421 protein-coding genes, 12 tRNA genes, 1 other RNA gene and 3 pseudogenes (1 of these 437 cut by a window edge) are annotated in these 461,373 nt (G+C 60.7%); 198 read left to right on the top strand and 239 right to left on the bottom strand.

The annotated features are described in order from the left end of the window. Window positions 1-16 precede the first annotated feature (16 nt). From IFJ82_RS07590 to IFJ82_RS07550, 9 genes are all read left to right on the top strand, one after another. Window positions 17-802 carry an NRDE family protein gene (locus IFJ82_RS07590; RefSeq protein WP_003620168.1) on the top strand — a complete coding sequence of 262 codons (786 nt, stop codon included), beginning with the start codon at window positions 17-19 and terminating at the stop codon, window positions 800-802. A gap of 124 nt (window positions 803-926) precedes the next feature. Then, on the top strand, window positions 927-1,691 hold the full coding sequence (gene purC, locus IFJ82_RS07585) for a phosphoribosylaminoimidazolesuccinocarboxamide synthase (RefSeq protein ID WP_003620169.1): 765 nt from the start codon (window positions 927-929) through the stop codon (window positions 1,689-1,691). Next, complete coding sequence (purS, locus tag IFJ82_RS07580) at window positions 1,688-1,933, top strand: phosphoribosylformylglycinamidine synthase subunit PurS (protein WP_003620170.1); 246 nt, start codon at window positions 1,688-1,690, stop codon at window positions 1,931-1,933. The genes purC and purS overlap by 4 nt, the downstream gene beginning before the upstream one ends. Next, a complete protein-coding gene (locus IFJ82_RS07575; RefSeq protein ID WP_003620171.1) occupies window positions 1,930-2,319 on the top strand; it encodes a Rap1a/Tai family immunity protein in 390 nt (129 codons plus the stop codon). Before purS ends, IFJ82_RS07575 begins: the two co-directional genes overlap by 4 nt. Beyond that, complete coding sequence (gene purQ / locus IFJ82_RS07570; protein ID WP_003620173.1) at window positions 2,316-3,017, top strand: phosphoribosylformylglycinamidine synthase subunit PurQ; 702 nt, start codon at window positions 2,316-2,318, stop codon at window positions 3,015-3,017. Before IFJ82_RS07575 ends, purQ begins: the two co-directional genes overlap by 4 nt. Continuing rightward, window positions 3,014-5,224, top strand: coding sequence for a phosphoribosylformylglycinamidine synthase subunit PurL (gene purL, locus IFJ82_RS07565; RefSeq protein ID WP_192266165.1), 2,211 nt, complete (start codon window positions 3,014-3,016; stop codon window positions 5,222-5,224). The genes purQ and purL overlap by 4 nt, the downstream gene beginning before the upstream one ends. 28 nt (window positions 5,225-5,252) lie before the next feature. Next, window positions 5,253-5,486 (top strand): BolA family protein, encoded by a 234-nt coding sequence (locus tag IFJ82_RS07560; protein WP_003620177.1) that lies wholly within the window; start codon window positions 5,253-5,255, stop codon window positions 5,484-5,486. A gap of 52 nt (window positions 5,487-5,538) precedes the next feature. Then, the gene (gene grxD, locus IFJ82_RS07555) at window positions 5,539-5,874 is read left to right on the top strand and encodes a Grx4 family monothiol glutaredoxin (protein ID WP_003620180.1); all 336 of its coding nucleotides are present in this window, start codon (window positions 5,539-5,541) and stop codon (window positions 5,872-5,874) included. A 144-nt stretch (window positions 5,875-6,018) separates the two neighbouring features. Further along, window positions 6,019-6,351, top strand: a complete 333-nt coding sequence (locus IFJ82_RS07550; RefSeq protein ID WP_003620182.1) for a hypothetical protein — start codon at window positions 6,019-6,021, stop codon at window positions 6,349-6,351. A gap of 26 nt (window positions 6,352-6,377) precedes the next feature. Here the strand turns inward: IFJ82_RS07550 and IFJ82_RS07545 are convergent, their stop codons facing one another. Further along, window positions 6,378-6,779, bottom strand: a complete 402-nt coding sequence (locus IFJ82_RS07545) for a YraN family protein (protein ID WP_225578812.1) — start codon at window positions 6,777-6,779, stop codon at window positions 6,378-6,380. Between the two features lie 139 nt (window positions 6,780-6,918). Here IFJ82_RS07545 and cls point away from each other — a divergent pair, with 139 nt between their 5' ends. Beyond that, window positions 6,919-8,337, top strand: a complete 1,419-nt coding sequence (gene cls, locus IFJ82_RS07540) for a cardiolipin synthase (protein ID WP_192266163.1) — start codon at window positions 6,919-6,921, stop codon at window positions 8,335-8,337. Here cls and IFJ82_RS07535 read toward each other — a convergent pair. After that, a complete protein-coding gene (locus IFJ82_RS07535) occupies window positions 8,328-9,032 on the bottom strand; it encodes an endonuclease/exonuclease/phosphatase family protein (protein WP_192266161.1) in 705 nt (234 codons plus the stop codon). The two genes, cls and IFJ82_RS07535, sit on opposite strands and share 10 nt — an antisense overlap. Next, complete coding sequence (locus IFJ82_RS07530) at window positions 9,029-10,102, bottom strand: AI-2E family transporter (protein ID WP_003620188.1); 1,074 nt, start codon at window positions 10,100-10,102, stop codon at window positions 9,029-9,031. The genes IFJ82_RS07535 and IFJ82_RS07530 overlap by 4 nt, the downstream gene beginning before the upstream one ends. Window positions 10,103-10,218: 116 nt before the next feature. On the opposite strand from IFJ82_RS07530, the gene IFJ82_RS07525 reads away from it, so the two are divergent. The 4 genes from IFJ82_RS07525 (at window position 10,219) to IFJ82_RS07510 (ending at window position 14,085) form a co-directional block, all read left to right on the top strand. Further along, the gene (locus tag IFJ82_RS07525; RefSeq protein ID WP_192266159.1) at window positions 10,219-11,073 is read left to right on the top strand and encodes a sulfurtransferase; all 855 of its coding nucleotides are present in this window, start codon (window positions 10,219-10,221) and stop codon (window positions 11,071-11,073) included. 155 nt (window positions 11,074-11,228) lie between these two features. Next, the gene (gene metC, locus IFJ82_RS07520) at window positions 11,229-12,455 is read left to right on the top strand and encodes a cystathionine beta-lyase (RefSeq protein WP_192266157.1); all 1,227 of its coding nucleotides are present in this window, start codon (window positions 11,229-11,231) and stop codon (window positions 12,453-12,455) included. Between the two features lie 116 nt (window positions 12,456-12,571). Beyond that, entirely contained in the window at window positions 12,572-13,600 is a 1,029-nt protein-coding gene (adhP, locus tag IFJ82_RS07515) for an alcohol dehydrogenase AdhP (protein ID WP_003620191.1), read from the top strand. 143 nt (window positions 13,601-13,743) lie between these two features. Next, on the top strand, window positions 13,744-14,085 hold the full coding sequence (locus IFJ82_RS07510; RefSeq protein ID WP_139312480.1) for a hypothetical protein: 342 nt from the start codon (window positions 13,744-13,746) through the stop codon (window positions 14,083-14,085). A 100-nt stretch (window positions 14,086-14,185) separates the two neighbouring features. On the opposite strand, the gene IFJ82_RS07505 is transcribed toward IFJ82_RS07510, so the two are convergent. After that, the gene (locus tag IFJ82_RS07505) at window positions 14,186-14,371 is read right to left on the bottom strand and encodes a hypothetical protein (protein ID WP_003620193.1); all 186 of its coding nucleotides are present in this window, start codon (window positions 14,369-14,371) and stop codon (window positions 14,186-14,188) included. A gap of 164 nt (window positions 14,372-14,535) precedes the next feature. On the opposite strand from IFJ82_RS07505, the gene IFJ82_RS07500 reads away from it, so the two are divergent. Further along, window positions 14,536-14,841, top strand: a complete 306-nt coding sequence (locus tag IFJ82_RS07500; protein WP_141312766.1) for a hypothetical protein — start codon at window positions 14,536-14,538, stop codon at window positions 14,839-14,841. A gap of 818 nt (window positions 14,842-15,659) precedes the next feature. Here the strand turns inward: IFJ82_RS07500 and trpS are convergent. The 5 genes from trpS to rlmN all read right to left on the bottom strand — a co-directional run bounded on the left by trpS (window position 15,660) and on the right by rlmN (window position 20,442). Next, a complete protein-coding gene (trpS, locus tag IFJ82_RS07495) occupies window positions 15,660-16,655 on the bottom strand; it encodes a tryptophan--tRNA ligase (protein WP_075632260.1) in 996 nt (331 codons plus the stop codon). A gap of 47 nt (window positions 16,656-16,702) precedes the next feature. Next, a complete protein-coding gene (locus IFJ82_RS07490; RefSeq protein WP_003620197.1) occupies window positions 16,703-17,188 on the bottom strand; it encodes a c-type cytochrome in 486 nt (161 codons plus the stop codon). Window positions 17,189-17,292: 104 nt separating this feature from the next. After that, on the bottom strand, window positions 17,293-17,787 hold the full coding sequence (locus tag IFJ82_RS07485) for an FKBP-type peptidyl-prolyl cis-trans isomerase (protein ID WP_003620199.1): 495 nt from the start codon (window positions 17,785-17,787) through the stop codon (window positions 17,293-17,295). Window positions 17,788-17,828: 41 nt separating this feature from the next. After that, window positions 17,829-19,058 (bottom strand): argininosuccinate synthase, encoded by a 1,230-nt coding sequence (locus IFJ82_RS07480; protein WP_003620201.1) that lies wholly within the window; start codon window positions 19,056-19,058, stop codon window positions 17,829-17,831. Between the two features lie 151 nt (window positions 19,059-19,209). Continuing rightward, window positions 19,210-20,442: a 23S rRNA (adenine(2503)-C(2))-methyltransferase RlmN gene (gene rlmN, locus IFJ82_RS07475; RefSeq protein ID WP_003620204.1), complete on the bottom strand. Its 1,233-nt coding sequence runs from the start codon at window positions 20,440-20,442 to the stop codon at window positions 19,210-19,212. Between the two features lie 451 nt (window positions 20,443-20,893). Here rlmN and IFJ82_RS07470 point away from each other — a divergent pair, with 451 nt between their 5' ends. The 3 genes from IFJ82_RS07470 (at window position 20,894) to IFJ82_RS07460 (ending at window position 23,902) form a co-directional block, all read left to right on the top strand. Next, a complete protein-coding gene (locus IFJ82_RS07470; protein ID WP_192266155.1) occupies window positions 20,894-21,988 on the top strand; it encodes a glycosyltransferase family 4 protein in 1,095 nt (364 codons plus the stop codon). Between the two features lie 258 nt (window positions 21,989-22,246). After that, a complete protein-coding gene (locus IFJ82_RS07465) occupies window positions 22,247-23,761 on the top strand; it encodes a YifB family Mg chelatase-like AAA ATPase (RefSeq protein WP_192266153.1) in 1,515 nt (504 codons plus the stop codon). A gap of 66 nt (window positions 23,762-23,827) precedes the next feature. Further along, a tRNA-Val gene (locus IFJ82_RS07460) sits at window positions 23,828-23,902 on the top strand. 193 nt (window positions 23,903-24,095) lie between these two features. Here the strand turns inward: IFJ82_RS07460 and IFJ82_RS07455 are convergent. The 3 genes from IFJ82_RS07455 to IFJ82_RS07445 form a co-directional block, all read right to left on the bottom strand. Further along, complete coding sequence (locus IFJ82_RS07455; RefSeq protein ID WP_192266152.1) at window positions 24,096-24,338, bottom strand: hypothetical protein; 243 nt, start codon at window positions 24,336-24,338, stop codon at window positions 24,096-24,098. A gap of 180 nt (window positions 24,339-24,518) precedes the next feature. Beyond that, a complete protein-coding gene (locus IFJ82_RS07450) occupies window positions 24,519-26,405 on the bottom strand; it encodes a hypothetical protein (RefSeq protein ID WP_192266150.1) in 1,887 nt (628 codons plus the stop codon). A 49-nt stretch (window positions 26,406-26,454) separates the two neighbouring features. Further along, window positions 26,455-27,411 carry a mitochondrial fission ELM1 family protein gene (locus IFJ82_RS07445; RefSeq protein ID WP_192266389.1) on the bottom strand — a complete coding sequence of 319 codons (957 nt, stop codon included), beginning with the start codon at window positions 27,409-27,411 and terminating at the stop codon, window positions 26,455-26,457. Window positions 27,412-27,510: 99 nt separating this feature from the next. On the opposite strand from IFJ82_RS07445, the gene IFJ82_RS07440 reads away from it, so the two are divergent. Beyond that, a complete protein-coding gene (locus IFJ82_RS07440; RefSeq protein ID WP_062809883.1) occupies window positions 27,511-28,650 on the top strand; it encodes a DEAD/DEAH box helicase in 1,140 nt (379 codons plus the stop codon). Between the two features lie 203 nt (window positions 28,651-28,853). Continuing rightward, window positions 28,854-29,909, top strand: coding sequence for a M14 family metallopeptidase (locus IFJ82_RS07435; RefSeq protein ID WP_075624256.1), 1,056 nt, complete (start codon window positions 28,854-28,856; stop codon window positions 29,907-29,909). Window positions 29,910-30,079: 170 nt separating this feature from the next. Here IFJ82_RS07435 and glyA read toward each other — a convergent pair whose 3' ends face one another. Next, window positions 30,080-31,366, bottom strand: a complete 1,287-nt coding sequence (gene glyA, locus IFJ82_RS07430) for a serine hydroxymethyltransferase (protein ID WP_062808915.1) — start codon at window positions 31,364-31,366, stop codon at window positions 30,080-30,082. Window positions 31,367-31,543: 177 nt separating this feature from the next. On the opposite strand from glyA, the gene IFJ82_RS07425 reads away from it, so the two are divergent. From IFJ82_RS07425 to IFJ82_RS07415, 3 genes are all read left to right on the top strand, one after another. Continuing rightward, window positions 31,544-33,031 (top strand): amino acid permease, encoded by a 1,488-nt coding sequence (locus IFJ82_RS07425; RefSeq protein ID WP_192266146.1) that lies wholly within the window; start codon window positions 31,544-31,546, stop codon window positions 33,029-33,031. Window positions 33,032-33,134: 103 nt separating this feature from the next. Beyond that, window positions 33,135-34,130, top strand: a complete 996-nt coding sequence (hemB, locus tag IFJ82_RS07420) for a porphobilinogen synthase (RefSeq protein WP_062808916.1) — start codon at window positions 33,135-33,137, stop codon at window positions 34,128-34,130. A 181-nt stretch (window positions 34,131-34,311) separates the two neighbouring features. After that, entirely contained in the window at window positions 34,312-35,085 is a 774-nt protein-coding gene (locus IFJ82_RS07415; RefSeq protein ID WP_062808917.1) for an arginyltransferase, read from the top strand. A 730-nt stretch (window positions 35,086-35,815) separates the two neighbouring features. Here the strand turns inward: IFJ82_RS07415 and IFJ82_RS07410 are convergent. Next, window positions 35,816-35,889: transfer RNA gene (locus IFJ82_RS07410), tRNA-Gln, on the bottom strand. 181 nt (window positions 35,890-36,070) lie between these two features. On the opposite strand from IFJ82_RS07410, the gene IFJ82_RS07405 reads away from it, so the two are divergent. Further along, complete coding sequence (locus tag IFJ82_RS07405; RefSeq protein WP_225578811.1) at window positions 36,071-37,228, top strand: Ppx/GppA phosphatase family protein; 1,158 nt, start codon at window positions 36,071-36,073, stop codon at window positions 37,226-37,228. Beyond that, window positions 37,203-37,970, top strand: coding sequence for an RlmE family RNA methyltransferase (locus IFJ82_RS07400; RefSeq protein WP_062808918.1), 768 nt, complete (start codon window positions 37,203-37,205; stop codon window positions 37,968-37,970). The genes IFJ82_RS07405 and IFJ82_RS07400 overlap by 26 nt, the downstream gene beginning before the upstream one ends. Before the next feature lie 60 nt (window positions 37,971-38,030). Here IFJ82_RS07400 and IFJ82_RS07395 read toward each other — a convergent pair whose 3' ends face one another. Next, window positions 38,031-38,930 carry an ROK family protein gene (locus IFJ82_RS07395; RefSeq protein WP_003620232.1) on the bottom strand — a complete coding sequence of 300 codons (900 nt, stop codon included), beginning with the start codon at window positions 38,928-38,930 and terminating at the stop codon, window positions 38,031-38,033. 134 nt (window positions 38,931-39,064) lie between these two features. Here IFJ82_RS07395 and IFJ82_RS07390 point away from each other — a divergent pair, with 134 nt between their 5' ends. The 5 genes from IFJ82_RS07390 to IFJ82_RS07370 all read left to right on the top strand — a co-directional run bounded on the left by IFJ82_RS07390 (window position 39,065) and on the right by IFJ82_RS07370 (window position 43,428). Then, the gene (locus IFJ82_RS07390) at window positions 39,065-39,307 is read left to right on the top strand and encodes a sulfurtransferase TusA family protein (protein ID WP_003620233.1); all 243 of its coding nucleotides are present in this window, start codon (window positions 39,065-39,067) and stop codon (window positions 39,305-39,307) included. A 159-nt stretch (window positions 39,308-39,466) separates the two neighbouring features. Further along, complete coding sequence (locus tag IFJ82_RS07385; RefSeq protein ID WP_040511981.1) at window positions 39,467-39,697, top strand: exodeoxyribonuclease VII small subunit; 231 nt, start codon at window positions 39,467-39,469, stop codon at window positions 39,695-39,697. A 56-nt stretch (window positions 39,698-39,753) separates the two neighbouring features. Beyond that, window positions 39,754-40,641 (top strand): polyprenyl synthetase family protein, encoded by an 888-nt coding sequence (locus IFJ82_RS07380; protein ID WP_192266387.1) that lies wholly within the window; start codon window positions 39,754-39,756, stop codon window positions 40,639-40,641. A 4-nt stretch (window positions 40,642-40,645) separates the two neighbouring features. Further along, a complete protein-coding gene (gene dxs, locus IFJ82_RS07375; protein ID WP_192266142.1) occupies window positions 40,646-42,652 on the top strand; it encodes a 1-deoxy-D-xylulose-5-phosphate synthase in 2,007 nt (668 codons plus the stop codon). Between the two features lie 35 nt (window positions 42,653-42,687). Then, window positions 42,688-43,428, top strand: coding sequence for a TlyA family RNA methyltransferase (locus IFJ82_RS07370; protein ID WP_062808964.1), 741 nt, complete (start codon window positions 42,688-42,690; stop codon window positions 43,426-43,428). A 219-nt stretch (window positions 43,429-43,647) separates the two neighbouring features. On the opposite strand, the gene IFJ82_RS07365 is transcribed toward IFJ82_RS07370, so the two are convergent. From IFJ82_RS07365 to IFJ82_RS07320, 10 genes are all read right to left on the bottom strand, one after another. After that, window positions 43,648-44,551 (bottom strand): IS630 family transposase gene (locus tag IFJ82_RS07365; RefSeq protein ID WP_192266140.1). Its coding sequence is split into 2 segments (ribosomal slippage): window positions 43,648-44,208 and window positions 44,210-44,551, totalling 903 coding nucleotides; the frame shifts between segments, so codons are not numbered across the junction. Between the two features lie 101 nt (window positions 44,552-44,652). Further along, a complete protein-coding gene (gene parC, locus IFJ82_RS07360; RefSeq protein ID WP_192266138.1) occupies window positions 44,653-46,875 on the bottom strand; it encodes a DNA topoisomerase IV subunit A in 2,223 nt (740 codons plus the stop codon). A 72-nt stretch (window positions 46,876-46,947) separates the two neighbouring features. Further along, window positions 46,948-47,727, bottom strand: coding sequence for a DNA repair protein RecO (gene recO, locus IFJ82_RS07355; RefSeq protein WP_192266136.1), 780 nt, complete (start codon window positions 47,725-47,727; stop codon window positions 46,948-46,950). A gap of 48 nt (window positions 47,728-47,775) precedes the next feature. Continuing rightward, window positions 47,776-48,681, bottom strand: coding sequence for a translation elongation factor Ts (gene tsf / locus IFJ82_RS07350; protein ID WP_003620248.1), 906 nt, complete (start codon window positions 48,679-48,681; stop codon window positions 47,776-47,778). Between the two features lie 130 nt (window positions 48,682-48,811). Continuing rightward, on the bottom strand, window positions 48,812-49,615 hold the full coding sequence (rpsB, locus tag IFJ82_RS07345) for a 30S ribosomal protein S2 (protein ID WP_040510824.1): 804 nt from the start codon (window positions 49,613-49,615) through the stop codon (window positions 48,812-48,814). Between the two features lie 215 nt (window positions 49,616-49,830). Further along, window positions 49,831-51,177 carry a lipopolysaccharide biosynthesis protein gene (locus IFJ82_RS07340; RefSeq protein WP_003620253.1) on the bottom strand — a complete coding sequence of 449 codons (1,347 nt, stop codon included), beginning with the start codon at window positions 51,175-51,177 and terminating at the stop codon, window positions 49,831-49,833. A gap of 190 nt (window positions 51,178-51,367) precedes the next feature. Then, window positions 51,368-52,645 (bottom strand): O-antigen ligase family protein, encoded by a 1,278-nt coding sequence (locus tag IFJ82_RS07335; protein ID WP_225578810.1) that lies wholly within the window; start codon window positions 52,643-52,645, stop codon window positions 51,368-51,370. Between the two features lie 196 nt (window positions 52,646-52,841). After that, window positions 52,842-54,101 (bottom strand): MFS transporter, encoded by a 1,260-nt coding sequence (locus IFJ82_RS07330; RefSeq protein WP_225578809.1) that lies wholly within the window; start codon window positions 54,099-54,101, stop codon window positions 52,842-52,844. A gap of 995 nt (window positions 54,102-55,096) precedes the next feature. Beyond that, window positions 55,097-57,034, bottom strand: a complete 1,938-nt coding sequence (locus tag IFJ82_RS07325) for a hypothetical protein (protein WP_192266132.1) — start codon at window positions 57,032-57,034, stop codon at window positions 55,097-55,099. Further along, window positions 57,031-57,294 carry a hypothetical protein gene (locus IFJ82_RS07320; protein ID WP_192266130.1) on the bottom strand — a complete coding sequence of 88 codons (264 nt, stop codon included), beginning with the start codon at window positions 57,292-57,294 and terminating at the stop codon, window positions 57,031-57,033. The genes IFJ82_RS07325 and IFJ82_RS07320 overlap by 4 nt, the downstream gene beginning before the upstream one ends. Window positions 57,295-57,661: 367 nt before the next feature. Here IFJ82_RS07320 and IFJ82_RS07315 point away from each other — a divergent pair. Further along, a tRNA-Ser gene (locus tag IFJ82_RS07315) sits at window positions 57,662-57,751 on the top strand. 325 nt (window positions 57,752-58,076) lie between these two features. Here IFJ82_RS07315 and IFJ82_RS07310 read toward each other — a convergent pair. From IFJ82_RS07310 to metX, 4 genes are all read right to left on the bottom strand, one after another. Further along, window positions 58,077-59,363: a DEAD/DEAH box helicase gene (locus IFJ82_RS07310; RefSeq protein ID WP_075632668.1), complete on the bottom strand. Its 1,287-nt coding sequence runs from the start codon at window positions 59,361-59,363 to the stop codon at window positions 58,077-58,079. A gap of 322 nt (window positions 59,364-59,685) precedes the next feature. Beyond that, entirely contained in the window at window positions 59,686-60,294 is a 609-nt protein-coding gene (locus tag IFJ82_RS07305; RefSeq protein ID WP_003620272.1) for a nitroreductase family protein, read from the bottom strand. 38 nt (window positions 60,295-60,332) lie between these two features. Further along, entirely contained in the window at window positions 60,333-60,962 is a 630-nt protein-coding gene (gene metW, locus IFJ82_RS07300) for a methionine biosynthesis protein MetW (RefSeq protein ID WP_003620274.1), read from the bottom strand. Between the two features lie 2 nt (window positions 60,963-60,964). Next, window positions 60,965-62,131, bottom strand: a complete 1,167-nt coding sequence (gene metX / locus IFJ82_RS07295) for a homoserine O-acetyltransferase MetX (protein WP_062808972.1) — start codon at window positions 62,129-62,131, stop codon at window positions 60,965-60,967. A gap of 277 nt (window positions 62,132-62,408) precedes the next feature. Here metX and IFJ82_RS07290 point away from each other — a divergent pair, with 277 nt between their 5' ends. Then, a complete protein-coding gene (locus tag IFJ82_RS07290) occupies window positions 62,409-62,840 on the top strand; it encodes an OsmC family peroxiredoxin (protein WP_075624761.1) in 432 nt (143 codons plus the stop codon). A gap of 96 nt (window positions 62,841-62,936) precedes the next feature. On the opposite strand, the gene aroC is transcribed toward IFJ82_RS07290, so the two are convergent. After that, the gene (aroC, locus tag IFJ82_RS07285; protein WP_075595267.1) at window positions 62,937-64,010 is read right to left on the bottom strand and encodes a chorismate synthase; all 1,074 of its coding nucleotides are present in this window, start codon (window positions 64,008-64,010) and stop codon (window positions 62,937-62,939) included. 28 nt (window positions 64,011-64,038) lie between these two features. Next, a complete protein-coding gene (fabI, locus tag IFJ82_RS07280; RefSeq protein WP_075595268.1) occupies window positions 64,039-64,878 on the bottom strand; it encodes an enoyl-ACP reductase FabI in 840 nt (279 codons plus the stop codon). Between the two features lie 195 nt (window positions 64,879-65,073). Here fabI and pdxH point away from each other — a divergent pair, with 195 nt between their 5' ends. The 12 genes from pdxH to IFJ82_RS07220 all read left to right on the top strand — a co-directional run bounded on the left by pdxH (window position 65,074) and on the right by IFJ82_RS07220 (window position 76,825). Further along, the gene (pdxH, locus tag IFJ82_RS07275; RefSeq protein WP_192266128.1) at window positions 65,074-65,682 is read left to right on the top strand and encodes a pyridoxamine 5'-phosphate oxidase; all 609 of its coding nucleotides are present in this window, start codon (window positions 65,074-65,076) and stop codon (window positions 65,680-65,682) included. 82 nt (window positions 65,683-65,764) lie between these two features. Beyond that, a complete protein-coding gene (locus tag IFJ82_RS07270; RefSeq protein WP_003620280.1) occupies window positions 65,765-66,646 on the top strand; it encodes a universal stress protein in 882 nt (293 codons plus the stop codon). A 160-nt stretch (window positions 66,647-66,806) separates the two neighbouring features. Beyond that, window positions 66,807-67,502 (top strand): phosphoadenylyl-sulfate reductase, encoded by a 696-nt coding sequence (locus IFJ82_RS07265; protein WP_192266126.1) that lies wholly within the window; start codon window positions 66,807-66,809, stop codon window positions 67,500-67,502. Between the two features lie 96 nt (window positions 67,503-67,598). Next, window positions 67,599-68,393, top strand: coding sequence for a sulfate adenylyltransferase subunit CysD (gene cysD, locus IFJ82_RS07260; protein WP_003620283.1), 795 nt, complete (start codon window positions 67,599-67,601; stop codon window positions 68,391-68,393). A gap of 28 nt (window positions 68,394-68,421) precedes the next feature. Continuing rightward, window positions 68,422-70,305, top strand: a complete 1,884-nt coding sequence (gene cysC / locus IFJ82_RS07255) for an adenylyl-sulfate kinase (RefSeq protein ID WP_040510829.1) — start codon at window positions 68,422-68,424, stop codon at window positions 70,303-70,305. A gap of 207 nt (window positions 70,306-70,512) precedes the next feature. Beyond that, complete coding sequence (locus IFJ82_RS07250) at window positions 70,513-70,848, top strand: DUF2849 domain-containing protein (protein WP_003620288.1); 336 nt, start codon at window positions 70,513-70,515, stop codon at window positions 70,846-70,848. Further along, the gene (locus tag IFJ82_RS07245) at window positions 70,841-72,529 is read left to right on the top strand and encodes a nitrite/sulfite reductase (protein WP_003620289.1); all 1,689 of its coding nucleotides are present in this window, start codon (window positions 70,841-70,843) and stop codon (window positions 72,527-72,529) included. Before IFJ82_RS07250 ends, IFJ82_RS07245 begins: the two co-directional genes overlap by 8 nt. Beyond that, window positions 72,516-73,010, top strand: coding sequence for a DUF934 domain-containing protein (locus IFJ82_RS07240; protein ID WP_062808975.1), 495 nt, complete (start codon window positions 72,516-72,518; stop codon window positions 73,008-73,010). The genes IFJ82_RS07245 and IFJ82_RS07240 overlap by 14 nt, the downstream gene beginning before the upstream one ends. A gap of 70 nt (window positions 73,011-73,080) precedes the next feature. Next, window positions 73,081-74,409 carry a 3-deoxy-D-manno-octulosonic acid transferase gene (locus tag IFJ82_RS07235; RefSeq protein ID WP_192266124.1) on the top strand — a complete coding sequence of 443 codons (1,329 nt, stop codon included), beginning with the start codon at window positions 73,081-73,083 and terminating at the stop codon, window positions 74,407-74,409. Further along, window positions 74,409-75,395 (top strand): tetraacyldisaccharide 4'-kinase, encoded by a 987-nt coding sequence (gene lpxK, locus IFJ82_RS07230; RefSeq protein WP_192266122.1) that lies wholly within the window; start codon window positions 74,409-74,411, stop codon window positions 75,393-75,395. Before IFJ82_RS07235 ends, lpxK begins: the two co-directional genes overlap by 1 nt. 32 nt (window positions 75,396-75,427) lie before the next feature. Next, complete coding sequence (locus tag IFJ82_RS07225) at window positions 75,428-76,309, top strand: LpxL/LpxP family acyltransferase (protein ID WP_003620297.1); 882 nt, start codon at window positions 75,428-75,430, stop codon at window positions 76,307-76,309. Between the two features lie 177 nt (window positions 76,310-76,486). Then, the gene (locus tag IFJ82_RS07220) at window positions 76,487-76,825 is read left to right on the top strand and encodes a hypothetical protein (protein ID WP_003620298.1); all 339 of its coding nucleotides are present in this window, start codon (window positions 76,487-76,489) and stop codon (window positions 76,823-76,825) included. Window positions 76,826-76,889: 64 nt separating this feature from the next. On the opposite strand, the gene IFJ82_RS07215 is transcribed toward IFJ82_RS07220, so the two are convergent. Next, the gene (locus tag IFJ82_RS07215; RefSeq protein ID WP_338042251.1) at window positions 76,890-78,128 is read right to left on the bottom strand and encodes a penicillin-binding protein activator; all 1,239 of its coding nucleotides are present in this window, start codon (window positions 78,126-78,128) and stop codon (window positions 76,890-76,892) included. A gap of 167 nt (window positions 78,129-78,295) precedes the next feature. Here IFJ82_RS07215 and rsmI point away from each other — a divergent pair, with 167 nt between their 5' ends. Further along, entirely contained in the window at window positions 78,296-79,174 is an 879-nt protein-coding gene (rsmI, locus tag IFJ82_RS07210) for a 16S rRNA (cytidine(1402)-2'-O)-methyltransferase (protein WP_192266383.1), read from the top strand. 119 nt (window positions 79,175-79,293) lie between these two features. Here the strand turns inward: rsmI and IFJ82_RS07205 are convergent, their stop codons facing one another. Further along, complete coding sequence (locus tag IFJ82_RS07205) at window positions 79,294-79,914, bottom strand: LolA family protein (protein ID WP_408891875.1); 621 nt, start codon at window positions 79,912-79,914, stop codon at window positions 79,294-79,296. A gap of 301 nt (window positions 79,915-80,215) precedes the next feature. Next, the gene (gene mbfA / locus IFJ82_RS07200) at window positions 80,216-81,175 is read right to left on the bottom strand and encodes an iron exporter MbfA (RefSeq protein WP_003620304.1); all 960 of its coding nucleotides are present in this window, start codon (window positions 81,173-81,175) and stop codon (window positions 80,216-80,218) included. A 640-nt stretch (window positions 81,176-81,815) separates the two neighbouring features. Between mbfA and IFJ82_RS07195 the strand changes: the two genes are divergently transcribed. Beyond that, complete coding sequence (locus tag IFJ82_RS07195) at window positions 81,816-84,719, top strand: TonB-dependent receptor domain-containing protein (RefSeq protein ID WP_225578807.1); 2,904 nt, start codon at window positions 81,816-81,818, stop codon at window positions 84,717-84,719. A gap of 786 nt (window positions 84,720-85,505) precedes the next feature. Here IFJ82_RS07195 and IFJ82_RS07190 read toward each other — a convergent pair. Together IFJ82_RS07190 and IFJ82_RS07185 are read right to left on the bottom strand one after the other, a co-directional pair. Then, a complete protein-coding gene (locus tag IFJ82_RS07190) occupies window positions 85,506-86,915 on the bottom strand; it encodes a glutamate--cysteine ligase (protein WP_192266121.1) in 1,410 nt (469 codons plus the stop codon). A gap of 89 nt (window positions 86,916-87,004) precedes the next feature. Next, complete coding sequence (locus tag IFJ82_RS07185) at window positions 87,005-87,748, bottom strand: RsmE family RNA methyltransferase (RefSeq protein WP_003620317.1); 744 nt, start codon at window positions 87,746-87,748, stop codon at window positions 87,005-87,007. 191 nt (window positions 87,749-87,939) lie between these two features. Here IFJ82_RS07185 and ubiA point away from each other — a divergent pair, with 191 nt between their 5' ends. After that, window positions 87,940-88,866: a 4-hydroxybenzoate octaprenyltransferase gene (ubiA, locus tag IFJ82_RS07180; RefSeq protein WP_040510839.1), complete on the top strand. Its 927-nt coding sequence runs from the start codon at window positions 87,940-87,942 to the stop codon at window positions 88,864-88,866. Window positions 88,867-88,914: 48 nt separating this feature from the next. Here ubiA and IFJ82_RS07175 read toward each other — a convergent pair whose 3' ends face one another. After that, window positions 88,915-89,658: a dienelactone hydrolase family protein gene (locus tag IFJ82_RS07175; protein ID WP_040510841.1), complete on the bottom strand. Its 744-nt coding sequence runs from the start codon at window positions 89,656-89,658 to the stop codon at window positions 88,915-88,917. A gap of 42 nt (window positions 89,659-89,700) precedes the next feature. Beyond that, window positions 89,701-91,119, bottom strand: a complete 1,419-nt coding sequence (locus tag IFJ82_RS07170; RefSeq protein ID WP_003620324.1) for a sugar porter family MFS transporter — start codon at window positions 91,117-91,119, stop codon at window positions 89,701-89,703. Window positions 91,120-91,429: 310 nt separating this feature from the next. Here IFJ82_RS07170 and IFJ82_RS07165 point away from each other — a divergent pair, with 310 nt between their 5' ends. Then, window positions 91,430-92,770, top strand: a complete 1,341-nt coding sequence (locus IFJ82_RS07165; RefSeq protein WP_003620326.1) for a GntT/GntP/DsdX family permease — start codon at window positions 91,430-91,432, stop codon at window positions 92,768-92,770. A gap of 450 nt (window positions 92,771-93,220) precedes the next feature. After that, window positions 93,221-93,640 carry a secondary thiamine-phosphate synthase enzyme YjbQ gene (locus tag IFJ82_RS07160; protein WP_075595317.1) on the top strand — a complete coding sequence of 140 codons (420 nt, stop codon included), beginning with the start codon at window positions 93,221-93,223 and terminating at the stop codon, window positions 93,638-93,640. A 40-nt stretch (window positions 93,641-93,680) separates the two neighbouring features. Here IFJ82_RS07160 and fghA read toward each other — a convergent pair whose 3' ends face one another. Beyond that, window positions 93,681-94,568, bottom strand: a complete 888-nt coding sequence (fghA, locus tag IFJ82_RS07155; protein WP_192266119.1) for an S-formylglutathione hydrolase — start codon at window positions 94,566-94,568, stop codon at window positions 93,681-93,683. 2 nt (window positions 94,569-94,570) lie between these two features. Beyond that, window positions 94,571-95,686 (bottom strand): S-(hydroxymethyl)glutathione dehydrogenase/class III alcohol dehydrogenase, encoded by a 1,116-nt coding sequence (locus IFJ82_RS07150; RefSeq protein WP_003620331.1) that lies wholly within the window; start codon window positions 95,684-95,686, stop codon window positions 94,571-94,573. Window positions 95,687-95,931: 245 nt separating this feature from the next. On the opposite strand from IFJ82_RS07150, the gene IFJ82_RS07145 reads away from it, so the two are divergent. Together IFJ82_RS07145 and IFJ82_RS07140 are read left to right on the top strand one after the other, a co-directional pair. After that, on the top strand, window positions 95,932-96,807 hold the full coding sequence (locus IFJ82_RS07145; protein ID WP_062808985.1) for a bestrophin family protein: 876 nt from the start codon (window positions 95,932-95,934) through the stop codon (window positions 96,805-96,807). 73 nt (window positions 96,808-96,880) lie between these two features. Further along, complete coding sequence (locus IFJ82_RS07140; RefSeq protein ID WP_040510844.1) at window positions 96,881-97,477, top strand: CarD family transcriptional regulator; 597 nt, start codon at window positions 96,881-96,883, stop codon at window positions 97,475-97,477. A 182-nt stretch (window positions 97,478-97,659) separates the two neighbouring features. Here the strand turns inward: IFJ82_RS07140 and IFJ82_RS07135 are convergent, their stop codons facing one another. Both IFJ82_RS07135 and IFJ82_RS07130 read right to left on the bottom strand, forming a co-directional pair. Continuing rightward, the gene (locus IFJ82_RS07135) at window positions 97,660-101,847 is read right to left on the bottom strand and encodes a translocation/assembly module TamB domain-containing protein (protein WP_192266117.1); all 4,188 of its coding nucleotides are present in this window, start codon (window positions 101,845-101,847) and stop codon (window positions 97,660-97,662) included. Next, a complete protein-coding gene (locus IFJ82_RS07130) occupies window positions 101,847-103,730 on the bottom strand; it encodes an autotransporter assembly complex protein TamA (protein WP_040511998.1) in 1,884 nt (627 codons plus the stop codon). The genes IFJ82_RS07135 and IFJ82_RS07130 overlap by 1 nt, the downstream gene beginning before the upstream one ends. A 724-nt stretch (window positions 103,731-104,454) precedes the next feature. Here IFJ82_RS07130 and miaB point away from each other — a divergent pair. From miaB to IFJ82_RS07100, 6 genes are all read left to right on the top strand, one after another. Further along, window positions 104,455-105,849 (top strand): tRNA (N6-isopentenyl adenosine(37)-C2)-methylthiotransferase MiaB, encoded by a 1,395-nt coding sequence (gene miaB, locus IFJ82_RS07125; RefSeq protein WP_048858843.1) that lies wholly within the window; start codon window positions 104,455-104,457, stop codon window positions 105,847-105,849. A 17-nt stretch (window positions 105,850-105,866) separates the two neighbouring features. Further along, window positions 105,867-107,006, top strand: coding sequence for a PhoH family protein (locus tag IFJ82_RS07120; protein WP_408901706.1), 1,140 nt, complete (start codon window positions 105,867-105,869; stop codon window positions 107,004-107,006). Beyond that, window positions 106,990-107,604 (top strand): rRNA maturation RNase YbeY, encoded by a 615-nt coding sequence (gene ybeY / locus IFJ82_RS07115; protein ID WP_225578806.1) that lies wholly within the window; start codon window positions 106,990-106,992, stop codon window positions 107,602-107,604. Before IFJ82_RS07120 ends, ybeY begins: the two co-directional genes overlap by 17 nt. After that, window positions 107,601-108,536, top strand: coding sequence for a hemolysin family protein (locus IFJ82_RS07110; RefSeq protein WP_003620342.1), 936 nt, complete (start codon window positions 107,601-107,603; stop codon window positions 108,534-108,536). Before ybeY ends, IFJ82_RS07110 begins: the two co-directional genes overlap by 4 nt. Before the next feature lie 185 nt (window positions 108,537-108,721). Further along, window positions 108,722-109,342: a thioredoxin domain-containing protein gene (locus IFJ82_RS07105; RefSeq protein ID WP_003620344.1), complete on the top strand. Its 621-nt coding sequence runs from the start codon at window positions 108,722-108,724 to the stop codon at window positions 109,340-109,342. A gap of 24 nt (window positions 109,343-109,366) precedes the next feature. Then, window positions 109,367-113,923: an AAA family ATPase gene (locus IFJ82_RS07100; RefSeq protein ID WP_192266108.1), complete on the top strand. Its 4,557-nt coding sequence runs from the start codon at window positions 109,367-109,369 to the stop codon at window positions 113,921-113,923. Window positions 113,924-114,011: 88 nt separating this feature from the next. On the opposite strand, the gene IFJ82_RS07095 is transcribed toward IFJ82_RS07100, so the two are convergent. After that, entirely contained in the window at window positions 114,012-115,532 is a 1,521-nt protein-coding gene (locus IFJ82_RS07095) for an acetyl-CoA hydrolase/transferase family protein (RefSeq protein WP_003620348.1), read from the bottom strand. A 717-nt stretch (window positions 115,533-116,249) separates the two neighbouring features. Between IFJ82_RS07095 and IFJ82_RS07090 the strand changes: the two genes are divergently transcribed. The 4 genes from IFJ82_RS07090 (at window position 116,250) to IFJ82_RS07075 (ending at window position 119,505) form a co-directional block, all read left to right on the top strand. Then, window positions 116,250-117,017, top strand: a complete 768-nt coding sequence (locus tag IFJ82_RS07090; protein WP_081254488.1) for a metallophosphoesterase — start codon at window positions 116,250-116,252, stop codon at window positions 117,015-117,017. A gap of 79 nt (window positions 117,018-117,096) precedes the next feature. Continuing rightward, entirely contained in the window at window positions 117,097-117,432 is a 336-nt protein-coding gene (locus IFJ82_RS07085; RefSeq protein WP_040512008.1) for a chorismate mutase, read from the top strand. Window positions 117,433-117,443: 11 nt separating this feature from the next. Then, entirely contained in the window at window positions 117,444-117,995 is a 552-nt protein-coding gene (locus IFJ82_RS07080) for a SixA phosphatase family protein (RefSeq protein WP_192266106.1), read from the top strand. A gap of 211 nt (window positions 117,996-118,206) precedes the next feature. Further along, window positions 118,207-119,505 (top strand): citrate synthase, encoded by a 1,299-nt coding sequence (locus tag IFJ82_RS07075; protein WP_003620353.1) that lies wholly within the window; start codon window positions 118,207-118,209, stop codon window positions 119,503-119,505. A 154-nt stretch (window positions 119,506-119,659) separates the two neighbouring features. Here the strand turns inward: IFJ82_RS07075 and IFJ82_RS07070 are convergent, their stop codons facing one another. Continuing rightward, window positions 119,660-119,899 (bottom strand): hypothetical protein, encoded by a 240-nt coding sequence (locus IFJ82_RS07070; RefSeq protein ID WP_040510847.1) that lies wholly within the window; start codon window positions 119,897-119,899, stop codon window positions 119,660-119,662. A 234-nt stretch (window positions 119,900-120,133) separates the two neighbouring features. On the opposite strand from IFJ82_RS07070, the gene IFJ82_RS07065 reads away from it, so the two are divergent. Together IFJ82_RS07065 and IFJ82_RS07060 are read left to right on the top strand one after the other, a co-directional pair. Beyond that, window positions 120,134-120,895, top strand: a complete 762-nt coding sequence (locus tag IFJ82_RS07065; RefSeq protein ID WP_003620355.1) for an orotate phosphoribosyltransferase — start codon at window positions 120,134-120,136, stop codon at window positions 120,893-120,895. Window positions 120,896-120,914: 19 nt separating this feature from the next. Beyond that, window positions 120,915-121,751 (top strand): glutamate racemase, encoded by an 837-nt coding sequence (locus IFJ82_RS07060; RefSeq protein ID WP_192266104.1) that lies wholly within the window; start codon window positions 120,915-120,917, stop codon window positions 121,749-121,751. Between the two features lie 157 nt (window positions 121,752-121,908). Here the strand turns inward: IFJ82_RS07060 and IFJ82_RS07055 are convergent, their stop codons facing one another. Next, window positions 121,909-122,913 (bottom strand): polyprenyl synthetase family protein, encoded by a 1,005-nt coding sequence (locus tag IFJ82_RS07055; protein WP_003620357.1) that lies wholly within the window; start codon window positions 122,911-122,913, stop codon window positions 121,909-121,911. Between the two features lie 194 nt (window positions 122,914-123,107). Here IFJ82_RS07055 and IFJ82_RS07050 point away from each other — a divergent pair, with 194 nt between their 5' ends. After that, window positions 123,108-123,866 carry a tRNA1(Val) (adenine(37)-N6)-methyltransferase gene (locus IFJ82_RS07050; protein ID WP_075624765.1) on the top strand — a complete coding sequence of 253 codons (759 nt, stop codon included), beginning with the start codon at window positions 123,108-123,110 and terminating at the stop codon, window positions 123,864-123,866. A 143-nt stretch (window positions 123,867-124,009) separates the two neighbouring features. Here IFJ82_RS07050 and IFJ82_RS07045 read toward each other — a convergent pair whose 3' ends face one another. From IFJ82_RS07045 to uvrC, 7 genes are all read right to left on the bottom strand, one after another. Continuing rightward, window positions 124,010-125,014 carry a ribonucleotide-diphosphate reductase subunit beta gene (locus IFJ82_RS07045; protein ID WP_003620359.1) on the bottom strand — a complete coding sequence of 335 codons (1,005 nt, stop codon included), beginning with the start codon at window positions 125,012-125,014 and terminating at the stop codon, window positions 124,010-124,012. Between the two features lie 260 nt (window positions 125,015-125,274). Continuing rightward, complete coding sequence (locus IFJ82_RS07040; protein ID WP_003620361.1) at window positions 125,275-127,137, bottom strand: ribonucleoside-diphosphate reductase subunit alpha; 1,863 nt, start codon at window positions 127,135-127,137, stop codon at window positions 125,275-125,277. A gap of 298 nt (window positions 127,138-127,435) precedes the next feature. Beyond that, complete coding sequence (locus IFJ82_RS07035) at window positions 127,436-127,927, bottom strand: molybdenum cofactor biosynthesis protein MoaE (protein WP_192266102.1); 492 nt, start codon at window positions 127,925-127,927, stop codon at window positions 127,436-127,438. 7 nt (window positions 127,928-127,934) lie between these two features. Further along, a complete protein-coding gene (moaD, locus tag IFJ82_RS07030; protein WP_003620365.1) occupies window positions 127,935-128,189 on the bottom strand; it encodes a molybdopterin converting factor subunit 1 in 255 nt (84 codons plus the stop codon). A 47-nt stretch (window positions 128,190-128,236) separates the two neighbouring features. Beyond that, window positions 128,237-128,761, bottom strand: a complete 525-nt coding sequence (locus tag IFJ82_RS07025) for a hypothetical protein (RefSeq protein WP_003620367.1) — start codon at window positions 128,759-128,761, stop codon at window positions 128,237-128,239. Between the two features lie 106 nt (window positions 128,762-128,867). Continuing rightward, entirely contained in the window at window positions 128,868-129,467 is a 600-nt protein-coding gene (gene pgsA / locus IFJ82_RS07020) for a CDP-diacylglycerol--glycerol-3-phosphate 3-phosphatidyltransferase (protein ID WP_003620370.1), read from the bottom strand. 93 nt (window positions 129,468-129,560) lie between these two features. Beyond that, on the bottom strand, window positions 129,561-131,486 hold the full coding sequence (gene uvrC / locus IFJ82_RS07015) for an excinuclease ABC subunit UvrC (RefSeq protein ID WP_408901705.1): 1,926 nt from the start codon (window positions 131,484-131,486) through the stop codon (window positions 129,561-129,563). A 422-nt stretch (window positions 131,487-131,908) separates the two neighbouring features. Here uvrC and xth point away from each other — a divergent pair, with 422 nt between their 5' ends. Next, window positions 131,909-132,703 (top strand): exodeoxyribonuclease III, encoded by a 795-nt coding sequence (gene xth / locus IFJ82_RS07010; protein WP_192266100.1) that lies wholly within the window; start codon window positions 131,909-131,911, stop codon window positions 132,701-132,703. A 257-nt stretch (window positions 132,704-132,960) separates the two neighbouring features. Here xth and IFJ82_RS07005 read toward each other — a convergent pair whose 3' ends face one another. After that, window positions 132,961-133,677 carry a response regulator transcription factor gene (locus IFJ82_RS07005; RefSeq protein WP_003620373.1) on the bottom strand — a complete coding sequence of 239 codons (717 nt, stop codon included), beginning with the start codon at window positions 133,675-133,677 and terminating at the stop codon, window positions 132,961-132,963. Window positions 133,678-133,842: 165 nt separating this feature from the next. Between IFJ82_RS07005 and IFJ82_RS07000 the strand changes: the two genes are divergently transcribed. Then, a complete protein-coding gene (locus IFJ82_RS07000; protein ID WP_062808997.1) occupies window positions 133,843-134,364 on the top strand; it encodes a L,D-transpeptidase family protein in 522 nt (173 codons plus the stop codon). A 12-nt stretch (window positions 134,365-134,376) separates the two neighbouring features. On the opposite strand, the gene IFJ82_RS06995 is transcribed toward IFJ82_RS07000, so the two are convergent. The 13 genes from IFJ82_RS06995 to IFJ82_RS06935 form a co-directional block, all read right to left on the bottom strand. Continuing rightward, window positions 134,377-136,206 carry a cation:proton antiporter gene (locus tag IFJ82_RS06995; RefSeq protein WP_192266098.1) on the bottom strand — a complete coding sequence of 610 codons (1,830 nt, stop codon included), beginning with the start codon at window positions 136,204-136,206 and terminating at the stop codon, window positions 134,377-134,379. A gap of 145 nt (window positions 136,207-136,351) precedes the next feature. Further along, entirely contained in the window at window positions 136,352-137,647 is a 1,296-nt protein-coding gene (locus IFJ82_RS06990; RefSeq protein ID WP_192266096.1) for an RsmB/NOP family class I SAM-dependent RNA methyltransferase, read from the bottom strand. A 30-nt stretch (window positions 137,648-137,677) separates the two neighbouring features. Beyond that, the gene (gene guaB / locus IFJ82_RS06985; protein WP_003620379.1) at window positions 137,678-139,180 is read right to left on the bottom strand and encodes an IMP dehydrogenase; all 1,503 of its coding nucleotides are present in this window, start codon (window positions 139,178-139,180) and stop codon (window positions 137,678-137,680) included. A gap of 151 nt (window positions 139,181-139,331) precedes the next feature. Then, window positions 139,332-140,906: a SpoVR family protein gene (locus IFJ82_RS06980; protein ID WP_003620381.1), complete on the bottom strand. Its 1,575-nt coding sequence runs from the start codon at window positions 140,904-140,906 to the stop codon at window positions 139,332-139,334. Continuing rightward, window positions 140,903-142,213: a YeaH/YhbH family protein gene (locus IFJ82_RS06975; protein WP_192266094.1), complete on the bottom strand. Its 1,311-nt coding sequence runs from the start codon at window positions 142,211-142,213 to the stop codon at window positions 140,903-140,905. The genes IFJ82_RS06980 and IFJ82_RS06975 overlap by 4 nt, the downstream gene beginning before the upstream one ends. Window positions 142,214-142,239: 26 nt before the next feature. Beyond that, on the bottom strand, window positions 142,240-144,186 hold the full coding sequence (locus tag IFJ82_RS06970) for a PrkA family serine protein kinase (RefSeq protein WP_192266092.1): 1,947 nt from the start codon (window positions 144,184-144,186) through the stop codon (window positions 142,240-142,242). A 349-nt stretch (window positions 144,187-144,535) separates the two neighbouring features. Then, complete coding sequence (locus IFJ82_RS06965) at window positions 144,536-145,321, bottom strand: MBL fold metallo-hydrolase (protein ID WP_192266090.1); 786 nt, start codon at window positions 145,319-145,321, stop codon at window positions 144,536-144,538. Between the two features lie 4 nt (window positions 145,322-145,325). After that, the gene (locus IFJ82_RS06960) at window positions 145,326-146,123 is read right to left on the bottom strand and encodes a TatD family hydrolase (protein ID WP_003620385.1); all 798 of its coding nucleotides are present in this window, start codon (window positions 146,121-146,123) and stop codon (window positions 145,326-145,328) included. Next, a complete protein-coding gene (metG, locus tag IFJ82_RS06955; RefSeq protein WP_192266089.1) occupies window positions 146,123-147,661 on the bottom strand; it encodes a methionine--tRNA ligase in 1,539 nt (512 codons plus the stop codon). The genes IFJ82_RS06960 and metG overlap by 1 nt, the downstream gene beginning before the upstream one ends. Beyond that, a complete protein-coding gene (locus IFJ82_RS06950) occupies window positions 147,658-148,623 on the bottom strand; it encodes a DNA polymerase III subunit delta' (protein ID WP_075624722.1) in 966 nt (321 codons plus the stop codon). Before IFJ82_RS06950 ends, metG begins: the two co-directional genes overlap by 4 nt. A gap of 7 nt (window positions 148,624-148,630) precedes the next feature. Further along, the gene (tmk, locus tag IFJ82_RS06945) at window positions 148,631-149,281 is read right to left on the bottom strand and encodes a dTMP kinase (protein WP_075595322.1); all 651 of its coding nucleotides are present in this window, start codon (window positions 149,279-149,281) and stop codon (window positions 148,631-148,633) included. Window positions 149,282-149,309: 28 nt separating this feature from the next. Next, complete coding sequence (locus tag IFJ82_RS06940; protein ID WP_175576179.1) at window positions 149,310-150,617, bottom strand: D-alanyl-D-alanine carboxypeptidase family protein; 1,308 nt, start codon at window positions 150,615-150,617, stop codon at window positions 149,310-149,312. Next, window positions 150,614-151,603, bottom strand: a complete 990-nt coding sequence (locus IFJ82_RS06935) for a lytic murein transglycosylase (protein ID WP_003620391.1) — start codon at window positions 151,601-151,603, stop codon at window positions 150,614-150,616. The genes IFJ82_RS06940 and IFJ82_RS06935 overlap by 4 nt, the downstream gene beginning before the upstream one ends. Before the next feature lie 129 nt (window positions 151,604-151,732). Here IFJ82_RS06935 and IFJ82_RS06930 point away from each other — a divergent pair, with 129 nt between their 5' ends. The 3 genes from IFJ82_RS06930 to IFJ82_RS06920 all read left to right on the top strand — a co-directional run bounded on the left by IFJ82_RS06930 (window position 151,733) and on the right by IFJ82_RS06920 (window position 153,641). Next, complete coding sequence (locus IFJ82_RS06930; protein ID WP_192266087.1) at window positions 151,733-151,900, top strand: hypothetical protein; 168 nt, start codon at window positions 151,733-151,735, stop codon at window positions 151,898-151,900. Between the two features lie 74 nt (window positions 151,901-151,974). Beyond that, on the top strand, window positions 151,975-152,550 hold the full coding sequence (locus tag IFJ82_RS06925; RefSeq protein WP_075595299.1) for a DedA family protein: 576 nt from the start codon (window positions 151,975-151,977) through the stop codon (window positions 152,548-152,550). Further along, the gene (locus tag IFJ82_RS06920) at window positions 152,547-153,641 is read left to right on the top strand and encodes an ATP-grasp domain-containing protein (protein WP_075632633.1); all 1,095 of its coding nucleotides are present in this window, start codon (window positions 152,547-152,549) and stop codon (window positions 153,639-153,641) included. Before IFJ82_RS06925 ends, IFJ82_RS06920 begins: the two co-directional genes overlap by 4 nt. 36 nt (window positions 153,642-153,677) lie before the next feature. Here IFJ82_RS06920 and IFJ82_RS06915 read toward each other — a convergent pair whose 3' ends face one another. Next, complete coding sequence (locus IFJ82_RS06915; protein ID WP_003620397.1) at window positions 153,678-154,142, bottom strand: MlaD family protein; 465 nt, start codon at window positions 154,140-154,142, stop codon at window positions 153,678-153,680. 94 nt (window positions 154,143-154,236) lie between these two features. Here IFJ82_RS06915 and IFJ82_RS06910 point away from each other — a divergent pair, with 94 nt between their 5' ends. Both IFJ82_RS06910 and IFJ82_RS06905 read left to right on the top strand, forming a co-directional pair. Continuing rightward, window positions 154,237-155,079 (top strand): undecaprenyl-diphosphate phosphatase, encoded by an 843-nt coding sequence (locus IFJ82_RS06910; protein ID WP_075595302.1) that lies wholly within the window; start codon window positions 154,237-154,239, stop codon window positions 155,077-155,079. A 15-nt stretch (window positions 155,080-155,094) separates the two neighbouring features. Next, window positions 155,095-155,853 carry a GDSL-type esterase/lipase family protein gene (locus IFJ82_RS06905; RefSeq protein ID WP_192266086.1) on the top strand — a complete coding sequence of 253 codons (759 nt, stop codon included), beginning with the start codon at window positions 155,095-155,097 and terminating at the stop codon, window positions 155,851-155,853. Here the strand turns inward: IFJ82_RS06905 and IFJ82_RS06900 are convergent. Then, a complete protein-coding gene (locus tag IFJ82_RS06900) occupies window positions 155,835-157,064 on the bottom strand; it encodes a mechanosensitive ion channel family protein (protein WP_040510856.1) in 1,230 nt (409 codons plus the stop codon). The genes IFJ82_RS06905 and IFJ82_RS06900 overlap by 19 nt on opposite strands. Window positions 157,065-157,231: 167 nt before the next feature. Between IFJ82_RS06900 and IFJ82_RS06895 the strand changes: the two genes are divergently transcribed. Next, a tRNA-Met gene (locus tag IFJ82_RS06895) sits at window positions 157,232-157,306 on the top strand. A gap of 36 nt (window positions 157,307-157,342) precedes the next feature. Here IFJ82_RS06895 and IFJ82_RS06890 read toward each other — a convergent pair. The 5 genes from IFJ82_RS06890 to IFJ82_RS06870 all read right to left on the bottom strand — a co-directional run bounded on the left by IFJ82_RS06890 (window position 157,343) and on the right by IFJ82_RS06870 (window position 159,674). Continuing rightward, window positions 157,343-157,975, bottom strand: a complete 633-nt coding sequence (locus IFJ82_RS06890; RefSeq protein ID WP_192266084.1) for a tyrosine-type recombinase/integrase — start codon at window positions 157,973-157,975, stop codon at window positions 157,343-157,345. Beyond that, the gene (locus IFJ82_RS06885) at window positions 157,929-158,666 is read right to left on the bottom strand and encodes a hypothetical protein (RefSeq protein ID WP_192266082.1); all 738 of its coding nucleotides are present in this window, start codon (window positions 158,664-158,666) and stop codon (window positions 157,929-157,931) included. The genes IFJ82_RS06890 and IFJ82_RS06885 overlap by 47 nt, the downstream gene beginning before the upstream one ends. Next, window positions 158,663-158,800, bottom strand: coding sequence for a hypothetical protein (locus IFJ82_RS06880; RefSeq protein ID WP_167400299.1), 138 nt, complete (start codon window positions 158,798-158,800; stop codon window positions 158,663-158,665). Before IFJ82_RS06880 ends, IFJ82_RS06885 begins: the two co-directional genes overlap by 4 nt. Further along, window positions 158,797-159,201: a hypothetical protein gene (locus IFJ82_RS06875; protein WP_192266080.1), complete on the bottom strand. Its 405-nt coding sequence runs from the start codon at window positions 159,199-159,201 to the stop codon at window positions 158,797-158,799. The genes IFJ82_RS06880 and IFJ82_RS06875 overlap by 4 nt, the downstream gene beginning before the upstream one ends. Window positions 159,202-159,338: 137 nt before the next feature. After that, a complete protein-coding gene (locus IFJ82_RS06870) occupies window positions 159,339-159,674 on the bottom strand; it encodes a hypothetical protein (protein WP_192266079.1) in 336 nt (111 codons plus the stop codon). Window positions 159,675-159,719: 45 nt separating this feature from the next. On the opposite strand from IFJ82_RS06870, the gene IFJ82_RS06865 reads away from it, so the two are divergent. The 7 genes from IFJ82_RS06865 to IFJ82_RS06835 all read left to right on the top strand — a co-directional run bounded on the left by IFJ82_RS06865 (window position 159,720) and on the right by IFJ82_RS06835 (window position 168,553). Then, window positions 159,720-159,947 carry an AbrB/MazE/SpoVT family DNA-binding domain-containing protein gene (locus IFJ82_RS06865; protein ID WP_003620405.1) on the top strand — a complete coding sequence of 76 codons (228 nt, stop codon included), beginning with the start codon at window positions 159,720-159,722 and terminating at the stop codon, window positions 159,945-159,947. Further along, window positions 159,947-160,345: a type II toxin-antitoxin system death-on-curing family toxin gene (locus IFJ82_RS06860; RefSeq protein WP_192266077.1), complete on the top strand. Its 399-nt coding sequence runs from the start codon at window positions 159,947-159,949 to the stop codon at window positions 160,343-160,345. Before IFJ82_RS06865 ends, IFJ82_RS06860 begins: the two co-directional genes overlap by 1 nt. Window positions 160,346-160,379: 34 nt before the next feature. Continuing rightward, window positions 160,380-162,227: an HsdM family class I SAM-dependent methyltransferase gene (locus IFJ82_RS06855; RefSeq protein ID WP_225578805.1), complete on the top strand. Its 1,848-nt coding sequence runs from the start codon at window positions 160,380-160,382 to the stop codon at window positions 162,225-162,227. Next, window positions 162,224-163,528: a restriction endonuclease subunit S gene (locus IFJ82_RS06850; RefSeq protein WP_192266075.1), complete on the top strand. Its 1,305-nt coding sequence runs from the start codon at window positions 162,224-162,226 to the stop codon at window positions 163,526-163,528. The genes IFJ82_RS06855 and IFJ82_RS06850 overlap by 4 nt, the downstream gene beginning before the upstream one ends. Beyond that, the gene (locus IFJ82_RS06845) at window positions 163,525-164,487 is read left to right on the top strand and encodes a GIY-YIG nuclease family protein (RefSeq protein ID WP_192266073.1); all 963 of its coding nucleotides are present in this window, start codon (window positions 163,525-163,527) and stop codon (window positions 164,485-164,487) included. Before IFJ82_RS06850 ends, IFJ82_RS06845 begins: the two co-directional genes overlap by 4 nt. Then, window positions 164,484-167,555: a type I restriction endonuclease subunit R gene (locus IFJ82_RS06840; RefSeq protein ID WP_192266071.1), complete on the top strand. Its 3,072-nt coding sequence runs from the start codon at window positions 164,484-164,486 to the stop codon at window positions 167,553-167,555. Before IFJ82_RS06845 ends, IFJ82_RS06840 begins: the two co-directional genes overlap by 4 nt. Before the next feature lie 329 nt (window positions 167,556-167,884). Continuing rightward, window positions 167,885-168,553 carry a hypothetical protein gene (locus IFJ82_RS06835; protein WP_192266069.1) on the top strand — a complete coding sequence of 223 codons (669 nt, stop codon included), beginning with the start codon at window positions 167,885-167,887 and terminating at the stop codon, window positions 168,551-168,553. 61 nt (window positions 168,554-168,614) lie between these two features. On the opposite strand, the gene IFJ82_RS06830 is transcribed toward IFJ82_RS06835, so the two are convergent. Together IFJ82_RS06830 and IFJ82_RS15695 are read right to left on the bottom strand one after the other, a co-directional pair. Next, the gene (locus IFJ82_RS06830) at window positions 168,615-169,172 is read right to left on the bottom strand and encodes a hypothetical protein (protein WP_192266067.1); all 558 of its coding nucleotides are present in this window, start codon (window positions 169,170-169,172) and stop codon (window positions 168,615-168,617) included. A 221-nt stretch (window positions 169,173-169,393) separates the two neighbouring features. After that, window positions 169,394-169,918 carry a hypothetical protein gene (locus IFJ82_RS15695; protein ID WP_225578804.1) on the bottom strand — a complete coding sequence of 175 codons (525 nt, stop codon included), beginning with the start codon at window positions 169,916-169,918 and terminating at the stop codon, window positions 169,394-169,396. On the opposite strand from IFJ82_RS15695, the gene IFJ82_RS06820 reads away from it, so the two are divergent. Beyond that, on the top strand, window positions 169,917-170,477 hold the full coding sequence (locus IFJ82_RS06820; protein WP_192266065.1) for a hypothetical protein: 561 nt from the start codon (window positions 169,917-169,919) through the stop codon (window positions 170,475-170,477). The two genes, IFJ82_RS15695 and IFJ82_RS06820, sit on opposite strands and share 2 nt — an antisense overlap. A gap of 44 nt (window positions 170,478-170,521) precedes the next feature. Here the strand turns inward: IFJ82_RS06820 and IFJ82_RS06815 are convergent, their stop codons facing one another. After that, complete coding sequence (locus IFJ82_RS06815; protein ID WP_192266063.1) at window positions 170,522-171,436, bottom strand: glycosyltransferase family protein; 915 nt, start codon at window positions 171,434-171,436, stop codon at window positions 170,522-170,524. 72 nt (window positions 171,437-171,508) lie between these two features. On the opposite strand from IFJ82_RS06815, the gene IFJ82_RS06810 reads away from it, so the two are divergent. After that, the gene (locus IFJ82_RS06810) at window positions 171,509-171,652 is read left to right on the top strand and encodes a hypothetical protein (RefSeq protein WP_155734112.1); all 144 of its coding nucleotides are present in this window, start codon (window positions 171,509-171,511) and stop codon (window positions 171,650-171,652) included. 521 nt (window positions 171,653-172,173) lie between these two features. Further along, window positions 172,174-172,719 (top strand): hypothetical protein, encoded by a 546-nt coding sequence (locus IFJ82_RS06805; protein WP_139312468.1) that lies wholly within the window; start codon window positions 172,174-172,176, stop codon window positions 172,717-172,719. A gap of 90 nt (window positions 172,720-172,809) precedes the next feature. Here the strand turns inward: IFJ82_RS06805 and IFJ82_RS06800 are convergent, their stop codons facing one another. The 3 genes from IFJ82_RS06800 to IFJ82_RS06790 all read right to left on the bottom strand — a co-directional run bounded on the left by IFJ82_RS06800 (window position 172,810) and on the right by IFJ82_RS06790 (window position 175,082). Then, window positions 172,810-173,076 (bottom strand): hypothetical protein, encoded by a 267-nt coding sequence (locus tag IFJ82_RS06800; RefSeq protein WP_003620426.1) that lies wholly within the window; start codon window positions 173,074-173,076, stop codon window positions 172,810-172,812. 300 nt (window positions 173,077-173,376) lie between these two features. Then, window positions 173,377-173,550, bottom strand: coding sequence for a CsbD family protein (locus IFJ82_RS06795; protein ID WP_003620428.1), 174 nt, complete (start codon window positions 173,548-173,550; stop codon window positions 173,377-173,379). A 134-nt stretch (window positions 173,551-173,684) separates the two neighbouring features. After that, the gene (locus tag IFJ82_RS06790; protein ID WP_192266061.1) at window positions 173,685-175,082 is read right to left on the bottom strand and encodes a sugar porter family MFS transporter; all 1,398 of its coding nucleotides are present in this window, start codon (window positions 175,080-175,082) and stop codon (window positions 173,685-173,687) included. A 52-nt stretch (window positions 175,083-175,134) separates the two neighbouring features. On the opposite strand from IFJ82_RS06790, the gene IFJ82_RS06785 reads away from it, so the two are divergent. Beyond that, a complete protein-coding gene (locus IFJ82_RS06785; protein ID WP_192266059.1) occupies window positions 175,135-176,589 on the top strand; it encodes a DUF6056 family protein in 1,455 nt (484 codons plus the stop codon). 442 nt (window positions 176,590-177,031) lie between these two features. Here IFJ82_RS06785 and der read toward each other — a convergent pair whose 3' ends face one another. From der to IFJ82_RS06760, 5 genes are all read right to left on the bottom strand, one after another. Then, a complete protein-coding gene (der, locus tag IFJ82_RS06780; protein ID WP_003620437.1) occupies window positions 177,032-178,444 on the bottom strand; it encodes a ribosome biogenesis GTPase Der in 1,413 nt (470 codons plus the stop codon). A gap of 13 nt (window positions 178,445-178,457) precedes the next feature. After that, window positions 178,458-179,828 (bottom strand): PQQ-like beta-propeller repeat protein, encoded by a 1,371-nt coding sequence (locus IFJ82_RS06775; RefSeq protein ID WP_003620439.1) that lies wholly within the window; start codon window positions 179,826-179,828, stop codon window positions 178,458-178,460. Window positions 179,829-179,877: 49 nt separating this feature from the next. Beyond that, a complete protein-coding gene (locus IFJ82_RS06770; RefSeq protein WP_192266058.1) occupies window positions 179,878-180,576 on the bottom strand; it encodes a tetratricopeptide repeat protein in 699 nt (232 codons plus the stop codon). 233 nt (window positions 180,577-180,809) lie between these two features. Continuing rightward, window positions 180,810-181,205, bottom strand: coding sequence for a hypothetical protein (locus IFJ82_RS06765; RefSeq protein WP_192266056.1), 396 nt, complete (start codon window positions 181,203-181,205; stop codon window positions 180,810-180,812). 109 nt (window positions 181,206-181,314) lie between these two features. Continuing rightward, window positions 181,315-182,229, bottom strand: a complete 915-nt coding sequence (locus IFJ82_RS06760; RefSeq protein ID WP_062809902.1) for a glycosyltransferase family 9 protein — start codon at window positions 182,227-182,229, stop codon at window positions 181,315-181,317. A gap of 87 nt (window positions 182,230-182,316) precedes the next feature. On the opposite strand from IFJ82_RS06760, the gene ygfZ reads away from it, so the two are divergent. The 3 genes from ygfZ (at window position 182,317) to IFJ82_RS06745 (ending at window position 183,952) form a co-directional block, all read left to right on the top strand. Then, window positions 182,317-183,153, top strand: a complete 837-nt coding sequence (ygfZ, locus tag IFJ82_RS06755) for a CAF17-like 4Fe-4S cluster assembly/insertion protein YgfZ (protein WP_192266054.1) — start codon at window positions 182,317-182,319, stop codon at window positions 183,151-183,153. A 63-nt stretch (window positions 183,154-183,216) separates the two neighbouring features. Next, window positions 183,217-183,639 carry a phosphoribosyl-AMP cyclohydrolase gene (gene hisI, locus IFJ82_RS06750; protein WP_062809016.1) on the top strand — a complete coding sequence of 141 codons (423 nt, stop codon included), beginning with the start codon at window positions 183,217-183,219 and terminating at the stop codon, window positions 183,637-183,639. Between the two features lie 70 nt (window positions 183,640-183,709). Then, the gene (locus tag IFJ82_RS06745; RefSeq protein ID WP_003620453.1) at window positions 183,710-183,952 is read left to right on the top strand and encodes a hypothetical protein; all 243 of its coding nucleotides are present in this window, start codon (window positions 183,710-183,712) and stop codon (window positions 183,950-183,952) included. A 398-nt stretch (window positions 183,953-184,350) separates the two neighbouring features. Here IFJ82_RS06745 and lpxB read toward each other — a convergent pair whose 3' ends face one another. The 6 genes from lpxB to rpmI form a co-directional block, all read right to left on the bottom strand. Further along, on the bottom strand, window positions 184,351-185,547 hold the full coding sequence (gene lpxB / locus IFJ82_RS06740; RefSeq protein WP_192266052.1) for a lipid-A-disaccharide synthase: 1,197 nt from the start codon (window positions 185,545-185,547) through the stop codon (window positions 184,351-184,353). 357 nt (window positions 185,548-185,904) lie between these two features. Then, window positions 185,905-186,939, bottom strand: coding sequence for a phosphate ABC transporter substrate-binding protein PstS (gene pstS, locus IFJ82_RS06735; protein WP_192266374.1), 1,035 nt, complete (start codon window positions 186,937-186,939; stop codon window positions 185,905-185,907). 57 nt (window positions 186,940-186,996) lie between these two features. Continuing rightward, a complete protein-coding gene (gene pheT, locus IFJ82_RS06730; protein WP_192266050.1) occupies window positions 186,997-189,459 on the bottom strand; it encodes a phenylalanine--tRNA ligase subunit beta in 2,463 nt (820 codons plus the stop codon). A gap of 3 nt (window positions 189,460-189,462) precedes the next feature. Next, the gene (gene pheS, locus IFJ82_RS06725) at window positions 189,463-190,533 is read right to left on the bottom strand and encodes a phenylalanine--tRNA ligase subunit alpha (protein ID WP_003620464.1); all 1,071 of its coding nucleotides are present in this window, start codon (window positions 190,531-190,533) and stop codon (window positions 189,463-189,465) included. A gap of 220 nt (window positions 190,534-190,753) precedes the next feature. Beyond that, entirely contained in the window at window positions 190,754-191,110 is a 357-nt protein-coding gene (gene rplT / locus IFJ82_RS06720; protein WP_003620466.1) for a 50S ribosomal protein L20, read from the bottom strand. A 14-nt stretch (window positions 191,111-191,124) separates the two neighbouring features. Continuing rightward, on the bottom strand, window positions 191,125-191,328 hold the full coding sequence (rpmI, locus tag IFJ82_RS06715) for a 50S ribosomal protein L35 (protein ID WP_012554749.1): 204 nt from the start codon (window positions 191,326-191,328) through the stop codon (window positions 191,125-191,127). A gap of 256 nt (window positions 191,329-191,584) precedes the next feature. Between rpmI and IFJ82_RS06710 the strand changes: the two genes are divergently transcribed. The 6 genes from IFJ82_RS06710 to IFJ82_RS06685 all read left to right on the top strand — a co-directional run bounded on the left by IFJ82_RS06710 (window position 191,585) and on the right by IFJ82_RS06685 (window position 201,309). After that, entirely contained in the window at window positions 191,585-192,316 is a 732-nt protein-coding gene (locus tag IFJ82_RS06710; RefSeq protein WP_192266049.1) for an SDR family NAD(P)-dependent oxidoreductase, read from the top strand. A 399-nt stretch (window positions 192,317-192,715) separates the two neighbouring features. Continuing rightward, window positions 192,716-194,197 (top strand): mannitol dehydrogenase family protein, encoded by a 1,482-nt coding sequence (locus IFJ82_RS06705; protein ID WP_456306890.1) that lies wholly within the window; start codon window positions 192,716-192,718, stop codon window positions 194,195-194,197. Window positions 194,198-194,371: 174 nt separating this feature from the next. After that, on the top strand, window positions 194,372-196,735 hold the full coding sequence (locus IFJ82_RS06700) for a glucose/quinate/shikimate family membrane-bound PQQ-dependent dehydrogenase (RefSeq protein ID WP_192266047.1): 2,364 nt from the start codon (window positions 194,372-194,374) through the stop codon (window positions 196,733-196,735). A gap of 433 nt (window positions 196,736-197,168) precedes the next feature. After that, a complete protein-coding gene (locus IFJ82_RS06695) occupies window positions 197,169-198,497 on the top strand; it encodes a cytochrome c (protein WP_003620476.1) in 1,329 nt (442 codons plus the stop codon). Between the two features lie 21 nt (window positions 198,498-198,518). Further along, window positions 198,519-198,992, top strand: a complete 474-nt coding sequence (locus IFJ82_RS06690) for a (2Fe-2S)-binding protein (RefSeq protein ID WP_003620477.1) — start codon at window positions 198,519-198,521, stop codon at window positions 198,990-198,992. Next, window positions 198,985-201,309, top strand: coding sequence for a xanthine dehydrogenase family protein molybdopterin-binding subunit (locus tag IFJ82_RS06685; protein ID WP_040510878.1), 2,325 nt, complete (start codon window positions 198,985-198,987; stop codon window positions 201,307-201,309). The genes IFJ82_RS06690 and IFJ82_RS06685 overlap by 8 nt, the downstream gene beginning before the upstream one ends. A gap of 484 nt (window positions 201,310-201,793) precedes the next feature. Here the strand turns inward: IFJ82_RS06685 and IFJ82_RS06680 are convergent, their stop codons facing one another. The 4 genes from IFJ82_RS06680 to IFJ82_RS06665 all read right to left on the bottom strand — a co-directional run bounded on the left by IFJ82_RS06680 (window position 201,794) and on the right by IFJ82_RS06665 (window position 205,185). Then, a complete protein-coding gene (locus IFJ82_RS06680) occupies window positions 201,794-202,894 on the bottom strand; it encodes a glycerophosphodiester phosphodiesterase (protein ID WP_192266370.1) in 1,101 nt (366 codons plus the stop codon). A 234-nt stretch (window positions 202,895-203,128) separates the two neighbouring features. Then, complete coding sequence (locus IFJ82_RS06675) at window positions 203,129-203,875, bottom strand: acid phosphatase (protein WP_003620480.1); 747 nt, start codon at window positions 203,873-203,875, stop codon at window positions 203,129-203,131. A gap of 160 nt (window positions 203,876-204,035) precedes the next feature. Continuing rightward, window positions 204,036-204,941, bottom strand: a complete 906-nt coding sequence (gene ppk2, locus IFJ82_RS06670; protein ID WP_003620483.1) for a polyphosphate kinase 2 — start codon at window positions 204,939-204,941, stop codon at window positions 204,036-204,038. A gap of 58 nt (window positions 204,942-204,999) precedes the next feature. Next, entirely contained in the window at window positions 205,000-205,185 is a 186-nt protein-coding gene (locus IFJ82_RS06665; RefSeq protein ID WP_062809906.1) for a hypothetical protein, read from the bottom strand. Between the two features lie 374 nt (window positions 205,186-205,559). Here IFJ82_RS06665 and IFJ82_RS06660 point away from each other — a divergent pair, with 374 nt between their 5' ends. Then, complete coding sequence (locus tag IFJ82_RS06660) at window positions 205,560-206,537, top strand: hypothetical protein (RefSeq protein WP_075595211.1); 978 nt, start codon at window positions 205,560-205,562, stop codon at window positions 206,535-206,537. A 28-nt stretch (window positions 206,538-206,565) separates the two neighbouring features. Here IFJ82_RS06660 and IFJ82_RS06655 read toward each other — a convergent pair whose 3' ends face one another. Continuing rightward, window positions 206,566-206,979, bottom strand: a complete 414-nt coding sequence (locus IFJ82_RS06655; RefSeq protein WP_175576172.1) for a hypothetical protein — start codon at window positions 206,977-206,979, stop codon at window positions 206,566-206,568. A 1,039-nt stretch (window positions 206,980-208,018) separates the two neighbouring features. After that, entirely contained in the window at window positions 208,019-210,436 is a 2,418-nt protein-coding gene (locus tag IFJ82_RS06650; RefSeq protein ID WP_192266045.1) for a recombinase, read from the bottom strand. A gap of 872 nt (window positions 210,437-211,308) precedes the next feature. Here IFJ82_RS06650 and IFJ82_RS06645 point away from each other — a divergent pair. Further along, window positions 211,309-211,924: pseudogene (locus tag IFJ82_RS06645) on the top strand (IS5 family transposase); the annotation flags it as partial. Between the two features lie 103 nt (window positions 211,925-212,027). Here IFJ82_RS06645 and guaA read toward each other — a convergent pair. Then, window positions 212,028-213,638: a glutamine-hydrolyzing GMP synthase gene (guaA, locus tag IFJ82_RS06640; protein WP_040510884.1), complete on the bottom strand. Its 1,611-nt coding sequence runs from the start codon at window positions 213,636-213,638 to the stop codon at window positions 212,028-212,030. Between the two features lie 199 nt (window positions 213,639-213,837). Between guaA and IFJ82_RS06635 the strand changes: the two genes are divergently transcribed. From IFJ82_RS06635 to IFJ82_RS06625, 3 genes are all read left to right on the top strand, one after another. Beyond that, complete coding sequence (locus tag IFJ82_RS06635) at window positions 213,838-214,236, top strand: hypothetical protein (RefSeq protein ID WP_048859278.1); 399 nt, start codon at window positions 213,838-213,840, stop codon at window positions 214,234-214,236. 91 nt (window positions 214,237-214,327) lie between these two features. Next, window positions 214,328-214,834 (top strand): NUDIX hydrolase, encoded by a 507-nt coding sequence (locus IFJ82_RS06630; protein ID WP_003620503.1) that lies wholly within the window; start codon window positions 214,328-214,330, stop codon window positions 214,832-214,834. After that, window positions 214,831-215,202: a response regulator gene (locus IFJ82_RS06625; protein WP_040510886.1), complete on the top strand. Its 372-nt coding sequence runs from the start codon at window positions 214,831-214,833 to the stop codon at window positions 215,200-215,202. Before IFJ82_RS06630 ends, IFJ82_RS06625 begins: the two co-directional genes overlap by 4 nt. Here the strand turns inward: IFJ82_RS06625 and IFJ82_RS06620 are convergent. From IFJ82_RS06620 to IFJ82_RS06610, 3 genes are all read right to left on the bottom strand, one after another. Beyond that, complete coding sequence (locus IFJ82_RS06620; protein ID WP_225578803.1) at window positions 215,147-216,655, bottom strand: ArnT family glycosyltransferase; 1,509 nt, start codon at window positions 216,653-216,655, stop codon at window positions 215,147-215,149. The two genes, IFJ82_RS06625 and IFJ82_RS06620, sit on opposite strands and share 56 nt — an antisense overlap. Then, a complete protein-coding gene (locus tag IFJ82_RS06615) occupies window positions 216,655-217,782 on the bottom strand; it encodes a glycosyltransferase family 2 protein (protein WP_192266041.1) in 1,128 nt (375 codons plus the stop codon). Before IFJ82_RS06615 ends, IFJ82_RS06620 begins: the two co-directional genes overlap by 1 nt. Before the next feature lie 61 nt (window positions 217,783-217,843). After that, on the bottom strand, window positions 217,844-218,314 hold the full coding sequence (locus IFJ82_RS06610) for an Lrp/AsnC family transcriptional regulator (protein WP_040510887.1): 471 nt from the start codon (window positions 218,312-218,314) through the stop codon (window positions 217,844-217,846). Window positions 218,315-218,478: 164 nt separating this feature from the next. On the opposite strand from IFJ82_RS06610, the gene trxB reads away from it, so the two are divergent. Beyond that, the gene (gene trxB, locus IFJ82_RS06605; RefSeq protein WP_003620512.1) at window positions 218,479-219,438 is read left to right on the top strand and encodes a thioredoxin-disulfide reductase; all 960 of its coding nucleotides are present in this window, start codon (window positions 218,479-218,481) and stop codon (window positions 219,436-219,438) included. A gap of 95 nt (window positions 219,439-219,533) precedes the next feature. Then, window positions 219,534-220,418 carry a LysR family transcriptional regulator gene (locus IFJ82_RS06600; RefSeq protein ID WP_040510888.1) on the top strand — a complete coding sequence of 295 codons (885 nt, stop codon included), beginning with the start codon at window positions 219,534-219,536 and terminating at the stop codon, window positions 220,416-220,418. A 106-nt stretch (window positions 220,419-220,524) separates the two neighbouring features. Here IFJ82_RS06600 and ihfB read toward each other — a convergent pair whose 3' ends face one another. From ihfB to IFJ82_RS06580, 4 genes are all read right to left on the bottom strand, one after another. Next, on the bottom strand, window positions 220,525-220,821 hold the full coding sequence (gene ihfB, locus IFJ82_RS06595; protein ID WP_003620514.1) for an integration host factor subunit beta: 297 nt from the start codon (window positions 220,819-220,821) through the stop codon (window positions 220,525-220,527). Between the two features lie 29 nt (window positions 220,822-220,850). Further along, window positions 220,851-221,795, bottom strand: coding sequence for a signal peptide peptidase SppA (sppA, locus tag IFJ82_RS06590; RefSeq protein ID WP_192266039.1), 945 nt, complete (start codon window positions 221,793-221,795; stop codon window positions 220,851-220,853). Window positions 221,796-221,881: 86 nt separating this feature from the next. Further along, entirely contained in the window at window positions 221,882-222,346 is a 465-nt protein-coding gene (locus IFJ82_RS06585; protein ID WP_003620516.1) for a MucR family transcriptional regulator, read from the bottom strand. A 388-nt stretch (window positions 222,347-222,734) separates the two neighbouring features. Further along, on the bottom strand, window positions 222,735-223,166 hold the full coding sequence (locus tag IFJ82_RS06580) for an ArsR/SmtB family transcription factor (RefSeq protein WP_003620518.1): 432 nt from the start codon (window positions 223,164-223,166) through the stop codon (window positions 222,735-222,737). A gap of 273 nt (window positions 223,167-223,439) precedes the next feature. Here IFJ82_RS06580 and IFJ82_RS06575 point away from each other — a divergent pair, with 273 nt between their 5' ends. The 4 genes from IFJ82_RS06575 (at window position 223,440) to guaD (ending at window position 228,765) form a co-directional block, all read left to right on the top strand. Then, on the top strand, window positions 223,440-223,772 hold the full coding sequence (locus IFJ82_RS06575) for a TIGR01244 family sulfur transferase (RefSeq protein ID WP_062809034.1): 333 nt from the start codon (window positions 223,440-223,442) through the stop codon (window positions 223,770-223,772). 57 nt (window positions 223,773-223,829) lie between these two features. After that, on the top strand, window positions 223,830-225,056 hold the full coding sequence (locus IFJ82_RS06570) for a UdgX family uracil-DNA binding protein (protein ID WP_192266037.1): 1,227 nt from the start codon (window positions 223,830-223,832) through the stop codon (window positions 225,054-225,056). A gap of 177 nt (window positions 225,057-225,233) precedes the next feature. Further along, a complete protein-coding gene (locus IFJ82_RS06565) occupies window positions 225,234-227,432 on the top strand; it encodes an FUSC family protein (protein WP_192266036.1) in 2,199 nt (732 codons plus the stop codon). 7 nt (window positions 227,433-227,439) lie between these two features. Further along, a complete protein-coding gene (gene guaD, locus IFJ82_RS06560) occupies window positions 227,440-228,765 on the top strand; it encodes a guanine deaminase (RefSeq protein WP_192266034.1) in 1,326 nt (441 codons plus the stop codon). A 209-nt stretch (window positions 228,766-228,974) separates the two neighbouring features. Here guaD and IFJ82_RS06555 read toward each other — a convergent pair. Next, window positions 228,975-229,064 (bottom strand) — tRNA-Ser (locus tag IFJ82_RS06555). A gap of 337 nt (window positions 229,065-229,401) precedes the next feature. Between IFJ82_RS06555 and rplU the strand changes: the two genes are divergently transcribed. From rplU to proB, 4 genes are all read left to right on the top strand, one after another. Then, window positions 229,402-229,716: a 50S ribosomal protein L21 gene (gene rplU, locus IFJ82_RS06550; protein ID WP_003620526.1), complete on the top strand. Its 315-nt coding sequence runs from the start codon at window positions 229,402-229,404 to the stop codon at window positions 229,714-229,716. A gap of 76 nt (window positions 229,717-229,792) precedes the next feature. Next, window positions 229,793-230,062, top strand: coding sequence for a 50S ribosomal protein L27 (gene rpmA, locus IFJ82_RS06545; protein WP_003620528.1), 270 nt, complete (start codon window positions 229,793-229,795; stop codon window positions 230,060-230,062). Window positions 230,063-230,208: 146 nt separating this feature from the next. Then, on the top strand, window positions 230,209-231,228 hold the full coding sequence (gene obgE / locus IFJ82_RS06540; protein ID WP_003620531.1) for a GTPase ObgE: 1,020 nt from the start codon (window positions 230,209-230,211) through the stop codon (window positions 231,226-231,228). Window positions 231,229-231,248: 20 nt separating this feature from the next. After that, on the top strand, window positions 231,249-232,403 hold the full coding sequence (gene proB / locus IFJ82_RS06535) for a glutamate 5-kinase (RefSeq protein WP_192266032.1): 1,155 nt from the start codon (window positions 231,249-231,251) through the stop codon (window positions 232,401-232,403). A 352-nt stretch (window positions 232,404-232,755) separates the two neighbouring features. Here the strand turns inward: proB and IFJ82_RS06530 are convergent, their stop codons facing one another. Both IFJ82_RS06530 and IFJ82_RS06525 read right to left on the bottom strand, forming a co-directional pair. After that, window positions 232,756-233,544 carry a hypothetical protein gene (locus IFJ82_RS06530; RefSeq protein ID WP_192266031.1) on the bottom strand — a complete coding sequence of 263 codons (789 nt, stop codon included), beginning with the start codon at window positions 233,542-233,544 and terminating at the stop codon, window positions 232,756-232,758. An 83-nt stretch (window positions 233,545-233,627) separates the two neighbouring features. Beyond that, window positions 233,628-233,903 carry a DUF2312 domain-containing protein gene (locus tag IFJ82_RS06525; RefSeq protein WP_040510890.1) on the bottom strand — a complete coding sequence of 92 codons (276 nt, stop codon included), beginning with the start codon at window positions 233,901-233,903 and terminating at the stop codon, window positions 233,628-233,630. Between the two features lie 257 nt (window positions 233,904-234,160). Between IFJ82_RS06525 and zwf the strand changes: the two genes are divergently transcribed. Together zwf and IFJ82_RS06515 are read left to right on the top strand one after the other, a co-directional pair. After that, window positions 234,161-235,639: a glucose-6-phosphate dehydrogenase gene (gene zwf / locus IFJ82_RS06520; RefSeq protein WP_003620541.1), complete on the top strand. Its 1,479-nt coding sequence runs from the start codon at window positions 234,161-234,163 to the stop codon at window positions 235,637-235,639. Between the two features lie 3 nt (window positions 235,640-235,642). Beyond that, the gene (locus IFJ82_RS06515; protein WP_192266029.1) at window positions 235,643-236,086 is read left to right on the top strand and encodes a hypothetical protein; all 444 of its coding nucleotides are present in this window, start codon (window positions 235,643-235,645) and stop codon (window positions 236,084-236,086) included. Window positions 236,087-236,216: 130 nt separating this feature from the next. Here IFJ82_RS06515 and IFJ82_RS06510 read toward each other — a convergent pair whose 3' ends face one another. Further along, window positions 236,217-237,113: an alpha/beta hydrolase gene (locus IFJ82_RS06510; RefSeq protein ID WP_192266368.1), complete on the bottom strand. Its 897-nt coding sequence runs from the start codon at window positions 237,111-237,113 to the stop codon at window positions 236,217-236,219. A gap of 167 nt (window positions 237,114-237,280) precedes the next feature. Here IFJ82_RS06510 and rnpB point away from each other — a divergent pair. The 26 genes from rnpB to IFJ82_RS06380 all read left to right on the top strand — a co-directional run bounded on the left by rnpB (window position 237,281) and on the right by IFJ82_RS06380 (window position 269,057). Then, window positions 237,281-237,708, top strand: an RNA gene (gene rnpB / locus IFJ82_RS06505) — RNase P RNA component class A. A gap of 327 nt (window positions 237,709-238,035) precedes the next feature. Continuing rightward, entirely contained in the window at window positions 238,036-238,515 is a 480-nt protein-coding gene (mraZ, locus tag IFJ82_RS06500; RefSeq protein ID WP_003620548.1) for a division/cell wall cluster transcriptional repressor MraZ, read from the top strand. After that, a complete protein-coding gene (gene rsmH / locus IFJ82_RS06495; RefSeq protein ID WP_003620553.1) occupies window positions 238,512-239,534 on the top strand; it encodes a 16S rRNA (cytosine(1402)-N(4))-methyltransferase RsmH in 1,023 nt (340 codons plus the stop codon). The genes mraZ and rsmH overlap by 4 nt, the downstream gene beginning before the upstream one ends. After that, window positions 239,531-240,364 (top strand): cell division protein FtsL, encoded by an 834-nt coding sequence (ftsL, locus tag IFJ82_RS06490; protein ID WP_192266027.1) that lies wholly within the window; start codon window positions 239,531-239,533, stop codon window positions 240,362-240,364. The genes rsmH and ftsL overlap by 4 nt, the downstream gene beginning before the upstream one ends. A 36-nt stretch (window positions 240,365-240,400) precedes the next feature. After that, the gene (locus IFJ82_RS06485; protein ID WP_075632202.1) at window positions 240,401-242,416 is read left to right on the top strand and encodes a peptidoglycan D,D-transpeptidase FtsI family protein; all 2,016 of its coding nucleotides are present in this window, start codon (window positions 240,401-240,403) and stop codon (window positions 242,414-242,416) included. 2 nt (window positions 242,417-242,418) lie between these two features. After that, window positions 242,419-243,894 (top strand): UDP-N-acetylmuramoyl-L-alanyl-D-glutamate--2,6-diaminopimelate ligase, encoded by a 1,476-nt coding sequence (locus IFJ82_RS06480; protein ID WP_192266026.1) that lies wholly within the window; start codon window positions 242,419-242,421, stop codon window positions 243,892-243,894. Next, window positions 243,891-245,318, top strand: coding sequence for a UDP-N-acetylmuramoyl-tripeptide--D-alanyl-D-alanine ligase (locus tag IFJ82_RS06475; RefSeq protein WP_192266024.1), 1,428 nt, complete (start codon window positions 243,891-243,893; stop codon window positions 245,316-245,318). The genes IFJ82_RS06480 and IFJ82_RS06475 overlap by 4 nt, the downstream gene beginning before the upstream one ends. Continuing rightward, window positions 245,318-246,409, top strand: a complete 1,092-nt coding sequence (gene mraY / locus IFJ82_RS06470) for a phospho-N-acetylmuramoyl-pentapeptide-transferase (RefSeq protein ID WP_003620564.1) — start codon at window positions 245,318-245,320, stop codon at window positions 246,407-246,409. The genes IFJ82_RS06475 and mraY overlap by 1 nt, the downstream gene beginning before the upstream one ends. After that, window positions 246,406-247,806 carry a UDP-N-acetylmuramoyl-L-alanine--D-glutamate ligase gene (gene murD, locus IFJ82_RS06465; protein ID WP_192266022.1) on the top strand — a complete coding sequence of 467 codons (1,401 nt, stop codon included), beginning with the start codon at window positions 246,406-246,408 and terminating at the stop codon, window positions 247,804-247,806. The genes mraY and murD overlap by 4 nt, the downstream gene beginning before the upstream one ends. Continuing rightward, on the top strand, window positions 247,806-248,975 hold the full coding sequence (locus tag IFJ82_RS06460; protein ID WP_003620568.1) for an FtsW/RodA/SpoVE family cell cycle protein: 1,170 nt from the start codon (window positions 247,806-247,808) through the stop codon (window positions 248,973-248,975). Before murD ends, IFJ82_RS06460 begins: the two co-directional genes overlap by 1 nt. Then, complete coding sequence (gene murG, locus IFJ82_RS06455; RefSeq protein WP_003620571.1) at window positions 248,972-250,087, top strand: undecaprenyldiphospho-muramoylpentapeptide beta-N-acetylglucosaminyltransferase; 1,116 nt, start codon at window positions 248,972-248,974, stop codon at window positions 250,085-250,087. The genes IFJ82_RS06460 and murG overlap by 4 nt, the downstream gene beginning before the upstream one ends. 32 nt (window positions 250,088-250,119) lie before the next feature. Next, entirely contained in the window at window positions 250,120-251,571 is a 1,452-nt protein-coding gene (murC, locus tag IFJ82_RS06450) for a UDP-N-acetylmuramate--L-alanine ligase (RefSeq protein ID WP_003620573.1), read from the top strand. Continuing rightward, on the top strand, window positions 251,571-252,590 hold the full coding sequence (gene murB / locus IFJ82_RS06445) for a UDP-N-acetylmuramate dehydrogenase (RefSeq protein ID WP_225578802.1): 1,020 nt from the start codon (window positions 251,571-251,573) through the stop codon (window positions 252,588-252,590). The genes murC and murB overlap by 1 nt, the downstream gene beginning before the upstream one ends. Then, a complete protein-coding gene (locus IFJ82_RS06440; RefSeq protein WP_192266020.1) occupies window positions 252,587-253,531 on the top strand; it encodes a D-alanine--D-alanine ligase in 945 nt (314 codons plus the stop codon). Before murB ends, IFJ82_RS06440 begins: the two co-directional genes overlap by 4 nt. Continuing rightward, window positions 253,528-254,448 (top strand): cell division protein FtsQ/DivIB, encoded by a 921-nt coding sequence (locus IFJ82_RS06435; protein WP_062809048.1) that lies wholly within the window; start codon window positions 253,528-253,530, stop codon window positions 254,446-254,448. The genes IFJ82_RS06440 and IFJ82_RS06435 overlap by 4 nt, the downstream gene beginning before the upstream one ends. Continuing rightward, entirely contained in the window at window positions 254,445-255,857 is a 1,413-nt protein-coding gene (gene ftsA, locus IFJ82_RS06430) for a cell division protein FtsA (protein ID WP_052955185.1), read from the top strand. Before IFJ82_RS06435 ends, ftsA begins: the two co-directional genes overlap by 4 nt. Window positions 255,858-255,947: 90 nt before the next feature. Beyond that, window positions 255,948-257,507, top strand: coding sequence for a cell division protein FtsZ (gene ftsZ, locus IFJ82_RS06425; RefSeq protein WP_192266018.1), 1,560 nt, complete (start codon window positions 255,948-255,950; stop codon window positions 257,505-257,507). Window positions 257,508-257,695: 188 nt separating this feature from the next. After that, entirely contained in the window at window positions 257,696-258,685 is a 990-nt protein-coding gene (gene lpxC, locus IFJ82_RS06420) for a UDP-3-O-acyl-N-acetylglucosamine deacetylase (RefSeq protein ID WP_192266016.1), read from the top strand. A gap of 77 nt (window positions 258,686-258,762) precedes the next feature. Beyond that, on the top strand, window positions 258,763-259,641 hold the full coding sequence (locus IFJ82_RS06415) for an outer membrane protein assembly factor BamD (RefSeq protein ID WP_003620583.1): 879 nt from the start codon (window positions 258,763-258,765) through the stop codon (window positions 259,639-259,641). Between the two features lie 145 nt (window positions 259,642-259,786). After that, entirely contained in the window at window positions 259,787-261,508 is a 1,722-nt protein-coding gene (gene recN / locus IFJ82_RS06410) for a DNA repair protein RecN (RefSeq protein ID WP_192266014.1), read from the top strand. 70 nt (window positions 261,509-261,578) lie between these two features. Continuing rightward, window positions 261,579-263,639 (top strand): NAD-dependent DNA ligase LigA, encoded by a 2,061-nt coding sequence (ligA, locus tag IFJ82_RS06405; RefSeq protein ID WP_192266364.1) that lies wholly within the window; start codon window positions 261,579-261,581, stop codon window positions 263,637-263,639. Between the two features lie 24 nt (window positions 263,640-263,663). Then, window positions 263,664-264,281: a nicotinamidase gene (locus tag IFJ82_RS06400; RefSeq protein WP_192266012.1), complete on the top strand. Its 618-nt coding sequence runs from the start codon at window positions 263,664-263,666 to the stop codon at window positions 264,279-264,281. A gap of 67 nt (window positions 264,282-264,348) precedes the next feature. Next, the gene (locus tag IFJ82_RS06395; protein WP_192266011.1) at window positions 264,349-265,479 is read left to right on the top strand and encodes a BMP family ABC transporter substrate-binding protein; all 1,131 of its coding nucleotides are present in this window, start codon (window positions 264,349-264,351) and stop codon (window positions 265,477-265,479) included. Further along, the gene (locus tag IFJ82_RS06390) at window positions 265,472-267,061 is read left to right on the top strand and encodes an ABC transporter ATP-binding protein (protein ID WP_003620588.1); all 1,590 of its coding nucleotides are present in this window, start codon (window positions 265,472-265,474) and stop codon (window positions 267,059-267,061) included. Before IFJ82_RS06395 ends, IFJ82_RS06390 begins: the two co-directional genes overlap by 8 nt. Next, window positions 267,058-268,122 carry an ABC transporter permease gene (locus IFJ82_RS06385; RefSeq protein ID WP_192266009.1) on the top strand — a complete coding sequence of 355 codons (1,065 nt, stop codon included), beginning with the start codon at window positions 267,058-267,060 and terminating at the stop codon, window positions 268,120-268,122. Before IFJ82_RS06390 ends, IFJ82_RS06385 begins: the two co-directional genes overlap by 4 nt. Next, complete coding sequence (locus IFJ82_RS06380) at window positions 268,119-269,057, top strand: ABC transporter permease (RefSeq protein ID WP_192266007.1); 939 nt, start codon at window positions 268,119-268,121, stop codon at window positions 269,055-269,057. Before IFJ82_RS06385 ends, IFJ82_RS06380 begins: the two co-directional genes overlap by 4 nt. Window positions 269,058-269,130: 73 nt before the next feature. On the opposite strand, the gene IFJ82_RS06375 is transcribed toward IFJ82_RS06380, so the two are convergent. Continuing rightward, complete coding sequence (locus IFJ82_RS06375) at window positions 269,131-270,183, bottom strand: ABC transporter substrate-binding protein (protein WP_062809055.1); 1,053 nt, start codon at window positions 270,181-270,183, stop codon at window positions 269,131-269,133. Window positions 270,184-270,358: 175 nt separating this feature from the next. Here IFJ82_RS06375 and IFJ82_RS06370 point away from each other — a divergent pair. From IFJ82_RS06370 to IFJ82_RS06325, 11 genes and pseudogenes are all read left to right on the top strand, one after another. Beyond that, window positions 270,359-270,434 (top strand) — tRNA-Asn (locus tag IFJ82_RS06370). Between the two features lie 592 nt (window positions 270,435-271,026). Next, complete coding sequence (locus tag IFJ82_RS06365) at window positions 271,027-273,618, top strand: EAL domain-containing protein (protein ID WP_075624107.1); 2,592 nt, start codon at window positions 271,027-271,029, stop codon at window positions 273,616-273,618. Beyond that, window positions 273,615-273,815, top strand: coding sequence for a hypothetical protein (locus IFJ82_RS06360; RefSeq protein ID WP_003620601.1), 201 nt, complete (start codon window positions 273,615-273,617; stop codon window positions 273,813-273,815). Before IFJ82_RS06365 ends, IFJ82_RS06360 begins: the two co-directional genes overlap by 4 nt. A gap of 133 nt (window positions 273,816-273,948) precedes the next feature. After that, window positions 273,949-274,182 (top strand): hypothetical protein, encoded by a 234-nt coding sequence (locus IFJ82_RS06355; protein ID WP_192266005.1) that lies wholly within the window; start codon window positions 273,949-273,951, stop codon window positions 274,180-274,182. A 429-nt stretch (window positions 274,183-274,611) separates the two neighbouring features. Then, window positions 274,612-275,547 (top strand): annotated as a pseudogene (locus IFJ82_RS15980) (B12-binding domain-containing radical SAM protein); the annotation flags it as partial. 81 nt (window positions 275,548-275,628) lie between these two features. Beyond that, a complete protein-coding gene (locus IFJ82_RS15975) occupies window positions 275,629-276,216 on the top strand; it encodes a DUF4070 domain-containing protein (protein WP_408901711.1) in 588 nt (195 codons plus the stop codon). Between the two features lie 134 nt (window positions 276,217-276,350). Beyond that, entirely contained in the window at window positions 276,351-277,223 is an 873-nt protein-coding gene (locus IFJ82_RS06345) for a PhzF family phenazine biosynthesis protein (protein WP_192266002.1), read from the top strand. Between the two features lie 248 nt (window positions 277,224-277,471). Beyond that, the gene (locus IFJ82_RS06340; RefSeq protein WP_192266000.1) at window positions 277,472-278,599 is read left to right on the top strand and encodes an alkene reductase; all 1,128 of its coding nucleotides are present in this window, start codon (window positions 277,472-277,474) and stop codon (window positions 278,597-278,599) included. A 135-nt stretch (window positions 278,600-278,734) separates the two neighbouring features. Next, window positions 278,735-279,577 (top strand): hypothetical protein, encoded by an 843-nt coding sequence (locus IFJ82_RS06335; RefSeq protein WP_192265998.1) that lies wholly within the window; start codon window positions 278,735-278,737, stop codon window positions 279,575-279,577. Then, window positions 279,495-279,731: a DUF4160 domain-containing protein gene (locus IFJ82_RS06330; protein ID WP_003620665.1), complete on the top strand. Its 237-nt coding sequence runs from the start codon at window positions 279,495-279,497 to the stop codon at window positions 279,729-279,731. The genes IFJ82_RS06335 and IFJ82_RS06330 overlap by 83 nt, the downstream gene beginning before the upstream one ends. After that, complete coding sequence (locus IFJ82_RS06325; protein ID WP_003620666.1) at window positions 279,712-279,954, top strand: DUF2442 domain-containing protein; 243 nt, start codon at window positions 279,712-279,714, stop codon at window positions 279,952-279,954. Before IFJ82_RS06330 ends, IFJ82_RS06325 begins: the two co-directional genes overlap by 20 nt. Window positions 279,955-279,957: 3 nt before the next feature. On the opposite strand, the gene IFJ82_RS06320 is transcribed toward IFJ82_RS06325, so the two are convergent. Genes IFJ82_RS06320 through IFJ82_RS06310 form a run of 3 tightly spaced genes read right to left on the bottom strand, consistent with a single transcriptional unit; the run spans window position 279,958 to window position 282,181 of the window. Beyond that, entirely contained in the window at window positions 279,958-280,461 is a 504-nt protein-coding gene (locus tag IFJ82_RS06320; RefSeq protein WP_075632595.1) for a phage baseplate assembly protein domain-containing protein, read from the bottom strand. After that, a complete protein-coding gene (locus IFJ82_RS06315; protein WP_192265996.1) occupies window positions 280,458-281,678 on the bottom strand; it encodes a phage baseplate assembly protein in 1,221 nt (406 codons plus the stop codon). Before IFJ82_RS06315 ends, IFJ82_RS06320 begins: the two co-directional genes overlap by 4 nt. Further along, window positions 281,675-282,181: a hypothetical protein gene (locus IFJ82_RS06310; protein WP_225578801.1), complete on the bottom strand. Its 507-nt coding sequence runs from the start codon at window positions 282,179-282,181 to the stop codon at window positions 281,675-281,677. The genes IFJ82_RS06315 and IFJ82_RS06310 overlap by 4 nt, the downstream gene beginning before the upstream one ends. Window positions 282,182-282,305: 124 nt before the next feature. Between IFJ82_RS06310 and IFJ82_RS06305 the strand changes: the two genes are divergently transcribed. Continuing rightward, the gene (locus IFJ82_RS06305; RefSeq protein WP_275403448.1) at window positions 282,306-282,923 is read left to right on the top strand and encodes an NAD(P)H-binding protein; all 618 of its coding nucleotides are present in this window, start codon (window positions 282,306-282,308) and stop codon (window positions 282,921-282,923) included. A gap of 274 nt (window positions 282,924-283,197) precedes the next feature. Here the strand turns inward: IFJ82_RS06305 and IFJ82_RS06300 are convergent, their stop codons facing one another. The 5 genes from IFJ82_RS06300 to IFJ82_RS06280 all read right to left on the bottom strand — a co-directional run bounded on the left by IFJ82_RS06300 (window position 283,198) and on the right by IFJ82_RS06280 (window position 288,172). Beyond that, window positions 283,198-283,845 (bottom strand): helix-turn-helix domain-containing protein, encoded by a 648-nt coding sequence (locus IFJ82_RS06300; protein ID WP_192265994.1) that lies wholly within the window; start codon window positions 283,843-283,845, stop codon window positions 283,198-283,200. 170 nt (window positions 283,846-284,015) lie between these two features. Then, window positions 284,016-284,774, bottom strand: coding sequence for a hypothetical protein (locus IFJ82_RS06295; RefSeq protein ID WP_192265992.1), 759 nt, complete (start codon window positions 284,772-284,774; stop codon window positions 284,016-284,018). A 214-nt stretch (window positions 284,775-284,988) separates the two neighbouring features. After that, window positions 284,989-286,053: a BsuBI/PstI family type II restriction endonuclease gene (locus IFJ82_RS06290; protein WP_192265991.1), complete on the bottom strand. Its 1,065-nt coding sequence runs from the start codon at window positions 286,051-286,053 to the stop codon at window positions 284,989-284,991. Continuing rightward, complete coding sequence (locus tag IFJ82_RS06285; RefSeq protein WP_192265989.1) at window positions 286,050-287,846, bottom strand: HsdM family class I SAM-dependent methyltransferase; 1,797 nt, start codon at window positions 287,844-287,846, stop codon at window positions 286,050-286,052. Before IFJ82_RS06285 ends, IFJ82_RS06290 begins: the two co-directional genes overlap by 4 nt. Further along, a complete protein-coding gene (locus IFJ82_RS06280) occupies window positions 287,843-288,172 on the bottom strand; it encodes a HigA family addiction module antitoxin (RefSeq protein WP_192265987.1) in 330 nt (109 codons plus the stop codon). Before IFJ82_RS06280 ends, IFJ82_RS06285 begins: the two co-directional genes overlap by 4 nt. 563 nt (window positions 288,173-288,735) lie before the next feature. On the opposite strand from IFJ82_RS06280, the gene IFJ82_RS06275 reads away from it, so the two are divergent. Then, the gene (locus IFJ82_RS06275) at window positions 288,736-289,932 is read left to right on the top strand and encodes a phospholipase D family protein (RefSeq protein ID WP_192265984.1); all 1,197 of its coding nucleotides are present in this window, start codon (window positions 288,736-288,738) and stop codon (window positions 289,930-289,932) included. A gap of 132 nt (window positions 289,933-290,064) precedes the next feature. Here IFJ82_RS06275 and IFJ82_RS06270 read toward each other — a convergent pair whose 3' ends face one another. The 9 genes from IFJ82_RS06270 to IFJ82_RS06235 form a co-directional block, all read right to left on the bottom strand. Next, window positions 290,065-290,205: a hypothetical protein gene (locus tag IFJ82_RS06270; protein ID WP_178388429.1), complete on the bottom strand. Its 141-nt coding sequence runs from the start codon at window positions 290,203-290,205 to the stop codon at window positions 290,065-290,067. After that, window positions 290,202-290,402: a hypothetical protein gene (locus tag IFJ82_RS06265; protein WP_003620639.1), complete on the bottom strand. Its 201-nt coding sequence runs from the start codon at window positions 290,400-290,402 to the stop codon at window positions 290,202-290,204. The genes IFJ82_RS06270 and IFJ82_RS06265 overlap by 4 nt, the downstream gene beginning before the upstream one ends. Before the next feature lie 6 nt (window positions 290,403-290,408). Beyond that, the gene (locus tag IFJ82_RS06260; RefSeq protein WP_225578800.1) at window positions 290,409-290,690 is read right to left on the bottom strand and encodes a hypothetical protein; all 282 of its coding nucleotides are present in this window, start codon (window positions 290,688-290,690) and stop codon (window positions 290,409-290,411) included. Continuing rightward, complete coding sequence (locus IFJ82_RS15690) at window positions 290,678-290,830, bottom strand: hypothetical protein (protein ID WP_225578799.1); 153 nt, start codon at window positions 290,828-290,830, stop codon at window positions 290,678-290,680. The genes IFJ82_RS06260 and IFJ82_RS15690 overlap by 13 nt, the downstream gene beginning before the upstream one ends. 159 nt (window positions 290,831-290,989) lie before the next feature. Next, window positions 290,990-291,310, bottom strand: a complete 321-nt coding sequence (locus IFJ82_RS06255; protein ID WP_225578798.1) for a hypothetical protein — start codon at window positions 291,308-291,310, stop codon at window positions 290,990-290,992. Between the two features lie 72 nt (window positions 291,311-291,382). Next, window positions 291,383-291,721 (bottom strand): hypothetical protein, encoded by a 339-nt coding sequence (locus tag IFJ82_RS06250; RefSeq protein WP_075595108.1) that lies wholly within the window; start codon window positions 291,719-291,721, stop codon window positions 291,383-291,385. A gap of 2 nt (window positions 291,722-291,723) precedes the next feature. Next, complete coding sequence (locus IFJ82_RS06245; protein ID WP_003620649.1) at window positions 291,724-292,215, bottom strand: hypothetical protein; 492 nt, start codon at window positions 292,213-292,215, stop codon at window positions 291,724-291,726. Further along, complete coding sequence (locus IFJ82_RS06240) at window positions 292,212-292,655, bottom strand: hypothetical protein (protein ID WP_040512071.1); 444 nt, start codon at window positions 292,653-292,655, stop codon at window positions 292,212-292,214. Before IFJ82_RS06240 ends, IFJ82_RS06245 begins: the two co-directional genes overlap by 4 nt. Window positions 292,656-292,751: 96 nt before the next feature. Continuing rightward, a complete protein-coding gene (locus IFJ82_RS06235; protein WP_192265979.1) occupies window positions 292,752-293,057 on the bottom strand; it encodes a hypothetical protein in 306 nt (101 codons plus the stop codon). Window positions 293,058-293,059: 2 nt separating this feature from the next. Between IFJ82_RS06235 and IFJ82_RS06230 the strand changes: the two genes are divergently transcribed. Beyond that, the gene (locus tag IFJ82_RS06230) at window positions 293,060-293,254 is read left to right on the top strand and encodes a hypothetical protein (protein WP_192265977.1); all 195 of its coding nucleotides are present in this window, start codon (window positions 293,060-293,062) and stop codon (window positions 293,252-293,254) included. Between the two features lie 7 nt (window positions 293,255-293,261). Here the strand turns inward: IFJ82_RS06230 and IFJ82_RS06225 are convergent, their stop codons facing one another. Next, window positions 293,262-293,513, bottom strand: coding sequence for a hypothetical protein (locus IFJ82_RS06225; protein ID WP_192265974.1), 252 nt, complete (start codon window positions 293,511-293,513; stop codon window positions 293,262-293,264). Window positions 293,514-293,542: 29 nt separating this feature from the next. Here IFJ82_RS06225 and IFJ82_RS06220 point away from each other — a divergent pair, with 29 nt between their 5' ends. From IFJ82_RS06220 to IFJ82_RS06210, 3 genes are all read left to right on the top strand, one after another. Next, the gene (locus IFJ82_RS06220; protein WP_192265971.1) at window positions 293,543-293,680 is read left to right on the top strand and encodes a hypothetical protein; all 138 of its coding nucleotides are present in this window, start codon (window positions 293,543-293,545) and stop codon (window positions 293,678-293,680) included. Continuing rightward, window positions 293,677-295,146 carry a hypothetical protein gene (locus IFJ82_RS06215; protein ID WP_192265968.1) on the top strand — a complete coding sequence of 490 codons (1,470 nt, stop codon included), beginning with the start codon at window positions 293,677-293,679 and terminating at the stop codon, window positions 295,144-295,146. Before IFJ82_RS06220 ends, IFJ82_RS06215 begins: the two co-directional genes overlap by 4 nt. 257 nt (window positions 295,147-295,403) lie before the next feature. Next, on the top strand, window positions 295,404-296,324 hold the full coding sequence (locus IFJ82_RS06210; RefSeq protein WP_192265965.1) for a tyrosine-type recombinase/integrase: 921 nt from the start codon (window positions 295,404-295,406) through the stop codon (window positions 296,322-296,324). A 79-nt stretch (window positions 296,325-296,403) separates the two neighbouring features. On the opposite strand, the gene IFJ82_RS06205 is transcribed toward IFJ82_RS06210, so the two are convergent. The 5 genes from IFJ82_RS06205 to IFJ82_RS06185 all read right to left on the bottom strand — a co-directional run bounded on the left by IFJ82_RS06205 (window position 296,404) and on the right by IFJ82_RS06185 (window position 297,965). Further along, window positions 296,404-296,480, bottom strand: a tRNA-Arg gene (locus IFJ82_RS06205). A gap of 28 nt (window positions 296,481-296,508) precedes the next feature. Further along, window positions 296,509-296,814, bottom strand: coding sequence for an ETC complex I subunit (locus IFJ82_RS06200; protein WP_003620694.1), 306 nt, complete (start codon window positions 296,812-296,814; stop codon window positions 296,509-296,511). Between the two features lie 21 nt (window positions 296,815-296,835). Continuing rightward, window positions 296,836-296,912, bottom strand: a tRNA-Pro gene (locus tag IFJ82_RS06195). A 184-nt stretch (window positions 296,913-297,096) separates the two neighbouring features. Next, window positions 297,097-297,582, bottom strand: a complete 486-nt coding sequence (gene gpt, locus IFJ82_RS06190) for a xanthine phosphoribosyltransferase (protein ID WP_192265955.1) — start codon at window positions 297,580-297,582, stop codon at window positions 297,097-297,099. Beyond that, window positions 297,582-297,965 carry a tRNA-binding protein gene (locus IFJ82_RS06185; protein ID WP_003620698.1) on the bottom strand — a complete coding sequence of 128 codons (384 nt, stop codon included), beginning with the start codon at window positions 297,963-297,965 and terminating at the stop codon, window positions 297,582-297,584. The genes gpt and IFJ82_RS06185 overlap by 1 nt, the downstream gene beginning before the upstream one ends. Before the next feature lie 109 nt (window positions 297,966-298,074). Between IFJ82_RS06185 and IFJ82_RS06180 the strand changes: the two genes are divergently transcribed. Both IFJ82_RS06180 and IFJ82_RS06175 read left to right on the top strand, forming a co-directional pair. Beyond that, on the top strand, window positions 298,075-299,424 hold the full coding sequence (locus tag IFJ82_RS06180; RefSeq protein WP_192265952.1) for an MFS transporter: 1,350 nt from the start codon (window positions 298,075-298,077) through the stop codon (window positions 299,422-299,424). Between the two features lie 117 nt (window positions 299,425-299,541). Beyond that, a complete protein-coding gene (locus IFJ82_RS06175; RefSeq protein ID WP_048859340.1) occupies window positions 299,542-299,778 on the top strand; it encodes a CsbD family protein in 237 nt (78 codons plus the stop codon). Between the two features lie 519 nt (window positions 299,779-300,297). On the opposite strand, the gene IFJ82_RS06170 is transcribed toward IFJ82_RS06175, so the two are convergent. From IFJ82_RS06170 to IFJ82_RS06030, 29 genes are all read right to left on the bottom strand, one after another. Beyond that, a complete protein-coding gene (locus IFJ82_RS06170) occupies window positions 300,298-300,669 on the bottom strand; it encodes a hypothetical protein (RefSeq protein WP_075595098.1) in 372 nt (123 codons plus the stop codon). A gap of 456 nt (window positions 300,670-301,125) precedes the next feature. Beyond that, complete coding sequence (gene dnaE / locus IFJ82_RS06165; protein ID WP_062809064.1) at window positions 301,126-304,554, bottom strand: DNA polymerase III subunit alpha; 3,429 nt, start codon at window positions 304,552-304,554, stop codon at window positions 301,126-301,128. A 51-nt stretch (window positions 304,555-304,605) separates the two neighbouring features. After that, window positions 304,606-305,313, bottom strand: coding sequence for an ABC transporter ATP-binding protein (locus IFJ82_RS06160; protein ID WP_192265948.1), 708 nt, complete (start codon window positions 305,311-305,313; stop codon window positions 304,606-304,608). Then, the gene (locus IFJ82_RS06155) at window positions 305,306-306,553 is read right to left on the bottom strand and encodes a lipoprotein-releasing ABC transporter permease subunit (RefSeq protein ID WP_192265946.1); all 1,248 of its coding nucleotides are present in this window, start codon (window positions 306,551-306,553) and stop codon (window positions 305,306-305,308) included. Before IFJ82_RS06155 ends, IFJ82_RS06160 begins: the two co-directional genes overlap by 8 nt. A 5-nt stretch (window positions 306,554-306,558) precedes the next feature. Beyond that, window positions 306,559-307,878, bottom strand: coding sequence for a proline--tRNA ligase (gene proS / locus IFJ82_RS06150; protein WP_062809915.1), 1,320 nt, complete (start codon window positions 307,876-307,878; stop codon window positions 306,559-306,561). Between the two features lie 341 nt (window positions 307,879-308,219). Beyond that, window positions 308,220-309,863 (bottom strand): ribonuclease J, encoded by a 1,644-nt coding sequence (locus IFJ82_RS06145; protein ID WP_062809066.1) that lies wholly within the window; start codon window positions 309,861-309,863, stop codon window positions 308,220-308,222. Between the two features lie 349 nt (window positions 309,864-310,212). Continuing rightward, window positions 310,213-310,989, bottom strand: coding sequence for a biotin--[acetyl-CoA-carboxylase] ligase (locus IFJ82_RS06140; RefSeq protein ID WP_003620709.1), 777 nt, complete (start codon window positions 310,987-310,989; stop codon window positions 310,213-310,215). Continuing rightward, a complete protein-coding gene (nuoN, locus tag IFJ82_RS06135) occupies window positions 310,989-312,413 on the bottom strand; it encodes an NADH-quinone oxidoreductase subunit NuoN (RefSeq protein WP_192265944.1) in 1,425 nt (474 codons plus the stop codon). The genes IFJ82_RS06140 and nuoN overlap by 1 nt, the downstream gene beginning before the upstream one ends. Before the next feature lie 24 nt (window positions 312,414-312,437). Next, entirely contained in the window at window positions 312,438-314,378 is a 1,941-nt protein-coding gene (gene nuoL, locus IFJ82_RS06130; protein ID WP_192265943.1) for an NADH-quinone oxidoreductase subunit L, read from the bottom strand. A gap of 7 nt (window positions 314,379-314,385) precedes the next feature. Continuing rightward, entirely contained in the window at window positions 314,386-314,709 is a 324-nt protein-coding gene (nuoK, locus tag IFJ82_RS06125; RefSeq protein WP_003620714.1) for an NADH-quinone oxidoreductase subunit NuoK, read from the bottom strand. After that, on the bottom strand, window positions 314,702-315,475 hold the full coding sequence (locus IFJ82_RS06120) for an NADH-quinone oxidoreductase subunit J (protein ID WP_075595124.1): 774 nt from the start codon (window positions 315,473-315,475) through the stop codon (window positions 314,702-314,704). The genes nuoK and IFJ82_RS06120 overlap by 8 nt, the downstream gene beginning before the upstream one ends. A 93-nt stretch (window positions 315,476-315,568) precedes the next feature. Then, a complete protein-coding gene (nuoI, locus tag IFJ82_RS06115) occupies window positions 315,569-316,057 on the bottom strand; it encodes an NADH-quinone oxidoreductase subunit NuoI (RefSeq protein WP_003620721.1) in 489 nt (162 codons plus the stop codon). Continuing rightward, complete coding sequence (gene nuoH / locus IFJ82_RS06110; RefSeq protein ID WP_003620724.1) at window positions 316,057-317,079, bottom strand: NADH-quinone oxidoreductase subunit NuoH; 1,023 nt, start codon at window positions 317,077-317,079, stop codon at window positions 316,057-316,059. Before nuoH ends, nuoI begins: the two co-directional genes overlap by 1 nt. Before the next feature lie 6 nt (window positions 317,080-317,085). Then, window positions 317,086-319,152: an NADH-quinone oxidoreductase subunit NuoG gene (gene nuoG / locus IFJ82_RS06105; RefSeq protein ID WP_192265941.1), complete on the bottom strand. Its 2,067-nt coding sequence runs from the start codon at window positions 319,150-319,152 to the stop codon at window positions 317,086-317,088. Between the two features lie 5 nt (window positions 319,153-319,157). Continuing rightward, window positions 319,158-320,483, bottom strand: a complete 1,326-nt coding sequence (gene nuoF / locus IFJ82_RS06100; protein WP_003620729.1) for an NADH-quinone oxidoreductase subunit NuoF — start codon at window positions 320,481-320,483, stop codon at window positions 319,158-319,160. Between the two features lie 12 nt (window positions 320,484-320,495). Next, window positions 320,496-321,155 carry a complex I 24 kDa subunit family protein gene (locus IFJ82_RS06095; protein ID WP_003620731.1) on the bottom strand — a complete coding sequence of 220 codons (660 nt, stop codon included), beginning with the start codon at window positions 321,153-321,155 and terminating at the stop codon, window positions 320,496-320,498. Between the two features lie 5 nt (window positions 321,156-321,160). After that, window positions 321,161-322,411: an NADH-quinone oxidoreductase subunit D gene (locus IFJ82_RS06090; RefSeq protein WP_062809071.1), complete on the bottom strand. Its 1,251-nt coding sequence runs from the start codon at window positions 322,409-322,411 to the stop codon at window positions 321,161-321,163. Between the two features lie 13 nt (window positions 322,412-322,424). Then, the gene (locus tag IFJ82_RS06085) at window positions 322,425-323,090 is read right to left on the bottom strand and encodes an NADH-quinone oxidoreductase subunit C (RefSeq protein WP_003620735.1); all 666 of its coding nucleotides are present in this window, start codon (window positions 323,088-323,090) and stop codon (window positions 322,425-322,427) included. Then, window positions 323,083-323,661: a NuoB/complex I 20 kDa subunit family protein gene (locus IFJ82_RS06080; protein WP_003620737.1), complete on the bottom strand. Its 579-nt coding sequence runs from the start codon at window positions 323,659-323,661 to the stop codon at window positions 323,083-323,085. The genes IFJ82_RS06085 and IFJ82_RS06080 overlap by 8 nt, the downstream gene beginning before the upstream one ends. 25 nt (window positions 323,662-323,686) lie before the next feature. After that, window positions 323,687-324,052, bottom strand: a complete 366-nt coding sequence (gene ndhC / locus IFJ82_RS06075; protein WP_003620739.1) for an NADH-quinone oxidoreductase subunit A — start codon at window positions 324,050-324,052, stop codon at window positions 323,687-323,689. Window positions 324,053-324,372: 320 nt separating this feature from the next. Then, window positions 324,373-324,449, bottom strand: a tRNA-Asp gene (locus IFJ82_RS06070). 133 nt (window positions 324,450-324,582) lie between these two features. Beyond that, window positions 324,583-324,657, bottom strand: a tRNA-Val gene (locus IFJ82_RS06065). Window positions 324,658-324,731: 74 nt separating this feature from the next. Next, the gene (locus IFJ82_RS06060) at window positions 324,732-325,019 is read right to left on the bottom strand and encodes an HU family DNA-binding protein (RefSeq protein ID WP_003620741.1); all 288 of its coding nucleotides are present in this window, start codon (window positions 325,017-325,019) and stop codon (window positions 324,732-324,734) included. Window positions 325,020-325,201: 182 nt separating this feature from the next. Next, on the bottom strand, window positions 325,202-327,697 hold the full coding sequence (gene lon / locus IFJ82_RS06055) for an endopeptidase La (RefSeq protein WP_003620744.1): 2,496 nt from the start codon (window positions 327,695-327,697) through the stop codon (window positions 325,202-325,204). A 190-nt stretch (window positions 327,698-327,887) separates the two neighbouring features. Continuing rightward, window positions 327,888-329,147 carry an ATP-dependent Clp protease ATP-binding subunit ClpX gene (gene clpX / locus IFJ82_RS06050; protein WP_003620747.1) on the bottom strand — a complete coding sequence of 420 codons (1,260 nt, stop codon included), beginning with the start codon at window positions 329,145-329,147 and terminating at the stop codon, window positions 327,888-327,890. 242 nt (window positions 329,148-329,389) lie between these two features. Beyond that, a complete protein-coding gene (locus IFJ82_RS06045) occupies window positions 329,390-330,025 on the bottom strand; it encodes an ATP-dependent Clp protease proteolytic subunit (protein ID WP_062809073.1) in 636 nt (211 codons plus the stop codon). A 288-nt stretch (window positions 330,026-330,313) separates the two neighbouring features. Then, window positions 330,314-331,651 (bottom strand): trigger factor, encoded by a 1,338-nt coding sequence (tig, locus tag IFJ82_RS06040; protein ID WP_192265939.1) that lies wholly within the window; start codon window positions 331,649-331,651, stop codon window positions 330,314-330,316. Between the two features lie 97 nt (window positions 331,652-331,748). Beyond that, window positions 331,749-331,833 (bottom strand) — tRNA-Leu (locus tag IFJ82_RS06035). Between the two features lie 78 nt (window positions 331,834-331,911). Beyond that, window positions 331,912-333,354, bottom strand: coding sequence for an NAD(P)H-hydrate dehydratase (locus IFJ82_RS06030; protein WP_192265938.1), 1,443 nt, complete (start codon window positions 333,352-333,354; stop codon window positions 331,912-331,914). A 200-nt stretch (window positions 333,355-333,554) separates the two neighbouring features. Between IFJ82_RS06030 and IFJ82_RS06025 the strand changes: the two genes are divergently transcribed. The 3 genes from IFJ82_RS06025 (at window position 333,555) to IFJ82_RS06015 (ending at window position 337,165) form a co-directional block, all read left to right on the top strand. After that, window positions 333,555-334,007, top strand: a complete 453-nt coding sequence (locus IFJ82_RS06025; RefSeq protein WP_192265936.1) for a CopD family protein — start codon at window positions 333,555-333,557, stop codon at window positions 334,005-334,007. A gap of 243 nt (window positions 334,008-334,250) precedes the next feature. Next, window positions 334,251-335,870, top strand: a complete 1,620-nt coding sequence (locus tag IFJ82_RS06020; protein WP_192265934.1) for a DEAD/DEAH box helicase — start codon at window positions 334,251-334,253, stop codon at window positions 335,868-335,870. Between the two features lie 29 nt (window positions 335,871-335,899). Continuing rightward, window positions 335,900-337,165 (top strand): class I SAM-dependent RNA methyltransferase, encoded by a 1,266-nt coding sequence (locus tag IFJ82_RS06015; protein WP_192265931.1) that lies wholly within the window; start codon window positions 335,900-335,902, stop codon window positions 337,163-337,165. A gap of 277 nt (window positions 337,166-337,442) precedes the next feature. Here the strand turns inward: IFJ82_RS06015 and IFJ82_RS06010 are convergent, their stop codons facing one another. From IFJ82_RS06010 to IFJ82_RS05970, 9 genes and pseudogenes are all read right to left on the bottom strand, one after another. Beyond that, window positions 337,443-337,835, bottom strand: a complete 393-nt coding sequence (locus tag IFJ82_RS06010; RefSeq protein ID WP_003620759.1) for a HesB/IscA family protein — start codon at window positions 337,833-337,835, stop codon at window positions 337,443-337,445. 17 nt (window positions 337,836-337,852) lie between these two features. Then, window positions 337,853-338,320, bottom strand: a complete 468-nt coding sequence (locus IFJ82_RS06005; protein ID WP_192265929.1) for an SUF system Fe-S cluster assembly protein — start codon at window positions 338,318-338,320, stop codon at window positions 337,853-337,855. 6 nt (window positions 338,321-338,326) lie between these two features. Next, window positions 338,327-338,755 (bottom strand): Fe-S cluster assembly sulfur transfer protein SufU, encoded by a 429-nt coding sequence (gene sufU / locus IFJ82_RS06000; protein ID WP_075595086.1) that lies wholly within the window; start codon window positions 338,753-338,755, stop codon window positions 338,327-338,329. A 24-nt stretch (window positions 338,756-338,779) separates the two neighbouring features. After that, on the bottom strand, window positions 338,780-340,030 hold the full coding sequence (locus tag IFJ82_RS05995) for a cysteine desulfurase (RefSeq protein WP_192265920.1): 1,251 nt from the start codon (window positions 340,028-340,030) through the stop codon (window positions 338,780-338,782). Beyond that, window positions 340,030-341,298 (bottom strand): Fe-S cluster assembly protein SufD, encoded by a 1,269-nt coding sequence (sufD, locus tag IFJ82_RS05990; RefSeq protein WP_003620765.1) that lies wholly within the window; start codon window positions 341,296-341,298, stop codon window positions 340,030-340,032. The genes IFJ82_RS05995 and sufD overlap by 1 nt, the downstream gene beginning before the upstream one ends. Further along, window positions 341,295-342,068, bottom strand: coding sequence for a Fe-S cluster assembly ATPase SufC (gene sufC / locus IFJ82_RS05985; RefSeq protein WP_003620767.1), 774 nt, complete (start codon window positions 342,066-342,068; stop codon window positions 341,295-341,297). The genes sufD and sufC overlap by 4 nt, the downstream gene beginning before the upstream one ends. Before the next feature lie 17 nt (window positions 342,069-342,085). Further along, window positions 342,086-343,576, bottom strand: coding sequence for a Fe-S cluster assembly protein SufB (sufB, locus tag IFJ82_RS05980; RefSeq protein WP_192265918.1), 1,491 nt, complete (start codon window positions 343,574-343,576; stop codon window positions 342,086-342,088). Between the two features lie 18 nt (window positions 343,577-343,594). Further along, a pseudogene (locus IFJ82_RS05975) lies at window positions 343,595-344,054 on the bottom strand (SUF system Fe-S cluster assembly regulator). 122 nt (window positions 344,055-344,176) lie between these two features. Continuing rightward, on the bottom strand, window positions 344,177-345,472 hold the full coding sequence (locus IFJ82_RS05970) for a DUF445 domain-containing protein (RefSeq protein WP_003620773.1): 1,296 nt from the start codon (window positions 345,470-345,472) through the stop codon (window positions 344,177-344,179). Between the two features lie 151 nt (window positions 345,473-345,623). On the opposite strand from IFJ82_RS05970, the gene IFJ82_RS05965 reads away from it, so the two are divergent. Then, window positions 345,624-348,425 (top strand): phosphoenolpyruvate carboxylase, encoded by a 2,802-nt coding sequence (locus IFJ82_RS05965; protein ID WP_192265916.1) that lies wholly within the window; start codon window positions 345,624-345,626, stop codon window positions 348,423-348,425. A 3-nt stretch (window positions 348,426-348,428) separates the two neighbouring features. Beyond that, window positions 348,429-349,265 carry an MBL fold metallo-hydrolase gene (locus IFJ82_RS05960; protein WP_192265914.1) on the top strand — a complete coding sequence of 279 codons (837 nt, stop codon included), beginning with the start codon at window positions 348,429-348,431 and terminating at the stop codon, window positions 349,263-349,265. A 486-nt stretch (window positions 349,266-349,751) separates the two neighbouring features. Here IFJ82_RS05960 and fusA read toward each other — a convergent pair whose 3' ends face one another. The 4 genes from fusA to IFJ82_RS05940 form a co-directional block, all read right to left on the bottom strand. Next, complete coding sequence (gene fusA / locus IFJ82_RS05955) at window positions 349,752-351,839, bottom strand: elongation factor G (protein WP_003620779.1); 2,088 nt, start codon at window positions 351,837-351,839, stop codon at window positions 349,752-349,754. Window positions 351,840-352,045: 206 nt separating this feature from the next. Further along, a complete protein-coding gene (gene rpmB / locus IFJ82_RS05950) occupies window positions 352,046-352,348 on the bottom strand; it encodes a 50S ribosomal protein L28 (RefSeq protein ID WP_003620780.1) in 303 nt (100 codons plus the stop codon). Window positions 352,349-352,549: 201 nt separating this feature from the next. Next, a complete protein-coding gene (locus IFJ82_RS05945; RefSeq protein ID WP_075595082.1) occupies window positions 352,550-352,843 on the bottom strand; it encodes a hypothetical protein in 294 nt (97 codons plus the stop codon). A gap of 143 nt (window positions 352,844-352,986) precedes the next feature. Continuing rightward, window positions 352,987-354,825: an ABCB family ABC transporter ATP-binding protein/permease gene (locus tag IFJ82_RS05940; protein ID WP_062809081.1), complete on the bottom strand. Its 1,839-nt coding sequence runs from the start codon at window positions 354,823-354,825 to the stop codon at window positions 352,987-352,989. A gap of 168 nt (window positions 354,826-354,993) precedes the next feature. Here IFJ82_RS05940 and IFJ82_RS05935 point away from each other — a divergent pair, with 168 nt between their 5' ends. The 3 genes from IFJ82_RS05935 to IFJ82_RS05925 all read left to right on the top strand — a co-directional run bounded on the left by IFJ82_RS05935 (window position 354,994) and on the right by IFJ82_RS05925 (window position 359,310). After that, on the top strand, window positions 354,994-355,863 hold the full coding sequence (locus IFJ82_RS05935; protein WP_075625063.1) for an NUDIX hydrolase: 870 nt from the start codon (window positions 354,994-354,996) through the stop codon (window positions 355,861-355,863). A gap of 177 nt (window positions 355,864-356,040) precedes the next feature. Continuing rightward, window positions 356,041-358,110 carry a S9 family peptidase gene (locus tag IFJ82_RS05930; RefSeq protein WP_192265912.1) on the top strand — a complete coding sequence of 690 codons (2,070 nt, stop codon included), beginning with the start codon at window positions 356,041-356,043 and terminating at the stop codon, window positions 358,108-358,110. A 60-nt stretch (window positions 358,111-358,170) separates the two neighbouring features. Continuing rightward, the gene (locus IFJ82_RS05925; protein WP_003620793.1) at window positions 358,171-359,310 is read left to right on the top strand and encodes an AI-2E family transporter; all 1,140 of its coding nucleotides are present in this window, start codon (window positions 358,171-358,173) and stop codon (window positions 359,308-359,310) included. Between the two features lie 84 nt (window positions 359,311-359,394). On the opposite strand, the gene IFJ82_RS05920 is transcribed toward IFJ82_RS05925, so the two are convergent. The 7 genes from IFJ82_RS05920 to IFJ82_RS05890 form a co-directional block, all read right to left on the bottom strand. Then, window positions 359,395-359,468 (bottom strand) — tRNA-Pro (locus tag IFJ82_RS05920). A 370-nt stretch (window positions 359,469-359,838) separates the two neighbouring features. Continuing rightward, entirely contained in the window at window positions 359,839-360,789 is a 951-nt protein-coding gene (locus IFJ82_RS15890; protein WP_192265911.1) for a MerR family transcriptional regulator, read from the bottom strand. Beyond that, window positions 360,786-361,103, bottom strand: coding sequence for an integration host factor subunit alpha (locus IFJ82_RS05910; RefSeq protein ID WP_003620799.1), 318 nt, complete (start codon window positions 361,101-361,103; stop codon window positions 360,786-360,788). The genes IFJ82_RS15890 and IFJ82_RS05910 overlap by 4 nt, the downstream gene beginning before the upstream one ends. Window positions 361,104-361,202: 99 nt before the next feature. Then, on the bottom strand, window positions 361,203-362,171 hold the full coding sequence (locus IFJ82_RS05905) for a beta-ketoacyl-ACP synthase III (RefSeq protein WP_062809084.1): 969 nt from the start codon (window positions 362,169-362,171) through the stop codon (window positions 361,203-361,205). 82 nt (window positions 362,172-362,253) lie between these two features. Then, on the bottom strand, window positions 362,254-363,351 hold the full coding sequence (gene plsX, locus IFJ82_RS05900) for a phosphate acyltransferase PlsX (RefSeq protein WP_192265909.1): 1,098 nt from the start codon (window positions 363,349-363,351) through the stop codon (window positions 362,254-362,256). A gap of 169 nt (window positions 363,352-363,520) precedes the next feature. Further along, window positions 363,521-363,724 (bottom strand): 50S ribosomal protein L32, encoded by a 204-nt coding sequence (rpmF, locus tag IFJ82_RS05895; RefSeq protein WP_003620805.1) that lies wholly within the window; start codon window positions 363,722-363,724, stop codon window positions 363,521-363,523. 170 nt (window positions 363,725-363,894) lie between these two features. Next, entirely contained in the window at window positions 363,895-364,434 is a 540-nt protein-coding gene (locus tag IFJ82_RS05890) for a YceD family protein (RefSeq protein ID WP_003620807.1), read from the bottom strand. A gap of 227 nt (window positions 364,435-364,661) precedes the next feature. Here IFJ82_RS05890 and IFJ82_RS05885 point away from each other — a divergent pair, with 227 nt between their 5' ends. Continuing rightward, window positions 364,662-365,231, top strand: coding sequence for an outer membrane protein assembly factor BamE (locus tag IFJ82_RS05885; protein WP_003620809.1), 570 nt, complete (start codon window positions 364,662-364,664; stop codon window positions 365,229-365,231). Between the two features lie 474 nt (window positions 365,232-365,705). On the opposite strand, the gene IFJ82_RS05880 is transcribed toward IFJ82_RS05885, so the two are convergent. Beyond that, entirely contained in the window at window positions 365,706-367,094 is a 1,389-nt protein-coding gene (locus IFJ82_RS05880; RefSeq protein ID WP_003620814.1) for an ATP-binding protein, read from the bottom strand. Window positions 367,095-367,194: 100 nt separating this feature from the next. Then, a complete protein-coding gene (rpsU, locus tag IFJ82_RS05875) occupies window positions 367,195-367,398 on the bottom strand; it encodes a 30S ribosomal protein S21 (RefSeq protein ID WP_010506446.1) in 204 nt (67 codons plus the stop codon). Window positions 367,399-367,695: 297 nt separating this feature from the next. On the opposite strand from rpsU, the gene def reads away from it, so the two are divergent. Genes def through IFJ82_RS05855 form a run of 4 tightly spaced genes read left to right on the top strand, consistent with a single transcriptional unit; the run spans window position 367,696 to window position 370,172 of the window. After that, window positions 367,696-368,232: a peptide deformylase gene (gene def, locus IFJ82_RS05870; RefSeq protein ID WP_192265907.1), complete on the top strand. Its 537-nt coding sequence runs from the start codon at window positions 367,696-367,698 to the stop codon at window positions 368,230-368,232. Continuing rightward, window positions 368,229-368,846, top strand: a complete 618-nt coding sequence (locus IFJ82_RS05865; RefSeq protein ID WP_003620822.1) for a COQ9 family protein — start codon at window positions 368,229-368,231, stop codon at window positions 368,844-368,846. Before def ends, IFJ82_RS05865 begins: the two co-directional genes overlap by 4 nt. Window positions 368,847-368,874: 28 nt before the next feature. Continuing rightward, complete coding sequence (locus IFJ82_RS05860; RefSeq protein ID WP_307723140.1) at window positions 368,875-369,429, top strand: MarR family transcriptional regulator; 555 nt, start codon at window positions 368,875-368,877, stop codon at window positions 369,427-369,429. A 53-nt stretch (window positions 369,430-369,482) separates the two neighbouring features. After that, complete coding sequence (locus IFJ82_RS05855) at window positions 369,483-370,172, top strand: response regulator (RefSeq protein WP_040512102.1); 690 nt, start codon at window positions 369,483-369,485, stop codon at window positions 370,170-370,172. Window positions 370,173-370,720: 548 nt separating this feature from the next. Here IFJ82_RS05855 and leuB read toward each other — a convergent pair. The 18 genes from leuB to ispH form a co-directional block, all read right to left on the bottom strand. Then, window positions 370,721-371,836, bottom strand: a complete 1,116-nt coding sequence (gene leuB, locus IFJ82_RS05850) for a 3-isopropylmalate dehydrogenase (RefSeq protein ID WP_062809089.1) — start codon at window positions 371,834-371,836, stop codon at window positions 370,721-370,723. 34 nt (window positions 371,837-371,870) lie between these two features. Next, window positions 371,871-372,494 (bottom strand): 3-isopropylmalate dehydratase small subunit, encoded by a 624-nt coding sequence (leuD, locus tag IFJ82_RS05845; protein WP_003620830.1) that lies wholly within the window; start codon window positions 372,492-372,494, stop codon window positions 371,871-371,873. Window positions 372,495-372,496: 2 nt separating this feature from the next. Beyond that, complete coding sequence (gene leuC, locus IFJ82_RS05840; RefSeq protein WP_003620833.1) at window positions 372,497-373,900, bottom strand: 3-isopropylmalate dehydratase large subunit; 1,404 nt, start codon at window positions 373,898-373,900, stop codon at window positions 372,497-372,499. A gap of 161 nt (window positions 373,901-374,061) precedes the next feature. Then, a complete protein-coding gene (rplS, locus tag IFJ82_RS05835; RefSeq protein ID WP_003620835.1) occupies window positions 374,062-374,478 on the bottom strand; it encodes a 50S ribosomal protein L19 in 417 nt (138 codons plus the stop codon). Between the two features lie 29 nt (window positions 374,479-374,507). After that, window positions 374,508-375,257 carry a tRNA (guanosine(37)-N1)-methyltransferase TrmD gene (trmD, locus tag IFJ82_RS05830; RefSeq protein WP_062809090.1) on the bottom strand — a complete coding sequence of 250 codons (750 nt, stop codon included), beginning with the start codon at window positions 375,255-375,257 and terminating at the stop codon, window positions 374,508-374,510. After that, window positions 375,254-375,811 carry a ribosome maturation factor RimM gene (gene rimM, locus IFJ82_RS05825; protein ID WP_003620838.1) on the bottom strand — a complete coding sequence of 186 codons (558 nt, stop codon included), beginning with the start codon at window positions 375,809-375,811 and terminating at the stop codon, window positions 375,254-375,256. The genes trmD and rimM overlap by 4 nt, the downstream gene beginning before the upstream one ends. 40 nt (window positions 375,812-375,851) lie before the next feature. Continuing rightward, the gene (gene rpsP / locus IFJ82_RS05820) at window positions 375,852-376,199 is read right to left on the bottom strand and encodes a 30S ribosomal protein S16 (protein WP_003620841.1); all 348 of its coding nucleotides are present in this window, start codon (window positions 376,197-376,199) and stop codon (window positions 375,852-375,854) included. 57 nt (window positions 376,200-376,256) lie between these two features. Continuing rightward, a complete protein-coding gene (ffh, locus tag IFJ82_RS05815) occupies window positions 376,257-377,651 on the bottom strand; it encodes a signal recognition particle protein (RefSeq protein WP_040510923.1) in 1,395 nt (464 codons plus the stop codon). A gap of 177 nt (window positions 377,652-377,828) precedes the next feature. Continuing rightward, window positions 377,829-378,320, bottom strand: coding sequence for a Spy/CpxP family protein refolding chaperone (locus IFJ82_RS05810; RefSeq protein WP_040510925.1), 492 nt, complete (start codon window positions 378,318-378,320; stop codon window positions 377,829-377,831). Window positions 378,321-378,778: 458 nt separating this feature from the next. Next, window positions 378,779-379,570 carry a phosphate ABC transporter ATP-binding protein PstB gene (gene pstB / locus IFJ82_RS05800; RefSeq protein ID WP_192265905.1) on the bottom strand — a complete coding sequence of 264 codons (792 nt, stop codon included), beginning with the start codon at window positions 379,568-379,570 and terminating at the stop codon, window positions 378,779-378,781. Next, window positions 379,567-380,529: a phosphate ABC transporter permease PstA gene (gene pstA / locus IFJ82_RS05795; RefSeq protein WP_110550139.1), complete on the bottom strand. Its 963-nt coding sequence runs from the start codon at window positions 380,527-380,529 to the stop codon at window positions 379,567-379,569. Before pstA ends, pstB begins: the two co-directional genes overlap by 4 nt. Continuing rightward, a complete protein-coding gene (gene pstC / locus IFJ82_RS05790; RefSeq protein ID WP_192266359.1) occupies window positions 380,529-381,491 on the bottom strand; it encodes a phosphate ABC transporter permease subunit PstC in 963 nt (320 codons plus the stop codon). The genes pstA and pstC overlap by 1 nt, the downstream gene beginning before the upstream one ends. Window positions 381,492-381,687: 196 nt before the next feature. Next, entirely contained in the window at window positions 381,688-382,626 is a 939-nt protein-coding gene (locus tag IFJ82_RS05785; RefSeq protein WP_192265903.1) for a nucleoside hydrolase, read from the bottom strand. Between the two features lie 370 nt (window positions 382,627-382,996). After that, the gene (locus tag IFJ82_RS05780; RefSeq protein WP_225578797.1) at window positions 382,997-383,761 is read right to left on the bottom strand and encodes an ABC transporter permease; all 765 of its coding nucleotides are present in this window, start codon (window positions 383,759-383,761) and stop codon (window positions 382,997-382,999) included. Next, window positions 383,758-384,504, bottom strand: a complete 747-nt coding sequence (locus IFJ82_RS05775) for an ABC transporter ATP-binding protein (RefSeq protein WP_003620854.1) — start codon at window positions 384,502-384,504, stop codon at window positions 383,758-383,760. The genes IFJ82_RS05780 and IFJ82_RS05775 overlap by 4 nt, the downstream gene beginning before the upstream one ends. Beyond that, window positions 384,504-384,998, bottom strand: a complete 495-nt coding sequence (rnhA, locus tag IFJ82_RS05770; protein WP_192265901.1) for a ribonuclease HI — start codon at window positions 384,996-384,998, stop codon at window positions 384,504-384,506. Before rnhA ends, IFJ82_RS05775 begins: the two co-directional genes overlap by 1 nt. Beyond that, on the bottom strand, window positions 384,998-385,969 hold the full coding sequence (locus IFJ82_RS05765) for a homoserine kinase (protein ID WP_192265892.1): 972 nt from the start codon (window positions 385,967-385,969) through the stop codon (window positions 384,998-385,000). The genes rnhA and IFJ82_RS05765 overlap by 1 nt, the downstream gene beginning before the upstream one ends. A gap of 17 nt (window positions 385,970-385,986) precedes the next feature. Next, on the bottom strand, window positions 385,987-386,976 hold the full coding sequence (ispH, locus tag IFJ82_RS05760) for a 4-hydroxy-3-methylbut-2-enyl diphosphate reductase (RefSeq protein ID WP_225578831.1): 990 nt from the start codon (window positions 386,974-386,976) through the stop codon (window positions 385,987-385,989). 298 nt (window positions 386,977-387,274) lie between these two features. On the opposite strand from ispH, the gene IFJ82_RS05755 reads away from it, so the two are divergent. The 3 genes from IFJ82_RS05755 (at window position 387,275) to IFJ82_RS05745 (ending at window position 391,826) form a co-directional block, all read left to right on the top strand. Then, window positions 387,275-387,868, top strand: a complete 594-nt coding sequence (locus tag IFJ82_RS05755; RefSeq protein ID WP_003620861.1) for a hypothetical protein — start codon at window positions 387,275-387,277, stop codon at window positions 387,866-387,868. Window positions 387,869-388,035: 167 nt separating this feature from the next. Further along, the gene (locus IFJ82_RS05750; protein WP_192265890.1) at window positions 388,036-389,970 is read left to right on the top strand and encodes an OPT family oligopeptide transporter; all 1,935 of its coding nucleotides are present in this window, start codon (window positions 388,036-388,038) and stop codon (window positions 389,968-389,970) included. 155 nt (window positions 389,971-390,125) lie between these two features. Beyond that, a complete protein-coding gene (locus IFJ82_RS05745) occupies window positions 390,126-391,826 on the top strand; it encodes a M3 family oligoendopeptidase (RefSeq protein ID WP_075632513.1) in 1,701 nt (566 codons plus the stop codon). A gap of 381 nt (window positions 391,827-392,207) precedes the next feature. Here IFJ82_RS05745 and IFJ82_RS05740 read toward each other — a convergent pair whose 3' ends face one another. Next, the gene (locus IFJ82_RS05740; RefSeq protein ID WP_003620865.1) at window positions 392,208-392,744 is read right to left on the bottom strand and encodes a thioredoxin family protein; all 537 of its coding nucleotides are present in this window, start codon (window positions 392,742-392,744) and stop codon (window positions 392,208-392,210) included. Between the two features lie 85 nt (window positions 392,745-392,829). On the opposite strand from IFJ82_RS05740, the gene IFJ82_RS05735 reads away from it, so the two are divergent. Beyond that, complete coding sequence (locus IFJ82_RS05735) at window positions 392,830-393,147, top strand: hypothetical protein (RefSeq protein WP_003620867.1); 318 nt, start codon at window positions 392,830-392,832, stop codon at window positions 393,145-393,147. Window positions 393,148-393,162: 15 nt separating this feature from the next. On the opposite strand, the gene IFJ82_RS05730 is transcribed toward IFJ82_RS05735, so the two are convergent. Together IFJ82_RS05730 and IFJ82_RS05725 are read right to left on the bottom strand one after the other, a co-directional pair. Then, complete coding sequence (locus IFJ82_RS05730) at window positions 393,163-394,092, bottom strand: SAM-dependent methyltransferase (protein ID WP_075625075.1); 930 nt, start codon at window positions 394,090-394,092, stop codon at window positions 393,163-393,165. A 74-nt stretch (window positions 394,093-394,166) separates the two neighbouring features. Then, a complete protein-coding gene (locus IFJ82_RS05725) occupies window positions 394,167-394,544 on the bottom strand; it encodes a DUF423 domain-containing protein (RefSeq protein ID WP_075625074.1) in 378 nt (125 codons plus the stop codon). 446 nt (window positions 394,545-394,990) lie between these two features. Between IFJ82_RS05725 and IFJ82_RS05720 the strand changes: the two genes are divergently transcribed. Beyond that, on the top strand, window positions 394,991-395,542 hold the full coding sequence (locus tag IFJ82_RS05720) for a DUF4142 domain-containing protein (RefSeq protein ID WP_062809098.1): 552 nt from the start codon (window positions 394,991-394,993) through the stop codon (window positions 395,540-395,542). A gap of 416 nt (window positions 395,543-395,958) precedes the next feature. Further along, on the top strand, window positions 395,959-396,525 hold the full coding sequence (locus IFJ82_RS05715; RefSeq protein ID WP_192265888.1) for a cob(I)yrinic acid a,c-diamide adenosyltransferase: 567 nt from the start codon (window positions 395,959-395,961) through the stop codon (window positions 396,523-396,525). Here the strand turns inward: IFJ82_RS05715 and IFJ82_RS05710 are convergent, their stop codons facing one another. Continuing rightward, window positions 396,526-397,140 (bottom strand): gluconokinase, encoded by a 615-nt coding sequence (locus tag IFJ82_RS05710; protein ID WP_167613979.1) that lies wholly within the window; start codon window positions 397,138-397,140, stop codon window positions 396,526-396,528. It lies immediately after the preceding gene. Between the two features lie 515 nt (window positions 397,141-397,655). On the opposite strand from IFJ82_RS05710, the gene IFJ82_RS05705 reads away from it, so the two are divergent. Both IFJ82_RS05705 and IFJ82_RS05700 read left to right on the top strand, forming a co-directional pair. Next, window positions 397,656-398,333 carry a hypothetical protein gene (locus IFJ82_RS05705; protein WP_003620877.1) on the top strand — a complete coding sequence of 226 codons (678 nt, stop codon included), beginning with the start codon at window positions 397,656-397,658 and terminating at the stop codon, window positions 398,331-398,333. A 199-nt stretch (window positions 398,334-398,532) separates the two neighbouring features. Next, on the top strand, window positions 398,533-399,015 hold the full coding sequence (locus IFJ82_RS05700) for a hypothetical protein (RefSeq protein WP_003620881.1): 483 nt from the start codon (window positions 398,533-398,535) through the stop codon (window positions 399,013-399,015). Window positions 399,016-399,178: 163 nt separating this feature from the next. On the opposite strand, the gene IFJ82_RS05695 is transcribed toward IFJ82_RS05700, so the two are convergent. The 3 genes from IFJ82_RS05695 to gluQRS form a co-directional block, all read right to left on the bottom strand. Further along, a complete protein-coding gene (locus tag IFJ82_RS05695) occupies window positions 399,179-400,411 on the bottom strand; it encodes a pyridoxal phosphate-dependent aminotransferase (protein ID WP_408901704.1) in 1,233 nt (410 codons plus the stop codon). A 19-nt stretch (window positions 400,412-400,430) separates the two neighbouring features. Further along, the gene (locus IFJ82_RS05690; protein WP_192265886.1) at window positions 400,431-401,633 is read right to left on the bottom strand and encodes a pyridoxal phosphate-dependent aminotransferase; all 1,203 of its coding nucleotides are present in this window, start codon (window positions 401,631-401,633) and stop codon (window positions 400,431-400,433) included. Window positions 401,634-401,780: 147 nt separating this feature from the next. Further along, a complete protein-coding gene (gluQRS, locus tag IFJ82_RS05685; RefSeq protein ID WP_192265884.1) occupies window positions 401,781-402,647 on the bottom strand; it encodes a tRNA glutamyl-Q(34) synthetase GluQRS in 867 nt (288 codons plus the stop codon). Window positions 402,648-402,870: 223 nt separating this feature from the next. Between gluQRS and IFJ82_RS05680 the strand changes: the two genes are divergently transcribed. Beyond that, a complete protein-coding gene (locus IFJ82_RS05680) occupies window positions 402,871-403,431 on the top strand; it encodes an HNH endonuclease (RefSeq protein WP_040512445.1) in 561 nt (186 codons plus the stop codon). Window positions 403,432-403,471: 40 nt separating this feature from the next. Here IFJ82_RS05680 and IFJ82_RS05675 read toward each other — a convergent pair whose 3' ends face one another. Further along, entirely contained in the window at window positions 403,472-403,783 is a 312-nt protein-coding gene (locus IFJ82_RS05675) for a hypothetical protein (RefSeq protein WP_040510932.1), read from the bottom strand. A gap of 362 nt (window positions 403,784-404,145) precedes the next feature. Here IFJ82_RS05675 and hpnR point away from each other — a divergent pair, with 362 nt between their 5' ends. From hpnR to IFJ82_RS05660, 3 genes are all read left to right on the top strand, one after another. Continuing rightward, window positions 404,146-405,690, top strand: a complete 1,545-nt coding sequence (gene hpnR, locus IFJ82_RS05670; RefSeq protein WP_062809102.1) for a hopanoid C-3 methylase HpnR — start codon at window positions 404,146-404,148, stop codon at window positions 405,688-405,690. Window positions 405,691-405,905: 215 nt separating this feature from the next. Continuing rightward, window positions 405,906-408,329, top strand: coding sequence for a heavy metal translocating P-type ATPase (locus IFJ82_RS05665; RefSeq protein ID WP_192265882.1), 2,424 nt, complete (start codon window positions 405,906-405,908; stop codon window positions 408,327-408,329). Window positions 408,330-408,343: 14 nt separating this feature from the next. Beyond that, window positions 408,344-408,559, top strand: a complete 216-nt coding sequence (locus tag IFJ82_RS05660) for a heavy-metal-associated domain-containing protein (protein WP_003620898.1) — start codon at window positions 408,344-408,346, stop codon at window positions 408,557-408,559. Window positions 408,560-408,640: 81 nt separating this feature from the next. Here the strand turns inward: IFJ82_RS05660 and IFJ82_RS05655 are convergent, their stop codons facing one another. The 11 genes from IFJ82_RS05655 to IFJ82_RS05605 form a co-directional block, all read right to left on the bottom strand. Further along, complete coding sequence (locus tag IFJ82_RS05655) at window positions 408,641-409,087, bottom strand: SufE family protein (protein ID WP_003620901.1); 447 nt, start codon at window positions 409,085-409,087, stop codon at window positions 408,641-408,643. Window positions 409,088-409,231: 144 nt separating this feature from the next. Beyond that, window positions 409,232-410,548, bottom strand: coding sequence for an ATP-dependent protease ATPase subunit HslU (hslU, locus tag IFJ82_RS05650; RefSeq protein ID WP_003620903.1), 1,317 nt, complete (start codon window positions 410,546-410,548; stop codon window positions 409,232-409,234). Then, window positions 410,548-411,141: an ATP-dependent protease subunit HslV gene (gene hslV, locus IFJ82_RS05645; protein WP_003620905.1), complete on the bottom strand. Its 594-nt coding sequence runs from the start codon at window positions 411,139-411,141 to the stop codon at window positions 410,548-410,550. The genes hslU and hslV overlap by 1 nt, the downstream gene beginning before the upstream one ends. Window positions 411,142-411,189: 48 nt before the next feature. Continuing rightward, window positions 411,190-413,151, bottom strand: coding sequence for an ATP-binding response regulator (locus IFJ82_RS05640; RefSeq protein ID WP_075596107.1), 1,962 nt, complete (start codon window positions 413,149-413,151; stop codon window positions 411,190-411,192). A 16-nt stretch (window positions 413,152-413,167) separates the two neighbouring features. Then, window positions 413,168-415,024 carry a response regulator gene (locus tag IFJ82_RS05635; RefSeq protein ID WP_048858920.1) on the bottom strand — a complete coding sequence of 619 codons (1,857 nt, stop codon included), beginning with the start codon at window positions 415,022-415,024 and terminating at the stop codon, window positions 413,168-413,170. 26 nt (window positions 415,025-415,050) lie between these two features. Further along, a complete protein-coding gene (cheB, locus tag IFJ82_RS05630; RefSeq protein WP_192266354.1) occupies window positions 415,051-416,136 on the bottom strand; it encodes a chemotaxis-specific protein-glutamate methyltransferase CheB in 1,086 nt (361 codons plus the stop codon). A 14-nt stretch (window positions 416,137-416,150) separates the two neighbouring features. Further along, the gene (locus IFJ82_RS05625; protein WP_192265881.1) at window positions 416,151-418,313 is read right to left on the bottom strand and encodes an ATP-binding response regulator; all 2,163 of its coding nucleotides are present in this window, start codon (window positions 418,311-418,313) and stop codon (window positions 416,151-416,153) included. An 8-nt stretch (window positions 418,314-418,321) separates the two neighbouring features. Continuing rightward, window positions 418,322-420,004: a methyl-accepting chemotaxis protein gene (locus IFJ82_RS05620; RefSeq protein WP_003620917.1), complete on the bottom strand. Its 1,683-nt coding sequence runs from the start codon at window positions 420,002-420,004 to the stop codon at window positions 418,322-418,324. Between the two features lie 6 nt (window positions 420,005-420,010). Next, window positions 420,011-420,580, bottom strand: coding sequence for a chemotaxis protein CheW (locus IFJ82_RS05615; protein ID WP_003620919.1), 570 nt, complete (start codon window positions 420,578-420,580; stop codon window positions 420,011-420,013). Further along, on the bottom strand, window positions 420,580-422,178 hold the full coding sequence (locus IFJ82_RS05610) for a CheR family methyltransferase (RefSeq protein WP_225578795.1): 1,599 nt from the start codon (window positions 422,176-422,178) through the stop codon (window positions 420,580-420,582). The genes IFJ82_RS05615 and IFJ82_RS05610 overlap by 1 nt, the downstream gene beginning before the upstream one ends. Then, entirely contained in the window at window positions 422,171-422,755 is a 585-nt protein-coding gene (locus IFJ82_RS05605) for a chemotaxis protein CheW (protein ID WP_159107963.1), read from the bottom strand. The genes IFJ82_RS05610 and IFJ82_RS05605 overlap by 8 nt, the downstream gene beginning before the upstream one ends. Before the next feature lie 143 nt (window positions 422,756-422,898). On the opposite strand from IFJ82_RS05605, the gene IFJ82_RS05600 reads away from it, so the two are divergent. The 5 genes from IFJ82_RS05600 to IFJ82_RS05580 all read left to right on the top strand — a co-directional run bounded on the left by IFJ82_RS05600 (window position 422,899) and on the right by IFJ82_RS05580 (window position 426,705). Further along, a complete protein-coding gene (locus IFJ82_RS05600) occupies window positions 422,899-423,282 on the top strand; it encodes a hypothetical protein (protein WP_003620925.1) in 384 nt (127 codons plus the stop codon). A gap of 11 nt (window positions 423,283-423,293) precedes the next feature. After that, window positions 423,294-423,959: a cell division ATP-binding protein FtsE gene (locus IFJ82_RS05595; RefSeq protein WP_003620927.1), complete on the top strand. Its 666-nt coding sequence runs from the start codon at window positions 423,294-423,296 to the stop codon at window positions 423,957-423,959. Window positions 423,960-423,963: 4 nt separating this feature from the next. Continuing rightward, window positions 423,964-424,968, top strand: a complete 1,005-nt coding sequence (locus IFJ82_RS05590; protein WP_192265877.1) for a cell division protein FtsX — start codon at window positions 423,964-423,966, stop codon at window positions 424,966-424,968. Further along, complete coding sequence (locus tag IFJ82_RS05585) at window positions 424,947-425,630, top strand: YdcF family protein (RefSeq protein ID WP_192265875.1); 684 nt, start codon at window positions 424,947-424,949, stop codon at window positions 425,628-425,630. The genes IFJ82_RS05590 and IFJ82_RS05585 overlap by 22 nt, the downstream gene beginning before the upstream one ends. Window positions 425,631-425,934: 304 nt before the next feature. Beyond that, window positions 425,935-426,705 (top strand): lysophospholipid acyltransferase family protein, encoded by a 771-nt coding sequence (locus tag IFJ82_RS05580; protein WP_075625040.1) that lies wholly within the window; start codon window positions 425,935-425,937, stop codon window positions 426,703-426,705. 315 nt (window positions 426,706-427,020) lie between these two features. Here IFJ82_RS05580 and IFJ82_RS05575 read toward each other — a convergent pair whose 3' ends face one another. From IFJ82_RS05575 to gloB, 4 genes are all read right to left on the bottom strand, one after another. After that, complete coding sequence (locus IFJ82_RS05575; RefSeq protein WP_192265873.1) at window positions 427,021-428,658, bottom strand: right-handed parallel beta-helix repeat-containing protein; 1,638 nt, start codon at window positions 428,656-428,658, stop codon at window positions 427,021-427,023. Between the two features lie 211 nt (window positions 428,659-428,869). Continuing rightward, on the bottom strand, window positions 428,870-429,379 hold the full coding sequence (locus tag IFJ82_RS05570) for a polyhydroxyalkanoate synthesis regulator DNA-binding domain-containing protein (RefSeq protein ID WP_239026123.1): 510 nt from the start codon (window positions 429,377-429,379) through the stop codon (window positions 428,870-428,872). Window positions 429,380-429,516: 137 nt separating this feature from the next. After that, window positions 429,517-430,122 carry a glutathione S-transferase family protein gene (locus IFJ82_RS05565; RefSeq protein ID WP_192265869.1) on the bottom strand — a complete coding sequence of 202 codons (606 nt, stop codon included), beginning with the start codon at window positions 430,120-430,122 and terminating at the stop codon, window positions 429,517-429,519. After that, entirely contained in the window at window positions 430,119-430,847 is a 729-nt protein-coding gene (gene gloB, locus IFJ82_RS05560) for a hydroxyacylglutathione hydrolase (RefSeq protein ID WP_192265867.1), read from the bottom strand. Before gloB ends, IFJ82_RS05565 begins: the two co-directional genes overlap by 4 nt. A gap of 170 nt (window positions 430,848-431,017) precedes the next feature. On the opposite strand from gloB, the gene IFJ82_RS05555 reads away from it, so the two are divergent. From IFJ82_RS05555 to IFJ82_RS05545, 3 genes are read left to right on the top strand one after another with little or no spacing between them, the layout of a single operon-like run. Then, window positions 431,018-431,872, top strand: a complete 855-nt coding sequence (locus tag IFJ82_RS05555; protein WP_192265857.1) for a class I SAM-dependent methyltransferase — start codon at window positions 431,018-431,020, stop codon at window positions 431,870-431,872. Window positions 431,873-431,906: 34 nt separating this feature from the next. Continuing rightward, the gene (locus IFJ82_RS05550; RefSeq protein ID WP_075596077.1) at window positions 431,907-432,584 is read left to right on the top strand and encodes a phosphatidylserine decarboxylase; all 678 of its coding nucleotides are present in this window, start codon (window positions 431,907-431,909) and stop codon (window positions 432,582-432,584) included. Between the two features lie 6 nt (window positions 432,585-432,590). Next, window positions 432,591-433,454 carry a CDP-alcohol phosphatidyltransferase family protein gene (locus tag IFJ82_RS05545; RefSeq protein WP_192265855.1) on the top strand — a complete coding sequence of 288 codons (864 nt, stop codon included), beginning with the start codon at window positions 432,591-432,593 and terminating at the stop codon, window positions 433,452-433,454. A gap of 281 nt (window positions 433,455-433,735) precedes the next feature. On the opposite strand, the gene IFJ82_RS05540 is transcribed toward IFJ82_RS05545, so the two are convergent. The 9 genes from IFJ82_RS05540 to IFJ82_RS05500 all read right to left on the bottom strand — a co-directional run bounded on the left by IFJ82_RS05540 (window position 433,736) and on the right by IFJ82_RS05500 (window position 443,926). Next, window positions 433,736-434,182: an NADH-quinone oxidoreductase subunit B family protein gene (locus IFJ82_RS05540; protein WP_075596076.1), complete on the bottom strand. Its 447-nt coding sequence runs from the start codon at window positions 434,180-434,182 to the stop codon at window positions 433,736-433,738. Window positions 434,183-434,358: 176 nt separating this feature from the next. Further along, on the bottom strand, window positions 434,359-435,903 hold the full coding sequence (locus IFJ82_RS05535; RefSeq protein ID WP_192265853.1) for an NADH-quinone oxidoreductase subunit D-related protein: 1,545 nt from the start codon (window positions 435,901-435,903) through the stop codon (window positions 434,359-434,361). Next, window positions 435,903-437,162 (bottom strand): hypothetical protein, encoded by a 1,260-nt coding sequence (locus IFJ82_RS05530; protein WP_192265852.1) that lies wholly within the window; start codon window positions 437,160-437,162, stop codon window positions 435,903-435,905. The genes IFJ82_RS05535 and IFJ82_RS05530 overlap by 1 nt, the downstream gene beginning before the upstream one ends. Beyond that, window positions 437,162-437,722, bottom strand: coding sequence for a hypothetical protein (locus tag IFJ82_RS05525; protein ID WP_192265850.1), 561 nt, complete (start codon window positions 437,720-437,722; stop codon window positions 437,162-437,164). Before IFJ82_RS05525 ends, IFJ82_RS05530 begins: the two co-directional genes overlap by 1 nt. Next, complete coding sequence (locus IFJ82_RS05520; RefSeq protein WP_192265848.1) at window positions 437,722-438,684, bottom strand: hypothetical protein; 963 nt, start codon at window positions 438,682-438,684, stop codon at window positions 437,722-437,724. The genes IFJ82_RS05525 and IFJ82_RS05520 overlap by 1 nt, the downstream gene beginning before the upstream one ends. Window positions 438,685-438,712: 28 nt before the next feature. Beyond that, window positions 438,713-440,521 carry a proton-conducting transporter transmembrane domain-containing protein gene (locus IFJ82_RS05515; protein WP_192265846.1) on the bottom strand — a complete coding sequence of 603 codons (1,809 nt, stop codon included), beginning with the start codon at window positions 440,519-440,521 and terminating at the stop codon, window positions 438,713-438,715. A gap of 136 nt (window positions 440,522-440,657) precedes the next feature. Further along, entirely contained in the window at window positions 440,658-441,509 is an 852-nt protein-coding gene (locus IFJ82_RS05510) for an aldo/keto reductase (RefSeq protein WP_040512471.1), read from the bottom strand. Between the two features lie 102 nt (window positions 441,510-441,611). Next, entirely contained in the window at window positions 441,612-442,055 is a 444-nt protein-coding gene (locus tag IFJ82_RS05505; protein WP_075596072.1) for a DNA polymerase III subunit chi, read from the bottom strand. A gap of 401 nt (window positions 442,056-442,456) precedes the next feature. Next, entirely contained in the window at window positions 442,457-443,926 is a 1,470-nt protein-coding gene (locus IFJ82_RS05500; protein ID WP_192265844.1) for a leucyl aminopeptidase, read from the bottom strand. A gap of 41 nt (window positions 443,927-443,967) precedes the next feature. On the opposite strand from IFJ82_RS05500, the gene IFJ82_RS15885 reads away from it, so the two are divergent. The 10 genes from IFJ82_RS15885 to rsmA all read left to right on the top strand — a co-directional run bounded on the left by IFJ82_RS15885 (window position 443,968) and on the right by rsmA (window position 455,181). Then, entirely contained in the window at window positions 443,968-444,093 is a 126-nt protein-coding gene (locus IFJ82_RS15885; RefSeq protein ID WP_003620969.1) for a hypothetical protein, read from the top strand. A gap of 40 nt (window positions 444,094-444,133) precedes the next feature. Next, a complete protein-coding gene (gene cysQ / locus IFJ82_RS05495) occupies window positions 444,134-444,919 on the top strand; it encodes a 3'(2'),5'-bisphosphate nucleotidase CysQ (protein WP_192265843.1) in 786 nt (261 codons plus the stop codon). Next, on the top strand, window positions 444,916-445,887 hold the full coding sequence (locus tag IFJ82_RS05490; RefSeq protein ID WP_192266352.1) for an L-threonylcarbamoyladenylate synthase: 972 nt from the start codon (window positions 444,916-444,918) through the stop codon (window positions 445,885-445,887). The genes cysQ and IFJ82_RS05490 overlap by 4 nt, the downstream gene beginning before the upstream one ends. Window positions 445,888-445,929: 42 nt before the next feature. Beyond that, window positions 445,930-446,592: a hypothetical protein gene (locus IFJ82_RS05485; protein ID WP_064305438.1), complete on the top strand. Its 663-nt coding sequence runs from the start codon at window positions 445,930-445,932 to the stop codon at window positions 446,590-446,592. Continuing rightward, on the top strand, window positions 446,589-448,043 hold the full coding sequence (locus IFJ82_RS05480; RefSeq protein WP_192265841.1) for an FAD-binding oxidoreductase: 1,455 nt from the start codon (window positions 446,589-446,591) through the stop codon (window positions 448,041-448,043). The genes IFJ82_RS05485 and IFJ82_RS05480 overlap by 4 nt, the downstream gene beginning before the upstream one ends. Window positions 448,044-448,132: 89 nt before the next feature. Then, a complete protein-coding gene (gene lptF / locus IFJ82_RS05475; protein WP_062809123.1) occupies window positions 448,133-449,293 on the top strand; it encodes an LPS export ABC transporter permease LptF in 1,161 nt (386 codons plus the stop codon). Further along, complete coding sequence (gene lptG / locus IFJ82_RS05470; protein WP_003620979.1) at window positions 449,290-450,405, top strand: LPS export ABC transporter permease LptG; 1,116 nt, start codon at window positions 449,290-449,292, stop codon at window positions 450,403-450,405. The genes lptF and lptG overlap by 4 nt, the downstream gene beginning before the upstream one ends. After that, on the top strand, window positions 450,405-452,903 hold the full coding sequence (locus tag IFJ82_RS05465) for an LPS-assembly protein LptD (protein ID WP_408887806.1): 2,499 nt from the start codon (window positions 450,405-450,407) through the stop codon (window positions 452,901-452,903). Before lptG ends, IFJ82_RS05465 begins: the two co-directional genes overlap by 1 nt. A gap of 23 nt (window positions 452,904-452,926) precedes the next feature. Beyond that, a complete protein-coding gene (locus tag IFJ82_RS05460; RefSeq protein ID WP_003620983.1) occupies window positions 452,927-454,312 on the top strand; it encodes a peptidylprolyl isomerase in 1,386 nt (461 codons plus the stop codon). A gap of 11 nt (window positions 454,313-454,323) precedes the next feature. Next, a complete protein-coding gene (gene rsmA / locus IFJ82_RS05455) occupies window positions 454,324-455,181 on the top strand; it encodes a 16S rRNA (adenine(1518)-N(6)/adenine(1519)-N(6))-dimethyltransferase RsmA (protein WP_003620985.1) in 858 nt (285 codons plus the stop codon). Between the two features lie 425 nt (window positions 455,182-455,606). Here the strand turns inward: rsmA and rplI are convergent, their stop codons facing one another. The 3 genes from rplI to rpsF are packed head-to-tail and all read right to left on the bottom strand — an operon-like array spanning window position 455,607 to window position 457,005. After that, window positions 455,607-456,206: a 50S ribosomal protein L9 gene (gene rplI / locus IFJ82_RS05450; RefSeq protein WP_003620987.1), complete on the bottom strand. Its 600-nt coding sequence runs from the start codon at window positions 456,204-456,206 to the stop codon at window positions 455,607-455,609. A gap of 13 nt (window positions 456,207-456,219) precedes the next feature. Further along, window positions 456,220-456,495, bottom strand: a complete 276-nt coding sequence (gene rpsR / locus IFJ82_RS05445) for a 30S ribosomal protein S18 (RefSeq protein ID WP_003620989.1) — start codon at window positions 456,493-456,495, stop codon at window positions 456,220-456,222. A gap of 6 nt (window positions 456,496-456,501) precedes the next feature. Further along, on the bottom strand, window positions 456,502-457,005 hold the full coding sequence (gene rpsF / locus IFJ82_RS05440) for a 30S ribosomal protein S6 (RefSeq protein ID WP_003620990.1): 504 nt from the start codon (window positions 457,003-457,005) through the stop codon (window positions 456,502-456,504). A 346-nt stretch (window positions 457,006-457,351) separates the two neighbouring features. On the opposite strand from rpsF, the gene IFJ82_RS05435 reads away from it, so the two are divergent. Then, window positions 457,352-458,371 (top strand): glycosyltransferase, encoded by a 1,020-nt coding sequence (locus IFJ82_RS05435; protein WP_192265839.1) that lies wholly within the window; start codon window positions 457,352-457,354, stop codon window positions 458,369-458,371. 30 nt (window positions 458,372-458,401) lie between these two features. Here the strand turns inward: IFJ82_RS05435 and IFJ82_RS05430 are convergent, their stop codons facing one another. The 3 genes from IFJ82_RS05430 to rpoD all read right to left on the bottom strand — a co-directional run. Continuing rightward, a complete protein-coding gene (locus tag IFJ82_RS05430) occupies window positions 458,402-458,998 on the bottom strand; it encodes a hypothetical protein (protein ID WP_192265837.1) in 597 nt (198 codons plus the stop codon). Between the two features lie 263 nt (window positions 458,999-459,261). Continuing rightward, window positions 459,262-459,810 carry a GNAT family N-acetyltransferase gene (locus IFJ82_RS05425; RefSeq protein WP_192266350.1) on the bottom strand — a complete coding sequence of 183 codons (549 nt, stop codon included), beginning with the start codon at window positions 459,808-459,810 and terminating at the stop codon, window positions 459,262-459,264. Window positions 459,811-459,841: 31 nt separating this feature from the next. Beyond that, on the bottom strand, window positions 459,842-461,373 hold the 3' portion of the coding sequence (gene rpoD / locus IFJ82_RS05420; RefSeq protein ID WP_003620998.1) for an RNA polymerase sigma factor RpoD. The gene runs 448 nt beyond the window's last position; only the last 1,532 of its 1,980 coding nucleotides appear in the window; its start codon lies off the right edge, out of view; its stop codon occupies window positions 459,842-459,844.

Genomic DNA, 461,373 nt, shown 5'->3' with positions numbered 1-461,373 from the left:
ATACAGGATCAATGGCGTGTGTACTGTCGTTATCTCCCACCAGCCGGATGAGGCATGGCCGCTGCTGCTGGCGGCCAACCGCGACGAACGCCTCGACCGTCCGTGGGAAGCACCTTCGCGCCACTGGGGCGATCATCCCACCGTCGTGGGGGGGCGCGACTGCGTGGCTGGTGGGTCATGGCTGACCATGAACGACGCAGGCGTCATCGGGGCGATCATGAACCGTGTCGGCAGCCTTGGCCCCGCGCCGGGCAAACGTTCACGCGGGGAATTGCCGCTTATGGTGGGGGATCATGGTTGTGCGCGCGACGCCGTGGCGCGGATCGCGGCCCTTGATGCGGGGGAATGGCGGTCATTCAACATGATCGTGGGTGATGGCACCGATGCCTTTTTCATCCGTGGCCCCGGCTATGGCACACCACAGGTTATCGCGCTCGACGTGGGAACGCACATGATCGCGACCACGGACCCAGATGATATGTCCATGCCACGGATCGCACGCCACCTGCCGCGTTTTCGTGCCGCGCCACGCCCCGTGCCCCCCGCGTGGGAAAGCTGGACCGTGCTGCTGGCCGATCGCTCGCTTCCCGCTGGCAGCGAACTCAACATCCCCCCACGTTCGGGCTTTGGCACGTGCAGTTCCTCCGCACTCGGCATCTCGCGCGATCCTGCCGCCCCGAACGGACGGTCGTGGTTTTTCGCGGCTGGCGCACCAGACCGCGTGGGATATGCCCCGGTGGACCTGAACACCGCTCGCCCCGGCATCAATGCAGGCGCAGGTTCCGGCACGGCGGCGACATAGAAACGTTATGGTATCTTCGACGCGCAATCGCTGCTATTGCATGCGCACATTCTGGGTCCTGTTGCGGACCCGCAGGGGAGGATGCCTGCGGCATGCTTCCCACAGCCGTATGTGAAGGACGAGTATGGGCCGCCGCCGCCAGCTTTATGAAGGAAAAGCAAAGATCCTTTTCGAGGGTCCGGAACCGGGAACCCTGGTTCAGTATTTCAAGGACGATGCCAGTGCGGGCAATGGCGCCAAGAAGGGCGTCATTACCGGCAAGGGCGTCCTGAACAACCGGATCAGCGAGCACCTGATGCTGCGCCTGCATGAAATCGGGATTCCCACCCATTTCATCCGGCGGCTGAACATGCGCGAACAACTGATCCGCGAGGTGGAGATCATCCCGCTTGAGGTCGTGATCCGCAATGTCGCCGCAGGCAGCCTCAGCAAGCGCCTCGGCATCAAGGAAGGCACCCGCCTGCCGCATCCGATCGTCGAATTCTATTACAAGAATGACAGCCTCAATGACCCGATGGTCAGCGAGGAACACATCACCGCCTTTGGCTGGGCATGTGCGCATGACCTGGAGGATATCGTTTCGCTGAGCATGCGAATCAACGATTTCCTGTGCGGCCTGTTTGTGGGGATCGGCATCACGCTGGTGGACTTCAAGCTGGAGTTCGGTCGCCTGTGGGAAAACGACAACATGCGCATCGTGCTGGCGGACGAAATCTCGCCCGATAACTGCCGCCTGTGGGACAGCAAGACCAGCCAGAAGCTCGACAAGGACCGTTTCCGCCAGGACATGGGCAAGGTCGAGGAAGCATATCAGGAAGTGGCCATGCGCCTTGGCATTCTGCCGGAGGCGACGAATTCCGACATGAAGGGACCGGAGGTAATGCAATGAAAGTACGCGTGACGGTCATGCTCAAGGATGGCGTGCTCGATCCCCAGGGCAAGGCGGTGGAACATGCGCTGCATGTGCTGGATTTCAAGAATGTCGGCGACGTACGCATCGGCCGTGTGATCGACCTTGAACTTGCAGAAAGCGACCCGGCCCGCGCCATCGTGCAGGCCAACGAAATGGCCCGCGCGCTGCTTGCCAACCTCGTGATCGAGGATTTTGCAGCGGAGGTCGTTGAAGAATGAAGACGGCAACGGGCATTTTCCTCGCGGCCTGCGCGTTTGGCGCGGGCCTGCTGCCGCTGTCTGCTGCGCATGCGCAGCGGGTTTCGCGCATGCCTGCGTCGCAGCTTGGCACATTATGTACGCGTGCATCGGGCACGGGTCTGTGTGACTCCTACATTTCTGGCGTGGCGGACGCGGCAGCCCTTGCGCATCTGTTTGAACGCAACGCGGAAAAAGACCAGCATGACGTGGCCGCGTTCTGCATTGCACCTGCGACCAGCCTGTCGGACATGCGTGGCAAGGTCGTGGACTGGATGAAGGCGCATCACGACCAGTTATCCCGTCCGGCGGGGGAGGCGGTCTTTACGGCGCTTCATGAATCCTATCCCTGTGGCGACCACAAATGAAGGCGGGTATTGTTGTTTTTCCCGGCACCAACCGGGAACGTGACATGGCGATCGCGCTGCGCAGCGTGACCGGTGTCGCCCCCCGCATGATCTGGCATCGTGAAACGGACCTGCCGGACCTTGACCTTGTGGTATTGCCTGGCGGCTTCAGCTATGGCGATTACCTGCGCTGTGGGGCGATGGCGGCCCATGCCCCGATCATGCCCGCCATCCGCCGCTTTGCGCAGGCGGGGGGGCATATCCTTGGCGTCTGCAACGGTTTCCAGATCCTGACCGAAGCGCAACTGCTGCCGGGCGCGCTGCTGCGCAACGCCTCGCTGCGGTTCCTGTCACAGGACTGCTTCTTGCGTGTCGAACGCAACGATACGCCGTTTACACGCCACTGGGAACGCCACGACGTCTTCCGCACCCCGATGGCACATGGGGATGGCAATTATATTGCCGACCACGACACGATCCGCATGCTTGAAGACACCAACCGCGTCGCCTTTCGCTATGTCGCGGCGGACGGGCGGCTTGACGCCATGGACACCACGCTCAACCCCAACGGCAGCATGGGGGCCATTGCGGGCGTCTTTAGCGAGAACCTGCGCATCTGCGGCATGATGCCGCACCCGGAGGACCTGGTTGATCCCCTGATGGGCGGAGAAGACGGAAAGCCCCTGTTTACGGGCCTGGTGGAGGCGCTGGTCGGATGAGCACAGCAGGACAGAAGCCCGTCAACGCGGCGCTGGCTAAGGAATTTGGCCTGACGGCTGATGAATATGGCAATGTGCTGTCCATCATGGGACGCACGCCGAGCCTGACCGAACTTGGCATTTTTTCCGTCATGTGGTCGGAACACTGCTCTTACAAATCGTCGCGCGCGTTTCTCAAGACGCTGCCGACCAAGGCGCCATGGGTTATCCACGGGCCGGGTGAAAATGCGGGCGTCGTCGATATCGGACAGGGGCTGGCGGCCATCTTCAAGATGGAAAGCCACAATCACCCATCCTTCATCGAACCGTATCAGGGGGCGGCGACAGGTGTTGGTGGCATCCTGCGTGACGTGTTCACCATGGGCGCGCGACCGGTCGCGAACCTGAACGCCCTGCGCTTTGGCGATCCTGACAACCCGCAGACGCGACGCATCGTCGATGGTGTGGTGCGTGGCGTTGGCGGATATGGCAACTGCGTCGGTGTTCCCACGGTTGGGGGGGAAATCAACTTCCACCCCGCCTATGATGGCAATCCGCTGGTCAATGCGATGACGGTGGGCGTGGCACGGCAGGACCGCATCTTCCTCTCGGCGGCGGCGGGCATAGGCAATCCCGTCATCTATGTCGGGTCCAAGACCGGGCGTGATGGCATCCACGGGGCCACGATGTCCTCGTCCGAGTTTGACGAAGACGCACTGGCCAAACGTCCCACGGTACAGGTGGGTGACCCGTTTGTTGAAAAGCTCCTGATCGAAGCCTGCCTTGAACTGATGGCGACCGATGCGATTGTGGCCATCCAGGACATGGGGGCTGCCGGCCTGACATCGTCCGCCGTGGAAATGGCGGGCAAGGGCGGGGTGGGGATCGAACTCGACCTCGATCAGGTACCACAGCGTGAACGCGGCATGACAGCCTATGAAATGATGCTGTCGGAAAGTCAGGAGCGGATGCTGATTGTCATCCGTCCTGACCGCACGGAACAGGCACGCGCCATTTTCGATAAATGGGAACTTGATTTCGCGGTTATCGGTCATCTGACGGACACGGGACGCATCGTCCTGCGCCATCAGGGCCGGACAGAGGCGGACATCCCGCTTGCGCCGCTGGCGGATCAGGCCCCGATCTATCACCGTCCCACCGCACCGGCCCTGCCACCCGTGCCACTGGGGACGATCAGCGACCCTGTCGGCATCGAACAGGCGCTGCTGCGCCTGATCCGCTGTCCCGACCTGGCCTCGCGCGAATGGGTCTGGAACCAGTATGACAGCACGGTGGGCGGACAGACGGTCCGGCGTCCGGGTGCGGCCGATGCCGCCATCATACAGGTTGAGGATACGACCATCGGCCTTGCGATGACGACGGACTGCACACCGCGTTACTGCCGTGCCAACGCCCGTACCGGCGGCGCACAGGCGGTGGCCGAAGCATGGCGTAATCTGACCGCAACGGGTGCGCGCCCACTGGCGGTGACGGATAACCTCAATTTCGGCTCCCCCGAGAAGCCCGAGGTCATGGGGCAGTTCGTCGATGCCATCGCGGGGATGGGCGATGCCTGTCGCGCACTCGACTTTCCCGTCGTCAGTGGCAATGTCTCGCTTTACAACGAAACGCGCGGGCCGGATGGGGAGTCCGTTTCCATCCTTCCCACGCCCGCCATCGGTGGGCTTGGCGTATTGGATGATGTCACGAAAGCAATCGGGTTGGGCATGCCCGACGGATGTGACGTGATCGTGATCGGCGAAACGCGCGGTGAACTGGGCCAGTCCCTATGGTTGCGTGAAATCCATGGCAGCCAGGATGGCGAACCACCTGCGGTCGATCTTCAGGCCGAACGCCGCAATGGCGACTTCGTGCGGGGGGCGATCCTGGATGGCACCATCGTCGCGTGCCATGACGTAGCGGATGGCGGACTGCTGGTCAGTGTGGCGGAAATGGTCATGGCGGGCACGGCGGGATGCACCCTGCTGGCACCGCAGGCCGGCATCCGCCCGGAAGCCTACTGGTTCGGTGAAGACCAGGCGCGCTACATCATCGCTGTTCGCGATGCAAAGGCGTTCATGGACCGGGCCGCGCAGGCCTCCATCCCGTGTCGCGTACTGGGTCAAAGTGGCGGGGACGGTTTGACATTGCCCAATGGCGCCACAATATCAAAGGCACGTCTTGTCGCGGTGAATTCGGAATTTTTCCCGCGACTTATGGATCGCTGAGCAGCAAGGACAGGCAGGAGAACAGCCGATGGCCATGACGGCCCAGGAAATCGAAACCTACATCCGTGGCGCTCTGCCGGATGCGCAGATCCACATTGACGACCTTGCGGGGGACGGCGACCATTATGCCTGCAAGGTGGTCAGCAATGCGTTTCGTGGCCTGTCCCGCGTAAAACAGCACCAGTTGGTTTACAACGCGTTGCAAGGACATATGGGGGGCAAGCTGCATGCGCTCGCCCTTCAGACAAGCACACCGGACTGATCCCCCGCATCAGGGACGGATAACCGGTTATCAGAACGAGGAGTCCAGTATTATGGCCGAAACCATCACCCAGCAGATCCAGGCGCAGATCGACGCCAATCCGGTCATGCTGTACATGAAGGGCGATGCAACCTTCCCGCAGTGCGGTTTTTCCGCACGCGTCGTGCAGATCCTCAAGCATCTGGGCGTACCGTTCAAGACCGCCAATGTCCTCGAAGATCCGGCCCTGCGTCAGGGTATCAAGGATTTTTCGAACTGGCCCACGGTGCCGCAGCTTTACGTCAAGGGCGAGTTCATCGGTGGATGTGACATCGTGACCGAGATGTACCAGTCCGGTGAACTGGAAAAGCTCCTGACTGAAAAAGGTATCGTCCCGGCTTCTGCCTGAACGGACCGGAACAGCCACTGACAGAAAAAGCGGATGGGCAGCATAGGCGCCCGTCCGCTTTTTTTTGTTTCATGTGATACTGAGCCTTGCCTTGTTTACCCGATTTTGCGTAGCTTCGCTGCAATGACTGAATTGGAGTGTTAGATGCGCCACACGTGCTTGCGAATCACGACCCTGTCGGTGGTTTGCGCGGGTTTCATCCACAGCGTCACGCCGCAGGCGCAGGCACGTAGCCATGCCATGACTGATATGGAAGCAGACCGCCTGACACTCAGCGCGCTGACTGCACCGCCCCCGCCGGTCCGTCACGTGACCTATCGCCATGCGGTGGGCACACATCATGCCTTGGTCACGTCTGCCCACCATGTGACATCGTCGCACGTGCGCCATTCACTGGTTCATGAAGTGTCTTATCATCCACACGGTACGGCTGCCGTCCGGCATGCGACACATGCGAACATCCATCACCGGACCTGAATGCGTCCTGCCATCCAGCCTGTAGGTCACTCCATCCTGAATGCGTCCTCGATGCGGTGCATGTGACCATCGGGCAGGACAACAACCACGTCGAAGCGCATCCCGTCATATGCCCACCCCGCGTTGAGCATGCACAGGCCCTGCGCAGCGTTCATCAGGCGTTGCATGGTGCGGGGACTGATCGCATCGCCTGCCTGCATGATTGACGCGCGCGCCTTTACTTCCGTAAAGACCAGCAGCCCATCACGAATGGCGACAATATCAATTTCGCCCCAGGCCGTACGCGCACGATGCGCCAGAATGGTCCATCCCTCCGCCCGCAGATGGTCCATGACTTTCTGTTCTGCCTCAAGCCCCTTGTGATGGGAACGCCGTCCGACGGCACGCCTGCGCCATCCGGGCGACGAAGGGGGGACTGGCGATGTCACGACTCTCATCCTCATTTTCTGTAATCGGGGATAGCCCCAATATCGCATCCCAATATTACTGTACCCTGCGGGCACCGGATATGGCGACCCATGTCGAATTTTCATGCTTTCATGGCGCGTACGGAATAATGACGGCATCATGATCTATACCTACGTCACATTCCTTGTCCCGATTGTGCTGGCCTTACGCCTGTGCATCATGGCGATCGTCATCGTCCATGTGCTGCTGACGAAACGTGACGTAGGGGCCTCCATCGGATGGATCGGCGTTACGGTCCTGATGCCACTGACCGGTGGTATCCTGTATCTGATGTTCGGCATCAACCGCGTGCGCCGCCGTGCCAAGCGTCTGGTTGGGCTGCATCCATGGTACAGCCGCACCATGACCTCACGCTGGCGCAGGGGCGAGGAAGGACGCTTCGCCCCGCTGGCGGACATGGTAACAAAGCTGACGCAACGCCCGTTGCTGGCGGGGAACCTTGTCATCCCCCTGCATGATGGGGACAGTGCATATCCGCAGATGCTGGCCGCAATCGAGGGCGCACGCAGCACGGTGCTGCTATGCTCCTATATTTTTCGACCTGACGAGATCGGACAGAAATTCTGTGATGCCCTGATTGCTGCACACCGGCGTGGCGCACAGGTACGGGTTCTGGTGGATGGCGTGGGCAGCGGATACTTCCATTGCGCAATCGCAGACAGGCTGCACAGGGCAGGGGTGCCGGTGGGCCGGTTCATGCATTCGCTGCTGCCATGGCGTATGCCGTTCATCAATATGCGCGATCACAAGAAGATCCTGGTTGTCGATGGCCGCACCGGTTTCATGGGGGGGCTGAACATCGGGGAAGAAAATCTGACGGCACGGCATCCCGCCCATCCAGTATCCGACACGCATTTCCGTATTTTGGGACCAGTCATCCATCAATTGAGCGAAGCCTTCGCGCGCGACTGGACCTTTACAACAGGAGAAGCCCTGGTGGCTGACCTGTTTTTCCCCGAACAGCAGGCCCATGGTGACAGCCTGACCCGCATCGTGACGGCAGGACCTGATTCCGACCTGGAGAAGATTGAATATACCATGCTGCAGGCCATTTCGATGGCCCGGCATTCAGTACGCCTCATGACCCCGTATTTCCTTCCTGACGAAAGGTTCCTGACGGAACTTGCCCTTGCGGCATTGCGTGGGATCGAGGTGGATATCATTGTCCCACGTCACAGCAACCATGTCGTGATCGACTGGGCACGTGCGGCAAACCTGCCACGTTTCCTTGATTCTGGCTGCCGGGTATGGCAGGCGCGGCCACCGTTCAACCATTCCAAGCTTCTGGTGGTTGACCGACACTGGTCGTTCGTAGGCAGTTCCAACATTGATGTACGCAGCCTGCGGCTGAATTTCGAAATCAATCTGGAGGTTTATGATGATGCGCTGGCAACCACGATTGACGATTTCATCATCCGTCACCGCCATGAACGCCTGACCCATCATGACCTTGACCGGCGTTCGCTACCGACAAAGCTGCGTGATGCCTCAGCCCGATTGCTGCTGCCTTATTTGTGAGGCAGCAGTTCAAGCCTTACGGCAATCGGCCGATGATCCGATGCGTAATTGTCGATCACGCGCTGCTCCACACAGGCAAGGCCGCGTATCAGGCATCGGTCAAGCCGGATCGGCAGGACGTCCGCCATGCGATGGGTTGGGGCACGTGGTCCGACATCACGGAAATGCCGGATCAATGTAGGGCCGACAAGATTGAAATCCCCAAGGATGGCCGCACGATACGGCAAAAGCTGTGACATGCGCCGCAATTGCCGACGGTTCAGTAATTGCCCATGCGACAGATGCACATTGGCGATGGCGAAGGGGCCACATTCGACAATCTGCGCCACACGCCGGATCAGCGTGCCAGAGGGCAGGGTACAGGTCATGGGGGGACGACGATAGGGCCAGGGGCTCCAGCATGCGACACCATGAATGCGCCCCGGCAGTGGAGAGCGTGCATAATGGCCACCGATCAAGGTTGGCAGGGCATCGATATCAACTGTCGCCTCCTGCATCAGGAGCAGGTCGGGCTTTTCCTGATGGATCAGGTGGACGACATCGCGCACCGTTGCGCCGATCTGGCGCAACAGGTTCCAACTGACGACCCGGATACTGTTTTCGGAATGGAAAGGTGGCTGGTATCCCGGCAGGGGACCTTTCCCCGGTTCGGCCACGATGGCGGGCAACCGCAGATACGGACGCGCAAGATTCATGGTTCGACAAATGGCTCCCTGACCTCGGGCGCCAGACGCGCGCCCGGATCGCCTGCGGCGAATTCCGCCGTCAGGGTATATCCCACACCAATAAGCACCGGGCCGAGGAAAATGCCAAGGCCGCCAAATGTCCAGATGCCCCCCAGAACACCCAGAACCGTCAACAAGTAGGGAAGTTGTGCCCCCCGGGCAATGAACATCGGTCGCATGATGTGATCGGCCCCCGACACGATGATGGTCCCGTAAAGCAGCAGGAACACGCCCCATCCGGGATGATGGGCGACAAACAGGAAAAACGCCGCAGGTATCCAGATCAGGGGGGCACCGATGGGCAGGACGGAAATGAAGGCGGTAATCCCGCCCCACAGCACGGGGTTGGCAATACCCGCGATGGCGAACCCGATACCTGTCAGCACACCTTGCAACAACGCCGTCCCGATGATGCCATACACGGTGCCCCGGATCGTGCGCCCGATGATCCCCAGGATACGGTCCGCGTACCCCCCGGCGATACGCCGCACGACGGAGACGAACGTAGCGCCCAGTGCCTCCCCACCCAACCAGAAGAAAAACGCCATGAACAGCGCCATGCCCAGATGCGCCAGCCCGCTGGCCAGTTGCATGATCCCACCAAGGGCCCACTGCACCAGACGACCACTATAGGGACGTATCATCTGGTCGATATTGCCCACATCCACCCGCCACTTTTCCCACGTTTCGTTCATCTGGGGACCAAGGTGGGGAATATGCTGCAACCACACAGGCAGCGACGGCAGATGGATGACGGTCGTGATGCTGTCGATGGCATCGGGCAGGGTCTGGGGCAGTTCGACAATGCCGCTGGATACCACCAGCGTCAGGGGAACAACCATCACCACGGCGGACATGACCGTCATGCCCAGCGCGGCGATAAGGGGATTAGTATGCCGCCGCAGCCGCACATAGATCGGCCATGTGGAAAATGTCAGGATCGCCGCCCACAGCAGGGCCGACATGAAAGGGTAGAGAATGAGTATGCAGCCAAAGGCGATCCCCCCCAGCATGAGCCCCATCATTATGCGTTCGACCATAACCGTCGCGATCCGTCCCGTGGCAATCCGTGCGAAGGCGTGATCCCGCTTTCGTCATGGCATAATATGCTGCACCTTATCGCAAAGCGCACAAACACCAAAGATTGGCCACAGACATGCATCCACTGATTTCCGCCGAAGACCTTGCCCACATCCTGTCGCATGACGATGTTGTCATACTGGACGCGACGCAGGCCCTGCCGGGACAGCAATTCGATCCCCAGGCCTGTTTCCTGTCGGGACACATTCCCGGCGCGCGCCAGTTCGACATCGACATGTTTTCGGACCCGGATTCCCCATTGCCGCATACAGTGCCGGGGCAGGCCCGCTTTACGCGCCTTGCCCGCGCACTGGGCCTGCATGATGGGACGCGGATCATTTTTTATGACCAAAAGGGTGTGGCCTGCGCCGCACGCGGCTGGTGGCTGATGGGGCTGTTTGGCCACGACCGCACGCAGGTGCTTGACGGTGGGCTGCCGGCCTGGCAGGGCGCCGGACTAAAGCTGGAAACAGGGCCAAGCACGGCCCCCATGGACACTTCCCCCCCATTCATCGCCCGCCCGCGCATGCGACGGCTGAAGGGACTGGGGGATATGCTCGACCTTACCCATGCGGCCGGGTCCTCCGTGATCCTTGATGCCCGGGCGCACGGACGCTTTACCGGCGAACTGCCCGAACCGCGGCAGGGCATGCCCTCGGGTCATATGCCTGGTGCCGCCAGCGTGCCGTATACCACCTTACTGGCATCAGATGGACATATGCTTCCCCCCCATGAGCTGCGCCAGATCTTCGCCGCCGCAGGCATGCATCCAGACAAGGAGGCCGTATGCACATGCGGCAGTGGCATGACCGCATGTGTGCTGGCACTCGGGCTGATGGCATCGGGATTAGGGCAACATGCCGTGTACGACGGGTCATGGGCGGAATGGGCCTCCACCCCCGGCACCCCGATCGTCACAGGGGACGCATAAGGGGGCGTTTGCAAAACGCCATCCCGACGACCTGCCAAAATCATCGGATTTTCTGGATGCCTCCTTTGGGACAAAAGCGACATCCAGAAACTTTTATTTTTTTATCAACGGACTATTTTTAAAAATCCTGAAAACGTGGCTGGGGAAAGATTTAAATGGATCATGAAAACCTGCGTCACGCAGTCTCTCGCGGATGGCGGGACATGGCGTCACTTGCGGTGCGGGTGGCGCGTGACGCCCCGGTGGACGGGCAGGGCGTATTCGTCAACCCGGCGGTTGCACGCGGCTCAACCGTCCTTTTCTCCTCGCTTGAAGCGATGGAGAACGCCGGTCACAAACGCTATGGCGACGAACTGATCTATGGGGCGATGGGCACACCGCTGCAACACCGGCTGGAACATGCGATCGCCACGATCGAAGGGGCCACCCATACCCAGATCGCACCATCCGGGCTTGCGGCATGCACATTGCCCCTGCTGGCATTTCTTGACAGCGGTAGCCACTGCCTGATGTCAGATTCCGTCTATGGCCCGATGCGACGGTTTGCGGAAAAGGTGATGCGCCGCTTTGGCGTGGATATCACCTACTTCCCCCCCTGCGCCAGCGAAGAGGAACTGCAACGCCTGTGGCGGACGGAGACGAAGGCAATCTTTACCGAAAGCCCCGGTAGCCATTCGTTCGAGGTACAGGACATCCCCATGATGGCCCGCGTGGCCCATGGACATGGTGCACGCCTGATTGTGGATAATACGTGGGGGATCGGCATCTTCCAGCCCTTCCGCCATGGCGCGGACATTTCCATCCAGGCACTGACCAAATATCCCGCAGGCCATGCGGATACCATCATAGGGGCCGTATCCACCGCGAACGAAGCCGACTGGCACCTGCTGCGCGATACCGCCATCCAGACCGGACAGGTCGCGGGACCGGATGACTGTGCCCTGACGTTACGGGGAATACGCACGTTACCAGTCCGTCAGGAACGACAATCCCAATCGGCAATTGATGTCGCCCTATGGCTCCAGTCGCGGGCAGAGGTCAGCCGCGTCCTGCATCCCGCCCTGCCATCATGCCCGGGACATGAATTCTGGAAACGGGATTTTTCGGGGGCGTCATCGCTGTTTGGGGTCGTCCTGCGTCCTGATTTCACATTACCGCAGATGCAACACATGATTGATTCGCTGCAGATGTTTGGCATCGGCGCATCATGGGGCGGATATGAAAGCCTGATCCTGCCCACGACCCTGGGCATTACCCGTTCATGCGACAGCGTGACACAGGCTGGCCCGACATTTCGTATCCATATCGGGCTGGAGGATACACACGACCTGATTGCCGACCTGGCACGGGGCCTGGATGGGATGGCAAAGGGCAACACCTGATGCCTATGCCATACTGACACATATCAATGCCTTCCCACGGCTGCCTTGCCATTGTGATAACAGAAGTGGAGCACCCCCTCGGGACGAGGGCATGCGGATATTGAGGAGATGTTGAAATGGCCGGAAAGATGAAAGCAGCGGTTGTCCGCGAATTCGGAAAACCCCTGAGCATCGAGGAACTTGATATCCCCTCGATCCGTCCCAACCAGATTCTTGTGAAGGTCGATGCCTGCGGGGTATGCCACACGGATCTGCATGCCGCACGTGGCGACTGGCCCACCAAGCCCAAACCCCCCTTCATCCCCGGTCATGAGGGGATCGGGCATGTTGTCGAGGTCGGTGCCGCCGTAGACTGGATCAAGACCGGCGATGTCGTCGGGGTTCCATGGCTGTATTCGGCATGCGGGCATTGCGAACATTGCCTGGGGGGATGGGAAACCCTGTGTGAAAAACAGGAGGACACGGGATATTCAGTCAATGGCTGTTTTGCTGAATACGTCGTGGCCGACCCGAATTATGTTGCGCACCTGCCCAAGGATATTGACCCGATCCGCACGGCGCCTGTCCTGTGTGCGGGCCTGACAGTGTACAAGGGCCTGAAGATGACAGATACACGCGCGGGCGAATGGGTTGCCATTTCCGGTGCGGGCGGCCTGGGGCAGATGGCCATCCAGTATGCTGTCGCCATGGGGCTGAATGTCGCGGCGGTCGATATCGACGACGGCAAGCTTGCCGAAGCCCGCAAGCTGGGCGCAAGCGTAACCGTCAATGCGCGTACTACCGATCCTGTTTCCTATATCCGGCAGAAAACCGGCGGCACGCATGGCGTTCTGGTTACGGCTGTTTCAAACACTGCCTTCACACAAGCGATAGGTTACGCACGCCGGGGCGGTACCATCGTCCTGAATGGCCTGCCCCCCGGTGAATTCCCCATCTCGATTTTTGACATGGTCATGAACGGCACGACCGTACGCGGTTCCATCGTGGGCACGCGTCTGGACATGATCGAAGCCCTGTCCTTCTTTACCGAAGGGAAGGTTTCTACCGTCGTTGCAACCGACAAGCTTGAAAATATCAACGATATCTTCGACCGACTGCAACATGGGCAGGTTGCAGGGCGGATTGTTCTGGATTTTCGTAACTGACGGAATGCAACCACAAGGCGCAGCCGACGTTGAAAACAGACATCCTTCGTCATGGAAACTATGCCCATGACGGCATGGGACAGGTTATCTCGGCCCCTCTCTTCACGTGGGGCAGGATGTCCGCCTGCTGTACCTGAGTGTTTTTGGCGGATATCCATCGGACAAAATGGGTATTGGGAAATATGAGAAAAACATTACTGGTCGGATTTGGTATTATTGCCCTCATGAACGCATCGTCTTTACCGGCATGGGCTGATGACTGTGCCCAGGCGTCAGATTACGATGCCTGCGTGGCGGGAAAAAAGATAAAGCATGCGGGCCACACAGTGCATGACGAAGCAGCGGAAGATACGCAGCACGTCAAGAACTGGGGGAATAAAACCGGCAAGACGCTGGATCACTGGGGCCACGATACCGGAAACAAGATGGACCGCTGGGGTCATAAGACCGGTTCGGACATGGGCAAGTTTTTCACGGGGAAATAGCCTGCACCCCCGACCCGACGCTCCAACCGGGTAAGAAAGGGACGCCACGACATCCAAGGACCAATAATAAGAGGCCCGGACGCCGTGGTGCCCTCATACCTTATTTATGATGGTCGCCCGCTTCATGCTCCCGCCAGCCGGTTTCCAGCGTGTGCAGGAATGACTTAAAATGCGCCTTCACATCAGAAGGGGAAGCCTTTTCAATCACTTCCTTCTTGGCCGCAGTCAGGATTGCCGCTGCATGAATCAATGCGGCATGAATGGCTTCTGACGGTTCCTTACTCATCAATCGGGTCCTTTTCCTTCGTTGGGATGCTTCACGATGAAAGGGAACATCGCTGCTGACAACTGTTATCCCCGCATACCGGCAAAACAGATCCGTCACGCCCCAAGCGGCAGCCTCCGCCTCCGTCCATAATTAAATCCAATAACGATTGGAAAATATCGACGATGAAATATAGCCATCTTGTATTCCCGATGTTTGCCTGCGCATTCATCCTTTCCCCTACATTCGGCCATGCTGAACCTGGCGGATGCCTCAAGGGCGCCATGGCCGGTGGGGTCGCCGGGCATTTTGTCGGTAGTGGACACGCCAAGGGTGGGGCCGCCGCAGGTTGTGCTGCAGGCATGGTGCGCCGCCATAACGCACGCAAGGCCGCAGCAGCGCAGGAGGAGCATACAGCCCAACCATCATCCCCCGATGCGGATACGGGTTCGTCTTCTTCCCCTCACGAGACGACTTCGCCCCCACGATAAAAAAGAACCCGAAGATAGAAGACCGGTCATATCCGTATCGTCAAAAGGCTCCATTTTTCTGGAACCTTTTGAGAATTATACGTTTTTTCAGCACCTGAAACGGATATCACCGGACGAATATCAAACTGTCCTGCCCTGGCTGAAAAACAGGTCACAGATATTGGCAGTCAGGACAACCGTATTTTTTATGCTGGTGATCGTCCGTATGGGCGGGGCCTGCCGACATATCTTATGGGCACCAGAACGTAGTCTGTTCCCGTGCCAGTGATACAACGGCATACTGATTTTTCAGAGGACTATTGTTGAAAACTGCATCTACGTGCCATGCGATAGCTCGAACAAGCACAATAAATCACCAAATTTTATTATAAAAGTTTTTTATGAATATTTATTACGGATAATATTTAAATTACACTATGCACAAAAATTAAATACACCGCATATAAAATTAATTTCTTACAATCACATTGTTTTCGTACAGTCTCCTAGACCCGTTCAACCGCCTTGCACTGCGACATGACAGGAGGCAGCATAATATTTATAACTATAACCCATCCTGCCACCGCAAGCACCGGTTCAGAATAATACCTGACATATACTGGAAAAAGCAGACTCAATACCTGCCTTTATCAACAGGATATTTTCAGATGATCGCTTGGAGACTATTTGAAAATTCAGGGTCGATAAAATCCTGAAATTACAAAGGTTTTTGGTGAAGCTTTTTCCAAAAAGCTTCAGAAGACGCCACCTTTTTTCAAAAAGGCGGCACCCAAAAACTTTTCCTGTTTTTTATCAATGATTTGTTTTCAAATAATCCCTTATTTCAGAAAACCCACAAGGGACTCTGCCTCAGCCACGATGGGTTCAGCGATTACATTAGCCCGCCGCGCGCCATCACGAAGCGTATCACGCAGGAAACCCGGCTCTTTCAGCAGGCGGGTCGTCTCGTCTGCGATGGGGCCGATATGCTGGATCAGCACATCGGCCAATGCCTTTTTGAAGGGACCAAACCCTTCACCACCATGCTGGTCCAGCACGTCCTGAATTCCGCATTGCTGCAACGTGGCATAGATCGTCACGAGGTTGCGGGCTTCGGGACGGTTTTCCAGACCGGCTTCCTCGCTGGGCAGCGGTTCCGGGTCGGTCTTGGCACGACGGATCTTTTGCATGATCGTATCGGCATCATCTGTCATCTCGATCCGACTCTGGGCTGAAGGATCGGATTTCGACATTTTTTTCGTGCCGTCACGCAGGCTCATGATCCGCGCGCCCTGCGGTGGGATCAATGCTTCCACGATCGGAAAAAAATCCTGGCCATAATCATGGTTAAATTTCTGCGCGATATCGTTGGTCAGTTCCAGATGCTGGCGCTGGTCATCCCCAACAGGCACCGCCGTTGCCTTATAGGTCAGAATATCTGCGGCCATCAGGTCGGGATAGACATACAGCCCTGCTGAATGGTTTTCACGATCCTTGCCCGCCTTGTCCTTGAACTGCGTCATACGGTTCAACCACCCAAGACGCGCCACGCAGTTAAATATCCATGCAAGGCGCGCATGCGCCGTCACGGCGGATTGGTTGAACAGGATGTGACGCTGCACATCAATGCCCGAAGCCAGAAGCACCGCCGTCTGTGCCAGCGTCTGTTCGCGCAGGGCCTGCGGGTCCTGCCAGACGGTGATGGCGTGCATATCCACAAGGCAGAATATGCATTCGTTGTCACGTTGCAGCCCAACCCAGTTGCGTATCGCACCGAGATAGTTGCCAAGCTGCGGAATTCCAGTCGGCTGGATGCCGGAAAATATGCGTCGCATCCCGCTGTTTTCCGCTCTTTGCCGTATGGTCGTCAAGCGCGTTGATATCAGGGAAGGCGATGAATCTCATCAAGGCGGCGTCGTTCCTCGGCCACTGCGCTGGTGGGCAGGGGATGCGCCCGCACGGCCGCGATTTCATCGGCGCTAAACACCGGCGGTCGCTCCGAATCCCCACGTGCGGCAAGGTAGGTCAGGATAGACGCAATTTCATGATCGGACAGGCGGTTACGAAATGACGGCATGGAAAAATTATAATGCACACCCCGGATGTCGAGTGGACCATTCAGACCATTAAGCAGGACATCCGCCAGATAATGTCGCCCCTCCGCCGTGGCGCCTATTACATCCACCCGCCCGATCAGGGGGGGAATCTCGCCCTTCATGCCCTCGCCATTATGATGGCAGATACCGCAATTGGTGCGATAGCGCGCAGCCCCTTCGTGCTTGCCCGAACAGGCCGACAGCAAAAATGCCCCCGCACAGAAGAGAACCATACCTTTTGCAACGCGAAACATATCCGGGAAAGTCAGCATGCGTCACGATACCCCCGTGGGCAGGGAAGGGATACGAAAAACGGCACCGGGATACGCCCCCGGTGCCGCTTTCTGTTCTAGCTCAGGATTACGCAACCGCCCCCTTAATGGGAACGCGAAACACCCAGAAGCTGGATCTTGAAGATCAGCGGGCTGTCCGGCTGGATGATGCCCATTGATTTATGCCCATAAGCCAGTTCCGGCGGGACATAAAGCATCCAGACATCGCCGACATGCATCATGGGCACGGCTTCCTGCCAGCCTTTGATGACCATTTCCAGCGGCATCTGCATGTAGGCGCCATGCCCATGCTGGTCCGAACTGTCAAAGATCCCGCCATCTGGCAGGCGACCTTCATAGATGACCATGACACTGTCGTTGACGGTCGGCTGCGCCCCGTCCTTAGGACCGGACTTGAGGACCTTATAGGCCAGTCCGTCCGGCAGGACCTTCACGCCGGGCTGCGTCTTCACGTTCGCCATGAACTGTGCGGGGGTCAGTTCAGGCTCATCTTCTTTTTTGCTTCCGCCACATGCCACCAGCGGTACCGCCAGCGCAGTCGCCAGAAGAAAGGGAATGACGCGTGAAAAACGTTTCATGACACCTCGGTTGATGGAATAGGGATGAACGGTAGGAAACCTCAAAGGGCGCCACCACGACGACCAATCTTGGCGCCAAGACGAAGGCGCAGCGCATTCAGGCGGATGAAACCCTGTGCATCGGCCTGATTATAGGCGCCTTCATCATCCTCGAAAGTCACGACGCGGGTGTCATACAGGCTGTTGGGGCTTTCACGGCCAACACAGATCACGTTGCCCTTGTACAGCTTCAGCCGCACGCGACCGCTGACCGAATGCTGGCTCTGGTCGATCAACGCCTGCAGCATGCGCCGTTCAGGCGAGAACCACAGACCGTTATAGATAATCTCCGCATAGCGGGGCATCAGGCTGTCCTTGAGGTGCATCGCTTCGCGATCGAGCGTAATGCTCTCGATGCTGCGGTGCGCGGTCAGCAGGATCGTCCCGCCCGGCGTTTCATAGATGCCGCGCGACTTCATGCCGACAAACCGGTTTTCCACCAGGTCCAGCCGGCCGATGCCATTCATGCGGCCCAGATCGTTCAGGCGCGCCAGCAGCGTTGCAGGCGACAGGGCCTGCCCATTCAGCGCGACCGGATCGCCGGAGACGAAATCAATCGTGATTTCCGTCGCCTTGTCAGGTGCGGCCTCTGGGGAGATTGTGCGCTGGAAAACGATCTCGTCCGGCCCGACCGCCGGATCTTCGAGCAATTTTCCTTCGGACGAGGAATGCAGCAGGTTCGCATCAACGGAGAAGGGGGCTTCGCCCCGCTTGTCCTTGGCGATGGGGATCTGGTTTTCCTCGGCAAAGGCAAGCAGCTTCGTGCGCGACGTCAGGTCCCATTCACGCCATGGGGCGATCACGGTGATATCCGGCTTCAGCGCGTAATAGGCCAGCTCGAAACGGACCTGATCATTGCCCTTGCCGGTCGCACCATGCGCCACCGCGTCCGCACCGACCTGTTCCGCAATCTCGATCTGGCGCTGCGCGATCAATGGGCGTGCGATGGAGGTGCCTAGCAGGTACTGGCCTTCATACAGCGCATTCGCCCGGAACATCGGGAAGACGAAATCCTTGACGAATGTCTCGCGGAGATCCTCGACAAAAATTTCCTTCACGCCGAACATCTCGGCCTTTTTACGTGCGGGTTCCAGTTCCTCGCCCTGACCAAGGTCGGCGGTAAAGGTTACGACCTCACACCCATAGGCGGTCTGTAACCATCGAAGAATCACGGACGTATCGAGACCGCCTGAATAGGCGAGCACAACCTTCTTGACGTCCTTGGCGGCCATGGGGAGAGGTCTCCTGTCGACAAAACTGATAATTTTCCCTGCCGACCACCCTGTCGGCAGCATGCCGTCCTAGCATCCCAAAGCGCCCACGACCAGCAGCGAGGAAAGGTTTTATCAACCTCCCCGCAAAGCCATGCACGCAGGCACGGGCTCAGGCATTATCCGTGGTGGGGGCGGGCTGGCGACGGGCACGCTGGCTTTCGGTGCGCAACTGCCCGCATGCGGCAAGGATGTCACGCCCACGCGGCATGCGGATGGGGGATGCGAACCCGGCATCCATGACAATATTCGCAAACCGGTCGAGCTGTTCGCGCGTGGAGGGCTGAAACCGGCTGCCCGGCCACGGGTTGAACGGGATCAGGTTGACCTTGGCCGGGATACCCGCAATCAGACGCACCAGTTCACGGGCGTCGGCCTCGCTGTCGTTCACGCCACGCAACATGATATATTCAAACGTAATACGCCGCGCATTGCTGGCGGCGGGGTAACGGCGGCATGCGGCGATCAGATCGGCAATGGGATATTTGCGGTTCAGCGGCACCAGTTCATCACGCAGGTCGTCCCGAACGGCATGCAGGGAAATCGCCAGGTTGATGCCAAGTTCATCCCCGCATTGGTCCATCATCGGAATGACGCCGGACGTGGACAGGGTGATACGCCGCCGCGACAGGCCGATCCCTTCGCCATCCATGATAATCTTCATGGCCTTGGCAATATTTTCGTAATTGTACAGTGGCTCTCCCATGCCCATCAGCACGATGGTGGACAACAGACGCGGCGTTTCCCCCCGGGGACTGGGCCATTCGCCATAACTATCGCGCGCAGCCATGAACTGCCCCACGATTTCCGCCGCGCCAAGGTTGCGTACCAGCCCCTGGGTGCCGGTATGGCAGAAGGTGCATGACAGCGTACAGCCAACCTGCGATGAAATGCACACCGCACCCCGGTCTTCGCGCCGGTCGGGGATATAGACGGTCTCCGCCTCCTGCCCGTCACGGAAACGGAACAGGAATTTGCGTGTCTCGTCACTCGACGTCTGGACAGTGGCAGCCTGTGGGCGGCTGATGACAAAACGCTCCGCCAGCTTTTCCTGCAGGGGCTTGGCAATCGAACTCATGCAAGAAAAATCGGTAGCCCCCTGGTGATAGATCCAGTGCCATAACTGCTTGGTACGGAATGGCTTTTCCCCGATTTCCAGAAGGATTTCCGTCAATTCCTCCCGCGACAGTCCCACCAGTTCACGACGCCCGTCCGGCAGTACGGCCGAAGGCGGTGCGAACTGCGCCGATTTGGCAAGGATGCGGGTGCGTTCGTCATCGGTCAAAGCCGCTGCCGACGCGGCCTCCCGAACGGGATTGGCATATGGGGAAGTAACTTCGGACATAGCGAAACACGCCTTGATATTCGGGTCGGGACAGGTGCAGGAACGGGATTGCCCGCTCCCTAACACATCTGCCCCCCCGAAAGCGACCACAGACTATAAAGACTGCGGCGAGAAGCCCTCTCATAAAATACGATGGAATTTAAAAAATCGGGGCCATCATGAATACGCAGATCCAATAGATGCCCCAACGGGAATGCCCACCATTGGGCAGGCAAGAGATCAAAGCCCTTGCGGGGGTATGACATGAAACCCACGTCACATAACGCTGTGCCGAGTTTCAGAACTGCCTGATCCTGTTGATATGATGCCGGCTTCCCCCGGCGTCCGACATGGCAGGCCCATAGGAGGCGGGCAGGGGGATGCGCGGACATGCACATCAGATACTGTTTTTTCGCCTTATCTTTAGCTACAACCGCCCATCCCTGAATATATTGACGGAACCTGACGGATAATGCGCATTGCCTATATCATAAACTCCCTTGAGGGTGGCGGCGCATGTTTCCCGGTTCCTGCCATCACCTCCGTCTTTCGTCAGGCAGGACACGAAGTTGCGGTCTTCGCCCTGTCACGACGCGACGGCCTGGCACTTTTCCGACTGGAAGAGGCCGGACTTCAGGTGGAAATTTGTCCGGCGGGGGAAAAACAACAGTTACAGACGCTGCGATGGCTCAATCAGGCGCTGACTGCATGGAAGCCCGATCTTCTGTGGACCTCGCTGATCCGCGCCACACTGCTGGGGCAGTTGATCGGCACGCGCCATCGCTGGCCCGTGGTCAGTTGGCAGCACAATGCAAATCCCAAACCCGCCAATCGACGCCTCCTGCTGGCGCAACGTCGGCTCTCATGTTTCTGGGTCGGGGATTCACAGTTCGTAACCGATGAAACGCACAGGATACTTGGCATTCCGCGCGACCGACTGGCGTGCTGGCCCATTTTCTATGCAACCCCCACGGCCCCGCAGGCACAGCCGTGGGGCGAGGGGGAAGTCATACGGATCGGGTCGCTGGGTCGCCTGTCGCGTGAAAAGGGATATGGGGATCTCTGTGCCGCGCTGGCACTGGTGCGCAAGGCAGGTCATAACCTGCCGCAATATGAAATTACCGTATGTGGTGAAGGAAACCACCGTGCCTTTATCGAGGAACGGTGCAGGGCGCATGGCCTCGATATGATCCGGTTTCCGGGTTTTGTGTCCAATACCCGCGATTTCATCGCGTCGCAGCATATGTATATACAGCCGTCACGCTGGGAAGGGTTCTGCGTCGCAATGCATGAGGCCATGCAGGGTGGCCTGCCGGTGCTTGGCACAACTGTCGGGGAAATGGGATATTCGGTGCAGGAGGGGAGGACCGGTTGGCGCGCCGCGCCACGAGACCCCCAATCACTGGCGGATGCACTGATCCGGGCACTGTCGCAACCGGAACGTTTCCATGACATGGGGCAGCAGGCGCGCGATTATGTCTGTACCCGGTTCAGTGAGCAGACCTTTACCCAGGCGGGGATGAGTATCCTGGAACGTGTGCGAACCATTACAGGAATTCGCAACTGATTGCCAAAGATCACCAACGCCATGCCATGGGCGCCATGTCAGGGACGTGGCGCCGGGAATTCATGATGGCTGGGGCCGGACATGGCGGATACGAAACCACGTCGCAGCACGCCGCAATGCGCCCCCGTCCGGTCTGCGCCCTATGTTCTATAATATATATTATGCCAACAATCATGTCCGTCTGGATGGGCATTGGCGCTTTGCGTCGCATTCCGGCATCATGAAATCCTGACTTACTGACGGATTGAATTCTGACCTATGGCTGACACGTTGCTGGCATGTATTCACGGCTTTGCGTTCTGTGGCATTGATGCCACACCCGTTAAGGTTGAAGTGCAACTTTCCACCGGGCTGCCATCATTCCTGATCGTCGGCCTGCCAGACAAGGCCGTCGCGGAATCCCGTGAACGTGTGCGTGCGGCCCTTTCGGCCATGGGGCTGGCGCTGCCGGCAAAGCGCATTGTCGTGAATCTGGCCCCGGCCAACCTCGCCAAGGAAGGATCACATTTCGACCTGCCCATCGCCCTCGCCCTACTTTGTGTCATGGGGGTCGTTCCTTATGATATGGCGAGCCGGTATGCGGCACTGGGTGAACTCTCGCTTGATGGTGGCATCAATCCCGTATGCGGCGTCCTGTCCGCGGGCATGAGCGCACATGATCTTTCGCTGGGTCTGATATGCCCACGCGCACAAGGCGTCGAAGCACGATGGGCCAGCGAGGCGATGGACATCCTCGCCGCGGACAGCCTCCCTGCCCTTGTCAATCATTTTCGGGGCCAGCAGATCCTGACGCCTGTTGAACTCCCCGACCTTGGGCGGGACACATCCGGTACGCCCACTCTCGACCTGGCAGATGTACGCGGTATGGAAAGTCCGAAGCGCGCGCTGGAAATTGCAGCAGCCGGCGGGCATTCGCTGCTGATGTCCGGCCCACCAGGGGCCGGGAAATCCATGCTGGCCGCACGTCTGCCAAGCATATTACCCAACCTGACAGCAGAAGAAATCCTGGAAGTCAGCCGTATCCACAGCGTCAGCGGCCTGCTATCGGACGGGCATCCGATTATGCGCCCTCCTTTTCGCGACCCGCACCACTCCACCAGTCAGGCGGCACTGGGTGGTGGTGGCGCACGCGCACGCCCCGGCGAAGTCAGCCTCGCACATCGGGGCGTACTGTTTTTGGATGAACTGCCAGAATTTTCCCGCCATGCACTGGAAACCCTTCGCCAGCCCCTTGAAACCGGTTCCATCACAATCGCCCGCGCGGCAGCACACGTGACCTACCCTGCCCGTTTTCAGTTCATTGCCGCCATGAACCCATGCCGTTGCGGATATCTTGGCGATGCCGCGCAGGAATGCCGCAAGGCGCCGCGCTGTGGCGAGGATTATCAGGCCCGCATTTCCGGCCCGCTTCTGGACCGTATGGACATGTATGTACGCGTCGAACCCGTACCCCTGGGGCAGATCGCCGGGCTTGAACGTGGGGAAAGCAGCGCCATCGTGGCCGAACGGGTTGAGGCGGCCTATGCGCGGCAGCGCAACCGGCAGGACGGCCTGCGCAACGCCGAAGCCAGTATCGACCTGTTCCCCATTCAGGCGTCAGCACGCGATTATGCCGTCATGGCCTCCGAACGTCTGCATCTGTCGGCCCGTGGTTATACCCGCCTGTTGCGCGTGGCGCGTACGATCGCAGATCTGGCAAGCGTGGCAGAGATTGAGCAGGGTCATGTTGCCGAAGCCCTCGCCTATCGTTTGCGCCGCCCTGTACGAAGATAAAAAATCCTGTCTTCAGGTGCTTGCATCCCATCAAAGGATCGACTAATAACACCTCACCGAACGGATGGGTGCGTAGCTCAGCGGTAGAGCATCGCCTTCACACGGCGGGGGTCACAGGTTCAATCCCTGTCGCACCCACCATCCGGCCTTCCCCCTATAAAACAGAAATTTCTGGTGAATCTTGTTTCCATAAAAGATTCGCACGGCCACGCCCCCAAAGAGCGATGTCCCGTTTTTTCTTATATAACCCCTTCCCGCCTCTATGCGTCAGTGACCGGACAGGTCGTGCGGCCCGCCCCTGTTTCGGGACGGGCCATATCAATTCCAGCCCGGATTAACGGACCTTCTTTTCCCCCAGGATGTGAAGGCACAGCGCCCGCAGTTCGTCTGCCGTCACGCCCTCCGGGTTATGTTCCGCCTTCTTGGCGATGTTCTTTTCAATACCGGCATGTTCCTTACCAACATGCGCGGCAAGCATGATGACTTCCTCACGGGTCAGCAGCTTGGGTTCATGCTGCCCGCGAGCAGCCAGCTTCTGCAGGTGTTCAGTAGCGGAAGGCGTATGTGAATCGGTCATTTCAGTATCATCCCTTTGTGATTCCATCACTCTATCGTGGCGATCACAGTCCGGTAAGAAACGCACGGGCATGGCGGGGTTACGTGAAAAGCGCGATACCCAGCCCCGCGCCAGGCGCGCAACATCGGGACACTGTTTGAAAACAGCCCCTTGTGCACAGCAGCCTGCCCGGGCAGGTCTTCAGAACCCGAACATATGGTCCAGCGAAAACACGCCATCCGCGCGCAGACGTCCATGATATCCGAACAGGCGGCAGGACTGATCACGGATCATGACATATCCACCCGTCCCCGTGCGATCGATGGCATCCTGCCCGAAAATCAGGTGTGGCCAGAGCGTCAGCGACCCACGTGCGGGAATGCTGACCTGCCTTTCCCCTATCTTCCGGCCCGTTTCGTCATGTAGGACCAGCACGGTAGAAGATCTGTCATGCCACGCGCCCGACACAGGATAGATAAGATGACAGAAACTTGGCGCATGTCCCGCACCAGCCTGCAGGAAAAGACGTGTCGTCAACCCCGGCGGTGGCCCGGAATAAGATTGCGGTTCGTTGCGATAGGTCATGACCGTGTTGAAGATATGCGCCCCGAAACTGGTTTCCGCGACATGTCCCGTCATCAGATCTTCATACCGTATCAGGGCATGCAGCCAGCCATCCGCATGCCCCCCGTCACGGAAGTCATAGACCAGTTCCCCATGCCCTGCCCGCCCGGTGATGTCGGACAGGTCCTGCGCCATCTCAAAACCACGCGTCAGGCACCCAAGAAAACGTGAACCTGACGGTTGCCCCTCCTCGTCAAAACAGTCGATCCGCACTGGCATCGTCTCCAGCGCATGCGACATGGGCGCGGGTTGCAGTGTCGTGCGGTAACGCGCAGGATCGAGCACCGGGAACGGCAGGAGATAGCCCCGCCCGAAAAAACGCGATGGCAGGCTGGCAATCCCGGGATCATGCCCAAGGTCGCTGCGTTCCACATTCAGATGCGCAATGCGGGTGCCGGTAGACGCCCGGATTTCATAGCGCGGACGCACCACATGATAACCGCCATGGAACTCAAGCTGCTCAGGCCATGCGGCATGGGGCAGGTATTCGTTTACGCATACCCCCACCGTTTCATATGGGCCAAGGGGCCGGTCGATGGGAACCCGCGTATCATGACCCATGCGTCCCAACGCCATGGCGTTGGCGGGAACAGGCACCGCATGGCTGTTCTGGACCCACAGGATCACCTTTTCCCCCCGTCGGGGCGCAGGCAGGTTGGCATAGCGTTCGGCAGGCCAGGCATTGGCATCATGCGTGACGGACAGCGTATTGCTGGCATCATCGCCATGGATTTCCAGCGCATATTTGACAACATCATGTCCCGCCACCCCAAGGACATGGATAAAAAGCTGGCCCGTAAAGGCGCCAAGGCCAAAACGACGCCGGACCTGCGCACTCTCCACAATGATTGACTGTTCTGGCGCGAAGGGGCCTTCAACCCAGCTTGCAAGGGGATGGCCATCCTGACCGAACAGGCGCAGCCATAACCGGACTTCGCCCGCACCATAACGTGCCCAGTAATTGGTGGTGACAAGACGGGTGGACAGCCCCCCTTCATCGCGGAAAAATGCATGATTTGTCGCGAAATTCAGGCGATTGAGATAGATCCCCGCGACAGTAAGCATCCCGTCAGGCAACCGGGCATCCGCCAGCGTGAAGATTTCCACCCCCACAGGCAGGATATCACGCAGCCGGGTGCAGACCCGTTCATGTTCGAAATCCAGCGCCCACACAGCCCGCACGGGGGCCTGCGGCAGATCGGCAAGTGCCCGGGTCAGGCCACGGGCTGTTGGCTGCCCCACCTTCTCGCTATCATGGACATAGATACCCTCAATCCGCATTTCCTGCGGCAGGAGCGCAAGGAGGGTAGCCGCATGTCCGGCCGGGTCATAGATCGCAACCGGCCCCTTATCGTGGAACACCCGCACCAGCGCCGCCAGACGCTCCGCCGCCAGGGGATGGGAAAATGCCTTGTAGGCGATATTGCCGCCAGTGCGTGCGTCATAGGTGCGGATATCGAGCATACCTGTTTTATGTCATAATTGCCTGCTGGAAACACGCATTATTCGCAGATCATTTCAGGTTCAGCCTGTGACGCATTTCCAGCGCGACAGCCTGCGTGTCATCCAGCGGCGCAACCGGCCAGTCACGCATGCGCCCGTCAAATACCCGGATACGTCCCGCCTGTGTCAGGTCCTGCATGAACAGCCCGATCCGACGCGAACGCCCCGGCAACGCCGCGACCATGACCGGCGCCTGCGTCGCCACGGCCTCTGATATCATCGAAACACTGTCCGCCGTCACCACAATGGCGTCCGCGCAGGCAAGCAGGCCGAGATAGGGATTCTCCCCTTCCATGTCCCACACCCATGCCCCCTTGGGCGACAGGTGGTGCGACAGGATCTCCCTGACCTCCACACCGGTTCGCCGCGACGGGGTCAGCGCCAGACCCACCCCGTCGCAGTCGATCATCCGCCCGAGCTGCGCGGCAAGGGCGTGCCCCTCCGCCGCACCAAGCCGGAATCGCCCATTCCCCCCACCGACAAGGACACTGACCAAAGGGCGTGGCAGGTGGGCAAGGCGTGGCGCCCATACGCGCCGGGCCTGCGCAAGGCAGTCGGGGGAGACACCATGCAACGCCGTGCGTGACAGTACGACGTTCGGGCCTGAAATCTCGTCATGGCGGTTGGCGATCACCAGGTCGAATTTCCGCAGGTCCATGCGCGGGTTCTGTATCTGCACCACCCGGCCACCGCGTGCCCGCATGGCCGCGCCAACCGCCCCCCCCGTGCCACCGATGCTGATCATCACGCCCGACGGCCCCATACAGGTTGCGGGCATCTGCAACGGACGGATGGCACGCAGGGGCATGGGCCACCATGATGCAGGCAGATAACGCCAGCCGGGGCGTACCATGACCGGGCAGAGCACGGGGGTCAGCCCCGCACGCCGCGCGAGGCCGAAAGCCTGTGATTTCATGCCGGCAAAATCTTCGGCGATCACACCGGCCGTGGGATCGGCGGGGGGCATCAGTGGGGGCGTCATGGCATGCATCTGGCGCACCGGGAATCGCAACGTCAATCCCTTTCCCTTTTCCTGTGGGGGCAAAGCACTGTATGGCTTGGCGCGATGACCGAAGATCCCTGCGCCTCCTTTGTTGAAACCGGCCTTACGGCACCCGTGCGGGACAACCTGTCGCGCATGGGGGTACGCATTCCCTCGCCCATTCAGATACAGGCCATTCCCCCGATTCTGTCCGGGCGGGACGTGGAAGGCATCGCCCCGACCGGCACCGGCAAAACCATCGCGTTTGCCGCCCCCCTTACGCAGCGTCTGCTTGGGGCGCCACATGAACGCATCCCCCATGTGGCACGCATCATCTGCCTGTCCCCCACACGGGAACTGGCCAACCAGACCGGCGGGGCATGGCGCGGATGTGCGAAAGGCACCGGCCTGAAGGTGGTGGTGGCCATCGGTGGCGTGCCAAGGGCGCGGCAGGTGCGCGACCTGGAGGCGGGCGCGGATATCCTTGTCGCCACGCCCGGACGTCTTGTGGACCTGTTATCCGATGGTGCGGTGGTGGCAGATGCCACGACGGCCCTTGTGGTGGACGAGGCTGACCGGATGCTCGATCTTGGTTTCATCGACGACATGATGTCCATCGCATCCCGCCTGCCGGTCACGCACCAGACATTGCTGTTTTCCGCCACCATGCCTGCCGAAATTGTCGATCTGGGGCGCAGGCTGCTGCACCGGCCAGTGCGGGTGAAGGTGGACGCCGCCGATGCCCCGCCACCACGTATCCGCCAGCAGGTCATGTTCATCCCCCCCCGACACAAGCTGGGTGCGCTGGTGTCTTTCCTGTCCACCCACCCGTCGCGGCGTGTTTTGATCTTTACCGAAACCCGGCGGCAGGCGGATGACCTGGCAAACGCTCTGGGACGGGAGATGACATGCGGTGTCATGCATGGTGAACACACGCAGGCGCGACGGGAACGTACGTTGCGTGATTTCCGCGATCACAAGCTGCATGTCCTGATCGCAACGGATGTGATGGCACGGGGTATTGACGTGGAAGATGTCATGCTGGTGGTCAATTACGATATTCCCCGCCAGGCTGAGGCTTATGTACATCGCATCGGGCGTACGGCGCGCGCGGGCCGCCAGGGAAGCGCACTGTCACTCTGCGCACCAGAAGAGCGCCTGTTGCTCAAGGACATCGAACGCGTGACTGGCGCGCGGCTGAAGGCAATCGATCCCCCCGCATAATCCCGACTGGATCAGTCCCACTGAATAATTCCCGCAGCGCAATCTGCCTGCGTAAAGCACGCGTGATGCTGGCGTATAAATGAACGTGCCATGGATTGCAGGCCGTGGGCGAGGCGATAAACTTGCCCCATGACCCCTCGCCTCCGTCCCCACCGGCATCCTGAAGGTGCGTGCTGCCCTGCTGTACGGGACATGCTGCCCGCATGAAGCACCTTCCCCCTGTGGACGCCGTCCCGATACGCACGCGCCGTCGTGGCGTCTTCATGGAAACACTGCCCCCCCCGCCTGCGCCTTTGCCACGGTTCAAGGTCGAGGTTCCTCCCCCCGACCTGTCCGCATGGCGCGAGGGCAATTGCGGCATTCCCGGCGTCATGCATTTCGAAAGCCGCCGTGTCGGACCACATGTCGTGGTGGTGTGCCTGATCCACGGCAATGAATATACCGGCGCGATCGTAATGGACGAATTGCTGCGTGCGCGCATACGTCCCGCCACAGGGCGACTGTCTGTCATCTTCGCCAATATTGGGGCGCTGGCACAGTTTGATCCCGAACGTCCGGTGGCCTCACGCTTCATTGACGAAGACATGAATCGTGTCTGGTCCGAAGACACATTGCATGGCGCACGGTCTTCGCATGAACTTGACCGCGCGCGGCAGATCCTGCCGGTCATCCACACGGCGGACATTCTGATGGACCTGCATTCCATGCTGTGGCCCGGCAGGCCGCTGATCCTGTCGGGGCGGGCTGCGCGCGGCATCACCCTTGCGCAACAGATCGGTGCGACGGAACTGATTGTTGCAGATGACGGCCATGCCGATGGCACACGCCTGATCGACTTTGCACGCTTTTCCTCCCCCCATACGCAGGCACGCGCATGCCTGCTGGAAGCAGGGCAGCACTGGCAGGTGCAAACACTGCATACCGCGCGCAGGGCCGTACGTGCCCTGTTGCGCCCGTCCTGCCTCCTGACAGGGAATATCCAAAAAACATGGGAGGTCGAAAAAACAATCGCCGAAACACCGCCTACACCGCGCATGCGATGCATGGTGGTCACGGACCTTGTTCGTGCGCAGTCCTCGCGCTTTACCTTTGTCTCGCCGTTCTGCGGCGGGGATATCATCGCACAGCGTGGCACGCTGCTGGCACGCGATGGCGATGACGAAATACGTACGCCCTATGACGACTGCATGCTGGTCATGCCCAACCTGCGACCGGGCCGGGGGCAGACCGCGCTGCGCCTTGCACGGCATGTCCCGTGATGGGCGGCAGGCAATAGAGCCCCAAACCCGGTATCGCGAGACGTAATCTGGCGTGGATTTTGACCGTAACACTTTGAAGGACGCCGCCTTCATGGAAAAAGACGGCGCCCGACAGTCACGTCATGACGTTATCCACGAACCTTCGCAGGCGGATAACGCATCAGACCCGATCAGGAATAGATCGGGAAACGCGCGCACAGCGCCTTGACACGTGCATGCACGTCCTGCTCCGTCTTCGGGCAGCCTTCTTCGCCCCCCTTTGCCAGCGCACTCAGCACTTCATCAATCATCAGGCCGACCTCACGGAATTCCGCCGCGCGGAAACCACGTGCCGTCGCAGCCGGACTGCCGAGGCGGATGCCCGACGTGATGGCAGGTTTTTCAGGGTCGAAGGGAATGGCGTTCTTGTTCGCGGTAATGCCCGCGCGTTCCAGACTGCGTTCGGCGGCACGGCCCGTCACACCCTTGGGACGCAGATCAACAAGGATAAGGTGACAATCCGTGCCGCCCGTGACGATATCAAACCCACGTTCCACCAGCGTTTCACCCAGCACACGGGCATTGTCGGCAACCGCCTTCTGATACTCGATGAAATCGGGACGCAGGGCCTCGCCAAAAGCCACGGCCTTTGCGGCGATGACATGCATCAGCGGCCCCCCCTGCAGGCCGGGGAAAACGGCTGAATTGATCTTCTTGGCAAGATCGGCGTCATTGGTCAGGATCAGGCCACCGCGCGGACCGCGCAGGGTCTTGTGCGTTGTGCTGGTCACGACATGGGCATGCGGAAGAGGCGAAGGATACAGTCCCGCCGCGACAAGCCCGGCAAAATGGGCCATGTCCACCATCAAGAAGGCGCCGACCTCATCCGCAATCGCACGGAAACGTGCGAAGTCGATGATGCGGGGATAGGCCGAGCCCCCCGCCACGATCAGCTTGGGCTTTGCCTCACGCGCCAGGCGTTCCATTTCCTCGTAATCCAGCAGGCCGTCTTCCTGACGCACGCCGTACTGCACCGCATTGAACCACTTGCCCGAATAGTTCGGGGCCGCGCCATGGGTCAGATGGCCACCTGCCGCAAGGCTCATGCCCAGCACGGTATCACCCGGCTGCACCAGCGCCATGAATGCCGCCTGGTTGGCATTTGCGCCGGAATGCGGCTGCACATTGGCGAACTGCGCATTGAACATCTTCGTCACGCGTTCGATGGCCAAGGCCTCGACCTTGTCCACCTCCACACAGCCACCGTAATAGCGGCGACCGGGATAGCCTTCGGCGTATTTGTTCGTCAGGACACTGCCCTGCGCGGCCATGACGGCGGCGGACACCATGTTTTCACTGGCGATCAGTTCGATGCCGTCGCGCTGACGGATTTTCTCCGCCTCGATGATATTGGCGACATCCGCATCGACCTCGCTGAGGGGGGCACGAAAAAACTGCTTCAGGCCTGTCTGGTTCATAGGGTCCGACACCGTTATAATTCTCCATCGTCTAAAGACGGCTGATGCCTTCCTTGTGCAAGAGGGCATGGATACAGCGTTGCTATGTGCCATATCGTGGCGGTTAGACAACGCCAAAATGACGGAGCGTCCTGATTTGATCCTTTCCTGTGTCCCGATTGACGGGAAATATCGCGCATGACACGCACCGTAAGCAGTGGTTTCCTTGCATCCCTCCTGCGGCGGCAGGACGTGTCGGCCAAAGCCTCCTCGGCCGGGGGGCTGAAACGCGTGCTGGGGCCGGTCAACCTGATCGCGCTGGGCGTGGGGGGCACGATCGGCGCGGGCCTGTTCTCCCTGACCGGGATCGCCGCCTCCACCAATGCGGGGCCTGCGGTCGTACTGTCCTACCTGCTGGCGGCCATTGCATGCAGCTTTGCCGGGCTGTGTTACAGCGAACTCGCCAGCATGATCCCGATCGCCGGCAGCGCCTATACCTATGCCTATGCCGCGCTTGGTGAACTGGTGGCATGGATCATCGGGTGGGACCTTGTGTTGGAATATGCAGTCGGGGCGGCCGCCGTCTCCGTCAGTTGGTCACGCTATGTGACATCGCTGCTTGCGGGCTGGGGGATCGGGATTTCCCCGCGCCTGACCGCCTCCCCGTTTGAAACGGTACTGCTGTCCGATGGGACGCAGGCACATGGGCTGATCAACCTGCCTGCCGCCTTCATCATCGTGGCCATTTCCTTGCTGCTGATACGCGGCATTTCTGAATCCGCACGGGTCAATGGCGTTATCGTGGTCATAAAGCTGGCGATCATCGCGGCTGTGATCGGCTTTGGCCTGCCCTATATCAAGGTGGCGAACTATACCCCCTTCATTCCGCCCAATACCGGGGAATTCGGGCATTTCGGCTTTTCCGGCGTGATGCGCGCGGCAGGGACGATCTTCTTCGCCTATGCGGGGTTTGACGCCATTTCCACCACCGCACAGGAAACACGCAATCCCGCCCGTGACATGCCGATTGGCATCTTGGGCAGCCTGCTGATCTGCACGCTGGCCTATGTGCTGTTTTCCTTCGTGCTGACAGGGCTGGTCAATTACAAGGACATGCTGGGCGATGCGGCCCCCGTTGCGACGGCCATCGACCAGACACCTTTCGGCTGGCTGAAGGTCGCGGTGAAGATTGGTGTCATCTGCGGATTTACATCGGTACTGCTGGTACTCCTTCTGGGACAGAGCCGGGTCTTTTACGCCATGTCACGCGACGGGCTGCTGCCACGGATCTTCAGTGTGACCCATTCCGTGCGCCAGACGCCCGCCTATTCACACCTGTTCTTCATGCTGCTGACCGGCAGTTTCGCGGCGTTCCTGCCCATCGACCAGCTTGCGCACATGACCTCCATCGGCACATTGCTGGCCTTTGCCATTGTCTGCCTGGGCGTCATCATGCTGCGCATGCATGAACCCGACCGCACCCGCGCCTTTCGCGTGCCGGGGGGATATGTCATCCCGGTGCTGGGCATCATATCATGCCTTGCCGTCATGGCTTCGCTCGACGGGCTGACATGGGTCCGCCTTATCATATGGCTGGCGGTCGGGATCATGATCTACCTCTGCTACGGACATCGCAACAGTGTCCTGGGTCGCAGCAACGCAGGACATAAAGAGGACGATGCATAGGGCACGCACCGGATTTCATGTCCTGCGGGTTAACGCATCATAATTTGGCATCACACAGGCCCGGTTCCATACTCGGGCCGCTTTTTTCAGGAGGCTGCATTTCATGACCATCGGTCGTTTTCCCCATACCCGCCTGCGACGTAACCGACGGGACAGTTTCACCCGTCGCCTTGTGCGCGAAACCACGCTGACGACCGATGACCTGATCTGGCCGATTTTCGTTACCGAAGGCACGGATAGCATCACCGACGTCGCCTCCATGCCCGGTGTGCGCCGCGTCAGCCTCGACCGGTTAGCCGCCCATGTGGAACCTGCGGCAAAGCTGGATATCCCTGCCCTTGCCCTGTTTCCCATCACGCCGACGGAACTGCGTGATGAAAAAGGGACCGAAGCCCTGAACCCCGACAGCCTGATGTGCCGTGCGGCACGCCTGCTGAAGCGTGAATTCCCGGAAATCGGCCTGATTGGCGACGTGGCGCTCGACCCCTATACCAGCCACGGCCATGATGGGTTGATCGAGGACGGATATGTCATCAACGACCCATCCGTGAAAATCCTGACCCAGCAGGCGCTGAACCAGGCGGCAGCCGGGATCGACATCATCGCCCCATCGGACATGATGGACGGGCGCATCGGTTCCATCCGTCAGGCACTTGACGCACAGGGCATGCACGACACGCGCATCATGTCCTATGCCGTCAAATATGCCAGTGCATTCTATGGCCCGTTCCGTGACGCACTGGGATCTGGCGGGTTGCTGAAGGGGGACAAGAAGACATATCAGATGGACCCCGCCAATAGCGACGAAGCCCTGCGTGAGGTTGCCCTTGACCTTGATGAAGGTGCCGACATGGTCATGGTCAAACCCGGCATGCCATATCTGGACATCATCCAGAAAGTGCGTGAAAGATTCGCGGTACCGACCTTCGCCTATCAGGTATCTGGTGAATATGCGATGATCATGGCGGCGATCCAGAACGGATGGCTGGACCGTGATCGCACGATCCTGGAAAGCCTGACTGCCTTTAAGCGTGCGGGCGCCAATGGGGTCCTGACTTATTTCGCACTTGATGCCGCACGGCTCCTGCTCGAAGGCTGATCTGCCCCCCGATACCGACGCGAAAGAGATGTGATCGCGTCGGTATTGCGGTTTGTAATGCGATCCAGCCAAAGATACGTTATCATCACGGCCATCGTTCTGTTTTCCCATCCCTGCGCATTGGTATTTTTAACCGATGGAGGGAATGAAAACGGGCATCGTGAACTGCTGGTGAACCCGTATGACCTATACATCACCACGGCATCCGCAACTGTTCTATACAACTGCGCCGATGCCCTGCCCCTATCTGCCGGAGCGTATGGAGCGCAAGGTCGTTACCGATATTACCGGCCCACAGGCGGAACAGCTTCATAATCGGCTTTCCAGTGCTGGTTTCCGCCGCAGCCACACAATCGCCTATGCGCCGGTCTGCGCCGGATGTACCGCCTGCGTGCCCATTCGCCTGCCGGTCAACCGCTTCCGCCCCGATCGCACGCAACAGCGTATTTTCCGCCGTAACCGCGAACTGCTCAGCATGGATGTCCTGCCCCGTGCGACAGAAGAACAATTCGCCCTGTTCCGGCGATATCAACTGTCACGACATGGCAATGGCGACATGGCAGGCATGAATGCGGGCGATTACCGTAACATGATCGAAGATACGCCCATCCGGACCTTCATGATCGAATTCCGTGACCATAGCGGCCAACTGATCTGTGTCAGCCTGCTGGACCGGGTCGAAGACGGGCTCTCGGCCGTCTATACCTTTTTCGATCCTGATATGCCACGACGTTCCCTTGGTACTTATGCCATCCTGTATCTGGTGGAGCGTGTCCGCATGATGGGGCTGTCACACCTCTATTTAGGATACTGGATCAAGGGTAGCCCCAAGATGGCATACAAATCGCGCTTCCGCTCTGCAGAGATCATGCGGCGTGGCGTGTGGACCGAACTGGTGGAACCCCAGCACGATACGTCACATTTCCTGCCGGTACTGCCGGTTACGGTGGGATAGTCTCTCCTCCCCCCGACAACGGTTTGGGCGGCACGGTTTGAACTGTTCAAGTCCAGAGCATATGTTGACTGGACACCCCATGCCTCCAGAATTTATCGCCCATCAACAATGGAAAAATCCTCTCAATAATATTGGTTTTTTCTGAAGACAGGCGAAACATATTTCTGCCGTAGTGCTTAAAATCTCACATCCAAATAAATCATTAATACTTCCATACGCAAATAAAAAACCATTAGATCATATTATTTCTTATAAGAGATAAAATTTATAGATACAATGCTTTCATTTACTTAATTAAATTTATGATTTCAGTGTTATTGTACGAAAAAACAAATAGAAAAATAAATACTACATGAATTATATTATGGAAAATCTCTCCATGTGGGAACCATTCCAAAAGAGATGTTGTAGAGGCACAGACACACATGACGCCCATTTGAATATATTTCTATTTTTTTTGTAGGATATTATGCATCTTAATTTGCATGTTTATGCGAATTATCCAAGGGCACTCTTAGGTGCCCTTGGATAATTGCTAGATACTGGTTTTCCGCCCGAGATGATATCAGGGGATATCTGTTCTGGGTACCTGGCTTTGCGGGGGTCAGTGATTCTGGATTTGCATGAAAATGGCTGACAGAGCGGAAAACCGACTTTAAGGCTCTACACAGCTTTCTACAAACACCTGTTCTTGTGCCTGTAAGGCATTGATTTTATTTCAGAAAAATAATGGCTGGGGGACCTGGATTCGAACCAGGGCTGACCGGGTCAGAGCCGGTAGTTCTACCGCTAAACTATCCCCCAGCAGATCTACCCCGTTAAGGTAGAAAGCGCTGTCGTTGCGGTGAAGGGGTGATAGCATCGGTGCATGAGGTACGCAACCACCTTTTTTCGATCTTTTCATGCAATTACATATTTGACTTGCGTTTAATGCAGGACAGTCCCCACAATGATGGAATGCCTTGAAAGGCAAAGGATTGCACGCATGCTCCACGACGTTCCCCGTCCCGCTGTGCCGGGACAAGGCCACCAGATGTTCGGGATGTCTGATTTCAGGCGTCTTCCGTACGCCGCGCCCTTGTACGCGGCTCTGGATCTGGGAACTCACAACTGCCGCCTGATGGTGGCCGCCCCTGCCGGACGCGGCTTTCGTGTCATAGACAGCTTCAGTCGCGTCGTGCGGCTTGGCGAGGGACTGCATCACACGGGACGCCTTGGGCAGGATGCGATGGCCCGCACGGCCGACGCCCTGCGGGCATGTGCCTTACGAATGCGCCGTGCCGGACTGAAGAAATATACAGCCATCGCGACGGAAGCCTGCCGTCGTGCTGAAAATGGGCTGGCGTTCCTTGATGGCATCCGCGCCGAAACCGGGTTGTCCATTTCCATCATCTCCGCGCGCGAAGAAGCGGAACTGGCGCTGACAAGTTGCGCCTCGCTGTTGCATGACGGTCGCTTCTCCCCCCTGCGGGAACGTGCATTGCTGTTTGATATCGGTGGCGGATCGACGGAAATTGCATGGGTGCGTACAGACCATGCCCGCGCGCGGCAGTCCCTGATCGGGTATCTGAGCCTGCCGATGGGCGTGATCACCATATCGGAACAGCTTGGCGATTCGGCATTTACGCCCGGGGGATACCGGCACATGGTCGCGATGGTCCGTGCGCAGCTGGAAGCGTTTGAGGACGTACATTGCATCCGGCGTGAAATTGCATGTGGCAATGTCGTATTGATGGGCACCAGCGGTACGGTAACGACGCTGGCCAGTGTCGCGCTGGGACAGGTCCGTTATGACCGGTCCATGATTGACGGCGCGACCCTGTCGATGACGCAGGCGCTGAAGGTGATCAGGCGACTGAATAGCATGGATCGGGCGGGGTTGTCCGGCCATGTGGGAATCGGCCCTGACCGTGCGCGCTATATCATGGCGGGTTGCGCGATTTTCGAGGCAATCCAGCAGGCATGGCAGGTGCCCGAAGTGGTCGTGGCGGATCGAGGATTGCGTGATGGCATGCTTTTGCGCATGATTGACAGGAGTTCGCGTATCGCTTTGCAGCCGGTACCTTCATCCTTTTCTCCTGTCCGGCACAAGCTGAGGCCGACGAACGGTCCCTTACATGAAACGACGACCAGCAGACCCTAAACCCAGAATTCCGGGAAAATCACGTTCCAGCAGCCTGACCCCCGGCGAAACCCTGTCCAGTGCCGATTCCGGCGCTGTCCGTTCCGCCCGGAACCAGACCGTGACCGTCAAGAAGGCGCGCGGCCGCACCACGGCGCAGCATCGCTGGCTTCAACGGCAGCTTAACGACCCTTACGTGCAGGCGGCACAGAAACAGGGCTGGCGTTCACGTGCCGCATTCAAGCTGATAGAGCTTGATGACCGTTTTCACCTGATCCGGCCGGGCATGCGCGTGGTTGATCTTGGCGCGGCCCCCGGTGGGTGGGCACAGGTGGCGGTAAAACGGGGGGCAAGCCACGTCATAGGCGTGGACCTGTTGCCGGTTGACCCGGTGCCGGGCGCCACAATCATCGAGGGGGATTTTAACGATCCCGACATGCCAGAACGCCTGCGTGAACTGCTTGACGGTGCGCCGGACCTGGTGATGTCCGACATGGCCCCCAATACCACCGGACATGCCCCGACGGACCACCTGCGCATCATCGGACTTGCCGAACTGGCACTGGACTTTGCGACCCAGATTCTCGCACCAGGGGGGAGCTTCATTGCCAAGGTGTTTCAGGGAGGGGCGGAAAAGCAGATGCTTCAGGCACTGAAACGTTCCTTTGGGCAGGTCCGGCATGCAAAGCCACCAGCCAGCCGCAAGGAATCCAGTGAACTTTATGTCATCGCCACCGATTTCCGGGGACGTGATACGAACTAAGTGCCGGGGGCCTGTCCCCTTTTCTCCCGGTTCTGAGTGGGGGGACAGGCCGGGATTATGTTACGGGGTGTTCCACAGCCACGCTGCACCCCGGACGCCGGAACTGTCGCCATGGACATTCTTGACGATGGGGGTGTTGCAATTGGGGGTGATCGCATACCGCCGCATCATCGGGGGCACACGGTCATAAATGTCCTTGATATTGGACACACCACCGCCAAGCACGATGACATCAGGGTCAAGAAAGTTGATCGCCAGCGCACAGGCACGCGCCATGCGCTCCATGTACCGGTCCAGCGCCCCGATGGCTGTGATATCGCCACCTTCCGCCGCCTCCACAATACCGCCCGCGCTGCGGTGCCCGGGACCTTTCCAGTCCTGCGCAAGGGCCGATCCACTCAGGAAACGCTCCATACACCCTTCGTTGCCGCAGAAGCATTTGGGCATGGGGAATTCCTCCAGCCGCGGCCACGGCAAGGGGACATGCCCCCATTCCCCCGCGATATGATGCGCCCCGATGATCAGCTTGTGGTCCGTAACAATGCCCGCCCCCATGCCTGTGCCGATAATGACGCCAAACACGGTCTTGTACCCCTGCCCCGCCCCATCAATGGCTTCGGACAGGGCAAAGCAGTTCGCATCATTTTCCACCCGGACATCGCGGCCAAGGGCCTCGGTCATATCCTTGTGCAGGGGCTGGTTATTCAGCCATGTGGCATTTGCATTCTTGATAACATGCGTGTCGGGACTGATGGAGCCCGGAATACCGATTCCCACCGTGCCCTGACCGCCAAGTTCGTGGTCCACGCCCGCGATCAGTTCACACATGGCACGAATGGCGCCACTATAATTGCCGGGATTGGTAATGCGCCGACGGACCAGCTCCTGCCCGTCCTGGCCAAGGGCCGCGATCTCGATCTTGGTGCCACCAAAATCGATTCCGATACGATAAGGCCCCATCAGCAGCTACTTTCGTGCGTCATGATTACATCCATGGCTTGTTTTCTTTTATGATCCGAACCTGGTCAGATTTCAAACCCCGCCCAGTCCCAACATGCCGGGGATGGGCCCCGTGTCAAAGGAACAGACGTGGCATGAACGAAATCCTACTTGATGCACGCGGACTGACATGTCCACTCCCCGTGTTAAAGGCAAACCGGATATTGCGTGGCATGCCTGGTGGTGGTCGCCTGCGTGTCATGGCCACCGATCGTGCATCCGTTGCCGATTTTCAGGCCTTCTGTCGGGAGACCGGGCATGCGCTCATCGCATTCGGTGAAGAGGGCGGCACCCTGTCTTTTGTCATTCGACGCAAGCAAGATACTGTAAATAAATAGTTTTTAATGGATTGGCATTGTCGTGGGCAGATATCCATGCAAGATGCCGTAACCTTTGCCAAGCAATCTGGCGACAATCGCGTGATATGTCCCCTTGGCAGAAGGCCGCCCAAAGTTGTAATTCCTGCGCCACCATGACGATGAAAGTGTGACATGCCGATGACAGATGACCTGACTTCCCTTTCCTTCGAGGATGCGCTTGCCGAACTGGAAGGCATTGTCCGTCAGTTGGAAGGCGGTCAGCTCAGGCTGGAAGATGCCATCAAGGCATATGAGCGTGGCGCTGCCCTTCGCCAGTATTGTGAGACCAGGTTGAACGAGGCCGAGGCCCGCGTTCAGGCGATCATCCAGCGTGCCGATGGTTCGCTGGATACGAAATCTATGGATTGATGCGTCAGATGAGCCAAACAACAGCACCCTCGCCCGAAAAAGACGGCAAGGACCGTATGGTCCGTCTGCGCGCCTCCCTTGCCGCGCGGGCCGAAGCGGTCGAACACACGATTGATCGCCTGCTGGCCCCGGTCAGTGGCGGCGAAGCCCGCCTGATTGATGCCATGCGCTATGCCACGCTTGGCGGGGGCAAGCGCCTTCGTGGGTATCTGGTGGCCGAGGTGGCCAGCATGTTCAAGGTCGAGGAGGCCGGGGCCTATCGCGCCGCCGCGTCTGTCGAAATGCTGCATGCCTATTCGCTGGTGCATGATGACCTGCCGGCGATGGATGATGATGACCTGCGTCGCGGCCAGCCCTCCACCCATCGCAAGTTTGACGAAGCAACGGCCATTCTGGCGGGCGACGCGTTGCAGACCATGGCGTTCGGCATCCTGGCCGATCCCGCGACCCATCGCGATGCCGGTGTGCGTATCGACCTTGTCACCACACTGGCCGCCGCATCTGGCGCCGCTGGCATGGTGGGCGGGCAGATGATCGACATGGAGGGCGAAGGCCGTTCCCTGTCGCTTGAGGAAGTGGCGCGCCTGCATGCGCTCAAGACCGGCTGCCTGATCCGCTATTCGGCCGAAGCCGGGGCGATCCTCGGACAGGCGGCACCGGATCTGCGTGAACGCATCGCGGCCTACGGACGTGACCTTGGCGCCGCGTTCCAGGTGGCGGACGACGTGCTTGACGCCACTGCAAGCGCCGAGGAACTCGGCAAGACAGCAGGCAAGGACGAAGCCGCCGGCAAGTCCACCTATGTCGCCCTCCTTGGCGTAGAGGGCGCCGCACATGAGGCACGCCGCATCGCGGCACAGGCCGAGGCGCATCTCGATATCTTCGGGTCCGAGGCAGATCGCCTGCGCGACCTTGTGAATTACGTGGTAGAACGCAGGAACTGAGCGCATGACTGATACCCCGACCCCCAAGGCGGATGCGTGGGGATCGATCCCGACGCTGGGCCGTTTTGCGCAGCTTGACCGTGTGCGTTACCCGCATGACATGCGCAACCTTTCGGTGGAGCAGCTCAGGGCGCTTGCGGACGAGCTGCGGGCGGAGACGATCGACACGGTGTCGACCACCAGCGGGCACCTTGGCGCGTCGCTTGGGGTTGTGGAACTGACGGTTGCGCTGCATGCCGTGTTCGACACGCCCGATGACCGCGTGATCTGGGATGTCGGCCACCAGACCTATCCGCACAAGATCCTGACCGGGCGGCGCGACCGCATCCGCACCCTGCGCCAGCCGGGCGGCCTGTCGGGCTTCACCCGCCGCAGCGAAAGCGAATATGACCCGTTCGGCGCGGCGCATTCCTCCACCTCCATTTCCGCCGGGCTGGGCATGGCGGTGGCGCACCACCTGCGCGCCGAACACGACCCGTCCTATCGCGAACGCAACGTCATCGCGGTGATCGGCGATGGCTCCATCTCCGCAGGCATGGCGTATGAGGCGATGAACAACGCCTCGCACTGCGGGCCTGGCGCGGAACGGCTGATCGTCATCCTCAACGACAACGAAATGTCGATCGCCCCCCCCGTCGGCGCGATGTCGAGCTACCTGTCGCGGCTGATGTCCTCGCGCAAGTTCCTCAGCCTGCGTGACCTTGCCGCCAAGATGGCAAGGCGCCTGCCCGACCGGCTGGAGCGCACGGCGAAGAAGGCCGACGAATATGCGCGCGGCATCATCACCGGCGGCACCCTGTTCGAGGAACTCGGCTTCTACTATGTCGGCCCGGTCGATGGGCATGACATGACGCAGCTGGTCCAGATCCTGCGCAACCTGCGCGACGCGGATGACCTGGGTCCCGTGCTGCTGCATGTCATCACCGAAAAGGGCCGCGGCTATACCCCGGCCGAATCGGCGGGTGACAAATACCATGCCGTCGCCAAGTTCAATGTCGTCACGGGCGAGCAGAAGAAAGGCCCCGCCGGGCCGCCGTCCTATACATCCGTCTTCTCACGCGAGCTGCTGCGGGTTGCGGAAGCGGACGACCGGATCGTGGCGATCACGGCGGCGATGCCCTCGGGCACGGGACTGGACAAGTTCGCCAAGGCCTTCCCGGAGCGGTTCTTTGACGTCGGCATCGCCGAACAGCATGCCGTGACCTTTGCCGCCGGCCTTGCGACCGAGGGGATGCGCCCGTTCTGCGCGATCTATTCCACCTTCCTGCAGCGCGCCTATGACCAGGTGATGCATGACGTGGTGCTGCAGAACCTGCCGGTGCGTTTCGCCATCGACCGCGCGGGCCTGGTCGGCGCCGATGGCGCGACGCATGCGGGCGCGTTCGACCTGAACTATCTCGGCTGCCTGCCGGGCATCACCATCATGGCGCCGAGCGACGAGCTCGAACTGCTCAACATGACCACCACATCGGCGGCGTTCGACGAAGGGCCGATCGCGCTCCGCTACCCGCGTGGCGGGGGGCTTGGCCTCGACCTGCCGGCGGTGGGACAGGTGATGGAAATCGGGCGCGGGCGCATCGTGCGCGAGATGACGCGCCAGTCCGGGCCGGAACGTGGCGGGATCGCGATCCTGTCGCTTGGCCCGCGCCTGGCCGAGGCGCTGAAGGCCGCCGACATGCTGGCCGCCCACGGGCTTGCCCCCACGGTGGCCGATGCGCGCTTCGTCAAGCCGCTCGACACCGCCCTGATCGAGCAGCTTGCCCGCAACCATGCCGTGCTGATCACCGTCGAAGAAGGCGCACCAGGGGGCTTTGGAGCCTTCGTCATGATGCACCTCGCCAAAACCGGGCTGCTCGACCGTGTCCGGTTCCGGCCCATGGCCCTGCCTGACCGCTTCATCGACCATAACACCCAGACCGCCCAATATCACGAGGCCGGCCTCGATGCGCAGGCGATCGTGGATACGGCCCTTGGTGCGCTGGGACGTTCCCCATCGCAGCAGATGGCCTGATCGCGGGCAACCCGGATCAGGTAACGGAGGGCAAGATGGCAAAACGGCGCGTAGACCAGATGCTGGTTGACCGGGGGCTGGTTGAAACGCGCACGCGTGCACAGGCCCTCATCATGGCCGGTCTGGTCTTTACGCCCAACCGCCGTATCGACAAGCCGGGGGACCAGTTAGCCGAGGACGTCCCCCTGACGGTCAAGGGGCAGGATCATCCGTGGGTATCACGTGGTGGCATCAAGCTGGCGCATGGGCTGGAACATTTCGGCTTTTCACCCCGGGGGTTGACCTGCCTTGACGTAGGTGCCTCCACGGGCGGATTTACAGACGTGCTGCTGACCCATGGTGCAGACAGAGTTTATGCCGTTGATGTGGGACATGGACAGATTGCGTGGAAGCTGCGCAATGACCAACGGGTTGTCGTGTTGGAAAAATGCAATGCACGACACCTGAATGCCGAAGTAATCCCGGATCATATAAGTGCACTGGTCTGCGACGCGAGTTTCATCGGCTTGCGGACTGTCCTGCCTGCGGCCATCGACCTGTGCGCACAGGGGGCCTGGGCAATTGCGTTAATAAAGCCTCAGTTCGAAGCCGGTCGCGAGGCCATTGGCCCGAAGGGAGTGGTACGTGATCCTGCCATCCATGACGCCGTATGCACAATGATCCATGACTGGTGGCATTCCCTGCCGGGTTGGTCAGTCCTTGGAATTGAACCCAGCCCCATTACCGGACCAGAAGGCAACCGCGAATTCCTGATCGCAGCGCGCAAGGATGCCTGATCAAGCATAAAAATTTTCAGATGCAGTCTTGTGCAGCAAAGACAGCATTGTGGAGGACGCTTTTTAACGCATCCATAAAATATTGCTTGAAAACAAATCATCAATAAAAATAAGAAAAGTTTCTGGGTGCCCTCTTTTTTTCAAAAAGACGGTGACCTCTAGAACGTTCTGTGATTAGATTGATGCAAATCCTGAGTTTTTGAGGTAATTGGCGCATTCCTATGCGGAGAAGCAGGTGAGGAGTGAGCCGATGCGTTTCCATGTTGCCTCAACGGATCGCTCCGCGGCTTTTCTCAGTAAAGTCTTGAGCTTGGCGAAGACCTGTTCGATTGGATTGAGGTCGGGACTGTAGGGCGGCAGGAAGATTATCCTGGCGCCGACGGCACGAATGGCCTTGCGAGCTGCGTCGCCCTTGTGGCTGCCGAGATTGTCGAGCACGACGATATCGCCCGGCTTGAGTGTTGGAACCAGAAACTGCTCGACATAGGCCAAAAAACTGCGCGCGTTGATCGGTCCGTCGAGAACGCAGGGTGCGGTGATCCGGTCATGACGCAAAGCTGCCAGAAAAGTCAGTGTTTTCCAGTGACCGTGGGGAACCCTGGCTCTCAACCTTTCGCCTTTGGGGCAGCGGCCAGGCGTGCGCACCATGTTAGTTTTGGCCCAGGTTTCGTCAATGAACACCAGACGGGTAGGATCTATATCGGCCTGATATCGCTTCCAGAACTTACGTTTACGCGCGACGTCAGGTCGATCCTGCTCGCAGGGCAGCACGCTTTTTTTTGAAGCTGATCCCTTCGGATTGAAAAAAGCGTGACAGCATCCCAGTGTCGGCCTGAACGCCACGCTCGTCGCGCAGTCGGACCGACAGCGCCGCAAGGGTGATATCAGGTTCGGCATCAATGATGGCCAGCAGCCAGGCTCGTTCAGACTTGGTTTTCGAGGGACGATGGCCGCCCGTGCCAGCGCAGCAGCGATCCCCGACGCGTCTTGCGCGCTGGACCCACTTGATCGCTGAAGCATCACTCACCCCAAAGCGTCGCGCCGCTGCCCGGCAACTCATGCCGCCTTTCTCCACCGCATCAATTACACGGTCTCGTAAATCCTGCGAGTAGGCTTTCGGCATGAAGGCTGGCCTCCTTCACCAGTCTTCATCTTGAATCACATCAGACGCACTTTGGGAATCCTATGATTCAATCTATTCGCAGTACGCTCTAATGCCTGACCTCAGTCGGGTTTGCGCGGCTTGCGCATAGCCCATGCTGGAGCCGGGCGTCCCATGTCACCGCGTTTTCCCATCTGTTCCTTCATGTCAGACAGGGTCCGTACGCGCTGCGGATCGGGCCATGCCACCCCCGCATCCCCTGCAAACACCACGGCATCACGCAGGTGCCCTTCCTTATATTTCTGCAAGGCCACCCCAAGGCCCCGGGTCATTTCGGGCAACTGCGTCAATGCGAAGACAAGCATGCGCTTGTTGCTGCCGATAACCAGAACATGATCCCCCTGTGCCAGAGCACAGACCTGCGCGCTCTCACCTTCCTTGAGATTCAACACCTGCTTTCCGGTGCGCTTTTCCGCGACCATGTCCTCTTCACGCACAATCATGCCACGCCCTGCACTTGAGGCGAGAAGACGACGCGCATCCTGTGTCACCGGGAAGATCGTGATAATATCCTCCTCGTTCGACAGTTCGATCATCAGGCGCAGCGGTTGACCATCCCCGCGCCCGCGCGGCAGGTCAGCGGCACGTAGCGTAAAGGCACGGCCATCAGTGGCAAAACAACACAACCGGTCGGAACTCTGACATTCCACGATCAGGCGCAGCCCGTCACCTTCCTTGAACTTTTGGGCTTCGGGATCAACACCATGCCCGCGCACAGTCCTGATCCACCCCTTCTGTGACAGAATAACACTCAGCGGTTCACGCTCGACCGGCAGAGCCGCGGAAATATCGACTTCTGCTGGTGGCGCCGCCAGCGTGCTGCGGCGCGCGCCCAGCGTTCCGCCCCCGAATTTCTTCTGTATCCCCTTGATCTCGGACGTAATGTGCTTCCAGCGCAGGCTTTCCTTTTCCATCAGCGCCAGCAGGCCCGCACGCTCCTCCGTCAGGGCAGCATGTTCCTTGCGGATCTCGGTTTCCTCCAGCCTGCGCAGGCTGCGCAGGCGCATGTTCAGCACCGATTCCGCCTGAAGCTCACTCAGGTCAAAAGTCGCTATCAGGGATGCGCGCGCGTCATCTTCCTCCCGGATGATGCGAATAACCTCATCAAGGTTGAGGTAGACTGCAAGAAACCCGTCAAGGATTTCCAACCGCCGGTCCACCGCATCCAGCCGATGGCGCGTGCGACGCACCAGCACGTCATGACGATGGTCCAGCCACGCCTGCAGCACTTCCTTAAGGCTGCGCACGCCAGGGACCTGATCTGCGCCCAGCACGTTCATGTTCAGGCCGAACCGGCTTTCCAACTGCGTTGCCCGGAACATGGTCTCCATCAGGACCTCGGGTTCGATACCACGTGACTTCGGTTCCAGCACCAGCCGGATATCAGCAGAACTTTCATCACGAATATCGCCCAGCAAAGGCAGCTTCTTCTGCTCCATCAGGTCCGCGACCTGTTCGATCAGGCGTGATTTCTGCACCTGATACGGGATTTCGGTCACTACGATCTGCCATGTGCCAAAACGCCCCTGCTCCACCTCCCAACGCGCACGTATGCGGAAGCTGCCACGCCCCGTTTCATAGGCGCGGGCAATAGCATCGCGATCTTCCACAATCATGCAGCCTGTGGGAAAATCCGGACCTGGCATGACCTCCAGCAATTTCGCAACCGTCACATCCGGGTCGCGGATCAGCAACATGGCGGCCGCGCAGATTTCCCCCACATTATGGGGGGGAATGCTGGTGGCCATGCCCACTGCGATCCCTGCCGCACCATTGGCCAGAAGATTCGGGAATGCCGCAGGCAGGACGACGGGCTCATGCTCCTCGCCATCATAAGTGGGACGGAAATCAACGCTGTCGTCGTTGATGCCCTCCAGCAGCGCCTTGGCAACTTCTGTCAGCCGTGCCTCGGTATACCGCATGGCGGCGGCGTTATCGCCATCCACGGAACCAAAATTCCCCTGCCCCTCCACCAGCGGATAGCGGACTGCGAAATCCTGCGCCAGCCGCACAAGGGCTTCGTAAACCGAAGCATCACCATGGGGATGGTATTTACCGATGACGTCGCCGACCACGCGGGCGCATTTCTTGAACCCCGATGTCGGATCAAGGCGCAACTGCTGCATGGCAAAAATCATGCGTCGATGGACCGGCTTCATCCCATCGCGCACGTCCGGCAGGGAACGCGACATAATGGTGGACATCGCATAAGCCAGATAGCGTTCGCTCAGCGCGTCAACGAGTTTTGTATTCTCAACATGACCACGCGTGACATCGACAGACATGAAAATTCCTCCAGCACCGGAAGAACAGATAGCGAAAACGGCGGCATTGTCCAATGCCTCAATTCAGTAAAACTAAATCCCCGGCTCCGGCTGGTGGGATATATCACGCTTTTCAACCATCCTGCCCACCATATCCAGCAACCGGATACGCGCGGCAGGCAACGGGCGATGGCGTTGACCAAAGGCGTCACGCGCCAGGAAATGCCCCGTCAACCGCAACCCGGCCAACCACTGTTCAGGGGTGCCATCCTGCGTCGGATCCAGCAGGAAGGGTGGCAACATCAACAGGCGATCGCGCCATTGCCCCGCATGCCCATCACTGACGGCACGTCCACTGCGTGGGGAGACCCACGCCAGATCATCGGCCTGCCCACTGACAGCGCAGCATGAAAGGTCCAACCCGAAGCCAAGATCGGAAAGCAAAAGCATTTCCCAACGTATCAGGGCCGCCATGCCCGACCGTTCGGCTTCTGCCGGCTCAAGGCTGATACGGGCCAGAAGCCGTGTCAGCTCCTCAAAAACCGCAAGATGAGGCTCCCGTTCCGGCAGGCTGCTATCGGCCAGCGCACACAGGGATGCAAGCATGGCCAGGGGGTGCGCGTATTCCAGCACCCGCGCGGCAGAAGCATGAACCAGTTCGCCACGCAGGCTGCCAAGCTGCTCTGGCAGGCGTGCATTCCATCGGGCGGTAATGAGGTTTCCAGCCTGCCAGACCGGTCGGCCCTGCCGCGCCCCTCCGCCACGGACCATGCCGTGATAAAGACCATGTTCCCCCGTCAGGACATGGGCGATCATACTGCTTTCGCCGTAAGGCACCGCAGAAAGCACAAGGGCGGGAGCCTCCCATTCCATCAGGAAGCTCCCGCCCATTCAGTCATGCCGCAAAAATCCGGCAGAAAATCAGTGACCAGCCGCCTTTGCCACTTCGGCGGCAAAGTCGTTGTCTTCTTTTTCGATGCCTTCACCAAGCTGGAAGCGTTCGAAACCGATCAGCTTCGCACCAGCCTTTTCAACAATGGCACGAACACGGGTTTCGCCGTCATGCACCCACACCTGTTCCAGCAGGACCACTTCCTCATAGAACTTGCGGATACGGCCATCGACCATCTTGTTGATGATCGCATCAGGCTTGCCCGATGCCTTTGCCTGTTCCACCAGCACCGCGCGCTCGCGTTCCAGCGACTGCGGATCGACGCCGTCGATATCCAGCGACGCCGGGCGGGTTGCCGCAACATGCATGCCGATCTGGCGGCCAAGCGTTTCAAGCGCTTCGCTGGCGCTGGGGGCTTCAACCGCTGCCAGCACGCCGATCTTGCCCAGGCCGGGGCTGACGGCGGAATGGATGTAGGTCGCAACCACACCCGACGGCACCTTCAGGACACGCGCGCGACGGATGGACATGTTCTCGCCAATGGTGGCGATCAGGTGCGTCAGTTCGTCAGCAACCGTACGGCCGCTCTTCAGAACAGCGCCCTTGAGCTTTTCAAGGTCTTCACCAACCTTCAACGCCGCTTCGGCCACTTCGGCCACAAAGCCCTGGAAGTGTTCGTTACGCGCGACAAAATCGGTTTCCGCGTTCACTTCGACCATGGCGGCGACATTCGGGGCCGATGCAACACCAACAAGGCCTTCCGCAGTAACACGGCCGGACTTTTTGGCCGCAGCCGAAAGACCTTTTTTGCGCAGCCAGTCGATCGCGCCTTCGATATCGCCCTGCGCCTCGGTCAGCGCCTTTTTGCAATCCATCATGCCGGCGCCGGTCTTCTCGCGAAGATCCTTGACCAGAGCTGCGGTAATTGCCGCCATTATCTGTATCTCCTTACGACAGGCATGCGCCCTGCCGTCGGCAGGGCGCGTCCTTGTATCCGGTATAGGCCGGGTCGTATATCGACCCGTCCGGCACGCGGCCCCATGGGACCACATGCCGGTTGGTCACTCAGACCGCAGGGGTAGCGGCAGGCGCCTCTGCCGTGGCTTCGGTGGCGGCCACTTCGATCGCGGGATCGACGGGCAGTTCTTCAGCCGCGCCAAAATCTTCGCCCGAAGCGCCGAGTTCAGCCGAAATACCATCCAGCACCGCGCCAGACACCAGTTCGCAATACAGTGCGATCGCGCGGATGGCGTCGTCGTTACCCGGGATGGGATAGGTCACGCCACGCGGGTCGGAGTTGCTGTCGAGGACCGCAACGACCGGAATGCCCAGCTTGTTCGCTTCTTCAACCGCCAGCTTTTCCTTGTTCGTGTCGATCACGAACAAAATGTCCGGCAGGCCGCCCATTTCCTTGATCCCGCCCAGCGAACGCTCCAGCTTCTCGCGGTCACGCGTGATGTCCAGAACTTCCTTCTTGGTCAGGCCCTGAGTGCCATTTTCCAGCATCTCGTCAATGCCACGCAGGCGCTTGATCGAACCGGTGATCGTCTTCCAGTTCGTCAGCATACCGCCCAGCCAGCGATGGTTGACGTAATACTGGCCGCAGCGCTTGGCCGCTTCGGCGATCTGGTCGGCCGCGGCGCGCTTCGTGCCGACGAACAGCACGCGGCCACCACCTGCAACGGTATCACGGATCGCCTTGAGCGCACGGTCCAGCATGGGGACGGTCTGCTGCAGGTCGATGATGTGAACCTGGTTGCGCACACCGAACAGGAACGGCGCCATACGCGGGTTCCAGCGGCGGGTGTGATGACCGAAATGCACACCGGATTCAAGAAGCTGGCGCATTGTAAATTCAGGCATAGCCATCTTGGCTCAATCCTTGTCTTCTGGTTTGTCCTCCGTGAAGCGCCGGTCCCGTCGGGACACCAGAGGCTCATGCTTCACGTGCGAATTGCCATGGTAAAAACAGCCATGGCACGGCGTCATATGACGACTTTCGGGACGGATTGCAAGTGGCACCCTCGCGGACAACAGGCATTTTTGAACGCATGTTCCCGCGCGGATGCTCCCCGTCCCCTATATCACTCCGCCACGCCATGCGGACGACGTCCGGGGGCAACCTTGCCGAACCATGTCATGACCGGTTTCATGCAGATCAGCAGCATCAGCAGCGATGCCAGAACAGAGGCACTTGCCGCCCCTTCAAGGTGCCAGCGCCACGCCATGAAATATACCAGCGGCAGATAGGCGATCGTCACGACGATGCGGGCCAGAAGAACCCGCGATACCTGCCCCACGACAGTCAGCAGCGGTTCTAGCGGCACGATGCCCAACCCCATGATGGCATTCCCCAGCATCAGCATGATCATCAGGTTGCCCCCCGGCCAATGCACACGCAGCATCCATGTCAGCAACGTATTGCCAGCCACCATGGCGAACAGCATCAACAGGAGCGAAAACCCCCCGATCAACATGAACAGCCGCAACGTTACGTGTTTCAGCCCATACCAGTCGCGTTTTTCACGCAGACGGATGAATTCGGGATACAACGCGGGCATCATCAACTGCGCGGGCTTTGCAATACCGTCACCGATCTGTCGTGAAACGCGATAGACGGCGGCATCCGCCGGTCCAAGCAGCCCGCCGACCAGAAGGGTGCCGAACTGGTTGAAGATCGTGCCAAGCACATGATTGCCACTGGTGGACAGGGTAAACCGCCAGATCCCAACCGCGTCACCTGCCTCAAGCTGTTGGAAAAACTGGAAACGCCCGACTTTCCCCCCGCTACGCAGCAGCCACCATCCCATGGCGCTGTTGGTGATGAACAGGGCAAGCTGCGTCATGCTCCAGACCAGCATGAAATAATACAGCCCCATATGCAGCCACAGACCCAGCCCCGTGCCGACCATGCGCACGACAACGCCCGACAGGTCGCATACACTGCTAAGCCAGAAAGCATTGCACAGCCGGAAGACACCAGTGGACCACCCCGTGTTCATGACGCAAATGGTCAGCATGTAAACCATTGCGCCCACCTGATCCGTTTGCGGCCACCCCATCGAGGTACCAAACAATCCCACCCCCAGCATCCCGACAAGCGCGCCTGTCGCCCCACTCAGCAGGTCCGCGCGCATGCAAAACGACAGGAGACGACCGAAACGTGGCAGGTCGCCCTTGACGAACGGGTCCGTCCCGTAATGCAGCAGAGGTTGCCATGATGGCAGGTGGGTTGCCGACGAAATGGCGGAGCCGAACGTCGTCACCAGCATCAGCACACCAAACTGCGACAGACCAAGCGCACGCACGGACCATGCCATGTAAAGGAAACTGCACACGGCATTGGTCGCACGTCCCGCGACAAGAAAGCCCGTATTGCCGAAGATGCGCTTGAGCGCGGCGGTTTCCTCAACCACGATGGGAGGTTCCATGTGGCGCTTTGCCAGGTGAGTATGTCGGCGGCATGGGGGCAGGTAAGGAAATGATCACGCTTGTTTCCGTTTCTTGCCGCCGGTCACGGCGGGGAACGTCCACAAGGTGCGTCGTGGTCGGGCCAGAGGCAATGCTATCCATCGCGACATAGTGTAAAACGCTCCCGGCGGTAAGACTACCCCCACCGTTTTACGTCCCCTGCCCCATGTGCCCCTTGTCCGGTATGTCCGCTCCGGTGTGGCCGCTGTCGCATCCCTTGCGCGTTGCCGCCAGCGCCCAGCCAAGCGCGATGAACACCCATCCGGCCGTCGGCTGCGTGGTAAATGAACTTGTGGACTGCAACGGCCATATGATGACAAACGCCAGAACGCACATCACCATCTGTTCCGCCCCCCTATGGGCGCGCAATCCCCTTGCCATGGGATACAGCATGGCGATGACCACCAGACAGAACAGGATCGCCCCCGGCCATCCCGCCATGGTCGCAACCTGTATATAATAATTGTGCGGATGCAGGTTGCAGCCTGGCGCCCCGCCGTGGGGGCCGTCAGGAATGCCAAGGGCCGGCAGCCCCCGGAAATAGATCGGATTGGGACAGTTGATGCGAAACCCGTCATATCCCATTCCCACCCATGGATGGTCCGACACCATGACCCCCGCGCGGATGAACAGCATGCCGTACGGACTGTCAGCAAAACCATGCATCTGGTGTTCGAAACTGATGACCAGCTTGTTATAGGCCTGGGGCGCCACAACGGGCGAAACCGCGATCCCGCCCATCCCGATCACGCAGGCAAGGATAAAGGGCAGCCGTAAGGGGCGCACTATCAAGGCCAGGCACAGGGTGCCGAACAGGAATAACAGTGTCGGCATCCGCTGCGAAATCAATAGAAAAGTCAGGATCAAAAGGACAAGAAGCCCCCCCGCGCACAGCAGCCCCCCACGGGTGCGCCGCTGCGTAAGGGAAATGATGACCGGCATCAGGCCCGGGAACGCCGTCATGAGCAACGCCTGCCCCGCCCGCGGGGCCCACAACGGCCCAAGCAGGGCTCCGTCTTCCCACCGGCCATACCCCATGATGTTACGTCCCCACAGATATTGCTGCCAGCTTCCGACGACCATCCACATCGCCACCCACGCATAGGCCCTGGCAAGATGATGCCTGTCTTTAGAATCGCTCAGTATCCAAAACGCCACGGCAGCGACAAACACCGGGTATCGCAACAGCAGCACGGATTGCACGACGGCATGCACTGACCCAGTGGCGGCGGATGCAAGGGCGATATCCGCCCCCAGCACGACCGACAGCACGAACCATGGCTGGCGCACCCATGACCAGTCGCGACATATGGCGCTGTGAACGACAAAGGCGCAGACGATCAGGCAGATAAGGATTTCGGCTGGCGCCAGCGCATAGCACAGCAAAAGCGGGAATGCATACATCCCCCACACGACAGGTTTTTTCATCCATGAGGAACCTGCGGGACAAGGGATGCGGGCACTGTCGGGCATAATGTTTCCAGATATTGGGACGGGTCGGGCCATGTGGAAATCGGGCCATATCCATCAAAAATTCCCCGCCCCCTATTCCACATTTTCATACAGCCGCCCATCAGGTTTTCATGAACAGGCCGAATAGATGAAAAGAACCGAATGCCAGCACCTATTGCCGGAGGCGACGTTGTAACTGAAAAAGGTGTATCGCAGGCCAGAACCCCAGAACAGCCGCCACCAGCAGCGACATGCGCAGGGCATCAGCGCCAAAATGCGGCGTCAGCAGATCGCTGATCCACCCAAAGAGCGGGGGCCCAAGGCCAATGCCGATAGCGTTGGCAAGCAGCGCGTACAACCCCGTCGCGGCGGCGCGGCGATGCACAGGCACCACAGTGGGGATCGCGCCATAGATCGGCCCTGTACAAAGGGCCGAGATCACCGTCGTCAGCACCAGCATCACCAGCGAGAGACCAAGCGAGTGCGTCATTACCTGCAATATCTGGAACGGTTGGGCAACAAGATAGGCCCAGAAGGCAAAACGCATCGCACCGGAAAAGCCGAAGCGTACCGCCACACGATCGGCAATCGGTCCGCCGATGAAAGTACCCACCACGCTGGCGATACCAATCCCGATGCCGAACCATGCACCGGCGGCGCTCGATGACAGGCCAAAAGAGCGCATATAAAAAGAAACACCCCACAAGGTGATCCCATAGCTTACGACCTGACTCGTCATCCCGTAAAAAAGCAGGGCGCGTAATGGCCGGTTGGCCAGCAATGCCCGCCAGCTTTCCCCATTGCGCATCACGTGCGGCATCGGGGGTTCGGGGATGAACATGTGCATCGCGATCGCCACCGGGATGCCCGCCAGGCCGACAGCCGCAAATGTTGCACGCCAGCCAATATGCTCAACCAGATACCCTCCTCCCGCCAATCCGATGACATAGCCGAGATAGGAAATGCCATAGGAAACCGCAAAGGACGTGCTGCGCTTCTCCGGTATGGAATAGGCTGCATTCAACGCGGAGGACGAAGGCGAAAACGCGGCCTGCCCAAGCCCCACGCAAATACGGGTTGCCGCCATGGTGGCGATCATGTGCGCACATCCCATCAGGGCTGTGGCGACACTCCACATCGCGATACCAAAAGATGCCATCCGTGCGGCAAATCCCCGATCGGAAATCAGGGCGAAAGGCACGATCATCACACCATAAAGCAGGGCGAAAGCAGTCCCGCCCAACAGCCCCACCGTGGCATCAGAAAGGTGAAGATCATGCTTGATCGCATCATTTGCGGCAGAGAAGACAAAACGGTCTATGAAATCGAGCATCCCCGCCACGCCAAGAAGCAGGATCACCGCAGGCGACCAGCCTTGGGGCGCAAGAACTGTAGCAGGAGTGCGATGAGCGCCGGGGTCGTGTTCGCTCATGCCCGCCCCCCTGCGTGCAGGCCCCGGTTCACCTGCCACCAGAACCATGGACCGAAGCCCCCCTGCCCAGACACCCCGGTCCTGTAAAACATCATGCATTACTTCCTTAATTTTGTACGTGCCAAAACCGGTACCATATTTGCACACAGGGTAATGCGCCCCCCACCAAGGACAAGACACATATCTTCTGCCCCATCTCCCCGAACACGGACACGGACACGGACACGGGCATGCATACCAAGGTCGCATTGGTATCGCCTGCTACTACATAGATGGCAGGGTCCTTCTTCCGGGCTTAGAGACTGCTTGAAAAGTCAGGCTCGATAACACCCTGAAATTATAAAGGTTTTTGGTGAAGCTTTTTCTAAAAAGCTTCAGAAGACGCCGCCTTTTTGGAAAAAGGCGGCACCCAAAAATTTTCTTGTTTTTTATCAAGCACTTGTTTTCAAACACTCTCTTAGGTTACTGCCGTGCCTCCCAATCTGCGGGTACCGGACCGAGGACGATACTGTTGCCCACGATGATTGCACTGGGGAATGTTTCGTTTATTGAGCAGACCGACCACCCTTCACCATGCAGCGCAGGCATCGCCCCCAGCCCCAGCCGAGCACATAATCAGCGCCCGTCCATTACACCGCCCTGTCCCGTTTCGGTGAGCTCATACATACTGCCGTCAGCATTGGTCAGATACGCGCCATCAGAGATGGAGCGTATCTATCCGTTTCCCATCTCCAGCGCATAGAGCTGTGTGTTATTGTAGGCGCAAGATACCAGACGCAGCAGATTGACCGCATCCTTCACCACACCGATATGTTGTGTACCTGCCCGGTCACTGGCACCACATTGCACATGCACGAAGAAGTTGGTGAGTTCACACGCGTCCGTCTGCTACTTTTCCATATCCGATCGGAAGCACAGCATGGGCGAGATAATGCCCGCAGCGAAAGCCGGACGATAGGAGATGGCGGCATTCGGGCCGGATGGAATGCGCGTCATCAGTGCAGGTACCAGCACGATCGCGGCGTATAAATCGCCTCTACATATGCATATTTCGCAAGGATATAGCGATTGCAGATATTTGCATTGGTACCGAAAGTGATGGAACCACTTGTCTGATTATGCAGGAATACATGGCGTCCAAACCATCCGCCGACCAAGGTTTCCACAGTCGCCCCGTCTGACGTATTAAACTCGGCATAGTCCGCGATATTCGCAGGAAGTGTCGATGTGGTCGATGCTGCGATAATGGACATTGTTCTGTCCGGGCCGATGTTATGCGCGATTTCTGCCGCCACCACGTTCGCATCGCTGACGGTGAAATTGATCGGATACGCGATGCCGTTCATGTCGTTGCCGACAATGACCGTATGGTCGTTTGCGCCTGCTGCTGAAACCCCTATGGCAGAATTGCCTGTCCCCTCGCCCCCACAGGATGAGGGCATGCGGTTGTTCGTGATAATGAACCCTGAATCGCCCTTCGATATAAAAACACCTGTTCCAGAAGAACTGTTACCGCAGAACTGGCTGCCTGTTATGGTAACATTTTGCACACCCGTCCCGGCATGGAATGCGTCGCCATTCGCCAGGTAGAAGCGATGCCCCACGAACATGTACCCATTGACGTTGCCCCCGCCATTATTATTGATGGCGACATCCATACTCTGCGCGTTAGCGGTCCATGACCCATCGAATTTCATGTCTGATGCTGTCGAAGTCGCGGCCTCCGTATCAATTTCCATCCCATATTGCTGCGCGGAATCCGAAAGGACCGTATTGGATGCAAACATATGAAAAACGGTCTGCTTTGCCTGCGGGTTAATAAGGGTCCCGATCTTTCCGCCAACCATGTCGTTGTTCTGTAACGTCAGGCCACCAGCATCCAGTATTTCGGTAAGAATGGCAGATGACGCATTAGTAGCGCCCGCGAAATAATCACCACTTACCGTGGTATTGATGATCCTCGGGTCCGTATTATTCCCCCCTGTCGACCCATGCCCGACACGGATGCCGACTGCTTTCACACCCTGAATGAAGACGGTATCGACCGTGACATTGTTCCCAGACATGTCGATCCCGTAATATGTACCGCCCTCGATCTGAAGATGGTCGATCTGGGATGAAACAGGCGCATTGGTGGCCGCATCAATCGGGTATTTCTGTGCCGATGTTACACCGCTGACGTTAATATACAGATCAGACAATCGGCTTCCGACCCATGAGTTCGTGACGTTATTCCCTGTAAAAAGAATCTGGGAATTATCACCAAAGATCAGTTCTGATCCTGACATACCGGTTCCCGACAGCCAGACCCCACGCGGCAGATTGACGGTTCCGGTAATGACACAGGCTTTACCAGGGATAAGGACGTGATGCAGGACACTGCCACCAGATCCGGTTTTTGTATCTGCAACCGCAGCAGTCGCCGCATTGAAGGCCACCGTATCATCGGTCTTGCCATCACATTTCGCCCCGAAATCCAGAACAGACAGGGCTTCCCCAAACTTGTCGGACACCAGGCGTGCATCAGGAGCATTGAGCGGAGTGGAGGTGGATGCACCGATATTCATCCCGACTGCCGTGCCGTTCGTAATCGTAGGCCTGCTTAGCACTTGCCCTGTCGCGATGCCGCCATTGATGGTCGGTGTCGTCAGGCTCTGCCCCATTGCGGCGCCACCATGGATTGTTGGCGTTGTCAGGATCTGGTTAATGGAAGTGTCATCATTCCTGTTCAGCTTGAGCGCTTCCCCATCGCTGGCGCGCAGGATTTCATTTTCCAACGCCTGCCCAAGCGGCACCCCGTTATAAAGCAGTGCAGACTTCCAATCCGCAAGCGACGGGATATAGTTCTGCGTCCATTGGGATGGAGGCACCGGGGAACGCGCCTGCGCGCTGATGGGAACCAGCAGGGAAAGCGCCAGCGCAATATGTTTCATAATTCGGTCTCTCCATCGCCTGGTCCTTGGCCGAGGGCGACTGCATTCTGGTAGGGCCTGCGCCATCCGATCGGACTGTCACCAATCGCAAGGATACCAAGGCGGCTGTGAGACGTGTCGGCCGCAATATACTGGCTGTCACGGTTGGCGATATCGCGCGGTGCAAGGCCTGTGTTCTGCACGCCATTCAGCCTATCCGCAAGCATCAGATCTGCAAGAGGCGTCTGGTCCATGCGCATCAACACGATCAGGCGGTTCATATCGTCAGGGGTTCCCCAACCGCGATATCGTCGCCTATCGCAATGCGACCTCGAATTACGGACACACCATGCGCTGCGTCGCCGCATGGTGTGCAGCCAGGGGCATTCCGTTTTCCCACTTTCGCATCCGTGACCTGCGCCATCCGGTGGTTCTAAGGCCGGTGGGGACATCTACCGGCTGAATCGCCATCGGGGGCACATCTCGGTCACGACGACCGAGATCTACCTGTTCGTCCTGACAGCAGATGAGTTGGACCCTGTGCTGCATGTCGGCACAGAGGCAGGCATAGAAGCCCCATGAAGACAGCGGTTTTTGTACGCCCCACCCCTAGACGGCAGCGGAATACCTAGCTAAACAAGCCTCTATGGAGAGGTGGCCGAGCGGTTGAAGGCAGCGGTCTTGAAAACCGCCGTGCGTGTGAGCGTACCGTGGGTTCGAATCCCACCCTCTCCGCCATGCGCCGTTCTGAATGGCCAAGTTTTTATTTCACAAAACATAGACGATATGTGAACCGGAATGCCGGACCAAGAGATGCTGCCATATAGGCAATATCTGCCTTATATTTCCGCGCAACTCCCAAATGCAAGAATAATTTTATATATAATCTGGCCTCATGGTGTTTTTACTGACATCATCCACTGAATACACCAGAAATATATTGACAGACGACCGCACTTACTTTCGTTGTTACTTTTCCATACATCATGGGAAGGTTTAAATACAAAAAGCCCGCATCCGGGATGGATGCGGGCTTTTGCGTCATAGCAGACGCGTTGTCGCATCAGGCGACGCGACGCCCCCCGCTGCGTGGACCACCATGACCACCGGGACGACCGCCGCGACCATTGCCGCCGCCACCGCCCGAGCGACCGCCACGCCCGCGACCACCACCGCCCAGCACCGGAGGACGCATCGTGGAATTAGCCGCCGCCTCGGAATGATAGGGATGTTCCAACACGACCGGAATCTTCTTACCGATCGTCTTTTCAATATCGCGCAACCATGCACGCTGTTCTGCATCGCACAGCGAAACGGCCCAGCCATCACGCCCCGCACGCGCGGTGCGACCAATGCGGTGCACATAGCTTTCGGGAACATTCGGCAGGTCATAATTAAAGACATGCGTTACGTCATCGACATCAATGCCACGTGCGGCGATATCGGTGGCAACCAGCACCTTCACCGCGCCGGAACGGAAACCCGACATCGCACGTTCACGCGCACCCTGAGACTTGTTGCCGTGGATGGCCTCCGCCGTGATGCCATGTTCATTCAGGAACGCGGCAACCTTGTTGGCCTCATGCTTCATCAGGGTGAATACGACAGCGCGTTCAACCTTGGGCGAGTCCACCAGCAGCTTCAGCGCCTCGCGCTTGTTGCCCGTGTCCACATACATGACAGCCTGACGGATACGGTCCACCGTGCTGGACGGCGGTGTCACCTGTACCGTGGCGGGATCACGCAACAGGCCATGCGCCAGTTCGGAGATGCTCTTGGGCATCGTCGCGGAAAACAGCAGGGTCTGGCGATCGGTCGGCAGGGTGGCGACAATCTTGCGAATATCGCGGACAAAGCCCATGTCGAGCATCCGGTCAGCCTCGTCAAGGACAAGAATCTCAAGCCCGGCAAGATCGACATGCCCCTGTCCCATCAGGTCAAGCAGACGGCCCGGAGCTGCAACCAGCACATCAACGCCGCGACGCAGGGCCTCGATCTGTCGTCCCTGTCCCACGCCACCGAAGACCACGGCATGGGTGAACTTCATGTGCCGCGCATACGAAGCAAAGCTGTCCGCGATCTGTGACGCCAGTTCGCGCGTCGGCGCAAGCACCAGCGCACGCGCCCCCTTGGGGTGGGCGCGGCCCTTGCTGGTCAGCAGGTGATTGAGGATCGGCAGCGCGAAGGCCGCCGTCTTGCCAGTGCCGGTCTGCGCCAGCCCGAGCAGGTCACGCCCCTGAAGCAGATAGGGGATTGCACCAGCCTGAATCGGGGTGGGCGTGGTATAGCCTTCCTCGTTGAGGGCACGCAGCAGCGGCTCCGCAAGATGAAGATCGGCGAACGTTGTCATGAAAAGCGCCTCCTGGCGCAAGGAAATATGGCCGGAAACGTCACGACAGCATGCGCGTCCGGAAAAACCTGATGAAGGAACACAAGACCTGCCCCTGCCGGTTCGCGCGGGGCGGCCGTCTGTCGTCGCAAAGTATCAGGTGTCGGGATGTAACTGGTCCTGTCGCTTCTGTCGTGTCCCCCGCGTCAAGGACACGCGCCTACATACCAGCAACCGGGACAGGCGCGGTCCGTCCCTTGGCGCGGCTTCTATCGGTTTGTGTCCATGCCCGCAAGTTTTTTCCATTACCCCACCCTGTCGGGCGCGGTGATGGGAATGGAATTCAGGATGGGAAACGATCGGTAAGGATGACTTCGGCATCAGGCAGGGCGCCCACGCGTGGCAGTGCGTCCTGCGTGGCACGGCCGATCACGACGAACATCGCCACTACATGGTCGTGCGGCAGGTTGATCAGCTTTCCCACGGCGTCATAGTCAAATCCATCCATGGGACAGGTCTGGTATCCGCGTGCCGTCGCCGCCAGCATCAGCGTCTGTGCCGCAAGGCCCGCGCTGCGCATGGTTTCATCACGCTGCACCTGTTCACGCCCCAGGTAATAATCACGGATCATGCCCGCCATCTGGGCCTGCACCTCCGTGGGGGCGCCGTTGAAATAACGGGCCGGGTCCTTTTTCCATGCCGCCATGTCGGCACATACGACCACCAGCACGGACGCATCTGTGACCTGTGCCTGATCCCACGCCACCTTGCGCAGTTCCGCGCGCAGGGCCGGGTCCTTCACCACGACGTACCGGCAATGCTGAATGTTGAAGGCACTGGGCGCATGCCTGGCCGCATGCAGCAGCGTCGTGAGTTCGGTCTCCTCAAGGCGATAGGTAGGATCATATGCCCTTATTGCGCGACGCGTGCGGATTGCCTCGAATGTATCCATGACCTTGTTCCCTTCTGTCCTGATTTATGTCCGGGACGTCACGTTGTTCCCGATGCGCCGCGATGCGTATCCCCGCGACGCAGCAGGAACAGTGCCTGTTCCCCGAACAGGTTGGCCAACCGGATGGAACGCCGCCATGGCGCACGTTCCCCATCCTCATCCACGGCCATCCATTCCTGCACAACGTAGCCTTCGTCACGACACAAGGTCAAAAAATCCAGAATCGTGCAGGGATGGATATTGGGGGTTTCATACCATGGCGTATCCCACACCGCCGTCATCGGCATGCGTCCGCTTAGCAACAGCTTGAAGCGAAGCTGCCAGTGACCGAAATTCGGGAACGACACGATGGCATGACGCCCGATCCGCAGCATCTGGCGCAATACCTCACGAGGGCGTTCGACGGCCTGCAACGTACGCTGAAGCACCACATAATCAAACGCATCATCGGGATAGTGTTCCAGGTCATGATCGGCATCCCCATGCATGACCGGCAACCCGTGCGCGACCGAACGCGTGACCTCCTGCATGTCGATCTCGATCCCGCGCGCATCGCATCCACTGACGCGGAACAGGTAATCCAACAGCAGTCCGTCACCACTGCCGATATCAAGCACCCTCGTCCCCGGCCGGATCATCCCGGCGATCAGTTTCTGGTCAAGACGCATGGTCAGGCAATCCGCGCATATTCTGCCGCCCCGGCCACAAATCCCCGGATGGTGCGGTCAAGATCAGGTTCATCAAGCAAGAAAGCATCATGCCCCTTGTCGCTGTCGATCTCGACAAAGGAAACATTGGCCGCGACCCGGTTCAGCGCACGCGCCAGCAGCCGTGCCTGTGACGTGGGGAACAACCAGTCTGAAGAAAACGAGACAATGCAAAAGCGCGTATGCGTTCCCCGGAACGGTCGCGACAGGTCGCCTTCATACTCCGCCCCGATGTCAAAGTAATCCATGGCCCGGGTAATGGTCAGATACGAATTGGCGTCAAAACGGCGGACAAAGGTGGACCCCTGATGCCGCAGGTAGCTTTCGACCTCGAACATCTCCCCGAACAGGGAACCTGGATTGGCCCCTGTGCCCTGTGGGGCGCTGCGGACGCGTCGCCCGAATTTACGGTTCAGCGCCTCTTCGGACAGGTAGGTGATGTGCGCCATCATCCGCGCAACCGCCAACCCGCGTGCCGGGATCGCGTCATGTTCCCAGTACCGGCCACCATACCATTGCGGATCGGCGAAGATCGCCTGTCGGCTGACCTCGTTAAAGGCGATATTCTGTGCGGAATGAAAGGGCGCTGTCGCAATCGGGATCGCGGCGAACACCATTTCTGGAAAAGCAGCCGCCCATTCCAGCACCTGCATTCCCCCCATGGAACCACCAAGCACCGCGAACAGTCGGGTAATGCCCATATGGTCGATCAGCAGCTTTTGCGCCTGCACCATGTCGCGAATCGTGATAGGCGGAAAATCCGTGCCCCACGGTTCACACCGGCCATCAGGACATGGCCGCGGGGAACGCGGCCCGGTGCTCCCCATGCACCCACCAAGAACATTGATGCAGATGACGAAGAAGCGATCCGTATCAATCGGCAGGCCCGGCCCGACAAGGCGGCTCCACCATCCCGGCTTTCCCGTCAGGGGATGTGGTTCGGCCACATACTGATCCCCCGTCAGGGCATGGCAGATGAGGATCGCATTATCACGGCGGGGCGAAAGCGTGCCATAAGTGCGATAGGCCACCTCTACCGGGGCAAGGTGGAAGCCGCATTCAAGCATCAGGCCGTCGGGAAACGCCACATGCTGATGCGAAAGGTACGATGCGGAAACGGTCTGGTCCATGGTCAAGCCGGCATCCCGTCAACACGTGACATGGACAGGTCGCCATGCCCCGATCCCCTGCGAACTCAGGGTGCAGCGGTATGGCATCTGCACGCAACATGCGCAAGATTTCCATATCAGGAATGCCCCCGCCCGACAGGCAGTCGCATTTGCCCATCACAGCAGCGTGACACCGGCACTCTCAACCTTCATGACATATGACCGTTATAACGCGATGTCCTTGCTACGACCGACCTCCCACGGTCGTAGCCTTCCCCAGCAGACGGAGCATGACATCATGGCAATCAAGAAATACGGCACGGCACAGTGGACCGGTGGCCTGAAGGATGGGAAGGGAAACGTCTCGACCGAAAGCGGTGCCCTGTCCAAGCAACCCTATGGCTTCAACACCCGCTTTGAGGCCACACCCGGCACCAACCCCGAAGAACTGATCGGTGCGGCGCATGCGGCATGCTTCGCCATGGCGCTTTCCGGCGTTCTGGGCAGCAAGAACATCACGGCGGATCTGCTGGAAACCAAATCCACCGTAACGCTGGAAAAGAAGGATGACGGGTTTGCGGTGACTGCCGTGCATCTGGACCTGCATGCAACGGTGCAGGACATCGACTTCGCCGCATTCAGCGAACTGGCCAATACGGCCAAGACCGGGTGCCCGATCTCCAAACTGCTGAACGCCCCCATCACGCTTGAAATCGTGCTGGAACAGTAATTCACCAAGACGCCAAGGGTCGCCTTTATCCCCAGATAAGGCGACATCACCTGATCCCCCGTGTCGGGACCGGGCCTCATAAACGCCCTGTAGAGTTCAGCTTCCCACCTGTCCCCTGTGCCGCAGCAGGTGATCGGCCAGTACACAGGCCATCATCGCCTCGCCCACCGGCACGGCGCGGATACCGACACACGGGTCATGGCGCCCCTTTGTCATGACATCCACGTTTTCGCCCGATCGCGTGACTGACGGCACGGGGGTCAGGATCGAACTTGTCGGCTTGACGGCGAAACGCGCGATGACAGGCTGCCCCGTGGAAATCCCGCCCAGTATGCCGCCCGCATGGTTGGAGGCGAACTCCAGCATATCGTCGCGCATGCGCATCGGATCGGCATTTTCTTCCCCCGTCAGGGCAGCCGCGGCAAAACCTTCGCCGATTTCAACCCCCTTGACGGCATTGATGCTCATCAACGCCATGGCAAGATCGGAATCCAGCTTGCCATAGATCGGTGCGCCAAGCCCCGGGGGCACACCTTCGGCCACAACCTCGATCACCGCACCGATGGAAGAACCGGCCTTACGCACATCCGCCAGCAGGTCTTCCCATTGCACCAGAGCAACCGGATCAGGACAAAACAGCGGGTTGCGCGACACAAGGTCCCAGTCCCAGCGCGCGCGTTCCACCTTGTGCGCACCGACCTGCACCAGGGCCGCGCGGATACGGATCCCCTGTCCCAGCACCTTGCGCGCCACGGCGCCAGCGGCAACACGCATCGCCGTTTCCCGTGCGGACGAACGCCCCCCGCCACGATAATCACGGATGCCGTATTTGCGGTCATAGGTAACATCGGCATGGCCGGGACGGTACCGTCCGGCAATATCGCCATAATCACGCGACCGCTGATCGGTATTATGGATCACCAGGGAAATCGGCGTCCCTGTTGTCTGCCCCTCGAACACACCGGACAGGATCTCCACCCTGTCCGCTTCCTGCCGCTGTGTCGTGAATTTCGACTGCCCCGGCCTGCGGCGGTCCAGCCAGGGCTGGATGTCCGCCTCGCTCAGCGACAGGCGCGGCGGGCATCCATCAACTACGCAGCCAATCGCCGGCCCGTGGCTTTCACCCCAGGTCGTGACACGGAACATGTGTCCGAAGGTATTGTACGACATCGTGCTATGCCCTGCCGTGCTGGTGGTTTCAGCTTCCCGCGACGGTCATGTCAGGGGCCGTGGGATTTTTCATGCCCACGATATGATATCCCGAATCGACATGGTGGATTTCCCCCGTCACCCCCCCCGACAGGTCGGACAGCATGTAAAGACCCGCACCACCCACTTCCTCCAGCGAAACATTACGTTCCAGCGGGGAGTTGTACTGGTTCCATTTCAGGATATAGCGGAAGTCCCCGATGCCATTGGCCGCCAGCGTCATGACCGGCCCTGCCGAGATGCCGTTGACACGGATGCCATCGGCGCCAAGGTCCACCGCCATGTAACGGACCGAAGCCTCCAGCGCGGCCTTGGCCACGCCCATCACGTTGTAATGCGGCATGACACGCTCCGCCCCCAGATAGGTCAGGGTCAGCAGCGAACCACCAGACTTCATCAGGCGTGCGGCACGACGCGCCACCGCGGTAAAGGAATAGCATGAAATGTCGAGCGCCTTGAGGAATGCCTCACGCGGGGTGTCGACATACCGGCCCCGCAGGAACTGCTTGTCGGCCCAGCCGATCGCATGCACCACGAAATCAATCTGCCCCCATTCCTTCTCGATCGCGGCGAAGGTGGCGTCGATGGCCGCGTCATCGCTGACATCACACGGCAGGACAAGGCTTGATCCCACAGATTCAGCCAGCGGCCGCACCCGCTTGCCCAATGCCTCCCCCTGATAGGTGAAGGCCAGTTCGCCGCCCTGCTCCGCCACGGCGCGGGCGATACCCCACGCGATGGAGCGGTCGTTCGCGACGCCCATGACAAGTCCGCGCTTGCCTTTCATCAAAGAACCTGTAGCGGAGATTTTGGCCGCGGCGTCTGACATGCTACTACCCTTGGTGGTGAATGGCGTATGAAATTTCGGCATGGTGGTCGCACAAGCCGAAGCATCGGACAAGGTCCGGTGCGTGGAATTGTAGCGATTAATCCCGCCGTCGTAATTTACCTTATATTTCGATATGTTTCGTACCGGACCATGCCCCGCCTGTCATAACGTGGTCCCCAGACCGGATAAACACACATGACCACCAAGCTGATTGACCTTGATGCGGACCCTTTCGCCCTGTTCGATGCCTGGATGCGCGACGCAGTGGCGCATGAACCCAATGACCCTAACGCCATGGCGCTGACCACGGCCACACCGCAGGGACTGCCGTCGGTGCGGATGATCCTGCTCAAGGGTGCTGACCGGCGGGGGTTCGTGTTCTACACCAACCTCAACAGCCGCAAGGCGGCCGAGCTGAAGGCCAACCCCCATGCGGCCCTGCTGTTCCATTGGAAAAGCATCCGCCGCCAGATCCGTATCGAAGGCCCCGTCGAACCCGTCACCCCGGCAGAGGCTGATGCTTATTTCGCAAGCCGCAGCCGGATATCCCGCCTGGGCGCCATTGCGTCAGAACAGTCACACCCCCTGCCGGACCGGGCCGTGTTCGAAGCACGGCTGCGGAATCTGGAAGACCGTTATCCCACCGAGGATACCCAGATCCCGCGTCCCGCCAACTGGAGCGGCTTTCGCCTGGTGCCGGACAGCTTCGAATTCTGGCAGGACCGTCCCCATCGCCTGCATGACCGCGCAACATGGACCCGTACGGCCGGGACAGACTGGACCCGGCAGCGTCTTTATCCCTGAACTTGCGGCGTTCTTATCCGTTTCCTGAAAGAGTGAGTTTTATACGACACGAAAAACAGGAACGGATACGAAAGGGGCGTCCATGCACATCCGCAAGATATTGCTGCCTTTGTCCGGCGCGGAAAATGCCGGGAGCGCCCTTGCAATCGGGGTAATGTTCGCCCAGCGTTTCAACGCCCATATCGCCGGACTGCATGTCGGCAGCGACTGGCAGGAAGTCAGCCCCATGGCAGGCGAAGGCCTGTCGGGCGCCATGGTGCAGGAAATGATCGCAGCCGCCCTGCATGAAAGCGCGGGGCACCTGAAAGAGGTCCGCCAGGCATTTCATACCTTTATCGAGGGGGCTGGCCTGCCGATTGTTGCGCCGCGCTCCGCGCTTTCGACCATTCCGATGGACAGGCCAAGCGCCAGCTTCACAGCCATGGCGGGCAACATGTACACCGTTGTCGCACATCAGGCGCGGATGTCAGATATCGTCATCGTGCGCAACACCGGGGCCAGCGGACAGGTCTCCTCCTCTGACGCCCTGCATGCCACCCTGTTCGACAGCGGGCGCTGCGTTGTCGTCGCCCCCATCGAACGCCCCGTCAGCGTGGGGCGACGCATCTGCATCGCATGGAATGGCACGACAGAGGCCGCAACCGCCCTGCGTCATGCCCTGCCGTGGATTGTGGAAGCAGAGGAAGTACGCATCCTGTATAGCCGCAGCTACCAAAGGCTTGGCCCGGAAGCGCGGCACGTCAAACATTACCTGGACATCCATGGCGTGGACACGACCATGCATGAATTCCACGCAGATGGCCGCGGCGTGGGCGCCGCCCTGCTGGAGGCATGCCACGATTTCAATGCGGATATGATGGTCATGGGGGCCTACTCACACTCCCGCCTGCGCCAGATGATCCTTGGCGGTGTGACACGCCATGTGCTGGAAAACGGGAAACTATCCGTTTTCATGAGCCGTTAATGCACAGTTAAAAATAGTGCAATAAGGCACTCCAGAGCAGGATGCTTGCCATGCAGACAATGAAGAATATATATCATTCCCCTTGCATGCATGGGGATTAGTGATTAACTCCTCCCCAATTAACGATTAAATATCGTGAACTGCGGAGGGAGATCGCAAGGTGCAGGTTGATCCGTCAATTATACGATCCCTGCAGGCCGAGGGGAATACCGCACATGATGTCATGCGGATTGCCCTGACGGGTACGCTGCGTGGACGTATCGGGCTGGTGTCCTCCTTTGGTGCGGAATCCGCCGTCCTGCTGGCCCTCGCCGCCGAAATTGATCCGGCGGTCCCCGTCCTGTTCCTGCAGACCGGGCAGCATTTTCCCGAAACGCTGGAATACCGGCAGGATCTTGCACGCTTTCTTGGCCTGACCAATGTGCGCGATATCCACCCCGCCCCCACCCAGATCCAGAACCGCGACCCCGAAAGGCAATTATGGGCTTTTGACCCCGATGCGTGCTGCGCCCTGCGCAAGGTCGAACCCCTTGACGAAGCTCTTATCCCGTTTGACGGATGGATTACCGGGCGCAAACGCACACAGGCCAGCACACGCGCCAACCTGCCACTAGTGGAAAACGCCGATGACGGTCGTATCAAGATCAATCCGCTGGCCCGCTGGACACCGCGGGAACTGGATGCGGAAATGACGCGCAGGAACCTGCCGCGCCATCCGCTCAGCCTGCGCGGTTATCCCTCGATCGGCTGCGCGCCATGCACCCTGCCCGTGGGTGCGGATGCGGACCCGCGTTCCGGGCGCTGGGCGGGTCAGAACAAGACCGAATGCGGCATCCACGTCCGCAAGGCCTCCTGACCCTTACGGCAAGGGCACCCGCTTTTATGGTAAACCTGTCTTTAACCTTATCATCCCGCCACTCCTTCTTCCCCGGAAAGGAAGGTCTGTAAGTCCATGGACGATCTCGATCAGCTCGAAGCGCAGAGCATTTTCATCCTCCGCGAGGCCTATCGCAAGCTCAAGCCACTGGCGATGCTCTGGTCGCTGGGCAAGGATTCCAACGTGATGGTATGGCTTGCGCGCAAGGCTTTCCTTGGTCGCGTGCCGTTTCCGGTCATGCATGTCGATACCGGCAAGAAATTTCCCGAAATGTACCAGTTCCGCGACGAATATACCAAGAAGTGGAACCTCGACCTGCTGCTTGGCGACTGCCCGGCCGTGGAAGAGATCGACCCGACCCTGCCGCCTGCCGCACGGTCCGCCGCGCGCAAGACGGCCGGCCTTGCCGCGATGATCGAAAAGCACAAGCTTGCAGGCGTCATCGCAGGTATCCGCCGCGATGAACAGGCCACCCGAGCGAAAGAACGCGTCTTCAGCCCCCGTGGTGCAGGCCACAAATGGGATGTGCGCAACCAGCCCCCCGAATTCTGGGACCAGTATGCAACCCCGCATGAAGCGGGCATGCATATCCGTGTCCATCCCCTGCTGTCATGGCGTGAGATCGACATCTGGCGTTATATTGAGCGCGAGGGCATTCCGCTGGTTGACCTGTATTTCGCCAAGGACGGCAAGCGTTATCGCTCCCTTGGGGATCAGGACATCACCAGCCCGGTGGAAAGCAATGCCAGCACCGTGGCCGAAGTGATTGCCGAACTGGAAACCTCGCGCACGTCGGAACGGGCGGGCCGCGCAATGGACCATGAATCCGAAGATGCGTTCGAGCGTCTTCGCGTTGCCGGTTATCTGTGAACGTCGGGCCGAGCGGAGTATCAAGGACATGAATACGATTTCCCCTCCCGCCTCGCAGGAGGCAGCGACACCGATCGTCATCGTCGGGCATGTGGATCATGGCAAATCCACCCTGATCGGGCGGCTGCTTTACGACACTGACAGCCTGCCTGACGGACGTGTGGCGCAGATCATTGAATCCAGCACCAAGCGTGGCCTGGCGGTTGAATGGAGCTTCCTGCTCGACAGCCTGCAGATCGAGCGTGATCAGGGTGTGACAGTCGATTCCACGCGCATTCCCTTCCGTCTGGGACACAGGCAGTTCGTCATTGTGGACGCACCGGGCCACCGGCAGTTCCTGCGCAACATGATCACGGGCGCCGCCGATGCCGAAGCGGCCGTGCTGGTGATTGACGCCGCCGAAGGCGCACAGGAACAGACCCGCCGCCATGCGATGCTGCTGCGCCTGATCGGCATCCGCCACGTGATCGTCCTGATGAACAAGGTCGATCTGCTGGATTATGACGAAGCGAAAATCACCGCCTCGGAAAAGAGCGTGGCCGCCCTGCTCAAGCAGTTGGAGATTGAACCGACCCTGTTCGTGCCGGCCTCCGCGCGCGAAGGCGACAATATCGCATCGCGTTCGGAACGGATGGCCTGGTACAAAGGCCCCACCCTGACCGAGGCCCTGGCCCTTGTCCCGTCGCCTTCGTCACGTGCCGACCTGCCGCTGCGCCTGCCGGTGCAGGACGTCTACCGCTTTGATACGCAACGCGTTGTTGTTGGCCGTATCGAACGCGGCAGCATCCATATCGGTGACAGCGTGGTGATCGGACGCCATGGCACGGTGGCCCGCGTTGCCACCATCGAAAGCTGGCATACCGCGCCACAGACCACTGCCATCGCGGGACAATCGGTGGCCATCACGCTGGAACCCGATGTGATCCCCGATCGCGGCGACCTCCTGTTCCCGCCTGACGAAGCCCCGTTGAGCAGCGCGCGCGTGCGTGCGCGCCTGTTCTGGCTGCGTCAGGAACCGTTGCGTGTGGGGGAAAGCTTCCGCCTGCGCCTGGCGACGGCGGAACATCAGGTAACGGTCGCATCCATTGATTCCGTCGTGCGGCTGGAGGACCTGACCGAACATCCTGCCGATATCGTCCCGCCCGAAGGCTTTGCCGAAATCACGCTGGCGGTGTCCGAAACGATGCAGTTCGATCCCTTCGTGCCGGGAACGGCGGACGGGCGTGGCGTACTGGTGGACCGCAACCAGCAGATCGTCGGCGGTGTGCCGCTGATCGGTGTTGCGGACATCGCCGCCGGGACAAGGGCAATCCACCCGACCGGCAGCACGGTATCGACATGGGACCGCGCCCAGGCCAAGGGGCATCGTGGTGGCGTGTTCTGGATGACCGGCCTGCCTGGTGCGGGCAAGAGCACGATCGCCCGTGCGGCGGAAATGCAGCTTTTCTCACGCGGGGTCGATGTTTCGGTTCTGGATGGGGATACGCTGCGCGCGGGCCTGTGTTCGGACCTTGGCTTCAGCGAAGCGGACCGGCGCGAGAATGTCCGTCGCGCGGCGGCCGTGGCGCGTATCCTGGCCGACAGTGGGCAGGTCGTGCTGGTTGCCCTGATCTCTCCCACCCTTGCGGATCGCGAATGCGCACGCCAGATCGTGGGGGACGGGTTCCATGAGGTGTTCATCGACACCCCACGGGAAACCTGTGAGACACGTGATCCGAAGGGACTTTACGCAGCGGCCCGCGCGGGAAAGATTACCGGCTTTACCGGGATTGATGCCCCGTATGAGGCCCCCGATAAACCGGCACTGCGTCTGGTGACAGAAAAGCGCGACCCGTCCGAGAGCGCACGTGACCTTGTCACGTTCATCACCCAGACGACCGCGCTGACGCAGCCCACTTCCGGCAACGCCTGAGGGATGGGGCGGACGGGGCGGATGGGCACCTTCCACCGCCCTGCCCGCCCCTTTGCGGGATGGTCCGTCACCATGGTCATGCCGGTCGATATATCTGGATTTATGCGTAAATATAAAATATACACACATAACTGTATGAATTAAGCATGCCTCCATCCATAAGGGTGGAATATGCCGCCTGCCTCGCCTGAAAGGGATTGACCAGAAGTGGATGTCAGGAACAACCGCCGCACAACAGCAGGCTCAAGCGTCATCACGGCCAATCGCCTGCTTGATGGGCGGATCGTCTGGCTGACGGATCAGGGAACATGGTCCGTGGATATTGCCTGCGCCGCGACATGGCCGAACGACCGGATTGAAACCGTAATCGCCGATACCGCCCGCCACCAGCAGGATCAGGGCGTCGTGGGCGTTTACGGCGTACAGCTTGCGGATCAGGCGGCGGGGATCACCCCGCTTACGGTGCGGGAACGCATTCGCGCCTTTGGCCCCACCGTGCATCCACACTTCGTCCCCTCACATGAGGATACCCCCCATGCCTGACACAGCCCTGGCCCCAGCCGTTGGCCGTTATGCCTATGACCAGGTGGACCGCACGTTCCTGCGTGAACGGGTGGAGCAGTTCCGCGACCAGGTGGCGCGCCGTATCGCTGGCGACCTGACCGAGGACCAGTTCAAGCCATTGCGATTGATGAACGGCCTGTACCTGCAACTGCACGCCTATATGCTGCGTGTGGCTATCCCTTATGGCATGCTTGGTGCGGCGCAGATGCGCGAACTGGCGCAGATTGCGCGCACCTATGACCGGGATTACGGGCATTTCACCACCCGGCAGAACCTGCAGTTCAACTGGATACGTCTGGAGGATACACCCGATATCCTTGCCCGACTGGCGGCTGTGGACATGCATGCCATCCAGACCAGCGGCAACTGCATCCGTAACGTGACATGCGACGAATTCGCGGGGGCTGCGGCGGACGAGGTTCTGGACCCGCGCATCCATGCGGAAATCCTGCGCCAGTGGTCCACCCTGCACCCGGAATTTTCCTTCCTGCCGCGTAAGTTCAAGTTCGCCATCACCGGCAGCCCCCATGACCGGGTGGCGGCACGTTTCCACGATGTCGGCCTGATCGCCCGCCCCGGCGATGACGGTCGCGCGGTGTTCGATGTATATGTCGGTGGCGGGCTGGGACGCACGCCGGTCATTGGCGTCCTGCTGCATGATGGCCTGCCGGAAGAGGATCTCCTTGCATGGCTGGAGGCGATCGTGCGTGTCTATAACGCGCACGGGCGTCGGGATAACATGTACAAGGCCCGCATAAAGATCCTTGTGCAGGCCCTTGGGATCGAGCGTTTTCGTGAAGAGGTCGAAGCCGAATTCGCACGGATGGACCGGGCGCGCTATCGGCTGGACCCCGCCATTGTCACGGGCATTCGCGCACGTTTCGCCGTGCCCGACCTGCATGCCCCCGCCGATGCGGCACAGAAATTGCAGGCCAGTCGTGCCAGTACTCCCGCCTTTGACCGCTGGGTGCGCACCAACACGCATCCGCACAGGGTCGCCGGTTTCATCTCTGCGGTCATTTCGCTCAAACCCGATGGCGGAATTCCCGGTGACGCCACGGCGGATCAGATGGATATCATCGCCGGGCTTGCCGAACGTTACAGCTTTGGCGAAATCCGCATTACCCACATGCAAAATGTCGTGCTGGGCCATGTGCGGCAGGACCAGTTACAGGCGCTGTGGCAGGAACTCGCATCGGCGGGACTGGCAACGCCGAACATCGGCCTTGTGGGGGACATCATCGCCTGCCCGGGACTGGATTACTGCTCCCTGGCGAATGCGCGCTCCATTCCCATTGCACAAAAGCTCAGCGCACGCTTTGCCGATCCCGGCCTGCAGGAACGCATCGGCGCATTGCGCATCAATATCTCCGGCTGCATCAATGCCTGCGGGCATCACCATGCGGGCCATATCGGCATCCTTGGCGTGGACAAGCGCGGGGAGGAATATTTCCAGCTTACGCTGGGCGGGTCGGGTGAAAATGATGCCGCCATTGGCCAGATCATCGGCCCGGCCCTGCCAGAGGACGAAACCGTGGACGCCATCGCGGCGCTGATTGATGCGTATCTGGTGCATCGACACGACGGCGAACGGTTTGTTGATACCTATCGGCGGCTTGGCGCTGCCGTCTTCAAGGATGCTGTCTATGCCCCTGCTTGAAAATGGCCGGATCGTCGCAGATGACTGGGTACATGTCCCTGATGATGCCCCCTGTCCTGCCGACGGGGCGGTCATCGTATCATTCGCCCGGGTGGAAGAAGCACTGGCGCGCCCTGGTGCCGCACCAGTGGGCGTACGCCTGAATCCCGACACGGATGTGGCGACCCTGAACACCGTGCTGCCGCGCCTTGGGCTGGTCAATGTGGACTTTCCGGGCTTTCGCGATGGACGCGCCTTTACCCAGGCCCGCGCCCTGCGTGAGCATCTGCACTTCACCAAAGAAATCCGCGCAACGGGGCATGCCCTGCCTGACCAGTACGAATTTATGCTGCGCTGTGGCATCACTACGGTCGAAATCGCTGAAAATGCCGACCCCTCCGTATGGGAAAAGGCGCATACACGCTTTACCGTGGCGTATCAGCCTTCCGTCCTGAACGAAAAGTCGCAGGGATTTGGCCTGCGCCGCTTTCTTGATGCCTGAAGGAATGCCGGGGTAAAGAGCACACCAGCTTGCACTTTCGCCCCGGCATCCCCCATGCTACCGCAAGAACATGCAAACGCATGTACCGCAACCGTGCAGCCTGACATTCCGCGACAGGATATGCGGCCACCTGTCATTCGCCGCGTGGGCGGGGGTGGCGACGATGCTTGCCCCCATATTGCGTATCCATCTTGCGCGGCGCGTTCGCAGGGGCAAGGAAATCGCCGCGCGCGTGGGCGAACGGCAGGGGATCGCAACCCGCCCGCGCCCTGACGGGCCGTTATTATGGCTGCATGCTGTCAGCGTGGGTGAAACCCTCTCCATACTCCCCGTCATCGCTGCATTACACCATGACCGGCCGGACCTGCATTTCCTTGTCACCACGGCCACCACCACGTCAGCAGCCCTGCTGTCCCAACGCATGCACGGACTGCCCCATGGGGGACGGATCATCCATCAGTTCGTACCGCTGGACGTACCCGCGTGGATGCGTCGGTTCGTGCGCCATTGGCACCCCGACGCCGCAATACTTACGGAAAGCGAGTTATGGCCGAACATGACAGCGGCCTGCCTGCATGACCATGTCCCCGTACTCCTGATAAACGGGCGCATGTCCGATCGATCCTTCGCCATGTGGCGACGCCTGCCCTGCCTGATCGGCGCCATGTTACGCAGGCTGACATGGGCATGCGCCCGTTCGGCAGAGGATGCACAACGTTTCCATATCTTGGGACGCGACACCATCACGGTGCTTGGCGACCTCAAGGACGCAGCCCCGCCCCCACAGGCAGACACGGACCTTGCGCTGCTGCGACGCCAGATTGGCCAGCGTCTCGTCTGGATCGCGGCCTCCACGCATCCAGGCGAAGAGGAAATCATCCTGCATGCAGCCTCCCTGGCGCGCGAGCATGTTACAAACCTGCTGACGATCCTGATACCACGCCATCCCGAACGCGGGGCAGCCGTGATGCAAATGGTGCGGCAAGACATCCCGCGTCGCGCCCTGGGGCAGGTTCCCGGCGAACAGGACAGCATATGGATATGCGACACCATGGGGGAGATGGGCCTGTTTTACGCACTGCATTGCCCGGTCCTGATGGGGAACAGCCTGCTGCCTGCCCCACAGGGGGGTGGCCACAACCCGATGGAGCCAGCACGCCTTGGCAACGCATTGGCAAGCGGCCCGTCGATCGCCAATTTCCGGCAGGCGTTCATGACGCTGGGCGCGGCCGTGACATATGTGACCAATGCGCATGAACTGGCGCATTGGGTGGTGGACATGCTTTCCCACCAGAACAGGTTGCGCGACGCCATCAGGGCAAGCCAGTGCGTGGCAGCCAATGATACGCAGGTCGCCCGACGTGTCGCCACAGGGATCATAAAGGCGGTGTATCACTGATGCGCGCTCCACGCTTTTGGGACTGGCGGGCCGGGGGGCACGATTTTCCGGCAGGGCTGCTTTCCCCTGCGTCATGGCTCTATGCTGCCATTGGCACCCTGCGTCAGCGCCGCCACCCATGGTGCGCACCGGTGCCCGTCCTGTGTTGCGGCAACCTGACGGTAGGGGGAACCGGCAAGACGACAGTAGCACTGGACCTTGGACGCCGACTTGTTACCCGTCATCGCCGGGTTGCATTCCTGACACGGGGATATGGGGGCGACATACGCCATTCCGTGCGGGTACAGGCCGGGATGCATACGGCACGCGATGTGGGCGACGAAGCCATGCTGCTGGCACAGGTGGCCCCGTGCTATGTCGGGGCGGACAGGACACAGACCGCACGCCTTGCGATCGCGGACGGGGCTGATTGCCTGATTATGGATGACGGGCTGCAAAATCCCGGCCTGCGGCGTGATTTTTCCATCGTGGTGGTGGATGGCCATCAGGGATTCGGTAATGGACGCGTGCTTCCGGCCGGACCATTGCGTGAACCCGTATCGTCCGGCCTGTCACGCGCGCAGGCTGTGCTGCTGATCGGTGAGGACCGGACCGGCGTGCTCGGCAACCTTGCCCCCCACCTGCCGTGCCATCATGCGACATTGCAGCAGGAAAGAAGCAATCTGCCTGCGGGCTGCCATGTCGTGGCATTCGCGGGAATCGGACGGCCTTCCAAATTCTTCGACGGGATACGCCGCCTGGGCCTTGATATGCGACAGAGCGTCGCCTTTGCCGACCACCACCCCTATCACCCTGCCGAACTGGCACAATTATTGAAGACCGCACACGCGATGAACGCCCGACTGGTTACGACGCCCAAGGATTTTGTCCGCCTGCCCCCCGATTTTCAGGCAAAGGTCACAGCCATCGGGGTTTCACTCTGCTGGACCGACCCACAGGTGCCCGAACGCCTGCTGGATACCTGGTTGCGAAAGGCCGGGCAGTGACCCCGGCGCATGACAGGCCGCCACCGCGCCATATGAAGATAGAGGCGGCGCTACTGTCTGGCCTGCTTGCCATATTACGGCGCATGCGGCCGGAACAGGCATCCAACGTGGCGGGCCGGACCTGCCGCATGCTTGGCCCGTGGCTGCCGGTTTCAAAAGTGGCTGATGCCAACCTGCGCTATGTCATGCCACATCTGGGCCGTCGTTCACGGGCGCGAATCATCCGCGACATGTGGGAAAATATCGGCCGTAATGCCGGCGAACTTCCCCACATTGCACAGCTTCCACAAAATCCGGCATCCGGCCCCGGATGGGACGTTGTTGGCGCCGAACATCTGCGCGCACAGGCCGATACAGGCAAACCGGTCATGTTCGTATCGGGGCATATCGGCAACTGGGAAATGCTGCCTCCGGCTGTGGCACGCTATGGGCTGGTATTCTCTTCCTTCTACCGTGCGCCGAACAACCCCTATGTGGACCGGATGCTATGCGATCTGCGTAACGAGGCGATGGGACAGGCCGTACCCCTGTTTGCCAAGGGTGCGCGCGGCGCGCGACAGGCGCTGGCGCACCTGATCCGTGGTGGCCATCTGGGGATGCTGGTCGATCAGAAGATGAATGATGGAATCGAGGCCCGATTCTTTGGCAGGCCCGCAATGACCGCCAGCGCGATGGCGGCAATGGCGCTGCGACAGGAATGCCCGGTCATTGCGGGATATGTGGAACGACTAGGCCCAGCCCGCCTGCGCATTCATGTTTCCCCGCCACTGCCGCTGCCCGATACGGGCGATCGCAAGCAGGATCAGTTGCTACTGACGCAGCAGGTCAACGATTACATTGAACAAAAAATACGCCAACATCCGGGCAGCTGGTTATGGCTGCACCGCCGATGGAATAGGCAATTGAACAATTAATGGTCAATTAACGACTCTAAAGCGCAACAAAGCATTGCTTTTTTGTCACGCTTGGCAATTTCTGCCTCATTCTTCGGCTTCCTGCGACAGATTCAGTTTGGCAAGCACTCATGCAAGACTTACGGTCGAGACGTGCTGTTAACGCATAGGATATGTCAGAGGGCCGACATCATGAGCATGATGAATCATCAGTTTCCTGCCTCCAATGTTATTCCGCTTCGACAGGGGTTCCTGCCCCGCCATTACGAATATCTGATGCGTTGGCTGGAAGCGGGCACCTGCATGGGACTGTGTGATGTTGATGTCGCTTCGGCCGAAGATGGCGAAGGCATCGAGCATGTGCTTGTCTGGGTCCGTGAAAACGCTGACCCAGCCTACATGATCCAGCCCGAAGGCATGCGCTGGGTCCTGATCGACCAGTTGCGCGAACGCCGCCTGTCGTCCTATCGCAGCTTTGAAGCCGCTCTTTACGCCATCCGTCCCGTGCTGTCCTGTGGTGCGACCGCTGCGGCATGAGCGCCGCAGCCTGACAGGTCTGACGCCATAGGGCGGGGAAAGTTCCCGCCCGTGCTTTTTATGCTTAGTTCGTGCCGTTCTGCAGCCGTCCCGAAGGGGCCTGGACCATCTGGCTCCCTCCTTCGGGCAGTATCTGGAAAATTGCCAGATCACGGCGCGTCCGGCCATTGGCTGTAAAGCCAAAGACGCCATCCACCCCGGAAAACCCTTCATTACGGGTCAGTGCCGGTAGCGAATACCCATTCCGCGCGCCGCTGGCTGGTGGCACCTGATCCAGCGCCTTGACCAGGGCCGCCGCGTCATAGGACAGATCCGCCAGCGGGGTTGGCATATGGTGGTACTGCGCCATGAACAACTGCACGAAATGCTGTCTGCTTGCCGGGTCCGGCGCGGCGTACCAGGCATTATGCAACTGCGCCAGCTTGCCCGCGAACGCCCCCCACAGGCCCGGTCCCATGATCCGTATCTGGGATGGGGAAACCTGCGCCACCCGTAGCCCTTCGATCACATGGCCAAGTTGCAGCCCCGTATCCGCCAGCAGCAGCGCATCGAATGGCGGTGGCGGCAGGGGGGATGCGTCTGCCGGCTGTGATGTGGGCGCCGGTACGGGGTCTGCCGGTGTTGATTCAGGGTTGGCGGGATCGACACCGGCGGGTGGGGCCTCAACCGGGGCAGCCGCCGCCGCCTGTGTCGCCGCACTCGCGGCGCGACTGTCATAGGCAGAGAGTGTCTTTATCTGTGCGGTAATTTCAGCCGGTGTTGTCCCATGATACATGATCTGGGGCGATTGCAGGCCATGTTCGCTACAGCTTTGCAAAAGGGCATCGCCCATGGCGTGCCCCAGCGCCGTATTGGGCAGGAAGGCCGCGAAATGCTGCCGGTTTTCACGGATGGCGGCCCCGACCATACGACGGACCTGCTGTTCGGGGGCGATACCCAGTATCCAGACATCGGAACGTGCGACCGACACATCGGATGTAAAGGACAGCATGGGCAGCCCTGCCTGCGTCGTGACAGCCGCCGCCTGTGTTGCATCCCCTGCCGTCAACGGACCAAGAATGATCCCGTCGCCCGCCTGCACCGCAGCCTGTGCCGCAGCGGTGGCACCACCGGGGGCGGCCGTGTCGTGGATATCGAGTTTGGGGGCCGTTGGCGTATTCATGGCCATACGCGCGGCACTGAGCATTTCCTGCCCCAGCCGCGCATTATTACCCGTCAACGGCAGAAGCACGCCAACATTCCGCCCGGCATGAGGGGTCTTCGTCCCTTCCCCTCCACCGGCGCATGCCGCGAGCGTGGACATAACGACCCCGGCCAGCAATAAGGCCTTGCAAGGAAATCCCTGAGTGGCAGAAACAGTATCCTGTCCAAGCTTGCGGGTTACCAATGTCTGACGACTCATTTCTTTCGCCTTTGCAATCTCGATCCGCGACGATCCATAGCGGAGATGCGAAGCCACGTCATGCGGGGATGGAGGATATGCATGTCATATCGTCGCATGATGCAGGCATATTGACGCTGGTGGCAACGCCGATCGGTAATATGGGCGATATTTCCGCACGCGCCGTTCAATGCCTGAACGAAGCTGACCTGATCCTGTGCGAAGATACGCGCACCAGTGCGAAGCTTCTGCAGGCGCACGGCATCAAGACATGCACACGCCCCCTGCATGACCATAACGAGCAGGACCGCATCCCCGGCCTGCTGGAACAATTGCAGCAGGGGCGCAAGATCGCCGTTATTTCCGATGCCGGCACCCCCCTGATGTCGGACCCGGGATATCGTCTGGTGCGCGCCGTTATCGCAGGTGGCGGGCATGTCACAGCGGTGCCGGGGGCCAATGCCGCCGTCATGGCGCTGACCCTGTCGGGATTGCCACCCCATCCCTTCATGTTTTCCGGTTTTCTGCCACCACGCGATGCCGCACGCCGTGAAAACCTGTCGGTCCTGCGCGCGGCGGAACAGGCGGGACTTTCGGCAACACTGGTCTGGCACGAAGCACCGCATCGCCTGGCGGAAATGCTGGTATCGCTTGCAGCGGTATTTGGCCCGGATCGCCCGGCCGCCGTCGCACGCGAACTGACCAAAAGATTTGAGGAAGTCAGGCGTGGGCCGGTAGGCGAACTGGCACACTATTATCAGGACCATGCGGCCCGGGGGGAAATCACGGTTATCCTTGGGCCGCCACCGACGGATGATACGGGACCACAGGATCTGGACACCCATCTGCGCGAAGCCCTGAAATCGCTTTCGCTCAAGGATGCGGCGTCACTGGTGGCAGGCATCGTCAACCTGCCCCGACGCACCGTTTATGCCCGTGCGCTGGAACTGACACGCGACGCACAGTGACAGGGAAGCATGCATCCTGGGGGTATCTTTTTTCGAGATTGCGCCGCCCCCATGATGCTTTTGGGAAAAGACTTTTCCAAACTCTTTGTGTTTTCGAGGCGTGTGGAAATTATATTTCCCTATTTTTCGCCAATATCCGTGTTGAACAGGCGATCCGGCGGTTCCGCCCCCCCCACGGTGGCATGCAGCAGGTCCACCCGCGTGCTTTCCCCTTGCGCATCCTGAACGATCCATCCCCGCAGGCGCAGTCCCTTATCCTCTTGGAACAAGAGCGTCAGGCTGCCATCGCCGGGCGAATCAGCACGGACCAATGTAATCTCGATCTCCGGCCCCTCATGCATCAGGGCTGTCACCCGCACATCGCCTGACAGTTCAAGATGCGGACGCAGCAGGAGGCCGATCGGCGTCTTGTCCATTGGCATCGTCGTGGTCTGACCCAGTTCGCTGTCGTTAAAGACAACCTGATCATGGTTGGCAACCAGCAGAAGCGGGCTGGGTGGATCGTACTGGAAACGCATGCGACGATTCCTGCGGTCCAGCCACGCAGTGCCGGTGGACTGCTTTCCATCCGATGCTACCTGATGAAACTGCGCAGTCAGCAGCGTGATGGTGTTAAGGTGTTCCTCGATTCGATTGATGAGGGCATGGTCCTGGTCCGAGGCGCCTACGACCATCTGCGCCTGTGCCGATGCTGGCTGGGCATAGGCCCCAAGCCCAAGCACCAAGGGCATCACCAGCATGAACGGGCGCATGCAGCGCAGGCGCAACAGAGAAGAACGGTCACGATGTTTCATCGGGCAATGATCCAACCAGAAAAAGCGCATGCACGTGCCTGCCCGATCACTTCGTCAAGATCAAGGCAAAGAGAGTATTTGAAAACAGATCATTGATAAAAAAGAAAAGTTTTTGGGTACCGCCTTTTTGAAAAAAAGCGGCGTCTTCTGAAGCTTTTGAAAAAATCTTCACCAAAAACCTTCATAATTTCAGCATGTTATCGATCCAGACTTTTCAAACAGTCTCAAAACGGCAGGCCCGACCGGATCAGCCCGTACTGCCAATCAGAACACCTGCGGCAAATACCAGCGCCCCACCAATGACAATCTGTACGATTGCCGATCCAAACGGCGTGTCCTGATACCGCCAGCGTATCCATGAAATGACGAACAGTTCGACCACCACCACAGCGATGGCAGCCATCAGGGCCGTAGTGAAATTATCGATCAGGAACGGCAGCGTATGCCCGATTCCTCCCGCCGTTGTCATCAGCCCGCAGATCAACCCGCGCAAAAGCGGCGCACCACGGCCGGACAGCTTGCCATCATCGGACAATGCCTCTGCAAAGCCCATGGAAATCCCTGCCCCGACAGAGGCAGCCATTCCCACCAGAAACGCATTCCACGGCAGGTGCGTCGCAAACGCGGCCGCAAAAACCGGCGCAAGCGTGGAGACGGAGCCATCCATCAACCCTACAAGACCGGGCTGTATGATCTGCAGGACAAAGCGGCGGCGGGCGTCCTCGTCCTCGTCCTCGCGCTTGGAAGCAGGAAGGCGATCGAGTTCGATGGCGCCTGCCGCCTGTTCATGCCGGTCTTCGGCCAGGGCCAGATCCCCCAGCAGCTTGCGCGTTGCGATATCCGTCGTGCGTGTCGCCGCCTGACGATAAAACCGCGCCGCATCAAGTTCCATCTGGCGGGCATGGCGACGCACCGCATCAATCCCCTGCCCCTGGATCTGCCATGCAGGCTTACGGATCAGGAAACCTGCGATATCCTGCCGCCGGATCAAGGGAATATGCTGACCGAAGCGGCTGGCATACAGGTCGATCAGGTCACGGCGGTGCTGATCCTCCTCTGTCGCCATGTCAGTGAAAATTTTCGAGGTGTCGGGAAATTTCTCCCGCATGGCATAGGCAAAATCAGAATAGATGCGGCCATCCTCTTCCTCGTTTGAAATGGCAAGGGCAAGGATTTCCTGATCCGTCAATGTCGAGAACTTTCGCATGCGTTACTGTATGCAGCAAAGTAGCCATCATGCTCAAGCCATTTCATAAACGAAAATAATTCTTATTATACAATAACGATTGAATGCAGTTCTTGATAATAAAAGTCACTATTAATGAACCCAACCTGAAATCGCGCCAGAGTTCCAGAAATCAATTCCAATATATGGATTTTCTTCAACCCAGACACAGGACAGGTTCGTTTCATTGCATCTTCATGCGTCACCGGACACGATAACGGGCGTAACGGTCCACGCAACACAATCCGTTGAACGTTCACACACCGTATGGCGCGTTCTTCTGTCCCGCACGCTTCATATTTCGGATATGACCTCATCGAAAATCGTGGATATGATCTAACCAATGTACATTATTCATCTGATCCATCAGTAAGACACAGCACTTCAAACGAATTTTTGATGATTATTTTAGAAATTTACAACAAAAAATATAACACATTAAAATATATAGAAATTTTTCACCACTTCACACCATCCGCACTTACTGTGCTCACCACATAACCAAAAGCTATTTACCACGCTTAATTTCGAAATAGACGTTTTTCTTTATCAGGACGCACATTTCAGTTCGGAATCGTAACATAGGGATATGCTCACGATCGTATTCAGGAGTGGCAGGACAATGACGATAAGAAAGCGCTTAAAAATCCATTTATTGCCCTTTACAGTCATATCCTCTGGGGCAGTGATCTTTTTCATGGAACAGGGTCATGCGGCATCGCCACCACCTGTTACGCCAGATACAGGCAGAAGACAGCCTATCTCTGCTCAAACACCCCCTGCTTCCGCCAAGGGTTCACACTTACAGAAGAAGGAAAAGATCCCTTCAAACAGCGAAGTTATCATGGTGACGGGAACCCATATTGCCAATTCACGCATCAAGTCACCAACACCCATCAGTTCCCTGAGCCAGAGCGAAATCCAGAACCAGGCCCCCAGCAACAACCTTGCTGATCTCGTCAACCAAATGCCGCAATTTGCCGGCAGCACGACACCACAGAATTCAAGACTGTCGCTGAGTAGCGGACTTGCCGGGATCAATGCCCTGAATCTGCGAAATCTTGGGGCGGAACGCTCGCTCGTGCTGCTTGATGGGCGACGTATAACGCCTTCAGCCATTACGGGCATTGTCGATATCAACACGATCCCCCAGCAATTGGTAAAACGTGTTGATGTCGTGACGGGTGGCGCATCCGCACAATATGGTTCGGACGCAGTTGCAGGCGTTACCAATTTTGTACTCGACAAGACCTATACAGGGCTGAAAATTGACGGGGATTCCGGCATTTCAGACTATGGTGACGGCATAAACTACCATACTGCGGTGACGGGCGGATTTGGTTTTGCACATGGCAAGGGCCATGTCCTGCTGAGCGGTGATTACGCCCATCAGGACGGCATCTACAGCGTTGACCGCCCCTGGAATTTTAATGGTCAGCGCATTATTGCGAACCCGGAATATGCAAGCGGTAATGGGCAACCGTATTATATCAGGGTTGGCAATGCAGGCACGAACTATGCCCTTCCGGGCGGGATCATCAATTCTTCGACCGGTGGCGTGACGAATTCGCTCCGTGGCATCTATTTCGGTCAGGGCGGCAGCGTAAACCACTATAATTACGGTTCTCTTTCGACCTCAAGCGTTACGGTCGGAGGCGATCATGCACTTGCCAATGATGGCAAGGACATTGGCCTCGAACCGATGAGCGATCGAAAGAATATTTATGGACGTCTGAGTTATGACGTCGCGCCCTGGATGACGCTGTATGGTGAAGGTTCATACAACCAGAGCGAATATATCTATAACGCCGGGCCACAATATCTGAGCGCCATCAAGCTAAGTGGATCCAATCCGTATCTTGTTGATGCGCTGGGATCATCTGCATTGCAAAATGTTTCGTCCGTAACGTTGGGGACAACGGCACTCGACCTGCCATATCGCCGTACTGACAACCGGCGATCGGTACAGCGCTACACATTTGGTGGCGAAGGTAATTTTACGCTGTTTGGCAAACCTGCATCGTGGAATGCCTATGCCCAATATGGGATCATGCATTTAAAGGAACAGATTTACAACGTCATGAATACGGCAAAAATTGCGAATGCAACCAATGCCGTGCGCTCGTCAACAGGGCAGATTGTCTGTGCCTCGTCGCTGACTGATCCATCGAACGGATGTTCGCCCATCGACTGGTTGGGCACCGGCGTCATATCGACTGCGGCAAAGGATTATGTTCTGGGCAACCCATGGCGTGAGGAAAGATTTCAGGAAATCGTATCCGGCGTAAACCTGTCGATGATTCCGTTTGCGACCTGGGCTGGTGACGCCAATATCGCCGTTGGCGGAGAGTATCGTGATGAACGTGCGTCCGGATACGTTCCAACCCAGTATCAATCCGGCTGGTCCGTAGGTAATTTTCTGCCGACATTTGGTCATTATGATGTCAAGGAAGCCTATGTCGAAGGTGCAGTGCCCCTTGCAAAGGGCCTGTCGGTCAATGCCGCCGTGCGCGCAACCGATTATTCGACATCGGGTTATGTCACGACATGGAAAATTGGCGGCACCTGGCAACCAATCCAGGATATCCTGTTCCGCGCAACGGAATCACATGATATTCGTGCGCCAAATATTGATGAATTGTATAACGCCGGAACATCCCAGACAACATCCGTTCTGAATCCGGTGACCGGTGCAACAGAAACCGTACTGTCAAGAACAACAGGAAACACGAAATTAAAGCCTGAAAAGGCAAATACAACAACAATCGGGGCCGTGATTACACCACGTTATACGCCGGGACTTTCCATTTCTGTTGACTGGTTTCATACCAAGATCAAGGATGCGATCGAGCAGTTCTATCCGCAGACCATTATTGACGAATGCTATTCAGGCTATACCCAGTTCTGCGCTACGATCAGACCGGACCCGACCGGAACACGCGACCTTCTCATGTCTGCGTCACCCTTCAACTTTGCAAAACTTGAAACCAGCGGAATTGATATTGATGCCTCCTACCGGTTTCCTTTGCGCCGTATCCTGAAGAATGCAAACGGGTATTTCGTCATTCATGGGCAGGCCACCAACTATCTGAAATATGTCTCTGCCTCCGGGCTGGGTTATGCTGTCGATACGTCGGGGGACATTTCATCTGGGCCACCACGGTGGATCTATCGCTTTTCAGCATCCTATACTACATCACGCTACAGCATTACCGCAGTCGCGCATGGTATCAGTTCAGGACATTACTCCAACAGCTATGTGACATGCACGACATCCTGCGGCGCATATAATGCCGATTATCCGTCTATCAACAACAATCATGTCGCTGGTCTTTTTTACTTTGATCTCAATGGCACATACACACTTCCAGTCCAGAACTCAGCAAAGGTACAATTGTTCCTTAACGTCACAAACCTGGCGAATTCCCATCCACTTCTAGTTCCAGAAAGCGGACTTGCGGCGGATACCACCTACAGCAACCTTCTGGGCCGTACATATCGTGGAGGAGTCAGGATGGAATTCTGAAATTTACCTTATATTCCTGCCAACAAAATATTTCACATAAGCCAGGACCGTCTTCTGATATGGGCGGCGTGAAGAATACCCTTCATTTCATTATGATCCCATTCCAGTATTTTTATATATGTGCTCGAATGGGCAACCTGACAATGCGCCATATTTCCTATAATTCTTTGTCACATGCGTATATTTTTTAAAACTATGCCATCAAGATACGCTGGATACTCATGCCATATGACAATATCAGGATATATGGTGAAATCTGTACAAGCTGTTTTGTGCTGACAGTTACCAAACAGAGAAAAATATACCCTCTAATATCCTGCAAGAAATAGAATCATACCAGAAGCTTTCTTTCCCTTCCTGCTCGCAAGCAAGATATTTATGGTGGTTATCCCTACCCTGCGCGCGCCTGCTGATGCCACCATATCAGAACGCACCATTTCATCGAAATTTTCTTGAAGACTATTTAGAAACAGGCCGTTGATAAAAAAAGAAAAGTTCTTTGGGCACTTATTTTTTCAAAAAGGCAGTGCATTTCGAAGATTTTTGGAAAAATCTTCACCAAAAACTTTTATAATTTCAGGATGTTACCGCGTGCGAACTTTCAAACAGTCTCTTATAAAATCATACGGTATTCAAAAACATCTCTGCATAAGACAACAGACAGACCATGCGCAGCCACAGGCCATCTTGACGCACATCCCATGAAAAAAGCGCCTGTTTTATTAACAGGCGCTTTTTCAATAACGGATGGGATCATTGACTGGCGATGATCCCACCTGAAACAGTTCAGATCGCCGCTTCGTCAAAAATACGGGTTACATCCCCACTCCAGCGACCATGATAGGCCTGCAACCATGCTTCAGCCTGTGTCGGGCCGCCTGAAGTAATTTCATGCAAGGGGTCGAGGTAATGCGCCTCATCACGTCCGGTGGCATCCTTTTGCGCCCTGGCATGCAGGCCATCCGTAGCGATATCGACCATACGCTTTGCCAGATCACGCACACTTCCGCCCGCCCATGGCGCGTGCAGACCCAGACGCGGCACCTCGGCGCGCAGGGTGACATAACTCTCCCACGGCTGTTCATGCACAAGGGCATCAGCCGCCGCCAGCGCGGCGTCATCATACAGCAGACCAACCCACAATGCCGACTGCGCCAGCATCATTTCGGGCGACCCGGCATCCGCACCGCGCATTTCAAGAAACTGCTTCAGCCGGACATCAGTAAAGGCGGTGGTCATGTGATCTTCGAAATCACCCATGGTCGGGGTCAGGCCCTCCAGCCCCTTTTGGGCTTCACCCTTCATCCATGCGCGGAAGGACCGGCCCGCCACATCATGAATCCTGCCATCACGCATGATGAAATACATCGGCACATCCAGCAGCCATTCGACATATGCCTCGAACCCGAAATGAGGGGCAAAGAATTCGACGGGCATTCCCGAACGCCGGTTATCCGTGTCGGTCCAGACATGGGCACGGTTCGACAGAAGGCCATTGGGGTGGCCCTCGTAAAATGGTGAATTCGCAAAAAGTGCTGTCGCCACTGGCTGCAACGCAAGGGAGACACGCAGCTTGCGTGCCATATCCTGTTCGGATGCGAAATCAAGATTGACCTGCACCGTGCAGGTCCTCAGCATCATGTCCAGCCCCAGCGTGCCGACCTTTGGCATGTAGTCACGCATAATGGCATAGCGGCTCTTGGGCATGGTGGGCATGTCCCCGCGCCGGGCGAAGGGATGAAACCCCAGCGGCGCAAACCCAATGCCAAGCCGGTCACAGATGGGATGCAGGCTGTTGAAATGCCCGTCCATCTCCGTCCGGGTTTCATGCAGCGTCGCCAGCGGCTTACCCGACAGTTCGAACTGTCCCGCAGGCTCAAGGGAGATTGAGGCCCCCTTGTGCGCCTCAGCCCCCTTCAGGCCGATCAGCGCCCCTTTGTCGCGGATATCGTGCCACGCCCTGCCTTCGCCCTGTTGCAGGGCCGACAGGACGGCATGGATGCCATCGGGCTCATATGGTGGTGGCAGCCATGGGCTGCGCCCCGCTGGCGTGGCCTGGGGGCGGATGAAACCGAATTTTTCATGTTCCGTGCCGATCCGCCACGCATCTTGTGGTTTTGACCCCTGCGCCAGCAGGCTGGCCAGTTGGGTAACCGATTCGATCGGAGTTATATCTTGATCGCCAGGATTGGACATGACGTGGCGGGAATCCTCGTTACAGAAAGAATGCAAAACCATTGTGGACCGGATTTGGTCCCTATGCCAGAGAACGGTCGGACCTCTCCCTATCCGGCCATTCCCATACGGATACCAGCCCCCATCAGGGCCAGCCCCGCCGCCGCCGCTGTATCGGCCCGCAGGACAAGCGGCCCCAGCGACAACAGACGCGTTGCGGGCCGCCCACGCAGGAAGTCCTGTTCACGCGGCGAAAAACCGCCTTCTGGACCAATCAGCAGGGCATCGCCGGGACACGCACGGGGAACTTCGCTTTCCTGCGCCGTGGGGTCCAGACGTTCCAGTGCGACAAACAGTTGCATATCAGTGGGGGCATGCGCAATCGCCTCCATCATCGGCCGGATCGGGGCGATGGCGGGAACATCAAGGCGTTCGCACTGCTCGCTGGCTTCGCGCGCAATAGCAGACAGGCGCCCCTCGTTCAGGCGATGGGTATTCGTGCGTTCCGTAATGACCGGATAAAAGCATTCCACACCCAGTTCCGTTCCCATACGGATGATCATTTCGGTCGCATCGCGTTTCAACGGCGCGAACATGATCCCAGGCCCCTGCGTCACCCTTGGCGGGCGGTCCATATGCACCAGGCGGATTTCCCCACGATCACGGCGCAGCACCTCTATGGTCGCGGACCATTCACCATCGCGGGCATTGAACACAACCACGCGCCCGCCCGCGGACAGGCGCAGCACATTACCCAGGTAATGCGCCCGGTCCGGTTCCAACCGGATCACCGCATCAGGGCACATGGGTGGAAATGCCTGTGGGTCCATGAACAGGCGGGGGCTGTCCCTCATGATGTTTCCTTTGGTCTATGGCGCATCTGTGGCCCGTTTCGGGGCCGCCATCATATCGGCCATCGTATCAGCTATCGTCTCGGCCCGGACTTGACCACGCACGATCATCCGGCCCATCTGTGTCCGCATTAGCAGCCAGGTCGCCCGGCGTCATCGTCATGTCGGGCCTTATCGCCGGGAGAATACATGCAGTGACCCAGCCTGCGTCGCATACCGACATCCGTACTGACGGCTGGATCGGCCGCCTTCCGGCCCCACTGCGTCCTTATGCCCTGCTGGCGCGGCTTGACCGTCCCATCGGGACATGGCTGCTGTTCCTGCCGGGGGTGTGGGGCATCCTGCTGCCCGCTGATGTGGCCCCGCGCGAACGTCTTCGCCTGATCGTGCTTTTTGGCATCGGCAGCATCGTCATGCGTGCAGCCGGGTGCGTGGTCAATGACATGTGGGATCGTGATATCGACCGCATGGTTGCACGTACCGCCGGACGGCCACTGGCCAGCGGTGCGCTGCGCATGCGCGAAGCCGGGCTGTTCCTGCTCGCACTGCTGCTGATCGGGTTTAACATCCTGATGTGCCTCAATCCCCTGTCGCGGGCACTGGGTGCATCATCGCTGCTGTTGGTGGCGCTTTACCCGCTGGCCAAGCGGGTGACATGGTGGCCGCAACTGGTGATGGGATTTACATTCGGGTTTGGCGCGCCACTGGGATACGCGGCGGCAGCGGACCGGATCGACCTTGCGCAAGGCGCACTCTATGCCGCGACCATCGTGTGGCAACTGGGGTTCGATACGATCTATGGCTTTCAGGATATGGAAGACGACGCCCGCATTGGCGTCAAATCCACGTCGCGCCTGATGGCACGCAGGGCACGTGGGTTTGTCGGGACGTGTTACGCCCTCGCACTGGCGGGGATTGCGGCGGCGGCTGTCCTGTCACACCAGGGATGGGGATTCTGGGCCGGCCTGCCGGTGCCCGCCGCGCTGCTGACCTGGCAGGTCATGCGTCTTGATGAACACGATGCACCGCAATGCCTACGCCTGTTCCGTTTTAACCGCGAAACCGGCCTCGCCGTGGCGCTGGTGTTGCTCGCAGGGTTGCTGACGCGCGGCATGTCCTGACGCAGGTACGCAGCCCTTGATGCACATGGGGGCGTACTGCCCCCGCACTTATGTCAGGTTACGGTGGAACAAGGCCCCGGCCATATCCATACATTGTAAAAAGAGCGCCGCGTCGTAACGTGGCCCTTCGTCACGCAGGAAGGCATGCTGCGCATTGAATTCATGCCATTCATAACGCGTGCCCGCCTGTTCCATCCGTTCGCGGATCAACTGCCGTCCCGCGAATGGCACATGCGGGTCCTGACGTCCCCACACCATCATCACCTCACCGCGGAGCTCAGGCAGGCGCGCCAACGTATCATCATGCTTTCCCTCCCCAAGGGAAGCACTATGGATATCGGTGGCATAAAAACATGCCGCCGCGCGCACGCGCGGATCGAACGCCGCCCGGAATGCAAGATGCCCGCCAAGACATACGCCAAGTGTGCCCACACGCCCTGAACAGGCCGCGCATTCTTCCATCAGCCATGAGACCGCCGCGCATGCATCATCGTCATATGCCGCAAGGGGCTTGGCATATTTCAGGGTATTGCCCCGATCCGTGCCGACCTTGTCATAGGCTAGGACCGTGCCCGCGGGTTCGTACTCGTGATATACCTCGGGCACAGCGACGACATATCCCTGTCCCGCCACCATGGCCGCCAGCCTGCGTATGGGGGCTGTGACCTGATAAATCTCGGAAAACAGCACGATGCCCGGAAAACGCCCTTCCGCCATGGGGCGGAAGACATGCAGGCGCATCCGGCCAGAGGGCGTGTCGATATCGAATGTTTCGTCAGTCCGGATAATCATGTTTCTTCCATCAAAGGTGCACAACGCCCCGATCATGCCATATCAGCGGCCAAGGTCACGCAGCCTGCGTCCCTGCATCAGGTGATCTTCGATCGCTTCGAGGGAGACGCCCTTGGTTTCTGGCACGAAGCCCAGGGTAATGACGATGAATATCGCGTTCATCAGCGCAAAAAGCCAGAAGGTCCGTGCCTCTCCCAATCCTTCGAGCACCGAAAGGAACGTATTGCTGATCAGCCAGTTGGCGGCCCAGTTCGTAAATGTCGAACATGCAATCCCGAAATCACGTCCCCGCAATGGCTGTATTTCAGAACACAGCGTCCATACCAACGGCCCCGCCCCCATGGCGAACCCCGCGACAAACAGCAACAATGCCGCCACCATTCCGATTTCCTGCGGCAGGGTCGAGGCCCCCATCGCGACCAGCCCCCCCGCGACCGCCATGCTCAGCGTCATGACAACGCAACTCAGCAACAGCAGAGGCCGCCGCCCCCAACGGTCAATGAACATGATCGCAAGCCCCGTGGCCGCCATGTTGACCAGCCCGATGATCGCCGTGGACCAGGTGGAGGCGGCAACCCCGAAATGCGCGGCCTGAAACACCTTGGGCGCATAATACATCAGCACATTGATGCCTGTCAGTTGCTGCATCACCTGCAACAGCATGCCCAGCCCGACGGAGCGGCGGAAATTTGGGTTGGTGCGAAAAAAGGTCCACACGTTTGTGTGTTCTTTCTTCAGCTCGCTGGCGATATCGTCAATTTCACGATCCGCCTCCTGCGGGCTGGAGCGGAGATAGCGCATGACAAGCCGTGCATGGCGCGTATCCCCACGCATCATCAGCCAGCGCGGACTGTCGGGCAGGAACAGGCATCCGATGCAAAACACCACCGCCGGCAACGTCATCAGCCCCAGCATCCATCGCCAGTGCCCGCCATAGGACAGGAAACTGTCCACCACATAGGCAAGGAAAATACCCAGTGTCATCATAAGCTGGTAGCATGAGATCAGCGACCCGCGCGCTGATTCCATCGCCACCTCGGAAATATAGAGCGGTGCGGTGAAAGCCGCGATCCCGACCGCAAGGCCGAGGAAGATGCGACCGATGACAAGCACCACGACAGACGGCGCAAGCGCACAGGTGATCGACCCGAGCAGGAACAGGATCGCCGCCCCCATCAGCGCCTTGCGCCGGCCGAAACGGAACGACAGGTTCCCCGCGATGATCGATCCCACGGCTGCGGCAGCCATCATGGAGGAGACGATCCATTCCTGCATCTGTGCGGAGGCATGGAATTCATCGCCAATAAATGTCAGCGCCCCGGCGATCACCCCGGTATCAAGGCCGAACATCAACCCGGCAAGGGCCGCCAGCAGACTGACCCCCACGGAACGGGCCAGGAATTCCGATGATCCTGCCCCATCGTCGCGTGTTGCTGGTGCCGGGGGCTGAAGTGACGACATGACAGTTTCCTTATCCGGTTTTTATGCTGAAAGCGCCGGTGGCTTTCATTCTGTCTTGTTATTTGCAACTGTTGTCGTTGCTCGAATAATGCCGCGACGCGGGTATCCCCTGGCGGGCATGTCCCGACAGCTTATGGCAAAGGATTAATTTTTCCAGTCACCATCCCGACACGGATGCACACGAACACGCATCCCCCCGGACATTCCCCACGTTATGCCTGCACCACGCATGCAATCCCGCACACCCTGCCATATTGTGATACAAACCGCGTCAAGCCACTCACGATAATAATAATTTTCAGATGTGATGATGTCTCCTTTTCTTGCCGTTACCATTGCCGTCATGGCCATACTCGCCGTGATCGTGCTGATCGGGCGTTGCCGGATCAACCCGTTCATCGTGCTGTTCAGCGTATCGGTGCTGTTGGCGCTGTGCGCGGGCATGCCGCCGCAAAAGGCCATTTCCTCGTTCGAAGAAGGCGCGGGCAAGGTCCTGGGCCATGTCGCCACCGTCATCGCGCTGGGTACGATGCTGGGCAAGATGCTGGCGGAATCAGGCGGTGCGGATCAGATCGCGCTGACCATCACCCGCATTGCAGGCGAACGCCGCGTCAGTTGGGCCATGATGGTCATTGGCCTTCTGGTTGGACTGCCGGTCTTTTTCGAAGTCGGGTTCGTCCTGCTTATCCCGCTGGCCTTCACACTTGCGCGGCGAACACGCACGCCGCTGCTGATGGTGGCGCTGCCGATGGGGGCGGCACTTTCGGTCACGCATGCAATGGTACCGCCCCATCCGGCAACCCTGCTGGCACTGGCGGCCTATCATGCCGATACGGGCCGCACGATCCTGTGGGGTGCCGTGATTGGCACGCCCATCGCGGCACTTGCCGGGCCTGTCTATGCCCGGTTCATCACCCCCCGAATCGGCACAACGAACGAGGCCGCGCTTGCCAGCCAGTTCGTCAATAATGAAGCACCCGCCAACCTGCCGCCCTTCATGACCACGGTCTTTTCGATTCTGTGCCCGGTTATACTGATGCTGGCGGGATCCGTGGCGGATCTCGTATCGCGGCCGGGTGGCGGCACCAATACGTTCCTGCATTTCATCGGCAATACCGATATCGCGCTGTTGATCGCGACGCTGCTGTCATTTTACGTACTGGGGGTGGCGCGCGGGTTTTCACGTGCGACGATCCTGAAATTCACCAATGACTGCCTTGCCCCCACCGCCCTGATCATGCTGCTGGTCGGTGCAGGGGGCGGTTTCGGCCGTGAACTGGTCGATAGCGGGATTTCATCGGCCATCACCACACTGGCACTTGGCGCGCATGTGCCGTTGCTGGTGCTGGCATGGCTGTTGGCGGTCGTGGTGCGCGTGGCCACAGGGTCCGCCACCGTGGCCATGAGTACGGCCTCGGGAATCGTGGGGCCAATCCTGTTGCATTCCCATGGCGTGTCACCTGAACTGATGGTGATTGTCACGGGGGCTGGCTCGGTGGCGCTTGGTCCGCTCAACGATGCTGGTTTCTGGCAGATCAAGGAATATCTGGGTCTTACAGTGGGACAGACCATCCGAACATGGTCGGTCGTGGAAACCCTGATCGCTGTACTGGGCCTGCTTTTCACGCTGCTGGCATCGCTGTTCATCTGAAGGGCGCCAACATATCAAATATAAATAATTTTTCAGGCCTGTCGGGAATTATCGTGCATTGGGGGCTGCGCATGATCTGCCCCCCATTCCACCACATTGCGGTGTTCCTGGACGCCGAACCATGCACAAGAGATCCCGATACGCTGTGGCCTGCCCCCAACAGACAGGCCATTGCCGGGGGAAGTTCCCGCGATGGGGCATGACCAGACAGGCCCGGACCAAGAGAGTGTTTGAAAACAAATCATTGATAAAAAACAGGAAATTTTTTTTGGGTACCGCCTTTTGAGCGAAAAAGGCGGCGTCTTCTGAAGCTTTTTAGAAAAAGCTTCACCAAAAAATTTTGTAATTTCAGTATGTTATTGAGACTGACTTTTCAAACAGTCTCTCAAGACTTTCCCCTTCCTGCCGGTTGGCAGCATGACCGTCTCAATGGATCATAAGGAGTATATGATGCGTCAGGAACTGCATACCCTGCATGCCACGACGCGGGGCAAGGGACTGGTGCCCATTACACGCCCGGTGCTCGACTGGGTTGGGGCCACGGGGATCAGGAGCGGCCTGCTGACATTATGGTGTCGGCATACCTCGGCAAGCCTGACAGTGCAGGAAAATGCCGACCCCACGGTGTGCGAGGATATCGCGCGATATTTCGAGGCACTGGTGCCCGAGGATCCCTCGCGTTACATCCATGATGACGAAGGGCCGGACGACATGCCCGCCCACCTGCGCACCATGCTGACCAATACCCAGCTTTCGGTACCGGTGGCGGACGGGCGGCCCGTACTGGGCACATGGCAGGGCCTGTATCTGTTTGAACACAGGCGCATGGCCCATCGGCGTGAAATCGTGCTGCATCTTATCGGCACCTGACACCCCGACGGGCCATCCCTGCTGGCTGCGTTACGTCAGGTCATGTGCACGGGCCGCCCAGGATGGCGGCATGATGGCTGACATGCTCCTCGATAAAGGACTGAATGAACCAGTAGGAATGGTCATACCCCTTGTGCAGCCGCAGCCTTAGCGCCTGACCTGCCATTGCTGCGGCATCGCGCAGCAGTTCGGGGCGCAGCTGCCCGTGCAGGAACTGGTCTGCTTCCCCCTGGTCGATCAGGATGGTTGTGGGGTGTGTATGCCCTGCCTCCAGCAGCAATGTCGCATCATGGGCCGCCCATGTAGTACGATCGGAACCAAGATAGGTCGAAAACGCCTTTTCCCCCCATGGCACGATGGCTGGATGGACAATCGGGGCAAAGGCAGAGACGGATTTCCACCGCTGCGGCGCGCGCAGGGCATGGACCAACGCGCCATGGCCGCCCATCGAATGCCCCATGATCCCGCGCCGTGCCCCATCCAGCGCGAACAGACGCTCGGTCAGGTGTGGCAGTTCCTCGCCCACATAGGTACCCATGCGATAATGCGCGTTCCATGGCGGACACGTCGCATCAAGGTAGAATCCTGCACCGCTACCAAGGTCATAGGCATCATCTTCCCCCGCGACCCCTGCCCCGCGGGGGGAGGTATCGCTTGCCACAAGGGCGATGCCATACCGCGCCGCGAAACGGATGATGTTGGACTTGATAAGGAACGTCTCCTCGGTGCAGGTCAGGCCCGCCAGCAGATGAATGACGGGCACACGCCGTGCCATGCTGGCCCCATCGGGCATGAACACGGTGAAACGCGCCTCAAGCCCCAGGGCGTGGGATGCATGGCTGTAGAATCCCACCCGGCCACCACAACACGCATGTTCTGCACGGATCGTCAGTTCATTGCCGGGATCGGACAGGGTCGTGGCATCCATGGTCAGAATTCGACCACGGTGCGGATGCTTTCGCCGCGCGCCATCATGTCAAACCCCTCGTTAATCCGTTCGAGCGGCAGGCGATGGGTGATGAGATCATCAATGTCGATGCGGTTTTCCATGTACCAATCCACGATCTTTGGCACATCAGTGCGTCCGCGCGCCCCACCAAAGGCCGAACCGATCCAGCGCCGCCCGGTCACAAGCTGGAACGGACGCGTGCTGATTTCCTGCCCCGCACCCGCGACGCCGATAATGGTGGACACCCCCCATCCCCGGTGCGCGCATTCCAGCGCCTGACGCATCAGGGTGGGATTGCCGATACATTCGAACGAATAATCCGCGCCCCCCCCGGTCAGTTCGACCAGATGCCCGACAAGATCCCCATTGGGGCCAAGGTCGTTGGGGTTGACGAAGTCGGTCATGCCGAATTTGCGGGCGATGGCTTCACGCGCGGGGTTGATATCCACGCCAATGATCCGGTCGGCCCCAACCATCTTCGCACCCTGAATGACATTCAGACCGATACCGCCAAGCCCGAACACCACGACCGACGCCCCGGCCTCCACCTTGGCGGTGAACAGGACCGCGCCGATACCGGTCGTCACACCGCAACCGATATAGAACACCTTGTCGAATGGGGCGTCAGGACGGATCTTCGCCAGCGCGATTTCAGGCAGCACCGTATAGTTCGCAAATGTCGAACACCCCATATAATGATGGATCGGCTGTCCCTTGAATGAAAAGCGCGATGTCCCGTCGGGCATCAGGCCCTTGCCCTGTGTCGTACGGATGGCAGTACACAGGTTGGTTTTGCGCGACAGGCACGATTTACATTCCCGGCATTCAGGGGTGTAGAGCGGAATGACATGGTCGCCCGGCTTCAGGTGGCGCACACCTGGCCCGACCTCAACCACGACGCCTGCGCCCTCATGGCCAAGGATCGCGGGGAACAATCCTTCGGGATCGGCACCGGACAGGGTGTATTTGTCGGTATGGCACAGGCCGGTTGCCTTGATTTCCACCAAGACCTCACCTTCGCGCGGGCCTTCGAGTTGTACGGTCTCGATTTCCAGAGGTTTTCCGGCTTCGAACGCAACGGCTGCCCTGACATCCATGATCTGTAAACCCTTTTACGGTATGATAAAATGACGCGTGACAGAGACGCATAAGGAATGTCCGCCCCCCTCTGCGTCAATGTCGATGGGACAGTGTTACCGTGTGTGGCGGGTATTACAAATTATGCAATCGTGAGGTCAGGGCATTCCCCCCTCTGCCGATATGGTATGTGCAGTAATGCAGTACGGACCTTACGGACCGGACCTTTTTTCATCGACCCCATCATTTTCAGGACATTATCCAGATGATCGTGAACCGCAGGATCGGATTATGGATACTCATGCGCGAAAGCCTGCTGTCCCTCGTGCTGCTTGGTGCGTGGGACGTGGTGGTCGTGGTCATGTTCCAGATCTATCATCAGGACTGGATGGAACAGCCGACTCTGCCGATCTCGCTGATCGGTTCCGCGCTGGTCCTGTTCATGAGCTTTCGCAACAATACCGCCTATAACCGCTGGTGGGAGGCACGCACCCTGTGGGGGGCCGTAACCAACAACAGCCGCTCCTTCGCACGGCAGGTCGGGACGATCCTGCAGGGCAGCCCTGATCTTGCGCGCGCGATGGCGGCCTATCCGCATGCACTGCGCGGCGCGCTGGGGCGCACCGACACGATGGAGGATATCAGGCGCCTCCTGCCCGCCGGGATGCAGGACGGAATCGCCGGCCATGCCAACATCCCGGCGGCGATCCTGTTCCAGATCGGGCTGGGTGTTGACGCGCGCGCGCGGGCATTGGGCATTGATGGCGCCCTGCATGGGCAGATCGACCGGATTCTGTCGGACATGAGCAATGCGCAGGGCGGGCTGGAGCGTATTCGCAACACGCCCCTGGCGATCCAGTTTTCCGTGCTGCCCAAACTGGTGGCGACGGTGTTCTGCATCATCCTGCCGCTATCGATGGTGCAGACACTGGGCTGGATCACGCCGCTGGGGTCCTCGCTGGTGGGGCTGCTGTTCGTGGCGCTGGACAAGATTGGCAGCGACCTGCAGGAACCATTTGCCTCCACCCCGCACGGCATGCCGATGCGCACGATGGCGCGCACCATCGAAATCGACCTGCTGCAATCATGTGGACAGACCGCCCCCCCCGCCCTGGTCCCGGTGCGGGGCGTGCAGAACTGAAACATTCGGCGGCGTTACCATGGCTTTCGATCAGGTCAAGACATATGGGGAAATTTATGTTATATGACATGTCATGAGCATGTTCAGAACGACCCCGAAGGGCAGTGTGACCGATGCGATGGCGCGGACCGCCGCAGCAGTGACCGCCGCCGAAGCCAAGAGCAGCAAGCCGGAAAAGGACGAAGACCCGTTCCGCGAAGGTGACGCCATCGTCTATGCGGCGCATGGCGTGGGGCGGGTTGACCGGATCGGCATTGACGAAATCGCGGGCACAAAACTGGAAATGATCCAGATTTCGTTCCCCGGCAACCAGATGACGTTGCGCATCCCCCTGTCCAAGGCCCGCAAGTCCGGCCTGCGCAAGATCGTCTCGCGCGAGATCGTGGACAAGGCCATGGCCATCATCAAGGGCAAGCCCCATGTCAGCCGTGGCATGTGGGCACGTCGTGCCGTTGCGTATCAGGAAAAGATCAATTCGGGCGACCTGGTCCAGATCGCAGAGGTCCTGCGTGACCTGCGTCGCAATGTCGACAGCCTCGACGGCAGCTTCAGCGAGCGCAAGCTGTTCGAAGCCGCGCAGGAACGTTTCGTGGCAGAGGTCGCGGTGCTGGAAGGCAAGGAACCCGCCATTGTGCTGGAAACGCTGACCGCTGTCATGAAGGCCGCCTGACCCTCTTCCCTCCCCATCCCTGACACGTCTTCCCCGCCTGCCAGACCCCACGTCTGGCAGGCTTTTTCATACCCTGCGAAGCATAAGCGAGCCTGTTTCAAACAGATGCACCGTGCGCCAATCCTGGGGAAAGGGCATGGGGATGATCGTCGCCCTATCGCCGGTCTGTCGTGGGATTTTTCTCAGTAATTGAACTGATAAAGAAGCCCGATGCTGCTGCCCGGATCATTTTCGGGTGTTGTAAAGCCGGTCACATTCCCACCTGTCCCGACCGTTGTGTTGATCTTGAGACGTTTTGTCAGGTCCACCTGGACCTGTGCCTGCGTGCCGGAACCGGACGTAGCCTGCTTTGCCCCGACATAAACACCACGCATGACGTATTTTCCGGCTTCGATGCTGCCGGTATCATTACCGCCCGAACCATTGGACGAACTGCTCATCTGCAGGCGATCGAGATGCAGGGTCTTGCGCACGATACCAAGCGGATCAAAGGCAGAGCCACCACTGATGGTGGCGATGGCCGATGCGATTTCCGCCATCTGTGTCGGGGACAGGGATTGTGAATCCGTCCCGAACAGCAGGATCGCAAGGATCTGGTCCTGTGACAGTGGCGGGGTGGAAGAGAACGTGATCTTGGGCGCGCTGGCATATCCCCCGACATTCAGGCGTGCCGTCCCTTCGTTGGTGCTGCGCTCCGCCACGAAATCAAGGCTCGGGTCGATGGCGTGGGTGACACCAATACCGTCAAAGCCGACCTTGCCCTTGCTGAAATTAAGGGAAATCCCCCCCAGGGCGAAGGTGCCCTTGGCCATGGAAAATGACCCCGTCACGATGGGGGTGTCACTGGTCCCGCCCAGATGCAGATTACCGTGCATTTCGGTATTCAGCCCGTGTCCACGCACAAAAAACTGTCCCGGCGAACGCAGGCCAAGGTCAAGGCCGATGACCAGCGGGGATGTGGGCTGCTGCGCGACGGTCGCTGCGTCTTCGGGACGGATGACATCGAGATGGGCAACCGATGTCGGCAGTGAATCGGGGATATTCACATCAACCCGCGAAAGGGTGATGTCCCCCCCCGCATTGATGCGTGATGCAAGCTGTCCCTTGATGTTCAGGTTGGCATCAAGGGTCGCGGTGATAAGGTCACTGGCCAGTGGCCGGGCATTGCGCGCGGTGACGGTCAGGTCGATCGGGTGTCCGGGTTCGAATATCCCATAGGACCCGGCAGCCGTGATGGTTCCCTTGCCCGCACCGGCGCTGAGGGACTGGATGACCAGCCGGTTTCCCTGCGCCAGCACGCTGCCCCGGATCGCCGAAAGCTGCACGCCCTGCGCATAATCGTGGAAAGTGCCATCCGCAAGGTCGAGCGTCCCGGAAACAAGCGGAACCTTTGGCGTACCGCGCACATCCACATTCATCCGCACCACGCCCCCTGCCTGCCGCGCCTGTGCGCCAAGATAGGCATTCGCGGCCGCAAGGTCGATTGAACCCGCGGCATGCAGCGACAGCGCACCATTCAGGCCTGTCGGTGCGTTCCCCTGCACATTCAGGCTGACCTGCTTTCCGGCGTTCAGGCTGGCGTCCACACGGGCCACCGTTCCGTTCAGGACGGCTGTTGCATCAAGGTTGGCTGCAGCGAGGGAGGATGTGTAATCCGTATGATATTTCAGCCCATCCGCGCGAATTGTGATCCGCCCCCCCGGCCGCGCCAACGTCCCGGTCAGGCGCGCCTGGGCCGAAATATCCCCTTCGGCGCGTAATGATGGCATCAGCGGCCGCAAAAGCGCGGGGGTGATGTGCGTCAGGTCCGCCTTGAGGTCCAGCCCCGGCCGGAGCGATCCGGCAATATCGATACTGGCGGCCTGTCCCTGCGGCGGTGTCAGGGTCGCACGCACATGTTCCACCCCCATCGCCGTGCCATAGCTGACGGTGGCGGGGGCAAGCAGTTGCAACCGTTCGCCACGTGCCTCCGCCGTCAGGGTGCGGGCCGTGGCCTTGTGCCCCGCAATATCAAGCAGCAGCACAGTATCCAGCGCCGCTGGCCCCACTTGGGGGGTGGACAGGCGTGATGTCGCACTGACCAGCAGGGCATTCAGCGGGCCCCTGGCCGTGACATGTGCATTGGCATGGATGTCATTGACATCGGCATCGTCAATTTTCAGGTCCAGATCCGTATGGGGCGCATCCACCGGGTCACGGATCGTACCGCCAAGCTGGAGCCGCCGGATATTCGCCCACGGGGAACCGATGGCGCCATCAAGGTTGAGGGACACGACAGGCGGTGTCGCGCCAATGCGCGCCGTTGTGTGGATACCAGCGGCAACATGTCCCGTGATGTCATGACCCAGCAGGTCACGCCAGTCGGCAAGCCGCGTCATATGGATATCCATCGTCCCCGAAGGCACCATATGCCCATGCGGCAGGGCCATATCCGCCTGCCCCGACAGGCTTTTCCATGACAGTTGCCCAAGGCGGAGATGCCGTGTCCCGTCCGTCCCCGTTACAAGCGACGCGGCAAGGGCGACCGGTGCACGATCCAGCGTTCCCTTGATGGTGGCCTCCCCTTCGCGCACTGCGGGCAGGTGACGGAAATTCAGATCGGTCATCAGCTGGCCGGGCTGAATCTGTGGTGTCCCGATCTGTGTTTGCGCATGCACGGTCGCGGCCAGGTCATCGACTGCCCCCTTTGCCGTCAGCGTCACGCTGGTCTGCCCACGCAGCGACGGGGCAAGCTTTTGCAGGTCCAGAAGCTCCAGTCGCGCCGTCATGTCCACCTGCGTGGGCGATGACAGCGTGACGGTGGCATCACCTGCATCCAGGTGCAGGGTCTGCCCGTCCACCTTCAGGTCCTGCACATGCACGATGCGCGGTGAACCATCGGCGGGGGGCATGCTTGCACCAAGCTGCACATGACCCGCCCTGCCGATCAGGCCGACAGCCTGTGCCTGCCCCCCCGTGATCGCCACCTGACCATCCAGCGCAACCCGTCCTGCCGTCCGTGCATCCGGGATGTCAAAATTGGCATGCAGGTGCGTATTACCCTCCAGCCGGGTGGAGGCCAGCGCGGCAAACGGGGCAAGTCGCGGCAGGTCAAGCGTGACGTCGCCCTGACGGGGGGCCGTGGTGCGTATGTGCCCATTCACCTGCAACAGGTCATGATGCACGGTAATGTCGGCGGGGGCACCTTGCGCGTCCGGCCGCCATGACACGTCGATCGCCACCGGTTGCGCCGCGAAAAGGGTGGGATGCGCACCTGGTATCCGCAACCCGTCGATATCAGCATGTATATTTATGGCGTCATTCGCGCTCCGCCCCGACAGCCCGCTGAAGACAGCATGCAGGGTATTAAGGCCCGCCCCCCCCTGATTCAGTTGCCCGATATCAAGGGTGCCATGACCGGTGGGCCGCTCCATCGTTCCGCCAAGCTCGCTTCGCAGCGCAATCGACTGCCATCCGGTATCCGGTCCCAGCATCATGGCCGGGGCCTCCAGACTGGCGCGCAACTGCATCGCATGGTGAACCAGCCCGACGCGTCCGTCGATATGCGCCTGCGCCGCACCAGCCTGTATGGCCACCGCCAGCATGCTCTGGTCACGCGGGCCGCTGACATGCATGTCGAGGTTGAGCGGCGCCAGCATCGGCAGGCCGCTTAATGTGCCAAGGAAACCGTTCTTTTCCTCATGCGCATGGACATCCAGCGCCAGCGTCCCGCGCCCCAGTTGCGTGCGGACCGACACTGTTCCCGGCTGGTCCAGGCGCTGTACCTGCAGGTTGATGTCAGCGGCCGGCAATGTCGCAACCGATATGCCATTGAGGACCGGCGCGATATCCGCCAGGCGCGCATGCCCGTCAAGGCTGAAGGTCGCGGGCAGGCGTGCAAGCGGCGCGCCCACATCAATGCGGGCAATATGGGCATGGCGGATATCCACGCCCATATGCACGTTGTCACTGCTGTCCCTGGACGGGGGCGACGGATGCGCCGGGTCTTCCTCGCTCAGGCGCGGGATGGAAAGGCGTGCGATGGAAATGTCGTCCACCACGGCCCGACGCAACAGCAGCCGTGTGGGGGACCAGTCCAGCGCCAGATCGTCAATCGCAAGCCATGTGCCACGGTAATCGTTGAGTTCCAGATGCGCGATCCGCAATGAATCAGGAAACCGCCCCGACAGTCCCGTCATCCGAACGCTGCCGCCGGTAAGGCCGGGCAGGCGGCGTTCGATCTCATGACGGCCCATCCCCGTGTTCGCCCCCACCAGGATCAGCATGAACGCCAGCAGCACCAGCCCCAGCGGAACGCCAAGGACAAGTCCCCCAATCTTCAGCAGGGTCTTCCACAATGCAGGGCGGGCCGGATTTTGCGTCTCGTTCATCAGAACGTTTCCCCCAGCCCGACATACAGTTCCCATTTATCGCCACGTCGCGGGCGGTTGAGCGGAACGGCAATATCCAGCCGCACGGGACCGATGGGCGTATAATAACGCGCCCCCGCCCCCGCCCCGGCACGCAATGTTCCCTTGAACGGCGTGCTGCCATCAGAAACCTGCCCCGCGTCGATGAAGCCAACGGCGCCGAATTTCTGCAAGATACGCTGCCGATATTCAAAAGACCCCGCATCCATCGATGTCCCGCCAATGGCATAGCGGCTGTTGGCGAACTGCGGCCCGACCCCCTGATAACGGTATCCACGCACGGTCGCACTGCCACCGGCATAAAGCCGCTGGTCAGGGGGAATGGCATAGGTGGACGCCCCTTCCACATTGCCGATCGTCCCGCGTACGGCCAGCACGCTGCGCCCCTTTCGCGCAAGGCCAAGATTCGCAAGGTCGAAATAGGTCGAAACCGTCGCCTGCATGATCATGAAGAACGATGTACGATCCTCCAGCGATGCCGAAGGCGTGACATTCATGCTGACACGCACGCCGTGGGTCGCAGGCGTGATGGGATTATCCACACCCGTTCCGTCATAGGTCGCGCTTAACGGCAGGGAGACGATGAAATAATTATGCGTCTGTGACATCTGGTCGATGCGTTCTTGCTCCACCTCACCGCCAAAGGCGACGTTCCAGTGGGAACTGATGCGGCGTACGATCCCGGCGCGGGCCAGGATCGCAGTCTGCCGATAGGAATACAGAAGCTGGCGGATACCCTCGATCCGGGCGCTGAGATTCTGGTTGCGCGACCCGAAATCAGGCTTCATCAGATCCGCATACAGGTCATAGCCCAACCCCTGTTCAGCCGAACCGCCCAACCCGGTGGCCAGTGCCGTCAGGCGCAGGCGCTCGGCATTGCCAAACAGGTTGCGGTGCGTCCACGACACACCGGCACGCCCGCCAAGGTCGGTGGAATAGCCCCCTTCGACACCCACGCTATGCCGCTTCGATTCCGCAAAGCTGAAGTCCAGCGGCAATGTCCCGTCGGACGCCAGTTGCTGATCATGATGGACCTGCACATCGGAAAATACCCCCATTGATGACAGGCCCTGACGCGCCGCCTCAATGCGGGAAGGCTGGTACAACTCCCCCGGGGCAATGGTCAGGCGCCGCACGACATAGGCGGGATGGGTGCGACGCAGGCCGCCAAAACTGAAGGCACCAAGATTGACAACCGGCCCGCGCGTCACCGTAAAGGCAACGTCGATCGTACGCGTCTGTGGCCGCAGCCACGCCTGCGGCGTGCTGACATCGGCCAGTGCGTATCCCTCTTCGGCAAGGGTCGTCTGAAGCTGGGAACCGGCCTTGAGGATATTGGCCGCGATCGCGGGATCGCCGGTCCTGATGCCCAGGGATTCGGTTTCGTGGGCATCAAGCTTGACAGGTGGCTTGCCCTTTGCCGGGACAATGCTGATGGAACCGATCCGGAACTGTGGCCCCTTGGTGATGGAAACGGTGATTTCCATCTTCTGGCTGGCCGGGATGGCCTGCATCCATTCAGGCAGGTCAGGGTCGTGCCCGTCCTGCGGGTTGGTGGCCCCGTTCTTGGACGCAATCGCCGCCTGGATCACAATGGTCGGCGCGTAATACCCGAAACTTTCGAGTGCGCTGCGGATGCGGGCGTAATCATTGTGAATCCGGCCCACAAGGGCAAAAGGACTGACGGTATGTGTCTTCTGCAGTCCCAGCAGATCGGAAGATGCATGCACGGCGGTATCAAGGTCGGCATTCCCCGTGGGACGGATGACCGTGACATAGGGTTGCGGGTCCGCCGCACGCGCAGGCGTAACACCCCCCGCAAGCGCAGCCACGCACAGCGCCATTGCAGGCAGCCGCGCAGGCGCCCACCACTGTGGTCTATTGGAAAATGTCCCGTTTTCAGCGGGTACGGGCAATGCATGCCATGTCGTCGGAAAGTGACGAAAAAACGTCAAGTCGTCCCCATTCGCACTTCTGTCATCCATCCACCTGCCATGGGCATGTTAAGCACGAACTCTGCGCATGGCGATAATGGAAAATCCCTCTCATGGGGTGTCTGGCACCGCGGCACCGCATATTCCAACCCATATTTTCACCGACGACCTCACATAGAGGACTGATTAAGGGATAAATATGGTCAGAAGGTGAATATGTCCGCACCGGACCGACACGCCGCCCGCCATGATAAAGATGGGGTGGCAACATGCACCGGTCACGCACCGGCATCGCATGACATTTTGCGATATGTCGCCCGATGCCCAGTTCCCGGCCCTTTTTCCGTGCCATCCCCGCCCAGGCCCTGCGATGCCTGTGGCGTCGGCATGGGCGCCGGGCGGGGCGATGCCAAAACTGTCCTTGACAAAACCCCCGCGTCATCCGCCATGATCGCATTACAGGATATATTTTGAATCGGTCATCCCATCGGGGGATAATGTCACGATATGGGTCCTTTATCCTTTATGACATGTGGTTTCGGGTCTTGACCATCCGCGCGACACACACGATGTGTTTGCGCCGCCTCGCGGGATTGTCCCGCCCGATGTCAAGGAACCCCTTTGCGTGAATGATATGACCCCCCTTCCCTGCGCCTCCACCGTGCGCTCCGGCAAGCAGGCACGCGGATTGCATGTCATTACGTGGGGCTGCCAGATGAACGTATATGACAGCGAACGGATGACCGATGTCCTGCGCCCATTGGGATACGAGGCGGTTGACGCCCCGGATCGCGCCGACATGATCATCCTCAATACCTGCCATATCCGTGATCGCGCCGCAGAAAAGGTCTTCTCGGAACTTGGGCGGCTGCGTCTGGTGAAAGAAGCCCGCGCACAGGCCGGACAGCAGACCGTCCTTGCCGTCGCAGGGTGTGTGGCGCAGGCCGAGGGACGCGAAATCCTGGCGCGCGCGCCCTATGTCGATATCGTGCTGGGGCCACAGACCTATCATCGCCTGCCCGAAATGGTGGCCCGCGCCGCCCGCGCCGCCGGGGCCGTGATCGAAACCGATTTCCCGGTGGAACAGAAATTCGACTTCCTGCCCCCCGAACGTGAGGTACCGGCTGGCGGGGCCGCGTTCCTGACGATTCAGGAAGGATGTGATAAATTCTGCTCCTTCTGCGTGGTGCCCTATACCCGTGGCGCAGAGGCCAGCCGCCCCGTAGCGGCAATCATGGACGAGGCACGGCGGCTGGTGGCGCATGGCGTGCGTGAAATCACGCTGCTGGGCCAGAACGTCAATGCCTATCACGGTGATGGCCCGGACGGGACGACATGGGGGCTGGCGCGGCTGACGGCGGAACTTGCAGGTCAGGTTGGGGTCGAACGCATCCGATATACCACGTCGCATCCGCGTGATATGGATGACGGTCTGGTTGCCGCCCATCGTGAACAGCCCGCCCTGATGCCGTTCCTGCACCTGCCGGTGCAATCAGGGTCGGACCGTGTGCTTGCGGCGATGAACCGGGGGCACACGGCACAGGAATATCGCGACCTTGTGGCGCGCCTGCGCACCGCGCGACCCGACCTTGCGCTGTCGTCGGATTTCATTGTCGGCCATCCCGGCGAAACCGACGAGGATTTTGAACAGACAATGCAACTGATCCGCGACATCGGCTTTGCCCAGGCATATTCGTTCAAATACTCGCCCCGTCCGGGAACCCCGGCATCCAATGCCGGCGCGCAGGTGCCCGAAGACGTGAAGGATGCAAGGTTGCAGAGGTTGCAGGCGTTGCTGCGTGAACAGCAAGACGCCTTCAACGCGGCCAGCGTGGGACAGCGCGTGGATGTGCTGTTTACCGGCCGTGGGCGCAAACCGGGGCAGATTTCGGGCAAAAGCCCGTATCTGCAGGCCGTACATGTCGAAGGCCCCGACAGCCTGATCGGACAGGTGGCCGAGGTCGATATCGTGAAGCTGCACACCAATTCGCTGGGTGGTGTGCTGACAGGGGAGACAGACAGGGTTTGAGAGAACACGCGGCATCCATGATCCCGTCCCGCCGCCCCGGGGGCGGTCGGCATCCGTCCGTCACCGGCAGGCCACCCGCCGCGGCAGTGGCCCATACCGTGACGATGCAGTTCGACGACAACCCCCTGCTGGCGCAGTTGGTGGGGGACCATGACCGCCATCTCCTCCACCTTGAACGTGGGTTCGATGTCCGGCTGTCATGTCGGGGCAACAGGATCGCCATTACCGGAAGCCCCGAACGGGTTGCCGTGACGCAATCCGCACTCACGTCGCTTTACCGCAGGCTGCAAGGTGGACACCCCCTTGATAGCGGCGAGGTGGATGCCGCAATCCGCATGTCCGCCCAGCTTTTTTCCGCCCCGGAAACATCGCAGGACCCGCGCCCCATGACCGCAGCCCCCCCCTTTGCACGACCAGATGCAACAGCCGCGCGCGCGCCGGAACTTCCCTCCATCATGACGCGCCGCGGCGCGATCGCGCCGCGTTCTGCCGGTCAGGCACGCTATATGGACATGCTGGCACGGCAGGAAATGGTCTTTGGCATCGGTCCGGCCGGCACGGGCAAGACCTACCTTGCCGTGGCGCAGGCCGTCGCCATGCTTCAGGCCGGGCTGGTGGACCGTATCGTCCTGTCGCGTCCCGCCGTGGAGGCGGGGGAACGGCTTGGCTTCCTGCCTGGCGACATGAAGGACAAGATCGACCCCTACCTCCGCCCGCTTTATGACGCGCTGCATGACATGATGCCGGGCGACCAGGTGGTGCGGCGCATGGCGACAGGGGAAATCGAGGTCGCCCCCCTCGCCTTCATGCGGGGGCGTACGCTGGCCCACAGCTTTGTGATCCTTGATGAGGCGCAAAATACGACATCTGCGCAGATGAAGATGTTCCTGACCCGCATGGGCGCAGGCACACGCATGGTCATTACCGGGGACCTGAGCCAGGTTGACCTGCCACGTGGGGTCACATCCGGCCTGCGGGAGGCGGTCGAGACCCTCGAAGGGTTGCCCGGAATCGCCATGACACGGTTTGAATCGCGTGACGTAGTGCGTCATCCGCTGGTTGCGCGTATAGTGGATGCATACGATCAGCGTGCCGAGGCCAGCAGGGAAGCCACGCGCACCAGATCGCGGCAGGAGAACAATGGAACCGCGAAGTAGAACATGCCCCGTCCCGTCGGTGGATGGGGCGCATGAAGATACCACACCGGCCGGTCAGGATGACGGGCCGGTTCCACAACCTCCCTTCGGGGACGACATTGATGTCAGCATTACCGAGCGTCGATGGCATAGGGCAATGCCCAACCCGGCGCGCGAGGTGCAACGCGCGGTGCGCGCCGCGATGCGTGAACTGGATGTATCCGGGGCGGTCACGGTCGTGCTGGCCGATGACCTGACGGTCCGGCGGCTGAACCATCTTCACCGCGGCAGGAACAGGCCAACCAATGTCCTGACATTCGAATATGCCCCTGCCGATTATGCCCCCACCGATTCGGGGTCTGGTATCTGGCTGTGGGGCGGGGACATCATCCTCGCCTTCGCCACGGTCGAGCGCGAGGCACGCGCGGCGGGACGTTCGGTGCGCAACCACATGATGCACCTGCTGGTGCATGGCGTGCTGCATCTGTCGGGATATGACCATCACCACGCGGGTGACGCGCGCGCCATGGAAATGGAGGAATCGCGCATCCTGGGGCGCATGGGAATCCCCAACCCGTGGAAACACCGCGGCGGACGTGAAGGCGGGGCAGCACGATGAGCCGCCCTCCTTCCGCTGCGGAACCCGGTTCGACCACCCCGCCACCCCGGGGGCGGGGTTTCCTGTCGCTGTTCGGGCGGCGCCGCAACAGCGATCAGGGTTTGCGGCATTCGATCGCCGCATTGGTCAAGGAAGCGGACGCCGCGGCCGACGACACGACGGATTCCACACCTTCGGAACTGGACCGGCAGGAACGCGCGCTTTTGGCCAATGTCCTGCGCCTGCGCGGCATTACCGCCGATGACGTGATGATCCCACGCGCCGATATCGTGGCCATGCCCGCCTCCATCAGTCTGGATGAGGCACTGGCGATGATGCGGCGTGAAAACCATTCACGCATGCCGGTCTATCGCGATCAGCTCGATGACATCGTGGGCATGATCCATGTAAAGGATCTCATCGCCTATCTTGGCACCAGCGAGGCCTTCAGCATCGAACCCCTGCTGCGCCAGCCCCTCATGGTCGCGCCACAGCTTCCGGTGCTGGACCTGCTGTTACAGATGCGCCTGCGCCATGTGCATCTCGCGCTTGTGATCGACGAATATGGCGGGATCGACGGGCTTGTCACCATCGAGGACCTGATCGAAACCATCGTGGGCGACATTTCCGACGAACATGATGAACCCACGGTGGCGATGCTGCAGGAACGCAATGACGGCACGTTCGACGTCGATGCGCGCCTGCCCATCGCACAGTTCGAACTGCGCACGGGACCGATCCTGACGCAGGATGAACGCGAAGCGGAAATCGAGACGGTGGGTGGGCTGGTCTTCCGCCTTGCGGGTCATGTGCCGACCCGGGGCGAGGTCGTGACGCATGAAAGCGGCACCGTGTTCCGCATCCTTGACGCCGATGCCCGCCATATCCGCAAACTGCGCGTCCGGCCCGTCGCCGATCCCCAGGCGCCCCCCACGGCCGAGGCGCAGAAGTAAGGCCGACCATCTGACTGCATGACCTGAGCCAATGATACAAGGCCAGTGATACAAGGCCAGTGATGCCCGGCATGGTGGTCCCTACACGCCCCGGCATGACCATGCGTCATTGGCCTTGACGCATCCGGCCTTTGACAGTTCTTTGCGATATCACGATGCGTTTTCTTAACCGGAGGTCCCCTGCAATGCTTATTACACGTCGCACACTGCTTGCTTCCGCCGCGCCTGCCCTGCTGCTGGGCGCCGGAATGGCGTCGGGCGCGCGGGCGCAGGCGGCCGACCCGCGCCTTGCCATCCGCGCGCTGGGCAATCCGTCGGCAAAGGTGCATGTGGAGGAATGGTTTTCCCTGACATGCACCCACTGCGCGCGCTTTTCTGAAGAAGTGTTCCCAGAGGTACGCAGCAAGCTGATTGATACGGGCAAGGTCTATTATATCTTCCGTGATTTCCCGCTGGATCAGGTTGCACTTTCGGCGGCGATGATCGCGCGTTCCCTGCCCGGCGACCGGTACGAGGCGTTCGTGCTCGCCCTGCTCGCCAGTCAGGATCGCTGGGCATTTGGCAAGGATGTCAACCCGCAGGACGAACTGCGCAAGATGGCGGCGTTGGCGGGAATGTCTGCGGACCTGTTCCAGCAGACGCTGGCCGATGACAAGCTGCGTCACGCCATCATGGATGAAGAGGACCGTGCCCAGGCCCAGTACAAGATCGACGGCACCCCGACATTCCGGTTCAATGACAAGGAACAGGTCTCGCAGGAACTGACGTATGAGCAGTTCGCCCAGAAGGTCGAATCCCTTTCCTGATTTCCCAAGGCAGCCGGTTTCTTCATGACAGCACGTTTCGCCCGCCTTCGCATCGCCGGGTTCAAAAGCTTTGCCGACCCGGCCTCCATCGAAATCCTGCCGGGCCTGACGGGAATTGTCGGGCCGAATGGCTGTGGCAAATCGAACGTGGTGGAGGCCCTGCGCTGGACCATGGGGGAAACCTCCGCGCGGTCCCTGCGCGGGGGCGAAATGGATGACCTGATTTTCGCAGGCACCGCCGCACGCCCCGCACGCAACACGGCCGAGGTCACATTGTCACTGGAAGGTACGGCGGATGTCGCCCCGCCCCCGTTCCAGGGACAGGATGAACTGCAGGTCGTGCGACGCGCAGAACGCGGCGCAGGTAGCGGATATCGCATCAATGGCAAGTCCATGCGCGCACGCGACGTGCAGACCCTGTTCGCCGATCTGGCGTCGGGGGCGCGGTCATCCGCAATGGTCAGTCAGGGGCGTGTCTCTGCCCTGGTCAACGCACGTCCCGAGGAACGACGCAGCATCCTGGAGGAAGCGGCAGGCATTACCGGCCTGCATGGACGGCGGCATGAAGCGGAACTGAAATTACGCGCAACCGAGGCCAACCTCGAACGTGCAGAGGATCTCCGCCTTCAGCTTGAGGCGCGATTGGGCGACCTGCAGGCACAGGCAACGCAGGCGGCCCGGTACCGTGAACTGTCGCAGGGGTTACGCGAAAGCGAAGTGACATTGCTGGCGCTGCTGCATGCCCGCGCACGCAACGCGGTGGCGCAGGCCCGCGAAAACCTCCACACCACGCGTCACGCGCTGCTTGCGGCGGAACAGGCGGCAGAAGACGCGACCATTGCACAGTTCGAGGCGACACAGGCCCTGCCCGGTTTGCGCACGCAGGCCGACACCCAGCGCAGCCAGCTTGAACGGCATCGCGTTATGGCGGAAAATATCGCGGCAGAGGTCGCGCGCGCCAATGCCGCCGTGGCAGAGGCGCAGGCCCGCCTTGAACAATGCCAGCAGGACCATGAAGCCGCCCTTGCGCGACAGGGGGATGCGCGGACCATGCTGGAACGTCTGGAGGCGGAGCGCGCAGAGGCGCAGGCCGCCCTTGACGCCCTGCCGGGACGTCAGGCGCAGGCCCGCGACGAGCTTGCCACCTTACAGACGCAGGTGCGCGAACAGGCCGGGGCCCTGGAACAGGCCAGTGTGGCCGCACGCGAAGCGCAGTTGCGCTTTGCCCAGATGGAAGAAGCCCGCATCGCGGCAAGTGAACGTCAGGCCCACCTGCAGGCCCGGCATGACGAGATCACGGCGGAGGTTACGCGCCTGCGCACGGAAATGCCCGGCACGGAGGCGCTTGCGGCACTTGACCACGTTGTGGAAGCCGCGACACAGGCCGCGCATGACGCCCGCGTTGAACTGGAAACCGCGACACAGCTTCAATCGGATTGCGTGCTCAAGGCGAATATCGCACGCAACGAGGCCGCGCAAACCCGCCGACAGCATGAACAGGCCGCCCAGGAACTGGCCCAGGCAGCCGCACGGCTGGAAACCCTGCACCGCGACCATGCCGCTCTGGCCCAGCGGGAGGTTGAGGCGCGCGAACTGCTGGTGGCTCAGGACCATCTGGAACAGTTGCGCGACAGTGTCACAACGGCTGAGGCCGCCTTTGTCGCCGCGCGTGAGGCACTGGAACGCGCCGAAATCGTCCGTACCGAACTGACCGCAACGGAAATGGAAGTCCGCGCCCGGGTCGAACAGGCCGCATCGCGACGTGGCGCGTTGGAACAGGCGACACGTGCCGCACGTTCCGCCTGCGCGCGGGCGGCCGCACAACTGGCGTCGCTGGCGGAAGAAACGGCACGGATCGAGCAAAATGCCCTTCCACCGGGTAAGCTGGATGGCGCCATCGCAGCCCGCAAGGCCGCAGAACAGGCCCATGCCAGCGCCGAAGACGACCTGCGGACAGCGGAACAGCAGATTGCCCAATGCCGCACACACAGCGAAACACAGGCACGACGCCTGAACGAACTTAGCGCCACCGTAACCGGCATGGAGGCCGAAGCGGACGGCCTGGCCAAGGCTCTTGCGGCGGATGGGGAGGTTCAGGACGGCGATGCCCCGGATATCGCCACGCTGTTACATATTCCCGAAGGGCTGGAAACGGCCCTTGCCGTAGTGCTGTCAGAAGGGCTGGAGGCATCGGTTTCATCCGCGGCGGCACGGCAGTGGCGTGACCTGCCCGTGCTGGAGGCACCGGCCTTTCCCGATGGGAACATCCGCCCCCTGTCCGGCCTGATTAATGCGCCCGGTGCATTGGCGCGTGTGCTGGCATTTGCCGGGCTGCTTGATGACGGGGCGGATGGGGACAGCCTGCAACGCCAGCTTGCGCCGGGGCAGTGCCTTGTGACACGTGACGGGGCATTGTGGCGGTGGGATGGCTATCGGCTTGCCGGGAACCTGCCCAGTCGCGCGGCCCTGAAGCTGCGCCAGATCAATCGGCTGCGCGATATTCGCGCGGAACTCGACCGTCTGCGGGCGGAGGTCCCGGAACGCAGGCAGGCTGCCGATGATGCGCGCATCGCGCTGGAAGCAGCCACGACAGCCATGAAGGAAACCCGCGTCCGGCGCGCCGGTGTTGAGGAGCAGCTTGGCTTGCTGCGGCGGCAGGAAGCGGAACTCGGGCGGCAGGATGCGGCGGTGCGCACGCGCCTTGATACGATTGCCGTGCAACTTGAGGCGGCGCGCGCCGCCGATGCCGAGGCACGGCAGACGCTGGAAACCGCACAGCAGGAGGAAGCCGCAGAACCGGCCGCCGCCCTGTTGCAAGCCGAGCTTGAACGCGCATCGGCGGCGGCACTCGTGGCGCGGCAGGACGAAGGACAGGCGCGGCAGGTCCGGCAGGCGGCGCAGGTGGCGCATGACGCCGCGCAGCGCAGCCTGAATGAAGCCAGCAATCGCCATGGCGAGGCAGAGACACGCCTTCAGGCAATCATGCCCGCCCTCGCCCGTATGGCGCAGGATCTTGCGCAGGCCCAGCAGGACCATGAACGCGCACAGGCATATCAGGCTTCGCTCCCTCCCGCAGAGCAGGCTACGGCCACGCTTGATATGGCGGAACAGGCTGCAAAAGCGGCGGCGCAACGACTGTCCACCGCGCAGGACAATCGCGGCGCGACGCAGGCGACCCTTGATGAGGCGACACAGGCCCGGACCGAGGCCGGAAACCGCCAGCACGAAATACGCAGTATCCTCGATGCGCAGGAACCGCGCCTTGACGACATCAGGCGCGAACTCGCCACCGTCTCCGAAAACTGCGCACGGATTGTCACGGAGCAGGCGGCCCTGCCGGACCCCGAACTTCTGGCCCGGGACCTTGAGGCCCTGCGCGAAAACCATGCCGCGACGCGGGGGATGGAACAGGACGTGCGTGACCTGCTCGGGCGGATCGATAACGAGCATGAGGCACTGACCCAACGCATTGCCGGGGCACTTGCCGCCATGGGGGAATGGCGCGACCGCGTTGAGGGGACACAGCGCGATGTGGACGCGACCCACGACCGCCTGCGGATCGCCCACGAAGACCATGGGCGCATCGCCCTGCAACCCGAAGAGATCACATCACGCAGCGAGGCCATTTCCACCGACCTGTCCGCAGCGGAAGGACGCTACAACCAATCGGCCGAAGCCCTGAAAACGGCGGAAACCACACTGTCCACGGCGCAGGATGCACGCGAAAAGGCGGATGCCGCAATGATCCGCATGCGTGAGGACGTCCTGCGTGCCGAAGGCAAGCAGGAGCAGGCCGAAGCCATCCTTGCGCAGTTGATGGCGGAATCACAGCCGCCCGCCGGTATCGTGCCAACGGACCTGAGCGAGGCAGCCGAGGCCGGGTTACGCCGCAAGGTCGGCCGTCTGGCCCGCCAGCGTGAAGAACTTGGCCCTGTAAACCTGCGTGCGGAAATCGAAGCCAATGAGGCGGGAGAGCAGATCAACACGATCATGACCGAACGCACGGAGCTTGAATCCGCCATTGCCCGGTTGCGTGGGACGATCGGCAATCTCAACCGCGAGGGCCGCGAACGGCTGATGGCGGTCTTTTCACAGATCGACCAGCATTTCCAATCGCTGTTCACGCGGATGTTCAATGGCGGGCGCGCCCATCTGGGCATGGTCGGCAATGACGATCCCCTGCAGGCCGGGCTGGAAATCTATGCCCAGCCGCCCGGCAAGAAGCTGGCCACCCTGTCGCTACTGTCGGGGGGGGAGCAGGCATTGACGGCGCTGTCGCTGATTTTTGCGGTATTCAGGTGCAATCCCGCCCCGATCTGCGTGCTGGACGAAGTTGATGCACCGCTGGATGATGCCAATGTCGGCCGGTTCTGTGCCCTGCTGGGCGATATGGTGGCAGAGGCCGGGACACGGTTCCTGGTTGTCACCCATCATCAGTTGACGATGGCGCATATGGACCGGCTGTACGGCGTGACCATGCAGGAACGCGGGGTCAGCCGTGTGCTTTCGATCGACCTTGAACGTGCCTCTGCCATGGTGGCGCAGGACAGAATGCACCCCACGGATGCGACATCGCCCTGAGGGGGCCAGCCGGGTAGCCGGCAAACAGAACGCACTTCGATGGATGGCCAGCCCGCGCCATAAAGACACGGGCTGGCTGTAGGCAGGGTCAGGACGGGAGCATGGAACCCGTTTCAATGAAGCGCTGATGCCATGACAGGGCTTCGGTCAGCAGATGCGGCGACTGCTGCCCGAACGACCCGGCACGGGCGCGCTTGTAGTAATCCTGGAGCATCGGACGGTAGTCAGGATGCGCACAGTTGGCGATGATGACTTCGGCGCGCTGCTTGGGTGACAGGCCGCGCAGGTCAGCCAGCCCCTGTTCCGTTACCAGAACCTGCGAATCCTGCGTGATGTGATCGACATGCGACGCCATCGGCACGATGGCCGAAATCTTGCCCCCCTTGGCGGTCGAGGGCGTCATGAAGACGGAAATATAGGCATTACGGGCGAAATCGCCCGAACCGCCAATGCCGTTCTGGATCTTCGACCCCATGATCTGCGTCGAATTGACGTTCCCATAGATGTCAGATTCGATCAGGCCGTTCATGGCAATACAGCCAAGGCGACGGATCAGGCCGGGATGGTTGCTGATGTCCTGCGGACGCAGGATGATCTTCTTCTGGAATTCCCGCATGCGGGAATTCAGCGATTCCGCGGCTTCGGGGCTGAGCGAGAATGCTGTGGCCGAGGCGACGCGCATCTTTCCCGATTCCAGCATGCCCAGCATGCCGTCCTGGATCACCTCGGTAAACGCGGTCAGGTTTTCAAATGGCCCTTCCTCCAGACCACCCATCACGGCATTGGCGACATTGCCCACGCCGGACTGCAACGGCAGCAACGACGACGGCAGGCGGCCACGGGCGACTTCGTGGCGGAAGAACTCCATCAGGTGTCCGGCGATGGCCTTGGCCGACGCGTCTGGCGGGCTGAACGGGGCGTTGCGGTCGGGCGCATGGGTTTCGACGATGGCCACGATCTTGGCCGGGTCCACACGCAGCGACGTCTCCCCGATGCGGTCATCGGGACGAAGCAGGGGGATGGGCTGGCGGTGCGGCGGCAGCGCGGTGCCGGTCCAGATGTCGTGCATCCCCTCAAGCGCGCTGTCCTGCCAGCTATTGACCTCGATGATGACCTGCTTGGCCGTGTCGAGCCACGTCTTGGAATTGCCGACGGAAGATGACGGAACGATGCTGCCGTCTTCGCGGATGGCGGTGGCTTCGATCACGGCGGTGTCGATATCGCCAAAGAAGCCGGCCCAGGCCATCGGCGCGACATGGCTGAGATGCATGTCGAGATATTCGGTTTCGCCCTTGTTGATGCGCGCACGCAAGGCCGGGTCGGAGTTGTAGGGCATGCGAAAGGCAATGCCGTTGACCTTGGCCAGCGCGCCATCAAGTTCCGGCCCGGTGGAAGCCCCGGTCAGCAGGCGGATACGGAAATCGCGCCCCTTGGCATGCTCGCTTTCCATCAGGGCGGCCAGCGCTTCGGGGACCGCCTTGGGGTAGCCTGCGCCGGTAAAGCCACTGGTGCCAACCGTCATGCCGGGCTTGATGAACGATGCGGCCTGTTCCGCTGTCGTGATCTTGGCCCGGAGCGCCGCATTCCGGATTCGGGTGTGGTCGATCATGAACTTTCCCTCAAAGTCTTTTTTGTGTGCGCCAGCGCATGTATTGCACCGGGCCGGTTATCCTTGGTGATGGCCCCGACACGGTGCGGGACGTTGCCTGCCCCCATTCCGCGCGAACCACCTGATGCGCAATTTCCGTATGTCGCCCGTTTTCCCGGCCGACCCGTGCCGTGACGCTTTGGCCGTGAGGCTTTATCCCCTTACAGGATTGCTACGGTTCAGGCGAACGGGGGAATGCGCATCGTTTTCCCTCCTGACATCTGTTCTCCGTCTCGGGGCGGGCGTCACAACAAAAGCATGTGACAGTTGCGTCCTACATGCATCGTTGCCTTCACGATTGCTCTAGTGAAGGGGGCGTAAACGATAATTGCAACCTTCTCATGCGTTTTTTGCATGACTTGGGGGTCTGAAGCATTATCTATTGTCGATACGCAACATCGTGGAGACGTCGAGACAAGCCATCCCTGTGTTTGCGGATAGTGCAAGGATTGTTATCCTGATGGATAAGGGCCCCTGCGTGCGCACGCCTGGCGCATCTGCTTTGATATGGTTCGGTCAGGAAGTGGCGATGGGCCATCATTCATGTTTCAGGGAGAGGACTTTCGTTTGAGACGTCGATTACCCTCCCATCCCCCATATGCCTTTTCGGGCGACGCCGTACATCGCGCAGGCTTTCCCCTCCATGTGCCGCCGTCTGCAGCAATGGGGACAGACCCGATGGGAATGCCCCGATATGCGCCGACACCGGATAATGACGCCATTGCCCGGATGATCGGCGGGCGTCGCATACGTATCGTGGGCGATGTGCATGGGGACCTGCATGCCTTCCGCCATGCGGCGGCCACGGACCGGTTCCTGATACAGTTGGGCGATCTGGTGGATTACGGCCCCGACAGCGTGGGGACGTTCCGGTTGATGCAGCAACTGATCGACGAACGGCGTGGGCTGTTCGTGCTGGGCAACCATGACCGCAAGCTTGCACGCGCCCTGCATGGCCGCAAGATGCGACGCGACCCGCCCCTGATGGAAACCCTGGCGCAGTTTCTTGCCCCCGAAAACGAAGACGTACGGACACGCGCGATTGAAGACCTGTCGATGGCACCCGCATGGATCGTGCTGGGGAAATATGTCTTCGTACATGGGGGGTTTCATGTACGTATGCTTGACGAAGTTCCGCCCCCCGGCCTTGGCACGGTTACGCCCCTGCTGTCGCGCGCACTGTTTGGGGAAACAACCGGCCGGATGCAAAAAGACGGGTATCCCGAACGACGCCTGAACTGGGTGGATCACATTCCTGCCGGCTATACCGTCTATTGCGGCCATGACCGGCGTTCGACCGATGGGCGGCCATGGGTACGAACCGGTCGCGCCGGTGGCACGGCGATCTTTACGGATACGGGTGCGGGCAAGGGCGGCCATCTGGCGTGGATCGACCTGCCCGGACTTGACCTGCCGGGGACCGACCCCGCTGTTCACGCAATGTGAATGTGACGCGATCACGCCTGCCGCCGATCCTGATGACCCCTATCATACAGACCTGCTTTTACTGGGAGCCCTGACCTACATGAATGAAACACCCGTGACCGCCGTGCCGGACGAAGCGCGCGATGCACTTTTGGAACTGCGCCGCAGCATCGACAACATTGATGCGGCGCTGGTTTACCTGCTGGCGGAACGGTTTCGCCATACGCAGGCCGTGGGCCGCCTGAAGGCACGTTACCAGATGCCCCCTGCCGACACGACGCGTGAGGCCCAGCAGGTGGAGCGTCTGCGCGCATTGGCCCGCAGCGCAAACCTGGACCCCGATTTCGCGGAAAAATTCCTTGCCTTCATCATCAAGGAAGTCATCCGGCATCACGAGGCCATCGCCCGTCACGCCGATGACAGGCCGCAATCCTGAAATCCCCCACGATGTCCGATCCTGATGATGGCTGGCGGCAGTCCCCGCAGCGGCTGGTCCTGATGCGCCATGCGCAGGCCGCGCCCGTGCCCTTTGGCGACTTTGGCATGGATGCCGATATCCAGCGCCCCCTGACGGCACAGGGACGCCTTTCGGCCCGGCAGCGGAGCCATGAGTTGCAGGCAATGGGGTTCGTGCCCGATCTTGCCCTGATCAGCCCATCGTTACGCACATGTGAGACGTGGGCGGCAATGGGATCATTTTTCGGAGATCACGCCCCCGATGTCCAACATGTGAACGCACTTTATGAAACCTCTGCGGACCGTATCCTTGAGGTGCTGTGCGAGGTAGATGAAAAATACCGTAATATCATTGTGTTATCCCACAATCCGGGCATCGGTAACCTGGTCATGGACCTTGCGGGGCGCGATGCTTCGGGCAATCTGCCCCCTGCCCTGTCACTGGGCTTCCCCCCTGCGGCAATGGCGTGCTTTTTCAGCGCAATTCCGTGGAATAATAACCAGAATCATGAAATGAGCCTGTATCGCGCCCTCTGTGACTGATGTCCGCCGGGCATGGCTGCCCCGGATTGCCATGGATGCCATTTCGTCCTTATCTCGGTTTCAACGCCCATCATGATCCGCACTGGACGGGTGGGCACATAAAACGTGGGCAGGCACGAAACTGTCGCCAGAACGACAGGCTGTCCCGAGGTTGGAGACACGTTTCGCCATACCGCAACAGCGACGGCGGACGACCAGGAGGAAGTGTTTGATGAGCGAGTCAGGAAAAACCGCGACTATCTCGCTAGGCGAAAAGAGTGCGGCGCTGCCGGTTCTGTCTGGCACGTTGGGTCCGGATGTCGTCGATATCCGCAAGCTGCCTGCACAGACGGGTGTATTCACCTTCGATCCCGGCTATGGCGAGACGGCATCGTGCACCAGCAAGATCACGTTTATCGATGGTGAAAAGGGCATCCTGCTGCACCGTGGGTATCCCATTGCACAACTGGCGGAAAAAGCCACATTCATGGAGGTTGCCTACCTCCTCCTGAATGGCGAGCTGCCGGACCAGAAGGCGTATGACACCTTCGTGACGGATATCAAGCATCATACCCTGCTGCATGAACAGATCCGCAATTTCTTTAACGGGTTCCGTCGCGACGCGCACCCGATGGCGATCCTGTGCGGCACGGTGGGCGCGCTTTCATCCTTCTATCACGACGGGATCGACATCTCTAACGCGGCCAGCCGCAACCTGTCGGCCATGCGCATCATCGCCAAGATCCCGACCATCGCGGCATGGGCCTATCGTTATACGCAGGGGGATGCCTTCATCTATCCCCGTAACGACCTGTCCTATGCGGAAAATTTCCTGTCCATGATGTTCGCGGTTCCCAGCGAGCAGTACAAGATCAATCCTGTACTGGCCCGCGCCATGGACCGTATCCTGATCCTGCATGCGGATCATGAACAAAATGCCTCGACCTCCACGGTGCGCCTTGCCGGTTCCACGGGGGCCAACCCGTTTGCCTGCATCTCTGCCGGGATCGCGGCGCTGTGGGGACCTGCGCATGGCGGCGCGAACGAAGCCGTGCTGAAGATGCTGGCCTCCATCGGGCATAAGGATAACATTCCCGACTTCATCGCCAAGGTAAAGGACAAGAGTAGCGGCGTGCGCCTGATGGGCTTTGGCCATCGTGTGTACAAGAACTTCGATCCCCGCGCCAAGATCATGCAGGCCACCTGCCATGAAGTCCTGAGCGAACTGGGCATCAAGGACGACCCGCTGCTGGATCTGGCCATCGAGCTCGAAAAAATCGCGATCAGCGACGAATATTTCGTCAAGCGCAGCCTGTATCCGAATGTCGATTTCTATTCGGGCATCATCCTCAAGGCCATGGGCATCCCGACCAGCATGTTCACCGTGCTGTTTGCCGTGGCGCGCACCACCGGCTGGATCAGCCAGTGGAAGGAAATGATCGAAGAACCGGGCCAGCGTATCGGCCGCCCGCGTCAGCTTTATGTGGGTTCGCCGGAACGCGATTTCACCCCCATTTCCGAACGTTCCTGATCCCCTGCCCTTTCCCGGCCCACGGGCCGGGGAAAACAGGTCACACCAATGAAAACGGGCCTCTTCCACCCATGTGGAAGAGGCCCGTTGCATATATATATATGTGTGCATTGCCTTGTCCGGGTGATGCGTCACCACCCGGATGCGTCAATCCTCAAGCACATTCACAGCCCGTCGTCGGACCGGGACGATGATGGACGACATGGTGGTCAATCCATTCGGACACCAGACGCCGCGCTTCGTTTAACGATGCCTCGGGGTGATGGATGCGATACAGCGTCGTGCAGGCATGGAAGGCGGACACGTCCGTCGTCCCCACCTGACGCAGTTCCTGGTACGCGGTAACAACGGCCCGTTCGCAGTTGCGAACGATATGGCTTGTTTCAGAACCCACGATAAGACACCACCCGAAAATGATAATTATTATTAACTTGGCGGAAGTGTAATCTATAACCTGCCTGGAAATCAAGAAAACACTTGTCACCATTTCGCAAAATCATATCTGTCCACGGAATTCATACCAGCATGACGGAATGTTTCGCCCATCCGCTCTAATTATGGATTTTCCGCGCTTTTCCCGGTAAGCGTCTTTTCAACATTTCATATCCACAATCTGGAGGCAGGGTAGATGCACGACGCAACAGGAAATGGCGCTGGCCTTTCAACCGGTTCAACCGCATGGGATCGGGATGCCGCGCTGACGACCGCGCGTCTTCTGCTGGAAATCAAGGCCGTCAATTTCCGCCCGGATGAACCTTACACCCTGACCTCTGGCTGGAAATCGCCTGTTTACATTGACTGCCGCCGGATCATCTTCTTCCCCCGCGCGCGACAGAAGATCATGGAACTGGGGGTGGAAAAAATCGGCCGCCATGTCGGTTATGAAAGCATTGACGCCGTGGTTGGCGGGGAAACGGCGGGTATTCCCTTTGCCGCGTGGATTGCCGACCGGATGATGGCGCCGATGGCCTATGTCCGCAAAAAGCCCAAGGGCTTTGGCCGCAATGCCCAGATCGAGGGCGATGTGCCCGAAAACATGCGCACGCTGCTGGTGGAGGACCTGACGACGGATGGTTCGTCCAAGGTGCAGTTTGCACAGGCCCTGCGCGATGCAGGGGCTATCGTGGACCATACGTTCGTCGTGTTTTTTTATGGCGTGTTTCCCGGCGCATACCAGACACTGGCGGACATGAACATCACGCTGCATGCACTGTGCACATGGTGGGATATCCTCGAAGCCTGCGCGGGCAAGCCCTATTTCTCTGAAAAAGATGCAAACGAAGTCCGCCGCTTCCTTGAAAACCCCTGCGCATGGTCGGCCAAGCATGGTGGCGTCGCCAGCGCGGAAGAAGCCCTGACGCGCAAGCTCACGGCGGATAAGGCGTCCTGAACCCATGGTGTGACGGGACGTGCGGATTCTTGCATTTGATTCAGGTATCGGCGGCCTGGGAATCGTGCGCTGCCTCAGGACGGACCTTCCGGGGGCACGCATCGACTACCTCGCCGATACGGCCGTTTTTCCCTATGGGGAACAGGCTGATGATTTTCTGGTAACACGCATCCTTACCCTTGTCGGGCAGGCCATCGCACGGTTGCGACCGGACCTGGTGGTCATCGCCTGCAACACCGCCAGTACCCTTGCCCTTGATGCCCTGCGCGCGCGCCATAGGCTCCCTTTCGTGGGATGTGTACCCCCGATTAAATGGGCAGCCGACCTGACGCAAAGCGGGACCATCGGCCTGCTGGCAACACGTGCGACACTGACGCGCCCTTATCTGAGCAACCTGCGAAACAGGTTCGCCCCGGGCTGCACCCTCATTACCTATGGCGCGCGCAACCTTGCGGACCTGTCCGAACTGGCCTTTCGGGGGCGCCCCGTTCCCGAAAGGGCCATAAGGATGGAAATGGATGGGCTGTTTTTACAGCCCGGGGGCGACGCCATTGATGTCGTGGGATTGGGCTGCACCCATTATACATTCCTGCTGGATCGCTTTCAGCGGCTGGGGCGGCCCGGCCTGCGCTGGATTGATCCGGCGCAGGCGGTCTCACGACAGGCAACACGTCTTGCCCATAACCTCGGCACGGTTGCCGCAAAAGGACCGTATCAGCCGGGGCATGCATTCTTTACCGCATTGCCGCAGGATATGGGGGCCTTGCTCCCCGGATTGCGTCACATGGGATATGACGCAGCCTATCCCTTTATGGGAGAGGACCACCAGAACGCGCAGGACACCTGCATAAGATAACAGGCCGCGCATTGTGGTACTTCTGAAAACAAGAAAAGTTTCTGGGGGCCGCCTTTTTTTCAAAAAGGCGGCGTCTTTCGAAGCTTTTTAGAAAAAGCTTCACCAAAAACTTTTATCTTTTCAGTGTATTACCGGATCTGTTTTTACAAACCACCTCTTAGCGCAGGCGGCTGACGGTATAGGACGCGGTATCCTGCAACAACTGCTTCAGGCGGGAATGCGGGAAGATATCCAATGCCTGCGACGCGGCCTCCGCATAGCGTGTGGCATGATCGAGCGTAATGCCAATGGCATTGGTCCGCGCAATCAGTTCCAGCGCATGGTCGAGATCATCCGGCGTCTGCTCGCTTTCCTCAATAACGCGACGCCAGAAAACGCGGTCTTTTTCATCCCCTGCGTTATAGGCCGTCAGTACGGGCAGGGTGATCTTGCCTTCGCGGAAGTCATCGCCGATCGTTTTGCCCAGCGTGGCCTGATCCGCCGCATAATCCAGCGCATCATCGACAAGCTGGAACGCCATGCCGAGGTTGGTGCCATAGGAATCGAGGGCTTCTTCCACCTTCAACGGCTGATCGGCAACGACGGCCCCCACCCGGCAGGCCGCCGCGAAAAGGGCGGCGGTCTTGCCATGGATCACTTCGAGATATTTCTCGATACTGGTCGAAAGGTCGTTCTGCGTGGACATCTGCAGCACCTCCCCTTCCGCAATGGTCGCGGAGGCAGAGGACAGGATGTTCATCACCTTGAGCGAGCCATCATCGGTCATGAGCTGAAACGAACGGGCAAACAGGAAATCACCCACCAGCACCGATGCCTTGTTACCGAAAATGGCATTGGCACTGGCCAATCCCCGCCGCAGGGTGCTTTCGTCCACGACATCATCATGCAGCAACGTTGCGGTGTGGATGAACTCCACACATGCCGCAAGCGCGACATGGCGCTGATGCGTGGCGTCGGGTTCATACCCGCACAACCGCGCCGACGCCAGTGTCAGCAACGGACGCAGCCGTTTCCCCCCCGCCGCGACAAGGTGCGCCGCCAGTTGAGGGATCAGCGCGACCGGACTGTCCATGCGTTCAACGATTGCGCGATTGCATGCCGCCATGTCATCGGCGAGATATTCAGCCAGGTCGCGCAAGGCAACCTCAGATCCGTCTGCCATCGGGCGTCGAGCCCCTTTGTCTTTCTGACTTGCCGTTTTATCGGATTCCGGCAGACTAACTGCAAGGCCCAAAAGGTTATTCTCCCGGTTCCGAAGGTTCAATGTATCAGAGTATATGAGGGGCACCGGAAAGGCGGTCAAGCCAGAGGACGATACCGAATGCTGAATGCGCACGTATGACGGCGGTCTCGCGCATGGATACACTGCCCCCCATGACGTTGGGAACGCTCCTTGATGGGCGTGTCCGCTATCGTCAATTTTGCGATGGATACCGGACAGGACTGGAACCTGTCCTGATGGCCGCGTGCGTACCTGCACGCGCCGGGCAATATGTACTCGAAGGGGGATGCGGCGCGGGCGCGGGGCTTTTGTGCCTTGCGGCACGGGTGCCGGGTGTGCGCGGGATCGGGCTGGAATGCGATTCCCATACTGTCGCCCTTGGTCAGGTGAATATTGGCGATAACGGATTCGACACGATTCGTATCCTGCAGGCCACCTTGCCGGCGATGCCTGATGACCCGTATCTGAGCGGACCGGGCGTGCGGCGTATCGACCATGCCTTTGCCAATCCGCCGTGGCATGACCATGCCAGCACCCCCTCCCCCCTGTCGCGTCGGGACAGGGCGCGCCGCCTGCCGCGCGCGGGCCTTGCACACTGGGTCGGCAGCCTGTCGGCACAGTTGCGTCACCATGGAACCCTGACACTTGCGGTGCCTGCCACATTGCTCGATCACGCAATCAGCAGCATGGGCGACAGCCATCTGGGGGATATTACGGTCTTCCCCTGCTGGCCCCGGCAGGGCGTTGCGGCAAAGATCGTGCTGATACGGGGACGCATGGGATCACGCACCCCTGCGCGACTTCTGCCTGGCATTGTGCTGCATCATGCGGATGGCACCTTTACGCAGGCCGCCCATGCCGTCCTGCGTGAAGGCCTGCCACTCCTCGACTAATCTAAACCCCAACACATTATAAAAATTTTACTGACCACCGCATCCCGGAACCAAGGCGGCAGCTTTTGACTCCAAACCAGATCCCCTGAAAACTTCTATTATTGCAGTCAGTTATGTGGCCCCTTGCAAGGAGCCACACAGGATCAGTCGAAGGCTTCGCCCCATGTTCCCTGCGTCGCCGCACGGCTATATTCGGTGGAACGGTTTTCAAAGAAATTGGCATGCTCGACCGCGTTGACCATCTCATCCACCCATGGCAGCGGATTGGTCGCAACATCATAAAGCCCATCAAGACCAAGCTGGCCCAGACGACGGTTGGCCACAAAGCGGATATAGCGTTTCACCTGCGCGGCATCGAGCCCTTCCACCGGCCCCATTTCAAATGACAGGTCGATAAAGGCATCCTCATGCTCCACAATATCGCGGCAGATCTGGCGGATGTCATCTTGCAGCTTCTGCGTCCAGATTTCCGGGTTTTCCTGCACAAAAACCCGAAACAGCCGCGCCATGGAGACACAATGCAGCGTTTCATCACGCACCGACCATGAGACAATCTGTCCCATGCCCTTGAGCTTGTTGAAGCGCGGGAAGTTCAGCAGGATCGCGAACGAGGCAAAAAGCTGCAATCCCTCGGTAAACGCACCGAATGCCGCAAGCGTACGGGCGATCTCGTATTTGTTCGAGACCGAGAATTCCTGCATGTAATCGTACTTATCCTTCATTTCCTTGTATTTCAGGAATGCGGAATATTCCGATTCAGGCATGCCGATCGTATCGAGCAGATGGCTATAGGCCGCGATATGGATCGTTTCGATATTGGAAAATGCCGACAGCATCATCAGCACTTCGGTCGGTTTGAAAACCTGACTGTAATGCTTCATGTAGCAGTTGTTCACTTCCACGTCCGACTGCGTGAAGAAGCGGAAAATCTGCGTCACGAGATGCCGTTCGCTTTCGGTCAGGCTGCGATGCCAATCCTTGACATCATCGGCAAGGGGCACCTCTTCGGGTAGCCAGTGTACCTGCTGCTGCGTCAACCAGGCATCATATGCCCAAGGATAGCGGAAGGGCTTGTAAACCGGGTTCGCGGTTAGCAGGTCAAAGTGCTGCTCGGTCCGGGTGTCCGGGCCGGATGATGTATCGCTCATGGTGCTCACCCTATTTGAAGCCAAACAGGACCGCCGCTTCTCCTGGCTCCTGCATGAACACAACAGGGGATGTGATATCCCCTGCGGCAGGCGCGCCTGCTATGGCTGAAGCAGGACAGCCGCGATCATATCCGGCTAATGATAAAAGTTTTTGATAAAGATTTTTTCAACACGCTTTGGCAGATGTCGCCTGTTGGAAGGCAGGCGACACCTGAAACGCCATATCGTTCTTTATGACGACGTCATTGCCAAACGTCCCCTTACTGACAGGCGAGGCATTCCTCGTAATCCGTCGAGGATGCAGGCGCCGCAGGGGGGATCGGTGGCAGGGCCTCGTCCGTTTCCTTTTGCATGATATCGTTCTTCACCTTGCCATCACTGACGGCATCAGCGCGCTGGACCGACAGGGAACGGCAGTAATACAGCGATTTCACGCCACGTTTCCACGCCATGTAATGGATCTGGTGCAGGTCGCGCTTGTGCACGTTGGCGGGCAGGAACAGGTTGATTGACTGTGCCTGGCAGATGAAGGGCGCGCGATCCGCCGCATGTTCGATCACCCAGCGCTGATCCAGTTCAAAGGCGGTTTTGAACACATCCTTTTCCTGCTGATCCAGGAAATCAAGATGCTGCACACTGCCCTTGTTCAGGGTGATGGACGACCACACGTCATCCGTGTTGCGCCCCTTTTGCGTCAAAAGCCGGTCCAGATGGCGATTACGCACCGTAAAAGACCCTGAAAGCGTCTTTTGCAGGAACACATTGGCCGCGATTGGTTCGATACCGGGGCTTGCATTGCCTGCGATAATGGAAATCGATGCCGTCGGCGCAATCGCCATCTTGTTCGAAAACCGCTCCATAACGCCATATTCCGCGGCATCGGGACATGCGCCAAGCGACTGCGCCAGCTTATGGGACGCAGCGTCGGCCTGCTTGCGGATATGCTCGAAAATCCGCTTGTTCCACACCTTGGCAATCACGCTTTCGAACGGGATGTTCTTGGCCTGAAGGAAGCTGTGGAAGCCCATGACCCCCAACCCGACCGAACGTTCGCGCGCGGCGGCGTATTTGGCGCGTTCCATGTCATCGGGGGCACGGTCGATAAAATCCTGCAACACCCGGTCGAGGAACAGCATAACGTCCTCGATGAACTGCGGATCATCCTTCCATTCATCCCAGGTTTCAAGGTTGAGCGACGACAGGCAGCACACCGCCGTACGTTCCTTGCCATGATGGTCCATGCCGGTCGGCAACGTGATTTCGGCACACAGGTTGGAGGTCTTGACCTCCAGCCCCGCCAGCTTGTGATGCTGGGGGCGCGCATTGTTCACGTGATCGGAATAGATGATGTACGGTTCGCCCTGCTCCATACGGGCGGTCAGGATGCGTATCCACAGCGACCGGGCCGACACCTTGCGGATGTGGCTGCCATCCTTGGGCGACAGCAATGCCCATTCCTCGTCCGCCGCCACGGCGCGCATGAACGCATCCGAAATCAGGATTCCATGATGGAGGTTGAGCGCCTTGCGGTTGGGATCACCACCGGTGGGGCGACGCAGTTCGATGAATTCCTCGATTTCAGGATGCCAGACCGGCAGATAGACCGCGGCCGACCCGCGACGCAGCGACCCCTGGCTGATGGCCAGCGTCAGGCTGTCCATAACGCGGATGAACGGAATGACGCCGGATGTCTTGCCATTGCGGCCGACATTCTCCCCGATCGAACGCAGGTTGCCCCAATAGGAACCGATCCCGCCGCCCTTTGAGGCCAGCCACACATTCTCGTTCCACAGATCGACAATACCGCGCAGGCTGTCATTGGCTTCGTTCAGGAAGCATGAAATCGGCAGGCCGCGCGTGGTGCCCCCGTTCGACAGCACAGGGGTGGCCGGCATGAACCAATGACGCGAGATATAGTCATACAGACGCTGCGCATGTCCTTCGTCCGCACCGTAATACGACGCGACGCGGCCAAACAGGTCCTGATACCCCTCGCCGGGCAGAAGGTAGCGGTTATCGAGCGTCGCCTTGCCAAACGCCGTCAGCAGCGCATCGCGGCTGCGGTCAACACGGACGGAAAAGCCGTCTGGCAACTGGACGACGTCATCAAACATCTCGGGCATGGGGGCCGCATCCTTTCTGTGGATGGCATCGTGTTCGTCACTATATCCCTCGACCGTAGAACCGGAGATGCCATCCAGACTCATCCACTTAAACTCCATAAGCTGCCCGTGACGTGTCGCAGGATCGGGTGATCCTGTTCCTATGTGTCCGGTCATTGCTGCTATGGCGCTATATATGGACCAATCCGCGTCCTGATGCACTATATATATGGACGCAGTGGCCTTTTCCGACTCTTGGACAATCCGTCGTCAAGAGGAAAAAAGTTATTTTTCACTCCACTTTGGCAGGCAAAACCGCTCAACGTCCGGCGGGAATATCCAGGCTGTTCCCATCTGCGTCATTCCATCGCCGCAGGCATTGTGCGTCATGTTCGCGCGGCTGCACCCATTGGGTGCGACCATCGCTGAATTCCTCTTTTTTCCAAAAAGGCGCCCGGCTCTTGAGCCAGTCCATGACGAACTCGACAGCCTGAAACGCGGTGCCACGATGGGCCGCCGTGCAGATTACCAGTACGATCGGGGCCCCAACCCCAAGCCGTCCCACGCGATGGATGATGGTGCAGCCCGACAGCCCGAATCGCGTGGCCGCCGATTCGGCGATTCGCGTCATCATCGATTCGGTCATGCCGGGATAATGTTCCAGTTCCAGAGAGCGCAGCCCCCCATCCCCACGGACCATGCCGATGAACGACGCCATGGCCCCGACATCGGAATGTCCCGCCAGCAGGCTGGCGCTTTCATGGGTGGGATCAAATATTTCGGTCTGAACGCGGATATGGATGCGTGGCATGGCGCTGCTATCCCCCCGTGACCGGCGGGAAGAAGGCGATTTCGTCATCAGGCCCTATGCATGTATCCAGCGCTGCAAAGGACTGGTTCACCGCGACGCGCACCAGTTCGGGCTGCCCGAAGATTTCACCATATTCACCGCCCCGGTCATGCAACATCTGCACAAGGTCACTTACCCGCGTGACGCCGGACGGCAGGCTTATGGCTTCGCGGTCATGGCCCAGGCGGTCTCGTAGCCATGCGAAGTAGAGAATGTCCGGCATCCGCCCACCCTTTTGCTGCGTCAGGTTCTGGTATGCGTAGCGCTATATCAGGGATGCGGTTGCTCGACCACCGCGCCATCGGCATGGATCACGGTTTTGCCGCCATCGGCATGGGGAACGATGATATCCGCATTTTCCGCCATGGCATGGCTTCTTGCCGGATGGCCCTTGCCCTCGTGCCCGTCCTGTATCGTCGGCATGGCGGCGGGCAGGTCGGCCGGCAGATCGCCTGCATCCGCCTCACCGATGCTGAGCGATGCCCCGTCGAGCAGTTGTTGCGCGCCATCGGCGGAACGACGGACGAAATGCCCGGACTGTGCATGCACACGTCCCGAACTGATATCCGCCAGCGTGGGCATGGACTGTATCCTGGTGGGCCATATGTCCTGCCCCTGCGGCAGGATCGGGGGCTCCGCCACGGCATGCCCCATGGAACGACGCAGGTTTTCCGATTCCATCTTTGGCATGTTGGGCAGGCTGCCAGGCAGTTGCGTGTTATCGGCAAGAATGTCGCCAAACCCACCACACCCCGTCAGGCATAAGAGTAGTAGAAACGGGGCTTTCGGACGCATCGCATTCTCCCTGGTTCATGGTCGGCACAACCATAGGGAGAATTTGCCCGCATAATCTCACAACCACAAGTGGTATATGCATCTGGCAGAACCGCCAGCAGAAAATTCAGGGGACGATATTACCTACCGACTGGTTGTTACGGGTGACATGCTGGATACCGGTGGAAAGATAATCCCACCCGGTCACCAGCGTCAGGGCCGCGGCAACCCACAGCATGATCGCCCCCAGCAGGTTGACCGGCAACCATGTGATATCCAGCAAGCTGGCGGTGCTGTCCCCCGCCAGCAGGAAACCGATGGCAGTCATCTGGAACCCGGTTTTCCATTTGGCAAGGCGCGTAACCGGCAGTCCCACCTTGGTCGTCGCCAGATATTCACGCAGGCCACTGACCAGTATCTCCCGCGAGAGGATGATGATCGCGGGATAGAGCGTCCAATAAGGAAGCCGCGCAAGCCCGGCCAGCACCATCAGGCACGCCCCCACCAGAAGCTTGTCAGCGATCGGGTCGAGCATGCGGCCAAGGTCGGAATTCTGGTGCCATGCGCGCGCCAGCTTGCCATCAAGGTAATCGGTAATCCCGGCCAGGATGAAGATGACGCATGCGGCGCAGTCCGTGCCGGGTGTACTGATGACAACCAGCAGCACAACGACCGGCACAGCAACAATCCGCGACAGGGTCAGGAGATTAGGCAGGTCAGTAAGCATGGTTCACCAGCTATATCCAAGGACAGCGCGAAACAAAAACATCTATAACGCTGGTCTGCCCGCTCATTTGCTCACATCTGCATGACACAAGGTTCATTCCCCGGTCCAGTCGGGATGGAAAAAACCGTATATTGTCCGTGCCGTATCCCGGCTGATGCCCGGTGCGGATTCCAGTTCCCCCAACCCCGCCTGACGCACGCCACGCGCCGAACCGAACCGGTTCAGCAGCGCGCGCTTACGTGCCGGGCCGACACCGGGAATATCATCGAGTTCGGATTTGACCAATGTTTTTGACCGCCCGGCACGATGTGTCGTGATGGCAAAGCGATGGGCCTCGTCACGCAGGCGTTGCAGGTAGTACAGGACCGGGTCACGCGGGGGCAACTGGAACGGTGGACGGGTCGCGGTGTGAAACCATTCGCGGCCCGCGTCGCGGTCAATCCCCTTGGCGATCCCCACAAGGGTCACATCCGTCACCCCGAGTTCATCAAGCACCGTGCGCACGGCGGAATACTGTCCCGCCCCCCCGTCGATCAACAGGATGTCGGGCCAGTCATCTGGACGTATGCCCTCCTCACGGTCCCGCAGGGCGCGGCTGAAGCGACGCTCCAGCACCTCGCGCATCATGCCGAAATCGTCACCGGGCGTGACCGGCCCCTTGATGGCGAATTTACGATAGGCCCGCTTTTCAAACCCTTCGGGACCGGCAACCACCATCACGCCATATGCATGTGAGCCCATGATATGGCTGTTATCATAGGTTTCGATCCTGCCGGGCGGGTTTGCCAGACCGAAAAGGTCGGCCACACCACGCAGCAGGCGGGCCTGCCCCGCGCTTTCCGCCAGCTTGCGTTCCAGCGCCTCGCGCGCGTTCAGTTCGGCATGTTCAAGCACCGCGCGTTTTTCCCCGCGTTGCGGATGGATGATCTCAACACGTTTCCCCCGACGCAGTTCCAGCGCACGGCCCAGCAGTTCGTTATCGGAAATGGCGTGATTGACCAGAATCTGGCCCGGTGGCGGCTTGTCGTCATAAAATTGCGCAAGGAATGCCGCCAGCACATCAGCCGCGCCTTCGTCGCGGGCATGGCTGGGGAAAAAGGCGCGATTGCCGTTGTTGCGACCGCCACGAATAAAAAAGACCTCGATGCAGGACTGCCCCGCAATCTGCCAGATGGCGACGATATCGGCATCGGACATGGTGGTCGGGTTGATGACGCTGGCGTCCTGCTGCATGGCCGACAGGCCACGGATACGATCACGGATGGCGGCCGCGCGTTCGAATTGCAGCGCGCCTGCCGCCTCTTCCATCTGCCGGACCAGCTCCTCATGCATGCGGGGATTCTTGCCGGACAGGAAATCGCGCGCCTGCTGCACCAACGCGCCGTAATCCTCCTGGCTGATCAGATCGACACATGGGGCGGAACAGCGATGGATTTGATGCAACAGGCACGGGCGTGTCCGTGATTGCAGCACGGAATCGGTGCATGAACGCAGCAGGAATGCCTTTTGCAACAGGTTCAGCGTCTGGTTCACCGACCATGCGGATGCAAACGGCCCCCAGTAAGATGCGCCCTTGACCGGTTTTCCGCGATGTTTCGCAATCTGGGGGAATTCATGCCGATCGGTCAGGATGATCCATGGATAACTTTTGTCATCACGCAGCAGGATGTTGTAACGCGGCTGCATGCGCTTGATATAGTTGGCCTCCAGCAACAGGGCTTCGGCCTCGGTATGGGTGGTGACGATCTCCATATACGCCGTTTCCGACACCATGCGCCGCAACCGTTCCGGCAACCGGTGAACCTGCGTATAGGACGTGACGCGCTTTTTCAGTGCGAGCGCCTTGCCGACGTACAACACCTCCCCCTTGCGGCCCAGCATGCGATAGACCCCCGGTGACAGGGGCATGGTCTGGAGCGCCTTGTGAATCGCGGCAACCCCCACCGGGGTTGCGCTTTCGTGCGATGGGAGGGCCGGGGAAGTGGGGATCGTGGTGATGGTCTTTTCGTCCGGGATCATTGAAAATCGTTCATCCACCGAAGTTGTGGATAAGTCTGTGGAGCAGAGGCAGATAAAATCATGCGCATGGCGGTTTTCCTCCCCTGCCTTTGGATTGCCCAAAAAAACATCACAACGCATAACCATTTGATATGAAACAATTATGGATGGATGCAGGACCAAAGGAGACCCTTCAGGCACGCAACTTGCTGGAAAACAATGATGTCAAGCCCTCAGGTGAATAAAATTCAGACCTGAAGGCCGTTGAGGGGTATTTCGAGGTTTTCCCATGTGATTTCAAGGCTTCTTTTGGATCTGTTCTGCTTTCGTACGAAAGTCTGGACTTCTCCCTCCTGTCCCCACTTTGCATTTTCGTGGAAATGTTGGCGCCCCCTGGCGCGAATTGCCCTTGCCAGGGGCGGGCTGATGGGTAATTCACCCCTATGCGTATCATGACATGGAATATCAATTCGCTTCGTCTGCGCCTGCCCCTGCTGGAGCGGTTATGCGCGGAGAACCAGCCGGATATCGTCTGCCTGCAGGAAACCAAGGTCACGGACGACCTGTTCCCGCTGGACGCGGTGCAGGCGTTGGGATTTCCCCATGTCTGTTTTCGCGGCATGAAAAGCTATAACGGTGTCGCGATCCTCAGCCGCCAGCCCATGCGCATGCTGACCGATACGCCAGACTGGTGCGACAGGGGCGATTGCCGCCATATCGCCGTGGAATACGGAGAAGGCGCGGACGCCGTGACCGTGCATGATTTCTATGTCCCGGCGGGCGGCGATATTCCTGATCCGGTGGAAAATCCGAAATTCGCGCACAAGCTTGCATTCGTCGAGGAAGCCCGCGCATGGTTCGCGCAACGTGATGTCCGCCGAACGGTGGTGGTGGGGGATCTGAATATCGCACCACTGGAACATGATGTCTGGAGCCACCGGCAGCTTCTGAAGATTGTCAGCCACACGCCCGAAGAAACGTCACGCCTGCTGGCATGGCAGAACAGCGGCTTTGTTGACGCCATGCGGCACTTTGTTCCGGCGGATGAAAAACTCTACACATGGTGGTCCTATCGCAACCGGGACTGGAGCGCGTCCAACCGTGGACGGCGCTTGGACCATGTCTGGGTGACACCTGACCTTGTGCCCACATTACGCGACATGTCGGTCCTGCGTCCCGTTCGCGATTGGGAAAAACCGTCAGACCATGTCCCGGTGATTGTGGACCTGGCGATATAGCCATGCCCGCGTAACCATGGCTCCCGTGTCGTGCGCCCCTGTGATGACGCCCCTTTTGCCGTAGGGCCGGGATACCTCACCCGCCGCCAACGGTTTTAAAACGGGCCGTCGATAGGGAATGCCCAAATTTTTCCGGGAAGTGCCCTTTTGAAAACAGGGCACGTGCGGACAGCATTGTGGACCCTGCCCGCCACACACTCCATGCGGTGAAACACACAGGGCCCCTCACCGCATGACATGAGCTGAAAAAAGCGGGATCAGGCCGCGCTCTTGCCGCCTTCGGGGTCAAGACGATACCCGCCGCCTTCGGTGACAAGCAGCGTGGCATTGGTCGGATCGGGCTCGATCTTCTGACGCAGGCGATAGATATGCGTCTCCAGCGTGTGGGTCGTCACCGCTGCGTTATAACCCCAGACCTCGTTCAGCAGCACCTGCCGTGGCACGGGACGTGTACCGGCGCGATACAGGAACTTCAGGATCGCGGCTTCCTTTTCCGTCAGGCGGATGCGGCGGTTCTTTTCCGTTTCCTGCAGCAGCTTGGCCGAAGGGCGGAAAATATACGGGCCAATGGCAAAAACGGCATCTTCGCTATTTTCGAAAATACGCATCTGCGCACGCAGCCGCGCCAGCAGTTCCGCGATACGGAACGGCTTTGCCACGTAATCGTTGGCGCCGGCATCAAGGCCGCGCACCACATCCGTTTCATCATCCGACCCCGTCAGGATGATAATCGGGATACGCTTCCCCTTACGCCGCAGATCGGCGCAGAAATCCCGCCCGTCGCCATCAGGGAGTGAAACATCAAGGATGATCGCATCGAAACGGGCACCCGGCGCATTCAGCTTTTCCCATGCTTCAGCGACGGACCCTGCCTCGATTGCTTCAAATTCACTTTCAACCTGCAGCTGTTCAACGAGCATTTGACGTAACGTCTGATCGTCGTCCGCTATCAGAATGGGACGTGCACCCGCCATCGAACCCTCTTTATAACTTTGTCCGTTCCGAGATTCGGAATCGGTTATTCGACTTTCATGATACGATAACATGTCGCATCAGGCTGTCGCCCAATGATCGCGAAACCATATCCAGCCATACGCAGGCCGGACATAACACACATGCGACCTTACACAGAGAAATTCATGATACGCGCTATTTTGCAATCGAATACCGGTCTGGACGCACAACTGCATTGCATGAACAGGCGGATACCCGCAGCCATTGGCGCGAATGGCGTCACACTGCATAAAATCGAGGGAGATCATGCCACTCCGGTTGGAATCCTTCCGCTGCGGCGGGTTTTCTATCGTGCCGACCGGGTCGCGGCCCCGGTTTGCCGCCTGCCGGTGGAACCATTATCGCCGCACGATGGTTGGTGTGACGATCCGGCAGAGAGCGATTATAACCAGTATGTGATCCTGCCGCATGCCGGTCGCCATGAACGCCTGTGGCGTGACGATCACGTCTACGACATCATCGTCGTTCTGGGTTACAATGATTCGCCGCCTGTACGCGGACGTGGCTCCGCCATCTTCCTTCACCTTCCCCAGACAGGCGGTCGCCCGACCGAGGGCTGCATCGCGGTGCCCGAATCTGACCTGCGGCATCTGCTGGAAATGGGGCTGTCTGAAATCGAGGTCCTGCCCCCCGGCATGACGCGCTGAATCCCGCGCCCCCTATGCCGCCACAGGGTCAGGGGATGCAGCGGGCGGGGGCTGGAATACGATGACCATATCCCCCTCGCCGGCTTCGGAACGGACCTCATCCTCGGCAGAGATGACCCATATCGCCACCCCTTTGCGAATCACCATGAAAATCATCGCATGTCCCTGCGCGATATCATTTTCCTGCAACGGGTCCGTTATAACATGACAGTGGAAACGCCATCCCCTGTCAAAGAGGGAATCAATCATGGAAAAATTCCATGACGGTTCCCCCAGAACCTTGCCCCGCGATTCCCGGCTGACACCACGATACAGGTCAAGCCGTGCCACGCCCGGACTGACCTGGAATACGCGCTGCCGCCCAAAATCCGGGGCCAGCCGCGCACAGACCAGCCCGTTATAGATCGCATCAGGCGTCGCCGCGATCAGATAATCCGCAGGTCGCTCCTCCAGCCGTTCAAGCCCTTCTTCGGACAGGAGTTCGGCCTTCAGGGTCGGCACGCCCTGCCGGTCGGCTTTTTCCAGCGCCCCGGAATAGGTATCGACCAGGACCACCGGAATCCCCTGCTGATGAATGATGGTCGCCAGATTGGTGGACCATGCATTGGCCCCCATGATCGCCAGCGCGGGTTCATCCGACAGTGTCAGCCGCAGATAGCGTGCCAGTGGCCGGAGGGAAAACCCGTGCAGGATCATGGTCGTGGCGATGACGGCAAACACCGCAGGCGTAATCAGTGCGGCGCTGGGATCACCCGCATCACGCAACTGAAGGCCCGCCGCCCCCGCGACCGCGGCGGCGACGATCCCGCGTGGGGCAATCCATCCAACGAACAGGCGTTCCTGCCATGACAGGTCGGACCGGATGGTGGAAAGGAAAATCCCCAGCGGCCGGACCACGAACAGCACAGTCAGTGTCAGTGCAAGAATCGGCAGGGACAATTTTTGCAGCACATCGCGATGAAGGTCGGCCGTCAGGACGACGAACAGGCATGACACCACAATGACACCAAGGGATTCCTTGATACGGCGCAGTTCGGAAATGCCCACAACATTCAGGTTGGCCAGCGCCATGCCGAACACGGTGGCCGCCATCAGGCCCGTACTCGCCATCACAAGGTTGCATATGGCAGCCATGCTCATGGCAAAGGTCAGGATGATGGGAATACGCAGGATTTCAGGCAGAAGGTCACGACTGGACAGGAATTTGACCAGCAGCGCGGGAAAAATGCCGCAGCCGATCGCAAACATGGTGCTGAACAGCAGGTGTGGCCAGATCTCTATCGCCGCAAGGGAGACATCGCCCGTTGGCGAAGGCTGAAGCAGCAGGAATTCCATGACAAGGGTGGCAAGGATCGCCCCGATCGGGTCGTTGACGATCGCCTCCCACCGCAGGAAGGCCGCGACCCGTGGGCGCAATTTGGTATGACGCAACAACGGCAGCACCACCGTGGGGCCGGTCACGACAATGATCGCACCGAACAGCCATGACGTCCCCCAATGCAGGTGGCCGACGAAATGCGCGGCAAGGGTGCCCAGCACCCAGTTGATCGGAAGCGCCACAGCCGTCAGCCGCAACACCCCCTCCCCCGAAGTGCGCCATTGCCGCACATTCAGCGCCAGCCCGCCTTCGAACACGATAAAGGCAACCGCCAGCGAAATCAGGGGATGAAAATAGCTGCCGATCGTCGCGGATGGGTGCAGCAGGCCCAAGCCCGGGCCATAAACCAGCCCCAGCGCGAACAGCAGGACGATGGCGGGCAGCCTGAACCGCCACGCGACCCATTGCGCCGCAATGCCGCCCCCCAGAATGCACAGAAGCCCGATCGCCAGATTATGCTGCATGTATGTTTCCCGTATCGTTATGTCCTGTCGGGAACCCCGATGGCGCGGCCCGGAAAAAGAACAGGGCTACGCCGCATCGACCAGTATGGGGCCGACACCCGTCGCATGGGGTCGATATTCGTACATCAGGAGTAAAAAAATCCTGTCAGGCGACGCGTTCCATCACGGCGGTAAAAAAGCCATCCGTCCCGTTTCGCAGGGGGGAAAGACTCATTTGCCCCCCCACCAGCAGGCCCGCTGGCATGATCCCTTCGCCCTGTGGGGGCGTCACCAGCCGAAAGGCGGGGTTACGTTGCACAAAGGCCGCGATCTGGTCATGGTTTTCTTCGTTCAGGATGGAGCACGTGGCATAGACCAGCCGCCCGCCCGGGCGCAGCAATGCCGCCGCACGATCCAGAATGTCTGACTGCTTTTCCATCAGTTCGAGCAGATCACTCTCCCGCAGGCGCAGGCGTGCATCTGGATTCCGCCGCCATGTGCCCGTCCCGGTGCAGGGTGCATCCACCAGCACGCGGTCAAAACTGCCCGCACGCCTGCGTGCCCATTTGTCACCCGTTGCCAGAAGATGGCGTTCGGCATTGTGCACGCCGGCACGGCGCAGGCGCCGCACCGCCCCGTCCAATCGCGGTTCGGACACGTCACAGGCGACAATGTGGCCACGATTATTCATCGTCATGGCCATCGCCAGCGTCTTGCCCGCCGCCCCGGCACAGTAATCCAGAACCCGCATGCCCGGCCCTGCCCCCACGGCGGCGGCGACAAGCTGGCTGCCTTCGTCCTGGATTTCAATCAGCCCGGCACGGAACGCTGCGGTGGAGGTCACAGGCTGCCGCCCCGCGACACGCAGCCCCCATGGCGAAAGCGTGGTGTCCTGCGTCGTGATCCCCTCCTGCGCCAAGGCCATGCGCGCAGCTTCCCGCGTGGTCTTGAGCAGGTTGGCACGCAGGTCCAACGTGGCTTCGCCCATCATCGCCTGAAGTTCCGCATCGGCCTGCGCGCCAAAGGTGGCCTCCACCCGGGGCAGCAGCCAGTCAGGCACCTCCAGCGTGACCGCCCGTGGCATTTCGGGATGGTCCATCGACTTGCCCCGCAGGAAAGCACACAGGGCACGTTCTTGCGGATCAAGGCGGGACGGCGCGTAACATTCCCCGCTGAACAGTTCCTCCGGTGTCATCCGGTCCTGACGCGCCAGAACCTCCAGCGCCAGTACAAGGGTGCGCGGCGTGACCGGGGCGTCGGCCCGTTCAATCCACCAGCACAGGCGACGCCAATGGCGCAGGGTATCCCAGACCCGGGCGGAAATGGCCCGGCGGTCCCCCCCGCCGATATACCGGCGTTCGCGGAAAAAAGAATTGGCAACCGCGTCGGCCGGCCGGAACGGCGTGGCCTCCATCGCGGATATAAGGTCGATGGCGGCCGACAGCCGTGCACTGGGGGTCATGGACGTGTAATCGCTTTTGTAATGATGCCGTCAATCCTGCCGGTAATTCGGCGCTTCGCGCGTGATGGACACGTCATGAACGTGACTTTCACGCAGGCCCGCGCCGGTGATGCGGCGGAACCGCGCGCGCTGCTGCAGGTCGGTGACGGTGGCTGAACCGGTATAGCCCATACCCGCGCGCAGGCCGCCCACCAGCTGGTGGATGACAGCCCCCATCGCCCCCTTATAGGCGACGCGGCCTTCGATCCCTTCGGGCACCATCTTGTGGGTGTCCTTGATTTCCTGCTGGAAATAACGGTCGGCCGACCCACGCGCCATCGCGCCCAGGCTGCCCATCCCGCGATAGGATTTGTACGTGCGCCCCTGATACAGGAACACTTCGCCGGGGGCTTCTTCGGTTCCGGCCAGCAGGGACCCGATCATGACGACATCCGCGCCCGCGCCGATGGCCTTCACGATATCGCCAGAGGTACGGATGCCACCATCCGCAATGGCGGGGATATCGAGTTCATGACAGGCGGCCGATGTTTCCATGACGGCGGAAAACTGCGGCACGCCCACGCCCGCCACGATACGCGTGGTGCAGATCGACCCCGGCCCGATGCCGATCTTTACACAGTCGGCACCCGACTTGATCAATGCGCGCGCCGCTTCCGGCGTTGCGACGTTACCTGCGATAATCTGGATGTCTTCGCGGATGGCCTTGATCTTCTCAATGGAGGTCAGGACGCCACGTGAATGGCCATGGGCGGTATCAACCACGATGACGTCCACCCCGGCGTCAATCAGTTCGCGCGCACGCGTCAGGCCGTCCTCGCCCACGCCGGTCGCCGCGGCACACAAAAGGCGGCCGAGCTCGTCCTTGTTGGCGTTGGGGTGCATCACCGCCTTGTCCATGTCCTTGACGGTAATCAGGCCGACGCAGCGATCCTCGTCATCAATGACCAGCAGCTTTTCAATCCGGTGACGGTGCAGCAACTGGCGTGCCTGCTCCCGCGCGACATCCTGACGCACGGTCACCAGGTTTTCACGGGTCATCAGTTCATAAACGCGCTGTCCCGGATCGGTGGCGAAACGCACATCACGATTGGTCAGTATTCCCACAAGGCGCGTGGTGTCGCGTTCCACAACCGGCAGGCCGCTGATGCCATGGCGCGACATGATGGCGTTCACCTCCGCCAGTGTCTGGTCGGGGAAAACCGTGACGGGGTTGACGACCATGCCGGATTCAAAGCGCTTGACGCGACGGACCTGCTCGGCCTGCTGTTCGATCGTCAGGTTTTTGTGAATGACACCCAGGCCACCGTTCTGTGCCATGGCGATGGCCATGTTATCTTCCGTCACGGTATCCATGGCGGAAGAGACCAGCGGGATATTCAGCTCGATCCGGCGCGTCAGGCGCGTTCTGGTCGAAGTTTCCGAAGGCAGGACGTTGGATTCATCGGGCACCACCAGCACGTCGTCAAACGCCAGGGCCTCGCGGATACGATCCTCGATACGGGGAATGGAAACCGGTTTCGTCGTGGAAGACATGCTGCAGGAACCTCAATCAGACAGTGGAGGGTCCCCAGTGCCGCGGGTACCCGACCGTTGGCGCACCCTCATAAGCCGTGAATCGGGGCCTTGCAAGCGTTGTGCGCATCCTTTGGCCCGGATTCGGCATGGAAAATAAAATGTCAGGGGGTCATCCGCGCCGCACGCCCCCACGCCCTGTCGCCTCATAGGTCGCCAGAACCGTGCCATCATCCGCATCGCGTTCAAGCAACTGAACACCATACCCCCACAGGTCCGCCATGTACTGCAATGTCCTGCGCGCGTCATCGGCATGGAACTGGTGCCCCCGCGTCGTGCGGTGTTCCAGTGTCAGCATACGGTCGGTATGCATGTTGGCGCCGGTGATCTCGATTTCCGCATTCATGTTGGCGGGATCGTGGTTCTGCGCCACCGTGCGCCGGATATCGCGATATCCGGCGTCATCATGGATCGCATCCACCAACAGGTATGGCGCTGCGGTATCGTCATGGATGCGGAACATGCGGAACCTGCGCATCACAGCAGGGGACAGATATTGCAGGATGAAGCTTTCGTCGCGAAATTCGGCCCATGCATGTTTCAGGGTTTCGATGGGCCGGTCATTGCCCGCGATTTCAGGGAACCATGCACGGTCCTCTGCCGTGGGCGACGTGCAGATACGTGCAATGTCACCCATCATCGCAAAGCCCAGCGCATAGGGATTGAACGACGGCCCCCCGCCCGCGTCAAAATCGGGTTGCGTGATGACATTGCTGGTGGAATGGATCGCCTCCAGATACGACGCGTCGTCGATACGCCCGTTTTCATGCAGGCGACGCATGATGTAATCATGAACCCATGTCGCACATCCTTCGTTCATCATCTTGAGCTGTGGCTGGGGATAAAAATACTGTGCGATCATGCGCACGATGCGGATGACCTCGCGCTCCCACGGGGCAAGCAGCGGCGCATGTTTTTCAAGAAAGTAGAGCAGGTTTTCTTCCGGCAGGCCAAGGCGCCGGCGCATCGGGTCGTTCGATGTGGTGTCGGGCTGCTGCTCTTCATCGACGGGCACGGTGCGCCACAGGTCGTTAAAGGTCGCCTCCTCATGCAGGCGTCGTGCCTGTGCGCGCTGCTGTTCCGCACGCAGGTCAAGGCGTCTTGAGCCCGAATGGCGATGCACCCCCTGCCCCTGCAACGCATGGGCGGCGTCAAGGATACGTTCCACCGCCGCGATGCCGTGACGTTCCTCGCACTGGTGGATATAGCCACGCGCGAATTCCAGGTAATCGAGGATTTCCGACGCGTTGGTCCATTCACGGAACAGGCGGTTGTTATGAAAGAAATGATTGTGGCCGAACGCGGCATGCGCGATCACCAGCGTCTGCATCGTGGCGGAATTTTCCTCCATCAAATAGCTGATGCACGGGTCGGAATTGATGACGACCTCATACGCCAGCCCCATCATGCCCCGGCGATAGGCATTTTCATGGGCAATGAAACGTTTGCCCAGCGACCAGTGCCGATAGCCAAGCGGCATGCCATGGGCGGTATAGACATCCAGCATCTGTTCAGACGTGATGATTTCCAGCCGGTTGGGATAGGTCGTCAGGCCAAGTTCACGTTCCGCGATGTCCGCCACGGCATCATAGCAGTCGCGCAATATCTCGAAATTCCAGTCGTTGCCCTGATAGAGCAGGCCGGAGCATGTGCCTGTGACAGGGGATGCGGGGCGAAGGTCCATCATGCGTTTTCCCTTTCAGGCTGCTGCGAGAAGAGGTCACGAAAGACAGGGAAGATATCCTTGCGTTCGGTGACACGCCGGACGGCAAGGTGGGGAACATGCATGGAAATATCGTGATAGGCACGCCACAGGTCGGTCTGTCCCCGGATCACCGCGCCAGAGGCCGAAACCTCGATATAGGCGAAATACTGCACGTTCGGCAGGATATCCCCGGTCAATATGCCGCAGGCACGGGCCATGTCCGAAGGCAGGTTGTCACCGTCGGATACCTGCGCCGCATAGATGTTCCAGCTCTGGACCGGATAGCGCTTCTTTTGGATATCAGCCATCAGTTCAAGCGCTGAGGACACCAGCGTGCCCCCTGTGCTGGGGTCGTGGAAGAACGTATTTTCATCCACCTCTTCCGCCCGTTCGGCATGGCGCACGAACACGATATCCAGCGTGCGGTAACGCCGTTCAAGGAATACGTGCAGCAATGCGAAAAACTGCTTGGCCAGATCCTTCATCCGTTCGGTCATGGAGCCGGAAACATCCATCAGGCAGAACATGACCGCCCGTGTCACGGGCTGTGGCACCACGGCGTGGCGGCGGTAACGCAGGTCAACGGGGTCCACCCACGCAATGCGTGCAAGCCGACGCTGCATTGTTGTGCGCTGTTCACGCAACTGATGCAGTTCATCAAGGTCGTGCGCACTTAACGGGTGTTGCGCCTCCAGCGCCTCGATGCGCTGTTCCACCTGCACCATTTCATCGGGGCGCGGGCGACGCAGGCCGATACGCCGGGCAATGGACCGGCGCATCGTGCGCGACAGGTCCAGTTGAGATGGGGCCCCCTCGTTACTCAGCCCCGCGCGCATGGGGGCCGTCGTCTCGGTCGTGGACAGTTCACGCTTGACCAGGTCAGGCAGTTCAAGATCGTCCAGGAACAGATCGAGGAATTCCTCCCGGCTCAGGACAAAGCGGAAGCTGTCTTCCCCTTCCCCCGCGTCCGACGGGTTTCCCTCCCCCGTGCCGCCACCGCCCTGACCACCGGCAGGAGGACGTTGCAGTTTGTCGCCACGGCAGAACTCCTTGTTCCCCGTCAGGATGAAGTGACGGCTGCCCCCGCTGAAAACCCGGTGGAACGAGGGTTCATGCAGCGCATCCGCCGGTACGGTGACGCTTCTGTCATGTCCGGTCTCCTGTATGCTGCCGTGCGCTATGGCCTCGCGCACGGATTTCTGGACGGCGTCGCGGGCGCGTTCGATCACGCGACGCCGGTTCTCGATATTTTTCCCATGGGGATTGGAACGTCTGTCAATGATGTCCACTGCGCTTTACCACCATGTTCCATGTGTCAGGCCGACTGCTTGACCCGCATGTACCATTCAACCAACCGACGGACCTGGCGTTCCGTGTATCCCCGCGCAATCATGCGCCCCACGAATTCATCGTGCTTGTGCCCGGTCTCACGGTCCTTTTTTGAACCGAAGCTGATGACCGGCAACAGGTCCTCCACCTGGCTGAACATCCGTTTTTCAATGACGTCGCGAATTTTCTCGTACGATGTCCATGACGGGTTGCGTCCAGCATTGTTCGCGCGCGCGCGCAGGGCGAACTTGACGACCTCGTTACGGAAATCCTTGGGGTTGGCGATGCCCGCGGGCTTTTCCGTCTTCGTCAGTTCGGAATTAAGCAGGTCGCGGTTCAGCATCTGCCCCGTATCGGGGTCCTTGAAGTCCTGATCCTCGATCCAGGCATCGGCATGTTCAAGATACCGGTCAAACAGGTTCTGGCCATAATCGTTATAGCTTTCCAGATAGGCTTTCTGGATCTCGTGCCCCAGATATTCGGCATAACGCCCGGCAAGGTCGGATTTGAGGGTGGCAAGATATTGCGCCTCCACCTCCGCGGGGAACTGTTCGCGCCGGATGGCATGTTCAAGCACATACATCAGATGCACCGGGTCGGCGGCGATTTCCGTCGGGTCATGGTTGAACGTGGCCGACAGCACCTTGTAGGCAAAGCGGGTGGAAATGCCGTTCATCCCCTCGTTCACGCCTGCCGCGTCGCGATATTCCTGCATCGTGCGGGCCTTGGGGTCGGTCTCCCTGATGTTTTCCCCGTCATAGACCCGCATCTTTGCGAACTGGGTGGAATTCGGATGGGGTTTCAGGCGCGACAGCACGGCAAACCGCGCCAGCATCTCCAGCGTATTGGGCGCGCACGGGGCCTGTGACAGGCTGGATGTGTCGATCAGCTTGTCATAGATCTGCGCTTCCTCGCTGACGCGCAGGCAGTACGGCACCTTGATGACGCAGACGCGGTCAAGGAACGCCTCGTTGGAGCGGTTGTTGCGGAAAGCCTGCCATTCGGCCTCGTTCGAATGGGCAAGAATGACACCGGTAAAGGGGATGGCCCCGATATTTTCCGTGCCGACATAATTCCCCTCCTGCGTGGCCGTCAGCAGCGGATGAAGCATCTTGATGGGGGCCTTGAACATCTCCACGAATTCAAGGATGCCCTGGTTGGCACGGTTCAGCCCGCCGGAGAAGCTGTAGGCGTCGGGATCGTTCTGGCTATAGTTCTCCAGTTGCCGGATATCGACCTTTCCCACCAGGGCGGAGACGTCCTGATTATTGTCATCCCCCGGTTCGGTCTTGGCGATCGCGATCTGGCGCAGGCGGGAGGGATGAAGTTTCACCACGCTGAAACGCGACAGGTCGCCGTCGAATTCCTCCAGCCGCTTGATGGCCCACGGGCTTGCAATACCCGTCAGCAGGCGTCGCGGGATGCCGTACTGCGCCTCCAGCAACGGTCCCATACGTTCGGGATCAAACAGGCCAAGCGGGCTTTCGAAAACCGGGCTGATGTGACGCCCGGCCTTAAGCGCATAGATCGGCTCTTTCTCCATCAACGCCTTGAGGCGTTCGCCCAGCGATGACTTGCCGCCCCCCACCGGCCCGAGAAGGTAGAGGATCTGCTTGCGTTCCTCCAACCCCTGCGCCGCATGCCGGAAAAAGCCGACGATCTGTTCGATCGTCTCTTCCATCCCGTAAAAATCGGAAAATGCGGGATAGGTCCGCACCGTGCGGTTCATGAAGATGCGCGACAGGCGCGGGTCGCGGGACGTGTCGGTCGTCTCCGCCTCTCCGATCGCGCGGAGCATGCGTTCCGCCGCAGTGGCGTAACAGGAAGGATCGACCTTGCAATGTTCGAGATAGTCGGACAGCCCCATTTCGACTTCGCGGCGTTCGTCGCGCATTGCCGTCGCAAGGGAGAAGACATTGAACTCATTTGCCATCAGCAGATTTCTCCGAAATCAGCAGGGTTCGGGGTGAACCGTAGGATGAGTATGCGTCGTATCTTTTGCCTGGGCCCCCTTCATGCAGGGGGCAGAGTTTCAGCAACCTGTCGTTCTGGTCTGGCGATGATGGACACGACCGCTCGCCTGCATGGGCGTGGTATCGTGAGGCCGGGCATTATTGCCCTGATATAACCTAGTGATTTTGTCACCCCGTAAAGAACGGGTCCCGATTTGCAGGATCGGCCCGTCTGTTTACGCTATCGCCGGGGATGTGCCGGATTCAACCTAAATCTTCACAATGAACCATCGGTAGGGTCTGCGTCATGTAGCCGCCAGGCCCGTCAGGTCAGGTCCGCAGGGTCAACCCGTCATAGGCGGCCTCGACCCCGGCCGGAAGATGCCGCTGCATCCAGGCCCAGTCCATGTCCGGCCCCATATGGGTCAGGACGGTGCGACGCGGGCGGATACGTTCACGCCATTCGAATACGCGTTCCAGCCAACCGTGGGAGACATGGGTCGTACGCTGGAAACATCCGACCACCCACGTATCAACACCATGGAGGATATCAAGCGCGGTATCGTCAAGTTCCGCCACGTCCGTACAATAGGCCATTGGCCCCACACGCAGGCCAAGCGTCAGGGTATGGCCATGCACCTGCCTGAAAACATGCACATTCATGCCTGCGATCATGGCTTCGCCCCCGGCTTCGATCACATGGGGCGTCAGGACCGGGCGATAGAAGGAAGGGGGCGCCCAGGGGCGAAAGACATAATCGAAGCGCGTGACCAGTTCGTCGATGACATCGCGCGTGCCATAGGCGGGAATCGGACGACCGATGATGCGGTTGATTGCACGCAGTTCATCCAGCCCGGCGATATGGTCCGCATGGGCATGGGTATACAGCACCGCGTCGACACGTGTAATCCGCTGCGCCAGCAATTGTGCCCGCAGGTCCGGCCCCGTATCGACCAGCAGCGCATTGCCCGTATCATCACGCAGCAGCACCGATGAACGCAGACGTGCATTGCGCGGTTCGCACGGATCACACAGGCCCCAGTCCCCTGCCCCGTCCACCCCGCCGACCATTGGCACCCCGGCGGAGCCACCACACCCCAGAATGGTCATTTCCATCGCTTCAGGCCGCCTTGGTAAACAGACGGTGGAAGTTGGCGGTGGTCAACGCGGCGAACGCGTCATCCTCCATCCCGCGCAACCGTGCAACCACCTGCGCGGTATGGGGGACATAGCCTGGTTCGTTGCGCTTGCCGCGCTTTGGCACCGGGGCAAGGAACGGCGCATCCGTCTCCACCAGCAGGCGTTCGGCGGGAATTTCCGCGGCAACCGCGCGCACGGCCTCCGCCCGGCCAAAGGTCGCAATGCCAGAAAAACTGATATACCCGCCAAGTTCAACCGCCGTGCGCGCCAGTTCCGGGCCGGAGGAAAAGCAGTGTACCAGAAAGGGAAACACCCCGTTTTCCACGGTCTCGTCGCGCAGAATGGACATCATGTCCGCATCCGCATCACGGGTGTGGATCACCAGTGGCAGGCCCGTCTGTCGTGCCGCATCGATATGGGCGCGAAAACTCTCTTGCTGAAGGGGACGGATTTCAGGCTTGCCATGGAAATAATCCAGACCGCTTTCACCAATCCCGATGACACAGTTGTCGTGCGTCTGGGCAATGATGTCATGCGCTGTCGGCACCGGGGTTTCATCGACATGGTCGGGATGCGTGCCCACCGTACACCAGACGCGCACGCGATCGGAATCAAAACCGGCAAGCCGCTTCTGCTCCGCCGCGCGCGACAGGCGCGTGCCGATGGTGACAAGCCCGCTAACCCCCGCCGCGCATGCGCGCGACAGCAGGTCAGGCAATTCTTCGTCCGAAAAATGGTCAAGATGACAATGGGAATCCGTCAATCCACCCCGCGCCATCACTGGGATTCCGCCTCGACAAAGCGTGGGAATATGCCCTTGGGCGCGGGAAGCGGACGACCTGCGGGTAACGGCGTCCCAAGGGCCGCGAAATCGCGTTCCGTCGCTTCCACACCCAGTTGTGTCAGCATCGTATCCATGCTGCCGGGCATATAAGGCTGCAAGACCGTGGCGATGGTACGCAAGACATCGGCGAGTACGCGCAGGACATCGGCCATGCGTTGCGGATCGGTCTTCTTCAGCGCCCACGGAGCCTGATGGTCTATATAGGCGTTGCTGGCGCGGATTACCTTCCACACCTCCTCCAGCGCATCGGTCAGCGCCTGACGGTCGATCTGCCCATGCATGAGATCAGGCAGCAGGCTGGCCTGCGCCAGCAGCGCCGTATCCTCCGCCGTGGGCGTTGCGCGTTCGGGCAGCAGGCCGGCACAATTGCGCGCGATCTGCGACAGGGTGCGTTGCGCAAGGTTGCCAAGGTCATTGGCCAGTTCGACATTCATGCGCGTGATGATGGCCTTGCGATTGATATCGCTGTCGCCGCCAAAGGGCATTTCACGCATCAGGAAGAAGCGCACCGGATCAAGGCCGAATTCCGCCACCAGGTCGCGCGGGTCAAGGACATTGCCCAGCGACTTGCTCATCTTCTGTCCCGCGATGGTCCACCATCCGTGGGAAAACACACGCTCCGGCAGCGGCAACCCTGCCCCCATCAGCAGTGCAGGCCAGTAAATGGCATGGAAACGCAGGATGTCCTTGCCCACCAGATGCAGGTTCGCGGGCCAGAAATCCCAACGTGGCGCGCCTTCGTCAGGATAGCCCACGGCCGACAGGTAATTGGCCAGCGCATCGACCCAGACATACATCACATGTTTCGGATCGCCCGGAACGGGAATGCCCCAGTTGAAGCTTGTGCGGCTGATGGACAGGTCACGCAGCCCCCCCCGGACGAAGCTGCGCACCTCGTTACGGCGTCCCGCAGGTTCCACGAATCCGGGGTGGGTTTCGTAAAGTTCCAGCAGCCTGTCCTGGAACTTGGACAGGCGGAAGAAATAGGAAGGCTCCTTCACCCATTCCACCGGTGCGCCGGTCGGGGCCGTGAGGGTGCCATCCGCCGCGGTGACAAGTTCCTCTTCCTGATAGAAACATTCATCGCGCAGCGCGTACCAGCCTTCGTACGCCCCGAGATAGATATGGCCGTTCTCCTCCAGCTTCTTCCACAACGCGGCGGCCCCTTCGGCGTGGCGGGGTTGCGTCGTGCGGATGAAATCATCGTAGGAGATGGCCATCTTGTCATACATATCGCGGAAATCCGCGGCGACACGGTTGGCCAGTTCGATCGGGGTCACGCCGGCTGTCTGTGCCGCCTGCTCCACCTTCTGCCCATGTTCGTCGGTGCCCGTCAGGAAAAAGACGTCAAAGCCCGCCAGCCGCTTGAACCGCGCGATCACGTCCGCCGCGACGGAGGTATAGGCGTGTCCGATATGGGGCGCCCCATTCACATAATAGATCGGTGTCGTGACGTAATAGCGCCGTGTCATATTGCATTCACCCGCGCAAGCGCCGTCAGGAGCGCCTGCTGCTTATCCAGATTGAAATTTTCAGTCTCCGCACGTAGCCGGACCAGATCCTGCCACGCATCGGCCATGCGTTCGGGCCGCATGTCGCGTGACTGCCCCTGGCCTTGTGGCGCACGGAGGAGTTCGCGTGTCCTTACCGATATGGCATCGCATAACAGATCGAAAAAGACTGAAAAGCCATTTTCCGATTCCGTGATGCTACTGGCGATGCGATAGGCATCCGTCCCGCCATCCTGTCCATCCATCACCTGCGCCACCAGCGTGGACAGCTTTATCCCGTCCCTGTGCAGCAGGGAAATCGCCCGTCCCGCCGATCCATGGGACAGGGGGATGATATTTTCGATATCCGCGCGGTATGCATCATCAACCACATCTGTCAGCACGGCATGTAAATCATGTGCTGACAGCGGGCCGAGGTCCAGCGTGCGGCAACGGCTGCGGATGGTTGGCAACAGGCGACCGGGCGCCGCGCAGGTCAGGATCAGGATCGCACCTGCGGGGGGCTCCTCCAGAATCTTGAGGATGGCGTTGGAGGCGGTGCGGTTCATGTATTCGGCGCCATCGACGATCACCACCCGCCACCCGCCCTCGGCCGCGGTGCGACGCAGGAAGGCCCCGATCGGGCGCACGTCATCGCCCACGATTTCACGGCGGGGACGACGGGTTTTGTCATCCACCCCCCGTGCGATCACCAGCAGGTCGGCATGCGTCCCGGCGGTGATGCGCCGGCCGACCGGGCTGTCGTGGTCATGTGCCTTCAACAGGGCGCGGGCCATCATGAAGGCCATTGTCGCCTTGCCGATCCCGTCCACCCCCGTCAGCAGCCACGCATGATGCAGGCGGCCCGCACGCATCACGGATGCGAACTGCTGCCACGCGGCGTCATGCCCATGCAGACGGGTGCGTTCGCGCGGGGCTGTCATCGGGCTGTCATCCCTGTCCCCACGACATCGGCAGACGCGTCGCGACATGCCGCGCGACGGCCTGGGCCACGATATCAGGCGGCTGGGCCGCGTCCAGCGTGATGCACCGGCCCGGTTCCTGCCGGGCGATGGCGGCAAACCCTTCGGCCACACGGGCATGGAAGGCCTCCGCCGCGGTTTCATACCGGTCGGGGCGATTGCCGCGTGTGCGCAGGCGTTCACGCGCCATGGCACGCGGAACATCGAGGATGAAGGTCATGTCGGGCCGGGCGCCAGTCTGCTGGCGCAGGGATGCGATCAGGTCGAGGATTGCAGGATCACCCATCCCCCTGCCATATCCCTGATAGGCGGCGGTGGAATCGGTGAAACGATCGGAAATAACGACCTTTCCCGCCTCCAGCGCCGGGCGGATCAGGCGATCGACATGGTCATAGCGCGCGCCAAAATGCATCAGTGTTTCAGCGCGCAGCGACAGGTCATGTTCGCCGAACAACAGGAAGTCGCGCACGGCCTCCGCCCCGGGCGTCCCGCCCGGTTCACGGGTGCGGACAATCCTGTCGGGTGGCATGATCGTGGCAAGATGTTCTTGCAGCAGGCGAACCTGCGTCGATTTCCCGGCCCCTTCCCCCCCTTCGAACGTAATGAACAGTCCCGTCATTGCCCCTGTCATCACCCCTGCCATCGCCTCAGTGACGTCCCAGTTTCTGCCCCAGCACGGCAGAAGCCCGGCCAAACAGGCCAAGCCGCCCGACATCGTTCCCGGCCACCAGCGGCACCATGATGTCGGCCAGGCCGGTATTGGAAATCACAAGCTGTCCCAGCACCTGCCCCGCCTTGATCGGTGCGGGCACGGGGCTTTTGTAATCCAGTGCGATGCGCGCGCGGTTCTGCCAGCCGTGGGGCAGCGTCAGCAGGACATCGCGCGTGGCGACAAGCGGCACGGTCGCCGCCTTACCAAGCCAGACGGGCGCGCTGTCGATGACCGCCCCATTATGTACCAGCGTCGCATTTTCGAAATTGACAAACCCCCATTCGAGCAGCCTCTCCCCCTCGAACGCGCGGGCATTGCTTGATGGCAGGCCGTTGATGGCCATGACGATCCGGTTTCCATTACGTTCGGAACTGGCGCACAGGCCAAAGCCGCCCGCGTCGGTATGCCCGGTCTTCAGGCCGTCGGCGATCCCCTTGACCACCAGCGCATTGCGGTTTTCCTGCGAAATCCTGTTGTATCGGAACCCCTTTTCCGCAAAGAAATGGTAATATTCGGGAAAATCGTGGATCAGGTGCATCGCGATGGTCGTGACGTCGCGCGCGGACATGTAATGCCCGTCCGCGGGCCAACCGGTCGCATTCATGAAATGCGTGTTGGTCATGCCAAGCTGTACCGCCTGTGCATTCATCAGGGACACGAACTGGTCCTCGGACCCCGCGACACCTTCGGCAAGGACGATACAGGCGTCATTACCCGACTGGATCACCATGCCCTGAATCAGATCAGACACCGCAACCGCGCCCTGCAGGGGGACGAACATCTTCGACCCCTGCATGCGCCATGCCTTTTCACTGACGGTCAGGGTCTGATCAAGCTTCAGCCGTCCCGCGCGCAGCATCCCGAAGACGACATAAGCCGTCATCATCTTGGTCAGCGAGGATGGTGGCATGCGTTCGTCCGCCGCCTTTTCCAGCAGCACGGCACCGGTGGTATAGTCGATGATGCACGCCCAGCGCGCGGGGGTATCGACCGGCCCGATCAGGCTGTTGGCAGGGGAATAGGACCCGGCAGGCGCCTCGCCCCCCCCGGCGGCGGGGGCTGCCGGGCCAGGTGCGGGATGATGTCTGCGTGCGGCAAACGCCCGCCCCGCAGGCAACAGGGCCAACCCGCTTACCGCGCCAGACATGACTGCGCCCGAAAGGACCGCGCGCCGTGTGGGATACCGGCCCGGCATGGCGGCGGGAAGCTTGGCTGTGCGAAGCTGTGCGTGTCCTGATGTCATGTAATCTCGTTACCCAGAAGCCCAACGGCCAGTGCATAGAAATCCGACGGATTATAACGACGGATTGCGTTAAAATTACGATAGACCATGAAGGATTCGCCCCCCACCCCATCGGGGCGCAGGATCGCGCCGCGCATGTCCGCGCGGGGGAATGCGCTGCCGTCGATCTGCCGCACCCCGGCATCCATCCATTCCTGCAAGGTTCTGGTATGCGTCCGTCCAAGCGCAGCCTGCGCCAGGGTATCGGGCACCGTGACCTGCTGTCCCCACGGTTCGTCGCCGATCCAGCCGGAATGCGACAGATAACTGGCGATGGAGCCGAATACGTCGGCCGTGGAATGCCAGATGTCACGCCGCCCGTCGCCATCCATATCCACGGCATAGCGCAGATAGGCGCTGGGCATGAATTGCGGCTGTCCCATCGCGCCGGCATAACTGCCGATCATCTGTTCGGGGGCGATATCCCCCATCCCCAGGATATGCAGCGCCTTCATGAGTTCATCGTGGAAGAATTTGGCCCGACGTCCGTCATAGGCCAGCGTACACAACGCATCGATGACGCCAAATGTGCCCATGCGCGTGCCATAGGCGGATTCCAGCCCCCATATCCCCGCAATCGCCCCCGGCGCGACATTATAACGCGTCAGCGCCTGATCAAGCAGCGCGCGCTGCACCGCTACGGCCGTGCGGCCATCGGCGATCTTGCGGGGGGTAATGACGCGCTGTCGGTACTGCGCCCATGTCAGGTGGAATTCCGGCTGCGTGCGATCCAGCCGAAGCACCTGCGCATTGGGCGTGGACAGGTCCAGCGCCCTGTTGGCAATCCCGGTATCGAGCCCCTGTCGAATCGCGTCATCGCGCACACCCGCGACGAACGTGGCGTAATCCTGCGCATGCCCATAGGCCCGCCCCGCGCGCAGGGCGGGGGCGATCACCCCGGTGGACAGGGCAACGGCGGACAGCAGGAATGTGCGGCGTACAAGCATTGTGATGCTCTGCCACGGAGGCGGGGTGGTTTCAATCCTTCAGGCCCCATTCCGGGCGGTTTGTGTCGCATGCCGTGACTGGTGGACACAATCAGGTAACAACTTCGGGTTTGTCCGTATCGCGGAAGCATGCAACAAGGTCGCCATAACACGGTTATGCGCGGGCCGGATTGCGACGACCTGTGTCGGACACGGGGCGCGCAGGGGCGGCGCCAGCGCCTTAGTGCGCTATCATTCGCGGCCTTCCGACATGTCGCGTCACGCCGTCCCGTGGCGTTGGGCCTGCATCGGTCATGAGTTGAAAGAGGCTTGTCAGTTATTGGTCACGTTCCCCTCCCCATTGCCGCCATGTGTGCGTTAGCTGGCCGTAGATGTCTTTATCCCTGACTTCATTCCTTGCCACGGCGGGGGCCTCCCCCCTGCTGCAGGGGCTGGCCATTATCGTCGGCACGTTCATCCTGGAGGATGCGGCAACGATCGTGACCGCCATGCAGGTGCAGACGGGGCATGTGGACCTGCCGGTCGCGCTGGTGGCGCTGTATATCGGCATCGTGGTGGGGGATATCGGGTTGTACGGGCTTGGCTATCTTGCCGCGTGCTGGCCCCCTGCGCGCCGGTGGGTCACATTGCCGAACGTGGAACATGAAGGCCACTGGTTCGACCGTAACGTCTTTCGTATCGTCTTCATCAGCCGGTTCATTCCCGGCGCACGCCTGCCATTATATACCGCCTGTGGTTTTTTCCGCGCGCGGCTGGGCCTGTTCTGTGTCGCGGCCGTGCTGGCAACCCTGATCTGGACAACGCTGCTGTTCGCCGTGTCCCTGCGTGTCGGACAATTCCTGATTTCCCACCTGGGGACATGGAAATGGCTGGGACTGGCGGGCTTTATCGTAACCATCTTCCTCATCAGCCGTACCATTGCCCGATTGCAAGGCCAATCCCGATGACCGACATGTCCACCATCTCCACGCCCGCCTCCTCCCCCGCGAAGGCCCCGTCCCCCCTGTCCATGTTCGAATTCTGGCCGGGATGGATCTTCTATACCCCGGTGGTGATGTACTGGATCATGATGGGCCTGCGTTATGGCGACCTCAGCCTGCCGACAGCCGCCAACCCACGTATCGAGACAGGCGGCCTGTGCGGGGAAAGCAAGAGTTCGATCCTCAACATGGCGGGCGAGACCGCGCGCCGCTGGATTGCGCCCTATACGCTGGTGGAAACGGGACACAACGACACCGCCCGCGCCATACAGGCCATGGACCATGCCGGACTTGGCTTTCCGGTGGTGCTGAAGCCCGACATCGGGTGCAACGGCACGGGGGTCAAGCTGGTGGCCGATGCCGGGGCGCTGGCGCAGGCACTGGCAACATTCCCGCGCCATGTCTCGCTGATGCTACAGCGCCTGATCCCCTATTCACACGAAGTCGGGATTTTCTATATCCGCCATCCCGACGAAGCGCACGGGCGCATCACCTCCATGACCTACAAGGAGGTTCCGCTTCTGGTTGGGGATGGTCGCTCCACGGTGGAAGAACTGCTGCATGCGGACCCGCGCACGCGGCTGGTGCCCCAGATCTATATCCCGCGTCTGCGCGGCCGCCTGGCCGACGTTCCAGCCAAGGGCGAGGCACTGCCCCTCGTCTTTACGGGCAACCATTGCAAGGGTGCGATTTTCCACGACTGCACGGCCGATGTGACGCCTGAGCTTGAGGCACGGATCGACGCCATCATGCACGATATCCCCGATTTCCATTTCGGGCGTATCGACGTAAAGGCAGACTCCGCCGCCGCCCTGTTACGGGGTGAGAAATTCGAGATCATCGAAATCAATGGGGTCGGGTCCGAAGCCACCCATATCTGGGATTCGCGCACAACCCTGCGTGATGCCTATGCCGCGCAGTTCATGCATTACCGCGAAACATTCCGTATCGGGGCGAAGAAACGCAAGGCGGGCTGGAAACCCAGTGGCGCGATGACAATGCTGCGCTGCTGGCTGCGACAGCGCAGGCTGCTGGCGTCCTATCCCATGAATGACTGATGCCCGGTGGCCATGCGGAGTGGCCATGCGGATCGTTCAGGAAGGGTCTGTAGGCAGGCCACCATTGCCAAAGATGTAATTGCTGACCTGCTGTTCCAGACTGACCGGTTCATGGGTGTCGGTTATGGGCGCATCGGGGGAAAGCGTGGCCTTACTGTCGCCCGCCCGCACCATCAGCGCCATATCGGCCGTCAGCGACGGGCTGCCGATGGACAGGCTTGTATCGGCGGGCAGATTGACGGCACGATCCACCGTAAAGCCCACATTCGCCATATAGGTCGTGGGGTCAAGGACGATGGAAGTGACCCGCCCGACCGAAACCCCGCCCAGTTCCACATCGGCACCGACCTTCAGCCCGTTGGCGGAAATAAACCGCGCCGTCAGGGGACGACCGCCACGGTCCGGCCCCATCTGGGACGCACGGGCATAGGCACAGAACCCCGCCGCCACCAGCAATACCAGACCACTGGAGATGATCGCGCCGCTTCTTTCCCTTGCCATGACGATCCTTTGCCCATTTATGTATCGCAGCAATGGCATCGACCATCGCATCCAGACGTTGCATATAGACTAATTCGCCACGGATATCCCGACAATGACACTCCTGCAGGCAATCATCATTGCAATTATCCAGGGGGCAACCGAACTGTTCCCTGTCAGCAGCCTTGGGCACGCGGCCATCGTGCCCGCACTCCTGCACTGGTCGGTGGACCTGCATGGGGACACGTTCCTGCCTTTTCTGGTCATGCTGCATCTGGGGACCGCCACTGCCCTGCTGCTGTTTTTCTGGGGGGACTGGCGCGCCCTGCTGTCTGGCGCATCGGGACGCGATGGCGTGCAGCGACAGATCGAGAGCGTACGCATCTTCATCCTGCTTGGCGTTGCGACGGTTCCGGCGGTGATCGTGGGGGGCCTGTTCGAACACATGATCCGTCACCTGTTTGGCACTGCGCGCTATGCGGCGATTTTCCTGACGCTCAATGGTGCGATGCTTTTGCTGACGGAACGGATCAAGGGCCGGGGCACGCAAAATGTCCTGAGCCGGCCCATCGCCTCTCTGGGCATGGTGGAAGCCGTCATCATCGGCCTGTGCCAGTGCCTTGCATTTTTCCCCGGGATTTCGCGTTCCGGGGCCTGCATCGTGGGGGGGCTTGTCTGTCGGCTGTCGCATGAAAATGCGGCGCGTTTTTCATTCCTGATGGCACAGCCCGTCATCCTGATGGCCACCGTCAAGGAAGCGTTCGAGATGCGGCATATCACACTTGCCCCCGGGCAGTTGCAGACGGCCGGGATCGCGGCGGTGGTGGCGGCGGTGGTGGCGCTGTTCAGCACCGTCATCCTGATGCGGTATTTCCACGATCATGAAAAATGGGCGCTGCAGCCTTTTGGATATTACTGCATTGCCATGGGGGTATTCGCCTTCATCTATCTGGGCTGACGGCGATTGGTGGCGATGCAGGCACAGGACGCCAACCCGGCCATTCATGCCGTATCGCGCATGCAAACCCAATGGTGGCGGGAGCGTTTTTTGCGCAAGCAGCACCATATCCGCCACACCGCATGCGACCTGGTCTGGTTTGGCGATTCCATTACCCATAACTGGGAACGCCACGGACCACCGGCATGGCAGGACTTTGCCCCGGTGTGGCGGGCCTATTATGGGGATCGCCGTGCGATCAACCTTGGCTTCCGGGGGGATGATACGCGCAACCTCCTGTGGCGTCTCATGCATGGGGAACTGGATTTCCATAACACCCCGCGCGTTTTCATCGTGATGATCGGGGTCAATAACCTCGGGCATCTCGGCCAATACGCGGGACAGGCCGCAGGAGGCATCCGCCGCATTGTGGAACGCATACACCATGCATTCCCCGACAGCTCCCTCATCCTCCCTGGTGTTCTGCCCTCCCTGCGATCAGCATGGGTGACATCGCAGACAACGCGCCTGAACCATATGTTGCGCACCTATGCCGCACCGCGGGGGCGATGGCTGCATTACATCGACCTTGCCCCCTGCCTTCAGACCGGCGGCAAGGTTGACGCCAGCCTGTTCATGGACCCGCTTCTATCGCCGCCGGGCCTGCCGTTGCATCCGTGCGCCATGGCGCAGGCGCGCATCGCACGACATCTGGAACCACTCATATGCAGGCTGCTAGGTGACTATCCGCATCATCTCCTGCCGCCTCGCGCTGCCTATTGCGGCGTTCCCTGACCCTGCCCCCTTGTTCCGTTGGGCGGTGGCCCTGCCTTGCGCGGCCCTGAATACGCCCCAGGAGGCGGCCGGTCGATCGGCGGGGAGAGCATCATGGGATCGTACATCGCACTGCGTCCCGAAACCGCGGCAACATGGGACAGGCGTTCACGTGGCAGGGCCTCGGGGCATTCATCGCGCAGGAAGGCAATGATCTGTTCGCGTATTTCACAGCGCAGGTCCCAGCTTTGCATCGCAGAACGGGCACTGGCGATTACGCGGATGGTCATGACCTGCGCGCTGCAATCCGCGACCTGTACATCGAATACCTTGCCATCCCACAGGGGGGCTGCATGCACGATTTCGCGCAGACGTTCGCGAATACGGTCCATCGGGGCGTGAAAATCCACATACAGGAACACCACCCCGATCAGGGCTGCCGAATTATGGGTCCAGTTCTGGAACGTATTTTCAAGAAAATATGAAATCGGCACGATATGCCGCCGCCAATCCCATACCCGCAGAACAACATATGTGGAGGTTATTTCCTCCACCCAGGCCCAGTCACCATTAATGATGATCAGGTCCTCCATACGGATGGGCTGTGTCATCGCGATCTGCATGCCCGCGAACAGATTGGTCAGCAACGGGCGCGCGGCCAACCCCACCACGAGTGAGGCCGCACCCGCCGATGCAAACAGGCTCAGCCCATACTGGCGCACCGGTTCGAACGTCATGAGCGAGGCCCCGACCGTCAGCAACCCGATCAGCAGGTCCGCCGTCCGGCGCAGCATGCGCACCTGTGTCATATGCGTGCGCAGCAGGATATCGTCCTTGTCGTTCTTGTCACTGATCCGCGCAAGATAGGCTTCCGACAGGATACGGGTGGCGACAACTGCCGCATATCCCAGCATCAGCACAAACAGTACCAACAATGTATGCGTCGTGGCCTGGATCATTTCATATGGCAGGCCGGACGCCGGCAGCGCCGTTCCGACAAACAGCACGACCAGCATGATGCGCACCGGGCGCTGCATGGCCATGGTGAAGGTACGCACAAACGCGCCGCGCTTCTGTCCCGGGATACGAAGGATAAGCTTTGTGAAGAAACGGCTGAAAAGTTCTGCCATCAGTCCGGCAGCGCAGAGCATGAGAATGGAGGAAACAGGCCCAGGCAACCACCCGAAAAGATTTTTAAGGTCAGTAAGAACGGTAATGAATTCGTTTTTCACGAATGAATCTCAGCTTTTCTCTTATATAGTCTGGGGTATGGTACGCATATTGCGCACGTGGCGACAACGCGACCTTGCGGCCTGAATTCTTTTTATAAGGGAATCATGGCGATAACGGGTTGACTTCTCCCTTGGGCGGGGATATTTCGCACTCATCCTAACGCGATGGCGGCGTAGCTCAGCGGTAGAGCAGGGGAATCATAATCCCTTGGTCGGCGGTTCAAATCCGTCCGCCGCTACCATCCGCGTTAGGATTGATTTCCCTAGAAAAATTGCAATTATTCATCGCTCTCAACAGCCTGTTTGTTGTGTGGGTTTGGCACATTGCTAATCCCCGGTTTAGCACTCCTCTGCTCTAAACGATAGCGGGCCACTTTTGTTGCAGCGCTCTGTGCCCTGCGTTTCTGGCTCGCCTCACGCACATAATGTCCGACCATCGCCGTGCTGGTGTGCCCGGTGATCGACATGATTTCGCGCTCGGAGCATCCAGCCTCGGCCAGCCATTTGGCGGCCGTCGTTCGCAGTCCGTGCGTGACCACACCCTGCAGTCCGGCCGCACGGATCTGTTTCCCCATCTCGTGCTGGAAATGGTTCACTTTCCACGGCCTGCCATCCGTCCTGGTCAAAATCGTCTCAGCTCCGTGCCTGGGCATGGAGTCCAGCAGATGCCGTGCCCGGTCGTGGAGAGGGATCCAGACTCGCGCACGCGTTTTGAGCTGGACCACGTAGATCCCTGCTCCATCGTAATCAGCCCATTTCATCGTAACCAGGTCCTGCCCGCGCTGGCCCGTAGTGAGGGCGAGAATGACTGCGGCGCGGATGCGCGTTCCAAAACTGAAAACGGACGGTGGATATCGGGCCTGGTCAGAGACGCCGCTCCAACTCGTCTTTGATACGCCAGCGGCCTTCATGGGTGGCGACCATGGAAGGGGGCGTATATTTCAGAAATCCCGACCACTCCCGACCGTACAGATCGTGCCACAGACTTAACCAGCGTTCCCAACAGGGGTCATATCGATAGATACGATCCACATCACAATCGTCGATCCAGGTGCGGTAGATGTCACTTTCGGAAATCTTGACGACAAACCTGCGTGGATCTGTCGCCGTCAGGTCATCACAAAAATCGTCCTGTGTGCCGGCAGCAACCGCCCGTCGATAGTCCTGGCAGGTATGGCGATAGCCGTTGCGCAGTTTCGTGCGGATGGTCTCGTACCGTTTACGGCCGTCTTTTTCGACCAGGACGTTGCGCAATCTCTCGGTACCGTTCAACTCCTCAATGACGGGTGCATTCGCCCAGGTGATGATGTCCTGCAACGTGCGCACCTCGTCATAGGCTCGGGCTTTTCCTGATTTTTCCATCAGGTATTCGAACTCAGCATCGACGGCCCATGTGACGGCCCCCGCGAACGTCGCGCACGCAGGAAAGCAGGTCAGGATGATATCGTCGAAATCACCACACAGGATCAGTTTCCCCCGTATCCACGTCAGGTTGAACCAGTAGGCTGATCCACCGCTCGGTTTCCGGAAATGGAAGGTACGGGTTTCGGCCTCCACCATCTGGTGATTGGTGATTTCAGGTGGTGTCGTAAGGCGCGTCATGGCAGGCACCCCACGAACAGCAGTACCAACCCGCCCCAGATCAGGGAGAACAGCAGGGCGTAGGCCGCAACCTCCTCAGCCGTTGGCAGGCGGTCACGCAGCCGTTCGACCTGCCGGTCTGAAAGCGGGGTCATGGCGTGCCCCCCTGCGTCTGGGAGGTGGGTGTGGCGGATTCCGGTTCTTCCAATGCGTGGAGAACCCATTCGGGGATCTGCGGGTTGTCTACCGGGTATCTGGCTGTGGCGATAACGATCAGCAGATCGTCCCGCCCTTGCGGGATATAGGTGATCTGCTCTGCCGTTGTGCGGATATCCCACACCAGTTTTTCATGCTCGGGATCAGCGGCGACCATGGCTGCCGCCACAACGGACTGGGTGACACCGGTAACGGCGCAGGGCTGTAATGGCGGCTCCGCTGCGCTGAACTGCCCCCTAAAAACGCTCCAGTCAAACGGAGCCTCTCTGCGATCACCGCCACGCCAGCTATCGGTTTCCAGAAGTGCTGTATACAGCGCGCCGCCGTTATCCGCTCCCACTGGTCGTCACGTAAGCCATAGCGCCGCATCTATTGTTCTCCCCCAAATCCGAAAAAAACAGTCATGACAGAGCAACAGAAAGTACACCCCTCAGCTCAGAGCCTGTTTGAAAAGTCAGGCTCGATAATATCATGAAATCATAAAAGTTTTTGGTGAAGCTTTTTCCAAAAAGCTTCAGAAGACGCCGCCTTTCTGAAAAAAGGCAGCACCCAAAAACTTTTCTTATTTTTTATCAATGAGTTGTTTTCAAACAAGCTTTCAGGGCTTAACTGACGACACGCCGTAAGGCCCTGAACACCACCGCCACGACCGCCGGTGATCGAAAAATACGGCCCAGAGGCATGCCCCCTCCCCGTCTGCCGCAATCCATAAAGCAGACAGGCAGTTATGGGAGAAAACGAAAGGTCCGGGCTTTTGGTGGGTAAGTGCAATAGCTGACGTAGTGACAACTCGATTTTTCTTGCCGCTCCCAAATAAGTCCTGCTACGTATTACAAAACGTAATACGGAGATGTGGCCATGGAAACGGTCGTCGTGCGCAAACAGGGCAATTCTGTCGGCGTTACTCTTCCGGCGGAAACACGTATCCGCCTTGGTCTGGAAGTCGGACAGGAACTTACGCTGGTCGAAATGGTCGACGGAATCAAGCTGGTGAAGCGCAATCTCAAGCTTGAACGCCAGATGCAGATGGCGCGCGAGACGCTGCGTGAGCAGGCTGACGTTCTTCAGGAACTGGCCAAGCGCTGATGCCGGATCTGCCTGAGTTTCTGGAACCTGACGTGGTGCTGTTCATGCACGATCAGGCCCTGAAGGAATATGGCGGGACCCATGGCCTCAGAAACGAGGATATGCTGCACAATACGTTAGCCCGCGCCGAAAACTGCTGGCACTCTACTGAATTACCGGCACTGGACGCCGCTCCCCTGGCTGCGGCCTATGCTTATGGCATTGCGCTTAATCATTGCTTCAATGACGCCAACAAGCGAACAGCCTGGAACTGTTGCATCCTTTTCCTTCGGTTGAATGGAACCCGTGTGCAGGTCAGCGCCCCGGATGCCGTCGAGGCGATGGTGGCTCTTGCATCTGGCGCAATGGCGGAAGATGCGTTTGCGGCGTGGCTTCGGCAACATTTTCAAAATCAGTAATTCATATATTTTCGACATCGGACCAGATTTTCTCATGAGCACGACACCCAATACTGCCTCCCTATCTTCCATGATCTGGCAGGTCGCCGATCTCCTGCGTGGCGATTTCAAGCCAGCCGAATACGGCCGGGTTATCCTGCCCTTTACCGTTCTGCGCCGCCTCGATGCCGTGCTGGCCCCGACCCGTGACAAAGTGCTGAAGGAAAAGGAGAAGTGGGAGCGCAAAGGGATCGACCCAATGCCTTTCATGGAGAAAGCCGCTGGTTTGCGGTTCGTAAACACGTCTGACTTCACGCTGAAAGGCGTGCTGGATGATCCGGATAACCTGGCCGAGAACCTGTCCGCCTATATCAACGCCTTCTCCCCCGCCGCCCGTGACATCTTCGACCATTTCCGCTTCACCGAACAGACAGACCGGCTGGCCAAAGCCAATCTCCTCTATCTGGTGCTTGAAAAATTCATCAGCTTCGACCTCAGCGATAAGGCCGTTGATAACCACCAGATGGGGCAGGTGTTCGAAGAACTGATCCGCAAGTTCTCGGAAGCCTCCAACGAGACCGCTGGTGAGCATTTCACCCCGCGCGAAGTCATCAAACTAATGGTGAACCTGATCTTTGCTGAGGATGACAGCCTGCTGACCCCCGGGAATGCTGCGGTCCGCACCATCTATGACCCCACCGCGGGCACCGGCGGCATGCTTTCTGTCGCGGAAGAGTTCCTGCTCGACCACAATCCGGATGCCCGCCTGACCATGTTCGGGCAGGAGCTGAACCCGGAATCTTATGCCATCTGCAAGGCTGACATGCTGATCCGTAATCAGGATGTCAGCAATATCCGCCTTGGCAACACGCTCTCCGATGATGAACTGGCGGACCATAAATTCGATTACATGCTTTCCAATCCGCCTTTTGGCGTGGAATGGAAGAAGGTCGAAAAAGCCGTCCGGGCCGAGCACGAAAAGCAGGGTTATGACGGACGCTTCGGCCCTGGCCTGCCGCGTATCTCCGACGGTTCCATGCTGTTCCTGCTGCATCTTGTTCACAAGATGCGTCTTACCAAAGATGGGGGCGCACGTTTCGGGATTGTCCTGAACGGCTCCCCCCTGTTCACGGGGGCTGCGGGGTCTGGCGAGTCCGAAATCCGGCGCTTTGTGCTGGAAGAAGATCTGGTCGAAGCCATCATCGCATTGCCGACCGATATGTTCTTCAACACCGGCATCGCCACCTATGTCTGGGTGCTGACCAACCGGAAGCCGCAAAACCGCAAGGGCAAGGTGCAACTGATCGACGCCTCCTCCTTCTGGCGGAAAATGCGAAAAAGCCTCGGCTCCAAACGCAAGGAAATGGGGGAGGACGACATCACCCTCGTCACCCGCCTGTTCCGGGATGCGCAGGAAGCGCAACTTGCCACCATCACCGCCACAGACGGCACGCAGACACGTGCAGTCGTGATGCGGGGCGAAGCGCCACCGGAAGCGCCAGAAGGCGGCAAGGTCCGGCTCGCGCCGCTCAGCCGCATCTTCAATAACGAGGATTTCGGTTATCAGACCATCACCGTGGAGCGTCCGCAACGCGACGGGGACGGCAAGATCGTCCTCGGCCAGCGCGGCAAGGCGAAGGGCAAGCCCATGCCCGATAGCAGCCTGCGCGATACGGAAAACGTGCCGCTGAACGAGGATATTCACGCTTATTTCAAACGCGAAGTCCTGCCCCATGCCCCGGATGCGTGGATTGATGAGGACAAGACAAAGATCGGCTACGAAATTCCGTTCAACCGGTATTTTTATGTGTTCGAGCCACCGCGCCCGCTTGCGGAGATTGATGCGGATCTGAAAGAGGTGACTACGAAAATCATGGCAATGCTTGGGGAGCTTTCGGCATGAGCTTTCCAAAGTATCCGGCTTATAAGGACAGTGGGGTTGAGTGGATCGGGGATATTCCGGTTGGGTGGATAATATCTCCTCTTCGTTACTTGGCTCAATGTCTCGATGGGAAGCGCATTCCTCTTAATAAAGAGGAGAGGAGCTGTAAAAAAGGAAACATTCCTTATTGGGGTGCCAACTGCATTGTTGATTTTGTTGACGAATTCTTATTTAACCAAGAATTAATTTTAATTGGAGAGGATGGCGCTCCTTTTTTTGACAAGACAAAGGAAGTATCTTTTTATATAAATGGGCCTATATGGCCTAATAATCATGTGCATGTATTGAAGGTATTTGAAAATTTTTCTCCAAAATTTCTAGTGAATGCTCTTAATTTCGTTGAATATTCTTCATATATTGAGGGCTCAACCCGAGATAAACTTACACAAAACAACATGAATAGAATTGTTTTGCCAATTCCACCACTCCCCGAACAGCAGGCAATAGCCAGCTTTCTGGACCGCGAGTGTGGGAAGATTGATGCCCTGATTGCCGAACAGGAGCGGCTGATTGCCCTCCTTGCGGAAAAGCGGCAGGGCGTCATCTCCCACGCCGTCACAAAAGGCCTGAACCCCAACGTCCCCATGAAGGACTCAGGCATCCCTTGGATCGGGATGGTGCCGGAAGGGTGGGATTATTCTCGCCTTCGTTTCGTAGCTCAGTTTAATCCCTCAAAAACAGAAATTTCCTATCTTCCATTAAACGAAGAAATTTCTTTTCTTCCCATGGAAGCTATCGGAGATGATGGAACGATCAACCTCGAACAAAAACGAAAAATTTCTGATGTCCAGAATGGCTACACATATTTCAGAGATATGGACATTGTTTTTGCAAAGATAACGCCATGCTTTGAAAATGGGAAAGGTGCTGTGGTTAAAGGATTGCTTCGAGGCGTTGGCTTTGGAACAACCGAGCTTATCGTTGCCAGATCTGTACCATCGCGCGTTATTCCCGAATATCTTTTCCTCTTTTTTCAGTCAGATATTTTTAGAAAACCTGCTGAGGCATCTATGTATGGAGCCGGTGGCCAAAAACGTGTTTCAGAACGGTTCGTTCGGGATTTCTCAATTTCTCTCCCGCCACTTCCCGAACAGCAGGCAATCGCCAGTTTTCTGGACCTCGAGTGCAGGAAGATTGATACTTTGATTGCTGAACAGAAAGCGATGCTTGCTCTTTGTAAAGAACGCCGCGCCGCCCTCATCTCCGCCGCTGTCACCGGCAAGATCGACGTTCGCGCCCAGAGCAAGGCGCGTGCAGCGTGATCGACACCAAGGGCCGCTCTCTGGAGCTTTTCTATATCGACGGTCATCCGGACGGGATGATTACTGCCGAACTCTTCAACTGGACGGGGCATGTGTTCGTCACGCCGCGCACGCGCCTGACCGAGGCGCTGCGACGGGAGGAAGCCGGTTACGCGGGCGTGTACCTGCTGCTGGGGGATAAGGATGGGCAGGATTTCGCCTATATCGGCGAGGCCGAGGACCTCAGCACGCGACTGAAGCAGCATGCGGCGGCGAGTGACAAGGACTGGTGGGAAACCGCCGTTCTGATCTCCGCCAGTGCAAATCGGCTCAACAAGGCGCATGTAAAATATCTCGAAGCGCGGCTGATCGCCATGGCGCGGGAGATCGGGCATACGCCGCTGCATAACGGCAACGCGCCCTCCCTGCCGGGACTGACGGAGGCGGATATTGCCAAGATGGAGGCGTTTCTTGGCAGCCTGATGGTGGTGCTGCCGGCCATCCGGGTGGACATGTTCATTCAACGCAGCCGTCCGGCGGGATCATCGCGCCCCGTTCCGGCGTTTGAGGCGGCGGAAGCGGACACGGATCATGCGATAACGCAGACCGCTCGTTTTGTTCTGAACAAACCCCGCATTGATCTGACGGCGAAAGCGGTTTTTCAGGACGGCGAATTTATTGTCGAGGCCGGGTCGCAGGCACGGGGTGAGTGGCAAAGGCAGGACAGTGTGCAGGCTGGTTCCTACAGACCGTTGCACGATGAACTGGTGCGGTCGGGTATTCTGCAAATGGCGGGAACACATCGGGTGTTTACCAAAGATTATGCGTTCAGAAGCCCAAGCGCGGCCGCCGCAGTTGTTTTCGGCCATTCCGTGAGTGGTCCTGCCGCATGGAAGCTGGAAAGCAACCCGGAGGTTTCGTTCCGGGACTGGCAGGCCCGTCAGCTTGATGCAGTAACAGAAAAAGACGCTAGCACATGACAGACCTCCACAAAGAGCACCATCTGGAAACCGAAATCTGCGATGACCTCGCGCGCTCCGGCTGGCTTTATGATGAGGTTTCGGCGGCCCGATATGACGTGGGACTGGCGCTGTTCCCCGAAGACCTGCTGGCGTGGGTGCGCGAATGCGAGCCCGAGGCGTGGGAGACGCTGGAAAAAACGCATGGTGGCGCGGCGGGTGCTGTGTTGTGCCAGCGGGTGCGGGATGCGCTGAACATACGGGGCACGCTGGTTGTGCTGCGGGACGGGCTGGACATTATCGGCCTGACGAAGACGCTGAAAATCTGTCAGTTCCGTCCGGCCCTGACAATGAATCCGCATCTGCGTCATCGCTATGACGCCAATCGCCTGCGCGTGGTGCGGCAGGTGCGCTATTCGGCCAGCAACGGCAATGAACTGGATCTGGTGCTGTTTCTGAACGGCATTCCGGTGGCCACGGCGGAGCTGAAATCGAACTACACACAGTCGGTGCAGGACGCGGTGGAACAGTATTGCACCGACCGCCTGCCGAAACCGCCCGGCAAGCCTGCGGAGCCGCTGCTTTCAGTCCCTGGTGGTGCGGTCGTGCATTTTGCTGTCAGCAACAGTGATGTGAGGATGTGCACCCATCTGGATGGCGTGCACAGCCGCTTTCTGCCGTTCAATCAGGGGAATCATGGTGGGGCGGGCAATCCCGATACCACGGCATATCTGTGGCGCGAGGTCTGGCAGCCGGACTCATGGCTGGATATTCTGGGCCGCTACGTCATTGCGGTGAAGAAAAAGGGGAAGATCTCGGGCTGGATCTTTCCGCGCTATCACCAGCTTGCCGCCACACGACTGTTGGTCTCCACTATTCTGGAGGAAGGGCCGGGACAGCGTTACCTGATCCAGCATTCCGCAGGATCGGGCAAAACGAACTCCATCGCGTGGACGGCGCATTTCCTGTCCGACCTGCATGACGTTCATAATCACAAGCTGTTTGATACGGTCATCGTGGTGTCGGACCGCACTGTTCTGGACCGGCAGCTTTCGGAAACCATTGAAAGCTTTGAGCGCACGCGTGGCGTGGTGGCGTCAATCTCCGGCAACGGCGGCAGCAAGAGCCAGGAACTTGCGGCGGCCCTGCATACCGGCAAGAAAATCATCATCTGCACGATCCAGACCTTTCCGTTCGCTCTGAAGGAAATCCGTCAGCTTGCGGCGACCGAGGGCAAACATTTCGCCGTAATTGCTGATGAGGCTCACTCCTCGCAGACCGGGACATCAGCCAGCAAACTCAAGGCAGCTCTTTCAGCCGGTGAACTGGCGGAGCTTGCAGACGGTGGGGAGATCAGCACGGAAGACGTGATGACATCGGAAATGTCGCAAAGGACTGCGGCAGACGCAGGCATTTCCTTCATTGCTTTCACGGCCACGCCAAAGGCCAAAACGCTGGAACTGTTTGGGCGTGTGCCGCATCCGGATCAGCCCAAGGGCGAGCACAACAAGCCTGGGGCGTTCCATGTCTATTCCATGCGGCAGGCTATCGAGGAAGGCTTCATCCTTGATGTGTTGCAGAATTATGTGTCCTGGAAACAGGCGTTTCGCCTGAGCCAGAACGGGCAGATTCTGGATGACACGGAAGTCGAGGCTTCGGAAGCGAAGAAAGCGCTGATGAAGTGGGTGCGCCTGCATCCCACCAACATCTCCGCGCGTGTACAGATCGTGGTGGAGCATTTCCGACAGAATGTGCAGCCTCTTCTTGGTGGCAAGGCGCGCGCCATGGTCGTGACGGCCAGCCGCAAGGAGGCCGTGCGCTGGAAACTGGCTATGGATCGCTATGTTAAGGAAAAGCATTATCCATTCGGGCTTCTCGCAGCATTCTCGGGCGAAGTGGAGGATCTGGAAAGTGGTCCGGAGCCCTTTACGGAAAGCAATATCAACCCGGCCCTCAAAGGGCGCGACCTGAGGGAAGTCTTTGCCGAAGATCCATGGCGGATTCTGATCGTGGCGAACAAGTTCCAAACGGGTTTCGATCAGCCATTGCTGTGCGGCATGTATGTGGATCGTAAGCTTGGCGGGATTCAGGCCGTTCAGACGCTTTCGCGCTTGAACCGCTGCTATCCGGGCAAGGACATGACCTTTGTGGTCGACTTCGAAAATGATCCCGAAGACATCCTCAAGGCGTTCCAGCAATATTACACAAAGGCCGAGCTGACGGACCTGAGTGACCCGAACTGCGTGGTGAACCTGCGTCACAAGCTGGATGATGCCGGGTTGTATGATCAACCTGAAGTGGACCGGGTGGCTCATATCCTTATCAATCCGAAAGCGTCACAGCAGCAGCTTGATGCGGCGATTGTGCCGGTCAGTTCCCGTGTGCTGGACCGGTATCGTGATGCCCGGAAAATTGTTCAGGCCGAACCGGAAGGCGTACAGGAGCGGAAGGAGGCAAAGGAACGCATTGACGGATTGGTTCAGTTCCGAAGCGATCTGGCATCTTACGTGCGGATGTATGAGTTTTTCAGCCAGATGCTGAACTATGGCAATCCGGATTATGAAAAGCTGTACCTGTTCGCAAAAATGCTCTGGCCTTTGCTGAAGTTCGACCGTGAGCGAGAGACCATTGACACGACGACCCTGCGTCTGACGCATCACCGGATGAAGGATCTGGGCAGGCAGAAGCTTGGGCTGAAGAACGAAGCCGGTGACGGGCTGGAGCCCATAAAAGAAGCCGGTTCGGGACAACCGCAGGATAAGGTGAAGGTTCAGCTCTCCCACGTTATTGAGGCAATCAATGACCTGTTCGAAGGTGATCTGACGGATGGTGACAAGGTGGCGTTTGTCACCGGGCTGGAAACCAAGCTGGCGGAATCAGAAAAATTGCGGGAACAGGCAAAGGCCAACACCAAGGACCAGTTCGCCAACTCACCAGATCTTCACGAAGAAGGACTGAATGCGACCATCGAACTGATGGAAGCACATGAAAAGATGGGCAAACAGATGCTGAACGATAGTGCGCTGTTGCGTGCCGTTATTGCCGCCATCGTGAAACAGGGCGGGTTATGGGAAGCGATGCAGAAATAAAGCGTGTTACCCCATTCAGGTAAGGCACGACACGCACAGGCCAACGCGGCAAGAGACCCAGAGTGATCGTTAAGGGACTGTTTGAAAAGTCAGGCTCGATAACATCCTGAAATCATAAAAGTTTTTGGTGAAGCTTTTTTCAAAAAGCTTCAGAAGACGCCGCCTTTTTGAAAAAAGGCGGCACCCAAAAACTTTTCTTGTTTTTTACTCTCTAACTGAACAGAGACCTGTCGCCGCCCCACAAAACTCTTATACCTGTTTGTGCATGGTTTTGGGGAGTTGGGCTGTTACATTCTGTTTCATAAGGAATTTGGAGATCTGTATTCCCCATGAAACCGTTTCGTCTTGCCCTTGCCGCGACCATCCTGCTGGCAGGCGTCTCCACATCCGCTTTCGCAAATCGTGCGGAGCGGCTTATGAAAATGTCCGAGGCGGAAATTCAGGAAAAGACAATGGTCGTGAACCAGCCGTGGGATCCGGCCATCATGATCGGACAGAACCGATTGCCGCCAAAGGGATCGGTGGATGAGGCGCGGGCATGGCTGGATGCCGCCATCCTGACGAAGCCCAGTCCCCTCGGAAAGTCTGGCGACGCGCTGTTTTACGTGGGGGCCGGAGCATGGGGCAAGAAAGCGTATACCGGCAGTGAATTCCGGGATTATGCCCACATGAAATATATGGACAGTCCCGGCCCTGCGTTCATCAACGTCAACCAGACGAACAAGAATGGCGAGTGCTCGGAAACAATCATGCCACATGGCGGGATTGTCGACGGGTTCCTGCCCCGCGAGACGATCGAGATGGATTGCGCGCATAGCGTCGAACTGCTGTCACCCATCCTGCGTAGCACGGTTGAATATATCGCCAGCCTGGACCATCCGTGGGAATTTCAGTTCGTCGCGACGGATGGAACCGCCTTCACGGATATCATAACCCCGAATGAGGCCAAGGCGTTGCTGGATAGGGTTGATGAAGAAAAGACCAAAATGGCCAAGTAATTCATATCCGCGTTTCCCGATATTCGACCGGGAAACGCGGACGATCATAAAGTCGACCGCCTCAATGCCATGCGGGAAAAGGCTGGTGATGAATTCTTTTATATTCGCTTGCGAAATATTGGAAGGCTTGGCTAAAGCCGGTTAAGTCTACCGTACTCGTACCTGAATCGCTCGTGGCACTGAAGGTTTCAGCACTCATCAGTGCTTGAAGTGCTGGCGTCCAGATGGACAAACGACCATCATCTATGAACCATGCTCCTGGTGGGTTTGTAACCCAGCCGTTTATGTGATGATAGGAGCCAAAATCGAACGTAACGTTTTTATTTATATCTTTGTTATGGGGATCATAATAATTTAAAGTTGGAACCCTTGGCTTTTCTGGACTTCCGTGGTAAATCATAGTTGATATTACAATATTTGGCTCCGTGTCACTCTCTCCGCAAAAGACCATAACTTCATCAAATGTATGTGGAGAAGGACCGACCATGCAGTTTCCAAATTCTCTCGGCATTACATCTGGGTCAGCATAGGCGTCCGGAACAAGAACTGTCCCGGATAGAATGCATGTCCCAAGGAAAGAAGCAGCCAGCAGACCAAAATATCGTTTAATTCGAATCATGGGACAAATAATCCAAGTGTTACTTTATGGTGATATAATCTAGCAGTTTATAATGCAGACTGCCTGTACGGCATTGCATGCCTGCCATCACGTCACCGGTCTATGCCCCGTCTGCCTGCTTACTTCTGACAATCGACAATTACATATCTTGAAATTATCTATTCCGGAATTTCTTGAAATACTCGCTTTTATATAAAACCTGACAAGAACAGGATGACCATTCAGGATGGGCCAGTTCGGTTTGCTATTGCCATCGCATGCGATGCAAGAAAGCGAAACCGGGCCTGCTCCTCCGGGTAGGCAGGAATTCCCTGCAAGGCATGAGACATCTTTCGATGGTTCCTGAATCTACCGCGCCGCTCCCACGGGCGGTCGGGATGCTGCTGGTTCCAGATATTCATCGCCAGCAGTTCAAGTTCGGGATTGGGCACTCCCAGATCAGACTTCGTCATCATATCCACCTCCCTATGCATATGCGGTGTTGGGGCGTTGGAACATTCACGAGGTATCTGCGATATTGCATTGCTGCACACCCCCAACGCATCATAGGCATCAAAGTTCGGTTCCCATGTCCTGATCACCGACACGGCAGGACGGAAAGAGCGCAAACCAGCACGGTCAGGGTGGGCCAGATTGTCAGCCATATTGACTGCATACACAGAGACGGCAAAATCAGTACGAATGTCATCAGCCGCCATCACGTGCCACCCTTTTTGATGAGATGGGGCAAAGGAGCCCTCTGCCATGTCCTCTTTCTCTTTGTACAAGACGTTTCTGGCGATAACTGCATGCGCCATGCTGGTGACATGGCAGGCAGCCACCCTGCCCCCGGCGGCGGCGCAGGACGCGACGCACCATGGCCCCACCCCCGAACAGAAGGCCGAGCTGGAGCGCGCGGTTCACGCCGCGGTGCAGCACGATATGCAGGCCGTCGCACAATATCCCCTGCCAAAAGATTTCTTCGCACGCATGCTGCCCCTCATGCAGCAGATCGAGCAGGCGCACCTGTCCCCACCCAAGGCAACCCCGAACACGACCCTTGCGATGTCCATCCGGCGGACCGAGGCAATGCAGCCATTGCAACCCCTGCTTCAACGCAGTGGCATGACCGCACGTGATTTCGTCATGGGAATTACCTGTTTCGGCATGACGGAGGCGCTTCTCCAGAAACATGGGCAGGCACACGGAAACCTGCCCGCCCTGAACCCGGCGAATATCAGCCTGATCAAGGAGCATGATGGACAGGCGCAGGAACTGATACAGATCATGAGTGCCGAAGATGAGGAAGAAGAGGGCCTCCTCTAGATCCGGCGGATGGGCAGGTATGGCCCCTGCCCTATTCATAGGCTTCAGACCTGATCGCTGGCCTGTATTTCGGGAAGTAGTCGCGTTGCGGATGGCGGGTGTGCATATTTTCCGCGCACGCGCAGATAGATTTCCCTCAACCGGTCCTTCACATATCTGCTTCTGATGCAGGTCGCTGGCGGAAGGTAGGAGAGGCAGAATTCCATAATGCCCATGTTCTTGAGGAAACAGGACTGACGACGCACCCATGGCCAGATCCCGGGGGCGATGACAGACGCAAGCATCCGGGGGGGAACCTTGATGGCGACATCGGGACCAAGCAACAGGCGTCGCATGAAAACAAAGTACGTATCATTGCTTGCCCCCCTCTCCTCCCATGGTTTGGACGTCAATGCCGCATGAAGGATAAGCGGGGCCTGCCCCTGAAAACGGCAGTCAAGGGTATGGCGATCGCGCGTTTCAAGGAAACGGAAATCCCAGCGATAAACCTGCTTTTCAACAGGGGCAAGTGAGATGGCGTCCACCTCATACTCGCTCATCAAGATCGCATTAAGGGCATCCTGATCAGACTGGGCGGTGGGCGAATCCCATTCGCTTCCTTCCTGATAGGTCGGATGGGAATGAATTGCCTCGCATGCCCGCCACCAGCGTTCCAGCAGGTTGGGCCAGACATCCGTTGAAAAGGCGACGAAACCGGAACAGATATATGTCTGGCGGCGTGGTGGATGCTGCAACGCAAAGATATCCTGCCACTGTGCATACCACCGGTCGTCAATTGGGTTGGCAAAGGCGCAGATCCCTCCCCTACGGGCCTGCGCGATAAGCGGGTTGAGGGAACCGGTGACAATCATGTCGGAATCTATGATCACGGCAATGCCGGATGCATTGGCAATATGCGCGAAAGCCTTGTACTGCCCGGGGTTCTTGATTTTTCCCGGGTCCAGGGGAAAGAGTTCCACCTGCCTGCAAGTCCTGAGCACATCCCGCTGTGCAGGGGTCAGGCCACAATCCCCCACCCGGATGGGCTGCGTATGACCCGCAAGGATCAGGGAATTTATCAGGGCAACAAGGCCTGGAAAATAAGGCGCATTGCTGATGGTATAAAAGCAGAAATCATTGTCCGTAGCCATGTCCGTTCTCTTTTTTATATATTTCAAGCAGAAACGGCAGAATGAGTATTTACGTGTCCTGAGCCTATAGCTTTGGAAGTGGTATATGCGGGGAAAACAGGCATCCCAATACGATCCCGGACAGGAAAAGAATGACCATCAATGTGGTCAACATGGCATGTTTGCGTTCCTGTGGTGTCGCAAACGGGGGCTTGAGGCTTTTGTCTGCCAAAGGAGGCGGTTCGCCACTTTTCTTTGAATTATTAACCATCTGGCACACCTTTTATTAAAGATTGCGCCCGTAAACGTTGCCTACATCCCTTTGGTTTCCATATTTTCAAGAATATAATTTAGACTATGGAATTTTAATTTATAAATAAAACTGATTATTATTTTCAAACAAGGACGCCCGCCCCTTGCCGTCGCATATTATTGCACCTGCCCCACGACCGTCAGAGGCAGGATCAGGCCGTGTTGATGAATATGCCCAGCGCATAAACTGACCACCATGGACAGGACAGGCAAAAGCCATACATGCCAGATCCTGCCCCCCCCCCAAGGCCCCCCGCATTGCGCTTTCGGGTGTTTTGGCCCTGATTATCGGTACGCACTCTGGTTATTTTGCGAAGAGGCGGCTATGCCTCCTGTATCGTTCCTCGCTTTATTTTCGTATGGGCTCGTCAATGAAAAACCGGTTACGAATCACCCTCTCCACACCTTATCGCAAATGGGCGGCGGCGGTCGGGATCATGGTGGCTCTTGCTGGCTGTTCATCGCACAAACCCTTTAACCGGGGGCCTTACCTGGCATATGGGCTGGGGCCGAATGCAGCCTTTGTCCCGGTGGAGCCGTATAAAGCGGCGGAAAATATCCGCCGTGCGCTGGCGTGCAATAATCTCCGCACGAAACCGTTCATGTGGCATGACCTGCAAGAAGACCGGTTTTTGATTTCCAACGCCGTTTTGCCGGGAACGACCAAAAGCTATGAGATCATAGCGGCATGGTCATTCACCGGCACATTGTTACAGGTCCGATCATCAGAGGCGGTGCCGCAGGTCGTCACCACCATCAGTAATTATGCGAAACAGGGGGCCGACTGCCCCGCCGCGGCCATCAACAAGAGCAGCAATTGATCCGCAACCGGTCGTAGCGCAAGGAATAATGGGGCATGCAGCAGGCTGTGCCCCATCGACGCATCGCTGGTTATTTCAGGTCTGCTTACTTCAGGCGGAAGGCCCACGTGCGGGATAAGCTGCATGCTGGATACAGGTTGCCGCCATCAGGTGCCCATTGGTAAATGGCTGCACGCACGGTTCATCCGCAGGACAGGTGCCCAACGTGTCGCACTGCCCATCCTCGGCGGCGGCCTTCTGCACCATGCCCAGCAATGCCGCCTGCTGCATGGGGGTCAGCATTTCCACCGCTGCGGCAAGGGCGTGTTCAAGGCCCGAAATATGGGCCTCATACACCAGGATCTGTCTGGCAGACATGGGAGCGGTTTTTCTTTCTGTCATGATATTTATTGCCCCTGAGATATGAACCTTTAGCCAATGGTCCATAATTTCCGTTACCCACCGTAACTGTAATCAGCACATCCCGCTTTGACATCAGGCAAAGTTCTTGCGCGTGAGTGTTTATTGGGTGGCATTTAATACAGTATCTTTTATATATCAAAAAAAACGTTAATACAGGTTAACATACAGTGTTCCTTATGGGGAGCACATTAATGTCATTCTGTCGGGCAATATTTATTTCATGACAGGCGTGGGGGTATTTACGCTGACGCAGGTTCAGTAATCACCACGCAATCGGCTTGATGCGACTTTCTGGGCATGGCCTTTCATCTCTTGGGCGATGCCACTCCGGGCGATTTTCCGGCTACCGGTAACGTAGCCAATTTCCTGCTTGAGCTGACCGGCAAGGATATTTGCCGTGCTAAAAATAATATTCTTCAAATTCGTCATATAGTTATCCTTATCCGGGCATGACAATATGTCTGACCGCCTGCGGATGCAGGCGCAGGTGGCACAGAAACATAACGCATATCAGGCATGCAAGTAATAAATGATGCCGCCCGCAAGGACGAAATAATCGAAACTTATTCCCCGATATTACGTAATTTTTTTCCAGATAAAAGGTTGGCTTCAATGGTTTCCAATGGAACATCCTTGGTTTCGGGCACGAATGTCAGCGTAAACACAATGAATATAACATTCATCAGGGCAAACCCGGCGAATGTCTGACCAAAACCGATGATGGACACAATGCTCAGGAAAGTATTGCTGACAATCCAATCCGCCCACCAGTTAGCCAGCGTGGAGCAGCCCACGCCAAAGTCCCTGCCCTCCAGCGGCTGGATTTCGGAACACAGGGTCCAGACCAATGGCCCTGCCCCCAGACCGAACCCGCCGACAAAGCTCAATAACGCCCCCAGAAGGCATAATGTCGCAATACCGCCCGACAGATGAAGGCCAGTAATGCCCGCAGCAACAGCCAGAGCACAGGCCATAATCGCAGCACTGGTGCAGAGCAGGGACCGCCTGCCCCATCTGTTGACCATGAAAATTGCAGCAATACCCACAATGGTATTGATGACACCGATCAGGACCGTGGCCCATGCCGCGCCTGATGTGCCGAAATGTGCATTTTGCAGGATTTTCGGGGTATAATACATGACGACATTGATCCCCGTAAGCTGCTGCATGACCTGAAGGCAGATGCCCAGCATGACAGAGCGCCGGAAACCCGGTTGCTGACGTAACAGCTTCAGCCCGCTTATACGGCCCTTTGCAGCTTCATTCTTGATGCAGGTGAACTCCTCATCCGCCTCCGTCGGGGTATCACGCAGGGCGCGCAGCACTGTCCGTGCTTTTGCATCCTCCCCACGTGCAATCAGCCATGACGGACTGGCGGGCAGGAAGAAACAGCCGGCAAACAGCAACGCTGTCGGCAACATGGGCATACTGACCATCCAGCGCCAGTGCCCCCCGGATGACAGCAGCCCGCCCAGGAGATATCCTGCAAGGATACCGGCGGATTGCAGCATGGAAAACGTCGAAACCATGCTGCCACGCTGGTGGCCCGACATGGTTTCGGAAATATAAAGCGGGGCCGTAAAGGTACACACGCCAATGGCGATACCGATCAGCAGGCGTCCCACCAGGATTTGCGCAATTCCCATGGCATTGGCACACAGGCCCGCACCAAGGAACATCAGCACCATGGCGGCGGTCAACACCAGCCTGCGGCCAAAACGGGCGGAAAACGTTCCCGCCCCCAGCGACCCCACCGATGCCCCCAGCATAAGGACCGACACGATCCATTCCTGATCACGTGTGGAGGCATGGAAGTCCGTGCCGATAAATCCCAATGCCTCAGCGATCAGGCCGGTATCGAGTCCGACAAGAAGCCCGGCACAGGCCGTGATAAGGCCTGCACGGAAAGCTTTCTGTCCGGGACGGGAAGAAGGTGCTGGTATTACAACAGTGGGGCTCACGTTCTGTTTTCCTCCCGGCCGGGATGGTTTTTACATCTGTGTTGACGTCATAATGACCGATACGGCATCCATCCATGATGCAACACCAGAACATGTGTTTTTCGGTTCGAATTTTATGCTGCCACATAACGCCAGCGCATGGTCCATGGCAGGCATGGACCCACACAGGAAGGGTTTCATGACAAATACGGGAATCATGCGCTTCATGGCCGGGAACAGGACAAGAGTCTATGCCCTCGGTGCGGTCTTTATATTTGTCTTGTGGGCCAATGTTGTAACCCCGCTATGGGCCGATGATTATTGCAGAACCATTCCATTTGACCTGAAAAATACATTCCATATCGTTTATGGGAATTATTTTTATTGGACAGGCAGGTATTTTACGACACTGATAACCTTCCTCGTTCTGGAACTTCACGCCTATGGGTCCATTTTCATTTTTGATATTCTGAATACCGTAATTTTCTGCCTGCTTGTCCATAATGTCTGCATGATATGCAGAAATGTATCAATATCGGACCAGAATACATCAAATGGATTTTGGGACATCATATTTGTATTTCTAGCTGTCTGGTGGATACCACGCGATATTTCTGAAGTTGCCCTGTGGAAAACTGGGGCGATTGGCTATCTGTGGCCTATGACGGGGGAATTATGGATTTTACGGCAGGTCCTTGCACGACGCTTGCCTTTTGGCGTTCTGTCCTGCGGTTTTGCCTTTTTCATCGCGACATTTCTTGAACCCCTCTCCCTTATGATAAGCATGGTGCTGATCGGCTCTGCAATCAGCAGTTATCGTCATAAGGATCCTGTCGCCCTACCCTTTATTGGTGCGCATGTGCTTGGCACCCTTTTTCTATGGCTTGCCCCAGGCAATTATGTCCGGGCACGCACGATGGAACATGATACGCTTCTGACCCGTCTGGATGGCGTATTTGGAAATCTTGGCAGCCTGTTTGACCTGTACTGGCTTCCATTTGTCATTATCCTGCTCATCTGCCACGTGTCCGTGACAGCCGATATGACACAACGACATCGCATGTGGAAAAATATTGCGATATTTACGGCATGTGCCGTCACCTACATGATGATCCTGCTGCTGTTCCCGCGTTCATCCCTTGCCGCGCGGGTATCTTTTCCTGCCAGCATCTATCTGGTGTGTGTATTGGGAATATTGTTTATCAACCGCGCCAATCATCCCGCCCTGCGCAACCGGATGGTGGGGATCGGAATTTCCGGCCTTGTCATCTGGCATATATGTATTTGTGTGCCGGATCTTTTGAGACTTGCCCATATCAGTGCCATATGGAACCAGCAGGCGCGTATCGCAGGGGCCGGGTTTGAAGATGTCACCCTTCCCCGCGTCACCATGGGGCCACATCATAAAATCCTTTATGTACACAAGGATATTCTGTTCGTAGGGATTTCCCCGGACCCGCACAACATGATGAATGTCTGCTTCGCACGTGCTCTTGGCATCAAAAGCGTCCATTCACAGGGGGAATGAATGCTGATGGTCCACCAATTCCGAGAGATTGTTTTAAAATTCAGGCCCTGTAGCCACATGGACTTATAAAAGTTTTTGGGTGCCACCTTTTGATCGAAAAAGGCGGCGTCTTCTGAAGCTTTTTAGAAAAAGCTTCACCAAAAACCTTTATGATTTGACGATGTTATTGAGCCTGACTTTTCAAACAGCCGTCAAACAACATCGTAATTTAAGGCTCAGGGACTTTTATTATTATCAATCGATAAACTGCTTTTACAGCGCATCCCAGAAAAATAACGGTTCCTGAGTGTTACCATTCCCAAAAACGATAACATCCCTTCAAAGTTTAAAAAAAACTTCCATACCGTCAGCAAATCCTGAACCTGCTTTTTAAAACATCTTGTAATTACCTGAAAAGATCATGTTATTTGATGTTTTCAAAGCAGGCCATGCACCATACAGGTCACTTCGTCGGGGCGTAAGGATTCTGGGAACCGCGCAGCAGCAGGCGAATGGGCGTGCCCGGCAGGTCAAATGCCTCACGCAGGCCATTGACCAGATAACGCTGATAATCCTCGGGCATCTGTTCGGTCCGGGTGCCGAACAGGATGAATGTCGGCGGCCGGGACTTTGCCTGCGTGATATAGCGCAGCTTCAGCCGCCGCCCCTGTACCAGCGGCGGCGGATGGCGCGATACCATCATTTCGAACCAGCGGTTCAGTTCACCCGTTGGCACGCGCCGGTTCCATACCTCATACGCACGCCGCACCGTCGGCAGCAGCTTGTTGACCCCTGCCCCGGTCAGGGCGGAAAATGCAACGACCGGAATGCCCCGCATCTGGCTGAGGGACATTTCAATGCGATCACGGATCGCCTGTCGGGTGACGTTGCGATCCTCTACCGCGTCCCATTTATTCAACGCAAGGACACAGCATCGTCCCTCACGCTCGATCAGGCGGGCAATCTGAAGGTCCTGTTCATGGACGCCCAATGTCGCATCCAGCGCAAGGATGACAACTTCAGCCATCTTCAGCGCCTCGATGGAGGCGGAGACGGACATTTTTTCCAGCGTCTCGTCAATACGCGCCTTACGCCGCAGCCCAGCGGTATCGACAAGCTGTATCGGCCCTTCGTCGTCATGCAGCATGACAGATACCGAATCCCGCGTCAGCCCCGGTTCCGGCCCGGTAATCATCCGCTCTTCACCCAGCAGGCGGTTAAGCAGCGTGGACTTGCCCGCATTCGGGCGCCCCACGATGGCAAGGCGCAACGGCCCGGGCGGCCGGACATCCCCGTCTTCATCTTCGCTTTCCACACGCCGGGGCGCACGGCGGGGGTGTAAGGGGCCGGCAGGAATGCGATCGGCAATCTCCCCCATCAGATCTGCCAGACCCTCGCCATGTTCCGCCGAAATGCCAAGCGGCGCACCAAGCCCGAGCGAGAACGCCTCCATCGCGGCGGCGGCACCCTGACGCCCCTCCGCCTTGTTCGCAAGGACAAGGACCGGACGCCCCTGCCGACGCAACCATGCGGCGAAATGTTCATCCGCAGGCGTAATGCCCGCACGCGCATCCACACAGAACAGCACCAGATCGGCCATCGCCACGGCGGATTCGGATGAAGCGCGCATACGACCGAACAGCGTATCGGGGGCGGCTTCCTCCAACCCTGCCGTATCAATCAGGCGGATACGCCTGCCACGCACGGTGGTTTCGCTTTCCTTACGGTCGCGCGTGACACCCGGCGTATCGGCAACCAGCGCCTGCCGACGACCAACCAGACGGTTGAATATTGTAGATTTGCCGACATTGGGGCGACCGGCGATAACCACGACGGGCAGGTCGTGCCCCGGATCAGGGGGGAATGAAGAGGTCACGACAGGAACTTTCTCAACTATAGGCCATCAGGCCGCCGCTGTTGTTAAGCAGGAGCATAAGCCCGTCAACAACAATCGGTGTCACGGTAACAATATCGGGCAGGGTATGCAGCGAGAGGATATGCCCCATCGCCGGATCAATGATGACAACACCATTCTGCGGCAGGCTGGAGATACATACCAGCTTCCCCCCCGCCAGGATCGGGCCGGTCCACACGACGCCCCCCTTCTGCTTGATGCTGTTTTCGTACTGGCGCAACTGCGTGATCCAGCGCACATGCCCCGATTCCCGGTCAAGGCAGGCCAACTCCTCCTCCATGGACAGCAGGAATATCCAGTCACCGATGACGACGGGCGTATTCTGTCCCGAAATCGAACGTTCCCACAACCGCCGCCCCGAACGCATGTCGATCGCGACCAGCACTGAACCGGTACTGATGGCATAGGCGGTGCCATCGCTGATGACCGGCATGCCATGCACGCATGAAAAATCAATCAGCGCGCCCTGTCCGTTCGAACTGCCCAGGGTATCGGCCCACACGACCTCACCACCTTCGGCACGCAACGCGACAAGATCACCAGACCCGAACCCGGCCAGCACGACCCCATCCATGACGGCGGGCGCAGGCTGTCCCGCGATGATGGTATCGGCGGCGGTCGCAACATATGTCCACAGGATATCACCGTTGGAGGCGTTCACCGCAAACAGCTTCTCGTCAATCGTGCCAAAGAACAGGCATCCATTGGCAAAGGTCGGCGCGGAACGTCCCGGCGTGCCAAGCTGCAGGCGCCATTTCAGCTTGCCCGTATGCGCATCCACCGCCAGCGCCTGCCCGATACCATCAACGATATACAGGGTATCGCCCTCAATGGTCAGGCCGCCACCGATATTGTTCGACAGCATTTTCTTCGGCTTGGGGTTATATTCCCACACCTTGTGCATGCCAGGCCATGTATAGGCGCGGATGACGCCCTGCGCATCCGCCACATACAGCCGCCCGTTCTGCACCACGGGCGGCGACTGGATCATGCCGCGCCCCGACTTGCCCAATGCGACATAGGACAGGAATTCCGGTTCTGAATTCCCCGCACCGATCCGATGGCTCCACTGGTGCTGCATGTTGCCCGCCCAGGCGACATTTATACCACCATGCCCCGGTGTCAGGCCCGGTTGCGGCCACGCATTGACCGCAGTGGCGGCAGGCACCGTCACCGTGGCCGTCTCATCCGCATCGACCGTCAGGCCCGCGCCGGTATTGAGCACATCGGTCCGCCGACCGATCAGAAGCGGCTTTTTCTTCGGCGTCCCGCCATTACATTCCGCAAGCAATGGCAGCATGGCGGCCCCGATCAGGGCGCGGCGGCGGGTCAGGGTCTTTTTCATTGCGTTCATGCCTGTCGGGTGGGTGGGCTGTACCATGGCGGGGGGCACCTTATCCGCCGGCATGGCCGGTCCCCAGCGTCTGCAGCAGTCCGTCGGCACGTGTGCGCACCCCGTCGGACACGTTCATATCCATGCTCAGCCGTTCCAGACGGCGGCGGGCCTCGTCATCATGGCCCTGCCGCAGGTCCAGCAGCGCCTCGCACTCCAGCGCGAGGCCACGCCAAGGCTGCTGCGCACCATCAAGCAGCGCCAGGCGCGAACGCAGCATCGCAGGGTCCGCCGTATCAATCTGGTGCTGCACCCACAAAAGACCGGCAAGCGAACTGATGGTCGGATCGGCCCCCTGGTCCGCGTTCACCTGCGCCCACAACGTAAGCGCCCGGGCGGTGTCCCCACTATTGACCAGCAGGGCTGCGCGCTCCATCCGTGACAGTGCCCGCAGGGGCGGACGCGCCGTCTTTTCAAGCGTCGCAAGCTGTTCAAGCGCGGTTTTCTGCTGCGCATTCAGCGGCGCCGGCTGCCCATCGGGGCTGTGCGCTGTCGTGGCGTTCTTGAGCGCCGCGAAATAGGCATCGGCACTTGCCTGATCCGCCTGATGCACCCGCCATGCATTATACTGCCATGCGCCGCCACCGATGCAGATGGCCACGACGATGACGCCCGCCAGCATCATGTAACGCCGCGCCAATGCGCGCAGCCGCTCGGCGCGCATTTCTTCATCGACTTCCCTGAAGATGTCGTCAGCCACGTTTAACCCGCTCTCCGCTTGCTGCCATGCACGATGCACGGCACCCGTCCCGCCGGGACGATACCTGTCATGAAGCGCAGACCATACCTGTCATGCGCGGGGACGGCAAACCCGCATATACCCGACATGCAACGCCATGAACCACCCCGATCGCGCCCACGCACGCATTCCGTGTGCCGCTGGCTGCCACATGCCCGCACAAAGGTCGCGCGCGCCTGCGCCTGTGGCAGTGCCTATCTGGTGGCGAGGCGGTCGTGCCCTTTCTTCATTTCCGCTGACAGGCGCGCGAACTGCTCGGAAACCTGCTTCTGGACCAGGACTGCGGAATCGTGGACGCGACGCATGCGCGCGCTGGCATCCGCGCTGATGGCGGCCTGTTCCCTGCCCGATGCCCCGGCCACACACGTGGCATAGGCACGCGCCGCCTTTTCATAGGCGTTGACACGATCAACGCTGGCGTTGAAACGCGCCACGTCGCCTGAATCGACCTTTGGCGCGACAGGGGCCGCCCCACAGGTCCGGGGCGTCCATCCCCCCGCAGGCTGCGCCCATGCCGCCGCAAGGGGCAACAGGCATCCCAATGCAGCGATCCCACACAGGGTCACGATACCGCCGCGCATGTCCTTCATGATCGTTCTCAGGCCTTAAGGAAATTAATGATTGCAGGGATGTAAAGGCACGTCATGGCAAGAACGGGGCAGACACTTCCCCCGTTCCCCCCATCCGCCCGGCGCGCCTTTAGCCTGCTTTTGATACTCCCGCCAGTAGCCTCAGCGCCGCATCCACAACACTGGATACACCAAGGTCGCGCATGTCCGCCCGCCCTGCGGGACCGGGGGCGACCACATGGGCCACACTGCGCCCGCACGGGGCGTATTCATCCACGCGGCTTGGCCCGAACAGGCCCAATGTCGGAATGCCCGCCGCAGCGGATAGGTGCATAAGGCCCGAATCGTTTCCCACGAACAGCATGCATCGTTGCAACACCGCCGCCACCTGCGAAATGCTCAGCCCCCCACCGGTATCGCGCGCGTCACCCAGGGCGGAAATGACACCATGCGCCATCTGGCGTTCCGTATCCCCGGGGCCATACAGGATGACGGGTCGCGCCGGGCCATGACGGGCGACGAAATCATGCCAGAACGCGACGAATCGCGCGGCGGGCCAGACCTTGCCGGCCCAGTTCGCCGTGGGGGCAAGGGCCACCCATGGCCCCTGCCCGTCCGGCAGCAGCGCCTGCGCTGCGTCACGTTCGGCCGCACTGGTCCATACCACCGGCATGGGCGGCGGTGACAGGCGCAGCACCTGGGCAATGTGGCCGACACGCGGCCCCGGCCGCCGGCCGCCGCGCATGCCCCGCCGGATGGAAACCCGCAACAGGTACGGGATGACCGATCCGCGCAGGTCCACACACATATCCCACCGCGTTCCCACGCACTGCCGCCACAGATCCACCCAATGCATGTCATAGGGGCGTTTGGCCATGATGATGGTGCGGTCACGACGCGGCATATGCGCGAACAGGCCCGCCGCGACAGGGCCGCAGACAATGGTGAACCGTGCCTGCGGATACCGCCGGAGCAGGTGATCCAAAAGCCCGGTCGAAATCACGGCATCACCCAGCCGGGTGGAGGTAATGAACAGGATGCGCATGCATGCGTGCATATTCATCTTCGAGCGCGATGCCAAATCTCCGTTATCCCCTTGCCTGACACCACATGTATCCCCACAGTACGCACCATGGTTAAGTTTGCGTATCTGCCGGACCGTGCGGTGCTGGCTGTCTCTGGCAAGGACCGGGTTTCGTTCCTGCAGGGACTTGTCTCCAATGACATGACGACCGTCACACCAGACCGGGCCGCATGGACTGCCTTCCTTTCGGCACAGGGGAAATGGCTGGCGGATTTTTTCGTCTTTGCCGACCCGCATGGCGAACGCCTGCTGCTGGATTGCGATGCGACGCAGGCAGCGACACTGCGGACGCGTCTGTCACGCTATCGGTTACGCACCGATGTGGACATCAGTGAAACCGGCTACGCCGTTCATGCGCAATGGGATGGGACCGCCCCCGCCGATGAACGTTTCCCCGGCAGCGCGGACCCACGCCTGCCCGGTATCGGCTGGCGCATGCTGCTTGGTCATGTCGCACCGGACGTCACGGCGGATGCGCTGGATTATGACCGTCACCGCCTTTCCCTTGGCCTGCCTGATGGCGTGCGCGACTGTGAATCCGGCAAAACGCTTCTGCTCGAAGCCAATTTCGATCAGCTCAACGGCATTTCCTGGACCAAGGGATGCTATATGGGGCAGGAACTGACCGCGCGCACGCGCTATCGCGGTCTGGTACGACGCCACCTCCTGCCGGTGGAGGGCGCGCATGATCTGCCGGAACCTGCGACCCCCATCATGCATGACGGGCACGAAGTTGGTGAAATCCGCTCGTCCCGCGATCAGGCCGGCATGGCGATGATCCGCAGTTCCCACATCCATACACCGGGCCTGACGGCGGCGGGCCATCCCGTAAGCATCCGTGTGCCACACTGGTTCCGGTTGCCGCAAAAAGGGGGCGAAGGGTAGACAGGCCCCCATGTTGCAGGCATGTGCTTGGTAAGTGCCCTCTTTCCCGGATTGACTGATCCCATGGCCTATATTCCCCCCGACACCGCCACACGCACCCGCATGATCGAACAGGTCCGCTTCAACGATGCAGGACTGATCACCGCCGTGGCGCAACAGCATGATACGGGGGAGGTGCTGATGCTGGCATGGATGAACGCCGACGCCCTTGAGGAGACGCTGCGCACTGGCCGCGTATGCTATTTTTCCCGCAGCCGTGGGACATTGTGGCGAAAGGGGGAAACATCGGGACAGGTGCAGACCCTGATGGATGCACGGCTCGACTGCGACCGTGACGCGGTCCTTGTGCTGGTGGATCAGAAGGGCGTGGCGTGCCATACGGGACGTCGTAGCTGTTTTTTCAACGCCATGCGCCCACAGGGTCTGGTGGAGATTTCACAGCCCCTGATCGGGGCGGATGAGCTGTATAAACACAAACACGACTGACCTGATACATCCGTCCAATCACCGCGTGGGGGTTCCCCACATCCCCATATTACTGCTGGAAAGAGATCATATGCCCGCCGACCTTCCCCCGGAACAGGATCCCCGCGCCAAGCTGATCTGGATCATCCTGACGATCTGCCTGACTGTCGCGCTTGGTGGGTATATGGTCATCTCGCAGATGCGGGCGCTTGTGAATGCACAAGTCGAACTGCCCCCGCAGCCCGATGACAGCGACAGGACAACGCAGCCTGCCGTACCGGTCCCGCCAGAAAACAGCCCCCAACCATCCAAGACCCCAAATAACGCGCAATAAGGGACTGTCTGAAAAGTCAGTCCCAATAAAATACTGAAATTATAAAGGTTTTTGGTGAAGCTTTTTCTGAAAAGCTTCAGAAGACGCCGCCTTTTTCGATCAAAAGGCGGCACCCAAAAACTTTATCTTGTTTTTTATCAATGAGTTGTTTTCAAATAATTTCTAATGGGCTGTCTTTTTAACAGTCCATTACGAAGAAATGGCAAAGGCTTCCGGGACTCCCTTCTTTCAAAAAGGAACGCCTTTCAAATATTCCGTGACAAAATCCTTGCCCAACACTTTTATTCGTCCAGTAGATTTCAGGGGATTCCTGGGGCTGCCTTTTCCGACCGCCTCCAACCAGAGTGATATGGAACGGCCCTGTCGTGCGGGGGCGCGGATCCTTTGCATGCCTGATTCTACTTATGTCCCGGCGGGTGAGCATCCAGCAGGGCAAGGATTTCCCCTGCGGCGGCAGCGGTCGGATCGCCCTGCGGCCCGTGTAACGCTGCAACCACCTTCCTGAACCCGGCCTTTTGCATGCGCGCACTGTGCCCATCCGTCAGCAGGCGCATGATGGTATCAGCCAGCAGATCCGCCCGACAACGTTCCTGCAACAGTTCGGGCACCAGTCGATGCCCCGCCAGCAGATTGACCATCGCCACATAAGGCACCCGGATCAGGCGGCGTGCAATGGCGGCGGTTACGGGATTGACGCGGTATGTCACCGCCATGGGCACCCCTGCCAATGCAAGTTCAAGCGTCGATGTCCCTGATTTGGTCAATGCCGCACCGGCCGCGGCAAAGGCATCATGCTTGTCCTGCAGGTCCGTCACGATAATGGGACGCACCGGCCAGTCCGCCACACCTTTGCGGATGGTATCGGCAATGACAGGGGCCACCGGCACAACCGGCACAATCCCGCGACAGCGCGACTGCAACAGGTGCAGCACCTTGCCAAATACCGGCAACAGGCGCGGGGCCTCCGAACGGCGGCTGCCGGGCATCAGAACCAGCACCGGCGCGTCCGCCGCAATCCCGTGACGCGCACGAAAGGCGGCACCATCCCCCTGATCCGCCCCGGATTGCACCACCGGATGCCCGACGAACCGTCCCTCCACCCCATGACGGGCGAAAAAAGCGGGCTCGAACGGCAAAAGACACAGCATGCGTTCCCACAGGCCAGGGAATTCGCGTACACGATGCTCCCGCCATGCCCAGACCTGCGGTGCGACATAATGCACCCGGGGCACGGATAACGCAGCAACCCGCCGCAACAGGCGCAGCGTGAAACCGGGACTGTCGATGGTGATAATCAGGTCAGGGCGGATCGCATGGATATGCGCCACCGCCTGATCCAGCCGCCGTGACAGAAAACGCAGGCGCGGCAAAACCTCCACCAGTCCCATGACCGCAAGGTCACGCATGGGGAACTCACTACGCAGGCCCGCTTCCTCCATCCTTGCGCCACCGACCCCGACAAATCGCAGGCCCGGATCACATCGCGTCAGTTCACCCATCAGGCGCGCGCCCAGAACGTCCCCACTTGCCTCCCCCGCCAGTATCCAGATCGTCCGCCCTGTCGCGGGCATGGTGGAGGGAAGCGGTGAGGTCATCAGTGCCAGAGTCCCCGACGATGGTTGCAACATGGTGTCATATCCGCGCCTGTCATGACCGTCCGTGGAAGGTTCGCCCTTAATCCTAGAGCATTTCCACCGAAAACCGGCTCGCTGAAGATGCTCCAGTTTATTGTTTTTACGAACATCTTCACCTGTTTGAATGCACGCATTCATACAGGATCTGCTCCAGCAGAGCTGTTTAAAAAGCCGGGATCAATAACATACTGAAATTATAAAGGTTTTTGATGAAGCTTTTCCCAGAAAGCTTCAGAAGACGCCGCCTTTTTTCGATCAAAAGGCAGCACCCAGAAACTTTTCTTGTTTTTTATCAATGAGTTGTTTTCAAACACGCTCTTACTGCTTCAGGAAGCTTTCTATCCCGACCTTTACCTCCGGCGGCAGGGGCACGTATTGCAGTTTACGCGCCGTCTCGTCCCCCCGGTCGAATGCCCAGGCAAAGAAGTCCCGCACCGCGCGCCCCTGCGCGGGATCGGTGGGATCAGTGGGGATCAGGACATAGGTCGCAGCCATGATCGGCCATGCCCCTGCCCCCGCCGCATCAAGGACATCGACACGCCGTGTGGCGTCATCCGCCCATTTCGCGGAACGGGCGGCAGCCTCGAAACTTGCATGGTCGGCCACCACATCCTCCCCATGGCGGTTACGCATCTGCGCCATGACCATGTGGTTGCCCGCGGCATAGGCATATTCAAGATAGCCGATACTGCCCTGTGTATTGCGCACTGCGGCGGCAATCCCGTCATTGCCGCGCGCGCCCTCCCCAACCGGCCATTGGATGGAGGTGCCTGCCCCTTCCTGCGCCTGCCATTGGGGCCATGACTGCGAAAGATAGGTCGTGAACACAAAGGTCGTGCCAGACCCGTCTGCCCGCCGCACCGGCGCCACAGGGATATCGGGCAGGGCAAGGCCCGGATTGACGGCGGCGATACGCGCATCATTCCACGACGTGATTTCCCCGTCATAAACCTGCGCCAGCAATGCACCCGTCAGGTGCAACTGGTTATCCCCCACACCGGGCAGGTTGATGACAGGGACAATCGCCCCCATGACGGTAGGAAACTGCGCAAGGCGCGCATCGTGCAGCGCGGTGGCGGACATCGGTGCATCCGACGCCCCGAAATCAACCGTACGGGCACGGGCCTGATTCTGTCCCGCCCCGGAGCCGATCGTCTGGTAATTCAGGGTGATGCCCACATCCTTCGCCGCATCCTCGCCCCACGCGCCATAAATGGGCGCGCCAAAACTGGACCCCGCCCCCGTAATCGCCGTGGCGTCAGCGGTGCCGGCATATCCCGCCACCAGGACAACAAGCCCCGTCCCGATCCATCCCCCTATGGCGCGCAATGACCTCTCCCCCTTGATCAACATGCGAATGCCGGATGCATGGGCGCGACAGGACCACAGGCCCGTCGCGCCATCAGGCATTCAGCCACGCAGTTCGGCATTGCAGGTTTTCTGCGCGGCGGCAATCACGCGTGCGCACACCGCCTCGATATCCGCATCAGTCAGGTTGCGGTCGATGGGCTGGATCGTGATCTCCACCCCCATGGACTTGTACCCGGCCGGGATCTTGTCACCTTCGTACACATCGAACAGGCTGACGGCGGAAATAAGGTTGCGTTCCGCCCCCCTGACAGCGCGCAGCAGTTTTTCCGCAGGGACATCGCCCGCCACGATAAAGGCGAAATCACGATGCAGCGGCTGGAACGGCGACAGGTTGGGCGGTGCGCGGCGGCGGCGCTTGGGTTCGGGCACATCCTCAATGAACGTCTCGAACCCCACCACCGGCAGGTCGATCCCGCGTTCAGACAGCAGCGCGGGATGCAATTGCCCGAAATACCCCAGCACCAGCTTCGGCCCCTGACGCACCGTGCCGGAACGGCCCGGATGATAATGCGCCGGCGCGTCGGGGGTAATGCTCAGCCCCTCCATCGCAGCCCCCGCGATGCGCAGGACCTCAAGGATATCCGCCTTGGCCGCCCACAGGTCCACGGGCGTTGCCGCATGACCGGGGATGCGCGCCGAATGGCCACTGCGAATGCCCGCCACGACCTGACGCTGTCCTGCCTCGGCAAAGCCAGCCCCGATTTCAAACAGGCCAAGGTCGGGATATCCACGTGCTGCATTATGCTGCACCGCGTTCAGCAGGTTGACCAGAGGCGTCGGACGCATCTGATCCAGATCGGCGGCAATGGGGTTGAGCAGATGCAGGCTTTCGGGTGTTTCGCCAAACGCTGCCGCCTGAGCATGCGCGACAAAGGAAAAACCGACCGTCTCCAGCAGGCCACGCGCGGCCAGGTGCCGCCGCGCCGAGGCCACGCGCACCTGCGCCGCCGTCAGGGCGGGCACCGGTACGGCGGATACAGGCGGCAGGGAGACCGCCGGGACCGCATCCATGCCCTGCAACCGCAGGACTTCCTCAATCAAATCCACTTCTGAATCGACCGCCATCGCGCCCTGCGCCGCGCGGGCAGCCTGTTCAGGTGGCAGGTCCCGCCCCTGGTCCAGCACCATCGGCGTTGCGATGTCATTGCGCCATGACGGCACGCTGACGACCACATGTTGCGCATCGCGCTCGCGAACCTCAAAGCCCAGCCCCTCCAGCGAGGCCACCGCCTGGTCCGGCGCAACCGTCAGTCCGCCAAGCGTCGCGATACGGGCAAAGCGCAGGTGCGCGTCGCGCTGCCATGCGGGCGGCGCACCGGCTGAGACGACCTCGCTGGCCTCCCCCCCGCACAGATCAAGGATCATGCGTGTCGCCGCCTCCAGCGCGGCGGGGGGCAGGGCCTGGTCCACACCACGTTCAAAGCGCTGACGCGCATCGGAATGCAGGTTATGCCGCCTGCCGCTCAGGGCGATATGCACGGGATCAAACAGCGCGCATTCAACAAAGACGTCGGTCGTCGCCGCGTCCACGCCCGTTGCTTCCCCCCCCATGATGCCAGCCAGCGACTGCACGCCGTTGGCGTCGGCAATCACGCAGTCCTCCACCGTCATCACATGTTCCGCACCGTCAAGGGTACGCAGTGTTTCGCCCTCTCCACGACACAGGGTCAGCACCTTGCCCCCCACCTTTGCCACATCAAAGACATGCAGCGGACGGCCAAGATCGAACGCGAAATAGTTGGTGATGTCCACCAGCGCGGAAATCGGGCGCAGCCCCACGGATTCCAGCCGCCGCTGCAACCATTCGGGGCTTGGCCCATTGCGCACGCCACGGATCGTACGGCCCAGAACCCACGGGCAGGCCTGCGTAAATGTATTGGCCCATGACAGCGGGGACGCGAACGTCCCTTCCACCGTTTCGGCAAGCCAGGGCCTGAGCGTGCCCATCCCCGCCGCGGCAAGGTCGCGCGCAATGCCACGGATGGCCAGTGCGTCGCCCCGGTTCGGCGTGATGGCGATTTCGATGACCGGATCATCCATATCCGCAAACAGGGCATAGGACTGCCCCACCACCGTATCATCGGGCAGTTCGGCAATGCCGTCGGTTTCCTGCCCCAGCCCCAGTTCACGCAGCGAACACAGCATCCCGCCGCTGGCCTCGCCCCGGATCTTGCCGGCCTTGATGGTAATGTCGCTGCCTGGAATCCATGTGCCCGGCGGGGCAAAGATGACCGACAGGCCCGTGCGTGCGTTGGGCGCGCCACAGACGACCTGCACGCGCGCAAACCCCTCGCCCGCGTCCACCTGGCATACCCGCAGGCGATCGGCATTGGGGTGCTGTTCCGCGCTGAGGATACGCGCCGTGCGGAATGGGGCGAGGACCGCGCCACGATCCTCGATCCCCTCGACCTCCAGCCCGATGGTATTCAGCCGTGCGCAGATGTCCTCGACGCTTGCCGTCGTGTCCAGATGTTCACGCAACCATGACAGTGAAAACTTCATTGATCACAGACCTTCATGCAGCAGGGCGGGTGACAGGGGGCTGGTCCCGTAATGACGCAGCCAGCGTACGTCACTGTCGTAAAAGGAACGCAGGTCGGGAATGCCATGGCGCAGCATGGTCAGACGTTCGATCCCCATGCCAAAGGCAAATCCCTGCCATTCACGCGGGTCGAGGCCACAATTCGCCAGCACGCGCGGATGCACCATGCCCGACCCCAGCACCTCCAGCCAGTCATCGCCACCACCGATCTGTCCCGTCTTGCGCGACCAGCCGATATCAACCTCCATCGACGGTTCGGTGAAGGGGAAATAAGAGGCACGGAACCGCACCGGCAGGTCAGGCTGCGCAAAGAAGGCGCGCAGGAAATCCGACAGGCAGCCCTTGAGATGACCCAGCGTGATGTCGCGGTCGATCACCAGTCCCTCGCACTGATGAAACATCGGTGAATGGGTCGCGTCATGATCGGCGCGATAGGTGCGCCCCGGCGCGATGATGCGAATGGGCGGTTCATGCGCCAGCATGGTGCGGATCTGCACGCCCGATGTCTGGGTGCGCAACACACGCTCCGCCGTTTCCGTCCCCTCCCGCGGGAGGTAGAACGTGTCCTGATCCGTGCGCGCGGGATGGTGCGATGGGGTATTGAGGGCGGCGAAATTATGCCAGTCGGTCTCGATATCCGGGCCTTCGGCAACCTTGAATCCCATCGCCCCGAAAATCGCGGTCATTTCCTCGATCGTGCGGCTGATCGGGTGCAGCGTGCCTTCGGCCTGCACAGCGGCAGGCAGGGTGACATCGACCCGTTCGGCAGCCAGACGGGCATTGAGGGCCTCGGCCTCCAGTGCTTCGCCACGGGCCGCGATCTCACGCGAGAGTTCGTCGCGCAGGCGGTTCAGCGCGCTGCCACGCAGCTTGCGCTCCTCCGGCGACATCCGGCCCAGTTCCTTCAGCAGGCCGGTCAGGCGTCCTGACTTGCCCATTGTCGCGACGCGCACCTCGTCCCATGCCCGCAGGTCAGGTGCCGCGGCCAGCGCCGCAAGGGTGTCTTGCTTCAGGGTTTCGAGATCGTCACTCATGCTACCTCGCACAGGCTCACCGGACAGGCAGGCCGAGGCGCATTCGACAGATGGCGGCCATGCCGGGTATCGGATTAGGTATCGGATTACGTGGGGTGGGACCATCGCCGCGCCGCTGTCGCGCATCAGGACACACCGGGGTACTCAAAACAAAACGGGCCGCCCGGCAGGACGACCCGTTTCGCGGACCTGTCACCACATTATGGGGTGGACAACAGGTTCAGGCCAGAGCGGCCTGCGCCTTCTTGACGATTTCGGCAAAGGTCGCGGCATCGTCGAACGCAATGGCGGCCAGCACCTTGCGATCAATTTCGATCCCTGCCTTGTCCAGACCGTTGATGAAACGGCTATAGGTCAGGCCATGTTCACGCACGGCGGCATTGATGCGCTGAATCCACAGGGCGCGGAATTCACGCTTCTTGTTGCGACGGTCGCGATAGGCATAGCGAAGGGCCTTTTCAAGCCGTTCGAGCGCAATGCGATAATTGGTGGAAGACCGGCCCCGGTACCCCTTGGAGAGTTCCAGAACCTTCTTGTGACGGGCGTGTGAGGTAACGCCCCGCTTGACGCGTGCCATGTATCAGATGCTCCTTATGCCAGCCCGTAGGGCGCCCACTGCTTCACAGTGCGGCCATCCATTTCCGTCAGGGTCTGCGAACCGCGGTTGGTACGCTTCATCTTCTGCGAACGGTTGATAAGGCCGTGACGCTTGTTGCCGGGGCCAGCCAGCACCTTGCCGGTCGCGGTGATCTTGAACCGCTTTTTGACCGACGACTTGGTCTTCATCTTGGGCATTTTCATCTCCATCGGTTTTTCGCATCCCATGGCCCACCGGACCGGTCGGAACGCGAACGTGACATTGCGGCCGGGCATGCCCTTGATCAGGCCCGGACGCGCGAACATCGCTGCCTATAAACAACGCCGCGACACCAATCAAGCCCTGATCGCCCCTGATCGCCTCTGATCACCATGGCGCGTTGTCTCCCCCCGGACGGCAGCCTATAACGCAACGGCAACATGGGGACCGGTCCCCAGACGGGAGAGAACGATCATGACAGCACAACGCGTGGCGATAGTGACCGGCGGCAGCCGTGGAATTGGGGCCAGCATTGCCGAAGCCCTGGCGAAGGACGGGTTCGACATTGCAATTTCCTATGCCCGCAATGCAACGGCGGCGGATGCGACTGTGGCGCGCATCACGGCACTTGGCCGCACGGCACGGGCCTATCGCGCGGGTGAGGGCACGGACGCGGCACGGGAACTGATCGAACAGGTTGTGCAGGATTTCGGGCGGCTGGACACGCTGGTGTGCAATGCCGGCATCTATCCCTATGCCAAGGTGCAGGAAATGACGGTGGCGCAGGTGGATGCGACGCTGGACCTGAACGTACGCGCCGTCATGCTGGAGACGATGGCCGCCGTGAAGCATATGAAGCGTGGCGGGCGCATCATCCTGATCGGTTCCACCTTTGGCGAACGCGCGCCCTTCCCCGGCATCTCGCTCTACAGCGCGACGAAGGCCGCGCTGGGTGGTTTCGTGCGTGGCGCGGCGCGTGACCTGGGGCCGGAAGGCATTACCATCAACGTGATCCAGCCCGGTCCGATTGATACGGACATGAACCCTGCCGATGGCGCGGGTGCGGACATGCTGCGCGGTTTCCTGTGCGTGCCGGAATATGGCAAACCGGCTGACATCGCCTCCATGGCGTCCTTCCTGGCCCGCCCCGAAAGCGACAACATCACCGGCGCGGCCCTGACCGTGGATGGGGGGCTGGCTGCCTGACGCCGCGTTTGCGCAGGGAAACAGGCTGTTTCCCTGCGGCACCCTTTGCGGAGCCTGCCCGACTGTCGCTCCGGCTTCCTGCACCCGCCTTGATTTTTTGAATCAAGACTGCATGCAAAAGCTTTTTTGCGAAAATGATACCACAACCACATCCCGCTTCCGGCTTTGCCGGGACTTCGGCCTGCACTTTACGCATGCGCCTTAACGGATGTGGCCCGGATGCTGCGCAATACTTCGTAATATACACATCCATCGTCCCCTCATGCCCCAAATCCCGCCAAAGCGGATCACCCTGCCCTTTTCCTGCCGGAAACTGGCGGCAGGTACATCACTTTCGCGGGTTGTCACATTTTCCATTTCTGATTAGGCGTCGTGAATACTTTGCCGTGGAAAATGGTCATGACCATACTCAATACTACATCCCTGCCCCATCTGCCGCCGGAAATCATGGTTCCGTCCTATGACCGCGGCAAGGTCACGCCGGGCATTGCCCATCTGAGTGTCGGTAATTTCCACCGCGCGCACGAAGCGGTCTACCTTGAACGCATTCTGGCGCGCCCGGGGCAGTCGGACTGGGGCATCGTGGGGATCGGCCTGATGGACAGCCCCGGCGAGGCGGACAAGGCCGATGCCATGAAGGCGCAGGACTGCCTGTATTCCCTGACGGAATGCGCGCCCGACGCACCCGATACCGTGCGGGTCATCGGCTCCATCATCGAATATGTCCACGCCCCGGCCGATCGTGCGGCAGCCATCGAACGCCTGGCTGACCCCGCGATACGCATCGTCAGCATGACAATTACCGAAGGCGGCTATTACGTCGATGAAAACGGGCATTTTCCGCTCGACCTGCCTGTCATTGCCGAAGACCTGAAGCGCGATGTGCCCCATACCGCCTTTGGCGTCCTGACCGAGGCGCTGCGCCTGCGCCGTGACCGCGGGATTGGCCCATTCACCGTCCTGTCTTGCGACAACCTGCCACAAAATGGCCACGTGGCGCGCAACGCCACCCTGACATGGGCCAGGGCACGCGATGCGGCGCTGGCGGAATGGATGGCAGACAACGTCACCTTCCCCTGCACGATGGTGGATCGCATCACCCCGGCGGTGCGCCCCGATGACGTGCGCCGCCTTGATGCCGCCAGTGGCCTTGATGACCGCATCCCCGTCTTTTGCGAGGATTTCATACAATGGGTGATCGAGGACAAATTCTGTGCAGGCCGGCCGGAATTCGATGCCGTGGGCGTGCAGTTCACGGACAATGTCCATCCGTATGAGGAAGTAAAGCTGCGGATGCTCAATGCCTCGCACTCGCTGCTGGGACTGTCGGGCGTGCTGTCGGGATACCGCATTGTCAGCGACATCATGGCTGACATGAACGAAGTCTCCCTGGTGGAGCGTTACCTCGGCCTTGACGCAGAACCGCTGCTGACGGCACCGCCGGGCATGGAACTGCATGAATATGGCGCACTGCTGCTGCGGCGTTTCCGCAATCATGCCATCAGCGACCAACTGCTGCGCATCGCATCGGACAGCACGTCAAAGCTACAGATGTTCATCCGTGAAACGGCGATGGGCCTGCTGGCGACGCACCGCACCCCGATCCGCGTGGCCTTCGTGATCTCGTGCTATCTGGAATATCTGCGCGGCCATGATGACAATGGCGCGACCTATCCGATCATGGAACCACATCTCAGCGCGCCGGACCGTGCCCTTGCCACTGGCGCGGACCTTGATGCGGCCCTGAACATGTCGGTGTTCGCGGGCTGGGGACTGACGGAGTCACCGGATTTCGTCACATGCTATCGCACGGTCCGGCAGGCCATCCGTGCGCACGGCACGCGCAGGACACTGGCGGAGGTCGTTCTTACGGCGCAATAACCCTTCTTTTTCCACGATATACGACCCGTCCTGTGCGCCCTCCGCCATGCCTGCATCGCGGAGGGCTTTGACACGTCATCGTTAGAAATAACTTCTTGACCTGCGCCTGATTTATAAGCTGTCTCCTGAACTAAGGCCCGCGCCCGCCGTTTTTCGCTCTGCTTCAGGAAGATCATGAATACTCCCCCCACCCGTCCTGGTCCCCTCCTCCTCCTCGCCATTGCCCTATGTGCGATATCCGGCCTTTACCTGCTGGGTGGTGGCATATGGCTGGCCGTTCTGGGGGGATCTATTTATTATGTCCTTGCCGGGGTGGCATTGCTGGGCACGGCATGGCTGCTGTTCATGCGGGCACAGGCCGCGCTGGGCCTGTATGCCCTCCTGCTTGCGGGTACGATGATATGGGCCGTGCGGGAAGCAGGTTTCGATTTCTGGGCGCTGGCCCCGCGCGGTGACATTCTGGTGCCGATTGGCATCCTGCTGCTTCTGCCGGGGGTGACGCGGCATCTCAGGGCACCAGCCGGGGCGCCACGCCTTGTGCTTGGGGCGGTGATTGCCGCGGCGGTCGCGGTTGTCGGCATTGCCCTGACGCAGGACCCGCAGGACATCGCCGGCAGCCTGCCGGCCGTGGCGCAGAATGCCCCGACGCCCGGCGATGCCGGCCAGATGCCCGACGAAGACTGGCAGGCTTATGGCCGCACGGAGTTCGGGGACCGTTTTTCTCCCCTCAAGCAGATCACGCCTGCGAATGTCGGCAAGCTGAAAGTCGCGTGGACATTCCGTACGGGTGACATGCGTGGTCCGGGCGATCCGGGGGAGACGACGGACGAAGTCACGCCGATCAAGATCCGCGATACGATTTACCTGTGTTCACCGCACCAGATCCTGTTCGCGCTGGATGCCGCCACAGGCAAGCAGCGGTGGAAGTTCGATCCGCAGATCGTCCATAACCCAACGTTCCAGCACCTGACCTGCCGTGGCGTTTCCTATCACGAAGCCCCGGCGGATGCGGCGCCTGCCGAATGTGCGCAGCGCATCTTCCTGCCAACGAATGATGGCCGCCTGTTCGCCCTTGATGCGCATAGCGGGGCGCGTTGTCACGGGTTCGGCACGGATGGGGAAATCGACCTGAAGGACGGCATGACGGTCAAGACGGCGGGTTTTTACGAACCTACCTCCCCCCCGGTTGTGACGGACAACATGGTCATCGTATCGGGTGCGGTGACGGACAATTATTCCACGCATGAACCCTCTGGCGTCACGCGCGGCTTTGACGTCAATACGGGTGAACTGAAATGGGCGTTCGACCCCGGCAACCCTGACCCCAACGAAATGCCGTCCGAACACCACCATTTCGTGCCCAATTCACCGAATTCATGGATCACGTCGTCCTATGACGCGCATCTGGACCTGATCTATATCCCCATGGGTGTCCAGACCCCCGATATCTGGGGTGGAAACCGCAATGCGGATTCCGAACGCTATGCCAGCTCGATCGTCGCGCTGAACGCATCGACGGGAAAACTGGTATGGAGTTACCAGACCGTCCATCATGACCTGTGGGACATGGACATCCCGGCACAGCCCAGCCTGGTGGATATCCGCATGCCCGACGGGCAGGTTGTCCCGACCCTGTATGCCCCGGCGAAAACCGGCAATATCTTTGTGCTGGACCGCCGTGACGGCAAACTGGTGGTTCCCGCCCCCGAACGCGCCGTCCCGCAGGGCGCGGCGCCAGGGGATCACCTGTCGGCCACGCAGCCTTTCTCCCAACTGACATTCCGGCCGAAAAAGAACCTGACGGATGCGGACATGTGGGGCGGCACGATGTTCGACCAACTGATCTGCCGCGTCATGTTCCACCAGCTCCGCTATGATGGGCCGTTCACGCCGCCTTCGCTGCAGGGAACACTGGTCTTCCCCGGCAACCTCGGGATGTTTGAATGGGGCGGACTGGCGGTCGATCCGGTCCGGCAGATCGCGATCGCCAATCCTATCGCCATCCCGTTCGTGTCCACCCTGATCCCGCGCGGCCCCAACAACCCCGCAACCCCTGACAAATCCCAGCCATCCGGCAGCGAAAGCGGCGTGCAGCCACAGTTCGGCGCACCTTATGGCGTCGACCTGCATGCGTTCCTGTCACCGCTGGGCCTGCCGTGCAAACAGCCCGCATGGGGATATATGTCCGGCATCGACCTGCGTACGAACAAGATCGTGTGGAAGCATCGCAACGGCACGATCCGTGACAGCGCACCACTGCCGATCCCCTTCAGGATGGGCGTGCCCAGCCTCGGCGGCCCGTTGACCACCGCAGGGGGGGTCGCATTCCTGACCTCCACGCTCGATTACTATATCCGGGCATATGACGTCACGACCGGACAGCAGTTGTGGCAGGACCGCCTGCCCGCGGGTGGGCAGTCCACGCCGATGACCTATGCCGTCAATGGACGCCAGTTCATCGTGACGGCCGATGGGGGCCACGGCTCCTTCGGGACCAAGATGGGCGATTACGTGGTCGCCTACAGCCTGCCTGAATAACGGCGGCACATACGCAACCGGGACGACGCGGCATGTCGTCCCGGCTTGACCCGGCGGTGACTGTCTGTATATACTCGGATATAGACATGGTTCACCGGGGAAACAACGTTCCCCGCCACCCTGCCCCATCTGCCATCAGGCCCCTGTAAACGCCACTTATTCAGGCTTTTACAGATGATCTTTCGTGGGGTATAAAGATCCAAATAAGTCTTATAAGTGTTTTCACCTTACGTTAGGTGGAAGCCCTTGATTAGGAAACATCAAGACTGACTGTCCGCCGCGAGGAAGGAGCGCCCCTGCGCGTCCTGTTGCTCCGGTGCCGGAAAGCAGCATGCACATGCATGTTGATTTCTTTGTTTCTGAAGACGTAGCGCCGAAACTCGGGGCGGATGATACGGGGTGATAAAATGACTTTCACAACCGCGAGAACATCGTGATTAAACGCATTGCAGCAGCGATTGTGGGAATCGGTGTCGCCGGTGGCGTCGGATTCCTTGCGTACGCGTGGTATCCGGAGATTGCTCCGGTTGCGCCGCCGTCTCCCTCCTCCTTCAGCAAGGCACAGATCGAACATGGTCGTGTGCTGGCCGCCGGTGGTTACTGTGCGGAGTGTCATACCCGCACCGACGGCAAGCGCGGTATCGAACTGGCGGGCGATTACAAGATGGACACGCCCTTTGGCGCCATCTTTTCCTCCAACATCACGCCCGACCCGGAAACCGGCATCGGTCACTGGTCGCAGGCCGCGTTCAAGCGTGCGATGCGCAAGGGCATTTCACGTGACGGGACACAGCTTTTCCCGGCGTTCCCGTTCGATCATTTCACGCATATGACGGATCAGGACATTGATGACGTCTATGCGTTCCTCATGACGCGCGAACCGGTCCATTCGGTCAAGCGCGACAACACGGTGGCCTTCCCCTTCAATATCCGCCTGGAACAGGCTGGATGGAAGCTCCTGTTCCTGCATGAAGGGCCGCTGAAGAATAACGATGCCAAGGATGCGCAGTGGAATCGTGGCGCCTATCTTGCCGAAGGGCTGAGCCACTGCTCTGCGTGCCATACACCGCGCAATGCGATGGGCGCGGAAAAGAGCAGTGCCCCCTATGACGGCGCGCCGGTGGATAACTGGATTGCCCCGCCGCTCAACGAACATAACCCCACCCCTGTCGTGTGGACCGAGGACGAGTTCTTCAAGTATCTGCGTTACGGTTCCGCCCCGCTGCATGGCAGTGCGGCTGGCCCGATGTCGCCTGTCGTCCATGGTGGCCTGAGCGAGATGCCGGAATCCGACGTCCACGCCATCGCGCACTATCTTGCGGATATCGACAAGGCCGCCACCCGCGTCAACGAAGACCCCAAGGCCATTGCCTGGGCCATGAAGGCGTCCATGCGTGACCTCGTCGGCCCGCAGACAGACCCCAACGCACGCCTGTATGCCGGGGCCTGCGCCGCGTGTCATGCCAACGCCGGCCCGCAGCCGGTTGACGGACGCCCCGACCTGGCGCTGAACAATGCGCTGTGGCTGGATGAACCGACCAACCTGTATCAGGTGATCCTGCACGGAATTGGAACGCAGGAAGGCATCTCCACCGTGTCGATGCCCAGCTTCTACCATTCCTTCTCCGACGCGGACCTCGCACGTCTGGCCGCCTACCTGCGCGCCACGCGGACGACCCTGAAACCCTGGACCGACCTTGAGAAGAAAGCCGCAGACGTCCGCAAGACGCTGGCTGCCTCTCCTGTCGCCTCTTCTCATTGAGATGAAAGACGGAGCTAGAACATGACGACCTTTCACCTCAATGGACGCGAAGTCACCGTTGACGTCCCCGAAGATACCCCGCTTCTGTGGGTTATCCGTGACGAAGTTGGCCTGACCGGGACAAAGTTCGGCTGTGGCATCGGCATGTGCGGCGCATGTACCGTGCATATCGGCGGTCGCGCCACCCGGTCGTGCATCACCCCCATCAGCGCCGCCGAAGGCGCTGACATCACCACGATCGAAGGGCTTGACCCCGAGGGCAAGCATCCCGTGCAGGAAGCATGGCGTGAACTGCAGGTGCCGCAGTGCGGGTACTGCCAGTCGGGACAGATCATGCAGGCCGTCAGCCTGCTCAAGGATTATCCCTCCCCCACGGATGAGGAAATCGACGCGGTCATGGCCGGAAGCCTGTGCCGTTGCATGACCTACATTCGCATACGCGACGCCATCAAGAAGGCCGCGGCAGCCGCACGCGGAGATTCGTCAAATGGGTAGACTGAACCGTTTTCTTACTGGAAAAGGCTCCGGCTCAGGACAGGGACTGTCCCGGCGCGGCTTCCTTGTCACCTCGCTTGGCGCGGGCGTCATGTTTGGATTTGCCCGGCAGGCATCGGCCAACCAGGTTTTCCCGCTTGATAAATCCGGTCCCGGCGATGGTGCGTTCGAACCCACCATCTGGTGTGCGATCGCACCGGATGGGGAGATCACGGTCAATATCATCCGTGCGGAAATGGGCCAGCATATCGGCTCCGCCCTTGCCCGCATCATCGCGGACGAGATGGAGGCCGACTGGGACAAGGTACGGATCAATTATGTCGATACCGACCCCAAATGGGGCCTGATGGTCACAGGTGGCAGTTGGTCCGTCTGGATGACGTGGGATATTTTCCGTCAGGCAGGCGCGGCAACGCGAACGGCCCTGGTGGAGGAAGCCGCGCGCCTGCTGGGCACGACGCCCGACAAGTGCAGCGTCAGCAAAAGCATCGTGTCCGCCGCCAATGGCAAACAGATCAGCTTTGGCGACATTGTCACGCAGGGTCATCCCAGCCACTCCTTCACGCCCGAGGAAATGGCCAAGCTGCCCCTGAAACCTGCGAGCGAGCGTCGCCTGATCGGCAATTCGGAACTCAAGAAGGCACTCGACATTCCTGCCAAGACCACGGGCGAGGCCATTTATGGCATCGACGCCAAGGTCGAGGGCATGGTCTATGCCCGCCCGAAGATGCCGCCGACGCGCTATGGCTCCAAGGCGCGTTCCGTTGATGACAGCGAGGCTCGCAAGGTCAAGGGCTATATCCGTTACCTGAAGATCGACGACCCGTCGGGCGTGGTGCAGGGGTGGATCGTGGTGCTTGCCAGCAGCTACAGCGCCGCCATCCGTGCGACCGACGCGCTGAAGGTGGACTGGATCCCGGGGGAGACCGCCCATGTCAACGAACGCGACATCCAGGATCGTGGCCGTGAACTGATCAACCACAAGGAAGGTGGTGTTTACGTCTTCAATGACGATGGCGTGGATCAGGCGTTCAGTTCGGCCCATACGGTCATGGACAAGGAATATACCTGCGCATCCGTCCTGCATTACCAGCTGGAGCCGATGAACGCCCTCGCCTTTGTCAAGGACGGCGTTTACGAGATCCATGCAGGCAACCAGTGGCAGTCATTGATCCTGCCGACACTGGCAAAGGCGCTGGAAGTCCCGGAAAGCAAGATCGTGCTGCGCAGCTACCTGCTGGGTGGCGGGTTCGGGCGTCGCCTGAACGGGGATTACATGATCCCGGCCGCCCTCGCTTCCAAGGCACTTGGCGGCAAACCGGTCAAGCTGATCCTGACACGTTCGGACGACATGGTGTTCGACTCCTTCCGCTCACCATCCGTGCAGCGGGTCCGCATGGCGTTCGATGCCTCCAACAAGATCACTGCCATGGATTATCAGGCGGCGGCCGGCTGGCCCACCGGGGTCATGGCGGAAGCTTTCATGGCCAAGGGCGTACATGACGCCCCATATGACCAGTTTGCCATTGCTGGTGCCGATCACTGGTACGAAGTGGGGGCATTTCGCGTGCGGGCGTTACGCAACGACCTGGCGGAAAAAACCTTCCGTCCCGGCTGGCTGCGCTCGGTCAGTCCCGGCTGGACCAGTTGGGGGGTGGAATGCTTCCTGGACGAAGTCGCCCATGCGCAGAAAAAGGACCCCGTGCAGTTCCGTCTGGATATGCTGACGGCCACCGGACGCAACAAGGGCGAAGCCCCCGATGCCGTTGGCGGGGCGTTGCGACAGGCTGCGGTTCTGCGCCGCCTGGCGGAAAAGGTGGGCTGGGGCCAGCAGACGCTGCCCAAGGACACCGCGCTGGGTATCTGCACGACCGCAGGACAGGAACGCGGCATGCCGACATGGATCGCCTGCTGTGCGCAGGTACATGTTGACCGCTCCACCGGTGTTGTCCGCTGTGAAAAGCTGACGATCGTGGTGGATGCCGGTACGGTGGTCGATCCCGACGGCGCACGTGCCCAGACCGAGGGTGCGGCCCTGTGGGGCCTGAGCATGGTACTGTTCGAGAACACGGAAATCGTGAACGGACAGCCGGTGGACCGGAACCTGAACACCTATACCCCCCTGCGTATGGCCGATACGCCGGAGATGGATATCGAGTTCCTGCCCAGCACCGAAAAGCCGATGGGCCTTGGTGAACCCGGAACCACGGTTGTCGGCCCGGCCATTGGCAATGCGATCTTCAACGCCGTCGGTGTCCGGCTGCGCCATATGCCGGTGCGCCCGGCGGATGTCCTGCGTGGGCTTCAGGGAAGCTGAGCCTGCCCCGGACAGGGCATGAAAAAGGGGGCTGGCGCATGATGTGCCAGCCCCCTTTTCTTTTGCCGTTTGGAAACGACGTCTTTGCCTAACGTCCGGGATGTTGCCTGATCTCAAAAACTGTTTGAAACATTGGTCCGGGAAGCAGCTTGAAATCATAAGGAAGTTTTTGGATGCTGCCTTTTTTCAGAAAGGCAGCATCTTCGGAAGCCCTTTTGAAAAAGCTTCATCAAAAACCTTTATAATTTCAGGATGCTATTGAACCTGACTTTTTCAAACAGCCCCTGATAAATTTTCAAAGCTTTCCCCAAAGCTTTGAAAGACATCGCATGTTCAAAAAAAACAAGGCGACGACTGAAAACTTTTCCCATTCTTTTTCAATGGGTGCTTTCAATCCGCACCGAGGAAAAAGGCAACGTCTTTCGCAACTATTCCCCTGACGGAAGTCCTACCAGAAACGCACCGTCAGCCAACAGGCGGCGCGTCACATCCGCACGGCCTGTCGGCCAAGCGCCGGGTCATCCGTAAAGAACCCGTCCAGCCCAAGATCAAGATAGCGCCGGATTTCCGCGATGGCCCCGTCGGGATTGCGGGCATTATCCCCCATCGCATTACGCAGTTGCAGCGGCAGGAAACAGTTTTCGGGCCGGAAGGTATACGAATGCACCAGCAACCCGGCCCTGTGCGCATCCTCGATCAAGGATGACGGCGCAAGCCATGCCCCGGAGGCATCGCGCGGAATGATGTCTACATTCGACGGACCAATCACATCCGCATACTGCCGCACGTTACGCAGGCCCTCTGGCGTCATCAGGTCGCCAAATGTCGTGCCCTGCCCAGCCGCCGCAAGGTCCGGCACCCGTTGCGTGCGCTCCCCCATCAGGAACATCAGACGTGCCTGCGGGTTGATCGCCTTTACCTTGCCAGACAATGTCTTGAGATTCGTGGTCTCAAACGACTGAACCTCCAACGGGCAATAACGCGTATATTCATGTGCCCCGATCACCTGCAGGAACGTTTCTTCCGGTGTATGCCCCAATTTGTGGAAATAGGTGGAGTTCTTGATCTCCGGGATCAGGCCGATCACACGTCCACGTGCGGCAGCCTCTGCCGCGACGAAATCAATGACTTCCTCGAACGTGGGGATATCGAAATGTCCATCATAACGCGTGTTATGGGCACGCACCATCGGCAGACGTTCCCGCGCGCGCAGGGTTTTAAGCTCCTTCAGCGTGAAATCCGTCGTGAACCATCCGGTTTCCGACACGCCATCAATCACGACCGTCCGCTTGCGCGATGCGAATTCAGGATGGCTTGCGACATCCGACGTTCCCGCGATATTGCTTTCATGTCGCGCCACCAGCACACCATCGCTGGTGGGGACAAGGTCGGGTTCGATATAATCAGCGCCATCCGCAATGGCTCTGGCATAGGATGCCAGCGTATGTTCCGGCCGTAATGCGGATGCCCCACGATGCGCCATGACCAGGGGCACCGGTGCCAGTGATGGCGCGGCACGTCCCGGCCGCACCGGCAACATTATCGCGCCCCCCACCAGAACGATTGCCTGCCTGCGTGTCAGCATGGCCTTATCCATGAATTTTTCCAGTCTGATTGTCTTGGCGCCATGACCCGGTTGGGGCTGTCGGAAAAGATGATCCATGGGGCAACTGGGAAACATAAAAGCTTTCCGGGCGTCGACTTTTCAAAAAAGCCCATGTTTTTCAAATATTTTCAAAAAAAAACATGTACCGACACTTTTATTTCCCAGTCATGGAGAGATTCCCATGGGGGCATTCGCCCCCTGCCCCATCACGGATCAGAGCGGAGAATGGGCCGCAGCATCATGCTCGATCGTACAAGCCTGCGGATTGGGCTTGGGGGCTTCGTGACGCAGGCCCTCCAGCTCGGTCCGTGCGGCATCCAGATCCGCCCGGAAGGCAGGGTTGCCGTGCATGGCGGCAATATCGCCTGCCCCGGTCATATATCCCTCCAGCACGTCACTGGCCCAATGCACGCCACAGACGATACGGCTTTCACCGAATACGCGCCCACGTTGCAGGATTTCGGTCGAACGGTCCGGCAGAAGTTCCGCCAGCACCAGCGCCGTACTCCAGCCCAGAAGGGTGTGCCCGGAAGGATAAGCCCCCGATGTCGCCAGGTGGGACCGATCGTCCTCTGTGCAGATCGACTGCGTATTGCCCACGAAAGGACGTGCGCGATGCCATGATGCCTTGGCGTTGCGCATATCGGGAATTTCGCTGACATCCATCCGATGGATCAGCGCGGCAAGGCGCGGTGCCTTGCTGGCGTCGATCGTAAAGCCTGCCGCACAGGAAAAGCTGCGCAGCAGCGCCTCGATACGCAGGTCCGCATCGGATGTCGCCAGTGCCCAGCGCGCGCCGCCCTTCAGCCCACGCGTGGATTCAAAGGCATGGTCATCCGCGGCCTGACGCGCCGAGCCAGCCTGCGGCGGCGGGGGAAGGTACTGTGTGGCATCAGGCTGCGTCGCAGGTGTTAGATACCCTGCCTCCGGCGCGTGTGCTGACGGTGCCGTACGGGCCACGCAATTTCCTGAAACCATGAACAGTGACGAACACAGGACTGACAATAGATAATGTTTCCGCATGACATCCCACAATAATAAAACACAATAACGCGCCAGATACGGCCCCCGCCGCCGGGTCACCGGTATGTTTCCGACGGTGACATGTCCGTCACCTTTTTCAATACAAATCTGGAACGACCATATCATCGGGCACGGGCTGGCGGATATAATCCGGGCCGAAGACACGTTCAGGCAGCGTGACTTCGGGCTTTTCCACGTCCTGATAGGGAACCTGCGACAGCAGGTGACTGATGCAGTTCAGGCGCGCTTTTTTCTTGTTATCAGCCGGGACGATCCACCATGGCGCATCCGCGATGTTTGAACGTTCCAGCATGATTTCCTTGGCCAGCGTATAAGCTTCCCACCGCCTGCGGCTTTCAAGGTCCATGGGGCTTAGCTTCCACTGCTTCAGCGGATCTTCCATCCGGGCACGGAAACGCAGTTCCTGTTCGTCATCGGAAATCGAAAACCAGTATTTGACGATCTGTATTCCACTGCGCACCAGCATCCGCTCGAACTCCGGCACCGAACGGAAGAATTCCTCATATTCCGCATCCGTGCAGAAATTCATCACCCGTTCAACACCTGCGCGGTTGTACCAGCTTCGGTCAAACAGCACGATTTCACCTGCGGCAGGCAGGTGGCTGACATATCGTTGGAAATACCATTGCGTGCGTTCACGGTCATTGGGCGCAGGCAGGGCGGCGACACGGCAGATGCGCGGATTCAGGCGTTGGGTAATGCGTTTGATCACGCCCCCCTTTCCCGCCGCATCGCGTCCTTCGCAGATCACGACCAGCCGATGCCCGGTCTCCTTGACCCAGTCCTGCAATTTCACCAGTTCGCCCTGCAGGCGCAGCAGTTCACGGAAATAGACCTGACGAAAATCCAGCGGGTCACAATTCTTTCCCGACCCCAGACGTGCGTCATCAAGCTCAAGCTCGATCTCTTCATCAAGGTCGTCAAGGATCTCCTCGCGCAGGCGGATCTTGTCACGCGATTCGCGATCGCAACTATGCTTCATGAGGAAACTGGCCATCCTGTCAAATGGGGTCGTGGTGATCGATACCACGCATTAGCCGTCAGAATTCGTCGTGGATATAGGCATCCTCGTCATCAATCGGCGCAAGCGCGTCATGCGGGGCATCATGCAGGGCCCTGTCCCTGTTGCCCGCGCTTTCATGCCGACGGTCCTTCCACACCAGAACCAGCGCGGGACGCCATTCCTCGATGATGTCCTGCTTCTTTTCGCGCGACGTGTCCTGCATGACCCACTCTTTGTCAGACCAATGGATCAGCGGACCATAGTCCTGATTTTCCTTATGGAATATGAACGTTTCTTGAAATGTCATTTTGGTCTCAAAACATAAATATCGCCATGTGCGGGAAACTTCACCTCCCCCGCACGGTTGCAATGGGGTTCGCCTACACACCGCCATCAGCCCGATCGCTGTGGGGGCGGAGCCTGCACTTTCGTGTTGCAATTGCGATGCGTTTGCAATATGGATAATGAACTCACGGCGTATCAGACAGTTCCCCAACCGTCGATTTCCCAGCCCTAACGCCGTGAAAACTCTGCGGCATCGTCCACCTTCCTTGGGGCGATGCCGCACCTTTTTTTCAGTGCAGGGACAAAGCCACCATGCCCGACACCACAGGATGCACACCCGACTGGCACCTGGAGCACTCACGCCCCGCCCTGTTCCTTGACTATTTCAATCCGCGCACATTCTTTTCCTCCCAGGTCAACAGGCTGGCCACGCGGTTCCGCGATATTCAGGCCTTGTGTGACGAAGGTGAAAATCCGCCGGACCTGACGCGGCTTCGCAATGAACTTGCCTTTCACCTCATCAAGATGTCCCGCTGGTGGGGTTTTGATTTTTGTCCACGTGGCGTCACGAATGTGCGTAATCCGCTTTTCATGACCTATGTAAAGACACATATCGAAAATTCGATCGAGGACGAAAGCCTGTTCGACCTTCTGACGGTGCAACGTCATATGCATGCGGGCGATGCGGGCCATATCCTTGTTCTGGGACATGAAGGCGGTGCCGACCCGACACTGAGTGTACTATTCGGTATAGACGGGCAACGCGGATTCCGCTTTGCCATTGGGTCGACCGGCCTTGCCCCCCTGTGGAATGGGCAGACTTATCCCGATTTCGCCAGCGCCTGGCTGGCGGCACGCGCCGTGCATGCACTGATTGCAGACAGCCACGCCAACGTGCAGGAATATGAAATCGCGCATCAGGAACATATCTGGGCGCGTGCATGGCACAGGCGGCATTTTCACCGTCACATCACCCGTCCCGCCATGGACATGTATGTTCAGGCCAAGGAACAGCTTGGTGCCTGCCAATCGGAATTCGGCAGGCAGGAATTTGAAACGATCGTAAACAAGGCCGCGTTCCACATCACCTGGAGCGCATTTCACCGGAACATGACAATCGCGGACATGATCGCGGAAAGCAACATGGGCGAAACAGAACTGCGTCAGGCCAACATCATCAAACGACGTGCCCGGACCTATATCACCACATGTGTCGATCCGATCCAGCGCCCGGAAATGGATATCCTGCTCGATCGTGTCATTTCATACCTGCCGCGGCGATGCGCCTGACAGGCACCACCGCGACAGCACACGGGTACTACCACCCGCCGCCCCAACCACCCCAGCCCCATCCCCCATAAGGATAGGCATAATAACCGGGATAGCCGTAACCATATCCGGGATACCCATAATAGGGATACGGACCACCCCAACCATAGCCATATCCCCCGCGATCCCAGCCACCGCCACGATCCCAGCCGCCACGGTCGCCACCCCAGCCGCCATCTGGGCCGCCTGGACCTCCACCACGGGGGCCTCCTCCGCCCCAGCCGCCGCCCGGTCCACCACGACCGCCGCCACCGGGTCCTCCCCCCCCATGACCGCCACCGGGTCCACCACCGCCACCCGGGCCGCCACCATGCTGCGCATGCGCCTCTGTCAGGGTCAGGACCGGCGCCACAGCCAGCGACATGGCCATCAGCGCCACCGTCCAGTATTTTGTCTGCTTCACCTTATTTCTCCTCCACCGGCGGCCCATGCCATGCGCTGCCACGATGTTCGCGCATGATCCGGGGGCTTCACAAGACATAGTGCTGCATGGGACCTACGTGAATGATGAGGAGCATATTCTAACATTTCGTGACATTTGCCGCCTTCCCCCACGGAAACACCCATGGGACTGCGCAATCATGGCACCCGCTTTGCCCGGCCCCGAGATCTGGGGCGGATACTGCGGTGAAGCAAAAAACAAGCCTCAGAGGTCAGAAGGCAAGACATCATTCCGGCCCTGACGGCCAGGCCCCACCGCCCTGAAACCGCCCCGAACCCGAGGGGCTTTCCTTCCTCATGCATATCCCCATCATGAACCAAACGGTACAATACATTCCGCCAGTTATGGACCAGAAGCCGACGACGGCAATGCCTGACCCGCTGGGGATACGTTAGCCGCCATCGCAACATTTACTGTACCATACGGCATAGCGCGCAACAGGAGGATATCCGCGGTGGATATGTCCGCAATTTCGGCTGCCGCCTTAAACAGTCAGCACTTATTCAAAATATCTTTTTTTACCAGAGACAATGCGAAGACGAATGTATCATATCTCACTTTGTTCTTTTTACATTCCTCCTCACAATCTGGAAATACTATGCTAATTCTATCTATTCCATCGTCCACAGACAAAAGACATATATATACTCCGTCAATATATATCTCACAAACCAGCTTGTGAAATTCAGAATCACTAAATATTTTTGTTTCTATTATTGACCCATGAAAATTAAAATTCATGGTTATAGAAATCCTCTAAATATACCATCAGCATCGAAGCGTGCTCCTTGAGCCGTCACATTTTTTCCCTCCAGATCTGTTCCCGTTATTCATTACATCTTCGATTCATTTTCGAAACAATAAAAACCATTCACGCATTCCCTGTTCCCACCAGAGGCTACGTCCTTCGAAGGCTTCATGAAAAATCATTCATGAAAAACCTTTATAATACCGGCATGTTCCTGACACTGCCCTTTCAACTAACCAGCCCCCATCACCGTCAGATGGGACATACTCCACTGGCACATTGCAGATGCGCCCAGTCAACAACTTCCTTTACATCATCATCATGTATCGCAGCGGCAATTGCCGCGAACTTCCCGGCGGAGATTTCCTCCTCCGGCAGGTATTCATAACCAAGAGCGGAATCCGGACGGCTGGGTAATATGGCACAGCAGCGGACATGCGGTTGGTGGGTCGCGACCAATGCACGGAATTCCGCCAGATCATACCGGTTGGTATATACCTTAAGCGTATAAGACACCTGATTGCCCTGTTCCGCCCCGATCCAGTATTTTTCCAGCAGTTCCAACCAGCGATACTGTGCCTCTGGCGTGGCTTCCGGCGCCGTGACAATCCGTTCCCCCATGCCCAGGCGCTGAATCAGCGGCACGGTGGGAAAGCCCACGATGCTCATGCCCGGAAAACTGCGCAATGAACGCACCGGATATCCCCGTTTTTCATACGCCGGAAGCAGCGGGTCGGCCCCCTCCTCCCACGTGCCATCTTCGCGCTGCACGCCCTTGAACTGCACCCAGCGCAGGTACTGCCGCCGTGCCGGCAGGTGTGCCCCTTCCGTCAGGCCAAACAGTTTGGACGTCGTGCCGGCGGGCTTGATGGTTGTCACCGTAACCGGACGCACAGTTCCGGTTTCGCGGGCATAGAGATTGGCTTCTTCCTTGGCTATGATTGAAAGTTCCTGCACTGCGCACCAGAACGGGGCGGCGCGCTCCTCGTCCAGCAGGTCGTTAAAATCCAGACCGAAGCGCACCCACGCCCATTCGTGCAGGCCGGTTGGCCCGATCCCGATACGGTTGGTCCGTCGCACTTCCTCCCCATACAGGGCGTCCATGCGATTGGCACGCAGCAGGAACCTTACACCCAACCTGACGGAATCACGCACACGCGCATCCCACACCTGCGTAACCGCATGCGGCATGCGCCCGGGCGTCACGTCCCCCGGTGGTATCGGACAGGCCAGCAACGGTGCAAAATCACCGATCACGCAATACCCACCCGTTACATGCAGCGTAATTTCGCCACACGGGTTGGTCGTCACCGGGAAATGCGCATGTGCCGCACGCCCGGCAATATCCGCCAGAAGGGCGGCCGCCTCTGTCGCCTGATACCGTCCCGAACGGAAATCCCGCCCGTCCGCATGTATTTTCTTCTGCCGGGCACTCCCGGTCCGGTTGTCCTCCAGCCGGTCGCCATTGATGAAACCAGGCTCCCCATTGATCCATGCGCATCGCGTGGCCTCGGCAAAGACCCTGCGGGCATGCCCGGCCAATGAACCGGTCATGGCCGGGTCGTTCACAAAACCCCAGAATTCGCGGTCCACCATTACGGAATGGTTGGCCGTCCACAGGCCGCCTTCTTCCTTGGCACGGATAAAGCGCAGCACATCGGCATCGCGCCAGGACTTGGTGGCCATACGTGCGGCACGGCGGGCGCCACCGACCTGCACCTCCACCGACAGGTAATGATCCACCCGCAACGCCTGTTCCCACAGGGGCATAGCCTTGTCCCGCCCCGCCTCGATCACGTGACGGCGAATGTTCAGCAACCCACGCAAAAGGGAAATCGGGCCAGATGCAGGGCGCCCCTGCATGCCCGCAATCGGGCTGCCGGCGCACCGGATGGCACTGAGGTCCAGGACAAGCCGATGGTCATGCTGTCCCCTGAATGCCATGGCCTCGATCTTCTCGATCGCCTTGCCCCAGCCTTCGCGACTATCCTCGATGACATGGACACTTATCGCGGCACTGTTTCGCATCTGTGGCGCAGGCACTTCGGGCAGGATGGACGAGGCGCGGAACGCACGGACCTGTGCCTCCATCCCTGCGTCAAAGGTTTCCAGCGTTGTCCCCCATGGCACGACCTGCATATCCAACCCGAACCGCAACAACCCGGCACGATCACGGGGATAATCCGGATGCGTCGGCGCAAGGACGAACGACAGGTCAGGCGCCCGCGTCCAGTCCACCACACAGAGTTCATCATCATAGGCCCGCCCCACGCCGGAGCCATTGAGTAACAAGTAGAATTTGGCGAAGGAACAGATGGCAGTGGCGCAATTGGTGAACATTTCCATGTTCCGGCCCGGTTGCGTGGCATCACCATGTTGCAGATGCCGACCGGATGTCAGTAATGCACCGGTGGCGATGGCGTTACGCAACTGCGCACGTTCCCGCGCGTCCACGCCGGGCAGTAACGCCGTATTGCCCCGCGCCACACGCGCGGCCACATGGCCGAAATCCTCGTGATCGGTGGGGCGGAACACGGTCCGCCGCCCCACAGCCGCCCCCATCCCACGATCCAGCGAACGGGCAGGCAGCGGGGATAGGCCGAATGCCCCTTCGAAGGGATCACGTATCTGCGCACGCGCGCCGCCAAACAGCGAAAAACCTCCGTCCATGCACTGGCTCCCTCGTGCAGGCGAACGAGGACCATGCGAGGACACCGGTTCGCGCATTTAGTGGAAAGAAGGTAATCATGACACCAGATATGGTGTCATGCACGGAGAAATTTTATCCAGAGCGTGTGAATACCCCCACGAAGGGCAGGACTTTCGCCGCGCGACTCATGAAACAGTTTTTTTGTAACATCCGATGATCGCAGAGTCGGAAAACATCAGCCTCCTGCCATGCTGCGCAAACACAGGCGATGGCACAGGGCATGCGGGGAACACCGCGAGGTCGGGTTGGGGGATCTCGTGTTCGACGGTTCATCCCCGCGTATGCGGGGAACACGTGGGATGTGGACGTATCGCGCGGTGCGCAACCGGTTCATCCCCGCGTATGCGGGGAACACGAATTTCTTATTGCTATAATTCCGACCACCACAGGTTCATCCCCGCGCGTGCGGGGAACACTCTTCCTGGAACCCATTGATTTTAAATATTTATTTTATTGTCAAAATTCCACCGTGTGAAACACCCTAAATTATTAGCTTTTTTTCTTCCTCTGCGAAAGCTACAAGGCCGCGGTTCAAACGGTCATATTCTGAGAAAACAAGCGGTCATTGATGATGCTGCCTCAAAGCCATTGAATGATAGTCTGCACACTCCATAAAAACATGCCGAGCCAAGCGCGCCCCAACAACAAAATCCGATCTATAAATATTAAAAGTGAAATCATGCATATTAATACAATATAAATATAGTAATTATTTTAATAAAATTAATAAATTTCATAACAAACAATAAAATATCATTTATTTCACCATGTTATATATTGAAATTATTTATATTTTATTTGATTGGGAGAAGTGAACAGAACAGACGCTTTTGTGGACGAGACATGTGCGATCTGGAAACCTCTGATTGGGAGAGTTCGCCCAAGGGGCAAAACGCAACCCTATGATCTGCAGCATACGATAGCAGCGATTTTCTGGCACCATGAGCATGGCGCGAAATGGCGGAGCATCACCGCTGAACTGGGTCCGGGGTGGCGGGTGGCCCAGCTTTTCATCCGCTGGGCGAAACTCGGCGTATGGGAACGCCTGCTCGAACGGGTTAAGGAACAACACGGAGCGGTGCTCGGAATGACTTTTCTGGGTGGCTCGAACATCGGGGCTCACCACCAAGCGGCGGAAGCCCAAAAAAGGGGCCTCTTTCGAAGAGCGAGACCATTATGAAGCAATGGGCCGTTCCGGCGATGGCTATGGCACAAAAGCCTGCGTGATCGCGGACGGGCATGGAAAAGGCTTGGTTTTGCGTTGCCCCGGGACAGGCTCATGAACTGCCTCTGGCACCAGCCATGCTCGACAGCGTTCCCGCTATTCCCCTGTGGACGTCGCGAACAAGAACTACGCGTCGAACGTCTTTCGTGAACGGATATGGGACATGGGAGCCCAGCCGGCCATTCCCGCGAAACGACACGATGGGCCGGTCGCCTGCCCCACATAAAAAACTTAAGGCCGCATACTTAGTAAGTATGCGGCCTTAAACACAAAAATAAAAACAGATTTATAATATAAATAATTTATTCAATGGAAATAATTTCCCCTCATTCCCACTCGATCGTGCCGGGCGGCTTGGAGGTGATGTCGTATGTCACCCGGTTGATGCCACGGATTTCGTTGACGATGCGACCTGCAACACGATTGAGGAAGCCCATGTCGAACGGGTAAACATCGGCCGTCATGCCATCCGTGCTGGTGACGGCGCGCAGCGCGCAGGCGTAATCATATGTGCGTCCATCGCCCATGACGCCCACCGTCCGCACCGGCAGCAGCACGGCAAAGGCCTGCCAGATGGCATCATACAGCCCTGCCGCACGGATTTCCTCCAAGAAGACCGTATCGACACGGCGCAGCAGCGCGAGCTTTTCGCGCGTGATCGCACCGGGGATACGGATCGCCAGTCCCGGTCCGGGAAACGGGTGACGTCCGACGATCGCCTCGGGGATGTCAAGTTCCCGGCCAAGGGCACGGACCTCGTCCTTGAACAGTTCACGAAGCGGTTCAACCAGCTTCATCTTCATCCGTTCGGGCAGGCCACCCACATTATGATGCGACTTGATAGTGACGGACGGGCCGCCGGTAAAGCTGACGCTTTCAATCACGTCGGGATACAACGTGCCCTGCGCCAGGAACTCCGCCCCACCAAGCTTGGCGGCTTCTTCCTCGAACACCTCGATGAACAGGCGGCCGATGGTCTTGCGCTTGATTTCAGGATCACTCACCCCTTCCAGCGCAGAAAGGAACAGGTCCGAGGCATCGCGATGGATCAGGTGGATGTTGAAGCGATCACGGAATGTCTTGATGACTTCATCCGCCTCCCCCGCGCGCAGGATGCCCGGATCGACGAAGATGCATGTCAGCTGCTCCCCGATGGCCTGATGGATCAGCACTGCCGCGACCGAGGAATCCACACCACCGGACAGGCCGCAGATCACCCGCCCCTTGCCCACCTGTTCGCGGATACGCGCGATTTCCATGTCGCGGAACCCGGCCATGGTCCATGTGCCGCGACATCCCGCGACATCATGGGTGAAATTACGCAGCAACGCCGCACCATGCGGTGTATGGACCACCTCTGGATGGAACTGCACACCATACAGGCGCCGCCCCTCGTCCGCGATGATGGCATAGGGCGCGCCCTCGCTGATGGCGACGGCCTGAAAACCGGGCGGAAGCTTTGTGACACGGTCGCCATGGCTCATCCACACCTGTTCACGGCTGCCGCGTGCCCATGTGCCACGGAACAGGGCGCAGTCCTTGACGATCTCGATATGGGCGCGACCAAATTCGCGATGTTCGTGATGTTCGACCGCACCGCCAAGCTGCAGGCACATGGCCTGCTGACCGTAACAGATCCCCAGCACGGGAACATTCAGGGCAAAGACGACATCCGGGATCCGGGGGGCACCTTCGTCAAGCGTGCTTGCCGGGCTGCCTGACAGGATGATCCCACGGGGGGCAAAGGCGCGTATCTTCGCCTCGTCACTGGAAAAGGGCCAGATTTCGCAGTACACACCGCTTTCACGGACACGGCGCGCAATCAGCTGGGTCACCTGGCTGCCGAAATCAAGGATCAGGATCCGGTCTTCGTGCAGGGTCTCTTCCAGGGCCTCGCCTGCGCTGTCGATCTGGGATGCTTTCACACTCTCGCTCATTCTCACTCTTTCGGTCGCGGCATGACGCATGCAACGGGCACGGCCCCTGCCGGGCCTGATGTTGCAGATGTCGGATATGCGTTGCCACACGACGTAGCACAACATCATTGTGCATGTCGGCTGAATATATGGCGTGACGATTATATTGACCTGACTTCACACCTTGATTTTTTTTCGTACGGAATCACATGGCTACACCATGAAAACGTTGCATGCCGGTTTGTTTGTCCTGATGGCGGCCACGGGCGCCATGATATTTTCTCCTGCATCGGCCCATCCGGCGGATGCGGAACATGACCCGATCGGACTATGGACGGGCACACTCGTCACCGATCAGGGCACGTGCGAGGAAACACGCGCGCCCTCCACCTTTCAGGTGGATCAGACGCGCACGACCTTCACTCCCGCCGATGGGTCGATTACCCTGCATGGCAGGCCTGAACCCCTTCATCAGCATTATCACCTGCAGGAAGTCATCTCCCCCCCCGGTAGCAAGCCATTCCCGATGGTGTTCGAGGCCCATCCGCAGGGCAATACGATTGTCGGCACTTACGGCACGCCGCGCTGCCGGGCACATATCGTGCTGACCCGCCCCTGACGGGGGGCAGCAGGCACCATCACGCAATAGGCATCACCCATACCCCACCCGCGCATGGCCTTTTGCCCCTGCCGGGCGCTATAATGCATGCATGTCTGGGATTTCGACAATTTCCGGCGCGGTCCTTGCGGTCGTGACACGTGGTGACCGCCTGCTGCTGGTGCAGCGCCGCAATCCCCCGGACCGGGGTTTGTGGGGGTTTCCCGGCGGACGCATCCATGCCGGGGAAAGCTTCATGGATGCCGCCGAACGCGAATTGCGCGAGGAAACCGGCGTCGTGACGCGGGCGGAAGGACCACTGACGGCATTTGACCTGATCGAACGCGATGCGACGGGCGCCTTGCGCTTCCACTACCTGATCGTGGCGGTAAAATGCACGGATCCCGGCACGCATACCCTCAAGGCAGGGGATGATGCCTGCGATGCAGGCTGGTTCGACATATCACATGTGCGTGACAATCCCCAACTCATGAGCAACGGCCTGCTGGAACTTGGGCAACTCGCGCTGTCACCACGCGGGGTCATCCCATGGCCCCATACGACACAGCACCGTGGATATCGTCAGGTTCCAGCGACGACCGAGGGTACAGACACATGACACAGCACACCCGCCGCGTCCTTGTCGTTGAAGATGAGGAAATGATCGCAAACCTGCTTCTGACTGTCATAGAGGCATCAGGCCCACAGGTGTCCTCCTGCGCCAGCGTGGCCAGTGCGATGGACACGCTGGCACAGGGCACGTTCGACGCCGCTCTGGTGGACCTGACATTGCCGGATGGTACGCCCGATGGGGTTATTGCGGCCCTGCGGGCGAAAAACGTGCCCGTTATCGTCATCAGCGGTGATCCGGACCGCCTTGGCCGCCATCCCGACCTGCCGGGGCTGAGCAAGCCGTTCCGCATGAAAACACTTATGGCGCAGCTTGAAGCATGTCTTGCGGAAGGGATGCCTGCGGCCCCGTCATAGGCGCGCGCGACAGGATGGCGATACCCGGTGGCTGATCGGGCGGTACAGGATCGGCCATGCGCACGCGATACAGATCCAACGTTTCCGCATCTCGGATGCGCCCATGGCGACGCAGGCTGCCCACGGCCTCGACCGTTGCGAAATAGCGCCGGTCAAAAACACGGCGGGGATTGCATAGCATAAGCCCCTGCCCGCGCAGTTCGTGCGGCAGGTTGAACAGCGCCCATCGCGGCTCCATCCCCGCAACCGTGCGATGCGGCAGATACAGCGCCAGTTCGGACGCGGTCCCATAATCGCAGGCCGTCACAAAGTCCCCCGGCATGGCACGGCCATCCACCTCCGCCGCCAACGCGGGCCATCCCCCCACCTGCCGCAGCATGACGTCCGTATGCGCGGACAGGGGCAATGGTTCAAACGCCGCCTGGACAAAAACCAGGGCACACAGAACACCGCCCAGTGCCACGGCGGGCTTCCACCCGGCCCATGTCACCTGCGCCGCGGCAACCGCCAGCAACGGATACACGATCACAGGCCAGTTCGCCTGCACCCGGTCGCCCAGCGCATGCATGGCAAACACGACCATGGGAACCAGCATCATCCACAGCAGCACGCCCTGCGCGGGTACGCGCCGCGCGTTGCGCACCACCAGCATCATCCCCACGATGAACATGACAAAGATGCCCGGTGTCGCCAGCCCGACCTGCCCCCCCACCAGTTCCCCCAGGAAGCCGAGCGCCCGCCCCGCGTGCCAGTCCCCCACGCGCCCCCCCTGCCGCAGCAGGCTGGCCCAATGGTGGGTGGCGTTCCACCAGATAACGGGGGAAACAGCGGCCAGAGCCACAATTCCACCCAGCCATGGCGCGGGACGGCGCAGCCACGCGCGCCCTGCGCCATGCAGCAGCAACCATGCAACGATCCCCGCCCCCGGCAACACGGCCGTATATTTGCTGTCGAACGCCAGCCCCAGCGCCGCGCCACATACCAGCCACCAGCGCGCATGGCCCGTCGCCATCAACCGTCCGACCGCCCACAACATGACTGTAATGAAAAACAGCAACGGGGTATCAGGCGTCATGACCACGGCATTGACCCCCATCGCCAACGTCGCCTGCAACAGGGCAACACCACGGATCACGCCACCATCATCGCCCCTAGCTGACGGTTCGGGGAATGGCGCATGGAAATCGCGGATTGCCTGCGCCAGAAAGGGAATCGCAAACATGGACGCCATCGTCCCGATCCAGCGGATCCCCGCCCCACCATCACCAAACAGGGCACAGCCCGCGCGTATCCACAGGGCAACCATGGGTGGATGATCCAGATATCCCGCCGCCGGGGCATGCGCCCATACCCAGTAATAGGCCTCATCCGGGGAAACGGGCAGGTACCAGCCAAGGACAAGGCGCAGGCAGAGCGTCCCCGCCAGAAGCCCGTACCACATCCGCAGCGACATCACCGGATTTTCCATATAAGGGTGGAAGACACGGCATAATTCCAGACTGCGGCGATGGCGGCCCCCGCCATGCTTGCGCTGCCCCAATGGCGTGGCCCGCTGCTGAGGAGCATCTGCGCCACGCCGACATTCGCCACCGCCCCGACTGAACAGATCAGCACGAACAGGCACAGCCCAGCCACCAGCGCCATCCCATGCAGACGACAGTCCCGATAGGTCAGCCGGTTGTTCAGCCCGAAATTGACGATCATGGAAACATAGGTCCCGACCACCTGCCCCACCGGAAATGTCACCCCACACTGCAACAGAACCGACAGCACCCCAAGGTTCACACCGATACCCAGCAAACCGACAAGGCAGAAGCTGATGAACCGGACCGGAAGATACCCCCGGCACAGCCGGTCCAGCATCATGGCCGCGAACTGCAGCAGGACAACAGAATCCAGCTTGCTTTCGCCCGCCGCGCGACTGCGGAAGACAAACGGGATTTCCGCCACCCGCAGGTCCATGGGGGCCGACATGATGATATCGAGCAGGATCTTGAACCCCGTGCCGGACAGGTGTGGCGCGGTCGCGATGAACACGCTGCGGCGGATCGCGAAAAAACCGCTCATCGGATCGCGGACATCGACGGGCATGAGACGTCGTGCCACCCGGATTCCGACATCCGACAGCATCTGCCGCCAGCGGTTGGCAAGGCCACCGGCATCCCCCCCTGCGACATGACGGCTGCCGATGGCGATATCGTTCCCACCCGATGCAATCGCATCAAGCAGTTGGCCAAGGCAGCGTTCATCATGCTGCATGTCGCCATCCATAACCGCGACAATCATGGCAGAGGATGACAGCACCCCCTCGATCACGGCAGAGGACAGGCCACGCCGCCCCAGCCGCGATATCCCGCGCACACGCGCGTCGTGCGCGGCAAGGGCACGCACGACATCCATCGTCCCGTCAGGGGAGCTGTCATCAACAAAAATGACCTCCCATGACCGTCCCGCCAGCGCATCGGCCAGCGCATCGACCATGGGACGCACATTGTCGCGTTCATTGTAACAGGGCACCACGATACTGACCTGCGGCGGCGGGCAGGGTTCCCGCCCCGGCAGGCCATGATCGTCAGCCATCAACACCAATGCCGCGTCCTTCCGGCAAAACATGGCGCATACATGCCCGCGCCCAAATGTATCAGACCGGAACGCCCGGCCGTTCAAGGCTGCTGCGGATGGTCTGCAGCGTCTGGACCCGGACCACATGGGCGGCTTCGGTCAGGCGACGCGTCAGCATGTTTTCATGCGTCGCATCACGGGCAACCAGACGGACGAGGAAGTCCCCACCACCACGGATCATGTGGCATTCGCGCACCTCGGGCCATGCCGAAATCTCGGCCTCGAACGCGGACAGGACCGCCTCCTTCTGACTGTCGAGGCCGATCAGGGCGAACAGCGTGATCGACCAGCCAAGGCTCGCCGCGTCGGTCTGCGCGTGATAGCCAAGGATGACCTTCTCTTCCTCCAGACGCCTGACGCGGCGCAGGCATGGCGGGGCGGAAATACCCACCCGGCGTGCCAGTTCCACATTCGTCATGCGTCCATCGGCCTGAAGTTCGGCAACAATCCGCCGGTCAATCGCGTCGAGTTCCGTCATCCGTTCAGCCATGTCCGTTTCAATCTCAATCCCCCGGGATCGTTATCCTGTCCCGATATGCGGTAATGATGCCTCTCCTAGCCTAACCCTTGCCTTCACGCCAGTGGACGATCATACCATTCCCACCATCAATCATTTCTCCACCGTTCACCACTAAGCAAACCGGTTCTGATCCCATGCCCAACACATACACTACCGACCTGCTTGTCATCGGCGCAGGCCCCGCCGGATATACGGCCGCCATCTATGCCGCGCGCGCCAGCCTCTCCCCCATCCTTGTCGCGGGACTACAGCCGGGGGGGCAACTGATGATCACCACGGATGTCGAGAATTATCCCGGCTTCGCCAAGGGCGTGCAGGGCCCCGAACTGATGATGCAGATGGCGGCACAGGCCGAACATGTCGGCACGAAACTGGTGGATGACATCATCGTCTCATGCAGTCTGACACGCGACCCGCAGACGGGAATGTTCCGGGCAGTGGGGGATTCGGGCGATACCTACCTCGCACGCAGCGTCGTCATCGCCACCGGCGCACAGGCGCGCTGGCTGGGCATTCCCGGTGAAAAGGAATATCAGGGCGGCGGTGTCTCGGCCTGCGCCACGTGCGACGGCTTCTTTTATCGCGGCAGGCGGGTGGTCGTCATTGGCGGCGGCAATACAGCAGTGGAAGAGGCGCTGTACCTGACCCATCATGCCACCCATGTGACGCTGATCCACCGTCGCGACACATTGCGCGCGGAAAAAATCCTGCAGGACCGCCTGTTTGCCAACCCACGGATTTCGGTCATGTGGAACACTGCGGTTGACCGCATTATCGGGTCCGGCACCCCGCCCGTCGTCACCAGCATCGACGTTCACGATACCGTGACGAATGCACCCGCCACGGTGGAAACAGATGGCGTGTTCGTCGCCATCGGCCACAGCCCGAACACCGAACTATTCCATGGGCAGGTCGAAATCGATGCCGATGGCTATATCACGACCACGCCGGGCAGCACCCGCACATCGGTCGCAGGCGTGTTCGCCGCAGGCGATGTACAGGACAAGGTCTTCCGCCAGGCCATCACCGCGGCAGGTACCGGATGCATGGCGGCACTGGAAGCTGAACGCTTTTTGGCAGAAAATCCGTCATAAACTCGCCATAGTTCTTGACCTGCTCTGGTATTTCCTTCACCACAGCCAGAACGTCATAACAAATGGCAACTTTGAATTAGGAACGGAGTCAACGCGTGGACTGGGATAAACTCCGGATATTTCATGCAGTAGCCGAGGCTGGGTCCTTCACCCATGCCGGCGACGTGCTTAACCTGAGCCAGTCTGCGGTGTCCCGACAGATCTCCGCTCTGGAAGAGGCGCTGCAGGTTCCCCTCTTCCATCGACATGCACGTGGCCTGATCCTGACCGAACAGGGCGAAACCCTGAACCAGACGGTGCGTGAAGTCTTTTCCAAGCTGGCGATGACGCAGTCCCTGCTGACCGAAAGCAAGGAGAAAGCGGCCGGGCGCCTGCGGGTCACGACCACGACGGGCTTTGGCACATGCTGGCTGACGCCACGCCTGCATCGCTTTATGGACACAAACCCCGACATCTCCATCACCCTGATCCTTGAGGATAACGACCTCGATCTGGGCATGCGTGAGGCAGATGTTGCGGTGCGCATGCACCCGCCACGCCAGCCCGACCTGATCCAGCGCCATCTGGCGGATTTCCCGCTGCCGATCTATGCCGCGCAATCGTACCTGAATGAACACGGGACCCCCACCACGCTTGAGGAGCTGAATGCCCATAAGCTGGTGCTGTTCGGGGGGTATCACCCACCGGTGCCGCACATCAACTGGCTGGCGGAAACCGGGGTGCCATCCGATGAACGCCGTCAGGCCAGGCTGGAGGTCAACAGCCTTGCCGCCATGGCGGGCGCCATCGCGGCAGGCATCGGGATCGGGTCGATCCCGCTTTATGCGGCAAACCAGTATCCCAATCTTGTCAAGATCCTGCCCGAGGTGCCGCTGCCGACGGTGGATGCCTACTTTGTCTATCCAGAGGAACTGCGCACATCGAAGCGTGTGGCCGTGTTCCGCGACTTCCTGCTTGCGGAAATCAACGCCCGCCACTGACCACGGGCAAAAACGACCCAGCATGAAAAAAGGCCCTGCTTTCCAGCAGGGCCTTTTCATTATGCAGCGCCATGGGCACATGGCATCAACGACATGCCGCCACCCGTCAGCTTTCCGCGCCATCCTGATGGTTGACCCGTTCACGCAGTTCCTTGCCCGCCTTGAAAAACGGAACGACTTTTTCTTCCACGGCGACAATTTCACCCGTGCGCGGGTTGCGGCCCGTGCGCGAGTCCCGCTTTTTTACCGTAAATGCGCCAAAACCACGCAATTCAACCCGATCCCCCCGGGCCAGCGCCGCGCTGATTTCATGAAATATGGTTTGTACAATCTGCTCTATATCACGAGCGGGAAGATGTGGATTGGCTGCGGCAAGTTCGGCAATCAACTCCGATTTGGTCATCCTGCTTCCCTCTATATATTTTATGTAAATTAAGGTTTCCAGATCGCAACGGCCCCGTCAAGATCACCACCGGGCCGAAACAGGCCATCCAGACGATCCGATTCCGCAACAATCCCCATGACACTTCCCAACAGATGCCGCATCCAGTCAAGATGAAATGACGGGCGCGGTTTCATATCTTCAACATCAACAGTTTCAGACAGATGCAGGGTCCGGATCAACCATTCCTTTGCCTCCTCCTCACCCCCGATCTGATCCACCAGACCAAGCGAAAGGGCCTGCGACCCCGTATAAGGGCGCCCATCCGCCAGTTCGAGCACCTTTTCGCGTGGAAGGTGGCGTCCCTGCGCCACCATGGTGACAAACATGTCATAAAGATCGGCGATCACACCCTGCAACATTTCCCGCCCCTGTGGCGACAGGGGCTGCACGGCGGAGGGCTGCCCCTTCATCGGGCCGGAGACAAGCTGGTCAACCCGCACCCCGACCTTGTCCAGCAAGCCAGAGACATCCGGGGCCTGCATGATGACCCCGATAGACCCGGTAAGGGTGGAATGATGGGCAAACAGACGCTGTGCGGGGACGGCAATCATATAGCCAGCCGATGCGGCAAGACTGCCCATCGATACGGCCACAGGCTTCTGCCGCGCGAATTCCGCAATCGCGTCATGTAATGTTTCACCCCCGGTAACGGCACCGCCGGGGGTATTGATATCCAGCAACATCCCCTTCACGGCGGGATTGCTGCGTGCCCTGCGGATCAGGGCAAGCGTATCGGTGGTATCCGAACCGACCACCCCATCAATACGCAGCCGCACGAGATGGTCACGTCCATCACCGCGCGCGCCCCATATGCCCCGCCCGGATATCGCCAGAAGGCCACAGGCAAACATGGCGACCGCAACGACACGCCACAATATCAGCCGCCGCCGCAGGGACAGACGTTCCAGTGCCAGATCTGCGTCAAATGCCATGCGACCCGCGCAACTTCATGACTGCATCAATAAAAACCGGAACAGGTCCCGGCCATGGCATCCCACGGCCGGGCATCATACCCCATTCAGGACGCCTTGCGCCCACGACGCGGCTTGGCCGGGGTTTCGGCGCTGGCCTCGCTCGGGGCTGCGGTGATCTTGCGCCCCAGACCGATTTCACGCGCCAGGGTCGAACGACGCTCGGCATAGTTGGGGGCGACCATTGGATAATCGCTCGGCAGGCCCCAGCGTTCACGGTACTGTTCGGGCGTCATGCCATAGGCGCTCTGCAGATGACGCTTGAGCATCTTGAGCTTTTTGCCATCTTCAAGGCAGACGATGTAATCGGGGAAAACCGAACGCTTGATCGGCACGGCAGGCTGAAGCTTCTCCGGCTCGACCTGCGGCTGATCCAGAGAGGTCAGGGCCTGGTAAACCTGCTTGATGAGATCAGGAACAGTATCCGCCCCAACGGCATTATTGGAAACATGAGCCGACACGATCTGCGTGGTCAGTTCAAGAAAAGAGAAATCCTGTTCAGCATCCGACATAATTCTGTTCCATTTCTTCAATCATGATGGATGCCGTCTTTAAAACATCCATCATCTGCATCCTGAATACGCACTACCCAATAAAACGCGCAAATACAATATGCATCTTATGTGGCTTCGGATTAAAATACGGAAATAACCTTTAATAAACATCCCCTCCCCATCACGAAACCATCACGACAGAGCGGCTCTGGATCATGGTTTTCATGATATCCGCCACGTTTCCGGCGAAATCATCGCATATGAAATCATAAAACATATTTTCAGATTGAAACTTGATGTAACATTGTCCGGGTCTGAAAATAATGATTATTCAGACCCGGCCGCCGGCGAATGGCAATCCTGCATAACGCGCGGTCATGGCGCAGGATGAACAGGAACAGCGATACTATTCCCCGCACGCAACGCGCGCAAAACGTGCGGCGGATACCTGCGAAGAACGTGAAGCAACCGGATTCACGGCCCCTGCCCCGCATTCCTGCATACCGGGGACCGCGTCACAAATATTAATATCGGGGTCCATTATTGAAAACATCAGGCGAATACGCGTTGCTTCTTCGTCCGTAATGATCCGGTAAATGACCTGTCGCGCTTCCTTGCGGGTCACGACTATTTCCGCACGCCGCAATTCGGCGAGCTGCTGGCTCAGGGTCGGTTGGCCTATACTGGTGGCACTTTCGATCTGGCCGACACTTTTTTCCCCTTCCAGCAGGGTCGCAAGCACAAGCAGCCGCTGTGGCTGGGCAAAAAGGCGCAGACGATGGGCCAGAAGTTCAGCAGCCTCCCGCGTGCGGGGGAGCCTGTCTACTATCGCATTCATGATCAGTTACCGTAACATTGCCGAATATGGCAGCCGAGGAAGAAAAAAAGAAACCATGCCCTAATGCCGCGACGTCCATATGCAACCCCATCGACATTGTATGTTCACAGGCCTCATTACCCATATGTCGATTACACCCCAAGAGTTTACATAAAATACGGATTATTTTACATACATGAATATATTAACTGTATAACAATTTGCCTTCCCTCCGGGGATGGGCGCATACCCGGACAACCGCGTCACGCGCGCACCGAATGCAGGATTCATACGATGCAACTCTATTCCCTCAGCCCAGATTTCACCGCCGCATCCCAGATCACGCCCGATGACCTGCCGCAAATTGTCCAACAGGGATTCCGCAGCATCATCTGCATGCGCCCCGATGCGGAAGAATATGGACAGCCGACAGCAGAAAGCCTGAAGGACGCGGCACTGGCCGCCGGCCTGCAATTCGCGTTCCTGCCGGTCGTGCCGGGACATATCACCGAACATGAAATCACGCAGATGCGCGCGGCGCTGAAGGACATGAACGGCCCGATTCTGGGTTACTGCCGTTCGGGCAACCGTGTGGGACAACTCTGGACCCTTGCCCGGCAGCCCTGATTTCACCACTGCCGTCCCTGCTTCAAGCCTTATAGATTACTGCCTACGGAGTGCCCCATGCCCACGGTTGTCCTGGCCCACAGTCTGGATTTCGTGACATGGCGCAACGCCACGCGCACACTGGCCCTGCACGGTATTCCCGCCACGGATATCATCTGGCGCATCCGCGATCCCGCGGATGCGGCCATGCAGACCGGCATTACCGCCCCCCTTCACGCCGACACATCGCCACGCTCCACCTTTGGCGTTCCCCGGGCCATGATGCGCCTGGTGCAGGACATATTGCAGGCCGAAACGCCGGATCGCTTTGACCTTGCCTATCGCCTCGTCCTGCGGCTGGCCACTGGCGAAGACCCTGCCCGCAGACCTGCCGATGACGCCGAAATCCTGCGCGCCCGGCACATCGCACAGGACGTGCGGCGCGAAACACTGGCCTTTCGCACCCATGTCGCGACATCCCACGACCCCACGCAGGCCATCATATGGGACGCCGCCGACAGCCTTGTCGCATACTGCAACGCACGCTTTGTCACGCTGCAACGTTCATTCCATCCATGGCACGTTCAGATGGGGGAACGCGTGATGCGGTGGGACGGCACCACCCTGCATCCCGGCACGCCCCTTGAAGGCGCGGATCCCGCCTCCTTCCCCTCACCCGCCCTCCCTCTGGCGGAGGGGATGGACATCGAACGCATCACAGCCCTGCCCGCCGTGGCAGAGGCCGCGCGATCCTGCCTGACCTGCGCCATGGCGCACCATGCGACCCAGACCGTCTTTGGCGAAGGGACCACCACCGCGTCACTGATGTTCGTCGGGGAACAGCCCGGCGATCAGGAAGATCTGGCGGGCCGTCCCTTTGTCGGCCCGGCGGGGCAACTGTTCGACCGCGCCCTGCATGAGGTCGGCATCGCACGCGATGATGTTTATGTGACCAATACGGTCAAGCATTTCAAATTCTTCAACCGCAATGGCCGACGCATCCACCAAAAAGCAGGCATGGAGGAAATCCGTGCCTGCGCCCCATGGCTGCATGCGGAACGCCGCATGGTGCGCCCACGCCTGCTGGTCATGCTCGGCGCGACTGCGGCCAGCGCAATCCTGCAACGCTCTGTCGTTATAGGACATGAAAGATCCCGCCCGATCACACTTGATGACGGGACATGCGGACTGGTGACGGTGCATCCCTCTTTCCTGCTGCGCCAACCCACAGAGGAAGCGCGATCGCGCGAATATCTGCGCTTTATCGAGGATCTGCGCCTTGCGGGGAGCCTGATAACATCATGATCCGCATCCCATCCATTCACGGATGGAACAAATGCAGCGATCATTCCCTTTCCATGACAGGTGCTGCGTCCCTGCCACGAGGAAAGCCAATGACTGATATGCGCTCCCGACACCGTTACCTGCCGCATTCTTGGTTTATCAAGGGACCGCCCCCAGTACCGCCGGAAGCCGCATATTGTGCCTGCTGAACTGAAGATCGTCCCCTCTTTCGTCGCGCGTGTCTTCCGTGGACGAGATTTCTCGATTCTCTCTCCCCCCGGCTATAACCGCATGAGTCGCCTCAAGTGGCTCTACGCCCCCACGCCAGAGGCCATAGCCTTTGCGCTACGTACGACGTTCGCCGCCCTTATGGCGCTGACCATCGCGATGTGGATGGAACTCGACAGTCCGCCCTGGGCGGCCATGACGGTGTGGATCGTGGCGCAGGGGTCGCGCGGGGAAAGCCTGTCAAAGGCGCGATGGCGTCTGGTGGGCACGGCACTGGGCGCGATCAGCGCGGTGGTGATCGTCTGTTCCTTTCCCCAATCGCCCTGGCTGTTCTTCCCGGCATTGAGTATCTGGATCGGCATCTGCTGCGGTTGTGCGACGCTGGTGCGCAACTTCCGCTCCTATGCACTGGTGCTTGCGGGCTATACCTGCGCGATCATCGCCCTTGCCGCCAGTCAGGACCCGGACAACATCTTCATGATCACCATGTCGCGCACGACCTATATCGTGCTCGGCATCTCGTGCGAAACGCTGGTGGCGGTCCTGTTCGCGCACAATCTTGCCACCGCCGCGAAAAAGAACATGCGGCAGAAGATCCAGACCGCGCTCAGCACCTCTACAGAGGCGGTGGCCAACCTGCTTGCCGGCGACGAGCAGGCCTTCATCCGGTCACGTGCGCTGTTCGGCACCATCTTGTCGATCAATGACCAGATCGAATTCAGTGAAGTCGAGATGGGCCCCCACGGGCATGAAGGCGATCACGCGCGCGCGGCACTTGCGGCCGTGTCCGTCCTGCTGTCACGCGGGCTGGGCATGATGGCGCGCATCAAGGCGCTGGGCACGGTCAACCCGGTCTTTACCGAAACCAGCCTGCTGACGCGCACCTTCCTGCTGGGCCTTCCGGGGCGGCTGGAATCGGACACACAGATACAGCAGGTCATGACGGACCTGCAGGACCTGCGCAGCGTATGCCGCCAGCGCATCATCGACGCCCTGACCGAAGAACTCGCCGCGGCGGCACCGCACGATACCGACACGATCGAACGACTGCTCAACTGCCGCATCCTGCATAACGCGCTGGACGAACTTCTGGGCGAGCTGGAGCAGGCCATTACGGAGTTTGACGCCAGCCAGCACGAAATCCGCGGCGATCATTTCCATTTCCGCCTGCAAGCACACCGCGATTTCAAGGAAGCCCTGTATAACGGCATCCGCGCGGCAGTGGCGATCGGCGCATCGGCACTGATCTGGGAGATCACAGCCTGGTCGAACGGGATTGGTTTCATCACCATGGTGGCGGTGACGTGCGGCCTGTTCGCCACACGCGAAAACCCGGTCCTGGGCACCCTGAACTTCCTGCGCGGCGCGTGCTGGGCGGTGTTCGTGTCGGCCTTTCTCGTGCTGCTGTTCATCCCGCGCCCGGCAGAATTCGAAATGCTGGCCGCCGTCCTTGCGCTGCCGATGATTGCCGGTGGCCTTGCGGCACGCAACCCGGCAACGGCGGGGGCTGCGGCGTCCTACTCCCTGTTCCTGCCCAACCTTGTCAATCCCGGCAACCAAAGCCGCCTGAATGAAATTGCATATTTCAACGCCTCCTTTGCCCTGTTGTGCAGCATCGGCTTCGCCGTACTGATTTTCCGCGCCGTCCTGCCTTTCAACAGTGACGAAGAACGCTGGCGCATGCGCAACCGCACCCTGCATGACCTGCGCCACCTGGCATCGGCCAACCCGCTGCCGCAGCCAAGGGCCTGGATCGGGCGCAATACCGACCGTTTCTCCCGCCTGATCCGCCATGCGGGGCCGACCCCTTCCCCCACGATCGAGGCCTATTTGCAGGGCACGCTGTCGGCGATGACAATCGGGCTGAACATCATCCGCCTGCGTGTCGTGCTGGAACGCAGCCAGTTGCCGGAATCGGCCAACCGCGCCATCACCCTGTTCCTGCATCGCATGGCGCAGTTCAGTGGCCGCTATGGCCGTACGGCCCGCGTGGCCCGTGGCGCGACGCGGGTGCTGCGTATCCTCGAAGGGAAGGAAACCAACATTACCTCCCGCGTGGAAATGACACGCGCCATTGCCTATCTGCTGGTCATTTCCTATGAACTGGATGCAAATGCAGCGTTCCTTGACGCCTCGCAGCCCTATCGTTCCAGCGAAATGATCGGCTAGCAGCAGGATGCCCGCACCACCCACGCCCGATATCCTTGCCCTGCGGGGGCGGGTCGTCACTTTTCGCGACAACCCGTTCACCACCGACCCGGTTGCTGCCCTCCATCATGAGGAAGACGGGCTGATCATCATCCGCGACGGGCGGATAGCGCAAATGGGCACATATGCCGATACCCTGCGCCACCTGCCCGCCGACACGCAGGTTACACATTACCCAGACTGCGTGATTTCAGCCGGTTTCGTGGACACCCACGTCCATTACCCACAACTGCCCATGATCGCCGCATATGGCGAACAGTTGCTGGAATGGCTCGAACGCTACACCTTCCCCACCGAAAGCCGCTTTCGCGATCCGGCTTATGCGCGTGATATCGCACGCAGGTTCCTTGCCGGACTTCTGCGATGCGGCACGACCACGGCGGCGGTTTTCTGCACCGTCCATCCCCAATCGGTTGAGGCGTTCTTCAGCGAATCAGAACGCCTCAATACACTGATGATCGCGGGCAAGGTGCTGATGGACCGCAATGCCCCACCAGACCTGCGCGATACGGCACAACGCGGGTATGACGAATCCCTTGCACTGATGACGCGCTGGCACGGGCGCGGGCGGCAGATGTACGCCGTCACCCCGCGCTTTGCCCCCACCAGCAGCGAGGAACAGCTTAAACTGGCGGGCGCACTTCTGGCCCGTGACCAGACCGTCTTCATGCAGACCCACCTTGCGGAAAACCTGGACGAGGTCGCATGGGTACGCAGCCTGTTCCCCGCACGCCGGTCCTATCTGGATGTTTACGCGCATGCAGGGTTGGTGCGGCCACGCGCCATCATGGGCCATGCCATCCATGTTGATGAACCCGACCTCATGACCTGCCATGACAGTGGATGCGCACTGGCCCACTGCCCGACCTCCAACCTGTTCCTTGGCAGTGGCAGCTTCCGCCTGTTCGATGCGCTGGACCCACGACGCCCCGTCCGTGTGGGGCTGGGCACCGATATCGGCGCGGGCACCAGCCTGTCGCAACTGCAGAGCCTGAACGAAGCCTATAAGGTCGCGCAGGGAACAGGCCGTCGCCTCCACCCCGCGCAGGCCTTCTGGCTGGCGACGGCAGGCGGTGCGCGGGCGCTGCACCTCGACCACAGGATCGGGACGATTGCACCGGGGATGGAGGCGGATTTGTGCATCCTCGACCCGGAGGCAACACCATTGCAGGCCCTGCGGGCACAATCGTGCGATTCGATCAGCGACCTGCTGTTTTCCCTGATGATGCTGGGGGATGACCGCAGCATCCGCGCCACCTATGTCGCAGGACGCAGGGTGCATGAACGCGCATGATGCCCCAGACATCCGACAGGCGGCAGCTCCTCATGCGGTGATGGTCCAGCCGCAAGATCGTCCGTATGCGCGACCCCGACGGGCCAACCGCCCCTGTTTGGGGTCGATACCTGCCTCACGAAGATCGTGACTGCCGGAAACTGCTGATTTTTTTGTGGGTTCTGCTGTTGCGCCTGCCTGGTCAGGTTTATGACGGCATGGCGTGACACTGGCGGAGAGGGTGGGATTCGAACCCACGGTACGCTTGCACGCACAACGGTTTTCGAGACCGCCCCGTTCGACCGCTCCGGCACCTCTCCAAATGTCAGCGGCGTTGGTGCGGGCTTATACGGTGCGCCCGCAACGCGCGCAAGGGGGCAGGTGGATGTTTTTTACCTTCCCCGCCCTGCCCCCATACCGGCCCCCATACATGATGCACGACATGGCAGGAATCATGCCCTGAATCATGCCATGCCGTGGGATTAGCGATTGACGCGCCCGACATTGCCCGATAGAAGCCAGCCCTCAATCCCTGCGCAGACAGGGGGTGCCGCGCGTGGTTTCGCGGCCAATGTCAAAAAGCGACCGGGTCCTGCCGCCTGTACCATCATCCCAGATGGCGCCGCGCTGACCCAGAGATCGGAAAGATAGAGAATTATGTTTGCAGTTATCCGCACCGGCGGAAAGCAGTACCGCGTTTCCAAGGACACCGTCCTGAAGATCGAGAAGCTGGAAGCCGAAGCCGGCGCCACCATCACGTTCGATCAGGTTCTGGCCGTTGGTGGCGAAGGCGCCGCGACGATCGGCAGCCCCACCGTTGCTGGCGCGACCGTCACCGCGACCGTGATCGCGCAGGACCGCCTTGCGAAGGTGATCATCTTCAAGAAGCGCCGCCGGCAGAACAGCCGCCGCAAGAACGGCCACCGTCAGCCCGTGACCGTGGTGCGTATCGCCGCAATCAACGCTGCCTGATCCCCGCTCCCACGGGCAATGAGACTGCCCATGGGACCAGGTCGAGATCAGTCAACAAGTTTCAGGAGTTCAGGCAATGGCACAAAAAAAGGCAGGCGGTTCCTCCCGCAACGGACGCGATAGCGCCGGTCGCCGCCTCGGCGTCAAGAAGTTCGGTGGCGAAAGCGTCATCGCAGGCAACATCATCGTCCGTCAGCGCGGCACGAAGATGAAGCCGGGTCAGAATGTCGGCCTTGGCCGCGACCATACGATCTTCTCGCTCGTCGATGGGCATGTGAAGTTCGAACGCCGCGCCGAAGGCCGCGTGCATGTTTCGGTCGAAGCCCTGCCCGCAGCAGCGGAATAAAAAACGCTCCCACCCGGGAGACAGTTTTCGACCAGAAGGGGACGGTCACGTGGGGCCGTCCCCTTTTTCGTATCGATACCACGGCGTGTTTCTGATATCAGACACGTCCATGGGGCTGCCACCGGCCCAGATCGGACCCGTGAGCGATGAAGTTTCTTGACCAGGCCAAAATTTTCGTAAAATCCGGTGATGGCGGTGATGGCGTCATCGCGTTCCGGCGCGAAAAATATATCGAATTCGGCGGCCCCGATGGCGGCAATGGCGGACGGGGCGGCGATATCATTTTCGTGGCCGTAGCCAACCTGAACACCCTGATTGATTTCCGCTATACGCAGCATTTCCGCGCGCGTAAGGGCGGTAATGGCGCAGGGTCGGACCGCACGGGGGCCGCGGCCCCCGCCGTGGTCATACAGGTGCCGGTGGGCACGCAGATTTTCGATGATGACCGCGAAACGCTGCTTGGCGATCTTGATGAGGCAGGCAAGCGCCTGCTGCTGTGTCGCGGTGGCGATGGTGGCCGGGGCAATGCGCATTACAAGACCAGCACCAACCGCGCCCCACGTCGGGCCGATCCGGGCTGGCCGGGGGAGGAACGCTGGGTCTGGCTGCGGCTGAAGCTGATTGCCGATGCCGGCCTGGTTGGCCTGCCCAACGCGGGCAAATCGACCTTCCTGTCGGTTGTATCGGCCGCACGGCCCAAGATCGCCGATTATCCCTTCACCACCCTGCATCCGCAATTGGGCGTCGTACGCCTGTCGGTGACGGAAGAATTTGTCATCGCCGACATTCCTGGCCTGATCGAGGGCGCGCACGAAGGTACGGGGCTGGGTGACCGCTTCCTTGGCCATGTCGAACGCTGTGCCGTGCTTGTACACCTGATCGACGGCACACAGGAAGATGTGGTTGCCGCATGGCGGACCATTCGCCACGAACTGCATGAATATGGTGGCGGCCTGGCGGAAAAGCCGGAAATCATCGTCCTGAACAAGATCGACGCAATGCTGGACGAAGACATTGCCGAACGCTGCGCCCTGCTGGAACAGGCCAGCGGCGCACCGGTGATGACCATGTCAGGCGTATCGCGGCAGGGCGTGGACAAGGTGCTGCGCCTTGTGCAGGATCAGATCACCCGCATCCGCGCGGATGAATCCGACACCCCCGCCTGAACGCGTGGATAGAGACAGCCGTGACAGTCCCCCTTCCCTTACCCAGCCTGCAGAACGGACAGCGTATCGTCGTCAAGATCGGCAGTGCCCTGGTTGTTGATGCCGAAACCGCCTCCCCCCGGCAGGAATGGCTGGAAAGTGTCGCGGCCGATATCGCCGCCCTGCACACACGCGGCGCGCAGGTCATTGTCGTCTCCTCCGGTGCGATCGCCCTTGCCCGTCACCAGCTTGGCCTGACGCGCCGGGTGCTGCGACTGGATGAAAAACAGGCCGCTGCGTCCGTGGGGCAGATCCGCCTGGCGCAGGCATGGACCAACGCCCTGTCGCGACATGGCCTGAATGCAGCGCAACTGCTGCTGACGCCCGATGATACGGAACATCGCCGTCGCTATCTCAATGCACGTGCGTCGCTCAATACACTGCTGACGCTGGGCTGTGTGCCGATCATCAATGAAAACGATGCCATTGCGACGACCGAAATCCGTTTTGGCGACAATGACCGTCTGGCCGCGCGTGTGGCGGAAATGACCACGTCGGACCAGCTTGTGCTGCTGTCGGACATTGACGGTCTGTATACCGCCGACCCGCGCACAGCCCCCGGGGCGCGGCACCTTCCGGTGGTCGAAAGCCTGACGGAAGAGATCGAATCCATGGGGGGGGCCCCTCCGCCCGGCTATTCCTCTGGCGGGATGCGCACAAAGCTGATGGCCGCACGGATCGCAACCCAGGCAGGATGCGCCATGGTCATCGCACAGGGCAAGCCGCTGCATCCGCTGCGCGCACTGTGGAATGGTGGGCGCTGCACATGGTTCCTGCCCTCGCCCGATGCACGATCTGCGCGCAAGAAATGGATTGGCGGCAGCCTGACACCCGCAGGGCACCTTGTCATCGACGATGGGGCGGTCCGCGCATTGCAGAGCGGTTCCTCCCTGCTGCCTGCGGGGGTGCAGGCGATTGCGGGCGAATTCGATCGCGGCGACCTTGTCAGCGTAATGGACAGGCATGGACATTGCATCGCCCATGGCCTGTCCTCCTATGGCGCGGCGGATGCCGTGCGCATCGTGGGCCGTCAATCGGACGAGATCGAAAATATCCTTGGCTGGCACGGTGGCGATGAAATCATCCATCGCGACGACCTGGTACTGAATGACCGGTCCTGTGCGCAGGCTTCCTGAACCCTTTGGGATGCAACGAAAGCCAACCAAGGGGCCTCGCTGCACAAGCAGGACAAACACCCCACTGAAATAATGAAGCCTGTCGAAAACAAGTTGTAGAGAGTGCTTGAAAACAAGAAAAGTTTTTAGGTGCCACCTTTTTTCAAAAAGGCGGCGTCTTCTGAAGCTTTTTACAAAAAGCTTCACCAAAAACCTTTATAATTTCAGATCTTCTTGAGCCTGACTTTTCAAACAATCTTCGTATAGACGTTTTTGGCAACGGCCGTCCCATCCCCGAAAACCCTTTCCCCCATCTAAGGGGGATATGACCAAAGCTTCTTTCCCGGATATTTCCGGGACGCCGCAGGGATAATCATGGTCGTGGGGGCCAGCGCAATGTCGGTTCCGAACGCTGCCGCCGTTCCGCCCAGCGCGCCATGCGGGGAAGCCCCGTTTCCACCTTCCGCGCCATGGCGGCACGCGCCCCCCCATCCTGCCCGGTCGCGCCCACCGCAGGCGGAACCCGGGCACGCAATGGCATGCGCGGGGCATCCGGCACCACCGGGGATGATGACGGCGGCTGCGTGCCCTGCTCCTGCTGCGCACTCTCCTGCCATGGGGGGGGCGTGGAACGGGGGGCATGTTCACGTGGCCGGGGCGGACCCGGCGGCATATCGGATCGTATGCGGTCATCATCACCATCGGCCACATGGACCGTTGCCACCGGTGGCGCATCAGCCGCTGGCGGCGATGCGCGACGTTCATAGGCAGGAATATCGCACTGCGGATCTTCGGGGTCCAGCATGCGGGCCGGACGGGCGTGGGCGGCCTGTGCGGCCCCAGTCCGGTCCGGGTCTTCGTGATCCTGATTACGCCCCTGCACGTAATCCCGTGCGCGATCCTGTGTGCGCAGGACTTCGGACAAGGGCTCGCCCGATGCGCCCTCCGCTTCTTCACGGATGGCGGCGGAATTGCTGGACATTGCCATGACGCGCAATTCGGCCTGCAGATCATCAATCTGCACCGCCAGGGCATCCAGCCGCCCCTTCACCCCGATCACCGCAAAGGGAACCAGCATCCACAACACGGCAAATACCAGCCCCACGATCAGGACCAGCGCCTGCGCCCATTGCGGCAGCCATTCGGGCCAAGGTAGCGTCATGGGTGTCTCCTGACCTTCTGCATGACAGGAAACATACCCTTAACCCCGGCGGGGAACCATATGCCCATCATCCCGACGGAACATTACATGCCCAGCGCGCGACGATAGATGTCCAGCAGGGTTTCCTGTTCCTCCACCTCGGCGGGTTCCTGCTTGCGCAGGCGGATGATCTGGCGGATCACCTTGGTGTCAAAGCCTGCGGACTTCGCCTCGGTATAGATGTCCTTGATATCCCCGGCCAGCGCCTTGCGCTCTTCTTCAAGGCGCTCCACACGTTCGATGATACTGCGCAACCGGTCGGCGGCGATGCCCCCAACGGCCGCGCTGCTGTCGTCAGTTTCGAAATTATCGGCACTCATGTCCGCTGCCTCCGGATATAGTGATGGGGCCGTCATACACCCCGCCATGCCTCCCACAAGCAGGCGGCACGCATAACGTATTTGAACGGCGGGCTTATCGCGATGATGAACGCGGGTCAATGCCAGCTTGACATGCTCCAAAAGGCAGCCCTAATCGGTCCCTGAGCGTTGGTACCGGCGCATCCGCGTTCCCGATATGCCATGCATGGCGGAAATACGGGGCTGGAAACAGAACATCAGGCAGGAGGCCGATTTTCATGGCACATCTTCCCCCCGTCGATACGTTCGACTACATCGTCTTCGGTGGAACGGGCGACCTGACCATGCGCAAGCTGCTACCTGCGCTGTATTACCGCTTTCGCGACGGGCAGGTCCCGGCGGATGCGCGTATCATCGCGACCGCACGCTCCCCCCTCTCGCGGGGGGAATATCAGGACCGTGCGCGACAGGCACTGCAGGAGCACATCCCCCCCGCCTCGCTGGAGGCGGACACGGTCACGCGCTTTATCGAACTGGTCCATTATGTCAGCCTGAACGGTGCCGAGGCACAGAGCAACTGGGCCGACCTGCGCGGCCTGCTTGATCAGGAACCCGAAACCCGCATCCGGGTCTATTACCTTGCGACATCACCCGCACTGTATGGCCAGATCTGCGAGAACCTGAGCAAGCAGAACCTGATCACGGAGCAGTCGCGCGTTGTCCTTGAAAAGCCGATCGGCACGGACCTGCAGAGCGCGAACGCCATCAATGACAGCGTCGGGCGGCATTTCCCCGAAAACCACATTTTCCGCATCGACCATTACCTGGGCAAGGAAACGGTCCAGAACCTGATCGCGCTGCGTTTCGCCAATCCGGTGTTCGAACGCCTGTGGACCAGCGACGCGATTGATTATGTGCAGATCACGGCCGCGGAAACCGTGGGGGTGGAGGGGCGCGGCGCATATTATGACCGGTCCGGCTGCCTGCGTGACATGATCCAGAACCACCTGCTGCAGGTGCTGTGTCTGGTCGCGATGGACCCGCCGGTATCGCTGGATGCGGACAGCGTGCGCAATGAAAAGCTCAAGGTGCTGCACGCACTCAAGCCGATCCGGCCGTCCGATGTCGCGATCTATACCTCCCGCGGGCAGTATATGCGCGGACATGTCAACGGGCAGACGGTTGGCAGCTATCTGGAGGACCTTGGCGAAGGCGTTACGAGCGAGACGGAAACCTTTGTCGCGCTGAAGGCCGAAATCCTGTCATGGCGATGGGGCAATGTGCCGTTCTACCTCCGGTCGGGCAAGCGCATGGCAGAGAAATGCAGCGAGATCGTGATCCAGTTCAAGTCCGCGCCGTGGACCATCTTTGCCAACCGTCCCGCCGCGAACCGCCTGGTTATCCGCATCCAGCCCGACGAGGGCGTCATGCTGTCGGTTTCCACCAAGGACCCCACCCCGACCGACAGCCTGTCCCTGCGTGAGGCGGACATCAACATCGAGTTTGAAAAGGCGTTCAATATCCGTTATCCCGATTCCTATGAACGGCTGCTGCTTGATGTCGTGCGCGGCGATCCGATCCTGTTCATCCGGCGTGATGAGGTGGAGGCCGCATGGAAATGGATCGACCCCATCCTGCAGGGATGGAGCAAGAACGAAGCCCCGCTTGAACCCTATCCCGCCGGGACATGGGGGCCTGAGGGCGCGCGCAACCTGCTGGCGCAGTCGGGACACCTGTGGCACGAGGACATGAAATAACGCATGGCCGTTTCCCCCCGCCTTTCCGGCCGCAAGCGCGCGCCCATGACCATCCGCCAGCGGATCGTCCGGCGCGTGCTGATGGTGATCCCCATGGCGCTGCTGGCCTTTATCGTCATGCGCATGGGGTGGATGGACCAGGCCGCCGACCGGCTGACCTTTTCAAAGGTCAGCTGGTTCGACAACACCGCACTTGTGGAACATTTCCGCACGATCGTGACGCATAACGGCATGACGCACGACCGCAAGGACTGCCTGCTGTTCGTCCTCAACGGCAACGACCCGCCCGATGCCACCAACCTTGACGTCATGGAACGCCATTCCGGTTCCTGTCCGGGCGACCACAATACCCTGCCGCGCCTGTTCACACTGCGTGTGGACCGCCTGTCACAAAGCGTGCAGACCGACTGGCAGACCCCCGGCGTGTTCCACGCCATGCCCCAGTAAACAGCGATGGCACGCCGCAAGGCCTGCATAAAGCCCGCGCGGCGGCTTTTCCAGAAACGTTCAAAAACGCCGCCTTTGTAAAGCGGCGCCCCCGGATGACTGAGGGTTCCGTTGCATCTGGATGTATGGTTCAGGTGCGGGCGAATGCTTCACGCAAGTGTCGCGCGCCATAGCGGATCGCGGATTTCCCGCCGGGCAGGAATGAGTAGAAATTAAGAAAACCGTGGACCGTCCCCGGCCATGTCCGGGTGATGGCCCGCGACCCCGCCGTGCGCATCGCAGCGGCATATCCCGTTCCCTCATCATGCAGGGGATCGCACTGCGCAAGGGCGATGACCGCGGGCGGCAGGTTGGCAAGCGAAGACGCAAAGACCGGCGCCAGGCGCGGATCGCGAAGATCCTGCGGGTCGCGGATATATTCCTGCGCATACCATTCCATCACACGGGTGCTGAGCACATAGCCATTTGCATAGACTTCACGCGAGGGAACCGGGCGCTCTCCATAAAGTGAGGGGTAATACAGTAATTGCAGGGCAAGCGGCGGATGCCCCCACCCACGGCTCATCTGGCTGAGGACCGCAGCAAGCGTACCGCCCGCGCTGTCCCCCGCCACCGCGACCTTCCCACCCCACCGCCATGCCTCTGCCACCAGCCATTGCAGCGCAGCCCAGCAGTCATCCACGGCGGCAGGAAACCTGTTTTCCGGCGCAAGGCGGTAGTCAAAGGACAGGACAGCCGCCCCTGACTGCCGCGCAAGGCGACAGCAGATCCCATCGTGGGAGTTCAGGCCACAATGGACATATCCCCCCCCATGCATGAACAGTACGACGCCGCGCACCTTGCCATAAGGAACATAAAGCCGCGCCGGCCGCAGTTCAGTCGCACCGGGGACGCGCATGTCGATGACACGCCGGACCTGCAGGCGCGACAGACGTTGCGGGAAACAGGGATGGTCAAAGCGTCGGCGAATATCCTCCAGCGAATGGGGGACATGATTGTGACGGGCCGCACTCGCCTTCGCCCCCATCAGGAACAGGCGGGTCAAAAGCCCCGGAAGCCGCTCGCGCGGAAGGGACGCGGACGCCGCGACATCAGAAACAGACAACAGCACGCCTTTCGTAATCGGTCATGAGTTTTCGCGTCCCAAGGCTTTAGCCCTTGACGCGGGACGCATGCACCGCCAGTTTCCGCATGCCAGACGGTCGGACGACCGCTGTCGGCGCGCCCGTGCGCAATGATGGAGGAAAGTCCGGGCTCCACGGAAGAACGGTGCCGGCTAACGGCCGGCGGGGGCGACCCCAGGGACAGTGCCACAGAAAACAGACCGCCCCCACGGCTGATGGACCGGTTTTACGATCGGGCCGGATGTTGGGGGTAAGGGTGAAACGGTGCGGCAAGAGCGCACCGCGCGCATGGTAACATGGGCGGCAGGGCAAACCCCACCGGGAGCAAGACCGAATAGGAACGGCAGGCGGGCGGATTCCGGTCCGCGCCGTCAGGGGCCTTTCCGCCCCGTCGTTCGGGTTGGTCGCGTGAGGCGTGCCGCAAGGCGCGTCCCAGAGGAATGGTCGTCCCATCCCTTCGGGGATGGACAGAACCCGGCTTACAGACCGTCTGGCATCTTTATCCCCCCACATGGGCCTGCATGGCACGAACCCAGAGGCGGGATTAAGTATTCATTAAAAAGAACAAAACATAAACATCTGTCGGCTGGTGGCATTTATGCCCCCGGTCTGCCGGATATATTCCTCTTTACCTGTCATTACACCCCTTACGGCTGAACAATAGCAGTCTGCCGCCATTTTTTGCATATCTTTAATTGACCGCCCATGAAATCCCATGATATCCCACATAGACCCAGTGAAGTTGAGTGAAGGAAGCACCTTTCACCCGCGCCGGGCACGGTCTCGGACCTTCTGTAATTCATGCCGGGGAGGGCATCGCGCAGCGTGAGTGTATTCCTTGGCACGCATCAGAACCGGCTGGATGCCAAGGGGCGGGTCTCCATCCCGTCGGCTTTCCGCGCGACGCTGCGCACCCTTTCACGGGCGGGCGAACCGCTGGTCATCATGCGCCCGTCCCATCTGCATCCCTGCCTCGAAGCATGGCCAAGCGCCTCATTCTCCGCACTTGCGCGCCCGCTGGACGAAGTGGACATCTTTTCCGAGGACCATGACGACCTTGCCACCGCGCTCTATGCCGATGCCTATCCCATCGACGCGGACAAGGAAGGACGCATCCTGCTGCCTGAAACACTGCGTGCGCACGCCAACCTGACCGAACAGGTCACGTTCATGGGGCTGGGACGCATCTTTCAGGTATGGGACCCCGACGCCGCGGCGCAGCGCCGGGACGAGGCGCGCACACGGGCGCGGGCACTGACATCGGGCAGGAAAACGGCCGCCTCCCCACCGGAAGGATCGGCATGACCACGACGCCCCCCACCCCACCCCGCATTGATGGCGGCCACATACCGGTCATGCTGGCAGAGGTGCTCTGTGACCTCGCACCGCGCGATGGCGCGACCTACCTCGACGGGACGTTTGGCGGCGGCGGATATGCGCGCGCCATCCTGTCGGCGGCGGAATGCACGCTGTGGGCCATCGACCGCGATCCCGCCGCCATCGCACGTGGCGCGGCGCTGGCGACGTCCTTCCCCGACGGGCAGGAACAGTCGCGCCTGCGCCTGATCAAGGGCGGGTTCGGGGACATGGCCTCCCTCCTTGCCGCGCGTGGGGTGGATGCACTTGATGGCGTGGTGCTTGACCTTGGGGTCTCCTCCTATCAGATCGACCAGCCCGAGCGCGGATTCTCCTTTCGCATGGACGGGCCGCTGGACATGCGCATGGGGGACGAGGGCACGACCGCCGCCGATGTCGTCAACCGCTATCAGGAAAGCGAACTGGCCGACATCATCTATACCTATGGCGAGGAACGGATGTCGCGCCGGGTGGCGCGCGCCATTGTCGCGGCAAGGGCGGAAAACCCGATCACCACCACGGCGGCGCTGGCGGACATCGTGCGTTCGGTCGTGCGGGCGGACCGTTCGGGCATCGACCCCGCGACGCGCACGTTCCAGGGCCTGCGCATTTATGTGAATGACGAACTGGGGCAGATCGAACGCGGGCTGGAACAGGCGCTTGGCCTGCTGGCGCCGGGCGGGCGGCTGGTGGTCGTGTCCTTTCATTCGCTGGAGGACCGGTTGGTAAAGCTTGCGATGAACCGCGCATCAGGCCGCATGCCCGGCCCTTCACGCCACGACCCGGGCGCCGCCATGCAGAGTACGCAACGCCCCGCCTTCCGCCTTGTCCGTAACAAGGCCATCCGCCCGTCGGATACGGAATGCCGCCATAACCCGCGCGCACGCAGCGCGCGGCTGCGCACGGTCGAACGCGTCATGACATTCCCGGACACGGATTCCGCCACATACATGGGACAGCAGCAATGATCCGCATCATCACGCTTTTATGCGCCCTCATGACGGCGGGGTCCGGGCTGTTCCTGTATACCAAGAAACAGCAGACTTCCGCGCTGGACCAGAAGATCGCACAGATCGTGATGCAGACCGAACGCACGCGTGACCAGACGGCCATGCTGCGCGCGGAATGGACGATGCTGAACCAGCCCGACCGGCTGCATGTCCTGGCCGAACGTTATGACCCGACGCTGCGCCCTGTGGCGCCAACGCAATTCGTACAGATGGCCGCCCTGGGTTCACATCTGCCCACGCCGGGAGCCACGCCCATTGCACCGGCCAACCCGCGTGCGAATATGGGTATCTCCCTTGCTGCGGACCACATGACCGTCACCACGCCCGACCCCGTGCCGCATCCGCATGCCGCGCCCATGGTGATGGCGCAGGCCAGTACCCCGCGACCGCCCGTGATGTCGCCATCCCCCACGCCGGTGACACGCCATGCGCAACCCGCCCGTGTGGAGGCCGCCCGTGTGGAGGCCACCGCCCTGCATGCCGACCGACCGGAACATGACGTGCCAAAGCCCGCGCCACGTCCGGTTGAACGTCCCGCCACCGTCATGGCGGAGAATGAGGCCCCGGCCCACCTGCCCGCACGCGTGACCCACACGGCGGCCCCCACCCATGACGTCGTACTGGCCAGCACCCATGTCGCGCCCTATCGTTACCATCCCGCGCATGAAGTGTCGGATGCGGCATGGCATCCGGCAGACACACTTTCCTCCGTCCGTGGCGGGGGTGGCAGTTCGCTGGCCAATTCCCGTACGTCCGCCCTTCCCCCGCCCGTACCCGTCAGCAACTGACGACGGTCGCTTCCGCTGCCGGATACCGTCGGTGACATGAACGATACGCCCCGCCCGCCCAGCCAGGATACACATACGGACAGTTCCCGCCCCACAGGCGGGACTTTGCGCATGAACATGGCACGCTACAAAACGGACACCCGCCTGCTGGTCGTGGCGGGGGTTTTCTGCGTGCTGTTCGGCGCGGTGGGCGTGAAGCTGAGTATTGCGACGATCATCATGCCGCTTGCCCCACAGCAGCACCAGATCGCGCCACAGGTTCCGCCCATCCCCAAAAGCGACCCGAAGGGCATGGTGGCCAACGACATCGTCCTGCCGCAGGTGCATCGGGCCTCCATCGTGGATCGCAACGGCCAGGCGCTGGCGATTTCCCTGCCGGTGGCACAGGTTTATGCCAACCCGCAGGAAATGATCGACCCGCAGGACGCCACGCGCAAGCTCAAGCAGGTACTTCCCCATATTGACGCGGCGGAAACCCTGCGCCGCCTGTCATCGGCACGGCAGTTTGTTTATCTGGCGCGTGACATTTCGCCGGCAGAGGAACTGGCGATCAACAATCTGGGCATTCCCGGAATCTATTTCGAACCGGGTGAACGCCGTCGCTATCCCATGGGGCGCGTCGCAGCGCAGATCATGGGCGGGGTGGACATCGACGACCATGGCGTCGCCGGGGTGGAACGGTTCTTTGACAAGCGCCTCGACAGTAACCGCGCGCCGCTCACGCTCTCGCTCGACGTCCGGGTGCAGAATGTGGTCCATGATGAACTGCAATCGGCCATGGATACATTCCAGGCGATCGGCGCATGCGCCATCGTGATGGATGTACGCAATGGGGAGATCATCGCCATGGTCAGCCTGCCTGACTATGACGCCAATGATTTCGGCCATGCCCCCGCCGACGCCCGCTTCAACCGCGCGGTGACGGGCATGTATGAACCCGGCTCCACCTTCAAGCTGCAGACGACGGCCATGGCGCTGCAGGATGGGGTCGCGCACATATGGGACCGTTTTTCCAGCGTGCCGATCAAGGTCGGGCGCTTCACCATTTCCGACATGAAAAACGACCATTTCGACCCGTGGCTTTCCCTGCCAGAGGTCATGGCCCATTCCTCCAACCCTGCGGCGGCGCATATCGCGCTTGATGCGGGGGCGGCGCGCCAGCAGGACTGGCTGCGCAACATGGGCTTTTTCGCGCGCGTTCCCATCGAACTGCCCGAGGCCGGGCACCCCATTATCCCTTCCACGCGCAACTGGGGTGTTTCCACTGTCATGACCGTCGCCTTCGGACATGGCGTGGCAGAACCTCCCCTGGCCATCGTGCGCGGCACGGCGGCGACGGCCAATGGTGGCTTCCTGCTCAAACCCACGCTGCTGCTGCATGACCAGGACAGGACGCCGGGCGGCACCCCCGTGCCCGATACGGACATGGCGGCACAGACCCCGGATGCACAACGCCTGATCTCGGCGGAAAATTCATCCATCCTGCGCAAGATCCTGCGCCTTGACGTGACCAAGGGCACGGGCGACCGGGCGGAATCCGCAGGCTATTACGTGGGGGGCAAGACGGGTACAGCCGAAAAGATCGGCGCGCATGGCGGCTATCTCAAGCATGTCAATGTTTCGGCCTTTACCGGCATATTCCCGATGAATGCACCGCGTTATGCGGTCTATGTCATGCTCGACAGTCCCAAACCGACGGCACAGACACATGGATGGACCACGGCGGGATGGAACGCCGCGCCGACGGCATCGCACATCATCACCCGCATCGCACCGATGATGGGCCTGTTCCCCGACACCGCGCATCAGGAGGCGATCGAGAATTCCCTGTTCATCCCGATGCGCCCGCCCGTCCCGCATGGATATCGCGCGCTGGGTCCGGGGAATGATCCTGGCACCATGCACCTGCATGAAAGCGAGGGTGGTCGCCATGGCAGCCATCATGGGACAGGGGAAATGACGTCCGAAGCGGGGCATTTGGCGCGCATGCATGCCGCACGGGACGAACGCGAAGGGGCCATGCCGTTAAAGAAGCGGCAGGAACGGGGATAGACATGAAACTGACGACAGCACTGCACCGCGCGGGCCTTCCGACGAATGGCTGCGGCCATGACCCGGAAGTCAGCGGGATCACGGCCGACAGCCGGCAGGTGCGCCCGCGCATGATCTTCGCCGCCATCGCGGGCAACCGCGCCGATGGTCGCGCCTTTATTACGCAGGCGCTGCAACAGGGTGCGTGCGCCATCATTTCGACACCGGATGCCTGCGCTGCGGTGCGGCAGGCGGGACATGACATTGCATGCATCGCAACCGACGACCCGCGCCATGCCCTGTCGGTGATGGCGGCAGCGCTGATGCCCGCGATGCCCGGCCATGTCGTCGCCGTGACCGGCACGAATGGCAAGACGAGTACGGTCGAATTCGTGCGCCAGATCTGGCAGCATCAGGGACATGCCGCCGCGAGCATCGGCACGCTTGGCATCATCTCCCCCACCGTGCCCGCGCTGTCGGGACCATCGCTGACGACACCCGATGGCGTGACGATGGCGCTGACGCTTGGCACCCTGCATGAACATGGGGTGGATGACATCGCCATTGAGGCCTCCTCCCATGGCCTTGCGCAGCGCCGCCTTGACGGGGTGCCGCTTGCCGCTGCCGGGTTCAGCAACCTGACGCGCGATCACCTTGATTACCATGGTGACATGGACAGCTATCGCGCGGCAAAGCTGCGCCTGTTCGATACGCTGCTGCCGCCGGGTGGCCTGGCGGTGGCCAACGCGGACATGGAGGGCGCAACGCTGGAGGCACTGCGCGCCATTGCCGTGAAACGGGGGCTGGACCTGCGGCTGGTGGGGGAAGGCGGGGATGCGATCCGCCTGCTGCGCGTGACCCCGCGCCCGGATGGGCAGGTGCTGGATGTGGAATGCAATGGCACGCGGCATGAGGTCGCCACACGGCTGCCCGGACGTTACCAGGTGGATAACATGCTTCTGGCCGCCGGGCTTGCGGCGACCAGCAGGGATATGATGTCCGCGGCCATCAACTGCCTTCCCGCCCTTGTCGGCGTGCGCGGGCGGATGGAACATGCCGTGACCCTACCCAACGGGGCGGCGGTTTATGTTGATTACGCCCATACGCCCGACGCGCTGGAACGGCTGTTGCTGTCCTTGCGGCCACATGCGTCGGGGCGGCTGGTGGCGGTATTTGGCGCAGGTGGCGACCGTGACCGGGGTAAACGGCCATTGATGGGCGCGGTTGCGGGGCGCCTGGCCGATATGGCCATCGTCACCGATGACAACCCCCGTACGGAGGATGCAGCAGCCATCCGGCGCGAGGTCATGACGGGCGCGCCGGACGCAAGCGATATCGGCGGGCGCAGGCAGGCGATTGCCGAGGGGCTGTCGCGGCTCAAGCCCGGGGACGTGATGGTCGTCGCGGGCAAGGGCCATGAACAGGGGCAGACGGTCGGCACGACGGTCCTGCCCTTTGACGATGTTTCCGTCATCCGCGAACTGGCGAACGCCCCATGACCGCCCCCATCCTGTGGACCGGCACCGAACTCCTCACGGCGACGGGCGGGCATTTCCGCGCGTCCCCCCACCCCGGCGCGGCATCGTGCGAGGGTCTGCGCGCAACCGGTGTTTCCATCGACACGCGGACACTGGCGGCAGGTGACATCTTCGTCGCACTGGTGGGGGAAAACTCCGACGGGCATGCGCACATCGCCCGTGCACTGGATGCCGGTGCGGCCGTTGTGATCGCCCATCGCGATCCCGGCGTGGAGGACGCGCGCATCTTGCTGGTGGATGACACACTGGCCGCGCTCAACGCCATGGCGGCATTTGCGCGCACGCGGTTCGCGGGCCGGATGATCGCCGTGACCGGCAGCGTGGGCAAGACCACCACCAAGGACATGCTGCGCCATGCGCTGGGCGCGTGCGGGCCGACCCATTGGGCGGTTGCGTCTTACAACAATCACTGGGGTGTGCCGCTCACACTGGCGCGCCTGCCTGCGTCGGCCATGTTCTGCGTGTGTGAAGTGGGCATGAACAACCCCGGCGAAATCGCCCCTCTGGCACAGATGGTGCGGCCTGATGTCGCGGTCATCACGACCATCACCGGGGCGCATCTTGGACATATGGGCAGTCTGGAGGCCATCGCGCGTGAAAAGTCGGACCTGATCGCGGCCCTGCCGCAGGACGGGGTGGCGATCGTGCCCGATGACGTGACGGGCATGGCCATCTTCGCCACACAGGCCCGTAACCATGGCGCGCGCCTGTGGACGGCGGGCACGCACCCCGGCAGCACGGCGCGGATGGAAGATTTCCAGCGCCGCCCCGATGGTGGTGCGTTCCGTGCCCTGATCGACGGATGGTCGGGCACGGTCGACCTGCATGCACCGGGCCGCCATATGGCGGGCAATGCGCTGGTTGCGCTGACGGCGGCATACGCGGTGGGGGCGGACATGGCATGCGCGGTGCGGGGCCTTGCGGATTTCCGCCCCGGGGCCGGACGCGGGGCGATCACCCCCATACTGCACGGGCAGGCAAGCCTGCTTGATGAAAGCTACAACGCGTCGGTCGCCTCGATCCGCGCGACGCTTGATGTCCTGGGGCAGGTCCCGGCACGGCGGCGTATCGCCGTACTTGGCGACATGCTCGAACTGGGCGCGTTTGCGCGTGACCAGCATGAATCCCTTCTTCCAGATGTCCGCGAACATGCGGACCTTGTTTTTTGTTGCGGCCCGAACATGAAATATCTCTTTGATCTCCTGCCCCCCTCCCGACGTGGTGCATGGGCACCCGATGCCGCGACCCTTGCCCCACAGGTGCGCGCGGCGATGCGCGCGGGTGACGCCATCCTTGTCAAAGGCAGCCTCGGGCTGAAGATGCGCCAGGTGGTCGATGCCCTGAACACCCTTGGCACGCATGATGACGCGCGGGGGCGCGCCTGATGCTTTATGACCTGTTCCAACGCCACGCGGCGGGCCATGTCTCGGTCCTTAACCTGTTCCACTACATCACCTTCCGCGCCGGGGCCGCATGCCTGACGGCGCTGGTGCTCAGCCTCATGCTGGGGAACCCGCTGATTGCGCGCCTGCGCCGCATCCAGCGCGGCGGACAGCCCATCCGCACACTGGGGCCGGAACGCCATCTGGTGGAAAAGGCCGGGACCCCCACCATGGGGGGTGTCCTGATCCTTGTCTCCCTGCTGGGATCGACGCTGTTGTGGGCGGACCTGACGAACGGGTTCGTCTGGGCGGTCATGACCATCACCCTTGCGTTCGGCGCGGTCGGCTTTGCCGATGATTACCTCAAGCTGTCGCGGCGCAACACCGACGGCGTGTCGATGCGCATGCGCCTGGGCTGTGAATTCGCGGTCTCCCTGATTGGCGGGATCTGGATCGAGGGGCTGATGCCACCGGACCTTGCGAACCACCTTGCCTTCCCCTTCGTCAAAGACCTGCTGCTGCCGCTGGGCTATGCCTTTCCGGTGTTCGCGATGATTACGATCACGGGCTTTGGCAATGCGGTCAATTTCACCGACGGGCTGGACGGACTGGCGATCGTGCCCGTAACCATCGCGGCACTGGTCTTCGCGCTGATTTCCTATCTGGTGGGCAATCATATCTTTGCCGATTACCTGCAACTCCATGCCGTGCCGGGCACCGGGGAACTGGGGATCTTCTGCTCCGCGCTGGTGGGGGCGGGGCTGGGATTCCTGTGGTTCAACGCGCCACCTGCCGCAGTGTTCATGGGGGATACCGGATCACTCGCCCTTGGCGGGGCGTTGGGGGCCGTCGCGGTTGCGGTCAAGCATGAACTGGTGCTGTGCATCGTCGGTGGGCTGTTCGTGATCGAGACGTTTTCGGTCATCATCCAGGTCTTCTGGTACAAGCGTACCGGGCGCCGGGTTTTCCTGATGGCGCCCCTGCATCATCACTTTGAGAAAAAGGGATGGCCTGAATCCAAAATCGTCATACGCTTCTGGATCGTTTCCATTGTGCTGGGACTGTGTGGCCTTGCCACACTGAAACTGAGATGAACACATTTCCCACCGACCTGTTCACCGGACAACACATCGCCGTGCTGGGCCTTGGCCGCAACGGCATGGCCGCTGCCCGTGCGCTGGGCGCGATGGGGGCACGGGTGCAGGCGTGGGACGATACGTTGTCGGGACATGCCCCCCCTGACGCCCCTGCGGGTGTCAGCTTTGCCCCGCTGGTGGACATGGCGGGGTTCGATGCGCTGGTGATGTCACCCGGCATCCCGCACATCCTGCCGGCCCCCCATCCGGTGGCGGCGATGGCGCGCGCGGCGGGGGTGCCGATCGTGTCGGATGCGGAATTCCTGTTCCGCGCCGTCCGCCGTGCGGGATCGCATGCACGGTTCGTGGGGGTGACCGGCACCAATGGCAAATCCACGACCACCGTTCTGCTGGCCCATCTGCTGGATCATGCCGGCATTCCCGCCATTGCCGGTGGCAATCTTGGCCCTGCGGCCCTGTCACTGCCCTTATTGCCCGATAATGGTGTCTATGTTCTTGAAATGTCATCGTACATGCTCGAACGCCTCGACAGGATGCATTTCGATGCGGCCTGCCTGCTGAACCTGACACCCGACCATCTGGACCGGCATGGGGACATGGCGGGCTATAGCCGTGCAAAGCTGCATATCTTCGACCGTCAGGGCACGGGCGATCTTGCCGTACTGGGCGATACGTTGCCGGATTGCGCCAGGCTGACGGCGGATCTGCGGGCACGCGGCATCGACGTGATGGTGGCTGGCGGGGGGGCCGATGCGCCGGACATGTCGGTTCACGACGGGCTGCTGCGTGACCGTACGGGCGTGATTGCCGACCTTGCGCACGCCCCTTCCCTGCCCGGCGCGCATAATGCGGAAAATGCCGCCACCGCGACGGCCATTGCGCTGTGGCTGGGCTGTCCCCGCACCATCATCGGGGCCGCCATGGCATCGTTCGACGGGCTTGCCCACCGGCAGAAAACCATCGGCACAATTGACGGCATCCGTTTCATTGATGACAGCAAGGCCACAAACGCGGATGCCGCCGCACGCGCGATGTCGTGTCATGAGCGCATGATCTGGATCGCGGGCGGAATTGCCAAGGCAGGCGGGATCGCAGATCTTGTCCCCCTGTTCGATCGTGTGGCGCATGCGTTCCTGATCGGGCGCGATGCCCCCGAACTGGCGCACACACTGCGCGAACAGGGGGTCGCCCATACCATTGTCGGCACGCTGGACCATGCGGTGCCCGCCGCCCTGTCGGCCGCGCGCACGCTTCATACCCCTGTGGTGCTGCTCTCGCCTGCATGTGCGAGCTTTGACCAGTTCACAGGGTTCGAGGCACGCGGCCAGCACTTTGCCGGGCTTGTCAGCGCACTGGCGGCGGATGCGCACGCCCCGCGACGGGATGGGGCATAATGGCGGCCCTGTCACGTATCAACACATCGCCCATGGCGCGGTGGTGGCGCAATGTGGACCGCGTCACCCTGATCTGCGTGGGTATCCTGATCGGGTTCGGCTATATCCTGATGCTGGCGGCAAGCCCGGCCGTGGCGGTGCGTATCGGCGCATCACGCGACATGTTCATCTTCAAACAGGTGTGCTTCCTGCTGCTTGCCGCGGCCATCGTGATCGGCACGTCGCTGCTGTCGATACGCACGATAAAGGTGGTGGGTGCCGTGGGATTCGTGCTGGGCATCATGGCCACCGCGCTGACACTGGTACATGGGATCGAGATCAAGGGCGCACGGCGCTGGATCGCATTGCCGATGATGTCGGTACAGCCGTCCGAGTTCCTAAAGCCCTTCTTTGCCGTGGTGACGGCGTGGCTGCTGACGGAACGGCAGAAACGTAAATTCTTTCCCGGCATGCTGATTGCGCTCGGCCTGTTCGGGATTGTGCTGCTGCTGCTGAAGTCACAGCCCGACATCGGGATGCTCAGCGTCATTACGACCGTCTTCATCACGCAGCTTTTCGTCGATGGGCTCAGCCTGTTCCTCGTGGCGGGTGGCGTGGGATGCATGATCGCGGCCTTTATCGGCGCCTATGCCGTTTTCCCCCATGTCCGTTCCCGCGTGGAGCGCTTCCTCCACCCCGAGGTGGGCGACCATTACCAGATCGACACCGCCCTGCGCGCCTTTGGCAATGGCGGGCTGCTGGGCCGTGGTCCGGGCGAAGGGCGCGTAAAGGACCTGTTGCCTGATGCACATGCCGACTTTGTCTTCGCCGTCGCGGGGGAGGAATTCGGCATGATCGTATGCATGTTCATCATCGGGGTCTTTGCCGTGATCGTCATTCGCGCGCTGCTCAAGCTCCTGCGTGAAAACGATCCTTTCATCGTCATCGCCACGACCGGGCTGGTGACGGGCTTCGGGTTGCAGGCATTCGTGAACATGGGATCGACGCTGCACCTGATCCCGACCAAGGGCATGACGCTGCCCTTCATTTCATATGGCGGTTCGTCCGCCATGTCCGTTGCCCTGACGATCGGCATGGTCCTTGCGCTGACACGCACGCGCGTCAACACCAACGACAGCCAGTTCGGGCCATCCACGCCCGCGTTCCTGAACCGGAGAGCCCGCCCATGACCCGCCCGCGCCCCATCATCATCGCAGCCGGCGGCACGGGGGGGCATTTCTTCCCGGCGGAGGCATTGGCAAGTGAACTGGTCCGGCGCGGGCACGAGGTCGGCCTGATGACCGACCGCCGCGCGGGCATCCGTGAAAAGGGGATTTTCGCCGGCCGGCAGCAGTTCGTCCTGCCCGGCGCGGGAATTGCCGGACGTGGCGCGGTACGCGCCGCGCGCGCAGCCCTGGCGCTGGCGCACGGGACATGGCGCGCGCGCGCGATCCTGCGCGGATTGCAACCTGCGGCAGTCGTGGGATTCGGGGGGTATCCTTCCGTCCCGCCCCTTCTGGGTGCGCACCTGATGGGCAGGGACCGGCCGCTGATATTCCTTCATGAAGGAAACGCGGTCATGGGCCGGGCGAATGCGTTCCTGTCACGCTGGGCACGGGCGATCGCAACCTCCTTCCCCACCGTGGCTGGCCTGCCCCCGGGCGTTCCCGTCACCGAAACGGGCATGCCGGTACGCCCCGATATCGCAACGGTGCATGACGTGCCGTATCACCCCTCAAGCGGCGTGATACGGCTGCTGGTCTGGGGCGGATCACTTGGCGCGCGCATCTTCAGCGATATCGTCCCCGCGGCCCTTGCGACGCTGCCCCCGCCGCTGCGTGCGCGCATCGAGGTCACACAACAGGTCCGCACCGAGGATATGGAGCGTGTGCGCGCGGCCTATGGCGCCTGTGCCATCCCGGCATCCGTCGCGCCGTTCCTTGACAACGTGCCCGACCTGCTGCGTGACGCGCATCTGGTGATCGGACGCGCGGGCGGATCATCGGTGGCAGAGGTAACGGTCGCGGGACGCCCTGCGATTCTCGTGCCGCTGCCCATCGCCGCCAGTGACGAACAGAGCGCGAATGCCCGCGCGCTGGTCGCCGCGGGCGCGGCATGGATGATCCCGCAGGCCGAACTTACCCCCGACAGGCTGGCGGCGATGCTGGTGGAACTGCTGGGTGATCGCGATGCGCTGGCGCGTGCCGCCACGGCCGCGCGCGCGATTGGACGCCCCGACGCCGCCGCACGTTTGGCGGACATGATAGAAGGATGCTTGCATCCCATGGCCAGTGCCGCCTAATCCGGCAGAGCGAAGACGGAGACTGATACATAATGAGAGCCCTGCCCCTTTCCATTGGCACCATCCACTTTGTCGGCATAGGCGGCATCGGCATGTCCGGCATTGCCGAGGTGCTGCATATGCTGGGTTACGCGGTACAGGGGTCCGACATCGCCGAAAGCGCCAATGTCGCACGCCTGCGCGCGTCGGGCATCCCGGTCACGATCGGCCATGACGCCGCCAACCTTGGCGCGGCGCAGGTGGTCGTGACCTCCACCGCCGTGCAACGCGACAACCCCGAAGTACTGGCCGCGCGCGCGCGCCTGATCCCGGTTGTGCGCCGTGCGGAAATGCTGGCCGAACTGATGCGCCTGCGCTGGTCCGTCGCGGTTGGCGGCACACATGGCAAGACCACGACCACCAGCCTTGTCGCCGCCGTGCTGGAGGCTGCGAAGCTGGACCCCACCGTCATCAATGGCGGCATTATCGAGGCCTATGGCACCAATACCCGCATGGGGTCGGGCGACTGGATGGTGGTGGAAGCAGACGAAAGCGACGGCTCCTTCCTGCGCCTGCCCTCCGTCATCACTGTGGTGACGAACATGGACCCCGAACATCTGGACCATTGGGGCACGGAAGAGGCGATGCAGGCGGCATATGACCAGTTCGTCTCCAACATCCCGTTCTATGGCTTTGCCGTTCTGTGCATCGACCATCCCGCCGTGCAGCAGATGATCCCGCGCCTGTCGGACCACCGGATCGTCACCTACGGCTTTTCCCCGCAGGCCGACATCCGCGCGGAAAAGGTCATTACCGACAAGCTTGGCGCCACGTTCGAGGTGGTCGTCACCAGCCGCAACCGCAACCGTTCACGCCGCGCGGGGCCGTTCCGCCTGCCGATGCTGGGCCATCACAATGTCCAAAACGCGCTGGCGGCCATCGCGGTGGGCGTGGAAATGGAAATTGACGATGCGACAATCCGTTCTGCCTTTGCCGCGTTCAAGGGGGTAAAGCGCCGGTTCACCCGCACGGGGGAAACGGGCGGCATCACCGTGATCGATGATTACGGCCACCACCCCGTGGAGATCGCCGCCGTCCTGAAGGCGGCGCGCCAGGCGGGGGCGAACAATGTCATCGCGGTGATGCAGCCGCACCGGTATTCGCGACTGCAGAGCCTGTTTAACGAATTCTGCACATGCATGAACGATGCTGGCACCGTCATCATCGCCGACGTATATGCCGCAGGCGAACAGCCGATAGAAGGAATGGACCGCGATGCCCTGGTCGAGGGCCTGCGTGAACGCGGGCACCGTTCCGTCGTGCCCCTGCCCGGGCCGGAACATCTTGCTGAAATGATCAATGCGATCGCCCGCCCCGGTGATTTCGTGGTCTGCCTTGGCGCGGGGTCGATCACCCACTGGGCGCAGGCCCTGCCGGGGCAGCTTGCCGAACTGCAATCCGCCCCGTCCGCCCCGGCGGCGCACAAGGGGGAAGATGCGGCGTAATGACACAGGCTGCAACTGGCGCATCTGCCGCCCCCACCCCCGTACAATGGCGCGAGGACCTGATCCGTGCGCTGGTGGATTTCCGCGGGCGCCTTACGCCTGATGCCCCTCTGGGGCCACGGACATGGTTCCGCGTGGGCGGGGCGGCGGAACTGCTGGTGCAGCCGGCCGATGCACGCGACCTCGCCCTTGCGCTGCGCCATATCCCGCTGGAGGTGCCGGTACGCGTGCTTGGCGCCTGTTCGAACACCATCATCCGCGATGGCGGCATTGATGGCGTGGTCATCCGCCTGGGTCGTGGCTTTGCCGACATCGCGCATGACGGCAACGGGCTGATCGCAGGGGCCGCATGCCTGGACATGACGGTGGCGGAACATGCCGCAACCTGCGGCCTTGCGGGGATGGAATTCCTTGCGGGCATCCCCGGCGCGCTGGGCGGGGCGGTGTCCATGAACGCGGGGGCCTATGGCTCGGACATTTCCAACATCCTTGACTGGGTGGAAATCATCACCCGCGATGGCGAGGCCCTGCGCCTGCCGGGCGGGGCGCTGAAGTTCAGCTACCGCCATGCCCTTGTGCCACAGGGGGCCGTGGTGGTGCGCACGCGCCTGTGCGGGCAACCGTCGAACGGCACGGCCATCCGCGAACGCATCGCACAGATCCGCGCCGCGCGCGAAGCGGCACAGCCCGTGCGTGCGCGTACCGGGGGGTCAACATTTCGCAATCCCGCGCCGGACATATCGGACCGCAAGGCATGGGAACTGATCGATGCGGCAGGCTGCCGGGGGCTGACGCTCGGCGGGGCGCAGGTCAGCGAGAAACACTGCAACTTCCTGCTCAATACCGGCGCTGCCACCGCCGCGGAGCTGGAGGAACTGGGCGAGAGGGTGCGCGCGCGCGTGCGCGAACATACCGGCGTGACCCTTGAATGGGAAATCCGACGGATCGGGCGGCCCGCCGCACATCCCCCCGAACAGCCCCCGGACAAGGAGACGCCGGGCAAGGAGACGACAGCATGACACGACAGAATATCTCCGTCCTGATGGGGGGCATGTCGGCGGAACGCGAGGTCAGCCTGAAATCCGGTGCAGGTGTGACGGACGCGCTGCGCTCACTTGGCTATCCGGTGCGGCAGGTCATCGCGGGTGAGGATTTGGGCGCGCTTGTCTCCGACCTTACAACGCACCGCCCCGATGTCGTGTTCAATGCATTGCATGGCAGGTTTGGGGAGGACGGGTCCATACAGGGCGTGCTGGACTGGATGGGCATTGCCTATACCCATTCCGGGGTCCGTACCTCTGCCGTTGCGATGGACAAGGCGGCGGCACGTGCCGTGTTCACGGCGGCGGGCCTGCCGGTGGCGCGCGGGATGGTCGTTGCCATGTCGGAACTGGAGGCTGCGGACCCCCTGCCCGTGCCATATGTCATAAAGCCGCTGAACGAAGGGTCATCCGTCGGGGTGCATATCATCCGCGCGGGTGCGAACACCCGCGCCAGCATCGCCCGGTCATGGCGGTTTGGAACTTCCGCACTGGTTGAGGAGTTCATACCGGGACGCGAACTGACAGTAGGTGTGATGGGCGACCGGGCGCTGACCGTAACCGACATCACGCCACGCGATGACGGCGGGAACGGCTTTTATGATTATGACGCCAAGTACCAGCAGGGCGGGTCATCGCATGTACTGCCCGCGCGCATCCATCCCGATGCGTTCGAACACGCCCGCGCGCTCGCGCTTGCGGCGCATCGGGCGCTGGGATGCCGGGGGGCGTCACGCACCGATTTCCGTTATGACGATACCCGCGATCCCGACGGGGCCGGACGCCTGGTCATACTGGAGACCAATACACAGCCCGGCATGACCGAAACCTCGCTTCTGCCGGAACAGGCGGCGGCGTGTGGCGTGGCCTATCCGCAGCTATGCCAGTGGCTGGTGGAACAGGCGACCTGTCGTACATGAAGCGGGCGGCCGACAACCTGAATGACCGCCCATCGCGGCTGTCCATCTTCGTACGTCGGCAGAAGCGGCTGATCCGTCCTGCGCTGCTTACCCTCGTGCTGTGCGCCGTGGGGGCGGGATGTGTCGCATTCGCCCATCGCCTGGGGTCGGATGAACGTTTTGCCCCCTTGCGCGCACGCATTGTCAACATGCTGCCGCTGCGTATCACGAACATCACGGTCACGGGCAACGAACTGACGGGGGATGACGCCCTTCAGGATGCGCTTGGCGTGCGCAGGGGGGACTTCATCCTCGGCTTCTCGCTCAATGCCGCGCGGCAACGGATCGACGCCCTGCCGTTCGTGGACCATTCCGTGATCGAACGCCACCTGCCCGATACGATCATCATCCACCTGATCGAACGCCGCCCCTTTGCGGTATGGCAGAACCACGGGCATTTCATGCTGATCGACCGCGAAGGCAATCAGGTGCGCGATCAGGGCATGACCGGCAAGGATGCACAGGCGTTCATGCAGCTTCCGCTGGTGGTCGGGCCGGACGCCAACATTGCCGCAGCCGCGCTGATGGATGAACTCTCCGCGCAACCGGAAGTACGTGCCCATGTCGCGGCGGCCGTACGCGTGGGGCAACGACGGTGGAACCTAACACTGCGCGACGGCACGGTCGTACTCCTGCCCGAAGGGGAAGAAGTCCCCGCGCTCAGGCGGCTGGCGCAGATGCAGCAGGACATGCGCATTCTCGAACGTCCCGTCCTCTCCATCGACATGCGCCTGCCCGACCGCCTGATCATCCGCGAGCCCCCGCACCCCGCAGGCAATGACAATACGCCCCCCGGCACGGCAGCCCCCAGCGGGTTGCCCGCCCCAGACATGCCATGGACCCGCCCGGACATGGCCAATGTGCGGAGACGTGCATGAGTAACCTGATCATCCGCCCCGATCCCCCCACCGCCCCACAGCGTACGCCCGCCGTACCCGCTGTGCCAGCCCTGCGGCAGGCTGCCCCGGTTCCCGCCCTGCCGAACACGGCACGGCGCGACCGGCGCGCGGTGACGAACATCATCCCGATGGCGGAGGACCGCCCCCAGCGCAAGCTGCGTTCCGGCCTGTTCAGCGTGCTGGACATCGGTTCGACCAAGATCGTGTGCCTGATCGGCAAGGGGGAGCCGGACGGATCGCTGCGGGTGCTTGGCCATGGGTGGCGCCGCTCGCACGGCGTGCGCTGTGGCGGGATTGTCGACCTCAAGGAAGCAGAAGCCGCGATACGTGCCGCCGTGGGACAGGCCGAAGACATGGCGACCCTGCGCAAGGACGAGATTTTCATCAACCTGTCATGCGGCCATCCCGAAAGCCGCCACCTCAACATCCGCTGGCCCATCGGCGGGCGCGAGATCGGGGACGCGGACATGCGCCGGATCACGACCGAAGGACGCATGCGCGCCCTGACGGAAGGACGTTCGGCCATCCATACGCTGCCGCTGGATTACGCCGTGGACGAAACGCAGGGCGTGCCTGACCCGCGCGGCCACCTGTGCGATCACCTCTCCGCGCGCATGCATGTGATCGACGCCAACACCACGGCGCTGCGTAATGTGGAGGCAGTGCTGTCGCGTGTGGACCTGACGATCGCGGGCATGGTCTCTGCCCCGCTGGCATCCGGTCTTGCCGTCCTGAATGAGGAGGAGCGCGACCTTGGCGTCACGGTGGTGGATATGGGCGGGGGCACCACCTCCATCGCCGTATTCAGCGAAGGCAGGCTGATCCATACCGCCAGCATCCCCATCGGCGGTCAGCACATCACGCGTGACATTGCCCATGGCCTGTCCACCTCCATCGACAATGCGGAACGGCTTAAGACCATGCACGGGTCAGCCGAAATCTCCTCCGGCGATGATCAGGAAATGGTGCTGGTGCAGCTTATTGGCGACAACGACCATCATTATGTCAGAATTCCCCGCTCTAGGATCGTCTCCATCATTCATCCGCGCGTGGAGGAAACACTGGAAATGGTCAATGACCGCCTGGAAATGGCCGGGCTGGGGCCTGCCGCCGACGGGCGTGTCGTCCTGACGGGTGGCGGTTCCCTGCTGGAGGGAATCGGCCCGATGGCGGCGCGTGTCCTTAACCGGCGCGTCCGACTTGGTCATCCACGCCATATCCATGGCCTGCCGGAAAACCCGGCGACATGGCCGATGTTTGCGACGTCCGCCGGTCTGCTTGCATGGGCGGCAGGTGCGGGCGACGCGCTGAACGATACGGGAATCAGCGATGTACGCCCGACCGGCCTGTTCCGACGTTTCGTCGATTTCATCCGCGACAGGGTATGATATTAACGATAAAGTCTTTATTTAATACCCGATAAGCAAGCGCACAATGCGCGCCCCCATCCACCCATCCCTCGCCTTCGGGAGCCGACCATGACCCTGAATCTGACCATCCCGCAGCAGAACCATTCGGATTTCACCCCACGCATAACGGTGTTCGGGGTTGGCGGCGGTGGCACCAATGCCGTTGACAACATGATCAACATGCAGTTGCAGGGCGTGGAATTCGTGGTGGCCAACACCGATGCGCAGCAATTGTCCCACAGCAAGGCCGATCGTCGCATCCAGCTTGGCCCTCATCTGACGCAGGGGCTTGGCGCGGGGGCAAAACCCGAAATCGGGCGGGCCGCAGCCGAAGAAGCATGCGACGAACTGTCGCGCCACCTGGATGGCGCGCACATGATCTTCATCACCGCCGGGATGGGGGGGGGCACGGGCACGGGGGCGGCGCCGGTCATCGCCCGCATGGCGCGCGAACGCGGCATCCTGACGGTGGGCGTCGTGACCAAGCCCTTCACCTTCGAAGGTGGCCGCCGTGCCAAGTCGGCGGATGCGGGGATTGCCGAACTCCAGCAGTTTGTCGATACGCTCATCGTCATTCCCAACCAGAACCTTTTCCGGCTGGCCAATGAACGCACCAGTTGGCAGGACGCGTTCAAGATGGCCGACAACGTCCTGTATATGGGCGTACGTGGCGTGACCGACCTGATGATGGCGCCGGGGCTGGTCAACCTCGACTTTGCCGACATCCGCACGGTCATGGCGGAAATGGGCAAGGCCATGATGGGCACGGGCGAGGCGGAGGGTGAAAATCGCGCCATCGCCGCCGCCGAAGGGGCGATTTCCAACCCGCTGCTCGAAGACACGTCGATGGGTGGCGCGCAGGGCCTGCTGATCAACATCACGGGGGGCGAGGACCTGACCCTGTTCGAGGTGGATCAGGCCGCCAACCGCATCCGCGAGGAAGTGGCGGACGACGCCAACATCATCTTCGGTTCCGCGATCGACCCGAACCTGAATGGCCGCATCCGCGTATCCGTGGTAGCGACAGGCATCGAAAGCGCGACGGACCACGCCAAGGCCGCCGCCGCGGCACCGCCGCCACCCGCGGCAACCCCTGTGGCAGAAAGCGCGCAGCAGCAGCCCCCCGCCCCGGCACAGGCGACGGCACAGGCGGCACCGCCCGCCACGCCCCCCATGGGACAGCAGCCCCCCGCCGCCCCGCCGATGGGGGCGGCAGCACCGCAACATCTGTCCGCCGGGGCCACACCGCTGCGTCAGCCCAACATGCCCCCTTCGGCCCCGTCCCCGCATACGGTGCCACAACAGGTGGCACAGGCGCAGCGCGGGTCGCCGCGTTCATCGCTGTTTTCCGATGGGGCCAAGGCCACCGTCACCGAACCGCCGCAGCCGCAGCGCAACCTGTTCGGCATCGTTACCGGCGCGCTGCGCCGCCGTTCGGCCACCCCGCAGCAGCCGGAACCGCAGGCCGCCCCCCCGGCCCAGACGGAGCGGACCGAACCGTCCCTGCCGCAGGGGCAGTCACGCCCCCCCCAGGGCAGCGCACCACAGGGCAGCGCCCCCCCACAGGGCAACGGCGGCACGCCTGATGACAATGGCCTCGACATTCCCGCATTCCTGCGTCGCGGATAATCGAAAAAAACACCAGCCGGGCATGGCGTTGCAGAATGTAACACCATGCCCGGCCATGTTTTTTCACGTGTCTGGACATGGTAACGCTTGGCAATAATCATTGACTGGTGAAACCGGACACGTCGGGCCTACTATTCCCTCACCTGCTCCGTAGCCAACATATTCACCTGTATCGAGGGATGCGCACAATGGATGGCATGTCGATAGGTCCGCGTGAACTTAGCGATTCGTGCGTTACCGAAACGGTCATGCCCCGGCCCGACGCGCCTGATGCCATGTGGCAGCACACGTTGCGCCGCCCCATCAGCAGCATCGGCACGGGCCTGCATACCGGGCGGCGCATTGCGCTGTCTCTGGTCCCCGCCCCCGTCGATACGGGCATCATTTTCCGTCGCACCGACCTTGATGGCCGCATCATCCCTGCCGTTTACGACCATGTGGTCGATACGCGGCTCAGTACGGTTATTGGTGATGCGGCGCCGTCTTCGCCCCTGCGGGTGGCGACCATCGAACACCTGATGTCCGCCCTGTGCGGATGCGGGATCGACAATGCGTATATCGACCTCGATGGACCAGAAGTGCCGGTCTTTGATGGTTCGGCATCCGAATTCATGTTCCTTCTGGACTGCGCCGGGCGTGAACGCCAGGCCGCCGCCCGCCCCACGCTGGAGATCCTGCGCACCGTGCGGGTGGAGGACGGGGACGCGTTCGCCGAACTGTCCCCCCCCACGACCGATGGCCTGACCATCAGCATGTCGATCGAATTTGCGGCACCGGCCATCGGGCGGCAGATATTTTCCGCACGGGTCTGTGCCTCTTCGTTCCGGCGTGACCTTGAAAACTGCCGCACATTTACCCTGCGTCACGAAATTGATGCGTTGCATGCGGCGGGGCTTGCACGGGGGGGATCACTGGAAAACGCAATCGTTGTCGATGGCGACCGCATCCTCAATCCCACCGGGTTGCGCAGGCCGGACGAATTCGTGCGCCACAAAGTGGTTGATGTGATTGGCGATCTTTACCTGTCCGGCGCGATGATCCACGGCGATTTTCATGGGCATAAATCAGGGCACACCCTGAACAACCGCCTGTTGCGGGCATTGATGGCCGATACGACCGCATGGCGCCTGCATGGCGCCCCCCTGCACAAGGGGCAGATCGGTCGCGTCGCCGCATGAAGCACATGAAAACGATACGATGCTCTTCACCACGCTTGCGCACATGATATAAAGCACGCGCAACTGGAAGAGCCGGCATGTCACCACGCAGAACTCGACACTCCCTCCTTCTCCGCCGACTTGGTGGCATCGCGCCGCGCCTGCTGGGCCTGCCCGCGCTGGCTTTCCTTGCGGCGTGTAACGGCAACAGCGCGATCATGGAGCATGCGCCCCGCGTAGGATCGGCAGAAACCCTGTATAATCATGGTGTTGATGCCCTGCGCACCAACCGCTATGTCCTTGCGACCATCCAGTTCGACGTGCTGCAACGTAACTATCCCTACTCCCAATACACTGCCAATGCACAGTTGATGGAGGGGTATTCCGACTATCTGCAGAGCAAGTATCCCGAGGCGGTGCAGCAGCTCGACCGATTCCTTGAACTGCATCCCACCAGTTCTGATGCCGCCTATGCCTTCTATCTGCGTGCGCTGTGCTATTATGAACAGGTCGCCGACGTACAGCGTGACCAGCAGGGCACCATCGAATCGATGGATGCGCTCGAAGAGGTCATCACACGCTTTCCGCAGACACCTTATGCCCGCGATGCACAGTTGAAGATCGATCTGTGCCGCGACCATCTTGCGGGCAAGGAAATGCTGGTCGGGCGTTTCTATCAGGAACAGCGCAATTACCAGGCGGCGGTCAACCGCTACCAGCGTGTGGTGCAGGATTTCCAGACGACCAACCATGTGCCAGAAGCACTTGAACGCCTTGTGGAGGTGTATCTCGACCTCGGGCTGCTGGAACAGGCGCGCAAGACGGGGGCGGTGCTGGCCTATAACTACCCCGACAGCAAATGGTATCACGACGCCTATGACCATCTGCGTGACCATCACCTCATCAAGGGCGTCCCCCCCCGCGCCAGCAAGCAGGGACGCAACGCATTTTCGCGGGCATGGCATTCGATCTTCTAGGGCATATCCTGTTTGAATGCGTGCATTCAAACAGGCGAAGATGCTCGTAAAAACCATAAACCGGAGCATTTTCACCGAACCGGTTTTCGGTGGAAATGCTCTAGGTCGCGCCCATTGTGCCTGACCTGATGATCGGATCATCCGCATGCTGACACATCTCTCGATTCGCGATGTCGTCCTGATCGAGAAGCTCGACCTGTCCTTTATCGCCGGGCTGACGGTGCTGACGGGGGAAACGGGGGCCGGGAAATCCATCCTGCTCGACAGTCTCGGCCTCGCGCTTGGCGAACGTGCCAGCGCGTCGCTGGTGCGCGCGGGCACGGAACAGGCCAGTGTCAGCGCCAGCTTTGAAATCGCAACCGACCATCCGGTGCATGCGCTGCTCGCGGAACAGGGCATCGCCATAGAGGAACCCGCAGAGCCGATCCTGCTGCGCCGCATCGTGACGGTGGACGGACGGTCGCGTGCCTATATCAATGACCAGCCGGTCGGCGTGACGCTGCTGCGCCGTGCGGCTTCGCTTCTGGTGGAAATCCAGGGACAGCATGAACAGATGGGGCTTGCGGATCAGGGCACCCATCTTGACCTGCTTGACGCCTTTGGCGTGCCCGGCGCCTTGCGCACGAACACCGCACGCGCCTATCGCGCCTGGATCGAGGCGACGGCGGCACTTGCCGCCGCGCGTGCGGAAATGGAAAGTGCGGCGCGGGAGGAAGACTGGCTGCGTCAGGCCGCCGATGACCTGTCCACCCTTGCCCCGATGGAGGATGAGGAGACACACCTTGCGGGCATGCGCCAGTCATTGCAGCAGGGAGAGCGCCGGGCCGAAGCGATTGCCGCCGCCCTGAGTGATCTGTCCCCGCGCGAACGCCGCGGTGTCAGCCCCGCATCTGCCCTGCGCAACGCCAGCCGTGCGCTGCAACGCCTGCTGCCCACACCGACCGACCTCAATCCCGGCGCGATCGGGGCGGAAGAGCAGGCCGCGGCACAGGAGGCGCTCAATGCGCTCGAACGCGCGGAAGAAGCGCTTGCCGAAGCAGAAAGCCTGCTTTCACGCCTTGCCTCCGACGCGCAGGCTGATCCGCGCCTGCTGGAACAGACCGAGGAACGGTTATTTGCCCTGCGTGCCGAAGCGCGCAAGCACGGGGTTTCGGTGCCGGAGCTGCCCGGGCTGCTTGCCGCGTTCAACGAACGGCTTGGCGCACTGGATTCAGGCAATGCCCGCATCGAGGTGCTGGAGGCCGCGATGGCGGAAACCCGTGCGAAGTTCGAGGACACGGCGCAGAAACTGACGGCCGCGCGCGAAAAGGCCGCACGCCGTCTGGAAACGGCCGTGATGGCGGAACTGCGCCCGCTGCGTCTGGAACGCGCGCGTTTCATTGTCGAACTCCTGCCCCTCCCGCCCGAGGCATGGAACCTGCGCGGCAAGGAGCAGGCATCCTTTCTGATCGCCGCCAACCCCGGCCAGCCCCCTGGACCATTGGCCAAGGTGGCGTCGGGCGGTGAACTGTCACGCTTGATGCTGGCGCTCAAGGTCGTACTGGCGGGACGTTCGGCAATTCCCACGCTGGTGTTTGATGAGGTTGATTCAGGCGTGGGCGGGGCCACGGCATCGGCCATCGGGGAACGGCTGTATATGGTCGGGCGCGATGTGCAGGTGCTGGTTGTCACCCACAGCCCGCAGGTCGCGGCACGGGGGGATGCGCACCTGCGCATCAGCAAGAAGGTGGTGCGCGACCGGACCGAAACCCATGCAGCCCCCCTCGACAATACGGCACGGCTGGAGGAAATCGCCCGCATGCTCTCTGGTGACACGATCACACCCGCCGCGCGCGCCGCTGCCGACAGCCTTCTGAAAGGGGAATGACATGACGGAATCCGCCAAGGACCTGGCGCGGTCCTGTCAGGACATCCTTGCCCGCGCGGCGGGGCCGGACATGTCGGCATCGCAGGCGGCGAGCGAACTTGCGCTGCTGGCGGATGTGATCGCGCGACTGGATCGCGCCTATCATCAGGATGACGCACCGGTCGTGACCGATGCGGTGTATGATGCGTTGCGTCGGCGCAATAGCGAACTGGAACAGGCCCATCCGCACGAACGCCGTGACGACAGCCCCGACACCCGCGTGGGCGCGGCACCTTCTGGCGCATTTCGCCGCCATCGACACCTGACGCCGATGCTGTCGCTGGACAATGTGTTCAGCCGGGAGGAATTCGAGGGCTTCATCAGCCGCGCCGCGCGCTTCCTCGGGCTTGACGATGCGCAGGCCACACAGCTCGACTTCGTGGCCGAACCCAAGATCGACGGGCTGTCGATCAGCCTGACCTATGAAAATGGGCATTTCGTGCGCGGCACCACCCGTGGTGACGGGACCGAGGGGGAAGACGTTACCGCCAATCTGCGCACGCTGCGCAACCTGCCGCAGCAGTTGCACGGCCCCGCCCCCGACCTGATTGAAATCCGGGGGGAAGTGTTCCTGGCCAAATCCGACTTTCTGACGCTTAACGCGGCACAGGTTGCGGCGGGACAGAAACCCTTTGCCAACCCACGCAATGCCGCGGCCGGGTCGCTGCGCCAGCTTGACGCCGAAATCACGCGCCAGCGTCCCCTGTCGCTGTTTGCCTATGCCGTGGGATATTGCAGTGCCCCGGTGGCCGACACCCATGACCTGTATCTGCGACAGCTTGGGGAATGGGGATTCGCGGTCAGCCCGCTGTGTACGCGGGTCGCGAATGAGGCGGAGGCCGAAGCGTTCATGGAACGGATTGCACGCGAACGCTCCGCCCTTGATTACGACATTGACGGTGTGGTGTACAAGATCAACGAACGCGCGCTTCAGGAACGCCTTGGCTTTGCCGGGCGGGCGCCGCGCTGGGCCGTGGCGTGGAAGTTTGCCGCTGAACAGGCCATTACACGCCTGACGAAGATCGATATCCAGGTGGGTCGTACCGGGGCACTGACGCCTGTTGCCATTCTGGAACCGGTGAACGTGGGCGGCGTGATTGTCACCCGCGCCAGCCTGCATAACGAAGATGAAATCGCCCGCAAGGATGTGCAGGAAGGCGACCTTGTGCGCATACAGCGCGCAGGCGACGTCATTCCGCAGGTTCTCGACGTCGTGCTGCCACGTGACCATTCCCCCCACCCGTTTGTCTTCCCCCATGTCTGCCCCGTCTGTCATGCCCATGCCGAACGCCCCGAAGGCGAGGTTGTATGGCGGTGCTCCGGCGGATTGACGTGCCCGGCGCAACTGGTGGAGCGGCTGATCCATTTCGTGTCGCGCGATGCCTTCGATATCGAAGGGCTGGGTGATCGTACGATTGCCGAATTCCACGCCGACGGGCTTCTGGGCACACCGGCCGACATCTTTCACCTGCCCACGCATGAAGAAGCCATTGCGGTGCGTCCCGGATGGGGCACGCTGTCGGCGCGTAACCTGATGAATGCGATCGCGGCGCGGCGGACGATTTCACTGTCACGCTTTATCTACGCCCTGGGCATCCGTCGCATCGGCATCAACACGGCGCGACTTCTGGCGCGCCATTACGGGTCGTATGACAACTGGCACCAGCAGATGTTGCGCGCGACGACCGTGGGATCGGACGAACGGCTCGAACTGGGCAGCATCACCGGAATCGGCACTGCCATTGCCGACGAACTGGTGGCATTTTTCATCGAGGCACATAACCGCCAGACGCTTGAGGATCTGACACATGTGCTGGAGGCCATCACGGACGAGGAAATGCTTGCGGCGGGGGAACTGTCGGGCAAGGTCATCGTCTTTACCGGCACGCTGACGACCATGAGCAGACCCGAAGCCCGCGCCATTGCCGAACGTATGGGCGCGCGCGTCTCTGACAGTGTATCGCGCAAGACGGACATCGTCGTACTGGGCGAAAAGGCAGGGTCAAAGGCACGCAAGGCGGCGGAACTGAACCTGCATACCGTGGACGAGGCCGGGTGGCGCAGCCTTGCCGGGCTGCCACAGGTCTCATGAATATCCTGTGAATATCCTGCGATCATGACCCCCCTCCCTGCCATCGACGGTCGCGACGCCCTGCTGATTGTCGATGTGCAGAATGATTTCCTGCCCGGCGGCACCCTGGCTGTGGCACAGGGCGGGCGGATCATCCCGATCATCAACCGCCTGCAGGACCTGCCATTTGGTCGGATCGTGGCGACCCAGGACTGGCATCCACGCGGTCATGTCTCCTTCACGGCGGACAATCCCCCCGCCCCCGACCGGTGGCCCGAACACTGCGTCGCCGCAACATGGGGGGCTTCCTTTCCCGATACGCTGGCGCAGGCACATATCGGACTGGTGCTGCGCAAGGGCATGCAGCGCGACATCGACAGCTATTCCGCGTTCCGCGACAACGAAGGCGGGCATGAAAGCGGACTTGCGCCCTGGCTTGCGGCCTGTGGCATCCGGCGTGTTTTTGTCTGTGGCATCGCGCTGGAATACTGCGTGCGGGCCAGCGCCCTGGACGCAGTGACGGACGGGTTCGACACTTTTGTACTCGACGATGCGTGCGCCGCGATCAATGATGACAGGCGTGATGTCCATCGTGCCCTGCGTGACGGGGGGATCGGCATCATCATCACGCGCGATCTGCTGGAGGGCAACGAAACTTCATAACTCAAAGACGACACGACGCCCACGCCAGAGGGAGGCATGGGCATCATGACCGGGGGAATACACAAAGATGGATGTTACAGGACCGCGGGGGCGGTTACTGGCTTCACGACGCGCCATGCTCGGCCTTGCGGGGATGGCGGCGGGATCGACCCTGCTGCCCTTGCGCGCGGGACGGGCGGACACGGGGCGGGTGCCACGCCCGTCAATCGCACCAGCGGACGCACTGATTGCCTTTGGCCATACCGGCCCGATCACCGATGGGGGATGGAGCATGGTGCATAACCGTGGCGTGCAGGCCGTGCGGCAGGCATTCCCGGGAATCCGCACCGTTTATGTCGAAAGCGTCCCTTATTCCGCCGATGCGACGCGCATCTTTCGCCAGTTCGTGGCGGAAGGGGCGAACATGGTGTTCGCAACATCGGAATATGGTGATTTCATCAAGGACGTATCCGAGCGCGCACCTGACGTCGCCTTCATGGAATGCGATGGCAATTCCCTGACATCCAACCTTGGCTGGTATTATGTCAGCCATTGGTACGCCAGCTATATCATCGGGATTGCCGCCGGCCTGCTGTCGAAAACCGGCAGGATCGGATTCCTGGGCGCGTTTCCCATCCCCTCGGTCTATGCCAGCGCGAATGCGACGCTGCTGGGCGCGCAATCGGTCAACCCGGCCATCACGTTGCAGGGCATCACCATCAATGCATGGTTCGACCCACAGGCCGCGACACAGGCGGCCACCGCACTGGTGGATAATGGGTGCGATTTCCTGTGCGGGATCATGGACGAACCGGCCTATCTGCGTGTCGCGGTGGCACGCGGTGTCAGGGCGGCGATGTGGAATACGGGGATGCTGCAATACGGACCGGACGCCTATGTCAGTTCGGTGGTGCTGGATTTCAACCAGTTCTATGTCGCGCAGGTGCGCGCCCTGCTGGAGGGGAGATGGCACCCTTCCGCCGCGTTCCTCACACTGGGCCATGGGGTGGATCGCGACAGGTGGGGCCCCACGGTGCCAGAGGCGGTCGCGCGACAGGCCGATGACATGCGCACACGCATGCTGGCGGGATATAACCCGTTTCGTGGCCCGATCCATGACAATCACGGGCGGCTGCGTGTGCCGGCGGGCGTGACACTGGATGATGAGCAGATCTATCACTGTGACTGGGCCGTGGCGGGGGTGTCGGGCCTTGGTTGACGTTTCCACGCGCCCGCCCCTTGCGCCGGGCACACCGCCGATCCTGCAACTGCGTGGCATCGGGAAGTTCTTTCCCGGCGTCATCGCCAACAGGGATGTGGATCTGGCGGTCTGGCCGGGGGAAATCCATGCCCTGCTGGGTGAAAATGGCGCGGGCAAATCAACCCTGATGAATGTCGTGACCGGCATTTACCAGCCAGAGGAAGGCGACATCCTGCTTGATGGCTACGGGCAGGTATTCAATTCCCCCCAGGAGGCGATCCGTGCGGGAATTGGCATGGTCCACCAGCATTTCAAGCTGGTACAGGCCTTCACCGTGGCGGAGAATATCCACCTTGGCTGGGACGAAGCGCCGCGCCTTGTCTCCGCCCGCGCGATGGAGGAACGCACGCGCGCCATCGCCGAACAGTTCGGGTTTCCCGTACGCCCCGATGCGCGCGTCAGCGACCTGTCCGCCGGGGAACAGCAGCGCGTGGAAATCCTGCGCGTACTGTCGCGCCGGGCGCGCCTGCTGATCATGGACGAACCGACCGCCGTGCTGGGGCCGGAGGAAACGCGCGAACTGTTCCGTGCGTTGCGTGCCTTTCGCGCGCAGGGGAACGCCGTCATCATCATCAGCCATAAGCTGGATGAAGTGATGGAAATTTCCGACCGCGTCACCATCCTGCGTGGCGGGCGCAGAATTGGCACGTTCGATACTGCCGCCTGCACCCCCGCCATGCTGGCGACCACCATGGTCGGGCGTGACATCATACGTCAGAACATGCGCACACGCCCCCCGGGCGCCCGGCCGGTCAGCGCCAGTCCCATCATGGGCCTGCGCAATGTCACGATACGCGATGCACGCGGTGTCGAAAGCCTGCGTGACGTGTCGCTGGACCTGCATGGGGGTGAAATCCTGGGTATCGCCGGGGTTGCAGGCAATGGGCAGCGCGAGTTGGCCGGGGTGCTGACGGGACTTCTGAAACCCGCCGTGGGACATGTCCTGCTGGATGGGACGGAGATGGAGCGCATCGACCCGGCCATCTTTGCCCATGCAGGGGTGGGCCATATTCCCGAAGACCGGTTGCGCAGCGCGCTGGCCCCTTCCCTGTCAATCACGGACAACATGGCGCTGCGCGAATATGCGACACCCCCGGTCGGGCGGCGCGGGCTGTATGACAGTACGGCCGCCGCCATGCTGGCGCGTGGGATTGCACAGGTCGCGCATGTCACCATCCCGGACTTTGCCATGCCGGTGCGCAACCTGTCGGGCGGTAACCAGCAACGCCTGGTCGCACGACGCGAAATCCGCATCGCCCATCGGGTGCTTGTCGCGGCCTATCCCGCGCGCGGGCTGGATATCGGCGCAATCGCCACCATGCTGTCCTACCTGACGGAACTGCGCGATCAGGGCGTGGGCGTGGTCTTCATTTCCGAAGACCTGGAAGACCTCCTCAACGTCTCGGACCGGATCGGGGTGATGTTCCATGGGCGCATGATGGCAGTGCTCGATGCCGCAGAAGCGGACATGGCGACGATCGGCCTGCTGATGGGGGGACGCGACCCGTCCAGCCTGCCAATGGGGAGGGACGGATCATGACCGCGCAGAACCGTTTCCAGCGCCTGCCCGTTGTCCCCGCCATGCGCCTGATGCTGTGGCGTGTGGGGGCGATCGTGTGCGCCCTGCTGATGACGGCGGGGATCCTTGCCCTGTCGGGATACAGTCCTGTCGATCTGGCGTTGCTGGTGATGCGTTCCACCATCGGTTCGCGCTTCGGGATGGAGGATCTGGCCCTGTTCATGTCACCGCTGCTGCTGACGGGGGCGGCGGTGACGGTATGCAGCCGTATCGGCCTGTGGAATATCGGCGCGGAGGGACAGTTCTATGCCGGGGCCATCGGCGCGGCGGCGGTTGGCCTGTTCATCCCGGCCCCAGCCATTGTGGTCCTGCCGCTGATGGCGATTGCCGGGATCGTGGCGGGGATGGGATGGATCGCAGTGCCAACCCTTGCGCGTGCCTATGCCGGGGTGAACGAGATCATCACCACGCTTTTGCTGAATTTCGTCGCGTCCCTGCTGACCTATTACCTGACGACCGGACCATGGCGTGACCGGGTGACGGGCGCGCAGGTCTCAAGCGCGCGCCTGCCGGTTTCCATCCCCGATATCTGGGGCGTGGTGCATTGGGGGTTCCCGCTCGGGCTGGGGATCGTGGCAATACTGGCATGGATCATGGCGCACACGCGCTGGGGATATGAAATCCGCATCGGCGGCGCAAACCCCGATGCCGCGCGTTATGCCGGGATCGCGGTGCGCGCACGCATCATCGCGGTCATGCTGCTGTCAGGCGGCCTTGCCGGATTGGCTGGCATGTTCGAACTTGCCGGGACGGTTCACCGGCTCCAGGGGGGGATGGCCAACAATTTCGGCTATCTGGGGATCGTGGTCGCCGTGCTGGCGCGCGGGTCGTGCCTGAATGTCATTCCTGCCGCCCTGCTGATGGCGTTCATCCTGGATGCCGGGATCGTGCTGCAGACGCAGCAGCTTACGGCATCGGTGGTGCTGGCGATCACGGGACTGATGCTGTTCATGATCGCGCTGGCGGACGAACTGGCCCATTACCGGCCCGTCGCCAGCCTTGCAAAGGAGACCGGGCCATGATCGCATTGCTGGGTGGTATGCTGGCGACGGCAGTACTGGCGGGGGGTGTCCTGACACTGGCCGCGTTGGGCGAGGTCATGGCCGAACGCGTGGGTGTCACCAATCTCGGGGTTGAAGGGCTGATGGCTCTGGGCGCGGTTGTTGCGATCATGGCGGTCGGCAGTACGCACAATCCGTGGGCCGGGCTGCTGGCGGCGGGACTGACCGGGGCGGTTGGCGGCATGGTGTTTGCGTTTGGCGCGGTCATCATGCGGGCGAACCAGGTGCTGTGCGGGCTGGCGGTCACGTTCATGGGACAGGGCCTGTCCACCGCGCTGGGACATGATTACGCGGGCCAGCCATCGGCCACTATGTTCGGCCATGTGGCCATACCCGTGCTGTCGAACATCCCGGTCATCGGGCCGGCATTGTTCGGGCAGAACATCTTGGTCATCCCGATTTATGTCATGCTGCCACTGCTGGTGCATTTCGTGATGTTCCGCACACGCCATGGCCTGAACATGCGTGCCGTGGGGGAAAATCCCGCCGCGGCGGATGCAGCGGGCATCCCGGTGATGGCCATGCGCTTTGGCTATGTCACGCTGGGCGGGGCGATGGCGGGAATGGCGGGTGGGTATCTGACGTTGACCTATGTTACGGTATGGTCCGAAGGCATGGTCGCGGGGCGCGGCTGGATCGCGCTGGCGCTGGTGATCTTTGCCGGGTATCGCCCCGTCATGGTGGCATGCGCCGCGTTGCTGTTCGGGTTGATTACCGCGCTGGCCTTTGTGGGGCAGGCACGTAACTGGCCCATAGACCCGGCATTCCTGAACATGCTGCCCTATCTTGGGACGGTGGCGTTCATCATCGTGCCGGTCGTGGTCTGGCACCGCATGCGCCGCATCATGGCAGCCCCCGCCGCACTGGCGCAGCCTTATTACCGCGACGTGCGATAAGGGGGCGACCCGAAATCATCCGGCCCTGGCAAAGGTTTTTTAATCTGGTGATGGCGCGCGCCCTGCACGCCCATCATGGCGGCCCGTTATGATGCAGCAGGTCCATCGAAATGGCCCGCGCATACGCCGCCGAGCCCAGCGTATCGGGAAACCGGCCAAGCAGCTTCATTTCGTCAATATATTGCGCAAGCTGTACACGTAGTTCAGCCCCCGTGGGGCAGATCCCCAGCACTTCATGACGCATCATCGCCATGATCCCTGCCTGCGCCATGCCATCAATGCGCCCATCAAGCAGGCCGGCCGTTTCAGGGATATGGGTTTTCAGCCATCGCGCAGCATCCTGCAATGCGACCACAAGGGCCGCCGCCGCGGCGGGTGAGTGTTCCAGCATCGCGTGTCCCACCCCCAGCGCAAGATTCGTGCGTTGCGCATAAAGCCCGTTCACACTGTTGACGAGTTCCCCCAGCCCAAGCGACGGATCATTAAGCAGACGCCATGCCAGCGGATCATGTACCGCCACGGCATCGACATCCCCGCCACGGATCGCCCCGTCCATGTCCTGCGGTGAGACGACACGCCATATCGGCCCGGTGTCGGGGTTCATCCCCTTGCGCCGCAGCACGACGGAAAAGAACAGCCGGTCCGCCATATCTGGATTGGTAATGGCGATACGCCGACCGACCATATCCTCCACCCGCGTCAATTTCAGGCGACGGCGCACCAGCAGACGGAACGTCCCGGCCTGCAACCCCATGACCAGCCGTGCCTGCACCTCCCCCTCATGCAGTTTGTCCAGCCACGACAGCACAGGGGCCACCGCCACACTGCTGCGCCCGGCCTGCAGGTCCCCAATCGCATCACGGCCCGTGACGCCCCCCTCCGTCAGACGCACATCCAGAAGATAACGTTCAAAAAATCCCTGCCGCTGCGCCACATTGAACAGGATGGAAATCGGCGCGGATGGCCAGGACAGGTCGATCTGGTGTGCCTGCCCATCAAGGACATCGCCCACATGCAGCCGCCCGGCGCGCCGACGCTGGGCGCGCCATTCCCACAGCCCCACCCCGGCAAGGACGCTCGCCCCGCCAAGCCCGGCCATGACCCTGCGACGCGGTATCACCGCCATGACTGCATTGGCACACCCATGTGACCCGCCATGTGATCCGCTCCTTTCCCATGATTTAACGCCATATCTACAGGATGTTATGGCACAGCCCGCCGATTTTGGGCATATGGCAAAAAAAGTGGAAAAAGGGGGTTTACGACCCCCAGCCACTGTGGCTATAAGCTGCTCACGCTGTTCCCGAATAGCTCAGTTGGTAGAGCAAGCGACTGTTAATCGCTGGGTCGTAGGTTCGAGTCCTACTTCGGGAGCCACGTTTCCTTATAATTCAGAAATATTGCCGCCATTCCATAAATATGGAATGCCTGTGAGCGCATGCCCCTGCTGAATGAGCGTCCAGCTTTGACGCACATCATTCATCCGCGCGCCTCCCCTCCCCCCTCTCTATTTCCGATCCCTGCTGTTGGGGTATGCAACCTCGTCCTGCATGCGGCGTTTGCCCAGAATACGATGCATGCCACCAACAGCCGTTACCACTCCGATATTCGGCCCCGATACCACATATGGCACCGGTCACGGCATCGCCGCCGCCAGTGCTGCGCCGGATGCGGATGGGATGCATTTCCGGTATGGAAAATGGTCAGGAATATGTTCCTACAATAAATAGTTTCCATGCTTCCGACACGTTTGACATATTAACGCCATATTCATAATCGACCTTACGTCTTGAAATAACAAGGCTTCGTCCTTCATGGGCAAGATCGAAAAAACGCCTATGTGATCATGCACTAATCGAACCTGACCAGAACGGCTCGCCTTTATGTTTCCTAAACCGGCACGTAATCCCCGGTGACATGCGCCCGATGTCTGACAAGGGTGCGGCCACGGGGCAAGGGAATAACTGAAATGTCCGCGACAGGTCCGCATCGGCTGCGAAAATCACAGCAGGTTTCCACCAATGTAGGGGTCGTGATCGTCGATGATGACAATGCGATCGTTGTCTTCAACGATATGGCCGAACATATGTCCGGGCATGCACGCGATGATGTCATGGGCCGCCACAGCAGCACCGTCCTGCCCATGGAAATCCAGACACCCCTTTCACAGTCGGGCGAAAAAGCAACCCAGCCCTTGCGCGGCGGCCTCCATACCCTGAGCATTACACGGCGCGACGGCACATGTTTCAATGCGGAGCTGGAAGTTTCATCACTTCAGATGCAAGGACGCCGCCTGCATGTCATTACGCTGCGTGATGTCTCCCCGGCGGAGGGGCATGTGCTGGGGGACGGGATCTGCGCGACCATCGTTCATGAAACCGATCGCGGCATCCTCGTTTTGGATGGGCAGAGCCGGATCATGCATGCCAACCCTGCCTTTGGCATCTTGTGCGGATATTCCGAAGATGAAGTCGCGGGAAACGATTTTTCCATTCTGTTTTCCGGTCATGGCCGTGACATCCGCACCCTGCAGCAATTCCGTCAACAGGTGGGCGAAGGCAACAGCTTTGAAATAGATATTCAGGCGCGCCGCCGCGATGGCACCAACATCTGGCTGCGCGCCGCCGCGACCCCTGTGCATGACGACCATGGTGCGCTGGAACAGACCATAATCATCCTCAGTGACGTCAGTCGCGACCGCGACCTGCGCTATCTGCAGCAGGACGTGGTGGAAGCCCTGGCGAGTGGGCTGTCACTGCGTGAAGTCATGGATTTCATATGCCGCCGCATTGAACGCATCGTCCCCGATGTGCAGGCGCTGGTGATGATGACCGAGGATGGCCAGGTCATGCACCCTATCGGCCGCGCCTCCCTGCCCAAGGCGGTGGTGGCGCAATATGACGGCGCGCGGATCGGCCCCGCCGCCGGGTCGTGCGGCACGGCAATCCACCGGCATGAGGAGGTGATCGTGCCGGATATCGCCACATCCCCCCTGTGGGCGGGGCTGGCGGATGTGCCACTTGACCATGGGCTGCGCGCCTGCTGGGCGCGGCCCATCATCCTGCGCGACGGACAGGTGGCCGGTGCGTTCACGCTTTTCTCCCCCACACCAGGCCATCCCAGCACCTGGTGCCGTCGCGTTGTCGGGGCATGTGTGCATCTGTGCATGCTGGCGATCGTGCAGGAACATGCCCGACAGTCCATAGACCGGCTGGCGCATTATGATGGCCTGACGGGGCTGCCGAACCGTGCATGGCTGCGGCATTACTGCACACAGGCGCGGCAGCATTCCCTTGCACGGGTCATTATGGTCCTTAACCTGGACCGTTTCCAGAAAATCAACGAAGCAATGGGCCATGCGGCGGGCGACACATTGTTGATGGAGGTGGCGCGCCGCCTGCGCCATGCCCTGCTGCCTGATGACATCCTGACGCGCACCGATGGCGACGAATTCGTCATTGTCACGGAAACCGCCCCACAACAGGCCGCCGTACAGGCGGAACGGCTGCTGCGGATACTTGATGCCCCCCTTATGATCGAGCAGGTCGAGCTTCGTCCCAGCGCCAGTATCGGCATCAGCATCAGCGATGGCACCGACCCATCGGACGAGATGAAGACGGTGATGAAGCACGCCTATTCCGCCCTGTCACAGGCCAAGGAAGCAGGGCGCAACTGCTATCGTTTCTTCAGCCCCGAAATGAATCGCGCGGCGGAGGACCGCATCACCCTTGCCGCGGCACTGCGTCGTGCCATCAGGGAAGACCGCTTGAGCCTTGTCTATCAGCCACAGGTCATGACCGGCAGCAGACACCTGCATGGGGTGGAGGCGCTGGCGCGCTGGATCGACCCGGAACTTGGCTTCATCTCTCCCGGGCGCTTCATCCCGCTGGCGGAGGAAACGGGACAGATCGAGATCCTGGGCGAATGGTCATTGCGTACGGCATGTCGGCAGATGACATCGTGGATGATGCACGGCATCGACATCCCCATCGTATCCGTCAACCTGTCGGCCATCCATTTCCGCGACCGCAACCTGCCTGATACCATCGCGCGCATCATGCATGAAACCGGGATGCCACCGGAACGGCTGACGATAGAGTTGACCGAAAGCACCATGATCGACAATTTCGAACAGACGGTCGAAATCGTCACCGCCATCCGCGAACTGGGCTGTGGTGTATCGATGGATGATTTCGGCACCGGTTTTTCCAGCCTGTCGAACCTTGCCAGCCTGCCCGTCAGCGAAGTCAAGATTGACCAGAGCTTCATGAAAGGGTTCGAAGAACCCGCGGGCAAGGTCTATTCAGTGGTGCGCGCCATCGTGCGCATCGGGCAAAGCCTGGGCATGACCGTGGTGGCGGAAGGTGTCGAAACGCAGGCCCAATACCAGCTCCTCCGGGCGATGCAGTGCGATGTCATACAGGGCTATCTCTTTTCGCGCCCGCTCTCCCCCACTGACCTTGCACAATGGTGCATCACCGCCACCCCACGGAACGCGCAGGCGGTGACATGCATGAACGTCCCCCCCGCCCCACGACAGGCCAAGGCCGCACAGGCATGAAGCAGCATAAGGTCATGCTGGGCGAACGCGTTCTGTATCAGGCGGCCCAGCTTTCACATGCCCAACGCTTTGCCGCCGCGCGCCGGGCCGAAGGACTGGATTGCCACGTCGTGCCCGATACCACGACACGCACAAAGCGCGTACGGATCAACGCGCTGACGGGAAAGCCATATTCCGGCCGGATGCCTGAAGGATAATTTCCTTACAAAAAAGAATAAGACAGAACTGAATATCGAATATAACCCGACCAACCCGGTACGCGTTGTGTCACCAACCCACGCTGGAGCCGCAAGCCCTCAGCCATGGCTGGAACGACAATAGAGCGCAACCATGTCAGACGCGTCCTGCGAACACCCCGTCTTTCACATCCTGGAAACCGGCATCCCACAATGGGTGCATGTCAGCCTGTCCCGCCAATATGCGCATATCCTTGACGAACCGGTGCCGGCGGAACTGCTGGCCCTGCTTATGCCCGAAGGACAGTTGGCAACAGATGCGCCCACCCTCGCCGACACATCCCCCCATGAAATGGCTGCCAGCATCCATGCCTGCGCGGTGGCATGAAGCATCACCGGCCACCCCATGGACGGCTGAACCAAACCTGTTGATAAAATAATAAAAATTTTAGGCCCCCTCCGCCCCAAAATAACGGCGGGCAATGTGGGTTTAAAGAAACCTCCGGAAACTTGCTGGTTTTACAACATGTTTCGCAGGCAACCCGTACAGGCAGCCTCCAGGTTCGCCATCATCCAGACGACACCATAATCACGCCCCGGCAGGCGACCTTCCATATGACGCGCACCTTCTATCGCCATTGTACGGCAGACCGTGTAAAACCACGTCATCACCCAGATGGAAGATCCATATGCCGACTGTTCGCTGGAATATTGCTGTTTCACCAGATGTGGATCCATCCATCCGCAGACATCACACCATTAGCCACAAAAGTCGTAATACCCCCAGCCTGCATCTGAAAGACTGGACCCTTGCGCAATGACCGACATCTGCAAGGTTCTGATGATCTTTCCCCTTTTCAATGCAGGATCATTCTGGAATTACAAGGAAGCCTGTGATCTGACCGGTGCGCGTTATCCGGCCGCGCCGCTTGGCCTGATTACGGTTGCGGCCCTGCTGCCCAAAGAATGGGATGTCAGGCTGGTCAATCGCAATACCGAAGACCTGAGCGATGAGGACTTCCGCTGGGCCGACATGGTGATGACCGGCGGGATGCTGCCACAGCGTAATGACACGCAGCATATCATCGACCTCTGCCGCGCCAGCAACAAGCCGGTGGTCGTTGGCGGGCCCGATGTCACATCCAGTCCCGCCCTGTATGGCAATGCGAATTTCCAGGTCCTGGGCGAGGCCGAGGAAATCATGGGCGATTTCATCGCGGCATGGCGCCGCGGCGCGCGGGAGGGCACTTTTCAGGCCCCCATGGGCAAGACCGACGTCACTAAAAGCCCGCTTCCCCGCTTTGACCTGCTGAAACTGGACCAGTATCTTCATGTCGGGGTCCAGTTTTCACGCGGGTGCCCGTTCAGTTGCGAATTCTGCGATATCATCGAACTGTATGGCCGCGTGCCGCGCACCAAGACGAATGCGCAGGTCATGGCCGAACTCGATGCGCTGTATAACCTTGGCTATCGCGGCCATGTGGATTTTGTCGATGACAACCTGATCGGCAACAAAAAGGCGCTCAAGAAGTTCCTGCCGGACCTGAAACGCTGGCAGGCCGAAAGGAAATTCCCGTTCGAGTTCTCGACCGAAGCCTCCATCAACCTTGCCGATGACCCAGACCTTCTGCATAGCCTGTCGGATACGAATTTCTTTGCGATCTTCGTCGGGATCGAAAGCCCGGATACCGATACGCTTGTCATGACGCAGAAAAAGCAGAATACAAGGCGCAGCCTGCAACAGAGCATCGAGACAATCCACAGGGCCGGTATTTTCGTAAATGCGGGGTTCATCGTCGGCTTTGACAGCGAAAAGAGCAGCGTCGCCGCCGGCATGATCGCATGTATCGAGGATACGGCAATCCCGGTCTGCATGGTCGGGCTGCTTTATGCCCTGCCCACGACGCAACTGACACGCCGCCTGCTGGCCGAAGGACGCCTTTTCCCCGCCGATGACCAGACGCAGTCGGGGGACCAGTGTACGGCGGGCCTGAATTTCGAAACGAAACGGCCACGTCGGGATGTGCTCAATGATTACCGGACGGTGCTTAAGGCGATCTATGACCCGGTGGCCTATTTCGGCCGGGTGCGCCGCCTGGGCCGGATGCTGAAGCGGGAGCGCGCGCACCGGATGATCAAGGGCGACCTGCGCAGTTTCGCCCGCCTGATACTGCGCATACACCGCGCAGGACCCGGCACGGCCGGACAGTTCTGGCGCATGCTGATCGACTGTGCCCTGCATAATCCCAAGGCCGTGCCCTATGTTATCATGACAAGCGCCCTCTATCTCCATCTCGGTCCGTTCTCACGGCAGGTCATCGCAGAAATCGATCGTGAAATCGCAAATGTCGATCAGGGGCGATGGCACGCCCCCGTGCCGCAGAAATCACCGGCCCCCATGCCCGTATCCGTACCAGCCTGAACCCGCGGGAATCACAAAGGCGGCCTGCCAAGGCGGGGCCGTCAACCTGCTGAAGCCATAAAGGTCTTTGTGAAGGTTGCACCGCATGTCGATCGGGCCGTCATGCAGTGCTGCATGGCGGGAGAGTGACAAACATGGCCGATACACTGCGGCCCAACATCGCAGGAACCAGAATGGTGGACCTCACTTTCAGGCAGGTTGATGTCTTTGCCGCCGAACCCTTCAGGGGAAATCCCCTCGCCGTGATTGCCGGAGCGGATGGGCTGTCTGATGAACAGATGGCGCAGATCGCAAACTGGACCAATCTTAGTGAGACGACCTTCCTCCTTGATCCGGTACACCCGGATGCCGATTATCGTGTGCGTATCTTCACCCCGCACGCCGAACTTCCCTTTGCTGGACATCCGACACTTGGCACCGCGCATGTCTGGCGTTCTTTGGGCGGCGTTTCAAAAACCGGCCTGATCGTACAGGAATGCGGTGCGGGCCTTGTCCCGGTAAGACTGCACGAAGACCGTCTGGCCTTTGCCGCCCCGCCGCGGCGCCGTGCCGGCCCCGCCGATCATGCAGACCTGATGCCTGCACTCCTTGCCCTGCGCCTTGCCCCTGCGGATATTCTGGATGCCCAATGGGGGGATAATGGCCCGGGATGGCTGGTGCTGCGATTGCGCAGTTGCGCCGATGTGCTGGCCCTTCGACCGGATTGGCAGGCACTGAAGGGACAGATGATCGGGGTGGTTGGGGCATGTGACACAACGGACGATGCCGAGTTCGAAGTCCGTGCCTTTGCCGGGATCGGACAGGGGTGGGAAGACCCCGTTACGGGAAGCCTGAATGCCGCGATCGCCCAATGGCTGATCGAAAGCGGAACCGCACCCCCACAATATGTCACCCGTCAGGGCACCGCCCTGGGCCGGGCGGGCCGCGTCTTTGTGCATGAGGTTGATGGGACGATCTGGATCGGGGGAAATGTCGTCACCCGCATTGCGGGCACTATTGCCATATGAATATTGTTTGTGGCCGGAAATCCCACGATCATATGGGACCAACTCATTGATAATAAAATAAAAAATCCACAGGCGATGTCTTTCGCATCTTTGGGGAGAATCCCCAACACTCGCTTCATAATGGATCATGCTGCAAAGGGACTACGTTCAGCCCATGCACCCGCATGATCGGGGAATTTCACGGCCAGAACATTGAAAAATGGCACGCCCTGTTGGACATAATTGCCGCCACTCATCCGAGGAAAGCCATGACCGACCTGTTCTCCACCTTCGATCTTGCCGGCACGACGCTGGCCAACCGCATCGTGATGGCGCCTATGACCCGCTCCCGCGCGCCCAATGACATCGCAACCGACACGATCGCTCTCTACTATGCACAGCGCGCAACGGCAGGGCTGATCGTCAGCGAAGGCACACCAATCTCGCGCGAGGGGCAGGGCTATCTGTTTAATCCGGGAATCTTCACGCCAGAACAGATAGCCGGATGGCGACTGACCACCCAGTCCGTCCATTCGTTAGGTGGCCGGATATTCGCGCAGCTCTGGCATGTTGGCCGCGTCTCCCATCCGTCAATCCAGACCGATGGCGCGACACCCGTCAGCGCGAGTTCGTTAATCGCGAAGGGCGCGACGGCGTTCGGCTATGACGAGGATGGCAAGCCAGGCTTCGTGGCACCCCCGGCGCCCCGTCAGCTCGCTACCGGAGAAGTATCGCGTATCGTCGGGGATTTCGCCACCGCTGCCGCCAATGCGATCGACGCGGGCTTTGATGGTGTCGAGATCCATGGCGCCAACGGCTACCTGCTTGAGCAATTCCTCAACCCAACCGTCAATGATCGAACCGATCGCTATTCTGCCGACACGCTGGAAAATCGGCTGCGCTTCGTTCTCGAAGTGGTTGATGCCGTAATCGCGCGCATCGGCGCCCAGCGTACGGGAATTCGTCTGTCCCCTTTCGGCAAGCTGTTTGACATGGCACATTACGATGCAATCGAGGAAACCTATGCTGCACTGATGGCGGCTTTAGGTCGGCGTCGGATCGCTTACGTTCACATCATGGACCAGACCGGCTTTTTCTATGACGAGGGATCGACGGTCCCGGTATCGGATCGAATCCACGCCCTGATGCGTCAAGCCCGCCCGCATTTGTCGACGACGGCACTGATCCTGGCCGGGGGCATGACGCGGGAACGTGCCGAAACCCTGATCGCGGATGGCACTATCGACCTGGCGGCCTTCGGGCAGCCTTTTATTTCGAACCCGGATCTGGTGGCACGACTGCAGAATGGTTGGCCACTGGCGACACCCGATCGTGCAACGTACTATGGCGGCGATACGAAGGGGTTTGTCGATTATCCTGCTTTCGAAGACCAATGAGACAAAGAATGATCGGGTTAATCCCCGATCATTCCTTTACAGACCCAATCTCAAGAGCAATCGCAGCGCTTCACGTATCTGGAGCTCTCCCTCGACCTCTGCGATGAGTTCCGTGACCAGGGGCTGATCGACAGGATGCTCGCGGCACTGGTGGCGATTGAACAGCAGGGCGTCGATGAGGAGGAGGTCCGGGAGATCTGCTCGCTACTCGAGAGGTCCGCGATGACGCTTCTGCCGACCGAGGTCGAGACCCGCGTCCGGTCCGTCGCCACGGAGGCTGCCGCCACTATGCTCGAGAAGAAGGCGATGTGTTTGCCGCTCGAGGACATCGAGAGCATGGACGAGGCGCTGTTCACGCACGGCAACGATCAAGAGCGGGCCGCCATCGCCGTCCAATCCGCCATGTGGACCTTCACACGCAGCGTGGATAGCGACCTTGAGGCGATCACAACCCTCGATGACCTCGACGAGTTCGAGAGGAGTGTGCTCGCACTGATGGAGAGGCGCGGGTTCCCGGCCGACACGGTAAAGCGCGACATCCGATGGCGGCGGGAGGCTGCACCGATCGGGCCGGACGGCGATGCGATGCCCGCCGCCATGTCGTCGGACGACGGTTGCTGCGGGGCGACGCGATCTGTGAAAAGCGAGACCATGACCGCAGATTTCAGGGGGTTGTCGAGGGCCAGATCGCTGGACACGACAGGCCAGTCGCCGCGCGCCGCGCGGACGTTCCATGTGATGGCGATGTCCATTGTTTTTCCTTGGGAGTGGGATGCGTTGACTCGCGACGGGGCCGCCCGGCGTGCTATCGTGTATTCGGAAGGGGATCGACGCAGGCCCCATCATGCTCGATATGCGAGAGGCACCAGGGCGGGTAATGGGAAGGGCATCGTGAATGCCGACAGTTCTTCGTATCGGTGGATACCGGTTCTTTTTCTACAGCATGGAGGGAAACGAACCGCCCCATATCCATGTTGAATCGGGAGAGAATGTTGCAAAATACTGGCTGGAACCTGTTGCCCTGGCGATGAATGACGGGTTCAGGTCGCATGAACTGACCAAGCTACGGATGCTGGTTATTGAACATAGAGATGCGTTCAGGGAGGCATGGAATGCCCATTTTGGCAGCTAGGTTTGATCCGACCGCCACCGATGTGCGGATGGATGGCAGTATTCTTCATGTCGTCATGGCGGATGGGCGTGAACTGTCCGTTCCGCTGGAATGGTTCCCGCGCCTGCGCGATGCATCGCCGGAACAGCGCGCGCACTGGCGCTTTATCGGACGCGGCAAAGGCATCCATTGGCCCGACGTGGACGAGGATATTTCCATCGCCAGCCTGCTGCGCCTGTCCTGACCCTTAGACAGGTGGTCCGGTGTCCGCGCCATCATTGCCATTCGAATGGGCGTGGTCGGTCAATTTCACGCCCTGCGCCACGACCTCATTGCCGGTGATGGTGCCGCTGACCGTCAGGTCACCCGTGGCTGCGGTTTTTCCGTTGGCAGGCACGATTGCAATCGACCCGTCCGCCTTCAGCCAGATCCGGCTGCCGGTGGACGGGTGAAACAGGCAGACGTCGCCCGGTTGCAGGTCCTTCGGCCTGCCGCGCTGGTCCCCCGTGGCAATGACGACGCCGCGCGTGCGGTCGCCGCCCATGAATGCGACGACCAGGTCAGATCCGGGAACCGGGCGGCTGGCCAGCCCGTATTCCTGCATGACCGGCACGTCCGAACGCAGTTCCTGACCTGACAGAACCACCTGCACGGTGGGGGTGGCGGGCGTTTCGTTCGTGTCCGCCGTCTGTCGCCCGATCCCGAATACCATCATCACGCGGCGCGCCGTGCGCATCAGGGGGACGGTCATTGGGCGGTTCCGTCCAGCGGCGGCAGGTCCTCGGTCTGAATGGAATGGTCCACGTCGGCCTGCGCACTATTCAGCGCCTGGATGAACCTGTCCGCCAGCACCGGATTGAGCAGCGGTTCTGGCGAGAATGCCGAGGGTGGCATAAGGACGACATCGGCATGGGTGCCGTCCTCGACCGTCTGGCGCAGGGTCAATTCCCCAATCAGCATATCTGGCCCGATGCCATTGCGCCCCGTAACAGGAACGCGCGTGTTGGGAAGCCAGAGCTGTCCAGATGCATCACGCCAACTGTCGGCCGTCAGCGTGATGGGATAGGCACGCCCATACCGGCGGTTGACCTCCCACTGCGCACGCTGCTGACAGACTTTATTGTTCTCGTCCCCATTTTCGACCGGAATGAACATGGTGCGCCTGCGTGGCACGCCGGGGTCTGTGGCCTCGATGCCCACGGTCAGGGCGGACATCTGGCTTTCCAGCGCATTCACGTTCGGGTCGGTGAACAGGGAGACGGTATTCTGGTTTATGGCGATGACACTGGAATACCGGCCGCCAAGGCTGCGTACGATTTGGGCGCGTTCGATGTTCCGTCCCACGGTAAACCCGCTGGCGGCGCGGCGCGTGCCCACACCGGACATGCAGATATTGCCGTCAGGCTGGTCATAGAACAGAACACCGGCCAGCCGACACAGGCGTTCGATCACCTCGTACGCGGTTTCCGTCATGATGATGGAAAACGCGAGGATATCGGTATTGCCTGCGTCATTGACGGAAATCACGTCAATGTTAACGCGGCGGGCCACAGCCCGGGCGATCGCCAGCACGTTGGTACTGTTCATCTGGAACGTCGTGAACTCCGCAGCACATTCCACCAGATCGACACTTTTCGAGGCGATCTGCACCTCGATCAGGTGATCTTCCGGCCCAAGGTCCTCGATAACCGTGATGACATAGCCGGTGAACACCAGATCGGACCCGATATAGACCTGACAGGTGTCGCCGGGATTTATTGTATCGGCCCCGGCAGCGGATGCGCGGGCGGCGGTCATGCCGAGCGCCGCCGTCCAGGGCATGATTTCGACCCCCAGCCGCAGCACGGCGGACGTCCAGTTCGTGATCTGGCGCGATGTGCCGCCACCGGTCACGATGATCGAGACCTGGTCGGACGGCGCGTTATCCCAGCCGAGGAAATCGGATATTGCGCTCAGCGTACCATTCATGACGAAAGGGCCTCGAAACTGGTGGGCATGAATGCCGGGTGGATGGGGTTGGCGCGGCGGATCAGGTCGGGCGCGCGCGCGCCATTGGCATAAAGCTGCTGTGCCAGCACCAGCGCAGGCAGCGGGGCGTTGCGGGTAACCGTAATCACATCCGGCAGGCGCGCCCCCCGGTTGGCCAGGTCCTGCAACACCTGTGCGCGCAGCGACCGCAGCGCCTGGAACGTGGCGTCGCTGCCCGCGTCGGCCGCCGCCGTGGCCGCGTCATCAAGAAGCGTGCCGATGCGCAGCCGCATCACCTGCGCATCGTTGGCGGATGAGGGTTGCCAGTCCGCACAGGCATTGGCGAGCGACAGCAGGGCGGCCTGCCGGCACAGCGTTGCAGTCGCGGCCTGTGCCGTTGCGATTGCCCCGCCGATCGGGGCGTCGGATACCACCACCGATGCGCCATATGCGGCCAGCGGGGCCAGGACCGCGATCTGCCCCGCCGGATCCGCCACCGACATCCGTCGCCGTCACCTTGCCCAGCACTGCACCCCGGATCAGGGTCTGGCTGGCGCCGATCGTAATCGGCTGGGTGACGATTTTGAGATTACCGGCGACAAGCTGGTCGGGGACGAATGTCACCGAGTGCATGTCATTCAGCACCGCAATGTGATCACGGCCGCCAAAGCAGCCGGAGTGCAGACTATTTTCTATACCAGCGTGCTGCATGCGGATACGTCGGTTCTGTCATTGGCTGACGAGCATCGTATGACCGAAGCTGATCTGAGAGCGTCCGGCCTGTCTTTCTCAATCCTCCGCAATGGCTGGTATACAGAAAACTATACGGGCTCAGTCAAAGCGGCGCTGCAGGGCGGCGCTTTCATCGGGAGTGCCGGGAGTGGCCGCATTTCGTCTGCATCTCGGGCTGATTATGCTGAAGCGCTTGCTGTCGTCGCAACTGGCACGGAGCATATCGGGAAAACCTATGAGCTTGCAGGTGACAACGCCTGGACGCTTTCCGATCTGGCGGTAGAAATCTCGCGGCAAACAGGAAAGGACATTCCCTATCGCAATCTCTCTGAGGCTGATTACGCCAGAGCACTTGTCGGGGCTGGTCTTCCTGATGGAATAGCACACGCCATTGCGGGTTGGGACATCGCCGCGTCACAGGGCGCCCTGTTTGATGACGGGCGCCAGCTTTCCGCTCTGATTGGACGGCCCACGACACCACTTGTGCAAAGTGTTACGGTAGCACTCCAGTAATTTTCCGCAGGATGTAAAATACCAGGCTGACAGCGTTCAGGAATTTTTGACCGACAACGGTCTGTTTCCTCCTGACCGCCTGGCTGTTTCGTGAGAATGGAGCAGACAGGCGGCAGTCGCCTCATTCCAGCCATTCGGACGGCCATATATATCCCTTCACGGGCAGCCTCATCCTCTCTGGAAACTAAAGATATTAAGTATAAATGGACTATTTTTTGGATAAATTTGTAGACTGCGATCAGCAAAGGTTGCCTGATCGCATATAACCTCGAGATTACATCCCATTCACAGAGAATATCTCATTAATGAAATTAATGAGATATTCCCTTCGTTTTTCGGGAGGTAAGAAATAGTCGCAAACTCTGTCTTCTTCATCTGTATCGCCGTCGGCATCAACCGTCCTCAATACCCACTCATACCAAGTTAATGAAGCGCCTTCAGGTCGCAGAATAATACATGATGAACCATGAGAATTACTCAATGGAGGTTTCAACCAATAAGTTGCGATGCGTTTTTCAGAGTCGACATGTGGGTGACTTAATTCAAGAATGCTATTTTTAGAATTTTCTATACGAAGAACTACGTCGGAAATTTCCGGAAAGTCATGAACATGTAATCCGTTTTTTCGTGATACGAATTTAATCCATCCCACCAAAGATTCGGTATATTTAGGAATTACCACAGTCAAAAAATCATCATTTCCAACACTGTTATTGGGTATTTCCCATCCGCTTGGGCGGGGCTTATCAACGAGAACTCGTTTGAGTTCATTTAACCATTGCGTAACCGCATCAGGTAAATCCTGCTCTCCATTTGCCCATCGACGGACAGTTGTCGGATGAGTGTTTAAAATCTCTGCCAGACCACGCTGTGACCAATGAAGAGCCGTGAGCGCTTCAGCAAATTCCTGTTTTGTCATCATCAAAAGTTACTCCTCTCGATTGCCTGAGCTTCCTTGCTCTCGACGTGCGCATTTTGAGCACAAAAATGATTAGCTGTCCAGCAATAAATCGTCCAGAAATTTTGTCCAATATTTCGTTGATGCATTGGACGTTCGCTGTTGAAGCAGACATTCTGTTTACCCCCCCCCGATCATGACCCTTCAAACATATCAACCGGGCGTAACGGCAGCATTTGCGCGAGATATTGCGAAAGCTGCGGTTCAAGCCCATCGGAGGAAAAAATCCCGGCGATGTAACCGTCTGGACGCACGAGCACCCACTGACCAGGGTCGATCCCGTATGCCTCGGCAATATGGCCATTATCGTCGACGAGTTCCTGCCCCGCGCCGACGGTGACGATACGGATCCCCGCGATGCCCGACGGGCGGTCACGTGGCTGATAGCCGAGCAAGGTCCAGTAAGGCCCTTTAAAAACCGTGAACAGCCGTGTCCGCTGCCCACCCTGTCCGCGACAGGGTGCATCGGGTGCGCGGTCGCCCGCCTGCACTTTGCCGCCCACCGAACCGGGTACGTTCAACGATGAACCGCGATAGCCGAGGTCGAGTTGCCGCGCCTCTGGGACGTAAACCAAGACTGCATCACCGAACACGACCGGCGGCACGCCCTTGTGCAAGCACACCTTCACGCGGCGGACCCGGCGGTCAAGCGGCGTGTCGCCGCTGCGCTGCGCCACATCCTCGAAGCCTTTATGCGCGTGGCCTACCCGGCCACATTTCAACCAGGCATGCTGCTCGGGCCGTTCCTTGGCATTTGCCAGCAGCGCGCCGGGCAGCAGAACCAAATATTGAGCCAGCCCGATATCGACGAACTGCGCGCGCTGCTCGCCTACGCGAACCGCTTCCACCACGACACCAATGCTGCCTATGAAACGGAAGCCATCAACGACCAAGAGCTGACACATTTCAGCAAACGTGTGCTCGCCTTCGCGCGACGCAGCTAATCCGTCGTTATCCGATAGCGCCTTGCCTCCCCGACCAGTTCAACCGCGATACTGCGCCCGCTGAATCGAGGGGTTGAGAGGGCAGCGTGGACTGTATTGGGCTTCAGCCCGTCACTTCCCCGAGTTCCCGGATGGTGGCCCCACTGTCGCGCGCGGCACGCCATCAGCCGCCTTCGATCTGGTGCGGCTTCCCGCTGAAGATGATGAGGTTATCCGGCTCTGACGCAAACCAGGCATAGCTGCCCCAGGCAAGGCCGCTGACTGTCTTGCGGAAAGTAAGCGAGGCGCGATCAAGATAGGCCGTCACGAAGGCGACGTGCTGCGGTGCGAATCTGGCACCTTCGGCAATCTGCAGGAGCGCAGTTTTTCGGGCATCGTTGACGGGGCCGTCCGTGTGCACGACCTCGACGAAGATCAGCAGCGGGTGCTGCGGGCCGAGATCGACCAGCACGATGTCAGGAAGGCTCTTGTCGGCCGGGATCGTCAGGCCGATCGCCTTGGCCAGTTCATCATCCCGCGCCACGACCTTGTTGCCGCTTTCGCTCAAGGTAATGACACCGGGCTTTGTCAGGAATTTCGGCGCGAAGACCTCTATGACCGCCTTTGAAATGTCGGCGCTCGGCCCGGCCCCCATGCGCCGTGTCTCGCCGTTGGGGAACGTCACCAGCTCGTAGGCACCGCCGCCGGCGGCGCCTTTGCGCACGATCGCGATGCGCGCGAGCGCGCCAGCATTAAGGTGCTTTTCCCGCCAGGCTGCCGCCTTCGCGATGAACGTGGCCTCATTGAGATCGGGCGCCAGCAGCGCCGTGAAATCACCCTGCAGGGCATAACGTCCCGCCGGTGACGTGGTGGCCAGGCCGGGGCGCTCGATGACGGCGCCGTTCTGGATCAGAGCATAGCGGATCGTGTCGTCGCGGATGGATTCCCGCGTGTTCACGGCATACCAACGGCCCGGCACATCGGCCTTGCTTGGCTTGATCGAGGCTTTCGCCCAGGCATCGCGCGCGTCGTCACCCGCCTGTGTGGCCTGCTCGTCCGTCATGCGTGTGACCTGATCGGGCCTGATCCACCGCTCTGCGCCTTCGACCGCACCGGCATAGAGCATCACGAAGATGGTCTTGGCGGCGATTTCCCAGACCGAACGCTCGCGGTTCGCGGAGCCCTCCGGGAATATCTCGGGAAGGCGGGCGTGAATGTCGTTCCAGGACAGCAGAGCAGGCAATGTCATGCTTTGAGGCCATAGAGGCCGCATAGGACCTTTTCGATCGCCGCGCGTGTCGCGCCCTTCGCGACCAGACGCTCGATCGGCGCTATGGCAGAGAAGGGCGGCAGCGGGATGGATTCCAGCTCGAACGCGGAAACGGCGACGCTTCCGCTGATGCAGCGGAATATCTGGTCGACCACATCGCTATTTAACACGGCCGCGACCGCTGCGGGTGTCACTTTCGGCTTACCGATTGCGCGTACCATGTTCAGGTGGTTTTCGATGACAACTCCGTCGTGCGCGTCGATGAACGACTGCGGCAGCTCGGCCGCGATCAGGCGTCGCAGTTGCTCCTTGGCCGTCGTGCGTTGCACGAGCACGCAGGATTGATCGACGACCAGCCAGCCATCCCCAGCTTCTGTCTTGAAGTAAGGCGCATGGTTCTTCTTCTCGGCGCGAAAAATGAAACGGCCGTCTGCTGTCACTGCTTCCGCCCAGATAAGCGGATGCCGGCCGCGCGCCGCGCGGCCACGCATTTGCGGCTTGAACCTGTTCCAGACGAGCGGGCCGGTTGACACGCCATAGCCCCAATCAGAAAGGCGTGCGGCCATGCCTTCTGCTGCCTTGATCAATCCCACATGGGCGGGTTCGCGCGGCGCAAGCCAAGGCGCACCGGCATCGTCAGGCAGACTGACCTTGCCGTTTTTGGTCAGGCGCGCTTCGCGCTCGTTATCAACGTTGAGGTAATGGACTTGGAAACGCTGACGTTCCCCACCCTTGCGGTAGAGCGCGAGCAAAGTTTCCTGCAGCACATCCTCGAAAACGCCGCGCCGGGCATGCACGAAGTCGATTGCGACCGGCGGCGCTTCTGCCGCGAGAAGCTGGCGCAAGGCGGTGTAATACTGCCCACCCAGCACGCTCGTTGGGGTGAGGTAGGCGATCATACCTTCTGGCCGCGCCCACCTCAGGGCGATGTCGGTGAAGACGCCGTAGAGGTTGGCATGGCCGTAAAGGCCACGCGCATAACGGCTGCGTTGCGCAGCGGTTAGCGTTACTCGGCCATAAGGCGGGTTGCCGACCACGAGATCGAACTGCGCCGTTGGCGTTTCCTCAAGCGTGTCGCAGACTTTCACGAACACGGGCACCTTGCGGCCGCTCGCCGCACTCAAGTCGGACAGCAGGACTTCCAGGGCGGCCTGCGATAGCCCCGCCGCATGAGGATCAAGCTCGAAGCCCGAGAGGCGGGTGCCTAGCTGGGCGAGGATGAAAGCCGGTTCGCTGCCGTCAAGCGCATGGCGCATGCGCGTGGCCGCTTCAAGCAGGAAGGCGCCGCCACCACTCGCCGGATCGAGCACGCGCGCGCTCGACCAGTCCAAGCCGCCCTCGCCGGCGAGATCGAGTAGCCGATGCGTCAAAGCCGGCGGCGTATAAAAGGCGCCGAGGGCGCTGCGCTCCTTACCAGGGAGCAGCGCCGTGTAGAGGCTCGTCAGGAAATGACAGCCTTCCAGCAGGGGAAGCGCTGTCGCTTCCTGTCCAATCGACTGCGCCAGTTGGCGTGCGGTGGCATCTAGCCTTCCCCGCACAGCGACAAACGGGCCGCTCAGGGCGAAGCCAGGCACAACGTCGGCAGCGAAGGCCTCCATGGCCGCGCGCGCAAACAACGCTGCCTGGCTGGTACGGCGCGTTTCCGTGATCGTCTCCGACCAAGCACGCGCCATGATGCGGGCGCGCGAAAGCTCGATGCGCTTTGTGTCAAACGTCACTGCCATCTCAATTGGAGCGACCTTTTTCACTTTGACTGACGATTTCAAGATCACGAATTCCTTACCTTGTTCGCAGACGCCGATTTCGGCGCAAACCGAACAACCTTGATGTCAGCTGCCCGTTTTCGCACCTGTGCAATGTCGAAGCTATTTTGCATTTGCATGAGTGTTTCTAAAGACAAGCCAAAAGCTTTCTCGATGCGCAAAGCCATATCGGGAGAGAGATGTGCTCGACCATTTAGCAGTGCCGACAACGCTGGACGCATAACCCCAAGCGCCTGTGCGGCGTCAGTCACAGAAAGCCCATGATTTTCTATGATTTTGCTTTTAACAAACCAGCCAGGATGAATGGGATCTTTCAAGCGAACTGCATCTCTCATTTGCTCGCCTCCTGCGCACGGCTATCTTTAAACCGTACACTGTAAAGAGTCACTTTACAAGATCCTTTGTTCTCTTAATGTTCGCACCAAGAGCGGGAGAGACGGTTGGCTAACGTAGGACGGAAAGTTGCGGTTTCTCAAAGTAATCATGACTCTTTCGCGACAGAGTCCAGTTCTAAACTGAGTTCAAAATCCACAAACAGTCGCTTTCGTCAATAATAGACGTCCGAGTGGACACAAAGGAGCGTCGTGATCTGGTCGGATAATAGTCATGAACATGAACGCACCGAATGGCTGCTTCCGGTTACCGCTTGCCGATAACCGACCTACCGCTCCCCCCCCTAAGCTGCCTGCCTGTTCAATGATAAAAGAGCAGACAGGCGGCAGTCGCCTTCATGTCGGACATAAATATAAGATAGAGCGCTTCCCCAAAAGAGACTTTAGTTATCTTACAATAAATCTATTTCAGGTTGATATTCTGTGATCCAAAAGAAATTTTTATCTTGTCATAAACTTCTGGATTGTTGTAATTTTTATTTTTTACAGGAAAGCATTGATAAGAAATGAATATAAACTATGTTCATAGTGAATATATCGCAGAAACGTTGAAACGTTTAATGCAGGAATACAAGAAATTCTACTGGTCTGTAGCGTGGGGATCCGATAATCCGGTTTCAGAATATCTAATTCAGTATAGAGAAAAAATATCTTGCCTAGTTATCGGTACTCATTTTTATCAAACATCGCCAGAATTTCTTAAAAAATTTGTAGGGTTGAAATCAGTTCGGGTCATAGCTCCTGACGGAGCTACATTTCATCCCAAAATTTATCTATTTGAATCTGGAAATAGATCTTCTATACTTATAGGTAGCGCAAATTTTACCAATTCTGCAATGAGTGGAAACGTAGAAGCGTGTTGTTTAATTGAAGGTACATCTGACGAAAAAATTTTTGAAAATGTACGTAAGTTTATATCTTCTGAGTGTTGGGAGCAGGCTTCTGTCATAGACGCTGATTTTCTACGATCTTATCGTATTCAGCACGCTGCGACTAAAGTGGCACGAACATCACTGGAAAATTTCACTCGTTTGAGGCGGCCTAAAACCCCGTCTGGTGGCATAGACCCTATAGAGATGAGTTGGGATGAATTTATCAAAAAAGTTCGCAGCGAAGATCATTTAAAAGAACGTCTTAAAGTGCTTAGAAGAGCACGGTTTTTACTCAATAAAGTAAGCTCATTTTCAGATCTTGGCGTGGAAGATCGCAAAGCTATAGCAGGAACTCTTGGAGAGAAAGAGCGTCAATTGACCGGGCTGGATTGGGGGTTGTTTGGTAGTATGTTCGGCTTTGGTATTCTAAGAAAAAAAATCAATGAAAACTCTAAGCAGATTAGTGATGCCATAAATTGTATTCCTCCAACAGGAATAATTACACAAGATAACTACAATGAGTTTGTTTTACATTATTGCAATGCGTTCAAAGATGAAGTTCGTGTAGGCGGCATTGCCTCCGCAAGCCGTTTACTGGCTATGAAAAGGCCGGATTGCTTCGTATGTATTGACAAGCACAATAAGGCTGGGCTTAGTGCCCATCTTGGGTTGTCGGCTTCCGCAATAAATATAGACAACTACTGGAAAGAACTAATTGAGCCAATATGTTCTAGTCTCTGGTGGAATTCTGCTCGTCCTAGTGGAATTAATGGTCAAATATGGGATGGTAGATCTGCTCTTCTGGATGCTATTTTCTACGATCCATCTTGAAAACGACTGATTCTGACCCAGAAGCCGACATTCCGCTCCCCCCCCCATAACTGCCAGTCTGCTTTATGGATTGCGGCAGACAGGCAGCAGCATTGAGTGTGGCGCTGCTATTTCTCGCACAGCCACAGCGGATCAGTGATCCGGGCTTCCCAGCGCCATGCGCACCGCCAGTGCGCGCCTTTGCTGACGCCACAGGAACAGCCCCACCCCGGCACCTGCCGAGATGAGGCCGCCGGTGAACCCGACCAGCAGGCCCGCGACAAACAGGCTCACGATGCCTGAATCGCGGCGTTGTCGGCCTTGCACCTGGTGTAGATCGCCTCGATCTCCGCCAGGGTGGGGCCGGTGGTGCTTTTGGTGGTTTCCACCGCTTCCTTGATGGTGGCCCATGCCTCGGGGCCGTATTTTTCAATCAGGGCCAGCACTGCGCTGGCCGCGCTGGCGATCGCGCCGATTTCCGTGACGTCCATGATGTGTCAGTTCCCCGCTGTGGTGGTGTTGGTGGTGGCTGTGGTGGCGATGCCGGCGCAGGCCGGGGGCTGCTGCCCGGCCTTGACGCCGGTCCAGCAGGTTTCGAATGATGCAAAATCCGCCTCCAGCGCGGAAACGGCGGGGGCGGTGATCGAACTTCCCCCCGCGATCGAGGTTTCAAGGGACGCGATCTCGTCAAACACGCCCTGGCTTGCGGATTTCACCAGCGTCTTTTCGGCGGCCGTCAACGTGACGCCCGGCAGCTTGCCCGCCATCACGTCAGGCATGGGGCGGCAATGACGTGATAGGCGCTGTCGATGTCATAGACCGACTGCCGCAGCTTGCCCTGCGGGCTGCTGGCGCAGGCGGCAAGCCCCGCAAGGGCGGCCAGGGCAGCATATCGGGCACGGGGTTTACATGTGGTCATGGGCTGGTTTTCCAGTCTGGAAACGCAAATAGCCCACCCATCCATACAGGCCGCAGGAAACGGCCATTTCTGCATGGAAACGGGTGGGCTATTTTTCAGGTGTCAGGATAGAGGCAGTCCGGCGGCCGGTTTACAGATCGCCCGGATCAGGTTGACAGATCAGCGTGCGGGCTGGCCCGGTACGATCGGATGCGGGATCGCGACCGTGGCGGGCGCAACCGTGGCGGCCGTTGTGGCGGGCTTTGCTTCGATTGCGGTTTTCAGGTCCGTGATGCCGGTCAGGATCCTGGTCAGGGCCGCATCGATGCCGGACAGGTCCAGATTCGGCGCCGCCTTTTCGACAACAACCGGGATCAGCGTCTGCAGCAGGTTGCCCGCCAGGGCGATATCGGCCTGCGTGGCGGTCGTGTCGCGTTGGCCCAGGGCGGTTTCGATCAGGCGTTCAAGGGCGGGAATGGTGGTGGTGGTGTCGTCAGCCATGTCTGGCGTCTCCATATGAAAAAACCGCCTCTCGGGCGGTTGGGGATGGGTGATTGATCCGGAACCGGTCAGTCAGCCGGGCGGGGATGCCCGCGCCGGGGGCTTGCCCGGACGGGTCGAGCCCGGCGGCACGTCGAGCAGCTGCTCGACCGTCTGGCGCGGCACCGTCGTCGGGACCATCGCGGCCTTTTTCCCCGGCTGGTAGGCGGGCAGATTCCATCCGCGCGCCTGGGCGATGGCGGTCACGACTGTCCAGACCACGACCCAGCGGGATGCGGGATCCGGCGGGCGCCAGAACCGTGCGATCAGGGCGCAGGTGGAGATCAGGAAGGACACGATCACGGCGACATCCCCGGCATATTGCGTCGGGAGCATCGACAGGACATCTTGCAGAAATGTGGGTGGATCCATGGTCACGCCTCGATCGCGCGCTGGAACAGGGCGATATGCGGCCCATCCGCCGCCCCCGCGCCCAGCGCCGTGTTGTAGTTGGATTTCCAGTACCGGCACTGCGCCGCCGCATCATCGGCCGCAGGCAGCGGACCCGGCGCGCGGTAATATTTCAGCCGCGCCATGGCGCAGGCATAGGGCAGGTTGCCCGGAAGCTGGGACACCCGCGCGGGCCATTGGGAGGCAAGGTCCAGCACCGCCCCGCGCAGGGAGGCCATGCGCGCATCCGACAGGAACGTGGCCCAGATATCGTCATGGGTGAAGGGTTCCATCTGCCACAGGCCACGCGCGGGGCCGGTGCCCCCTGATACGACCTGCGCCACATAGGTCAGGCCGCTTTCCACCAGCGCCGTCCCGGTCAGCAGGCTGACCGCCGCATCCCCGCCCAGCCCGATATGCGCCAGGGCGGGGGCGACGATTTCATGCCGGAACTGCGCGATACACAGGCCGGTCATTGGGGGGACCCGATGACATGGGGACGATGCAGGAACGGGACATTGGCGAAGAAATAGTCATCCCATGTCTGGCTCGACAGCAGGGTGCCCCCGACCATGGCCAGCAGCGTGAAGATGATGCCAAGGACGGCGGATCGCTTTTTCCAGCGGCTTTCGGCAATCCGCGCCTTCGTCAGCGCGTCCTGGTCCAGCCGGTTCCGCTCTTTCTGCGCGCCGGTATGTTCGGCAAGCTGACGGGTCAGGCCCTGCATGTCGCGTGACTGCCGATCCAGTGCGGACGATGTCGCGGCGTACTGGGCCTGCATTTCGGCCCGGATGGCCCCGACCTCCCGACGGGTGTCGTCAATCTTTCCGTCAGCACTGTTGCGCCAGCGTTCGAGGAAGCCAATACGTTCCCCATGGTCATCGAGGATGTCTTGCACATCCGGATCTTCGGTCATCTTTGTTCCAGGCAATAAAAAACCGCCCCAAGGGACGGTGATGGCAGGTGCGTATGGCAGGCGCATATGACAGGGCATGATCCATGCAGTGCGCCGTCAGGTCGTGGTGGATGTCGCCGCAGTCGTGGTTGCCGCCGTGGTCGTGGTGGCTGTCGTGGGCGTTGTCGTCGTGGGCGTGACCGTGGCTGCTGTCGTTGTTGCTGTCGTGGCGGCTGCGGGCGCGCCATAGGTGCTGCCGATCGGGTATTTGCGATCGGGGTCAGCAATGAGGGTGGTCCCTGCTGGGGGCGTCCATGCGGAGGCACCGTCCCATTCGACGTTATCGACCACGTATCCGGCCGGATGCGCGCTGGTCGCGGCCGTCAGGTAAACGGCATAGGTCTGCACTGTTGTGGTTGTCATGAATGTTCCCCATCACGGCCATGAAATGCGCCGGTGCTGTTGAGTTTGATTTTGCAGGCGATCCCCGATCCACGGCCCCCATCGCCGCCGCCAATCCTGTGCATCCGCACATCACCCGGCTGCATTATGTGAATCGCGTGCGGTGGAATGGCCGACGCCCCGCCCCACGCCCCCGCCGGGACAGGTCCGTGCCCTGACATGCCGTTACGGCAGCCATTTGTAATAAAACTGGCCTGACGCACCGTTACCGCCCGCATACGAATTCCCGGTAAAGCCAGAGTCATACGCACCCCCGCCACCTGCACCGGGGGCCGCACCGGACACACCGCCCAGATCCCCCGACCGTGCGCCGCCCACGCCCCCCGGCCCGACACCCCCGGACCCGGAGAGTTGCAGCGCCCCCGATTGCCCGTCCAGTCCGCAGTTCCCGCAATCATTGCGAAACGTCCCGGACACGTCCGACGACCCGGCAGTTGCGCCACGCCATGATGCCGCTGTCAGGACGGCAGGCCGAACGCCTGCGCGACCGCCTGCCAACGGCCGAGGAGGTTGCGGCCTACGCCCTGCTGTTTTCGGTGATCTGGGGTGTGTTGGTGCTGTTATTCGTCGGGTGCCTGCCATGACGCGCCTTACGACACCGCCTGAAATCACCAATCACCAGATGGTGGAGGCCGAAACCCGTACCTTCCATTTCCGGAAACCGAGCGGTGGATCAGCCTACTGGTTCAACCTGACGTGGATACGGGGGAAACTGATCCTGTGTGGTGATTTCGACGATATCATCCTGACCTGCTTTCCTGCGTGCGCGACGTTCGCGGGGGCCGTCACATGGGCCGTCGATGCTGAGTTCGAATACCTGATGGAAAAATCAGGAAAAGCCCGAGCCTATGACGAGGTGCGCACGTTGCAGGACATCATCACCTGGGCGAATGCACCCGTCATTGAGGAGTTGAACGGTACCGAGAGATTGCGCAACGTCCTGGTCGAAAAAGACGGCCGTAAACGGTACGAGACCATCCGCACGAAACTGCGCAACGGCTATCGCCATACCTGCCAGGACTATCGACGGGCGGTTGCTGCCGGCACACAGGACGATTTTTGTGATGACCTGACGGCGACAGATCCACGCAGGTTTGTCGTCAAGATTTCCGAAAGTGACATCTACCGCACCTGGATCGACGATTGTGATGTGGATCGTATCTATCGATATGACCCCTGTTGGGAACGCTGGTTAAGTCTGTGGCACGATCTGTACGGTCGGGAGTGGTCGGGATTTCTGAAATATACGCCCCCTTCCATGGTCGCCACCCATGAAGGCCGCTGGCGTATCAAAGACGAGTTGGAGCGGCGTCTCGCTGATCCAGCCACTGCCAATCTGAGATGCCTGCACGAACTCAGTGTGGAGGAAACCTACGACTGGACCTATTCGCAGCGCCGACAGATCGGGGCCATCCAGTTCGCCTGCCGACAGATCATTGCGGCGGGATTGGTCGATGCCGGTTCCGGTGTTGCACTGGATCCTGTCACGCGTGGAGCGGGAGATTATCCGGGCAAGAGGCGCACGATGACAGAACAACACCGTATTGCGCAGGGCTTGTTTCAGGACCTGCAGTTCGGTCGTGAGATCTACGACGTCGAGATCCTTGGCGCGGGCCAGCAGGATCTGCAACAGCGACAGAATCTGGTTGGCCTTGCGCGGGGTGCCCAGCATGCGCTTCTTGATCGCCATGATTTCCTGTCGGGTAATCGCCCTGGCCGCGATGTCGCCCCAATCATCGCGCATGCGGTCGAGATACCCGCGATACAGTCGCCGGGTGCTGGCGCGCAGGCGGCTCTGCGCTTCTTCGTCGGCCAGGTAATCCACGATCAGGGCGCTAATGGATCCGGGCACAATGCCCGCCTCGGTCAATGGGTCCTGAAAGTTCAGGCGCTCAAGGGCCGCCTCACGCGTATGACCAAGGAATTTCTTGGTCGCACGATCATAGAAATATTCAATTACCGAACCGTCGTGGCGTTTCTTGCGCACGATGTTCAGTCCGGTTCTGCGGAAGCGTGGCATTCATTCTCTCCACTAGAGATGGCGTCGTGACCAGGCGTTCCGCAGGAACGGGGGCGCCGGTTGCAGCCGGTGCCCCCACCCCGATCCCGGAAGCGCGGTCGGCATATAGGTCGAGCAGCATGCGGTCCCACGTTAACCGTCCTCCTCGACCACCGCGGGGCCGGGCAGGGGGCCACCACCCCTGTTTCACCTCGTCATCAAAGGTCGAGGCACTTACCCCAAGGTAGAACGCCGCCAGTTTTTTGGTCAGGTAGCGCGGCCAGAATGGAAGTCGGTCAGGCATCATCATGGGGGGGCGTCCATGCCATCGATCCACGCGCCAGCCCGACCCTGCGCCCGTCGCGCATCACGGTGCTGCCCCTGAACGCGATCCGGCATGGACTGCCGTCCTCTTTGACAAGCCCGATGAACTGACCATTTCCGGTGCCGTGGATCAGGGCATTGTCAGCGAAAATGTCGCAGAACGTTTTGGCCGATTGCGCATCCCCAGCCGTGTACAGATCTGGAGCTATGAAATGGAGGACGCGTTTGTAGAGCGCGCCCGGCCGACACTCCAGTTGGCTTACATGCTGCTGCTCTATACCGTTCAGCGACCGAGCGACGTGCTGTCCATGGATGCGTCGCTGATTTCGGAACGCAATGGGCGCCTGTTCATTGCCCTGCGTCAGTCCAAGACGGGCACGCTGCTGGATGTTCCCATCCATGAAAGGCTGGCGAGTCGCATTCGTGAACGGATGCGACAGATCGAGCAGGAAACGGCAGGCAGGACCGGCAGGAGGGTCGCCCGGACAGGCAGCCCTGCCCCCCGACTGCTGGTGCCAAGCCCGACGGGCCGGCCCTGGGCCCGACGCAATTTCAGCCGTGCGTGGGACCAGGTCGTGCGACAGATGGCGTTCAGCACGGCAAAGCAGTTGTTCAAAGAGGGCCTGACGAAGGACGAAGTCCGCGCCCACCTTCAGGAAAATCATCGCCAGCGCCGTGACCTGCGCCGCACCGGGATCGTGCGCCTGGCCGAGGCCGGGGCCACGACACCCCAGATCGCCTCCATCAGCGGTCACGGCATCGACTACTGCCAGAGAATCATCGACACGTACCTGCCCCGCCGCACCGAGGTCGCGATCGCTGGCATGCAACTGTGGGAGCGGCACCAGGACCGCAAGATCAGCAAGGTCGTCTCGATTGCAGCAACACGCGGACGTCTGGGATGACCCATGATGCATGTGCAAACCATCTGCAAACCACATGCCAATCGTGCAAACTTTTTTTGAAGGCTAAGTCATTGAAAAATGGCGCGCCCTGTTGGATTCGAACCAACGACCCACAGCTTAGAAGGCTGTTGCTCTATCCAACTGAGCTAAGGGCGCGGAGCACCCCCCTTGTGCCAGATGGAAGCTAGTGCGTCCAGTTCTGGATACGGTCGGAACGGAAATTATCGGCATAAGCCTTGGGCCTGCGCACACGTGGAACAGGCAGTTCCAGATCATAGCCAATATTATTGTGCCGGGCATAGGCGACGGCAGCATCCTGTGTTGGGAACTGCAGGCGCAGTTGCGATAATGTATCGCGGCTGCCGGTCCATCCCATCAGGGCATCAACATGCCGGGGCTGCGTCTGACCATATTCCAGCACCCATGTATGGGTATTGGCCTGACCCGACTGTGTGGCTGTCTTTGCTTCCTGGTAAATCCGGGCACGCATTAAAACGATCTCCCATTATGGTGGTCGGGGCGCCCGGACTCGAACCGGGGGCCTCGTGTACCCAAAACACGCGCGCTACCAGGCTGCGCCACGCCCCGTCACCATGTGGGGGAAACTATGTGTCATTGGCCGCGCTGGCAAGCACCTTATTGAAAAAAGTATCGCTTTGCCCCCTTTGATGACAACCCGCACGGCCATGAAAACACGGTGGGACGACAACGCATTCCCGTGAACGCCACGTATAACGCCACATATTATGCCATGCCACCGCGCCAGATTGGGTCAGGATCTGGGGGTATCATCCCTGCGTGCCAGGGGCGGGATAAACAGCGGCGCGGTATCCCACGGGAACAGCACCCATGTTTCCTGCGGCACCTCCACCACAAACAGGTCCGTCAGGGACCGGCCGGCAGGTTTCGCATACAGGCATGCGAACAGCGCCTTGGGCAGCAGCCCGCGCACGACCTGCGCCGTAACGCCAGAATCCACCAGATCGTCGATAATCAGGAAACCTTCCCCGTCGCCTGCGGCCTCCGGCTGCTTGATGACGGTCGCGCTGCCCTGCTGTTCCTCGTCATAGGTGACGACGGACACCGTCTCGATCAGGCGGCAATCCAGTTCCCGCGCAATGATCGCAGCCGGGATCAGGCCACCGCGCGTAATCGCCACGATCCCCCGGAATGGGCCGCGCGGCATAAGCTCCGCCGCCAACTGGCGGGCGTCGCGATGAAGCTGGTCCCACGTAACAGTTGCATAACTGGTTGCCATCAGAACAGTTTTCCTCCGTCGGGGACGCGACTGTCCGGACGGATCAATACCGCCTCCCCTTTCTGGTCACGCATGCTCAGGGTCAGGACCTCGCTCCGGAACGGGCCGATCTGGCGTGGCGGCACATTGACAATCGCACAGACCTGCCGCCCCGCCAGCCGTGATGGCGTATAGCGGTGATTGACCCGCACGGCCGACGTGCGTGCGCCAATATGCGGCCCGAAATCGATTCGCAGCCGATAGGTGTCACGATACGTATCGGGAAGCGGGCTTGCCTCCAGTATCGTGCCGACCCGGATATCAAGGTGCCCGTCCATCCCGGCACCGGCGGAAACATCCGGTGCGGACATGTCCGGTACGGGGGGCTGCGCAAGGTCTGTCATGGGAATGTTTCTGCCTGTGTTCGCGTCATCTTGTAAACCTGCGATCATTCCTTTTCGATAGGGAATTCGTGTCGAATTCACCCCTCTGGCTGCTATAGCGTAGGGCATCATGACGCGATCGAAGAATTTTCCCGCCCCACCGGGAAACATCCCCCCGCCGGCCCACGCCACCGACACCGCCGATGCGCGCCCCGACGCGCACAACATTGCAGGGGATTGCGCCGGTGGCGCCCCCACCCCGCCACCAGGCCGGCTGGTGCATCATCCCGGCCTTCTGGCGTTCCTGATGGCGCGGACGTCATCTTCCTTTTCATCATGCGTGCAGGCGGTGGCAGTGGGCTGGCAGATCTATGCCCTGACCCACAGCGCGCGCGCCCTTGCGATGGTAGGACTGGCGCAGTTCCTGCCCATGATCTGCCTGACCATGGTGGCGGGACATGCGGCCGACCATATGAACCGCCGCCGCATCGCCATGACATGCCAGGCGGTCGAGGCCACCTCCGCACTGGTGATGGCCATCGCCGCATTCGGGGGGTGGACGACACCGGGCATGATCTACGCCATGGTCATGGTCTTCGGCGCGGCGCGGGCATTTGAAATGCCATGCCAGCAGACCTTCCTTCCCTCCATCGTACCGCCGCACATGTTTCCACGCGCCGCCGCGGTCTCATCCTCCCTGTTCCAAGCGGCGGCGGTGACGGGGCCTTCGGTGGGGGGGGTGCTTTACGGTGCGGGGGCGGGCGTGTGCTATATGGTCTGTGCGCTTGGCTTTGGCATGGCCATGCTGGGCACGTTCCTCCTTCCCCTGCGCAACATGGCACGGGCACGCCAGCCGCTGTCGGTTTCCATGTTCATGGAGGTCTGGCATTTCATGCGTGAACGCCCCGACATGCTGGGGGCGATTTCACTGGACCTGTTCGCCGTGCTCCTCGGTGGGGCGACGGCCATGCTGCCTGTCTATGCCAGCGACATCCTGCATGCAGGCCCCACCGGGCTGGGCCTGCTGCGGGCGGCGCCGGCCATGGGGGCTGTCGCGTGTGCCCTGTTCTTTGTGTGGAAACCACTCAACAAACATGCGGGCGCCTTCATGTTCGCCGCCGTCGCGACATTTGGCGTGGCAACCATCGTCTTCGCCTTTTCCACCTCCATGCCGCTGTCGATCTTTGCGCTGGCGGTCCTTGGGGCGGCCGATGTCATCAGCGTGGTCGTACGTGGGGCGCTGGTACAGCTACGCACGCCCGATTCCATGCGTGGGCGCGTCTCCGCCGTCAACATGCTGTTTATCGGGTCCTCCAACCAACTGGGGGAATTCGAAAGCGGGATGCTGGCATCACTTGTCGGCCCGGTGGAGGCCGTGGCGCTGGGCGGGGCGGGCACCATCGTGGTCACGTTGCTGTGGATGCGGATGTTTCCCGGCCTGCGCCGCCTCGACCGGCTGGATGATATCCATGCGGACTGATCCGCAACAAAATTACACGCTCCACGAGTATGTTTTTTATTGCATATCAGGAATGCGTTATGCTCATCTTGTGATGGACGCCCATCAAAGTGCGGCCACCATCAAGGAGAAGGTGACATGTATCAGTTCACGGACATGCTCTTTGCAAAAACGAATATTCTGATGGGGCAGCTTAAACACGAAATTGGACGTGCTGCCGGCAGCAGAAACCTTCAGGCGCGGGGCATCGCGCAGAAACGTCGCGGCCGTCGCCATACCGAACGGGTGGACCGTATCCACCAGGCCATCCTTGAACAGGGCGGGGCCTATGACCTGGGACGGGACCGCCGCGCCCACCTGATCCGCTTTCAGTAACGCCACGTTCGGCATTTCCCCCTTACAATGGCCCCGGCACTGCGCATGCAGGTCGGGGCTTTTCCATGGAAAGGCCACGCAGTCGGCAATCTCCTAGATCTACAGAATATTTCTGCATTTTCCAAAAATACCTTAATCCTCATCAGCGCATGTTCGGACAGTGTGCATGATGCGCATCAATCCGGGTAAAAAACACACTGCCCCTTGATACCCGCAGGCGCACCTGCCGATGGAAGGCGGAAAAGGACATGCCCTCCCGCGATACGCGTCTCCACCCCAATCCGCCTGATCCCACATGCCCTACAGGCACAGAAGTGACCTATGACCGATCTCTGTGCATGAACCATCAGGTTTCACGATGATGCACAGAGCGGTCGTGGAATGGCACGAGCCATAGCCCCTGCCTTCATTCCATATGCCATCCCATTCCCATACCGGCGATGGAAACGGGCATAAGCCATGGCAGAAACACCAGATATACAGATGGAATTTTCATCTTCCCCTCCCCGGTCGGAGCGTTCAGGCAGTATCAGATGCGCGCAGTTGCCGCTTTTTACGATCGCGCGCGCACAGGGGCACGATCACCTTCAGGATTTCCATCGCGGCGGGAGAAGACAAACCAGTCTCCTCCGAAAATTTCCTGATTTCCTCAGGGGAAAACAGGGCATGGATCATGCTTTCGGTCGTAGGTGCAGGATTGTCGCGCTCCTGCCACTGTGACACGGCATCGAACACATCGGGGGTGCGGGAACGCGTCTCCAGCCGTGTGGGCTGGTCCTTGCGCGTGATCGGCCCCAGCATTTCATTGAGCACGGTAATCAGGCCCGACTGATCGCCCGTCGCACCGGTCAGGAAATCACCCGCACGGGTAAAGAAATTGGATTCGGTCATTGAGTGTCTCCCCTTTCTGGGAATTACATCGGATGACCTGTGATGAACGTCGCCTCATATGAAGGAGTTTCGCACGGACCGGGACGGGGCTGTTCACACTCTCGCGCGATACGCGCGTGGACTGGAACCTGTCATGCGCACACCCGACAAACCCTGTCGAAGATCTGACACGACCGGTTCAGGCAAGGAAACGTGAAAGATTTGAAAGAAAAGGTTTAAAAAGACGTTGCCTTTAACTCTCCACAAATCTTTAGAGACTGTTTGAACCCAAATCATTGATAAAAAATAAGCAAAGCTTTTGGGCGCCGCCTTTTTTCAAAAAGGCGGCGTCTTCTGAAGCTTTTTAGAAAAAGCTTCACCAAAAATCTTTATAATTACAGTATGTTATCAAGCCTGACTTTTCAAACAGTCTCTTATGATTTCAGCGCATTACTGGTCCAATTCTTGAAACAGTCTCTAAAACTGTTCAACGCGGCCCACACCTTCAATCGACTTGATCATCTGCGCGATACGTGGCGTCACGCGGTAACGTTCGCCTAACGTTACCTCCACATCCCTCGTTTCCGCCACCGAAGGCAGCAGGATAATACGCCCGCGCCCCCCACTATGTCCCTGCAAAATATCACGGATGGGCACAATGGCATCCGCACGGTCGAACCATATCCGCAATTCAGCCGCAGCATCTGCCGCTGCCTGTTCAAGTTCCATCACATCGGACGCGGTAATGCGCAATGCCTCCCCATCCAGTCGCAGTTCCGCCGTTACAACAACTGCATTCCCCGCGCTCAGGATCTCGCGCGAGCGGGACAGGACTTCGGAAAAGAATGTGACCTCGCACCCGCCACTGGCATCCGAAAGGCGGACCCACGCCATCTTGTTACCGGTCCGTGTTGGCCGTTCCTTGCGATCGACCACACATCCCGCGATTTTCACACGCGTAATGCCTGCGGCCGCCGCAGTCTCCAACCCGGTGGATTTCACAACGCCCAGACGCCGCATCAACGGACCATAGGAATCCAGGGGATGGGCCGTCAGGTGAAAGCCGATGGCGTCGGCCTCCATGTTCAGGCGGTCGAATTCAGGCCAGTCCGGGACCGAAGGCAGGCGCAATGTTTCTTGCGCGGTGGCTTCCCCCCCGCCACCAAATAGGCCGATCTGGCCACTTGCGGCCTCCTGCGCGTGGGACTGCGCACGGCGCAACACCGTTTCGGCTGCGGCACAGGCCTGCGCACGATTGGGCAGGATGGTGTCGAACGCCCCCGCACGTGCCAGGTTTTCCAACTGCATCTTGTTCACATTCCGCGGGTCGATGCGCGCGGCGATATCCGTCATATCGGCGAATGGGCGTTCGCCACGCACGGCGACAAGTGCCTGCATCGCACTCAGCCCCACCTTCTTGACCGCCGCCAGAGCGTAACGGATGCCATATTCCCCATCCGGCAGTTTTTCCACCGTGAAATCCGCATCCGACGCATTGATGTCTGGCGGCAGGACCTTGATGCCCAGACGCTCGGCCTCCTGCCGCAGGGCCGCAAGCTTTTCGGTTTTTTCCCGCGCCAGAGACATGCATGCCGCCAGAAAGGCCACCGGATGATTGGCCTTCATCCATGCCGTCTGGTACGACACCAGCGCATAGGCCGCGGCATGGGATTTGTTAAAGCCATAGTCGGCAAATTTGGCCATCAGGTCGAAAACCTCGACCGCCTTGTCATGCTCGATACCGCGCTTGGTCGCCCCTTCGGTAAAGATCACGCGTTGCTGGTCCATCTCCGCACGGATCTTCTTGCCCATCGCACGGCGCAGCAGATCCGCACCGCCAAGGCTGTAGCCGGCCATCTTCTGCGCAATCTGCATCACCTGTTCCTGATAGACCATGATGCCATAGGTCTCGGACAGGATATCGCGGATTTCCTCGTGCGGGGGCTCCCATGCCTCCCCATGCTTGCGCCTGCAATAATCGGGGATGTTGGCCATCGGACCCGGTCGGTACAACGCCACCGCCGCGATCAGATCCTCCAGCCGGGTCGGGCGCATCTGCTTGAGCACGTCGCGCATGCCCGCCCCTTCGAACTGGAACACCCCGCCGGTATCACCGCGCGCCAGCATGTCATAGGTCAGCGCATCATCCAGCGGCAATGCGGCAAGGTCCACTGTCACGCCCAGCCGCTCAAGGAACTGCGCCGCGCGTTGCAGGATCGTCAGGGTTGTCAGGCCAAGGAAGTCGAACTTGACCAGTCCCGCCTGCTCCACGAACTTCATGTTGTACTGCGTGACCAGCATGTCGCTTTTTGGATCGCGATACAGCGGCACAAGCTCCACAAGCTCACGATCCCCGATCACGACACCGGCTGCGTGCGTACTGGCATGCCGGAACAGCCCCTCCAGTTGAAGGGCGATTTCCATCAGGCGGCGCAATGTCTCGTCATTGTCGCGCATTTCCTGAAGGCGCGGCTCCCCGTCGATTGCCTGTTTCAGGGTAACAGGCTTGGCCGGGTTATTGGGGATCAGTTCGGCAACCTTGTTGACCATGCCGAACGACAGGCCAAGCACCCGCCCCACGTCGCGCACTGCGGCGCGGGCCTGCAACTTTCCAAACGTAATGATCTGCGCCACACGGTCGGGGCCATATTCCTGCCGGACATAACGGATGACCTCGTCACGTCGGTCCTGACAAAAATCAATATCAAAGTCAGGCATCGACACGCGTTCGGGATTAAGGAACCGTTCAAACAGCAGGTTGAACGGAATCGGGTCGATATCCGTAATCGTCAGCGCCCATGCCGCAAGCGATCCCGCACCCGACCCACGTCCCGGCCCGACCGGAATGTCATGCGCCTTCGCCCACTGGATGAAGTCCGCAACGATCATGAAATAGCCCGGAAATCCCATACGGGCGATAATATCCAGCTCGAAAGCCAACCGCTCCTCATAGGTCTGGCGTGTCTGTTCATCAATATCCATGCGCGCAAGGCGACGTTCCAGGCCGTCGCGCGCCATGCTGCGCAAGGTTTCATCCTCCGTCGCACCGGGCGCCACCTTGGGGCAGACCGGCAGCAACGGTTTGCGCGTCTCCACCTTGATCGCGCACAGGCGCGCAATTTCCAGCGTGTTGTCGCAGGCCTCTGGCAGGTCCGCGAACAGTTCACGCATCATGTGCGGCGGCTTGAACCAGTGTTCGGGCGTTACACGCCAGCGATCCTGTTCAGCCATCGTACGCCCCTGCGCAATGCACAGCAGGGCATCATGCGCCTCGTACATATCCGGTCGGGGAAAGAAACATTCGTTCGTCGCCACCAGCGGAATACCCGCACGATCCGCCAGCGCGATCATCCCCGGTTCCACCGCACGTTCGACCGACAGGCCATGACGATGCAGTTCCACCGCCATATACCGCCCGAATGCCGCATGCAGTCGTGCCAGCAGCCGCGCGGCATCCGCCTCCAACCCTTCGGCCAGCATGCGAAACAGCGGCCCGCGCGTGCCGCCCGTCATCAGGAACAGCCCGTCCGCACGATCGCATAGTATGTCGAGCGGTACCGTCGGTTCATCCGTTTCATGCTGCAAAAACCCGGCCGAGGACAGGTATTGCAGGTTCATCAGGCCGGTTTCATTCCGCGCCAGCAGGACCATCGGTTCGGCGGGGCTGCCGGGTTTGTCACACCGCGCGGGCAGTGCGATCTGGCAGCCAATGATGGGCTGTATCCCCTTTTTGGAACAATATTGCGAAAATTCCAGCGCACCGAACATGTTGCCCGTATCGGTAATTGCAACACCGGGCATGCGCATTTCATGCGCAAGGCTGATGATTTCAGGAACGCGGATCGCCCCCTGACTCAACGAATAGGCGGAATGGACACGCAGGTGGATGAAATTGGCATGGGACATGCCCGCATTCTATCGCAGCGTGCAAGGGTGCGGCAACGCCCCATGCGCCGGTTATGCGGTGGTGGGCGTGACCTCCACCAACTGCCCATCCCGCAATGTCACGATACGATCCATGCGCACCGCAAGGTCCATGTTATGTGTGGCGATCAGGGCCGCGACCCCATGATCGCGCACCATCGCAATCAGCGCGTCGAACACCGTGTCGGATGTCTGCACATCCAGGTTGCCTGTCGGTTCATCCGCCAGCAGGATGCGCGGACGGTTCGCCAACGCACGCGCAATGGCCACGCGCTGTTTCTCCCCCCCCGACAGCTTGCCCGGCAGGTGATCCAGCCGGTGCGACAGCCCGAACGCACCCAGCAGTTCGTCGGCCCGTTCACGCGCATGGCGGCGCGACACACCTGCGATCATCTGCGGCAGGATAACGTTTTCCCGCGCGGTGAATTCCGCCAGCAGATGATGGAACTGATAGACGAAGCCAATGCGATCACGCCGGATTTCCGTACGCTGCATGTCATTGAGCCGCCCGGCATCAACACCGTCGATCACCACGCGCCCCGCATCGGGATATTCCAACAGCCCGGCCAGGTGCAGCAACGTGGACTTACCCGTGCCCGACGGCGCGACAAGGGCCACGATCTCGCCCGGATGCAGCACCAGATCCGCGCCATCAAGGACGCACAAGGTTTCCTCCCCACTGCGATAGGAGCGGCTGACCCGCTCAAGCCTCAGCGGCAGGGGGGACGTCGGTTCATTCATGGCGCAGGGCCTCCACCGGGTCGGTCCGCGCCGCCCGCCATGATGGATACAGCGTCGCCAGCAGCGACAGCACAAGCGCCATGGCAATCACCTCGAACACCTGCGCCCACACCAGCTTTGCCGGCAGGTGTTCGAGGTAGTACACCTCTGGATTGAACAGGTCGGTGCCGGTGATCTTCTGCAATCCCTGACGGATATGTTCAATGTTAAGGCAGAACACGATTCCCAGCCCTGTCCCCACAAAGGTACCCGTCACGCCCACCGACGCCCCGCACATCAGAAAGATGCGCATGATCGCCCCCCGTGTCGCCCCAAGCGTGCGCAGCACGGCGATATCAGCCGTCTTGTCCTTGACCATCATGATAAGCGACGAAATCACGTTAAACGCCGCGACAAGGATGATAAGCGTCAGGATCAGGAACATGACGTTCTGTTCCACCTGCACCGCACCGAAAAAGGCGTTGTTGCTTTGTGTCCAGTCCATGACGCGCACCTGCGTGCCACCAAGCGCCTGTTCAATATTCGCGCGGATGGGACCGACATTTTCCGCATCATGGGTCATGACCTGGATCTGCGTCACCTGCCGCGGCATCTGGAAATAGACCTGCGCCGCGTGCAGGGGCAGGAAAACATAGCTGGCATTGTAATCATTCACGCCCGCATCGAAAATCGCAATCACGCGATAGGCCCGGACACGTGGCATCGTACCAAAGGCCGTCGCCGCCCCATTGGGTGACACCAGCGTCAGGCGCGCGCCCACACTCAGGCCCGCGCGCTCCGCCAGGGTCGTGCCGACGACGATGGTATCGTCCGACCCGAATTCATCCAGGGACCCGGCCACCAGCGACCCGCTGATTTCCTTCAGCCCCTGCAAATCAGCCTGCGTCATCCCGCGCACAAGGCCACCGGCGTTATAGCCCCCGGAATTAAGCAGCACCTGCGCCTCGATCAGGGGATTTGCGCTTTCGACCCCCGGCACCTTGCGTATCCGCCCCGCCAGCGCGTCATAGTCGGAAATCGTACGCGAAATGCCATAGACGCTAAGATCCCCGTTCAGCCCCAGTATCCGCCCCAGCAGGTCGGCCTTGAACCCGTTCATGACCGACATGACGATAATCAGCGTCGCGACACCAAGCGCGATCCCCACAAGGGAAAAAATCGCAATGACCGACACGAACCGCTCCCCCCGCCGGGCATGCAGGTAACACCCGGCGACGGCACGTTCAAAGGGACCGAACATGCGGATCAGGTGCCCACGCCAATGCGGGCCAGCACCGCGTCAACCGGCAGTTCGCTGCGCTCGCCACTCGCGCGGTTCTTCAACTCCACCACCCCGGCCTTCGCCCCGCGCGGCCCGACGATGACCTGCCACGGATGGCCCATCAGGTCGGCATCCGCGAACTTCACGCCCGCGCGCTCTGGACGGTCATCATACAGCAGCCGGTCAGGGGCTGCGGCATAAAGCCGTTCGCAGATTTCGTCACACTGCGCATCGCCGTTCTTGAGGTTGATGATGACAGCACCGAAAGGAGCAACAGTTTCAGGCCAGATGATGCCCTGTTCATCATGGCTGGCCTCGATGATCGCGGCGACAAGGCGCGAAACGCCGATGCCGTATGACCCCATTTCGGGGAACAGCGGTGCGCCATCGGGACCACTGACGGAAATATCCATCGATTCCGTATATTTGCGGCCAAAGTGGAAGATATGCCCCACCTCGATCCCGCGCCCTTCGCGGCGACGCTCGACAGGGACTTTGGCCCATTGCGCCTCGTCATGCTTCTCGTCCGTCGCGGCATAGAACGATGTCATGCGCGCAAAGAACTTCGCCAGCGAGGCACGATCGGCGATATCCACCTCTTCGGAAAGCCAGTCCTGTTCCTCAAACGCGCCATCGAAGAACACGCCGCTTTCGCCCGTGGGGGCAAGGACAAGGAATTCGTGGCTGAGTTCACCGCCGATCGGCCCGGTATCGGCCACCATGGGGATCGCCTTTACACCCAGGCGCTGGAACGTGCGCAGATAGGCCAGCATCATGCGACGGTAGGAATCCACAGCCGCATCATAATCCGCATCAAAGCTGTAGGCGTCCTTCATATAGAACTCACGCCCGCGCATCACACCGAAACGGGGACGCACCTCATCACGGAACTTCCACTGCACGTGATACAATACCTGCGGAAGTTCGCGATAAGACTTGACCACCTGCCCGAACAGGTCCGTCACCATTTCCTCGTTCGTGGGTCCATACAGCAGGTCACGTTCATGGCGGTCACGGATACGCAGCATTTCCGGCCCATAGGCGTCATAACGCCCCGAACGCTTCCATAATTCGGAAGACTGCAACGTGGGCATCAGCATTTCCTGTGCCCCGATGGCGTCCTGCTCTGCACGCACGATGTTGGCGATGTTGCGCAGGACCTTCAGGCCCGCTGGCAGCCACGCATAAATCCCGGCGGAAGTCTGGCGGATCAGGCCAGCCCGCAGCATCAGGCGGTGCGAGGTGATCTGCGCCTCTGCGGGATTTTCCTTGAGTGTGGGCAGAAAACTGCGTGACAGACGCATGTGCGTATCAACCTTATATTCAGAACCGATCCAGATGGCGCGAACCGTAACCCAATAATATGAAGCGTGGAATGGGGCATATGCACGACATGTGGCGGCGGGTTGCATCACCACACCCAAGCGTGATCGAAAACGCCCCTCCGCGCCGTTCAACATCCGCGTGAGGCAGGTGACACGCCACGTGGGCCATGTCTAGATTGTCGCCACGATCCGAGTGTCGAAAACGCCGCCGGGTTTAGGGAAAAAACGTCCTATAAAAAAGAAATGGCAGGAGACGGTGCGCTGTCCCCTGCCATTTCAAATTCACCACCCCGCCGATTACGTGACAGGATGCGACACCATCAGACCCGCAGCAGATGCACGTCCACCAGCGGACGCTTCTGCAGCTTCCGCCCCAGCGCACGGCGCAGGGCCGTCTTGGCCGCATCACGGAACGTCACGTCATTTTCACGCAGTTCGTCGGGAATTTCATCCAGCGCGTTGCCAAACTCTTCCGTCACGCGCGCGGTCTCGGGGTCTTCGGCATCCAGCAGACCCGGCGCACTGACCTTCGGGTCCCCGATCAGGTAGCCTTCCTCATCCACCGCAAAACTACCCAGCACGACACCGTTGAACAGCATGCGCCGACGCGCGGACAGCACGCCGCCATTCATCTGCAACAGGCGACCGCCATCAAGGACAAGCCGCCCGGTCGGCGCGGTATCGACAACATCGAAGGACGCATCCTTCATATTGAGGATATCGCCATCCTCCAGCAGGATCGGCGTGATGTCGAGTTCCTGCGCAATCGCGGCATTGGCCGTCAGGTGACGCCATTCGCCATGCACGGGGACAAGGTATTTCGGCTTCACCATTGCATACAGACGGCGCACGTCGCCCCCCGTCGCATGGCCCGATACATGCACCAGATGGTCACGATCGGTAATCACGTTGACCCCGCGCCGCGTCAGGTTGTCCTGCACCTGAATGACCGCCTGCTCGTTCCCCGGGATCATGCGGCTGCTGTAGATGACGTTATCCCCCTCGCCCAGCGAAATGTTGGGATGCGTATCCACCGCGATGCGCGACAGGGCAGAACGTGGCTCGCCCTGGCTGCCGGTCACGATCAGCAGGATCTGATCGTCAGGAACGGAATTGGCTTCCTGCTCCGACAGGAACGGCGCGACGTCGGAAAGATAGCCACACTCACGCGCCGCGACCTCCAGATTACGCAGCGACCGGCCCACGACGGCCACGACACGGTTGGCGGCCTTCGCGGCCTTTGCAATCGTCTCCACGCGCGCGACATTACTGGCGAAACACGTCACCGCGACCCGTCCCTCCAGCGTCGCGATCAGCTTCGTCATTTCCTGGCGGACATCCGCTTCGGATGCCGACGGGCCTTCGGTGCGGACATTGGTGCTGTCGCACACCATCGCCAACACACCTTCACGGCCCAGCGCCTCGAACGCGGCAATATCGGTCGGCGGTCCCACCAGCGGGTTCGGATCGAACTTCCAGTCACCGGTATGGACCACGATCCCCTGCGGCGTGCGCAGGACAAGGGCCTGTGCCTCGGGCACGGAATGGGTCACGGGAATGAAGCTGAGGTCGAACTCGCCCACGCGGAACGCGCCACCGGTCGGGATCGTATGGATCGGCACCTGCTGGAGCAACTGTGCCTCCCCCAGCTTGCGCCGCAGGACAGCGGCGGCAAACGGCGTGGCATAAACCGGGCAGCCAAGTTGCGGCCACAGATGGGCCACCGCGCCGAGATGATCCTCATGCGCATGGGTGATGACCAGCCCGACAAGATCCTTGCGCCGTTCGGAGATGAAAACCGGATCAGGCAGAAGGATTTCAGCTTCGGGCGTATCGTTGCCGCTGAAGCCGATGCCGCAATCAACCGCCAGCCAGCTTTCGCCCTGGCGGTAAAGATTGAGATTCATCCCGATTTCGCCTGTTCCCCCCAGGGGGAGAAATTCCAGTTCAGTCATGTCATTCATATGATACCCTTCTGTTCACTGTTCATATTTCCGTTTTCAGACAGGCAGGGGCGCACCCCCCACCAGAATTCCGTTCCAATGTGCCCCGCCCCGGGGCAAAACCCTTACCCGACGCCACCGCGCGTCACGGTCAATCCCCCCCTGCGAAGCCACACCCACATCCCCATGACGACCACCTGTGGTGGTGCGTCGGCGGGAGCGGGGGCTCAAACGCAGGTCGTATGACCCTCTATACCCATCAATATGGGTATAAGGGATTAACATGTAATCCCCCATGCTCAAACGCATTATGAATTCCGGCCGTTCCATCGCATACGATCCACGACCACATGCCATGCCACATGCGCTGTCACGCGCGACCGAGCAGGACCTCGCCCGTGGATATGTGCCGGAGGCCGTCTGGCGTGCGCAAGAGCAGCAGCCCGTCACCGCCAATGCCTGCGAACGTTCCGCAGATCGTCCCCGTGGCGGACACAACGCGCACCGGTGTGCCGACCGGGTGGGCACGGTGCAGCCATGCCGTACGGATGGCCCCGAACCCGTCGGTCGCATATCGTGCCATCCAGACGTCAAGCATCGTCAGCACGGCGGACGCCACCTGTCCCACATCGGGTACGGGGCCGGCCTGCGCCATGCAGGCAAGTTCGCGTCCCTCGATCACCGGGGCGGCACACAGGTTGGCCCCCATGCCCAGCGACAGCCACCGCCCGTCCCCCTCATCCCCGGCTTCGATCAGGATGCCCGCCATCTTGCACCCGTCAAGCAGCAGGTCATTGGGCCATTTCAGGCCAAGCACATGTCCCGGCCCCACCCATGGGGCCAGGGCATCGTAAAAAGCCAGCCCGGCAATGAATGGCCACAGCCCGACCGGCGCTGTATCCCGGTCCGGGCGCAGCAGGACCGACATCGACAGGTTGCCGCCCGGATCGACCCATCCGCGCCCACGGCTGCCCCGCCCCTGTGTCTGTTTCAGCGCAAGGATGGCCAGCCCCCCGGCTGCCCCTTCCCGCGCGCGTTGCAGGCACAGGTCGGATGTAGAGCCCAGTTCCCCATGAATTTCAAGATGCCACGGACCCGCATGGATCCGTGGCACCTCCACGATCGTAACATCCGTGATGGGACGCATTACCTCAGCAATGCCTGCGCCGCAGCCTGCGCCGCAGTCGAAACCGGCCCCAGAACCACGATGAACAGACACGTCACAAGCCCCATGCCCACGGAAATGAACGACAGGGAAACGGGCGGACGATCAAAGGCTTCCTCCGCCGTATCAAAGAACATCACCTTGACAATCCGGACATAGTAATAGGCACCGATGATGCTGCTGATGACGCCAATCGCCGCCAGCGCATACAGATGCGCGTTGATGGCCGCATAGAAAACCATCAATTTGCCAAAAAATCCAGCCAGCGGCGGCGCACCGGCCATGCTGAACATAAAAATGGCCATCGCCGCGGCCATCCCCGGCGCGGTTTTGCCCAGTCCGGCCAGGTCGGAAATGCGCGTCACGGCAAAGCCCTTGCGCCGCATCGCGACAATACCCGCAAATGCGCCGACATTCATGAACAGGTATGTGACAAGATAGACTAGGGTTCCACGCGTTCCCTCTGGCGTCGCGGCGGCCATGCCCATCATGGCATATCCCATATGCCCGATGGAGGAATACGCCATCAACCGCTTGATATCCGTCTGCGCAATCGCGGCGATGGAACCGAACAGCATGGATGCAACCGACACCAGTTCAATCAGCAGCCGCCACTGTTCCGTCATATGCCCAAACGGCCCGATCATCACCCGCAGCAGCACGGCAAAGGCCGCGATCTTGGGCGCACCGGCCATGTATGCCGTTACAGAGGACGGCGACCCCTGATACACGTCAGGCGTCCACATGTGGAATGGCACCGCCGACAGCTTGAACGACAATCCGACCAGCATGAAGACGATCCCGATCATCAATCCCGTCGGCAGCGCCGCAGTCCCCGCAACCGCCGTCTGCAAGCCGCCATATTCCAGCGTGCCGGCAAAGCCATATATCAGCGATATACCATACAGCAGCAATCCCGAAGCCAGGGAACCAAGGACAAAATATTTCAGGCCCGCTTCCGCCGCGCGCACCTGGTCACGCGCAAAGGCGCACAGGATATAGATGGCAAGTGACGACAGTTCCAGCCCGACAAACAATGTCATCAGGTTGCCTGACGACGCCATCATCATCGTACCCAGCGTGGAAAACAGGATCAGGACAGGGAATTCAAACTTCGCGACCTCCATTTCCCGTGCATAGCCCACGGTCATCATCGTCGCGAGGAACGCACCACACAGCGACAGGACCTTCATGAAGCGTGCGAAGTCGTCATTTACGAAAATATGGTTGTACCCGACACCGTCAGGCGTGAAGAGCACAAGCAGCCCGGTTATGAAAAATGCCGCCATCACCAGCATGGCACACGGGAAAAACGGATTTTCCCCTTTTTGCACCACGCCAAACACCAAGATGGCGAGGCCTGATATCGCCAGCACGATTTCAGGCAGAGCAAGTGTCCAGTTCATAGGTTCACCCTCGTCATCATGGCTTCAGTTTGTCAGCAGCATGGTGGACAGCAGCACCACCAGGCCGATCAGCATCGTAAAGGCATAGACCGCGATCGAACCGGTCTGGATCTTCACCGCCTGCCCCGCCGACGCCACGGTCATGCGGGCCAGCCCTTCGGGAATGCCCTCGACCATGCCTTCATCCACATCCTTCCACAACACGCGTGCCAGCGCCTTGTACGGACGGATGAAAATCAGGTCATACGCTTCGTCAAAATACCATTTATTGAGCAGGAACAGGTAAAGCGGACGCAGCGCACGCGCCAACGCCCCAGGGATTTCCGGGCGCAGCATGTAACAGACATAGGCAACAAGGATGCCCCCCACGGCGGCGATACTGGGCACGAGGGAGATGAACGCCGGCGCATGTTCCATCATTTCGATGATGTCGTTACCCGGCGCGTTCGCAATCGCCCCGTTCCAGAACGCCACCTGTCCCTTGCCAATATAAAGCGGCGCCAGCAGGATGCCGCCAAGGACCGCACCAAAGCCCAGCAAGATGACCGGACCGGTCATGGAAATCGGGCTTTCGTGCGCGCCTTCATGCAGGTGCGTGTCACGCGGCTTGCCATGGAACACCAGGAAGATCAGGCGCCAGCTATATAATGCCGTCAGGAATGCGGTGATGCAGCCCATGACCCAGCCATAGGTCCCCATCGTCGCAGGTGACATCCAGGCCGCATCAAGGATCGCATCCTTCGACCAGTATCCGGCAAAGGGGAAAATCCCCGCCAGCGCAAGGCTGCCAAGCCACATGCACACATAGGTCACCGGGATCTTGCGCCACAGCCCCCCCATACGGAACATGTTCTGTTCGTCATGGACGGCATGGATCACGCAGCCCGCGCCAAGGAACAGCAGCGCCTTGAAAAACGCATGCGTCGTCAGATGGAACATCGCCGCCTGATAGGCACCAACACCAATCGCGACGAACATGTAACCAAGCTGCGAACAGGTGGAATAGGCGATCGTGCGCTTGATGTCGGGCTGCACCAGCCCCACGGTCGCGGCAAAGAAACAGGTCGTCGCGCCAATCAGGATGATGAAATCACGCGTCAACGGCGCGAATTCCACCACCGGCGACATCCGCGCCATCAGGAACACACCCGCCGTCACCATCGTCGCCGCATGGATCAGGGCAGATACGGGGGTCGGCCCCTCCATCGCATCCGGCAGCCACGTATGCAGGAACAACTGCGCCGACTTGCCCATCGCGCCGATGAACAGCAGCATGCAGATCACCTCGATGGCGCGATGGGCGCCAAACAGGTGATACACATCGTTGATGTGCGTGGGCACCATCGCAAAGATGTCGTCATACGTCACCGTGCCGAATTCAACATACAGCAGCGCAATACCAACCAGGAAGAACAGGTCCGCCACACGGTTGACGACAAAGGCCTTGATCGCCGCCGCGGCAGCGGACGGGCGCGTGTACCAGTACCCGATCAGCAGGTAACTGGCGAGGCCGACGCCTTCCCACCCGAAGAACAACTGGATGAGGTCATTGGACGTAACCAGCATCAGCATCGCAAACGTAAACAGCGACAGGTAGGAGAAGAAGCGGAAGCGCGGCATGGTTTCATGCGCCATGTACCCCGTGCTGTAGATATGCACGAGCGTGGAAACCACGCACACCATGGCGACGATGGACACCGACAGCGCATCCATGCGCAATCCCCATGAAACATGGAAATTACCCGCCAGGATCCAGTCCGACACGGGGACAAGGGCAGTCACCATACCGCCCTGCCCCTCGATCAGCAGCGCACCGATGGCAGCAAGGCTTGCGATAAGCATCAGGATGATCGTCAGCGCCTGTGACAGGGCGTCACCGATGATACGCCCCCCCATCCCGGCGGTCAGGAACCCGACCAGCGGCGCGAAGACCGCGATTTCAAAAAGGCAGGATGCCGTTTGCATGATCCGATCACCCTTTCATCATCGTAATGCGATCGACCTCGATCGAGCCGCGATTACGGAAATAGACAGTGACGATGGCAAGGCCGATCGCAGATTCCGCAGCCGCGATGGTCAGCACGAACAGCGTGAACACCTGGCCCGACAGATCACCAAGCGTTGCGGAAAACGCCACGAAATTGATATTGGCCGACAGCAGGATCAGTTCGATCGACATCAGGATGATGATGACGTTCTTGCGGTTCAGGAAAATACCAAACACGCCAAGCACCAGCAGGATCGCGCTGATGACAAGGTAGGGCGTGACGCCAATGGTGGCGATTGCACTATTCATTGTCCCGACTTTCTTTTTTCGTGACATCCTTGACCACGACAAGGGCGGTGCCTTCCTCAAGCGCCTGCTCCTCCTCGCGATAGGCCTGCGTGCCATAGGTTCCCGGCACGGCAGCGACGTCATAGGACCTGCGCGGGCGCAGGAAACCGCCCAGCGCATTCACACTGCGGCCAAGCGGCAGCGAAAGCATTTCCATGGACTCCGCGGGGTCGCGTTCATGCTGGCGTTCGATGTCCTGACGCCGCCCGGTGGGCCGGTCACGCAGGGTCAGCACGATCGCCCCGATCATCGCCACAAGCAGCACGAGCGCACAGGCCTGGAACAGGAAGATATAGTGCGTATAAAGCACATCCCCGATCGCCGCCGTATTCGACCGCGTGGGCGTGGACGGAACCAGATGCGCGACATCACCGATATTGGATGCAACACGCCAGTGCATGAACGCCAGCACCAGTTCCCCCAGCAGGACCGCGCCGATGGCCGCGCCAAAGGGGGCGTAACGTTGCAGCCCCTCGCGCGCCTGTGCGATGCGGATGTCAAGCATCATCACAACGAACAGGAACAGCACGGCAACCGCACCGACATAGACGATGACCAAAATCATCGCCAGGAATTCGGCCCCCGCAATAAGGAACAGTCCCGCCGCGTTGAAAAACGCCAGTATCAGGAACAGGACCGAATGCACGGGATTACGGGCGCTGACCACCATCGAGGCAGAAAGAACCAGGACCGCCGCAAATATGTAAAAGACGATTTGGGTCATCATGGGTGACCTTCCTGCCGCATGGATATTTCCTCCTGCTGTCCGCATGTCCCCCGGCCATCACGCGAATGGATGCGGGACATGCGATCCGCCACGTCAACGGTACGGCGCATCCAGCTCCAGCCGGCGCGCAAGAACGCTTTCCCAGCGATCGCCATTGGCGAGCAGCTTGTCCTTGTTATACATCAGTTCTTCGCGCGTCTCTGTCGCGAATTCGTAGTTGGGGCCTTCAACAATCGCATCCACGGGGCATGCCTCCTCGCACAGCCCGCAATAGATGCACTTCGTCATGTCGATATCGTACCGGGTGGTACGACGTGACCCGTCATCACGCGGTTCGGCCTCGATCGTGATGGCCTCCGCCGGGCAGGTCGCCTCGCACAGCTTGCACGCAATGCAGCGCTCCTCCCCATTGGGATAGCGACGCAGCGCATGTTCGCCACGAAACCGCGGTGACAGCGGCCCCTTTTCATAGGGATAGTTGAGCGTCACCTTGGGCTTGAAAAACGCCTTGAGCGTGACACTCATGCCCGAAACCAGTTCGGTCAACAGGAACGACCGGGCGGTACGGCTCAGATATCCCATCAGCTTGCTCCTCCGGGCAGCAGGCCCGTCACCATCAGAAAACCGGCCGTAAGCACCATCCATGCCAGCGAGAACGGCAAGAACACCTTCCACCCCAGCCGCATCAACTGGTCATAGCGATAGCGCGGGAACGTCGCGCGCACCCATATGAAGACAAACAGGCAGAACAGGATCTTGGCGATCAGCCACAGCGGCCCCGGCACCCATGTCAGCGGCGCGATCGCAAGCGGCGGCAGCCAGCCACCAAGGAACAGGATGCTGATCATGCCCGACATCAGGAACATGTTGGCATATTCACCAAGAAAGAAGAGACCGAACGCCAGTGCCGAATATTCGACGAAGAACCCGGCCACCAATTCGCTTTCCCCTTCGGGAAGGTCGAACGGCGCACGGTTTGTTTCCGCCAGTGCAGAGATGAAAAAGACGATGAACATCGGGAACATCGGCAGGCAGAACCAGACATGACGTTGCGCCAGCACAATGTCATTAAGGTTCAGGCTGCCAACCGCCAGCAGGACGGACACGATGACAAGGCCGATCGACACCTCGTACGACACCATCTGTGCCGCCGAACGCAGGCCACCAAGGAACGCGTATTTGGAATTGGATGCCCACCCTGCAATCAGGATGCCATAAACCCCAAGCGAGGAAATCGCGAGCAGGTAAAGCACGCCAACATTGATGTCCGCGACCGCAAGGCCATTACCGGTCGGAATGACAGCCCATGCCACCATCGCAAGGGAGAAGGTCAGGAATGGCGCGAACAGGAACAGCATCCGGTTCGCACCGGCCGGAATGACCGTTTCCTTCGTCAGCATCTTGATGGCGTCGGCAAAGGCCTGCAACACGCCGAACGGGCCATTGACATTCGGCCCCTTGCGCAACTGCATCGCGGCCATGACCTTGCGTTCCGCAAGGGTCAGGTACGCCACCCCAAGCAGGAGCGGCACCAGCACGGCAAGCGTTTCAAGGACAACCAGCAGGACCTGCCCCACAAGCGTATGCAAAAAGAAATGCGTCACCTCACCTTACTCCGCTGCCTGGGCCGGGGGATGGACATAGGTCCGCGAACAGGTCTCCATCGTCGGGCTGGCGCGACAGATGGGACTGGTCTGGTAATAATCGGCGATGACCGGGACAAAGGGTGTGCCCGCGATGGCCACCTTGCCGCCATCGGGACTGATACCCTGTGGTGGTGCGAAACGGGGGTTCCCCTGTCGCGCGAACACAGGGTTGACCTGCGCCAGACGCGCACGCAGTTCCTCCAGCGTGTCATAAGGGAGGGTATGGCCCACCACTTCGGAAAATGCCCGTAATATACGCCAGTCTTCACGCGCGTCACCCGGCGGCATGACCGAACGGAACGCCTGCTGCACGCGGCCTTCGGTATTAACATAAGTGCCCGGCTTTTCAGCGTAAAGCGCGCCGGGCAGGATCACATCCGCACGTGCGGCGCCCGCATCGCCATGATGCCCCTGGTAAATGACGAATGTATCATTGCCGATGCGATCGACAGGGAATTCATCCGCCCCCAGAAGCCACAGGATTTCAACCCCGTCACCAAGCATGCCCGCAACATCGCGCCCGCCCTTGCCCGGGACAAATCCCATATCCAGCCCTGCGACACGGCTGGCGGCGGTATGGAGCACGTTGAAACCATGCCATTGCGCATCAAGGGCGCCGACCTGGCCCGCGATATCCCATGCGGCCTTGAGGATCGCGCGCGCATCGGGACGTGTCAGGGCGCCATGTCCGACGATGATCATCGGCTTTGCAGCTTTTTTCAGCACATCGAGGAACGGGGAACGTCCTGCCGCCAGATCCGCCAGGGCATCCGGCCCATCGCCCAGCACGTCCACCGCATAGGTCGGATCCGCCTGTGGCGCACCGATCATCGCGATCGGGAACCCGCCACGCCCGGCGGCGACGAAACGCTTGCGGATGCGGGCGTTCAGCACCGGCGCATCCTGACGCGGGATCGCACCAACGATCAGCAGGGCATCAGCCTCTTCTATCCCGGCAATGCCCGTATTGAAGGTATAGAAATCACGCTGTGACAGGTCATAATCCGCCCCGTCCTGCCGACAGTCGATATTCGCCGCCCCCAGCGCACCCATCAGGTCCTTCAGCGCCAGCATGCTTTCGGCATCGCACAGGTCCCCCGCGATCGCGCCGATCCGATCCCCTGCGACGCCCTTCAGCCGCTTTGCAAGGGCCACGAACACATCCTGCCACGATGCGGGCTGCAATTTGCCATGCACGCGCACCCATGGCCGGTCGAGGCGACGATGGCGGAAACCGTCCACCACGAAACGCCCCTTATCCGCCAGCCATTCTTCATTCACTTCGTCATTGGTACGCGGCACGATCCGTAGAACGCTTGCGCCACGGGCCTGCATCACGATGTTGGTGCCCACCGCGTCGCACACATCAATGGAATCCGTGCGCTTGAGTTCCCATGGGCGCGCGGTAAAGGCATAGGGCTTGGACGTCAGCGCCCCCACCGGGCAGATATCGATCAGGTTGCCCGACAGTTCGGACGTCAGCGCCTTTTCGACATAGTTGGTGACTTCCATGCTCTCGCCGCGCGAAACGGCGCCAAGTTCGGGCACCCCCGCGATCTCGGTCGCAAAACGGATGCAGCGCGTGCACTGGATGCAGCGCGTCATCACAGTCTTGACCAGGGGGCCAAGATACTTGTCCGTCACCGCACGCTTGTTTTCAGCATAGCGCGACTGGTCCGCGCCATAGCCGAAAGCCTGATCCTGCAGATCGCATTCGCCACCCTGGTCACAGATCGGGCAGTCCAGCGGATGGTTGATAAGCAGGAATTCCATGACCGCGCGCCGTGCCTTGCGCACGACCTCGGTATCGGTCAGGATCTGCATCCCTTCGCCCACCGGGAAACCGCACGATGCAACGGGCTTGGGCGCGCGCACCACCTGCACCAGGCACATGCGGCAGTTCCCCGCCACCGACAGACGTTCATGAAAGCAGAAACGCGGGATTTCCTTGCCTGCCGCCTCGCATGCCTGCAACGCACTGGACCCTGCGGGCACTTCGACGGGAATGCCGTCAACGGTTACTTTTACCATGTCCCTTACTCCGCCGCTGTCGGCAGGTCAGCGGGAACCTGCACCAGACGCCCGCCGCCATGCGCGGCCTTATAGGCATGGATGCGTTCCTCCATCACCGGGCGGAACCGCCGGATCAATCCCTGGATCGGCCACGCCGCCGCATCGCCCAGTGCGCAGATCGTATGGCCTTCGACCTGACGCGTTACCTGTTCCAGCATGTCGATCTCCTCGATCTCCGCACGGCCTTCGACCATGCGTTGCATGACACGCATCATCCACCCCGTCCCCTCGCGGCAGGGTGTGCACTGGCCGCAGCTTTCATGCTTGAAGAACTGTGAAAAACGCGCGATGGCGCGGATGATGTCGGTGGATTTGTCCATGACGATCATGCACGCGGTACCCAGCCCGGAACCTTCGGCACGCAGGCTGTCGTAATCCATCAGGACCGTGTCGCACACTTCACGCGGCAGCATCGGCACCGAACAGCCGCCGGGAATGACCGCAAGCAGGTTGTCCCATCCCCCACGTACACCGCCGCCATGTTTTTCGATAATATCCCTGAGCGGCACGCCCAGTTCTTCTTCGAACACGCAGGGTGTATTTACATGGCCCGAAATGGCCATCAGCTTCGTGCCTGCGTTGTTGGGACGGCCCAGCCCGGAAAACCATGCGGCCCCACGACGCAGGATGGTGGAGGTAACGGCGATGCTTTCCACATTATTGACCGTGGTGGGACACCCATACAGGCCCATCGCCGCGGGGAATGGCGGCTTCATCCGTGGCTGGCCCTTCTTGCCCTCAAGGCTTTCAAGAAGCGCCGTCTCTTCGCCGCAGATATAAGCACCCGCACCGCGATGGATGTAGAAATCGAAGTCCCACCCCGATCCAGCCGCATTTGGACCGATCAGTCCAGCTTCGTACGCTTCCTCAATGGCGTGCTGCAGGTGCTGCGCCTCATTGAAGAATTCGCCACGGATATAGATATAGGATTTGTGCGCCCCCATCGCGAACGACGCAATCAGCGCACTTTCGATCAGCTTGTGCGGGTCATGGCGCAGGATCTCGCGATCCTTGCAGGTGCCGGGTTCGGATTCGTCGCCATTGATCACCAGATAATGCGGGCGGCCATCCGATGTCTTTGGCATGAACGACCATTTGACACCGGTTGGAAACCCCGCCCCCCCGCGGCCACGCAGTCCTGATGCCTTCATTTCCGCAATGATGGCATCACGCCCGCGCGCCAGGATGGCGGCTGTGTCGTTCCAGTCACCGCGCTGTCGCGCGCCCGCCAGACGCCAGTCGTTCTGACCGTACAGATTGGTAAAAATCCGGTCCTTGTCCTCAAGCATGTCCCGTCTTTCCTACCCGTTATCCTGCGTGCCGGTGCCCTGCCCCGCAGCACTATCCAGCAGCGTCTTGCGCCCCCCCACGGGGGCAGAATCCATGCGATCGATGGTCGGGCCTGCTTTTGGCCGTTCGCCACGGCGCAGGGCGGCGATCAGTTCGGTCGTGCGCGGGCCGTCCATATCCTCGTAATAATCATCATCAACCTGAAGGATCGGGGCGTTCGCGCAGGCGCCAAGGCATTCCACCTCGGTCATCGTGAACATCCCGTCCGCGCTGGTCCCGCCAAACGCGTCGATACCGGTCGCAGCCTTACACGCCGCCGTCACATCATCCGATCCACGCAGCCAGCATGACGTCGTGGTGCAGACCTGCAGGTGGTATTTCCCGATCGGCTTCGTATTGAACATCAGGTAAAAGGTCGCGACCTCATAAACCCGGATCGGCGCCATCTCCAGCCGATGGGCCACCGCGTCCATCGCGACACGGGGCACCCATGCACTGCCGGTCAGGCGTCCCATCTGCTTCTGCACCACATAAAGCAGCGGTATGACGCCGCTCGCCTTGCGTTCAGGGGGATATTTGGCAAGTATCTGCGCGATCTGCCGTTCACTTTCCGCATCGAAAGCGAATGCGGCAGGCTCCGCGTCATGGGGGATGTTGGACTGCGCGGACATGTCGTTCACCTGTCTATTTCACCAAACACCAGATCCAGCGAACCGATGATCGCAACCGCGTCCGCCAGCATGTGCCGCCGCGCCATCACGTCCATGGCTTGCAGGTGGGCGAACCCGGTGGGGCGAATCTTGCACCGATAGGGACGGTTGCTGCCATCAGCGACCAGATAGACGCCGAATTCGCCCTTGGGGCTTTCGACGGCGGTATAGGTCGCGCCCGGCGGCACATGGTATCCTTCGGTAAACAGCTTGAAATGATGGATCAGGGCTTCCATCGAGCGTTTCATCTCCCGCCGTGGCGGGGGGGCGATCTTGCGGTCCTGGACCTTGATGGGACCGGGCTTCATCTGGGCAAGGCACTGCGCAACGATCTTCACGCTTTCACGCATTTCCGCAACGCGCACCAGATACCGGTCATAGCAGTCGCCCTGACGCGCCACCGGCACGTTGAACTCGACCTTGTCGTAATTGTCATACGGCTGTGAACGGCGCAGGTCCCAGGGCACGCCCGATGCGCGCAGGCATGGTCCGCTGAAGCCCCAGGCCAATGCCTGCTCGCTGGTGAAAACGCCAATGCCGACCGTGCGCTGTTTCCAGATACGATTGTTTGTCAGCAGGGATTCAAGGTCGTCGATCCAGCGCGGGAATTCCGTCGTCCACTGCGCAATGCGTTCCTCCAGCCCGGCAGGCAGGTCGCGCGCGACGCCGCCGGGACGGAAATAATTGGCATGAAAGCGTGCGCCCGATGCCGCCTCGTAAAACTCCAGCAGCTTTTCACGCTCTTCATACCCCCACAGGGCCGGGGTCAGCGCGCCGCAATCCAGACCGAAGGAGGTCAGGTTAAGGATATGGTTCAAGATGCGCGTGATTTCCGCGAACATGACACGAATCCATTTCGCGCGGTCCGGGATTTCAAGGTTCAGCAGCTTTTCCGTCGCCAGCGCGAACGCCTGCTCCTCACACATGGGGGAGACGTAATCAAGCCGGTCGAAATATGGCAGCGCCTTGGGATAGGTCTTGTATTCAATCAGCTTTTCCGTGCCACGGTGCAAAAGCCCGACATGCGGGATGGCGCGGGTCACGACCTCGCCCTCCATCTCCAGGATCAGGCGCAACACACCATGGGCAGACGGATGCTGGGGACCAAAATTCAGCGCATGCGAGTCGATTTCGACAACATGCCTGCGGGCATCGCCGTCACTTCCTTCCGGCAGCAGCGCTTCGGGAACATTCGGGTCCAGGGTCACATCACTCATCGTTCGGTTTCCCTTATTCCTGGCGCTTGATGTTCTGGCGGAACGCATGCGCCTTCTCGTCACCGGGCAGGGTCAGGATGCCTTCCCACGGCGATTCAAAGTCGAAATTGCGGAAGTCCTGCTTCAACTGCACAGGCTCATAGACCACCTGCCGACGTTCCTCGTCATAACGGGTCTCGACATAACCGGTCAGCGGGAAGTCCTTGCGCAGCGGATATCCCTCGAACCCGTAATCGGTCAGGATACGGCGCAGATCGGGCTGATCGGCAAACAGGACGCCGAACAGGTCATAACATTCGCGCTCCCACCAGGTGGCCGACGGCCACAACCGGTGGACGGAGGCGACGGGCTGGGTTTCATCCGTGGTGACGATAACGCGGATACGGTGGTTATGGGTGACGGACAGCAGGTTATAGACGACGTCGAAACGCTCCGCCCGATCAGGATAATCCACCCCACACAGATCCATCATCTGCTCGCACGCATAACGTGGATCATCACGCAGCATGGTCATGATCGCCAGCAGGTAGGGGCGCGTCGTGCGCACCACAAGTTCCCCGCCCTCGATCCCGGCGGAAATGATGCCTGGCACCGACGTGCCAAGCGCGAACGCCACGGACCCAAGCGACGCCTGCGCCTGCGTCTGGAGCGCAGGCAGGGTGTTTGAGGACTCAGCCACGGAGAATCGTCCCTGTCCTGCGGATTTTCTTCTGAAGCTGGAGGATGCCGTAAATCAGCGCCTCCGCCGTGGGGGGACAGCCGGGGACATAGACATCCACCGGGACGATCCGGTCACAGCCACGCACCACGGAATAGGAATAATGGTAATATCCCCCCCCGTTCGCACATGACCCCATGGAAATGACCCAGCGTGGCTCTGCCATCTGGTCGTACACACGACGCAGGGCGGGGGCCATCTTGTTCGTCAATGTGCCCGCGACGATCATCACGTCCGACTGCCGCGGCGACCCGCGCGGAATGATACCCATGCGATCCAGATCATAACGCGGCATGTAGGCGTGGATCATTTCCACCGCGCAGCAGGCCAGACCAAAGGACATCGGCCACAGGCTACCGGTGCGCCCCCAGTTCACGATCTTGTCCAGATTGGCGACGACAAAACCCTTTTCCGTGATTTCGCCCGTAACACCACGGATAACGGCGTCCTGTTCCGGGCCGGGGGGCAGCATGTCGCGATTCCACGCGATACTGTCCGATGGGCGCCCCTGCCCTGATGAATTGCTGCTCATGCTTCCTGTCTCCTTCCCTGCTGCCTCAATCCCACTCCAGCGCGCCCTTGCACCATTCGTAGATGAAGCCGACCGTGAGGACCGCGAGGAAGCCCATCATCGACAGGAACCCGAACCATCCGATGCGCGACAGGCTGACCGCCCAGGGGAACAGGAAGGCCACCTCAAGGTCGAAAATAATGAACAGGATCGCCACAAGATAAAAACGCACGTCAAACCGCCGCCGCGTGTCATCGAACGGTTCGAAACCGCATTCATATGCGGATGTCTTTTCCGAATACGGCTTCTGCCAGCCGAAAAGCAGTGAACTTCCCAGCATGGCGGCCGCGATTACAACCGCGATTGCACCGAATATCAGTACAGGGAAATAATCCGCGATGACGGAATGCATGGCCCAGGTCCCCAAACCTTGTTGATTGAACCATCCGTGTCTTGAGCGACTTCTGTATGGCTGGGGCAAAGTTAGCCACAAACCCCCATGCCCGAACAGACGGTTAGCCCGCATTAAGGCAGGAACATTACCGTGATGTTAGGGAATACCGCAGAAATACAGTCATTGTGCCCGCATTACTTATCGGGAACTTTTTGTTGTCTTCATATTTCTGTGTTCTGGAAGGTTCGATGCCCCCCAGGCAGCATATGGCCGCATACAATCCCACACGCCACAATATCGGGGCATGACAGACAGTGCAGGATTTTCATGTGGGGAAATGGCGCGAGTGACGGGGCTCGAACCCGCGACCTCCGGCGTGACAGGCCGGCGCTCTAACCAACTGAGCTACACCCGCGTAGGTGTGTGGGGATCTCTACCGATCCATCCCGGTGGCGTCAACAGGGTATGACACCTGAAACGTCCTGATCGCGATAATATCGTCATCTTATGACGATCACCGGATCAGTATCATCATGCAGCATGCTGCATGGTGGGCGATGACGGGATCGAACCGCCGACCCTCTCGGTGTAAACGAGACGCTCTACCGCTGAGCTAATCGCCCTTGTGATGCATCAGAAACAGAGGGGCCGGTAATCCACATCGTGGACCAGCACCCCTCAACCTGAGGCAAGCTGCTTATTTGCTTACAGCTTCTTTCAGGTTCTTGCCAGGCTTGAATCGCACGGAAGTCGAAGCCGGAATGTCGATCTCTTCACCCGTGCGCGGGTTGCGGCCCTTGGCGGCCTTGCGGGTTGCGGTCACAAACGTACCGAAACCGACCAGACGTACTTCCTGTCCGTTGGACAGGGCCTTTTCGATCGCGCCGAACACAGCATCGACCACTTCGCCCGCCTTCGCCTTTGCCAGGTCGGCGTTCTCGGCAACAGCAGCAACGAGTTCCTGCTTGTTAAGTGGCTTCTCCATTTTACGCCTTTCTATGTAACTGACTGCGACCGCTTCATCACGTATGTTTTGGCGTCGCATTTTCTGCCTGCACTATGCCGCTGTTTTCTCTCACGTCAACCGACCGAAGGCAGGGAATGACCCACAAAATCGGTCATTCCCCCCTGTCATGACAATTTTGCTACGCTTGACAGGTGCCCCAATCAGTGCGGGAGCGACGCCAGCGCCGGTTCGGCGGCCGGATTGGTGGCCACGCCCTCAGGCGGTTCCACCCATTCGATTGGATCGGGTGCATGGACCAGCGCCTTGGAAATGACCTCGTCCACGTGGGCGACGGGAATCACCTTCAGGTCGTCGATCACCGTCTTGGGGATATCCACCAGATCCTTTTCATTATCCTTGGGGATAAAGACCGTGCGTATTCCCGCGCGATGCGCCGCCAGCAGCTTCTCCTTCAGCCCACCGATGGCCAGCACACGCCCACGCAACGTGATTTCCCCGGTCATGCCGACATCACGACGCACGGGAATACCGGTCATCACGCTGACGATCGACGTGGCCATGGCGATGCCTGCCGACGGGCCATCCTTGGGCGTCGCGCCTTCGGGCACATGCACATGCAGGTCACGCTTTTCAAACAATGTCGGCTTGATGCCGAACGACACGGCCCGGCTGCGGACATAGGACAGGGCCGCCGCCACGCTTTCCTTCATCACGTCGCCAAGCTTGCCCGTCAGCTTGATGTTGCCCTTGCCCGGCACCATCACGCTCTCGATCGTCAGGATCTCGCCCCCCACTTCGGTCCAGGCAAGGCCGGTGACGACCCCGACCATATCCTCGGTTTCAGTTTCGCCATGGCGGAAACGCTTTACGCCTGCATATTTTTCGAGGTTGTCCTTCGTGATCGCAACCGACTTGGCCTTGCCCGTCACGATTTCCGTCACGGCCTTGCGCGCAAGGGTGGCGATCTCACGCTCAAGGTTACGCACCCCGGCCTCACGCGTATAGCTGCGGACCAGTTCAAGCAGGGCGTCGTCACTGACGGACCATTCGCCGGGTTTGAGGTTGTTGGCCTCCGCCTGCTTGGACAGCAGGTGGCGCTTCGCAATCTCGACCTTCTCATCCTCGGTGTAACCTGACAGGCGGATGATCTCCATGCGGTCAAGCAGCGGCTGCGGCATGTTCAGGCTGTTGGCCGTGGTGATGAACATCACATCCGACAGGTCGTAATCCACCTCCAGATAGTGATCGCCAAAGGTTGCGTTCTGCTCCGGGTCCAGCACCTCAAGCAGAGCCGAGGACGGATCGCCACGCCAGTCGGCACCGAGCTTGTCTATCTCATCAAGCAGGAAGAGCGGATTCGACGTCTTCGCCTTTTTCATGCCCTGAATGATCTTGCCGGGCATGGAACCGATATAGGTCCGCCGATGACCGCGAATCTCCGCCTCGTCACGCATTCCACCCAGCGACATGCGCACATACTGCCGTCCCGTCGCCTTTGCGATCGAACGTGCAAGCGACGTCTTGCCCACGCCCGGCGGCCCGACAAGGCACAGGATCGGTCCCTTGAGCTTCTGCGCACGACTCTGCACCGCCAGATATTCAAGGATGCGTTCCTTGACCTTCTCCAGCCCATAATGGTCGGTATCAAGGATCTTTTCCGCTTCGGGCAGGTCGTGGCGCACCTTGGAACGCTTTTTCCACGGAATGCCCAGCAGCCAGTCGAGGTAGTTGCGCACCACCGTCGATTCGGCTGACATCGGGCTCATGGTCCGCAGCTTCTTCAGCTCCGCCACCGCCTTGTCGCGGGCTTCCTTGCTCAGCTTGGTCTTGGCGATCTTTTCCTCAAGCTCGGCGGTCTCGTCCTTACCGTCCTCACCTTCGCCAAGTTCCTTCTGGATCGCCTTGAGCTGCTCATTCAGATAGTATTCGCGCTGCGTTTTTTCCATCTGCCGCTTGACGCGGTTGCGGATGCGCTTTTCCACCTGCAGGACACCGATTTCGGCCTCCATGTGGGCGAAAACCCGTTCCAGACGTGCATTGACATCCTGGATTTCAAGGATTTCCTGTTTTTCGGAAATCTTGAGGTTCAGGTGGCTTGCGATCGTATCCGCCAGCTTCGACAGGTTGTCGATCTGATTGAGGGAGACGAGAACCTCCGGCGCGATCTTCTTGTTCAGTTTGATATACTGCTCAAACTGGGAAATGATCGTGCGGCCCAGAGCCTCGGCTTCCTTGCCGTCGGTTTCCTCTTCCGACACTTCCTCGATCTCGGCCTCGAAATGGCCGTCGATCTCATGCAGGGTGGAAATGCGCGCACGACGCCCGCCTTCAACCAGCACCTTGACCGTCCCGTCTGGCAGCTTCAGCAACTGCAGGATCGTGGAAACCGTGCCATAACGGTAGATATCATCGACAGACGGATCATCCTGCGACGCATTCTTCTGCGCCACCAGCAGGATCTGCTTGTCGTTCTTCGTGACGGCTTCCAACGCACGGACGGATTTTTCCCGCCCCACGAACAGCGGCACGATCATGTGGGGAAACACCACGATATCACGCAGCGGCAGGACGGCCATCGTGTCCTTTTCGCGCGGGGCAATGTCGTCGCCTTCGTGCGACGACACCGATACCGGCACATTCTTTTCCGTATTTTCGGGGGTGCCGGGCACCTGGTCCAGTCTTTCGGATTCAGACATGTAACTTGACCTCCTGATGGACGATCCCGGGTCCACACCCGACACGCGGCCTGCGAACCCGTAACACCACACATGCGGTGACCTGATGAGTCATGTTGTCACTTGCCTTCACTGGCACAAGTGAGAGAATCGCAAATGACATGCATCATCAAAAACGAAAAACCTTTGCCAAAAGCAAATCCGGCGCGACTCAGGCGGACTGCTCTTCTGGCTGGGCCTTGCCATAGACATAGACCGGCGGGGCCTTGTTTTCCGCCGCGTCCTTGTTGACCACGATTTCCTCTACATTCTTCAGGCCGGGAAGGTCGAACATCGTCGTCAGCAGAATGCTTTCCAGAATGGCGCGCAGGCCACGCGCACCGGTGCGCCGCGCAATCGCGCGCTGGGCGATCGTACTCAACGCCTCATCGGAGAAGGTAAGCTTCACATCTTCCATCTGGAACAGGCGCGCATACTGCTTGACCAACGCATTCTTGGGCTTGGTCAGGATCTCGATCAACGCGGCTTCATCAAGGTCTTCAAGCGTGGCGAGAACCGGCAGACGACCGATGAATTCAGGGATCAGGCCGAACTTCAACAGGTCCTCGGGCTCGATATCGCGCAGGATCGCGCCCGTGCGGCGGTCATCGGGGGATTGCACATCCGCGCCGAACCCGATTCCCGATCCCTTGCCCCGGGCGCTGATGATCTTGTCGAGGCCTGCGAACGCACCACCACAGATAAACAGCATGTTGGTGGTGTCCACCTGCAGGAATTCCTGCTGTGGATGCTTGCGCCCGCCCTGCGGCGGGACAGAGGCCACCGTCCCTTCCATGATCTTGAGCAATGCCTGCTGCACGCCTTCCCCACTGACGTCGCGGGTGATCGAGGGATTGTCGGACTTGCGCGAAATCTTGTCGATCTCGTCGATATAGACGATGCCGCGCTGCGCCTTCTCCACATTATAATCTGCGGCCTGCAGCAGCTTGAGGATGATATTCTCCACGTCCTCACCCACATAACCCGCTTCGGTCAGGGTCGTGGCGTCGGCCATGGTGAATGGAACATCAAGGATTCGCGCCAGCGTCTGCGCCAGCAGCGTCTTACCCGATCCTGTCGGACCGATCAGCATGATGTTCGACTTTGCGATCTCGACGTCGTTGTTCTTCTGGCTGTGGGCCAGACGCTTGTAATGGTTATGGACCGCAACCGACAGCACCTTCTTGGCGTGCATCTGTCCGATGACATAGTCATCAAGGATATTGCAGATCTCACGCGGGGTCGGCACGCCATCACGCGATTTCACAAGGTGCGTCTTATGCTCCTCGCGGATGATATCCATGCACAGTTCGACGCATTCATCGCAAATGAACACGGTTGGACCGGCGATGAGCTTCCGGACCTCGTGCTGGGACTTGCCACAGAACGAGCAATAAAGGGTGTTTTTGGAATCGCCGGATTTGTTGTTCATAACCGCTCCTATTCCCCCGCAAGGAGGAACCTGTCCATTCCCGACGACCGGAACCTTTCACCTGTCCCGGTGCGCCGCAGCTTATCCAGTCGCCAAGGGATTGAAGATGCACCGCGCGGCATCCCCTTCCCCCAATAACACGCCAGCCGTATCACGCGACGGTGGCTTTCGTCGTGCCTGCAGGGACATGGGAACGCACACGCGACATCGCGCATCGCAGTCCCGTGTCGCCCGCATGCATATCAGTCGGCGGCCTTTTCGGTTGCATGGTTGCGTACGACTTCATCAACGATGCCAAACGCACATGCCTCTTCCGCCGACATGTAGCTGTCACGTTCGAGCTTGCGCTCGATTTCCTCAAGCGTGCGACCGGTGTGGGTTTCATAGATCTCGTTCAGGCGCTTGCGGATGGTCAGGATTTCCGTTGCCTGAATTTCGATGTCACTGGCCTGCCCCTGCGCCCCGCCGGAGGGCTGATGCACCATCACGCGGGAATTGGGCAGCGCGAAACGGCGCCCCTTCTCCCCGCCAGCCAGCAGCAGCGACCCCATCGACGCCGCCTGGCCAATGCACACCGTGCTGACGGGGCTGCGGATATACTGCATGGTGTCGTAAATCGCGAGACCAGCCGACACCACCCCACCGGGGCTGTTGATATAGAACGAGATTTCCTTGGTCGGGTTCACGCTTTCCAGATACAGGAGCTGCGCGGACACGACGGCGGAAACCTGATCGTATACAGGCCCGGTCAGAAAGATGATGCGCTCTTGCAGCAGGCGGGAATAGATATCGAATGCCCGCTCCCCGCGAGAGGTCTGCTCGACCACCATCGGCACAAGAGCATTATTGAAGATCTCTACGGGATTGCGATCCCTCATAGCCATATTCCCGATCCTGAAAAGCAAAAGCCCGACCTGCCCTGATTTTCCGACGTGCATGGGCGCGCCATCAAAACGGAGCAGCCGGACCTTTCCCGGTTACTTATGACAAAATAGAGACAAACACGCCAGATACCACCCCATTGCCGTCATTTTAGACAATATGATGCGAACATGACCTGCTGGCCCCGTCACGAAGGTCGTTGGACACGTAAAAACCACAACCGATCTTTACGCGTCCAGCCGACGTCCGCAAGGCCTGAACCGCAGCCTCAGATGACCGCAGCCTCAGACACTGGCTTCCGGCATCTCGGCCAGTTCCTCGGGCGTCACTTCCTTGTCTTCGACCTTTGCCAGCTCGACGATGTAGTCGATGACCTTGTTTTCAAAGATCGGGCCGCGCAGGCTGTCGGCGGCCTGCGGGTTCTTGCCAAAGAACTCGAACACGGCCTGTTCCTGGCCGGGATAGCGCATGGCTTCGGCACGGATCGCCTGCACCATCTCGTCCTGCGTGACGGAGATGTTGTTGACGCGTCCGATTTCCGCCAGCAGCAGGCCAAGCTTCACACGGCGTTCGGCAATCTTGCGATAGTCGGTGCGCAGCGTGTCTTCGTCCTTGTCCTTATCCTCGTCATCCAGACGACCAGCCTTGCGGTCTTCCTCGATACGGTTCCAGATCTGCGTGAATTCGGCGTCAACCATGCCCGGAGGCGCGTCAAACGCCGTCTTTTCCGCCAACTGGTCCAGCAGGTCGCGCTTCAGGCGCAGGCGCGAAAGCTGCTCGTATTCCTGCTCCACCTGCTTGGTGATCAGTTCACGAACCTGCTCCAGCCCTTCAAAACCAAGCTTCTTGGCCAGTTCGTCATCAATCGGCGCATCGACCGGACGCTTCAGCTCCTTCGCCTTGATGTCAAAGGTGGCTTCCTTGCCTGCAAGGTTCTCGGCCTGATAATCGGCCGGGAACGTGACATGGATCACCTTTTCGTCACCAGCCTTCATGCCTTCAAGCTGCTCGGCAAAGCCGGGGATGAAGCCCGCGCCACCGATCTCGACATTCACGTCGTCGGCGGAACCGCCATCGAACGCGACGCCGTCGATCTTGCCGACGAAATCAACCATCAGGACATCGCCGTTTGCGGCGGGACGGTCCTCGGTGATCGTCTCAAACTCACGCTGGCGACCGGCGATTTCCTTCAGCGCCTTGTCAACCGTTTCCGCGTTCACCGCGGACTTCAGCCGTGTCAGCGACAGTGCCGAAAGGTCGGGCACCGGGATTTCGGGCAGGATCTCGAACGCAAGCGTGTATTCAAGGTCGGCCTTGCTGTCGTGTTCCCCGCCGGAGACGAGGTCAACCTTCGGCTGCATCGCCGGGCGCAGGCCGCGTTCATCCAGAAGCGTGCGCGTCGCGTCACCGATGACCTGATCCAGGATTTCCCCCTGGACCTCGGCCCCGAAACGCTGCTTGACGATGCTCAGCGGCACCTTGCCGGGACGGAACCCGGGCAGCTTCATGGACTGTCCAATTTCTTTCAGGCGCGCCGTGCGCTTGCTTTCAATTTCCTGCGCCGGAACCGTGACGGTAAAACCGCGCTTCAGGCCATCGGAAAGCGTTTCAGTAACCTGCATCTGCCAGGCCATCCTCTCGGTCAGAACGTATCAAAGAACGCAAGAGGCCGGTTGGGCCACCACGTCTGCTCGCATAACGCGAATTGCCGGGGTTTTATGGTACGGGCGAAGGGACTTGAACCCCCACGACTTGCGTCACCAGAACCTAAATCTGGCGTGTCTACCAATTCCACCACGCCCGCACATTGCCCAAGCTACAAGCGCGCGGCTTTAGCGCAGAGTAGCCATCGGGGCAAGATGCGAACCAGAATAACACACTCTCAGCCGTGCTTTTTTTGCCCTTCCGCCTCGGCCTTTGCGCGCGCCTCACCCAGATGCAGGTCGAACTGCTCCGCAATGGGCCATGGCCCCGCGCGCATCGCGGCCTCTCCATGCAGCCACACGGCCGCGCATGCCCCCTCCCACGCGGGCATGCCCGCAGCCAGCATGGCGGCGATGATCCCGCTCAGCGTATCGCCTGACCCCGCAGTACCCAGCACGGGCGTCGCATGATCGTTGATCGCAACCCGCCCATCCGGGGCGGCGATGATCGTATCCGGCCCCTTCATCACCACCACGGCATCAATCAGGACCGCCGCCGCGCGCGCCGCACCCAGGCGATCATCACCGGGATGGCCGAACACACGCGCGAACTCCCCTGCGTGGGGGGTGACGACGGCCGCCCCACGCAAAAGGCCGGGCCGCCCCGCCGCCATGGAAAATGCCCCAGCATCCGCCACAACCTGCCGCCCGGCCTCCACCAGCACGGGAAAGACGCTGCCCACCTCCTCCACCGTCAGGCCGGGGCCACAGACCCATACCCTGCGCCGGGCGTCGGCCAGAAGGTCGGTCAACGGTGCGGCATCCACAATCAGGCCCGCCGGGACCTGCATGCGGTACAGGTCGGCAGCACCCCCCACCGCCAGCCGCACCAGCCCGGCGCCGCTGCCCCGCGCGCCCGCCGCCGAAAGCCGCGCCGCACCGGGCATCTGCGCGCCACCACATATACTGACGACACCACGGCTGTATTTATAACTCTCCACCCCGCAATGCGGCACCTGCCACAGGCCCGGCGCATTGCGCCATGTCCGCACGCCCACCTGCCCCACGGCATTTTCGGGAATGCCGATATCCGCCACTTCGCACCGTCCGCACAACTCCCGCCCCGGCAGCAGGAGATGCCCCGGCCTGGGCCTGCAAAACGTGACCGTCAGTTCCGCGGCCGGGGCATAACCGCGCACCGCCCCGGTCGCCCCGTCCACACCCGTGGGCATGTCGATGGCGATGAGCCGCCGCGCCGCACGCAGCACATCGGCGACCTCTCCTTCCACCGCGCGTGACAGGCCCGCGCCGAATACCGCATCGATCACAAGGTCGAACCGCCCCACCTGCGCGACATCGAACGGCACCATGGGCCCCGACCACAGCGCGGCGGCGGCCGCCGCGTCGCCACCCGGCCGCGGCGGCGCAAGGGCCGCGACACTGACGGGCCATCCGGCCTGCGCCAGACGGCGCGCGGCGACATAGCCATCCCCCCCATTGTTCCCCGGACCACACAGCACAAGCACGCGGCACGGCCGCACATGACGACGCACCGCACGTTCCACCGCGCGCCCCGCATGTTCCATCAACGTGCGAATCGGCACCACCCGCGCGGCAAGGGCATCCACACGCCCCATCTGCGCCGGATCGGGAAGAAGCAGTCTGTATGCGGCGTCATTCATGATCGGTCCCCCTGCGTGCATGGCCTGCCTGCGGGCCGGGATATCCGGGCATGGAGGCAGATGGGGCAAAATATGCCCGACGGCATGCAATATCTTGCATTATGGACGCAAAATCGGGAAACAACCGTCCATGCTTTCCCGATGGGCGCCATGCCGGATACGCATTCGCCCGTCCCATCGTTTTCCAAACCGGAGGCGTCATGTCCCACTCCATTCTCTGGAGCCTTGTGCTCGCCGTTCACCTTCTTGGCATGGCCGCATGGGTGGGCGGCATGATCTATGCCGTGTTCGTACTCCGACCGAGTCTCGGCCTGCTTGACGCCATCCCCCGCGTGTCCGTCCATCTGCAGACACTCAACCGCTTCTTCCGCATCGTATGGCATGTCATGCCGATGGTGCTGGTGACGGGGTGGCTGATGATCCTGCACGAAGGCGGATTCGCAGCAATCGCGTGGCAGATCAACCTGATGCAGTTGCTGGGCCTGATGATGGCCCTGATTTTCGCACGGATCTATTTCGGCCCGTACCAGAAGGCCCGCCGCGCCATGCGCCCGCAACCGGCGATGTTCGATTCGATCCGCTCACAGATCCTCATCAATATCGGCCTTGGGGTGCTGACGATCATTACGGCATCCCTTGCCCACCCGTTCTGAGGCACCTTGCCACAGCAGCGGGCATGCCCAGCAGAGGTAAATGCCCAAATAACTGATGCACATGCGCACAGGCATCCTTGATTTTCATACGGGATGCAGATAGGCAGGGGACGTGTGGAATGTAGGGATTCGCCCTTGGTCCACAGGCCCCTGCGTTGCTGCAGGCGATCAGGCGCGCTAACCTGATAGGCGGTATGGTAGCAATCCGGACGGGACCTCACCACTGACACGTTCGAGAGAATTTTGAGCGCCAAGAAGAACACGACATCCGCTCCGGCCGGTTCCGCCAAGGTGGGCCGGCGCGTTGCCGCGACCGCAGGCGACATAATGCCGATATCCGACATTGAAATCGTTACCCCTCCGGAAACGGAAGACGCGCCACAGCCGCTGTTTTCCGAACTGGGTCTGTCCGCGCCGATCCAGCAGGCGATCGATGAGATGGGCTATCGCCATCCCACCCCCATTCAGGCGCAGGCGATTCCCTATATCCTGATGGGGCGCGATGTTCTGGGCGTGGCGCAGACGGGCACGGGCAAGACCGCGTCCTTCACGCTGCCCATGCTGGAAATCCTGTCCGGCTCACGTGCCCGGGCCCGCATGCCGCGCTCCCTCATTCTGGAGCCCACGCGCGAACTGGCGCTTCAGGTGGCGGAAAACTTCGTCAATTATGGCAAGCACCTCAAGCTGACACATGCGCTGCTGATTGGTGGCGAAAGCATGGCGGAGCAGAAAGAGGCCCTCAATCGCGGCGTTGACGTCCTGATTGCGACTCCGGGGCGGCTGATTGACCTGTTCGAACGCGGTGGCCTGTTGCTGACGCAGACGAAGCTGCTGGTTATTGACGAGGCAGACCGCATGCTCGACATGGGGTTCATCCCCGATATCGAGAAGATCGTCAGCATGCTGTCGCCGATACGCCAGACGCTTTTCTTCTCTGCCACGATGGCACCGGAAATCCGTCGCCTGGCGGACATGTTCCTGCACAACCCCAAAGAAATCACCGTCAGCCGCCCCTCTTCGGTCGCGTCCACCATCGAGACGGGACTGGTGATCGTGGAAGAAGATGACAAGCGTCGTGCCCTGCGCAAGCTGCTGCGCGAGAGCGACATGCAAAACGCGATCATCTTTTGCAATCGCAAGCGCGACGTGGACGTCTTGTGCAAATCCCTGCTCAAGCATGGGTTTTCGGCCGGGGCACTGCATGGCGACCTGCCACAGTCGCTACGCTTTTCCACGCTGGAGGCGTTCAAGTCTGGCGAACTCAAGATCCTCGTCTGCTCTGACATCGCCGCGCGCGGGATTGATATCGGCGGGCTGTCGCATGTCTTCAATTTCGACCTGCCGTTCCATGCGGAGGATTATGTCCACCGCATCGGTCGCACGGGCCGCGCAGGCCGCACCGGCCATGCCTACAGCCTTGCGACCCCTTATGAGCAGCCGTTAGCCGAAGCGATCGAAAAACTGACCGGTAAGCCAATCGTCCGGCTGGAGGTCAAGGGAATCGACCAGACCGAATGGTCTGATGAACCACGCCCGCGTGGCCGCAAACGTGGTGGCAAGCCTGCTGAAGTGCGTACAACACCACAGGCGCCCGCGCCCACTGGCAAGACCTCTGCGCCATCGCGCAAGCCAGCAGTCGAATCGCGCAATGCCGTTGCCCCCACGGCTGTATCCGCCACCACGGCGCCACCAGCGCGTCCGGCATCCCCGCCGCGCCACGCGGCAACGGCCCATGCCCGCGAAGAACATGGCAACGAGCGGCCCCAGGCCGGGTTTGGCGGTGATATCCCCGCCTTCATGCTGCTGCCGCGTCGCACGGTGCCTGTCATCCCCACGCCCGAGGATGAAATCCGGCCGGACTGACCCGAAAGACTTTGCCCGTGTCTGAAATCATGCAGGTTCATATCGATGCCCTTGGCACGGAAGGGCATGGTCTTGCACGCCTGCCTGATGGTGCTGCCCTGTTCGTCGCGGGCACACTCCCCGGCGAGGACGTTACCGTTCTTCCGACAGGGGACGGCAGGGCACGGTTGGAAAAAATCCTCCATCCCTCCGCCGACCGGGTTGATCCGCCCTGCGACCTGTTCGGACGATGTGGCGGATGCTCCGTGCAGTATATGTCCCTGCCCCTGTCATTGCGGTGGAAGACGGACACCGTCCTGCGTGCCCTGCATGGCGCAGGCTATACCGACCCGATTCCCGTGACTTCATGGCAGGGGGCGCCACTGACACGCCGTCGGGTGGATCTTGCCTTTGCCCGCACGGAACAGGGCATGGTCATCGGGCTGCATCGCAAACGTGGCGAGGTCGTGGACATGACCCAATGCCACGTGCTGGAACCCGCGCTGTTCGCGCTGCTTCCCCTCCTGCGGCCAATGCTGCATTCGCTGCCTGCCATCCGGCGTGGCGGGGACCTGCAGATCAATATGCTCGACAGTGGACCGGACCTGCTGCTGGCCACGGATGGCCCGCTTGGCCCTGATGACCGCCGTATCCTGGCGCAGTTTGCAGCCAGCCAGCGTATTCCACGGATTTCGTGGCGTCCCCAGGGCAGTCACGACATCCCGGAAACCGCAGCACAGACGGGTGGGGTATGGCATGAATTTTCCGGTGTGCGCACGGCACCGCCGCCGGGTGCTTTCCTTCAGCCCAGTCGGGCGGGTGAGGACACAATCCGGCGCGCCATTCTCGAGGCCCTGCCGACCAAGCGGCTCAAGGGAGATATTATCGAACTTTATGCCGGATGCGGCACGCTGTCCTTCGCCCTTGCCGAACGGGGACGGGTCATGGCCCATGAAGGGGACGCAGCCGCCTTTGCCTGCCTGAAACAGGCATGTGGCGGCACACGTGTGCAACCATTCCATCGCGACCTCAACCGGCAGCCGGTCATGGGTGCTGTCCTGGCAAAGGCTGGGGCGGTCGTGCTGGACCCCCCTCATGCCGGCGCGGGCGCGCAGCTTCATCAGATTACCGATGGCAAGCCACTGAATGTCATTTATGTCAGTTGCAACCCCACCGCCCTGCGCCGCGATGCAACAGCATTGCGACAGGCCGGATACCGGCTGGACCGTCTGACGGTAATCGACCAGTTCCTGTGGTCCACCGAGGTCGAGAGCGTATGCCTGTTCACCCGACCAGCCCCACCACGACGCCGCTGAAACAGCGCGGACCCAACAATGCCGCGCTTACAAAGTGCTGGCCCTGAATCTTCTGACAGGCCACCGATGGCTGAAGCTTTTTCTTCTTTCATCGGCGGGTCATTTCCAAACAGCCCCCAGAAGACTGTTTGAAAAGTGAGTCTCAATAACATCCTGAAATTATAAAGGTTTTTTGGTGAGGCTTTTTCTGAAAAGCTTCAGAAGACGCCGCCTTTTCGAAAAAAGGCGGCACCCAAAAACTTTTCTTTTTTATCAAAGAGTTGTTTTCAAACAATCTCTAGACGTGGAAGCTTTCACCACAACCGCAACGCCCTTTTTCATTGGGGTTGGAAAATGTGAAGCCCGCTTCAAGCTGCTTGACCTCGTAATCCATCACCGACCCGATCAGGAACAACGTTGCCTTGCGATCCACCAGCAGGGTGACACCATGATCGCGGACCACTTCATCCCCTGGTCCTGCCTCATTGACGAATGACATGTCATAGGCATGACCGGAGCAGCCTTTAGTCGAAATGCCGATCCGCAGCAATTGCCCGGCATGGGCATTGGCGTAAAGGGAAACAAGGCGTTTTGCCGCGCGATCCGTCAGCGTCATCAAGGGCGGCAGCTCACGGCGTGCAGCCGTCGTGGGGGCCGTTGTGGCAGGGGCGGGATCGGTATGGGTTGTCATGGCTGTATTCCCGTGGATCAGAACATGTTCAGGGTCAGGCGGGCATCCTCGCTCATACGCGACATGTCCCATGGCGGCTCCCACACGATTTCGACCGTGGCGGTGCTGACCTCGTCAATCTTTTCGACCGCTTCCTTGACCTGCGCAGGAAGCTCCTGCGCACTTGGACAATTGGGGGCCGTCAGGGTCATTTCAATCTTGACGGTACCATCATCATGCAGGTCGATGGCGTAAATCAGCCCCAGTTCATAGATATTGACCGGGATTTCCGGGTCAAAGACAGTTGCGATCGCCTCGATCACCGCATCTTCCGACGCCATGCCATCGGTCGTGCGCGCCACAGGCTGCGCGCCATCAGGGGTCCAGACAGACATGACCTCCCCTTCCCCTGCCGGGGCATGGTCTTCCGTCAGCGAGAAAGCCGCAGGGTCCTGCGTTTTTTCCCGTTCGGGGACGGATCGCGTATCGTCGGATTTCACTTCCATGACGCTTTACCTGTCTTTCAAATCATTCAGCATGGCGGTCAGTGCGGTCCATGGCAGGGTCGCGCAACGGATGCGCGAACGGTACTGGTGCAGGGGGGCGAATACCGCCAGATCCCCTGCCGCCTCGACCGGGTGCCCGGTTTTCAACATTGCCTCGAACACCGCGCCCAATTCCGCCACCCACGCGGGATCATGGCCGGTCACATGTTCGGCCATCAGGTCTGCTGATGCCGCACAGATGGCGCAACCACGGGTTTCATGACGCACGGCGGCAATCCGCCCCCCTGGTGTCATGCTCGCCGTCAGACGCACCCGATCACCACATAATGGATTCGTACCTTCGCCACGCATCTGCGCATCCTCGACTTCCCCCCCGAACATGGGGGTGCGGGCACGCTCGACAACCAGACGACGATAAAGATCCTCCTGCGTCATCACGCCCCCCTGCTCATCGCACCCTTACACAAAGAACTTGCGAATTTGTTCAAGGGTGCGCGCAAGGAAGTCGATTTCCTCCCGCGTGGTATAGATCCCGAAACTTGCACGCGCCGTAGCACTCAGCCCCATGCGGCGCATCAGCGGTTCGGCGCAGTGATGACCAGCACGCACGGCAATGCCATTGCGATCCAGCAGCGTCGCGATGTCATGGGGGTGGACATCATCCATCGTAAAGGAAATGACCCCCCCCCGGTCCCGGGCCGTACCGACGAAGTTCAGTCCTGTCACCACGCCCAACCGTTCCAGTGCGTGATCCGTCAGCGCGGCTTCATGCGCGCCAATGGCATCAAACCCGATGGCATCAATATAGGACAGCGCCGCACCCAGGCCGATGACCTCGACAATCGCGGGGGTTCCGGCTTCGAACTTGTGCGGGACAGGTGCCCATGTCGATTTTTCGAACGTGACGGAAGAAATCATGTCCCCGCCCCCCATAAAGGGCGGCATCGCCTCCAGCAGTTCGCGCCGCGCCCACAGGAAACCAACCCCGGTCGGTCCGTACAGCTTGTGTCCCGTCACGACATAGAAATCAGCATCAAGCGCCTGCACATCAACGCGGCGATGCACCGCAAGCTGGCTGCCGTCAAACAGCACACGCGCACCGGCTGCATGCGCCATGTCCGCTATGGCGCGGGCATCGGTAATGGTACCCAGCACATTGGACATATGGGTGACAGCCACCAGCGCCACTTTGCCATCGGCAAGTGTGCGTGACAGGGACGCCATATCCAGTTCGCCACGATCGGTCACGGCAGCGACACGCAGTTCGATGCCGGCACGGTCACGCAACATCTGCCACGGCACCAGATTGGCGTGATGCTCCATTTCGGAAATCACGACCGCCTGCCCTGGTTTGAGCAGCGAACCATAGGAATGCGCGACGAGGTTGATGGCCTCCGTGCTGTTACGGGTGAACACGATTTCCTCGCGCCCGGCGGCATTGATAAAGGCCGCGACCTGGTCGCGCACGGCCTCATATGCCTCGGTCGTACGCTCGCTCATCCAGTACAGCCCGCGATGGATGTTCGCATACTGCATGCGCATCGTGTCAGCCATCGCATCGATGACCTGACGTGGTTTCTGCGCCGATGCCGCACTGTCGAGGAAGACGAGCGGCTTTCCATGCACCTGCTGCGACAGGATCGGGAAATCGGCCCGCAGGTGACGCAGGGCATCCGCCCGGTCCACCGTCTTTGACAGGGTCTTGTCCATCACGCGTTCCTCTGGTTCCACCACGCCTCGACCGCCAGGTCGAGGCTGTCCCGCAGGCGCGTATCCTCCAGCAGGTGCACCACGTCATGCAAAAAGGCACGGATCAGCATCGAACGCGCATCCGACAGCGTAATGCCACGGCTGCGCAGGTAGAAAAGCTGTTCCGGGTCAATCGCGCCCACGGTCGCACCGTGGCTGCACTTGACGTCATCGGCGTAGATTTCAAGTTCGGGCTTGGCGTCGATTTCCGCCGTATCCGACAGCAACAGCGCCTGGTTCATCTGGTAGCCATCGGTCTTCTGGGCGATGCGCTCCACATGAATCTTGCCCTGAAACACGCCGCGCGCATGACCGGCCAGCACGTTCTTGACCGTCTGGCGCGAAACACAGTTGGGGGCCGCATGGGTAATGATGCTGCTCAGGTCGCCATGCTGCTTCGCATCAAGCAGTTGCGCACCATTGACATGCACACAGGCCCGTTCGCCAAGCAGGGCGGCATGCACTTCATGCCGGCTGAGCAATGCGCCAAGGGTCAGGTTGAAACTGTCATACAGCCCGTCTGACGCCACCTGCGCATGGGTCACGGCGATCTGCGATGCCTGCTGCCCCTCGGCCTGCAGGCGGGCATGCGTCAGACGCGCGCCCTCAGTCACCCGGACCTCGAATACAGGATTATGCAGGTAGTTCCCGACGCCAACCGTGGCCTCCAGCACCGCAAGGCGTGCACCGGCGCCAAGGTCGATGCGATGGCGCGGATGGAACGAGATCGGGGCGTCACCTGCCACCGCGATGCTGACCAGCAGCAGCGCCCCCGCGTCCACGCCTGCATCCACCCGCACGACCGCGCCGTCATCCGCCATGACGGTATTCAGCGCGGTGCCCACGTCGCCGCAGGGATCGATCCAGTCGGCAAAAACCGGGTCAGCCGCGAACGCCGTGACATGTACGCCCTGCGGCAGTCGCGACAGCGATGCATCGAAACGTCCGTTGACAAGGACGATGCGCGATGTCCCCGCGCCAAGCCCGGACACGGTTTCCACCGTCGCCAGCAGGCGCGCGACCTCCGCCGCATCAACCTGCGCGGGGGGCGTGGCATAGGGCACATCCGCGAAATGACGCAGGGAAGTGTATTTCCATGCCTCCACGCCTGCACGCGGCAGGCCCGCCTGCGTCAGGAAGGCCGCCGCCGCACGGCGTTCCGGCCCATCCCCTTTTCCCCGGCCGAGGAAGGCGCCAGCACTGATCCCGACCGGTGCGATGGCGTTCACGCCGCCTCCGCCAGGAACTTGGCGTAACCCTGGGCCTCCAGTTCGCGGGCCAGTTCGGGACCACCGCTGTGGATGATGCGCCCCTTGGCCATGACATGGATGCGATCCGGGACGATATAGTCAAGCAGGCGTTGGTGATGGGTGATGACCAGCGCCGAAAAATCGGGGGAACGCAGCGAATTCACGCCCTCGGCCACAATGCGCAGGGCGTCAATGTCCAGCCCGCTGTCGGTTTCGTCAAGGATGGCGAAGGACGGCTGGAGCATACGCATCTGAAGCACTTCGTTGCGCTTCTTTTCCCCACCGGAAAACCCGACATTGACGTTACGCTTGAGCATGTCGTCGGACATCGACAGGTGCTTTGTCTCCTTGCGCACGGCCTTGAGGAAACCGACCGCGTCCAGTTCCTCCTGCCCGCGGGCACGGCGCACGGCATTGACGGCGGTGCGCAGGAAATTGGCGTTGTTCACACCGGGCAGTTCCACCGGAGCCTGAAACGCGAGGAACAGCCCAAGGGCCGCGCGTTCCTCTGGCTCCAGCGCCAGCAGGTCCTGTCCCTTGAACGATGCGCTTCCGCCCGTGACCTCGTAATCCTCACGTCCGGCAAGGACATAGGACAGCGTGGACTTGCCCGACCCGTTCGGCCCCATGATGGCATGGACTTCGCCCGCGGGGATTTCCAGATCGACACCGCGCAGGATTTCCTTGGGCGTCCCGGCATCCGAAATACGGGCACACAGGCCGTCGATCCTTACAAATTCGTTACTCACGTCTCTATAATCCCTGTTCAACCGACGCTGCCTTCAAGGCTGATCTGCAGAAGCTTTTGTGCTTCCACGGCGAATTCCATCGGCAGTTCCTTAAGCACATCCTTGCAGAACCCGTTGACGATCAGGCCAACGGCGTCCTCTTCCGACAGGCCGCGCTGGCGGCAGTAGAACAGCTGGTCGTCGGAAATCTTGGATGTGGTTGCTTCATGTTCGATGCTGGCGGACATGTTGCGATTTTCGATATAGGGCACCGTATGCGCCCCGCAGCGATCCCCGATCAGCAGGCTGTCACATTGCGTGAAATTGCGCCCGCCCGATGCCTTGGGCATCATGCGCACCAGCCCGCGATAGGTACTGTCGGACTGTCCCGCACTGATGGTCTTGGCGATGATGGTCGAACGCGTATTGCGCCCGATATGGATCATCTTCGTGCCGGTATCGGCCTGCTGGTGGTTATTGGTCACCGCCACGGAATAGAACTCCCCCACCGATCCTTCGCCCTGGAGGATACATGACGGATATTTCCATGTGATGGCGGAACCGGTTTCCACCTGCGTCCACGAAATCTTGGACCGTGCGCCACGGCACGCGCCGCGCTTGGTCACGAAGTTGTAGATGCCGCCACGCCCGTTTTCATCCCCCGGATACCAGTTCTGGACCGTGGAATACTTGATCGACGCATCTTCCATCGCCACCAGTTCGACCACGGCGGCATGAAGCTGGTTTTCATCACGCATCGGCGCGGTGCAGCCCTCAAGGTAGGAAACGGACGCCCCGTCCTCCACCACGATCAGGGTGCGTTCGAACTGCCCGGTATTGCGGGCATTGATGCGGAAATAGGTCGAAAGCTCCATCGGGCAGCGCACGCCCTTTGGTACGAACACGAACGACCCGTCGGTAAAGACGGCGGCATTCAGCGCGGCATAGAAATTGTCCGTCACCGGCACGACACTGCCAAGGTATTTGCGCACCAGGTCGGGATGTTCCTGCACGGCCTCTGAAATGGGGCAGAAGATCACGCCCGCTTCGGACAGGGTCTTGCGAAAGGTGGTCGCGACCGACACGCTGTCGAATACGGCATCCACCGCGATGGGGGGGCGCGCCTCCTCCCCTTCGGGCACTTCCACGCCGGCAAGCAGCGCCTGCTCATGCAGAGGAATACCCAGCTTTTCATAGGTGCGCAGCAGTTCGGGATCGACTTCGTCCAGGGATTTCGGACCCGGCTTCTTCTTCGGCGCGGCGTAATAATGCACGTCCTGATAATCAATGGGCGGGTGACTGACCTTCGCCCATGTCGGCTCAGACATCTGCAGCCAGGCATGATAGGCCTTCAGCCGCCAGTCCAGCATCCATTCCGGCTCGTTCTTGCGGGTGGAGATCAGGCGGATGATGTCTTCATTCAGGCCCTTTGGCGCGATATCCATCTCGATATCGGTCTCGAACCCCCATTTATAGGTGTTCTGGCCCAGTGTCTCGACTGTCTTGCGGGTCTCGGCAACTGCTGGCATGTGTCTTCACTCCTCCTGTCAGGCCGTGGCCAGGGGGCCGAGGGCCGCGGACGGGGCATCGGGGGCCCGCCGGGATGTCACTGTATGGTTCTGCATGTCGGACAATGAAATGGACGACAGCGCATCAAGGATCGCACCGTTGACCGCATCCCACTGCCCCACCAGCCCGCATTTCGACCGTGCGTCGCATTCCCCCCCATCCACGCAGGTCGTCAGCGAGATCGGCCCGTCGATCGCCTGTATCACGGCCGCAACCGAAATCTGCGCCAGCGGACGCGCAAGGCGATACCCGCCGCGCGCCCCGCGCTGTGAAATGACGATCCCCTGCGCGGCCAGCACCTTGAGCACCTTGGCGATGGTCGGTTCCGGGATGCCGGTGGAACGCGACAGCACGGGATGAGGTCGTGACTTCCTCTTTCTGTCCAAGACGGACCAGGGCCACGACGGCATAATCGGTCAGTTTTGAAAGTTTCAGCATCCTGCTCTCCCGTACCTGTCACGTCCGACGTTAAATGGACCAGACTGGTACTGATTTACTCAGTTCCAGATGGGACACCTGCCGCGGTTCGTCAAGTTCATTTGCACCATCATGATACTTTCCTAGCCGATACCGGTGCCGAATATAAGCTGTAGTAACACCGACAGGCCGCATCCGGCCAGAAACCCGACCAGCGTCCCGTTGAAGCGTACATACTGCAGATCGCGCCCGACCCGCAGTTCGAGCCGGTCGCTCAAGGCGTTCGCGTCCCACCCCGCAACGACCGAAGCAATAAAACGTGACATGCTGTCGCGCAGGAACGGCAGGCTGCTGTTGACCATGCGCTGCGCCGCATTGTTCACGCGCTGGCGCATCTGTGCATCATGGTACATCTGCTCTGACAAACGCTGCAACGCGTCACGCACGATGGATGCGGTCCATCCCTCCTCCCCCCGGGCGATGTCGGTTTCGATCACCTGCCGCAGACGGTGCCAGATATCCCCACTCCATCCCCGGATGCTGTCATGCGACAGGACGCCCATGATCGTGCCCGTCAGGTCACGGCGGCGTTCGGGGTCCTGTTCGATCCGGTCGATCTCTGAGCGGACCCATGCGGTAAATCCTTCGCGCAGTTCAGAGTTCTGCGGGTCAACCCGGTCCAGCTCCTCGCTTGCCGCGGTCAGGACCTTGGTGGCGATGGAACCACCAATGGCCCAGCCAAGGATGCGCCCGCCCTGTTCGCGCACGCGCTCCTCGATCATCTTGCGCAGGGAGGGTTCCTTGGACTTCAACCCGTCCTTGAGCCGCATGAGCAGGAAGGACAGCACCTCCTGATGGCGGTCCCCATCAACCAGCGCACGCATGCTGCGGATCATGATGGGGGCGATTTCCTCCCCACCCAGCAGGCTGGGCACCAGACGGGAGATCGCATTGCTGGCCCGCCCGTCCTCCAGCCGGTCCAACATGTGCGGCACCGCGCCGATAACCGCGCGGTTCACGGTGGAAATGGTCTCCGGGTCCTTCAGGACGTCGCCAATGACGCTGGGCAGGTCGATGCGCTGCATCGCCACCGCCACATCCTTTTCGGTAAAGACGTTGGTGGAAACGAACCGCCCGAGCGCCTGGGCCAGGCGTTCCTGCTGCGCGGGCAGGATGGCAGTATGGGGAATGGGCAGCCCCATGGGGCGGCGGAACAGGGCCGTGACCGCAAACCAGTCCGCAAGCCCGCCGACCACCCCGGCCTTTGCCCCAGAACGCAGGACGTCGAGCCATGCATGGTCAGCCATCACCCCCGATGCCGGCAGGGCATAGCCCGCGACCGTCAGGCCCGCCATCCCGACGAGCAGCCCGGTTGCCGACCATTTGTAACGTTGTAGGACGCGCCAGGCATCCCTGTCGGCTTGTGGAATGTCGTTCATGAACCTTTTGATACCATTGTGTGTCCCCAGACCCAAGATGTCGTGGTGGGGAACCTCCAAATACACGTGAACACAACCTTGTGGCGATTGCGAAGCGACCGCGAACATGGGACGTTGGTACATCATGCAATTTTCAAGACAGGATCTTCTGATGTCCCAGGCCTCTGCCCCTCATGCAACAGACATGCTGCAGCAGCAGGCCCGCGAACTTGTGGCGATCCCTGCCCTTTCCGACAACCCGGTCATGACGCTGGCACGCAGCATCGGACAGCAGATCGACCGGGGCAGCCTGTCGACCGACGCGCTGGAGGCCTGGGTCCGCCGCCTGCGCGACGCCGCGTTCGCCCGCCGCGCCTGCCATATCGCCGCGTATGTCGGGGGGGTGGATGATGCCGTCATCGACCAGCGCATGCGTGACGTGGCGCGCCGCATCATGCAGCCCGACCCAAATGACAGCCCGGTGCCCATCGCCCGGTTCCGCGCCGCGACCGAACGCAGCCGCTTTGCCGCCGTATTCACCGCGCATCCCACGTTTGCGCTGGCCACCCCCGTCTATGACTGCCTTGCCGACATGGCGACGCAAAACCCGCAGCAGCCCCCGACCGATGTCCCGGCATTCATAACGCATCGCCGCGCCGCGCCGCCGACGCTGGATGAGGAATTCACGCTGGCGACGCAGGCGATCCTGCGCGGGCGCAATGCACTCGATCGCCTGACGCGGGTTCTCCTGACCGAGGCACGGGCACACTGGCCGCAACTTTGGGCCACGCTGGCGCCGCGTCCCATTATCATGACAAGCTGGGTCGGATACGACACGGACGGACGCACCGATATCGGGTGGTGGGACACGCTGCGGCTGCGGCTGCGCATGAAGCACATGCAGTTAACCCGCCTGAATGCACAGATTGGCCCCGTCGCCTCCGTCCCCAATGACCTGCACGAACGCGTCAATCGCGCCATACAGGCGGTGGAGGCACAGATCGCCGCATGCCCCGGCAGTGCCGACCCGCAGGCGGTGGCCGATTTTGCCGCGGTCCTGATCGGCCGCCGCGAAGAGGCCATGACCAGCAGCAACGACCTCGCCCCCACTTTTGCCGAAGCCATTGATGCCGCGACGCCGGACGACAAGATGACGCTGGCGGTCGCACGCGCGGGTTTCATGGCCCATGGCCTGTCGGCGGCGCATACGCATGTACGCCTCAATTCCACGCAATTACACAATGTCGCCCGCCAGCGCCTGGGCATTACCGACAATCCCGATATCCATGCCCAGCGTCGCGCCCTGATCGCACGCATTGACGAGGCGCTGGATACGACGCAGCCAATCGACATTGATTTCGGCTCCCTGCTGGTGGAACAGTCAACGGCGGGGCGGCTGATGATGACGGTGCGCCAGATCCTGCACCATATCGACCGCACCACGCCCATCCGTTTCCTGATCGCGGAAACGGAAACCGGCTATACGCTGCTGACGGCACTGTGGCTTGCGCGCCTGCTGGGCGTGGAAGACATGATCGAAATCTCCCCCCTGTTTGAAACGCAGGACGCGCTGGAACAGGGGGAACACCTGATCGAAGAAGCGCTGCATTCACCGCACTGGCGTGCCTACCTGCATCGTACGCGCAAGCTGAGCCTGCAATTCGGTTTTTCGGATTCGGGACGTTATGTGGGACAGCTTGCCGCGACCTACCTGATCGAACGGCTGCGGCTGAAGGTCTGCGACCTTCTGCGGCAATGGGACCTCGCCTTTGTGGAAGTCATCCTGTTCGACACCCATGGGGAAAGCATCGGCCGCGGGGCACATCCCTACAGCCTTACCGAACGTTTCGACTATCTCTCCCCCCCGCATGCGCGCATGCGTTTCCTGCAGGCAGGCATTCGCCTGCGCGAGGAAACGGCCTTTCAGGGAGGGGATGGCTACCTCCTGTTCGGGACGCAGCCACTTGCGGATGCAACCGTCAGCGTGATCGCGGAACACGCCTTTGCCACGACCTCCATCGACGAAGACCCGGTTTACGACGAACCCGATTTCTCTGCCGACTTCTTTTCCGCCATCGCGCGCGGCATGACAGGACTGGTGGAGGATCCAGGCTATGCCGCGCTGCTGGGTGCGTTCGGGCCGTCTCTGATCGACAAGACGGGTTCACGCCCCTCCGCCCGGCAGAGCGATACGGCCGCCATCACCACGCGCATCCGCCATCCCAGCCAGTTGCGCGCCATCCCCAACAACGCCATCCTCCAGCAGCTTGGCTGGTGCGCCAATACGTTGCAGGGGCTGGGCACGGCGGCCGCGCGTCATCCCGATACGTTCGAGCGTTACCTGAACGACAGCCCGCGTTTTCGCCGTGCGCTGGATTTCGCCGCCCATGGCCTGGCCCATTCCAGCGACGGCGTCCTGCGTGGTGTGATCCGGCTGCTGGACCCGGACATGTGGTTGCAACGCGCAACGGCGCATCACGACCCGAAACGGCAGGATGCGTGCCTGACGCTGATGCACGGGCTGGAACGGCTGGATTTCTGGGCCTGTACGCAATCCATGTTCCGCCGCCTGCAATCGGACCATCTGGCGTTACGCAACGCATGGCCCAGCGCACCACGGATGGAGGCGGATGAAATGCTGCTGCATGCCATCCGCATCGCCATCATTGAACAGATATGGATGCTGTCCACCCGGATCCCGTATTTTGCGCCGCGCAATGCGTTCACCCGCGACGTGCTGACGGCGAAGGTCCTGTGCCTCGAAATCCCCGATGTGCTGAAGGAGCTGGAGCATATCTTCCCCTATCACGCGGACCGCAGCTTCGACCTGGATTTCCATGAACCGCACGGACCCCGCGATGAAGGGACGTATATGCGCGAATACACGGAAATTTTCGAACCGATGCAACGGCTGTTCACACTGGTGCGCGAAATCAGCACCGGCGTGATGCACCATGTCGGGGCCTTTGGCTGAATCATGTCGCGATATGACTGGCGCGTGGTGGAAGCACCGCCGCCCTATGGCGTGGCGATCGCGGCGACACCCGCGATCCGCCGCGTGGTGGCCAACAATCCCGGTCCCATGACCGGAAACGGGACCAACACATGGATTGTCGATCATGCGGGGGGATGCGCCGTCATTGACCCCGGAGTTGCGGATGAAGGACATCTCGACGCGGTGGTGCATGCGCTCAACGGTCGGGCGTTGACGCATATCCTTCTGACGCATACGCACCACGACCACCTTGACGGGGCTGCACCGCTGTCACATCGCACCGGCGCCCCCATCCATGCCTGGCACCGCAGCGCAGAACCAACATTCACACCCGATATAGGGCTGCATGATCTGGACATGGTCGCGGGGTTGCGGGTCCTGCACACCCCCGGCCATGCGACGGATCACATCTGCCTGGAAACCGCCGATGGCATCATCCTGACGGGCGACCATGTGATGGGATGGTCAACAACGCTGATCCCCCCTGCCCCGCATGGATCGGTGCAAATGTTCCTCGACAGTATGGAACGCCTGCTGCGACGTCGGCCACGCCTACTGCTTTCGGCACATGGGCCGGTAATTGAACAGCCGGAATCCTGCATGCGCGGGCTGCTTGGACACCGCCTGTCGCGGCATGAAAGCATCGCGGCACTGTTGCTGGCACAGCCACGCACGACAGACCAGATCGTCGATGCCGCCTATCATCACCTGCGCCCCGGCCTGCGGCGGGCGGCATTACTCAACCTGCGCGCACATCTGGAAAAGCTGCGCGACGATGGCCGCGCCATACAGGTGGGTGATAGCTGGGCGCTGTCCTGACGCCTTGCCTCATCATCGCATGACGATGGGCCACCCTGATCCTTTGCAAAGGCCAGCCGAAAACATGGCCCAGACCACATAAGAGACGGTTTGAACGGGCCGGACCTGTAATCTCCTGCCCGTCGGCCCGACAATGTCGGCAGCCACAAGGGCAGCGCGGCCCGCAAGGCCATCCGTCACCTCTGCCTGTCCATCAGGGGGCGCTGCCCCAACCCGACGGGCAACAAAAGGCGTCACCTTTAAAAAACCAAAGCCTTACCCCAGATATTTTATCTTTGTTTATCAGTGCATTATTTGAAAAAACTTCAAAAGCCCAGAAATGGCGTCACCCTTCGGGTTCCAAAACCCCGAACCTTTTGACAAATGACAGGCAATACCTGTTCCACGCTTTGAAACGGACTGCCACCTGCATCTTCCCTGCCAAAAAGAAAAAGGCCAGCCCCCAAAGGAGGCTGGCCCGTTCCTGTCTGTCCTGTCGCCCGTGGATCAGGCGGACTTGGACATGATTTCCTCTGCCACGTTGCGCGGCACCGGGTCATAGTGATGGAACTGCATCGTGAAGGATGCACGACCCTTGGTCATCGAACGCAGGTGAGAGATGTAGCCGAACATTTCCTTCAAGGGCACCAGCGCGCGCACCATGACGGTCGAGCCCGAGCTTTCCTGATTCTGGATCATGCCACGACGACGGTTCAGATCCCCAACCACGTCACCGACATGATCGTTCGGGGTGGTGATTTCCACGTCCATGATCGGCTCAAGGATGACCGGACCGGCCTTCTTCATGCCTTCACGGAAGCAGGCCTTTGCCGCGATTTCAAACGCCAGCGCGGACGAGTCAACGTCATGGTACTTCCCGTCCAGCAGCGTGAACTTGAAGTCCACCGTCGGGAAGCCAGCCAGCACGCCCGTGCTGGCCTGCATGGTGATGCCCTTTTCGACCGCCGGGATGTATTCACGCGGCACGGAACCACCGACAACCTTGTTTTCGAACGAAATACCTTCGTTACGCTCAACCGGTGCGAACTCGATCTTCACTTCCGCGAACTGGCCCGAACCACCCGACTGTTTCTTGTGGGTATAGGTTTCGGTATGCGCCTGCGAAATCGTTTCACGATACGCAACCTGCGGCGCGCCGATGTTCGCATCCACGCCATATTCACGACGCAGACGGTCGATGATGATGTCGAGATGCAGTTCACCCATGCCCGACAGAATCGTCTGGCCGGTTTCCTGATCGGTCTTCAGGCGCAGGGAGGGATCTTCACCGGACAGCTTCTGCAGCGCCAGCGTCATCTTTTCCACCGCGTCCTTCGTCTTCGGCTCGACAGAGATGTCGATGACGGGAACCGGGAAGGTCATGCGCTCCAGGATCACCGGGTCAGCAGCATCGGCAAGGGTATCACCCGTCTGGGTGTCCTTCAGGCCGACGAACGCCGCGATGTCACCGGCATGCACTTCCTTGAGTTCCTCACGCTTGTCAGCGTGCATCTGGAAGATACGGCCGATACGTTCCTTATGGCCCTTCGTGGTGTTCAGCACGGTGTCACCAGTGCGCAGCACGCCACGATAGACACGCACGAATGTCAGCGTGCCGTACTTGTCGTTGATGATCTTGAACGCCAGGCCCGCGAACTTCCCGTCGGGATCGACCGGGATGATCGGCAGCTTGTTTTCGTCAACTTCCTCGTCCTCGGGCGGGGCGATGCGGATACCCGCCACATCATCAGGCGCGGGCAGGAAGTCGATAACTGCGTCAAGCAGCGGCTGGACGCCCTTGTTCTTGAACGCCGTGCCGCACAGGACCGGGCGGAATTCACCCGAAATGGTGCCCTTCTTGATGCAGCGCTTCAGCGTCGCGACATCAACGTCACCCTTGTCGAAATATTCTTCCATCGCGGCGTCATCGACGGCCAGCGCGGTGTCGAGCAGGTTCTGACGGGCTTCCTTCGCCTTTTCCAGCAGGTCGGCGGGGATTTCCTCGTCATGGAATTTCGCGCCGAGTTCGCCGCCTTCCCAGACGATGGCCTTCATCTCGATCAGGTCAACGACACCAATGAAATTCTCTTCCACGCCGATCGGCAGCTGAAGCGGAATCGCGACGATGTCCAGCTTTTCCTTCAGCGTGTCGAACGCGCGATAGAAATCGGCGCCGGTGCGGTCAAGCTTGTTGATGAAGATGATGCGCGGAACGTTATAGCGGTCGGCCAGACGCCAGTTGGTTTCCGACTGCGGCTGCACGCCGGCGACGCCCTCGATGATGAACACCGCGCCATCGAGCACACGCAGCGAACGGTTGACTTCGATGTTGAAGTCAATGTGGCCCGGGGTGTCGATGATGTTGATGCGATGGCCTTCCCACTCGCACGTCACGGCAGCGGACGTGATGGTAATGCCGCGCTCACGCTCCTGCGCCATGTAATCGGTGGTGGTGTTGCCCTCATGGACTTCACCGATCTTGTGCGACACACCGGTGTAATACAGGATGCGCTCGGTCGTCGTGGTCTTACCGGCATCGATGTGCGCGGTAATACCGATATTGCGAATCAGGGACAGATCAGACTTGTCGGACACGGGAGAACCTCCACAAGACAACGTGGGCGCGAACGGACGGGATTCCCTTCGCGCCTGCCGGGACCGTGAGCTGCTCCCGCCCCAAAACCGCGATGGCTGGACGATGCAGACCGGCACGACGGAATAACGGGCCTGACATCGGCCAGGCCTTTACGCCACGCCCCACCCCACGCCATTCAGGGCGCGGGATGCGGGGCATGCCGCCTTCAGGCCGCGGCGGCGGCCTTGCGGACCTGCACGCGCAGGATACGACGCTTTACGGTCATCGCCTCTGGCGTCAGCTTCCGGTTGGGCGTGGACAGCAGGAATGCGTCCAGACCGCCATTATGCTCGACCGTGCGGATCCCGTTGGTGCTCAGGCGCAGACGCACCGGCGCTCCCAAGATGTCGGACAGGAGCGATGTTTCCTGCAGGTTCGGGAGGAAACGGCGGCGGGACTTGTTATTGGCGTGGCTGACGTTGTTTCCGGTCAGCACGCCTTTGCCCGTGATCTGGCAACGGCGAGACATAAGTATCATCCTCGGATAAGACTGGGGCCGAGGCACTAATGCCCGGCTTAAGGATCGTCTAGATTAGGCGCGGCTTATCGCCAAACCACCGCAATCCGTCAAGACGGATATGCCATGATTCGGCGTTTTTTGTCTGAAAACAGGGTTTTTTACCCCTGCGCCACCCTGATTCGCTGGGTCGGTGGCGCCAGAAACCATGTGTCAGTTCTTGCCCACGCGGTCATGTTCGGGGTGCAGTTCACCTGCCTGGACGCTGTGCAGCGCGTTTTCAAGCATCGCCTGCATGGCGTCCTTGCCCATGGTGCGTGACAGCAGCCCCAGCGCACCGCCCAGCAATGCCGACGAAACGGCGAGCGGCGGCAGGTTCTCGCCCAGCATGTATTCGATCGCCTTGTCCACAACGGCGCCGCAATGGCTCAGTTCTGCGGGAATGCCGCCATCCTGCCCGGCGCCTGCGGCACCTGCGTCATGGGGCGTGTTCTTTGTATCCGTCATTTCAGGAAAACTCCCTTCCGGCTGTCAGTTCGTGTCCTTCATATGGACCCTGCCCACGCCGCTGACCAGAGGGTGGCCCCATGCGCCCGCCGGCGGGCACGGAGGCATGACCCGCCCCATAATGGACAGGCCCGCCCATGGCATCAGTCCTGCACCATATGCGCCTTTGCGTTTTCTTCGGCCTGTGCGGCCCACATCCCGGCATACAGCCCCCCACGCGCAAGCAGGGCGCGATGATCGCCCCGTTCGCGGATTTCCCCTTTGTCCATCACGAGGATTTCATCCGCGTCGATCACGGTCGACAGCCTGTGGGCGATGATGATGGTGGTCCGGTGCGCCGCAACCGTGCGCAGGGCGGACTGGATTTCATGTTCCGTACGCGTGTCCAGCGCGCTTGTCGCCTCGTCCAGCAGCAGGATACGCGGGTTCTTCAGGATGGTGCGCGCGATTGCCACCCTCTGCTTCTCCCCGCCCGACAGCTTCAGCCCGCGTTCGCCCACCCGCGTGGCATAGCCATCAGGCAGCGAGGCGATGAAGTCATGGATCCGCGCAAGCCGTGCCGCCTCCTCGATCTGTGCCTGCGTCGCGCCAAGGCAGCCATAGGCGATGTTATAGCCGATGGTGTCGTTAAACAGGATCGTGTCCTGTGGCACGACCCCGATGGCGGCACGCAGGGCGGATTGCGAATAATCGCGGATATCGTGGCCATCCACCTCGATCGTGCCGGCATCCACATCATAAAAGCGGAACAGCAGGCGGCTGATGGTGGACTTTCCCGCCCCTGTCGGCCCGACAATGGCGACACGGCTGCCTGCGCGAACGTGGAAACTGATGTCATGCAGGATTTCACGCCCGGCGCGATAGCCAAAGCGTACATGGCGGAAACGGACATCCGCCGCCGGGGCCTCGTCCAGTCGCGCGGGCAGCAGGCGTGCGCCGGGACGATCCACCACATCGGAGCGTTCATCAAGCAGCGCGAACATATGTTCAAGATCCACCAGAGAGTTGCGCAGGGAGGAATAGACACTGCCCAGGAAGTTCAGCGGCAGGTAAAGCTGCATCAGGTAGGTATTGACCAGCACGAAATGCCCGACACTCAGCCGTCCCGCCTCCACATCGCGCGCGGCCATCAGCATGACCGCGATCAGGGCCACGGCGATGATTGCCGCCTGCCCGAAATTCAGCCCGTTGAGGGAAAGCTGCGTGCGGATCGCCGCCTTTTCATAACGGATCTGCGCATCCTCGTAACGCGTGCGTTCATGTGCCTCATTGCCGAAATACTTGACCGTCTCGTAATTAAGCAGGCTGTCGAGCGCCTTCCAGCTTGCCTCGCTATTGATTTCGTTCATGCGGCGGCGCAGCCCGATCCGCCATGATGTAAAGGACACCGTAAAGCCCACATACGCCATGACCGCCACCAGCATGACCACTGCATAACGCCAGTCAAACAGTCGCCAGATGACGACAATGACCATCAATGCCTCGATCAGGGTGGGCACCACGTTGAACACGCCCACCCGCAACAGCGTCTCGATCGCCTCCGTCCCGCGTGCGATGGCGCGGGTGACGCTGCCGGACTGCCGGTTGAGATGAAAGCGCAGCGAAAGCTGATGCATATGTTCGAAACTGCGCACCGCGGCGACACGGCTGATACGAAAGCGCAGGGGCGCGAACAGCGCGTCACGCAGTTCCCCCAACCCCGCCGCCAGCATACGCAGCCCCCCATAGGCCACGATCAGCAGCAATGGCAGCATCCCCGCCGAAGGCCCCGGATGCAGCGCATCGATCACCCGGCTGTAGAGATAGGGCACACAGATCGTCGCGACCTTCGCCATCACCAGCAGCACGCACACCCCCACCACCCGCAGGCGCACGCCCGGTTCACCGGGGGGCCACAGATAGGGCAGCAGGGCATGCAGGGTCTTGAGCGCAGAGGTTTCGGTATCGGACGCACGATGGTCCGTGGCACGGGAAGCAGTCATACCTTCGGATGTGACATGCCCTGACTGATTTGCAAGCCATATTCGACACCACCGCGACCAGGGCACGGTCGGGACGGCTAACGCTCGGGACGGGCGCAGGGGTAAGGGATTGTCACTCCCTGGGCCAGCCGTTATGGCAACGGGGCCCCAATATGAAATGATGGTTCCATGTCCACCGACCTGAATCCCTTTTTCCGCCACATTGCCGCGTGCAATACCGCAACCCTGCCGGGGCGGCGCCTTGCCTTCCACCTGGGCACGGCGGCTGCTGGATGGGTCGCGCCAGAACTGCTGCCTGTGCTGGTGGATCATGGCATGACGCATGCCGATGGGATCGTGACCCTGCCTGATCCCGCACGCCTGGAACATATTGCCCAGGACATGGCCCGACAGGGGATCTACCGCTCCCACCATGAACTGTTCGATGTCCGCACCGACATGGACCTGCCGCCCGTCGCGCGGATCGACCGTGGCGCGCTGCCTCTGTTCGGGCTGATGGCGCAGGGCGTACATCTCAACGGTCTGGTACGGCGCGCGCAGGGGCTGCACCTGTGGATCGCGCGCCGCTCGATGACAAAGCGGCTCGACCCGGGCAAGCTGGACCATCTTGTCGCAGGCGGCATCCCCGCGGGGCATACGCCTGCCGGGGCGCTGGTAAAGGAAGCGGCGGAGGAAGCCAGCCTGCCTGCCGACCTGCTGGCGCATGCAACACCGACAGTAAATATACGCTATGCCCTTGACCGGCCAGAAGGGCTGCGTCGCGATATCCTGCATTGTTTCGAACTGCTTCTGCCAGAGACGTTCATTCCCCGCCCCGCCGATGGGGAGGTGGAGGAATTCACCCTGATCCCGCTTTCGGAGGCATTCCGCCTGGTGCGTGACACCGATGCCTTCAAGTTCAACGTCAACCTTGTCCTGATCGACCTGTTCCTGCGCACCGGCCTGATCGACGCCACCTCTGCCGGGGGGCAGCGCCTGCGCGCGGGGCTTGATGGCTGGCGGTTCTTTGCGCCACCTGCGCCGCCACCGCACACCTGACGGGGCCTCCCTGCCCCGCCTTGCACGTCATTGCCATGACTGCCGCGCCATGAAGGCCGCCATGATCGTTGCCATAATCGTTGCCACGATCATTTCCGCCATTCGTTATTGCCATTTCACGCGGGACATGCCGCCATGGCGGGCAACCCGCCACCGAATATTACAGGACCGATGCCCATGACCACGCCCCCCGTCGCGCGCAAGATCCCCCACCGCATGGAACAGCTCGGCCGCGTGCGGGTGGATGAATATGCATGGATGAAGGACGATAACTGGCAGGAGGTGCTGCGCGATCCCTCCCTCCTGCGCGAGGATATCGCAACGCATCTGCGGGCGGAAAATGCCTACACCGCTGACATCCTGTCCGGCACGCAGGACCTGCAGGCCACCCTGGTCGCGGAAATGAAGGGCCGGATGCAGGAGGTCGAGTCCTATCCCCCACAGCCACATGGGCCATGGTCCTATGGCGTCCGTTACGACAGGGGCGCGCAATACCCCGTCTACACCCGCCATCGCACCGACGCACCGCAGCATGAACAGGTGCTGCTGGACATGAATGCATGTGCCGCCACGCACGACTATTTCGCCGTCGCCACCGCCATCCACAGCCCTGACCACCGGCTGTTCGCATATGCCGAGGATACGCAGGGGTCCGAAATCTATCGCGTGCGCATCAAGGACATCGCCAGTGGGCAGATGCTTGGCGCCCCCATCGATAATTGCAGCGGTGCATTCACATTCTCCCCCGATGCGCGCCACCTGTTCTGGATCTGGCGCGATGACCATGGGCGCCCGGCACGCGTCTATCGCCGGGCGGTCGGGTCCGATACCGACACCCTTGTTTATGAAGAACAGGATGCGGGATTTTTTGTCGGGGTGGAGGCCACGCGATCAGGGCAATGGATCATCATCACGGCGGGGAACCATGATACGTCCGAAACATGGCTGATCCCGGCGGCAACACCCGATGCGGCCCCCACCTGCGTGGAACCACGCCGTACGGGCGTGATGTACGGGCTGCATCACTGGGGCACGGATTTCGTCGTGCTGACCAATGCGGATGGGGCGGTGGATTTCACGCTGATGCTTGCCCCGCAGGATGCACCGGCGCGGGCCAACTGGCGCGCGCTGGTAGCGCATGAACCCGGCCATTACATCACCGAATGCATGACCTTTGCCAACTGGCTGGTCTGGCGCGAACGCCACGACGCCAACTGCCGCATCGTCATGCAGACCCGCACCGGGGACCGCCACGCGCTTGAACCGCGTGAGGCAGCCTATGACCTTTCCCTGTGCGGGGGGTATGAATATGACACGGTGGCGCTGCGCTACATCTATCAGTCACCCACGACGCCACGGCAATGGTTTACCTATGACATGGCGCAACGCACACACACCCTGATCAAGCAGCAGGATGTCCCTTCCGGCCATGACCCTGCCGATTATCGTTGCTGGCGGCTGATGGTGCGCGCGCCCGATGGGCAGGACGTGCCCATTACCGTGCTGGGCCGCCATGACGCACCCTGCGATGGCTCCGCACCGCTGCTGCTCTATGGATATGGGTCTTACGGCCACGCGATCGAACCCGACTTTTCCACCCGTGTGCTCAGTCTGGTGGATCGGGGGTGGTTTTACGCCATCGCCCATGTGCGTGGCGGTTCGGAAAAAGGATGGAACTGGTTCCTTGGTGGACGCGGCGCCAACAAACCAAACAGCTTCACCGACTTCATCGCCTGCGCCGAACATCTGGTGGCACGCGGCTTTGGGACGGCGGGCCGCATCGTCGCTGACGGGCGTTCCGCGGGGGGGATGGTCATGGGCGCGATTGCGAACATGCGCCCCGACCTGTTCGCGGGGATCGTCGCGGTCGTACCGTTCGTCGATGAACTCAACACCATGTCGGATGCGTCCCTGCCGCTGACACCGCCGGAATGGCCCGAATGGGGCAATCCGCTGGAGGATGCGGCGGCGTACGACCTGATTGAAAGCTATGCCGCCTATGAGCAGGTGCGGCCACGCGCCTATCCCGCCATTCTGGCGATGGGGGGACTGACGGACCCGCGCGTGACATATTGGGAGCCTGCAAAATGGGTGGCGCGCCTGCGTGAAAATACGCTGTCATCGCGCCCGGTCATGTTACGCACCAATATGGAGGCGGGACATCGGGGTGCGACAGGTCGTTTCGATTCCCTGCGCGATGCGGCCCTGATACATGCCTTTGCCATCTGGGCCATCGAAACCGCCTGAGCCCGTTCCATTGCATCGCCGCCCGGTTCCATCCGGGCGTGCCCCATCACAAGGATAACCATGCCGGACCACAAGAACGCTGGCGCCGAGTCCCATGTCCCGGAACCCGGTTTTGAGGGAAACGGACAATCGTTGCGGGCCTTTCGCTCCTTTCGGGAGACACAGCGCGCGCAACGGGTCGCGCGCGGCCTGCTGGCGCTGTTTTTCGTCGTCATGGCGTTGTACACGGTCCGTGGTTTCCTGCCGTCCCTGATCTGGGGCGGCATCTTTGCCATTGCGTCATGGCCGCTCTATGTCCGGGCGCGCACACGCTGGCATGCCGCGACACACCAACTGCTGCTACCTGCGGCCTTTACCCTGGGCATCGCCCTTATTTTCCTTGTGCCTGTTACCCTGTTCGGGCTGGAGGCCGCGCGCGACGCCGAAGGCGTGCTGCACCTGCTGAACAACGCGCGCCAGTCCGGCATGCCGGTGCCACAATGGATTGACCATCTGCCCATCGGTGCGCAGGGATTGCGGGCATGGTGGGAAAGTCACCTGCAGGACCCTGATGATTTCTCCGCCCTGCTGGGATCATTGCGCATCGGGCAGAGCGTCAAGATGACGCAGCAGGTCGGCACCCAGCTTGCGCATCGGGGCATCCTGTTCATCTTTTCCATCCTGACGCTGTTTTTCCTGCTGAAGGACGGGGACGCCGTGATCCGCCAGTGCCTGGTGGTTTCACGCCGCGCCTTTGGCAAGCGGGGGGAGCGGATCGCATTGCAGATCATCGCCTCCATCCACGGGACCGTGGCCGGGCTTGTGCTGGTGGGTATGGGCGAAGGCGTGGTGATGGGCCTCGCCTATCTGATCGCCGGGGCGCCCCATGCGTTCCTGTTCGGGGTCGTAACGGCGGTGGCGGCCATGATCCCATTCTGCGCCATGATCGCGATCGGCATCGTCTCCACCCTGTTACTGATCAAAGGCAGCGCGGTGATCGCGATTGTCATCATGCTGGTCGGGCTGGCGGTCATCTTCCTGGCCGACCATCTTGTCCGCCCGGCCCTGATTGGGGGATCGACGCAACTGCCGTTCCTGTGGGTGCTGACGGGCATTCTGGGTGGGGCGGAAAGCTGGAACCTGCTGGGCCTGTTCGTGGGACCAGCCATCATGGCGGTACTGCACATGTTGTGGCGCAACTGGACACGGGTACGCGACTGATCGCGGACATATGCACATTGACGTGCCCCAGATCAGGGCACGGAACAGTCCATGTTTTAAGGATTTTTATCGCAGACAGGGATATCGGGCAGGCGGGATTCGAACCCACGACCCCCAGTCCCCCAGACTGATGCGCTACCAGGCTGCGCTACTGCCCGCCTGTCTGCGATGACGCATCGTGTAGCAGGCCCGCCGGGTGCCCGCAAGCCATCTTCTTCATTCAATTACAAAAATAAGACCATAAAAACATAAAGGGGCAGGACCATCACGGTTCCTGCCCCTTTCACACCCCTTCCCCCAGCCTTGAAAAACAGGCGCAGGTCATATCCGGGTTCGATAAGAGAGTGTTTGAAAACAAGTCATTGATAAAAAACAGGAAAAGTTTTTGGGTGCCGCCTTTTTGAAAAAAGGCGGCGTCTTTCGAAGCTTTTTGGAAAAAGCTTCACCAAAAACCTTTATCATTTCAGTATGTTATCGTGCCTGACTTTTCAAACAGTCTCTAAGATCTTCTGGCGGGATGCATGATCTTCAGACCGGCACCATCTCCCGCAGGGCCTCAAGCTCGACCAGAACGCCACGCAGATGCTCACGCAGCACCCCGTTTTCCGAGCGCAGGCGCTCAAGCTCCAACATCACAAGCTGCTCCAGCGGCGGCTCTTCCTCCTGCGCCTCCTCAACCGGGGCCTGCCCGACAGGGGCATCCCCCACCGCGCGATCAGCCTCACTCCCGATCGGGGGCAAAGCATCTTCGGATTCTCCCACCGCCGCTTCGACGACCGGTGCCACCGGAGCCTTCATCAGGGGGGGCGGTGTCTCGCCCTGCACGGGTGGGCTCCCAACCGATGTGGTAGGCTCCACCACGGGCGTATGGTCAGGCGGCACCGTTACTGCCTCTATAGCAGGCGCTGTCTCGACATCCCCGGGGACAGAGGCTGCGACGGAGGTCGGCACAGGTGCGATCGACGCATCGTTTTCCGCCACTGGTGCCGTTTCAGGGGGCGGTGCGGCGCAGGCGACCGGGGCCTGTGCCTCCGCCGGGGCTGCCTGCACCTGCTCGTGGACGATAACGGCCTCGACCTCTTCCACCTGCACATCCGTGATTTCGACCGCAGTGGATGTCACGACATTGTCAGAGGCAGCACGGGGCGCATCAGCGGGGGCCATCACCGCATCGGCGCGGTCCTGCGCTCCCTCACCCCCGGCAAGGATTCGCTGCACCTCCCCAAGCGAAAGGTGGCGGACATACAGCATATCGGAAATGCGGCGCAGCAGGTCCACATCGTCCGCGCGATAAAGACGCCGCCCGCTCTGCCCCCGGATGGGCTGCAATTGCGGGAAGCGGTTTTCCCATGTCCTCAGGACATGCTGCGCGATTCCAAGCTGCCGTGCGACTTCGTAAATCGGCAGGGCGTCCTGCGTGGATGCCTGTGTGGCCGTGGCGGCGTTTACGACGCCGTGCGCGGGGTCATGGACATTCATTCGTCGTCCTCTGCATTCATATGTCCGGTATCACCGTTCACATGCGCCCGCAAAAGCTGGCTGGGCCGGAAGACCAGGACGGAACGCGGCAGAATCGGAACCTCAACCCCCGTTTTGGGATTACGTCCCGTCCGTCGCCCCTTCTTGCGGACGGAAAACGTACCGAATCCGCTGATCTTTACGGTGTCCCCCGCCTCGAGTGCATGGGCCACTTTTTCCAGGACGTGTTCAAGGATGTCGGCGGACTCATGACGTGAAAGTCCAACCTGACTATAGATTTGTTCTGCCAGAGTGGCGCGGGTCACTGTGCTCATGCAGCAACGTTATGCATGCCATCCGCCAGCGTCAATTCAATGTGTTGACATGTGTGTTTTTTTCTTGCGTCCGCATGCCAGCGGACACAGGCGCGGCAGTCAGATCCGCGCCAGGGCAGAGCCCCATGTCAGGCCACCGCCCAGTGCCTCCATCAGCACCAGATCCCCGCTGCGAATCCGTCCGTCACGTACGGCTTCGTTCAATGCCAGCGGGATCGAGGCGGCAGAGGTATTGGCATGACGGTCCACCGTAATCACCACCCGTTCGGGCGGCAGTTGCAACTTGCGCGCAACGCCATCAATGATCCGCAGGTTCGCCTGATGCGGGACCAGCCATGCAACGTCTTCGTATTTCAGGCCGTTGGCGGCCAGCACCTCATCCACCGACGATGACAGCTTGGCCACCGCATGGCGGAAGACATCGCGCCCCTGCATCTTCAGGTGCGCGCTTTTTTCGGACTGCCCGATTGCGCCATCCACATATAACAGGTCGCCATAGCGGCCGTCGGAATGCATGTGCGTGGATACGATTCCCTGCGTCCCGCCTTCCTCTGTCGCCTGCAGGAAGACCGCACCCGCGCCATCCCCAAACAGAACAAAGGTAGAGCGGTCATCAGGATCAAGAATTCGTGAATAGACCTCGCTGCCGATCACCAGGGCGGACCGGGCCTGCCCGCTGCGAATCAGGGCGTCGGCAGTGGACAGGGCAAAGATGAATCCCGAGCACGCAGCCGCGATGTCAAAGCCAAAGCCCCCGGTGATGCCAAGTTCGGCCTGCACCCGCACCGCGGTTGAGGGAAAGGCCTGATCCGGCGTGCTGGTGGCGACGATGATGGCGTCCACATCATCCGCGCTGGCATTGGCATATTCAAGCGCCTGCCTGCCTGCATGGGCCGCCATGCTGACGGCGGTATCCTCCGGCCCGGCGCGGTGACGCTGCGCGATGCCGGTGCGGGCGCGTATCCACTCGTCCGAAGTTTCCAGCCGACTGGCCAGTTCATCGTTGGTCACGATTCTGTCCGGCAGGTAGCCGCCAAAACCCTTCAGCAGCGAGCGTCTCGCCTTCATGCGTGTCTGTCCAAACCTGTTGGGAGCAGGGTCATGCACGCAGCCCGACAGGTGCGCGTACCCCCTTGCCCACGGCAGCGACTCAGGAAGCCGAAACTACCTGTGTCGGCTCCTTTTCGTTACTGAACCTGCTGGCCGTCAGGCTTCCCATGCGGGAAAGCTGGTCACGGATACCGGCATTGAAATCGTGCGTGACCATGTCGATCGCCACATCCACGGCCGAGGCAAACCCCTCGGCGTCAGTGCCGCCATGCGATTTTACCACCACACCGTTAAGCCCGACGAACACCGCGCCATTATACCGGCGCGGGTCGAGCCATTCCTTCATCCGCTCCAGCCCCGGGCGCACCAGCAGATAGCCGATCTTGCCCAGCAGGCCGGAACTGAAGACCTGTCGCAACAGGGTAAAGGCCATCTTCAGCGCGCCCTCGCCGGTCTTGAGCGCAACATTGCCGGTAAAGCCGTCCGTCACCACCACATCGGTCGTGCCAGCGGTAATGTCGTGTCCTTCGACAAAACCATGAAACTGCCGCGCAAGCGGGCTGCCACGCAGAACTTCGGCAGCCTGGCGCAGGCGCTCGTCCCCCTTAAGCTCCTCCGACCCGACATTCAGCAGTCCGATCGTCGGCGCGGGCAGGCCCAGCACCGCCTTGGCAAAGGCTTCGCCCATCACGGCAAATTCGACAAGGTTCCGCCAGTCACACGCAACATTTGCGCCAAGGTCAAGCATGACCACATCGCCCTTTGTCGTCGGGCTGATCGCCGCCATCGCGGGACGCGAAATGCCGGGCAGGGTCTTGATCACGATCTTGGCCAGCGCCAGCATTGCGCCGCTGTTGCCGGCGGAGACCACGCCCATTGCCTCGCCATTGGCGACGGCGTCCATCGATAGGCGCAGCGAGGAATCGCGCACCCGCAATGCGGCGGTTGGTTTCATTTCCATGGATATGGCGGAACCGGCAGGGCGGATCGTGCAAATCGCCGCGGCGCGGGGATGCTGCGCCAAAAGGGCGCGCAACCTGTTTTCGTCACCAATCAGAAGGATTTTGGCGGATGGATGCCGGTCAGCGGCAATCGCCAGTCCGGCCACCACGACTTCCGGGCCACCATCCCCACCCATTCCATCAATGGCCAGAGTATAGGACTGTGTCGCGGAAAAAGAGGAACCTGTCTCGGTCATGCTCGTCTTGTGCCGGGTGAAGGTAAAACGCGCAAGTGCCGAATGGGAACACCCCCTTCATGCAGCATTTCCCTGCGCGATCCGGACGGGCGGGATGCCGATATGTGGCTGTCCCGCGCCATGTCAATGGCGCTTCCCGTCCCGGCAGGTAACCGCGTCGAAACGTATATCAGGCGCGGACGGCGGTCTTCAGCGCCTTGCCGGCGGATGCGACTTCGCGGCCGTCATAGTGCCCGCAGTGGCTGCAGACATGGTGCGGGCGCTTCAGTTCGCCGCAGTTGGAGCATTCCGCATGTGCCTGCACGGGCAGCGCAGCATGGCTGCGACGCATGCCACGACGGGACGGCGAGGTTTTTCTCTTAGGTACAGCCATGGGCCTGGGCCCCTCCGATCTGGGATCACAACCCGGTAAAGCCAGCGAGGCGTCACCCGGTCAGTTATCAACAATTGAGGGGGGCGCTCTAGCAGACGATCCGACATTCCGCAAGAGACGATCTTGCGATCCGCCTGGCGTCCCTGCCCCCCGATACGCGGTTTTACGCCTCAGTTATGCTTTTTCTTCAGCTCGGCAAGGGCTGCGAAAGGCTGCCGCCGGGGTTCCTCCGCGTCTTCCGCCGCCTCGTCTTCCTCTATATCGAGCAGGTCAGCCGGTATGGTGCTGCCGGGCTTGTGCGGATACGGGTCAAGGCCAAGGGACAGCTCCTCCGCCGCGAGTTCGCCAAGGTCGATGGCCTCGCGCTCATAGGGCACCTCGTCGATGCTGAAGGGATCGACCTCGTCATCCTCGCGAAAGCGTTCGGCAGGAATGCACCGCACGGTGAAGGATTCGGCGATGGCATCGTCAAAGGGTTCAAGGCTGACGACACATTCCTGCGTGACGTGCGCCGTCAGCCACCCTTCGGCCATCACCTCCCCCTGCGGGCCGGGCACAAGGCGATAGCGGCAGGCAAGGTCGCGGATCGCGGGGATTCCGAAACGCCGCGCAAGGGCCTTGCATTCCTCTGGCGTGGCCTCGATGGAGGTTTCCATCCCCTTGGACGCAATACGTCCCACCATGACGCGACGGGAAAATTCTGGGTCCATAGCTCGTATCTTCTCCTGCAATTCCGGCCTGCCGCCGCCGGGGCGGATGTGCCGGTCCAACGGGCATGCCGCGCGCCCCTTACCCGGATTGCCCGGATGGGGCCTGGCGGAGGGGATGTGTTTTTCCGCCTTGCATCCGATCTGCGATTGACTTCATTTGACCAATAAGGCACCCGGAAGGTCGGACTGTCTATCTGCAGCATCTTACCAGGACGCTTTATCCGATCATGAGGCCAGAGCAGCACATCTTTTCCCGCCCCCGTTCCTTACGCCTGTTTTCATGCGCTGTCATCGGGGTTGGCCTGTCGCTGTCGGGATGCGTCGCGTTCAAGCCCAGCGTGATCCAGCGCGGCTCCCTGGTACAGGCAGATGACTATAATCAGCTCAAGACCGGCAAAAGTTCACGTTCCGATGTCATGGACCTCCTTGGCTCCCCCACCAGCCGCGCGACATTCGATGACAATACGTGGATCTATATTTCGATGCGCCAGACGCTTGCGCCGATCAGCTTCCCCCACATCGACAAGCAGCAGGTCGTAGTCCTGACGTTTGACGAAGGTGGCATCCTTCGCAACCTGCGGACCCTGCACAAGGACGATGCGCGATATGTCAGCATGGCGATGGGCAAGACCCCGACGCCGGGCACCAAGATCAACATCATGCAGCAGATCCTTGGCAATGTGGGCCGTTATAACCCCATGAGCCAGATGACCAGCACCTATGGCGGCAGTACTGGCCCGATGAACAGCATGAACGGTGGTCCGGGCCATGGTGGGCAGGGGAACACGCTTCCCTGAGCCTGACGGGCCTTTTGCCATGGCCCCACATGGCATGATGGTCGGGGACAATTTCCTGATGACATGTCATCAGGCCGCATCACCTTGGCAATCGCTGGCTTTTGCCTGTCTGGCATGAGGGGACTGCCCTTGCCATCACACCGCCTGCACCACGGCAAGGGCAAGCGAGGCAACACCCACCAATAAAATCCCTGTCTGTGGCATGTTTCAAAAAGGCCGCAGCAGCCTTCATGATTCCAGAATATTACCGTTCCCGCCCTTGAAGAACTTTCCATAAGAGACTGTTTGAAACGTCAGGCGTGATAACATCCTGAAATTATAAAGGTTTTTGGTGAAGCTTTTTCCAAAAAGCTTCGAAAGACGCCGCCTTTTTGAAAAAAGGCAGCACCCAAAAACTTTTCCTGTTGTTTATCAATGAGTTGATTTCAAACACTCTCCAAGAGATCATCTGGAACACGCGCCCCTTGGCCCCGATCAGTCCGGGATGATGATCCGGACACGCAGGCCACCGGACGGGCTGCTTTCAAGGCGGATTTCCCCCCCATGGGCGTGGATGATATCGCGCGCGATGGCAAGGCCAAGCCCTGTTCCCCCGTCACGCCCGCTTTCAAAGGGGCGAAACACGCTCTCACGCCGGGATTCGTCAATCCCACATCCGTCATCATCAACATAAATGACGGTGGCGTTACGCTTCTTGCGCGCACTGAGCCAGATGCGATTGGCGTGGCGGCGTGCATTTTCGACGATGTTCGACAACACACGCCGGAATGCCGCCAGCCGCACCACGATACCCAACGGGCGCGCAACATGGACACTGATATCGCCCGCCCCGGCACGACGGGCCGCCACCGCAACCTCGGTCAGCAGTTCCCCCACATCGACCATTGACGGAACCTCCGCCCCCTCGCCCCGGGCGAAGGAGAGATATCCCTCGATCATATGTTCCATCTCCCCGATATCGGCCACCATGTCCTCGATATCGGGTTGCAGGTCTTCAGCCCGGACCTGCCCCTGTCGCGGCATCATCGCCAATGTCAGGCGCAGGCGTGTCAGCGGCGTGCGCAGGTCATGCGATACCCCCGCCAGAACGGATGTCCTTTGCTCAACAAAACGGAAGATGCGGTCACGCATGCGGTTGAAGGCCACCGCCGCCTTGCGGATTTCCTGCGCGCCTTCGGGGTGGATCGGGTCGATGTCACGCCCGAGGCCAAACAGTTCCGCCGCCCGCGCCAGACGCCGTATGGCACGCACCTGATTGCGCATGAAGAACGCCGCGATACAGAACAGCACAAGCGCGCTGCCCGTTGCCCAGGCGACAAACAGCCACACCGGTGCGACATCCAATCGCTTGCGCGGGGTATCGACGCGCAGGACGCCATCGGGCATCTGGATGAAGACCGATACGATACGGCGATCACTTTTCCAATCCACGAAGGCAGGCCGCCCGAGCGCGACGCGCAGGTCACGCACAAGGTCATCATCCACCGGGCCCAGCACATGGTTTGATCCCACGCGCTGCAGGCTGTCCCCTTCGCGCCAGCTCATATGAAGCTGCGCGCGTTCATGCACATCCCGCAGGATCCAGGCGCGGTCCGATGGCGCGGGATAGCGTTCCATGACGTCGATGGTCATGGCGATGTTGTTCACCACACCAGCCGATAGCCGCCGCGAAACGATCTTGAGGTAATTGCCATAAAATAGTTCGAGCGAGATCCCCTGCGTCACCAGCAGGGGAATGAACCCGATCAGCAACATCCGCCCCAACAGCGAACGCGGCAGCACACGCCGGACAAGCCTGTCCAGATGTCGCGCGCCCATGGACGGGCCATTGACCGATGACAGGGGATCAGGCGGCGGCGTCATGGATCATCCCACGATCCGTTGGCGGCACGGCATAAAAAAAGCCGACCCCATGCGGAAGCCGGCTTTTCCCACGGGCGATGCCCGGTATCTGAAGACCAGATCAGAACCCTTCGCGTTCCAGACGCTTGCGCTCCATCTTGCGCGCACGGCGCACGGCTTCAGCAGCTTCACGCGCCTTGCGTTCAGACGGCTTTTCATAGTGCCGACGCAGCTTCATTTCCCGGAAGATGCCTTCGCGCTGCATCTTCTTCTTGAGGGCCTTGAGAGCCTGATCGACGTTATTATCACGAACGAGAACCTGCACTGGGTCGTCAACTCCTGCTTTAAGCCGTCACTTGCGCCGGCGGCGATGGGTATCTGTAATGGGGGATGACCGCCCGAGGTCATTCCCTGCGTGCGATTCCCAAACGGGCCGCACCTATATCACAGCCCGATCCGGCAACACAAATCTTTCCGCTGCTTTTACACTGTGCCGGGGCAGGTTATTTCACGACCGTCCCATGCACGCAACGCAGATGACGCGCTTTCATGCCAGATACACATGACCGGATACAAACGGCCGGATGAGAAATGGCCAGATGCGAAAGGACTCAAACCTTCCATGACCCTGCTCAAGATCGCCCGGATGGGGCATCCCGTGCTGCTGCGTCGTGCGGACGCGGTCACGGACCCCACCGGCCCCGACATTGCACGCCTGGTGGCGGACATGATCGAAACGATGGAAGACGCAGGTGGCGTGGGCCTTGCCGCGCCACAGGTACACCGTTCATGCAGGGTGTTCGTCTATCGCGTGCCTGACACCCGCAGCAGCGGCGCACCCGATGACCAGCCCTGCGGCCCACAGGTCCTGATCAACCCCCATCTTACACCGATCGGGAAAGAAACGGTCCTGCGGCTGGAGGGATGCCTGTCGATTCCGGGCCTGCGCGGATGGGTTCCCCGCCACACCCGCGTCGCCTATCACGGATACGATGCACAGGGGCGGCAGGTGAAAGGCACGGCATCGGGATTTCTGGCGAATGTGATGCAACATGAATATGATCACCTGAACGGCATATTATATCCGATGCGGATGAACGATCTGGCGAAGATGGGGTTTGACACTGAAATGGCACGTTACGGAGAAGAACAGGCATGATCGGGTCCTTCCTCACGGCATCGGCCGCATCATGCCTACTGCCCCCTGCCCTCGATCACTCCCCCGCGCGTGACGCCGCCCTGCGCCGGATGATGCAGGGCGCGGGACAACGCGAATGGTCCATGGCCACAGTACGGCAGGTCGCGGGCGACGATGCCGACCTGCTGTTCCCCGGCGGGATCGCCGAGGTGGCTGAAGCCTATTTCGACCTGGCCGACCGTGACATGCAGGCCGCCGCCCACGGTTTCCATTCCCGCAAGCTCAGCCGCAGGGTGCGTGCCGCCATCATGTTTCGCCTGCACGATGCCAGTGGATATCGCCCTGCCGTGCGCCACGCCCTGTCGGTGCTGATGGTGCCGGGGCACGCACGCCTGCTTGCACGCAGCCTGGCGCGTAGCGTCAACGCCATCTGGGCCGCCGCAGGGGACGATTCGCAGGGCGTGACCTACCTGACCAAGCGCGCATCGCTGACGGGAATCTATGTCTCAACGCTGCTGTTCTGGCTGGCGCGGGGCGGCAACATGGCGACGGTGGAGGAATTCCTGGACCGTCGCCTGGCCGATATCGCGCGGATCACACGGCTGAAGAACCGCCTGATGGGACGTCCATTCTGATCCCCCCATTGGCCCGCAGCACCTGCCCTTGACAGAACGTCGCCCCCCCTTGCCTCCGGCCCGGCCGATACGCCCGCGCGCAGGCGTGGAACTCCTGTTCCTGCGCGACGAGGACATGCGCCAGGCACAGATGCTGATGACACAGGCCTGTCGCGGGTTCGCAGGGCTGCTTGATCCCCTGCTGGAGGAGATGCAGATCGGACATGCGCACCAGCGAATCCTGCAATTCGTGAAAAACGAACCGGATATTTCCGTCGGCGCCCTGCTGGACATTCTGTCGATTACCAAGCAAAGCATGGCGCGTGCCCTCAACGACCTTGTGCGTCGCGGGCTGCTTCACCAACGCGCCAGCACCCGTGACCGGCGCATGCGCCTGCTGCGCCTGACCGACGCAGGATATGAAATGGAACGCCGTTTGTTCGAACGGCAGCGTGATGTCCTGTTGCGGGTATATCGCGACGCGGGTGGTCCGGCGGTCGAAGGATTCCGCAAGGTCATGCGCGGCCTGATTGAGGAATCACAGAATATGGCGCGCCATCGCGATGACAAAGCACCCGCTCAGACACAACGGAGCCGTGAATGAACAGGTCCCCCCGCCCTGCATCCCCCACCGCACAGACACGCGAACCGGCTGGTATGGACGCCCATATCGTCGTGGTCGATGACGACCCGCGCCTGCGCCGCCTGCTGCAACGTTACCTTACCGAACAGGGGTTCCGCGTCAGTGCCGCGGCCTCCGCGCATGAAGCACGACAGGTCCTTGGCTTCATGCAGCCTGACGCCCTTGTGCTCGACATCACAATGCCGGGTGAAAACGGGCTGGAACTGACACGCGAACTGCGTAACGAAGGGCTGGATTTTCCCATCCTGCTGCTGACCGCACGCGGGGAGCCGGAAGACCGTATCATCGGGCTGGAGGCCGGGGCCGATGATTATCTTGGCAAGCCTTTTGAACCACGTGAACTGCTGTTACGGCTCAAGGCGCACCTGCGTCGCTTTGCCCCGCCGCCACCCACCAATAACCTGCGCATCGTGCGGCTTGGTGAACTGGAGTTCGATCCCGCCCGCAGCCTGCTGAGCGGACAGGACGGAATCGTCCACCTGACGGGCGGCGAATCCGCACTGCTTGCGGTGCTGGCGCGCCATCCCAACGAAGTCCTCTCGCGCCATGAAATCGCACAAACGCTGGAAATGGATGAAATCGGCGAACGTGCCGTTGACGTGCAGGTCACGCGCCTGCGCCGCCGGATCGAACCCGACCCAAGGGAGCCGCGCTTCCTCCAGACCGTACGTGGCAAGGGATATGTGCTCAAGCCCGGCCTGTAAGGTGCGGAGGCATGGCCTGTGCCTACCCACACGCCCGGTTGAAAAGATAGGTGCCGGCACCTGACTGGAATGACAAAATCTCTTTGCGAGACTTTGTTCATAAAGCCTTGAAACGCATTCTCCTTTTTAGAGGCTGCGTAACATAGTCAGGCTCAATAACATTCTGAAATAACAAAGGTTTTTGGTGAAGCTTTTTCTAAAAAGCTTCAGAAGAGGCCGCCTTTTTGAAAAAAGGCGGCACCAAAAAACTCTTCTTATTTTTTATCAATGATTTGTTTTCAAACAATCTCTTTAAAAATCATCATCAGAAACTTCTTGATTATTACCCGGGTTTTTCCAGATCGGAAAAACTCAGTCCCCTCCCACAATTCCCAACAATTTATGGATCAGGTCCAGATTTGCAGGGAGCAATGTCCCTTGCCCGTTTCAGGCAGCCCCCGGAAGCCATGATGCCAACGCAGCATCTTTTCCCCACGAAACATAAAAGCCGCACCTGCCCAGCAGGTACGGCTTTCAATGCTGCCTCATTGAGTGTGACAGATACGGCTTCAGCCCTGCTGGAGCTTGTCGAGTTCGCGGACCACGGCCTCGCCCATGACCTCGGTGCCAACAACGGCCATGCCGGGGCTCATGATATCAGGCGTACGCAGGCCACTGGCCAGCACATTGGCCACCGCCGTCTCGATCATCTCTGCATCTTCCAGCATGTTGAACGAATAACGCAGCAACATCGCAAACGACAGGATCTGCGCCAGCGGATTGGCCTGACCCTTGCCCGCAATGTCGGGCGCGCTGCCATGGATCGGCTCATACAGGGCAGGACGCCTGCCATCGGCATCCACCGCACCCAGCGTGGCCGAAGGCAGCATGCCCAGACTGCCGGTCAGCATGGAGGCAAGGTCGGACAGAAGGTCGCCAAACAGGTTGCCCGTCACGATCACATCGAACTGCCGCGGATTGCGCACAAGCTGCATTGCACAGTTATCAGCCAGCATATGCGTCAATTGCACATCCGCGTATTCCCGCGCATGCAGGTCCGTCACGACCTCTTTCCACAACAGGCCGCTTTCCATCACGTTGCATTTTTCAACCGAACAGACACGGTTGTCCCGCTTGCGCGCAAGGTCGAAGGCCACACGGGCGACACGTTCGATTTCCGACGTGCTATAGACCTCGGTATTGATGCCACGCCGTGACCCGTCGGGCAGGGTCTCGATCCCGCGCGGAGTACCGAAATAGATGCCCCCCACCGTTTCGCGCACAATCATGATGTCCAGCCCACGTACCACCTCGGGCTTGAGCGTGCTGGCATCAGCCAGCGCGTCGAACACCTTGGCCGGACGCAGGTTGGCAAACAGCCCAAGTTCCTGACGCAGTTTCAGGATTGCGATTTCAGGACGGAGGTCAAACCCGGCGGAAGCCCATTTCGGGTCCCCAACCGAACCGAACAGGACGGCATCGGCGGCGCGGGCCTCGTCAATCACTTCCTGACGGATCGGCACGCCATGAACCGCCAGCGATGCACCACCGACCAGATCCTCGGTAATATCGAAATTGATCCCGCGCACGCGGCTCATCCACGCCATGATGCGCGCGACTTCGCGCATGATTTCCGGGCCTATGCCATCGCCAGGGAGGATCAGAAGTTTCTTGGTTTCGGACATGACAGCTCCCTGCTGAAAAAGCGACCGGTGATGGTCAGTCAATGGTAATGGAGGGCATCCACGGCGCATCGTGCCTGCGCCGGGCCTCGAACGTTTCGATCGCGGACTCGTGCTGCAGGGTCTGGCCAATATCATCAAGCCCCTCCAGCAGCAGATGCTTGCGCAGGGGATCAACCTCGAACGGGATTTCGCGCCCATCGGGACGGACCACCACCTGACGGGGCAGGTCGATGGTGATGCGCGAATTCTCGCCCATACGTGCATCGGCCATCAATTCGTCGCACACTTCGCGCGGGAGCGTGATGGGCAGGATGCCGTTCTTGAAACAGTTATTGAAAAAAATATCCGCAAACGATGGCGCGATGACACAGCGGATTCCAAAATCCAGCAAAGCCCACGGTGCATGTTCACGCGATGAACCACATCCCAGATTATCGTGGGTAATCAGGATCTGCGATTTGCGATAGGGCGTCTGGTTCAGGACGAAATCGGGATTTTCCGAACCATCCGCGTTATAGCGCATGCTGTCGAACGCATGCACCCCAAGGCCCGAACGCTTGGTTGTCTTGAGGAACCGCGCCGGGATGATCTTGTCCGTATCAATGTTTTCCTGCGGCATCGGGGCGGCAATGGCCGTCAGGACCGTGAACTTATCCATTGTCAGATCAACTCCCGCACATCGGTCAGGTACCCTGTCACGGCGGCGGCGGCGGCCATGGCAGGCGACAGCAGGTGGGTGCGCCCACCCGGTCCCTGACGTCCTTCAAAATTACGGTTGGAAGTAGAGGCACAGCGCTGCCCCGGCGTCAGCTTGTCCGGGTTCATGCCCAGGCACATCGAACACCCGGCCTCGCGCCATTCAAACCCGGCGTCGAGGAAGATCCGGTCCAGCCCTTCTTCCTCCGCCTGCGCCTTGACGATGCCCGACCCCGGCACGATCATCGCCCGCACGCCCTGTGCCACGTGACGTCCCGAAACAATGGAGGCCGCGGCGCGCAGGTCCTCGATCCGGCTGTTGGTGCATGACCCGATAAACACGACATCGACCGGTGTGCCCGCGATCTTCTGCCCGGCCTGCAGGCCCATATATTCCAACATACGCTGCATCTGCGCGCGTCGTGATGCATCGGCTTCGGTGGCAGGGTCGGGTACGGTGCCGGTAATGGGGATGACGGTTTCAGGGCTGGTGCCCCATGTCAGCACCGGGGAGATTTCCTCCGCACGGAGTTCGACAACCTTGTCATAATGCGCACCTTCGTCCGAGGCGAGCGTCTTCCAGTAGGCGACAGCCTGCGTGAATGCCTCGCCCTGCGGTGCGAAGGGACGGCCGCGCACATACTCGAACGTGACCTCGTCCGGAGCAACCAGACCGGCGCGCGCGCCCGCCTCGATCGACATGTTGCAGATCGTCATGCGCCCCGCCATGTCCAGCGCGCGGATGGCCGACCCCGTAAATTCGATGATGTAGCCCGTCCCGCCAGCCGTGCCGAGCTTACCGATGATCGCCAGCATGATGTCCTTGGCGCTGACACCGGGGCCGACCTGTCCCTCTACCGCGACTTTCATGTTTTTCGCGGGTTTCTGCAACAGCGTCTGCGTCGCCATCACATGCTCGACCTCGGACGTGCCGATCCCGAATGCCAGCGCGCCAAGCGCACCGTGCGTGGAGGTATGGCTGTCACCGCACACAATGGTCATGCCCGGCAGGGAAATCCCCTGTTCCGGCCCGACGACATGTACGATGCCCTGGCGTTCCGACAGCAGCGGGAAATACGGCACGCCGAATTCCGCCACATTACGCTCCAGCGTTTCGATCTGGTTGCGGCTTTCGGGTTCCTCGATCGGCTGGGTGCGATCCGATGTGGGAACATTATGATCGACAACCGCGATCATTGCCTCCGGATGGCGCAGACGCCGCCCCGTCATGCGCAGGCCTTCGAACGCCTGCGGGCTTGTCACCTCATGGATAAGGTGACGGTCGATATAAAGAATGGCCGTACCATCCGGGAGACGTTCCACGACATGACTGTCCCAGATCTTGTCGAACAGCGTACGTGCAGCCATCAGTTCATACCCCCAGCATACGGCAATACCGGATCGATCTTTCGCGGCCTTTGTCGTGACGGCAGGGGCGCGTGATCCCGGTCGGCAATCAGAAGAAAATACCGCCGCCCCCATCGCACCATCCCTGTGGAATGGCGGCGCGGGCGACGGCGGTCACAGGCTCAGTTCGCCTTGGCTTCCGTGGCGGCAGGCGCTTCGGCCTTGGCCGCGGACGCCGTATCGCGGGGACGCTCGGCAATGCGGGCGGACTTGCCACGACGGCCACGCAGGTAATACAGCTTCGCACGGCGGACAACACCGCGACGCACCACCGTGATTTCGGCAATGGTGGGCGAATACAGCGGGAACACACGCTCCACGCCTTCACCATTGGAAATCTTGCGCACGGTGAAGTTGCTGTTCAGGCCCTTGTTCGAACGGGCGATCACCACCCCTTCATAAGCCTGGACGCGCTTGCGCGTGCCTTCGACCACATGCACGCCAACGCGCACCGTATCGCCCGGCGCGAAATCAGGCACGGCGCGGGTCGCGGTCAGGCGGGCAATTTCTTCCGCCTCATATTTCTGGATGATGTTCATGATCGGGTCCTCAGTTGATTGGTTTATGTTCAGTTCAGCCGATCCGCATCGGCATGCAGGCCAGCGGATCGGGACGTTTCTTCACCAGCACGCGCCACATGGGCGGCCCACAGGTCGGGTCGCCTCTGTCGCGTTGCCATCTCGGCCATGTCGCGGCGCCACCGGGCAATGGCGCCATGATGACCGGACAGCAGGACATCGGGCACGTCACGTCCCTCCCACTGCGCCGGCTTGGTATAAAGCGGGTATTCAAGCAGGCCGTCGGCGAAGCTCTCCTCCGTGGCGCTTGTGTCCGACCCCATGACGCCCGGCAGCAGCCGCACGCAGGCATCGAGCAGCACCAGTGCCGCGACTTCGCCCCCCGACAGGATATAATCACCGATGGAGACCTGTTCGATGTCGCGCGCCTCCAGCACGCGTTCGTCCACGCCTTCATACCGGCCACACAGCACGACAACCCCCGGCCCCGCCGCATAACGCCGGACATCCGCCTGCGTCAGCGTACGCCCGCGTGGCGTGGGATAGATGACCGGACGCCCGGCTGCCTCCACCTCGCCCAGCGCGGCGGATACGACATCGGGTCGCATAACCATTCCCGCCCCGCCACCAAACGGCGTGTCGTCAATGGTGCGATGACGGCCAAGCCCATGGGCACGCAGGTCCTGCGCCTCCATTGACCATATCCCGTCACGCAGCGCCCGCCCCGCAAGGGAGCATCCCAGCGAACCGGGAAACATCTCGGGGAACAGGGTCAGCGCGGTGGCCTGCCACGTCGTCATGCCACGGGTTCCGCCGCGCCATCACCGGGGAAGAACTCCGCCGGGACCTCGACCTCATCAGGCAGGACAACCTCGATCCGGCGTGCGCCCATGTCCACCACCGGCACACAGGCCCGCGTGAACGGCAGCAGGATCGTGCCACCCTGTCCTGTGATCTCCAGGCTGACGCCCGCGCCATAGTCATGGACCAGCCGGACATGGCCAAGTTCATGCAATGGCGTGCCTGCCTGTTCAATCACCTGCATCCCCACGAGGTCGGCGACATAAAATTCGTCCTCCTCTGGTTCCGGCAGGTCGACACGCCCGACATAGAGCTTGCGATTGACCAGTTTCTGCGCGTCCTCGCGGCTGGAAAGTGCCTGCCCCGCGTCATTGCGCAGTTCGGCAATCCCCTGCCCACGCCATGACAGATGCCAGGCATTCCCGTGTTCATCACGAAGCGCCCCATAACGGGCAAGGTCTTCGGGCACGGCGGCATAGCTGTGCACGCGCACAAGCCCACGCACACCATGCGGCCGCCCCACCACGCCCATCAGGATACGATCGCGATCCATCACCTGCCTTCTATCGTGCCCGCCCGTCTACCGTCGTGCCTCAGGCCGCCGCGGTTGCGGCAGCAGCAGCGGCGGCACGTTCCTGCGCACGCTTCTTCGGCGCGGACTGCTTCGGCTGCTCATTCCAGGTCGGCTTCGGCGCCAGGCCGGCATTACCCAGGAAGCGGGCCACGCGATCGGTCGGCAGTGCGCCGTTGGACAACCAGTGCGTGATGCGCTCGTTCACCAGACGCACGCGGTCGGCATGGTCGGACGGCAGCATCGGGTTGTAGGAACCGACCTTCTCGATGAAACGGCCATCGCGGGGCGAACGGCTGTCGGCAACCACGATGTGATAATAGGGACGCTTCTTCGCACCAGCGCGTGCAAGGCGGATCTTGAGGCTCATTCAGACTTCTCCACAAAACAACTTGTAAAACACATCAAAGGGAAACATGACGCGGCGTCAGCCGAATGGCGGACGGCCACCCCCGCCGGGGGGACGTCCCCCGCCGGGCATCAGCGCGGAAAGGCCCTGACGCATCAGTCCCTTCACTCCCAACTTGTTCAACCGCTTCATCATCGAGGACATGGTGTCGTACTGCTTGAGCAGCCGGTTCACCTCCTGCACGGTTGTTCCCGACCCGGCGGCGATGCGCTTCTTGCGCGACGCCTTGATGATGGCGGGCGTCTTTCGCTCCGCCTTGGTCATGGATGAAATGATGGCCTGATGGCGGCCAAGGACAGAGGTGTCGATGTCCTTGTCGCCCATGGCCTCCTTCAGCTTACCCATGCCCGGCAGCATGTTCAGGATGCCCGAGATGGACCCCATCTTGTTGATCTGCCGGATCTGGGCCGCGTAATCGTCAAGGTCGAATTTGCCCTGCAGCATCTTGGCTGCAATCTTCTCGCTCTCCTCATGGTCGAGCGTGTCGGCGGCTTTTTCGACCAGTCCCGCGATATCGCCAAGGCCAAGGATACGGCCCGCGACACGTTCGGGATGGAACTCCTCCAGCGCGTCAAGCTTCTCGCCCGAACCGGTCAGCTTGATCGGCGCCCCGGTGATCGCACGCATCGACAGCGCGGCGCCACCACGGGCATCGCCGTCCATGCGGGTCATGACCACACCGGTAACACCCACGGCCTCGTTAAACGCCTTGGCGGTGTTGACGGCGTCCTGCCCGGTCATCGCATCGACAACCAGCAGCGTTTCAGCGGGCTGGGTCTCGGCACGGATGGCCCGCACCTCATCCATCAGCGCTTCGTCAATCGACAGGCGGCCGGCGGTATCAAGGATGACGATGTCATAACCTTCGCGACGCCCGACTTCCATCGCACGACGCGCGATCTCGACCGGGGACTGTCCCGCGATGATCGGCAGCGAGGCAACACCCGCGCGCTCGGCCAGCTGCTGCAACTGCAACTGCGCGGCCGGGCGCTGCGTATCAAGGCTGGCGAGCAGCACCTTGCGGCGTTCGCGCGTAGCAAGCCGCAGCGCGATCTTGCCCGACGTCGTCGTCTTGCCCGACCCCTGAAGCCCGACCATCAGGATGGGCACAGGCGCTGCGGCATTCAGGTTCAGGGGAACCGCACCCGCCCCGCCAAGCGCATCAATCAGCGCGTCATTGACGACCTTGGCAACGGCCTGACCGGGGGAAATGCTGTCGAGCACCTCGTGCCCCACGGCACGTTCGCGCACCTTGTTGACGAAATCCTTGACAACCGGCAGCGCGACGTCGGCATCGAGCATCGCCAGACGCACCTCGCGCATGGCTTCGGTGACGTCGGCCTCCGACAGGGTCCCGCGCTTGGCGAGGCCATCGAACACACCGGAGAGCTTGCCTGACAGCGTCTCGAACAAAGGTTTTTCCCCAAAAGAATACGCGCCACTGCGCGAACCTTCGCGAAGTGACGTGCCTGATGTTGCGACAGGTGTATCTTTCCCACGCGTCCCGTGTCAAGGGCTACCTGACCCGGGACGCCGGGCCGTGCGCATCACCCCCTTATGGGGCGAAGGCACCGGCCCTGCGGGACAGGATCAGTGTGCGTCGGGCGCGGGAGGCGCGGGGGGCGCCATAAGGGCGCGCAACTGGGCATGCAGGCTGTCGGCCTTGTCCTGTGTCGCCTTGATCTGCGCCAACTGATCGGCGGTCAGGACATCATGGATGCGGATGGCGGTCTGCACGCGCGCGGCTTCATGTGCCTGATGGATGCTGGCGATCTGCTGCTGCAGCGATGCGATCTGCGCCTCATCAACCTTGCCGGGGGTCGCCAGCAGGTCCTGGATCTGGTGATGCAGGCCGGATTCCTTGTCCATGTCAGCATGGAAATCGGGATGATCGGCCTTCAGGATGGCGTCGATCTTCTTGCGCTGCGCCTTCGACAGGTTGACCTGCGCAAGGAAGGGCATGCCACCGGGCGCACCATGGCAGGACGGCGGCGGCGGCGGAGGGGCCGCGACGGCTGCTTCGGCGCTGATACCCGCAAATCCACCCACAAGCGTCGCCGCCAGAATCATCTTCTTAAACATGGTGTCTTTCCAATCTGTAATAACACACACTCCCTACCCTGCACCGACTCCCGGCACACGACAAGGGTCATCCCGACAGGGTAAGCCATCACATGGGCGGTGAAGCCCATGTTCTTGATACAAAATGTAAGGAAGCAACGCCAGAATGCAACGTAACCACAGGAACATCACACAAATCAGGGCATCGTGATTTCACATAAGCCCCCCCCTGCCATCCACCCTTGGATTCAAAGGGAACCGCACCGTTGCAGGGCAATGGGACCATCAATAACAGGCTGCCTGAAAAGTCAGGATCAATAACATACTGAAATTATAAAGGTTTTTTGGTGAAGCTTTTTCCAAAAAGCTTCAGAAACCGCCGCCTTTTTGGGGAAAAAGGCAGCACCCAAAAACTTTTCTTATTTTTTATCAATGAGTTATCTTCAAACACTCCCTAAGATTTCACCCTTATCAATCCATCACCCGAAACGACCGGTAATGTAATCTTGCGTACGGCGCTGCCGCGGGGCGGTGAACATGCGGTCCGCCGTTTCGACCTCCACCACTTCCCCCATGTAAAAGAACGCCACCTGATCGGCGCAACGCGCGGCCTGTTGCAGGTTATGCGTAACGATGGCGATGGTGAAATCCGCCTTCAGTTCATCAAGCAGTTCCTCGATCCGCGCGGTGGACACGGGGTCAAGCGCGCTGGTCGGTTCGTCAAGCAGCACAACTTCGGGCCGGGTGGCGATGGTGCGCGCAATGCACAGGCGCTGCTGCTGTCCGCCTGACAGGGCGGAAGCCGAGGCCCCAAGCCGGTCTTTGACCTCCGGCCACAAGGCGACGCGACGCAGCACGTCCTCGACACGGATATCCATATCCGCACGCGACAGACGTTCGTGCAGCCTCACACCAAAGGCGATGTTGTCATAGATCGACATTGGAAACGGCGTCGGCCTTTGGAACACCATGCCCACACGCGCACGAAGGACATTAAGGTCCACGCCCGCGCCAAGGATGTTGCAGCCATCAAATATGACCTCCCCCGTCGCGCGCTGTCCCGGATAAAGGTCATACATGCGGTTGAGCACCCGCAGCAGCGTGGATTTACCACACCCCGACGGCCCGATCATGCCGGTGACCTGGCGGTCCGGGAACTCGATCGAGATGTTTTTCAGCGCATGGTGCGCACCATAATAGAAATCGAGGTTGCGGACCGAAATGGCGGCCCCCGTCCCATCCGGCACCTGCCGTGTTTCTTCCACGTTCATTTCCTGTTACGCCCCAACCCAACCCTGACGGCGATATTTATCATCAGTATCCCTGCCGTAATCAGCATGGCGCCCGTCCATGCCATTTGCGTCCAGTCGGGATAGGCGGAACCCGCATATTGGTAAATGGCGATCGGCAGGCTGGCCATCGGCGCATCGGGCCGCACGGACCAGTTCATGTTGCCCAGCGACGTGAACAGCAGCGGCGCAGTTTCGCCCGACACCCGCGCCAGCGCCAGCAGGATGCCAGTCGCGACCCCGTCCCGTGCGGCACGCAGGCAGATGAACAGCACAACCCGCCAGCGCGGCGCCCCCAGCGCAAACGCTGCCTCACGCATGGCAACGGGCACAAGGCGCAACATATCCTCCGTCGTGCGCACCACCACCGGCACCACCAGCATCGCCAGCGCCAGTGCCCCGGCAATACCGGAAAAATGCCCCGATGGCACCACGACGATCATATAGATGAACAGCCCGACAAGGATGGACGGCGCCGACAGCAACAGGTCGGATACAAACCGCACCGCCCCCAACAACCGCCCGTCCGTCGCCGCGAATTCCGCAAGGTATATCCCCGCCAGCAGTCCGGCGGGAGCACCGATCAGCACAGCAAGCCCCGTCTGCATCAGGCTGCCGACGATGGCGTTGGCCAGGCCGCCACCATGCCCGGGCGCAAGCGTGATATGGGTGAAGGTCCGCCACGAAATACCCGCCAGCCCGTTGCGCAGCAGCACGAACAGGATGGATGTCAGCATCAGCAGGACCAGCGCCGTGGCGATATGGCAAAACCCCGTCGCCACACGATCGGCAAGGCGCCTGCGTGCATCGAACGCGCCATCACGCCGCCAGCCCGCCCCGGCGCACCCCACCCCGGCACAGGGCGCATCAGCAGTGCCGGATGCGCGCGCGTCCCCGGCAAGCGGCGCATCAAGGCGCGGGGATGTTTCGCGAATATCCATCACTTGCCCGTCCGCGCCGAACGCAGCAGCCAGCGCGAACATATCAGCGTCGCGAATGAAATCACCATAAGCAGGAACCCCGCCGCCATCAGGGATGAGAATTTCAGGCTTCCCATCGCACTTTCAGGAAATTCCAACGCAATCAGGGACGCAATCGTGTTCCCCGGCGAAAACAGGGACCAGCCGATATGATTTGCATTGCCAATGACAAAAGTGATGGCCATCGTCTCGCCCAGCGCGCGCCCAAGCCCCAGCATGATCCCGCCAACCACCGCCGTGCGCGACCATGGCAGGACGATGCGGCGCATCACCTCCCACCGCGTCATGCCCAGCCCATAGGCGCTCTCCTTCAGCACGGCAGGCATGGAGGTGAAGACATCGCGCATTACCGCCGAAATGAATGGCGTGATCATGACCGCCAGGATGATCCCCCCCGTCAGGAAGCCCGTGCCGTACGGCGCCCCCCGGAACAGCACGCCAATTCCGGGCAGACGGCCAAGCGAATGGGCGGCCGCAGGCTCCACATACCGCGCCATCAGCGGCACGATGACCGAAAAGCCCCACATCCCGAAGATGATCGACGGCACGGCGGCAAGAAGCTGGATGGCGGTGCCGATAACATTCGCCAGTCGCGCCGACGCGATTTCCGTCAGCCAGAAGGCAATCCCGAACGCCAGCGGCACGGCGATCACGATGGAGATAAGCGCCGTGACAAGGGTGCCGAACACCGGGGCCGCCGCGCCGAAATGCTGCGTTACCGGGTTCCATGCCGGATCAAGGATGAACCCCGGCCCAAAGGTGACAAAGGCCCCGCGCGCGCCCCATGCCATGACCGCAATCATCCCGCCCAGCCCCAGCAGGATCAGCAGGGCGCTGCAACGGACGATACCGGCAAAAAGTGCATCCCCCCGTGCGCGCGTGCCCCCCGTCAGGGAAGCAGAGGATGTTATAGACCGATCCATACAGAAGACCCCCGCCGCATCCGGCGCTTCGTCATGCCCATGTGTCACCTGTGTCACCCCCGGCAGGCCTGACGCCCGTCAGGTGCGATCCCTGCCCGGACCATTACTGGACCGGCCCTCCTTCCTGCAACCGTCATGGGCCATGCAGCGCGGCTTTTTACATCAGGGCGGCGCATTCCTGCCGGCCCACGCCGTCTCACGCCACGCCTGCGGCATGCAGCAGCAGGTCACGGGCCACGTCCCGGCAGGCATCGACACTGACACGATCCAGGACAAATGCATTGGGGGCGATATTATTTTGACCGCTGCCGATCGGAACCAGCGTCCCGCGCGTCAGTTCCCCCCGGCATTCAACACCCAGCCGCGCCATATGACCGCCAAATAACCGGGGACACAGCAGCGACACCACAGCCACCGCCGACGCCATTGGCACAGCCTGCGCACCCGCACCGCGCAACAGGTCATGGACCATGCCACCGGCACAGCCACGCCCGGCAAGGGCGGCCACCTGCTCCATCCATATCCTGTCTGCCGTCACCCGCGCGACGCAATCACGCAGCAGCACTGTCACAGGCACACCGGATGCAAGGACGATGGCTGCGGCCTCCGGGTCGGCATGGATATTGGTATCCACGCCGAAGCCACCGACGCCAGGGCCATCCCCCCCGCCCGCATCGGCAAGGATCACGACCCCATGCAGATGCAAGGCAAGGCGCGGTTCCTGCATCAACGCCAGCGCAAGATTGGTCAGCGCACCGGCGCAACAGACGCTGACACTGCCGGCGGGACGGGCCATGGCATGACGGATCATCGCCACGGCAGGCAGCTCCGCCTCCCCCAGATCAACTCCAGCCGCATCCCCGGTTGCATCGCCGTTCCCGTTCCGCGGGCGTGCCCACGCATTGCCCACCGCGAACACCGGCAGGCCACTGCCGCCATGAACGGGGATGTCCTGACGCCCCGCCTTTTGCAACACCCTGCGCGCAAGCTCCGCCGCACGGCGCGCCTGCAGCGCCCCGTGTCCCCCCGTTGTCACCAGCACGGGGTCGAGCATGTCAGGAACCTGAAGCGCCATTACGAGCGCAGCCATATCCTGTGGTGCGCCAGTCAGGTCCAGGAGGAGAGGACGGGTCATGTCACGGCTTCCGTCTTGTTCACAAACAGTATCGGGGGTGTGGTGGCCTCTTGTGCGGCATCCGTCAACATCTGCCATGCATGCGCCCCGCTCTTCATACATCATCACCGCACACAGGCTGTTTCAAAACCCCACCCGTGCCACGTCGCATAAATCATAAAGAAGCTTTTGATGAAGATTTCCCCAAAAAAGCTTCCATGACCGCCATCACCAAAAAAGGCAGCCCTACCCTGTAATCATCAAGGTGGATGGGAATATTTTCACATCCACCTTCACTCCCGGCCACATTCAAAAGACAGCACCGTTCAGGAAAAGTTACGGTCCGAACACTTTGATGACTGTTTTATCAACCGCCATTCCCAAAACGATTTCATGGCCCCTCATGCCGCACCGGCAGCCAGTACAATGCCCGCCGCAACATGAGGTCCATCCCCCACCATAACAGGACCGTCATCGCCGACAGCACCAGCAGGGCCGCGAACATCAAGTCCGTCTCGAACCTTGTATTGGCCGTCTGCATCAGGAACCCCAACCCCGAAGACGCCCCCACCCATTCCCCCACAACGGCGCCAATCGGCGCGATGGCGGTGGCAACCCGCATCCCCGATGCCAGTGCCGGAAGGGCGGCGGGCAGGCGCACATACAGCAGCACCCGCCATCGCGACGCCCCCATGGTGCGCGCAAGGTCGATCCAGTCCGCCGGGGTCTGGCGCAACCCGTCGGCAAAGGAAGATGTCACGGGAAAAAAGATGACCAGCACCGCCATCACGATTTTCGATGCCATCCCAAAGCCGAACCACAATACCAGCAACGGCGCGAGGGCAAAAACCGGCACAGCCTGACTGAGCAGCACCAGCGGCATGGTCCACCGCCGTACCGAAGGCGACAGCGCCATCAGCAGCGCCAGCGCTCCCCCACCACAGACACCCAGCACCAGCCCGCACAATGTTTCGACCAGCGTGATCAGTGCGGAGTCGCCCAGAAGGGCGCGCTGTCGCCACATGGCCCGCGCCACCGCATCTGGCGCAGGCAACAGGTAGGGCGGCACATGACCCCAGCGCGCAATCCCCCACCAGACACATACCAACCCGAACAGCGTCACCAGCGGGCGCAGGAGTCGCGCGGCCATTGTCATGACGCCAGCATCCGCCGCCACAGATCTGCCTGCGCCGACAGCAGCACAGGATCATCCACGGCGCGCGGGATATCCATCCCCCCCGACAGGGGAAGGGACAGCGGCGAAAGCCGGACAGGCGCGCCCCCCATCATGAACAATGCCTGCGCCATGCGACAGGCCTCCAGCGGGTCATGTGTAATCAGGATGGTCGTACATCCCGACAGCATCCGCGCCGCAAGTTCGTGCATCCGCAGGCGTGTAAGGCTGTCCAGCGCGGAAAATGGCTCGTCCATCAGGACAACCGGCCTGTTTTCATACAATACCCGCGCAAGCGCCACGCGCTGCCGCATGCCCCCGGACAATGCTGACGGCAGGGCGGTGCGTGACGCCGACAGCCCCACCTGATCCAGCAGGTCATGCGCACGGGCGCGGTCCGGCGGCTCGCCACGCAGGCGGCTGCCCAGCATGACATTGTCATCGACACGCGCCCATGGCAGCAACATGTCATTCTGCCCCATCCAGCCCACCCGACCGGACAGCGGCAGGCCATCCCCGGCAGAGATGCCCCCGGTGTCGGGCACGATCAGCCCCGCCACCAGCCGCAGCAGCGTCGTCTTGCCAATTCCGCTGCCACCAAGCAGGACCGTCAGGCGTGCGGCGGGAAACGTGCCATCCAGATTATCGAAAATACATTGCCCATCCATCGACAGGCCCAATCCCCGCACCATGACCGCAGGGGCATGGCCGACCACGGACGCCATCACTTGCGCCGGGATGGATAGGCGATCCCCAGCGCGTCGCGCGCCTGCGTAGCAAGGACATCGACGCGTTCGTTATTTTCATCGCCCGCATGGCCACGCACCCATTGCCATGTGATGTCATGGCGCGGCGCAAGGTCAAGCAGGCGTTGCCATAGATCCATGTTCGCCACCGGGTCGCCGGACGCATTGCGCCACTTGCGCCGCACCCATCCGGTGGACCAGCGCGTCATGCCATTGCACACATACTGGCTGTCGCTGTGCAGGATGACCTTGCACGGACGCTTCAGGCTGGCGAGGGCCTCCGCCACGGCGGTCAGTTCCATGCGGTTATTGGTCGTCTCCGCCTCGCCACCCGTAATTTCACGCTCCTGCCCGCGAAACTGCAACAGCGCGGCCCATCCCCCCGGCCCCGGATTGGGCTTGCATCCCCCATCGGTCCAGATCAGCACCACATCATCGTCGCGCGTATCCCCGCCGGGCGTCACCCTGTCCATCACAACCATTCCAGCGGGGCGGCACAGGTGCGGAAGAAACGCAGCCGCCCAAGGTAATCGAGGGGGTTTTTCGGCGTGACCAGCGCATCAGGCGGCGTGTTGAGCCAGTCATACAGACGCGTCAGCAGGAACCGCACGGCAGCCCCCGTGGCCAGTACCGGCAATGCGGCACGTTCCGCGGCATCCAGCGGACGCACGCTTTCATACCCACGCACCATCGCCCGCGCCCGGTCAGGGCGGAACGTGACGGTTTCGTCAAAGCACCACGCATTCAGCGAAATGGCGAGGTCATAGGCAAACCAGTCGGTGCAGGCGAAATAGAAATCAATCAGGCCCGACAGATGCCCGTCTATGAAAAACACGTTATCGGGAAACAGGTCGCCATGGATCTGCCCGCGCGGCAGGACCGGGCGCGCGCCCTGCCCCGGCCATGACGGCCCGACGAACGCCAAGGCATCATCAATTTCCGCGATCAGGCCAGACTGCACCTGATCGCCCGTCGCACGGCATGAGTCCAGCAGCGATGACCATGCGGCCGGCCCCATGCTGTTGCGTCGCTGCGCGGTGTATCCTTCCCCATCGCGATGCAGGCGCGCCATCGCCGCCCCCACAGCCTCGCAATGGGGGACCTCAATCCGGCGCGGCCATGCGCCCTGCAAGAAGGTGGTAATGGCGGCCGGGCGCCCCGCAAGCGCCCCCAGCGTGACGCCCGCGCGATCAGCCACCGGACGCGGGCACGACAGCCCGCGCTGCGCCAGGTACTGCATCAGCCCCAGGAACCACGGCAGTTCATCAGGATTTACCCGCCGTTCATACAGCGTCAGGATAAAATCCGCGCGCGTGGTACGCAGCAGGAAATTGCTGTTCTCCACACCTTCGGCAATGCCATGGCACGAGACCGGCTCGCCAATGTCGTAGCCCCCGACGAACTTAGCAAGTTCATCGGGGGGGACGTCCGTATAGACCGCCATCGTCGGTTACAAAAAAATCAGCCGAGCGGCGCGGGCAGGCGGAAGGTCACGTTCTCTTCCTTGACGGTGCGTTCCTCGATCTCCAGCGTGAAACGCTTGGCAAGGGCGGCGACCATTTCCTGCACCAGCGATTCCGGCGCGGACGCGCCCGCCGTAATCCCCAGCGTCTTCACCCCGTCCAGCGCCGACCAGTCCAGCGCGTTCAGGCGCGGCACCAGCAGGGCGCGCGGCGCGCCACTGCGTTCAGCCACTTCGCGCAATCTCTGGGAGTTGGAGGAATTGGGCGAGCCGATCACGATCACAAGGTCACAGCCCGGGGCGATCGCCTTGACCGCTTCCTGCCGGTTGGTGGTGGCATAGCAGATATCCTCGCGCTTCGGCCCTTCGATCAGGGGGAAACGGTCACGCAGGATATCGACAATTTCCGCGGTATCATCAACCGACAGCGTCGTCTGCGTGATGAAGGCAAGGCGCGCGGGATCGGCCGGCTGGACCGTGCGCGCTTCCTCCGCATCATTGATCAGCGTGACCGCGCCGGGGGGAAGCTGGCCCATCGTGCCAACGACCTCTGGATGGCCGGCATGGCCGATCATCAGGATGTGGCGGCTTTCGGGACCACCATCGGCGAAATGACGTTCCGCCTCGCGATGCACCTTGGACACGAGGGGGCAGGTCGCATCCAGATACAGCAGGTTGCGGCGCATGGCCTCCGCCGGGACGGTCTTGGGCACGCCATGGGCGGAAAAGACCACGTGACCGTCGGAGGGAACCTCGTCCAGTTCCTCCACGAAAATTGCGCCCTGCGCCTCAAGCGCTTCCACAACGGTGCGGTTATGGACGATTTCGTGCCGCACATAGACGGGCGCGCCATAACGGCGGATCGCTTCCTCCACCACGCGGATCGCGCGATCGACCCCGGCGCAGAAACCGCGCGGCCCGGCAAGCAGGACCTTGAGCAGGCGTGGCGACACGTCAACGGGGGCGTGGGCATCGGGAGTGTGAATCATCTGGTCGGGCATGGTGTTCCCCAAACATCCGGCGGGCGGTATAGGATACGGGCCGCGATCTGTTACAGTTCCGGTCCCGCATCGCGATGCAATGACCCGGCCCTACGCAAACCGTGGCGATGGCGCAAGCCATTTCCCGTTCATTCTAGCCTATTCTCATATATATGTCCTCCCCACCGTGACGGGACATTTACATGTCCGCGTTACGATGCCCGATTGCATGCCAGGCGTTTGAACCGCCATTATCAGCCCGCCACCCGTAGAGCCCATGTCGAGCACGAAAGCCCGGAACCCCCGCATGATTTCTCATTTTCCCACCCGCGCGTCCCTGTCGTCCCGCGCCGCGACCTTTGCGCGCGTGCTGAGCCTGCTGGCGTTGCCGCTGCTGGCGGCGGGATGCCAGAATGAATCGGATTCGATTTCCTTTGCCCCGGCATGCCCGGTGGTGGAAATCCCCGGCGAGGCCGCCGATTATTACCAGTATACCGGCAGCGAACATGACCTGTCGCACCTTGTGGTCCGCGCCGCCCTGCGTGAGGTCGTCGGTTCGTGCGAGGACGGGGCCCACCGCACCGTCGTCACCAACATGCAGATCGGGCTGCATGTCGTACGTGGCCCGGCATCCAAGGTCAATTTCGTCAATATCCCGTATTTCGTCGCCGTCGTGTACAATGGCGAAATCAAGAGCAAGAAGCAGTTCATCGCGCATATTGAATTCGACAATGGCGACCTGCAAAAGGCCACCAGCACACGTAATATCCCCATCACCCTGCCAATTTCACGACGCATCCATTCCGAACAGTACCATATCGAAATCGGATTCCAGCTCACCCAGGCGCAGCTTGATTTCAACCGTGCCCATCTGGTGATGCCTTCGTTCCACAAGCTCTGATCCTACCGCCCTGCCCGGCGCATCCGGCACGCCGGGCGGGGCTTTCCCCCCATGCCCCTGTCTGCATGGGCATGGGAGGGCGCGCATGCAGGGCCGCCCCTTTCCTTTTTTCCCCATCCGCGCGATGGAACGTCACCCCCTTTCACAGCAACAGGCCAGCGATCCATATGAAATCGACGCGCATGTCCCAGGAACTGTCGTTACGCGGCATTGTACTTGGGGCACTCATCACCCTCGTCTTTACCGCGTCGAACGTCTATCTGGGGCTGAAGGTGGGACTGACGGTCGCATCCTCCATCCCTGCCGCCGTCATTTCCATGGCTGTCCTGCGGGCGCTTGGCGGGTCCAGCGTCCTTGAAAACAACATCGTGCAGACGCAGGCCTCCGCCGCGGGGGCGCTGTCATGTGTTTTCGCCGCGCTGCCCTCGCTGATCATGATCGGCTACTGGCAGCATTTTCCCTTCCTTGAAACCACGCTCATCTCTGCTGCGGGCGGCATGACGGGGGTGCTGTTCACCATCCCGCTGCGGCGCGCCATGGTCAATGAAAGCGCCCTGCCCTATCCCGAAGGGGTCGCAGCGGCGGAAATCCTCAAGGCCGGGGAAAAGGACACCAGCCCGGCCGCCCTGCGGGCGTTGACGGGTGGCGGCATGATCGCGGCGATCATCACCTTTGCGTCCACCGGGTTGCGACTGCTGGCGGAAGACGCCTCCGTCACGCTGACATGGGGCAACGCGGTCTTTCGCGGGTCATGCGGGTTTTCCCTTGCGATGCTGGGCGCGGGCTATCTTGTGGGGATCGGGGGCGGGCTTGCCATGCTGCTGGGCGCGGTGCTGGCGTGGGGGGTGTTCGTCCCGTTCCTGACGGCGCATGAAGCCAATCCCGATCATCTGACCCCCACCGCCCACGCCACCATCGTGTGGATGCATGACGTGCGCTTCATCGGGGCGGGCATGATTGCCGTGGCGGCCATCTGGACGCTGGGCTGTATGATGGGACCGATCATCCGTGGCCTGAGCGCCAGCCTGCGTGCCACCTCCATTGGCGGCGCACAGACCGATAATGACGCGGACCTGCCGCTGCGTCAGGTCGGGTTGCTGTCCGCGGGTATCGGCATGGTGCTGCTGGTCATGTTCATCGCCTTCCTTGCCCCCTTTGGCGGGGTGAATGCGGGCACTGTCGGGCTGGCGCTGGTGGGGATGCTGTGCTGCATGCTGATCGGCTTCCTTGTCGCGGCGACGTGCGGATACATGGCCGGGATCGTGGGGTCGTCATCGTCCCCCATTTCGGGCATCTGCATCGTGGCGGTCATCCTGCTTGCCTCCCTGTTCGTGGGAATGCGCGCGGTCGGGCTGTTTCCTGCATCGGTGGGCGACCATGGCGGCATTGCCTTTTGCCTGTACATCCTGTCCGCGCTGACCGCATCGGCGGCGATCTCCAACGATAACCTTCAGGACCTCAAGACCGGGCAACTGGTGGGGGCGACACCGTGGCGCCAGCAGGTTGCACTGCTGATCGGGTGCGTGACCGGCGCGCTGGTGATCCCGCCCGTGCTGAACATCCTTTACCAGACCTATGGCTTTGTCGGGTATCTGCCCCATCCGGGCATGGACCCGACGCACGCGCTGGCGGCGCCACAGCCCGCGCTGATGATGATGATCGCATCGGGCATCTTCCTGCACCAGCTTGACTGGAACATGCTGGCCATTGGCGGGGCGCTGGCGGTCGTGGTGATTGTCACCGACCTTGTGCTGCGCCGCCATGGCCGCACACTGCCGCCGCTGGCGGTGGGAATCGGCATTTACCTGCCTGCCGCGGTCACGGTCACACTGGCGATTGGCGCACTCGTCAGTTGGGTCTGCGCGCGGCGGGGGGCCAATGCACATTCCTCACAGATCGGCACCATGCTGGCATCGGGGCTGATCGTGGGGGAAAGCCTGATGGGGGTTACGCTGTCGGCGGTGGCAGGGTTCGCCGGACGGGACAGCGCGCTGTCGATCATGCCCGCAGGTATCCCAGCCGTCGTGCCGGACATCGCCGGGGCCATGGTTTTCGCCGCAATGTGCGTATGGTTCGCACGCTATGTCCTGCGCGCGCGATAGGGCGGAGGACAGGAGACGATCATAAGGTGATCGCAAAGCGAATCGCCTGCCGTGGCCTATCTCCCCAGACTATGGGCATGGGTCAGGATATGCATCTGCCGCACGCCACACATCGGGCGATAGACCTCGCCCGTCTATGATGGCAGCATCGGGGCATGGCATTACGATTCAGCGAACTTGACTTCCCACGCCCGAGCAAGGAACGACTTTCCCTGCGCTTCGGGCAGGTTTCCACCCTGCTGGACCAGGGCCGGCGCACGGAGGCGCTGGGTCTGTTCGATACGATCCGGCGGGATTACGAAAGCTGGTCGGCAATGACCGACCTGCGGTTTTCACAGGATACGACCTCGGCCACCAACAAGGCGGAACGTGATTACGCGGATTCGCTGACGCCCTATGTCACCGCGTTCGAGGTCGCGATCAAGCGGCGGCTGCTTGATGACCCGGACCAGCAGGCGGTGCATGCGACGCTGACGCCGCATACGCTGGAACTCTGGCGCACGGACATCACCACCTTCGATTCGCGAATCGCCGACGCGCTGGAGGAGGAAGCCCGGCTGAGCGGTGAATACACCGCGCTGATCGCCTCTGCCCGCCTGTCGATCGACGGACGCCAGGTCAACCTGTCCGGCCTTGCCCCCTATGCCGAAAGCACCGAACGTAACGTGCGCGAACAGGCAGAGCGTGTGCGCTGGGCATTCTTTGCGGACAATGCGCAACAGTTCGACACGCTGTTCGACCGGCTGGTGCATGTGCGCGCCGATATGGCCAGCGCACTGGGGTATGACGCCTATACCTCCCTGGCCTATCGCCGGATGCGACGTGTGGATTATGGCCCCCACGAAGTCGCGCGCTTTCGCGAGGATGTGCGCACCCATGTCGTGCCGCTGGTGCAGCGTATCCTCGAACGCCGTCGCACGACGATGGGATGGGACTGCGTATATTCGTGGGATGAACCGCTGATCGACCCGCATGGCAACCCGCGCCCCATCGGCGGCCACGACAGGCTGGTGGCACAGGCGCAGGTGATGTTCGACCGCATGGGTGGCGACCTTGGCGAATTCTATCGCCAGATGCGCGAAGGCGGGTTCCTTGACCTGCGCAACCGCGATGGCAAGGCCGGGGGCGGGTTCTGCACGTCCTTTCCCACGGTGGGGATGCCGTTCATTTTTGCCAATTTCAACGGCACGCAGCACGATATCAACGTCTTCACCCATGAAATGGGCCATGCCTACCAGAACTGGAAAAGTCGCGGCCTGCCTGCGGTGGACCTGTTATGGCCGACGATGGATGCGGCGGAAATCAATTCCATGGCGCTGGAATTCCTGACCTGGCCGCATATGGACCTGATGGTCGCCCCCGGCGAGGCCGAACGTTTCCGGCAGATGCACCTGATCGGGTCGCTGTCGTTCCTGCCCTATGGCGTATGCGTGGATCATTTCCAGCACGAAATCTATGCCCGGCCGGATATGTCCCCGGCCGAACGCCACGAGCTGTGGCGTGACATGGAACGCCGATACCTGCCATGGCGGGATTATGGCGGGATCGCCCACCCATCCGCCGGGGGACGGTGGCAGGCACAGGGGCATATCTACCGCTCGCCCTTCTATTACATTGATTATGCACTTGCGCTGTGCTGCGCATTGCAGTTCTGGCAACGCAGCCGTACGGATTACAAGGGCGCCCTGCATGAGTATGTCGCGCTGTGCGAACGTGGGGGATCGCGGCCCTTTACCGGGCTGGTGCTCGATGCGGGGCTGACCTCCCCGTTTCAGTCCGGTGCGCTGGCAGATACCGTGCGTGAGGCTGCGCATTACCTTGGCATAACGCCGCCGGAACCATCAGAAACTGTTTGAAAACAAATCATTGATAAAAAACAGGAAAAGTTTTTGGGTGCCGCCTTTCGATCGAAAAAGGCGGCGTCTTCTGAAGCTTTTTGGAAAAAGCTTCACCAAAAACCTTTATAATTTCAGTGTGTTATCAAGACAGACTTTTCAAACAGTCTCTTAAAAAATCTTGCGAAGACAGGGTATCGCCTGAAATTTTCCCATTCCTTGTCAATGGAATGCTTTCAATCAGGCGTTAGCGACAGGCACAGGTCGGGGGGGGCTGTTTCCCAAGGGATTTATAAGGTTGCTGCCTTTGCAAGAAAAGCAGCCCCTTCCCCCACCAATGTCGTCATGTCCCCTCACGGGGGATCGGGAACCGTGCGCCCGCTGACTTGCGCCCGCTGACTGTCAGGTGCGTGCATCCCACTGTGCCAGCAGGTCGATCACCGCCTGTGACGACATCGCGCGCGCATTGCCCAGAGCCGTCAGGCCATCGGCATTAAGCACCTTGCCCTGCGCCGTCACAACCAGCACGGTCGGCACCGCCGAAATCTTCAGCCCGTGCTGCTCAAGGAATTCGAGGTTGGTATTCATACGTTCAACATTGATCATCACCACCACGAAATGGCGTGCGATCCATGGGGACACGGCCGGGTCATCCATCAACCCCGCCAGAATGCGGCAGTCAGGGCACCAATTTCCCCCGAAATCCAGCAATACCTTGCGCCCGGTGGCCCGCGCGGTGTCAAATGCGGTGGCGATCCGTTCGCGCGTCCCCTCCGTCGGGCCATAAGGCTGTGCCGGAACGGTTGGGGTCAGGTTGCCTATCTGTGGCGGTGCCTCAACCGTGGCGGCCTGTGCCCCACCGGCAATCGCGCCAACGCACGCACCCGCCACCAGCCCTGCGCGCCACAGGCGCGACATATGTCCAAAACGTTCATTCATCCTGTTGTTTTCCTCTCCCGCCATCTTCCCCCGACACGAACCGACCGCGACCCGCCCGCTCCCAGAGGAAAGGTAGCCTATCCATATGAAGAATACTGATGCAACCACCGGTGTCTCCCTCATCCGCACATTGGCGAAAACCGGCAGTGTCCTGATCGTCACAATGCTGCTGATGGGCAGCCTGCGCTACAGCGCGATGGTCGCAGGGCTGGTGGATCGTATCGCGGGGTCCGACATGTGGCTTGCGGTCTATCGCCTGACGGGGGCCGCGGATGAAACCGACCGCGAACGCACCATCATCATGGGCGTCGCACTTGTGTGCTGCCTCCTTGCCATCGGGATCGTGCAGTTGGGGGAATACGGCATCGAACGCCTGCGCAGGCGGCGGGCGGGACGGCCCTGACCCCATTGCACGCCATCAGGCGACGTACGGCGCGCCCGTACGCATCCAGAAGAACGTCAGTTCATGCTTGTTATGCCACAGGTGGCGCACCACCCCGCCGGGCAGCGCGGCGAACTGCTCTGCCGTGTCATGGTCGGTCTCCCCCTGGAACTTGATGGTCAGGACCATGCGCGCCACACGCCCGCTGTCGATCCAGCGCCGCGCCAGCGCCAGCAGGCGCGTGGGATAGGCGATGATGTCCGACAGCAGCCAGTCCACATGCGGCATCGATGCCGGGTCGAGGCCAAAGGCACTTTCACGCCGGGTCGTAACACCAGGCAGGGCCGCAACGCGCGGGTCAAGGTCGGCACGGTCGATGGCGATCACATCAGCCCCACACCGGGCCGCCACCCATGTCCATCCCCCCGGCGACGCCCCAAGGTCGAGGCAGGTTTCCCCCGCCCGAGGCCATTGCCCAAGCCGTGTGAATGCCTCCCACAGCTTGAGATACGCGCGCGAAGGCGGGCCTTGCCGATCCTCCACGAACTGCACCTCCCCATTGATGAAGGGCGATGTCTTGGTGGGGGACAGCAGCATCCTGTCCGCCGACAGCAGCGTCCATGCCCCCAGATGCCCCTGCGGCGGGAGGGAGGGAAACACCAGCGGTCGCGCAGCCAAAGGGGGCAGGTTCTGTGCAATCAGCGCAGAGCGGCGATGCAGGTCCGGCGCATATCCGGCCCAGTTGCGCTGTATCGCACGCAGGTCGCGCGCCGCAGCCTTGATGGAGGAGATATCGCGCGACTGCGGCGCGGTCCATACCTCCAGCGCCCATGCGCTGCGCATGGGTGGCTGTATCGTCAGGGCAAGGCGCCCATGCCAGCGGACTTCCACACCCTGCCGCGCAAGTTCATGTTCCAGCGCCACCTCGAACCCCGGCGCGGCGAGGTAGGCGGCACCGACATCCATGCCTGTCAGGTCAGGGGAGCCTGTCAGACGGGGGGACGACGTTTCGCCATGCGCCATGTCCGCGTGTCCAGATGTCATGAACGGATAACCCCCACCGCCAGCAGCAACCATGACAGCATCAGGATACTGCCCCCCGTTGGCGCCACCGCCCCAAGATGAATACCCGTAAAGGCCGTGAAATAGACCGCGCCACAAAAGATGCACATCCCCAGCGCCATTGCACACCCCGCAAGCGAGACAAGCCGCTGACACCCCGCCTGCATCATCAGGATGCCGATACCCAGCAGCCCCAGCGCGTGCCACATCTGCATCTGTATGGCCTGCCGGGCCATGTCCCGCCCCCCCTGCGCAAAGAATTGGTCGGGCAGGTGCGCGACGAACGCACCAGCGATCACGCCCAACAGCGCGGCAAGCGCGGCCAGGGACAGTAAAAAGCGAATAACAGTCGGCATCGGGCCATCCATGACAGGGAATACGGGCATGACGGGCCAAAAAGCCCGTATATTATCCCCCGAGCATGTAGCCTATAAACGCCCCATGGCCCATACAGGTCATGACGCCGTGTTCCATGCCCGACACGCATGGGCGCATGCATCATGCACGGGAACCGGCAAAGGTTTTTCAAATATAACTCATTGATAAAAAATAATAATGATTGCCTGAGGCCAGCTTTTTCCACCCCTCAGGCATGGCAGGGGGACTTTTTAACGCCAACCGGCCGGAAACGTCCCCAGGCTTACACCGCAGCTTACGCCGCGTTTCACAGCCACGGTTTTCACGCCCCCCTTAAAAAGCAGATAAAACCCTGTAATGCGGGTTTGTCGGCAGGGGCAAAACTGCTAGACTTTTTCATACGTTCAGCGGGTCGTTCGCATATTTCTTGTTAGGAAAATGATACATGAAAAAATACGCTGCCTGGTTCCTCTGCGCTTCGGTCGCGGCGCTGCCCGTTTCTTCGTTTGCGCGTGCCCCAAAGGCTGTGACACCGCCGGCACCGCCGCCCTTTACCGATTCAGACACGACCTTTGCCGAAAACGCCACAGAGGTGAATACGTTTGAAATCGAGATTTCGCAGTTGGCCACGGCGCAGGCCAAGCGCCAGAAGGTGAAGGACCTGGCCGCCGACCTGGTCAAGCAGCATACCGACAACCAGAACAAGCTTTCCGCACTGGCGCTTCAGCACGGGCTTGAACTGAACAAGGACATGAGCACCGACGAACAGCAGATCATCGACCGCCTGAAGACCGAAAAGGGTCATCGCTTCGACCGTGACTACCTCGACATTCAGGCGCAGGCCCACAGCGACGCGCTGGCGATGTTCCAGAACGAAGCTGAGTCCGCAAGCGACCCGGACCTGAAGTCCTATGCTTCCGCCACGGCGGACGCGACACAGGCGCACCTGAACGACGCGCTGAAGCTGGGCGCGAAGAAGCCGACCGCCACGCACTGATTCAGTGTCTGGTGTCCCTGCCCCTGACATGCGGGGGCAGGGCGCGTTTGCATTCTGACTGCGCAACCACTGGCAAGGAATAGGCGCGCCAGTGCAGCGCATGATAAGAGACTGTTTGAAAAATCAGGCTCAATAATATCCTGAAATTATAAAGGTTTTTGGTGAAGCTTTTTCCAAAAAGCTTCAGAAGACGCCGCCTTTTTCGATCGAAAGGCGGCACCCAAAACTTTTCTTATTTTTTATCAATGATTTATTTTCAAACACTCTCTAAAAGTTTCAGGCAACGCGGGGTCGTGCAGAGCGTGACCTTTTGCGGATATAAGCTACCACTTTAAAATTTTTATTATTTTCCATCCGCAGGTTACTTTCAATCGGCCCATTCGGCCCACGCATCACTTCACGCCAAGAGAGAATTCATGGTCATTCGGATCGACCGGGTCGTAACCCGCGGTGGCGACAAGGGACAGACATCGCTGGGCAACGGCGCGCGTGTTGAAAAGGACGACCTGCGTATTGAGGCTCTTGGCACGCTGGATGAAGCCAACGCCGTCATCGGCGTGCTGCGTTCGACCTGCCCGCCCCAGACGCACGACGCGGCATTCCTGCGCCGTATCCAGTCATTGCTGTTTGATATTGGTGGCATCGTCTGCCAACCGGACAAGGGAATAGATGCCTTTCCCGCCGGAGAGGCTGCAATGACGATGATCGAAGCCGAAATCGAACGCCTGCGCGCGCAACAGCCCGCCCTGAAGAGCTTTGTCCTGCCGGGCGGGACACAGGCGGCGGCGCAGGCCCACCTGGCGCGCACGGTCATCCGCCGCGCGGAACGCCGGATGATCAGCCTGCATCGCATGACCCCCCTTGCCCCGGGGATTCCCGCCTGCCTGAACCGGCTTTCGGATTATTTCTTTGTGCTTGGGCGGCATCTCAACGCCGATGGGCGCGATGACATCGCATGGATGCCCGGCAGCTTTTCGGCCTGATCAGGTCAGGTTGCGCTTGCTTTCCACCATGCCGTTGCCATGACCCACCGGTTTCCCAAGCGCACGCAATGCCGCGCATGCGGCCTCCAGCATGTCTTCGCACGTGGCGGCGGCATCAAGTTCCAGCACGACCTCATCATCAAGCGGTTCCTCAAGGGTCGCGAACTGACTGTCGAGCATGCTTGCCGGCATGAAATGACCGGTGCGTTCACGCAGGCGCGTCCCCACGCCATCACGGCTGCCCTTGAGATAGACAAAGCATACCTGCGCATGGCGTCCTGAAATGGTCGTGCGGTAATCGCGCTTCAGGGACGAACAGGTCACGACCCCCATCTGGCGCGCGTCAACCCATTGCGCGACCTGCTGTCCGATCTGTTCCAGCCAGGGTTGCCGGTCGGTATCCGTCAGGGGCGTGCCCGACGCCATCTTGGTAATATTGGCCTCGGGGTGCAGGTCATCCCCTTCCACAAGGGGGCAGTCCATACGTTCGGACAGCATCCGCGCAAAGGTGGACTTTCCACACCCTGACACCCCCATGACCACCAGCACATATGGTGCCCCCGCCTGTTTCAGGACGGACGACGGACGTGCCAGCGCCTTTTCCGTAAGGGACATGTTTTCCGACATCACTTTACCCATTCACTTCGCGGGCCAGCCGCCGGCCCCAACCAGGCCCTGCATGGGCATGCCCCACACGCGTGTCACATCAACCTGCAAACCGCAGGCACGAATGCGATGCTATCGCCTCATGACAGCATGGTTCAATAGAACATGAACAAAAAAGCCGCATTGCAAGAGTGTGTGATACACATATGACGTAATCATATCGAAACATATATTTCTATACTCATCCCCATATGGGAAGAGCATAATGACAGTCCTGAATATTGTTCAAATCGCCGCTGGGCGATCTTCCACCATAAAACAGCACCCACAGTGCATGCAAAACATGAAGACGTCGCAATATCGGGATGGATGCTTGCATTCCCTCCAGAATAAAGGCTACATAGTCACGAAGTCATTTTCAGGTGCGACATCTTGGAATATCCCCATTAGGAATAATTTCCTATTCTGGTGGCTGATATCCATCCTCCAGATCCTCGGCTTTGTATCTATCAAAGAGTCTTACCGTGTCATCATATAATGAATTCCTGTCCTTCCCCGGTGAAGAAGAACAGGACGCCTCCCCCCACCGCGACGAAGTCAATGAAATGGCCCTGCGTCAGGCGCTTGAACGCCTTGGCAAGGGACAGGACAGGGACAAACCTTCTTCCCAGTCACCTGCCCCCCGGCGCGCGCCCCAGCCCAAACGCCAGCAGCAGCGCCTGCCCGAAACCGGGGCGCGACGCCGCAAGTTCGTACAGGATGGCGACGTCCGGGTCGAACACCAGAATATTTCAACACGCCCGACGTCAACACGCACACTTCACATACAGTCCGACAGTAACGGTGAAGTAGAGCAGTTGCGCAACAAGCTTCAGATAGAGCAGAAGTTGCGTGAAACCGCCGAACGCCAGCGCCATGAGGCACAGGGAAACCTGCGTGGTCTGGAAACCCGTATCGGGCATGCGGAAATCATGCTTGGCGAAGCCAAGAACACGATCGCGCAGAAGAATGAGGAAATCCTCGGCCTCAAGACCGAGCTTTATGCCGCACAGGCGCAGATTGACCGGTTGAAGGAAGAAAACGCGGCAATACGCAAGGCCAGGATTACGGCACAGCCACGCCGTGCGACCGTTGCGGTTGAAAACGTCGCAACGGAAGAGGACGAAGACGAACCCGTGAAGTGGTGGATCCGCAAGAAATAAACCCATCATGACCCGGAACGCTCATGGGCGGGGGCGTTCATGACCCGGATCATCGCCGGGTCATCACCGGGTTATTCATGGCGCAGGACATTCATGATTCAGGGCGTCATTTCGCCGGCCCCGCAACCGGCCCCCACGATGGGGCCATATCCATGCGGCATGCCTGCGACGCGATATCCGGCACGGAAAGGCACGGCGGATGCATGATCATCCGATAACACCGGGACAACAGCGGCGCATCGGCCTGCTGATCGTGGCGTTAAGCACCAGTTCGTCTGTCGCCATCCTTCTGCTGATCCCGCTTGTCAGTGGGTTTGTCGGCCTGCTGCGCGATGTGCTGAGCGTCCTGATCCTGCCATTTTCCCTTATGTTCGGCATGAGCGGCACCTCGGTAGATCAATCCTCTGCCCTGAGCCAGATCATCGACAGCATGGGCCATGGCGCCGGACAACACCCATGGCGCACCGCGATTGGCGCGATAACCGGGGTCGGTGGGGCTTTTGCCTTTGTCATGGCGGAACGTGTTGGCGGGCGGCTTGCCTATATAACGGCCATGATCGCAACTGCGGTGGCCATGGGGCTGTGCGGCCTGCCGGGGGCAGCATTCCTCCTGCCGACCCTGCTGACAGAAGGAATTTTCGTGCTGTCCCCCCCTGCCACCGATGGACGGGCCTCGGGTTAAGGACAGTTCATACCCTGAATGTCATGTCCTGCATGCAGGACATGACAGTTTCCGGGCGTCACCTGTTCCGTCAACAAGGCGACGCCTTTGCGCAGATTTTGCAAAAAACCGATCAGGGGCTGTTATGGTTTCGAAACATCCCCCGGGTTCTTATCCTGCGATATCACCCTTGCAGGCCCGCCACGAACGTTGCGATACGACCACAGGCATCCACCAGAATTTCATCGGACGTGGCATAGGACAGGCGCAGGTACGGCCCCTTGCCAAATGCGCTGCCGTGAACAACGGCTACATGCTGTTCCTCCAGCAAGGCTATGGCGAAATCCTCGTCCGTTCCGATATAACGGCCACCTGCACTGGTGCGGCCAATGCACGCGGCAATCCCCGGATAGACATAAAACGCGCCAAGCGGCATCGCGCAGGTCAGTTCCGGGATCTGGCGCAGCGCATCCACCACCATGCGACGACGGCGGTCATATGTCTGGCGCATCGTTTCCACCACACCCGACGGCCCGTCGAGTGCCGCGACCGACGCGGCCTGACTGATGGAGCAGATGCCCGATGTCGAACTGCTCTGGATACCGCTCATCGCGCGGATCAACGGGGCGGGACCACCCACATATCCCACGCGCCAACCGGTCATGGCATAGGCTTTTGATACGCCATTAAGCGTCAGGACACGTCCTTTCAGGTCCGGCGCCACCTGCGCAATCGAAACATGGGCATGCCCGTCATAGACAAGATGTTCATAAATCTCGTCCGACAGGACATGCACGCGCGGGTAACGGCGCAGGACTTCGGCAACCGCCTCCAGGTCCGCGCACGTGGTGGTCGCACCTGTGGGATTGTTGGGGAAATTCAGGACCAGCCATTTGGTCCGTGGGGTAATCGCCGCCTCCAGCGTCGCCGCATCCAGACGGAAACCATTTTCCTCTGGACAGTCCACAAAGACCGGCACCCCGCCAAACAGGCTGATCATCAGCGGATAGCTGACCCAGTACGGACGCGGGACGATCACCTCGTCCCCCGGATTGATTGTGGCCATGAAGGCGTTGAAAATGACCTGCTTGCCCCCGTTGGAAACCATGACCTCCGACGGTTCATAGGTCAGGCCGTTTTCCCGCGCGAACTTGCGGATGATCGCAGCCTTCAGCGCGGGCGTTCCCTCCACGGGGGGGTATTTCGTCTGCCCGTCGAGGGCCGCGCGATGGGCGGCCTCGATCACACCTGCGGGCGTGGGAAAGTCGGGCTCCCCAAGGGCGAGGGAGAGTACCTCCTCCCCCCGGGCCTTCAACGCGCGCGCGCGCTGCGCCATCGCGATGGTCGCCGGGGTTTCCAGACGATCCATGCACCCGGCCAGAAATCCGTCGGTGGCGGTTGCAGTACTGCTTGTCATGACGTTTTCCGATCCCGTCTCAGCGCAGGCCACCGCAGAAGCGCTGTATGCGCGTACATGCTTCTGTCAGGCTCTGGGTGTCGGTGGCATAGGAAATGCGGAAATGCCCCGCGAACATGAACGCACTACCATGGACGGCGGCGACCCCTTCTTCATCAAGCAGGGCGGTCACGAAATCCTTGTCGCTGTCGATCCGCGCGCCGCCTGCACTGGTCCTGCCAAGGCAGCCACGCAGCGACGGGAAGACATAGAATGCCCCTTCCGGCGTTGCGCATTGCAGGCCGGATGCCTGGTTAAGCATGCTGACCACAAGGTCGCGCCGCTTCTGATAGGTGGCAACCATTTCCGCGATGAATCCCTGCGGGCCACTGACGGCCTCCAGCGCCGCCGCCTGACTGATGGAGGACGGGCCAGAGGTGGACTGCCCCTGCAGCTTGTTCATCGCGCGGATCAGTTCGACCGGCGCGCCAGCAAAACCGATCCGCCAGCCGGTCATGGCATAGGCTTTTGACACACCATTCATGGTGACGGTGCGCGCCCGCAGGCGGGGTTCGACCTGCACGATGGTGGCCGGTGTGAACCCGTCATACACCAGCTTGTCATAAATATCGTCGGTCAGGATCCAGATATCGGGATGGCGCAACAGCACATCACACAGCCCGCGCAGTTCCTGTGCGTCATAGGCAGCGCCCGTCGGGTTGTTCGGTGAATTGAGCAGCAGCCATTTCGTGCGTGGCGTAATCGCGGCCTCCAGGTCGGCAGGACGCAGCTTGAACCCATGTTCGGCCATGCATGGCACGACCACCGGCGTCCCTTCGGCAAGGGCCACGATATCGGGATACGAAACCCAGCACGGGGCGGGTATGATGGCCTCATCCCCCGGATTGATGGTGGCCACCATCGCGTTATAGATGACCTGCTTGCCCCCGTTGGAGACGATGATTTCATCGGACGTGTAATCCAGCCCCGAATCAAGGCAGAACCGTTCGGCAACAGCCCTGCGCAATGCAGGGGTTCCGGCAACGTCGGTATATTTTGTCTGCCCATCGTCGATGGCGCGGATGGCTGCCTGCTTGATATTGGCGGGCGTGTCGAAATCGGGCTCGCCCGCCGAAAGGCTGATGATATCCTTGCCCGCGGCTTTCAGTTCACGTGCCTTGGTGGAAATGGCGATCGTCTGGCTGGGGCTGATCCTGTCAAGACGCGCGGCGATAAGATCCATGAGACCGAGATCCATTATGACATGAAGTTACCGTTCCTTGCTGGAACGTCGGTTGCAAACCCTAGTGCGAAGCCGCCATCGTGAAAACAGCACAAATGCACCACGCCCATGTTTCGCGCCCCTTGCCCGCATAAAGGCGGCATCCGTTCAGCCCATGACAGGACCGTGATAGCCCGCGGCGGCCAGCACGGCACGCGCACTCATCCCTGCGGCACGCATCGCGGCGATGGTCATGGCCCGGTCACGCTTGGCCAGCCTGCGTCCCGTTTCATCACACAACAGCGCATGATGGGCATATTCAGGTTCCGCCCAGCCCATCAGATGTTGCAGCAGGCGATGCAACGATGTGGCCGGGCGCAGGTCCTCCCCACGCGTCACCAGCGTAATGCCCTGCAACGCGTCGTCATGCGTCACACACAGGTGATAGGACGCCATCACGTCCTTGCGCGCCAGAACCACGTCACCGAACAGTTCAGGATGACAGCGCTGCCGCCCCTGCCCGCGTTCATGCCATGTCAGATCGGATGCACCGGGCACCGACAGCGCACGCCCCATGTCCAGGCGCATTGCATGTGGCGCCCCCGCCGCCAGCAACGCCGCCCGCCGCGCCGCTGACAGATGGCGGCAGGTTCCGGGATATACCACGCTGCCATCGGGCGCATGATGCGGGGCATGCGCGGAGGCGGCGATTTCATCGGCAATATCGCGCCGGGTGCAAAAACATGGATAAACCAGCCCCCGCGCGCCAAGACCAGCCAGCGCCGCCGCATAATCCGCAAGGTGACGCGACTGCCATCGCACCGGTTCGGACCAGTCCAGCCCAAGCCAGCGCAGGTCGTGCATCAGGTCGTGGGCGAACACATCACGGCAGCGGCCGGGATCTATATCCTCGATCCGCAGCATGAAACGGCCACCCGACTCGCTTGCCGACTGCCATCCCGACAGGGCGGATGCGACATGCCCCAGATGCAGCCCCCCGGTGGGGCTGGGGGCGAAACGGGTTATGTCAGGCATTTTCCACACGATAACAGTCAAGTAGCATCGACATTTTCCATATAACCCGCAGATACCGGAACAGGGTTCGCGAATATTCGCACGCACCCTCCCTTGCCACATGGAAAGAGGTCTGCAATAGATTCAGGGCAGTTACTTCATGACGGCGCACATGATCGGCGTTCGGTTCAAAGTAAAGGACGCCTGAAGACTTGTGTGGCGGCATCACATCAAGGATGCGCCCGTGCTTTCTGACAGTCAACATTTCCCGGCCCTCGTCCTGAATGCCGATTTCCGGCCCCTGTCCTACTTCCCGCTTTCCCTATGGTCATGGCAGGACGCGATCAAGGCGGTATGGCTCGACCGTGTTTCCGTCCTGAGCGAATATGACGAAGTCGTACATTCCCCATCACAGGAAGTCCGCCTGCCCAGCGTCATCGCGCTGAAGGATTATATCCAGACCGCCCGACGCCCGGCGTTTACACGGTTCAATGTATTCCTGCGCGACAATTTTTCATGCCAGTACTGTGACACGCGCCTGCCGACACACGAACTGACGTTCGATCATGTCATCCCCCGTTCAAAGGGGGGACGCACCACATGGGAAAACGTCGTAACCGCATGCAGCCCGTGCAACCTGCTGAAGGGATCATACATGCCGCATGAACTGCGGATGTATCCCTCCCGCACGCCACAGCAGCCCAGTAGCTGGCTGCTTCAGGATAACGGACGCTCCTTCCCGCCCAATTACCTGCACGAAAGCTGGCGGGACTATCTTTACTGGGACAGCGAACTGGAAAACTGACGCAGCCCGCCCGCAGAACCCATTCCCGTTGCGGCGTGGGTCAGCGGGTATAGCTGTATCCATATTCGTCCGCCTGTTTTTGCAGGTCAGGGGCGTTATGCAGGTTCAGCGGGATGGGCTGCGGGTTTTTCGAACCGATCGCAAAATTATGATCGGTCATGCGCTGGCATGTATTGGCGGCAAGGGGGAAGCTCAGATGCATCTGCGTCCCCAGTTCCTTACGCAGGCAGCGGACGTCACTTTCATACGGCATACGCCCGATTTCGGCGGAACATCCACCCAGCGCCATCGCACCGCCGCATGCCAGCAGCATCAATGGACCCGTCACTTTTCGCAGTGTCTTGCGCTTCATCTCGCCCCCGGAGGTTAACGCCAGAGTGTGACATGAAAGTGCTTGTGGCGATAGGCCCGCGCAGGCACGCCCCCAGCCCAGCCCTTCGTTTTTCGCATAGGTTCACGTCCCGCCCGCCCGACCGCCATTCCAGGGCCCGGACGACTGCCGGTATATCTTCAGTGCATAGGTGATATAACTGCGAATTGGGTGACATTATGGTCTTATATTGTCACCCTTCGTATCTTATCCGGTTTTTTTATAACTGGATGCGATTTATAAAAACGTCAAATACCACCGTGGGAAGTCTGTAAATTTCCCTCTGGATTGCGTATGTGGACGTCCGCACCAGCCCTGCCCCCACCCATGCCCGAGGTGAAATAATGAGATTACTGGCCGTTCATCCAAGTTCGCTGATGTACACAAAGGTATTTTTGCGACTGGAACCTCTGGGCCTGGAACTTGTCGCGGGTGCCGCGCGTGATAAGGGGCATGATGTCGATATCATCGACCTGCAGGTGGAAAATCACAACGATTACTGGGAACGTATCGAGAAATTCCGCCCGCATGCGATCTGTTTTTCGGGCAATTACCTTGCGAATGTTCCCGAAATCATCGATTTGTGCAAGGAAACGCGTAAACGCCTGCCCAATGTTTTCCTGTTCATAGGCGGCCATTCGATTTCCTTCATCGCACGCGATGTGCTTGCGCTTTCCGACGGGGCGATCAACTGCGTCCTGAAGGGCGAAGGCGACGCCACAGTGGGCCTCCTGCTCGAAGCCTGGGAAAAGGGCGAAGACCTGCTTGGCGTTCCGGGCGTCGTGACGATGGAGGGCGACGGCCCGCCCCCCATCTTTGTCGAAAACCTTGATGGTGTGCGCCCCGCACGTGACCTGCTGCGCCACCGCCGCAAGTATTTCATCGGGACGCTTGACCCTGCCGCCTCCATCGAATTCGCACGGGGTTGCCCGTGGGATTGTACGTTCTGCAGCGCATGGACATTCTATGGCCGCTCCTACCGCACCGCCAGTGCGGAAGTGATCGGGCAGGAACTTCAGGAGATCAAGGAGCCCGGCATCTTCATCGTTGATGACGTGGCCTTTGTGCATGCCGAACATGGCATGGCGATCGCAGCCGAAGTCCGCCGCCGGGGCATCAAGAAGGAATACTACCTTGAAACGCGCGCCGATGTGCTGTTGCGGAACAAGGAAGTTTTCCGCGAATGGAAGGATATCGGCCTCAGCTATATCTTCATCGGCCTTGAAGCCGTTGATGCCGAGGGGCTGAAGCGTTTCCGCAAGCGTGTGTCGATGGACCGCAATTTCGAAGCGCTGGATTACGCCCGCTCGCTCGACCTGATCGTCGCCATCAACCTGATTGCCGACCCGTCATGGGACCGGGAACGTTTCGAGGTCATCCGCCAGTGGTGCCTGGAAATCCCCGACATCGTCAACCTGTCGGTCACGACCCCCTATCCCGGCACCGAGATCTGGGAAAGCGAATCGCGCAAGCTGACGACACGCGACTATCGCCTGTTCGATATCCAGCACGCGGTCATGCCGACCACCCTGCCCCTGCGCGAGTTTTATGAGGAACTGGTGAAGACGCAACAGGTGCTGAACAACAAGCATCTGGGCTGGGCCGCGATCAAGGACACGCTGGGCATTGCGCTGCGCCTTGCCCTGCGTGGGCAGACCAACTTCCTGACCATGATCTGGAAGTTCAACTCGGTCTTCAACCCGTCCCTTCAGATGGCGGACCATGCGCGCAAGCCGGTTTATGAAATGCCGGTCAAGCCCGAGGGGACCAACCAGAAGATCGACCGCAAGACGCTGTATGTACACGGCCCCGCCGGGCGCAAATCGCGCAAGATCGATGATGATACCGAAAAGTTCGTCGATGAAACCCGCATGAGCACGGTGGACTGACGCATATTCGTGTGCCCTTGCCCTGCGACATGATCCGGGTTGTGACGCGGGGACTGGTCATGAACGCGGGCGACCTAACACGGGCTACCTAACATTGGCGTCCACCTAACACTGGCGCGGGCGGGGTTGCATTGGGCCCCGCCCGCCCTAACATCAGGGTCACGCGCCAATCGACAGCCAGTTTCCATCAGGCGTGACAGTTCAGGAATGAAGTCATGGCCACGGCAACGCAGACGGCTGTTACCTTCCCCATAACAGGCATGAGCTGCGCCGCCTGCGCCAGCCGGATCGAAAAAGTCATCCGGCGCGTACCCGGCACAACGCCAAGCGTGAATTTCGCAACCGCGCAGGCCACGGTCGGCCTTGCACAGCCCCCCACCACAGCCGCCCTTGCCCCCGTGTTCGAGGCCGTGCGCAAGGCGGGATTTGAAATCCCCACCCAGGCCCTGTCGCTTCAACTGACGGGGATGAGCTGCGCGGCATGCGCCAGCCGGATTGAAAAACTGCTCAACCGCCTGCCCGGCGTCAGCGCACATGTCAATTTCGCCACGGAACAGGCGGATATCACCTATGTTCCCGGCCTTGCGGACCTGCCTGCCATAATCGCGCAGGTGCGCAAGGGCGGGTTCGACGCCGCACCGGTGCAGGCGCCAACGGCCATATCCGATAACGATACCGCCGCACGCGAACACGCCCATGCCACGGCCCTGCGGTCGCAATGGGCGATGTTTGCGCTGTCGGCCATACTGAGCCTGCCGCTGCTGCTGGGGATGGTGGACATGGTCTCCGGGCGGATGGATTTCATGCTGCCCCTGTGGCTGCAATGCCTGCTGGCGACCATGGTGCAGTTCGGGTGTGGCTGGCCGTTCTATCAGAAGGCATGGAAGGCCGTCCGGGGGGGCGGGGCAAACATGGATGTGCTGGTCGTGCTGGGCACCACGGTTGCGTGGCTGTCGAGTACGGTCATCTGGCTGTTCTCCCTTTCCGGGCATGTCTATTTTGAATCGGGCGCGGTGGTCATCACGCTCGTGCTGCTTGGCCGCCTGCTGGAGGCACGGGCGCGGGACCAGACGCGCGCGGGCATCGCCGGCCTGCTGCGCCTGCAACCCAAGGTCGCGCATGTCGAACGCGACGGGCAGGTCAGCGACATATCCGTCGCCGCCCTGCGCGTTGGCGATATCGTTGTCGTGCGCCCGGGCGAGAACATTCCCGTCGATGGGATCGTCATTGCCGGACAATCCGACGTGGACCAGTCGGCCATGACGGGCGAAAGCGTGCCTGTGGCGCGCACGGTCAATGACCATGTAATTGGCGCCACCCTCAACCAGAACGGCGTACTGCGCGTGCGTACCGAACATGTGGGGGCCGACAGCACACTGTCGCAGATCGTGCGCATGGTCCAGCGCGCGCAGGCGTCCCACGATCCGGTTCAGCAGCTTGTGGACCGGATCTCCGCCATTTTCGTGCCCGGCGTGCTGGGCATCGCGTTGCTGACATTCATCGTGGGATGGATGGTTCATGGGCATGCGGCGACAGCATTGACGGGAACGATTGCCGTACTGGTGGTGGCGTGCCCATGCTCGCTCGGGCTTGCGGTGCCGACGGCCATCATGGTCGCCACCGGTCGTGGCGCGCGCGCGGGGCTGCTGTTTCGTGACGCCGACACGCTGGAACATGCCCATACGATCGACCTTCTGGTGTTGGACAAGACCGGAACCCTGACGAAGGGACAGCCGGAAGTGCGCGAAGTCTCGCCATTGCCGGGGCATGACGCGCGACGTCTGCTGGCCATGGCGTGCGCGCTGGAACAGGACTCGGAACATCCCCTTGCCCGCGCCATCGTCGCCCATAGCCGCCAGCAAGGTATTGCCCCCATTGCGATCCATGATGTCACCGCCCTGCCCGGTCGCGGGATAGAGGGACGGACGGCACAGGGCGAACGGCTGCGCCTCGGCGCGCCACATTTCGTGGGGACAGGCACCGATACGGACATGCCAGACACCGTCACGCGCCTGGAACAGCAGGGACACACGGTCATTGGCGTGGCGGATTCGGGGGGAATCGTGGGCTATATCGCACTGAGCGACAGCCTCCGCACCGAAGCCCCGGCCTGTATCGAGGCCCTGCGCCGCGACGGGATCGCCACCCTGATGCTGACGGGCGATAACCAGCAGGCAGCCGCCGCAATCGCCCGGACACTGGGCATGGACCGCTTCATCGCGGGCGTACTGCCACAGGACAAGGCGGCAGAGATTGAAAAACTGCGTGGGCAGGGCCATGTGGTGGGTATGGTGGGCGACGGGATCAACGACGCACCAGCACTGGCCATGGCCGATATCGGTTTCGCCATGGGCCACGGATCGGACATCGCGGTGCAATCCGCGGGTGTGATCCTGATGCGTGACAATCTTGGCGGGATACTTGACGCGATTTCCCTGTCACGCGCCACATTGCGCAAGGTGCGGCAAAACCTGTTCTTTGCCTTCATCTATAATATAATAGGCATCCCGCTGGCGGCCATGGGCATGCTGGACCCCGCCATCGCCGGGGCCGCCATGGCCATGAGTTCCGTATCGGTCGTCACCAGTTCGCTGTTGCTGAACCGATGGCGCGCCACGACATTGCCCACGACGACGTAAGGAAAGAGTTCCAGATGGAAAAATTCACCCTCAAGATATCAGACATGACCTGTGACGGCTGCGCGGCCAAGGTGCGCCGCTCCCTCGAACAGGTCGAAGGTGTCCGTGACGTGGAAGTCTCCCTTGAAAAGGGCGAAGCCTATGTGCTGTGTGACGATACGTTCGTCAATCCCGACACGCTTGCCAATGCAGTGGACGCGGCGGGCTTTGACGTCGTGCAGGAATACTAAGGACACGCATTGCGTGCCTGTGACGGGGTAATGACCGCATTGCCCCGCCCCCCCCAAACGGGGTGTGGACGTAAGCGACGTTCAGGCCACGTCCTGCGTGGCCGCGGCCTTGCGGATGGCGCGGGCCATCGCCTCCACCCCGTTACCACGGTTGGTGGACAAAGCCTGCACCAGACCGAGTTCACGCAGGAACCCCGGATCGGTCTGCAGGATTTCGGCCCTGCTGCGCCCGGAATAAACCCGTAACAGCAACGCCACCAGCCCCGACACGATGGCGGCGTCCGATGCCCCGGCCAGGAACAGGGCATCGCCCATGTCCTTCGCCTCCAGCCAGACCTGGCTCTGGCATCCGGGAACGCGGTGCGCGTCATTTGCCCATTCCTTGGGAAAGGGCGGCAGCTTGCGGCCAAGTTCTATGATGTACTGGTACCGATCCATCCAGTCATCGAACAGCGCCAGTTCATCGGCAATCGCCGCAATCGCATCTGCCGCCGTATCGTCTTCGGGCTTTACGAATGGATCCGTCATATTCTTCCTCTTGCTCGCCACAGGCATGCCTGCAAATCATAAAGAAGTTTTTGGTGAAGCTTTTTCCAACAGGCTTCAGGGAAAACGCCGCCCTTTCTTCGAAAAAGGCGGCGTCCAAAAACATTCTGCCAGTCTCGTGGGGATTTACAGGATAAAGCGGCTCAGGTCGCCCTTGCGCGCCAGCGGGGCCACCTTTTCCTGGACATCGGCGGCAGTAATTTCCACGCTCTGTCCCGCCCGGTCGGTGGCGGTGAAGGAGACTTCTTCCAGCAACCGCTCGATCACGGTCGCAAGCCTGCGCGCACCGATATTTTCCACCCGTTCGTTGATATCTGCCGCCAGTTCAGCCAGCGCATCCACCGCATCGTCGGTAAAGCGCAACGTCACCTTTTCCGTGCCCAGCAGCGCGATATACTGCGTCAGCAGCGAATGTTCGGGTTCCGTCAGGATACGGCGCAGGTCCTGACGCGTCAGCGAGGACAGCTCCACACGGATCGGCAGGCGCCCCTGCAATTCGGGCAGCAGGTCCGAAGGCTTGGCGATATGGAACGCGCCCGATGCAATGAACAGGATATGGTCCGTGCGCACGGGGCCATATTTGGTCGAAACCGTCGTCCCCTCGATCAGGGGCAGCAGATCACGCTGCACCCCTTCACGCGAGACATCGCCGCCACGCGCGCCGCCTTCGGCCCCACGGGCGCAAACCTTGTCGATTTCATCAAGGAAGACGATACCGTGATCCTGCGCATGGGCCACGGCCTCACGCGTCAGGGTTTCGGTATCGAGCATCTTGTCCGCTTCCTCACGCGTCAGGGCGGCGCGGGCCTCTGCCACCGTCATGCGACGGCGCTGGGGCACGCGGTTCATGAAACCCTTCATCATGTCGGAGAAGTTGATGACCGTACCCGGCGTCATGTTCGGCATGTCCGCCTGTCCCGACGGGGATGGTCCCTCCGTCACGGAAATCTCGACTTCCTTGGTTTCCAGATCACCATTGCGCAGCATGCGGCGGAATTTATTGCGGGTATCCGCCGACGCGCCTTCGCCCACCAGCGCATCAAGCAGACTGTTTTCCGCCGCCATTTCTGCCTTGGCCTGCACGTCGCGACGCCGCAGGTCACGCAGCATGTTGATCGAGACCTCCACAAGGTCGCGCACAATACTTTCCACGTCCCGCCCGACATAACCGACTTCGGTGAACTTCGTGGCTTCGACCTTCAGGAACGGCGCCTGCGCCAGACGTGCGAGGCGACGCGCGATCTCGGTCTTGCCACACCCGGTCGGGCCGATCATCAGGATATTCTTGGGCACGACCTCATCACGCAGGCCCTCGGGCAATTGCGCGCGGCGCCAGCGATTGCGCAGCGCAATGGCCACCGCACGCTTGGCGTCGGTCTGGCCAATGATGAAACGGTCGAGTTCCGAGACGATTTCCCGCGGGGAATGGTTGGGGATTTCCATCATGCCTGTCCCTTGTCCACATCACCGCCCAGCGTTTCAACCGTGACGGAATAATTCGTATAGACGCAGATATCACCCGCGATCTTCATGGACCGTTCCGCGATTTCACGCGCGCCCAACCCGTCGATACCCAGCAGCGCACGCGCCGCCGACAGGGCGTAATTCCCGCCGGACCCGATGGCGATGATGCCATCTTCAGGTTCCAGCACATCGCCATTACCGGTCAGGGTATAGGAATGATCCGCATCGGCGACGGCCATCATCGCCTCCAGCCGCCGCAGGTAACGGTCGGTGCGCCAGTCCTTCGCCAGTTCGACGCAGGCGCGTTCAAGCTGGTTGGGATACCTCTCCAACTTGGCTTCAAGCCGTTCGAGCAGGGTAAAGGCATCGGCGGTTGCCCCGGCAAAGCCGGCAAGGATGCTGCCCGATGGGCCGATGCGGCGTACCTTGCGCGCATTGCCCTTTATGACGGTCGCACCCAGCGTCACCTGGCCATCGCCAGCCATCGCCACCTGGTTATCACGCCGCACGCACAGGATGGTTGTGCCGTGCCAGCCAATCGGATCGTGGGGATTTACATGATGATCTTGCATATCATGAAGAAATAGGAGATTTGCCCCGCAGCACAAGGGGGATGGACGTCATCCATGCCCTGCCTGCGCACCGGCATCCCCCCTGCCACGCATGATTCGCCCGATCTGTTCCGCCAGTCCCGCGCGGGTAAAGGGCTTGTGCATGACATTCCCCCCCTTTGGCAGGGTGCCAAGATTGGCATACCCCGTCAGATACAGCACCTTCAGCCCCGGCTGGATCGCCTGCAGGCGGTGTGCCGTTTCCTGCCCCCCCATTTCGGGCATCATCACATCCATGATTACAAGGTCCAGCGGGCCCAATCCCGCCTCCAGGGCGGCGACGGCTGCCTTCCCCCCGGCATAATCATGGACCTCGTGCCCACGGGCGCGCAGGAACCCGGCCGTGACCGCGCGCACACCGGGTTCATCATCCACCACCATGATACGCAGCGGTCGGTCGGGCATGATGGAAGATACGGCCTCGTCCACCTTCCCCTCGCGCACGGTTCCATCCTGCACCGGCAGGCACAGGTCCACGCGCGTTCCCACACCGGGGGTACTGTGGACCTGGACCTCGCCCCCCACATGGCGGACAAAGCCATAGATCATGGACAGGCCAAGCCCCGTGCCACGCCCCACATCCTTGGTGGTAAAGAACGGTTCGAACACGCGCGCCAACGTTTCTTCCGACATGCCCATGCCCTGGTCCTGCACCGACACCATGACATAACTGCCGGGCACGAGGTTCGTGCCCGCCACGACCTCACGCACACGCTTGAGCGCGGTGGAAACACGGATCACACCCCCATCGGGCATGGCGTCCACCGCGTTGATGCACAGGTTGAGCACCGCAAGTTCAAGCTGCCCCGCATCGGTGCATACGGGCGGCAGGCCCCCATCGGATGCGGCGGTATCGACGATGATGGAACACGGCATCGGCAGGGCCTTGTCCTGCCGCGACACCACCGTCTGCGCCAGCAGATCCTTCATGCCATGCAGCAGGGCGTTCACGTCGATCGGCTCCAGGCTGAGATCGCGTGGGCGGCTGAAATTCAGCAGCCTGCGCGTCAGCGACGCCCCGCGCCGCGCCGCCGCCGTGGCATTGTCAAGCAGGCGCAGCACCGCGCCCTCCTCAGGGGGCAGCATTTCATGGGCCAGTTCCAGTGATCCCAGCACCGCCGTCAAAAGATTGTTGAAATCATGCGCGATCCCGCCGGCCATGGTGCCAAGGGCCTGCATCTTCTCCGCCTGGCGCAGGCGACCTTCCATTTCCTGCTGCCGGGTGATGTCGCGGTTGATGACCACGGAATAGACATCGGGGCTTTCCCCGTCATTTAGGACGACACGCGTGAACTCGCGCCAGCGACCATGGGTGCGCCCCACCTGCGGCGGAAGTTCGATCGCGGCCTCGTCGCGGCCTTCGTCGCGCATCCGCTCTTCCGCCGCGCGCAGGGCGGGCAGCAGCACGGGATCGCACAGATCCTCTTCACGCTGACCAAGGCAGGTGGCGATGTCACGGTCATAGAAATCGGCCGCCTGATGATTGATGCGCACGAAGCGTCCTTCGGCATCCTTAAAGCCAAGGCCCGCACGCATATTATTAAGCAACCCGTGCAGCAGTTGCCGTTCGGTGCGCAGTTCGCGTTCCAGCCGGTGGTAATCCGCAGCCTGCACGATCATCGCCCGCAGGGCGTCAGGGTCCCATGGCTTGTGCGAATAAAAGGAAATCCGCCCCTGGTTCAACGCCGCAGCCACCGCGCCAATATCGGCATATCCCGTCAGCAGGATCGCCTGCGCGTCGCAGATTTCGCGCGCGCGCGCCAACATGACATCGCCGCCCATCTCTGGCATGCGCTGGTCCGACACGATCACATCGACATCATTGCGCCGCGCCAGTATCTCCAGCGCCTCCACAGGGGAGGTGGTGGCGACGACGCTAAAGGAATCTTCGAGCAGGTCCGTCAGGGCGACAAGGATTTCGGGTTCGTCATCCACCACCACGATGACGGGACGCGGGGCCTGTTCTGTCATATCGTCGTCTTTCCCATCATGCCTTGCCTGCCTGCCCATCGGTCCTGTCTTCTGCCTCCTGCGCGCGCCATGGCACCGAAATGGTGAACTGCGCGCCGCCCTGTTCGCGGTTTGTGACCATCAGCGTCCCCTGATGGGCCTGCACCACGCCATAGGCGATCGCAAGCCCCAGCCCCGTTCCCGCCCCGACCGGCTTGGTCGTGAAGAAGGGTTCGAAAATACGTTCCTGCACATCCGGCGCGATACCCGGGCCGGTGTCCGAAATCGTAAAGACGTAAGCAGGGGTTCCGCCCTCCCCCTCGCGGCGCAGTTCGGTGCGGATGTCGATCCGGCCCTGCGCAGGCATGTCGGACAAGGGATTATCACGTTCCGCCGCCTCCAGAATTGCATCGGCGGCATTGCTGATAATATTCATGATGACCTGATTGAGCAGCGCGGCCTGGCAGTACAGTCGCTCCGGCGCGGTATAGTCGCGATGTACGGCAATGCCATTGCCCAGTTTCTGCGTCAGGAGCGCCAACACCGTCTCCAGCGCCTCCGGCACGTCGATGACCTGGAACAGCCCTTCGTCCAGTCGCGAGAATTTGCGCAGGTTCAGCACCAGATTCTGGATACGGCGCAACCCAAGGTTCATTGACGCCACGCGATCACGGCATTTGCGCAAGATCGCCCCCCGCGCCCCGTGGCCTGTATCCGTCGAGCTCTCCTCCATATCCATAACGCGGTCCAGCCCGCGTGCGACGGTATCCTTATGCGCCAGGATGAAGGCCAGCGGGTTGTTGATTTCATGCGCGATGCCCGCAACCAGTTCACCCAGCGACGCCATCTTGGCGGTCTGCACCAGCTTGCCCTGCGTCTCGATCAGCTTGCGGTTGGCATCGGCAAGTTCACGGTTCGCCTGTTCCAGCGCCTCTGCCAGTGATGCCTTTGACGCAATCGCCGCGGCTTCGGCACGCGCGCTCTTTACCGCGATCTCACGGTTCTGGCGCTCCACCTCGATACGGCGGACGTCATCCTGCAGCAGCTTGCGCCGCACCAGCACCCGGATACGCAGCGCCAGTACCGAAGGGGCGACATCATCGGGCACAAGGTCGTCCACACCCGTTTCGAACACGCGGGCCGAAAATTCCCGCTGGTCCGGGCTGGGCGGACTGATGGCAAGGATACGCAACGGCACACCGCCCCGCATCAGCACCTCCTGACGCAGTTCGTCGAGCCTGCGGCAAAAGACCACGCCATCCATCCCGCCCACCGTCAGGTCCACCACCACGCAATCCGGCGCGCATTCGGGGTCCAGCAGCATCTGACGGTCGAAATGCGCGGGATCACCACAGATGGTCACGATATGCCCGTCACGCTGCAACAGGTCGATCAGTGCCCCGACCCGGCCCCCATCGGTGGTTGCATCATGGCGTGGCGTAACCACCAGAATGCGCGCGCGGCGAAAGACGCGCCCAGGACGGGCGCGCACATTACCCGCATATTCACGCAGCAGCGCGCGGATGCGAAAAACAATCAGTGCGGAGTCGGAGGATTTGGGCACATAGGCGTCCGCCCCGCTCTCCAGCCCTTCGCGCTCCAACCCCGGCTCGATCCCTTCGGTCAGGATCAGGACCGGGATGGTGCGTGTCACCGCGTTCATGCGCAACTGCCGCGCAAGCTGCCCGCCATTCATGCCCGGCAGGTGATAATCCGCGATCACAAGGTCGGGGATATGGCTGTCGAGGGTATCGAGCGCGGCCTCCCCGCTTGCAACACGTTCCACGCTGAACCCATGCCCCTGGAGCATATGGCGGATGCGCAGGGCCTGCGTGTCCGAATCCTCCACCAACAAGACGGTGGCGGGGCGTTCATCATCGGGCTGTACTGTCATGATCGGGTCATGTTCCGTGGTCTGTATCATCCGGGGGGCTGGCGTGCGGGGGATGCCACGCCCCCGGCGGGATCGGCGCTGTCGGCCATGATCCGTTCGATATGTGGCGCAATGTCAGGCAGCGGCAGGCTGATGCAGGTCGCACCACCGCGTTCCGCCGCACCCGGCATGCCATGGATGACAGCGGTACTGCGATCCTCTGTGATGGTATAGCCACCCGCGCGCCGCATATCGCCAAGGCCCCGCGCCCCGTCTTCGCCCATGCCGGTCATCAGCACCCCCACGCCCCCCCGTCCGAAGGCCCGTGCGACAGAGGAAAACAGCACCGACGCCGATGGCCGCTGCCCCTGCTGTGGCGAGGTATCGAGCACGACCGCCTCCCCCCGCGCCCCGATGGCAAGGTGCCGGTCGCCCGGCGCGATATAGACATGCCCCCGGCGCAGCGTCTCCCCATGGCGCGCCAGTGCGACGGGCATGGGAACCTGCTGGTCCAGCCAATGGGCAAATCCCTCCATGAACGGGCCGCCCATATGCTGCACCCCCACAACGGGCACGGGGAAATCGACCGGCAGCGCCCCCAATACCTGTGCAAAGGCACGTGGTCCCCCCGTGGACGCGGCAAGCGCAAGGATACGCGGCGGCACCGTCCATGATGGTACCGCCGCCACCGGCGCGGGGTGCGGTGCCTGCGCCGTCAGCAGGCGCCTGCGGATCACGGGCACCTGGCTCATGATATAAAGCTGTGTCGTAATCGCACCGACGGCGGCGCGTCCGGCATCCGATGTCAGGCCGCGCGGCTTTTCGATCACCGCCAGCGCCCCCGAACGCAGCGCATTCATCGACACCTGCGCATCCAGCGCGTCGCTGACGATGACGATGGGCGTGGGGCATTGCGCCATGATGCGGCGCGTCGCCTCCAGCCCGTCCATGCCGGGCAGGCACACATCCATGGAAATCACGTCCGGGCGCAGATGCGGGACAAGGCGGATCGCCTCTTCCGCACTTTCGACCGCATCCATCAGGCGCAGGCGCGCGTCGGCACGGATGCTGTGTGACAGAAGGTGGCGCAGGACGGCCGAATCCTCCACCACAAGGACCGAGCGCGTCGGCATGGCGGGCGCGTGGCTCACAACAGTCCCCGTATCGTCTCAAGCAGTTCGCCCTGATCGAATTTCTGCTTGGTGATATAGGCACGTGCGCCGCCTTCCAGACCGCGGCGTATCTCCTCGTCATTATCGCGTGATGTCATCAGCACGACCGGGATGGTGGCAAGGCGCGGATCGGCATGGATGGCCGCCAGCAGGGCGAAACCGTCCATGCGGGGCATTTCCACGTCGGTCACGACCACATCGACCCGACGCGACGACTGCAACAGCAGCATCAACGCCTCCTCCCCATCCACCGCCAGCATCACGTCAAAACCATGGGCCTGCAGGATCGTCTTCTGCAAGGTCCGTGTGGTGATGGAATCATCAACCACCATGACCAGCGGCGCGCGCCGGGCCTCTGGCGTGGCCTGTGGCGGCGGGGCAGGCGCCACAGGCATCCCCCGCCCGCCGCGCGCGCGCCAGCGTTCGAACAGGCGGTCGGGGCTGATGACGAAAACGGGCCGGTCCTCACGCGGCCAGGCGATGCCGGGAACCAGTTCGCTGTCCAGCCCAACGGCGGACGCATCGGAAATCAGCAGCGTCCGCACCTCCACCATCCGTTCGACGGCAAAACCGCACGATACGCCATCGACCTCCATCACCGCGACCGTGACGGCACCACTGCGCACCGGCAGGTAGCCGGTGCCCGCATCATCGCCCACAAACGCCGACAACGGCACGATGGGCACCAGCGCCTCATCATCCGGCGGCGCGCCATCGCCACCGGGGGGGACGCCCGTCATGCCAGAACGTGGCAGGACCGCGAACGGACAGCCATCGACCATGCGGATATCATCGCGCATCACCCGCAGAAGGTGGCGGATGACACGCCCCGGCAGGCCGATCATCTGTTCCCCATTTTCCACCAGCAAAACGGTGCGCTGGCGTTGCGACACAGGCACCGTCAGGGTCACGACCGTGCCGCTTGGCTGTGCCTGTTCCATCGCCACGGTGCCGTGCAATGCACGCGCGGCCTCTGCCACGATCGACAGGCCGACCCCACGCCCGGCCAGGTGATCGACATGCGCACGGGTGGAAAATCCGGGTTCGAACACCCGCGCCAGCAACTGCCGCGCGTCCAGCGGCGCATCGACATGGATCATGCCCTGACGCACCGCGCGCGCGGCAATCGCCTTCAGGTCGGGGCCACACCCGTCGTCACTGACCCTGACCTGAAGGCGCACCCCCGTCAGCGTCACCGTCAGCGTGATGGTCTGCTGTTCCGGCTTGCCAGCCTTCAGCCGCTGCGCGCGGCTTTCATGCCCATGGACGATCGCGTTGCGCAGCAGATGCAACACCGGATCGCGCAGGGCCTGCATCACGCGGCGTTCGGCCTGTACTTCCATCCCGCGCAGGCGTACCTCCACCTGTGCCTGCGGGCCGCCATGTTCACGCGCGATACGCCGGGCCATCGCGGCAAGCGACCCGAACACCGTCCCGGCAGGCACAAGGCTGATGGCATGCACATCCTCGCCCAGACGCAGCAGGGCGCGATCCGCCTGCCCGGTCATCAGTTCATGTTCCCGCCCGATGGCCATCAGCCGTCGCGTCATGCGCGAAAACAGCGCAACAGGATCGGCATGGACCCGTTGCGGCGCATGCGCCAGCGCACGCATGTCACGCAGCAGGTCGCTGAAACGTTCCCATAACCGGTCGTGGCGTTCGGCCACCCCCATCAGGTCATGCACCGCCCCCGACAGCGCATCAAGGCGGGAGACCGGAACCTGCACATAGGCATCGCCCCCCCCCTCGCCCGGTGGCGGCGCGCCGGTTGCGGCGGGGCCTTCCCCGTCCGCCATGCCGTATGGGTCGGGCGTGGGCGGCTGCGACGGCGGGGGCGTTTCCATGATGCCGTCGATATCATCCAGCGCGCGCGCGATGGCCGCGATATCCGCATCATCAAGCGTCCCGCCACGTTCCATCAACATCGACAGGCGGTTTTCCACCGCGTGGGCCACATCTTCCACCGCCGGGATTTCAACCGCGCGCGCCGCCCCCTTCAGCGAATGCATGCGGCGAAATATCTCCGCCAGCGCAGGGGCGGTGTTGCACCCTGTATTCAGCAGGTCGCGGATGACACGCAGGTGGTCGCGATATTCCGCGTCAAAAACCGCCAGCAGTTCCTGCCTGAGATCGACCACAACCGGCGTCAGGTCCGATAGCGGGCGGAAATCGCCAGCAACTGCTTCGACAGCTTGCCAAGATTACTTGCCGATGCCTCAAGGTTGCGCGTGCCGCCCGATGTCTGCTGGCTGGCCTGGCGGATGCTCTGCAACGCGGTCATGACCTGTTCGATGCCAAGCTGCTGCTGGTTGGTGGAGGCGACGATCTGCTGGAACGCATGGACACCTTCCTCGATCCCGCCAGTCATGCGTTCGATCGTCTTATAAGCGATGTCGGTGCGTTCACGCCCGGCGGAAACACGCTTGACCGCCTCTTCCGTCAACATCACCGAGGTGTTGATGCCGCGCTGGATGTCACCAAGGATGGAACGTACATTCTGCGTCGCATCGCGCGACTGATCGGCAAGGATCTTCATCTCTGCCGCGACCACGGCGAAGGAACGCCCGTGTTCACCCGCCGCCGCCGCCTCGATCGCGGCATTGAGCGCAAGCAGGTGGGAGCGTTCGGACAGGTCGTTGACCGTGGTGATGATCTCGCTGATCGCTTCGGTCCGTTCGGACAGTGCGACGATGTTCGACGCCACGGCCTCGGCCCCGTCATGGGTGCGCGCCATCGCGCGGGCCGTCTCCTCCACGGCCTCAAGCCCGCTGGCGGAACTGTGGACGATCACCTCGGCGGAGGAGATCACCTCACGCGCGCGCTTGCTGATCTGTGCGCCGGAATGGGTGATCTGGTCCACCGTGGCCGCCGTTTCCTGGATGGCGGCGAACTGTTCCTCCACACTTGCGGCCTGCTGCTGGGTGGAGGCGCGGATATCCGCCACGGCCACGTCCAGATCACGCGTGACCTCCCCGCTCTGGCGTGCGATTTCACGCAGCCCGTCGATCATGCGGTTCAGCCCGGCGGCAAGGCGCGCCACCTCGTCACGATTTTCGCCCATGTCGCCCACCTTCGCACGGGTGGCAAGGTCGCCCTGCCCCACGCGTTCCATCACATGCATGATGGAGGCCAGCGGTTCCATGATCGAGCGCCGTGTCCAGAACGTCACGATCAGGGCCACGATGACCGCAACCCCCAACCCGATGGCCAGCGAACGGCGGCTGTAATCATATGACGCGCCCCCCTGCGTTTCCGCAACGCGCACCCCACGGTCCAGCAGCGAGGCCGCCTGACTGACAAGCTGGTCGATCTCTTTCTCCCGGCTTTCGATCCGGCCGACCTGTTCGCGCACCATCTGCTGGTCGCCCGCACGCATTGCATGGAACAGCGCGCCGACCGCGCGTTCGTCCACCAGCACCTGCTGCGCGATTTCACGCAACTGCCCCGATACGGTGGCGAACATGTCGCGCTGGTCTGTGGACTGGGCCAGGCGCTGCGCCTCGTCCGCGCCGGCGGTGACGCTGCTGAGCAGTTCGTCCGCCTGATGGGCGCGTTCATCCCAGTCGGAAATGGCGTCATCCAGCGCGCCGGGCGCATTTTCGTAATCATGCGCGTAATAATGCGCGACAATCGCAAGCCGTCGCGCGGCAAGGTCGGTTTCATCCACGCGGATCAACGTCAACTGCCGATAGACCGTAAGGTCACGTGTAACGATGATGGTCATTTCATCGCGGACGTCACGGATCTGTCCCAGCGCATAGACGCCAAGCGAGACCATCAGCAGGACGCCGACCATGAAGCCGAACAACAGACGGTTTGCAATCGTCACGACAGGCTACACTCCGGAATAGCGGACGGAAAAAAGACGGACCGGGTCCAGCACCACGACATGCCGCCCGCCAGGCAGCACGGCGGTGGGAAAGCCAGATGGCAGGACGGATGGTGCGGTGGCGGGAATATCCATAACGCCTCTGGCATTCCCCGCAAGCAGCGCGATGCGCGCAAGCGGCACAGAGGACACCGAACGCAGCAGGATCATGACCCCCGGGTCAGGCTGCGCCCCCTCCTCAAGCAGCATGGCAAGGTCAAAGACGGTATAGAGATCGCCCTGATAGCCATAGACGCCGCGCACACTGGCGGGACAATCGGCGCGGCGGGGCATGTCGCTCCATGTCGGGTCGGTCACACGCAGCACGGCGTCGAGGTCGATGCAGCATTCGCGCCCCCCCACATCCAGCACCAGCATGCGCCGCCCCGGCGAGGGCTGCGCGGCGGCGCCATCGCGCCGCGCGGCAAGCAGGGCGGCGCGTTCGGCAAGGATACGCCGTGCGAAACGCTCCTGCCCCGGCCCGGCCTGTACGCCATCCGGTGGGGGGACGGCGCCGTCATGCGCATGGTCCGACATCACGCCAGCCCCGATGCGATGTCAGGCAATGCGGCCAGCAGCCCCGCATCGTGGTTTTCCTTGTCCTGCAATATCCGCAGCAGCCCCCCCGCCGTCAGGCCCCCGCCCCCTTCGAGGACATGCGTCGCCGACAGGCACAGCGCCAGTTCGCGGGCCTGCGCACGCAGGCGGCGGGCCTCCTGCGCGGCACCTGTCCCCTCCAGCAGGTGAGCGAGATAGCATCGCGCCATCACATGGCCCCGGCGCAGGTAGATCACGCGGCGGAATCCCTCCACCGCGCCCTCATGCTCGCCCAGCGTCAGCAACAGGACGCCCAGCATGAAATAGACCCCCACCGCCATGGGCGCGCGGCGCAGGTACTCACGGCACATCCCCACCGCACGACGCGGCGCCCCGCCGTCGGCAAGCTGGCGTATCGTGCGCAGGATGCCTGCATCCCGACTGCCCGCGTCCCTGTCCTGTAATGCCCTGTCTGGTAATTCCCTGCCTTGTAATTCCCTGTCTTGTAATTCCCTGTCTGGCGTTTTCCTGTCTGGCGCTTTGCTGCCTTCCACCTCCCTGTCGGCTTCACCCGCCGGATCATTACGGGCCGGGCAGGATGACATGGGGGTGGGAAATGAAGGTGCAGGACGCGATGGGCGCACGGGACGACAGGGCACGGGCGATGACAGCGGCGCGAACCCTGCAAGGCCTGCAACACCCGTGAGGGCCGCCATGGGACGCTGTTGCGCGGGGGCACCCGCCGGCATGTCCGCCGCCGCCCGCGCACGAAAGGCCATTGTGCCCGGCAGGCGCACAGGCTGCATGAAGCTTTCGAAATGTTCCATCGGTTCGGAATGCCCGACCAGCATCCACCCCCCCGCCGTCATGCGCTGCGCCATTTCACGCACCAGCCGCGCGACCTGCACAGGATCGAAATAGATCAGCACATTGCGGCACAGCACAAGGTCGAACGGCCCGGCCGGCCCGCGTCCGTGCGGCAGGTCCATGATATTGGCGTGGCGGAAACGCACCATCTGCCGGTAGCAGTCTTTCAGCCGCCATGTCCGTCCCTCCACCACCGGGACGAACCATTCCGCGCGCTGGCGCGGTGTCAGGTCACGCAGCGCCCACCAGCCGAATTCCGCCTGCCGTGCCTGCTCCAGCGCGCGGGTGCTGATATCGGTGCCCAGGATTTCGATGGTCCACCCGTCCTCCCCCCGGCGATCGAGCAACTGTTGCAGCACGATCGCAAGCGAATAGGGTTCCGCCCCGTTGGAGCACCCGACACTCCAGATCCGCAACACGCGCACACCCCGCAGCCGCGCCAGCAGTTCAGGCAGGATCGTGGCCTCCAGCGCGCGGAACTGCTCGGCATAGCGGAAGAAGAAGGTCTCCCCGATGGTGACGGCGGATTCCAGTTCGCGCCATTCGGCAGCGCCCAGCGCCTCGTCATCAAGATGTTCGAGGTAATCGAGATATCCCCGGCATCCCAGGGCCGACATGCGCGCGGCGACGATCTTTTCCAGCAACGCCGGCTTGTCGGTATAATAATGCAGGCCGGTTCGCGCGGTAATCACGGAAATGACCCGTCGCAACCCGGCGCTGACCTCAGACATCGCGCGCCCCATTCGCAGTCCATAACGCTGCGCGCTGTTCCTCGCGCGCCATCAGCTGCGCCAGCCTGAGACGTTCGCCCTGCCGCAGCACGCCATCCATCTCCATCACGAAAGCGGGTGGTTCGCCTCCGCGATCAATCTCGCCGACAATACAGCCTCCCGCCATGCGATCAATACCGGCCGGGCGGATCGCATCGGCGCGCACCTCCATGACATCCATCACCCGGTCCACCAGCAACGCCACCCATCGCCCCCCCACATCCCTGCACAGCAGCAACGGGCGATACAGCAGGTCCGCGGCATGCAGCACCGCAGGCGGGCGCACCCCCATCAGCACCGCAAGGTCGATGACCGGCACGCGCGCATTCCCCAGCCAGAACCATCCCGGCAGGTGCGGCAGGTCAAGCGCAAACGCAGACAATGCCGGGGCGGGAATACATTCATGCACATCCCCCACCGGCAGGGCATGCGCCTGCGCGCCGATGCAAAAGACAACCATCGCGCGCATCCCCGCCCCCTGCACGGGGACATCGTGGCCTGATCGCAGGCCGTATCCCATATCCCGGTTTCGTGGCACGTTGCTATCCGTTTCCATGCGTCGCGTTGTATGTGTACAAGGCAGAAGTTTGCATTTAACACAAGCCGTCGCTACCTCGGGCAGGAATGCGTTCCCGACAGGCCGGGCGGCGCATCGCACCTGCATGCCGGAGATATCTGATAATGGACACCCCCTTTTCCAATACCGCCCCCACCACCGGACGTCCTGCATGGGTGAACATCGTCCGCGTCGCGGTGTGGTCCGTGTGCTATTTCGCATTTTATTTCGTGCAACAGGTTGCCGAACTGGTGGCGCCGCTGCTTCTGATCGTGGGCATCGGATGGAGCGCGCTGCCGCACCTGATGGGGATCGTCAGTTCCTCATCCGAAGCTGGCGACCCGCAGGCCCATGATGTGATCGTGCGTGTCTCCCACGCCATTCCCGACCATCTGAACCTCGGCAGTCACCTGCTGACGCCGTCCTCGCTCATCTTTGACGGGCTGGCGCTGATGGCGGCGGCGGCCCTGTGCGCGACACTGTCGGCCGTTTCGGCGCGCAGCATGTAAACAGGCGCCCCATGTTCCGGTTGCAAGACGTCAGCTACCTCTATCCCTCGGCACAGAAGGGGGCTGCACTGAATCATGTCAGCGTGGCCGTATCACAGGGGGAATTCCGCTGGCTGCTCGGGCCATCGGGCGCGGGCAAGTCGAGCCTGCTGCGCCTCCTTGCGCTGGATGCGCGTGCGTCATCAGGAATGGTGGAGGTGCTGGGCGTGCCGGTGATGCAGGCGCGACGGGGCGTGATCGCCCGCCTGCGCCAGCGCATCGGTGTGGTCTATCAGGATTTCCGGCTGCTGGATGACCTGTCGGTGTTCGATAACGTGGCGTTGCCACTGCGCCTGCAGCTCCGCCCTGAAAGCGAGATCCGCCATGAGGTCAACGCCATCATGAAATGGGTCGGGCTGGGGTCGCGCATCGACGCCCTGCCGCCACAGCTTTCGGGGGGGGAACAGCAGCGCGTGGCCATTGCGCGCGCCGTCATCCACCGCCCTGCCCTGCTGCTGGCGGACGAACCGACAAATGCACTTGATGACCGGCAGGCCACGCGCCTGATGACCATGTTCCACCGTCTTGCGGAACTGGGCACCACGATTGTCGTGGCGACGCATAACGATGCGCTGGTACGCAAATATCCCGCCCATGCGATCGAACTGATGCAGGGCTACCTCGTGCAGGAGGGCTGAACGCATGGCCCTGTGGCCCGGCACGCGCCGCCACGATGGCCTTGCCCTGCGGCAGGCCATCCCCGACCGGCTGCTGCCCTTCCTTGTCGGGGCGATGGCGTTCCTTGCCGCACTTGCGCTTGCCGGGGGGATCGGGGCGCATGCGCTGTCGGTGCGCTGGACCCATGGGGCGGGCGCGGTCGTGACCGTGCAGGTGCCACAGCCCGATGACCCGGCCCTCCCTGCACCGGGCATGGGCATGAATAGCGCAGGCATGAACGGCGCGGCCATGGCGGCGGGGACGACACGGATACAGGCCGCGATGGCCACCCTGTCGGCCGGGGCCGATGCGCAGGCGGTCCATCGCCTGACGGATGGCGAACTGCGCAACCTGCTTGCCCCATGGATCGAACAGGGCAGCGACCTTATCCTGCCCATGCCCGCCGTGATCGAGGTGCATGCCCGCGACACACGCCACCTGCCCGATACTGTAATGCAGGCATTGCAGGCGCGCGTCCCGGGCATCGTGGTCGAACATGACAGCATATGGAGCGACCGCCTCGCCGCGCTGGCCGACAGCCTGCAGACCTGCGCACTGCTGGCGATCTTCATCGTCATCGCCGTGTCGGCCATCGTCATCATGGCCGCGACGCGCGCGGGCCTCCAGGCGCGCAGACGGGCCATCGACCTGATCCATTCCCTTGGCGCGACAGACGGCTATATCGCTGCACGTTTTGCGTGGCGGGTGGGTGCGCTGGCGCTGGTGGGCGGGACATGCGGCAGTATCCTGGCCATGCCGGTGCTGGTCGTGCTGTGCCTTCTGGCCGCGCCGTTCAATGGCGCGGACATGCCCGACATGCAGTCGGTGTTCACACCCGCCGCATGGAATGCCGCATCCGCGACACAGGTACTGGGCGTGCTGCCGCCCTCGCTTCTTGCGATGCTGGGGGCGCTGCCGGTGGGGGCCGCCGTCCTGGGGTGGGTCACGACGCAGATGACGGTGCGGGCATGGCTGCGGCGCCTGCCATGAAACCGGAACCGCACGCGCGACGCCGCCATGCCGTTTCGCTGGCGCTGGGGGTCGTGTGTGTCCTGATCATGTCGTGGGCGGCGGGACTGGCATGGTTTGTACGCGATGCCCGCCGTCCGCCCCGCATGCCCCCACCCTGCGACGGCGCGGTTGCCCTGACGGGGGGACAGGGACGGATCGAGGCATCATTGCAACTGATGGCGCAACACCGTGCGCGCCAGCTTCTCATCTCCGGCGTGGACCCGCACGCCACGCTGGGGGATTTCCTGACACGCGCGCCACGGGTCCTGCCGCTGGAGGTCTGGTTGCGGACCACGCTGGGGCGACAGGCGACCTCCACGCTGGGCAATGCGGATGAAACGGCGCAGTGGGTGCGCGCGCAGGACATCCATTCCCTGATTGTGGTGACGGCGGGATATCACATCCGTCGCGCCATGATGGAAATTGCCCGCGCGGCGCCGGGTGTCACGCTTTATCCCTTCGCGGTGCAGCCCCCCGCACTGCTGCACCCACGGCGCCTTGCGACATGGCGGCTGCTGGTGGTGGAATATGATAAATGGCTGCTTGCCTGTATTGATACCGCGCGCTGGACCCGCCCGGTGCATGGCCTGATCCATCATGACGACATCCGGCCCGCCACATCCCATGCCGTGCCGCCGTGATGACCCGGCAGGCCGGGCACCGGACGGGGCTGTCTTGTTTCTTGTCTTGGGGGGGATTTTCTGGTGTTACAGGGCGGCGCGGTCACCGTGCCGCGCCTTTGTCGCAGGATGTGATGGGGTATCCTGGACAGGCCTGCCAATGAAACACCCCATGTTTTCAGGTTCTGGGTTTTCAGGTTCTGGACCACCAAATGCTTGCCCGTTCAAAGCGTCTTGAAAAATCTTTATCAAAGATCCTGTCCGAATCCAGGCCGCCTTTTTCAAACTGCCCCTTTTCAAACTGCCCCAAGGGATTCCGCCTGACATGACGTTCGTGCGCGCCTGCATCTTCAATGTCTATTTCTTTGTGCTGACGCTTGTCATGGGGATCGTGGCATTGCCCATCCGCATATTCGTCCCGTCATGCGCGCTGTCCTATGCCCAGGCATGGACGCGGCTGACGGTCAAAGGACTGCAACGGATCTGCGGCATCCGCATCGTGGTCAGCGGGCGTGAACATCTGCCCGATGGTCCGTGCCTGCTGGCGTGCCAGCACCAATCCGCCCTTGATACGCTGGTATGGATGAACCTGGTGGAACGCCCTGCCTATGTCATGAAAAGCGAACTGACGCGCATCCCGCTGGTTGGGCCGATGTTGCTGCTGACGGGGATGATCCCGGTGGAACGCGCGGGCGGGGCCAAGGCATTGCGTGCGCTGCTGGCGGCGACGGACAAGGCGCGCGACGACCATCGCCAGATCATCATCTTTCCCGAAGGCACACGCATGCCGCCAGGCAGGATCGGGAAACTGCATCCCGGCATCGCGGCCATGGCCGCGCATTCGGGCCTTGCGGTTATTCCGGTTGCGACGGATTCCGGCCTGCGTTGGGGACGCAACGCCTTCATCAAACGTTCGGGCACCATCCACATCGTGCTGGGCCCGCCCCTGGCCTGCACCACGAAACGCGCGCAGATCCTGCCGGCCATCGTCACTGCGTGGGAAACCCTGTCACGCGACAACGGCCTGCCGTTATTGACGCCGCCACCTGTGGATAATTCTGTTGAAAACAGCGTAGCAACGTCCCCGAAGCCGTAGAAAACCGACAATGGTTTCGTCCCCATGGCCCATGCCCATACCACCGCATGCGGCCGGGACGCAGGGTCCATGCACCGAAGCCAAAGACGCAGAATGCTGTTTTTCAAACGGATTTTTGGGATATATCCGCTGTAATACGCCTGTCATATATGCCCGTCCACCAGCATGGCGGCAGATGCCCCCTGTAATGGCGGTCATGTGGATAAACGCGCTTTTCCCGTCTGGATGCCAGATTGCGGACGGAATATGATCCCACGCACGCCAACGCGATCAGGCCCGGATCATTTCCGGGCCACGGCATACGCGGCCGCCTGCCTACCTGTTGGAAATCGTGCCGCCATCACGCACGAACTGGGTCTTGCCTACATCTGAGAAGGCTGCTCCCGACATGATGACATGCGACCCCGTATCCTGTGCGCAAATGGCCGCAGCCTTGTGAAAGCCTGAAATGGTGCAGCCCCTGACGCTGGCCTGCCCCCGTTCCTTCACCCATATGGCATGGCTCAACCCGTCACGCAGGCGGCAGGCCTCCAGCGTCACCTGCGCGCCGGTTGCCGTGGTTATTTGGGGCCAACCTTCTGCACTGCCGATCAGTTCACATTTCGTCAATGCGACCATGGCCTTGGTCTCTCCATAAATCTGCTGCTTACCATCGCGCAGGATCGTGCCCGACAGGATCACTTTCGATCCGTCATCATGTGCGTGAATGGCCGTAGCCTCGTGAAAGCCGGAAATGGTGCAGCCCGTAATACTGGCCTGTCCCTGTTCCTTCACCCATACGGCATTGCTCAACCCATCACGCAGGTGGCAGGCCTCCAGCGTTACCTGCGCGCCGGTTGTCATGGTCACCTGGGGGTATTTCTCCGCACTGCCGATCAGTTCACATTTCGCCAACGCAACCATGGCCTTGTCCTGTCCATATACTGGGCGCAGGCCCTCGCGGAGGGTCGTACCCGACAGGATCGCTTTCGATCCGTCATCCTGTACGCTAATGGCCGCAGCCTTGTGAAAGCCTGAAATGGTGCAGCCCGTGATGCTGGCCTGTCCCTGTTCCTTCACCCATATGGCATGGCTCAACCCATCACGCAGGTGGCATGCCTCCAGCGTCACCTGTGCGCCGGTTGCCATGGTTATTTGGGGCCAACCTTCTGCACTGCCGATCAGTTCACATTTCGTCAATGCGACCATGGCCCGGGTCTGTCCAAAAATCTGCTGCTTACCCTCGTGCAGGATCGTGCCCGACAGGTCCACTTTCGATCCGTCATCCTGTGCACGAATGGCCGCAGCCTTGTGAAAGCCTGAAATGGTGCAGCCCGTGATGCTGGCCTGTCCCTGTTCCTTCACCCACACGGCATGGCTCAACCCATCACGCAGGTGGCATGCCTCCAGCGTCACCTGCGCACCGGTTTTTATGACCACCTGGGGCCAAATCTCCGCACTACCGATCAGTTCACACTGTTCCATGCCAACATATGCAGAGCTGCTGGCCACCAACGGCTGCATGCAGGCGTCAAGGACACAGCGTTCCAGCGACAGGCGGCTGTGCTCCCCACTGACCTGCAGGGCTGTTTTTACACGAACATTCTCAAACCTGCTGTCCCTGACCTCCACCAGCCCCGAACACAGGACAATGGCAGCATTTTCCCCACCGCGAAAATGGCAGTTCAGGATTTTAACCGTCCCCCCCTGTGAAATATCCATGCGCGGCAGCAGATCTTCATCAAGGGCGGGGCTGAAGGTAATCCCCTCGAACGTGACATTCCCACCCAGGCACAGGCTGCCTTCGAACGTCACGGTCCCGGGATGTTCGGCCCGCACGCTGACACTTTCGCCGTCCAGCACGACATTGCCAATTTCGTAAAAACCGGGGGGCAGGACAATTCCCCCTGATGACGGCTGAATACCACGCGTGGCGAGGAAATCTTCGAGTGAGGTCATTTCGGGGTTCGTCATGGAGTGTCCGGTCATCCGCCGCGTAAGGTAACATATCTGCGTTCATCGCCTGATGAACGGCGTATCATAATGGTCATTGCCTGATGGTCATCGCCCGAAATGCGCGTGGCCAGAAATGCGCATGGCCAGCATATCGGTACATCACGCTCGGCAGGGTGGCCGCCCCTTTTGCCCGGCACATGTGATCCGGCACAAAACGGCGCGACCGGCCTTACGATGCGCCGTCGCCCGGCTGCGATGCCGCCGCACCTGTCGCACCGGGCGCACCTGCACGCAGGTGCTGCACTTCCTCGCGCAGTTCCATGACCTCACGCACAAGGCTTTCGACCGACGGGCCGCTGCCGGCCCCGCGCTCCACCGCGTAAAGCGAGGTGAACATCGACATCACCTGTCCGATGATCTGTGCATTTTCCGCACCCAGCGCACTCAGTTCCGGGGATGTGTGGGCCTGACGGGCGATGAATTCGTCCATCATGCGCTCCAGATACTCTGACACCTCGTCCTGGCGGCTGTCGCCATACCAGCGGATCAACTGCCGCAGGAACGGAATCGGCAGCATGGCGCGGCCCTTGGTTTCCTCTTCCAATATGACCTGCGCCAGCACGCCGCGGGTAATGTCATCGCCCGTCCTTGCATCAAGCACGACAAAGGGACGGTCGTCCTTGACCATGGCGGCAAGGCTGTCGAGCGTGATGTAGGTTGAACGCTCGGTATCGTACAATCGCCGGTTTGCATACTTCTTGATGACAACTGGAACATGCGGTGACGACAATAGACTGTGCTCCTTCTTTGCGGAACCGGTGGCTTGACGCCCTGTTTCATTGGGTATGGCGCGCCTGACGGGCACTGCCACGGTGCCTAGGACACGCTACGCCGCATGCATTCGACATGCGCCAGACGGTCATACCATTCCGCCAGGGCACGATACTGCCCTGTCCACCCAAGTTCGGCAAATCGTGCATCGAGGAATCCCAGCGCGCATCCCACCGACAGCGCACCGGCATCGGGCGGGCCGCCTGCACCAAGGGTCGAGTCGCCCGCCATGCGTTCGAGTGTGGCCAGCCCATGTTCCACCGCCGCCATCTGCCGCGCCGCAAGCCCGGCATCCGGGGCGAGGCCTGCCGTCACAAGCCCGCGATACAGGATCGCGGCATCCGCGATGCCATCGCCAAGCGCCTGCGTGCGCAAAACGATGCATCGCGCCATGCCCGATGCGGGCACCAGCATGTCGGACCCTGCCACCATGCCAAGATATTCCACGATGACCCTGCTGTCGTACATGACCGTCGCATCATCCCCCACCAGCGTCGGGATCTTGCACAATGGATTGGCATCAAGCACCACGGCAGGCGATGCCGAGATGTTGACGTTGATGATCTCCACCCGGTTTTCCAGTCCCAGCGCATAAATCGCGGCGCGGACCTTGCGGGCATAGGGGCTGAGGACGGAACTGTACAGCTTCACCGGAAAACATCCTTTTCCTGACGCAGTGTCGCAAGCGCCCGCGCGTCGCACGCGCGCAGGAAGGGGTTAGTGCGCCTTTCCTCGCCCAATGTCACCGGCAATGTGGGCATGTCGCGCGCGCGCAACGCCTGCACCGCATGCATCCGTTCAGCCACCGCCACGTTGGCGGGATCGACATGCATGGCGAACCGCGCGTTCGACAGGGTATATTCATGGCCACAGCATATCAGCGTGTCATCCGGCAGCGCCGCGATCCGGCGCAGGCTGTGGAACATCTCGTCCGCCGTTCCCTCGAACAGGCGCCCACATCCCATGCTGAACAATGTATCGCCACAGAACAGCGCGGGCGTCGCGGGAAAGAAATAGCTGACATGCCCACGCGTATGCCCCGGCGTGTCAATCACGACCGCATCCGCCACCCCCAACGCCACGTTATCGCCGTCCTTCACCGCGATATCGAGCGGCGGCAGGCGGTGCGCATCCGCCGCGGCACCGATCACCAGCGCCCCGTACCGCGCACGCAGCACATCGGCGGCGGCGATATGGTCGGCATGGTGATGGGTCAGGAAAATACGGTCCAGCCGCCCGCCATATGTGGCAATCGCCGCGATGATGGGGGCTTCTTCCGCCGGATCGACAATGCCACATGCCCCCGTCACCGGGTCGCGCAGGAACCAGGCATAATTATCCTCCAGTATCGGGATGGGTTTTATGAAAAGCGCCATCTGTCTCTTTTCCCTTATGTGCCCTTGTAGCGGTTGTGCGGTTGTGCGGTTGTGCGGTTGCACCGTCATGTCGGAACCTGCCCGCGCCCCATGCGCCACAGACATGCCCCGAGCCTTTGCCCCCCACGCCTTCGCCCACATGGGCGGGCGGTTTGTGCTAACGATGGACAATGCAAGAAAACACGCGCATCGCAAGCCAGTTCTATGCCAGCCCCCGTGGAAGGCTGGCCGCCACCCACCTGCGGCGGCACCTGTCGTCATTCTGGCCCGCTACGCCAGAGGGACGGATGGGCGGACAGGTGCGAGGACAGATGGTGCAAGGACAGATACTGGGGGTCGGTTATGCCGCGCCCTATCTGTCGCTGTGGGATAATGACACGACCACATGCGTCTCCGCACGACTTGATACCTTGGTCACACGTCCCGCCCCGGCGGAAGGGGCGACAGGTCGTGAATGTGTGGTGGCGGAGGAACGCTTTCCCTTCTGCGAACTGTTTTTCGACCGTGTCGTCATGATCCACGCGCTGGAGGTCACGGATGCGCGCAACACATTGCTGCGGCAGGTGTGGAAGGTGATGAAGGATGACGCACGCCTGCTGCTGGTTGTGCCCAACCGGTCGGGCATGTGGGCGCATGCCGATACATCACCCTTTGGCCAGGGAACGCCGTTTTCATACCGGCAGGTCACACGTGCCCTCGCCACCGCATGCCTGCGGGTGGAACGGCATGAAAACGCCCTGTATTTCCCGCCCGTCGGCCCGACAGGCGGACGGCGATGGTCGGGCATGCTGGAACGGGCGGGCACGCGGCTCCTGCCCTATCTGGGCGGGGTATGCGTGATCGAGGCGGTCAAGGATGCCTATGCCCCGGTGGGCAATGCCACAGCCCCCGCCCGCGTGCCGACGCTGCGCCTGCGCCGTGCCGATGCCTTCAGCCGCAGCGCGACCGGGATTGGAACGGGGATTGGGACGGGGACGGGCGAAAATGCGCCACGCCATGGCGGTGGTCGCGCAATGCGCTCTTGACCTTGGTTTGCGAAATCTTCATGAAGCTTGTCCCATGTCGCTGATCCAATCCCTGAAGCTCGTCATGTCGCGCCCCCACCCGGCGGCCCGTCCCTTTCTGCTGGCCTCTGGCGCGGGCGCGCTGCTGGGTCGCGCCCTGCCATTCCGGGCCACGAAACTGGCGGGCACGGCGTGCGGCCTGTTCTTTGGCTTCTGCCTGTATTTTTTCCGTGACCCCAAACGCGTGGTCCCGGCGGATACGCATGCCGTCGTCGCCCCGGCCGACGGTCACGTCGTTTCGGTGGAAAAGGTCGCCCCTCCCCCCGAACTCGACATGGGCACGATGCCGGTGTGGCGGATCGCAACGTTCCTTTCGGTGCTTGACGTGCATGTCAACCGCATGCCCGCCGCCGGCACCGTCACACGCGTGGCCTATCACGCGGGACAGTTCCTGAACGCCAGCCTGGACAAGGCGTCGGAGCTGAACGAACGCAATGCCTTACGCCTGACCCTGCCCGATGGCCGTAACATGGCCGTGGTGCAGATCGCGGGCCTGATCGCACGACGTATCCTGTGCGATGCCGAAGAGGGGATGAAATACGAAAAGGGCGAACGTTTCGGCCTGATCCGCTTTGGCTCGCGCACCGACCTGTACCTTCCCGAAGGCGTGGAACCGCTGGTGGAGGTCGGGCAGACCATGACCGGTGGCGAAACGGTCATGGCGCGGCTGTAACCCGCAATGACCGATGCTTCCCCGGCTACAGCGCCCAAGCGACACAGGCGCCTGATCCGGCGCAGGCGACCGCGGGTGCGTGGGCCGTCCTTCAACCGCATGGTGCCCAACATCATGACGATGCTGGGCCTGTGCGCGGGCCTGACGGGCATGCGCATGGGGCTGGAGGGACGTTTCGGCGAGGCCGCGACCGCATTGCTGATTGCCGCGTGCATCGACGGGCTTGACGGGCGCATCGCGCGCCTGCTGCGCGGGACCAGCCGGTTTGGCGCGGAATTCGACAGCCTGTCGGATTTCCTGTGCTTTGGCGTGGCTCCTTCCTTTGTCCTTTACCTGTGGGCGCTGAAGGAAGGTGGCCGGTTTGGCTATGTCCCGTGCATCATGTTCACGGTGTGCATGGCACTGCGCCTGGCCCGGTTCAACGCCAGCCTTGATGATGTGGAACAACCCAAATACGCCAGCAACTTCTTCACCGGCGTACCGGCCCCTGCGGGCGCGGGACTTGCGATGTTTCCGTTATTCCTTGGGCTGGAGGCGCACAAGCTGGGTTGGGACTCCCTGTATGAGATCGCACGCGACCCGCTGATGCCCGCCCTTACGCTGAGTGGTACGGCCTTCCTGCTGGTCTCCACGCTGCCGGTCTGGTCCTTCAAGAATTTCAAGGTTCCCGCCCCTTTTGTCCTGCCGGTCATGCTGGGGATCGGGGGGTATGCGGCCGTATTCGTGGCCGACCCATGGGGCGCACTGGCGGGTGCGGGCATTATCTACCTGCTTCTGCTGCCACTCAGCCGCCGTAGCTTCCACCACCTAAAAAAAGAGGCGGAAGCCCTGCAGCAGGAAGAAGATCCCGCCGACCTTCCGACGGCCTGACGCGCCATGTCACACTCCCGCCATGGGTAATGCCTGTGGGCCGTGGGCGTTTCGCTGATGCCGCCCGCACTGGCACATGGCAACGGTCCTGGCGATCTTCGGCAACCATGCTTTCGAAACAACCCATTGATAAAAAACAAGAAAAGTTTTTGGTTACCGCCTTTTGATCGAAAAAGGCGGTGTCTTCTGAAGCTTTTTAGAAAAAGCTTCACCAAAAACCTTTATAATTTCAGGATGTTATTGAGCCTGACTTTTTAAACAGTCTCATAGTAAAAAAGCCTTTAATCCTGAACATCCCCGGACGGTTGCGCCAACCCGGCCTCGCGCACCCAACGGACAATTGCGGACTGGATCATGTCGGGTGATGGCGGGCATCCGGGCAATGACAGGTCCAGATGCACGCGTCCACGCAAGCCACCCAGCACCGCGTAATTTTCCCCGAACATTCCCCCATCAATGGCGCAATCGCCAATCGCCATCAGGGCACGCGGCCCCGGCATCGCCTGCCATGCCTGTTCCAGCACTGGCACCATCGCCCGCGTCACCGGCCCCGCGACCAGCAGGATATCCGCATGGCGCGGGGAGCGCACGAAACATATCCCCTTACACCCTGCGTCATCCGCCGGAACGTCAAGGGCCGCAAGTTCCATGGCACATCCGGCACATCCCCCTGTCTCCAGAAAAAAGACCGAGACCATGCCCACAGCCGTGGCAGGTGTACGTGCCATTCCATCCCTCTCCATCGCTGACCTGCCTGCCGGAAAGACAGGTTGAGTAAAACCATTCGATCTATAGGGGGACGCTTTTTTCGGGAATACTCCGCAATTCATCCCTCGGTTTTGGAACAGATGGTGGCTGAACGCTTTTGTTATTTATAAACATACTGCGTGCGACATATCCCATGTTACAGATCAGCACCGGCCGGTGACAGGCCAAAGGAACGCATAATGACGGGCATGTCCGTCTCATGGGCATCACGCATCGCAATTTCCGATGCCAGCATATGGGCGGGCGTGGACTCACATATCCCAATCGCCGCCACATGGCCGTCCTGCATCCTGACCCAATAACGGATTGCCCCGCGCGGCCCTTCGGAATACCCCACCCCTTCTCCATCACCGACAAAAGCGCGCGCGCCATGCCCCGCCGCAGGCTGCGCACCGGACAGGACGGCACCAAGTTCGCCAAGGATACGCACGCACCCGCCCACCACACCAAGGCGGACACGCATGCGCGCATCCACATCCCCCGACAGTTCCACGCCCGCAGGCAGCCAGCCATCGTGATATCCGGGGGTAAGCGCACGCAGGTCGCCTTCCCGCCCGGAGGCACGGGCAATCACGCCCGTCACACCCAGTTCCCGCGCCATATCCGGGGGCAGAACGCCCAACCCGCGCACCAGCCCCCCCAACCCGCGCGGATGGCGATATAAGGCCTCCAGCCGCGCATGCCTCACACGCACCCAGTCGCACAGTTCCCCCACCCCTGCGGCAAAGGCCGTGACGGACACTCCTTCCCCCCCGAATGCCACGACATCCATCAGCACCCGTCGCCCGAACGCCGCGCCACACAGCGCCATGACATGTTCGCGGGCCTGCGCACATTCCCGCGCCAGCCGTGTATCCCCTGCTGCCTGCGCCACACCACCGATATCGAACAGCACCGTCGCCACGCGTTCCAGTTCACACAACATCGCGCGCCCGGCGGCAACGTGGCAGCCGACCTCCTGTCGCATGGCATGTTCCATGGCACGCGCCAACGCGGCCTGATGGGCGACCGCAGCCGCACCATCAATCCGCGCGGCCAGCCGCAGCGCCCGCGCCGGGTCGCCCCCCTGCATGCGCGCCACAACACCCCGGTGGGCATATCCCATCCACCACTGCGCATCGACAACACGCGCGCCGGGAAGCGCAAGCCGCAGATAGGCCGGTGCATGAAAACCCCCATCCGCAGGCCCATATTCACAGATCGTGCCCCCCGCCCGCATGACCTCGGCAACCTCGCGGAACTCGGCCACGGCACTGCCCTGTATCGATACACCGCGTCCGGACAGGGGCCATGTCACACCCCATGCCCCATGGTCCAGCCATGGTCGCAGGTCATGCGCATCCAGCGCCTCCACCCCCCACAGATCGTGGATCATGCGTTCATACACACTCGCCACCGGGCAGGCACATGACAGGCCCCAGTAACGCTGCATCCCCACCGGGGTTGAAAAAACACGCACTTCCCCACGTTGCGGGGCCAGCATGGCAAAGGCCGCATGCCCGTCACACCACATGCCCACAAACGGCGACGGGTCCATCACAAGGCAGGCCAGAAGATCACGCCATGCATCTTCTGGCAGGGACAACCGCCATGGGGCCCCCTCCGTAATGAAGCCCCCTTCGTCCTCCCACCGCGCCAACAGCACCGACAGCGCGTCCCTGGCCGCCGCATGCGCCATCATCACAGCCCCACAGGATACAGCACGACCACCAGTCCCCCCACCAGCAACGCCAGCAGGGCAAGCGCGCTGGCATTACGTGCAAGAACGCCCGTCATCGTATCCGGCACCTGTTGTTGCTGTCGCGCGCCCGTCACATCCCCCCGTTCCGCCTGGCATCCCACCAGCAACAGCCACAAGGCGGGCAACAGCGCCACCATCGCCCATATCGAAACATGCGCAACCGCCATCACCGTCATCATCATGGCCACGAACGGCAAGGTGGGGGGCAGGCCGCGACGGACATACCCCAACACGGCAGGCCATGGCGCGCCCCACGACCGCAGGGGCGCGCACAGGCACACGGCCATCATCGCAAGGAGGGTCGCCATCGTGCCCACCGGCCCACCGGCCCCCACGCCCATGACCGCCAGCCCGATCCAACCCGCCATCATATGCCCCCATTGCCGACGGCCCCCGTGCATCGGCATGCGCGCGGACAGGTCATCGACCGGCATGCGCGCCTGCCATATCCATCCCCGATCGTGCCATACCATCAGCGCGGCGAACCAGACCATCACCCCGCCCATACCAATCATCATCGCACGCAGCGTCACCGCCGCTTGTTGCGCATCAAGTGATACGACCGGCCCCGACAACAGGTACAGCACCGGGACCACCGGCATGATGCACAATCCCCCGTCCCGCCCGACCGGCAACGACATCCCGATCAGCCCGCACGCCCCCAGCAACCCCGCGGCCAGCAGCACCATCCCCAACCCGTCAAGCGGCCCGTTACCCAGCGGAGACAGTACCAGCGCCCCGGCCTGCGCCACAATCACGCCCGCTGCCCCCGCGTGGAAAAAACGCCATCCCTCACGCGCCTGCCCATGGCGCAGGACCACGGGCACGACACGCATCAGCAACGTCAACGCCAGCAACGCGATCGTGACATCCACATCATCCGCCGCAATCGCCGCCATGGCATTGCCTGACACACACTGCGCCATGATCGCATCAATACGGCCGTCACGCCCCCATGCCGCCATCCTCCCCATATGCACCATGGTGACAAGACACAGCAGGACCGGCGGGCACAACAGCAGCGCGTCGTGTACGGACAGCGCGCACGCCCACCACCACATGAGTGCGCAGGCCAGCCCCACGACCGACAGCACCGCCGCGCGCGTACGTTCCCCCCCACGCGACGGCACCACAAGCGCCAGCGCCGACAGGTAGGGCCAGCACACGGCCATACACATCCATGGCGAAAGCCCGCCCATCACCAGTCGCCATCCCCGGTGGCGGGATCACGCGGCATGGTCCTGCGGATCATGAACACCATGGTGGCCTGCATGATGCATCCCACAATCACCGGCAGCATGCGCCCCGCAATACCCGACAGCAGCAGCCATCCCTCCAGCGCGCAGGCCAGCGCCGCGCACTGGCGCGCGCGATCACGCTCCACCGCCGCGGCAAGCAACCCGCACAAAATGGCCGACAGCCCCGCCACGACCTCCAGGCGTCCCTCTACATCCAGTGCATCAGGGGGCACCGCGATGGACAGCAGCGTCACCATCAGCAGCCCCCCCCCAAGACGCAGCACAAGGGCATGGCCACGCCGCACCGGATGGACGCGCGCGCGCAGGTTCCATGCAACAAGGCCACCCAGCACCACCGCACCAGCCGCCGCGGGCAGGCAGGTCTGCACCGCCCCCCCTTCCCACGCGACCATCAGCAGGCACGACGCCGCCAGCCCCCCCTGCCAGACCAGCATCACCCCGCCCGCATCGGGACCGAACAGCGAAACAAACACCACCATTCCCAGGAGTACTACCAGCATCACCCGAATTCCCGACCGGCAAACAGCAGCACGATGGCCAGGCATCCGCACAACAGCGCCAGCCCCGCCCGCAGGCGCGCCACCTGTCCCGATGCCATGACAAAGGTACGCAGGCATGCAACCACGCCACACAGGCCCAGCGTGCGTACGCCCCACAATGCAATAGCGGCCATCATCCCCACGAACAGGCGCGGACTGCCCGTCGTATCGGGAATGACGATGGCATCGGGCCATAACAGGTCCCCACCCAGCGTGATCCATGCCAGCGTCACCAGATCACGTGCAAACAGCATGACGGCACGATCCGGCCCCGCAAGGTTGTCCATCATCACGTTGAAAGCCCGCCCACCACCTGCCGCGACCCGGTCCACGCCCACAAGGATGAACGCCCCCCCCGCCAGCGCCAGCGGCCCGCGTATGCCCGCACTGTCCTGTGTCATGCGCATGAACCGCACAAGCCCGGCGATGGTCGTACCCGGCGTCGCCATCCACGGCACCGCCACCGCCATCACCAGCGCGGGCACAAGAAGCATCATCCCGACCAGCAGCATCGCCGCCATCCGTCCCTCCCGCCCCTGACCGGAGGCGAGGCCAACGACATGCAACAGGGCCGTCGCCGCGAACAAAAGCCCGGACACCATCAGCAGGTCCGACCCGTCCTCCCCCATCATGCCCAGCGAAAAGGACGGCACCAGCAGTACCGCCGCCAGCACCATTGATAACGCCACCCATGGCGCAAGCGCCGTAACCCCAGCACCCGACGCCGCGCGCATGCCAGAACGCCCCCAGATCCGCGCAATCATGCGCCATCGCAACAGTGGCGCGACCGGCCCGCCACCACCAGCCAGCCCCTGTCGGCACCATGCGATGACACGCGCGCAGACCGGCGCCATCACCATCATCAGCACTAGATGCATCCCCGACAGCAAAAGCCCCTGCATCCCGGCAGCAAGCGCCCCCATCACCCACCGTCCCCCATGACCAGCCCCCTCATGACAGCCAGCACAGGAGTATCATGGCAATCGCGACCCCGACCGGCAGCGCCAGCGACACAAGTCGGTCCGGTGCGTTGGGAACACGCCGCAATGGCAGCACAAGATACCGCCCACAGGCACGCCACGCCCGCAATGCACGCCGCAGCCATATGGCCGCGCCATCGGGCCATCCCGCCATGTCCTGCAACAGGCGCACGAACACCCCTGCCCCCACCTGCGTCAATGGATCGCCAAAGGGCATCCATGGCGGGACAGGCGGCGCCCCCTGTTCCCATGTCGCCACCTGCCGCGTGGCCGACACACCACGCATCCGCCACACAATGCCAACCATCCCCCCCACGACCAGCAACAGCACAAGGCCATGGACCGGAACCAGTACCGACACGCCATCGGGCGATGGCACGGCAAACAACGCAGCAGCATCCATGCCCACCAGCCCGTTCGCCTGCCGCGCCACCTGCGCCATGCCTGCATGCGCCACGACAAGCCACGCCCCCGGCAGCACCGAGACCACGCAGGCCATCACCACCCCCACCACACATCGCCCAAGGATCGGCCATGCAGGATCACACGCCCCGGCACCGCGGGGCGTACGCGGCCGCCCACACAACGCAACCCCCACCAGCCGTACCAGCGCAAGCAGCCGCACCCCCCATGCCACCCCCATGACGATCATGACGCAGGCGATGGGGATTTCATGCGCAAGGCTGCCCCCGTGCGGCAACCCACCGAACAGCCGCAGCAACATCCATGCAATCGAAAACCCGATCAGCGGCGGCAGCCCCCCCACCGCCAGCAACCCGACCGACAGCAGAACCGACAGGCGGGGCATCAGCGTCGCCAGCCCCCCCAGATGCATCAGCACGAGCCACCCGGCCTCCGCCTCCATCGCATCGACAAGACGCAACAGCGCGACCCACACAATACAGCCCGCCGCCATCAGCAGCATCAGGCACGCCACCACGCCGCCAAGCATGTCCGGCAGATCATTGGCCCGCGCGACCAGCCCCAGCCCCGTGACCATGACCGGCAGCGCCGCCGTGCCCCCGAACAGGCCAGACAACACACGGCGCATATCGCGCGCCACCAGCGCACGCAGCGACGCCGCAAGGAACAGTCCCGCCGCAAGCGCCAGCAACGCATATCCCCAGCGTTCAGACAGGACAGGAATATCGGGATAGCAGGCCAGCAGACGCAGCCACAGGTGACACCCCACGACAAAGCCCGCGACATCGGCCATGCGCAACGCGGACAGGTGCCGACGCCCGCCACCGGGCCGCCATGACAGGTGCAGCAGGGGCCATGTCGCCATCAGCACCGCAACCGGCAGCACAAGCCCGCGCGACAATCCCGCCTGCCCTGCCGTTGCAAATGCGACCGGATCAATGACAGGGGGGATGGCAGGAGCGATGCCGCCACCGGTGGACAGCAGCATCGACAGCAACGCCATACCCAGTACACCGCCTGTTCCCCGCCCATGCCGCGCGGCCCCGTCGCGCAATGCGACAATGACGCATGCCCCGGCCATTGCCGACACGACCGGGCCGCCCGCCACGGCAAATGCGGCGGCACTACATGCCAACGCCCCCGCCAGCCCTGAATACAGGCCCACAAGCGCCACCAGCAACAATGCCGAAAGCGCCAGCGGATCGGGATGGAACAGCATAATCAGACGCGATGCACCGCCCCCCGCCGCGATACGCGCCAGCGGTTCGGGCAGCAGGGGCAGCAGGGCCACCAGCGTCGCCACCATCACGATGCCCCACCCCGCACGCAACACCGGCACGCAGGCAGGACGCGTCATGGCCCATGCCCGCGATACCAGCCCGCAGGCAAGCATGATGCCAAGAACGACAAGGAGGATGAGAGTGATAATCCGGCCTGCTCCTGCCCGGCATGGTCATTATGGCGTCCCCACCACGACGGGCATGGTCGCGCGGTCAGATCATGGCAAGGGATTCCTTGCGACGCGGCGGCGGGATTGCACCATCAATCTCCGCCAGATCGGCTTTCGTCAACTCCAGTTCGGCCGCCGCCATGTTTTCACGCTGATGGACGGGCGACCCCGCCTTTGGAATCGCCAGCACGCCGGGCTGGCGCAGCACCCATGCAAGTGCGACCTGCGCAGGCGTCGCCGGGCCAAGCGAGGTTTCATGCCGTGCCGCCACCCGACGCAATACCGCCGCATCCAGCAGTTCGCCGCCCTGTCCCAGCGGGGAATAGGCCATCGTCACAATCCCCGCCGCCCGGTCATCGCCCAGCAGGTCATATTCCACCCCACGGTAATCAAGGCTGTAGAGCACCTGATTGGCGCAGCACGGGTCAGGCGTGTGGATGCGGGCAAGTTCACGCATGTCATCGACATCGAAATTGGACACGCCCCATGCCCGGATCATCCCAGCACGCTTCAGATCCTCAAACCCCGCCACCGTTTCCTCCAGCGGGATCGACCCCCGCCAGTGCAGGAGGTAGAGGTCCAGATGATCCGTGCCCAGCAGCTTCAGCGAGGCCGCACACGCCTTGCGCACCCCCGCGCGTGAAGCGTTGGAGGGAAGGACCTTGTCAACAAGGTATACATCATCGCGCCGCCCGGCGATCGCCGCACCCACAAGGCGTTCGGACCGGCCGGAACCATACATCTCCGCCGTGTCAACAACCCGCAGGCCACCATCAAGCCCCATGCGGATACTGCGTATTTCCGCATCGCGACGCGCGTTGTCATCCCCAAGGTTCCATGTCCCCATACCCAGCGCGGGGACAGTCATGCCATTGGGGAATGTAACGTTCTTCATGCTGCGCGGCCTTTCATTCATTGCCCGTGATATGCCCTGTGCCGCCTGCGGGCCATGACCGTCATGGCCCCGCGGGGGGAACCATCCCGACCCGACACCGGTTTACCGACGCGTCCATCCCTTTGCCTGCTGTTGCCAGTATGTCAGGGTATGCCCTGCCTCCCGGCAGGCTTTCCACCGCTGCCGCGCCGCCGCAACGGCATTTTCATCATGGCCGTCGAACAGGTCGAACACCCGTTCAAAAAGACCCGGCTGCGTGCAGGACACACCATCAATCAGGAATGCGAAGGTCGCGCCATTGGGCACGTCCTCCCCCGCCGTCAGCCAGATTGGCTGCCAGCTTTCATGTCCCAGCGCACGGGTGCCATGCGGCAGCCATAACGGGTCGGTGGCACGCCACAGGGCGTCATCAAGCCATTTGACCCGCGCATCATCGCCACAACGCACGACCGCGCGGCGACCGGCATCCAGCGTCCGCCCGAGCAGGGCAGGCAGCGCCTGCTCCAGCGTGGAACGCGTCAGGTGATAAAAACCGACCTCCGCCATGAAGTTCCTTCCGCAATCCTGCCCATAACGGGTAGCAGCCATGCCCCAAGGGCTGTCTGCTACCATGCCGGTGATACGCGCGGGACGTCGCCCTGTTCAAGCCGGGGCAACATTTCGTCCCGGGATGTCCAGGCTTTGCAAACTTTCGGGGCCTTGCGGGCTTTGTGAAACACGCCCCCGCAGGCGGCCCCCTGTTACGTCGGTACGCATCGAGGGGGAGGAGCGATCCCTCCCCCCATCATTTTTAAACACAGACGATTGATAAAAATCACAAATTTGGTGACGCTGCCTTATCCTTCAAGACGTGGCAAAGGCAACGCCACCCGAAGACTGTTCAACACCCTTCATTAAAAATTTTATGATCCCAGCATGTTACCGGTCCCGTCTGTGCAAACAGCCATTCAGCCTTCGTAATGTTCGCGCACAAGCGCATCAAGCAGCCGTACGCCAAAGCCCGTCGCCCCCTTGGGCACGCAGGCCGATGCCTTGTTTGCGAACGCGGTGCCCGCGATGTCCAGATGTGCCCACGGCACCTTGTTGACGAAACATTCAAGGAATTTCGCCGCCGTGATCGACCCTCCGGCGCGACCGCCGATGTTCTTGAGATCCGCGATGTCCGAACGTAGCAGTTCAAGATAGGACGCGCACATCGGCATGCGCCACAGCCTGTCGCCCACGCCTTCGCCGGTCGTGGCCAACTGCTGCGCCAGCGCATCGTCGTTGGAGAACAGGCCCGCGCGTTCGGTACCAAGGCTGACGACGATCGCCCCCGTCAGGGTGGCAAGATCAACCATGAAGCGCGGCTTGAAACGGTCCTGCGCATACCACAGCACATCGGCCAGTACCAGACGGCCTTCGGCATCGGTATTGAGTACCTCGATCGTCTGGCCCGACGCGGTGCGCACCACGTCGCCCGGCCGCTGCGCATCGCCCGACAGCATGTTTTCCACCAGCCCCACGACACCCACGGCATTGACGCGCGCCTTGCGCCCGGCCAGTGCCGCAATCGTGCCAACCACGGCGGCAGCCCCACCCATGTCGGTCTTCATTTCCTCCATGCCGGCGGCGGGCTTGATGGAAATCCCACCCGAATCGAAGGTAACGCCCTTGCCGATGAACGCCACCGGGGCCTCGTCTTCCGTCCCGCCATTCCAGCGCATGATGACGGTGCGTGGCGGCACGGAACTGCCCTGCCCGACGCCAAGCAGCGCGCCAAAGCCCAGTGCGTGCATGGCCTCGCGGTCAAGCACCTCGACCTCCACCCCAAGGTCACGCAGCTTCGTGATACGGGCCTCGAACGTGTCGGGACGCAGCATGTTCGCCGGTTCATTGACCAGATCACGACACAGCAGCACGCCACGTGCAACCGCCGACAGCCCCACCCATGCCGCCGTGGCGCCAGGGGCGTCGATGCTGAGGAACTCCAGCCCCTCCAGCTTCCACGCCTCGCCCTCGCGCCAGATGGTGCGATAGGAATCAAAGCGGTAGGCCCCAAGCACAGCCCCAAGCGCGACATGCGCGGCAAGGTCGCCCGGCAGGGTGTCAAGCACGACCGCGGCACGCGCCGTCACCTTGCCCAGCGCGGAGACGACGCTTCCGCCCGCCTGTTCCGCCACGCGCGCGTCAATTCCCTCACGCGGGCCAAGGCCGACAAGCACAACACGTTCCAGCCCCGCACCAGGGGCAAGGACGACGCACGACGCCTTGGCCGCAAAGGAAAAATCCGCAGCTCTGGCCGCGCGCGACAGCGCACCGCCCGTGGCCGCATCCACCTGTGTATACAGCGCGGAAGGCGCACCGTCCGAAGGCGCCAGAATCGCCAGCACGCCCTCGTGCGGGAGGCGGGAATCAGAAAAACCGGTATCGAGCATGAAGCAGTCGCTCCGCTTGAGAAAACAAGGAAACGCGTGACATGAAATCACGCGCGGGGTGCGCGCAGGCCCCTGATACGTCGGGAAAAGCACCACCCCCGCGTCACCATGGCGCGCATGGCGGACATGCCCCGCCGGGGCGGGTGATTACATATCGCATCGCATAAACGCATGACGGCGCGGCATGAGTAAGCTAATGCCATCAGCATGAACATACCATCCTTGCACGCCCCCGGCGACCAGGCCCTGCTCGATCTTGCGGTCCGCCTTGCGACGGAGGCGGCAGCCCTTATCCGTGATATCCGCGCACGCGGGTTTGTGACGCACACCAAGACCGATGACTCCCCCGTGACCGAGGCCGACCACGCGGCGGAGGCGCATATCCTCGCGGGATTGCGCGCCGCCGCCCCATCCATCCCCATCATTGCCGAGGAAGAGGCCGCGGCGGGGATCAAGGTGGAAACCGACCGGACCTACTGGCTTGTGGACCCGCTGGATGGGACACGGGAATTCGCGGCAGGGCGGGAGGATTTTACCGTCAATATCGGGCTGGTGCGCGATCACCGGGCGGTGCTGGGTGCTGTGGCACTGCCGGCATATCATCAGGTCTATGCCGGGCGGGTCGGCCATGGCGCATGGCGACGCGATGCAAACGGGCAGCATGCGATCCATACCCGCACACCGCCTGCGGCGGGGCTCGACGTCCTTGCCTCGCGTCATTACGCCGATGATCCGCGCCTGAAGGCATTGCTGGCGCAACAGCCGGTGGCCAGCATCCGCAACATCGGATCGGCGGCAAAGTTCATCCGCGTGGCCGAAGGGATTGCCGACCTTTATCCCCGCCTCGGCCCGACGATGGAATGGGATACCGCCGCCCCGCAGGCCGTGCTGGAGGCCGCAGGCGGCAGCATCACGGAATTCGACGGCACGCCGCTTGCCTATGGCAAGGCACGGTGGCGCAACCCGCCCTTCATCTGTCGCGGCGCGCAATGACACAGCGGCTGGTGGCGGACAGGGCGGGCATTACACGCGCGGCAGACATCCTGCGCACGGGCGGGCTGGTCGCGTTCGGGACGGAAACGGTCTATGGCCTTGGGGCCGACGCCACCAATGCGGAGGCGGTTGCGCGTATCTTTGCCGCCAAGGAACGCCCAACGTTCAATCCGCTCATCAGTCATTTCCCCGATGCCGCGGCTGCCTTTGTCCATGCCATGGCCGACGGGCGGGCGCACCGGCTTGCGCACCGCTTCTGGCCGGGGCCGCTGACGATGGTGCTGCCCCGCGCGGCCGGGTGCGCCATCAGCGACCTTGCCGGGGCGGGCCTGCCCTCTGTCGCGGTCAGGGTGCCCGACAGCGATACGGCGCGCGCGCTGCTTGCGGCGGCGGGGGTGCCGGTCGCGGCCCCGTCGGCCAACCCGTCAGGCGGCGTCAGCCCGTCGCGCGCGGAACATGTCCTTGACGGGCTGGAGGGGAAGATCGACGCCATACTCGATTCCGGGCCATGTGCCGTGGGGGTCGAAAGCACGATCGTGGACCTGACGGGCGCGCATCCGGTCCTGCTGCGTCCTGGCGGCATCACGATCGAGGCCCTGCGTGAGGTGTGTCCCGACATCACCACACCCCATGACACCAGCGATGCCCGCCCTGTCGCGCCGGGGCGGCTGTCGTCACATTACGCCCCCACACTGCCGGTCCGCCTTGATGCACAGACCGTCGCCCCGGACGAAGCCCTGCTGGCGTTTGGCGCGGAATTACCCGGCAGTCCGCTGACATGGAACCTGAGTCAGGGCGAAAAGCTGGAGGAAGCGGCAGCCCGCCTCTTCGCCGGGCTGCGGTTTCTTGATATGGAAGGACGCAGGCGCGGGTTGCGCGCAATCGCGGTCCAGCCTGTGCCAACGCATGGCCTTGGCGCCGCCATTGGCGACCGCCTGTCCCGTGCCGCCTGCCCACGCCCACGATAACCCGTTGTTGTTCCGCATGACCCGACCCTGGCGACACCTGACATGAGCGATAGCCTAGACCCCAAGGAACTGAAGATCCTGTCGGATATTCTGGCACTGGTGCTGGAGGACAATCCGGGCCAGTCCGAAAACGCGCTGGCGGCCATACGTACACGGGCGCGCAAGAACCAGATGACCGGCGGTGCGCTGAAGAACCTGTTTGCGGCCATCGCCCCCAACCCTCCCCCCCGCCCGGCGGCCAAGCCACGCGCCGCGCGCAGCGGTCGGACAAGTGCCGCGGCGGCGCGCGAAATCCAGGATTCACACGCCCGTATTTCCGAAATGGCCGACAGCATCCGCACGCTGGACGACGAACTGCGCAACGCACGCAAGCTGAACGAGAAATTGCGCAGCGAACTGCTCCTGACGCAGCAGGCCCGCGCGGAAACACAGACCACGCTGGCACAGATACAGGCCCGCCTTGCCACGACGAACACACGCGCCACGCCGCGACGCACCACCCTGATGCTGGCGCTGACGATCGGGACACTGGCGGGGATCGCGATGACGGAACTGTTCCACGCACTTGACAGTTCCCCCGCGCAGGCCAGCGCCCCTTACATCGCCGCGCCCTATACCACCCCATCGCGGCACGGGGGCGCCCCCCACCCCACCGCACAGCCATTGAGCCAACAGCACCAGCTTTCAGGAGGCCTGCCATCATGACCGCCGTATCCCCCACCCCCACGGACCCCGCGCGACTGCTGGAAGAGCTTGGCCGGATTCTGGGGCCGACGGGGGTGCTGACGGCGGCACGCGACATGGACCCGTTCTGCACCGACTGGCGCAACCTGTATCATGGTCGCGCCTGCGCGGTGCTGCGCCCGGCGGATACGCATGAACTGTCTGCGGTGGTGCGCCTGTGTGCAGCGCACGGCGTGCCGATGGTGCCACAGGGCGGCAATACCAGCATGGTCGGTGGCGCGACCCCCGATGACAGCGGGCGTGAAATCGTCATCTGCATGTCGCGCATGAACCGCATCCGTGGCATCGACCCCCATGAAATGACCATGGAGGTCGAGGCGGGCGTCCCCCTGAAGGCCGCGCAGGACGCCGCGCGGGAGGCGGGGATGATGCTGCCGCTGTCGATCTCGTCCGAAGGATCGGCGCAGATGGGCGGCATCCTTGCGACGAATGCAGGCGGCAACAATACCGTGCGTTATGGCAATGCGCGCGAACTGCTGCTGGGGCTGGAGGCGGTCCTGCCCGATGGGGAGGTGTTCCACGGCCTGCGCCGCCTGCGCAAGGATAATACGGGATACGCCCTGCGACAGCTTTTCGTCGGCTCCGAAGGGACGCTCGGCTTCATCACACGCGCGATCATCCAGCTCCAGCCCGCGCCAAAGGAGGTGGAAGTCGCCCTGTGCGCAGTAGAGGACGCACAGGGTGCGCTTGCGCTGTTCAGTGCGTTCCGCGCGCTCGACCCCGCGCTGATCCAGGCGTTCGAATATATGTCGGGCACGGGCATGGCGCTGGTGAACGAACTGATCGCGGGCGCCAGCCTGCCGTTGGAACAGCCCGCGCCGGCCTATGTCCTTGTCGAACTTGCCACCCCGCGTCCCGGCACGGACCTGCGTGCGTTCATGGAAGGTGTGCTGGCGGATGCGATGGAAAAGGGCATCGTGACCGACGCCGTCATGGCCGAGAGCGAGACACAGCGCGCCAACCTGTGGAAACTGCGCGAAGAACATGCCGAGGCGCAGAAACGCGCAGGCGCCAGCGTCAAGAACGACGTGTCCGTGCCCGTGGCGCGCGTGCCCGAACTGATCGCGCGCGCGACACAGGCGTGCATGGACCTGATCCCTGGTATCCGTCCTGCCCCGTTCGGCCATCTGGGCGATGGCAACATCCATTTCAACGTGGTGCAGCCCGTGGACATGCCCGCCGATGCCTTTCTGGCGCGCAGCCATGACATCATGGACGCAGTGGCCGACATCGTGCGCGACCTTGACGGGTCGTTTTCCGCCGAACATGGCGTGGGACAGCTCAAGCCCTATATGATGGCGGAATGGCGTGGTGGCGCGGAACTGGCGACCATGCGCCGCATCAAGGAGGCGCTGGACCCGCACGGCCTGATGAATCCCGGCAAAATCTTCCCCCCCGCCGCACCGCGATGACCCCGCGCGATGCCCGATGGATACAGACTGTTTCAGGACCGGGCGGTAACATATCTTTTTATGCAACGCGATGAGGGTTAGACAGGAGCATGCCTGTCGCCCGCCCCGTCCCCCGATGCTTCTCCACGCGCCTGTCGATTCTGGACCGCTATGTCCTGCGGCAACTGCTGCTGGCGCTTGTCGCGACGACCGGGGCGCTTGCCCTGCTCATCTGGTTGACGCAGTCGTTGCATTTTGTGTCGCTGGTGGTCGGGCGGGGGCTGTCGCTGCGGGTGTTCGTGCAGTTGACAAGCCTGCTGATCCCGTCTTTCGTCGCGGTCATCCTGCCGATCACGACCTTTGTGGTGGTGCAGTTCATCTATCAACGGCTGGGATCGGACCGGGAACTGACGGTGATGCAGGCGGCGGGGCTGTCACCGTTCATGATGGCGCGCCCGGCGCTGTTATGCGCGCTGGTGTCCGTGCTGGCCTGTTATGCGCTCAATCTGTGGGTGGTGCCGACGGCGTACCATGGCTTTCGCCAGTATGAATACCAGATCCGCAACAAGATGGCGGCCTTCCTGATACAGGATGGGGTGTTCACGCAGGTTTCGGATAATATGACCGTCTATATCCGCGCACGCGATCCCAGCGGGATGCTGCATGGCATCATGGTGGAAGATGACCGCCAGCCCGATGCCCAGGCCACCATCCTGGCGGAGGAAGGCAGCTTCGTCATCACCAATGACCAGCCCCGCGTCGTCCTGTTCAATGGCTCGCGCCAGGAAATCGACCGCAAGACGGGGCGACTGAACATGCTGAGTTTCGAGCGTAACACCATCGACCTGTCGGCACCACACGGCACCCAGACCCGGCAGCCCGATGCAAACGAACTGCCGATCACGGCATTGCTGCATCCCAACCTGCGGCAGTTTTCGCCGCGTGATGAAAAAAAGATGATCATCGAGGCATGGCGCCGCCTGACCTCGCCATTATGTGCATTCTCCTTTGCCATGATTGGCCTGCTCAGCGCGCTGGGCGGCGGGTTTTCGCGCCATGGCAATATCGTGCGCCCCGTGGCCGCAACCCTTGCGGTAGTGGCGGTGCAGGCGCTGACGCTGCTGGTGCAGAACCTCGCCAGCCGTAACCTGGCGCTTATGCCATTGATGTGGGTATCCGCCGTCCTGCCGGGGATGGTGTGCATGGCCATGCTGTTCTGGCCTGAATTCCGCATCCGCCGCGCCGATACAGGGACGATCCCGCCGCGATGACCTTCGCCCTGACCCTTTCGCTGTATATCGCGCGCCAGTTCACCTATGCCGTGCTGGCGGTAATCGCGTTCCTGACGGGACTGATTACGCTGTTCGATTTCATCGACCTTCTGCGCCGCGTCTCCAGCAGGCCCAACGTGCCCGCCTCCCTTGTCAGCGAGATCGCGGTCCTGCACATCCCCTTCGCCATGCTGGAAATCCTGCCCTTTGGCGTGTTGCTGGGCGGGATCATCTGTTTCTGGCGGCTGGCGCGGTCATCCGAACTGGTGGTGGCGCGCGCGGCGGGCATTTCCGCGTGGCAGTTCCTTGCCGGCCCGGTCGGCTGCGCGCTGCTGATCGGGGCGCTGTCCACCACGGTCATCAGCCCCCTGTCTTCCGCCATGTACCGCCGCGCGGAAATACTGGACCAGCAGTACCTGCGTGAAAGCACGGTCAAGACCATCAACATGAGCGGGGGCGCCCTGTGGATGCGCCAGTCCGACAGTGGGCTGGTGGATCATGGTGTCGCCATCATCCATGCCCGCCGCGTCAGGCTGCGGGATAATGTGATGCGCATTTCCGGCATCAGCATCTTCCGCCTTGACGGACAGGACCACATGCTGGCGCGGATCGAGGCGGGACATGGCTATCTCGGTAACGGCCGCTGGGTGCTCGAAGGTGCGCGGCTGCTGCATCCTGATGAAAACCCGGTGGACATGGGACATATGACCCTGCGCGCGGACCTGACGCTTGCGGGGGTGCAGGACAGCCTGGCGTCGCCAAATACGTTGTCGGTCTGGGCGCTGCCGGGATTCATCAAGCTGCTTAACCGTTCGGGCTTTTCCTCCATCCGCCATCGCCTGCGTTTCCAGAGCCTGCTGACGCTGCCGGTACTGTGCGGGACAATGGCGCTGGTGGCGGCAGGATTTTCCATGCGTCCGGCCCGGCGTGGCGGCGTGGTGCGCATGATCAGCCTGGGCGTGGGGGCGGGTTTCGCGCTGTTTGCCATTTCCAAGATCGCCGCACAGTTCGGGGAATCCGGTGCCCTGCCCCCGGTGCTTGCGGCGTGGGCCCCCACCGGGGCCGGGCTTTGTCTTGCAGTTTCTCTGCTTCTTCATCTAGAGGACGGTTAATGGTCCGTCCTGCCCCTCCCCCGCGCCACCGCGATACCGCGCGCATGCGCCCTGCCACGCCACGACGGCCATCGCGCATGTCGTTGCTTTCGGCAACGATATTGGGGGGCATGGTCCTGGGGGGCATGCTGCTCGGCGGGATCGGGCCGGCATGTGCGGACAGTGCGCCGGACACGACGCCCGATGCGTCGCGCGCCGTGCAGACCACGGTGTCCAAGGGGGCCGCATCCATGCGGGGGCGGCATGTCCATTCACAGGCGGCGGCATCACAGCCTGACGCGGCGAACCCCGCCCCCGCAAAGCCACACGGCGCCGCATCGTCAAGCACCGTCTCCACCGGCGACCCCGTGACATTCCAGGCCGACCATGTTGCCTATGACAGCAAGAACGGCCTCGCGATCTGGAGCGGAAACGTCCAGATCTGGCAGAATGACCAGGTCATGCGCGCGGACAAGGTGGTGTACGACCGCAATACCGGCGTGGCCTCCGCCTCGGGCAATGTCGCCCTTGTCGAACCAGACGGCACGGTGATGTTCACCAGCTATGCCGAGCTGAGCAACGGCATGCGCGACGGCATCATGAGCAAGATGTACGCGCAGATGGACGACAACGCCCGCATGGCGGCGAATGGCGTGCGCCGCACGGGGGGCAAGGTCAATGACCTGACACGCGTTGTCTATACCGCGTGCGAGATCTGCGACCGCCACCCCGAACGCGCGCCCTTCTGGCAGATCCGCGCCTATGACGCATCGCACGACCTGCAGCACAAGCGCATCGAATTCCGCGACGCCTTCGTCGATTTCTTTGGCGTGCCGATCTTCTACCTGCCTGCCTTTTCCATGACCGACCCGTCCGTGCGACGCCAGAGCGGCTTCCTCACCCCGGGTTTCACGCCGCATAACCGTTATCTTGGCACGTATGTGACCATCCCGTATTACTGGGTGATTGACGGGCAATCCGACCTCGTGGCCGAAGGGCTGTTCTCCACCCGGACGGGACCGCAGCTCAGCGCGCAATATCGCCACCGATTCAATTTCGGCAGCATGAACCTGCGTGCGGGCATCGCATACGATACCCATCATGACATCAATTATATCAATACTTTCGGCAATGAGGTTGACAGTAAAGACAACCACGGCGTCCAGGGGTATTTCTTTGGCTCCGGCCGGTTCTCCCTCAACAAGACATGGCGCCTTGGCGCGCATATCAATGTCGCAAGCTCCGCCAACTACATGCGTGACTACCGCGTGTCGGGATACGGGCAGGACACGCTGAATTCGAACATCTATCTCGAAGGGTTCGGCACGGGGTCATATTCACGCATCGACGCGCAGGCCTATCAGGGCCTGAATCAGGGCATCATCCACAACCATGACCTGCCATGGGTGCTGCCGCGCTATACCTACAGCTATTTCGGGCAGCCCGATGCGCTTGGCGGGCGGTTCAGCCTCGATACGACCGATTTCTATGTCTATCGTGAAAACGGGACATCGGACCAGCGCGGGCAGCTTACGCTGAACTGGGACAGGCCGTTCCGCAATTCACTGGGGCAGATATGGGACCTGACACTGCATGTCGAATCGGCCATCCACCGCGCGACACAGCTTAACGAGCAGCCAAATTACGCCAAGACCACCCGCAGCCAGGTCGCAGGCCAGGTCCTGCCCACCGTGGCGCTGAAACTCAACTGGCCCTTCCTGCGCAGCTTCAACCGTGGCCGCGGGTCGCAGATCCTTGAACCGATTGCGCAGATCATTGCCGCCCCCAACACGGGCAACAGTTCCTCGCGCTTCATCCCCAACGAAGACAGCCTGTCCTATGAATTCACCGACCAGACACTGTTTGCGCTGAACCGTTATGCCGGGACGGACCGGCTGGATGGCGGGCTGCGCGCCAATGTCGGGCTGCATTCGAACTGGACATGGGATGGCCACCAGGTTGACGTGCTGGTGGGTGAAAGCTTCCAGGAGCATGTCGAACATGACCGCATCCCCTATTCCGGGTTGAGCCATCACCTGTCCGATGTGGTGATGGGCGCACGCGTCGTCCCCAACCACTTCTTTGACTTTGATGGGAAAATGCGCCTTGACCCCTATGCCGGCCGGGTCGATTTCGCCGATGCGCTGGGAAGTGCGGGGTTCAAGTATTTCCGCGTTAATGGCGGCTATATCTATGAACCGGTGACGCCTTATTATTATTACGCAAATAATCCCTATACCTCGACGCCGCCGTCGATCTACTATAAGCCGATAAGCGAGCTGACATTCGGTGCTTCGACAACGTGGGACAACTGGCACCTTGCGGGGTATATCCGCCGCAGCCTGGCACGCCAGCAGAGCGTGTCCGTCGGTGGCGATGCGGGATACCAGAATGACTGTTTCGGCATTGATGTGATGTACCTCAAGCAATACACCACAATTGGTGGTCAGCAGAGCAATTCGACCGTAATGTTCTCCCTGACGTTCAAGACCATCGGTTCGTTTGGCATGAATGGCTGATGATGCGTGAAAGATTGATCTGAATGCGTTGGTTTTCCGCCACCCCCGGCAGTGCTCCTTCCCGTCGTCCGGCCCGGCAGGCACGCAGGCTTGCACGCCTTGCCGGTGCGGGCCTGATGTCGGCGGCGATGGCCGTCACCGCCAGCGACCACGCCCATGCGGCCCGCCACAAGGCCACGGCCGAGGCGGCGGATACCGGACCACAGACCGAGGATTCGATCGTTGCCATCGTCAACGGTTCGGTCCTGACGAAACGCGACGTGGATACACGCGGGCGGCTGTTCGCGCTGTCATCGGGACTTGATGTCAGCAAGGACGTCATGGTCCGCCTGCGCCCGCAGATCGTGCGTCAGCTGATTGACGAACGCCTGCGCATGGAGGCGATGCTGGAACGACACATCAACGTGCCCGTGGCCCAGATTGCCGCCGCCATTTCCGGGATCGAGCAGCGTAACGGCATGCCCGAAAACTCCCTGCGCAACCGCCTTGCACAGGACAGCATTTCGCTGACGACCCTGATAGACCAGATCCGCGTGCAGGTGGGATGGTCGCAGGTACTGCGCATGGAAACGGGATCACGCGGGCGCATCACCGCGACCGAAATCCAGCAGCGCACCGACGCGCTGAAGCGCGAGGACGGCAAGCCGCAATACATGATCAGCGAGATCTTCGTCCCGGTCGAAGACCCCCATCATCCCGAAACCGAACTGAAATTCACCGAAACCATCATTCAGGAACTGCGTGAGGGCGCGCCGTTCCCGATCGTGGCCGCCCAGTTTTCACAAAGCCAGAGCGCCCTTGAAGGTGGCCTTCTGGGCTGGACGCAAGAAGACAGCCTTGACCCAGAAGTGGTGGAAGTCGCGCGCAAGATGCCCGATGGCGCGATTTCCAACCCCATCCGCGTCGCCGGTGGATACGTGATCGCGACCGTCAACAACCGCCGTACGGTCGGTCATGAAATGGCGACCATCCTGAACATCCACCAGGCGTTCCTGCCTTTCGACCAGCCACTTAATCCGCAGGACCCGAGCGACCAGCAGAAGCAGACCCTGCAGCAGGCCAGTGACCTTGCCGGGAAGGTCAAATCCTGTGACGAGATGGAAACCCTTAACAAGAAATTCGGTGAAAAACACCCGACCGACCCCGGTGAACTGCGTGTGGATCGCCTGAACCCGCAGATGCGCGAAGTGCTGGAGCATCTGCAACCCGGACAGGCAAGCCATCCGCTGGTGTCGATGGACGGGATCGCGCTGATCATGGTCTGCAAGCGTGAGGAGCGTAACGTCGCCCTGCAGACACCAAGCGAGATTGCCGACCAGTTGCTCAATGAACGTGTGGAACAGACCTCCCGGCAGCTTGACCGTGACCTGCATCGTCGCGCGGTCATCGACATGCGGTCCAAATCCTGATCGCCGTCGCAATGCCATCTTCCGTTTCCGGCCTGTCCACCCCGCATGAAAGCCTGCGCGACGTCATCGCACGCCACGGTCTGGATGCACGCAAGTCGTTGGGGCAGCACTTCCTGCTGGACCCCGGCATTACCGCACGCATCGCCAGCATGGCAGGCAGGCTGGATGATGTGAACGTGGTGGAGGTCGGGCCGGGTCCCGGCGGCCTGACGCGCGCGCTGCTTGATACACCCGCCACGAGTGTGAGCGTGGTCGAGGTCGATGCCCGCGCCATCGTCATCATGAACGAACTGGCTGCATCACATCCGGGTCGCCTGCATGTGGTGGAAGACGACGCCATGCGCCGCGACCTTGCCACCCTGTGCCCTGCCCCCCGCCAGATCGTGGCCAACCTGCCCTATAACGTTGGCACACCGCTGCTGGTTGGCTGGCTGCGGCAGGCGACGGAATGGGCACGCCTGACGCTGATGTTCCAGCTTGAGGTGGCAGAGCGTATCTGTGCCCCCCCGGATTCCGATCATTACGGGCGACTGGCGGTGCTGTCACAATGGGTTGCACGGTGTGGCATTGTCATGACCATTCCGCCAGGGGCATTTTCCCCACCGCCCAAGGTGCAGTCCGCCGTGGTGAACCTGATCCCGCATACCAAACAGCCCGCGCCCGCGCTGTTCCGCGCCATGGAACAGGTCACGGCCGCAGCCTTTGGGCAACGGCGCAAGATGCTGCGTGGCGCGCTGCGGGGTATCGGGGGGGAAGCCTTGCTGGAGGCTGCGGGCATTGCAGGCAACCGGCGTGCGGAAACGCTGGACATTGCCGACTTCGACCGGCTGGCCCATGCCCATCTGGAGCGCCTGTCCCCGGCCTCCTGACAGATCGCCGGTAAGAAATGAAATTTTGAGGCGCCCTCTTTTCAGAGACTGTTTGAAAACAGGCCGTTGATGCAAAATAAGAAAAGTTTTTGGGTGCTGCCTTTTTTCAAAAAGGCAGCGTCTTTCGAAGCTTTTTGGAAAAAGCTTCACCAAAAACCTTTATGATTTCAGTATGTTATCGAGGCTGACTTTTCAAAGATTTAAACACATCCTCACCAAAAAAATTGAATGATGGACGCTTCCGGAAAAAGCCCGACACCATGATTCCCAAAGGGTAATGCATGCCCTTTGGCATCCTTGGGCGGCAGGCCAAGACCCCTGAGAAGTCCCAGAAAAGACAGAAGGCCCGGTGGGACATTCCCACCGGGCCTTCATGCCTCTGAACATCCGGTCCATCACAAGGATGGACCGGCCTGCGCGCCAGATCAGGCGGCGGGATGTTCTTCCGTCGCGGCTGCAACGGCTTCTTCGGGGGCGGTTTCGGCTTCGACCGCTTCCTCGACAAAGCCGGAGGCATCATCATCGCGTTCGGCGCCGATGTCCTCACCACGTGCCTGACGTTCGGCTTCTTCTTCCGAACGGGCAACGTTCACGCTGACCTGCATCGACACTTCGGGATGCAGGGCGACGCGGACTTCATACACACCAAGCTGCTTGATCGGCTCCGGCAGGATAACCTGCGAGCGCGAAATCGTCAGGCCAGCCTTCGTCGTCGCTTCGGCAATGTCACGGGTGGTGACGGAGCCATACAGGCTTCCGCTGTCGCCTGCCTGACGGATCAGGATGACGGACAGGCCGTGCATACGCTCGGACAGGCGCTCGGCCTCCTCACGACGCTTGAGGTTCTGCGCCTCAAGCTGCACGCGCTCACGCTCGAAACGCTCGCGGTTATGTGCGTTGGCGCGGATCGCCTTGCCCTGCGGCAGGAGGAAGTTACGGGCATAACCCGGCTTCACCGTGACGATCTCGCCCATCTGGCCCAGCTTTTCGACGCGCTGGAGCAGGATGAGTTCTACTGCGGACATGGTTCTGCCTCCCTCAGCTTACGATATAGGGCAGCAGGGCCAGGAAACGGGCGCGCTTGATGGCCTGGGCCAGTTCGCGCTGCTTCTTGGCGGACACTGCCGTGATGCGGCTGGGGACGATCTTGCCACGCTCGGACAGGAAGCGGCTCAGCAGGCGCACGTCCTTGTAATCGATCTGCGGCGCGTTGGGGCCGGAGAACGGGCAGGACTTGCGACGACGGTAAAACGGACGACGCGCACCCACGGCCACGCGACGGGCGGCGGGATTGATCTCGGTTGTATCGGACATCAGCTCTTACTCCGCTTCGCTGCTGGCGGGGACGCCGGCATTGTTGCGCTGCTGTTCTTCACGCTCGTTGCGTGCGCGGAACTCTTCGCGATCGTCATAGCTGCGGCGGGGGGCACCGTTACCACCGCGACCGCTTTCGAAACGACCGGCAGGCTTCGGACCACGGAACCCGCGCTCACGCTCGTCACCCTTACGCGACAGGATCACGGACGGGGCCTCGTCGATTTCGTCGACACGCAGCATCAGCACGCGCAGGACGTCTTCGTTCAGGCTGAGCTGACGCTCGATTTCCTTGATGGCGGCAGGCGTCGCATCGAGGCCGAGGAGCATGTAGTGCCCCTTGCGGTTCTTCTTGATGCGGTATGCCAGGGTACGCAGACCCCAGTATTCACGCTTCTTGATCGAACCGGATTCAGCTTCCAGCACGGTTGCGATACCATCGGCGATGGTTTCGACCTGCTGCTGCGACACGTCATTACGTGCAATCAGCACGGTTTCATACAATGGCATGGGAACTCCCTTCGGATCTGTTCAACCCCTTTCGCAACGGACACGGTCCGTCACGCCATCATGCTGACGCATGACGCGGGTATAGCCGGGGACGATGCCACGCACCCGGCAGGGAAGGTGCGCCTTGAAGCACGATCATCACCCACAGACAAGGAAAAAAGCGCGGTTCCCCCAATATTCCCGCAACGACACCGCAAATGCCGCGCGTGCGTATGCACTACTTTGAAACAGTTTTTGAGAATTCTTCGCCTCTGCAGGTTCGTGTTTTCAACTATCCATGCAGAATACCCCGCCATGATGCCCCGCGCATCCTTCGTGCAGCCCACCACCCCAAAAGGAAGTCATCTTGCGAATACTGCATTGCATAATGACCCATGAATTCTCTGGCACCGAACGTTACGTGACCGAACTGGCGGCGATGCAGGCCCGTCATCACGATGTCTGCATACATGTCGCCCGCCGGACCGACGATCCCCTGACCGGCAGCGACATCGCCCCCCATATCGCAGCCCCGGTGCGCATGATCCGCGCGGGATATGGCGGGTATTGTGTCTCCTACCTCAAGACGCTGGGCAGTTTTCGGCCCGATGTCGTGCATACCCACCTTGGCAAGAGTACCTTCCGCCTTGGGCTGCTGCCGCGCCCACGCCGTGTCCCCCTTGTCGCCACCCTGCACAGCCGCTTTCGCAAACGCGCCTATAACCGCTGTGACGCGCTGATCTGCATCGCACGATGGCAGGAAGCCGAAATCCCACCCAGTTTCCGCGGCGCGCGGACCGTCATCGGCAACTGGACACATACACGCCCCCGCCCGACCCCGGCGGAGCGCCAGCGCATGCGCGCGCAATTTGGCATAGGGGACTCAACGTTCCTGATCGGCGCGGGCGGCAGGATGATCCCGAAGAAGGGGTTTGACATCCTGCTTCGCGCGTTTCAGCAGGCGGCACTGCCCGATGCGCGCCTGATCCTGTTTGGCGACGGGCCAGAGCGCGCACGGCTGGAGGCCATGGGGGGCGGGCATGTCATCTTCCCCGGCTTCCGCACCGATTTCCCGTCCGACCTTTACATGCTCGACGGTTTCGTCATGCCCTCCCTGCACGAAGCTTTCGGGCTTGCCCTGCTGGAGGCGATGTCGGCAGACCTGCCTGTCATCGCAACCGCGGCAGGCGGGGTGCTGGATATCCTTGACCCCTCCTCCCCATCACTTGTCCCACCCGGCGATGTCGCCGCCATGACGCAGGCCCTGCGCCATATGCATACACAGCAGGGGCCAGGACACTGGGACATGCAACGTTTCAACCCAGAACATCAGGCACAGCTGATCGAGGCGTTTTATAACCGCCTCCGGGCCGGAGCCTATGCCTGAGGCCGGGCATGATCCCCTACTGGCAAAAGGTCAGGTTGCGGCCGGGACCACCGGTTCGATCTCGGTAAAGCTGGGGGTGCCCCACGGAAACGTTTCCCGATCATAGCGATAGCCGCTCAGGCTGGCGGCGAAGTCGAGGGGCAGCCAGTACATGTAATGGGCCGTCACCCCATCGTGGTCAGCCTTCTGCTGTGCGGAAAACGCCGCCTTGCGCAAGGCGGTGAATTCAGGAGGCACGATACCGGCCACCTGAAGGTCAAGCGTGTCGCCCGCCTCCCCATCATGGAGGATGGACCATTTCAGTTCGCCCTGCTCGTAACATTCCACGCGACTGACATGCTCGCCTTCGTGGACGTCGCATGCGATCAGCATCCCATGAAGCGACAGGGCCTGACGCATGACGGCAGGCGGATTGCCAAGATTGTTGTAGCGGCAGACGATCCATTGGTCCGGCAGTTGCGCCATCGTAAAGTCAAATTGTCCGTGGGCATCCACATTGCCTGTATCACGCATACCAAGCGCCGACAGCAGACCTGCCTTGTCAACATCGCAAAACGAATAATAGGAAAAATTATATTCCACCCGACCATATCCCCTTTTCTTCAGGCGATATTGGTCGTGCAGCATGTCATAACAACAGCCATGCGAAAATAATTTTCCAATTACATTAACTATGATGATTTTTGGAAAGCAAGCTGTTGATAAACAAGAGCCAAAGCCTGATTACATCACCTTTCGGGCAATCGGCGGGGCGGCATTCCCTGATGTCCTTGCAGGCCGGGCTTTATCAACAGCCTGTATGATGCCACCTGGTTATCTGGCGCATCTGATCCAGCCCCCCTGCTGTTCATCCCATCCCCGCAGGGGCTGTCCTGCGGGGCGAAGACGATCTATGTCCGCAGGCTTACGGGCACAGACAGGCCGGCATGATCGGGAATGTCCCAGACTTCGCGCAAAACCCTTACGACACGGAATCCCGCCCGGATATAATTGGGAAGCGCCCGGGGATGGTCGGCGGAACAGGTATTGACCCGCAATGCGGCGGGACGTTGTCCCCATGCCGTGCGGATGGCCGCATGCAGGAAGGACAGCCCAACCCCACGTCCGATCCATTGGGGCAGAAGCCCGAAATAGGCCAGATTGATATCAGGGCATTGCCGTCCGTCCAGTTCGAAGAACCCGGCAACCTCCCCATGCTCACGCAGGATATAGACACCCACCGCCGGGTCATCCAGTACCCGCGCCAACTGGGTATCCGCCATCACACGCCGCAACCACCAGCAGTAATCCTGCCCGATGCGGTTATACAGATCGCGGTACAGCGATACGGCGGGATGAACCTCCCGCCGTATCTCATAACCATCAGGCAATGCAGGCACGGGACCGGGGGGCTGACGATCCATACACAGGAACGTCACATCCACCGCCACCCGCATCATCGCATCCCCCACGTCGCGTTCTGTGATGCGATCAGTTATCGTCAAGGAAAGAGCGAAGCTTGCGGCTGCGGCTGGGGTGCTTGAGCTTGCGCAGGGCCTTGGCCTCGATCTGGCGGATACGTTCGCGGGTCACATTGAACTGCTGGCCCACCTCCTCCAGCGTATGGTCGGTGTTCATGCCGATGCCAAAACGCATGCGCAGGACACGTTCCTCTCGTGGGGTCAGGGAGGACAGCACCCGTGTCGTCGCTTCACGCAGGTTCGTCTGGATCGCCGCATCCAGCGGGATGACCGCCGTCTTATCCTCGATGAAGTCACCAAGGTGGCTGTCTTCCTCGTCCCCGATGGGGGTTTCAAGGGAGATGGGCTCCTTGGCGATCTTGAGCACCTTGCGCACTTTTTCAAGCGGCATGCCCAGCTTTTCCGCCAGCTCTTCCGGTGCAGGCTCGCGCCCGATTTCATGCAGCATCTGGCGTGATGTACGCACCAGCTTGTTGATCGTCTCGATCATATGGACCGGAATACGGATCGTGCGCGCCTGATCGGCAATGGAACGCGTGATCGCCTGACGAATCCACCAGGTCGCATAGGTGGAGAACTTGTAGCCACGGCGATATTCGAATTTATCCACCGCCTTCATCAGGCCGATATTACCTTCCTGAATCAGGTCAAGGAACTGCAACCCGCGATTGGTGTATTTCTTGGCAATCGAAATCACCAGGCGCAGGTTCGCCTCGATCATTTCCTTCTTGGCCCGCGCGGAATCACGCTCGCCCCGCGACACGGTGGCATAGACGCGTCGGAATTCCCCGACAGGCAACCCCGTCTCCTGCGTCAGTTCCGCCACCTGCCCACGCAGGCGGATGACCGTTTCCATATGCTTGGCGACAAAGTTCTTCCACGCCTTGCCCGGCAGGGCCGAGACGACATCCACCCAGCCCGGGTCAAGTTCGCGCCCGCGATATTTCAGCAAGAAATCCTCGCGCGAGACCTTGGTGCTTTCGGCAAGACGCAACATCCGCCCTTCCAGCCCGTTAAGGCGCTGGAAGATGGCTTTCAGATGCTCCACCAGCACCTCGATGCGGGTGTTATGCAGATGGACCTGCTGCACCTTGCCCACCAGTTCGCAGCGCAACTGCTCATACGCGGCCTCCGCCTCGGCAGAGATTTCACCGCCGGATGTCAGCTTTTCAAGGCGCGTGGCCTGAAGTTCGTGCAGGCGGGCATACAGGGCCTCCACCTCCTCGAACTGTTCCAGGATCTCGGGCTTGAGCTTCTCTTCCAGCGCGGAAAGCGACAGGCCTGCCCCCTCGCCTTCGCCCTCGCCTTCCTCGGACTCCTCGTTATCGGTCGCGGAGTCGAAGCTGTCCTCGGACGCGGGCTCCTCGCCTTCTTCCGTTTCCTCGCCGGGACCGGCATTGCCGGACTGCATCGCCTCAAGGTCAACGATGTCACGCAGCAGCATTTCCCCGGCCTTGAGCCGTTCATGCCACGAGATGATGGCGCGGAACGTCAGCGGGCTTTCGCACAGGCCGCCAATCATTTCATCGCGCCCGGCCTCGA

Origin of the sequence: Novacetimonas hansenii, assembly GCF_014843995.1 — a bacterium.
GTDB classification, from domain to species: Bacteria; Pseudomonadota; Alphaproteobacteria; order Acetobacterales; family Acetobacteraceae; genus Novacetimonas; species Novacetimonas hansenii.
This window is presented reverse-complemented; position numbering and strand designations above follow the sequence as displayed.

Bases quoted from the DNA above. Each gene is read 5' to 3' on its own strand.
- purC (WP_003620169.1), top strand. From the start codon at position 927: ATGGGCCGCCGCCGCCAGCTTTATGAAGGAAAAGCAAAGATCCTTTTC.
- purS (WP_003620170.1), top strand. From the start codon at position 1,688: ATGAAAGTACGCGTGACGGTCATGCTCAAGGATGGCGTGCTCGATCCC.
- IFJ82_RS07575 (WP_003620171.1), top strand. From the start codon at position 1,930: ATGAAGACGGCAACGGGCATTTTCCTCGCGGCCTGCGCGTTTGGCGCG.
- purQ (WP_003620173.1), top strand. From the start codon at position 2,316: ATGAAGGCGGGTATTGTTGTTTTTCCCGGCACCAACCGGGAACGTGAC.
- purL (WP_192266165.1), top strand. From the start codon at position 3,014: ATGAGCACAGCAGGACAGAAGCCCGTCAACGCGGCGCTGGCTAAGGAA.
- IFJ82_RS07560 (WP_003620177.1), top strand. From the start codon at position 5,253: ATGGCCATGACGGCCCAGGAAATCGAAACCTACATCCGTGGCGCTCTG.
- grxD (WP_003620180.1), top strand. From the start codon at position 5,539: ATGGCCGAAACCATCACCCAGCAGATCCAGGCGCAGATCGACGCCAAT.
- IFJ82_RS07550 (WP_003620182.1), top strand. From the start codon at position 6,019: ATGCGCCACACGTGCTTGCGAATCACGACCCTGTCGGTGGTTTGCGCG.
- cls (WP_192266163.1), top strand. From the start codon at position 6,919: ATGATCTATACCTACGTCACATTCCTTGTCCCGATTGTGCTGGCCTTA.
- IFJ82_RS07535 (WP_192266161.1), bottom strand. From the start codon at position 9,032: ATGAATCTTGCGCGTCCGTATCTGCGGTTGCCCGCCATCGTGGCCGAA.
- IFJ82_RS07530 (WP_003620188.1), bottom strand. From the start codon at position 10,102: ATGGTCGAACGCATAATGATGGGGCTCATGCTGGGGGGGATCGCCTTT.
- IFJ82_RS07525 (WP_192266159.1), top strand. From the start codon at position 10,219: ATGCATCCACTGATTTCCGCCGAAGACCTTGCCCACATCCTGTCGCAT.
- metC (WP_192266157.1), top strand. From the start codon at position 11,229: ATGGATCATGAAAACCTGCGTCACGCAGTCTCTCGCGGATGGCGGGAC.
- adhP (WP_003620191.1), top strand. From the start codon at position 12,572: ATGGCCGGAAAGATGAAAGCAGCGGTTGTCCGCGAATTCGGAAAACCC.
- IFJ82_RS07505 (WP_003620193.1), bottom strand. From the start codon at position 14,371: ATGAGTAAGGAACCGTCAGAAGCCATTCATGCCGCATTGATTCATGCA.
- IFJ82_RS07500 (WP_141312766.1), top strand. From the start codon at position 14,536: ATGAAATATAGCCATCTTGTATTCCCGATGTTTGCCTGCGCATTCATC.
- trpS (WP_075632260.1), bottom strand. From the start codon at position 16,655: ATGCGACGCATATTTTCCGGCATCCAGCCGACTGGAATTCCGCAGCTT.
- IFJ82_RS07490 (WP_003620197.1), bottom strand. From the start codon at position 17,188: ATGCTGACTTTCCCGGATATGTTTCGCGTTGCAAAAGGTATGGTTCTC.
- IFJ82_RS07485 (WP_003620199.1), bottom strand. From the start codon at position 17,787: ATGAAACGTTTTTCACGCGTCATTCCCTTTCTTCTGGCGACTGCGCTG.
- IFJ82_RS07480 (WP_003620201.1), bottom strand. From the start codon at position 19,058: ATGGCCGCCAAGGACGTCAAGAAGGTTGTGCTCGCCTATTCAGGCGGT.
- rlmN (WP_003620204.1), bottom strand. From the start codon at position 20,442: ATGTCCGAAGTTACTTCCCCATATGCCAATCCCGTTCGGGAGGCCGCG.
- IFJ82_RS07470 (WP_192266155.1), top strand. From the start codon at position 20,894: ATGCGCATTGCCTATATCATAAACTCCCTTGAGGGTGGCGGCGCATGT.
- IFJ82_RS07465 (WP_192266153.1), top strand. From the start codon at position 22,247: ATGGCTGACACGTTGCTGGCATGTATTCACGGCTTTGCGTTCTGTGGC.
- IFJ82_RS07455 (WP_192266152.1), bottom strand. From the start codon at position 24,338: ATGACCGATTCACATACGCCTTCCGCTACTGAACACCTGCAGAAGCTG.
- IFJ82_RS07450 (WP_192266150.1), bottom strand. From the start codon at position 26,405: ATGCTCGATATCCGCACCTATGACGCACGCACTGGCGGCAATATCGCC.
- IFJ82_RS07445 (WP_192266389.1), bottom strand. From the start codon at position 27,411: ATGCCCCCCGCCGATCCCACGGCCGGTGTGATCGCCGAAGATTTTGCC.
- IFJ82_RS07440 (WP_062809883.1), top strand. From the start codon at position 27,511: ATGACCGAAGATCCCTGCGCCTCCTTTGTTGAAACCGGCCTTACGGCA.
- IFJ82_RS07435 (WP_075624256.1), top strand. From the start codon at position 28,854: ATGAAGCACCTTCCCCCTGTGGACGCCGTCCCGATACGCACGCGCCGT.
- glyA (WP_062808915.1), bottom strand. From the start codon at position 31,366: ATGAACCAGACAGGCCTGAAGCAGTTTTTTCGTGCCCCCCTCAGCGAG.
- IFJ82_RS07425 (WP_192266146.1), top strand. From the start codon at position 31,544: ATGACACGCACCGTAAGCAGTGGTTTCCTTGCATCCCTCCTGCGGCGG.
- hemB (WP_062808916.1), top strand. From the start codon at position 33,135: ATGACCATCGGTCGTTTTCCCCATACCCGCCTGCGACGTAACCGACGG.
- IFJ82_RS07415 (WP_062808917.1), top strand. From the start codon at position 34,312: ATGACCTATACATCACCACGGCATCCGCAACTGTTCTATACAACTGCG.
- IFJ82_RS07405 (WP_225578811.1), top strand. From the start codon at position 36,071: ATGCTCCACGACGTTCCCCGTCCCGCTGTGCCGGGACAAGGCCACCAG.
- IFJ82_RS07400 (WP_062808918.1), top strand. From the start codon at position 37,203: ATGAAACGACGACCAGCAGACCCTAAACCCAGAATTCCGGGAAAATCA.
- IFJ82_RS07395 (WP_003620232.1), bottom strand. From the start codon at position 38,930: ATGGGGCCTTATCGTATCGGAATCGATTTTGGTGGCACCAAGATCGAG.
- IFJ82_RS07390 (WP_003620233.1), top strand. From the start codon at position 39,065: ATGAACGAAATCCTACTTGATGCACGCGGACTGACATGTCCACTCCCC.
- IFJ82_RS07385 (WP_040511981.1), top strand. From the start codon at position 39,467: ATGACAGATGACCTGACTTCCCTTTCCTTCGAGGATGCGCTTGCCGAA.
- IFJ82_RS07380 (WP_192266387.1), top strand. From the start codon at position 39,754: ATGGTCCGTCTGCGCGCCTCCCTTGCCGCGCGGGCCGAAGCGGTCGAA.
- dxs (WP_192266142.1), top strand. From the start codon at position 40,646: ATGACTGATACCCCGACCCCCAAGGCGGATGCGTGGGGATCGATCCCG.
- IFJ82_RS07370 (WP_062808964.1), top strand. From the start codon at position 42,688: ATGGCAAAACGGCGCGTAGACCAGATGCTGGTTGACCGGGGGCTGGTT.
- parC (WP_192266138.1), bottom strand. From the start codon at position 46,875: ATGTCTGTCGATGTCACGCGTGGTCATGTTGAGAATACAAAACTCGTT.
- recO (WP_192266136.1), bottom strand. From the start codon at position 47,727: ATGGAATGGGAGGCTCCCGCCCTTGTGCTTTCTGCGGTGCCTTACGGC.
- tsf (WP_003620248.1), bottom strand. From the start codon at position 48,681: ATGGCGGCAATTACCGCAGCTCTGGTCAAGGATCTTCGCGAGAAGACC.
- rpsB (WP_040510824.1), bottom strand. From the start codon at position 49,615: ATGGCTATGCCTGAATTTACAATGCGCCAGCTTCTTGAATCCGGTGTG.
- IFJ82_RS07340 (WP_003620253.1), bottom strand. From the start codon at position 51,177: ATGGAACCTCCCATCGTGGTTGAGGAAACCGCCGCGCTCAAGCGCATC.
- IFJ82_RS07335 (WP_225578810.1), bottom strand. From the start codon at position 52,645: ATGAAAAAACCTGTCGTGTGGGGGATGTATGCATTCCCGCTTTTGCTG.
- IFJ82_RS07330 (WP_225578809.1), bottom strand. From the start codon at position 54,101: ATGAGCGAACACGACCCCGGCGCTCATCGCACTCCTGCTACAGTTCTT.
- IFJ82_RS07325 (WP_192266132.1), bottom strand. From the start codon at position 57,034: ATGAAACATATTGCGCTGGCGCTTTCCCTGCTGGTTCCCATCAGCGCG.
- IFJ82_RS07320 (WP_192266130.1), bottom strand. From the start codon at position 57,294: ATGAACCGCCTGATCGTGTTGATGCGCATGGACCAGACGCCTCTTGCA.
- IFJ82_RS07310 (WP_075632668.1), bottom strand. From the start codon at position 59,363: ATGACAACGTTCGCCGATCTTCATCTTGCGGAGCCGCTGCTGCGTGCC.
- IFJ82_RS07305 (WP_003620272.1), bottom strand. From the start codon at position 60,294: ATGGATACATTCGAGGCAATCCGCACGCGTCGCGCAATAAGGGCATAT.
- metW (WP_003620274.1), bottom strand. From the start codon at position 60,962: ATGCGTCTTGACCAGAAACTGATCGCCGGGATGATCCGGCCGGGGACG.
- metX (WP_062808972.1), bottom strand. From the start codon at position 62,131: ATGGACCAGACCGTTTCCGCATCGTACCTTTCGCATCAGCATGTGGCG.
- IFJ82_RS07290 (WP_075624761.1), top strand. From the start codon at position 62,409: ATGGCAATCAAGAAATACGGCACGGCACAGTGGACCGGTGGCCTGAAG.
- aroC (WP_075595267.1), bottom strand. From the start codon at position 64,010: ATGTCGTACAATACCTTCGGACACATGTTCCGTGTCACGACCTGGGGT.
- fabI (WP_075595268.1), bottom strand. From the start codon at position 64,878: ATGTCAGACGCCGCGGCCAAAATCTCCGCTACAGGTTCTTTGATGAAA.
- pdxH (WP_192266128.1), top strand. From the start codon at position 65,074: ATGACCACCAAGCTGATTGACCTTGATGCGGACCCTTTCGCCCTGTTC.
- IFJ82_RS07270 (WP_003620280.1), top strand. From the start codon at position 65,765: ATGCACATCCGCAAGATATTGCTGCCTTTGTCCGGCGCGGAAAATGCC.
- cysD (WP_003620283.1), top strand. From the start codon at position 67,599: ATGGACGATCTCGATCAGCTCGAAGCGCAGAGCATTTTCATCCTCCGC.
- cysC (WP_040510829.1), top strand. From the start codon at position 68,422: ATGAATACGATTTCCCCTCCCGCCTCGCAGGAGGCAGCGACACCGATC.
- IFJ82_RS07245 (WP_003620289.1), top strand. From the start codon at position 70,841: ATGCCTGACACAGCCCTGGCCCCAGCCGTTGGCCGTTATGCCTATGAC.
- IFJ82_RS07240 (WP_062808975.1), top strand. From the start codon at position 72,516: ATGCCCCTGCTTGAAAATGGCCGGATCGTCGCAGATGACTGGGTACAT.
- IFJ82_RS07235 (WP_192266124.1), top strand. From the start codon at position 73,081: ATGCAAACGCATGTACCGCAACCGTGCAGCCTGACATTCCGCGACAGG.
- lpxK (WP_192266122.1), top strand. From the start codon at position 74,409: ATGCGCGCTCCACGCTTTTGGGACTGGCGGGCCGGGGGGCACGATTTT.
- IFJ82_RS07225 (WP_003620297.1), top strand. From the start codon at position 75,428: ATGAAGATAGAGGCGGCGCTACTGTCTGGCCTGCTTGCCATATTACGG.
- IFJ82_RS07220 (WP_003620298.1), top strand. From the start codon at position 76,487: ATGATGAATCATCAGTTTCCTGCCTCCAATGTTATTCCGCTTCGACAG.
- IFJ82_RS07215 (WP_338042251.1), bottom strand. From the start codon at position 78,128: ATGTCCACGCTCGCGGCATGCGCCGGTGGAGGGGAAGGGACGAAGACC.
- rsmI (WP_192266383.1), top strand. From the start codon at position 78,296: ATGGAGGATATGCATGTCATATCGTCGCATGATGCAGGCATATTGACG.
- IFJ82_RS07205 (WP_408891875.1), bottom strand. From the start codon at position 79,914: ATGCTGGTGATGCCCTTGGTGCTTGGGCTTGGGGCCTATGCCCAGCCA.
- mbfA (WP_003620304.1), bottom strand. From the start codon at position 81,175: ATGCGAAAGTTCTCGACATTGACGGATCAGGAAATCCTTGCCCTTGCC.
- IFJ82_RS07195 (WP_225578807.1), top strand. From the start codon at position 81,816: ATGACGATAAGAAAGCGCTTAAAAATCCATTTATTGCCCTTTACAGTC.
- IFJ82_RS07190 (WP_192266121.1), bottom strand. From the start codon at position 86,915: ATGTCCAATCCTGGCGATCAAGATATAACTCCGATCGAATCGGTTACC.
- IFJ82_RS07185 (WP_003620317.1), bottom strand. From the start codon at position 87,748: ATGAGGGACAGCCCCCGCCTGTTCATGGACCCACAGGCATTTCCACCC.
- IFJ82_RS07175 (WP_040510841.1), bottom strand. From the start codon at position 89,658: ATGATTATCCGGACTGACGAAACATTCGATATCGACACGCCCTCTGGC.
- IFJ82_RS07170 (WP_003620324.1), bottom strand. From the start codon at position 91,119: ATGTCGTCACTTCAGCCCCCGGCACCAGCAACACGCGACGATGGGGCA.
- IFJ82_RS07165 (WP_003620326.1), top strand. From the start codon at position 91,430: ATGTCTCCTTTTCTTGCCGTTACCATTGCCGTCATGGCCATACTCGCC.
- IFJ82_RS07160 (WP_075595317.1), top strand. From the start codon at position 93,221: ATGCGTCAGGAACTGCATACCCTGCATGCCACGACGCGGGGCAAGGGA.
- fghA (WP_192266119.1), bottom strand. From the start codon at position 94,568: ATGGATGCCACGACCCTGTCCGATCCCGGCAATGAACTGACGATCCGT.
- IFJ82_RS07150 (WP_003620331.1), bottom strand. From the start codon at position 95,686: ATGGATGTCAGGGCAGCCGTTGCGTTCGAAGCCGGAAAACCTCTGGAA.
- IFJ82_RS07145 (WP_062808985.1), top strand. From the start codon at position 95,932: ATGATCGTGAACCGCAGGATCGGATTATGGATACTCATGCGCGAAAGC.
- IFJ82_RS07140 (WP_040510844.1), top strand. From the start codon at position 96,881: ATGAGCATGTTCAGAACGACCCCGAAGGGCAGTGTGACCGATGCGATG.
- IFJ82_RS07135 (WP_192266117.1), bottom strand. From the start codon at position 101,847: ATGAACGAGACGCAAAATCCGGCCCGCCCTGCATTGTGGAAGACCCTG.
- IFJ82_RS07130 (WP_040511998.1), bottom strand. From the start codon at position 103,730: ATGGCGCTGTGCGTGGCTGCGCTTGCGGGGGGTGTTACGCCTGCGCGT.
- miaB (WP_048858843.1), top strand. From the start codon at position 104,455: ATGACCCCCCTTCCCTGCGCCTCCACCGTGCGCTCCGGCAAGCAGGCA.
- IFJ82_RS07120 (WP_408901706.1), top strand. From the start codon at position 105,867: ATGATCCCGTCCCGCCGCCCCGGGGGCGGTCGGCATCCGTCCGTCACC.
- ybeY (WP_225578806.1), top strand. From the start codon at position 106,990: ATGGAACCGCGAAGTAGAACATGCCCCGTCCCGTCGGTGGATGGGGCG.
- IFJ82_RS07110 (WP_003620342.1), top strand. From the start codon at position 107,601: ATGAGCCGCCCTCCTTCCGCTGCGGAACCCGGTTCGACCACCCCGCCA.
- IFJ82_RS07105 (WP_003620344.1), top strand. From the start codon at position 108,722: ATGCTTATTACACGTCGCACACTGCTTGCTTCCGCCGCGCCTGCCCTG.
- IFJ82_RS07100 (WP_192266108.1), top strand. From the start codon at position 109,367: ATGACAGCACGTTTCGCCCGCCTTCGCATCGCCGGGTTCAAAAGCTTT.
- IFJ82_RS07095 (WP_003620348.1), bottom strand. From the start codon at position 115,532: ATGATCGACCACACCCGAATCCGGAATGCGGCGCTCCGGGCCAAGATC.
- IFJ82_RS07090 (WP_081254488.1), top strand. From the start codon at position 116,250: ATGGGAATGCCCCGATATGCGCCGACACCGGATAATGACGCCATTGCC.
- IFJ82_RS07085 (WP_040512008.1), top strand. From the start codon at position 117,097: ATGAATGAAACACCCGTGACCGCCGTGCCGGACGAAGCGCGCGATGCA.
- IFJ82_RS07080 (WP_192266106.1), top strand. From the start codon at position 117,444: ATGTCCGATCCTGATGATGGCTGGCGGCAGTCCCCGCAGCGGCTGGTC.
- IFJ82_RS07075 (WP_003620353.1), top strand. From the start codon at position 118,207: ATGAGCGAGTCAGGAAAAACCGCGACTATCTCGCTAGGCGAAAAGAGT.
- IFJ82_RS07065 (WP_003620355.1), top strand. From the start codon at position 120,134: ATGCACGACGCAACAGGAAATGGCGCTGGCCTTTCAACCGGTTCAACC.
- IFJ82_RS07055 (WP_003620357.1), bottom strand. From the start codon at position 122,913: ATGGCAGACGGATCTGAGGTTGCCTTGCGCGACCTGGCTGAATATCTC.
- IFJ82_RS07050 (WP_075624765.1), top strand. From the start codon at position 123,108: ATGGATACACTGCCCCCCATGACGTTGGGAACGCTCCTTGATGGGCGT.
- IFJ82_RS07045 (WP_003620359.1), bottom strand. From the start codon at position 125,014: ATGAGCGATACATCATCCGGCCCGGACACCCGGACCGAGCAGCACTTT.
- IFJ82_RS07040 (WP_003620361.1), bottom strand. From the start codon at position 127,137: ATGCCCGAGATGTTTGATGACGTCGTCCAGTTGCCAGACGGCTTTTCC.
- IFJ82_RS07035 (WP_192266102.1), bottom strand. From the start codon at position 127,927: ATGCCACGCATCCATATCCGCGTTCAGACCGAAATATTTGATCCCACC.
- moaD (WP_003620365.1), bottom strand. From the start codon at position 128,189: ATGCCGGACATTCTCTACTTCGCATGGCTACGAGACCGCCTGGGCCAT.
- IFJ82_RS07025 (WP_003620367.1), bottom strand. From the start codon at position 128,761: ATGCGTCCGAAAGCCCCGTTTCTACTACTCTTATGCCTGACGGGGTGT.
- pgsA (WP_003620370.1), bottom strand. From the start codon at position 129,467: ATGCTTACTGACCTGCCTAATCTCCTGACCCTGTCGCGGATTGTTGCT.
- uvrC (WP_408901705.1), bottom strand. From the start codon at position 131,486: ATGATCCCGGACGAAAAGACCATCACCACGATCCCCACTTCCCCGGCC.
- xth (WP_192266100.1), top strand. From the start codon at position 131,909: ATGCGTATCATGACATGGAATATCAATTCGCTTCGTCTGCGCCTGCCC.
- IFJ82_RS07005 (WP_003620373.1), bottom strand. From the start codon at position 133,677: ATGGCGGGTGCACGTCCCATTCTGATAGCGGACGACGATCAGACGTTA.
- IFJ82_RS07000 (WP_062808997.1), top strand. From the start codon at position 133,843: ATGATACGCGCTATTTTGCAATCGAATACCGGTCTGGACGCACAACTG.
- IFJ82_RS06995 (WP_192266098.1), bottom strand. From the start codon at position 136,206: ATGCAGCATAATCTGGCGATCGGGCTTCTGTGCATTCTGGGGGGCGGC.
- IFJ82_RS06990 (WP_192266096.1), bottom strand. From the start codon at position 137,647: ATGACCCCCAGTGCACGGCTGTCGGCCGCCATCGACCTTATATCCGCG.
- guaB (WP_003620379.1), bottom strand. From the start codon at position 139,180: ATGTCTTCCACGACGAAACCGGTTTCCATTCCCCGTATCGAGGATCGT.
- IFJ82_RS06980 (WP_003620381.1), bottom strand. From the start codon at position 140,906: ATGATGGACCTTCGCCCCGCATCCCCTGTCACAGGCACATGCTCCGGC.
- IFJ82_RS06970 (WP_192266092.1), bottom strand. From the start codon at position 144,186: ATGGCAAATGAGTTCAATGTCTTCTCCCTTGCGACGGCAATGCGCGAC.
- IFJ82_RS06965 (WP_192266090.1), bottom strand. From the start codon at position 145,321: ATGGAAATGACCATTCTGGGGTGTGGTGGCTCCGCCGGGGTGCCAATG.
- IFJ82_RS06960 (WP_003620385.1), bottom strand. From the start codon at position 146,123: ATGGCGCGGGGTGGATTGACGGATTCCCATTGTCATCTTGACCATTTT.
- metG (WP_192266089.1), bottom strand. From the start codon at position 147,661: ATGACACGGCGCTATTACGTCACGACACCGATCTATTATGTGAATGGG.
- IFJ82_RS06950 (WP_075624722.1), bottom strand. From the start codon at position 148,623: ATGACAGCCCCGCGCGAACGCACCCGTCTGCATGGGCATGACGCCGCG.
- tmk (WP_075595322.1), bottom strand. From the start codon at position 149,281: ATGACGGGACTGTTCATTACGTTCGAAGGGGGGGAAGGGGCCGGGAAA.
- IFJ82_RS06940 (WP_175576179.1), bottom strand. From the start codon at position 150,617: ATGACATCAGGACACGCACAGCTTCGCACAGCCAAGCTTCCCGCCGCC.
- IFJ82_RS06935 (WP_003620391.1), bottom strand. From the start codon at position 151,603: ATGCTTGTACGCCGCACATTCCTGCTGTCCGCCGTTGCCCTGTCCACC.
- IFJ82_RS06930 (WP_192266087.1), top strand. From the start codon at position 151,733: ATGCAACAAGGTCGCCATAACACGGTTATGCGCGGGCCGGATTGCGAC.
- IFJ82_RS06925 (WP_075595299.1), top strand. From the start codon at position 151,975: ATGTCTTTATCCCTGACTTCATTCCTTGCCACGGCGGGGGCCTCCCCC.
- IFJ82_RS06920 (WP_075632633.1), top strand. From the start codon at position 152,547: ATGACCGACATGTCCACCATCTCCACGCCCGCCTCCTCCCCCGCGAAG.
- IFJ82_RS06915 (WP_003620397.1), bottom strand. From the start codon at position 154,142: ATGGCAAGGGAAAGAAGCGGCGCGATCATCTCCAGTGGTCTGGTATTG.
- IFJ82_RS06910 (WP_075595302.1), top strand. From the start codon at position 154,237: ATGACACTCCTGCAGGCAATCATCATTGCAATTATCCAGGGGGCAACC.
- IFJ82_RS06905 (WP_192266086.1), top strand. From the start codon at position 155,095: ATGCAGGCACAGGACGCCAACCCGGCCATTCATGCCGTATCGCGCATG.
- IFJ82_RS06890 (WP_192266084.1), bottom strand. From the start codon at position 157,975: ATGAAGGCCGCTGGCGTATCAAAGACGAGTTGGAGCGGCGTCTCTGAC.
- IFJ82_RS06885 (WP_192266082.1), bottom strand. From the start codon at position 158,666: ATGACGCGCCTTACGACACCACCTGAAATCACCAATCACCAGATGGTG.
- IFJ82_RS06880 (WP_167400299.1), bottom strand. From the start codon at position 158,800: ATGACCCCGCTTTCAGACCGGCAGGTCGAACGGCTGCGTGACCGCCTG.
- IFJ82_RS06865 (WP_003620405.1), top strand. From the start codon at position 159,720: ATGGAAACGGTCGTCGTGCGCAAACAGGGCAATTCTGTCGGCGTTACT.
- IFJ82_RS06860 (WP_192266077.1), top strand. From the start codon at position 159,947: ATGCCGGATCTGCCTGAGTTTCTGGAACCTGACGTGGTGCTGTTCATG.
- IFJ82_RS06855 (WP_225578805.1), top strand. From the start codon at position 160,380: ATGAGCACGACACCCAATACTGCCTCCCTATCTTCCATGATCTGGCAG.
- IFJ82_RS06850 (WP_192266075.1), top strand. From the start codon at position 162,224: ATGAGCTTTCCAAAGTATCCGGCTTATAAGGACAGTGGGGTTGAGTGG.
- IFJ82_RS06840 (WP_192266071.1), top strand. From the start codon at position 164,484: ATGACAGACCTCCACAAAGAGCACCATCTGGAAACCGAAATCTGCGAT.
- IFJ82_RS06835 (WP_192266069.1), top strand. From the start codon at position 167,885: ATGAAACCGTTTCGTCTTGCCCTTGCCGCGACCATCCTGCTGGCAGGC.
- IFJ82_RS06830 (WP_192266067.1), bottom strand. From the start codon at position 169,172: ATGATTCGAATTAAACGATATTTTGGTCTGCTGGCTGCTTCTTTCCTT.
- IFJ82_RS06820 (WP_192266065.1), top strand. From the start codon at position 169,917: ATGTCCTCTTTCTCTTTGTACAAGACGTTTCTGGCGATAACTGCATGC.
- IFJ82_RS15695 (WP_225578804.1), bottom strand. From the start codon at position 169,918: ATGGCAGAGGGCTCCTTTGCCCCATCTCATCAAAAAGGGTGGCACGTG.
- IFJ82_RS06810 (WP_155734112.1), top strand. From the start codon at position 171,509: ATGACCCGCAAGGATCAGGGAATTTATCAGGGCAACAAGGCCTGGAAA.
- IFJ82_RS06800 (WP_003620426.1), bottom strand. From the start codon at position 173,076: ATGTCTGCCAGACAGATCCTGGTGTATGAGGCCCATATTTCGGGCCTT.
- IFJ82_RS06795 (WP_003620428.1), bottom strand. From the start codon at position 173,550: ATGACGAATTTGAAGAATATTATTTTTAGCACGGCAAATATCCTTGCC.
- IFJ82_RS06785 (WP_192266059.1), top strand. From the start codon at position 175,135: ATGACCGATACGGCATCCATCCATGATGCAACACCAGAACATGTGTTT.
- IFJ82_RS06775 (WP_003620439.1), bottom strand. From the start codon at position 179,828: ATGAAAAAGACCCTGACCCGCCGCCGCGCCCTGATCGGGGCCGCCATG.
- IFJ82_RS06765 (WP_192266056.1), bottom strand. From the start codon at position 181,205: ATGAAGGACATGCGCGGCGGTATCGTGACCCTGTGTGGGATCGCTGCA.
- IFJ82_RS06760 (WP_062809902.1), bottom strand. From the start codon at position 182,229: ATGCGCATCCTGTTCATTACCTCCACCCGGCTGGGTGATGCCGTGATT.
- ygfZ (WP_192266054.1), top strand. From the start codon at position 182,317: ATGGTTAAGTTTGCGTATCTGCCGGACCGTGCGGTGCTGGCTGTCTCT.
- hisI (WP_062809016.1), top strand. From the start codon at position 183,217: ATGGCCTATATTCCCCCCGACACCGCCACACGCACCCGCATGATCGAA.
- IFJ82_RS06745 (WP_003620453.1), top strand. From the start codon at position 183,710: ATGCCCGCCGACCTTCCCCCGGAACAGGATCCCCGCGCCAAGCTGATC.
- lpxB (WP_192266052.1), bottom strand. From the start codon at position 185,547: ATGACCTCACCGCTTCCCTCCACCATGCCCGCGACAGGGCGGACGATC.
- pstS (WP_192266374.1), bottom strand. From the start codon at position 186,939: ATGTTGATCAAGGGGGAGAGGTCATTGCGCGCCATAGGGGGATGGATC.
- pheT (WP_192266050.1), bottom strand. From the start codon at position 189,459: ATGAAGTTTTCACTGTCATGGTTGCGTGAACATCTGGACACGACGGCA.
- pheS (WP_003620464.1), bottom strand. From the start codon at position 190,533: ATGAGTGACGATCTCGAAACCCTGAAGCAAGACACCCTTGCGGCGCTG.
- rplT (WP_003620466.1), bottom strand. From the start codon at position 191,110: ATGGCACGCGTCAAGCGGGGCGTTACCTCACACGCCCGTCACAAGAAG.
- rpmI (WP_012554749.1), bottom strand. From the start codon at position 191,328: ATGCCCAAGATGAAGACCAAGTCGTCGGTCAAAAAGCGGTTCAAGATC.
- IFJ82_RS06710 (WP_192266049.1), top strand. From the start codon at position 191,585: ATGACAGCACAACGCGTGGCGATAGTGACCGGCGGCAGCCGTGGAATT.
- IFJ82_RS06705 (WP_456306890.1), top strand. From the start codon at position 192,716: ATGACCATACTCAATACTACATCCCTGCCCCATCTGCCGCCGGAAATC.
- IFJ82_RS06700 (WP_192266047.1), top strand. From the start codon at position 194,372: ATGAATACTCCCCCCACCCGTCCTGGTCCCCTCCTCCTCCTCGCCATT.
- IFJ82_RS06690 (WP_003620477.1), top strand. From the start codon at position 198,519: ATGACGACCTTTCACCTCAATGGACGCGAAGTCACCGTTGACGTCCCC.
- IFJ82_RS06685 (WP_040510878.1), top strand. From the start codon at position 198,985: ATGGGTAGACTGAACCGTTTTCTTACTGGAAAAGGCTCCGGCTCAGGA.
- IFJ82_RS06680 (WP_192266370.1), bottom strand. From the start codon at position 202,894: ATGCTGACACGCAGGCAGGCAATCGTTCTGGTGGGGGGCGCGATAATG.
- ppk2 (WP_003620483.1), bottom strand. From the start codon at position 204,941: ATGAAGCATAGTTGCGATCGCGAATCGCGTGACAAGATCCGCCTGCGC.
- IFJ82_RS06665 (WP_062809906.1), bottom strand. From the start codon at position 205,185: ATGCAGGACACGTCGCGCGAAAAGAAGCAGGACATCATCGAGGAATGG.
- IFJ82_RS06660 (WP_075595211.1), top strand. From the start codon at position 205,560: ATGCCCGACACCACAGGATGCACACCCGACTGGCACCTGGAGCACTCA.
- IFJ82_RS06650 (WP_192266045.1), bottom strand. From the start codon at position 210,436: ATGGACGGAGGTTTTTCGCTGTTTGGCGGCGCGCGTGCGCAGATACGT.
- guaA (WP_040510884.1), bottom strand. From the start codon at position 213,638: ATGAGCGAGAGTGTGAAAGCATCCCAGATCGACAGCGCAGGCGAGGCC.
- IFJ82_RS06635 (WP_048859278.1), top strand. From the start codon at position 213,838: ATGAAAACGTTGCATGCCGGTTTGTTTGTCCTGATGGCGGCCACGGGC.
- IFJ82_RS06630 (WP_003620503.1), top strand. From the start codon at position 214,328: ATGTCTGGGATTTCGACAATTTCCGGCGCGGTCCTTGCGGTCGTGACA.
- IFJ82_RS06625 (WP_040510886.1), top strand. From the start codon at position 214,831: ATGACACAGCACACCCGCCGCGTCCTTGTCGTTGAAGATGAGGAAATG.
- IFJ82_RS06620 (WP_225578803.1), bottom strand. From the start codon at position 216,655: ATGTCGCTGCGGATGTGGTACGGGCTTCTGGCGGGGACGCTCTGCCTG.
- IFJ82_RS06615 (WP_192266041.1), bottom strand. From the start codon at position 217,782: ATGGCTGACGATCATGGCCTGCCGGGGCGGGAACCCTGCCCGCCGCCG.
- IFJ82_RS06610 (WP_040510887.1), bottom strand. From the start codon at position 218,314: ATGGCTGAACGGATGACGGAACTCGACGCGATTGACCGGCGGATTGTT.
- trxB (WP_003620512.1), top strand. From the start codon at position 218,479: ATGCCCAACACATACACTACCGACCTGCTTGTCATCGGCGCAGGCCCC.
- ihfB (WP_003620514.1), bottom strand. From the start codon at position 220,821: ATGACCAAATCGGAGTTGATTGCCGAACTTGCCGCAGCCAATCCACAT.
- sppA (WP_192266039.1), bottom strand. From the start codon at position 221,795: ATGGCATTTGACGCAGATCTGGCACTGGAACGTCTGTCCCTGCGGCGG.
- IFJ82_RS06585 (WP_003620516.1), bottom strand. From the start codon at position 222,346: ATGTCGGATGCTGAACAGGATTTCTCTTTTCTTGAACTGACCACGCAG.
- IFJ82_RS06580 (WP_003620518.1), bottom strand. From the start codon at position 223,166: ATGAATGCGATAGTAGACAGGCTCCCCCGCACGCGGGAGGCTGCTGAA.
- IFJ82_RS06575 (WP_062809034.1), top strand. From the start codon at position 223,440: ATGCAACTCTATTCCCTCAGCCCAGATTTCACCGCCGCATCCCAGATC.
- IFJ82_RS06570 (WP_192266037.1), top strand. From the start codon at position 223,830: ATGCCCACGGTTGTCCTGGCCCACAGTCTGGATTTCGTGACATGGCGC.
- guaD (WP_192266034.1), top strand. From the start codon at position 227,440: ATGCCCGCACCACCCACGCCCGATATCCTTGCCCTGCGGGGGCGGGTC.
- rplU (WP_003620526.1), top strand. From the start codon at position 229,402: ATGTTTGCAGTTATCCGCACCGGCGGAAAGCAGTACCGCGTTTCCAAG.
- rpmA (WP_003620528.1), top strand. From the start codon at position 229,793: ATGGCACAAAAAAAGGCAGGCGGTTCCTCCCGCAACGGACGCGATAGC.
- obgE (WP_003620531.1), top strand. From the start codon at position 230,209: ATGAAGTTTCTTGACCAGGCCAAAATTTTCGTAAAATCCGGTGATGGC.
- IFJ82_RS06530 (WP_192266031.1), bottom strand. From the start codon at position 233,544: ATGACGCTACCTTGGCCCGAATGGCTGCCGCAATGGGCGCAGGCGCTG.
- IFJ82_RS06525 (WP_040510890.1), bottom strand. From the start codon at position 233,903: ATGAGTGCCGATAATTTCGAAACTGACGACAGCAGCGCGGCCGTTGGG.
- zwf (WP_003620541.1), top strand. From the start codon at position 234,161: ATGGCACATCTTCCCCCCGTCGATACGTTCGACTACATCGTCTTCGGT.
- IFJ82_RS06515 (WP_192266029.1), top strand. From the start codon at position 235,643: ATGGCCGTTTCCCCCCGCCTTTCCGGCCGCAAGCGCGCGCCCATGACC.
- IFJ82_RS06510 (WP_192266368.1), bottom strand. From the start codon at position 237,113: ATGGGGGCGAAGGCGAGTGCGGCCCGTCACAATCATGTCCCCCATTCG.
- rsmH (WP_003620553.1), top strand. From the start codon at position 238,512: ATGACCACGACGCCCCCCACCCCACCCCGCATTGATGGCGGCCACATA.
- ftsL (WP_192266027.1), top strand. From the start codon at position 239,531: ATGATCCGCATCATCACGCTTTTATGCGCCCTCATGACGGCGGGGTCC.
- IFJ82_RS06485 (WP_075632202.1), top strand. From the start codon at position 240,401: ATGAACGATACGCCCCGCCCGCCCAGCCAGGATACACATACGGACAGT.
- IFJ82_RS06480 (WP_192266026.1), top strand. From the start codon at position 242,419: ATGAAACTGACGACAGCACTGCACCGCGCGGGCCTTCCGACGAATGGC.
- IFJ82_RS06475 (WP_192266024.1), top strand. From the start codon at position 243,891: ATGACCGCCCCCATCCTGTGGACCGGCACCGAACTCCTCACGGCGACG.
- mraY (WP_003620564.1), top strand. From the start codon at position 245,318: ATGCTTTATGACCTGTTCCAACGCCACGCGGCGGGCCATGTCTCGGTC.
- murD (WP_192266022.1), top strand. From the start codon at position 246,406: ATGAACACATTTCCCACCGACCTGTTCACCGGACAACACATCGCCGTG.
- IFJ82_RS06460 (WP_003620568.1), top strand. From the start codon at position 247,806: ATGGCGGCCCTGTCACGTATCAACACATCGCCCATGGCGCGGTGGTGG.
- murG (WP_003620571.1), top strand. From the start codon at position 248,972: ATGACCCGCCCGCGCCCCATCATCATCGCAGCCGGCGGCACGGGGGGG.
- murC (WP_003620573.1), top strand. From the start codon at position 250,120: ATGAGAGCCCTGCCCCTTTCCATTGGCACCATCCACTTTGTCGGCATA.
- murB (WP_225578802.1), top strand. From the start codon at position 251,571: ATGACACAGGCTGCAACTGGCGCATCTGCCGCCCCCACCCCCGTACAA.
- IFJ82_RS06440 (WP_192266020.1), top strand. From the start codon at position 252,587: ATGACACGACAGAATATCTCCGTCCTGATGGGGGGCATGTCGGCGGAA.
- IFJ82_RS06435 (WP_062809048.1), top strand. From the start codon at position 253,528: ATGAAGCGGGCGGCCGACAACCTGAATGACCGCCCATCGCGGCTGTCC.
- ftsA (WP_052955185.1), top strand. From the start codon at position 254,445: ATGAGTAACCTGATCATCCGCCCCGATCCCCCCACCGCCCCACAGCGT.
- ftsZ (WP_192266018.1), top strand. From the start codon at position 255,948: ATGACCCTGAATCTGACCATCCCGCAGCAGAACCATTCGGATTTCACC.
- lpxC (WP_192266016.1), top strand. From the start codon at position 257,696: ATGGATGGCATGTCGATAGGTCCGCGTGAACTTAGCGATTCGTGCGTT.
- IFJ82_RS06415 (WP_003620583.1), top strand. From the start codon at position 258,763: ATGTCACCACGCAGAACTCGACACTCCCTCCTTCTCCGCCGACTTGGT.
- recN (WP_192266014.1), top strand. From the start codon at position 259,787: ATGCTGACACATCTCTCGATTCGCGATGTCGTCCTGATCGAGAAGCTC.
- ligA (WP_192266364.1), top strand. From the start codon at position 261,579: ATGTCGGCATCGCAGGCGGCGAGCGAACTTGCGCTGCTGGCGGATGTG.
- IFJ82_RS06400 (WP_192266012.1), top strand. From the start codon at position 263,664: ATGACCCCCCTCCCTGCCATCGACGGTCGCGACGCCCTGCTGATTGTC.
- IFJ82_RS06395 (WP_192266011.1), top strand. From the start codon at position 264,349: ATGGATGTTACAGGACCGCGGGGGCGGTTACTGGCTTCACGACGCGCC.
- IFJ82_RS06385 (WP_192266009.1), top strand. From the start codon at position 267,058: ATGACCGCGCAGAACCGTTTCCAGCGCCTGCCCGTTGTCCCCGCCATG.
- IFJ82_RS06380 (WP_192266007.1), top strand. From the start codon at position 268,119: ATGATCGCATTGCTGGGTGGTATGCTGGCGACGGCAGTACTGGCGGGG.
- IFJ82_RS06375 (WP_062809055.1), bottom strand. From the start codon at position 270,183: ATGGCGGTGATACCGCGTCGCAGGGTCATGGCCGGGCTTGGCGGGGCG.
- IFJ82_RS06365 (WP_075624107.1), top strand. From the start codon at position 271,027: ATGTCCGCGACAGGTCCGCATCGGCTGCGAAAATCACAGCAGGTTTCC.
- IFJ82_RS06360 (WP_003620601.1), top strand. From the start codon at position 273,615: ATGAAGCAGCATAAGGTCATGCTGGGCGAACGCGTTCTGTATCAGGCG.
- IFJ82_RS06355 (WP_192266005.1), top strand. From the start codon at position 273,949: ATGTCAGACGCGTCCTGCGAACACCCCGTCTTTCACATCCTGGAAACC.
- IFJ82_RS15975 (WP_408901711.1), top strand. From the start codon at position 275,629: ATGATCGCATGTATCGAGGATACGGCAATCCCGGTCTGCATGGTCGGG.
- IFJ82_RS06345 (WP_192266002.1), top strand. From the start codon at position 276,351: ATGGCCGATACACTGCGGCCCAACATCGCAGGAACCAGAATGGTGGAC.
- IFJ82_RS06340 (WP_192266000.1), top strand. From the start codon at position 277,472: ATGACCGACCTGTTCTCCACCTTCGATCTTGCCGGCACGACGCTGGCC.
- IFJ82_RS06335 (WP_192265998.1), top strand. From the start codon at position 278,735: ATGCTCGCGGCACTGGTGGCGATTGAACAGCAGGGCGTCGATGAGGAG.
- IFJ82_RS06330 (WP_003620665.1), top strand. From the start codon at position 279,495: ATGCCGACAGTTCTTCGTATCGGTGGATACCGGTTCTTTTTCTACAGC.
- IFJ82_RS06325 (WP_003620666.1), top strand. From the start codon at position 279,712: ATGCCCATTTTGGCAGCTAGGTTTGATCCGACCGCCACCGATGTGCGG.
- IFJ82_RS06320 (WP_075632595.1), bottom strand. From the start codon at position 280,461: ATGACCGTCCCCCTGATGCGCACGGCGCGCCGCGTGATGATGGTATTC.
- IFJ82_RS06315 (WP_192265996.1), bottom strand. From the start codon at position 281,678: ATGAATGGTACGCTGAGCGCAATATCCGATTTCCTCGGCTGGGATAAC.
- IFJ82_RS06310 (WP_225578801.1), bottom strand. From the start codon at position 282,181: ATGTCGGTGGCGGATCCGGCGGGGCAGATCGCGGTCCTGGCCCCGCTG.
- IFJ82_RS06300 (WP_192265994.1), bottom strand. From the start codon at position 283,845: ATGATGACAAAACAGGAATTTGCTGAAGCGCTCACGGCTCTTCATTGG.
- IFJ82_RS06290 (WP_192265991.1), bottom strand. From the start codon at position 286,053: ATGACATTGCCTGCTCTGCTGTCCTGGAACGACATTCACGCCCGCCTT.
- IFJ82_RS06280 (WP_192265987.1), bottom strand. From the start codon at position 288,172: ATGAGAGATGCAGTTCGCTTGAAAGATCCCATTCATCCTGGCTGGTTT.
- IFJ82_RS06275 (WP_192265984.1), top strand. From the start codon at position 288,736: ATGAATATAAACTATGTTCATAGTGAATATATCGCAGAAACGTTGAAA.
- IFJ82_RS06265 (WP_003620639.1), bottom strand. From the start codon at position 290,402: ATGGACGTCACGGAAATCGGCGCGATCGCCAGCGCGGCCAGCGCAGTG.
- IFJ82_RS06260 (WP_225578800.1), bottom strand. From the start codon at position 290,690: ATGCCTGACGTGATGGCGGGCAAGCTGCCGGGCGTCACGTTGACGGCC.
- IFJ82_RS15690 (WP_225578799.1), bottom strand. From the start codon at position 290,830: ATGACCACATGTAAACCCCGTGCCCGATATGCTGCCCTGGCCGCCCTT.
- IFJ82_RS06255 (WP_225578798.1), bottom strand. From the start codon at position 291,310: ATGGCTGACGACACCACCACCACCATTCCCGCCCTTGAACGCCTGATC.
- IFJ82_RS06250 (WP_075595108.1), bottom strand. From the start codon at position 291,721: ATGGATCCACCCACATTTCTGCAAGATGTCCTGTCGATGCTCCCGACG.
- IFJ82_RS06245 (WP_003620649.1), bottom strand. From the start codon at position 292,215: ATGACCGGCCTGTGTATCGCGCAGTTCCGGCATGAAATCGTCGCCCCC.
- IFJ82_RS06240 (WP_040512071.1), bottom strand. From the start codon at position 292,655: ATGACCGAAGATCCGGATGTGCAAGACATCCTCGATGACCATGGGGAA.
- IFJ82_RS06235 (WP_192265979.1), bottom strand. From the start codon at position 293,057: ATGACAACCACAACAGTGCAGACCTATGCCGTTTACCTGACGGCCGCG.
- IFJ82_RS06230 (WP_192265977.1), top strand. From the start codon at position 293,060: ATGTTCCCCATCACGGCCATGAAATGCGCCGGTGCTGTTGAGTTTGAT.
- IFJ82_RS06220 (WP_192265971.1), top strand. From the start codon at position 293,543: ATGATGCCGCTGTCAGGACGGCAGGCCGAACGCCTGCGCGACCGCCTG.
- IFJ82_RS06215 (WP_192265968.1), top strand. From the start codon at position 293,677: ATGACGCGCCTTACGACACCGCCTGAAATCACCAATCACCAGATGGTG.
- IFJ82_RS06210 (WP_192265965.1), top strand. From the start codon at position 295,404: ATGGGGGGGCGTCCATGCCATCGATCCACGCGCCAGCCCGACCCTGCG.
- IFJ82_RS06200 (WP_003620694.1), bottom strand. From the start codon at position 296,814: ATGCGTGCCCGGATTTACCAGGAAGCAAAGACAGCCACACAGTCGGGT.
- gpt (WP_192265955.1), bottom strand. From the start codon at position 297,582: ATGGCAACCAGTTATGCAACTGTTACGTGGGACCAGCTTCATCGCGAC.
- IFJ82_RS06185 (WP_003620698.1), bottom strand. From the start codon at position 297,965: ATGACAGACCTTGCGCAGCCCCCCGTACCGGACATGTCCGCACCGGAT.
- IFJ82_RS06180 (WP_192265952.1), top strand. From the start codon at position 298,075: ATGACGCGATCGAAGAATTTTCCCGCCCCACCGGGAAACATCCCCCCG.
- IFJ82_RS06175 (WP_048859340.1), top strand. From the start codon at position 299,542: ATGTATCAGTTCACGGACATGCTCTTTGCAAAAACGAATATTCTGATG.
- IFJ82_RS06170 (WP_075595098.1), bottom strand. From the start codon at position 300,669: ATGACCGAATCCAATTTCTTTACCCGTGCGGGTGATTTCCTGACCGGT.
- dnaE (WP_062809064.1), bottom strand. From the start codon at position 304,554: ATGTCCCATGCCAATTTCATCCACCTGCGTGTCCATTCCGCCTATTCG.
- IFJ82_RS06160 (WP_192265948.1), bottom strand. From the start codon at position 305,313: ATGAATGAACCGACGTCCCCCCTGCCGCTGAGGCTTGAGCGGGTCAGC.
- IFJ82_RS06155 (WP_192265946.1), bottom strand. From the start codon at position 306,553: ATGTTCGGTCCCTTTGAACGTGCCGTCGCCGGGTGTTACCTGCATGCC.
- proS (WP_062809915.1), bottom strand. From the start codon at position 307,878: ATGCGTCTGTCACGCAGTTTTCTGCCCACACTCAAGGAAAATCCCGCA.
- IFJ82_RS06145 (WP_062809066.1), bottom strand. From the start codon at position 309,863: ATGAATGACATGACTGAACTGGAATTTCTCCCCCTGGGGGGAACAGGC.
- IFJ82_RS06140 (WP_003620709.1), bottom strand. From the start codon at position 310,989: ATGCGTCCCATCACGGATGTTACGATCGTGGAGGTGCCACGGATCCAT.
- nuoN (WP_192265944.1), bottom strand. From the start codon at position 312,413: ATGAACTGGACACTTGCTCTGCCTGAAATCGTGCTGGCGATATCAGGC.
- nuoL (WP_192265943.1), bottom strand. From the start codon at position 314,378: ATGCAAACGGCATCCTGCCTTTTTGAAATCGCGGTCTTCGCGCCGCTG.
- nuoK (WP_003620714.1), bottom strand. From the start codon at position 314,709: ATGAATAGTGCAATCGCCACCATTGGCGTCACGCCCTACCTTGTCATC.
- IFJ82_RS06120 (WP_075595124.1), bottom strand. From the start codon at position 315,475: ATGATGACCCAAATCGTCTTTTACATATTTGCGGCGGTCCTGGTTCTT.
- nuoI (WP_003620721.1), bottom strand. From the start codon at position 316,057: ATGGGATATCTGAGCCGTACCGCCCGGTCGTTCCTGTTGACCGAACTG.
- nuoG (WP_192265941.1), bottom strand. From the start codon at position 319,152: ATGGTAAAAGTAACCGTTGACGGCATTCCCGTCGAAGTGCCCGCAGGG.
- nuoF (WP_003620729.1), bottom strand. From the start codon at position 320,483: ATGCTTGAGGACAAGGACCGGATTTTTACCAATCTGTACGGTCAGAAC.
- IFJ82_RS06095 (WP_003620731.1), bottom strand. From the start codon at position 321,155: ATGTCCGCGCAGTCCAACATCCCCCATGACGCGGAGCCTGCCGCATTC.
- IFJ82_RS06090 (WP_062809071.1), bottom strand. From the start codon at position 322,411: ATGAGTGATGTGACCCTGGACCCGAATGTTCCCGAAGCGCTGCTGCCG.
- IFJ82_RS06080 (WP_003620737.1), bottom strand. From the start codon at position 323,661: ATGAGCAGCAATTCATCAGGGCAGGGGCGCCCATCGGACAGTATCGCG.
- ndhC (WP_003620739.1), bottom strand. From the start codon at position 324,052: ATGCATTCCGTCATCGCGGATTATTTCCCTGTACTGATATTCGGTGCA.
- IFJ82_RS06060 (WP_003620741.1), bottom strand. From the start codon at position 325,019: ATGGAGAAGCCACTTAACAAGCAGGAACTCGTTGCTGCTGTTGCCGAG.
- lon (WP_003620744.1), bottom strand. From the start codon at position 327,697: ATGTCTGAATCCGAAAGACTGGACCAGGTGCCCGGCACCCCCGAAAAT.
- clpX (WP_003620747.1), bottom strand. From the start codon at position 329,147: ATGAACAACAAATCCGGCGATTCCAAAAACACCCTTTATTGCTCGTTC.
- IFJ82_RS06045 (WP_062809073.1), bottom strand. From the start codon at position 330,025: ATGAGGGATCGCAATCCCGTAGAGATCTTCAATAATGCTCTTGTGCCG.
- tig (WP_192265939.1), bottom strand. From the start codon at position 331,651: ATGCAGGTTACTGAAACGCTTTCCGATGGCCTGAAGCGCGGTTTTACC.
- IFJ82_RS06030 (WP_192265938.1), bottom strand. From the start codon at position 333,354: ATGAATGACGCCGCATACAGACTGCTTCTTCCCGATCCGGCGCAGATG.
- IFJ82_RS06025 (WP_192265936.1), top strand. From the start codon at position 333,555: ATGTCCCACTCCATTCTCTGGAGCCTTGTGCTCGCCGTTCACCTTCTT.
- IFJ82_RS06015 (WP_192265931.1), top strand. From the start codon at position 335,900: ATGCAGGTTCATATCGATGCCCTTGGCACGGAAGGGCATGGTCTTGCA.
- IFJ82_RS06010 (WP_003620759.1), bottom strand. From the start codon at position 337,835: ATGACAACCCATACCGATCCCGCCCCTGCCACAACGGCCCCCACGACG.
- IFJ82_RS06005 (WP_192265929.1), bottom strand. From the start codon at position 338,320: ATGGAAGTGAAATCCGACGATACGCGATCCGTCCCCGAACGGGAAAAA.
- sufU (WP_075595086.1), bottom strand. From the start codon at position 338,755: ATGACGCAGGAGGATCTTTATCGTCGTCTGGTTGTCGAGCGTGCCCGC.
- IFJ82_RS05995 (WP_192265920.1), bottom strand. From the start codon at position 340,030: ATGGACAAGACCCTGTCAAAGACGGTGGACCGGGCGGATGCCCTGCGT.
- sufB (WP_192265918.1), bottom strand. From the start codon at position 343,576: ATGCCAGCAGTTGCCGAGACCCGCAAGACAGTCGAGACACTGGGCCAG.
- IFJ82_RS05970 (WP_003620773.1), bottom strand. From the start codon at position 345,472: ATGAACGACATTCCACAAGCCGACAGGGATGCCTGGCGCGTCCTACAA.
- IFJ82_RS05965 (WP_192265916.1), top strand. From the start codon at position 345,624: ATGTCCCAGGCCTCTGCCCCTCATGCAACAGACATGCTGCAGCAGCAG.
- IFJ82_RS05960 (WP_192265914.1), top strand. From the start codon at position 348,429: ATGTCGCGATATGACTGGCGCGTGGTGGAAGCACCGCCGCCCTATGGC.
- rpmB (WP_003620780.1), bottom strand. From the start codon at position 352,348: ATGTCTCGCCGTTGCCAGATCACGGGCAAAGGCGTGCTGACCGGAAAC.
- IFJ82_RS05945 (WP_075595082.1), bottom strand. From the start codon at position 352,843: ATGACGGATACAAAGAACACGCCCCATGACGCAGGTGCCGCAGGCGCC.
- IFJ82_RS05940 (WP_062809081.1), bottom strand. From the start codon at position 354,825: ATGACTGCTTCCCGTGCCACGGACCATCGTGCGTCCGATACCGAAACC.
- IFJ82_RS05935 (WP_075625063.1), top strand. From the start codon at position 354,994: ATGTCCACCGACCTGAATCCCTTTTTCCGCCACATTGCCGCGTGCAAT.
- IFJ82_RS05930 (WP_192265912.1), top strand. From the start codon at position 356,041: ATGACCACGCCCCCCGTCGCGCGCAAGATCCCCCACCGCATGGAACAG.
- IFJ82_RS05925 (WP_003620793.1), top strand. From the start codon at position 358,171: ATGCCGGACCACAAGAACGCTGGCGCCGAGTCCCATGTCCCGGAACCC.
- IFJ82_RS15890 (WP_192265911.1), bottom strand. From the start codon at position 360,789: ATGAATGTCCATGACCCCGCGCACGGCGTCGTAAACGCCGCCACGGCC.
- IFJ82_RS05910 (WP_003620799.1), bottom strand. From the start codon at position 361,103: ATGAGCACAGTGACCCGCGCCACTCTGGCAGAACAAATCTATAGTCAG.
- IFJ82_RS05905 (WP_062809084.1), bottom strand. From the start codon at position 362,171: ATGAAGGCGAGACGCTCGCTGCTGAAGGGTTTTGGCGGCTACCTGCCG.
- plsX (WP_192265909.1), bottom strand. From the start codon at position 363,351: ATGACCGAGACAGGTTCCTCTTTTTCCGCGACACAGTCCTATACTCTG.
- rpmF (WP_003620805.1), bottom strand. From the start codon at position 363,724: ATGGCTGTACCTAAGAGAAAAACCTCGCCGTCCCGTCGTGGCATGCGT.
- IFJ82_RS05890 (WP_003620807.1), bottom strand. From the start codon at position 364,434: ATGGACCCAGAATTTTCCCGTCGCGTCATGGTGGGACGTATTGCGTCC.
- IFJ82_RS05885 (WP_003620809.1), top strand. From the start codon at position 364,662: ATGAGGCCAGAGCAGCACATCTTTTCCCGCCCCCGTTCCTTACGCCTG.
- IFJ82_RS05880 (WP_003620814.1), bottom strand. From the start codon at position 367,094: ATGACGCCGCCGCCTGATCCCCTGTCATCGGTCAATGGCCCGTCCATG.
- def (WP_192265907.1), top strand. From the start codon at position 367,696: ATGACCCTGCTCAAGATCGCCCGGATGGGGCATCCCGTGCTGCTGCGT.
- IFJ82_RS05865 (WP_003620822.1), top strand. From the start codon at position 368,229: ATGATCGGGTCCTTCCTCACGGCATCGGCCGCATCATGCCTACTGCCC.
- IFJ82_RS05855 (WP_040512102.1), top strand. From the start codon at position 369,483: ATGGACGCCCATATCGTCGTGGTCGATGACGACCCGCGCCTGCGCCGC.
- leuB (WP_062809089.1), bottom strand. From the start codon at position 371,836: ATGTCCGAAACCAAGAAACTTCTGATCCTCCCTGGCGATGGCATAGGC.
- leuD (WP_003620830.1), bottom strand. From the start codon at position 372,494: ATGGATAAGTTCACGGTCCTGACGGCCATTGCCGCCCCGATGCCGCAG.
- leuC (WP_003620833.1), bottom strand. From the start codon at position 373,900: ATGGCTGCACGTACGCTGTTCGACAAGATCTGGGACAGTCATGTCGTG.
- rplS (WP_003620835.1), bottom strand. From the start codon at position 374,478: ATGAACATCATCCAGAAATATGAGGCGGAAGAAATTGCCCGCCTGACC.
- trmD (WP_062809090.1), bottom strand. From the start codon at position 375,257: ATGACGACGTGGCAGGCCACCGCGCTGACCCTGTTCCCCGAGATGTTT.
- rimM (WP_003620838.1), bottom strand. From the start codon at position 375,811: ATGGATCGCGATCGTATCCTGATGGGCGTGGTGGGGCGGCCGCATGGT.
- rpsP (WP_003620841.1), bottom strand. From the start codon at position 376,199: ATGAGCCTCAAGATCCGCCTTGCACGCGCTGGTGCGAAGAAGCGTCCC.
- IFJ82_RS05810 (WP_040510925.1), bottom strand. From the start codon at position 378,320: ATGTTTAAGAAGATGATTCTGGCGGCGACGCTTGTGGGTGGATTTGCG.
- pstB (WP_192265905.1), bottom strand. From the start codon at position 379,570: ATGAACGTGGAAGAAACACGGCAGGTGCCGGATGGGACGGGGGCCGCC.
- pstA (WP_110550139.1), bottom strand. From the start codon at position 380,529: ATGGATATTCGCGAAACATCCCCGCGCCTTGATGCGCCGCTTGCCGGG.
- pstC (WP_192266359.1), bottom strand. From the start codon at position 381,491: ATGGATCGGTCTATAACATCCTCTGCTTCCCTGACGGGGGGCACGCGC.
- IFJ82_RS05785 (WP_192265903.1), bottom strand. From the start codon at position 382,626: ATGACCCGTCCTCTCCTCCTGGACCTGACTGGCGCACCACAGGATATG.
- IFJ82_RS05780 (WP_225578797.1), bottom strand. From the start codon at position 383,761: ATGACAATGGCCGCGCGACTCCTGCGCCCGCTGGTGACGCTGTTCGGG.
- IFJ82_RS05775 (WP_003620854.1), bottom strand. From the start codon at position 384,504: ATGGCGTCCGTGGTCGGCCATGCCCCTGCGGTCATGGTGCGGGGATTG.
- rnhA (WP_192265901.1), bottom strand. From the start codon at position 384,998: ATGGACAGGGTGACGCCCGGCGGGGATACGCGCGACGATGATGTGGTG.
- IFJ82_RS05765 (WP_192265892.1), bottom strand. From the start codon at position 385,969: ATGGCGGTCTATACGGACGTCCCCCCCGATGAACTTGCTAAGTTCGTC.
- ispH (WP_225578831.1), bottom strand. From the start codon at position 386,976: ATGATTCACACTCCCGATGCCCACGCCCCCGTTGACGTGTCGCCACGC.
- IFJ82_RS05755 (WP_003620861.1), top strand. From the start codon at position 387,275: ATGATTTCTCATTTTCCCACCCGCGCGTCCCTGTCGTCCCGCGCCGCG.
- IFJ82_RS05750 (WP_192265890.1), top strand. From the start codon at position 388,036: ATGAAATCGACGCGCATGTCCCAGGAACTGTCGTTACGCGGCATTGTA.
- IFJ82_RS05745 (WP_075632513.1), top strand. From the start codon at position 390,126: ATGGCATTACGATTCAGCGAACTTGACTTCCCACGCCCGAGCAAGGAA.
- IFJ82_RS05740 (WP_003620865.1), bottom strand. From the start codon at position 392,744: ATGAATGAACGTTTTGGACATATGTCGCGCCTGTGGCGCGCAGGGCTG.
- IFJ82_RS05735 (WP_003620867.1), top strand. From the start codon at position 392,830: ATGAAGAATACTGATGCAACCACCGGTGTCTCCCTCATCCGCACATTG.
- IFJ82_RS05730 (WP_075625075.1), bottom strand. From the start codon at position 394,092: ATGGATGTCGGTGCCGCCTACCTCGCCGCGCCGGGGTTCGAGGTGGCG.
- IFJ82_RS05725 (WP_075625074.1), bottom strand. From the start codon at position 394,544: ATGCCGACTGTTATTCGCTTTTTACTGTCCCTGGCCGCGCTTGCCGCG.
- IFJ82_RS05720 (WP_062809098.1), top strand. From the start codon at position 394,991: ATGAAAAAATACGCTGCCTGGTTCCTCTGCGCTTCGGTCGCGGCGCTG.
- IFJ82_RS05715 (WP_192265888.1), top strand. From the start codon at position 395,959: ATGGTCATTCGGATCGACCGGGTCGTAACCCGCGGTGGCGACAAGGGA.
- IFJ82_RS05710 (WP_167613979.1), bottom strand. From the start codon at position 397,140: ATGTCCCTTACGGAAAAGGCGCTGGCACGTCCGTCGTCCGTCCTGAAA.
- IFJ82_RS05700 (WP_003620881.1), top strand. From the start codon at position 398,533: ATGCATGATCATCCGATAACACCGGGACAACAGCGGCGCATCGGCCTG.
- IFJ82_RS05695 (WP_408901704.1), bottom strand. From the start codon at position 400,411: ATGACAAGCAGTACTGCAACCGCCACCGACGGATTTCTGGCCGGGTGC.
- IFJ82_RS05690 (WP_192265886.1), bottom strand. From the start codon at position 401,633: ATGGATCTTATCGCCGCGCGTCTTGACAGGATCAGCCCCAGCCAGACG.
- gluQRS (WP_192265884.1), bottom strand. From the start codon at position 402,647: ATGCCTGACATAACCCGTTTCGCCCCCAGCCCCACCGGGGGGCTGCAT.
- IFJ82_RS05675 (WP_040510932.1), bottom strand. From the start codon at position 403,783: ATGAAGCGCAAGACACTGCGAAAAGTGACGGGTCCATTGATGCTGCTG.
- hpnR (WP_062809102.1), top strand. From the start codon at position 404,146: ATGAGATTACTGGCCGTTCATCCAAGTTCGCTGATGTACACAAAGGTA.
- IFJ82_RS05665 (WP_192265882.1), top strand. From the start codon at position 405,906: ATGGCCACGGCAACGCAGACGGCTGTTACCTTCCCCATAACAGGCATG.
- IFJ82_RS05660 (WP_003620898.1), top strand. From the start codon at position 408,344: ATGGAAAAATTCACCCTCAAGATATCAGACATGACCTGTGACGGCTGC.
- IFJ82_RS05655 (WP_003620901.1), bottom strand. From the start codon at position 409,087: ATGACGGATCCATTCGTAAAGCCCGAAGACGATACGGCGGCAGATGCG.
- hslU (WP_003620903.1), bottom strand. From the start codon at position 410,548: ATGGAAATCCCCAACCATTCCCCGCGGGAAATCGTCTCGGAACTCGAC.
- hslV (WP_003620905.1), bottom strand. From the start codon at position 411,141: ATGCAAGATCATCATGTAAATCCCCACGATCCGATTGGCTGGCACGGC.
- IFJ82_RS05640 (WP_075596107.1), bottom strand. From the start codon at position 413,151: ATGACAGAACAGGCCCCGCGTCCCGTCATCGTGGTGGTGGATGACGAA.
- IFJ82_RS05635 (WP_048858920.1), bottom strand. From the start codon at position 415,024: ATGACAGTACAGCCCGATGATGAACGCCCCGCCACCGTCTTGTTGGTG.
- cheB (WP_192266354.1), bottom strand. From the start codon at position 416,136: ATGCCGACGCGCTCGGTCCTTGTGGTGGAGGATTCGGCCGTCCTGCGC.
- IFJ82_RS05615 (WP_003620919.1), bottom strand. From the start codon at position 420,580: ATGTCGGACCATGCGCATGACGGCGCCGTCCCCCCACCGGATGGCGTA.
- IFJ82_RS05610 (WP_225578795.1), bottom strand. From the start codon at position 422,178: ATGTCTGAGGTCAGCGCCGGGTTGCGACGGGTCATTTCCGTGATTACC.
- IFJ82_RS05600 (WP_003620925.1), top strand. From the start codon at position 422,899: ATGGACACCCCCTTTTCCAATACCGCCCCCACCACCGGACGTCCTGCA.
- IFJ82_RS05595 (WP_003620927.1), top strand. From the start codon at position 423,294: ATGTTCCGGTTGCAAGACGTCAGCTACCTCTATCCCTCGGCACAGAAG.
- IFJ82_RS05590 (WP_192265877.1), top strand. From the start codon at position 423,964: ATGGCCCTGTGGCCCGGCACGCGCCGCCACGATGGCCTTGCCCTGCGG.
- IFJ82_RS05585 (WP_192265875.1), top strand. From the start codon at position 424,947: ATGGCTGCGGCGCCTGCCATGAAACCGGAACCGCACGCGCGACGCCGC.
- IFJ82_RS05580 (WP_075625040.1), top strand. From the start codon at position 425,935: ATGACGTTCGTGCGCGCCTGCATCTTCAATGTCTATTTCTTTGTGCTG.
- IFJ82_RS05575 (WP_192265873.1), bottom strand. From the start codon at position 428,658: ATGACGAACCCCGAAATGACCTCACTCGAAGATTTCCTCGCCACGCGT.
- gloB (WP_192265867.1), bottom strand. From the start codon at position 430,847: ATGGCGCTTTTCATAAAACCCATCCCGATACTGGAGGATAATTATGCC.
- IFJ82_RS05555 (WP_192265857.1), top strand. From the start codon at position 431,018: ATGCAAGAAAACACGCGCATCGCAAGCCAGTTCTATGCCAGCCCCCGT.
- IFJ82_RS05550 (WP_075596077.1), top strand. From the start codon at position 431,907: ATGTCGCTGATCCAATCCCTGAAGCTCGTCATGTCGCGCCCCCACCCG.
- IFJ82_RS05545 (WP_192265855.1), top strand. From the start codon at position 432,591: ATGACCGATGCTTCCCCGGCTACAGCGCCCAAGCGACACAGGCGCCTG.
- IFJ82_RS05540 (WP_075596076.1), bottom strand. From the start codon at position 434,182: ATGGCACGTACACCTGCCACGGCTGTGGGCATGGTCTCGGTCTTTTTT.
- IFJ82_RS05535 (WP_192265853.1), bottom strand. From the start codon at position 435,903: ATGATGGCGCATGCGGCGGCCAGGGACGCGCTGTCGGTGCTGTTGGCG.
- IFJ82_RS05530 (WP_192265852.1), bottom strand. From the start codon at position 437,162: ATGGGCGGGCTTTCGCCATGGATGTGTATGGCCGTGTGCTGGCCCTAC.
- IFJ82_RS05525 (WP_192265850.1), bottom strand. From the start codon at position 437,722: ATGCTGGTAGTACTCCTGGGAATGGTGGTGTTTGTTTCGCTGTTCGGT.
- IFJ82_RS05520 (WP_192265848.1), bottom strand. From the start codon at position 438,684: ATGGGGGCGCTTGCTGCCGGGATGCAGGGGCTTTTGCTGTCGGGGATG.
- IFJ82_RS05515 (WP_192265846.1), bottom strand. From the start codon at position 440,521: ATGACGCGTCCTGCCTGCGTGCCGGTGTTGCGTGCGGGGTGGGGCATC.
- IFJ82_RS05510 (WP_040512471.1), bottom strand. From the start codon at position 441,509: ATGAAGAACGTTACATTCCCCAATGGCATGACTGTCCCCGCGCTGGGT.
- IFJ82_RS05505 (WP_075596072.1), bottom strand. From the start codon at position 442,055: ATGGCGGAGGTCGGTTTTTATCACCTGACGCGTTCCACGCTGGAGCAG.
- IFJ82_RS05500 (WP_192265844.1), bottom strand. From the start codon at position 443,926: ATGCTCGATACCGGTTTTTCTGATTCCCGCCTCCCGCACGAGGGCGTG.
- IFJ82_RS15885 (WP_003620969.1), top strand. From the start codon at position 443,968: ATGAAATCACGCGCGGGGTGCGCGCAGGCCCCTGATACGTCGGGAAAA.
- cysQ (WP_192265843.1), top strand. From the start codon at position 444,134: ATGAACATACCATCCTTGCACGCCCCCGGCGACCAGGCCCTGCTCGAT.
- IFJ82_RS05490 (WP_192266352.1), top strand. From the start codon at position 444,916: ATGACACAGCGGCTGGTGGCGGACAGGGCGGGCATTACACGCGCGGCA.
- IFJ82_RS05485 (WP_064305438.1), top strand. From the start codon at position 445,930: ATGAGCGATAGCCTAGACCCCAAGGAACTGAAGATCCTGTCGGATATT.
- IFJ82_RS05480 (WP_192265841.1), top strand. From the start codon at position 446,589: ATGACCGCCGTATCCCCCACCCCCACGGACCCCGCGCGACTGCTGGAA.
- lptF (WP_062809123.1), top strand. From the start codon at position 448,133: ATGCCTGTCGCCCGCCCCGTCCCCCGATGCTTCTCCACGCGCCTGTCG.
- lptG (WP_003620979.1), top strand. From the start codon at position 449,290: ATGACCTTCGCCCTGACCCTTTCGCTGTATATCGCGCGCCAGTTCACC.
- IFJ82_RS05465 (WP_408887806.1), top strand. From the start codon at position 450,405: ATGGTCCGTCCTGCCCCTCCCCCGCGCCACCGCGATACCGCGCGCATG.
- IFJ82_RS05460 (WP_003620983.1), top strand. From the start codon at position 452,927: ATGCGTTGGTTTTCCGCCACCCCCGGCAGTGCTCCTTCCCGTCGTCCG.
- rsmA (WP_003620985.1), top strand. From the start codon at position 454,324: ATGCCATCTTCCGTTTCCGGCCTGTCCACCCCGCATGAAAGCCTGCGC.
- rplI (WP_003620987.1), bottom strand. From the start codon at position 456,206: ATGTCCGCAGTAGAACTCATCCTGCTCCAGCGCGTCGAAAAGCTGGGC.
- rpsR (WP_003620989.1), bottom strand. From the start codon at position 456,495: ATGTCCGATACAACCGAGATCAATCCCGCCGCCCGTCGCGTGGCCGTG.
- rpsF (WP_003620990.1), bottom strand. From the start codon at position 457,005: ATGCCATTGTATGAAACCGTGCTGATTGCACGTAATGACGTGTCGCAG.
- IFJ82_RS05430 (WP_192265837.1), bottom strand. From the start codon at position 458,998: ATGCTGCACGACCAATATCGCCTGAAGAAAAGGGGATATGGTCGGGTG.
- IFJ82_RS05425 (WP_192266350.1), bottom strand. From the start codon at position 459,810: ATGATGCGGGTGGCGGTGGATGTGACGTTCCTGTGTATGGATCGTCAG.